Consider the following 450,523-nt stretch of genomic DNA (forward strand, 5'->3'; position numbering starts at 1 on the left):
GCCCACCACTTCGCCGGCTTGCCGGATGGGCCATACTGGAAGGGCGTGAAGACCTCGCCCATATTGCCTTTCTCGCGCAGGAATCCCCAGGGTTTGACATCCACTGCAGGTACGATGAACAGGGTCCAGACTTCCGCAGGGGTGCAGACAGCCGGCGCCCCTTCCGTGACAAGGATCACGCGATGGAAGGTGTCACCGGTCAGGAAATTGCACCAGCGCACCTTGCGCATTTGAGCGTATTGGCGGGTCGCCTCCCAGTACCAGCCGAGTAGCACCAGCGACAGCGCCCAGCGCCACGGGTGGTCGTGCAGGCCGCGATCGGGATCCGATCCGACGAAGCGATGCAGGTAGACGCGGATCCCGAACAGCGCGCAAACGAAGTAGCGCTCGAGGTAGGGTCTGCCTTCCTCGCAGATGATCTTGACTGGCCGGCGAGCGGAATAGGCGAGCAGCAGGCGGCGGATCATGCGAAGTGTCTCCCGTGGAGTTGGTCCAGCTTGTCGACCTGGGCGCCAGTGAGCTGAGTCACCTTGCCGGTCTGCTGCGCCTCTACCAGCGAGCGAACGAATGACTGCTCCCAGTCGGTAAGATCTCGCGTATCGAGCATTCCCTCGAGCCGCTTGATCATGGTGGTGGTGCTAACGAGCATGCGGCTCTCCTTTGTGGTTGCTTGGGCCTCGAACCAGCGCACGTGCGCACGGGCTGCAAGTACCATGGCGCCAACGAAGACGGCAGCCATGGCAAGCGGGGTGACCATCAGCCAGTTCATGCCAGCTCCATCCGTGGCTGGTCCGCGGCGCGGCGATAGGCCTTGGTGAGGTCGAAGTTCACGGCATGGCCGCGGCTGCGCACGATGTTTGCCAGCCGGGCGCGGTCTGTGTGGCTTCCCGTAGCCTGGCGCAGCAAGCCGAAATAGCTGTTGGCGGAGGCATGGACATCGTCGGCATCCATTTGCTGCAGCCGCCTGGCACCTTCATTGACGGTGCGAGCCCGCGTAGTGCGCACCCACGGTCGGATGACCTGGCCGACGAAGTCGACGCCGCGGGAGATGGGCTGCAGGATCGTCTTGGCCGGATTGAGCCTGGCGCCCAGCTCGCGTGGCAAGAACGCCTCGATGTCATCATGGGCGGTGTTCAGCCATTGCGGCGATTCGTGCAGAAGCAGGAAGTCGTCCACGTATCGGATGTAATGCCTGCAGCGAACCTGATGCTTCGCATACTGGTCCAGTGCATCGAGATAGACGTTGGCGAAGAACTGGGACGAAAGGTTGCCGATCGGCAGCCCGCGATGCTTGGGCTGATTCATGAGGCTCTTATGCGGCGGCACCAGCGCCATCAGCTCGGGCGGCGACTGCATCTGCACGCCAGGGCGTGGGTCATGCATCAGCACCAGGTCGGTCAACCGCATCCACCACGGCTCGGTGACACGGGCAGCAAGCTGGGCGCGCAGGACGCGTTTGTCGATGCTGACGAAGAAGTTCGCAAGGTCGCATTTTAAGTACCATGCCGGCCGTACCCAATTCTGCGTAATGCTGCGCACTTTGGCTTCGAGCCGGCGAGCAGCATACAGCGTGCCCCGGCCGGGGATGCAGGCGCAACTGTCGGCGATGAATGATGCATAGAACCGCGGGGAGATGCGGTTGTAGAGCAGGTGGTGCACGACGCGGTCGCGGAAGTCCGCAGCCCACACCTCCCGCGCCTTCGGGCGGGTGACCACGAAGCAGATCGAACGCCCGGGCTTGTAGCTGCCGTCCGCGAGCTCGTCGGCAAGCTGGCACAGGTTCCGCTCGAGGTGTTGCTCGAAGGCGAGGGCATTGTGAGTGTTGCGTTTGTTCTTGCGGCAGTCGAAGTACGCGACTACCAGGTCTTCGAAGGAGAAGCCAGCAGGCTCCGCATCGGTTTGATCTGCGGACGGCGCGGGCGCGAAACTCGTTGTTCTTGTGGTTGTTGTTCTGGTTGCCATCGTTGAAGTTCTGATTCCACGCGTTGTTAGAGTTGCCCGCGTACTGCGTCTATTCGTGCTATCTACGTCGCCTCGCCGAAGGCCTGAGCCGATCAGCGGGGAAACTGCGCCAGACCAGACCTGGTGACTCCCAGCGGTATCTGTGGTGCGCATGGCGGTGGCCTTGTGAGCCAGCGGCACGACCAGATTAAAAATCGCACGGGCATGACCGCCTTGACGGTTATGCAACAGGCGACGATGCGGACCTTCGCCATCCATTGGCTTGCTTCCCGATGCTGTTGGTGAGCAATACAGTCTTTGCGTACTGAGGCTTCGAGATGAGGCGCTTATCCACGGACAGGCGCAACAGAAGCTCGGCCACCTGCAGGCGCTCGATCAGGTCCATGAGATGCGGAGCCTTCTCGCGTGCCGTGTTCGCCCGAAATATCAGGACAGTGATCTTCACGCACTCATCACGGATGGTTCCGCCAATCGATGCCTTGTAGTCGCGGGGCATGTTTTTGGTGAGGTCCGTGACGGCGTCGAGCAGGTCGTACGCCACCTTGTAGATCGGGAGACTGGTATGGATGGCCATGCTGAATTACTGAATAATCAAAGGACTAATCTGCGGACGGCGCGGGCGCGAAACTCGTAGCTCTTGCGGCCGTAGTACTGGGCGCCAACGCTGAAGTTCTGAAGCCACGCGTAGTTAGAGGGGCCCGCGTACTGCTCGCCGGACCAGTACCAGGCAGACTCGAACTCCTCCTTGAGGTTGGCGAAGAGCAGCGACTGTTCGCGACGCGTGGGCAGCTCGCCGCCGGCGGCAGCTGCCCATTCCTTGGCCTGTTCCCAGGTGACGTCCTCGGCTGAGTCCGGCAGCAAGATCAGGTGGTGATCCGGCGCTCCATCCTTGCCAAGGATCAGGCCAGCATAGAGCTCGCCGGCAGCAAGGGCGGGGCGGTTTGCCGGCGGCGCCACGACGGGCGCTGCGATGCTGTCCAGGAACGCTCTCGCGATCGCCTTGACCGGCATCGTCACCTGGGCATCGCCAAGAGGGAACGTCACGTTTTCTGCGACTTGTATCATTGCTGTGCACTCCACTGAATGGGGAATGGGAGGCCGCTTGCGCGGCCATTAAATGGATGAATTACTGAATGACCAACAATCTGCGGACGGCGCGGGCGCGAAACTCGTTGAGCTTGTGGTAGTTGCCCTGGCTGCCACCGAGGAAGTGCTGACCCCACGCGTTGGTAGAGGTGCCCGCGTACTGCTCGCCGGACCAGTACCAGGCAGACTCGAACTCCTCCTTGAGGTTGGCGAAGAGCAGCGACTGTTCGCGACGCGTGGGCAGCTCGCCGCCGGCGGCAGCTGCCCATTCCTTGGCCTGTTCCCAGGTGACGTCCTCGGCTGAGTCCGGCAGCAAGATCAGGTGGTGATCCGGCGCTCCATCCTTGCCAAGGATCAGGCCAGCATAGAGCTCGCCGGCAGCAAGGGCGGGGCGGTTTGCCGGCGGCGCCACGACGGGCGCTGCGATGCTGTCCAGGAACGCTCTCGCGATCGCCTTGACCGGCATCGTCACCTGGGCATCGCCAAGAGGGAACGTCACGTTTTCTGCGACTTGTATCATTGCTGTGCACTCCACTGAATGGGGAATGGGAGGCCGCTTGCGCGGCCATTAAATGGATGAATTACTGAATGACCAACAATCTGCGGACGGCGCGGGCGCGAAACTCGTTGCTCTTGTGGAGGTGGTTCTGGCCGCCATCGTCGAAGCCCTGACCCCACGCGTGGCTAGAGCTGCCCGCGTACTGCGTTGACGTCCAATACCAGGCCTCTTCGAATGCTTCCGCACCGCCAGCCTGAAACGCGGCCGCGCTGGTCTGTGCGGGCGATTTCTCGGTGTAGGGGTAGCCCACGGGCACGCTGCTAGGGTTCTCGCCATCGCGGAAGCCGGCGTAGTTGCCTGCGGTCGGCTTGAGGTTGCGATAGATGATCTCCGCCTCATCTCGCGCCGGCAGCCGCCAGTCGTGGTAGCCGTTGATCTGCAGGCCGAGCGCCCACTTGGCCAGATCGCTGCCGGCTTCGGCCATGGCAACGGTGTTAGCCGCGCCGTCGAAGTAGCTGAGCGCGCCCTCAACGCGGCTGCGGTCGCTGTTCCAGACGATGTCGTCATGCTCGCCACCGTCCTTCGGTGCGACGACCAGGGCATAGATTTCTTCGCCCTGGCGGATCTGGCCTGCGTAGAAACCACCGCCGAGCGGATCGCCGGCAACAAGGGCAGCGACGGCTGCTTGGGTGATCGTGTTGCGCACTGCGCTTGCTTCAACTGCTGTGACTGCGTTCATGGTCTGTCCTCGTTGTTGAGTGGGTGCTGCGTTACGCGGCTTCTGCCAGCGGGAAGAGGGTGGGTTGTTCCGGATCGCCATCGATGAGATGGCCATTGATGTCCGACATGACGTGCACGCCGTCATAGCGAACCCACTGAATCCGGGTTTCGCCATTCGGACCCGCGCCGCGGAAGAGGCGGACCGGCTGCGCTGAAATCCGCTCGCGGTCATACTCATCGACGCCGGCCTTTGTCAGTGGTACCGCCTCCTTCATGAAGGCGATCTCTAATTGGTCCATCTTCGCTACGTCGCCTCTTCGTGCTGCCTTGGCAGCCTGGCGCTTGATGTCGTCGATATTCACGGTGATTCCTCGGTTACATGCGGAGAGGTGCCAGCAGCCCGCGCCAGCTGCCGTCTTGAAGGAGATAGGCGCTGGGCGTATCGCCATCTGCCCACGAGATCAGAACATTCTCGGTCTTCACCTGACCGAGCAGGCGCAGCAGGCTCGGGCCGTCGAAGGAGCCTTCCAGGTGGGACTCCTCGCCACGCTCCTTGATCTCGAGCTCGGCATCGACGGCCTGATTTCCATCAGTGATGTTGATCGAGCAGACGTCATAGTCCTGCTCAAAGCGGATGACGCCCTTGATGTCGAAAAGTCGATGCAGTGGGCAGATCTGCAGTAGGGCCTCTCGGTTGAAAGAGACGTGCTGTTTGGGGACGGGAAGTGCGCGGCGCCATTCCATATACTTGGCGGGTGGGCGATTGCACACGACCTTCACGCCCGCGCGTCGCCCCACGATGTAGCGCTCAAAGATCTGGAAGTCCTCGACGCCGACGGATGCGAATAGCTCCGCTGCCTCGGCAGAGATGGGGACGCCGAACTCACCAGTGGCAATTGGAAGGCAGTTCGAGGCGAGCATGGCGCCATTCGAGGCAGTCACATGGATGGCGGCACCATCAGACTCAACCCACAGATTCCGCAAATATGGTCGCGCGTGCTCTTTGGGGCCAGCAACCGCGAAGGCGACCGTCGGGATAAGTGCAGTCAGGCCGGGGGCCGAGAACGTTGCAGCGGGGGTGCCCTCGATTTTCACTTCGGGATAACCAGCGCCAGGGATGGTGGGAAGGGTGAGGCGGCAAGAGCCGGCGCGGGCAATGACCTTGGAGTCCTTCTTGCTGAAGATCACCGAAGGGGCGCCGATGCTGGCGACGGCCTGAAGTTTGTCCGCAGGCAGGCACACATCCACGTCATCTGGGCCGATGCTGGCCGGCACTGTCGCAATGACAGTCAAGGAGAGGTCGGAGCCGGTCACGGCAAGGGTGGTGCCGCCGGCTTCTCCCTGAAGGCGGAGATGCGTAAGGATGTCAATGGGCGAGCGGGCGGCGGCAGCTTGCCCTGCGATCTTGAGCGCTTCGCTCAGTCTGTTTCCAGCAATGGAGAGCATCTCACTTTCCGTTCGGTGTATCCGCTGCAGCGGCGAGCTGGTCGCGAAGGATGGTCAGGCCGGCGAGCGCGTCTTGCGCCGCCTGGGTGAAGTACTTGCCGTGCTCGATGGCTGCGTCGATGGCACGAGCCATGTCCTGCGGCGTGGCATAGGCCGGGGGCTTTGCCGGCGCCAGACGCGAGCGCTCCATAAGCGCTAGGTTCGCGGCCATCGTGCGGGCACGGAAGTCGGGGAGGCTCATGGTCTGTTATCTATTCCACAGTGCACGCAGGGGCCTGCATAGCGCACCTGCTCGTTCATGAATCGCCCGCAACCGGCGCAGTTGGTGATTTCGTGGCTGGGCTTCCGGGGCTTTTGCAAGACGATCTCGGTACCGGCCAGCGCCTCGGTGCGGTTGATGTATTGCATGTCGACGGCAGGGCGGACCTTGGCATCGATGTACGCCTTGGGCCAGGGGATGTCCGTGGCGCGGAAGTCATGCTTGGCCTGGGCTTCCTCCTTCGAGTAGACCGCGGCTTTGCGCAGGTCTGTGGTGTAGCCCGCGCCATCGGGGCACCACCACAGCACGTCATTGCCGACATAGCTGCGGCTGTCCTGTAGGTAGTAGTCGGTCATGCTGCGCTCCACTCACGCTTTACCTGCTGGTGGGTCTTCTCCACGGCCTTCAGAGCGGCTTTGTAGCTGGCCTTCGCCTCCTTCTTGGTCGGGAACCATCCGCCTTCTACGTCGCGGTTATAGTCGCTCCCGCTCACGCGCCGGAACATGCGGTATTCCGTGCCGTACTCGCCAGTCGGGCTATTCCAGCCGGTCTGTTCGAACTCAGGCAGGCGCGCGCCGCACAGGAACTCGCCGAACGACTCCATGCAGTCCGCGTGCAGGTACTGCTCATACCGGCTGCGCTTCCGCGGCGTCGGCAGCGATGCGATGGCCAGCGCTTTGCCCGCTTCGGTCACGCGGAACACGGTGTCGTCCTCGTGCAGGAAGCCGGGCCGGCGGGCGCGCTCCATCAGGTGCATGTCGCAGAGTTGCAGCAGGTACGGCATGTCCGAGTGCCCAGGGCTCGCGACGAAGTGGTTTCGATACGGCTCGCGCTGGAACTGGCTCACGCCAATCGTGTGTTGCAGCAGACTGATCTGGTAAGAGCTTGGCGCGATCATGCTTGCTTCACCTGAACGTTACGGGCACCACAGAGGGCGGCACGATTAAGAGCGCTGGCGTATGCATCCCACCAGGTCGGGAAGGGGCCGGTGTGGACAGGCTCGTGATTGATCAGGATCTGGAAGATCACGATTGCCTCCACAGGACAGTGGCGGGCGACTCGGGATTCAGCGCCGCGTGCAGGCCCGCGAGGGCGATGGCGCCAACGGCGACCGCGAACCAGAACGCGACGGCACGCACGGCGGATCGGAAGCGGACCACCCGACGGATCTGCTCGGTACGCCAGCTCATGCCGCGCTCCCGGTAGTGGCTTTGGCGATGGTGGCGCTGGCTTCTTGTCGGCAGAGCTCCAAATAGCCGGCATGTTCAGGCTTGGTGGTGCGAACAGCATCTTCCAGCTTGATCAGCGCCCCAAGCAACTCATGCTGCAGGTTGTCGTGTGCCGCCCGGCGCATTGCAGCTTGTTCGGCGGTCATGCTGCAACCTCTTCAGTGTTTGCGGAGAGTGCCGCGGCGGCTTCGCTTTCAGCTTGTGCCAGCTTCTCGGCATCGATCACCACGCTGATGGTCAGCCGACCCTTCTTGAAGCGGACACTGCCGAGCCGGTGCTCACTACGTTGAACGAGATTGAAGCCCGCGGTCAGCAAGGCGCGGCAAAGGCGGCGATCGCCTTCGAACACCGAACCCATGACGGACAGGGTCATCCGCTCCCGGTAGACGGGCCTGACGGCATCGCCATGGATGGTGTAGCCGGCCGCCTTGATCGCTCCGTGCTCGAGTTCGAGCAGCGCCAGGGCGGCAGCCATGTCCTTGAGTTCCTGGGTGCGTGCACGATTGCCGCGCTCATGCAGGGCCAGCGCCTGCTGACGCAGGGGCATCGCCAGGATCTGATCGTAGGTCGGGTGCCTCACCATCTCGCTCTCCATCTATCCGGCACCGGGTGGTGCGTCGTTGGGATCGATTAAAGCATGCTTGATTGATAAATGCAAGAATGCTTTAGAACACGGACGCGAAAATGTCGCTCCCCTCCTGGGTGCGTGCTAGTCGTCCAGCACTTCGCTAAGCACCCGGGTCATGGATTGGGCGGTGAAACGACGCGATGCCTTGAAGACGCCGTTGAGGTACCAAGCGAGGTCTCCGTTCCCGAGCATCAGAATGACGATGCTGTTTTCTTCCATCTTCCGTGGGCTAGTCCTTCGCTCCCGGCCTCGTTTTTTTCTATAGGCAACAAAATCCAGAATCTTCGCCATGCTGACCCATCCGGTTGCCGCCGGATGTGCCCCGGCGATCGATCCATCGAGCCAATGGGATAACTTTTAAGCGACCGCCACAAAACCCTGCTTAAGCGGGATGCAGCGTTCTCTGCACAAAAGTGGCAGAGAAAACTGCCGGGGGTGGCAAAGGCGCATGGCAAAAAAAGCCCGCCGATGGCGGGTTTTGTCGGGGATTACGGTGACATGCAGATCGCGTTCACGCTATCCGCTATGGGTCTTCCGCTTCCCGCTGCTGATCAGTCCCTCCTGACGCGGGGTGCCCCACTCATCCTTCCGTTCAAGGCTCGCGCGCGTGTATTCCGAGACGATCCGGTCGAGCCCGGACTTCTGTGCCGAGCTCAACTGCTCGTATTCCTCCCGGCTCACGGAGAACGGCCAGGTTTGATCTGCCTCCTCCTTCGTCGACGCGAGAGACCCAGCCCCGGTGGCCAGCCAGAAGCTATCGACCCCCAGGAATTTGGCGGCTCGCGCTGAGTTTTCTGCTGTGAGTGCCTTCGTTTTCCCAAGGAGGACTTGCGACACCGCCTGAACGCTAATGCCGATGTCGTCGGCCAGCTGCTGCCTGTCTTTGCCGGATGTTGTGAGGGCCTGCTCAAGGCGTTGGCCGTAGGTGCTTTTCATGACGAAAGCATACTTACAAGCTCGTAAAGCATGGTTGCCTTCTGGTCTAAAGAATGCTTTAATTGAGCGCATGGAAAAGTCCAAAGCCACAACCCTCCTTGGAGGGACGCCATCTTCAGCCGCCGAAGCGATCGGTATTTCGCCTCAAGCGTATTCGCAGTGGCCGCAGATCCTGCCGAGGCGGCTTGCTGATCGTGTCGTGGCGGCTATCGCACGGAAGCATCTTCCGGCCGCGCTCATTGGGAGTGAACTGTGCGTCGATCAGGCAGAGACGAAGTGATTAGTTTCCGTTCTGACTCTCGTCAAGCGCCTGCACGATTCGTTCGAGCTGGGCGAGTAGTACGCGGGTGGCGCGGATGCACTCACGCAGAGCTGGCCTCTGATCAACAGCTGGTCGCCTTGTCCGACTCGGCTTCCCTTTCCCTGTTGCGAGCCACTGAGATGACACCCCAAGTGCACGTGCGATTTCGTCCGTGTACCGGCTTCCCTTTGCGTTCCGATTCGGATCGGCCAGGTACTGGATCGATTGGTATTCGACGCCGACACGCTGTGCAAGGGCGCGCCGAGAGGTCGGCGGCTCGGTTTGTTGCATTGCCCAGCGGAGGCGTTCTGCGTACGTGTACATGCGATGAAGTTTGGCATTGGGCCTGTGCAGATGTGTTTGTCATTTGCCGGCAGAACCTTCTGCCAGTCCGGGCGGATCTCGCCGCTCGGTAAAAAAATTTTCGGCTTTCCCCAACGGTGGATTCAACCGTGGAACCGATGATATTTCTCTATAAGGACAAAGAAATGAGGACCGCCGACCAGCTTGAAAGCCGCGCCGGTATTGGCTTTGCGGCGATTCCCAACGATGCAGGAGCTGCACAGGCAGTTTTTTTGCCGACCAGCCTGATCGCGCAGTGCGTGACGTTCCGAGACGCATGCGCGCTGGCTTGGGAATACCGCGCCAACGAGGCACTGACAAAGCAGGTGCTGGCGGTCGTCGCGGATTTGTACCCGTCTCACTCCAGCGATTACTTCCATCGAGAGAAGCACAACGCCAATGGCAAGCCGCGTCGCGACTTGCCGGCAGAAAAGATCGCGGACGTGGAGCGGGCCCTGGGTAACCGGGCGATCAGCCAATACCTGGCACGCCGCGGGATGCTCACGTTAATGGAGGAAGTGATTTCTGCGAGGGCCCATGGATGAAAGCGAGGCGCTCGGCATAGCCCGGGGGCAGTGCAGAGCGCAGTGATGAACCACGGAGACGACAAGGAAGGCGTGATCCAGGTGCTGCAGGAGATGGCCAAAAAGGATCCGCGAATGTTTGAGGAACTGCGTGCAAGGGGTTTGAAGGAACTCTCGGCGGCGCAGGCGGCAATAAAGCACTGACAGGAAGGGGTTTGATGCCAGTTAAGAAGCCACATCCGATCTACCTCACGGACGATTTCCCGCGCGATGGCTGCACGATCGCCATCGACATTCAGGGAACGTCCTACGGTATCGCCCTGTTTGCGCCAGGCAGGAAGAGTCATCCGATCGAGGTGTATTCGTGTCGCACGAGCGAGGCGCTGCAAGTGCTCGTTGAGTGCCTCGCAACAGGGAGGAAGGTACCGAAGGGGTATCGCGAGATTGGCTTGGAGGCACAGCAGTGATTCACGAACTCATGCCCCGAGCGGAAGTACGGGCGGCCGGCGCCGAGGCATTCCGTCGTGGGCAGAAGCCCGAGGACAACCCGCACTGGCCGCCCGGCACTGACGCCCACGTTGAGTGGAACTCGGGGTTCAAAGGCGAGCAGTACCGGGACGCCAAGCCCGTAAATGCATAGGAGGACGCATGCAGACCGCAGTAGCAGACACGAGCATCCGCGCATACCACCAGGCCAAGAAGGAGGGCGCGCTGTCGCGCCAGAAGCAGCTGATCATGGCCGTCATCGGCCCGAACCCTTGCGACTATTCGTTGCAGGAGATCCGCGAGAAGACGGGGCTGCCGATCAATGTGGTCAGCGCCCGCGTCAACGAGCTGCGCGAGGATGACTGCGAGCTTGAGCGCGGCCCGTCCCGCCCGTGCTCGATCACCCGCAAGACGATCCGCCCCGTGCGCCGGCCGCACCCACAGAAGGCGCTGTTCTGACGATGCTGACCAGACGCAGCCCCATGAAGCGCGGCGCGCAGCTACAGCGCCGCACTTCGCTCCAATCAAGAACCTGGCTGAAACAGGTGGCCGGCCTCGTGCCGAGCCCCTTCAAGAAGAAGCGGGCAAAGCGCCGGCCGATCGCGCAACGCCGCTTTGCCGACGCTTGCCGCGGCGAGCCGTGCTACCTGCTGATTGCTGGCGCGCCGGCCCACCCCATCGAGTCCGTGGTGCCTTGCCACTCGAATCAGCAGATCCACGGCAAGGGCATGGGCCTCAAGGCGGACGACGAGAAGACCGTGCCGGGCTGCGGCTGGTGCCACCACCAGATCGACCAGGGCACCCGCCTGAGCAAGGACGAGCGCCGCGCCTACTGGGACGCCGCTTACGCCCGCTGGGTGCCTGTACGTACGGTGAAGCTTGCCGCTCAAGGGGGCGCTACATGAGCGGGAAGATGTGCGGCCTGGTGTTCGAACACTATCCCGTTGGCGGCGGAGAGATGCTTACCGCGCTGTGCCTGGCTGACCACGCTGACCACGATGGCACGTCGATCTGGCCGGCAATTCCGACGATTGCCAAGCTCACGCGGCAGTCGGAACGGACGGTGCAGTACCACATGCGCGACATGCAGGAATCGGGCTGGCTGCTGCTGGTCGGCAATGCCAAGGGCGGCCGCAAGAAGTCCCGCGAATACCGCATCAACCCGGTGTGGATCGAGACCGGCAAGCTCGAAAAAAGGGTGCAGAAATTGCACCCTTTAATGGGGAGGGCGCGGAGAAGACTGAGCCTGTGGATAACTTTGAAAAGGGTGCAATAGCTGCTGCACCCTTTGATGACGGAAAGGGTGCAACGGGCGACACGAAAGGGTGCAATCTGGAACAGGAAAGGGTGCAATCTGAAGCAATAAAGGGTGCAACAGCTATTGCACCCAACCCGTCCTTACCCGTCCTAGACCCGTCAGTGACCCGTAGCGCGAGCGCTCCGCCAGACCACATCCGGAATTCGACAACCGGCGAAATCAACCCCCGCCCGGTGCAGATTTCGATCCTGCTGCGGAAGACCTACTCGCTCCCCGTGACGAGCAATTCGGCGGAGGTGCTGGAGCTGAGCCGGCTGGCCGTGACGGATCTGGAAATCGCCGAGCACATCGATGCGTTCCGGATCAAGAAGCCCGGCGAGCAGCCGAATGCCCGCTACGTCCTTCGGATGATCGAGTCGACGCGGAAAGCACTGGCCGATGCTGCAGCTGATGCCGACCCTGCCGTGTCCGGGCCGGCGGCCGCCGAAGCGGGGATCTGGTGGCGGTCCGCCTCGGGCATCAACGCCAAGGGCTTGGATTTGGGCATCAAGCAGAAGCCCAACGAGCCGGAATGGGTTTTCAAGACTCGCGTCTTCCGTGATGCCGGCCCCGGCAAATGGCGTGACGAATGGGAGACCAAGCTGCAGAAGGAAAAAGCTCAGTCTATGCCCAGGTCTTCGAGCAGTTCCACGGCCACCCGCCGATCGGAGACGCGGCATGAACTGCAAACCGGGAATTCTCGCCTACATCGCAGTGCCGGCCGATTGGTCGAGAAAGACGCTGGACGGCAAGGTTGTCGAGGTCATGTGGCTGCGCGCGCCATTCCTGGATCCTGAGAAGGATCAGCGGCCAACTTGGTGGTGCAAATTCCCGACGCCGTGGATCCACGCAAAGGGGCCGGTCAGTGAGTGCTTCTTGCTCGATGCGTGGCTGCGCCCGATCAGCGGCGTCCCGGTCACGGACGAGGTCCACAGCGAGGTTGAGGCGTGAGGGGCGGGATTCGGAGACCGGCGGCGCCGAAACGGCCGCGCGCGGTGGGAAGCCTGGGCGAAGAAATCTTTGCCCTCCACCTAAAGGCATCGGGTTTGAGTGCACCGGAGCGGGAACACCGGTTCGATGCAGTGCGTAAGTGGCGGTTTGACTTTGCATGGCCGGCGAAGCGGCTGGCGGTGGAAGTGGAGGGCGGTACCTGGACTGGCGGGCGACATACCCGGGGTTCGGGCTACCAGGCGGACCTGGAGAAATACAACGCGGCGGCGGCACAGGGATGGACGGTGCTGCGGTTCACGACGGGCCAGGTGAAGACGGGAGAGGCGCTGGCGGTGGTGCTGGCGGCCATGAAGGAGAGGGCATGAACGGCGAACTGAGCTGTGAAGTGGTGGGCAACGAGCTGGTGATCAGAGTGCCGGTGAGCGCATTGGCGAAGGCGACGGAGATCATGCTGCCCGATCTGCTGATGATAGATCCGGACGAGCATCCGGACCCGGTCAAGGTGACGGATCCCCTGGAATGGGCTGAAGCGGTGGTAGAGGCCCTGACGGAAGAGAAAGAGGACGGCACCACGCGCATCAATCGGATGTTCGATGACGCCTTCAAGCACGCCAGCGAGCAGGGCGCCGAAGGCATCGAAGTTGAGGGAGCGTAGCCATGAAGCTGATCCGCAATCTCCTTGCGCGTATTTTCGGCAAGAACCGCCCCGAGGCCGAAGTTGCCTCCAGTCGAGAAATCGCAATCTCCGCACCCGTCATCAATCTGGCTTCCCGCCTGAATCCGCAAGTGCCGCCGCGCCGCAACCCGACGGCGCCGTCGCGCGCTGTGGCAGCTGCGTCCGTCCCGCGCCGCGCGCCGGTATCGGCAGCCGCCCCGTCTGCCTCCCGCTCGAGCACGACCGATGACGGCATGTCCATGCTGCCGGCGGCGATGCTGCTCTCCAGCCACTCGGACGATGGGAGTGCCGCGGACTCTGGTTCGTTCGGCAACAGCTGGTCGGCGCCGGTGAGCCGGGGCGGGTCCTTCGACGGCGGCGGCGCGTCGGGAAACTGGGATAGCGGGTCGAGCTCGTCCTCGGATAGCTGTTCGTCGTCGGACAGCGGCAGTTCGTCCTGCAGCTCCGACTGAGGGGGATGACATGGACGTTCCCGCTTTCATTTGGTTTGCGCTGGTGGTGGTGATCGTCGGCGCTCTGGTGGTCTGGGAGAAACGGCGATGACCTGTACGAATTGCGGTGGCAACACCCATACCGCGCCGCACTGCCCCATGAACCGCGGCGTTCGAATTGCAAGACCTATAACGGAGACAAAATGAGTAAGATCTTCAAGTACCTGGACGAGCATATCCCTGCTTTCGTCATTGGTGGCCTGGCGGGCGTGGTGATCGCCTTTGCTGTGATCTTGCCTGCGCGGGGTTTGCTATGACCGCTATCTGCTTCAAATGCGGCCATCCGCCGCACGATGGGTCCTGCGTGAATGTCGCGCCGCAGCAGCCCACCGCACAACCGTTCACCGTTGTAGCGGGAAAGATCGAAGGCGACGGCGAGCACAATTACAAGTACGTCGAATCGTTTGCGGATGTCATGGACGCCGTCCGCGCGCTGGATACCTGTAAGGGCTACCACTTCGCGGAGATCGAGTACCGCGCCGCTCCCCCGGCACCTGTCAGCCGGGCGGAATTGGGTATCAGCGAGGAGGATCAGCGCGCGGCGGGCGAGGCAGTGCGAACCCATCCTGATTTGAAGCGCGCACTGGACGAGGACTTGGCGATGACTGCCGCAGTCATCGCAATCGACACCGTTGTCCGTCGCCACGCAGATCAGTCCGCTCCCAATGAGGGTGGCAGCGAGCCGGTGGCGAATGGTTTGAGGGGTTGGAAGATTCAGCCGGATGAGGAGGGCTGGCGTGTCGTGTCTCCGAGCGGAGATGGATGCTACCTGTGGGATGCCGATGCGCGCCACGGTCAGATAACCGGGACGGATATACGTAAAGTATTCCGTCAACTTTGTTCATCGCTCATATACGCCGCCCCCAGCCTGCCGCGATCGCATCGCAGGACGAAAAGAAGGGAGAGAGCCAATGAGCCGTATCCATGAGTTGAAATGCAACCCCGTACCGTTCAACGATCTGCTGTCCGGGCAGAAGCGGGCCGAGGTGCGGAAGGATGACCGGGGATTCTGTGAGGGCGATATTCTCCGGCTCCGCGAGCACATTGCAGTGACGCCCCATACTTACACGGGGCGCGAGTTCACTGCAGAGATCACGCACATCCAGCGGGGCTACGGTCTGCCGGATGGGCTTGTCGTGCTTTCGATCAAGAAGGGAGAGAGCCATGAGTGACACGAAACTGGATCTGGACGCGCTTGAACGCGAAGCAGAAGCCATGCGCTCATTTTCCGCGTGGCGAATCATCGCCCGCTTTGATCGCCCGCATTGGGGCGCTTACTTCAAGGAGGCCAGCCATGACTGAGAGCGCAGAGCGGCTGGAGCGCGATGACGGCGCGGACGACGAGAGCGGCGCGTTGACCATTGAATCCATCGAGCGGACAGCGGCTATCTGCTCAGAGTTCTTCGGGTCACGCTTGCGGTTCCTGATCGCCCGCATCCGCGAACTCGAAAGCCTCCCCGACACCCGCGCAATGGGGGCGAGCGCGCTGTCGGATGAAGTGCGCGATGCACTGCAATGGGCTGAAAAGACCATCGACATCCTTTGGGTCTCGCATCACGCGAATCGCGCTGACCAAGCCCTAGAGAGAATCCGCGCCATCCTCGCCGCATCGCAGGCCGACAAGTCATGAGCGCGACATTTGAGGTAGGCCAGACGGTTGTATTGCGGCACGACATCATCGACCCGGCTGACGACTGCCATCCATCCTCGCTGTGCGGGAAGGGCGGCGATGAGGTTGTCATTCGCTATGCGTCCTCGTTCGGTGCTTTCGACTGGTACGTGTCGCACGCTCACCGAACTGACGCCGCTTTTGCGGTCACGAGCAATGAGATTGAGGCCGCATCGCAGGCCGAAAAGAAGGGAGAGGGCCATGAGTGACACGAAACTGGATTTGGACGCGCTGGAACGCGAGGCAGAAGCCATGCGCTCATTTTCCGCGTGGCGCATCATCGCCCGCTTGATCGCCCGCATTCGCGAATTGGAAAGCCGCCCCGACACCCGCGCAATGGGGGCGAGCGCGGTGACTGATGAGGTAATCCGTCAGGTGTTCATCGCCGCAGGAGAGCCGCGTCCGAAGCAGTGCCATATTGACGCTGCCCGCGCCCTCCTGGCCGCGCAGCCCAGCGAGGACAAGCGCTCCGAAGCCGTTTGCATCAAGGAACTTTTCGAGCGGCAAGCGGCCGGCTTTGCTCGCGCGTTCGAGGCGCTTGGTATCGACGCCGACGACGACAGAGAGCGCTCATGGTCGTCGCTAGTTCTCGCCATCCGCGCCGCAATCGCCAAAGGAGAGGGGAAGTGAAAACCGTATTCGCCTATCTCGGCGTGTTCATCGTAGCTCTTGCCGTGGCAGGACAACTCGGCATCGGGCATTTCCGCCTCTACTACGGACCGCAGCCAATGGAGTGCAAACAAGGAGCCAATCATGCTGACTGACAACGCAGAGCGGCTGGAGCGCGAGGAGTTTGAGGCGTGGTGGCGCGTTGACTGTCCATCTCCTGGGTCGGGCAGCAGACACGAAACCGGGATGTACAGAAGCTCCCACATGGAGTGGGCTTGGCGTGCGTGGCAAGCCGCACGCCGAGCGCCCGCAGCAGGGGCGCCGGAGTATAGCTACCCGACCGTGATTGACCGCAGCCACCCGAATCAAGGCTACGTGACTTACGGCTTCGCCACTGAGGAAGAATGCTCCCAGTTCATCAAGGCGACTCGACGTGGATCGCACCGCGCCGCTCCCGCAGCGCCCAAGGAGACGGTATGACCGCCATATCCGACCGTGAAGCCGATGTGCTCGCCCTTGTACGCCAGGGGAAAGCCAACAAGGTGATCGCCCGCGAACTCGGCGTTTCCATCCACACCATCAAGACGCACGTATCCAACATCATGCGCAAGCTCGGCGCTAGCAACCGTACGGAACTTGCAGTCATGGCCACTGCCGCGCGATCAATAGCGTCAGTTCTGGGCGTTTCCGGCGAGCAGGTCACACAAGACTGGGCGCGCACGAGCTACTCGAGCGCAAAGGGGGTGTATGAGCAAGAGCCTCACTGGAAAGCGTGCCTTCGAGGCAATGGGCCGGCGCGCACAGTCCTTGGGCCTGCCCTCGATCCACGGCCGTGCGCAACGCCAGCAGTGGCCGCTGTGGGCCCGCACCGCATTCGCTGCCGGCTGGCACATGAACGCACCGTGGAGACGCAAATGACTGGGCCTCGCATTCTCTCTGCCGAAGACCTGAACCTGACGGAGCGCGCAGCTCGTGCCGCTGGGTATGAGGTGCAGCGATTTCGGGCGCGGGACCTCGAGGTGATCCAGATCCGCGAGCCGGGCGGTCAATGGCGCCAGTTCGACCCGCTGAACGACGACGCCGAGACATTCCGGCTGATGGTGGATTGCGATGTGCCCCCATTGCCTGGTACCGCCTGCATCATCGCGGCCGGCGGGGTGGTCGAGCAGATGGCGAACCATTCGAACCGCCGCGCAGCCTGCCGCCGAGCCATCGTGCGCGCCGTTGCCAAGGACTTCAGGGAGGGCTACCGATGAGCGCAGAAGCCATTTGCAGCGCATTCGTGGCCGGGGCGATGGCGGTGATCATCGGGTCTATCGTCTGGGTCATGGTGCGTAGGGCATGAGCATCGACGCGTTCTGCAACGCCTTTGATAAGCGGGAGGGAGATGAATGACGCCAGGGAAGGTCGAGGCGAAATTGCGTGGGCAGACAACCATAGCGAAGAAGGTCTTCGAGATGGTACCGATTCAGGAGGCGTGGTCGTGCAACCAGATCCTGGCAGCGCTCCACCGCGTGACGCGCAGCAGCATGGATTATCAAATCATGCAGGGCTGTCTCGTCGCGCTTAAAGGGGCTGGTCTAGTGCGTGAGCCGAAGGGCGGGCTGTTCCAGCGCGCTGAAATCAAGGAAAAGGCGGAAGACAAGATGGCAAATGCGGCAGACAAGGCGGTCGAAGTAGCAGTGCAGGCAGCGGCCAGTGGCGCCAAGAAGTCGCCGATAGAGATCCTGGCAGGCATCGCCAGCCACCTCCGGATGATTGCCTCGGACATCGAGACCGCGGCGATTGTGATCGAGGAGGGGATTGCCGAGAAGGATGAAAACCTCGGCAAGCTCAAGCAGCTCCAATCCATCCTCAAGAGCTTGTCCTGATGGCCGGCAACAAGAAGCCCCGCAAGCCATACCGGCAAGCCTGGAATGCCGGCGGCGTGAAGTTGCGCACCGAGCCGTGGAAGGTGGATGCTGTATTCCGTCCGCTGGAGAACATCCTGGCCGCCATCGAGCGCGACGGTACCGTGACCGCCACTGTCGCCGGCGTGCCGGTCTTTCAGGACTGCAACGACGGTTGTTGGTACGAGACGGCGCCGGCTATCGAGGGCGTTGTGGCTGCGTACGAGATCCACGCCAGCCGGCAGCGCCGGGCTCTCCCGCTGGAATCGCTCCGCCTCCTGGTGCGGAAGATCCGCTACAGCATGCCTCTGCAGCAATCCGACGTCGATAGCTCGCGCGCTGCGCTGGGGGCTTTGCGCGCCGAAAGCATGGAGATGCGATCGGACTATGCCCGTGACCTGGTGAAGATCACTCAGATCCGCATTGAGCTGGACAAAAAGGAGGCAGCTTGATCCACCCGAGCTATATGTATCGCCTTACCCCGGAAGAGATCGCCATCCGCCGGGAGGAGGAGCGGAGCAGGGCGGACAAGGCCTGCGGCGGGTGCATGCACCGATCACCATTCGTAGACCAGGCGGGTGAGCAGCTGCGGGAGTGCAAGTTCAAGAAGCGGGAATACGGGCGCAGATGTGATTTGTTTGACCGGGGACACGGATGACGATAGAAGCGAGATTGGAAAATTGGGGAAGAGTGGTTCGTGATCCGCGCTGGCAGCCGCAGCACTGCGCGTCATGGGCAAAGCTGGCAACGGCGCTGGGGCGCCAGGACGACACCGAAGCGCCGCAGCAGATAGTCTTGAAGGATGTGGCGGATGGGTGGCTGCTCGAGCAGGCCTGGCAGACCATCAATGACCCGCTGTCGAAGCGGCTGCTGCAGTATCACTTCGTGCACCGCATGTCGGCTGAGATGGTCTGCCGGATGCTGGTCCGCCGCTACGGGGCATCCCCGAACACGCTCAAACACTGGAGGGTCAGGTTGGCGAAAGCGCTTTCGGTGATGTCCCGGGTGGTAGAGACGGAAGAGGCGCGGGCCCGCGCCAAAGAAGAGGTTGACCGGGTGCTGGCGTACACCCGTGACGTCATGTCGGTAGCCTGATTGGCTGCGAGCGGCGGTGGACTGCGGGCGGGTATTGCGTTTGGTGCCTGTCAGCCCCCCCGTGGCAATGAGGCTATTGGCCGAATTGGTCCGCCGAGTACATATTGATCAGTGAGGCGAATCTGCCGCTCCCGCAGATATGAAGATGGATGTAGTACGATTTCCCGACACGGATGAAATTGTTGGCTTGACCGCGAGCAGATCCAGGGAGATTGCCGATGTTCGTCGGGACCGCCCACTGATTTCCCTTCTTGTCAGTGAACCTGAAGCTTTCCAGTGTTGCGCCGCTAGAACTAAACTGCACGCCCTCCACCTTAACCGTGCCTACGCGCTGTTCGCAGCCGCTTCCGGGCTCATCCATGATGTCCTCCATATTTACCAATCCGCTTACGACAGCCGCCGGGAGCTTGTTGGGGACCGGCTTGTACGCGTAGATCACCTTGCCATTGAAATCGTCTGCATGAACGACAAGTGGCGCGCAGAGGGCAGCGGCCAGAAGGTACCGGATCATTTGATTCTCCCTGAATTGTTTGCCTGAGGCTGAAATTGGCTGGGAGGAAAGTGTGCGGAATAGGGTTAGGTTTGGCAAGAATCCGTGACCACCATCGTTCTTGATCTGTCGCGTATCCACACAAAGGAGGATGGTACAGGCTCTTGCAAAATCCCGTGACGTGGCATATTCTCCCTACCAGATTACTGATTGCCCATTGCGGCGTTACCGGTTAAGACCGAGACATAGCATCCCTTAGGAGGGATGCGTGTCTCTAGACGGAACGCGATGGATTGAAGCCCGCCAGGTTCGCGCCTCGCGGGCTTTTTGCGTTTCAGCCGGCTTTGGTGTGCCGCCCAGCGGTCCGCCCCCAGATAGCTCCTATCCCCATGCCGCTTGCGGCGGCACACCAAAGCTGAGTCGACCATGTACGCCTGGATGCTGATGAGTACCGTCGCTGAGATCATGGTGCGGGAGTGGTTTGGCCTTGGGATTTCCCCGTTATGGCGAGGGCTTCAGCCGGTAGCCACGGCAACAATGGAAGGATGACATGAAACGTTCGTTCCTCGCTGTATGGGCGTGCTCCCTCGCGCTCAGCCTCACCGCGTGCTGGCACACCGTGATCGATCTCGGCTTCCGCGCGTATCGCCGCGCCCGAGACTGGGTTGTCGACGCGGCCCGAGCTGTCTCGCCGAAGCTGCCCTCGGAGCGCCTGCCCGCCACCCGCTTCGACGCCGCTGCCGAATTCGTGCTTCGCATGGTCAAGCGCGACCGCCCCGTGATCCAGGCTCGATGGCGCATGTGCCCATCCGCTTGATCTGACGCTGTATTTCCGTTGTCTCCTCTCAGGTCTCCCACTTGGGATTGCCCGCCGATCCCCATCGTGCGGGCCTTTTCTTTTCCGCTATCTCATTGCTGGCGGGTTTGCGGCGCTTAGCTGATGCCTGGCGCGATCCTATTGAGGCGATCAAGCCATGGCAAGACCCGCGAAGACCGCAAAGAGCAATGCAGCTAGCGCGGCCGCCGAACTCATTGGCGAAACTGTGCTGATGCGCTCGGCCTTGTGGCTGAATGGGCGCCGCATGGTAGCGGCAATCGTCACCGGCATTGAAGAGGCGGAATTTGCCTTGGCCGGGGCGCTCGCCATTGTGTCGGTGACGGCCTTCCCGCCCGGTGCGCCATCTCGCATGATGCATGACGTGCCTTTGTTCGAGAAGGAGCCGCCGGCGGAGGTGATCCCCGCTGCTTGGCGCAAGGCCTGAGCATGATCAACATCTCTGTCCGCTTCGATGTCAAGGCATTGCAGCGCAGCCTCGACAACTTCGCACGTAAGCAGGTGCCGTTCGCTACGGCGCAGGCGCTGAACGTGGTGGCGAAGCAGGTTCAGGCTGCCGAGCGGGCGAACATGGCGAAGGTGCTGGATAAGCCCACGCCTTTCACGCTGAACTCTGTCGGCGTTAAGTTGGCGACCAAGAGCAGCCTCACCGCGACCGTCTACGTCAAGGACATCGCTGCAGCCTACCTTGAGCCATACGAGAAGGGGGTAGCAACAAGCTCAACGCACGCGCGTTGATCAAGCCTGTGGGGCAGAAGGTGAACCAATACGGGAACCTGCCGCGCACCACGGTCAAGCGACTGGCAGCAAAGAAGAATGTCTTTGTCGGCAAGATCAAGACCAAGGCCGGTGAGGTCGATGGTGTATGGCAGCGGACGAGGGCAGTGCGGGGCAAGGGCGCCGGCCTGAAGCTGTTGGTCAAGTTCCAGGATGCGCACCAGGTCCGTCAGCGTCTCGGCTATACGGACCTTGCCCGCAAGGTGGTGGCCAGCTCATTCCGTCGCGAGCTCGGCGTGGCGCTGGCGCGCGCCCTCGCGAATGCGAAAAAGTGACGAAAGCGCACGGGTCCCTCCTGGCACTCCGGCAGCGGGGGCAATTGCGCACCGCGGTTTAACCCCAGCTATGAATTTCGAAAGGGGTTCGCACCTTGCCCGCTGGCATTTCCCTCCGCGAGTTCGCGCGGCGTGATGGTTGCTCTGACACGCTGGTTCGCAAAGCGCTGAAAGCCAACAGGCTCAAGGCTTTCGAGGATGGGTCACTTGATCCGGCGCTGGTCGGAACGGCCTGGCGCGAAGCGAATGCGAAGGGTGCGAACCCTGCGAACCCTAGTGCGAACAGTTCGCACCCGGTTCGCAGTTCGCAGCCCGTTCGCACCGAGCCGGCGATTTCTGATGGCGAGAGCCTGCAGGACGCGGCGAAGCGGCTAGCCGATTCCGGCGAGGTCAAGATGACCTACGCCGAGGCGCTAGAGAAAAGGAAACGTACCTCGCGCTGCTCCGCCAGCTCGAGTACGAACAAAAGACCGGGTCGCTTGTCGAGTTCGATACCGCGCAAGCCATCCTTTTCGAGGAGTTCCGTGCGCAGCGTGATGCATGGCTGAATTGGCCGACGCGGGTAGGCCCGCTGTTGGCCGCTGATCTCGGTCTCGAAGCAGACAAGGTTACCGAGGCCCTCACCGCGCATGTCCACAAGCAAATCACCGACCTCGGTGAGCCGGAGGCCAATTTCACCGAGCGAGAAGGCTGAGCGGCTGCGGCTCGCCTGTCGGCGGGCATGGACACCTCCGCCACGCATCAGCGTGCCGGCATGGGCTGACAAGTATCGCAAGCTGGCGAAGGAGGCCGGCAGCACGTCGGGTAACTGGTCGACGTCGACCGTTGAGGTGGCGCGCGGCCCCATGCTGGCTGTCACCGAGCCCGGCGTCCACGTCATCACGACGATGGTCAGCACGCAGCTGCTCAAGACCGCACTGCTGGAGAATATTTTCGGGTACTTCGCCCACCTGGATCCGTGCCCGATCCTACTGCTGCAGCCTAAGGAGGCCGCGGCAGAGCAGTTCAGCAAGGAGCGGATCAGCCCACTGATCCGTGTGACACCGGTTCTGCGGGATCTCGTCGGTACCAGCAAGACCCGCAACGCGGATGAGACGCTGCTGTTCAAGGCGTTCCCAGGTGGATTCCTGGCCCTAGCCGGCGCCGGCAGTCCGGACAACCTGGCGCGGCGCCCGGTGCGAGTGATCCTCGCGGACGAGGTCGATAAGTACCCTGTCACGCGGGAAGGTGAGCCGATCGCGCTGGCCGAAGAGCGTACGGCGACGTTCGGTGTGAACTGGCTCTCCGTCCGCGCCTGCTCGCCCACGGTTGAGGACGAGAGCCGGATCGAGAGCAGCTACAAGGACTCAGATCAGCGACGCGCATCGGTGGCCTGCCCGCATTGCGGGCACCGCATGTTCCTCGACTTCTTCAAACATGTCGATTGGGAAAAACGACGCGATGAAAATGGGAATGTGCTCGAGCACTTCCCAAAGACGGCGCGCATTGCTTGCGAGTCGTGTGGCGAGATCTGGTCCGAAGGCGATCGCCTTCGTTCGTTGCGCTCAGTTCGATGGCATCAGACGCGCCCATTCGAGTGCTGTGGCAATCGGCATGTCCCGCTCGATGACTACGAGCGCGCCTGGCGCGGCCCGGAGGATGAGCGCGCTACCACAATAGAGGCGGCCTTGTCGGCTGTATGGGATTGGTGGGAAAGCGATAGGTACGCAGTCTATAGGGCTAAGTGCCCTGATTGCGGGACTTGGCGGGTCGATAACGAGCATGCCGGCTTCCAGGCCGGGAAGCTGTATAGCCCGTGGCAGAAGGATAAGCCGTCCGACATTGCCGCGAAGTGGCTTGCTGCTCAGGGTGATGAGGACAAGAAACAGACCTGGTGGAATACCCAGGCCGGCTTGCCATACCGACCGAACTCGGGCAAGACGCTGCGCCTCGATGCGCTGCTTTCTCGTGGCGAGCGCTGGCCGGCCGCGGTGCCTGACGGCGTTGCCGTCATCACCATCGGTGTGGATACGCAGGACTACCGATTCGAAGTGGAAGTGGTCGGGTGGGGCCGCAATGAAGAGAGTTGGTCGATCGCCTATGAGGTGATTGAGGGTGATATGGAAACGCCAGATCCCTGGGGGCGCCTTGATGCGCTGCTGAATCGGATCTGGCATCGCGCGGATGGTCGCGGCTTTGAGGCGATGGCCGTTTGTATCGACTCCGGCGGTCACCATACGCAGAAGGTCTATGACTTCTCTAAGGCCAGGCTTGGTCGGCGGGTGTGGGCGATCAAGGGAGAATCGGCAGTTGCAGGTAAGCGGAACCCGGTTTGGCCCGTGAAGAAGCCGTCCCGGCGCACCAAAGCATCCTTCCGCCCCGTCATCTTGGGGGTCAATGCGGCCAAGGACACGATCCGAAACCGGTTGCACGTCGAGAACCCGGGCGCCGGCTACATGCATTTCCCGAGTGATCGGGACATCGGCTACTTCGAGCAGCTGACGTCGGAGCGCTCTGTTGTCAAAGTCGTCAGCGGCCAGAAATTCCGGGTGTGGGAGCTGCCGCCGGGACGTGCCAATGAGGCCCTTGACTGCCGGGTCTATGCCTACGGCGCGCTCTGTGGCCTGACTCACCTTGGACTCAAGTTGAATAAGCGCGCGGACGACATAGCCATCCCGTTGCAGATGGGCGGGGATGGCGTTTGGGCGCCCCCAGCTGCAGACGCGTCGCCGCCGGTGGCGACGCCGGAAGCAATGGCGTCCACGGAAGCAAACGCAAAACCTGCGAAAAAGTCTCTCGCCAGTCGCTTGGCATAGGAAAAAAATGGCCATCACGGATGGAATGAACACTGCCGACATGCAGTCGCGGTTGGCCGCTTTGCAGGCGGCCTACTTCGACCTGTCCATGGGCGGAAAGATCGTGACGGCTACCTACAACCAGGGCGACGGCACGAAGTCGGTCACGTATCAGCAGAGCGACATCGCGCAGATTCAACGCAGCATCCTCATGTTGCAGAAGGCGCTAGGCATCATCTGCCACTATCCGCGGGCCCGAAGGATCTTGTTTTAATGCCATCCCTTATCGTCGACTCTAGCGGCAAGCCTTTCGGGGATCTGCCTGCCGGCGGTCGTGCGCGCGCTGATACTGGGCTGGGTGGTACGGTGCTCTCCGTGCCGCCATACTCGAATGCGTTTCCCTATGAAGCGTCGAGCTATCAGACGCCCGAGATGGGTAACTGGCAGCCTTGGATTCGCTCGCCGGACTCGGAAATCAACCTGCACCGCGACCAGATGGTCGCGCGTCACAGGGATCTGGCGCGTAACGACGGCTGGGCATCGGGCGGCGTCACCAGGATTCTCGACAATACGGTCGGTGCGCACCTACGGTTGTCGGCGAATCCCGACTATCTTGCCCTTTCGATGCTCTCGAAAGGGTTTGATGCGACCTGGGCGGATGAATTCCGTCGCGCCGTCGAGGCGCTGTGGCGCGGCTACTCCGAGGACCTTGGTCACTACAACGATGTATCCCGGGAACTCACTATCTCGCAACAGCTTCGCCTCGGTTTGAGGCACAAGCTGGTCGATGGCGAAAGCCTGTTCGTCACGTACTGGATGCCAGAGCGCGTCGGTCGCGGCGCGGCTAAGTATGCAACGGCGTTCCTGCTGGTAGATCCGGACCGTCTGTCGAATCCATATCAGATGATGGATACGCGGCAACTCCGCGGCGGCGTGGAGATCGACGAGAACGGCGTGCCGATCGCATATCACATCCGGAAGGCCGAGCAGAACGACTGGTACAACGCCTACGAGTCGATGGTATGGGAGCGTATCGAACGCGAGGATCCAGACGGCTGGCGCCGAGTGATTCATGACTTTGAGCGTGATCGCGCCGGCCAACACCGCGGCATAGGCATATTCACCCCGGTGCTCAAGCACGCGAAGATGCTTGCGCGGTACTACGGCGTCGAACTGCAGGCCGCTACGGTGGCGACCATCTTCGGCACGTACGTGACGAGCCCGTTCGATCCCAAGATGATCGAATCTGCGATGGACAGCGAAGGCGAAGATTTGGGCTTCTATCAGGATCTGCGTGCGGATTGGTCGAAAGAGCGGCCGGCGATGCTGAATAATGTTCGCGTGCCGACCCTGGCGCCTGGCGAAGAAATCAAGCAGGTAGCTGCTGCGCACCCGCATGACGGATTTTCTGACTTTGCGCACGAAATGCTCCGATCGATCGCGGCCGCATTGGGTGTATCTGCAGAACAGATCACGCAGGACTGGTCGAAGACCAACTACTCAAGCGCTCGCGCTGCATTGCTCGAGAGCTGGAAGACGCTATCCAGGCGGAACACTGAGTTCAAGGTCGGAACCGCGACGCCCATGTATGCAACCTGGCTTCAGGAAGGAATGGAGCGCGGCGATCTAGACGACGTTCTCCCGCGCAATGCGCCGGATTTTATCGAGGCCGCGACGGCATACGCACGCTGTGACTGGCTTGGTGTGGCGCGCGGCTGGGTTGATCCTGTCAAGGAAAAGCAAGGTGCCATCCTTGGTCTTGATGGTGGTCTATCGACACTGAAGCGCGAGTGCGCAGAGCAAGGCCTCGATTGGGAAGAGGTGCTGAACCAGCGCGCGATCGAAGTTGCCGAATTCAAGCGCCTTGGTCTGCCTCCGCCGAAATGGTTTGGAGAGGCAGCAACGGAAGCTGCCGGGGAGCCGCAAGCAGAATGAAAAGCTATCCATTTGCAGCAGCGCGGATATTCGATGTCCCGTTGGCGATTCACCCATCGAAAGGGCAGGTTATCGCGAAGGCGCTCGCAAGCCGATTCGGTATCGGCGATGTCTCGTTTGCAGGCGACGCACCGGTTATCGTCAAGCCGATGGCATATGACGAATGGGACGATGGTCCGTCTGAGGCCTATGAGGAAACGCCCTACGATCTGAGCCAAGGTGTCGCAATCATCGACGTCTCTGGGACGCTAGTCCAGAAGAGTAGCAACCTGCGGCCATACTCGGGGATGCTCGGATACAACGCAATCCGCTATAACTTCCTTGAGGCGCTGAATGATGACCAGGTCAAGGCCATCGTCCTGTCAGTGGATTCACCGGGCGGCGAGGTGGCGGGCTGCTTTGACCTTGCCGATCTGATCTACAGCTCGCGGAGCGTCAAGCCGACTCTGGCGATACTGAGTGAATGCGCTTATAGCGCGGCGTATGCGCTAGCCAGCGCGTGCGAGCAGATCACGGTGCCGCGCACTGGCGGGACGGGGTCAGTAGGCGTGATTTGCATGCATATCGACCAAAGTAAGGCGATCGACAAGGCCGGCATTGCGGTGACGATTATCAAATACGGCGATCGTAAGGCCGACGGCAATCAGTTTAGCCCGCTATCCAAGGAGGCGCTGGAGCGATTTCAGGCTGACGTGGACGAAATGGGTGAGCTCTTCGTCGCTACCGTAGCCCGCAACAGAAATCTGCCTATCGACGTCGTTCGAAAGACGCAGGCCACAACGTTTCTCGGTGCCGCTGGCGTCGAGATCGGCTTTGCCGACGCCGTGATGGCGCCGGACGAAGCATTCGAATCCCTGCTCGCCGAGCTGGGCTGACACTCCCCACCCAAGAGGTTCCAAATATGAGTATTCGCACCCTCGCGGCGCGCGGGCTCTCGTTCGCCCATCTCGTCGGCATATCTACCCGCGCTGCTCGCGCAGAAAGTGAAGACGACGAGCGAAAGCAACGTGAAGGCGAGGCGGACGATGACTACGCCAAGCGCATGGAAGAGAAGGACAAGGAAGAAGAAGAGGCCCGCAAAGCCGAACAAGAGCGCAAAGACGAAGAGGCGAAGGCCGAGGAAGAGCGCAAGAGGGAAGAAGAGGCACGGGCACGTGGCGAGAACGATGACGACACCGATCCGGACGCCGAAGACGACGATGAAGAAATGCGCGGGAAGAGCGCAGTAGCTCGCGCCCGGCTGCGTGAGCAAGTGCGTTGCGCTGCGATCTTCGCTTCCAAAGCTGCCGCTCGCAATCCCATGCTCGCGGCGAACCTGGCGTTCAAGACGCGGATGACACGCGCCGAAGCGATCGCGACGCTCGAGGGCGCGCCGGCGCCGGCACCGGCAGCGCACGTCAATCGATCGACGCGGAACCCGATTCTCGGCGCCGATGGCGGCGCCAAGCCGTCTCCTCAGCAGGCGTTGGCGGCCCGCTGGGACGCGAACCTGAAGGCTGCCAACCCGTCGAGCCGCCGCTAACCACTTCTGTCCCAAAGGAACTGAATCATGGGTAACCCCACTTACACGCCGTTTCAGGAGACATTCCACAACGGCGGCTTTCTCGTCTCGCAGGCGAACGGCCATCAGTCGATCGATCAGGGAGCGCTGACCGGCGGCGTCAAGGTCCTGGCGGGCACCGTGCTCGGTACCGTCACGTCCGCAGTCACCGCAGCGGCTGCCGCACTCGGTGCAAACACCGGTAACGGCACGTTCGGCGCGATCACGGCGCAGGCTGCGCCGGCGACGATGATTGGCGTCTACAGCCTCCTGTTCACCGCTGCGACGGCCTTTACGGTCACCGCACCGGATGGCCAGACTGCAACCGGTTCGACCGGCGTCGCATTCAGCGCTCTCGGTATCGGTTTCACCATCACGGCCGGCGGCACCGCCTTCGTGGCTGGCGACACCTTCACTGTGACGACCACTGCCGCACCCGGTAACCCGGGCATTACTTCGGCCGCCGGCGGCTCCAATACCGGTAACGGGACGATGGGTTCGCTGACCGCCGCTGGCTACGCCGCCAAGGTCGGTGCCTACGCTGTCGAGTTCGATGACGCCACGCACTTCATCGTGTCCGATCCGGCGGGCGCCGAAGTTGGCCACGGCACGACCGGCGTCGCCTTCAAGGCGGGCGGCCTGTCGTTCACGATCACGGCCGGCGGTACGGCGTTTGTTCCGGGCGACAGCTTCGCGGTCACGGTCGCAACTGGATCGGGCAAGTACAAGCCCTTCGACCCGGCCAACGTCGACGGATCGCAGGTTCCGAGTGGCATTCTGTTTGCCACCAAGGACGTCACGACCGTCGACAAGCCCTGCGCCGTGGTCGTCCGACAGTGTGAAGTGAACGCCTCCGAATTGGTATGGCCGACTGGCATGAGCGCCGCCGCGATCGCCACTGCCACCGCGCAATTGAAGGCCCTCGGCATCCAGCCGCGGTAGCGCGCAATTGATCTGACCAGCAAGCCGCCCACGGGCGGCTCTTTCGTTTCCGCAATTCAATAGGCCGCCAGCGTGGCGGCTTTTCTTTTCCAAAAGGAACAAGCCATGGCTGGCGAAATCATTGACATCTTCAACAGCGACGCCTTCAGCGCACTGACCCTGACGCAGGGAGTGCAGCGCAACCCGTACCAACCGGGTGCGCTGGGTCGCCTGAACATCTTCGATCCCAACCCGATCCGTACCACCGCCGTGTCGGTCGAAGAGCGTACCGGTACGTTGAAGCTCATCGGCTTCAGTGAGCGCGGCACCGAAGGCACGCAACGTACGACCGAGAAGCGCAAGATGCGCTACTTCGACGTGCCGCGTCTGATGCACGACGACACGGTCCACACATACGAAATCCAGAATATTCGCGAGTTCCCGGAAGGCCCGACGGGCCAGATCGTGACCGTGCCGATGCAACTCGAGCGCGAAGTTGCGCGTCGGCTGGCTGGCCCGACCGGCCTGCTGGCCAGCGTCGAGTACACGAAGGAGTATCTGCGACTCGCTGCGGTGCAGGGCCTGGTGCTCGACCCGAAGGACGGCTCCGTTCTGTACAACTGGTTCGATGAGTTCCAGATCGCGCAGGCCGCAGAAACCGGCTTCAACCTGGCCGCTGGCACCGCAAACAGCCTGCGTCCGATCATCAACGGCATCAAACGCTCGATGGCCCGCAAGGCGCAGGGCGCTTTCACGCAGTCGACCCGCATCATGGCGCTGTGCGGTGACTCCTTTTACGATTCTTTCTCGAACCATCCGGACGTGATCCGTACCTTCCTGAACTGGGAAGGCGCGCGCGACATTCGCGACGATGCATTCGGCGATGCGTTTGCCTCGTTCGAATTCGACGGCATCACCTGGGTGAACTACCGCGGTTCGGACGACAATTCGACCGTCAAGATCGCCGACGACAAGGTCAAGTTCTTCCCGGTGAACGCACCTGGCATCTTCCAGGAAGTCCTGGCCCCGGGCGAGTCGGCTGAATTCATCAACCAGCCAGGCGCCCCGGTATATGTGCTGCCGATCGTGGATCGTGATCGGCGCATGTGGTGGAAGATGGAGGCGTACTCGTACCCTCTGTACCTGTGCACCCGCCCCGAGGTTCTGCTGAGCGGCCGCGCGGGGTCGTAATGCCCGTCAACTGGGATGTGGCGGTCCTGGGCCCGCTGATGGGCGTATTCGGTGAGCCGGCGACGTACTTGCCGGCCGCCGGCGGGTCCTTCTCGATCACGGCCGTGTTCGACGATGCCTACCTCAAGGAAGTGATGTTCGAGGATGCATCGACAGGCGTGACCGAGGTCAGCGCGGTCCTCGGCATCCAGCTTTCCCAGTTCCCGACGAAGCCTCTTCAGAACGACAAGCTTTCGGTATTGAGCGTCAACACGACCTACATCGTGCGAGACGCGCGCCCGGATAGCCGCGGCGGCATGAAGTTGCTGCTCAGCAAGGTTAGCTCGCCATGACGACATCTGCGGACCTGCGCGGCCTGTTTGTGGATGCGCTGAAGGGAGCGACCGATGCGGGGCAGGCAGTGTATTCGCCGTTCGATTGGGCGACCGCGCCCGATAACTACCCGCTCATCCTTGTGCATGCTCGCAAGGAGCGGAAGGTGTCGCTAGGTCCTAATGCGCCCGAGTTCGACGTTTATGCGACGCTTGAGATCGTTGCGAGAACAAAGTCTGCAGCGTTGGTAGGTGACGCCGGCTCCGCTGCTGCACTCGCCGCCGCAGAGCGCCTGAAGGCGCAGATAGAGGTGACGCTGATCAATAACCCTGTCATCTGGTCTGATCCGACTGGTGGCCAGCGCATTGAGCAGTTCACATCGGTGGACTCGGATCTGAATACGAGTTCCGAGGGCGAGATGCCCATGGCGGAGCTCGTAATGCAGATCGAGGTCAAGTTTTATCAGGGGCCAGAGGATTTCTATCCGATCCCAGTGGTCCCGTTGGAGACGGTCAACGTTCACGTTGACACCGTTTATCCGTTTGATTCGCGCGGGCAATACCCGAACCCGCCTTTCCCTGGCTCGGTACAGCCGGAGGCGCCGGTAACCCTAGGGGACGGCACGCAGGTTGTGCTGTCGGATGGCACGCAAGTCCTGCAGGACCAGCGCATTTCCGGCCCAGATGGCCGCGACGAAGGCGCCCTGACGATCACTCTCCCTCAATAAAGGAACGACCATGTTCGTGAAGCCAGCGCCTGGGATCAGGTTGCGCGATCCGGTGACGAAGCAATTCATTGCCGACGAAGGCCAGGAGGTCGACGATTTCGATCTGTTCTGGATTCGTCGGATCAACGACGGCGATGCGATCAAGGTTGACGCGCCCGTTGCAGCCAAGCCCGCCAAGGGCGCAGCGGCCTAATTCCTAACCGCACACAACAAACACCCCGCCTAGGCGGGGTGTTTGTTTTGGAGAACGCCAAGTGACGATTCCTTTCAAGAACATCCCGAGCAACCTTCGGGTTCCGCTCTTTACGCTGAGCTCGACAACAGCAACGCGAACACCGGCGCGACTACCCAGCGCGCGCTGATCATCGGCCAGATGACCGCCTCTGGCACTGGTGTCGCTGGCGTTCCGCAGATTTCGCAGGGCGCGACGGAAGCCAAGACGGTGGGCGGCCAAGGCTCGATGCTCGCGCTGATGACTGCTGCATACCGTGCCGCCGATCCATTCGGCGAAGTCTGGTATCTTCCGCTCGCTGACGATGGCTCGGCCGTTGCCGCTACCGGTACGCTCGCGTTCACCGCGGCGGCAACGGCGACCGGCGTGCTGTATCTGTATATCGCAGGCCAGCGCGTCACGATGACCGTGACCTCGACGCAGACGACTGCGCAACTCGCGACGGCCCTTGCCGCGGCAATCAATGCGATCGGCGACCTCCCGGTTACCGCAGCTGCCACGACCTCGACTGTGACCCTCACGGCCAAGAACAAGGGACTCGCCGGCAACGACATCGACATTCGCCTGAATTACCGCGGCGCGGCGGGCGGCGAATCGCTCCCGGTTGGCTTGGCCGTGACTATCACTGCCATGGCGAGCGGCGCGGTAAATCCGACGCTGACGACCGGGCTGGCGAACCTGCTGGACAAAGAGTTCGATTTCATCGCACTTCCGTACACGGATTCGACCTCGCTCGACGTCATCAAGTCGTTCTTGAGTAGTGCGACTGGCCGCTGGAGTTGGAGCAAGCAGATCTACGGCCACGCCTTCGCGGGCTATCGCGGCACGCTCGGCTCGCTGACTACGTTCGGCACGACTCGCAATGATGAGCACGTGTCCGTAATGGGGTTCAACGATTCGCCTTCGCCCGCATGGATTTTGGCGGCTGACTTGGCCGCGACCGCGGCGGCGTCCGTTCGCGCCGATCCTGCTCGTCCGCTGCAGACTCTGGCGCTTTCGACGTTCCTTGCCCCTCCGCTGCAATCGCGCTTCGCGCTCACCGACCGCAACACGCTGCTGTGGGATGGCATCTCCACTTTCGATGTGGCCGCCGACGGAACGGTGTCGATCGAGAACCTGATCACCACCTATCAACTTAACGCGTTCGGCCAGGCTGACAACAGCTATCTCGAAGCCGAGACGCTGTTCACGCTGGCATATGTGCTGCGCCAACTCCGTTCGGTCGTGACCAGCAAGTATTCGCGCATGAAGCTTGCCGCAGACGGCACGCGCTTTGCGCCTGGCTCTGCCATCGTTACGCCAGCCATCATCAAGGCCGACTTGATCGCGCAGTATCAGACGCTGGAATACAACGGCTTCGTACAGCAGAGCGATGAGTTCGCGAAGGGCCTGCTGGTTCAGCAAAACAGCAGCAACCCAAACCGCGTGGACGTGCTATATCCGGCCGTGTTGATTGCTCAGTTGCGCATCTTTGCGCTGCTGATGCAATTCAGCCTGTCGTAAGCGAACCTCAACACTGACAACCGCCTTCGGGCGGTTTCTTCATTTCTGGAGAGCCTACGATGGCAAATCCCAACCGCCTTGCCGGTACCGCAAGCCTGACGGTGGATGGTGTCAACTATCTACTGGTCGGCGATTTCGAATACAACCCATCGACGGTCACGCGAGAGTCGCTCGTCGGCATGGATGACGTCCATGGCTTCAGTGAAAAGAAGCGCGTCGGCTCGATCTCGGGCACGTTGCGCGATACGGGCGGCCTGACCGTCTCCGACCTAAATGGCATGGACAACGTTACCGTTGTTGCCCAGCTCGCCAACGGAAAAACGATCATCGGCCGCAACATGTGGACGGTGGAAGACCAGACCGTCAAATCAACGGACGCCACCATTGATGTGAAATGGGAAGGCCCGAAAGTATCGGAAACCACGAGCTAAGCCATGAGCCAACCCGAAGAAAAGACGATCAAGCTGCGCAAGCCGGTCAAGCTCGGCTCCGGTGAAACCGAAGTGGTCTACGACTCCCTGAGTCTGCGCGAACCGACTGCTGGCGAGTTGGACAAGGCGATGTCGGCCTCAACCAATATCGGCATTGGCATCACGCTGATTCACCTCATTTCCGGCGTGCCCCGGTCTGCTATCGAGAAGCTTTCGCAGCGTGACTTTACGGAGGCGAACGAGTATCTCGGGGGTTTTACCGACGATGGCCCGACGGCTGCGGAAGCGTAGTCGCCGAGGTCACGCATTTCTACCGCTGGGGGCCTGAAGATGCCTGGCGGTTGAGCCTATCTCGGTTGCAGTGGTGGCTGGAGCAGGCAATGCGCATTAAGACGAATATGGAGCAGTAATGGCGGCGGCATCGACGTTCCAGGTAACGATTTCTGCGGTTGATAAGGCGACAGCCTCTATCCGCAAGATCAAGGCGTCGATCGCTAACGTCACGAAGCCGGCAACCGACCTGAAGGCATCTTTCGCGGCCCTCGGGAAGGAGGTTGGGCTTGACCGGGTTGCCAAGGGCGTGAAGTCCATCGGTAGCGCGGCGCAGAATGCTGCACGTCATGTCACGTCCATGGTTCCGGCGTTGACGGCGATTGCCGGTATCGGTACGGTTGCGGGCATCACGGCGCTGGCTACGGAGTGGGGCAAGGCTGGATCAGAGATTCAGCGCACGTCTGGAGTCATCGGCGTTTCAGCGAACGACCTGCAGGTGTTTCGCAATGCGGCCAAACTGGCCGGGCTGTCTGCCGAGGATATGACTGGCGGACTGCAGGGCGTTGGCAATGTCCTCAACGACGCCACTTGGGGAAGAAACCAGCCGGCACTCGTCATGATGCGCATGCTCGGCATCGAGATGAAGAGGACCAAAGACGGATCAGTTGATGCCACGCGCGCACTGAAGGACGTGGCAAACGCCATAGCCGCACGCAAGGGAAACGTTCAGGCGCAACAGTTAATCGCCGGCACCTTCGGGCTATCGGCCCTCTTGCCGATGTTGCAGAAGGGCGAGAAGGGCATTGATGAGCTGACTGTGAGGTCCAAGAAGTTTTCACCGATCATCGACGCTAAGCAGTTGGCACAAGCCGATAGGTTCAATGAGAACCTGTTGAAACTTGAGGGGCAGGCGACAAAGCTCAAGTACGCGTTCGGCAACGCGATGGCCCCCGCCGTCGAGAGGGTGATGACCGCGGTCGGAAAACTGATCGACAAGTACGGCGAGGTGGCGGCGACCAAGGTTGCCGAGTACGTCGAGAAATTTGCTACATGGCTGGACCATGTTGATTGGGAGAAGACCGCCGAATCAGTTGGCAAGTTTGTGGATGCGATTGGCGGCGTGAAAGGTATTGCCATCGGCCTCGCTGCGATCACGTTCGCAGGGCCGATTGCTGGTGTGCTGAGCCTGATTTCGAACCTAGCGCTGCTGGCTACAGTCTCTGCGCCTACTGCTGCTGCAGCCCTATCGAAAGTCGCACTTCCTGCAGCCGCCGCTGCGGCGGGCGGGTATGGGCTCGGAACTCTTGCCCGCCCGTATTACGACAAGTATGTTCAATGGGCGACTGGCGGAGAGCGCTGGTCGCTGAATGACTACTTTACCGGGACGAACCGGCATGACCATGCTGCGACGGGCGGGTACACGCAAGAAGAACTGGACAGCGTGAAGGATGGTGGAGGCGCAAAGCTTTCTGCCTCCTCCAAGCAGCGCCTTGGCGCGGCTGATTTGTTCTCAGGGCTAGAGTCGCAATATGGGCTTCCCTCCGGCCTGCTGGACGGCGTATGGAGCGCCGAGTCCTCGCGCGGCAAAGACATGCTTTCCAAGCGCGGTGCAAAGGGTCATTTTGGGTTCATGGATGCCACCGCTAAGCAATATGGGCTAGACGACCCCAATGACCTGGGCAAGTCTGCGGACGCCGCGGCGCGCTATTACCGCGACCTGCTGAAGGCGAATGGGGGTGACTTGTCGAAAGCCGCCGCGGCGTACAACTGGGGGCCGGGTAACGTTAAAAAATACGGGATGGGTGCATTGCCTGCGGAAACGCGCGACTACATCACCAAGGTGAAATCGCAGATGCCTGGCGCATCTCTGTACGCAGGCCAGTCGTCGCCCATCGTCGCGGCGAACCAGTCCGGCATGAGTGAATCCGCGACTGCTGGCAAGGTTGTGGTAGAGGTCAACTTTACGAATGCACCTGCCGGCATGAAGTCGTCGGTTCGGTCGTCCGGCAATGTCTCGGCATCGGTCAATATCGGAAACGCTAACGTAACAGGGCCATCTGTATGAGCATCGCAAGCAGGGTCGGCAGCGCTGTCGGCAGCATCGGCGGTGTTGCGGCAGCAGCTGGGAAGCTGGCTAGTCTGTTTAACGGCGGGGGTGACTATTGGAGTCAACTTAGGCAGGCAAGTTACAACGGCGTCAAGTTTGGGGTTCTGTCTGATAGCGGGACGTTCGGGCGCCGCTCCGTTGTCCACGAATACCCGAGCAAGGAAACCCGGCCTTGGGTCGAGGATCTTGGTCTACAAACGACGGTTCTGCGGATCAACGGATTCCTTATCGAAAACAGCCTGGCCTACGATTCTTCTGGCTACGGTAGATCTGTTGTTGCTCAGCGGAATAAGCTGATTGAGGTGGTGCAGGGCGGGCTAAGCGGTATGACCGCGAAGCAGGGTCTCGGCACGCTCGTGCATCCGACGCTCGGGACGCTGAAGGCGAACTGCATGGAGCTGGAGTTTGGCGCCTCCTGGGATCGCGGCAGGGTTATCGAGGTCCGGCTAGTCTTTGTGCTGGGCGGAGATCGGCTCTACCCGCAAACAAAGAAACCGACCTCTGACGCAGTTAAGACAGCCGCTGCCGGCCTATACACGCCAACGTTCCTCGGATTCTTGAAGGCGCTGGCGTCAGCAGTGGTTGCTGGCGCCGCGGCAATCCAGGCGGCGGTATCTACAGCGGTTGGCTGGTATCAGGCCATCAACACGCTGATCCACGACGTAAAACGGTTCTGGAACTCGATTTCCACGCTTGCCGGGAACTTTGGCCGGCTGTTTGGAGGTGGCAATAGTGGCTATGCGGCCTCCGCTAGTAAGAAGGCCACTTCTGCGACGGTATCGAGCCTGATCGTCGCTGACACGGTGAACCGGGCCGCGGTCGCAACGGCAGGTGCCACCCTTGAGTCCGCTGCATCCAATGTGCTCGCCGATCCAGCGACGTTCGCGACGGCAGCCCAAGGTGTTGTATCTGCCCTTGCTGGGTCTGCCGCATCCCCGGCTGATGCGATCCGGCTGCTCTCCAGCCTGATGACATACAGTCCCACGCCAATAACGGGGCTTCTCAAATCGCTGTGGCACAGGCCGCGGTGCAGACTGCATGCGGCGATTTACTGCGCCGCTCCGTGATTGCACAAATCGCGATCTCGGCGACCAGTTACCAGCCATTTTCGGCAGATGACTCTGTCATGGTGCGAGACGCTATCGCCGAACTCATCGACAACGAGATCACGACTGCTGCGGATCAAGGCGAGGACGAGGTTTATCTCGCCCTGCGCGCGTTGCGGCAAGCGCTTGTCGAGGACTTCAACAGCCGGGGCGGCGGCCTGGCGGCGACCAAGACGTATTCGTTCGGGGCGCCTCTTCCTGCGCTGGTGCTGGCGAATCGGCTGTACCGCGATACGACCCGAAGCGACGAGCTGGTGACGCAGGCTGACCCGGTGCACCCCGCGTTTATGCCAACTCAGTTCCGCGCCTTGTCTTCTTGATGTTTGCATGAAAGATATTCGCTCGCCACGAACCCGGCCCCAGTATCGTTAATGATGATCTGCCTCACTCGAACCCATCCGCTCGGGGTGGCAAGCTTTCCTTCCACATATCCGCGAACATCGTCAGTCTTGTACGTATTTGCATATGTTCGCCCGCAGCCGGAGTCCTGGAGCATTTTCCGGTTGTAGTCAATGTTCGTGCGTCGGATGTCGAACCCAAAGGCCTGATACGAATACGCGGCTGCTTCTGCGGTAGTGCAAACAATCGCGTTAGGCGTTTTGAACTTGCATTCGTCCGCAATGGCGGAAGTCGAGAAGAAAAGTAGAGCTACCGCAATATTTTTCATTTCCAGTGCCGAGGTGTAATTTACATATGGTAGATGACAGCATTCTGCTATCCGTCCATGACTGCATGCTGTCTGGCTGGACCAGACTCAGAGTCACCAGCGGGATCGAGCGATTCCCCAGTGATTTCGAGCTTGGAATGACGGAACTATACCCCGGCCAGGCCAGCGATGTCGTTGTCCAGCCTGGAGACACGTGCAAGCTGATGGTTGGTGATACGCCTATTGTTACGGGGTACGTGGACCGCGTGGGCTCCAGCATCAGTCCGAACACGCACGAAATCCGTGTCACAGGCCGGGGAAGTGCCAGGATCTTCTTGATTGCGCCGCGGAGTGGCCGGCCGGGCAAATCTCAAATTGCACGGTGTACGACATAGCGAAGAAGCTGGCATCTGCGTACACCGTTGATGTGCAGTGCGATATTTCTGATCTCACAGTCATCCCGCAGCAGAACATCATGCTGGGGGAGACTGCATACGAGATCATCGAGCGGGCCGCTCGGTTTAGTGCGGTCCTGGTCTATGAGGGGCGGGATGGGGTTCTGATCCTGTCTCGCGCGAGCTATCTGGCGATGTCGAGCGGCGTCCAGGAGGGCGTCAACATGGAGAGCGCGGGCGTGGAGCGATCCATGGACCAGCGCTATTCTGAGGTGACTGCCGTCATGATCGGGACGAACAACCTGATGGATCTGAATGCAGTCGGTCAACCCGCATACACATCCATAGATGTGAACGTCCCGCGGCATCGACGCCGAATCATCATTTCGGAGTCTGGTGAACTGGGCTGGAGTGTCGGCAAGCAGCGCGCAGATTGGGAGGTCGCGCGACGGGCTGGACGCTCTGAGGTGTTGCATGTCGTGGTCGACAACTGGCGCGACGTGGGCGGCAACATATGGGAGCCTAACAAGCTAATAGACGTTCTGATTCCGTCGCTCAAAGTGTCTAAGGGTCCGGGTGGCTTGGAGCCGGTTCGCTACCTGATTAGCGAGGTGACGCTGAGTCTCAGTGAGGCGGGAACCCATGCCGAGTTGACCTTGATGACACCGGATGCGTTTAAGCCGCAGCCGATCCTGATTCAGAACCTCTACCCTGAACTTGCTATCCCGGCGCCAAGACAATGAGTGACCAACGCGGAATCATAGAGCGCCTGGCTAGGCGCGTTCTGCTGTCGCTGGCTCGATCACTTGTGACCACTGTCAACGATGCGGGCGGCGTCCAGATGATGCAGGTCAAGCTGAATGCGGAGGAGACGCGAGATAACACGCCGCGCGTCCCTGAGTTCGGTTTGGCCTCAAATCCGCCGGTCGGATCGGACGCGATCGTGGTTTTCCTCGGCGGTGATCGCTCTCAAGGGGTAGTGCTCGGCACCGTGCACCAGGTGTCGCGGCCGAGGGGTTGAGTCCAGGTGAAACCATGATTTACAGCCAGGACGGAAAGCAGGTTTATCTGACGGCCTCGGGCGGAATCTTCGTGAAGGCGAACGGGCAGCCTGTCGAAGTCGACGGCGCGACGACGGTTACGATCAATGCGGCAACCAAGGTGCGCATGGTCACGCCTCTGTTGGAGTGCACTGGCGACATCATCGACAACGCCGACACGAATACGCACACGATCGCGCAGATGCGAGTGCTGTACGACGAGCACACCCATGGCGGCGTGCAGTTTGGCTCTAGCAACACTGCGGTCCCAAGCAATTCGATGTAGTACGTCACCACCCAACTCAAGCCCGCTTCGGCGGGCCTTTTTACGCCCATGGCCGACACAAAGACAGTATGGGATGCCGCGAATTCGCGCGGCGATTGGCAGATTGCGGGCCCGCTTCTCGCCTCTGGTGATGACTTGCAAACGGCCATGCTCATCAGCCTGTTCACTGACAGGATGGCGGATGACAGCGACGTGATCCCCGGCGGCACAAATGACCCGCGTGGATGGTGGGGCGACGACGGGCAGACGGTCAAGATCGGCTCCCGCTTGTGGCTGCTGTCGCGCGAGAAGCAGACGCAGGAAACACTACAGCGCGCCTATGACTACATCGTTGAGGCGTTGCAATGGCTTATTGACGATGGGGTGGTTGCCAAGTTCGACGTGCTGGTCGAGTGGACGAAAACAGGCGAACTCGGCGCGCACGTCGTCGCCTACAAACAGGATGGCTCCGCGGCGGCAAGTGCTTACGCGTGGGCATGGCAAGGGATTAACTAATGCCGTTCTCTAGGCCCACACTCTCCGATCTGCGCAGGCAAGTCGCGTCGGATATTGCGTCCAGCGTGCCGGGCTCTGACCCGCTGCTTAGGATTGCGAATCTGAAGGTAACGGGCGATGTGCAGGCCGGTCTCGCTCACCTCCACTACGGCTACCTTGACTGGATCGCCAAGCAAGCCGTCCCCTATACCGCGTCAGGGGAGTTCCTGGAAGCATGGGGCGCATTCAAGAATGTTTATCGCAAGGCGGCGACCGCGGCGTCTGGCTCTGTCACGTTCAGCGGCGCGGTGGGAGCGACGATCCCATCGGGCTCCACAGTAGTCCGCGGCGATGGCGAGACATACGCGACGCAATCTGTTGCTGTGGTCGGGTCTGGCGGCACGGCGGTGGCCACCGTACTCGACAGCACTGCCGGCGCAAACGGTAACTGCGCGTCTGGCACGGCGATGACACTTGGATCGGCGATCACTGGCGTCCAATCCATTGGTGCGGCGTCTACTGCGATTGCCGGCGGAGCGGACGCAGAGGGGACGACGATTTCTATGCTCGCGTTCTCGGCGCATTCCAGCTAGTCCCGCAAGGCGGCGCGGGAAACGACTACGTGACTTGGGCGCTGCAGGTGCCTGGTGTGACCCGTGCTTGGTCCAATGGCAACGGTTTCGGCGCAGGAACGGTGGTTGTCTATGCGATGCTTGATGATGCCGAATCAGCCCACAACGGTTTCCCGCAGGGTGTGAATGGCGTTGCAACAAGCGAGACGCGCGGAACGCCAACTGCCACCGGAGATCAACTGATCATCGCCAACTACCTCTACGCACTACAGCCGGTTACGGCGTTGGTGTATGTCTGTGCGCCCACCGCAGCGCCGCAGAATTTCACCATCAGCGGCCTGTCGTCGGCGACGACTGCGACCAGGGCGGCCATCTCCGCGGCGATCGCTAATGTATTCGTGCAGTACGGGACCCCGAAGGGCGGAACGGTTGCCTTGTCTTACATCGAGTCGGCCATTGCTGCGATCCCAGGTACCGCTGGGTTCGTCATCACGGTCCCGGCGGGGAATATCACTACGACGATCGGTCAACTCCCGACCGTCGGCACGATTTCATACGTCTGATGAGCGCGCCAAACTATTCCGCGGCCGACTACCTGGCCGCGATGCAGGCGCTCATGCCTCGTGGTCGAGTATGGCCGAGAGATGCTGACTCAACCCAATCCAAAGTTTTGGCCGGTCTAGTCCAGATTTATGCCAGAAACAACGCGAGAGCAAGTGGACTCCTGATCGACGCGTTCCCGGTCACGACTGTCGAATTGCTGCCCGAGTGGGAATTAACGCTGGGCCTCCCGGATCCATGCGCAGGCGTCTCGCCAACGATCCAAGTGCGTCGAAACCAAGTCGTCGCGAAACTGGCGAGCAGCGGCGGCCAGTCGGTCGCTTACTTCATTGGTCTGGCAGCGAATCTCGGGTACGACGCCCAGGTCGAGAACCACGCGCCGTTCCGCTGCGGGCAGAGCCGTGCGGGGCAACCGGTTGGGTCGCCGGATTGGTTCTTTGCTTGGTCGCTTCACGCTCCATCCGCATCGGTAATTCGCTTTCGAGCCGGCCAGTCGGCCGCAGGCGAAGCGCTCGGGAGTTGGGGTAACGCCGTTCTTGAGTGCGAGATCAGGGCGGTCGCTCCGGCCCATTCCATTGTTCTGTTTGCCTACGACCTACCGATTCCGGTGGTCACCTATCTAGGGGCGCCAGTCGTTGACGGGAGCGGTGCTCCGGTTGTTGCTCTATAAGGACTCATCTCGATATGTATCAGATCGACAATTCGACTGCGGCAGCGACGCAGCCGTCGTCTACGGCCCCGGGCTCCGCCGGCTTCTTCACGGATGGGAACCCTGCTACGGGCCTCGCGGCGACGATTTTGCCCGCCGAATGGCTGAATGCCGTGATGCTGGAGCTGGCAAACGTCGTGACCAGCGCGGGGCTCACACTCAACAAGGCGGCGTTCAATCAACTCTTGTTGGCGATCAAGGCAATTGGCAGGCAGTCAGTCATTCTCGCGGACACCGGCGCAGTCAACGCTTATGCCGCAGCCAATTCGACGCCGCTTGTCTCCGGTGTCTCCGGTACGCTGGTGCATGGCGTGCGCCAGTCGGTCCAGATCGCGAACGCCAATACGGGCGCCTCGACCTATGCTCCCGATGGTCTCGCAGCAAAGCCGATCTACGGCCTGAACCTCTCGCCACTGCAGGGAGGAGCTTCCTGCAGGCGGCATCGCAAACATGATCTACGTGGTCAATGCTGCGATTAACTCCGGCAACGGTGCATGGATCCTGCTGGAGTGCACCGGCGGTGCGCTTCAGGTTGCGCCGGCGACACAGCCGCAGCATGCTGTACAACTCGGCCAAGTTGGCCACGGGCAATGCCGGTTGTCCGTTACTGATGCAACGCACCTTAAGCTTTCGCCTTTCAATGGCAACAATCTGATCATCAACGGCGTGCCGCAGCAGATTCCGGGCGCTGGCGTGACGATCACCAATGCCAGTTTGGCGGCATCGACCCTGTATTACGTCTACGCGTACATGAACGCGGGCTCGATCGCGCTGGAGCTATCGGCGACGGGGCACACCACCGGCACGACCGGCATCGAGCAGAAGACCGGCGATGCAACGCGCACGCTGGTGGGCATGATCCGGACGACGAGCGCATCGCAGTTTGCGAACTCAGCGCTGCAGGTCTTCTGCCTGAACTGGTTCAATCGCCAGTTGCTGCGCGGCATCGCGACGCTGCTCACGGACGTGAACTTCACCAACAACAGCTCCGGTGAACTCACGTCGGCGTTGCGTGTTGAGTTCATCGTCTGGGCCGATAACGATGGCGGCCTGACGCAGACGAATGGGCGGATGTCCTGCAATACATCAGGCGGCGCTGTCCAGGCCCTTCAGTGCATGGATGGCGCGGCTTACGGCAACCTGCAAGAAATGAGTGTCTCCGGCACGACCTTCAGCCGCCTGCCATTCACTAGCGGCACGCTCGTCAATGGCCTGACCGAGGGCTATCACCTATCCACACTTTTCGGGGCAACCTCGAGCGGCTCCAGCGCGACGCTGCTCGGCGGCGCTAACAACCTCGTCCAAGTCAGGGGATAACCATGAAGGCAATCGGACCCACGTTCTTCGTTGAGCTCGTCACGCATGGCGGTCTAGTTGGCGAGCATTTCAGCTGGTCGCCGAATGGCCACATCGAGTTCTTCGACGATACACCTCAGGACGTACAGGCCGGCGTGCTCGCTGTCTACGACGCACACGACCCGACCAAGACGCTGCCTCCGCAGTAAGAAAACCACACCAACGCATCAAGCCGCCTTCGGGTGGCTTTTTTAATGGGTACCAGACATGGCTGGGAAACAACTGAAGGATTTTCAAGACGCGGGGCCGCTCTCGGACGCCGACATCCTCTATGCCGCGCAATCCGGCGCCGAGAAGAAGGTCCCCCGGGGCGCCGTTGCGGCACACCCGTACTTCCCCACCTTCGCCGCGCTCTCGGCCGCGCTGGCAGCCGGCCAACTCACCCTGCCGCGCCTGGTCATGGTCACCGCTGACGAGACCAAGAACGGCGCGCCGGCCATGTATTTCATCGATGCCAGTGGCCTCGGCTACTGGGGCGCCTTTGTGCGGAGCTTCTAAGACATGACGACCACAGTATTCTTCCCGGCCGGCGCGCCGAATCAGTCCGCCTCGGGGACGCTCCAGAGTGTCAACGACGCCGTCCAGCTCGCCACCGACAGCCTCGGCAGCGTCGATTTCGCGCTGGCCGGCACGCCCGTAGGCGCCACGGTCGCCTTCGAGGGCACCTCGGACGGAACCACCTGGTACGCCATGAAGGCCTACCCGAAGGTACCTGGGTCCGCTGGCTCGACCACGGCCAACGCCGCCGGCAGCTACAACGTCACGGTCGGCGGTGCGGCGAAAGTCCGTGCGCGGCTGACGGCGATCACGTCTGGGTCGTTCACCTGCGTGGCGAATGGGACGGCGGGTGCTGGGCACGTTGGGGTGAAGAACGGCGCCGCTGCAGACCTTCAGACGACCCCGGTTCCGGCCAGCATCACGCCGACGGATCGTAGTGGGTCGATCACGACTGGCGGCACTGCGCAGGCGCTCATGGCTGCGAATGCCAACCGGCGCGGGTGGTCGATCCAGAACAACTCGTCAGGCGATCTTTGGTTGAATGAGATCGGCGGCACAGCAGTCATCGGCCAACCCTCCCTGCAACTCCCCGCAGGCGCGCTCTACGAATCGCCCGCGTCCTACTGCTCGCCGTCCGCCATCAGCATCATTGGCGCGACGACGGGGCAAACTTTCACCGCTCGGGAGGCTTGATTATGCCGATGTCTGGGGTACCCCTTTCCGTGCTTAACGCCAAAGTAAAAGCATATTCGTTTGGCGCACGCTCGCTCTCGGGAGCAAGTAAATACTTTGGGTCTTGCATTAACAATGCTACGTATAACCAAACGACTGGGCTGTCTGCGCTGGTCGGTTCGTACGGCTTGAAGTTGGAGGCTGAGGCCCCGTTTGACGTAGTTCGGATCGTTTGGGTGAATCGCGCTGGCAATGCGATAAATAACTGTACCGCATTGGTCGGCGTGACGGAAACCGCTGCTACCGATACGACGAACAATACGGCACAGGTCGTCATTGGCGGCATTCCCTACCCGCAACTTGCCCCTGCTGGCAGCATCGCCGGGTGGCGGCCCGTTACATGGGGAGGGGCGTCGTCTGTCAACATTCCGTCGGCAGCGAGTGCTAGCCAATACGCCGTGTCGGACTGGATCCCCCTGTCCTCTATCCCACGTGCGGACGGCGGCACTCGCCCATTGATTATGGTCCGCACGCAGCACGATGGGTCGGTCGACGGCAACTTTGCGTTCCTTGGCGGCCCCGGCCTCACAAACAACCGCACCCCAAGTTCTGCGAATCGCGGCCGCTTCACGCAGTTTACCGGCTCCACTACAGGCGTTTCTAATCCAGCAGCAGTGGGGTCATTGACTGGAAATAGCTTCGAAGTCTTCCCCGTTTTCCGCTACAGAGCCGCTGCGCTCTCCGTTATGGTTAGCGGTGATTCGACGGAGCAAAATGACGCCCTGGTCGCCGCCGGCTTTACATCGTGGGGGTATCGCGGCTGCGCAGACGTGTCCACTCAGTCGCGCCCTATCAATTACCTAAACTGCGGTTGTTCAGGAAAGAATTCCAATGAATATTGGGCGAGAACGCAAGAGCTTATTAGTGCCGGGGTTGTTCCAAACGTTCTAGTTATCGGTCCGGCAAGCGTTAACGATGTGTACTCGAATTTGGATAGATCATTTGAGAGTCACAGGGCAAGGGCGCTTGAAATAATTGAATTCTGTAATAGCAAAGGCATTAACTATCTTTGCTTTATCCCGCTGCTCCCATTTAATTCCAATAATGCGCAGCAAGACGGGTACAGGGTTGCATTTAATAGCTACCTGCAGACATTGGCCGCTGCTAATCCGGGATGCTCTGCATTGACGTTTCCCGGGCTGGGTGATGGCGCGATGCCCGAAAGGTGGGTACCCGCAAACAATTATGGTGGGGACGGTACCCACCCCACTGAAGGCGCGATTGACACAATCATGGCACCCTCATTAGCCGGTTATCTGCGCTCCATTCCGTAGCCAACCACAATCCCGCCCCAAGCGGGCACTACATCCGGGGTCACAAATGTCCGAACCAATCAGCGGCGCGTAATCAGATCATCAATCTGTTGAGCCGGCTCCCGCTACCCAGGCGTGGAGCCGGTTTTTCTTTGTGCGCGCGGTTCTAGGGCGCTCATAGGGCGCACTCCGATACCCACCGTGACGGCCCGAGCGATGCTACTCGTTTTTGTTTCACCAGCAATCAGCGGACTCTCGCCGGTTCGACATTCGAGAAGAATCCGTGGATCTAGGGGTGGGTCAGGTTTCCTTGTATCGTTTTGCATTCGGACATGTAGTCCGAGGCTCTGGCGGAGACGCGACGGCGAAGATTTTCGTCACCGGCAATCGATGCCATCTCAAGCATCGCGAGGAGCCCAAAAACCCTGCTTTTCGTAATACGAAGATCACCTCTTCTGCAACATAGCCGCGGGACTCCCCTCGAATCCCAGCCGCCTCTTGGCTTGCATCGGCCCGGTGTGTGCGAAGTCACAGAGGATGCGCCAGTAGTCAACCCTGAATTTGGAGGGGACGGCGTTTCCCTCGAGGGCGGCGCCAATATCTGCGACAAACTTGCTGCTGTCTTTCAGATGCGGCAGTGTCTTTTGATCCTGCGCCTCAAATGCGGCAACCTGAACGACACTGGCGCATCGATAGAGCCACATGCCACGAACGAAGGATTCGTAGATACCGCGACCGAGGGCATGGGCCGCCCCATGCAGACACGCTCTCGTGAGAAGCAGTACGGCTTTTTGGTGCTCGAGAGTCTGGTCGAGGCAGGCTGCAGCTAAGACTGATTGAGGGTCCGATGGAACGTGAGACCCGCCCTGGTCATCCAGCCATGCGGCCAGCGCGAAAAGACGCTCACACTCCCCATCTACCGCCTCGTGCTCTCCGGCTTTCCACATAGTGCGCTCCAAGTGGCCTCAAAGCGGCAATTAGATCATCCTTCCGTCCTGTTCAATCCTGAAATTGCAGCTACGCCGCCTACGGGCGGCTTTTTCTTGTGCCCGCCCACTGCGGCCTTTTTATTTCCGGGGAACCACATGTCCGAGCCGATCACCGGCACCACAGTAAGCGTAGCAGGCTGGAAACTCATCGGCGGCTTGGCCGGCGCGGGCGCCATCGGCGCTGGGCTGGCCGCGCTCGTCGTCATGTGCATGACGTGGCCGCGCAGCCCAAAAGAGTGGGCAGTCGGTGCAACTAGCACTATCGTCGGCTCGATCTGCGGTGGGGCAGCCGTAATCATGAAGTTTGGCCTGCTGTCTTGGGCGAACGAGTACATCGGGCTGGTTGCGCTGCTTGGGTTGGCATTCGCTTGCGGGTTGCCGGCCTGGGCCATCGTCCGATGGACCTTCAACTTCATCGAGAAGCGCCGCGACAAGGACCTGGCCGAGGTGGCGGGGGAAGTGCGCGACGCGGTGACGGGGGCAATCATGGCTGATGCGCTGGTCACTGCCGCGCAGCTGCGCGCCATCATGCCGCTGGCCGGCGCGCGCGCCGATGCGTTCGCCGCGCCGCTGGCGGCCGCGATGCTGCAGTTCGAGGTCAACACGCCTACGCGCGCGGCTGCCTTCCTGGCGCAGGTTGCGCACGAGTCCGGGCAGTTGCGGCTGCTTCGAGAAATCTGGGGCCCAACGCCGGCCCAGCGCCGGTACGAGGGCATGGCGGATCTGGGCAACACCGAGCCGGGCGACGGCAAGCGGTTCATGGGGCGCGGCCTGATCCAGGTCACCGGGCGGAAGAACTATCTGCTGTGCGGCTTCGGCCTGCACCTGGACCTGCTGACGCATCCCGAGCTGCTCGAGCAGGCCGTGCACGCGGCGGCGTCTGCCGGCTGGTACTGGCACACCCACAACCTGAACCGCTTTGCTGATGCTGGCGACTTCGTCGGCCTGACGCGGGCCATCAACGGCGGGATCAATGGCATTGCCGAGCGGCGGGCGTTCTGGGCGAAGGCCAAGGCCGTCTTGCTCGCCTGACCACCATTCACATCACCATCAGCCCCGCCGCGCGCGGGGCTTTGCTTTTCTGGAGCACTGCAATGGAACAGGAAAAGAGCGTCGCGCACCTGCACGACATGAATCACTTCGGCATTCAGAGCTACCCGGATCGCCTGGTTCCCTGGCGTGATGCCGCGGCTCCCAACATCGAGGTCGGCAAGACGACCGGGCGCCTTCGCGCCTGCGGCTACTGCGGATCGATGCACCCGGCCGACGTGGCCACCGCCATCCGCGCCGGCGCGACCGGGCACTTTGCAGACCGGAAATATGGTTGGCCGCACAAGGCGTACTTCGAGAGCATCCCCAATCCCCATGCGGGGATGCTCGAATCGCGTTGCAGCTGCAGCCATCCCCGCAGGCGGAAATCGACGCGGGCAAATGGGTGCGTGTGCCGACCGGCCAGTTCAGCCAGAGCACTGGGGAGCCGACGTTCTCCTGGCACGAGGCCGGCAAGCCCGCAGCGCCGACGACCTACGGGAAGTTCTACATGGTGCATCTGCAGGATGCCACCCCGGAGGACCGGGCGACCATTGAGAAGCATCTGGGTATCGCTTTCGAATTTACGCCGGAAGGCTCCGTCAGCTGGAGGCCGGCGCAATGACTGTGACCCAGACCCACGAAGAGAAAGAGACGCTGTCCGTCGACGTGCTGCTGCCCGGGCACGAGGCGCGCACCACCACGCCCCTGTTCCTGCACTCCAAGAAGGCGCTGATCGAGCGCGAGGGCGGGCGCTGCTTCATCTGCGGCGAGACGGCGGAAGAGAGCGGCCACCCGCTCGAGGCACACCACCATCCCATCGAGCGCTCGCTGGCCAACATGATCGACTGGGCCAGCGTGGCCGCCTTCGCGCGTGACGGCGCTCTGGGCCCGCACGCCGCCGCGTTTGACTGGGACCACTTCGACGCGGCCGACCCGTACACCTTCGTGGACGACATGACGGTCAACGGCCTGCTGCTCTGCAAGGCCCACCATACCGGCAAGGACGAGGGCATTCACGACATGCCGTTCCCGCTCTGGATCGCCCAGAAGTACGCCCGGGAAGGCTACCAATTCACGCCCACGGAGGTGATCCACCATGCTGATTCTTGACGCTATCGGGGCGGCCATCAAAGCCGTCTTCGCCACGCCCGAACGGATCTTCTTCGCCGCGGTGCTGGTGGTGCTGGCGCTGGCCGGCGGTTCGGTCTGGGTCTATCGCGGCGAGCGGGATACGGCGCGCGCGGATCTGGCGCAAGTGCGGAGCGACCTGGTCAAGGCCAAGGGCGACAACCAGGCGCTGGCCGGATCACTGAAGACCCAGAACGATGCGGTGGCCGACCTGCAGGCGCAGGCCAAGATCCGGGCCTATGCCGCGGCAAAGGCCGACGCCGAAGCGCAGGCCGCCCAGTCCAAGTACACGCTGCTGGCCGGCAAGATCCAGGCGCAGGTGCCGGGCTCGGACCAGTGCGCATCGCTGCACGGGCTGCGGAAGACCTTCACGACTGAGCGGGGGAAGCTATGAGACGGCTGCCGGGAATAATCCGTGGAATATTTTTGGAATAATTTGCGCCGCGCTTTGTAGTCTCGCAGGCTGCGCCGCCGCGCCGCAGGTGATCGAGAAGCCGGTGGAGGTGAGGGTGCCGGTGGCCGTGCCATGCAAGACGGCGGAGATCCCCGAGCCGGACTGGCCGCTGGCGAAGGTGCCGGATACGGCCAGCGACTTCGAGTTCTTCCGCGCCGCGCTGGTTGAGCTGGCGCTGCGGGCCGGGTATGAGGTCAGGCTGAAGGCGGCGGTGGCGGCGTGCCAATGAGCGCACGGCGGTGCGGGGGCTGATGGATCTGGAGAACAAGGCTTGCGGCAAACGACGGTAGTAAAAGGCACCCGCTGCCGGGTGGACGCGGGTGCTGAAGGGAAATTGGGTCGATCCGCGTTGACCCGCACGTAATTTAGTAAATTTAGGCCCGGGAAAACATAACTCTTTCGGCGGGTTTACGCGGTCCCCAGTTTTTGGCACTCGGATGGCCATGCGAAGGCTGGCCGGCGCCTTGTGATTACTGGCGTCGGCTCAGGCGACGCCCCTCTCTCCGAGGATCAGCGGCGCCGGCTCTGCAGCCATGAGTTCGGGCGGATAGTCCAGGGGCGGCGGCTCGACGCCAAAGACGTCGCGCAGCAGCTGGCGCTGCACCGGGGCATAGTTAGTGCACATCCTCATCTCCTGGCAACGGTGTGAGCGGCAACACCCGCCGCGCCTTCTCCGCGACGCGCCGTTTCTCGCCCACGGTACACTTGGGTGGCGGCTATTCGAGTCTTGGAAGGGCATTCGAGGATCGAGTGGTGTTTGCCCCCATGTAGCCCCCATAAGCTACATAAGCGATTGATTTGTAATGACTATGCGTGCCCCTCCCTCGCACCAAAGTCTCTTTCCGCACTATCCAAATCCACACCAAAGTAGGCCGCAAACCTAAGCCCCACAAGGGTTTCTAGGCTTCTGCACGCCCCCGGCTTCCGTGTCGGGAAAGCCGCACAAAAACCCACGAAACTACGCCTCATTAGTCGAAGTTCATATTTCCATTGAAAGAAAGCGCTCAATCGAACTGGCGAGCGCCACTGGCGTTTCGTCCATCGGATAGTGCCCTGCGTTCGGCATGACCTCGATGGATGCGTTCTTGAACCAGCGAAGCGTGGTGGCTTCCATCCGCTCGAGCGTCAAGGCGGGGTCGTGCTCCCCGACGACGATATGCAAGGGAGTGGACGACTCAGACACGCGCTCGACGAAGTTGGTTTTTGCCCAGGCAACCAGGTAAGCAGCAAATGCCCTCTTGTCGGACAGCTTCATGGAGCGCATGGCCATCCCCGCCACCCAATGCTTTGGCAAGCGTCCTCCCGTGGAGCTGTCGATGATCGCGCGTCGCGCAGCTTCATCCTCTGCCGCCGCGGAAAACAGCGACCAGGTCGCTTCGTCAAGCGGCATGCCGCTTGCGGGAACAGGCGTGATGGCGAATAGCCGGCCGACCCGGTGCGGTGCCTCAACCATCACACGCTGGATCGCCATGCCGCCCATTGAGTGGCCCATCAGGTGAAAGCGGTCCCATCCGAGCTCGTTGGCCAGCTGCAGCGCATCCTGGGCGATTTCATACATCGTCCATTCGCCCGGAACGTCGATGCGAGCGCCATAACCCCGATAGTCGAGGTAAGCTATCGTGTAGCGGCTGCTATCGAGCAAGTCGGCCAGAGGCTTCCACGCCTGGGCGTTGCCGAACCAGCCGTGCAAACCAATGACACGGATCGGGCCGTGGCCGAGCACGAGGGCATTCAAGGTAGTCTTCAGCATGGGTTTGTCCGCGCAAGAGGATGAGGAGCAGGGTAGGGGCAACCCACTGGCACCGCTATCCCTGCCGTCCGCTGGCTTACCGGATTGTCCGGACTTCAAGTCCGCGCGAAGGAGGGGCAGAGATGAAAGACACAGCGCGTTCTGTGGCTGTGCAAGGCGCGTTTGGTCGCATTGGCACTCACACGACGCCGAGGGCGCTGGTTGAGCATGCACACAACGAATTCAACTTCGTGTTCAAGCTCGGCGGCTCGGACACCGGATTTCGCGTAGGGCGCAAGACGTGTCAGTTGACTGATGCGTCTGCCATCGTCATCAATCCCTGGATGCCCCATGCAAAGCTGGCGAGCGAGGCAGGGCCCACCACGGTGTTCACGGTCCTGCTCCATCCCGCATGGCTGGGCGAACTGCTGAAACTGGGTCCTCTGCCGTTGGTTCGGCTATTCGGCGAACCTTGCGTGGCGCTCACCGCTGATATTCAGAGTATCGTTTTCCGACTGTCGGCATCAATGAATTCCGGTGCGCTGTTTGGCGAAGCCATGCACGAGGGACTCGTGGGTGAACTGGCGATCGCCGTCACTGATACCTATGCCGCATCCGACATGCGCACCAACTTCCATCGACGCGACCGACCGATGGACGCTCGAATCTCGCGGGCAGCGGTGCTGATCAAGGACCAGGCAAAGCAGAACCCCAACCTGGACGATATCGCCGCTCAGGTGGGTCTTTCTCGCTCGCGCTTCTTTGAGCAATTCAAAGCATGCGTCGGTGCGTCGCCGCAGCAATTCATGGATTGGGCTCGCATGGCGGTGGCCACCCGATTGCTCGCCGAAACGAAGGAGAGCGTTGCCGAGGTTTCAGACGAATTGGGTTTCGCTGCGCCCAGCCACTTCGCACGTTTCTTCGCTCAGCACATGGGCGTTCCACCCGGCGAGTTCAAGCGCGGGGTGATCAGCGAGTAGATTCATTCGATGCACGATTGCGCGCATAACCGGTCTTCGCGCCAAACAGCTTTTCGCGCTGGGACCAGTCGTGCGTCTGCTCCCACAAGGCGAGCACGTTAGGTGCCTCGGCCTCGAACTCTTTAAGGCGCTCGGGAGCGCAAGTGTTTGTCGTGAGTTCCAGACGATGGCCGGAAGGGTCAAAGAAGTAGATCGACGTGATGAAGCCATCGTGATCCGTGGGCCCTATCACCTCGAGTCCGAGCGTCTCGAAGCGAGTTTTTGCCGCCATCAGCACGTCGGTGCTCTCAACCTGGAACGCGAAGTGCTGGATCCAGTCTGGCGATGTGCGATCTTTGACGTCCCCCGGGTCGTTGGGGCATTCGAAGAAGGCGATGCAGCTACCGTCCTCCATCTCGAAAAAGATGTGGATATGAGGGCTGTAAGCGCCAGTGGATGGCACATGGTCCTCGCCCATTGCATGTGAGAACTTCAAGCCCAGGACTTGGGTGTAGAAATCAACCGTCGCTCGTGCGTCCACGCAGCGGTAGGCAGCATGATGAAGTTTTTTGCAGAGCATCGTTGGTCTCCGGGGGGATGGTTAGTGAAGGATCCATTGGCATTGTTGCCGGTGCTGGCGGCAACCTGCCCCCAGCGCGCAATTTGTCTCTGGATGCGTTCCAGCATCGCCTCGCCACTGGCACTCGAGTAGCCGATGTCCAAGCCCCTTTGGACTCGGGATATGTGCACTGCAGTCTAGAAATGTTCGGCGCGCGGGCGATAACGGCTTTGTCCGGCGAGTTACCCAATCGTCCGGAATTGCGCGCCCCGCAATCGGTCGGACGATTTGATCTGTTTCCGGAGCCCACGGTTAGCGCCAATTGGTCGTCGATCTCTATAGTTGCTTCGCCCACACAACGACATCGACGCACCCATGAAACTTGCTAGTCTCAACAATGGCACTCCCGACGGCCAGCTAGTCGTGGTCAGCCGGGACATGCGCACAGCCAGCGCGGTGCCAACGATCGCGGCCACAATGCAAGCTGCTCTGGACCGCTGGACTCAGGTCTTGCCCGGTCTGCAGCGCGTATATGAGCGGCTCAATGCGTCGGACTGTCCGGATGCATGGCACTTCGATCCGACCGCCGTCGCTGCGCCGCTGCCGCGCGCATACCAGTTCCTCGATGGCAGCGTCTATCCGTCACATATGGCGACAGTCCGGAAGGCCAGAGGCGCCATCATGCCGGCGGGGTTCGAGACCACGCCGCTTCTCTATCAGGGAAACTCTGACCGCTTCCTGGCCCCAACTGAGCCCATCCTGCATGCGCAGGATGAAGGCTACGGCATTGACTTCGAAGCTGAGGTTGTCGCGGTGACCGGAAACGTTCCCCAAGGAACCCGTTCAGCATCGGCTCGCAGCGCGATCCTGCTGCTGGGGTTGCTCAACGACACGTCCTTGCGCGGGGTGATTCCTGACGAAATCGGCCGAGGCTTCGGCTTCATGCAGGGCAAGCCGGCGCGCACGATGGGGCCTGTGTTCATCACCCCCGATGAGGCAGGCCCGTTGTGGGACGGACGTCTGTTATCCGGGCGCTATGTCTGCGAAGTCCGCGGTGAACGCATCGGCGAGCTGGACCCAGGCATCGACGCGATGTTCGGTTACGACGACCTGATTGCGCACGCGGCGCGCACGCGGGATCTGGGGGCCGGCACGGTACTCGGGCTGGGCGCCATCGCCAACCTCGACCGCCGTCGCGGATGCGGCTGCATCGCCGAGCTCCGAGCCTATGAACAGATCGAGCAAGGACAGGCGCGCACACCATGCCTGCGTTTCGGCGATGACGTCTATCTCGAGCTTTTTGCTCCCGAGGGGACAAGCCTGTTCGGTGCCATCCGCCAGCGCGTGGGGCGCTTTGTGTCCGTCTCAGGCTGACCAACATTTGGAGGACGTCATCATGTTTCAGTACTTTCCCGGCAATTACATGTGGTCCTTGGCCGTCAACCGCGCCCTGGTCAGCGGTGGGCACTTGGGAGAACTCCATTGGGCTTGCGAGCCGCTGCGTGAGGCCTCCGGCCCGGACGGACACGGCGATAACGAGGCTTGGCACCATGCCTGGCTCAAGCTCGCTCGGCAGCTCGAAGGCATCGCCAGCGAAGCTGCCAGCGCAGGGCACAAGGTCACTGCACGCGATCACTACATGCGCGCGGCGCTCTATTATCAATGGGCAGAAGCGTTCTTGAAGCCGAATGACCCGCGAGCCAAGTCGACCTTCGCGAAGCACCTGGAAGCGTTTGCACTAGGGGCTGTACGCTTCGCCCCCCAGATCGAGATCATCGAGATTCCGTTCGAAGGCAAAGTGCTGCACGGCTACTTCGTTCCGGCGGCAACCGGTGACGGCCCACGGCCGGCGGTCTTGCTCTCCGACGGTCTGGACGGCACGAAGGAAGAGATGGTGTATGTGGCATTGGCCTTGTCGCAACGCGGCATCTCGACACTGGCCATCGATCATCCTGGGCAGGGTGCAACTCTCCGGCTGTCCGGCCTGAAAGCGCGGCATGACTCGGAGGTGGCGGCAGGAGCGGCAGTGGACTACCTTGTGAGCCGCTCTGATGTCGACTCGGAGCGCATCGGTATCGTGGCAGCCAGCATGGGCGGCTACTACGCGCCGCGCGCCGCTGCTTACGAGAAACGCTTCAAGGCCTGCGTCGCCTGGGGCGCCGTGTACGACTATCACAGCGTTTGGCTGCGCCGCTTCCAGGTGCAACCTGGGAAGCCCGTTTCGCTTGACGTCAAGGCCGCGCTAGGCACGACGGGCGATCACATTCTGCACATCCTCGGGGTGAACAGTTTCGACGAGGCATTACGCGCACTGGAGTCGTTTCACCTGCGCGAGGCTGCGCAAGACATCCGTTGCGACATCTTGATTGTGCATGGGGAAGACGACAAGCAGACTCCCCTGAGCGACGCTCAGAAGCTGTTCGATGCGATCGGCAGTACGAAGAAGACGATGCGTGTATTCACGCGTACCGAAGGCGGAGCGGCTCACGTGCAGCTAGATCGGCCGGAGCCGGCGCTGAGCCTGCTGTGTGACTGGCTGCTTGACCACCTGTGATCTCAAGCTCTCGGGGCTGGAGCCTCGCGCTTCTATTCTACATGTCATCACGGAGACACAAGTATGCAGTTTTCCCGCAGACACCTTGCCGCGGCTGTGGCCGGAGCAGTGTGGCTCCTGAGGGCTAGCATAGCCTCGGCAGAGCCCTATCCGAGCAGGCCAATACGGATTCTCGTTCCCTATACAGCCGGAGGGGAGTCGACCTGATCGCGAGAGCAGTGGCCGAGCCGCTTGGCAAGCGCCTGAAGCAACCCGTTATCATCGAGAACAAACCGGGAGCCAACGGGGTCTTGGCAACTCAAGAGGTTGCAAGATCTGCGGCCGATGGTCATACCCTGGTGATTGGCGTCCCGGCCACCATTGCCATCAACCCAAGCCTTTACAAACTGAGCTTCGATCCGATCAAGGATCTGCGCCCCGTGGCCCAATTGGCAATCGCCCGCTTTGTCATCGTCACTGCGCCCAGTAGCGGTATCCAGTCGCTGCAACAGTTGATCGCGCAGGCGAAAGCCAATCCAGGCAAGTACAGCTATGCGTCTTATGGCAACGGATCCGCGCCCCATCTGGCAGGGCAGATGTTGACGACGACTGCCGGGGTCGATATCAACCACATCCCGTACAAAGGCTCGACAGCAGCGTTGTTCGACGTGATCAGTGGGCGGGTCAGCTTCATGTTCGATGTGGTGGCGAATGTCCAGCAGCATGTGCAGGCGGGAACGCTGAAGGTCATCGCAGCAGCAGGCGAGCAGGCACCACCGCAGTTCCCGAACGTGCCCACGGCCCAGAGCGTGGTGCCCGGCCTGGCGCTGGACGGCTGGGTTGGCGTGTTCGCGCCAGTCGGCACGCCGGCGGCTGTTGTTAATCGGCTGAGCACCGAACTGAATGAGGTGCTTAAAGAGCAGGGCCTAAAGCGCAGACTCACTGACCTGGGCTTCGACGTTGTAGGAAGTACCCCGGAGCAACTGCTCGAAACCATCCGCAAGGACCACGCCACATACACCAAGGCGGTGCAGAGCGCAGGCCTTCGCAATGAATAATGACAAAGGAGATACCATGATTGTTGTCGATGTCCCCCGCCACGGTGGCCCCGAAGTCCTCAGTGTCCAGGAGCGCCCGGAGCCCAAGCCCGCAGCGGGTGAGGTGCTGATTCGCGTGCAGGCGGCCGGCGTTAACAGGCCGGACGTCATGCAGCGCGCCGGGATCTATCCGATGCCTCCCGACGCACCGAGCGTGCCAGGTCTTGAGGTGGCTGGCACCGTGTCGGCTCTGGGTGACGGCGTGACGCACTGGAAGGTCGGCGATCGAGTCTGCGCCCTGCTCATCGGCGGCGGCTATGCGGAGTACGTTGCTGTTCCGGGAGGTCAGTGCATGCCGATTCCGGGCGGGATTGACATGGTACTGGCGGCAGCATTGCCGGAGGCCGCATTCACCGCTTGGAGCGCACTGATCGAACATGGCCGCCTGAAAGCTGGTGAAAACCTGCTCGTTCATGGGGGAACCAGCGGCGTGGGATCATTGGCCTTGCAGTGGGCCAAGCACCTGGGCGCTAAGATATTCGCAACCGCCGGCAGTGCCGAGAAGTGCAATGTGTGCCGGTCCTTGGGCGCCGACGTCGCGATCAATTACCGCGAGCAAGACTATGAGCGACTGGTCTACGAGCATACCGACGGTCGGGGTGTCGACGTCATTCTGGATATGGTGGGCGCGCCTTACTTCGCGAGGAACCTGGCGGCCATTGCGCGCGACGGTCGTATGGTCTACATTGCCCACCCAATGGGCCGAGAGCTCACGGTGGACATTGGAACCGTAATGATGAAGCGTGCCTACATCACCGGTACCACGCTTCGTCACCGGACCCTTGAGCAGAAGGCCGAGATCGCTCGCGAGATCGAGGCGACACTGTGGCCATTGGTTGCGGATGGGCGCGTGCGACCGCTGGTCAACCGCGTGTTTCCACTGCGTGACGCAGCCGAGGCGCATTCCCATCTGGAAAGTGGCGACAACATTGGCAAGATCGTTCTACAAGTCGACGGCGCGTAGGGTGTTGGCTACCCATATCGGCTAGTGTTTCGCCAATCGGCCAGCCGTGTTGACTTGAGGATGCTCACGGGTCTACACGGCTCTGCAAGCTCGACTTCCGACTTGTGGCGCACCATCTCGTCGCGCTTGAGTTCCCCGATACCGTGTGAGCGTAAGCACGAGATTTGATGGAGAGGCGATCAAGGTAAATGATGGGGATGGTGCGAGCCGCGTGAAGCGGCTCGGTGATGGCCATCACGGCTGTTGATCGCGATGGGGTGGATTGGCGATGGACGTGTTCACGCCGGCGTTTTCGGCGCGGAGTTCCTCGTCGAGTTGGAGTTGCGACTGGGCATGGCGCCGGATTTGCACGAGGTAATGGGATTCGACGAGCATCACGAGTTCGTGGAGATAGTCGAGGATCGCTGCGGCGTCCGCATCGGTCAGCTCGGGTAGGATTGGCCCGAGCAAGGGCAGGAAGGCTTGGTCTGTCATTGGAATCTCAACGTTTGCCGCGTCGGGTCTGGGTTGCGGTATAGGTTTCGAGATAGAGCTTCTCGTCGATCTGCGGCAGTTCGCGCTGCGCGGCCTGGGCCAGCAGTTCGCCGGCCAGGTTCATCAGGATGCGATGGTTGCCGGCGGCGTGTTCGCACAAGGTCTGGCGCAGCGGTTCGGTCATGAGGCTGGCATTGCCGGCACTGGCGAGCAGGTGGCTGAGGCAGGCCTGCAGTTCGTCCACGGTGGCGGTCTCCATCGCCAGACGCGCGCGGATCCGGCTGCCCAAGGGGATCAGATCGTCGCGGGTGAACTTGTCGGGCAGGCGGGCATCGCCGGCGAGCACCACACACAGCAGCGCCTGTGAGTCGAAGCGAGCAGACGCCAGCAGGCGTAACTCCGACAGGACCGGCGCGCTCATCTCCTGGGCTTCGTCGATCAGCAGCACGCAGCGACGGCGGCTGGCCTCCAGATGGGCCAGCCAGCGTTCGCGCAGGGCCTTGAAGCCGCCCCAGCGGTTCTGCGGCTTGATCGGCACCGCAAAGATGTCGCTAAGCTCTCGGTAGAAGTCGGACAGGCTGCTCTGCGGATGGGTAATCGAGCCAACCATCAGATCGGGCAGCCGGGTCAGACGCTGATGGAGCAGGCGCAAGGCGATGCTCTTGCCGGAACCTGGGTCGCCATGCACCATGGCAAAGCCGCCTTCGCGTGCCAAGCCGTGCTCGATACGCCAGCAGAAGTGATCGAGTCTGGGGTTCACGAAGACCGCTTCGACGGGGATGTCCTGGGCAAAGGGGTTGAACTTCAGGCCGTAAAGGGCCAGCAGATTGGGTTGCATCATGGCTTCGCAGGCAGCGTCGGGGGAGATAGGCGGGAGGCAAGCCGGTGGCGGCGTGTTCGGCGAGCAACTGCCGCATCAGCGGCGCGATGCCGGTCGGGGGAACTTCGGCGGCCGCAGTGACCTGCACCCGTCCACGCAGCCCATCGGCATTGGCAGACTTATCCAGCGGGAAGACGGCAACTAGCGGATTGCCGGTGCGCGCATCGACCAGTTCTACTTGAGATAGATCCCAGCGCGCATAGCGCAGGCAGACCTGCTCCAGATGCCGATAGGCGGATGGCACCTCGAAGCGCACGGCGTTGAGGGTGAAGGTGCCGTCGGAGCGGCGCTGACGGCGGTGCTCCTGGATCCGGAAGGCCCGGCGCAACGCCAGCGACTCAGGGCAAGTCCGCGACACGTCGGCGCAAGACAGGTAGCGCTCGAGAGGCGCCGCGCCGAGTTCGGAATGCGGTTTGCGGTGGTATTCCTGCTCGACCCAGGCCTGGGCGGCCAGATTCAACATCTCCAGCGTCAGATGGGCTTCGCCCTCGAGCATGGCCATTAGTCTGGACTCGACCTGAGCCCAGAAGCTCTCCTGCTTCGCATTCTGATATGGCGAATATGGCAAAGTAGTCTGGTGCAGAATGCCCAGACAAGCGAGTCCCTCAGCAAACTCGTCAGCCAGCATGGCGGCACCGTTGTCGGTCATGATGGCTCTGGGCAGGCCACGCTTCATGAAGGCCTGCGAGACGCCGTGCACGAGGGACGCGGTCGTTTCGTCGAGGAACCACTGCAGGTGGCAGACGAGCCGGGAATGATCGTCCATGACACACAGCAGCAACGGCTTGTGCCATTGGCCGTCGGGCGTGAGGACCTTGCGCGAACCATGATGGAAGTCCAGGTGCCAGAGCGCGGCCACGTGATCGACCTCATAGCTGCGCACCTCCCGCTGTTCGCGCCGGCCGGCCGCAGCGATGGCGCCGGGGGTGGCGGAGCGCGGAGTCTTCTGGCGGATGAGGCCGTGAGCCTTGAGGTACCGGCAGATCGTGGTGTAGGACGGCAACGCGACTGGCGTTCCCTTGAGCGCGGCCACCAGGTTGTCGTGGTGCAACTGCATAGTCCAGCCGGGATGGGCGCGGTACTGCGCTACCAGCACATCGGTGATGGCCGCGATCATGCTGGGGAAGTGGCCGTGGTCATCGCGTAGGCGATTCTTGAGCTGGGCGACGGGATCGTGGGCGTGGCGAGCCCGGTAAAACCATTTAGGGGCTGCTGCCCCTAAATGGTTTTCAGCGGAGCAAATTATTCGGCGGAGTGGGACGGCGTCGAGTTGGGAAATTACCAATCAAAAGCCGTTCTCCACTCCGCATAAGAATATCCCTCACCCTCGGCCGTTCAGAAGGGCAATGAGTTGATCTGGTGGGCGAAAATGCCCCTTGCGAAGTGATGGCTGAGGCGTGGCATTCATGACCTCGAGCAGAGTCGTGGTATCCGCCCGCAGATACATCTCTGTTGTTTGTGTACTGGCATGGCCCAACCACAATGCCACTTTACGGATGTCACCCGTCGATTGCAGGATCAAAAGGGCGCACGAGTGTCGAAGACAATGCGGAGATATGCGCTTCGTCAAAAGACTTGGACAATGCAGGGCCGCAGTCTGAACATGTTTCTCCAGGATGTACTCGAACCCGGATCGAGTCATCGCTGCCCCGCGTGCATTGAGAAAGACCTCCGGCGATCTCCCCGAGGGACGCAAGGCCAACCAGGCACGCAAAGCGGTCGCTGTCTCTCGCCATAAAGGCAATGCGCGTTCGCGGCGTCCTTTGCCGACCACGTGAATATTGAGTTGGGGACTAAAGCACAAGTTCTCCAGACGCAAACCGACTAACTCAGAGACACGTAAGCCCGCTGAATAGGCCACATACAACATCGCGCGATCGCGAACGCCATCGCGCGTACTTGGTGCTGGCGCATCAAGTACGGCTTGCATCTCGTCGCGGGTGAGGTAATTGACCAGCCGTGTGTCGGTCCGCTTCATCGGGATTGCTCGAATCCGCTGGACTTGCTCAAATGCGGACGGCTCGCGGTACTCAATAAAACGCATAAAGGTGTGGATTGCCGCGAGGCGTACGTTGCGGGTCGCGGGACCGTTGTGCCGTTGCGTTTCCAGGTGTTCCAGAAACGCCTGCACTCGTGGCGCATTGATCTCTTCGAGCCGAAGCGCCGAGGGTCGCACATGCAGGTCCTGGGCGATGTATTCAAAGAGCAATCGCAATCCAAGCGCATAGGTTTCGCAGGTGCGTTCGCTGGCTCGAGATTCCAATGGCAAACGTTCGCGCAAAAAGACGCTGACATGCGTGGCGAGAGTGGTCATGGCGCGACTCCTTCGGTAAGGTGCTCGCATCGAGCTGCAATATCAGCAAGTAGTTGCGGAGTGGTGTGCAGGTAGATATAGGTACTGGCGAGTTTTGCATGGCCCAGGTAGGTCGACACCGCTAGCACGTGTTGGCTGACGCGGTCGAGCCCATACGGGCAGGCTTCCAATGCCGCGACGGCCCAACTGTGACGAAGGTCGTGGAGTCGCGGACCGCGTTGACCTGGACCGGGATGCAATCCCATCGCGCGTACCGCTTCCAAGAAGGTTGCCACAACGATGGGGTAGCTCAGTTGCCTATAGCGCAGCGAAATGAAAAGGTGATCGTCTGCGCCGCCGAAGTGTTGGCGTCGTAGCAGGTAACGCTCGAGCCCCGCCTGCGCGCTCGGATGAAGAGGAATGACGCGACTCTTATGGAACTTGGTCGCGCGGATCAGTAGACCCTCCGCAGTGACGTCTTCGAAGTGCAACGCCAACGCCTCGGAAATCCGCATCCCGGTGATGGCCAGCAGGGAAAACAACGTGCAATAGGTCCACGGCCTCAATGAACCGGCCGGTGGCAGTTGGGCGGCGTACTCCAGCAATTGACGAATCTGATCGGCCGTAAAGATGAAGGGCCGATACGGGGGCGCTGACTGGAAAATACCCCTGTAGGAGGAACTTCGTGTTGTGCATCCTCCACGCTGGCGTAGCGCGCGAAAATACGAACCACGTCAAGACGGTGACCGCGTTGGCTAGCGGACGGCGCCAAGGCAGCCCAGTCGAGCGCACTTTGAGCGCGCACGTGAGTCTCCCCACGTTCAGCGGCAAAGCGAGCGAAGTTGCGCAGATGAACTTCCTGAACCCGCAGTTGGAACCCTGCTGCGCGCCGAAGGGCCAGATAGTCGTCGATGACTAGCGTTAGCATGGCGAGACCTCCGGCCATGGCCGAGCTAGCTGGCGCAGGACTTTGAAGTCAACCTTCGCATACAAAGTAGTGGTATCCAACGACCGATGGCGCAGCAGTACGCCAATGCTCTGCAGCGAGGCACCGTCCGCCAGTAGCGATGTAGCCGCGGAGTTCCTCAATACGTGTGCCCCACGGGCAGGCGCATGCACGCCCGCGCGTTCAATCGCGCGTTTGACGATACAGGAAATGCCGGAGGACTTCAGAGCGCAATTCACCGGTGGCGGCATCCGCAGAAACACGTAATCCGATCGACCGGGGTAATGTGCCGTGGCCAGATAATGAAGCAGGGCATCGCCTACTTCCTGCGGTAGTGGTAATTGAACCGTGCGACGCGATTTGCCCATGACCTGAACGGTAGCCTGCGCCCAATCGATATCCTGCAGGCGCAAATTGCACACATCCCCTGCTCGCAGACCCAACCGTGACAGAAGTAGAAGAACTGCGCGGTCCCGGGCCCCGATCTCCGTGGCCGGATTGCATGCAGCTAACACCCGCTCGACATCGGCGGCGGGTAAGTACCGGGGAAGCGCGCCGAGACGCCACCCCGCAATGACAGGAATAGCTGCGTCCAAACCGACCGGACAAAGCCCTTGCGCAATGAGATAGCGGACAAAGGTCCGCAGCGTCGTCACCACCAGCTTGGCTTTGCTTCTGCCCTGTCGAGGGGCTCGGTCTAGAACGAAAGCACGCAGCTTGGCCGCGTCGAATTGCTGCGGATCGTCCCCGAGCGTGCGCAAAGCATCCAGAATGATCCGTCCATACGCACGGAGCGTCGCGTCCTTTGCTCCGCGATGCTGCTGCATCCAGTGACAAAACCCCACGAACAAGGGAGGCAAGCACATTGCCTGCGGCTCGGGTGTAGCAATGATCCCTGCCTTCTGAAGATGCTGCAAGAACAGCCTTGCCCCCGCGGCATGATGTCCGTTGGTGCGGGAGCGCCTAAATCCAGCGCATTGACAGGCCGGTAGATGTTGCTCGAACTGTTCGATCGCACTCGCATCGAGATCAGTCAGCGGTCGTCCACCATGCTGTAGCCAGTGGCTCACATGAGCCGCTATCCGCAGATGGCATTGGATCGTGGGCGCTTGATAGCCCGCTTGGGCCATGTCTGCGATGAAGCCGTCCAAATAGGGAGCGGCCGGAGTTCGCTGGATCAGCGCCAACCGGGCCGGCTGGGGGAAGTAGGTCGCTAGCATGGTGGTTCTCCTTCGTGGTGTCGGGGATCGACACCATGAGAAGAACATCAAATATTATGCGCAGTCGAGACCTCCGCTTGGCGATGCTATATCGTTGATTACCGGCAACCTGCGGCTGAGGCGTTGCATCCACTCCGCCGAATAATTTGCTCCGCTGAAAACCATCGCTCAATAGTGGACGTGCCGAAGCGAACGTCGGCGCCGGTGATCGGGTGGCGCCAGACCTTGGCGGCAAGTGCCTGCAGAGCTTGTTGGAGGTCGCCCTTGTCCGGCGGTGACGCCAACAATGGCCCGATGACCGAGAAGCGCAGGCGCGCCCATCGGTTGCGATGATCGATGGATAGTGACATGACCCTCCCAACGGGGTGTGGATGATGGGAAGGAGGCTACGGGCTGGCCAAGTGACTCGCCATCGACAAGTTCTGCGGATTGCCCACCGACCTGGGGTGCCCCTCAGCCAGCGCGATTAGACCGGCGGCAGCAAGAGGCGCAGCGCCGCGGTGAAGCGATCTGTGTCGGTGTCAGCCTGGACCGATTGCAGCAGCCGCTCGGGATAGGCAACGGATTGCGACGCGGGCGGCAAGCGGCCGCCCAGCCAGCGACCGGCGGGCGTGGCCGGGAAGGTATCGGCCCACCAGACGCGCCAGCGCTTGAGCGTGACCCAACTGACATCCGCCAAGCCCTCCATGCTGGAACCGTGGACGCGGCTCGAGCGCAGCATAGTGATGATTGCCAGGTAGACACGCCGGCCCAGGAACCGCACCGAGTCCGGTGTCGTGCGTCTGCGGCAACCGGCGCAGCATAGGCTCAGGCGCGTGTTGCAGTCCTGGCGCGCCGCCTGCGGACACCCCCGCGGCTTACGGGGATAGTCGGCGCGGTGAAGCGGCTGCCCACAATGGCAGCAGCCATTGCCCTGGGCGGATTGCATGAGGTCTTCGTCGATCCGACGCAACAGGCTAAAGAACGCTGGCGTTTGTAGCAGGGCATGGCACACTGACGAGGTCTCCTTCATTGCTGGACACAATAAAGGCGACATCTTCTCTCAGGGGCGTGCATGCACGATCCCTGAGGGAAGCTCTCCCACTTCCCTCATCGTTCTTGATCAAATCTCACAGATTCAACATCAAGAATGCCGCTCATGCTCACCGTGTTCGGCGCTTTTGAGGCAGCGCCAACCGGTGGCATGCGCTCGACCTGACGCAGCGGATTCTGCGCGTGGCTGCCGACACAGATCATCGCCGCATACGGATGGCTGTTCACACGCTCAAGTGCTGCGTAATAGCAGCGATCGAAGCAGTCCTTCATCAGCCCGGTGTTCCCGGCATCCAACACAACTACCTCACTGCCATTTGCACCCACAGCGCGTAGCGCCGACCGCCGTGGCGAGTTGCATCGCTGGCCATCGTCGGCAAACTTGGCAAGAGCCGACGTCCAAACGACCGAGTGATCGTGTGGACCGACGACGCTCTGTGGCCGGTAAGCGACGGCCAGCCATCCGACAGAGGCATGGACGCATTTCCTGAAAAATGCCTAGAAAACGGATGGTGCGATGGACGATGTCATGGCCCCGCGGCAGCAGCGCAAGTTTTGGATGTCCATAGGATGGAATCTCACCAATAGCCGGTACCAGGCAGAGTTGGCGCTTCTGCTAGGCCGTACAAGGCTTGAAAGGCGAATTGCAGCAATCACCTCGCTGCACTCTGCACCATCCCATTTCACTTGTAATCGGCGCTCCGGCCCCATAGTGGCCTCACGTTCGGCCCCACGAAATGGCACCCTTTACGAAGTCCGCATCAGGCTGGCGCTCGCAGGTGAAGGTGAAGGGCATACGCGATTCCCACATGTTCGACACGAAAGCAGAGACGCAGGCCTGGGCGGAGAAGCGCGAGACCGAAATGCGCTCGAGAAGCTCAACGCCGAATGAGCTGACGCCATCGTCTGGCTGACCGAGCGCGCCATGCAGCAGATGTCCGGCACGTTCTCGCACTACCGCGTGCGGCCACTCCATCCTCGAAAAGATCTTCGGGGTGAAGGTCAATCTGGCCGATATCGCCGAGCGGTGCGGCGCGCACTGCAACACGGTCAGCGACCAGAACGCGAAGCTGAAGCTGCGGATCGAAGGGGAGAGGGCGAAGAAGGGCGGCCAGCGGGCTTTTGCTTTTTCGAAGCCCGCCAGGTTCGCGCCTCGCGGGCTTTTTGCTTTGGGCTAGGCGTACCTGCTACGCGAAATCGCCAAAGCGATCTGGGTCGTCTGGCATCGTCCACTTGATGGATTCTTCTTTGAGGTCTACCGCCTGTTTCGGTGGTGGCAATGTCGTATGTGGTGCAAACGTCGTGATTAGTTGAGACTGCGGAACGTCGATCACTTCCTCGCCGTCTTCGGACCAGCACCTGAGCCTGACAGCCATGTGTGCCTCCGGTAAGTGGTTCAAGAAATCCCTGCTGCATTGGAAATGCAGAGGGGGCGAACTCTTACCTTAGGCCCGCTTTATGACAGTTTGCTGACGTCAACGACGACAGGTAACCGGACGTAGTTCCACGCCCGAACCGTTTGCACAGCATGACTCAGCTGCGATCCCAGTCCCGGAGATGGCATAGCTACCGCCAGTCCGCCCCGCGCGCACCCACCAGAGCAAAAAGCCCCGCCAGGCACGGAATGCCGGGCGGGGACAGGAAGCCGCATCGTGCCCAGCGGAGGGCCGCGATGCGATGATCAAGGCTAACAGGGTGCGGGGCGTGGGACTGTCAACAACTGTCACGGCGGCTGGGATGGTGATCACGCCGGGGCCGGGCACGCCCTATTGGGTGGAGGCATAAAAAAGACCGGCTGAGACGGGAAATCCTGCCGGTCTTGCGCAGAAGCAGAAGCGCAAATGGGGCACAGCAGATGCTGCGCGGCGCGAATTAAATCAAATTAATATCTGATATGCAATAGATTTAATTTGTAAGAGTCTGATGACCGGATGTTCCTAAACTAAGCCAAAGCCCGCCGTGTGCGGATTTCTTCATTTCCGGGGTCAAAAATGTCCGAACCCATCGGCGGCGGTGCCGCAGCCGGCGCGGCGGGAGCCGCTGCCTTCAAAGCCTTCGGCGGCCCAGCGGCGATTGCCGCCGACGCATCCGGCCTGGCCGCCTTCGCAGTGATGATGACTCCACAAAGCCTACGAGAGTGGGCGGTGGGGCTGATCTCTACCGTCGTTTTCCGGAGTCGCCAGCGGGCGCGGCCGTCGTGGGGCAATGTTGGTCACCACGCCGGCACTTCGAACGCTTAGTCTGTGGCGCCCCAGCGCCGACCGGCGCCAGCCGTTCGGCTGTGGTTGCAGCACAGCCAGTAGCGGTTCAAGAGGTAAACAGCGAGTAGCCGGAGCAGTGCAGTCCACAAGCCGCCCCCGGGCGGCTCTTGCTGTCCGCCCTCGCGTGGGTGACTTTGCTGACGTCAGGGAAGGCGAATCAATCTGTCCTTCAGAGGCCATGGCCGCATCGCTAGTAGCCAGATGCATGCAAGTGGCCCAGCTATGGGGATCAGAGCGATGATGGCGTAAGCCGGATGGAAATGCGCGGCTCTGAACACGCGCTTGAATGGGAAGAACCAGAGCGCCTCGAACAAGAGAAAGCCAAGCAGGTTGATCAGCATGATGACGTCAAAACTTGTTTGTCCGATGAAGGTTGTGCCGGGGGGAGATCGTCTGGGCGAACGCGAATGTGCAGTCGCAGCAAAGTATATGTTTGACGCTTCCAATTTGATTCCCCCATTGGAGGGGACCGCTACCCCAGTGATGATGACTCCACGAAGCCCAAGACAGTGGGTGGAAGGGTGATCTCTACCGTCGTTTCCAGTGTGGCCGGCGGTGCGGCCGTCGTGCAGAAGTTCGGGCTGCAGGCTTGGACGCACGACTACATCGGGCGGGTGGCGCTGCTCGGTGCGCGCGCCCGCCTTCCTGGCACAGGTCGCGCACGGACAACTTTGCCTGCTGCGAGAGATCGGACGGGCCGCTGGCAAAGGTGCCCAAGCCCGCTAGCGGCTTCGCGTTCTTCCGCGCCCGCTGGTTGCGTTGGCTTTGCGTGCTGGTTATGAGATCAGGCTACCGGGCGGCACTGGCAGCATGCCGATAGAAAAAGCCGCCCCTGGCAGGGGCGGCGGCACAAGGTGCGAACGGGAAATGCAGAGGGACTGCATTCAGGGATGGGATGGTGACGGGTAGGGCGTAAAAACGGTGTAAAAATCGCGAGGCGCGTGTCGGTACCGCTACCGTCTGAACCGCCTCGCCGGCACCGTGGAGTTTGCGCGATGCCGGCCTCCTTTTACTTGCAATCCAAAAGAAAAAGCCCCGGCTGGGGAGAGCAGGGGCTTTAAGTGATAGCGGGCGACTTCGCAGTGCACCTTGGGCATGACTGTGACAGTGACTGGCCAGGTGCGCATCCCCCGATTGGGTAGAACGCGACGCGCCGGTGTCGACTCGGAGTGAACTTCGGTATCTTGTGCGCTGCGCCTTTGCAGTCTCCGGCTGGCGCGGCATTAGGTCAGGCTGAGAGCTGCGCGTTTTGCCTGGGATCCAGCTCAGTCATCTTCATCGTCAGACCAACGCGGTCCGTTCCGATGATGCATGCGCCACTCGTGCTCGCGCCAGCGCCTTTCTCGCCACTGTTGCTGCTGCCAGGCGCGTGCTCTCCAATCATCGTAGTAGCCAGGCGCAACAATAACCGGCCGCGGCTGCACGTACACCGGCGCAGGCTCGTAGTAGACCGGCGGCGATTCGTAGTAGACAGGAGGCTGGGGCGCCACGTACACGGGGCCGGGTATGCCGATGCCGATGCCCACATCAACCCGCGCGTGCGCGGCTCCAGAGGTGAGAAGGGTGGTCGCGCTCAGGAGCATGATCGCAGTGAGATTGCACATGCTGGACTCCTATGTTTCTATTGTTATTAATAGTCTAAGTTGGCGATTGACTTAGAAATAGCTAGGAATCAATACCGGGGTAACGAACTGTAACGCTGCCTTTCTTCCGGCTGGGAATGGGGTGTGCGGCGCAAGGCGGGGGGCGGGGGGCGGCACTGCGGCATCAGCGGGCCGGCACGCAATGCGGGGGCACCTCCTGGTGTGCGTGGGGCAGAGGCGCCCGGTGGGTGGACGGAAATCTGCCGCTATTTGGGTGACGACAGGCGCTGGCTTTGCCAGGGTACGTACCGAAGCGCGGTGTGAGGCTTGAGGGTGCCGCCTGCGTCGAATCGGTCCCAATCACGACGACCAAGTACGTTAAGAAGGCTTGCAGGCGGCAAAAGCAGTGTAGCTCGCAGAAAAAGGCCGCGAGGCGGACGGCACAATTGTTTGCATTTGTTCGATGGCAGGGCGGGCAACGCGACTAGTGCCGCATTAGCGAGGACGTCGGGAGTTCAATGTGCTGTATGTCGGGGATAGTACTTCGGCGATGCAACGCGTGTCCCACGGCGGTGATTCGGTATCAGCCTGCCGATAAGGCGCGCTGTAGTCGCGAGGTTGATGCTCATCGCGACTGCGTCGCTCCAGGTCATTTGCCCGGCTGAGAATAGGGTGTCGACGGATTCAAAGACGTTTTACTTTTTCCACCCCCGTAGTCCTGCGAAGTCCCCAAGGCCTGCGCAGCGGCCATATCGTCTCGCTGATGCCCTGAAGACGCATTGCTATAGCGCTGCGTAATGACGCCGTTCACTCCGGCGAGCGAATTGCCCTGACCTTGTGCCGAGCCATAGGCAGCGCCGTGCTGCCCAGAGGCGGCGGCATAGCCACCATAGCCCGCAGATCCGGAGGATTTGTATGCCGAGAGTTGGGCATGAACCGCGCCCGGCACCAACATCAGAGCAAGAATAGGGGTGATTCTCATGCTGTATCCCGTGGGGAGAAAAAGGGGTGTAGGCGGCAGGGTGAGTCACCTACACCCGTGAGTAACTACAACGGCGGTCATCTGCCGCCGCTATTGATTGTGGTGCGTCGCATCAATTTCAGTACCCTTCTGATGAAGGGATGCGCAATGCCAAAGACCCCGGGCAGCCCCAACGCCTGCCAGGCGTCATGGCCGGCCACCGCTGGCGCGTCGGGCACGCGCAAGGGGCGGCCTGCTGATTGGCTTGCTCGTCATCCTGTTCGCGGACAGGGAGATCGGTGTTGGCTCGAAGCCGATGATCATTCCAGGGAACCTGGGGAGAGACCGACCTGGCTCCGGTACTTGCGTCCGATGGCCAGGTCTTCAGGTTGAATGCGGATTATTTTCCTGGCTGCTCAACCAGTACGTCGATCGGCACGCAAGCGCTGCCGCGAGGCTCTGGAATACCTCGATGCTGCCATCACGTTTGCGGTTCTCGATCTGGCTGAGATAGGGCTTGCTGAGGCCCGCCGCGGTCGCCAGCGCATCCTGGGTCATGCGGCGGTATTCGCGCCAGGCCTTCACCGGGTTATCGCCGGAGAGTTCGGCATCCAGTATGGCGGCGGGGATCCGAAAACCGTCATCTCGAGTCTTGGCCTGCCCGTGCAGCGCTGCGTCGTCGAGCTCCCCGACCCGACGTTTGATGCGCTCCCACACTTCAATGGGCACCACCGCGAACTCGGGGCGGCCATCGCGTTCGATGAATTGAATGTTGATCATGGGTCGGCACCTCCACGGGGTTTGGCAGGCAGCGCGAGAACCCGGGCCGCTTGCCTGGTGACGCTACAGTGTGCATTTTCATGTTAGCTATGCGCTAACCGGAGCGCAAACAAAGCGCGTCGAATCCTTCGGCCACAAGGCAGCGCTCGGACCGCATGATTGAGCAAGTGTGTGGGCATCGAATCCGAAAGGATGAGGTTTTGTACCGCATGCTGCACACTGCGTAATTCAGTGGGTGTCAGTGCTGAGACGGCGCCGCGAGCCAGTGGCGGGCCGTCACTGGCCATGATCAGCCTCTCACACTGCGAGGGTCATGCCCGTAGCTATTGCGCGAGCGGATCTGACCATCCTGCCCATGCACCAGCAACTCCACCTTCTCGCGCTGTGCAATCGCCGTGGCGGCTTCCACCGCCTCCTCCTGAGTCAGGAAGTGTGCTCTTTCACCCTTGGCCCCCTCATGGATGATGTCCCACCCGTCGCCGTGGGGGACGACGTGTACGTTGCGTTGCGGTTTTGTATCCATGGCTGTCTCCCTGAGTGATGTTCTACTGTTGTTGTAGGCGATGCTTTGCCCTCTCGATAGTGGGCGGTGTCCGCCTTGGTGTCAAAGTAATCATTCTCAGGCTGTGCCGGCAGACTAACCGGTCAGCCTGCCGTCGGAACCGACAATAAACGTCGAGAATGAGGAGGTTCGATGAGCGATGCCGAGCCAGTGCTCTCGCCAGGAACACTCGAGGCGGACAAGTAACTGATCACGGTCCTGCTTGCCCAGTTCAATGCCTGCCGCGTCGAGATCCAGGTGCGGTCCGCAAGCCAGGCCGCGGTCGTGAACCTGAGCACCGGCTGTTCGTTGGTGGGGCGCGTGGGCATTCGATCTGGTGGGAATCAGAATGCTTCTGCCTGCCTGTATTCTCGGCAGTGGCAACCAGGGGCGCCAGAGGGTGGTGTCCTGCCAGAGGGTGGTGTCCTACATCTCCGAACTAGTGGAGGGGCTCTGCACCCAAGGCGCGCGGCACCGGCGCAGCGGCAAACAGTTCGTGCGGGTAGGGCCGCCATTGCGGTCGCGCCACGATGACGTGCGTGTAAGAGCAGGCCTACGTGCATCTCCGCCATCCCCCGATGCCTGTCGGCGGGCGCGCCGCCTAGATTGTTCTTATGCCGCAGCCACAGCGGCGTTCTGCAAGGAGCTGTCTCATGTCATTTGCGCTCTTCCTCGTTGGACTGCTGCTGCTCGTCGGCGGTATTGCATGGGGTCTCGTTACGGCAGGTGTGGCCCAAGTCTACGTGGGCATCATATGCGTCATCGTCCTCGGCCTGGGCATCATGGGGGCTGTTTCGCGTACGCGTACCAAAGATCCATCTTAGAAAGGATGATGTTTTCGTCGTGCATATTGCACATTGCGGAATTCCCAGGGTAGCTACCCTGCCGCTTTGACCCGTGGCTCGCGCGGCGCCCGTGCGGCTCGCTCAAGGCCTTTGGTTCGTTCGAGGGCTATCCCCGATGGCCAATGTGCGCTCGACCAACTCCAGAATGGTAGGCAGTTCAATGGGCTTCACGACGTGGCAATCGAATCCCGCGTCGCGGCTTCGCTGATGATCGTCCGGCTGACCAAAACCTGTCATTGCTACAAACCGCGTATCCGGCAGCTGGGGTAGATTCTTGAGTGCACGGACCACGGCATAGCCGCTCATGCCGGGCATCGCCAGGTCGATGAAGGCGATCTGTGGCCTGCATTTCTCGGCGATAACCAGAGCATGGGGACCGTCGTAGGCGATTGTGGGAAGGTGCCCCTGAAGTTCCAAGAGCATGGCGAGGCTGTCCGCTGAGTCTCGGTTGTCGTCGACGATCAGGATCCGCAGGCTTGGCTTTGTTGCCTTCGCTGTTCCTGCGCCCGCGTCCTTGAGGTGGAGGGCCGCGGGGCGGTACGGAAGCCGTATGGTGAAAGTACTTCCTTTGCCGAGTCCCTTGCTTGCCGCGGAAATCGTCCCGCCGTGAAGCTCGACCAGCGAGCGGCAAACCGATAGGCCAATTCCAAGGCCGCCCTCGTGACTACCGTGCCAACGGCGATCCTGCATGAAGAGATTGAAGATCGAATCAAGGGAATCCGGCGGCAGGCCGCAACCTTGATCGGTGATCGAGATCGTCAGTTGGCGACTAGCGGTGACCACGTTGACCTCTATCGAGGTAGACGGGGGAAAACTTGGATGCATTCAGAACCAGATTCTGGACGATCTGAGTGAGCCGCGTGCGGTCCGCCTCCATCAAGGTTGGTGTAGTCGGCAGATTGAGCGATATCTGTTGCGAACGGGCATCAAGTGTGGGGCGCGCGGCCTCGACGCCGAGTTCGATGATCTCGCGGATGTCGACCGTCTCAATCCGGAGCTGGACCTTCCCGGCAGTGATGCGGCCCACGTCGAGCAGGTCATCCACCAGTCGGGTCAGGTGCGTGACCTGGCGATCAATCAAGGCGTGACAGCGGTCGACGACGCTCCGGTTCTCGGGTTGGAGCGCAATGGCATTGACCGCGTTCCGAATGGGCGCGAGCGGGTTGCGCAGCTCATGGGAGAGCGTCGCCAGGAACTCGTTCATTCTCTGGCTGGAGGCCTCGAGCTCAGCAAGCCGCTTGCGCTCACTCATGTCACGCGTGACCTTGGCGAATCCCCGCAGCCTTTTCTCAGCGTCATAGACCGCTGTGATGATGACGTTTGCCCAAAACAGGGTGCCGTCCTTGCGCACGCGCCAACCCTCGTCTTCGAGGCTACCCTCTCGCTCGGCCTGCAAAAGCTCCCTGGCCGGCTTTTCGGCAGCGATGTCTTCAGCCGGATAGAAAGTCGAGAAATGCCGCCCGATGATCTCATCGCGTCGATACCCCTTGATGCTTTCGGCGCCAGGATTCCAGGTCATGACGTTGCCTTGGGGATCAAGCAGGAAGATCGCATAGTCTTTCACGCCTTCCACCAGCAGGCGGAGAGTCTCCTCGCTTTGACGCAGCGCTTCTTCCGTGCGTCGGCGCTCCGTTAGGTCGCGTGTGATTTTGGCGTAACCCCAGATTTCGCCATTGGGATGGCGCAACGCGGCGATGACAACGTTCGCCCAAAAGCGGGTGCCATCTTTACGCACGCGCCATCCTTCATCCTCGAGCCGCCCGCACCTGGCCGCTTCGCGCAACTCGCGCTCCGGCGCACCCAGGGCGCGCCCTTCCTCCGTGTAGAACGCGGAAAAGTGCCTGCCAATGATCTCCTTGGAAGTGTAGCCCTTGATTTTTTCGGCGCCGGGATTCCAGCTCGTCACGCGGCCGGTCGGGTCGAGAAGGTAGATGGCATAGTTCTCGATGCCTTCAACGAGTAAGCGGAAGTGTTCGTCGAGAAGGGCGAAAGGAGGCGCGGAAGACACCGATTGGGTGGGATCAGTAGCGCCAGAACCGGGAACGGACATAGCTGGGGGCATCGAGTTTGTGGGGCTGCAACGACAATACGGGCTTATCCTTTGTGGAATATAGGCCGCTTCCCGGCCCGGCACAATCCATGGCCTTCCCCTGCTTTTTGCGAGCGCAGATGGCGGTCGGATTGCCTTGGGAAAACCGGCAGCCACCCCGAAGGGCCAGGTGCTCGATCAGGTTCACCCCAGATTCAATTGCGTGGCGAGCGACAAAACAGAAGATCAGGTAAATGGCGCGGAACAAGCCGATACAAGCCGCGTTTTTCCTGGTCAACCTCAGCCCACCAGAACCTCCTCGCCCACGATCGCATCAATCTCCCCATACAGCCAGTCCGACTCCACGCCCACCTCCAGTTCCAGATCAATCCACGCCCGCTTGATCAACGGGTCAGCCCCTAGCACACCTGGCGAAACGACCCGGATCAACCGTCCACCGCGCGCCTGTATGAACTCAGCCTCTGCTTGCGTCGACACATCGGGCACCACGACATCGCGGCCGTCGAGCCGGGCTAGCGTCTCCGCGAAGTACTTGATCAACACATCCGGATCCATCGGCGCACGGTTCCAGGATTCACGAAGCCTTTGCAGCAGTTGGGCGGGCGACTTGCCGAGCGCCGGGATGAGGTCGTGGAGTTTGGCCGGGACGAAGTACGTCTCATTGATGCCCGCGCAGGCCTGGATCATGTGGCGCAGCGGTGCGTCGAAGGTGGCGACGAGGAAGGTGTGGTTCCCGGAGGTCAGGTAGTTCGTGATGAGGTCCTGGCCGGAGCCTGGGCGGCCGCAGAGTCCTATAAGCATGAAGTTTCCTTGGTCGTGTTCGTTCGCCTGTGGCTTGGCGTGCCCGCGTGGGTACCTCCGCACTTTCAGGGAACTGATGTCAAAGATTACCTATAGGTAATCATAAAAGCAAGTTCAATGGGTAATTGAAGTCGCCCAAGGGGATCATGCGGAGCGTGGAGGGCGAGGCGGTATATCCGGCAAGCCGGAAACCGCGCTCATCTCAGGACTTCTTCTTGCGTGGCTTGCCAGGTGCCGGTGTGCCGCTTTCGTGAACGGCGTTGCTGGCTGGCTTGAATGTTGTGCTTCTCCCGTCGGTCTTCAGCACGCGGGCAGCTTTGGTGTTTTTTCCGTATTGACGCACCGATCGTACGGTTTCGACCTGCGTGATCAATTCGATGGCCGCGAGCAACCGGTCGATGTCTTCGTTGCGCAAGCCATTGATCAGTCGGGCGAAGCGGGCGGCTATCTCGGGCGGCAGGGTTTCTTCTTTTGGGGGTGCGGCTGCGTCTTGCGCGTCGCCGTCCAGCCATAGGCGCGGCAGGCCGAGCTTGGCTTCGATGTCGCGTGCGAGATGTTCGCCGATGCGTTTCTTTCCGGCTTTGCCTGTGTTCGAGAATATGCGGGAGAAGTATGAGGGGTCGCGGTCGAGCCGGTCTGACAGGCGTGCGATGGAGCCGCCGAACTGTTCGGCCATGATCTGGGCTAGGCGCTGTTCACGTATATCTTGAATATCCATGGCCCATTAAACCCGTGCATTACCTGAAGGTAAATTTTCTGCTGGTACTGTAAATTCAATGACTAATAGGTAATATATAAGGCAGGGATAGCTTTCGGGCCTTGTTTAATGGGATGAGGGCTTGGCCGGGTTGCGGGGGATTTTGCCGGCGTGTCGTTGTCGTGGGTATGGCTACATGGCTACGCCAGTCACCGGCCTGGCGTGGATCAGTAACACTCGATACGGTTACGGCCGCGTTCCTTGGCGCGGTAGAGCGCCCCGTCGCTGCGCAAGAGGGATAGGTCCGCGCTGGCATCGGTGGCATGCATGAGAGCAATGCCGACGCTGACGGTCAGCGCGATGGTCTGGTTGCCGTCAAGCAGTGCGGTTTCCGTGATCTGATGCTGTATGCGCCTGGCAAATCGTGTTGCCGTATCAAGGCTGGCATCGGGGAGCACCACCGCAAACTCTTCGCCGCCGATGCGCCCGGCGAAATCGTGCTTTTGCAGCGCATTGCGCAGCAGCGCCGCGAAACACCGCAGGGCGTGGTCGCCCATGGCGTGGCCCCAGGTGTCGTTGATGGTTTTGAAGTGGTCGAGGTCAAAGGTCAGGACGGCGGCAGGGCGGCTGTCGGCCCGCCGGATCCGGGCGAGCTCCTGTTCGATCCGTTCGACGAAGTGGCGGCGATTGGGTAGTTGCGTCAGGAAATCGATGGTCGCAAATTCCTGCAGTTCTCCCTCGATGCGCTTGCGCTCGGTCACGTCGGTGATAAACCCGTGCCACAGCGTGCTGCCGTCGTCGAGCCGCCGGGGGCGTGCGTCGCCCTGCCGCCAGCGCAGCCCTTGCCTGGGTAGTTCGACGCGGTACTCGAGGTGCCATGGCGTCAGGCTGGCGGCGCACGCGTGCAGCGACGCGCAGTAGGCTTCGAGATCGTCGGGATGGATGACGGCGTGGATGGGGGCCGTGCTGGCGGCTACCTGTTGCGGCGTGAGCTCGTAGATATCGGTGATGCCGGCGCTGGCGTAGGGGAGGAAGGATTCCCCGTTGGCAGCAGGCGATGCTGGAACACCAGGCCGGGGACTTCGTTGGTCAGGCTGGTGATCAGGTCGACGGTTTGCCGCAGCTCTTCGGAGAGTGCCTGGATGGCCGTGATATCGGTGGTGGTGCCGATCATGCGCAGCGGCTCGCCGTTGCTGGCGCGGCTGACCACCTTGCCGCGGCTGGATATCCATTTATAGCTGCCGTCCTTGCAGCGGATCCGGTGGTCCACCGCGTAGCTTTCCGTCTCCTGGTTGAAGTGGGCTTGTATGGTGGCCTGGACGTAGGCGAGGTCGTCGGGATGGACGCGGGTATAGCTGTCTTCGATCCGGTTGGTGATCTCGGACTCTTCATAGCCGATGATGGCCTTCCAGCCGGCCGAGTAGTGGATCTTGCCCGCCTGGATATCCCGGTCCCAGACGCCCGTGCCGCTTCCCGCGATGGCCAGCTCCAGCCGTTGCTCGCTTTCCTGCAGCCTGCTGGTGTCGTCGTTCAGTTTGGCCTGGGCCAGGTCGCGCTCGATGATGGCGATCGCCATGTCGGCAAAGTCTTGCAGCAGGCCGCGCTGCGCCTGGTCCAGTTCGCGCGGTCCGGCATCGAACAGGCAGAAGGCGCCAAGCTGGCTGCCGCTCGATGTGGTCAAGGGGCACGCCGCGTGAAAGCCCATGCGCAGGCCGTCGATGAAGATGGGTGCATTGCCAGGATGCGCGTCATGCAGTGCGTCATGCAGCGTAACCAGCGCAACCGGGACCTTGAAGAGGTGCCGCGCGAGGCGTGTCAGCGCGTCAAACCGCTCTTGTTGTAATGGGACTGTAAGGTTCAGCGGCCTCGCGGTGTCGATGCGATCAAGTCTGGTTTCAGCTTCGGTAGAGGCCGGCATATCCAGGTCAAATGACAATTGACGTTAGCCCGAAGGTGTTGATTGCGCGCCGGTGCTGCGAGTTGCGCGTGGCTTGGCAATACTAGCAGACGGATCGGTTCGCGGCGGGGTCTGCTAAGCGTTGTCGGCGAAAGGCAACTCTGTCTGTACCGGCAGCGCAGCCGGCGTCAGTTCTCCCGCGGGCGTCAGCGCGCTGACCCTCACGCCCAGCAAGCGAATCTTTCGATCCAGGGCAACGCGTTTGACGCATTCGGTGGCGGCGCGCCGCAGCTGTGCGGCGTCTGCCGTCGGCTCGGGCATGCTGAGGTCGCGGGTGACGGTGTGAAAGTCGTCGTAGCGCAGCTTGACGCCGATGGTGCGGCCCACGTAGCCCTTGCGGCGAAGGTCTTCCGCCAGGCGCTGGCACAGGCCGGTGAAGACTTCGGAGAGCATCTGGCGGTCGTGCTTGGGATGCAGGTCCCGCTCGAACGTGGTTTCGCGGCTCATCGACTTGGGCTCGGAGCTGGTGACAACCGGGCGCTCGTCGTGGCCTTGCGCGATCTCGGCTAGCCATGCGGCGTAGCTGCGGCCGAAATGGCTCTGCAGCATGCCGAGGTCCGCGCTGGCGAGGTCGCCGACCGTGGCGATGCCCAGCGCTGCGAGCTTTTCGGTGGCTTTGGGGCCGATCCCGTTGACCTTGCGCACGGGCAGCGGCCAGATGCGCAGCGGCACATCGCTGGCTGCCAGCAGGGTGAGCCCGTCGGGTTTGTCGAGCTCGGAGCCAATCTTGGCGAGGAGCTTGTTGGGGGCGATGCAGATGGAGCAGCTCAGTCCCGTGGCTTCGCGCACCGCTTGCTTGATGCGGGTGCCGATATCGGCGCTCTCGCCTGGGACGTCGCTCAGGTCGATGTAGATCTCGTCGATGCCGCGGTCTTCGATCTCGCTCGTGAATGTGGCGACGGCGGCCTTGAACAGGCGGGAGTAGTGCCGGTACGAGTCGAAATCCGTCGGCAGCAGGATGGCGTCGGGGGCGAGTTGCGCGGCCTTCATCATGCCCATGGCGGAGAATACGCCCAGCGCGCGGGCTTCGTAGGTGGACGTGGTGACCACGCCGCGCCCGGCATAGTCGCGCAGCCGGGCAAAGCGCCGGCTGCCGTCGGGAAGTATCTCCGGTACCGCATTTCGTCCACCACCGATCACCACGGGCATGCCGCGCAGTTCCGGGTATCGCAATAGCTCAACGGACGCGTAGAACGCGTCCATATCCAGGTGGGCGATGCGGCGGGGGGCAGATGACATGGTGTCCGCGAATGACTGTATGCATATACAGTATATCGAATTCTGCCGACAATACCTTGGTGCCCCCGCTCTTTCTACCAGCGATGCACGTAGGTGGCCGTCATGACGATGCCTGCCGCGGGCAGGTGCGAGGTGTTGTTGCTGTTGCGCAGGAGCTGGCTGTAGAGCGGGTAGTAGTAGCGGTTCAGTAGGTTCTGGATGCCTACCGTGACGGTGTCTTTCTTGCTGACCTGGTAGCGGCTGATGAGGTCCAGCGTGGTGTAGCTGGCCACATCGCGCCGGCCGAAGCTGTCGACGCCGTTGAGCCGGTAGTCGTGCCCGGCGAAGAAGGTGGCTTGCAGGCGGTTGCTCCAGGCAGGCGTGGGCCGGTACTGCACATAGCCGGTCAGCTTGAGGGGCGGGATGCGGTAGCCGCTCATCTGCTGGCTCGGGCTGCCTTGCGGGGTTTCGCGGCCGCGCATCCAGGTGAAGGTGCCGCCGGTGCCCCATTGCTCGTTGTCGGACAGGTAGTCGGCCGAGGCTTCCACGCCATGGATGCGCTCGGCGGTGCGGGTCAGGATCAGGCCGTTGTTGAAGCTTTGCACGTCGCCCAGGTCGGAGGTGGTGTAGAAGACCGCCAGCGAGGTCAGGGTGTTGCCGAAGGCGCCGCGCCAGCCGAGCTCGTAGTTGTTGGTCTTGACCGGCTGCAGGTCGGACGAACCGATGTCGAAGCCGGCGCGCGCGTTGCGCACCTGCAGGCCGATGTCGGGCAGGTTGAAGCCCTGGCTGAACGAGGCATAGACCTCGTGCCCCTTGACCGGCTTGTACACCACGCCGACATTGCCCAGCAGCGCGGTGTAGTTGACCACGCCGCCCTTTACGGTCGCCGGCTGCGCCACGCGCGATTGCGACAGTGGCACGAAGTCGTTGAAGCGGGCGTTGGCGTACTGGTAGCGCAGGCCGCCCTCGGCCGACCACTGCTCGTTGAACTTATGCTGGAGCTGGCCAAAGCCGCCCAGGCTGCGCGTGGTGATCTGCGGCATGTAGGTCAGCGTGCCGGTCCTGTTGAAGACGCGCCCGCCGCTGGCGTCATAGGCCTTGCGATCGAAGATGTCGATCGGCATGTCGCTGCGCTCCTGCTCGAAGTCCAGGCCCCACACCAGGCGGGTGCGCTTGGCGCTGTCCAGGGGCGTCTTGATGGTGAGCCGGCTGCCGAACACGTCGGAGTTCTGCATGGACTGGTCGACATTGCCGCCGCGGGTGGCCACCGCGCGCGCGTCGAAGGGCGTGAAGCGCGTGAAGTAGTCGCGGTAGTAAAGCTGCGCGGAGACCGCGCTGCCTGCCAGGTCCTTGTGCTCGTATTCGAGATTGACCAGCGTGTTGCGGATCTGGTTCTGGTTGGCGAGCTGCAGGCCGCTGATGGCGCGCGCGGGCACGCTGCCCGGCGCCAGGCGCGCCACCGATGGGTCGGAGGCGTAGTCGGTGTCCTGCCTGGCGTTGAAATGGCTCACCGCAAGCTGCACGCGCTGCTCGGGCGTCAGGCGCAGGCCGAGCTTGCCGCCGAGGTTGTAGTTGTCGGACTGGAACAGGTCACCCTGGCTGGGTTCCGGGGCGATGCGCTGGCTGCGCGCATCGTAGGCGCTGCCGATGCGGCGGGCGCCTACGTCGAAGGCATAGTCGACCATCCCTTCGCTGCCGGAGACATGCTGCTGCAGCTGGCCGGACAAGCCGTCCGCGCGCAGCCGGGAGAGCGCAGAGGTGAGCGAGAACGTGGTCTCCGACAGCGGCGGGCCGCCGGCCGGGCGCGTGTTGATGGAAACGATGCCCCCGGTGGCCCCGCCGCCGTAGATGGCACTGCTGCCGCGCAGGACCTCGATGCGCTCGATCAGCGCCGGGTCCACGTTGGCGAGGTTACGCGCCGAGTCCCGGTTGGTGTTCAAGGGGATGCCGTCGACAAGGACCAGCATGCCGCGTCCCCGCAAGGTCTGGCCGAAATCGGTCACGGTATGGCTGGAGTCGGCCATGCCGGGAATGACCTTGGAGAGCAGGGTGGCGATGCTGTCGGAGCCGGTTTTCAGCTCGTCGAGCTCCGCGCGGTCGATGACCGTGACTTGCCGCGCGGGGCTCATCAGGTCGCTGGAGGTTCGCGAGGCAGTGACCTCCACGGCTTCGAGCATCCTGGCCGGCTCCGGGGCGGGCGCGGCCGTCGTTGCCGTTGCCGTTGCGGCCAACGCCGTGGTGGCGGCGATCGGCGCGGCGGCACCGGCCTGGCCCACTGGCTGCAGCACGATGCCGCTGCCATTGCGCTGGTAGCGGATGCCGCTGCCCTTGAGCAGCGTATCGAGCGCGGCTTCGGCGGGCATGCTGCCGTGCACGGCCGGGGCCTGCTTGCCAGCCACCAACGCGGGCGTGAAGAACAACTGCAGCGAGGTTTGCCGGCCGAGCTGCGTGAGCGCATCGGCCAGGGGCTGCGCACGGATGTCGATCGCCACTGGTGTTTGCTGGGCCGGCTGCGCGGCGGCCGGCGCGGCAATGGTGCCGATCAGCGTGGCGGCCATGGTGGCCATCAGGAGGGGCTTGGCGCGTGCGTGGCGGGCCGGGATCTGTTGCTGCTTCTCAGGATGTTGCTGGGTCACGTCGGGTCTTCTCGGATAGGCCGGGTTGGCATAAAGGGACGCAGGCCCGCAGCACGCGGGCACGTTCCGGGAGAAGACGAAACGCGGAGCAAAAACCTGAATCTAGCGTGAATATATTTCCGTGCTGCCATCGGCAAGGGTGCGCACGCCCACCGGCAGGAACTGAGGCAAGGCGGCGAGCAGGGCGTCGGTATCGTCGGCACGGAACACGCTGCTCAGGCGCAGCGCGCCGGTGCCGGCGTCGCTGATCCTGACCGGGCTGCGCCGGTAGCGGGAGACCTCGGCGGCCACCAGTGACAGCGGCTGGTCCTTGAACAGCAGCTTGCCTTCACGCCACGCCATGGTGGCGCCGAGATCGACCGCCGCCGCGGGCGCGACCCGGCCGTCTGCGGCAATGCGCGTGCCAAGGCCGGCCGACAGGCGCGCGGCAGACGGCGCCGCGCTGCGGCCTTGCACGCCCACCGACCCGGATTCGACCGCGACCGCGACCTCCGCGCCATCCCGGCGCACGTCGAAGCGGGTGCCGGTGACCGTGACGGTGCCGCTGCCGGCATCGACCACGAAGGGCCGCTCGCTGGCGTGCGCCACCTCGAACATGGCCTCGCCGTCGGCCAGCGTCACGGTGCGCTGGCCCGGCTCGAATCGCACCGATAGCCGCGTGCGCGTATTGAGCTCCACGACGGAGCCGTCGGGCAGCGTGACGCGTCGCCGCTCGCCGGGCGCGGTGCTGAAGCTGGCTGTGTAGTGGCTTGCATCGCTGGCCGCATAGGTAGCCGGTCCGGGCGCGGCCTGCTGGCGGACGAGCCACGCGGCGCCGACGGCTACCGCGCAGAGGCTGGCCAGCATGGCGGCGTGCAAGGCGGGTCGCGATCTCCGGGCGGCGGCCGCCGGTGCAGGGCCTGGCGCAAGGGCGCGCAGGCGCTCCGGGTCGAGGGCGCCGGCCGCTTGCCAGATGCGCTCCAGCGCCGTGTATTCGGCCCGGTGCACGGGGCTGGCGTCGAGCCAGGCCGCCATCTCAACGCGTTCCTGCTCGCTGAGCGAGCCATCGCGGGTGCGCGCAAACCAGCGTGCCGCGGCTTCGCGGGGAGCGTCCGGGGTTGTCATCTGTGTGCCGCCCCAAGGGTTGGGGGCAAGGAGGAGGGGGCAGGAGCCTGGATCAAGGCGCGGTACTCAATGGGGTGCTTGCGGGCCGAGCCGGTCGCGCAGATGGCGCATCGTACGGATCATGTGCTTCTCGACCATGTTCCTGGAGACCTGAAGGCGCTCGGCGATCTCTTGCTGGGAGAGCCCCTCAAGGCGTTGCCAGACAAAGACCTGGCGGCATGTGAGCGGCAGTTCCGCCAGCGCCTGCTCGAGCGCGTTGGCGAGCTGAACCGCGTGGAGCGCGGCTTCGGGATCGCCGGAGCTTGCGTGATGCGCGTCGATGCTGTCAAGCGGGAGCGCTTGCCGGCCGCCCTCGCGCCGGTAGGCGTCAATGGCAAGGTGGCGGGCGGTCTGGTGCAGGTAGGCGCGGGGATGTTCGGGCGGGCTGCCTTTGCGCTCCAGTACCTTGAGCAGCGCGTCCTGGGTCAGGTCCTCGGCATCAAAGCGGTTGGCGAGCTTGCGAGTCCAGGTGCCGACCAGTTCTTCGTAGTAGGCGAACAAGCCGAACGCGCGCGAGGGATGTGACGACATGGCGTGCGCGCGGCTGCGAGTGGTTGCAAATGCGACGTATTATCATTTGTGCGATCAATGTTCGTCAATAGCTACATTGAGCCCGCCCGCCGGGGAAAAAGCCCGCGAACTGCGCGGGCCTTTGAAAGCGCAGCCGGTGTAAGCAACTCCGGCTGGCCCGCGATGGTCGCAATGGACGACGGAATCTCTTTCGCCCCGGCGACGGGATCAGCGCAGCAGGAACGCGATATCGTCGACGCTGATCTGCGCCGGGGCGACTCCGCGGCGTTGCTGGAACAGGATGTGCTGGAGGACCTGGCGGCGCTGCCTGGCGAAGACGGCCAGATCGATGGGAATGCCGGCCCGCGCGTAATGCTCGACGAGCAGCTTGTAGGCTCGGTTGCGCATCTGCAGGGCTTCGGCTTCGGCGCGCAGCCGGCCGGTGTCTTCGGGCGGTGTCGCCTCGGCCTGCCGCAACGCTTGCATGGCGGCGGCGTGCATGTCGCGGTACCGGTCGAGCTCGGTTTGCGTTGCGTGCAACCGCTCGCGCAGCGCGCGGACCTTGCGCTGCAGCTTTAATGTCATGCCAACGCCGTGCTCGATGAGCGCGACGGTTTCCAGCGCGTGGCTGGCTGCGGCGATGGTGTTTTTCCAGATGCCCCTGTCCGTCACCTCGACGTCAGGCGCCCACCCGTTTCTGGCTCCGTGCAAGCTTTCCATATGACCCCTTGACCCTTGTGTTGATTTCCGGCGGCCGGCTTTATGGTTGCCGTCCTGTCCCGGACCACGGTGGACGTGCCGCCGTGCATGTTTCGGGAATCGTACGGTCTAGCCGTTCGCGGGCGAAGTAGAAGATGCTTAGATCTGGTCTTCCCAGTGCATATGTCGCGTCATGTCCGGCCAGCAAAAAGCGACGCCGCAGGTGGGTGAAATGACAAGGGAAAGCGGTCCTCTCCAGACTTGCCGGGGAGCTGGCTGCTGAATCCGGCACAAATACGGCTGCCACGCCTTCTATACCGTACGGAGGGGCGCGAATCGGACTACGATGCAGACATGGCACTCAATTTCCCCAATCCCAGCCGGAGTTACGACCCATCCAGGCATTGCGTATGTTTCTGGGGCTACGACAGTTCGCGTGAAATCTCCTTCGAGGTCGACCGCGCGGTACTCTCCAACCTCAGCCCCGAACTACGCCCGGACGAGCCCGCCGTGCTGGAGGCATTCGACCGCCATCGCGACCACATCCTGGAACTCGCGCGCGGGCTCTATTCCCGCAGCCGGCAGAACAGGTACACCATCTCCTGACGGCGGTTCGATCGCCTAGCAGTTCCGATCGTGATAGGCGCTCGCCTGTCACGATGCCTTTGCCGTGCGCGGCGGCAGCGGTGCGGGTTCCGCTGCCATCCTGTCCGCCAACCGGCGCGAGGATCAGCTTTCCTGCGCTTCCAGCGTGAAGCCGGCGCCGTCGTCCTGGCGCAGCATCGTCACCAGGGCGGGCATGGCTGCCTCCAGGGTTTCCTTCAGGCGCCACGGCGGATTGACGATGAACATGCCGCTGCCGTGCAGGCCCAGCCCGCCGGCGACCGGATGCTTGACGCGCAGGGTGACGTGCAGCCAGCTCTTGAGCGGCAGCTTTTTCAGCTGCACCGGCAACTGCACGGATTCGCGGCGCTGCACCTCGGGATACCAGATTGCGTACATGCCGGTGGCAAAGCGCTGCAGGCAATCCTGCAGGCTGCGCACCACGCGGCCGTAGTCCTGCTTGTCTTCGTAAGAGGGATCGATCAGCACCAGCGCGCGGCGCGGCGGCGGGGGCAGGATGGCGTTGATGCCGGTAAAGCCGTCGCCGTCGTACAGCATGACGCGGCGGCCGGCGCCACGGAAGTTATCGCGCAGCACCTGGATTTCCGTGCTGTGCATCTCGAACAGGCGCAGGCGGTCCGCGTCCCGCAGCATCTGCCAGGCAAGCCAGGGCGAGCCAGGGTAGTGCTTAAGGTTGCCGTCCGGGTTCAGCGTGCGTACCTGTTCCAGGTAATCCTCGACCAGCGTCGGCATGGGCCGCTTGGCGGCGGCGGCCTGCCACAGCCGGGCGATGCCGGTCTCGAACTCGCCTTTTTCTGCGCGTAGGCGTGATCGAGCGCGTACAGCCCGGCACCGGCGTGCGTGTCGATGTACCAGAAGGGCTTGTCTTTCTGGCTCAACTGCTCCAGCAACTGGACCACGATGGCGTGTTTGAGAACATCGGCGTGGTTGCCGGCGTGGAAGGCATGACGGTAGCTGAGCATGGCGAGGCGGGAAAAGGGCGTGCGGGGCGTGCGGGTGCCGGCCTGGAGGGGCCGGCGGCACAGGGCGCTATGCTACCATCGCCGGGCTTTGGGGCGGGCCGGCGGCATGCCGCAGGGCGCGCCTGGCGGGCGATTGCGGGCGATTGCGAGCGCCTTCGCCATCTTCCAGTCCCAATGCATTTCGCGTCTGACGCGCCCCCGCATTTCCCAATCTGCGGACCTTTGTCCCCTTGTCCCCCTTGTCCCCTTGTCCCCTTGTCCCCTTGTCCATATTCCGCGCCTTAGAACCCGCCGAGCCCGCTTTTTCCGCTTCAGGCTCGCCCTACTCGCCGCGCTACGACGAGGTCTACCACGGTAACGCGGATGGCCTGGAGAGGGCCCGTCACGTCTTCCTGGCCGGCAGCGGCTTGCCGCAGGCCTGGGGCGGGCGCGAGCAGTTCGTGATCCTGGAGGCCGGTTTTGGGCTGGGGTTGAACTTCCTGGCAACCTGGCAGGCATGGCGAGACGATCCCAGGCGTTGCCGGCGGCTCCATTTCGTGTCGGTGGAGAAGCATCCGTTTACCAGCGCGGGGCTTGCCGCGATGCATGCCAGCCTTGGCGCTCAGGCGGCGCTCGCGCCGCTGGCCGCCGAGCTGAGGGCCGCGTGGCCGCTGGCGTTGCCCGGCCTGCACCGGCTGGAGTTCGAGGGCGGGGCGGTCGTGCTGACGCTGGCGTTTGGCGATATCGATGCCGTGCTGCCGCGGTTGGTGCTGGGTGCGGATGCCTTCTACCTGGACGGCTTTTCGCCGGCGCGCAATCCCGATATGTGGCAGCCGCAACTGATGAAGCGCCTGGCCCGGCTGGCGCGCCCGGAGGCCACGCTGGCCACACATGTGGCGGACAGCGTCTTCCAGCGGGGTTTGCAAGCAGCCGGCTTCGCGGTCGGTTCGGCCCCAGGATCTGGCGGCGCGCCGCCGATGACCGTGGCGCGCTTTCCTGTCATGCGCGGCACGCGGCGGCAGCCGCCGCCGTGTGCCGCGGCCTGGCCCGAGCGGCACGCGATCGTCATCGGCGCTGGCCTGGCCGGCTGCGCGGTCACCGAGCGGCTGGCCGGGCGTGGCTGGCGCGTGACGTTGTTCGATGCCCACGAGGGCCCGGCGCAGTTGACCTCGGCCCACCGCGCCGCCGCCATGCATCCGCATTTGTCCTCGGATGACAGTGTCCTGTCGCGCTTGTCGCGGGCCGGCAACCTGCAGTCCCTGCGGACCTGGGCGGCGCTGGCGGCGGCGGGACATGCGCCCGGCTGGCAGGGCTGCGGCGTGCTGCAGACCGGCGCGGGCGTGGAGGACGGGGGCATCCAGCAGGCGGCGCTCGCTGCCCTGGGCTTTCCGGAGGCGTTCGCGCGCTGGATGAGCGCCGAGGAAGCCGCCAGCCGGCATGGCGCGCCGGTACCCCACGGCGGGCTGTGGTTTGGGCAGGGCGGCTGGGCGCCGCCGCCCGAGATCTGCCGCGCGCAGCTGGCGCGGGCCGCGGCGGCGGTAACGGCGCGCTATGGCAGCCGGGTGGCAGGGCTGGCGCGTGTCGCGGATGGCTGGCAGGCGCTGGACGAGGCGGGCGCGGTGCTGGCCGCAGCGCCGGTGGTGGTGGTGGCCAACGCGCACGAAGCGCTGCGCTTGCTTGGGCTGCGCCATATGACGATCGACCGGGTGCGCGGCCAGCTCACCACGCTGGAGCCGGCGGCGCTGGCGCGCCTTGGCGAATGGCCCGATTGCGTGGTCACCGGCACTGGCTACCTGTTGCCGCGCGCGGCGGACGGCACCGCGCGCATCGGCTCCAGCTACGAGCCGGATGGGCAGGATGCCGGCGCGCTGGACGAGCGCCCCGAAGTGCACGCCGAGAACCTCGCCCGGCTGGGCGCTTTGCTGCCCGCGCTTGCCGGCGCGGCCGCCAGCCTGGATCCGGCAACGCTCACAGGCTACGTTGGCGTGCGCAGCGTCTCGCACAACCGCCTGCCGCTGATCGGCCGCGTGGCCGACGAGGCCCAGGCGGCGCGGGACGCCGCCGCGCTCAGCGGGGCGCGCCTAGGGGATATCCCTCGCCTGCCGGGGCTGTACGCGGCACTTGCATATGGCTCGCGCGGCCTCACATGGGCCGCATTGGGGGCGGAATTGCTGGCCAGCCAGATCGAAGGAGAGCCGTTGCCGCTCGAACTCGAGCTGGCCGAGGCCATCGATCCGGCGCGGCTGCTGGTGCGTGCCTTGCGCCAGGGGCAGGTGGCGAGCGGTGCAGGCGACGCCGGCGGTGAAAGCGGCGATGTGCCCGCCGAGCCGGTTCCCGGGTAAAAACTGCCGGAACCGGATGAAAACCGTGCGATAATCCCCGTTTTCCGTTTGCGTGGACCTGCGCCCGCGGATGCTCTGGAAACGCCATTTTCTTGCGCGTGTCCTTGCGTCCGATTCGGTTTGCGTGGGTTTGCGTGCCGGGTATCGGCATTTGCCGTCGCTTTGCCTGTGTCTTCTCGGGCACGCGAGCGGGGTGCGCTCACGAACACAACAACACTCTGGATTGGATCAACGACCATGTCGAATGTCATTGAAAACCTTGGCAAACTGGACCGCAAGGTGACCCTGGCCATTCCCAAGGCCGAAGTCGAAAAGGAAAAGCTGGAACGTCTGGTTCGCCTGTCGAAGACGGTGAAGATGTCCGGTTTCCGTCCCGGCAAGGTACCGATGAAGATGGTCGAGAAGCAGTACGGCCAGCAAGTCGAGTTCGAAGTGCGCTTCGACAAGGCTGCCCGCAAGTTCTTCGACATCACCAAAGAACAAGACGTGAAGGTCGCCGGCCAGCCGAAGTTCGAAGTCAAGACCGACGGCGTGAGCGAAGACGAAGTGGCCTTCGACGCAACCTTCGAGGTCTATCCGGAAGTCAAGCTGGGTGACCTGGCTGGCGCCGAAGTGACCCGTACCAAGACCGAAATCACCAATGCCGAAGTCGACAAGACCATCGACATCCTGCGCAAGCAGCGCGTGCACTACCACACCCGTGGCGAAGCCGGCGAGCACGGCGACGGCGGTGCGGAAGTGGCCGCCCAGAATGGCGACCGCGTGACCCTGGACTTCGTTGGCAAGATCGACGGCGTGGAATTCCCCGGTGGCAAGGCTGACGACTTCGGCTTCGTGCTGGGCGAAGGCCGCATGCTGCCCGAGTTCGAGCAAGCTGCACTGGGCCTGAAGGTTGGCGAGAGCAAGACCTTCCCGCTGGCGTTCCCCGAGGACTATCACGGCAAGGACGTGGCCGGCAAGACTGCCGAATTCACCGTCACGCTGAAGAAGATCGAGTGGGCGCACCTGCCGGAAGTCAACGACGAGTTCGCCAAGTCGCTGGGCGTCGCCGACGGCAACGTCGACAAGATGCGCGCCGACATCCGCGAAAACCTGGAGCGCGAAGTCAAGCGCCGTACGCACGCCATGCTGAAGGACCAGGTCATGGACGCGCTACTCAAGGCGAGCGAGCTGGAAGTGCCGAAGGCCCTGATCGAGCAAGACCAGGAGCGCCTGGTGGAAATGGCCCGTCGCGACCTGGAACAACGCGGCATGCCGAACGCCAAGGACATGCCCATCCCGGCCGAAATGTTCACGCAGCAAGCTGAGCGCCGCGTCAAGCTGGGCCTGATCCTGGCCGAGATCGTCAAGGCCCACGGCCTGGACGCCAAGGCAGACCAGATCAAGGCCGAGATCGAAGACTTCGCCAAGAGCTACGAAGACCCGAAGGAAGTCATGCGCTGGTACTACGGTGACCAGCAGCGCCTGGCCGAGATGGAGGCCTACGTGCTTGAAAACAACGTGGTAAATTTCGTGTGCGACAAGGCCAAGGTCACCGACAAGACGGTGTCCTTCGAGGAACTGACTGCCGAAGGCAACAACCAGCCTCAGCAGGCCTGAGCCTGGCCCGTGGCCGGAGCGCATGGCGCGCCGGCCGCAGCCTTGTCTCTTACCGAACTCCAGGAGAACTTGCATGACCCGCAATGATTTGCTTGACCGTCTGGCCACCACGCAGGCCTCCGCCCTGGAAACGCAGGGACTGGGGCTGGTGCCGATGGTGGTTGAGCAGTCCGGTCGGGGCGAGCGCGCCTATGACATCTATTCGCGCCTGTTGAAGGAGCGTTTGATTTTCATGGTCGGCGAAGTCAACGACCAGACCGCTAACCTGGTGGTCGCCCAGTTGCTGTTCCTGGAAAGCGAGAATCCCGACAAGGACATCTCGCTCTACATCAACTCGCCGGGTGGCTCGGTGTCGGCTGGCCTCGCCATCTACGACACCATGCAGTTCGTCAAGCCGGACGTGGCCACGCTGTGCATGGGCATGGCTGCCAGCATGGGTGCATTCCTGCTGTCTGCCGGCGCCAAGGGCAAGCGTTCGGCGCTGCCCAACTCGCGCATCATGATCCACCAGCCGCTGGGCGGCGCGCGCGGCCAGGCCTCGGACATCGAGATCCAGGCCCGCGAGATCCTGTACCTGCGCGAGCGGCTCAACACGATCCTGTCGGAAGTCACCGGCCAGCCGGTCGAGAAGATTGCCCGCGATACCGATCGCGACAACTTCATGAGCGGCGAACAGGCAGTGGACTACGGCCTGATCGACAAGGTGCTCGCTCGCCGTAGCTGACAGGCCGGCCTGGCTGCCAGCACGGCGGGCCGGGCAGGTGCCGCTCGACGATGCCTCCGGGTGTCGTGGGCCGGCCCCGGAATGAAGAAGGCTATACAGAAACGAGGCCTTGTGCCTCGTTTTTGCTTTTGCCCCACAGCGTGGGGGTCCTACCCGCCGCGCCAATTTTTTTGGCGTATGATGCGTTTGAAGCGTATCCCCGCAGCGCCTTGGCACTGCGGCACGCACACTGCTAATGTGACTGATTCCTATGGCGGATAAAAAAGGTTCATCCAGCGAGAAGCTCCTTTACTGCTCGTTCTGCGGCAAGAGCCAGCACGAGGTAAAGAAGCTCATCGCGGGCCCGTCGGTGTTCATTTGCGACGAATGCATCGACCTGTGCAACGAGATCATCCGCGACGAGGCAGCCGCATCCGACAAGGACGCGGGAGCCACGGCCAAGTCCGATCTCCCCACCCCGCACGAGATCCGCGAAAGCCTGGATCAGTACGTGATCGGGCAGGAGCAGGCCAAGAAGATCCTGGCCGTAGCGGTGTACAACCACTACAAGCGCCTGAAGCACCTCGGCAAGAAGGACGACGTCGAGTTGTCCAAGAGCAACATCCTGCTGATCGGCCCCACCGGTTCGGGCAAGACGCTGCTGGCGCAAACGCTGGCGCGGCTGCTCAACGTGCCGTTCGTGATCGCCGATGCCACCACGCTGACCGAAGCCGGCTATGTCGGCGAGGACGTGGAAAACATCATTCAGAAGTTGCTGCAGAACTGCAACTACGAGGTGGAAAAGGCACAGCGCGGCATCGTCTACATCGATGAGATCGACAAGATCTCGCGCAAATCCGACAACCCGTCCATCACCCGCGATGTCTCCGGTGAAGGCGTGCAGCAGGCACTGCTCAAGCTGGTCGAAGGCACCATGGCTTCGGTGCCCCCGCAAGGCGGCCGCAAGCACCCGAACCAGGACTTCCTGCAGGTGGATACCACCAACATCCTGTTTATCTGCGGCGGTGCGTTTGATGGCCTCGAGAAGGTCATCATGCAGCGTTCGGACAAGACCGGCATCGGTTTTGCCGCGCAGGTGCAGAGCAAGGAAGAGCGCGAGGCCAGCGAAGTGCTGCCGCAGGTCGAGCCGGAAGACCTGATCAAGTTCGGGTTGATCCCGGAACTGATCGGCCGCCTCCCGGTAGTGGCTACGCTGGCCAAGCTGGACGAAGCCGCGCTGATGCAGATCCTGGTCGAGCCGAAGAACGCGCTCATCAAGCAGTACCAGAAGCTGCTGGCGATGGAAGGCGTCGAGCTGGAAATCCGCCCGGCCGCGCTGTCCGCGATTGCCCGCAAGGCAATCCGCCGCAAGACCGGTGCACGTGGCCTGCGTTCGATCCTCGAACAATCGCTGATGGATGTGATGTACGACCTGCCTAACTACAAGGGCGTGCAAAAGGTGGTGATCGATGAGAACACCATCACCGGGGACGCTCCGCCGTTGCTGATGTACGAGGAACAGCCTAAGGTGGCTGGTTCGAACTGACGCGAACGCCGGCGCTTATGACGATGCCAGGCCGGCAGCGAGTCCTGAGAGGCCGTTCGCGAAAAGCGAGCGGCTTTTTTCTTCATTTTCGTAAAACGAAGGAGAGGAAACGGGGGTATGCTGTTTGGACGGGTCTTGCAAGTGCGGGGAGCAGCATTTTGCGACTAGCATCGAATCGCGTGCGAAGCTTGTCTTGCAATCGATTCATAAGACCCAATTTACGCCTAAATGACTGACTGGGGAAAATGATGTCCGGAACACAACTCCTCCCGGCTGAGCCGATTCACTTGCCACTGTTGCCGCTGCGCGACGTGGTGGTGTTTCCGCACATGGTGATCCCACTATTCGTGGGACGTCCGAAGTCCATCAAGGCGCTAGAAACTGCGATGGAGGCGGGCAAAAGCATCATGCTTGTGGCCCAGAAAACGGCGGCCAAGGATGAGCCGACCGCCGACGACCTCTATGAGGTAGGCTGCATCGCCAACATCCTGCAAATGCTCAAGCTGCCCGACGGCACCGTCAAGGTGCTGGTGGAAGGCACGCAGCGCGCGAATATCCGCGAAGTGAGCGAAGACGAATCGCACTTCATGTGCGAAGCCGTGCCCGTGCCGCCGGGTCCGGTCGAGACCGCCGAGACGGAGGCGCTGCGCCGCGCCATCGTGTCGCAGTTCGACCAGTACGTGAAGCTGAACAAGAAGATCCCGCCCGAGATCCTGACCTCGCTGTCGGGCATCGACGAGCCGGGTCGCCTGGCCGACACCATCGCCGCGCATCTGCCGATCAAGCTCGAGCAGAAGCAGAAGATCCTGGAGATGGTCAACGTCACGGAACGCCTGGAGAGCCTGCTGTCGCAGCTCGAGGGCGAGATCGACATCCTGCAGGTGGAAAAGCGCATCCGTGGCCGCGTCAAGCGCCAGATGGAGAAGAGCCAGCGCGAGTACTACCTCAACGAGCAGGTCAAGGCGATCCAGAAGGAACTGGGCGAAGGCGAAGAGGGTGCCGACCTGGAAGAACTCGACAAGCGCATCAAGGCTGCGCGCATGCCGAAGGAAGCCAAGAAGAAGGCCGACGCCGAATTCAAGAAGCTCAAGCTCATGTCGCCGATGTCGGCCGAAGCCACCGTCGTGCGCAACTACATCGACACGCTGGTCAACCTGCCGTGGCGCAAGAAGAGCAAGGTCAACAACGACCTCGCCAATGCCGAGCGCGTGCTGGACGAAGACCACTACGGCCTCGAGAAGGTGAAGGAACGCATTCTCGAGTATCTCGCAGTGCAACAGCGCGTGGATAAGCTGAAGGCACCGATCCTGTGCCTGGTAGGCCCTCCCGGCGTGGGCAAGACCTCGCTCGGCCAGTCGGTGGCGCGCGCCACGAACCGCAAGTTCGTGCGCATGGCGCTGGGTGGCGTGCGCGACGAAGCCGAGATCCGCGGCCACCGTCGCACGTACATCGGCTCGATGCCCGGCAAGATCCTGCAAAGCCTGGCCAAGGTCGGCGTGCGCAATCCGCTCTTCCTGCTCGACGAGATCGACAAGATGGGCATGGATTTCCGCGGCGATCCGTCGTCGGCCTTGCTCGAAGTGCTGGATCCGGAACAGAACCACACGTTCCAGGACCATTACATCGAGGTCGATTTCGACCTGTCCGATGTGATGTTCGTGGCGACCTCCAACTCGCTCAATATTCCGCCGCCGCTGCTGGACCGGATGGAAGTGATCCGCTTGTCGGGTTACACCGAGGAAGAGAAGGTCAACATCGCCCAGCGCTACCTGCTGCCCAAGCAGATCAAGAACAATGGTCTGAAGGTCGGCGAGATCGAAGTCAGCGAAGAAGCCCTGCGCGACATCATTCGCTACTACACGCGGGAAGCGGGCGTGCGCTCGCTCGAGCGTGAAGTCTCGAAGATCGCCCGCAAGGTGGTCAAGCTGCTGTTGCTCAAGAAGGAATCGGGCACGGTCAAGGTGGCGTCGGAAAACCTGGACAAATTCCTTGGCGTGCGCAAGTACGACTTCGGCCTGGCCGGCAAGGAAAACCAGGTTGGCCAGGTGACCGGTCTGGCGTGGACGGAAGTGGGCGGCGACCTGCTGACCATCGAAGCCGCGATCATGCCGGGCAAGGGCAACATCACCCGCACCGGTTCGCTGGGCGACGTGATGAAGGAATCGGTCGAGGCAGCGCGCTCGGTGGTGCGCTCGCGGGCACGTCGTCTGGGTATTGCGGACGAGATGTTCGAGAAGCGCGACATCCACATCCACGTGCCCGAAGGCGCCACCCCCAAGGATGGTCCTTCGGCCGGCGGGGCGATGACCACGGCGCTGGTGTCGGTGCTCACGGGTATCCCGGTGCGCGCGGACGTGGCGATGACCGGTGAGATCACGCTGCGCGGTGAAGTCCTGCCGATCGGCGGCCTCAAGGAGAAGCTGCTCGCGGCGCATCGCGGCGGTATCAAGCTGGTGCTGATCCCCGAAGAGAACGTGAAGGATCTCGCGGAGATCCCGGACAACGTCAAGAACGCCATCGAGATCATCCCGGTGCGCTGGATCGACAAGGTCCTGGAACTCGCGCTCGAGCGCAAGCCCGAGCCGCTGGCGGAAGAAGTGGCCAAGCCTGCCGATGTGGCGGACAAGGGTGCTGCCCCGGTCGAGATGATTCATCACTGATCTGATGTCATCGCCGATGCTGCCGTAGTCTCTCCTGGCAGCCGATGAAAAACGCCGCGGGTGTCCCCCGCGGCGTTTTTCCATGCCGGGCGCAGGTGCTCGCAGGTGCTTTTGCAGGCGGTTAAAAATGGCTGCGAAGAATACTTGGCAAAACGCCAAGGGCTGTATTACACTTGCGCCCTCGCAACGCAAACAGCAGTAATTACTCTGATATGTGCGCGGCGATGCTTGCAGCATGCAGTGCGGCTGCGGTACGAGCGGGTGCTTAGCTCAGTTGGTAGAGCGGCGCCCTTACAAGGCGTAGGTCGGGGGTTCGAGCCCCTCAGCACCCACCATCGCTCCTGCCGCAAGACAAGCCAGGCACGCAATGCATCCTGTAGCACCCATTCAGGAGTGGTAGTTCAGTTGGTTAGAATACCGGCCTGTCACGCCGGGGGTCGCGGGTTCGAGTCCCGTCCACTCCGCCAGTATTGATAAAGAAACCCCGGAAGGCCAAGGTCTTCCGGGGTTTTTTGTTTAGAAGCGCCGATTTGCGACGATCAACCGGCTATGGAGACGGTCCAATAGCCCAGCGCCTCGCAGACGCCTTGATGCGCCGATGATCCTGTCAGCTCGCGCTACACGGCCAATGGCGCCCTTGCGCCAAGGACGAAAACCTGGCACGGCGCCACGCGTCGGCGCACACGGCCCTACGCCAGCCGGTCCTCCTCGCTCACCGTCGTCATCCGCGCCAACCGCGGCCCGAGCCAGCCGCGCAACTGGTCCAGATAGGAGAACACCACCGGCACGCAGATCAGGCTGAGCACGGTGGAAACGATCAGGCCGCCTATCACGGTGACCGCCATCGGGATGCGGAAGCCCGCGTCCGCGCCGAAGCCGATGGCCGCCGGGATCATGCCGCCGACCATCGCGACCGTGGTCATCACGATCGGGCGCGCGCGCGTGGCGCCCGCCGCCATCAGGGCGGCATTGCAGCCCAGCCCGCCGTGCATGCTGTTCAAGGTGAAGTCGACCAGCAGGATGGCGTTCTTGGTGACGATGCCCATCAGCATGAGGATGCCGATGATGGCAGGCAGGTCGAGGGCGGCGCCGATGAGCCAGAGGGCCGGGATCGCACCGATCAGCGACAGCGGCAGGGTAACGAGGATGGTCAGCGGCTGCAGGAAATCGCGGAACAGCAGCACCAGGATGGCAAACATGGCGAGGATGCCGGCCGCCATGGCAACCGAGAAGCTGGCAAACATCTCCCCCATGTATTCCGACTCCCCGTAGTTGACGTGGCGCACGCCGCCGGGCAGCGCCTGCATGGCCGGCAGGGCCTGGATGGCGTCGAGTGCCTGCCCAAGCGAGCCGGTGACCAGGTTGGCATCGACGGTGATGCGCCGCTGGCGATCATGGCGCTCAATTCGGGTGTCGCCCTCGCCATAGCCGATGTCGGCCACCGCGGCGAGCGGCACCGTGGTGTCCTGGCCGATGGTGGTGATGGGCAGTGCTCCCAGCACATCGAGGTCGGCGCGCTCGATGTCGGCCAGGCGCACCCGCATCGGCACCTGCCGGTCGGCCAGGTGGTAGCGTGCCGATTGGGCATCGATCTCGCCGGTCGTGGCGACGCGCAGGGTGTTGCCGATAGCTTCCGTGCTCACCCCCAGGCGCGCCGCGTCGGCGGCACGCGGTTTCACCAGCAGTTCGGTGCGAGGTGGGGCCAGGCTCGGATGGACATTGGTCAGTTGCGGCAGTTCGCGCATCTGCGCCGCCAGTTGATGAGCGGCCTCGGCGAGCGCACGCGGGTCCCGGCCTGCCAGCATGATCGACACCTCCCGGCCACCACCATCACCGAGGAACTGGAAGCGCATATCGGGCATGGCGGCCAGCGCAGCCTGCACGTCCAGCTCGAATGCCTTGCGCGACAGCCTGCGCTCGCTGCCCGGCTTGAGCGTGATGCTCGCCAACATCTCATCCGGGCTATCGGCCGTCACCAGCACATGCGCCACAGCGTCGTGCCGGCGCAGCCTGTCGGCGACCGCGCGCGCCGTCTGCCTGGCGGCCTCGGGCGTGGTGGTCGGCGCAAGCTCGATGCGCAGTTGCGAGAGACTGGCATCGCTGACGGGCAGGAAGCCGGTGGGGAGCAGCGGCAACAGCATGACGGCCAGGACGAGGGCGCCGCCCATCGCCAGCAGGGTGGTCTTGCGATGAGACAACGCGCGCTCCAGCAGCGCCAGGTAGCCTCGCATCAGCCGTCCCTGCGGCGCAGCGGCGCCGTGCGGTGACGGCGCGCCGCCTGCTGCCGGGCGCAGGAGGTACGCGGCCATCAGCGGCGTGAGCAGGCGCGCCACCAGCAGCGACGCCAGCACGGCGATGGAGGCCGTCAGTCCGAACTGGTGGAAGTACTGGCCGACCACCCCCTGGATAAAGCCCACCGGCGCGAATACCGCGACGATGGTTAGCGTGGTCGCCAGCACCGCAAGCGCAATGGCATCGGCAGCATGCAGCGCTGCCTGGTAGGGCCGCTCACCCATGTGGATGTGCCGGTCGATGTTCTCGATCTCGACGATGGCATCGTCGACCAGGATGCCGATCACCAGGGTCAGCGCCAGCAGGGTGATGCTGTTCAGGGTGAAGTCCAGCCACAGCATGGCCAGGAACACCGGCAGGATCGACAGTGGCAGCGCCACGGCCGCGATGAGCGTGGCACGCCAGTCGCGCAGGAACAGGAAGACCACCAGCACCGTGAGCAGCGCGCCCTCGATCAGCGTCTGCATGGCGGTGCGGTAGCTGGCGCGCGTGTAGTCGACGGTCGATGCCACCTCCTCGATGCGGATGTCGGGGTGTTCGGCGCGCAGCGTGTCCAGCCGTGCACTGACGCGATCGGCCACCCGGGTGTCGCTATGGCCCTTGCCGCGCCAGACGGAGAAGCCGACGGCAGCCTCGCCGTTGTACTGTGCAAGACCGGCGGTCTCCCGCTCTGCGTCGCTGATGCGGGCCAACTCGCCCAATGGCAGCCATTTGCCGCCGGGCAAGGCGATGGGCAGGACACGCAGCGCGTCGAGCGAGGCCTGGCGGCCGGGCACGCGCACGGCCTGGCGCTGGTTGCCGCTGTCCAGATGCCCGCCCGGGGGCTCGGTGTGCAGGTTGCGCAGGTGGCTGTTCAGCTCCTCGATGCTCAGGCCGTAACGTGCCAGCATCGCCGGCGCGGCCTCAATGCGTAGCTCGCGCTCCGCGCCGCCGAAGCGTGCGACCTGCTGCACGCCGGGTACGGCCAGCAACTCGCGGCTCACACTGTCGTCGATGAACCAGGACAGGTCGAGCGGGGTGCGCGTGGACGATGCCACCACGTAGCGCAGCATCGCGCCGCCTTCCACGTCGACACGCCGGATCACCGGTTCGAGAATGCTCTGCGGCAGGTTGCCGCGGATCTGCCCGACGGCGGCACGCACATCGTTGGTGGCGCGGTCGACATCGGTGCCGAGCTGGAACTCGACGATCGTGTCGCTGACCGCCGCCTTGACGGTGGACTGCACATGACGCACGCCAGGCAGGCCGGCCATGGCGTTTTCCACGCGGTGGGTGATCTCCGCCTCGATTTCGGCCGGCGCGGCGCCAGGCTGGATGACGACGACGTTGACCAGCGGGAAGCTGACCGGCGGATTGGCATTGACCGGCAGCCGCAGGAAGGCGGCGATACCGGCCAGGGTCAACACGCAGAACAGAACCAGGGGAGGGATGGGCCGGCGGATGGCCCAGGACGAGAGGCCCTGCTTCATGCCTCGGGCTCCCCGCTGGCGCGGACGGCGCTCGCCCCATCCTCCGGTGCTACCACGTCGCCTTCGCGCAAGAACGGCGCGCCGCTGCGGACCACGCGCGCACGCGGCGGCAGGCCTGCCCGAATCTCGACCCACCCGCCATCGCGCAGCCCGGTCTGCACCGGCATGCGCCGGACGCGGTTGGTGGCGTCGGCGACGAATACATAGGCATCGGCGCGCTGCGAATCGGCCGGTGCGTTGTCGTTGCCGTAGCGCAGCGCCCGCGTATCGAGCGCCCATACGATGGGCTGTCCCAATTGAATGCGTGCGCTGCCGACAGTCCCCGCGCGCAGCGGACCGCTGGCGCCGTTCTCCTCGCCACGCAGCGCTATGCGTGCCCGGCCGTAGCCGCTGGTGGGATCGATGGCGGTGCCGACCAGCCTGACCTGGCCCGGCAGCGCGTCGTCCTGGCCGACCGTGCGGATTTCCGCCGGCATGCCATGCGCGACCAGCGCCAGCGCCTGCTGCGGCACCTGCACCTCGAACTCGAGCTGTCCCTCGGCCGCAAGTCGATACAGCACGCTTTGCGTGCCGACCAGATCGCCGGCACGCACCAGGCGCTGGGTGACGAGGCCGGCCGCAGGCGCCCGGATCTCACGGTGAGACAGCCGCACCCGGGCTTCGTCTGCCTGGGCCTGGGCCTGCCGCAGCGCGGCCTGTGCGCTCTTGCGCGTTGCCTGGGCCGACTGCAGGGCGGCGCGGTTCGCTTCGTACTCCTGCCTGCTAACGGCTCCCTTGGCCTGCAGGCGTTCACTGCGCTCGTACTGCGCCTTGGCTTCGGCGTGCCTGGCTTGCGCGTCCGCCAGTTCGGCTCGGGCGCGCTGCACGCCTTGCTCCGCCTGGCGTGCCTGGTTGCCCAGCACATCGCCTTCCAGCTGGGCCAGCAATTGCCCGCGCTCGACCCGATCGCCGGCCTCCACCGCCAGCCTCGTCACCCGCAAGCTGTCCAGCGGAGAACTGATGGCGATGTCCTCGCGCGCGATCCAAACGCCGGCAACGGTGAGCCGGTGCGACATCGCGCGGTGCTCGGCCGTGGTCAGCGTGACGCGAAGCGCCGTCGGCGCGGCAGCCGCGGCTGGCGCGGGGGCGGAGAACGGACGCATCGCCAGCCAGCCCAGGATGAGCAAGGCTGTCGCCAGGACAAGGAGGGCAAAACGCCGGTGTCGAGCGCTAGGGGTCGAGGGCAGTCGTGCTTGCATTGAGCGGGTCGCCTGTGTAGCAGTGGATGCAGCAGTACAACAGGCAACCGACAAGACTCTCTCAAGGAATGATCAAGAATTGATGAAGGGCGTGCGGGAATCGCGGTGGTTCCCGTTCGCGGGGAGAGAAGGGGAAGGGGAAGGCGGACACACAGGCTGGCTCCTTGCTCACGGCGATTGCGCACGGACAAGCGGCCGCCGTGGGCCGCGCAGATCGCCGCCGCGATCGATAGCCCGAGGCCGCTGCCGCCCGCGTGGCGCGAGCGCGAATGCTCGGCACGCCAGAAGCGCTCGCAGGCGCGCTCGATGTGCTCGGGCCGGAAACCCGGCCCGTCATCCTCGACATGCAGGACAACCTGGCCGGCCTGTTGCCGGGCAGTGAGCGCGAGGTGTTTGCCAGCCGCCGCGTAGCGCAGCGCGTTGTCGATCAGGATCGACAACAGTTGCCCGATACGATCACGGTCGGCCTGCATCGCCAGGTCGCAGGGCACATCGAGGCTCACCTGCATTTCCTGCTCCTGCAAGGCCGGCGCGGCCCAGTTCAGCCGTTCCTCACAGAGGGTGCGCAGGATGAATTCGCTAGGAAACAGCTCGAGCCGGCCTGCGCTTGCCATCGACAGCAGGTAGAGGTCGTCGAGCAGGCGGTTGAGCTGGGCGAGCTGGCGCATGATGATGCGGTGCTGGCCGGGCTCGGCGGGGAATACGCCGTCGATGATGCCCTGCAGGCGGCCGATGGCGGCGGTAAGCGGGGTGCGCAACTCGTGCGCGATCGCGGCACTCGACTCCTGCAGTTCGCGGTCATAGCGCTCCAAGCGCTCGGCCATGTGGTTGAAGTCCGCCGTGAGCTGGTGCAATGCCGGCGGAGTATGGAGAATGATGGTAGCCCGCGAGCCGAAGTCGCCCTGTGCGATCTCGTTGGCGGAGACGGCAACCGCACCGAGTTGACGCGACAGGCGTTGCGATACCCACAGCCCGCCAAGGACGACCAAGGGCAGGGCGATCACCACCAGGCCGGTAAAGAACAGCAAGTCGGCGCGTACTACCTCCGGGGCGAAGTAGTCGCCGTAGAGGTACTCGCCGTAGATTTGCCTGAGGCGTTCGCGGTGCTCGCCCGGCATGGCCTCCAGGGCTTCCAGTTCCTGTCGGACCGCTTCGGGCAGCGCGTCGCGCAACTGCGCATCCCACCAGATGAAGCGCAGCCACATGCCGCCGCCGACCAGCAACAAGGCGACGATGGCTAGCCCGATCATGCGTACGCTGATCCAGCGCCACAGCGTGTCCCGCTCCAGTGCCCAAGCCGACTTCATCATGTCGGATTCCGGAAGCGGTAGCCCTGGCCCCTCACCGTGACCACGACACCCGTGACACCGGCCAGCTCAAGCTTGCGCCGCAGGTTGTGGATATGCGCATCGATCGAGCGCTCCATGGCGTCGCTTTCAGGCATGCAGGTACCCAGCAAGGCAGCACGGGAGAACATCTTGCTGGGTGCCGCCATCAGCATGCACAGCAGGCTGAACTCGGTCCGGGTCAGGTCCAGCGCGGCCTGCGCGCCGTTGCCCGCATCGATCCAGGCCATCGCCGCATCCAGGTCGACAACCAGCGGCCCATGGCGAAGGCCCGGTTTCTGCGCCAGGGTATTGCCGCGCCAGCGCCGCAATACGGCATGCACGCGTGCCACGACCTCGCCCGGGTTGTAGGGCTTCACCACGTAGTCGTCCGCGCCGTACAACAAGGCGCTGATGCGATTGGACTCCTGTCCAACAGCCGTCAGCATGATCACGGGCGTCGGCGCATGACGCCGGATTGCACCCAGCACCGCGTTGCCATCCAGCCCCGGCAACATGATGTCGAGCAGCACCAGGTCCGGCCGCCACCGAGCATGCCGTTCCAGCGCGCTGTGGCCGTCGACGGCGTGCTCGGTGACAAAGCCTTCGCGTCTCAGATAGGCCTCGATCACCTCGGCACTGTCGCGATCGTCCTCGACGATCAGGATGCGTCCCTGACTCATTGGCCTCTCCCTTCATCAAATCTTGACATTTCCTGGAGCATTGCTTGACGTTGCGATGCAACGCTCTCTTCCTGTTGATCGCCGCTGGGACACACGTCCTTTACGACAGACACGAACCGGTACCACGAAATTCCGGTTTGCGTCAAAAAAGCTGGTCATGGATCAGGTCGGCGATCTGTCTTTTGAGGAGGATAGAGTGTGACCTTCATTCGAAGAACCGCGGTGGTGTTGTCGGCCGGCTGCTTGCTGACGGGGTGGCGGGGTGCATCAGCGCAGCCGTTACCGGATCCGGCTCGGGAGCAGAGTCCCGAATGGTCCGTTACCGTCGGCGCGGGTGTCGGCGTGGCGCCGGCGTACCTGGGTGCCAAGGACATGCGTGTCCTGCCGATACCCGTTGTCACGGTCCAGCACGGGCCCTTCTATGTCGATGCGATCCGTGGTCTGGGCTATCGCTATGAAACCGGGTTCGGCCTGTTCTTCGGTCAGGCACTGACCTTCGACCTGGGGCGATCGGACAGGCGTTCGGACTACCAGCCCGGCTCCAAGCGCCTGGTGGGCATGGGGAGTATCGGTGCGGCTGCCGTCACCACGGCCGAGATCGGGTACGGCTTCGCGCCCTGGCTCGCGGTCCGGGCGGAAGGCGCGTTCGCCCTGAGCGGGCGAGAGCGCGGCAACCGCTACCGCGTGGGCCTGGAAGGCGCCCTGTGGAACAGCGCGAAGGACGACGTCTGGTACGAACTCGACGCGCACTTTTCAGATCGGCGCTACGCATCAACCTACTTCGGTGTCACGTCCGCGCAGAGCACGGCTTCGGGATTTTCCCGCTACGCACCGGCTCGCGGCTTCTACGCCACGTCTCTTTCACTGAACTGGGAGCACCGGTTCACACGCCACTGGTCGACGCTTCTCTCCATCAACGCCGTCAATCTCGCCGGCGACGCGGGGCGCAGCCCGATCGTACAGGAGCGGCTCAACTGGTACGGCTTGGCCGCCATTAACTATCGCTTCTAAGGAGCACCCCTTTCAAGGTGATTAGACGACACGTCCAGCCTTGATGACACGGGCGGTAGAAACATGCCGCCGTGCTACGCATCCGGCCACATAGCCTTTCTTCTTCGGCGCTTTCGGTCCCCGCGTATGTTTGCGCATCGCGCGGGGATCAACGTGCGTCGCCATCTTGATCAACTCGCGACCGAGCTGAGCTGGGGTGAGGAGGTCATAGGCCTGCCACACCTCGGGCGGCACCGCGATCATCATGCCGGCATAAGTTGCCCGGATTTCGCTGGCGAGGTAATACGGTGAGAGCTCGATGTCGCTGGTATCCAGCTCATGCCGGATTCTCACCGCAGTCGCAATCACGCTCAGTACGTTATACGCGAGCGCCGCCACGCCGAAGGCCAGCAGCGCCGCGCGCGGTTGGCTCAACGAACGAATCTCACTGTTGAGCACCGATTCCAGCCGCTGAAACATATTCTCTATGCTCCAGCGTCGCCGGTATAGCCGGGCGACGGCCTCGGCCGTCAGATGGGCGGCCGGGACATTGGTCAGCAGGCGGATGACGGTGTCACCGTCCTCGGTGGCGCCATCCAGATGTAGCTCGATGCGCCGCAGCACCAGCGGCGCGTTCGATTCATCTGGGATGCTGACCGCTTGCTCGTACACGATGCCGGTTTCGACCCGGCCCATTTCGCGTAACGGCTCCAGCTCGCTGGGGCTCGGATTGCGGCCGTGCTCCCGCACGATGAAGGCGCTGCCGCGACGCTGCCAGCCGGCAAGAATCGCCCGGGTGCTGAAGTTGCGATCGGCGATCCACAGCTCGGCCGGCTGAGCCGATGCGAGCAGGGTTTCCATGATGGCCCGCTCCTGGGCATGCGCATCTTCACAGGGCACCAGATCAACGATCATCGCTGTGTCCGGGTCATAGACGACCAATGACTGCCCCGGCAAGGCCGCGCCCCGAAACCCACGTAATGGTTTCAGGCGCTTTTCGCTCGCCGGCAAATGGCTGCCATCCACGATGCGCAGGCGATAGCCGTCCACCGAGGGCGGCTGCTTGCGCAACATCGGTTGCACGACCGGCCCCAGCCGCCGCGCGCTGCCTTGCACCAGGGCACGAACCAGTCCGGGCTCGGTCCGGCTGATCTTGTCGTACAGCGCGGTGATGGAAACCGGCAACGCCGGACTGGCCTTGGCCGCCGCATGCACCGACGGGCGCAGCCCCACGGCGACCAGTGACATGATTTCCACCGTCGTCGAGAACAATAGCTCCCGCGTGTACTGCGTTTCACGCTCTTGCTCGAACAACTGGTCGATCCAGGCCGGATCAAGGGCGCGTTGCAACCCCAGGCGCGCCATCACGCTGATCGGGCTGTGTTCGAGAAAGCGTTCCACCACTGCGTCCACTATCACGCCATTGACTCCGGTTTCTGTTCGAGAGCACGGAGGGTGCCCTAATTTTCGTCACCTTGAAAGGGGTGCTTCTAAGGAGTCCATGGCATGGGTGCATTCGATCAGGACAGGTGGGGTTTCAAGCGATTCGTCGCGACTTCGATGGAAGAGGGTTTTCTCCGTCCTCCCGTCGTCAGCACTGGGAACACCCTTGACATCTCGTCTCTTCCATTGCCGCTTCCCGATTGTGCTGGCGACGGTGTTGTTTGCCGGCTGCTCACTGATCCCGCGGTACAAGCGGCCGGCGGCGCCGCTGGCCACCACGTACCCAACTGGCCAGATGGTGACTGCGGACAGCCTCGCCATCCCTTCCGTGGGCTGGGAAAAGGCCTTCGTCGAACCGGAACTGCGCCAGCTCATCGGCATCGCGCTGGAGAATAACCGCGATCTGCGCGCCGCCACCCTCAACGTTCGCCGTGCCCAGGCCCGGTTCCGCATCCAGCGGGCGGAGCAGTGGCCGACCGTGAACGTGGCTGTGACCCAGAGCAAGCAGAGCCCGGCGTTCACACAGAACATTGCCGCCTACGGCGTGGGCCTGACCAGCTACGAGGTTGACCTGTTCGGCCGCATCGACAGCCTGAAGCAGGCCGCGCTGGCGAACTACCTGGGGGCGGCCAGCTCGCGCCAGGCAGCGCAGATCAGCCTCGTCGCGACGGTGGCGCAAGGTTATCTGGCGCTTCTGGCCGACAACCAGGCCTTGGCCGTGGTACGGGAGATCCTGAAGGCACGGGAAGCGTCGCATGCGCTTGCCGAACTGAAGTTCACCGAAGGGGCGGCGACGGCGGTTGACGTACGGCAGTCCGAATGGCTCGTCGCGGACGCGCGCGGCGGCCTCGCGCAAGCGGAGCGCCGGCGGTCGCAGAACCTGAGCGCGCTGGTGCTCGTGCTGGGCGTACCGTCCTGGCCCGAGGACGTGCGGATCGACGGCATGCCCCTGCCGGAAGAAGACACGCTGCTGGGGCAGATTCCGTTTGGCTTGCCGTCAGACCTGTTGACGCGGCGCCCTGACATCGACGCCGCGGAGAAGCAGCTCATCGCCGCCAATGCCAACATCGGCGCGGCCCGCGCGGCGTTCTTCCCCCGCATCAGCCTGACCGGTTCGTTCGGGCGGGCCAGTCCCGATCTGTCGGACCTCTTCGACCACGCCACGCGCGCCTGGTCCTTTGCTCCGCAGCTCACGCTGCCGATCTTCGACTTCGGTGCCAACCGCGCGAACCTCGATGTGGCGAAGATCGACCGGGAACTGGCGGTCGCGCAGTACGAGAAGACGATCCAATCGGCGTTCAAGGAAGTCTCCGACGCGCTCGGGGACAAAGAGACCTGGGCACGCGAGCTGGATGCGGCGCGCGCCCGGCTCAAGGCGTCCGCTGAGGCGCACGCGCTGGTTGCGCTGCGCTATCGGGAGGGCGGTGCGAACTACCTTGAGGTGCTGGATGCCCAGCGCACGCTGCTCGACGCCCAGCAAGCGGTCGTCCATGCACACCTTGCTTCGCTGCAGAGCACGGTCTCTCTCTACAAGTCCCTCGGTGGTGGCTGGAGCGCTGAACGGTAGTGGCCTGCGAGCGTGCCGGCCATGGGCGCAAGCCGGATTGCGGGCATGCTGGGGAAGAGGAATCGCCGTCATTCCGCCCTTGGCGCATGGGGCGAGGCCGCGCCTGGGGTAGAAACCCGACTCCACGCGCCGCGACAATGTGCGATATTCGCCACTTGCACGGGGTGAGGATTGGCGCGGTCCGCAGACCTCTCGCAAACTAGCCAGACCTCGGACAAGTACGGCACCGGTCAGGTCCGTGCTGATAGCCGCATGGGCAAGATAGGCGATTCTCCTGCCGTCCCGGACCACCCGCCCCGCAAGGGCAGAAATGGCTCGCCAATTGCGCCGCAGGGTAGCAAATCGCGTGAGGCCTGCCGCTCCTGATAGAATCCCGTAGTTTGGCGTTCGTACAACCCTTTTCCTGAGTCAGCATGCTTGATTTCGTACGCAACAACCGGCGCTTGATGCTTTTGCTGCTGCTGGTGCTTGTCTTCCCGTCGTTCGTGTTCTTCGGCGTGGAGAGCTACTCGCGTTTCATGGACAGCTCGCACGACCTTGCCAAGGTCGACGGCCGCGCTATCACGGCGCAAGAAGTGGATAACGTGGTGCGTGACCAGAGCGAGCGCATGCGCCAGATGCTTGGCACGAACTACGACCCGCGCCAGTTCGAAGGCGCGCAGGCACGCCAGCAGGTGCTCGACCAGCTGATCATGCAGCGCGTGGTGGCGGATGAGGTGGCCAAGAAGCACCTGACCGTTTCCAACGAACGCCTGCTCGAGACGATCAGCAGCATTCCCGCCATCGCCCAGTTGCCGAAGAAGAAAGACGGCACGATCGACGACAAGGCCTACATCGACCTGCTGGCCCAGCAAGGCATGACGCCCGAGCAGTTCGACGCGCGCATGCGCTTCGACCTGGCTACCCAGCAGCTCGGTACCTCGGTTGGCGCTACCGCCTTCGTGCCCAAGGCCCTGCTGGACCGGCTGATCGCCATTCGCGACCAGCTGCGCGACGTGCAGGCGCTGCAGGTCAAGCCGGCCGATTTCGCCGCCAAGGTCACTCCGGATGACGCTGCGCTGAAGGCGTACTACGAAGGCCACAAGACACAGTTCTCGGTGCCCGAGCAAGCCAAGGTCGAGTACTTGGTGCTCTCCGCCGACGCGCTGGCCGCCTCGACGCCGGTCACGCCCGAAGAGCTCAAGTCCTACTACGATAGCAACATCGCGCGCTTTCGCACCGACGAGCAGCGCCGCGCCAGCCACATCCTGATCGGCTCGCCCAAGGAAGCCCCGGCAGCCGAGCGCCAGGCCGCCAAGGAAAAGGCCACCAAGCTGCTCGAGGACCTGCGCAAGCATCCCGAGACGTTTGCCGACGTGGCCCGCAAGCAGTCGCAGGACCCGGGCTCGGCGGAGAAGGGCGGCGACCTCGGCTTCATGGGCCGTGGCGCGCTGGTCAAGCCGTTCGAAGACGCGATGTACGCGCTCAAGGATGGTCAGATCAGCGACGTGGTCGAGACCGACTACGGTTATCACATCATCAAGCTCACCGGCATCAAGCCGGCCGAGACCAAGCCGCTTGAGCAGGTCCGTACCGAGCTGGAAGTGGAGCTGCGCAAGCAACTCGCCGCCAAGAAGTACACCGAACTGGCGGATGCTTTCGGCAATTCGGTCTACGAACAGTCCGACAGCCTCAAGCCGGCCGCCGACAAGTTCAAGCTGACGATCCAGGGCGCCGACAACGTGACCCGCCAGCCGAACCCGGCCCTGGGCGCGCAAAACCCGCTCAACAACGAGAAGCTGCTCAAGGCCCTGTTCAGCGACGAGTCCGTCAAGAACAAGCGCAACACCGAGGCCGTGCAGGTTGGCCCCACCACGCTGGTGGCGGCGCGCATCGTCGACTACCGCCCGGCCACCGTGCGCAAGTTCGAGGACGTGCAGGCCAAGGTGCGTGAAGGCTATATCGCGCAGCAGGCAGCCGAGCTCGCCGCCAAGGCAGGTGCGGAGCGTCTCGAAGCGCTGAAGAAGAGCGGCGGCGCCGAAGGCTTCGGCGCCGTGGTGACGGTCTCGCGCGCCAAGGCCGATGGCCTGCCGCCGAAGGCAGTCGAAGCCGTGATGCGTGCCGACACCGCCAAGCTGCCCGCCTATGTTGGCGTGGATCTGGGCGCCGACGGCTACGCGATCTATCGCATCGGCAAGGTCAGCCAGCCTGCGCAGGCAGACGCCGCGCAACGCCAGGGCGAGGCACAGCAACTCGGCCAGATGGTTGGCCAGAGCCAGCTGGAAGCCTTCTACGAAAGCCTGAAGGACCGTGCCAAGGTGAAGCTGCTCAAGCCCGCCACCACCACGGAAGCCGGCGCTGCCAGCGGCGCTGGCGCGCAGTAAAGCCGCTGCTCGCAGCCACAAAGAAAAAGGCGCCTTCGGCTAGCCGTTAACAAAATCTGTTGAAACGCAAAACGGGTCCGGTCTTTCAGATGGGGCCCGTTTTTTTGCCTGTAAGCAAGCGGTTCCGCGCTGGAGAAAGCCACCCCTTCCTCTCATGAGGTGCCAGGCCGCAACGTGGCGTTCGCTGCGCACGCGTTTTGCGGCTTGCGCAGTTGTCTTCGTATGAGGTCTGAGCGTCGCTGAACGACCCAAAGGAGCCGGTCAAACAGCATTCTCGATCGGCGGCTGTAGAGCAAATATGAGCCGTTCGATCCCTAGGCGCGCGAATGAGCCCATGCATAAGGCAATCGAGAGCAGGACCTCGACATGATGATTGTCGCCAGCAAAACTGCAATGGCCGCCCCTTTAGCCTCGCTCCGACTCATACCAGTCCGGCCGCTTTCAACGCATTTAAAGGCCGCTCTAGGTAAGGCTAGGTCAATTCTGGCTACAGTCGGATGCGCTCATGGCTCCAGCCATTCCCCCCGACGCGACAGCGTTAGGGGAGACGCTGATTCAGCGACTGCAGCCGGAGTCATGCGCAGCCACTTGCCCTGGCGCCCATCACAGAGCGTCGTCCTTCAGATCTGGTTGAACCCGACGCGGGATAGCAGTTCAGAGAATCTGGGGTCGAAGCGAGCGCTGTCGAAGGTAGGTTCTGTCCTGAGCTCAATGAAGTCAGGACTGTGCTCATCGTAGGCTTTTTCCAGCCAGCCGAGGGTCTGCTCTTTGTCCCCGAGCGAACCAAACACTTTCGCCATGTTGTAGGGGTGGACGTAGTGCTTTTCGGATTCCGTCTCCAGCGCATCCACGATCTGCTGCATGGCCGCTCTCATGTCGGCGGCAGCGTAGGTCTGGGCCAGCCCCGTCAGCGCCTCTGTGCTCCTCCCGGAAAGCGTTACAGCCTTCTGCATCTCCTCGATTGCGTCATGGAACAACTTCTGTTGCTGGTAAACCAATCCCAGCCTGAGGTGAAGCAGAAAGTGGTTTGGATCGATTTCCAGGGCTTTACGGAGTTCTTCCCGTGCCTGGTCGTATCGCCGAGCAAGGTACAAGATGATGGCAACAGATGAATTCAGCACTGAATTCAACGGATCCATCTGTTGGGACTGCCTGACCCTGGCAATGGCTTCTTCGGCTCTGCCTGCCATCATGAGATATTCCGCGTACCAATAATAGGCGATCGCGTGTCCCGGATTCAGTTCAATGGCGCGCAGAAAATCCTGTTCCAGATCGACCCAATCCCAATCGTGCAAACGCACATGGGCCAGTGACGCATAAGCCTCACCCAAATCAGGTTCAATCTGCAGCGCTTTCCTGGCTGCCATTTTTGCTTTATGAAACGTTTCGCGCGCAGGGCTCACGCCGCGACATGCAAGCATCGTGTAAGCATCGGCCACTCCATCATAGGCGGCCGCAAAGTTCGGCTGGTGTCCAATAGCGAGCTGAAAATACTCAATGCTCTTTCGCATTCCTTCTTCGGTGCGCTTGGACCAGAAGTGACGCCCCTTGAGATACGCTTCGTGCGCCTGCGCATCAATGGCAGGAGTACGGTCTAAACGCCCTTGCTCGTGCGGCGTGAGCTTGATCTCAATTTCGCGGGCAATTGCCTTGGCCACCTCGATCTGGAGTGCCAGGATGTCATGTCGGTTCCCCTCATAGGTCTCGGCCCAAAGGTGCGTTTCGTCGCTGACTCGGATGAGCTGCGCCGCAACCCGTACCTGATCTCCGGCACGCCGGACGCTTCCCTCCAGCACGTGGGAAACCCCGAGGTCTTGGCCGATCTGATGAATGGTCTTGGTCGTGGATTTGTAGCGCATCGCAGAAGTCCGGGCGATTACACCCAGGCGCTCCGGGCTGAGCCGGGCAAGTTGGGTGATCATATCCTCAGTTAAGCCCTCACTGAAGTAATCATATTTGCCGCCGCCACCGAGACTTTCGAACGGAAGCACGACCAGTATCACTCGCCCCTCCGATAGCCATGAATTATTTGGGAGCGGTAATGCTTCCGGTTCACTCGGTTCGCTTTCCACCAGCGCCCTGCCGTTAGGTTGCAAACGCCCCGCTCCATCCTCAGTGAGCGGCGGCCTTCCCGGGACAGCGGTGACCGGTCGGTGCCGGTTCCGATACAGCGCATCAGCCACAATGATTGCGATGCCAACAAAGACAATCACCGGCCGGGCATCGAACGCCAAGCGCGACAAATGCTCCACCCTCTCTGGCGCCGCAATATAGCGGATTAGTCGAGCGATGAATTCCTGCGGCGCGAAGCCGGTGATTGCCAAGAGGACGCCCCCAATGAACCATTCGCTAACCCGCGCTCGCAACATCGCCCACAGGTGCCTCGGTATTCGCTGTGGGGTTCGTCCGTCTTTTTCATCTTCCATGGCGTCCCCGCATAGAGTCGTGTCGACCAGGCGTTACGGTCCCTGACGCGGCACAGGAAGTTGGGAGGTGGGCTAAGGCGTACACGTCGTCGCCATCTTCGCGCGGCATTCTCTATGCCTACACAAACAGCGCTCATTGTTTCTGTGGCGAGAGGTAGCGCAGCGCTGCGGTCCGCTAGTAGCCTTCAAGTGACTCGAACGATTCGTGCGCGCGGGAGGATCAAGAGGATTGCAATTCGTACCACACCAACATAGCTACATTAATAACTATCTGCTTTCCTCAGACGAAAATCTACGCACCACCGCGCAGACCACCCAGCCGCTCCAGTGGATTCGCCCCCTCGGAGGGGGCGTCGCGGAGAAAGGAATCTCTTTCGTATGTAAGCGAGACAAGAAAGTTGGTCGCCTCCCCGCAGGGGAGGTGAAACTGCCTTTGACTTTGACGTTAAGCAGTTGAATTTACAGTGAAACAGCACGGATGGTGAACAAGTAGGCATCGCAGATCCGGCTTTGTCAGCAGTCTGAGGCGCCTTCGGGCGGCTTCTTCTTTGTCCGCGTCACACTCGGCGCGGCACGTCGCGCGCGCTCAGCGCGCGGCTGTGCTGGCCGCCGCTGGCACCTTCAGCAAGGGCTTGAGCTGCGGCCAGACGGTATCGAGCAGCGTGCCCTGCGCCTGCGCCGTGGGATGGATGCGGTCCGCCTGGAACCACTCGGGCTTGGCGACCACCTGCTCCAGCAGGAAGGGCACCAGCGGGACCTTGTACTCGCCAGCCAGCTTGGGGTAGAGCGAGAAGAATCGCTCGGTGTAGTCAGGCCCGTAATTGGGCGGGATCCGCATGCCCACCAGCAGCACGCCGGCCTTGGCTTGCTGCGCGCTGGTGACGATGCTGCGCAGGTTGGCCTCGGTGGTCTGCAGGGGCAGGCCGCGCAAGGCATCGTTGGCGCCAAGTTCCACGATGACCAGCGCCGGATGGTGCCGCGTCAGCAGGTCGGGCAGGCGCGTCTTGCCGCCCACCGTGGTCTCGCCGCTGATGCTGGCATTCACGACGTTATAATCGAAACGCTCCGCCCGCAGCCGGGCCTCCATCAGCTTGACCCAGCCAGCATCGCGGGCCAGGCCATACTCCGCGGACAGGCTGTCGCCCAGCACCAGGATCACGGGCGTTGCCGCACGCGCCATCGAGGCCGCAGCCGGCAACAGCGTAGTCACGCACACCGCCAGCGCCAGTTTTCGCCAACCGCACCAGAACTTCTTGCTCATGTCTTCATCCATTCTTGCAGTCGAGTCATTAGGAAAGACCGTAGCCGACACGACAGGTTCGCTGACGATTTTGCACGATGTGTCGTTTTCCGTCTCGCCGGGCGAAACGCTGGCCATTGTCGGCGCATCCGGCTCGGGCAAGTCAACCCTGCTGGGCTTGCTGGCAGGCCTGGACCTGCCCACCACGGGCACCGTCAAGCTCAACGGGCAGGACCTGTTCCAGCTCGACGAAGACCAGCGGGCAGCCCAGCGCGGGCGCCATGTGGGCTTTGTGTTCCAGTCGTTCCAGCTGGTCGGGCACCTGAGCGCCCTGGAAAACGTCATGCTGCCGCTGGAGCTGCGCGGAGAAACCGCCGGCGTGCGCGAGCGCGCCGCCGACATGCTGGCCCGCGTGGGGCTGAGCGGGCGCCTTTCCCACTATCCGCGCACGCTCTCCGGTGGCGAGCAGCAGCGCGTGGCGCTGGCGCGGGCGTTTGTGGCCCGCCCCGATATCCTCTTTGCCGACGAGCCCACCGGCAGCCTGGATACGGCCACCGGCGAGGCCGTGATTGCGCTGATGTTCGAGCTGAACCGCGATGCCGGTTCCACCCTGGTGCTGGTCACGCACGATCGCTCCGTGGCGGCGCGCTGCGGGCGCATCCTGACCATCGACGCCGGCCGCGTTGCCAGCGACGAGTGGATGACCGCGCCGGTTTAGGACAGTTTCCGTCAGGCGCTGCCGAGCACCGCGCGCGCGCGCGCAATCAGGCTGCTGGTCGAGGCATCGTGCTGCCCGGCCGCCGCGTTGGCCGCATCGGTCAGCTCGCCCTCGATCGGCTTGGCCAGGATCTTGCCGAGTTCCACGCCCCATTGGTCGAACGAGTTGATGTTCCAGACCACGCCCTGCACGAAAGTGCGGTGCTCGTAAAGCGCGATCAGTGCGCCGAGCGTGTGCGGCGTGATGTCTTGCATCAACAGCGTGTTGCTCGGCCGGTTGCCCTCGAACACCATGTGGGCGATACGGGTCTCGTCGGTCAGGCCGGTGGCGCGCAGCTCCTCGGCCGTGCGCCCGAGCATCAGTGCCTCGGCCTGGGCAAAGCAATTGGCGAGCAGCTTGGCGTGATGGCCGGGCAGCAGGCGCGGCGGGCGCAGCGGCGCCACGAAATCCACCGGCACGATCTGCGAGCCCTGGTGGATCAGCTGGAAATAGGCGTGCTGGCCGTTGGTGCCGGCGGAGCCCCAGACCACCGGCGCGGTATGGGCGCGCACGTGGCGGCCGTCCAGCTGCACCGATTTGCCGTTGCTCTCCATTTCCAGTTGCTGCAGGAAGGCGGGGAACAATTCGAGCGAGGTGGAGTACGGCGCCATGCAACTGGTCGGCATGCCGAAGAAGTTGCGGTACCAGATGCCGAGCATGCCCAGCACCACCGGCATGTTCTGCGCCAGCGGCGCGCTGCTGAAATGCTCGTCCATGGCGCGGCCACCGATCAGCAGGTCCTCAAACGCATCGAAGCCTACCGCCAGCGCGATCGACAGCCCGACCGAGGACCACAGCGAGAAACGCCCGCCGATCCAGTCCCAGAATTCGAACATGTGCGCCGGGTCGATGCCGAAGGCGCGCACCGCCTCCACATTGGTCGACACCGCGGCAAAATGGCTGGCCAGCTGGTCCTGGGCCACGCCTTTGTCGAGGAACCACTGGCGCGCGCTGCAGGCGTTGGCCATGGTCTCGAGCGTGGTGAAGGTCTTGGAGCAGACGATCACCAGGGTCTGCTCGGGGTCGAGCCGGTCCAGGCATTCGGCCAGTTCGGTGCCGTCCACGTTGGAGACGAAATGCATGCGCGGGCCGTTGCCGGCCAGGTGCGAGAGCGCGCGGCACACCATGCGCGGGCCCAGGTCCGAGCCGCCGATGCCGATGTTGATGACGTCGGTGATGCGCTTGCCGGTGGCGCCGGTCCAGTCACCGCTGCGCACGCGCTCCGAGAACACGCGCATGCGGTCCAGCACGGCGTGGATGGCGGGCATGACGGGCTTGCCGTCCACCTTGAACGTCGCGCCGGCGCCGGCGCGCAGCGCGATGTGCAGGACCGCGCGGTCCTCGGTGGCGTTGATGTGGTCACCGGCAAACATGGCATCGCGGCGCTTCGGCACACCGGCTTCATCCGCCAGTTGCATCAGTAACGCCATGGTCTGCGGCGTGATGCGGTTCTTGGAGTAATCGAGGTACAGGCCTGCGGCTTCCAGCGAGAACTGCTCGACGCGTTGTTCTGCGGAGCCGGCGGCAAACCACTCGCGCATTGGCGTTTCGCGAATGGCGTCATGGTGTTGCAAAAGAGAGTGCCAGGCGTGGAGGTCTGTGGGCATGCGTGCGGGATTCTCTAAGGAAAGCAAGGTCAGCGAGGGCAGTCGGGACTGACCGTTTCAAGCTGAAATCGGGCATTTCCGGACCGGCGGTCGCGGGCAATTCGAGTATAACGCGCCCGCACGCCCAGCTTCAGGATTTGGCGGCAATACATGGCATTCATGCCAATAAAGGCAACAATAACAGGGTGCCTTCGCGCCAGGTATCGGCGGTGTTCTGACACCTGGAACATGGCACCACGATCAGCCCGCCCGCCCAAGCCGGCGCGCGACCGCCCGCAGCGCCGACTCGCCCCCCGCCACGCACAGGCCACCCACGCAGATCACCGCCACGCCGAGCGCGGTGATCCAGTCCGGCAGCTGGCCGAACGCCAGGTAGCCGATGGTCGTCGCCGAGAGGATCTGCAGGTAGAGGAAGGGGCTGAGAAATGACGCGTCGGCGTATTGGAACGCGCGGATCACAAAATAGTGGCCAATCGAGCCGGTGATGCCGGTGCTCAGCAGGAGCACGGCTTGCAGGGGCGTGGGTGCCGCTTCGAACCAGAAGAAGGGCACCAGCAGGGTGGTCAGGGCCGCGCCGGTCACACCGCTCTGGATCAAGGTGGTCATGGGTGCGTCATGCGCGGCAATGCGCCGCGTCAGCATCTGCATCAGCGCGAACACCAGTGCCGACAACAAGCCCAGCGCAATGCCGGCCCCGCTCAGCTCCCCGCCAGGGCGCACCACGATCAGCATGCCGACGAAGCCGATGGCCACGCCGCTCCAGCGGCTGACGCGCGCATGTGCGCTCGGGCGCTCGCCCAGCAGCCAGGGCGACAACGCCACCACGAACAGCGGCGCGCAGAAATTCAGCGCCGTGGCCTCGGCCAGCGGCATCAGCTTGAGCACGCTGAAGAACACCAGCGTCGAGACCAGCATCATCCCCCGCGCATCCACTGCAGGCCCGGTTTCACGGGGCGCCATTGCTGGCGGAAGCGCGCCGGCCCCAGCAGCAGGAAAATGGCGACCACATGGCCCACATAACGTACCCAGGCCACGCCCACCACCGGCAGGCCCTGCTGGGTCAGCGTCTTGCTGCTGGCGTCCAGCAGGCTGAGGATCCATTGGCCGAGCACCAGCAGGGCAACGCCGGTGAGCAGCTGGCGCCGTGCCGGCGAGGCGCTGGCCGCCTGCAGGCGGGTGCTGCCATCGGTGGCCTTGTTCATGCTCGCTGCGCCCGCAGCAGGGCATTGAACAGGTCGCGCACCGGCAGGTAGAGCTCGCTTGCGGTCAGGCCCGCGGGGCCGGTGCCCTGCGCCACCAGGTGGTCGGCGGCGCGCCCGTGCAGCCAGACCGCGGCCTGCGCGGCCTGCAGCGCCGGCATGCCCTGGGCCAATAGCGCGCCGATCATGCCGGCCAGCACGTCGCCGGTGCCGGCGGTGGCTAGCCCGGCGTTGCCGGTGGGATTGATCGACAGTGACACGCTGGCGCCAGCATCCGGCGGCGACGCGATCACCGTGCCCGAGCCCTTGAGCACGACCACGGCCTGCCATTGGGCCGCGAGCGAGCGCGCCGCCGCCAGGCGGTCGCGCTGGATCTCGGCCACGCTGATGCCGGACAGGCGCGCGGCTTCGAGTGGATGCGGCGTCATCACGCGCACCGGCGGCCCGCCGGCGAGCATGGCGGCAAGCGCGGGATCCGCGGCTAGCAGGTTCAGCGCATCGGCATCGAGCACCAGCGCGGGCGGCTCGGTGGCGCCCGCGCTGGCATGCAGCAACTGCGCCAGCTGCTTGCGCGCCGCGGTGCCCGTGCCCATGCCCGGGCCGATCACCAGCGCGGACATGGCGGTCAGCTCGATATCCGCGATCGGGTGCAGCATCAGCTCCGGATGCACGAGGTCGAGCAGCGGCGCGGGCTGCGCCAGGAAGGCGATGTGCACGCGCCCGGCGCCCAGGTGCTGCGCGGCACGCGCGCCAAGCAGCGGCGCGCCGGTCATGCCGATGCCGCCGCCGACCACGGCCAGCGAGCCGAACGTGCCCTTGTTGGTGGCATGGCGCCGCGCGGGCAGCGCCGCGGCAAATGACGCTGGCACGTTCACCGTGGTGCAGGCTGGCTGGGCCGGCGGGTAGAACAGCCCGAGCGGGGCGATATCGACCTCGCCCGCGCAATCGCGCCCGTCGAGCGTCAGCAGGCCCGGCTTGGCGCCGATGAAGGTGAGGGTGCGCAAGGCGCGCACCGCCGGCGCGCCGGCGCCGGTGTCGGCGAACAGCCCGCTCGGGATGTCGAGCGCGAACACCGGCAGCCGGGATTCGGCCAGGTGCGCGATCCACTGCGCGGTGAAGCCATCGGCGGCGCGGTTCAGGCCAATGCCGAACAAGCCGTCGACCAGCGCGCAAGTCTGCGGCGGAAACGGCGGCAGGCCGCCATGGCAGGCGGACTCCGGCACGGCCTGCAGCGCCACGCCGGCCGAGCGCGCCTCCTGCCACGCACGCCCGGCGTCGGCGGGCAGGCGATCGGGCTCGGCCGTCAGCCACACCTGGACCTGGCGCCCGGCCTGGTGCAGGTGGGTGGCGGCCACCAGCGCGTCGCCGCCGTTGTTGCCCGGGCCGGCCAGTAGCAGCAGCGGGCCCGCCGGCGCGTGGTGCGCCAGCCAGGCCGCGGCGGCGGTGCCGGCTCGGGACATCAGCTCGAAGGCGGGCAGGCTGGCCATGGCGGCCGCCTCGATACGGCGGATGGCCGCCACGTCGTACAGCGGGATCGCGCTGGCGCTTGCCGCGTCGAGGGGCAGCCAGGCATCGGCGGGCAGCGGGGCGGCCAGCGCGGGAGAGTTCGGGGCAGAGCTTTGCATGGTCAGCGTGGGCCTAGGCCGTAGCGGTCGGGGGTCAGGCCGTCCAGTTCGATGCCGGGGCGATTGCCTGCGATCAGGTCCGCGGCAATGCGCCCGGAGCCGCATGCCATCGCCCAGCCTGTGGAGCCGTGGCCCAGGTTGAGGTACAGCCCGGGCACGGCGGTGGCGCCGATCAGCGGCGGGCCATCGGGCAGCATCGGGCGGGCGCCGGCCCACAGCGTGGCCGCGCCATAGTGGCCCGCAACCGGAAACCAGTCGCGCGCCACCTTGAGCAAGGTGTTGACGGCCGCGGGGCGCAGGTCGAGCTTGCGCGAGCCGACCTCGGCGGTGCCGGCGATCCGCAGGCGGTTGCCCATGCGCGTGATGGCGACCTTGTACGACTCGTCCATCAGCGCGGCCAGCGGCGCCTGCAGCTCATCGCTGACCTGCACCGTGGCGGAATAGCCTTTGACCGGATAGAGCGGGATGCGCAGGCCCAGCGGGCGCAGCAACGCGGCGCTGGCCACGCCTGCGCTGACCAGCACGCGATCGGCGGTGAGCGCCTCGCGCGCGCTGCCTGCATCGCCGGCAGCGGTGCCACGCAGGTCAAGCGAGAGCTTGCCGCCCGGCAACGGCCGCAGCGCGCCGGCGTCGCTGTCCATGACAAAGCGCACGCCCGCGGCCTCGGCCAGCACGCGCAGCCGGCGCACGAACATCGGGCAGTTGCCCGATTCGTCCTCGGGCAGGTGCAGGCCGCCGGCCAGCGGCGTATCGGTGGCGAGGCCAGGCTCGATGCGCCGGCAGTCGTCGGCGTCGACCAGCCGGTGCGGCACCTTGTGTTCGCGCAGCAGGGCCAGCGCTGGTTCGGCAAGGTCCCGGTCGCGCCGGGTGCGAAACAGCTGCAGATAGCCTTGCGATTGCTCGTAGTCGATCTCAAGCTGGCTGCGAAGCGCATGCAGGCATTCGCGGCTGTAGAAGGCCAGGCGCTGCATGCGCAGCTTGTTGATGCGGTACCGCTCCAGCGTGCATTCGCCCAGCCAGCGCACGATCCAGCGCCACATGGCCGGATCGGCGCTGGGCCGGAACAGGACGGGCGAGGTGCTGGCGAAGAGGTTGCGCAGCACCTTGCCTGGCATGCCGGGCGCGGCCCACGGGGTGACATAGCCGGGCGCGATCACGCCGGCATTGCCGAAACTGGATTCCTGCGCCGGCGCGGCGCGCCGCTCGACCACGGTCACCTCGAAGCCGGCCTCGCGCAGGTACCAGGCGGAACAGACGCCGATCACGCCGGCGCCGATGACGATCACATGCATGGCACTCCGTAGAGGGCCGGGCCGGCCCTCGCTGTCTCGCTATGCCACCGGCGATGCCGATGGCTACTTCAACTCTTTCTGCATGACCACGTCGGGCAGCCAGGTGACGATTTCCGGCCACACGGTGACGATGCCGATGGCCACTACCATCATCATGAAGAACGGCAGCGATACCCGCGCTATGTAATTACTGTCCTTGCCTGTCATGCTCTGCAGCACAAACAGGTTGAACCCCACCGGCGGCGTCACCTCGGCGATCTCCACCAGCAGCACGATGAATATCCCGAACCATACCAGATCGAAGCCCGCGGCCTGCACCATCGGCAGCACCGTGGCGGTGGTCAGCGCGATCATGGAAATGCCATCGAGCGCGGTGCCCAGCAGGATATAGATCACGGTCAGCACGGCAATGAGCGCCCAGGGCGACAGGTGCATCGAGGCGACCCATTCGGCCAGCGCGCGCGGAATGCCCGTAAAGCTCATGGTGACCGACAGGAACGAGGTCGCGCCCAGCACGAACATGATCATCGCGGTCAGCCGGGTGGCCGACATCAGACTTTCCCAGAACGCCTTGCGCGTGAGCGAGCCGCCCACCCAGGCCAGCGCCAGCGATGCCACCACGCCGTAGGCGGCCGCTTCCGTGGCCGTGGAGTAGCCCGTGATCATGATCCACGTGATAAAGGCGATCAGCACGATGCACGGCATCAGCTGGCGGATCGAGGCGAGCCGCGAGCGCCAGTTGAAGACTTCCGCCTTCGGTGTCTTGTCCGGGTTCGACAGCGCCCACACCACGATGTAGCCGGAGAACAGCAGCATCAGCAGCAGGCCGGGCAGGAAGCCGGCCAGGAACACGCGGATGATCGACACATCGGCCGAGACCGCGTAGACCACCATGGTGATCGATGGGGGATCAGGATGCCGAGCGTGCCGGCGCACGACAGCGAGCCCAGCGTCACGCGCTCATCGTAGCCGCGCCGGGTCAGCTCGGGCAGCGCGGACTTGGCGATGGTGGCGCAGGTGGCCGCGGACGAGCCCGACACCGAGCCGAAGATGCCGCAGCCCAGGATGTTGACGTGCATCAGGCGCCCGGGGAGCCAGTTCAGCCACGGCGACAGCCCGTTGAACATCTGCTCGGACAGCTTGGTGCGAAAGAGTATCTCGCCCATCCACACAAAGAGCGGCAGCGAGGCCAGCGTGTACGAGGCGCTGGACGACCACCACGCATTGGCCAGGTTGACCAGCGCATCGCGCTCGGCAAACACCACCAGCCCCACCCACGAGGTGACGGCAATGGCCACAGGAATCCACGCGCCGATGACCAGGAAGCCGATCATCACCACCAGCAGGATCAGGGAAATCAGGACGGTGCTCATCAGACGGTCTCCCCGAAGTCGCCGGCGGCCAGCTTGGCTTCCTGCGCCAGCTGGTAGCGCGGCTTTTGCTTGCGCGCCACGCGCACCAGCTCATCGAGCACCGCCAGCATGAAGCCGGCGCAGCCCAGCACCGCGAAGCTCTGCGGAATCCACAGCGGCACCACGATCTGGCCCTGCGACACATCGCCGATCTCCCAGCTCTGCCAGGCGAAGCTGAACAAGGCCCAGGTCGCATAGGCGGCGAATACCGTGCAGATGGCCAGCGAGACCAGCTCCAGCCACCAGCGCGGGCGCGGGCCCACGGCTTCCAGCAGCATCTCCACGCGGACGATGCCGCCGTGCTGGAAGGTCTGGCCGAGTACGAGGAAGGCGGAGGCGGCGCACAGCCACGCAACGATGTCGTCGCCGCCCTTGAAGATAAACGTGGTCTCGCGCGAGAACGACATCAGGATCATGATGAGGCAGACCCCGAGGATACAGAGCGCGCCGAGCACGGCGAACAGGTCAAGCAGCCGGTCCAGCCAGCGCTTGTTGACGCAAGGAGCTTCCATGGCGAATGGGGAGGGTTGATGCGGTGAAAAAGAGGGCGCGGGAGGCTGCGGCGGCAAGGCCACGGCGGGCAACGCCGCCGTGGCCGGCTACGGATCGCTTGTTTCTCGCTAAGGCACTAACTACGGTACTAACGATGGCATTGACTATGGCAATGACGACAACGCTTACTTCTTGTACGCGTCCAGGATGGCCTTGCCGTCGTCGCCGGCGCCCTTGGCCCATTCGTCCACCATCACCTGGCCGAGCTTCTGCATGTCCTGCTTCAGCTGGGGCGAAGGCGGCTGCACGGCCATGCCGTTCTTGCCGAGCACGGCCAGGTATTCACGCGTCTTTTGCTCCGATGCCTGCCAGCCGCGCTTCTCGGCGTCGGCTACGGTCTTGAGCAGGGCGTCCTGGGTCGGCTTGTCCAGCGCGGCGAATGCCTTCTTGCTGACCACCAGCATGTTCTTGGGCAGCCACGCATCGACGGTGTAGAAGTACTTCACGCTCTCCCACACCTTGGTGTCCACGCCCGTGGCGCCCGAGGACATGAACGAATTCACGGTGCCGGTAGCCAGCGCCTGCGCCAGGTCGGCGGCCTGGATGGTCACCGGTTGCGCGCCCACCAGTTCGGCGATCTTGGAGGTGGCGGGGTTGTACGCACGCCACTTCAGGCCCTTCATGTCGGCCGCGGCGTTGATCGGCTTGTTGGCGTAGATGCCTTGCGGGGGCCAGGCCACTGCGTACAGCAGCTTCATGCCTTGCTTGTCCAGCACCTTGTCGGTGACCGCGCGCGAGGCCTGCCACAGCTTGTAGGAGTCCTGGTAGCTGGTGGCCAGGAAGGGCACCGCGTCCACGCCGAACACCGGGTTCTCGTTGGCCAGCAGCGACATCAGGATCTCGCCCATCTGCACCTGGCCGGTCTGCACGCCGCGCTTGATCTCGTTGGCCTTGAGCAGCGAGCCGTTGGGGTGGATCACGATCTTGAGCTTGCCGCCGGTGGCCTTCTCCACGTCGGTGGCCATCTGCTGCAGGTTTTCGGTATGGAGGTTGCTGACCGGGTAGCCGGTCGGCAGGTCCCATTTGGTATCCGCCCGCGCGGCGGACGTCATCACGGCCGAGGTGGCAAGCACCCCGCCCAGCAGCATGCACTTCAGTGTGGCCTTCCCTTGCATCGATCTCTCCTGGTTGGTCGTTGCGGCTACCTATGTCTTGGTTTTTGTTCTGAAGTCGTCTTGCCCGCGCCACCTGGCTCAGGGGTGGCGCGGGTTACCTCGGTCTTGCTCCGGCGCCTCAGGCGGCCGGCTGGATGATGGACTCCAATGCAATTGCCGTGCCCAGCAGTTGCGCGTCGCGCAGCGCACCGTGCGAGAGCATCAGGCCCACGGGCAATTCGTCCGGCTGGTGGCAGGGCAGCGAGATCGAGCAGCCATCGAGGAAGTTGAATGCCGAGGTATTGCGCAGCAGCAGGGCGTTGGTGCGGAAGAAGAGGGCGTCGTCCGCCACCAGCGGGGCGATCGGCGGCGCCACCATCGGCACCGTGGGGCAGGCCACGGCGTCGAAGCCTTCGATGCGGGCCGCAACCCGCGCGATCCAGTCGAGGCGGGCGCGCATCAGGTCCACGTAGTCGGCCGCGCTCATGGCGGCGCCGCGGTCGATGCGCGAGGCCACGCGCGGGTCGTATTGCTCGCGCCGCGTGGCCAGCACGTGGCGGTGGATGGCATGCGCCTCGGCGGCGGTGAAGCCGCCGCCAGCGTTGATGGTGGCCAGCTCGGTCAGCTCCGGCAGGTCGATGTGCTCGATCTGCACGCCGGCCGCGGACATCCGGCCGAGGGCGCGGTCGAAGGCGCGCGCCACCGTGTCATCGAGGTCGTCGAGCAGGACCTGGCGGGGGATGGCCAGGCGGATGCCGGCTGCGGCCTTGATGGCGGGGAGCACCGCCTGGTCGGCGATCACGCTGTCCACCAGCACGCAGTCCTGCACCGTGCGCGCCATGGCGCAGGCGGTATCCAGGGTGTAGGAGAGCGGGAAGGCGCCGTCCAGCGGCACGCGCCGGGCGGTCGGCTTGAAGCCGGTCAGCCCGCACAGCGCCGCAGGGATGCGGATGGAGCCGCCGGTATCGCTGCCCAGCCCGGCCACCGCCAGGCCCAGCGCCACGGACACCGCGGCGCCCGACGACGAGCCGCCGGGAATGCGCGCCACCTGCTTGTCCGCCGGGTTCACCGGCGTGCCGAAATGCGGGTTGATGCCCACGCCGGAGAAAGCGAACTCCGTCATGTTGGTGCGGCCGACCAGCGCCGCGCCGCTCTCGCGCAGCCGGCGCACCACCGTGGCATCGGCTGTGGCCGCCAGCGCATCGCTGCGCACCGGCGAGCCGGCGCGCGAGGCTTCGCCGGCGATGTTGAACAGGTCCTTGACCGAGACCGGCAGGCCCGCCAGCGGATGCAGCGGCTTGCCCGCCAGGCCGGCCGCGTCCGCGGCCTTGGCCACCTGGGTTGCCGCGTCGAAGGTGGTGTGCAGGAACACGGCGTTGGCGGCCGGCTGCTGCGCGTGCTGCGCAGCCTGGGCGATGACGTCGGCACGAGAGATCGCGCCATCGCGAAGTTTTGTCTGTAATGTCTGGATATCCGTGGGCATTGGGTTCGCGATCAATCGCGCTCAGGAGGGGTCGGATCGAGTCTATCCAGTGCGCCGGCGCTACGCAACCAGCCCAAGGCGGGGCGCGCCAGCGTCCCCGCGATAGTGCGCAACCCGCATTTCCCGCCCTTTTTTCGTGCAGAATCCACGGTGACATCCCCGATGTTTTGCTTGGATTTATTTTGTGTTTATCCTCATAATTTGTTAATAAACTGTCAAGCCAAATATGGTGGGCGGGACATCGGGGATACACCTAGTCATCCTTGTCATGTCGTGCGCACACCAACCCATGAAAGGAGTGAAGACATGGCACGTAAGCCAGCAACCGAGCCAGTAACCGAGCCATTAACCGCCGCTGGCGCCGAGGGCCGCGACGCATCCGCCAGATCCGCGGCCAGCGCGCTGGTACGCCCATCCGGCCCCAATATCGTTTCATCTTCGCACCTGGTGTCCGAGCGCAGCCCGGAGTTGTCGGAGTTCGAGTTCGGCCTGAACACGGCCTACAACGCCTACAGCCGCTGGGTAGTGCGCTGCATGGGCGCCTCCGGCGTGCGCGACCTGACCTTCCTGGACGTGCTGGTGCTGCATCACGTCAACCACCGGGCGCGCCCCAAGCGGCTCGCCGATATCTGCTTCGTGCTTAATGTCGAAGACACCCACCTGGTCACCTACGCGCTCAAGAAGCTGCAGGGCCTGGCGCTGGTGGAGGGCGAACGCGTCGGCAAGGAAGCCACCTACATCACCACGCCCGCCGGCACGCAGGCTTGCGCCCGCTACCGCGAGATCCGCGAGCAATGCCTGACCAGCAATTTCTCCGCCGGCAGTGCCGAGAACGTGGAGATCGGCGAGCTGGCACGGCTGCTGCGGGTGCTGACCGGCCTGTACGAGCAGGCCGCGCGCTCGGCGACCTCCCTGTAGCTGCAGCAAGGACGCTGCGTTCGGCCGGCCTGCACCTCGGCCGCTCTGCCGCATGAGCGCCCGCTTTATCCCCGACATTTTCACCACGCCAAACAAGGAAGTCCCGCATGTCGCTGTCGCTGCCATCCTCCGCTGCCGTTGTTTCGGACCGTCGCCGCTGGCAATTCTGGATCGATCGCGGCGGCACCTTCACCGATGTGGTGGGGCTCCAGCCGGACGGCACGGTAGTCACGCACAAGCTGCTGTCCGAGAACCCGGAGCAGTACACCGATGCCGCCGTGGCCGGCATCCGCCACCTGCTCGGGCTGGCGCCCGGCGAGCCGGTCACGCCGGCGCAGGTGGAAGTGGTGAAGATGGGCACCACTGTTGCGACCAATGCCTTGCTGGAGCGCAAGGGCGAGCCGGTGGCGCTGTTCATCACGCGCGGCTTTCGCGATGCGCTGCGCATCGCTTACCAGAACCGGCCGCGCCTGTTCGACCTGAACATCGTGCTGCCGGAGCTGCTCTACCGCGAAGTGGTGGAAGTGGGCGAGCGCCTGGATGCGCAGGGCGAATTGGTGACGCCGCTCGACGAGGCCGCGCTGCGCGCCGATATGCGGCGCGTGTTCGACAGCGGCATCCGCGCCATTGCCATCGTCTTCCTGCACGGCTACCGGCAGGCGGCGCACGAGCAGGCGGCCGCGCGCATCGCCCGCGAAACCGGCTTTACGCAGATTTCCGTCTCGCACCAGGTGTCGCCGCTGATGAAGCTGGTGTCGCGTGGCGATACCACGGTGGTGGACGCCTACCTGTCGCCGATCCTGCGCCGCTATGTCGAGCAAGTCGAGCAGCAGATGCCGGGCGTGCGCCTGCAGTTCATGCAGAGCAGCGGCGGCCTGACCGACGCGCACCGCTTCCAGGGCAAGGACGCCATCCTGTCCGGCCCGGCCGGCGGCATCGTCGGCATGGTGCGCTCGTCGCAGAGCGCGGGCTTCGGGCGCATCATCGGCTTTGACATGGGCGGCACGTCGACCGACGTCTCGCACTTCAACGGCAACCATCCCAACGATTTCGAGCGCGTGTTCGAGACCAGCGTGGCGGGTGTGCGCATGCGCGCGCCGATGATGAGCATCCACACGGTCGCCGCGGGCGGCGGCTCCATCCTGCACTTCGACGGCAGCCGCTTCCGCGTTGGTCCCGATTCGGCCGGCGCCAACCCGGGGCCGGCCAGCTACCGGCGCGGCGGCCCGCTGGCGGTGACCGACTGCAACGTCATGCTCGGCAAGATCCAGCCACGGCATTTCCCCGCGGTGTTCGGGCCGCGTGCCGATGCCGCGCTGGACCGCGGCACGGTGGTGGCCAAGTTCGAGGCGCTGGCGCAAGCGGTAACGGAAGCGACCGGCGATCAACGCAGCGCCGAGCAGGTGGCCGAAGGCTTTATCGAGATCGCGGTCGGCAATATGGCCAACGCCATCAAGCAGATCTCCGTGCAGCGCGGCCACGACGTGACGGGCTACACGCTGACCACCTTCGGCGGCGCCGGCGGGCAGCATGCCTGCCTGGTGGCGGACGCCCTCGGCATGCAGACCGTGTTCGTGCATCCGCTGGCCGGCGTGCTGTCGGCCTACGGCATGGGCCTGGCCGACCGCACCGCCATGCGCGAGCGTGCCGTGGAGACGCGCCTGGACGACAGCGCGCTGCCCGGCCTGCAAGCCACGCTCGATGCGCTGGCAAGCGAAGCGCGGCAGGAACTGCTGGAGCAGGAGGTCGCCGAGGCGCAGATCGATGTGGTGCGCCGCGCGCATCTGCGCTATGAGGGTACCGACTCGGCGCTGGTTGTGCCGTTCGGCACCCTGGCCGCCATGCAGGCGGCGTTCGATGCCGCCTATCGCCAGCGCTATGCCTTCCTGATGCAGGGCAAGCCGCTGGTCGTGGAGGCACTGTCGGTGGAAGCCATCGGCAGCAGCGAGCCGCCCGAGGAAAGACTGCCCGACCCGCAGCCGCGCACCGGCGGCCCTGTGCCGGCGGAACAGGTCCGCATGTTCAGCGGCGGCTCCTGGCACGACACGGGCCTGTTCCCGCGCGACACGCTGCGCCCCGGCGACGTGCTGCCGGGCCCGGCCATCATTGCCGAGCGCAACGCCACCACGGTGGTCGAGCCCGGCTGGCAGGCCGAGCTGACCGCGCGGGACCACCTGGTGCTGACCCGCGCGGTGCCGCGGCCCCAGCGGCGCGCCATGGGCACCGACGCCGATCCGGTGATGCTGGAAGTGTTCAACAACCTGTTCATGTCGATCGCCGAGCAGATGGGCCAGCGGCTGCAGAACACCGCCTACTCGGTCAACATCAAGGAGCGGCTCGACTTCTCCTGCGCCATCTTCGATGCCGGCGGCAACTTGATCGCCAATGCCCCGCACATGCCGGTGCACCTGGGCTCGATGGGCGAGAGCATCAAGACCGTGATCGCGCGCAACGCCGGGCACATGGCCGACGGCGATGTCTACGTGCTGAACGACCCCTACAACGGCGGCACGCACCTGCCGGACGTCACGGTGATCACGCCGGTCTTCGACGAAGCCGGCGAGGAAATCCTCTTCTACGTCGGCTCGCGCGGCCACCACGCCGATATCGGCGGCATCACGCCGGGTTCGATGCCGCCGGACTCCACGGTGGTGGAGGAAGAAGGCGTGATGATCGACAACTTCCCGCTGGTGAAGGCCGGCGTGCTCGACGATGCCGGCATGCGCGCACTGCTGGCAGGCGCGCGCTACCCGGCCCGCAATATCGACCAGAACATGGCCGACCTGCGCGCCCAGGTGGCGGCCAACGCCAAGGGCGTGGAAGAGCTGCGCAAGATGGTGGTGCAGTTTGGCCTGCCGGTGGTGCGCGCTTACATGGGCCACGTGCAGGACAACGCCGAGGAAGCGGTGCGCCGCGTCATCACCGCGCTGAAGGACGGCGCCTATCGCTACCCGCTGGACAATGGCGCGGAAATCCAGGTACGCGTGACCGTGGACCAGGCCAGGCGCGAAGCCGTGGTGGACTTCACCGGCACTTCGGCGCAGCTGCCCAACAACTTCAACGCGCCGCGCGCGGTGTGCATGGCGGCCGTGCTCTACGTGTTCCGCACGCTGGTGAACGAGGACATCCCGCTCAATGCCGGCTGCCTCAAGCCGATCAACGTGATCATCCCCGAAGGCTCGATGCTCAATCCGCGCTATCCGGCCTCGGTGGTGTCCGGCAATGTGGAAACGTCATCGTGCATCACCAATGCACTGTATGGCGCGCTGGGCGTGGCGGCGGCCAGCCAGGGCACCATGAACAATTTCACCTTCGGCAACGCGCGCTACCAGTACTACGAGACCATCTCCGGCGGCAGCGGCGCGGGGCAGGGCTTCAACGGCTGCGACGTGGTGCAGACCAATATGACCAACTCGCGCCTGACCGATCCGGAGGTGCTGGAATGGCGCTTCCCGGTGCGGCTGGAAAGCTATGAGATCCGGCCCGGCTCGGGCGGCGCGGGACAGTGGCATGGCGGCAACGGCGGCATCCGCAAGGTGCGCTTCCTGGAGCCGATGACGGCGTCGATCCTGTCCAACAATCGCTTGCATGCGCCGTTCGGCATGGCCGGCGGCGAGCCTGGCGCCATGGGCCGCAACTACGTGGTGCGGGGTGATGGCACCGAGCAAGCGCTGGGCCATGTCGGGCGTTGCGAGATGGCGGCGGGCGACATCTTCGTGGTGGAAACGCCGGGCGGCGGGGGCTACGGCAAGGTGTAAGGGCCGGGCAGGGCGAGCCGAGGCGCAATGCTTCGGCTCGTTGCAGGTGCGTCGCGGGCGCGACGAATTTTCATTTCCAACAGATCAGTCTTTCGTCACTTCCTGATTTTCCAATCCATCATTTTCGACAGATCCGGCACGCGCGGCGTTGCTGCCGGATACATCGCGTTGCAGCAATTTCCTTGACTTATCCTCAGGTGATTCCTAGGTTTATGAAGACCCTGGGATACGAGGCCATCGCAGCATGTGGTCCTTCCCGGGGGCAAGGGAGGGACCGCAGTGACGCCACGCAGCAGATCAATCGTTCTTGGTATCGTATTGATTGGCGCATTGATCGGCGCGATCGCCGCGGGCGGGTGTTCCAGGCCGGAGCCTGGCTACGTTCTTGACGAAGCGCGGCAGGCCGGCCGTGGCCCGGAAACGTTCCGGCACGCCTCTGAAGACTATTTCCACGACATGGATCGTGGCGTCGCGCTGACCCAGGAAGAAATCGCCGGCCGCAATATGTGGCTGGTGTGGAGTGGCGGCAACGACAGGTTCTGGGACGACATGACGAACTTCACGTTCGGCGCGTTCGACCTGCTCAAGTCCATCAGCTCGCATCCGAGCCAGGGCTATTCCCGCGACACCCGCTGGCGCTATCTGGGCCTTCTCAACGAGCCCTGCTTCGAGATGCCCACCGGTCCCGATCCGAAACGCTTCAACCTGTGGCTGGATCAGCGGGTCAAGGATTGCCCGGCCGATCCCTTCGAGAACGAGCAGGCCTATCCCGGGGTCAAGACCGGCGCGCGGGGCACCACGTTCTCCAACGGCGAGAAGCTGCCCGTCGGCTCCTACTACGGATACCCCACCGGCATCATCGGCTTGCGGCTGTTCCCCAACCCCGCCTTTGACGAAAAGGCCGCGAAAGCGTGGGATGCGCAACGCTATTACACCGATCCGAAATACTACAACCGTGCCGATCTCGTGCGGCCCTACCGCGTTGGCATGGCCTGCGGTTTTTGCCACGCGGGCCCGAGCCCGATCCATCCGCCCGGGGATCCCGCGCATCCGCAATGGCCCGAGCTGAGTTCCACGGTAGGCGCGCAGTACATGTGGGTGGACCGGCTGTTCATCCATAACGCATCGACCCCCGAAGGCCGGCAGAACTTCATGTTCCAGCTCGTGCATACCTTCCGCCCGGGCACCATGGATACCTCGCTGGTGTCGACCGACAACATCAACAACCCCCGCACCATGAACGCGCTCTACGACCTGATGTCGCGCATGGGCGTGGCCAGGCGCATCGGCGAAGAAAAGCTGGCCGGGGGCGAGCGGAACAACCGGCAGCTCAACGACTTCGTCAAGTCCGGCGCGCTGACGCAGTTCTACGCGCCGCCCGACACGGTATGGACGCCGCATGTCCTCAAGGACGGCGCCGACTCGGTCGGCGTGCTCGGCGCCTTGAACCGGGTGTATTTGAACATCGGCCTGTTCAGCGAGGAATGGCTGTTGCACTTCAACCCCATCCTCGGCGGCAAGCCGATCTCGCCCATCGCGCTCGCCGTGGCGCAGAAGAACTCAAGCTACTGGGGGCGACGGAAGCCGGCACGATCAACATGGCGCTGTTCCTGCTGAAGTCGACCCCGCCGGACCACCTGGCCGATGCCCCGGGCGGCGCCGGCTTGCTGGCCGACCCCGCCACGCCGGCCGGTGCGCAGATGCTCGACCGGGGCAAGGCCGTGTTCGCCGACACTTGCGCGCGCTGCCATTCCAGCAAGGCGCCGCCACCGCCGGCCAGCCTGAACCTGCAGCACTGCGCGGGCCCTAACTATCTCGCCTGCTTCATGCGGTACTGGAAATGGACGCAGACTGACGAGTTCAAGACGCAGATGCGCGAGGTGGTCAAGGCGCCGGACTTCCTGGAGGGCAACTACCTGTCATCCGATGCGCGTATTCCCGCCACGCTGCTGCGTACCAACGTGTGCAGCCCGCTCGCGACCAATGCGCTGCGCGGGAATATCTGGGACAACTTCTCGTCCGAGTCGTACAAGACGCTGCCCTCGGTTGGCACCGTTACGCTGAACGACCCCTTCACCGGGGAGCGCTGGCAATACCGGATGCCGGCCGGCGGCCGTGGCTATACCCGCGTGCCGTCGCTGATCAGCGTGTGGTCGACGGCGCCGTTCCTGCTCAACAACGCGCTCGGGCCCTTCAGCGAGGATCCGTCGGTCGCCAGCCGCGTCAAGGTCTTCGATGCGTCCATCGAGCAACTGCTGTGGCCGGACAAGCGCGTGCATGACGACATCCTGGGTGCCAAGGTACCTGGCACCATCGACCGCACCACCGAGCGTAGCCAGATCACCGTGCCGGAGGGCTTCGTGCCGGACGCGCTCAAGCCGTTGCAAGGCTTCATGCACCGCTATGCGCCGTGGCTGGTGGGGGCGGGCGGCGACGTGACCATCGGCCCCGCACCCAAGCAGATGCCGGTCAACCTGCTGGCCAATATCCAGCCGCTGCCGGAGACCAGCGATGTCGGTGCCAAGGCCGAGCACGCGGCCAAGGTGGTGGGCCTGGCAGTCAAGCTGAGATCGGACCTGGCCTCGGTGCCGGAGGGCGCGAGCGACGCGGATCTGGGCAAGACCTACGCCAACCTGGTCAAGCCGATGCTGGAACTCAGCAAGTGTCCGGATTTCATCGTGAACCGCGGCCATTACTTCGGCACGGCGGAGTTCAACAACCAGGCCGGCCTGAGCGCCGATGAGCAGTCGTTCGGACAGGAGCCGGTATTGAGCGATGACGACAAACGGGCCTTGATAGCCTTTCTCAAGACGTTTTGAAGAAGACGGCGCGGCGGGGATATGTCTGCTCCAGGCGAACCAGGGTGGGATTACGTGATCGTCGGTTCCGGCGCGGGGGCGGCACGCTCGCCGCGCGACTGGCGGAGGCAGGCATGCGCGTGTGCCTGCTCGAGGCAGGCAACGATGCGCGCGAGCCTGACACGGCTTGCATGCCGGAAGACTACGAGGTGCCCGCGTTTCACGCGTGCGCCTCCGAGAACCCGGCGATGAGCTGGAATTTTTCGTGCGCCACTACGCGGATGACGCGCAGCAGCGGCGGGACCCGAAGTACGGCAGCGAAGGCGTGCTCTATCCCCGGGCGGCGACGCTGGGCGGATGCACGGCGCACAACGCCATGATCTTTCTCTATCCGCATGATTCGGACTGGGACGGCGTTGCCGAGCTGACCGGCGACCCTTCGTGGAAGGCCGCCCACATGCGCCGGTACGCCAAGACGCTGGAGCAATGCCGGCACCGTCCGCTGTGGGCGCTCGCGCGCCGCCTTGGCATCGATCCCACGGCGCACGGCTGGGACGGATGGCTCAGCACCGAGCGCGCGTTTCCGCTGGAAGCGTTGACCGACAATGCGCTCACGCGCCTGATCCTCGGCTCGATGGAACTGGCGGCGCGCAGTGTGCCGCGGCGCCTGCACGCGTTCCTGAGCTTCTTGCGCTGGCAAGGCGATCCGAACTCCAGGATCTGGGGAAGGCGCTGCTTCAAAGGCGTTTGCTACACGCCGCTTTCCACGCGCGGGCATGCCCGCAACGGCGCGCGCGAAAGGGTGCTCGATGTGGCAACCCGTTTTCCTTCGCGCTTGCATATCGAGATGGACGCCCTGGCCACGCGCGTGCTGCTGGACGCGGATGGCACGGCGACCGGCGTCGAATACCTGAAGGGCAGGCGCCTCTACCAGGCGCATGTCTCGCCAAGCACGGCGCCCGGCGTGCGCCATGAGGTGCGCGCGCGCCGCGCGGTGATCCTTGCGGGCGGCGCGTTCAATACGCCGCAGTTGCTGATGCTGTCGGGCGTCGGCCCGGCCGAGCACCTGCGCGCGCACGGCATTCCCGTGAAGGTGGACTTGCCGGGCGTCGGGCGCAATCTGCAGGATCGTTATGAGGTGGGCGTGGTGAGCCGGATGGCGCAGCCGTGGCGCATCCTCGATGGCGCCCGCTTCGTGAAGGATGATCCGGCCTATTGCAGCTGGCGCGATCGCCGGCATGGCGTCTACACCTCCAACGGCGTGGCGATCGCGGTGGCACGGCGCTCACACAAATCCGTGCCCGTGCCGGACGTGTTCTGCATGGCGCTGGTCGAGCATTTCACCGGCTATTTCCCGGGTTACTCCAAGCTCTTCGCCCAGAGCGACGATGCGCTCACCTGGGCCATTCTCAAGGCGCACACGCAGAACCGCGCGGGCACGGTGCGGCTGCGCTCCGCGAATCCGCTCGAACCGCCCTTGATCAATTTCCACTATTTCGAAGAGGGCGGCGCCGGGGCGGATGAAGACCTGCGCGCGGTGATCGGCGCCATCCGGTTTGTGCGCAAGCTGGCAGCGCCGCTGGGCGAGCGCGGCGTGATCGCGCAGGAGCAGCTTCCTGGCGCTCACCTGCGCAGCGACGATGAGCTGGGCGGCTATGTGCGCGATAACGCCTGGGGGCACCATGCCTCGTGCAGCTGCGCCATTGGCGCGCGCGAGGCGGGCGGCGTGCTGGGCAGCGATTTTTCAGTGCATGGCACGCGCGGGCTGCGGGTTGTCGACGCGTCGGTCTTCCCGCGGATTCCTGGCTTCTTCCTGGCCAGCGCGGTCTACATGATCGCCGAGAAGGCCGCCGATGTGCTCTTGCACGAAGCGAAGGCCGCGGCGAGAGCGCAAGCCACTGCGGCGGCAGCATAGACAGGCGACCGATACTGGAGGTGCAAACATGGCATACGACACACGCACGCTGCTGGCGATGAGCCAGGAACAGCTTGACGACCTGTTCCGCAACAGCCCGGCCGGCGACATTCCGGACGGCGAGGCCACCGGCACCGCCATCATCTCGCCCGGCACGGTGTTTACCGAGAGCATCGCCAAGATGATCAACCTGTTTGCCTGGCAGGGAAAGGTCTTCGACGCCAAGCGAGGCGTCCTCAAGAACCGCATCTCCATCTTCGGGCTCGAGGCGATCCTGGCGAAGGTGTACAAGGGCGAGAGCTGGCTCGACCAGAAGGAATGCATCGTCCTGGACTATTCCGCCACATCGCTGGTCGCGCACTGGATCCGTGACGAGATCCGCTGCATCGCGCCTGGCGTGTATCTCGGCAAGGTGTACTGGGACAAGCATCGCCTGATCGATTTCTCCCTCGAGTTCTGATGAAGCGCAGAACGTTCCTGGTCGGTGGCATCGGCGGCATCGGGGCGGTCGGCGCATTGCTGATCGGCTGGTCGGTGCTGCCGCCACGACAGCGCCTGGCCACATCGCAGCCCTTGCCCGCGGTCGGCACGCAGGTGGGGCTCAATGGCTGGGTCAAGGTGGCGGCGGACAACACCGTCACCATCATGATGTGCCGCTCCGAGATGGGGCAGGGCGTGCACACCGGCCTGGCCATGGTGCTGGCCGACGAGCTGGATGCCAACTGGGCCCACGTGAAGGTCGAGCATGCGCCCGTGGACAAGATCTACAACAACCTGGAGGTCGTCGTCGACGATCTCCCGTTCCGCGCGGACGACGAAGGCGTGGCCAAACACCTGGCAGCCTGGCTGACCCGCAAGCTCATGCGCGAGATCGGCGAGATGGTGACAGGCGGCTCGTCGAGCCTCAACGACCTGTGGGACCCGATGCGCGAGGCCGGCGCATCCGCCCGCGCGATGCTGATCGGCGCCGCTGCCGCGCGCTGGAACGTGCCGGCGGGCGAGTGCCGCGCGCAGGACGGCAAGGTGCTGCACCCCTCGGGAAAAACAGCCACCTTCGGCGAACTGGCGGCGCAGGCCGGCAAGCTCCCGCTGCCGGCCAAGGTGGTGCTCAAGCAGCCATCCGAATTCAAGCTGATCGGCAAGGACATACACCGCATCGAGGCCGCGTCCAAGATCGACGGCACGGCGCGCTTTGGCATCGACGTGCTGCCCGAGGGCCTGCTGTACGCCAGCGTGACGATGTGCCCGACGCTGGGCGGTACGGTGGCGAGCTTCGATGGCGCGGCTGCCACCGCGTTGCCGGGCATCGTCAAGGTGCTCGCGGTCGATGCCTACAACGGAGGCACCGGCGGGGTGGCGGTCATCGCGGACAATGCGCACCGGGCCATGAAGGCGCTGGATGCGGTCAAGATCGTATGGAACCCCGGCCCGGCCGCCTCACTGTCCAGCCCGGAGGTGAGCCGCCGTCTCGCGCAGGCGCTGGACGCCTCCGACGGCCACGCCTACTACCGGCACGGCGATGTCGAGGCGGCATTGAAGTCCGCCGCGAAGCCCGTCAACGCCGAGTACAGCGCGCCCTACCTCGCGCATGGGGCGGTGGAACCCATCAACTGCACGGTGCAGGTGCGCGACGGCGCGGCCAGGGTCTGGGTCTCGACGCAGTTGCCGGGCCTGGCGCGCCGGGCGGTCTCGAAGGTGCTCGGGATCGATGCCGACAAGGTCGACGTGCAGCCGCAACTGATCGGTGGCGCGTTCGGACGGCGGCTGGAGGTGGATTTCATCTCCCAGGCGGCGGCGATCGCGCGCGAGGGCGGTGGGCGGCCGGTGCAGACGATCTGGTCGCGCATCCAGGACACCACGCACGACTTCTATCGGCCGGCCTGCCTTTCGCGCTTCAAGGCCGGGCTCGATGGCGCGGGCAACCTGGTGGCATGGCACAACACGTCGGCCAGCCAGGCCATCGTGCCCGCCATGCTGGCACGCTTGCTTGGCCTGCCTGGCCTGGGCATCGACAAGACCACCACGGAAGGCGCGTTCGACCGGCCCTACGAATGGCCGAACGCGCGCGTCGGGCACGTGATTGTCGACCTGCCGGTGCCGGTGGGCTTCTGGCGCTCGGTTGGCCACTCGCACCAGGCATTTTTCACCGAGAGCTTTATCGACGAACTGGCGGCAGCCGCTGGCAAGGATCCCGTCGCCTTCCGTGCCGGCCTGTTGGCCAAGCATCCGCGCCATCTGGCCGTGTTGCACAAGGCTGCGGACAAGGCCGGCTGGGGAAAGCCGCCAGGGAAGACGGCAGACGGCGCCGCGCTCGCACGCGGGGTGGCGCTGCACGAGGCATACGGCAGCTTCGTCGCGCAGGTGGCGGAGGTATCCGTGGCGCCGGACAAGGCCGTGCGTGTGCACCGGGTGGTCTGCGCGATCGATTGCGGGATGCCGGTGAACCCGAACCTGATCCGCCAGCAGATGGAGAGCGCGATCATCTTTGGATTGTCGGCCGCGCTGTTCGAGGAGGTCACGATCGTCGACGGCCAGGTGCACCAGAAAACGTTTGGCGATTTCCCCGTCATCTTCATGAACAACTGCCCGGCGATCGAAACCTACATCATGCCAAGCCAGGCGCATCCCCAGGGTGTGGGAGAAACTGGCACGCCGCCGATTGCGCCGGCGGTGGCCAATGCCCTGTTTGCGCTGACGGGACAACGCCTGCGCGCGTTGCCCTTGAAACTGGCCTGAGTCCCGGGAGAAAGTCATGCTGCCCCTGAACATCAATGGCAAGACGGTGTCCGTGCAGTCCGATCCGGACACCCCGCTGCTGTGGGTACTCCGGTGCGAACTGGGGTTGACCGGCACCAAGTATGGCTGCGGCATCGGCGTTTGCCGGGCCTGCACGGTGCAGTTGAACGGCGAGCCGCAGGTCGCCTGCATGAACCCGATCTCCGGGCTGGCAACTACCAGGATCGTGACCATCGAAGGCTTGCGGGGCCCGCAGGCGCAGGCTTTGAAGGCTGCCTGGATCGATCTGGACGTGGTGCAGTGCGGCTACTGCCAGAGCGCGCAGCTCATGACGGCCAGCGCGCTCCTGAAACGCATCTCAAAGCCCAGCGATGCCGACATCGACAAGGCGATGGAGCACATCGTCTGCCGCTGCGGCACCTACCCGCGGATCCGCGCTGCGATCCACCAAGCCGCCGGACAGCCACGCACCTGAGGCAGCCCCGCCCGGCGAGGGATCGGCAAATCGCGGCCGTCCTGGCCGGCTGTTCAAGGTGGCGGGGTGACGCTGGAGGCATAGCAGGCGCTGGGCGGCGATGCGTTGGGGCGGCGGAGATGGCGCGGCGGTAGGGCGCTGGGGGAGATCCGGGTGCTTTTCGCGGCACGACGAGGCCGGGCGCCGGGCGTTGCGCGTGATGGCTGCGGAGCTTGTCCGGGCCGCGGCCGCCTTTGTCCATCAAGCCGCCTCTGCTGCAACGCGGGAAACCCCCTTCGACAAGGTATAATCCCGGTTTCCCGCCAGCACGGCGCCCCAACCAGCGGCGCCGGCCGGTAGCAGCCCCTACCTCCTGCCCTCCCGACCGCTCAGACCATGGCGCATTTCTCGTGCTTCCCCGGTGCATTGGCGCTTTCCGCCTTTCGCCAGCAACGCCTGCTCACCGCCCTCAAGCAGATCGACGCCGACATCGAGTCGGTGCACGGCCAGTTCCTGCATTTTGTCGACACCGACGTGCCGCTGTCGCAAGACGACAGCGCCCGCATTGCCGCGCTGCTGACCTATGGCGCGCCTTTCGAGGCACAAACCGACGGTGATCGCTTTGTGGTGATCCCGCGCTTCGGCACCATTTCGCCGTGGGCCAGCAAGGCAACCGACATTGCGCATAACTGCGGCTTCGAGCACGTGCACCGCATCGAGCGCGGCATCGAGATCACCGTGATCTGCAAGAAGGGCCTGCTGCGCGGGCGCAAGACGCTGGATGCCGGCACCCGTGCCGCGGTAGCCGCCCACCTGTTCGATCGCATGACCGAAAGCGTGGTGGCTTCGCGTGAAGACGCCGCCGGCCTGTTCCAGGAACTGCCCGCCAAGCCGCTGCGCTTCATCGACATCTCCGGTGGCCGCGCCGCGCTGGCGCAAGCCAATACCGAGATGGGCCTGGCCCTGTCGGAAGACGAGATCGACTACCTGGTCGACGCCTACGCCAAGCTGGAGCGCAACCCGACCGACGTCGAACTGATGATGTTCGCGCAGGCCAACAGCGAGCACTGCCGCCACAAGATCTTCAACGCCACCTGGACCATCGACGGCGTGCAGCAGGACAAGTCCCTGTTCGCCATGATCCGCAATACCCACCAGCTCAACCCGCAAGGGTCGATCGTGGCGTACTCGGACAACTCCGCGGTGATGGAAGGCGACGTGGCCGAGCGCTGGTTCCCGCGCGGCACCGAGCAGAAGTACGGCCGCCATGAGGCGCTGACCCACACGCTGATGAAGGTGGAAACGCACAACCACCCGACCGCCATCTCGCCGTTCCCCGGTGCCTCCACCGGCGCCGGCGGTGAAATCCGCGACGAAGGCGCCACCGGCCGTGGCGGCAAGCCCAAGGCTGGCCTGACCGGCTTCACGGTCTCCAACCTGATGCTGCCCGACGCCGTGGAAGGCTGGGAGAATGCGCGCGACGCCGCCCAGCCGGTGGCGCACCGCAACCCGGACGACAAGGCCAGCGTGACCGGCAAGCCGGACCGCATCGCCTCGCCGCTGCAGATCATGACCGAAGGCCCGCTCGGCGGCGCCGCGTTCAACAACGAATTCGGCCGCGCCATCCTGGGCGGTTACTTCCGCGTCTACGAGCAAAACGTGGGCGGCACCGTGCGCGGCTATCACAAGCCGATCATGATCGCCGGCGGCATCGGCAACATCGACGCCGGCCACACGCACAAGAAGGCGCTGCCGGCAGGCTCCCTGCTGATCCAGCTGGGCGGCCCGGGCATGCGCATCGGCATGGGCGGCAGCGCCGCCAGCTCGATGGCGACCGGCACCAATACCGCCGACCTGGACTTCGATTCGGTCCAGCGCGGCAACCCGGAAATGGAGCGGCGCGCGCAGGAAGTCATCAACGCCTGCTGGCAGCTCGGCGATGACAACCCCATCCTGTCGATCCACGACGTGGGCGCGGGCGGCATCTCCAATGCCTTCCCCGAACTGGTGGACGGCGCGGGCCGCGGCGCGCGCTTCGACCTGCGCCAGGTGCACCTGGAAGAGTCGGGCATGAGCCCGGCCGAGATCTGGTGCAACGAGTCGCAGGAACGCTATGTGATGGCGGTGGCGCCGGAATCCTTCCCGCTGTTCCAGACCATGTGCCAGCGCGAGCGTTCGCCGTTGCCGTGGTGGGCATCGCCACCGAAGAGCAGCAGCTGCAACTGGTTGACGCGCACGTCGACGCGGCGCTCAAGGAACACTATGCCGTGAACATGCCGATGGACGTGCTGCTGGGCAAGCCGCCGCGCATGCACCGCGACGTCAAGCATGTCGAGCAAAGCCTGCCCCCGGTGGACGTGACCGGCATCGCGCTGGACAAGGCCGTGCGTGACGTGCTGCGCCACCCGACCGTAGCCAGCAAGTCCTTCCTGATCACCATCGGCGACCGCACCGTCGGCGGCATGAACGCGCGCGACCAGATGGTCGGCCCCTGGCAGGTGCCGGTGGCCGACGTGGCCGTGACCACGCTCGACTACAAGGGCCGCGCCGGCGAAGCCATGACCATGGGCGAGCGCACGCCGCTGGCCGTGATCAACGCCCCCGCCTCGGGCCGCATGGCCATCGGCGAGGCGCTGACCAACCTGGCCGCCGCGCCGGTCAAGGACCTGGGCAAGGTCAAGCTGTCTGCCAACTGGATGGCCGCCTGCGGCGTGGAAGGCGAGGACGCCAAGCTGTACGACACCGTGCACGCGGTTGGCATGGAATTGTGCCCGGCGCTCGGCATCAGCATCCCGGTGGGCAAGGATTCGCTGTCGATGCGCACCAAGTGGCAGGACAACGGCGTCGACAAGGAAGTGGTCGCGCCGGTCTCGCTGATCATCTCGGCGTTTGCCGCCGTGGATGACACCGACCGCACCCTGACCCCGCAACTGCGCACCGATGCGGGCGACAGCGTGCTGATCGCCATCGACCTCGGCCGCGGCAAGAACCGCCTCGGCGGCAGCATCCTGGCCCAGGTGACGCAGCAGGTGGGCGACACCACGCCGGACGTGGACAGCGCCGAGGACCTGAAGAACTTCTTCAACGTGATCCAGCGCCTGAACCGCGACGGCAAGCTGCTGGCCTACCACGACCGCTCCGACGGCGGCTTCATGGCAGCGCTGGCCGAGATGGCCTTTGCCGGCCATTGCGGCCTGTCGCTCAACGTCGACATGCTGGCGCTGGACCCGGTGCAGGAACAGGACTTCGGCGACGCCAAGAACTGGACCCAGCAAATCTCCGGCCGCCGCGACGACCAGACCCTGCGCGCGCTGTTCTCGGAAGAGCTCGGCGCGGTCATCCAGGTCCGCCTGGAAGAGCGCGATGCCGTGTTCGCCGTGCTGCGCGAGGTTGGCCTGTCGGCCTGCAGCCACGTGGTCGGCAAGCCCAGCGCCACCGACCAGATCGAGATCTACCGCGACGCCAAGAAGGTCTTCGGCGCCGCGCGCAGCGAGCTGCAGCGCACCTGGAGCGAAGTCAGCTGGCGCATCGCGCGCCTGCGCGACAACCCGGCCTGCGCCGACAGCGAATACGACCGCGTGCTCGACGCAGCGGACCCGGGCATCTCGCCGGTGCTGACCTTCGATCCGGCAGAAGACATCGCCGCGCCGTTCGTGGCCACCGGCGCGCGTCCGCGCGTGGCGATCCTGCGCGAGCAGGGCGTCAACTCGCAGATCGAAATGGCGTACAGCATGGACCGCGCTGGCTTCGACACGCACGACGTCCACATGAGCGACCTGATCGCCGGGCGCGCCAACCTGGCCGACTTCTCCGGCTTTGTCGCCTGCGGCGGCTTCAGCTACGGCGATGTGCTGGGCGCCGGCGAAGGCTGGGCCAAGACCATCCTGTTCAACGCGCAGATGGCCGAGCAGTTCGCCGCCTTCTTCAACCGCCAGGACACCTTCGCGCTGGGCGTGTGCAACGGCTGCCAGATGATGAGCAACCTCGCCCCGATCATCCCGGGCGCGGGCGCATGGCCCAAGTTCACCCGCAACCAGTCCGAGCAGTACGAAGCGCGCTACGTCACCGTGGAAGTGCAATCCTCGCCGTCGATCTTCTTCGCCGGCATGGAAGGCAGCCGCATCCCCATCGTGGTGGCGCACGGCGAAGGTTTCGCCGACTTCTCGCAGCAAGGCGACAAGAGCCAGGCCCAGGTGGCACTGCGCTTCGTGGACAACCGCGGCGCGCCGACGCAAACCTACCCGCTGAACCCGAACGGCTCGCCGGACGGCATCACCTCGGTGACCACCACCGACGGCCGCTTCACCGTGCTGATGCCGCACCCGGAACGCGTGTTCCGCACCGCCACCATGAGCTGGGCGCCGGACGCCTGGAAGCAGGTGGAAGATGGCGGCAGCCCGTGGATGCGCATGTTCCGCAATGCACGGAAATGGGTGGGTTGAACGGCTTGCTGTTCTTCACGCTGTAGAAAGACAAAAGCCCGCAAGCGGGCTTTTGTCTTTGCTGACAGGGACATTTGCCGAAGCCGGGGAACGGGCCAAAGCCGCGTGCCATGACGACGGCTGTTACTCCCTCTCCCCTCATGGGGAGAGGGGAGCGCGAAAGCTGACACGCCATTGCCGGTCCCGCGCTGAAGGAGCCGCTCAAGCCACCAACTGCGTACTCCAAGCCTGATAAACGTAATACAACGGCCGCTGCGGATCGGACTGCTTTGCCGATGCAGGCGCAGCGCCGCGGATCTGCATGGTGACCAGCACCATGCGCGCGGCTTTCACGGGAGAGTAGCGGTCGCGCAGCGGCAGCATGGGCAGTACGGCGCGCCACTCCGGGGGCAGGCCGTCGTGGCTGAAGGTGCCGAGCGCGCAGTAGCCCCATCCTTCCGAGGTGAGGTGCCAGAGTTGCCGGTAGGGGCTGCCGCCCGATGCCAATGAAGCCAATGGAGCCATGGTCTCCCTCGTTCGCGTGCTGGTGCCCGCGGCTTGCGCTATCCAGACTGCGCACCGGCCAGGGTGGCGGCGCGCATGGTCTTGATATTACCCATGTGTGGCGACGGTGGGAATGCTTGGCGCCCTTCGTGAGTGTGGCAATGCGCACACCAGACACCGTGTTTGGTGCCCGGCATACAGTGCATCACCCGGAGTTCGTCACTTGCCGGCGGCGGTGCTTTATTGTCCTACAGCCCGCTGAACCAGTTGTAGCCCTGGTCTTCCCAATAACCACCCGGATTCTCGTTGGTCACGAAGAGCGCGGCGATATGCTTGGGGTTCTTGAAGCCAAGCTTGGTCGGTACCCGCAGCTTGAGCGGGTAGCCATACTTGGCGGGCAGCGGCTCGCTGCCAAAATCCAGCGCCAGCATGGTCTGCGGGTGCAGCGCGGTTTCCATGTCGAGGCTGGAGTAATAGCGGTCCGCGCATTTGAAGCCGATATAGCGGGCGGTGGTGTCCGCGCCGATGCGCTCCAGGAAGGTGCGCAGTGGCACGCCGCGCCATTCGCCGACCGCGCTCCAGCCTTCGATGCAGATATGCCGCGTGATCTGCCCTGCCTGCGGCAGCGCGCGCAGTTGCGCCAGGCTCCATGCGCGCTTGTCGGCAACCAGCCCGGAAACTTCGAGGCGGTAGTCGGTGCCGTCGACCTCGGGTACGTCGTACTCGGGATAGAAGGCGTTGAACGGGAAGGGCTGCGTGATCTGGCTGCGCGCATAGGTGGGGGCGAGCCGGTTACGGTTGAACAGCCAGGCCTGCACGCGATCGTTCCAGCGCGACATGGACCACAGCACCTTGTCCACGGCATCGCCATCCTGCAAGGTGCAGCCCGCCAGCATGGACAGGGCGCCTAGCGATAGCGAAGAGCGCAGGAACAAGCGCCGCTGGAGCTGCGCGAGCTGGGGCTTGAAATCGGCCGCGCGCAGGGGTTCCGAGGCCGGCATGACGATCCGCTTGTCATCGTTGGGGGCGCTCATGCTTTTACGTCTCCATGGCCAGCGCGCCCGGCGCGTCCGGTCAGCATTGGCAACAAGGTGGCCGGCACCAGGATGACCAGCGCCAGGTGAACCACCACAAAGCCGACGATCCCCGCCATGGCGAAGAAATGCACATGGCGCGCCGTGTCGAACCCGCCAAACAGCGCCGCCAGCCAGTCCAGCTGGACGGGCTTCCAGATGGCCAGCCCGGACGCCACCACCAGCACGCTCAGCAGTAGCACGCTCACATACATCAGCCGCTGCACCGCGTTGTAGGCACCGGGCCGATGCGGCAGGCGCAGGCGGATGGCCAGTAATGCATCACGCAAGACGCCGCGCGCGCCAAGCGGCAGGAAGTGGCGCCGGAAATGCCGCGTAGCGAGGCCATAAACCAGGTAGACGAGGCCATTTGCAAACAGCAGCCACATGGCCGCCAAATGCCATGCGATCGAGCCACCCAGCCAGCCGCCCACGGTCGCCCATGCCGGAAACTTGAAGGCAAACAGCGGCGAGGCGTTGTAGATCGCCCAGCCGCTCATCACCATGCAGGTCATGGCGAAGGCGTTGACCCAGTGCGTGGCGCGTACCACCAGCGGGTGGACGATGGCGCGCCGCGCGGGTTTGGAGGAGGGTAGCTTGCGCATGGCTAGCAGGCCTTACATCGGCGGGACGACGCCGCCCTTGCCCGCGGAGATGAAACGCGCGGTCAGCGCACCGTCGGCGCCCTTGCTGGCAAACAGCACGATATGCGCGCCGGGAACCAGCAAGGAGCGGTCGCCGGGATCCAGGTTGACGATGGGCACGTCGTTGGGGATCACGATGCGCTTCTCGCCGTCGGGGTACTTCACGGTGATGGTGCGGCCGTTGCTGACCACCACGTTGCCCACGGTGCCGTTGGTCATGCTGCTGTTCTTGCCGAGATCCCACGCTCGGTGGCCTTCGCCGCTGCCGCGCATGCTGGGCGGGAACACGTGCACCTCGAGCGCCTTGAGCGAGCCGTCCGCCTGAGGCACGGCGGCCGAGCCAATGTAGCTGCCGGCCTTGATCTCATCGACCTTGGACAGCGTCACCGCCCGCACCGCCGTGTCCTTGGTCAGGCCCACTTCCAGGTCCTGTCCCGAGCGCGTGTGCACCTTCAGCGTGTCGCCGGCGAAGGCGGTCACGGTGCCGCGCACGCCGATGGGCGTGGCGGCGGGAGCGGGCTGGGCCAGCACTGCAGGGGCTGCGGCAAACATGGCGCCGGCGAGCAGCGCCGGGGCAACCAAGGTACGCGTCAAACTGCTCGAAACGATCTTCATCCTGGAACTCCTGGTGCGTGGAAAGTGCTACGTAGGTTAGGGTAGTGGGCAGGTCGCCCGAGTGACTTTTTGATGACCAAAATGTCATAAACCGCGGCTCCGGCCGCCGCTAGAATGGCAGCATACCGTTGAATGGCATTGCGCATCATGAGCATCCTCGTCATCGAAGACGACCCCAAGACCGGCGATTACCTCAAGAAGGGGTTGCGCGAAAGCGGCTACGCCGTGGATCTCGCGCGTACCGGCACGGACGGCCTGCACATGGCGCTGGAGCATTCCTACGACCTCGTCGTGCTCGATGTGATGCTGCCCGGCATCGACGGCTGGGAAATCATGCGCACGCTGCGCGCGCGGCGCGACCTGCCGGTGATCTTCCTGACCGCGCGCGACCACGTCAACGACCGCATCCACGGGCTTGAGCTCGGTGCCGACGATTACCTGGTCAAGCCGTTCTCGTTCATCGAGCTGGTGCTGCGCATCCGCACGCTGCTGCGGCGCGGCGTGGTGCGCGAGGCGGAGCTGTTCGAGTTCGCCGACCTCAAGCTCGACGTGCTGCGCCGCAAAGTGACGCGCCAGGGCGTGGAGATTGTACTGACCAACAAGGAATTCCTGCTGCTGCACCTGCTGGTCAAGCGCCAGGGGAGGCGCTGTCACGCACGCTGATTGCCGCCGAGGTGTGGGACATGAACTTCGACAGCGACACCAATGTCGTCGACGTGGCCATCAAGCGGCTGCGCGCCAAGGTCGATCTGCCCTTCGACAAGAAGCTCATCCATACGGTGCGCAGCATCGGCTATACCTTTGGCGAGGGCGCGTGAAAGCCTGGTCCTCGCGCTCGCTGACCGCGCGCACCACATTGTCGTTCGCGGCGATTGCCTGCGTGGTGATCGGTGCGCTGGGCATGTATTTCTACCAGTCCGCCAAGACCTCGATGGAAGCCCGTGCCGATCTGCAGCTGATCGGCCGCGTGGCGCATTTCCGCCGGCTGGCCAGCGATGTGTACACGGTCGGAGAGCTCAAGGACCGGCCCTTGCTGTTCGAATCCATGCTTGGCGCCGAGCGCGACGTGCTGATCTTCCGCAAGCCGGGAGAACCGCCGTTTATCCACGTCAACCCGGACAACCTGCCGGTGCCGGCAAAGCTCGGCGCCTGGGCGCCGGGCGATGGCGCCGGCCCGACCGCGGCCAGCATCCTGCGCACCCGGCTGGACAACGGCGTGCCGGTGCACTGGGCGGCCGCGATGGCGCGCTCCAATGAGGACGGCAGCGTGGTCGAGGTGATCGCCGCGCATCCGATGAGTAACGAAGTGCAGATGCTCGCCGCCTACCGCGACCGCGTGGTGCTGGCCGCGCTGGTCGGCATGCTGGCGGCGACCGCGCTCGCGTTCTTCGCCATCCGGCGCGGACTCAAGCCGGTTGGCAGCATCGCCGCGCGCGCCGCCGAGATCAGCCCCGCCAGCCTCGCGGTGCGCCTTGACGAGCGGGATGCTCCGGCCGAGCTGCGAAGCCTCGTCGGCGCATTCAACGCCATGCTGGACCGCCTGGCCGATGGCTACGAGCGGCTATCCCAGTTCTCCGCCGACCTCGCCCACGAAATCCGCACGCCCGTGGGCGCGCTGATCGGCCAGACCCAGGTGACGTTGAGCCAGTCGCGCCATCCCGAGGAGTACCAGGAAGTCCTCGAGTCCAACCTGGAGGAACTGAACCGGCTCGGCCATATCGCCGAGAACATCCTGTTCCTGGCGCAGGCCGACCACGCCGGCCTGGTCATCGAGCGCGCCCAGGTGTCGCTGCCCGATGAGCTCAACAAGATCGCCGAGTATTTCGAAGGGCCGGCGGACGAGAAGGCGATGACATTCGAGGTGGAGGCGCTCGGCACGCTCTGGGCCAATCCGCTGCTGTGCCGCCGCGCCATCAACAACCTCGTGGTCAATGCCGTGCGCTATGGCGCGCCGGGCAGCGTGGTGCGGCTCAGCGGCACCGAGCAGCTTGATGGGATCGTCATCTCGGTGGAGAACCAGGGCGAGGCCATTCCACAGGGCCAGCTGGACCGGCTGTTCGACCGCTTTTATCGCGGCGACGCAGCGCGCAGCCGGGTCACCGAATCCAATGGCCTCGGGCTGGCCATCGTGAAGGCCATCATGGCGCTGCATGGCGGCGGCGTGGAGGCCAGCTGCCCAACGCCCGGGCTGGTGCGGTTTGCGCTGCGGTTCCCGCGGCAGCAAGGGCTGGCTTCCTGAGGTTGTGAGGGCCGGCGCCTGCCAGCCATGCGCTTTTGGCGTTACACCAACCCATCCAGCAAATCCGGCCCAAACACCTCCCGGTGCACCCGTTCCGCCTTTACCCCACGCGCGTGCAGCGCCGCCCGCTGTGCCTGCATGAACGGCAGCGGCCCGCACAGGTAGAAGTCCGCATCGGCAAGATCGTCGTCGGCCAGGATCACGTCGATATCCATGCGGCCGGGCAGGGCGGGTTGCGCCAGGAATTCCGCCGGCTCTGCGGACTCCAGGAAGAAGTGCGTGCGCAGCCTGGGCAGCTTGCGGGCGGCATGCTTGATGTCCTTCAGGTGCGCCACGTGCGAGACCATGCGCGCGGCGTGGCCGAACACGACCTTGCGTGAAGGGTTGCGCTGCGCGACGGCGTTCAGCGCGCAGATCATGGGCGTGACGCCGACGCCCGCCGAGAGCAGCACGATGGGCGTGCTGGGCTCGATGCGCGGGGCGAAGTCGCCGAAGGGCTGGCTGACCATCAGCACGTCGCCTTCGCGGGCGTTTTCGTGCAGCCAGTTCGAGACCGCGCCGGCGGGCAGGTCCTCCCCATTGCCGCGGTCGCGCTTGACCGAGATGCGCCAGGTGCTGCCGTTGGGTGCGTCGGACAAACTGTACTGGCGTTGCTGGAAGGCGCCGGGCGTGAGTTCCACCACGACCGAGATGTACTGGCCGGGCAGGAAGTCGGCCAGCGTGGTGCCGCCGATGGCTTCGAGCGTGAAGGCGGTGATGTCGGCGCTTTGCGCTTCGCGCTCAACGATGCGCACGGGCTGGCGGTGATCGGGGCCGGTCTGCGCGCGCTCGTAGAGGCGGGATTCCGCGGCGATCAGTTCGGCGGCGAGCAGCCAGTAGGCTTCGTCCCATGCGGCGACCAGCGCCGGGGTGGCGGCGTTGCCAAGCACTTCGCCGATGGCACCGAGCAGGTGGCGGGCGACGATGGCGTAGTGGCTGGGCTTGATGCCGACCGAGGCGTGCTTGTGCACGATGCGGCTGACGACCGGGGCCAGGGCGCTGTTGTCGCCATAGTTGGCGGCGTAGGCGAATACGGCGGAGGCGAGCGACTGCTGCTGCGAGCCGTTGGCCTGGTTGCCCATGTTGAACAGATTGGTCAGCTCGGGCCGATCGGCAAACATGTTGCGATAGAAGGCCTGGGTAATGGCCAGGCCATGTTCGCGCAGCACGGGGACGCTCGCGTCGATCAGGGGTTTCGATTGTTCAGACAGCACGGCAACCTCCAAAGATGTACAGATAATGCAACAAAAAAGATAAAAGACGCCTCACCTTGGTGCGGTTGCGGCGCGCGGTCCATGTGCAATCTTGGTGCAGTGTGGATGCGGCCAGGGGGCGACGCCTTGGCGCTCATTTTATTAAACATGCATTTGCGATGCAACATAAAATTTGCGGCGGCGCGCAAAGATGCATCGGGGGTCCATGTTAGACTGCGACGGCCATCACAGTCAGGCGCAATGTCCGCCGGAACCCCATCCTGGCTGCCCCGTACATCACCGCCGCGAACCGGACTTTTCCATGAGACTGACCGACTACACCGACTACAGTCTGCGGACCCTGATCTATGTCGCGGTCCATCCGGGCGAGCTAGTCACCATCCAGCGCATCGCGGATGCGTTCGGCATTCCCAAGAACCACCTGATCAAGATCGTGCAAAAGCTTGGCCAGGCGGGTTTCCTGCATACGGTGCGCGGGCGCGCCGGCGGCATCGAGCTGGGCCGGCCGGCGTCGGAGATCAATGTGGGCGAGGTGATCCGGGCCATGGAGTCGGATTTCAACCTGGTGGAGTGCTTCCAGGGCGACGACAACCACTGCATCATCACCCGTGTGTGCGGCTTGCGCGGCGTGCTGTCCGCGGCATTGCGGGCCTATTTCGAGGTGCTGGACGCATATAGCCTGCAGGATCTGGTGGAGAGGCCCGCCGCGCTCACCCGGGCGCTTGGCGACGGCGGCGCGGCCACCATGATCGGCATCCCGGTCAGGAGCGTGACGCGCAAGGCCAGGGCTTCGCAGGCGGCATCCGAGGACGCCGGCGAGCACTAAGCCCCTCCTGCCACTGGCTACCTGCATCGGCGTAAAAATGGCTATTGTTTGCACCGGTCGGCAGCTCTAGCCTGTGGCATGGGTCCTGCCGTCCGGCCGGGCCGGCAGGGGAGATCGGCATGACATTGCGGCTCGACAGCCACCGGGCCAACCGGCTCAGCACCGAACTATTGCTTCGGCTCGACAGACGCAGCGAGCGCTACCGGCTCGAGCATTCGCTGGTGGACCTTGTGCGCCTGCGCGTGTCGCAGATCAACGGCTGCCCGTACTGCGTGGACCTGCATTCGGCGCGGGCGCGCAAGGACGGCGAGATGGCGGCGCGGCTGGAGATGCTGGAAGTCTGGCGCGAGACCACGCTCTACACGGATCGCGAGCGGGCGGCACTGGCGTGGGCCGAGGCGGTGACGGACATCGCCGGCACGGGGGTGCCGAACGCCGTGTGGGAAGCGGTGAGGCGGGTTTTTCGGAGCGGGAGATCGTGGACCTGACCTTGCTGGTCACCGCGGTCAATAGCCTCAACCGCTTTGGCATCGCGTTCCGTCGGTCTCCCGGGTAGGGGACGGCGGGGACGGCGAGCTGGGGGATTGCGGCTGCGGCCGGGGCTGGCCGCCGGTTCACTGGGGCAGCGGCAGCTTGATCGGCTGCTTCATCAGCGGCTGCACGGTTTCCTCGGCTTTGCCAGGCTGGCCGTCCGGCGTATGGGCAAGCACGGTGCCCGGGCCCAGCAGTGCCAGTACGACCGGCATCATGCTGGCGATCGCCAGGCGGGACACGGCCTGCCCAATCTTTGAATGGGTCATGTTTTTCGTCTCCCCGGTCAGGCCGGCGTCTTGCGAAACGAGATGGCGAAGCGGTTCCAGCTATTGATCGCGGAGATCAGCAGGGTCAGGTCGACCAGTTCGGCGTCGCCGAAGTGGGGGCGGACCGCTTCCCATGCGGCATCGGGCACATGGTCCTGGGCGACCAGCGTGACGGCTTCCGTCCAGGCCAGCGCGGCACGTTCGCGTTCGGAGAAAAAGGGCGTTTCGCGCCAGACCGACAGGGTGGCCAGGCGGCGGTCGTCTTCGCCGCCCTTGCGCGCGTCGGTGGTGTGCAGGTCGATGCAATAGGCGCAGCCGTTGATCTGCGAGGCGCGCAGGCGCACCAGCTCCACCAGCGGCTGTTCCAGGCCGCTCTTGCCGATGCGTTCTTCCACGCCGATCAGGGCCTTGATGGCGGCGGGGCTGGCTTTGTAGAAGTCGAGGCGTTGTTCCATGGTTTGCTCCTGTCTTTGTGCTTTGCGCCGCAGGGTGGGGGCGCGACAGGAACAAGATTAGGACGGCAACTGGTTATGTAAAATAGCCAGTTTTCTCTAATTTGAGGTAGCCAGTGGGGAGCTGTCCGCTAGCCGGCCGCCGCTAGCGCCCCGGCCAGCTTTTCCATGCCGGCGTGGATGTCCGCCACGCTGATGCCACCGTAGCCAAACAGGATCCCTGGCGCCCGGGGCTGCCCGCCATACATGCCTGCGATGCCGTAAAGACCGATCGAAGCGGCAGCGGCGCGCGCGATCAGCGCCCGTTCGTCCAGCGGCGTCTTGAGGTGCGCCACCATGTGGATCCCCGCGGCCGGCGCGTGGGCCGTGAACCACTGGCTCAGCGGGCCTTCCAGGTGCTCGAGCAGCTTGGCGCGGCGCGCGGCGTATTCCTTGTGCATGCGCCGCAGGTGCTTGGCGAAGTAGCCGTCGAGCATGAACTTGGCCAGCGCCGTCTGTGTCATGGTGCAGCTGTGCCAGTCGCCGACCTGCTTGGCCCGGCGCACGGCGGTGCCCAGCGGCGCAGGAGGAATCACGTAGCCAATGCGCAGCTCCGGGAAGATCGTCTTGGAGAAGGTGCCCACGTACGCCACCACCCCCGTCTTGTCCAGGCTCTTGAGCGACTCCATCGGGCGGCCCATGAAGCGGTACTCGCCGTCGTAGTCGTCCTCCAGCACCAGCGCGCCGCGGCGTTGCGCCCACTCGAGCAGCGCCACGCGCCGCTCCAGGCTCATGGCCATGCCCAGCGGAAACTGGTGGGACGGCGTGACGTAGACAATGCGCGCGTTGTCCGGCAGGGCGTCCACCACCAGCCCCTGCGCGTCCACCGGGACATAGGCCAGTTGCGCGCCCAGCGCGGAGCACGCAATGCGCGCGGGCGGATAGCCGGGATCCTCCACCGCCACCACATCGCCCGGGCGGATGACCACCCGCGCCATCAGGTCGATCGCCTGCTGCGCGCCCTGCGTGATGATGACGTCCTGCCAGTTGCTCACCACGGCACGGCTGAACGCCAGGTAGCGCGACACGGCAAGCCGCAGCTCCTGCTCCCCGGCGGGGTCGCGGTAGCTGCCGAGCCCGCGGGCCTGCACGCGTAGCGCGTGGCTCACGCAGCTGCGCCATTTGTCGAACGGGAACAAGCCCTTGTCGGTGACGCCGCCCACGAAGTCGAACGCGGGCGCGGCGCCGGGCGCGGTCCTGGGCAAGACGTCGGGCAGGTGCTTCCAGATCGAGCCGGCGCCGGGGCTGGGGGACAGCGGCGACGGCGAGGGCGCCAGGCCCGTCATCTCGTGGGCGACGAAGGTGCCGTCGCCGGCGCGGGCGCGCAGATAGCCCTCGGCAATCAGCCGCTCGAACACGTCGAGCGTGGTCTTGCGCGATACGCCAAGCTGGGTGGCGAGGTCGCGGGTCGACGGCAGCCGTTCGCCCGGCGCCAGCCGGCCGTCGACGATGCCCGCCCGCAACTGGCGATAGAGTTGGCCGGCCAGGCCCTGCCGGCCGTGCATGCTCACATGGATATCCATCTCTTGATCTTGTGTTGGCGGTTACCTGAAGCGTCGGGGATTGGATCGGATTCTAGTACCAGTGCTGCCCGGCTTGCAGCGGCGCTGCGCGGCTTTGCTGCTTGTGCGCCATTGCGCACTGACGCTTTGTCCTTCCCGTCGATCGGCCCGGGGGCCGGGTCAGGTCATTCAAGCCCCCGCCACCTTCAGTGCGCGGCCGCAGCGGCGGCAGCATTGCCGCCCTTGGCCGGCTTGGTGAACCAGATCAGCGGGATGATCACGATGAAGATCACGCCCGAGATCCAGAAGATATCGTTCAAGCCGAGCATGGTCGCTTGCGTGGTGAGGCTGCGCTCGAAGAACGCCATCGCCTGGTCATGGCTGAAGCCGGCCGTGGCCTGCAAGGCTTCCAGCGAGTGCACGAAGACCGGGTTGTGCTGGCTGGCCTGCTCCGCGAGTTGCGCGTGATGCAGGATGTTGCGGTCGTTCCAGGCTGTACTGGCCAGCGACGTGCCTACGGCGCCGGTGAACACGCGAGCGAAGTTCGACAGGCCCGCGGCGGCAGGGATCTTGTCGGGCGACAGACCGGACAGGAGGATGGCGGTCAACGGCACGAAGAACAGCGCGGTCGGGATGCCTTGCAACAGCGTGGGCAGCACCAGCGTCCAGGTGTCGACGGTGGTGGTGTAGCCCGCGCGCATGAAGAACACCGCGGCGAAGCCGGCAAAGGCCATGGTCGCCAGCACCCGCGCATCGGAGCGCGGCATGATCTTGCCCAGCACCGGCGCCAGGATCACGGCGAAGATGCCCAGCGGTGCGGTCACCAGCCCGGCGTTCACGGCCGGGTAGCCGAGGTATTGCTGCATCCATTGCGGCAACAGGACCAGGTTAGCGAAGAACACGCCGTAAGCCACCGAGATCGCCACGGTCCCGCCCAGGAAGTTGCGGCCGGCAAACAGCTTGAGGTCGACGATCGGATGTTCCTCGGTCAGCTCCCAGATCACGAAGAAGATGAAGCTGATCAGGGCCACCACGCCGAGGCCGACGATCAGCGGCGAATGGAACCAGTCGAGATCCTTGCCCTTGTCCAGCATGATCTGCAGCGAAGCCACCCAGGTGATGAGCGACGCCAGCCCAACCTTGTCGATCGGCAGCGCGCGGGTAGGTGTTTCACGCGAACGGTAGATGATCCAGGTGACGGCCGCGGCGAACAGGCCCACGGGAATGTTGATATAGAAGATCCACGACCAGGAGTAGCGATCGGTCATCCAGCCGCCCAGCGCCGGGCCGGCAATCGGGCCAACGGTGGCCGTCATGGCCCACAGCGCCAGCGCGGTGGAGCTGCGTTGCTTGGGATACGAGCCAAGCAGGATCGCCTGGGAGAGCGGAATCAAGGGGCCGGCCACGGCGCCTTGCAGTACGCGCGCGGCCAACAGGATGGGCAGGGTGGGCGCGATGCCGCACAGCCACGACGACAGCACGAACAGCAGGATGGCGCCGACGAACAAGCGGACCTGGCCGATGCGCTGGGTCAGCCAGCCCGTGAGCGGGATCGATACCGCGTTGGCTGCGGCGAACAGCGTGATGACCCACGTGCCTTCGTCCACCGAAACACCGAGGTTGCCGGAGATGGTGGGAATGGCCACGTTGGCGATCGACGAGTCGAGCACGTTCATGAAGGTGGCAAGCGCTACCGCGAAGGTGGCGAGCACCAGCTTGGCGCCGGAGAGCGGCGGGGGCTGGAGCTGATCGGCTGTGTTGGCGTTTTCCATGGTGAACTCGGCGGGTCTCTTACTTGTGTCGGCCGGCGCTTGCCGGATTTAATTGCTATATAAAAATCTGAGTTATCAGATAAATGGCGCAGAAAAATCTCGGCAAGGCATTACAGGGCTGCAGCCTTTGCCGGCTTTTCCACCGTCTTCGCGGCAACCGCCGTGGCTTGCGCGCCCGACGTGCTGGCGGTGCTGGAGGTGCCGGCGGTGCTGTTGAGCGCGATGATGCGTGCGATCTCGGCGTCTGCCTGTTCGCCGTACGCACGGTAGACATTGGTGCTGTACGTGGTCTTCTTGACCGCGCCGAGTTGCGCGCCGCTGCGGTCCTTGGTGTCGACGTCGACCTGCATCGACAAGCCGATCTGCAGCGGGTGGGCACGGAGCTCCGCCGGATCGAGCTCGATGCGGGCGGGCAGGCGTTGCACCACCTTGATCCAGTTGCCGGTGGCGTTCTGCGCGGGCAGGGCCGAGAACGCGCTGCCGGTGCCGGCCGAGAAGCCCACCACGCGGCCGTGGTAGCGCACGCTGCTGCCGTACACGTCCGCGCGCAGCTCAACCGGCTGGCCGATGCGCATATGCTGGAGCTGCACTTCCTTGAAGTTCGCGTCCACCCAGACGCCGTCCAGCGGGACGATGGCCATCATCGGGGCGCCCGGGGCCACGCGCTGGCCGACCTGCACCGAGCGGCGTGCCACATAGCCCGTGACCGGCGCAGGCAGCGTGTTGCGGGCAAGGGCGAGGTGCGCATCGCGCAGCTTGGCCGCTGCGGCCTGCACGGCGGGGTGCTCGGCGACCGTGGTCTGGTCGGTCATGGTGCGGTTGGACGCAAGTTGCTGGCGGGCGGCTTCGAGCGCGGCCTCGGCGGTCTTGACCGCGTCGCGGGCATGGGCCACGTCCTCCGCGGAGACGGCGCCGGTTTCCGTCACCTGGCTGCGGCGCTGGAAGTCGTCGCGGGCCTTGGCCAGGTCGGCCTGGCGCTGCTGGATCGCGGCCTGGTAGACGTTGTTGTTGACGTAGAGGGCGCTCACCTGGCGCACCGTTTGCGCGAGCTGGGCCTGGGCGTTGCCCAGTGCGACCTGCGCATCGGCCGGGTCGAGGTTGACCACGGCTTCGCCGGCCTTGACGATCTGCGTGTCGTCGGCGTTGACGCTGATCACGGTGCCGCTGACCTGCGGGGTGAGTTGCACGAGGTTGCCATTGACATAGGCGTCGTCGGTGTCTTCGTGATGCACGGCGTAGGTGAAGTAGTAGGCCGCGTAGCCGCCGGCGGCAATCAGGGAGACCATGCCCAGCGCGGCGAGCAAGCGTTTGCGGGTGGCCATCTTGCCGGCGGGGGCGTTGCTGCTGTTGTCGCCGGCGGTGGTTTCGGTCTGGGTAGCTTCGGTCATTTTGAACACCTCGGTAGCGGTATCGGTAGCGGAGTTGGTAGCGGAGTTGAGCGGTTATTGCGGCTGTACGGGAGCGCCCGGCGCGGCGGGGCTAAGGACCGGCGACTGCATGGCCACTGCCGCAGGCGCGGCGCTGGACGTATCCGTGTAGCCGCCGCCAAGCGACGCCGCCAGCGCGATCTGGCGGTCGCGGCGCGTCATGCGCAGTTGGGCGACTGCCTCGGTGCGGGCCAGCGCGTTGGTTTCCGCGTTCAGCACGGTGAGCTGGGTCGTCAGGCCCTGGCGATACTGCGCAAGGGCCAGGTCGCGGGCACGGCGGCTGTTTTGCTCGGCGCGCAATGCGTCGACCAGTTGCGCATCGATCGTGCGGATCTGGGCCAGTTGCGTGGCGACGTCGGTCAGGGCGCCGATCAGCGTCTGGTTGTAGTTTGCCACCGCCAGGTCGAATTCCGCGTAGCGGCCTCGAGTTGCGCGCGCAGCGCGCCGGCATCGAAGATCGGCAGGTGGATCGCCGGGCCAGCGTTGGCGGTGCGGCTGGCGGCGGTGAGAAAGCGGCCAAAGCCGAAGGCATCCAGGCCAATCGCGGCGCTCAGGTTGATGTCGGGGTAGAAGCCGGCCTTCGCCACCTTGATGTCGTGGGTGCTGGCGTCCACGCGCCACCGTGCGGCGACGATGTCGGGGCGGCGCGAGACCAGGTCGGCCGGGAGGTTGTCTGGCAGGCGCACTTCGTCGCCGGGGCTCAGCGTGGGGCGCGCGACGGCCAGCCCGCGGTCCGGGCCGCGGCCGAGCAGGGCGCCCAACTGGTAGCGAGTGTTGAGGACGGCGCCGTTAAGCGCCGTGACCGCCGCGTTGCTGGCGTCGAGGTTGGCGTCGGCGGTGCGTTGTTCCACTTCGGTGTCCAGGCCGGAGGCGGCGCGGGCGTGGGTGATACGGGCCAGCGCGGTGCGCTGCCTGACTTCGTCCTGGGCGATGTCGAGCAGGGCGTACAGGCGGGCCAGTTCGTTGTAGGCGCGGGCCACGGCCGAGCTGACGGACAGGCGGACCTGTTCCGATTCCGCCTCGGCGGCACGGCGTGCCGAAATCGAGGAGGCCAGGGCTTCGCGGTTCTTGCCCCACAGGTCGAGTTCATAGCTGGCGCTGATCACGCCACGGTTTTCGGTTTGCCAGGAGCCGGCGATGGGCGGGGGCGCGAGGGCGGTGCCCGAGTATTGCTGGCGGGTCAGCGTGTAACCGGCGTCCACGCGCGGCAAGGTGTTGGCATTGGCGCCTTCGCTGTAGGCCGCGGCGGCGGCCAGGCGTGCCTTGGCCATGTCGATCGACGGACTGCCTTCGAGCGCTTCTGCAATCAGCGCACGCAACTGCGCGTCGCCGAACTGGGCGGCCCAGTCGGCCGCGGGCCAGTGGCCTTGCTCGGCGGGCAGGCTGGCGGTGGTTTCCAGCGCGGTGGGTGCGGTGACGTGCTTGTCGCTGGAGATGCCCGCGTAGCTGGCGCAACCGGCCAGCCAGGCGCTGAGCAGCAGGGGCAGGACCTTGGTGGAGCGCAGGGCGCGGCCGGTCATTCGAGAAGTCTGCGTTTTCATTTTCTGATTTGTCAGATAAATGGTTAAAAAGACGCGCGCTCAGGCGGCCGAAAATTTGTCGAGCAGGCGCAACAATTCGTCGAACTCGCTTTTGCTGAAATCCTTGAGGCGCGCATTCAGCACCTCGGGGGCAATCTCCGGAATCTGGTTGGCAACGCTGTGGCCCTTGGCGGTGAGCTCCAGGTTCACCACGCGGCGGTCATCCACGCTGCGCGAGCGGGTCAGCAGGCCCTTGCGCTCCAGCTTGTCGAGGATGCGGGTCATCAGGCCGGTGTCGATCGCCAGCAGCTTGCTCAGCTCGAACGGGGTGGTGGCCGTGCCGAGCGACAGCGACAGCAGGATGCCCATCTGCTGGGCGGTGATATCGAGTTCCTTCAGGGCGGCGTCCATCTCCATCAGCACAAGATTGCGGGCCCTGTTGAGGTAGAACCCGACGCTCTGCGTCAGGTTATAGGTCTCTTTCGTGTAGTGCTTCATGTTGGCTCCTGTCTTCCGTCTGCTGGCTGGATAGTATTTGATAAGTCAGATAAATTCAAGGTCAGAATCTACATTTTTTAGAGGGTGCCGAACGTGCCGCTTGCCGGCTACCGCCTGGGCATGCCCGACGACAAGCTTCTACTGGGCCATCGTCGGCGCGCGCGAAGCATCGCAGCGGGGCACGGACGTGTTGCTCGGCACCAGCGGCCGGCACCCGGAGCGGATCCTGGCCGGCTAGGCGTGATTAACGGGGAGGGGGTGACTAGCTTGCGCACGCAAGCGTATCCCGCGCGGCCAAGGCAGGGGCCGCGCGGGTTTGCCGTTTCAAAGGCTCCGGGCCGGGGCTCTGCCCCGGGTCAGCATCGCCGCGTAGCGGCGACAACGACGTGGGTGGCCGCGTCCAGCGGCTGCTCGCTACTTCGATTTCGCGCCGTCCGTGTACGGGTCGGCCTTGCCGGCCTTGGCGCCATCGGTATAGGGATCTGCCTTGCCTGCCTTGGCCCCGTCCGTATAGGGGTCGGTCTTGCCGACCTTGGCTCCGTCCGTGTAGGGATCGGGCTTGCCCTGCGTGGCATTCAGGTCCATTTGCGTGGATTTCTTCGCGCCATCCGTGTACGGGTCGAACTTGCCGGACTTGGCGCCATCCGTATAAGGATCGGCCTTGCCGGCCTTGGCACCGTCGGTGTATGGGTCGAACTTCTTTTGCTGGCCATAACTCAAGCCTGAAGCCGTTGCGGCGGCGACAAGTAACGTCAACGTGAGTACTCTGCGCATCTCTTGCTCCGGTGGTAAGGAGGTGGTCGCCTGTGGCTCAGCCAGGGAACGCACGGGCACAGGCTGGCTGGATTAGCTGGCATCTGCGCCACGCCAGACAAACTGGGGCGGTAACCTCGGTGGGGCCAGCGGGGCACGCAAGCGAAGGCAGGCCAGGGCGCATGAATACTCGCCCCACGCCTGCTTATGCCGCGTCCCGCACAGTTCATCCTAGGAGTGAATACGCAGAGGCCGTAGTAAAACGTTGTAAATCCTTGTTGCGTTTTTTCCTTTCAGCCGCGTCCTTTCCCGGTGCGTGAAAAATGTGCAACGACCGGTGCTTTTTCCGGTCTTTCCGACTTTTTCTTCGAGCGTCTCTCCCTAGTTGATATGCGCTTTACGCCATATTATGGGCATCTGACATCCGGCCTGAAAAACTCATTGACTATCTATCTACCAGTAGATAATATTCAGCGCATGGAAGCCGCTGCTCCGCCCCAGCAAGGAAAGCTGAAGCAGGAAAGAGGATCCAACGCAGCACCCGGGGAGTCCCCGTTTTTTTGGCCAGCTTATCTATCTACTGGTAGATAACAGCCAGTCAAAGCAAGGGTTCCAAAGCGTACTGAATCGATTCCGCCCGAAGCGCGGATCCTCAATGTGAATGGAGAACATCATGACCTCGAACCTCTTCGCCAAGACCCTCATCACCGCGGCCGCCCTTGCTGCCGCCTTCGTGGCGGGTACCGCCCAGGCTTCGGGCCCGAAGGACAGCACGTTCTCGGGTGACAAGTACGGCTACGTGTTCCGCACCACCACACCCGACGCTTATACCGATGGCGCCCGCACCGGCAAGTTCGACCCGTACGCCGACGATTTGCGCGTTGGCAAGGCCGACCCGTACACGGACGGTGCCCGCATCGTGGCCGGCCTGGACCGTACCGGGGTGTCGGCTAGCCCGGCCCGCAGCGTTGACGCTTATACCGATGGCGCGCGCACCGGCAAGTTCGACCCGTTCACGGACGGTGCCCGCACCGTGGCCGGCCTGGACCGCAGCGGGGTGTCCGCTAGCCCGGCCCGCAGCGTTGACGCCTACACCGATGGCGCGCGTGGCAAGTTCGACGTGTTCACCGATGGCGCCAATGCGTGAGCGCTGCCAGGGCCTCCCGGCGATCGCCACCTGGATGCCTGATAGCGGTTGGGAAACAGAGTGAGAGTGAAATAGAGTGGGAGTGCATCATGAATTTACGGGACAGTTTCCTGATCCTGGCTGGCTGGGTGGTTCTGTGCCTTGCTAGTGGCTCTGCGGTCACCGTGGTGGCGCAAGTGCTTCCGGCGTGAGCCGACATAGGGCCTTTTAAGCGCAACTAAGGCGCAACTTAGGCCCAACTAAGCCGGCTTGTTGCGACTGCACATGAAATTGGCTTGAGGATCTATCGATAGATAGATAAGATCGCGCTATGAAAACGCAATCCGTACGCGAACAACTGCTCGAACACACGCTGGTGCTGATCCGCCGGCGCGGTTTCAATGGTTTCAGCTACCGCGACCTGGCCGAGCTGGTCGGCGTGAAGACGTCGAGCATCCACTATTACTTCCCCGCCAAGGACGACCTGGTGCTGGAGGCAGTGAAGGAATACAGCGCCCGTATCTCCGAACGGCTGCGCAGCGTGGACGCCTCGCTTGCCCCTGCCGTGCAGGCCGGGGGTTACCTTAACTTCCTGCGTACCGCGGCCTGCGGCGACCAGATCTGCCTCGCGGGCATGTTGTCCACCGAGACGCTGTGCCTGCCGGAATCGGTCCACGCCGAGCTCAAGGCGTTCTACCGCATGAACGAGAACTGGCTGATGGGGTTGATCGAGCGTGCGCAGAAGGAGTACGGCAAGGTCTATCCGGTGACGCCACGCGCGCTGGCGCAGGTGATCTATGGCGCGCTGCAGAACGGCTTGATCGTAGCGCGGCTGTTCGGGGCGCCCGAGCGGCTGGAGTCCGCCGCGGACCTGCTGATGGCTTCGGTATCCGAGTAAGACGTCTAGCAAACCTGAAGCACAAGCCGAAGCCGCCGAACAGGCCAAAGCCGCGCGCCATGACGACGTCTGTCTCTCCCTCTCCCCTCAGGGGAGAGGGCCGGGGAGAGGGGTGGCTTAGCTAGGAGCCACTTCAAGCGAAGCCCGTGGTGTTGTCCAGCACGCGGGCATATCGAGCGCCCGCCCTCTCCCCCAGCCCCTCTCCCGCGCGCGGGAGAGGGAGCACGACAACGCCGAGCCGGCTTTGTCGGCAAGCTGAGCCGACCTATCGAGGTCGGCTTTTTGTTTGCATTCCGCGGCGTTTCAGCCTGCTGCGTTCTCCACTATCTTCCACTGCTCGTCGACCTCCTGCACGCGGCCGTCCTGCACCAGCTTGAGCAGGTGCGCCAGCAGCGAGCGCTTTGCCACCGGGAGCATGCGTTCCGGCACGTCGTCGTAGACGCGCAGGAGCAAGGCATCGATGCCGGTTTCGCCAAGCTCGCGCAGCGCGTTGAGCACCTTTGCCTCGCGCTGCATGCGATGGCGGATCAGGGTGCGGATGGCATCGGCTGGCCGGGGCATCAGGAAGCCGTGGCCGGGCGCGAGCCATTCCAGGTCCTCGTCCTGCAGCGCGGCCAGCGAGGCCAGGTATGCGTACATGTCGCCGTCGGGTGGATTGATGACGACGGTGGAACCCTGCATCACGTGGTCGCCGGTGAACAAGGTCTTTTCTTCCTCAAGCAGGAAGCAAAGATGATTGGATGCATGTCCCGGCGTGTGAACGACGCGCAGCGTGCAGCCTTCGCCCAGCGCCAGGCGCTCGCCGTGCGCCAGGATGCGCTCGGGCTGGAAGGTCTGGTCCTGGCGTGGCGTTGGCGGCGCGGGGCGGCCCAGCACCGGCGCGCCGGTGGCGGCCTTGAGCCTTGGCGTTGCCGGCGAGTGGTCGATATGGGTGTGGGTGGCCAGGATCCAGCGGATCGGGCCGGGTGCGGCCACCAGCACGGCGGCCACATGGGCTTCGTCGTCGGGGCCTGGATCGATCACGGCCCATTCGTTGCGCGCGGGGTCCCCCACAAAGTACGTGTTGGTGCCGGGCCCGGTCATCACGCTGCCATTGCCGGCGGTGACGCGCCAGACGCGCTCGGACAGCCGCACCGCGGCGCCGGTCGCCAGCTCATAGCGCGCATGGCCCTGGCCTTGCGGGTCGATGCGCTCGATCTCGGCATAGGCAGGCTCAGAGGGCAGCACGGGCCGCAGGCCGCCACCGCCCTGGGCCAGGCGCGGCATGATGCGCGCAATGTCGCGCAGCTGCGCCGCATGGTCAAAGCAGGCCTGGGCGGTGTCGAAGCGGGCAATCGAGGCTAGCGTGCGCCGCGTCACTGCCACCAGCTTCAGGCCGCGCGCCGGATCGATGGCATCGCTCGGGCGTACCCAGAGATGCTCCACGGCTTCGTCGCCATCGTGCGTGGCGGACTGGCCGGCGGGCGCCACGGCCACGAAAAAGCGTGTGTCGAAGCGCTTGGGCAAGCCGGGTGGCGTCAGCCAGTGGCTGTGATACGCCAGGCGGTCCACCGCCAGGCGCACACCAAGCCGCTCGCAGAGCTGCGCCATGCCCGGGCCGCCGCGCCGCGCGGATTGCCGCAGCCATGCCTGCTGCGTGGCATCCAGCGTGTCCAGCGCGATCAGCTTGCCGCTGGCATCGCTCGCAAACAGCAGGCCGGCTTCCTCGAAACACTCGCGCACGGCTGCCAGGTAGAAATCCAGGCCGCCGTCAGGCAGCTTGAGACGCTTGCTGGCCGCGGCATCGTCCAGGCCGGCGCAGGCATCGTGCAGGGTTCTGTCTTGAGGGTCGAGCGTGCCGCCGGGAAAGACGAAGGCGCCGCTGCTGCGGTCGTCGTTGCGCTCGGGGCGGCGCACCAGGAGCACTTCCATGCCGGCCGCGCCATCGCGCACGACCAGGATGCTTGCGGCTTGGCGCAGCGAGGGGATCGTAAAGGAGGGGTGCTTCCGCTCTGTTCTTGTTCGTGCATGTGGGGCGGTTCCTGATGGACTGGCTGGGATCAGGCGACAGTGTAGCGGCATCGCACGGTTATGCCACCGAGGGATAGCGAGACGGTAAGCCTCCCGCGGGGCCGTCCCGCCCTCGCAGGCGGGACGGCAATGGTGCCGTTCACTTCGTGGACGTGTTGTTCATCGCCGCGAATTGTTGCGTGAGGTAGCTGGCGGTGGAGTTCAGCCGGTTGATCATCAGGTCAAGCTGCTGGAACTGCGCCCGATAGCGCGACATCGTGGCGTCGATGCCCGCGGAGGTGCGGGTATAGGCGCTGTCGAGGTCCTTCAGGTTGGTGTTGATGCCTTCGGTGGCCGTCGTCAGCGCGCCCTTCGTGGCGCTGAACGACTTCGCCATTTCCGCCAGCTGATTGCCATAGCCGGACTTGCCGTCGACCCCGCTGAACAGCTGCGCCACGCCGGTCCGGTTGCTGGCGAGCGCCTTGTTCAGCTTGGCGGTGTCGAGCCCCATGGAGCCGTCGGCCTTGAACGAGATCCCGATCTGGGTCAGGTTGACCAGGCTGGAGTCGCTGGCGCCGGTTTGCGGCGTGTTGAACACGGAGCGCAACTGGTTCTGGATCGTGCGCAGGGTCGCGTCGCCCAGCAGCGGAGACTGGGTGCCCTTGTTGGACTTGTCGAAGGCGGACAGCTTCGCGGCGGTGCTCTGCAGCGTGTTGTAGGCCGTGACAAAGCCCTGCACGGCGCCAGCCATCGTCGCGGTGTCGGTGACGGCGGTCACCGTGCTGTCGCCCTTGCTCAGCAGGTTCAGCGTCAGGCCCGGCGCGGCGCCTTGCACCGAGTTGGTCGGGCTGCTCACGTCGATGCCGTTGATGGTCAGCTTGGCGTCGAGGGCCTCGATGTTCTGCTTCATCGCCTTGGTGCCGGCCGGGTCATACGCGAGCAAGCCGGCAATGGTGCTGGGGTCGCCGGCGCCGTTGCTTTCCACCGAGATGCGCATGCTGGACTTGGCGCCCGTGGCGTTGGACGTCAGCACCATGCGGTACGGCGTGCTGCCGCCATCGTTGACGATGCTGGCGGTCACGCCCGAATTGGACGCGTTGATCGCATCGCGGATGCCGGTCAGCGTGTTGTTGGTGCCATTGATGTTGATCGAGGCGGGCGTGCCGGTGCCGGGCGTGAAGACGGCGCCCTCGGTGGTCCCGAACTCGATCTTGATCTTGGCGCTGCCCAGCAACTGGCCCGTACTGTCGGTGATGCCGTTGGACACCAGCGTCTGCGATTGCGCCAGTTGCGTCACCTTGACCGCATAGCTGCCCGCCATCGCGGACTTGTCGGCCACGACGCCCAGCACGTTGGTGCTGCTGGACGTGGTGGTGGTGCTGTTGTACAGGCTCGCCGTGCCAAGCGCGCTGGCGGCATTCTGGAACGAAGCCAGCGCCCCTTGCAGCAGACCATAAGCGGAGAGCTTGGTGGTGTGGACGGTGGCCTTCTTGGTCAGGGCGGTGAGCTTGGTCTCTTCCGCCTTTTGCAGATTGTCCAGCAAGGTGCTCAGTTCCAGCTTGGACCCGACACCTATCGAGGAAATAGCCATGGTTGCAATCCCTTAATTGCATGTTGGAGGAGGTCGGCCCGCCGAAGCGGCCCGGCTAGTCAGGAGAGCCAGTTGCGCGCGGATGCTACGGCCGGCACGCAGGGCTTCCTCGGGCGAAGTACTGATCGATGGCGTCGCCATTGGCGTGCGCTGTATTGCGACAAGCCGATGGTTCCCGGGCAGGAAATCCGGTGCCCGTCGCCTGGCTGTCGCGTCGCCCTTGATGCTGTCGCCACGAGGGTAGTACGGGTACGCCGGGACGGCCGTGGGAGGCCACGGGCCATTAAGATGCTGACTTCACCCCGATCGCTGATCTGTCGGCTGTGTGCGCCGATCTTGCCCTCGTTTCGCGCAGAAGATGTGCGCACCGACCGGGAACCAGGGGTAGTCCCGATCGTGTGCTTCACTCTTCACGTTCGAGATCGTAGCGGCGTGGGTCAGGGTCTAATTGAGAGAATAAGAGGTGAAAGTCCGCGCATATCGTCTGGGTTGGCGCCGCGCCCGGCGCGTTGCCAACGACAGCGAAATCCATCGTCCGGTCTGCAAAAAAACACTGCGGGACTGGTCATTTGCCATCAAGTTCGAGAGGGAGATGCCGATATGAACCGCAAGGGTTTGCTCGACGCAGCGGCGGTACTGGAAGACCTGGCGGCAGGGCTGCAGCCCGACCCGCAGCGCCTGGCGGCCGGCGCGCAGGCGCTCGAGGCCATGCACGCCGATCACCCGTCGTGGCGCGACATGACCGACGCCGCGTTCGGCCTGCAGGCGCTGGCCGCGGGCGGCGCGCTTGGCCTGGACGCGAAGGGGCGCGCACGCGCGGCCCGCCTGGCGGACGTTATCCGCAGCCTGGTCGATCCTTTATAGGCCGGCTGGCATCGCTGCCTAAGCCAGCGACAGCACCATGACCGCCGCGCCGATGACGGCAACCAGGTCTTCGATCACCGCCGCCGGCCGGTCCCTGCCAAATATCGCCGCAAGGCGCGCGCGCACAGCCGCGCCGCCGAGCGTGCCGATCACGGCGCCCACGGCGCCAAGAATGGCCCCTCCTACCAGCAAGCCGCCACCCGCCCCGATCGTGGCCCCGCACAACGCCCCCGAAAGGATGCGCGCGCCGAACTGCTGCGGCACCTTGCGGCTCGGCGTGCCGGGCAGCTTGTCGGTGATGAGTTCCACCGCGGCCAGCACGCTGAAGATCCAGGGCGTGAACCGATAGCCCATGAAGGCAAGCCAGCTGCCCGACAGGTCCAGCAAGCCTGCGTGGACCGCCCAGCTGACGGCGGCGGGTGCCGTCATGGCGCGCAGGCCAGCCACGATGCCGATAAAAAGCGAGAGCAAGTACAGGGTCATGTCGTCTGTTCTCAATCAGGGCTGACAAAGGTGGCACGGCTGACGCGATGAGCTTAAGCCCGTGCCATGCGCGGGCACGTGCGCTAACCCGCATGGCGAGTATGCCAGCGGCGCATGGCGAAGCAAGCGTTTGAGCGTCGCGGGCCGGCCCCGAGGCTTGCGCAGCGTCTGCCTGGCATGCCGTGCACCGGGAAAACCATTATTTAACACCATATCAAAACTCAATAGTATTTATTGAGTGTATATCAATTGATTGGGTGAGCATTCGTCGTCGAGGCTGCCTGTCAGGAGACCGCACGACCAGACGCAGGCCGATCGCAGCTTGCGGACAAGACCCAATCAAGGAGACGTAATGAACAAAGCACTGGCCATGGCCGCGGCGACACTCGCGGCACTGACCCACGGGCAAGCGCAAGCCCAATCGTCCGTCACGATGTATGGCGTGGTGGATGCCGGCATCGAATACGTAAACCGCGTGCCGAACGCGGCAAAGCAGGGCGACAGCCTCTTGCGCATGACCTCCGGCAATATTGCCGGCAGCCGCTGGGGCATGCGTGGCGTGGAGGATCTCGGTGGCGGCCTAAAGGGCGTGTTCGTGCTCGAAGGCGGCATGGTGCTCGATACCGGATCGTCCTCCCAGGGCGGCCGGATCTTTGGGCGCAAGGCCTATGTCGGCGTCGACAGCAGCGCCTATGGCCAGTTCACGCTGGGCCGGCATCACAACCTGATGTTCGACCTGATCATCGCGTTCGATCCCATGTTCTTCGCGCCGAAGTACTCGTCGTTCAGCCACGACAACTGGCTGGCGGGACGCGTGGACAACGCGGCCAAGTACACCGGCAAGTTTGGCGGGCTGACGGTAGCGGCGCTGTACAGCTTCGGGGTGGATTCCACCGTGGCCAATGGCTCGGAAGTGCCGGGCAACAGCCGTGTGGGGCGCGACATGAGCGCCGGCTTTACCTACCAGAGCGGCCGTTTTCGCGTGGGGGCGCGTACGACCAGCTCAATGGCAGCAGCGTGGCCACGGCCGGCAAGACCGAGCGGCGCTATGTCGGCGCGGCCGCGGTGGATCTGGAGGCGGTCAGCGTCTACGTGGGCTACCGCCGGCTGGCGAGCCAGTTGCTGGCGTCGATGTCGCGCACGGACCTGATGTGGACCGGCGTGAACTGGAACCTGGCGCCGGCCGTTGCGCTGACCGGCGCCGTGTACAAGACCAATGACCGCACCTCGGCCAAGGATCCCATCTCCTTTGTGCTGTCGGCCGGCTATCGGTTCTCCAAGCGCACCGACGCCTACCTGACGGCTTCCTACACGAAGAACAAGGGTGGGTCCGCGCTCAGTGCCAACGGCTACGACGGCTCGATCGTGCCTGGCGCCAACCAGCTGGGCGCGGTGGTGGGTCTGCGGCATAGCTTCTGAGCGGCGGCTAGCGCGCTTTTCACCTGGCACTTTCCTGTGCGGCTAACGCCGACACTTGGCGGCTGCCCATCGACTTGACGGTGCAGCCGCTTTCCTTTTGCGCGCATCGTGGGGTGGGTGCAGTGTTGGCGCGAGACAAGGTTTACCATTAATTGACATGCAATCAAATAACGCCTAAATTATTGAGACGGTAGCATTTAATCAAAGGAGACGCCGTGACGGAGCAGATCAAGGCACAGGTAACAGCAGGCATGCGTGGCGCATCGTGGGATGCGCGCCTGATGACGCGCCCTTACCAGATGGTCCCCTATGCGCTGGGTACCGCGGATGGCCAGCGCACGCTCGGCTTTCTCTTCACGGCGACCGGCAAGGAAAAGACCGTCGTCTCGGTGATGCACCCCCGCGAGATGGCGATCACGCATTACCTCGTGCCGTTCATCCTCGACGCCGGTTGCGCCTGCTGGGTGCAGGGCCCCCGCTCGATCGGCAACGACCTGCGCCTGGAGCATGAGATCGCGCTGTTCGACGTGGCGGCCGGCATGGCGCACCTGCGCGAGCTGGGCTTTGAGCGCATCGTGCTGCTGGGCAACTCCGGCGGCGCATCGCTCTACACCTTCTACAACCAGCAGGCGCTCACGCCGGCATCGCAGCGCATCGCCAGGACCCCGGGCGGGCGGCCGACCAACCTGGCAGAGCTGCAGATGCCCACCGTCGACGGCATGATCCTGGTGTCGCCGCATCCGGGGCAGGGCAAGCTGCTGATGACCGGGCTCGATCCTTCCGTTGTCGACGAGAACGATCCGATGCAGACCGATGCCTCGCTCGACCCGTTCTGCGCGGCAAACGGCTTCGAGGCCGCCAGCGGGCGCGGCAGTTATGCGCCGGATTTTGTCGCGCGTTATCGTGCCGCGCAGGAAGAGCGGGTCAGGCGGATCGACGAGCATGCCAGGCAGTTGCTGCACACCAAGCAAGACGCCCGCCAGCGCATCAAGGCAGGCGGCGGCACCGATCTGGACCGGCGCGTGGCCGCGCATGCGCCTATCTTCCACGTCTGGCGCACGGACGCCGACCTGCGATCCTGGGACATCACGCTGGACCCGTCGGACCGCAAGACGGGCTCGCTGTGGGGCGAGGATCCCTTTGTCTCCAACTGGGGCAGCGTTGGCTTTGCCCGCGTGGTAACGCCGGAATCCTGGCTGTCGACCTGGTCGGGCCTGACTTCCAATGCGTCGCTGGACAAGACCATCGGCGCGGTGCACCAGCCCACGCTGCTGCTGGAGTACACCGGAGACCAGTGCACGTTCCCCGCCGATATCGAGTCAGTCTACGAGCAGATCGGCAGCACGGAAAAGCGCCATATCCGCGTGCGCGGCAATCACCATGGCATGGCATTGAGCCGCGACGAAGAGCCGGGCCAGCGTATCGCCGGGGCGCACATCGTCGAGTGGCTGCGCGAGCTGATGGTGTAAGGCAAGTCATCCGGCGCGTCGGGCCACGTTCGGCGCGCCAGCAAAAAAACAGACAAGCAAGGGTAGACAGACATGTTGCAATCCCAATCGGTACGGCCCCCGGAGCTACTGGCGGGCGTCAGGTACCCCGACGAAGACCGGCTGCGGCGCAATGTTGCCGAAGGCGTGCTGACGCAAGAAACCTTGGTCGGCGCATTTCGCGCGTCGTTCCAGGCCAACGCGGACCGGCTCGCGCTGGTGGGCCCGGAGGGCAGGCTGACCTACCGCGAACTGGACGAGAAAACCGAGCGCCTTGGCGCCGCGCTGCTGGCGCTGGGCCTGCGGCCGCTGGATCGCGCGGTGTTCCAGTGCGGCAACAGCAACGAGCTGCTGCTGGCATTCTTTGGCTGCCTGAAGGCGGGCATCATTGCGCTTTGCTCGCTGCAGGCGTTCCGCAAGCTGGAGATCGGCTATCTCGGCAATCTTTGCGAAGCGCGCCTGCACGTGGTGCAGGGCGACGATGCCAAGTTCGACGACGTGGCCTTTGCGCAGGAGATGCAGGCGGAAGTGCCGAGCCTTTCCATCATCCTGCAGGCGCGTGGCGAGCGTCGTGGCAGCGCGGTGCTGCTGGCCGACCTGATCGAGGAAATGCCGCTGGCCAGGGCGCGCGCGATCCTGGCGGGCGTCAAGCCCCATCCCTTCCAGGCTGCCGTGTTCCAGCTCTCCGGCGGCACCACGGGCGTGCCCAAGATCATCCCGCGCTTCCAGAACGAATACCTGTACAACATGCGCGCGGTGGCGGCTTGCAATGGCTATACGAAGGACGACGTGCTGTTCTTCCCCACGCCGTACATGCACAACCTCAACATGGGCTGCTTCTTCGGGCCGTTCCTGCTGACCGGCGCCACGTTGACGGTCACCCCGGATCTCGGCGAGGAGAACCTGCGCGGCTTGGTGCGCGACTACCAGCCTACCTGGTTCGGCGTGGCGGGCCCGATCCTGACGCGCATTGCGCCGGAGCTGGCGCAGTCCGATGCCAGCGCACGCTCGCGCAGGAATTTCATCGCGACGAAGAACGCCGCCGGCCTCACGCGGCTGACCGGCTCGCCCACGCACCACATTTTCGGCATGACCGAAGGCGTGATCATGTTCGCCCGCAAGCACGACCCGCAAGAGATCCGCGACACCTCCGTCGGCAGTCCGGTGTCCACGCATGACGAGGTCAAGCTTGTGTACCCCGGCACGGAGGATCCCGTGGCCGACGGCGAGCCCGGCGAAGCCCTGTTCCGCGGGCCTTACACCATCCGCGGCTACTACAAGTCCGAGCAGGAAGACGTGACCCGCTTTACCGCGGACGGCTTCTACCGCTCCGGCGACCTGATGACCTCGCGCGTGGTGGACGGCAAGCGCTACTACTTTTCTGCGGCCGCATCAAGGATGTGGTGGACCGCGGCGGCGAGAAGATCAACGCCGAGGAACTGGAAAACGTCATCAACCTGCACCCGGGCGTGCTGGCCTCGGCCGTGGTGGGCATGCCGGATCGCGTCTATGGCGAGCGCGTGTGCGCCTTCGTCATTCCCGAGCCGCCGGCAACCGATCTCACGTTGGCGCAACTGACCCAATACCTGCAGGAAGCCGGGCTGGCCAAGTTCAAGTGGCCCGAACGGCTGGAAGTCATCCGAGAGTTCCCGCTGACCGCATCCGGCAAGCTCAGCAAGGTGCTGCTGCGCCAGCAGATCATCCAGTTGCTCGAGGCCGAGACGGCCGGCAACACCGTAACCGAAGGGAAGTGAAATGACCGAAGCGAAACACCTTGTCGGCGTGCCGTCCGTGCAACTGCACGGCGTGCACCACACCGCGCGTCCCACCTGGAAGCTGGCCGAGACCGTGCATTTCTACCGCGACCTGCTTGGCCTGCCGCTGGTCCACGCCATTTCGGCCAAGGGCTGGGGCCCGGACAACCATGCGGACTTCCTGCACTTCTTCTTCGATAGCGGCAACAGCAGCACCATTGCCTTCTTCTACTACATCGGCACCGAGCGGCCGGACTGGCTGGCGGTACGCGAGCACTACCAGGACCGCGCCACGCACACCGCCTGGCGCGTGCGCGACGAAGCGGAGCTGCTGGCATGGCGCCAGCGCGTGGAGGCGGTCGGCATTCCGGTGCGCTACCAGATCCGCCACGAGGTCATCGAGTCGATCTACTTCAACGATCCCAACGGCTATCCGATCGAGATCACCTGGCAGCTGCGCCCGTTCAGCGAGGCCGATGCGCTTGACGCCAGGCTGACCATCGAGTCCGCCATGGCGCTGGAGCAAGCCGCCGACGCCGCCACGGCCTTTACTTCCATTGAACCCGTCTGGCAGGCCAAGGCCGCGCAGATCGGCACGGCGCCGGAGCAGGCCGGCCGCGCATCGGTCTATGTGCTGGACGTGCCGGAATTCGCCGCGCTGATCGACGTGGCGCGCACCACAGAAGGCTATGCCACCACGCCGCTGCCAAACGGCTATGTGCGCATCGACGGCAATCCGCAGATCCACTTCCGGCGCAAGGCGCTCGGCTTCAAGCCGGCAGTCTGGTACGGCGCGCTGACCGGCGGCCTGGCCGGGCGCATCGTCCAGTTCGACATGGACGCGCTGGTGATTTCCCCGGGGAGGCGCAATGAAAGCCGCCATGAAGGCCGCCATGAAAGTCGCCATCATCGGAGGCGGCCCCTCGGGGCTCTTCCTCTCCATCCTGCTCAAGGAGCGGCTGGCGTCGGTGGAGATCGACATCTACGAGCAAAACCCGGAGAACACCACCTTTGGTTTCGGCGTGGTGCTGGCCGACACCGGGCTGTCCAACCTGCGTGCTGCCTCGCCGGCAGTGGTCGACGAGCTCGCAAAGGCGATGCGCTTCAGCGACCAGCACACCATCGTGAGCCATGAGGCCCCGATCACCATGAAGCGCCCCGGCGCGGGCGGCGGCGCGATTCCGCGCATCCAGCTGCTGTCGGTGCTGCAGGCGCGAGCCCGCGAGCTGGGTGTGCGCGTGACGTACAACCAGCGGATCAGCGACTTCTCGGCCATCGACGCCGACCTGGTCGTGGGCGCGGACGGCGTCAACTCGCTGCTGCGGGCGTCCAACGAGGAGGGCTTTGGCACCACGCGCCGCAACCTGACCAACCACTTTGCCTGGTACGGCGTGGAGAAGGCGTTCCCCAACCCGGCCCTGGTGTTCCGGCAGTACAAGGGTGGCTATCTTGTAGCGCACTACTACCCGTACTCGGACTCCATGAGCACCTTCGTGGCCGAGTGCGATCACCAGACCTGGCAGGAATTCGCCATGGACGCGATGTCCAACGAGGCGCGCCAGGCCTTGTTCGAGACGGTGTTCGCCGCGGAGCTGGGTGGCTACAAGCTGGTCTCCAATCATTCGAACTGGCGCCAGTTCCCGGTCGTGGTCAACCGGACCTGGCACGTTGGCAACCAGGTGCTGATTGGCGATGCGCTGACCAGCGCCCACTTCTCGATCGGCTCGGGCACCCGCATCGCCATGGAAGACGCGATCGCGCTGGCCGAGGCCATCGTGGCGTTCCCCGATGACGTGCCGGCGGCGCTGCAGCGCTACGATGACGTGCGCCGCCCGCAAAAGGCCAAGCTGATCCACGCATCGGAGGCTTCGTACAACTGGTATGAGCGCATCCGCGAGTGGATGAACGTGGCGACGCCGCATGAGTTCGTCTACCGCTTCATGACCCGCACCGGTCGCGTGGATGTGAACCGGCTGCGCGAGCAGTATCCCATCCTGATCGCCGAGCTGGCGGCCGCGGGCGTCTCCGATCTCACCGCGCCGCAGCCATGATGCGTGCCACCGAGTATGTGCTCATGTGATCGACATCGAGTGCTTTGTCGAAGCCATCCGCACGCGCGCCTATGACATCCGCTGCATCGCCCGCCGCCCCGACGGTGCGCTGGTGTTCGATGCCATGTTCTCCCCGATCTGCGTGCGGCTGGACGCGCGCGTGGGCACGCCCATCCCGGATTCCCTGCGCGCCGCGCTCAGCGTTTTCCTGCGCAAGCCGGCCACCGTCCCCGCCCGGACCGAGCCTCAGACCCAAAGCGAACCCAAGATGAATTACCGAATTGGCCAGATTGTCCCCAGCTCCAACATCACCATGGAGCGCGAAGTGCCGGCCATCTTTGCCGGGCGCATGCAGCGATTGCCGGAGCGTTTCTCCTTTCATTCAAGCCGCGTGCGCATGCACCGCGTGGTGGCGGAGGAGCTGGAGCGCATGAACCGCGACATGGGCCGCTGCGCGCTGGAGCTCGCCGATGCGCGCGTGGACGTGATGAGCACCGCCTGCCTGGTGGCCACGATGTGCATGGGCCGTGGCTACCACCGGCAAGTGATCGAAGACCTGAACGCGGCCATTGCCGACGCGCCTTACCGGCCCGCGATCATGACCTCGGCCGGCGCGCTGGTCGAGGAGCTGAAGGACTTTGGCGCCAGGCGCATCTCGCTGATGGCGCCCTACAGCGACGCGCTGACGCGCACCGTGGTCGAGTACATCGAGAGCGAGGGCATCGAGGTCAAGGATGCGATCAACTTCTCCATCCTCGACAACCTGGAAGTCGGCGAGCGCGACCCGCTGCAGTTGCTGCAGGACATGAAGCGCCTGGACACCGCCGGCGTGGACACGGTGGTGCTGTCCGCGTGCGTGCAGATGCCGTCTTTCGCCGCGATCGAGCGCGCGCAGCTGGCGCTGGGCGTGCCTGTCACCTCGACGGCCATCTGCACGGCGCGGCAGATGCTGCGGCGCCTGGGCCTCGATGCGGTGGCGCCGGGTTCCGGCGCGTATCTTGGCAGCAAGACCGGGCTGGCGTAGGCAACGAGCGCAACGAAAGCACAACGAAGGCGCAACGAAAGGGCCATCAGCGCCCGAGGAGACAACATGATTCAGGAAGCCCATCGCGCACCGTCCCCCGCCGGAAGGTGGACCTATATCGCGGTAGTGCTAGGCGCGGCGCTCGGCATGCTGGCCGGCTATGCGCCGCTGTTCAACGCGACCGCCGGCGTGTTCGTGCGGCCGCTGGCCACCGAGTTCGGCTGGGGCCGCTCGGAGGCGTCGCTGTCCTACGCGGCCTCGATGTTCGGGCTGGCGGTGGTCAGCCCGCTGGTGGGCACCATGATGGATCGCTATGGCGTGCGGCGCGTGATCGCCGTGTCCGCGGTGGTCTTCGGCATTGCCACCGCCTGCATGGCGCTGCAGAACGGCAGCAAGGCCATGTGGGTCGGCTTGTCGGTGGTGGTTGGCGTGTTCGGCGCGGCCACGTCGGTGCTTGGCTATCTCGCCGTGCTGCCGCAGTGGTTCGACCGCCGTCTTGGCCTCGCACTTGGCGTGGCCATGTGCGGGCTGGGGGCGGGCACCGTGCTGATGCCCGCCACGGCGCAGTATCTTATGGCCGGATACGGCTGGCGCACTGCCTATGTTGTGCTCGGCGCGGGATCGATCGCCTTGTCCTTGCTGGCATGCTCGCTGTTGCGTGAGCGCAAGACGGCCGGACGGGCGCTGGGCGCCGCCCGTGGCCAGGCCGTGGATGGCGTCCCGTTTGGTGAAGCACTGCGCAGCTATCGCCTGTGGGCCATCTGGGCGGTATTCGTGCTGGCGTCCTCCGCCACGCTGTCGCTAGGTCCCCATCTGCCGGCGATGTTCGCCGACCGCGGCTTCAGCCCGGCGGATGCGGCGCGCAGCGCCTCGATGGTGGGCATCGGCCTGCTGATCGGCCGTATCCTGACCGGGGTGCTGATCGACCGGATCCACGCCCCGTTCGTCGCCTGCGTGTTCTTTGGCGGTGGCGCGCTGGGCATCTTCCTGCTGCGCTCGGCGCATGACTACCAGGCATTGCTGCTGGCCACCACGCTGATCGGCCTCACCATCGGCGCGGAGGGTGATCTGATCTCCTACCTGGTGCGTTCGTACTTCGGCTTGCGATCCTTTGGCGCCTTGTTTGGCATTGCGTTCTCGGGCTACGGATTTGGCGCGGTGATCGGCCCGATCGGGCTTGGCGCCTGGTTCGACCGCCACGGCAGCTACGATGCGCCGCTGCTGGTACTGTCCTTCATGTTGCTGCTGGCCGGCGCGCTGACGCTTTCCCTTGGCCGGTACCGGCGTGCGGGCGATCTACCGGCCGTGGCGCCGGCAGCCGCCAGCGCATGAGCACGGGCTTGGGGCCAGGCCGGGACCGTTGACGGGTAGAATTAGCACTGGCGCAATTATCAAGCCGCGCCATCTGCACCGATCTGCACCGATCTGCCACCGACCTATGCCAGCCGCCAAGAAAATCGCCACCGTAGCCGAAAGCCCTCCCGCCACGCCGCGCCGCCGGGGCCGTCCGCCCAAGACGGACTCGCCCATCGGCGCGGAGGCCACGCTGAGCCGGTTCGCCATCCTGCAGCGCGCCATCGAGCTGACCAAGACCATGCCGCTGGACCAGATTTCCATGGTCCAGCTGGCCAAGGATTTCGGCGTGGCACCCGGGCTGATCCACTATTACCTTGGCGGGCGGGATCAACTGGTTTCCGGCGTGCTGAATGACTACTACCGGCAGCGGCTGGCCCGGCTCTCGTCGCTTACCGGAGACTGGCGCCACGACGTGGAGTCCTTCGCGCGGCTGAGCTTCCAGGTGGCGATCGAAAACCCCGGCGTGAGCATCTATGTGGCCTCGCACAACCGCTTCCGGCTGTTCCAGGACGTGCAGCCGGGCGAGACCGACTACGGGATGGAGTTCTTCAACCGGATGACGTCGGCCCTCATGCAGGGCGGATTCAATGCTGACCAGGTCGCGCTTGGCTACCATCTGCTGGCGCAATACCTTGTGTCCGCCAGCATGGCGGAAGCCTCCCGCCAGTTGCCGGTCCACCACCAGCGTTTTATCGAGAGCAAGCTGGATGCCGTGTCGCCGCTGCAGTATCCCGGCGCCCGCTTTGTCAGCAAGTCGTTCTCGCGCCTGAGTTCGGAGATTGCGTTCGAGGAAGGGCTGCGCATTACGCTGGATGGCATCGAGGGCTGGAAGCGGGGCGCGGGCCTTGCCGCCGCCCCCGTGGCCAGCCCCAGCGCCGCCGCGCCGCGCAAGCCCCGCGCCAGGAAAGCCTGATTCTGGTGCCCTCGTTCCGCTTGCCTTTCGTGACGGCGAGCCGCACCCTGCGCATTCCCGCCTCCGGCTGTTGCTCTCCCCAGTAGCGGAAATTCCTTATTTGGCTTGTTGTCAATTAACTTGCGATCATTAATTAACTGTGCATCAAATAATACCGGGCGGGCTTCGCGCAGCCCGGCAATCAATGGGAGACACCATGCAACGTCGCGCCTGCCTCCGCGGTGGCCGCTACCCAGCGTCAATAGCCCGTGCGTCGTCCTGCAGCATCGACTCCACCTGCGTCAGCAGCTTGCCCAGCGCGAGCTCCATCACCGCGCGCTCCTGGGGAGAAAGCGCGGACATCAGCGTCTCGTGCCGGCTGGAGGCGATCCGCATGATCTTCTGGTACAGCGGCTTGCCCTCGGCGGACAAGGAGATCAGCACCGCGCGGCCATCGGTGGGCGAGGGCTCGCGCTTGACCAGGCCTTGCTTGATGAGGTGATCGGCGGCGCGGCTGGCCTGGCTTTTGTCCAGGTTGGCGAACCGTGCCAGGTCGATGACCAGGAAGGGGCCGAACTCGCCGATAGCGGCGAGCGTCCTGGCTTCGCTCAGCGAGAGGTCCAGCGCTTCCGAGTACGCCTGCGCGATGCCGCGGTCGAACTGCTTGACGATGCGGTGCAGGCGGTAGGTGGCGAACCCGGAGAGGGAGGGCTTGGGGCTCGTCATGATGCGCGCTCCGGGTTGTTGTCCGTTTCCTCGAAGCTCTGCGACACCTCATCGAGCAATCGCGTGGCATCGGCAAAGCCGGCATGGCGGCTGAGCGCCAGCAGCGCCACCCGGGCCAGGTAGAGCGAGGCGTTGGGCTCGCCGAGCGCGGTCATGCGGTAGCACATCGCCGTGTAGATCTCATCGAGCTCGCTCGGGCTCATGGTCGTTTGCATTTTGTTCTCCGGCTTCAATCGATCTGCATGGCAAGGGCGATGGCAGCCCGCACATCGCTGGCGCGGGCTTGTCTCCAGCGGCCGCTGACGTAGCCGTCCGGGCGGACCAGGTACAGCGTACCGTCCACCGCGTCCAGCGCCCGTCGCACAGCATCTTGCGGGTCATTGAGACTGCCCGCGGCAGGCGCCGTGCCCGCGATCAAGTGGCAATCCAGTGCAAGGCCGCTGGCGCAAAGCTGGCGCAGCCCGGGCACGGTGTCCTCCAGGTCCTGGCCGGCGCCGGCTAAGCAGAAGGCGGTAAAGCCCGTGCCGATGCAGCGGACCAGCGAAGTCGGCGTGGCGTCCGGGCCGACCAGCGGCATGTCCGGCAGCGTGGCGCCCGGCGCCGGCCCGGCTTTGAAGCCGGGGTCGTCCGCCGCGGCAATCGGCGAGTCGGCAAACACCGCGGGACTGGTCTGGCGCGGGTTGATCAGCGAGCGCAGCTCGCGTGCGCGGCCGATAGCCCCAGCACGGCTTCACGCATCAGGGCGAAGGCGGGCGAGGGCGGGGCCATGAACTCCGTGCTCTTCGCGCCGAAGCGCATGTTCTCGCGCGCGGCCGCCACGCGTTCGGTGGAGTAGGAGGGCAGCAAGCCGGGGAGGCCTTGCCGCGCACGGCAAGGGCGAGCTTCCAGGCCAGGTTGAAGGCGTCGTCGAAGCCGCTGTTCAGGCCGCGCACGCCAAAGATGGGCACCAGGTGCGCGGCGTCGCCGGCAAACAGCGTGCGGCCGTGCACGTAGCTATCCAGCGTCAGGCACTTCGCGTTGTAGATCGAGATCCACAGCGGCTCCCACGGTGCGCTCACGCCCATCATCTTGAGGTGGCTCGCCACGCGCGGCAGCACATTTTCCGGCTTGACCGCCTGCTCGGCATCCTCGTGCTCGCCGACCTGGTAGTCGATGCGCCATACCTTGTCCGGCTGCTGGTGCAGCAGGATGGTGGAGCCGGGGTTGGATGGCGGATCGAACCACGCCAGCCGCTCGACCTCGCGCGGGGCGTCGATGGCGATATCCACGATGACGTAGCGGCCCTCGTACTGCATGCCGCGCAGCGACAGGCCTAGCGCATCGCGCACGGCGCTGCGGCCGCCGTCGGCCGCCACCAGCCAGTCCGCGCGTACCGTGTAGGCGTGGTCGCCCGCGGCCACCGCCAGCGTCACGCCGTTGCTGTCCTGCGCGGCGTCGGTAACGCGGTTCTGCCAACGGACTTCGATCAGGCCAGGGTAACGCGCGATGGCGTCGAGCAGGAATTGCTCGATGTAGTACTGCTGGATGTTGACCATAGGCGGGAAGGCCTGGCCCGGCTCGTGCGGCATGGTGAAGTGCAGCACTTCCTCGTTGCGGTAGTAGCTGCGTCCCCCGCCCATGCCAGGCCTTTCTCCAGCACCGGGGCGGCAACCCCGAGCGCGTCGAGGATTTCCAGCGAGCGCCGGGAGATGCAGATGGCGCGGCTGCCTTCGCAGGTGCCGTCGTCCGCCTCCAGGACCACGCTGGGAATGCCGTGGCGGGCCAGGGCCAGCGCGGCAGCGAGCCCGACCGGCCCGCCGCCGGCGATGACAACCTGGCGCGGCGTATCCATGCCGTCGGGGTTCAGCACCGGCAGGGATGCGGCGTGGACTTCGCGCTGGTACATGTCTTGTCTCCTGGTTGTGTGCGCAACCAGTTCAAGATACTCCAAAATGGTTGCGTTCACAACCAGATTGATCAGCCCCGCTCAGAACTCCACCATGGCAAAGTCTTCCTTGCCCACGTCGCACAACGGGCAGCGCCAGTCGTCGGGGATGTCCTCCCAGCGGGTGCCGGGCGCGATGCCGTCGTCGGGAAGGCCGGCGGCTTCGTCGTAGACCCAGCCGCAGATGATGCACACCCATTGCTTGAACTCGTCGGTGGCGGCGGACGTGACTTTTGCCGCGGCGGGGGCTTCCGGCTGCCCGGCAGCGTTCTCTTGTTCCGGCTCGTCCAAGCTGAAGACAAGCGGCGCGGCCGTGGCTTCGCCGCTGGGCGCCAGGCGCGCCTGCAACTGCACAAGCAGCCGTTGCGCCTCTTCCGTGGTCAGGTCGATCCAGTACGGATCGCCCGCGCCGTCGTTCAAGCGCTGCGGGGAAAACTGGATCTCTACTGCGGTGCCTTTCTTGTACATGCGGGTGGGGGCGGGTATTGGGGTTTTGTTCAGGCTATCGATCAGACAGGAAAAAGCACGCCGGCCAGCCATTGCTGGAAATCTGCTACCACGTCGGCATTCAGCTCATGGCCGATGGGGTAGCGCCGCGACTGGCGCGGCACGCCCAGCGCATCCAGCCACTGGTCCGCGCGCTCGGCCCACGCGACGGGCAGCTTGTTGTCGAACTCGCCATGCGCGATGAACGCCGACAGGCCGGCAAGCGCCTCGCGCGGGGCGAGTTGCGGCTCGATCTCCGGCAGGATGCGTCCGCTCAGCACGGCAAAGCCGGCCACGTCGGCCGGCGCGCTCAGGCCAACGCTGGCGCTGAGGATGCCGCCCTGGCTGAAGCCGGCGATGACGGTGCGCGCTGGCTGGGCCCCGTCCTGCGCATGGAGGGCGCGGATGAAGGCAATCAGTTGCTGGCGGCTGCGCTCCGCCTGGCCCGCGTTGATGGCGGGCGCGCCACCCGCGAAGCTGACCTCGAAAAAGCCATGCTGGCCGGGCCCGAAGGTGAGCGGGCCTTGCACCAGCAGCACTTCAACGCGCGGGTCGATACGGGTGGCCACGGGCGCGAGGCTGGTCTCGTTGCTGCCTACACCGTGCAGCAGCAGGAGCCGCGCGGCGGGCGCGGCGGCCGTTTCCGCCTTGCGCAAGCGATAGCGAAGGCCGCTTGCGGGGTCTTCGGTCAGCGGGCTGATTTCAGTGCGGGTGGTGTTCATGTCGCCTCGGGATGCTGTGGATAGGGATCAGGCCGCAACGGGCTGGGCGGCTTCTGCCTTGGCCTAGCCAATCACATACGACTCCATCGACAAGATGCCGTAGGTGATGCCGCCGTCGATGACCGCCAGCGGCTCGCCTGCCTCGGCCGCGCCGATGGCCACCAGCAGCGGCAGGAAATGCTCGTCGGTCGGGTGCGCGCGCGCCGCGTCCGGGGCCAGCCGGCGGTAATCGATCAGCGGCTGCACGTCACCCGTGCGCATGGTGTTGCGCACCGCCTCGCGCACCCACTGCGTGAACGCCACCACGTACGGTGCATCGCTGCCGGTCTGGCCGCGGAATTCATAAAGATTGTGCGTCATGCTGCCGGAGGCGACGATCAGCACGCCTTGCTCGCGCAGCGGCGCCAGCGCACGGCCCAGCGCCAGCGCGCCGGCCGGGTCTAGCGGCTGCGGCAGCGACACCTGGAACACCGGCACCTGCGCATCGGGATACAGGTGGCGCACCGGCACCCACGCGCCGTGATCCAGCCCGCGCTGCGGATCCAGCCCGGCGTTGAACCCGGCCTGTGCCAGCAGCGCCACCGTGCGCTCGGCCAATGCCGGATGCCCGGCCGCCGGGTAGCGGATCTCGTACAGGGCACGCGGGAAACCACCGAAATCGTGGATGGTCTCGGGCTGCGCGCTTGCCGTCACGCGCACGCCGCCGCGTGTTTCCCAGTGCGGCGAAACCACCAGCACGGCCTTGGGCGCCGGCAGCGTGCGGCCCAGCGCGGTGAGCTGCGGGCCGGCCAGGCCCGGCTCGATGGCGAAGGTGGGCGCGCCATGGGAGACAAACAGGACGGGAAGTGCGGTAGACATCTCGATTCTCCGTTGGCCACGGCAAAAACCGCAGCCTGCAACGACATATGGAATGTTGCTAGTCTATTGATTCATTCGATGCAGATAAACTGCCGGTCGCGTGATATATAGTCCCGATTATCGAGACAATCAGCCGAAAGCGAGGCAATCCCATGGACCGCGCCCTGGAAATGACCGTATTCACCGCCGTGGTCGACGCCGGCAGCTTCGTCGGCGCGGTCGAAGGCTTGCGCATGTCCAAGGCCGCGGTCTCGCGCCATGTGGATGCGCTGGAACAGCGCCTGGGCGTGCGCCTGCTACAGCGCACCACGCGCCGGCTGTCGCTGACCGAGGAAGGGCGCATCTTCTACCAGCGCGCGCGGGAAGTGCTGGCGGCGCTGGACGATGCCGAATCCGAGATCACGTCCCGCACGCACGAGCCGAGCGGGCTGATCCGCATCAACGTGCCGCTCACGTTCGGCATCGTGCACCTCGCGCCGCTCTGGAGCACTTTCATGGCGGCGTATCCCCAGGTCGACCTGGACATCACCCTCAACGACCGCGTGGTGGACCTCGTCGACGAAGGCTACGACCTGGCGGTGCGCATCGGCGACATGCCCAGCTCCGCGCTGATCAGCCGCAAGCTGGTCGCCACCCGCATGGTGCTATGCGCCTCGCCCACCTACCTGGCGCGGCACGGCGCGCCAACCCATCCGCATGAACTGGCCGAGCACCGCGTGCTGGCCTATACCAACTGGTCCGGCCGCGACGAGTGGCAGTTCGATGGCCCGCACGGCAAGGTCAGCGTGAGCACGCGCGCCCGGGTGTACTCCAACAACGGCGACACCTGCCGCGCCATTGCGCTGGCACATGGCGGCATCATGCTGCAGCCGAGCTTCATGCTGCAGGACGAGCTGCGGCGCGGAGACCTGGTTGAACTGATGCCCGAGTTCCGCGCGATCGAGTTCGGCGTCTACGCCGTGTATCCGACGCGCAAGCAGTTGCCGCTCAAGGTGCGCCGGCTGGTGGATTTTCTGGTGGAGGCGTTCCGGGATGTGTCTTGGGGGTAGGGGGCGACGGACGCGGGATCTGCGCAAAAGCTAGCGCAATGCCATGTGTGTGTAGTATTTTGCAAAAAGCTAAATTAGCTAGCTAATACAGCAGCTAGCAGAGTAACTAGCAGCGCAACTAGCAGCGCAACTAGCAGCGCAACTAGCTGAGTAACTAACAGTGTATCGGGATAAGGGAGTCAACAAGGCATGGTAACCAACACGAAGGGCAAGGCGCTGACGATCACCCATCCGGCTTGTCTGGTCGACGGCTCGGATAGTGAATTCCGGCACCTGGTAAGCGGCCTGCTGCCGTTCGCCGCCCGCCTGCTTTCCGTGCGCGACGGGTTCGGCAGCCTGATCGGCCTGACGGGCGTCCAGTATTCCTTGATACGATCCATTGCACATCTCTCGCAACAGGGCGAAGTGACGGTGAACCAATTGGCGGAGCATCTTCATTTGAGCGGGCCCTTCGTCACTGTCGAAACCGGCAAGCTCAAGCAGCTCGGGCTGATCGACAAGAAAGCCCACCCAGAAGACAAGCGCAAGATGCTGCTCACCGTGGCCGCGGCTGGCTCCAGGCTCCTGAACGAGCTGACTCCCGTGCAGCAGCGCATCAATGACGTCCTCTTCGAGGGCGTCACCCGCACTGAGTTCAAGGTGCTGTGCTCGGTGGTGGATCGCCTTGTTGTCAACGGGGATCGCGCCGCGCTCGATCTGGCGCACCTGCTGGCGCGGCAGCAAAAAGCATGACGGTTCACTCCAAGGCGCTGCGCGGTTACCGTGGTCAGTGGGCTGCCCACTTGATAGAGCCGATGTCGATGCCTTCGCAATGCATGTCCCACAGCGGGCTGAGGTGGCGCAGCTTGGTGACCGTGGCCAGCAACATCTGAATCACTTGCTCCACTTCCGCCTGGGTCGTGTACCGCCCAAGCGTGAAGCGAATCGAGCTGTGCGCCAGTTCATCGCTGCGCCCCAATGCGCGCAGCACGAAGGACGGCTCAAGCGACGCGGATGTGCAAGCCGAGCCGGAGGACACGGCCACACCCTTGATGCCCATGATCAGGGATTCCCCCTCAACGAAGTTAAAGCTGACGTTGAGGTTGTGGGGGATGCGGTTTGCCATGCCGCCGTTGACATAGACCTCGTCGAGTTGCCTGAGCCCGGCCAGCAGCTGGTCCCGCAGGCCCGCAACCCGGCGAGATTCGTCGGCTAGTTCCAGCCTGGCGATGCGGAAAGCCTCACCCATGCCGACGATCTGGTGCGTTGCCAGCGTACCGGATCGCATCCCCCGCTCATGCCCGCCGCCGTGCATCTGCGCCTCGATGCGGATCCGCGGCTTACGCCGCACGTAGAGCGCCCCGATGCCTTTGGGCCCGTACACCTTATGCGCGGTCACGGTGAGCAGGTCGATCTTGAGTGCATCGAGATCGATGGGGATCTTCCCGGCAGCCTGCACGGCGTCGCAATGAAAGAGGATGCCCATTGCCCGGCATAGCTCCCCGATCTGCGCCACTGGCTGGATGACGCCAATCTCGTTGTTGACCATCATCACGGATACGAGGATGGTGTCTTGACGCAGCGCCGCGCGCAGGGCGTCAAGGTCTAGCAGGCCATCCTTCCCGACGTCGAGGTACGTGACCTCGAAGCCCTGGCGCTCCAGTTCACGGCAAGTGTCGAGCACCGCCTTGTGCTCCGTCTTCACCGTAACGATGTGTTTCCCCTTGCCGCTGTAGAAATGGGCCGCGCCCTTGATCGCCAGGTTGTTCCCTTCGGTCGCACCCGACGTCCAGACGATCTCGCGAGGATCCGCGTTCAGCAGCGCCGCAACCTGCGCGCGCGCCGTCTCCACGGCCTGTTCGGCATGCCATCCATGGCTATGGCTGCGTGAAGCGGGATTGCCGAAGTGCTGGTACAGGAACGGCACCATCTTGTCGACTACCCGAGGGTCGACAGGCGTGGTGGCGCTGTAGTCCATGTAGATGGGGGCTGCGGTGGGTTCGCCTTGCATTCCTTTGTTCTCCTGAAGCGTGTCGATGCGCCTGCTGCCCTGCGATGGCAGAGCCCGTTCAATGGTTTCAGTCAGGCAGATATCGTTCAATAGTAGCATTTATTAATAGGTAAGTTGCAAAGATAAAAGCACGGTACGCGTAGCGTGAGCCGTGTGCCCGCTGCGGCATATGGGTTCCCAAGGGTTTTCACTAACTTGAACTGCAATCCGCAATAGCATTCAATACTACCTAAGTTACAAAGGTAAATAACAAAGGCAAATGAATGGCGGATCGCAGTGAAAGGATCCGCGGTTCGGATTCTGTACAGGAGGGATGATGACCGAAACCTATGCAAAGCGCGAAGTGGATTCCGATGCCGGTGCCGATGAGCAGCGGCGCTTCAGAAGCACGCTCGCCATGTTCGCCACAGGCGTGGCCGTGATCACCGCGCCCCGAAAGCAAGGGGTGCCCGTTGGCATCACGGTGGCGTCGTTCAACTCGGTCTCGCTCGATCCGCCCTTGATCCTGTTCTCGGTGGATCGGCGTTGCCTGAGCCTGGAGGATCTTTGTTCGACCCCCGGTATGCCGTCAACGTGCTCGATGAACGCCAGCAAGACATTTCCAACCGCTTTGCCAAGGCGCACTCCGGCAAATGGGATGGCCTCGGCATGGCGGCCGACAGTGGAGAAGACCCGGTGCTGCTGCCAGATGCGCTTGCCACGTTCGAGTGCGAGCCCTATGCGCAACACGACGGTGGCGACCACGTCATCTTTATCGGGCGCGTCATTCGCCACCAGGCCCGGCCGGACGGCAGGCCACTGGTTTTTTCGGAGGCAGGTATCGCGCGCTGGAACAGTCGCCCGCTGCCCCCGTGTGAGTCAACGACAGGTACGTATTCAGGAGAGAAGACATGGTCAAGACTGGTAGCCAGCATATCGAGATGCTGCGTGACGGCAGAGAGGTTTACCTGGACGGCAAACGCGTGACGGATGTCACAACGCACCCGGCTTTCCGCAACTCGATCCGTAGTTACGCCAACCTTTACGACTTTCAGGCCCGCCCCGAGAACATCGAGAAGATGACATTCGAGTCGCCGGATACCGGCGACAACGTGAGCCGGATCTGGCAACTGCCGCAGAGCTATGACGACCTGGTCGAGCGCCGGATGGCGCTCGAGGCCTGGACGGAATTGCACTACGGCTTCATGGGCCGCTCGCCGGATCACGTAGCTTCGTGCATCTCCGGGATGTATATGGGGATCGACGTCTTCGAGCAGCATGACCGTGCGCGAGCCGGCGCCCTGCGCGAGTACTACAAGTACGCCCGGGACAACGACCTCTTCCTGACGTACGTCATCGTCAACCCGCAAGCCAACCAGTCGAAGGCGGCGCACGAGCAGGAGGACAAATATCTGGCCGTGGGCATCGTCGACCAGGATGCCGAAGGCATCACGGTGCGCGGCGCGAAGATGCTGGCCACCAGCGGCATCATGGCCAACGAGGTGTTCTGCAGTTGCATCCAGCCCCTGCGCGAGGGCGACGAGATGTACGCGCTGTCGTTCGCGGTGCCCATGAACATCAAGGGGCTGAAAGTCATGTCGCGCAAGTCGTACGAGGCCAACGCGACTTCGGTGTTCGACAACCCGCTGTCGAGCCGCTACGACGAGAACGATGCGGTGCTGTACTTCGACGACGTCAAGGTGCCATGGGAGCGCGTCTTTATCGCGGGCGATGTCGGCATGTGCGCCAGGCAGTTTCATGCCACGCCGGCGCATAGCTACCAGAACTACCAGTGCCAGGTACGGCTGATGGTGAAGCTGCGCTTCCTGGTAGGCATTGCGCAAAAGATTACCGAGGTCAACGGCACCAACGGCTTCCCCCAGGTCAGGGAGATGCTGGGCCAGCTCGCTGCCGAGGCAGGGATGGTGGAGGCCTTCGTCTACGGCATGGAATCCAAGGGACGCATGGAGCGAGGCTACTTCATGCCGGACCGCAACCTCCTGTACGGGTCGCAGGTGATCACCCAGCAGCTCTATGCCAAGGTGCTCAATACCCTGCGTGAGCTGGCAGGCGGCGGGATGATCATGCTGCCGTCGAGCCTTCACGATTTCGAGAATCCGGAGCTGGCCAGGATCATCGAGAAGACGCAGAAATCCCCGGCCTGCAGCCCTGAAGAGCGCGTCAAGTTCTTCAAGCTGGCGTGGGATGCCGTTGGGTCCGAGTTTGCATCGCGCCATAACCAATACGAGATGTTCTATGCGGGCGCGGGCTTCGTGACCAAGGGGCACACCTATCGGACCTATGACTGGAAGAAGGCCACGGGCCTGGTCGACAACATCCTGGACAGCTATTCGCTCGGCGCGGAGCTGGGCCAGCTGGCACGCGCTGCCTGAGCGGGCAATCGCGCTCTGACATTCCTTGACACGCACGGAGATAACGATGGCGATCAACAAGCTTCACGATGAGTTCCACACCATTGACATGGCGAGCGGCTGGGAGGTGCCTCCGGGCTATCCCGCGGGCATCCAGCAAAAGATCCTTTCCGGCTCGCTCGACGAGAGCGGCGGCCGCGGCAGCCGCACGCGCCTGCTGCGCTTCCAGCCCGGTGTCTTTACCACCGCGCCGTTCGTGCATCGCTACTGGGAGGAGGTGTATCTGCTCAGCGGTGACCTGACCGTCGGTAACGACGAACAGGGCGAGGGCGGGCAGGCGTTCGATCCGCACACCTATGCCTGCCGTCCGCCGGGCGCCTATCACGGTCCCTTCAAGTCGAATGCGGGCTGCATGTTGCTGGAAATCCACTACTTCGACCCGGCCTGATCATGGTGGCGACCGTGGATTCCGTGATGCGCCAGCTCTCGGCGGGCACCGCCGATGCGGCGTCGCTGCTGGCGGGCTGTGTCGAGCGCGCCTGCAATCCGGGCGGGGAGGGCGCACGCGTCTTCCCGCATGGCGTGAGCATGGCCGCATCAAAGCAGGCCAGGGCCAGCGACATATTGCGCGGGCAGGGGTGGCCGGGCCGCTGTCGGGCCTGCCGATCTCGGTCAAGGACCTGTTCGACGTGCAGGGCGACGTCACGCGGGCCGGGGCGCGCGTGCTGCCCGAGCAGGCTGCCACGGCCGATGCGCTCGCCATTGCACGATTGCGCGCGGCCGGCGCGGTCTTTGTCGGCCGCACCAATATGACCGAGTTCGCGTACTCCGGGGTTGGCATCAATCCGCACTACGGGACGCCCCGCAATCCGTTCGAGCGTGCGGTTGGCCGCATTCCCGGCGGCTCCTCGTCCGGGGCCGCCGTTTCGGTGACGGACGGCATGGCCGTGGCCGCGATCGGCTCGGATACGGGCGGCTCGTGCCGGATTCCCGCGGCGCTCTGCGGCATCACGGGGTTCAAGCCCACGGCGCGCCGGGTGCCGCTGCAGGGAACGGTGCCGCTGTCGCCCAGCTATGACTCGATCGGTTGCCTGGCACAAACGGTTGCCTGTTGCGCCGCGCTCGACGGGGTCATGGCGGGCGAGCCAGATGGGCCGCTGGCAGCGCGTCCGGTGCGTGGCCTTCGGCTGGCCGTGGCAAGGAACGTGGTGCTCGACGGCCTTTCCCGGGAAGTTGCCAGCGCCTATGAGCGCGCTCTTGGCCGGCTGGCCGCAGCCGGCGCCGTGCTGCGGGAAGTTGCCTTCGATAGCTGGGACCAGTTGCCGGAACTGAGCATCAACGGGGGCCTGGTGGCGGCGGAGGCAAGCGCGTGGCACGCCGAACTGGTTGCCGCCCAGGCGGATCGCTATGACCCGCGCGTGCTGTCGCGTATCCGGATGGGCGAGCAGCAGGGCGCCGCGGACTACCTGCGCACGCGCGCCCGGCGGCTGGCTTTGTGCCGGGAGGCTCAAGGCGAAATGGAAGGGTTCGACGCCGTGCTGCTGCCGACGGTGCCGATCGCGGCGCCGAGGATTGCCGACCTGGCCGATGACGCTGCGTTCTTCAACGCTAACCGGCTGTTGTTGCGCAATCCTGCCATCGCCAATGTGCTCGACTTGTGCGCATTGACCCTGCCATGCCATGAAGCCGGACAAGCGCCGGTCGGGTTGATGCTGTTCGGGCCGCCCATGGCGGACCGGCAACTGCTCGGCATCGGCATGGGCATGGAGGAAGTCCTGCGTAGCCACGAGACGTAGACGCTTTGTAGACGCGTTATCCGCCGACAAGACCTTGTCGCGGCTTCTAGCAGTCCAGCAATGGAGAGGAGAGAACATGTTCCGCTTTCGATTCAAGCCGATGTTCCTGGCCAGCACGATGTTGGGGTTTTCGGCGATTGCCGCGGCACAGCCGGGCAAGATCAGCGACGGCGTGGTGAAGATCGGCGTCCTGACCGATATGTCGTCGATATTTTCCGATATCGGCGGAAAAGGGTCGCTGGTGGCGGCCCAGATGGCGGTGGACGATTTCGGCGGGAAGGTGCTGGGATCCGACATCAAGGTGGTCAGCACCGATCACCAGAACAAGACCGATGTGGCCGGGACCATCGCGCGCGACTGGTTCGATAACCAGAAGGTGGACGTCATCCAGGACGTCTTGCCGTCCTCGGTGGCGCTCGCGGTGTCCAACCTCGGCAGGGAGAAGCACAAGCTGGTGATTGCCAGCGGTGCCGGCACGACAAGGCTGACCAACGAGGATTGCTCGCCCTACACCATCCAGTATTCCTATGACACCTACGCCTTTGCGGCCAACACGGTAAAGGCGCTGTCAAAGGGTGGCGACAACAGCTGGTACTTCCTGACGGTCGACTATGCGCTGGGTGCATCCCTGGAGAAAGACGCGACGGACGCCCTGGCCTCGGCAGGCGGGAAGATCGTCGGGAAGGCGAAGCATCCCATCAACTCCCCCGACCTCTCGTCCTACCTGCTGCAGGCCCAGGCATCGGGCGCCAAGGTGATCGGCCTGGCCAATGCCGGCAGCGATACCGTCAACGCACTGAAGACCGCCCGGGACTTCGGCATTGGCGGCACGGGAAAACAGAAGCTGGCGGGCCTGCACATGTTCATCAGCGACATCCATAGCCTTGGCCTGCAAGCGGCGCAAGGGATGATGCTGACCACCTCGTTCTATTGGGACCGTGACGACGCGACCCGCGCGTGGTCGCAGCGCTTCTTCGACAAGACCAGGAAGATGCCCACGCTGGTGCAGGCCGGCGTGTACTCGTCGACGATGCATTACTTGAAGGCCGTCCAGGCCGCGGGAACCGACGAGACCGATGCAGTGGTGGCGAAGATGAAGGCCAGCCCCGTCAATGATTTCTTCGCGGCCAGCGGAAAGATCCGCGCCGACGGGTTGATGGTGCATGACATGTATCTCGTCGAGGTCAAGACCCCGCAGGAATCCAGAAAGCCGTGGGACTACTACAAGATCAAGCAGGTCATTCCAGCCAGCGAGGCGTTCCGCCCAATTGCCGCAAGCAAATGCGCGCTGCTCAAGAAATAGCGACTAGCCACTGCAAAGCCACTACAAGGCCACTACATAGCCATTACGGAGAACGGAACATGCTGACATTCGATATCGAGACACGCACCGGCAGGTGGCAGCGCGTTGTGACCATCAAGCAGCTCGTCATCGCGGGCTGGACGGGACGGGACACCGACGCGATGGAGAAGCACATCCGCGAGCTGGAGGCGCTGGGTGTCAAGCGGCCGGCGGCCACCCCGGTCTTCTACCGGGTCGCGGCGCAGCGTCTGCAATCGCAACCCGCTATCCAGGTCAGCGGGGATGCCAGCAGCGGCGAAGTGGAGTTCCTGCTGCTCAAGGACCAGGGCGAGATCTATGTCGGCATTGCCTCGGACCACACCGACCGGGAGGCGGAGACCTACGGCATCACGGTGTCCAAGCAGATGTGCGACAAGCCCTGCGCGCAAGTGCTCTGGCGCCTGGCGGACGTCGGCAAGCACTGGGACCAGCTTGTCCTGCGTGCCTACGCGACCATCGACGGCGAGCGTGTGCTGTACCAGCAAGGGCCGGTGACGGCGATGCGTTCGCCCCAGGACCTGCTCGACAGGTTTGCGGAGCACGGAGGCAGTTTCGACGACGGGACTGCCATGCTGTGCGGCACGCTGGCCGCGATCGGCGGCATCCGGTCGGCGGATCGTTTCGAGATCGAACTGGAGGATCCGGTCCTTGCCCGCTCGCTGCACCACGCCTACGCCGTAGAGACGTTGCCTGTCCACGGCTAGGGCCGCTGGCCAGATCCGTATTCCGATGCATGCCAAAGGCGACAAAGCGATGCCCCACGAAGATTCCATACTAGAAACGCGCAGCCTGACCAAGTCGTTCCGCGGCTTCACCGCCGTGTGCGACGTCAACCTCAAGGTGCGGCGCGGCGCCATCCATGCCTTGATCGGCCCCAACGGCGCCGGCAAGACCACCTGCTTCAACCTGCTGACCAAGTTCCTCGAGCCGACCACGGGCACGATCCTGTTCAACGGCATCGACATCACCCGCGAAAAGCCGGCGCAGATCGCCCGGCGCGGCGTGATCCGGTCGTTCCAGATCTCTGCTGTGTTCCCGCACCTGACGGTGCTGGAGAACGTGCGTATCGGGCTGCAGCGGCAACTTGGCACTTCCTATCATTTCTGGCGCAGCGAGGGCACGCTCGACACGCTCAACGCACGCGGCATGGAACTGCTCGAGCAGGTCGGGCTGACCGATGTCGCGCAGACGGTGACGGTCAACCTGCCGTACGGCCGCAAGCGCGCGCTCGAGATCGCCACCACGCTGGCGATGGAGCCGGAGATGATGCTGCTGGACGAGCCCACCCAGGGCATGGGCCACGAAGACGTGGCGCGCGTCACCGAGCTGATCCGCAAGGTGGCGGTGGGGCGCACCATCCTGATGGTCGAGCACAACATGAACGTGGTCTCGTCGATTGCCGACAAGATCACGGTATTACAGCGCGGCGCGATCCTGGCCGAGGGGCCGTACGCCGAGGTATCGAAAGACCCGCGCGTGATGGAGGCCTACATGGGCACCGTCGAAACTGCATTGCAGGGCGCGCACTGAGGAGCCAGGATGAGCACAACGCCCGCACTAGACATCAAGGACCTGCACGCCTGGTACAGCGAATCGCACATCCTGCATGGCGTGGACCTGACCGTGAATCCCGGCGAGGTGGTGACGCTGCTGGGCCGCAACGGCGCCGGGCGCACCACCACGCTGCGCGCCATCATGGGCCTGACCGGCCAGCGCAAGGGCTCGATCCGCGTCAACGGCACCGAGACCATCGGCATGCCGACGCACAAGATCGCGCACTGCGGCATCGGCTATTGCCCGGAAGAGCGGGGCATCTTCGCCAGCCTGTCGTGCGAGGAAAACCTGATGCTGCCGCCGCTGTTGAAAGGGCAGGGCACCAGCGCGCTCACCGGCATGAGCGAGGCCGAGATCTACGAGATGTTCCCTAACCTGAAGGAGCGCCGCCAGAGCCAGGGCACGCGCCTGTCGGGCGGCGAGCAGCAGATGCTTGCCGTCGGGCGCATCCTGCGCACCGGGGCCAACCTGCTGCTGCTCGACGAGATCTCCGAGGGCCTCGCGCCCGTGATCGTGCAAGCGCTGGCGCGGATGATCCTGATGCTCAAGAAAAAGGGCTACACGGTGGTGATGGTGGAGCAGAACTTCCGCTTTGCCGCGCCGCTGGCAGATCGCTTTTATGTGATGGAACACGGCGCCATCGTCGAGCGTTTCGCGGCCGCGGAGCTGCAGGCCAGGATGCCGGTGCTGAACGCGTTGCTGGGGGTATGAGGACCGCTTTATGACGATACTGAATTTTCCCCTTTCCGCCTTGCTGTCCCAACTGCTGCTGGGGCTGGTCAATGGTGCTTTCTATGCGATGTTGAGCCTTGGCCTTGCGGTCATCTTCGGGCTGCTCAACGTCATCAATTTTGCCCACGGGGCGCTGTTCATGCTCGGTGCGGTGCTGGCCTGGATGGGCATGGAGTACGCCGGGCTCAACTACTGGGTGATGCTGGTGCTGTCGCCGCTGGCGGTGGCGCTGATCGGCATCGTGATCGAGCGCACCATGCTGCGCTGGATCTACAAGCTCGACCATATCTACGGCTTGCTGCTGACGCTTGGCATCACGCTGGTGATCGAAGGTATCTTCCGCTCGGTGTACGGCGTGTCCGGGCTGCCGTACTCCGCGCCGCAGGCGCTGGGCGGCGCCACCAGCCTGGGCTTCATGATGCTGCCCAACTACCGCGCCTGGGTGGTGGCTGCCTCGCTGGTGGTGTGCTTCTCCACCTGGTACCTGATCGAGAGGACCAAGCTGGGCGCCTACCTGCGCGCCGGCACGGAGAACCCCAAGATGGTCGAGGCGTTCGGCGTCAACGTGCCGCTGATGGTGACGCTGACCTATGGCTTCGGCGTGGCGCCGGCGGCGTTTGCCGGCGTGCTGGCGGCGCCGGTGATGCAGGTCTCGCCGCTGATGGGGCAGAACCTGATCATCATCGTGTTTGCGGTAGTGGTGATCGGCGGGATGGGATCCATCATGGGCTCGATCCTGACCGGCCTCGGCCTGGGCGTGATCGAGGGCTTGACCAAGATGTTTTACCCCGAGGCCTCGGCCACGGTGGTGTTCCTCATCATGGCGATCGTGTTGATGTTGCGCCCGTCGGGGCTGTTTGGAAGGAGTCAATGATGGGTCAGTCAACCAGGAAACTGGGGTACGGATTGCTGCTGGCAGCGCTGGTGCTGGCGCCGATGGCCGGGGCGTATCCGGTGTTTGTGCTCAAGGTGCTGTGCTTCGCGCTGTTCGCGTGCGCGTTCAACCTGCTGGTCGGCTATACCGGGCTGCTGTCGTTCGGGCATGCGGCCTTCTTCGGCGGCGCGGGCTATGCAGCGGGCCATGCCATGAAAGTATGGGGCGTCACGCCGGAAGCGGGCATGGTGCTGGGGACGCTGGCCGGCGGCCTGGCCGGCTATGTGGTGGGGTCGCTGGCGATCCGCCGCCAGGGCATCTATTTCTCGATGATCACGCTGGCATTGGCGCAGATGCTGTTCTTTGTCTGCCTGCAGGCGCCAGCCACGGGCGGCGAGGATGGCCTGCAGGCGATTCCGCGCGGCAAGCTGTTCGGCGTGCTGCCGCTGGCCGACGACCTGACGCTGTACTACGTGGCGCTGGCGGTCATCGTGGCGGCGTTCGCGCTGATCGTGCGCACGGTGCATTCTCCGTTCGGCCAGATCCTCAAGGCGATCAAGGAGAACGAGCCGCGCACCATCTCGCTGGGCTACGACACCGACCGCTACAAGCTGATGGCGTTCGTGCTCTCCGCCGCGCTGTCCGGGCTGGCCGGGTCGATCAAGGCGCTGGTGCTGGGCTTTGCCACGCTGACCGACGTGCACTGGTCGATGTCGGGCTCGGTGATCCTGATGACGCTGGTGGGCGGGCTGGGCACGCTGTCCGGCCCGCTGGTCGGCGCCTTCGTGGTGGTCGCGCTGGAAACCCGGCTGGGCGCCATCGGCAATTTCCTGGCTTCCGCCACGGGCATTGCATGGTTCGGCTCGCTGGGCGAGTCGGTGACCATGGTAACGGGCGTCATCTTTATTGCCTGCGTCTTGCTGTTCCGCCGGGGCCTTGTGGGCCAGCTTGAATTGCTGGCGGGCAGCCAGGTCTTTAGCCGAAGGCTGCGCGCGCCGCGCGCAGCCCCCGCCTGAAGCCGGACTAAACATGACGACATAAGTATTGCAGCATGTATGATTGCGTGGTTACTCTAATGGAGAGGCAGCCATGCGCAGACTCGAGATTGCAGACGCACAGATCATGCAGTTGGCGATTCGACAGGAGATCGAGCGAAGCGAGGAGTCGCGGTATGACCACCGCCTGCACGGGGTGCTGCTGGTCAGCATCGGTTACTCGTGCACTGAAGTGGGCCAGATGTTCGGTCAAGCGGCCACGACAGTTCAGCGATGGGTCCGACGTTTCGAGCGGGGCGGTTTCGACGGATTGCGGGAAGGTGAACGGCCCGGTCGCCCGCGTGCGTTGAATGACTCGCAATGGCGTCGCATCGAGGCGGATCTGCGCAAGACACCACGCGACTTCGGATTTGAAGCGGGCCTGTGGGATGGGCCCGTTCTATCGGAGCACTTGCGTCAGCGCTATGGCATCAAGCTGGGCGTGCGGCAGTGCCAGAGGCTGTTTCGCCAGATGGGTTTCCGGCTGCGCAAGCCGCGCCCGCAGGTCGCCCAGTCTGATCCTGTTCGCGTTGCGGCGGTAAAAAACTGCGGCGACTGGCAAAGCGCGACGACATTGAGTTATGGAGCCTGGACGAATGCCATTTCCAGCAACACGGATCGCGCTGTCGCATGTGGGTGGCCCCGGAAATCCGCGATCCGGTGTTGATGCATGCGCCGACGCGAAAGTCGGTGGCATGTTTTGGCGCCGTCAGTCTGAGCACGGGTCGCTTCGTCTGGCAGGTATGTCCTGTCTTCAACGCAGAAACGTTTGCATCCTTTCTTCGCCAACTACTGCGCCATCGACGTCGCGGCAAGCGCATCGTCGTGGTCCTGGACAACGCCAAGTACCACCATGCCGTTCTGCTCAAACCGTTACTGCACAAATACAGGCGGCACATGACGTTGTTGTTCCTGCCACCATACAGCCCGCAACTGGCGCCTATCGAACGCGTATGGAAACTGACACGGCGCCTGGGGTTACATAACCGGTACTTCGCCACCCTCGTAGAAGTTCTCTCGGCAGTCGACGCCTGCTTCCAGCAATGGAAGAGACCAAACGAGGTACTACGACGACTATGCTGCATTATTTAAGACGTTGTGTTTAGCAACGCGCCGCCACCAAGCTCACAACCCCTTTGGCAACAAAGCCGCCAGCGCTTCCCGCATGGCCCGCGCAATCAGTTGCTGCCGCTCACGCGGCATGCGGGCCAGCGTCGAAGCCACGCTGATGCCCGCCACCGGCTCGCCGTCGGCGCTGTGCACCGCCATGCCCACGGCCAGCACGCCGCTGGTGGCGTGATTGCCGATCACGGACCAGCCGCGCTCGCGCGTGGCCCGCACCAGGATGTTCATGCGCTCGGGCGTCATGCCGCCATAGTGGCCAAGCGCCGCGGCATTGGCGGCGATGCATTGCGCCACGTCGTCTTCCGGCAGCGCTGCCAGCAGGGCCAGCCCGGCGGCGCCGACGCCCAGCGGCTGGCGCGTGCCGACCTGGATGACGAGGATCTGCACCGGGTGGGTCCCGACATGGCGCGCGATGCAGTGCGAGATCGCGCCTTCGCGCACGATGGCGAAGGCGGCATCCCCGCAGGCGGCACTCACCCGTGCCAGCACGGGCTGAAGCCGCGCCGCCAGCCCATCCGTGGCATGCGGCTGCGCCAGCACCGCCAGGCGCGGCCCCGCCACATAGCGAAAGCGTCCGCGCTGGGCCACGTAGCCGCTCTCCATCAAGGTAGCCAGCAGCCGGTAGACCGTGGCGCGCTCCAGCGCGGCGATGCGGCACAGGTCGACCACGCGCAGCCCTTCGCGGCCGCTGGCCAGCACCGCATCCAGCAATTGCAGGCCGCGCCGCAGCGTGCGGCTGCCGCCGTCTTCGGCGGGCTCGGTGGCGTCGGCAGCGTCGGGAAGGGGCTGAGGGCTGCCTTGCCTTTGGAAGAAACGTCCGTCAGGCGGACGTTTTGACTGGCGATGCGGGCAGGCATGGGGAAGAATTTCTCGGTCGATGGAAGCCACCCGCAGTATGCCGCAGCGCGGCCAGAAGGGGGCTCGCGACGGCATTGCACCGCCAAACAGGAGACAAACCAATGACCTTGCACAACGCACCGCGCCGACGCCTGCTGGCGTTGGCGGCGGCCCTCAGCCTGGCCTGCGGCCTGGCGCTGCCCCTTCATGCCCAGCCCAACGCCCAAGCCGCCTGGCCCACCAAGCCCATCAAGCTCGTGGTCGGCTACTCCGCCGGCGGCGCCACCGACGTGATCGCGCGCATCGTCGCCCTCAAGCTGGGCGAGCAGCTGGGCCAGCCGGTGGTGGTGGACAACCGGGCGGGCGCCAACAGCAATGTGGGCGCCGAAGTGGTGGCCAAATCCGCGCCCGATGGCTACACGCTCTATGTCTACACCATTGCCAACACCATCAACGCGTCGCTGTACGACAAGCTGGGCTACGACCCGCAAAAGGATTTCGAGCCGATCGGGCTGATCGCCAGGATCCCCAACATCCTGGTGGTGAACCCGAAGCTGCCGGTGAAAACCCTGGCCGACTACATCCGCTTTGCCAAGGCGTCGCAGGACGGCATCACCTTTGCCTCGTCGGGCAGCGGCTCGTCCATCCACCTGTCGGGCGAGATGTTCAAGATGCAGGCCCGGCTGAACATGCTGCACATCCCGTATCGCGGCAGTGCGCCGGCGGTGACCGACCTGCTGGGCGGGCAGGTGCAATCGATGTTCGACAACACGCCGTCGGCGCTGCCGCACGTGAAGGCGGGGCGGCTGCGCGCCATCGCCATCACCAGCGCCCAGCGCTCGCCGTTGCTGCCGGAGGTGCCGACCGTTGCCGAGTCGGGCTTTCCCGGCTTTGACGTGCAATCGTGGTTCAGCCTGGCCGCGCCCGCCGGCACGCCGCGCCCGGTGATCGACCGCCTGAACGCCGCCCTCAACAGGGTGCTGGCCGCACCTGACGTGCGCCAGCGCCTGCAGGACCTGGCGGCCACCCCCGAGCCCGGCACGCCGGAGCCATTGCGCCGCCTGATCGCGGCGGAAACCAAGCGCTGGCACGACGTGGTGAAACAGTCCGGCGCCAAGGCCGAGTAAGGAATCAGGAACAAGAGACAAGGAGCGTTGCCCACTATGTACCCGATCGACTTCTTCTGGCGCGCGGCGGCGCGCTGGCCCGGCAACATCGCCATCGATGCCCCCGAAGGCGCCATCCGCTACGACGAGCTGGCCAGCCAGGTGGCCGCGCTGGCCACGGCGCTCAATGCGCTCGACAACACCCTGCAGAGCCGCGTCGGCATTTGCGCCAGGAACAGTGCCGAGCACATCGTCGCGCTCCTGGCGGTGCTGGCCTGCGGCAAGGTCTGGGTGCCGCTGAATCCAAAAGCACCCGGCCGGAAATCCGCCGCATCATCGACGCTATGGAGCCGTCCATCCTGGTGCTCGATGTGGCCTGCGCCGACTTGCTGGAAGGCGCCTCCGGGGCGCGCATCTACAGCGGCTTGCCGCCGCCCGGGGAGATGTCGGTGGCGGCGCTGATCGCGCAGCATGCCGGCGCAGCGCGCCCGGCCTTTGCGCTGCCGGAGCATGCCACGCAGGCGATCAAGTTCACCGGCGGCACCACCGGCGCGCCCAAGGGCGTGATGCAGCCATACCGCGCCTGGATGACCAACGTTTCCAACCAGATCCACGCCTGGGGCTTCGACGAGCACGAGCGCTATATCGTAGCCGCGCCGATCACGCATGGCACGTCGACCTACCTGCTGCCCATCCTGGCGCAGGGCGGCTGCCACGTGGTGCTGGCCGAGGCCGGCGCCGAGGCCGTGCGCGCGGCGTTGCGCGAGCGCGGCGGCACCGTGTGTTTCATGCCGCCCACGCTGGTCTACATGCTGATGGCGCTGCCCGGCGCCTCGCGCGCGGATTTCCCGCACCTGCGCCGCCTGATCTACGGCGGCGCCCCGATGCCGCCCGAGAAGATCCGCGAGGTGCGCGCGTTCTTCGGCCCCGTGCTGGGCACCACCTACGGGCAGACCGAGGCACCGCAAAGCCTGACCGTGATGCGCCCCGCGGATTTCGAGGACGAGCGCAACTGGGCCGCCGTTGGCCTGCCCACCTGGTTCAGCGACGTGGCCATCATGGCCCCCGACGGCCGCCTGCTGCCCCGGGCGAGGTTGGCGAGGTGGTCGCGCGCGGCGACCTGGTGATGAGCGGCTACTGGCGCCTGCCGGAGAAGACCGCCGAGACGCTGGTCGACGGCTGGCTGCACACGGGCGACCGTGGCCTGATCGATGAGCGCGGCTACCTGTACCTCAAGGACCGGCTCAAGGACATGGTCATCACCGGCGGCTTCAACGTCTATCCGGTGGATGTCGAGAACGCGCTGGGCCAGCATCCGGCGGTGCACGAATGCACGGTGTTCGGCGTGCCCGACGAGAAATGGGGCGAAGCGGTCCAGGCCGCCGTGCAGCTGCGCCCCGGCCAGCATGCCACCGAAGGGGAGCTGATCGCCTTTGTGCGTGAGCGCCTGGGCCCCGTGCAAACGCCCAAGCGCATCCACTTCCACGCCAGCCTGCCGCGCTCCGCCGTGGGCAAGGTGCTCAAGACCGCCGTGCGCGACCGCGCCATCGCCCCTGACGCCCACCACACCGCCAACAAATCCACCGGGACCCAATCATGACCTCCTCCGCTGCCTCCAAGCCTGTTGCCTCCAAGCCTGTTGCCTCCAAGCCTGTTACCCGCCTTTGCACCCATACCCTCACCAGCCTGCATTACCGCGACGCGGACCTGGTCAAGGACCTGATGGGCAAGAAGACCTTCACCGAGGTCATGCTCATGCAGATCCTGGGCCGCGAGCCGCGCCCGGTGGACCTGCGCATCACCGACGTGGTGCTGATCGTGCTGATGGAGCACGGCCTCACGCCCAGCGCCATCGCCACGCGGCTGATCTACATGAGCGCGCCCGAGAACCTGCAGGGCGCCGTCTCCGCAGGCCTGCTGGCGGTTGGCAGCGCCTTCGTGGGCACCATGGAAAACTGCGCGCAACTGCTCGACCGCATCGGCGCCGCCGCCGATCCCGATGCCGAGGCCATGGAGATCGCGCGCCACTACAAATCCATCAAGAGCCATGTACCCGGCTTTGGCCACCACCTGCATAAGCCGGTGGACCCGCGCGCCTGCAAGCTGCTGGAAATGGGGCGCGCCGAGCCCGACCTGGCCGGCGACAAGATCCGCGCGCTGGAGCGCCTGTCCAGGGCGGTGGATGCCGTGGCCGGCCGGCCCATCACCATCAACGCTACCGGTGCCGTGGCCGCCTTGCTGGGCGAGCTGGGCGTGCCCACGGCCGTGATGCGCGGCTTTGCCGTGATTTCGCGCGCGGCCGGGCTGGTGGCGCACATCGTCGAAGAGCAGCAAAGCCCCTCCGGCCGCTTTATCTGGGACACCGTCGAGCACGCGATTCCGTATGTGGGAGAGGGTGGACATCAGCAAGGGGAGGGTGCGTGAAATGACGGACACATCGAACACATCCAACGTGGGCGAAAGCACGGCGAGCGCTGTACGCCCGCCCGCGCTGCCACTCGATCTTTCGGGCCGCACGGTTTTTGTCGCCGGCGCGGGCTCGGCGGGCCCGGGCTGGAGCATCGGCCGCGCGGCTAGCGTGACCTACGCGCGCCTGGGCGCGCAGGTCTGCGTGGTGGATCGGGACGCGGCATCGGCGCAGGAAACCACGGCGCTGATCCGGGCCGAAGGCGGCATCGCCGAGACCTTCACGGGCGACGTGTCGGTGGAGGCCGATGTGGTGCGGCTCTTTGCCGCGGCGCGCGAGCGCTTCGGCATGGTGGACGTGCTGCATCACAACGTAGGCATCGGCAAGACCGGCGGCCCGATGGAGACCACCGCGGACGACCTGGACCGCATCCACGCCGTCAACGTGCGCAGCCTGCTGCTGGCCAGCCAGCAGGTGCTGCCCGACATGGTGGCGCGCGGGCGCGGTGCCATCATCGCCATCTCGTCGGTGGCCGGCATGCGCTACGTGGGATACCCGCACCTGGCCTACAGCGTGACCAAGGCCGCCGTGGCGCACTTCACGCGCATGCTGGCGCAGCAATACGCGCCGCATGGCGTGCGCGCCAACACCGTGGTGCCGGGGCTGATCGACACGCCGCGCATCGCCACCACGGTGGCGTTCTCCGGCACCAGCCTGGACGAGGCGCGGCAGGCACGCGCCGCGCAAGTCCCCATGGGCCGCATGGGCAGCGCGTGGGATGTGGCGCACGCCTGCGCGTTCCTGGCGTCGGACGCGGCGGCCTATGTTACCGGCACCGAACTGGTGGTGGATGGCGGCATCACGGGCAAGTTTGTGTAACGCGCAAACCGGCCTGAGCGGGGCTTGATTGGCCAAGGACCAGTAAAATAGCCGGCTAAGGTGGGTTTTCAAAGGCGGCAGGTGGCTCAACGACAACAGGGTTTTCTTCTGACTCGACACTGGCGGGATACGGCTGCCGGCACGGAGGTCGAGTTCTGGCTGGCAACCGACAGCGGCCCGCAGCACCTGCGCCTGGCGCATCAGCCCTCCGTGGCCTTCATCCCGTCCGAGCAGCGCGAAGCCGCCGAGGCGGTCTTGCGCGGCGAGCGCAATGTGGAGTTGCGCGAACTCCCTTGGCCGATTTCCATCGCCGCCCGGTGCTGGGCCTCTACTGCCAGCACTATCGCCAACTCTCCAAGCTGGAAAAGCTGCTGAAGGAAGCCGGCGTCAGCGTCTATGAGGCCGACATCCGCCCGCCTGAACGCTACCTGATGGAGCGCTTCATCACCGCCCCTGTCTGGTTTGCCGGCGAGCCCAACGCGGCTGACGAAAAGGGTCCCCTCCTCAACTGCCAGATGAAGCCGGGCCCAGCGTATCGGCCGCGGCTGAAACTGGTCTCGCTGGATATCGAGACCACCGCCCACGGCGACCTGTACTCCATCGCGCTGGAAGGCTGCGGCCAGCGCCAGGTGTATATGCTCGGCCCGCCGAATGGCGACGACAGCCCGCTCGACTTCGACCTGGAGTACTGCGCCAGCCACCCGCTGATGCTGCAAAAGCTGAACCAATGGCTGGCGCAGCACGATCCCGATGCCATCATCGGCTGGAACGTGGTGCAGTTCGATCTGCGCGTGCTGCAGAAGCACGCGGATCGCTATCAGGTCCCGCTGCTATTCGGCCGGGGCGGCAATGTGCTGGAGTGGCGCGAGCACGGCTTCAAGGAGAACCATTTCTTTGCCTCCGCCGCCGGCCGCCTGATCATCGACGGGATCGAGGCGCTGCGGTCCGCTACCTGGAATTTCCCGTCCTTCAGCCTGGAGAGCGTGGCGCAGGCCCTGCTCGGCGAGGGCAAGTCCATCGACAACCCGTATCAGCGGATGGCGGAGATCGACCGCCGCTTCGCGGAGGATAAACCGGCCCTGGCCCGCTATAACCTCAAGGACTGCGAACTGGTCACCCGGATCTTTGCCAAGACCGAGTTGCTGACCTTCCTGCTGGAGCGGGCCGCCGTCACGGGCTTGCCAGCGGACCGCAGCGGCGGCAGCGTGGCTGCGTTTTCGCACCTGTACATGCCGTTGATGCATCGGCAGGGCTACGTGGCGCCGAACCTGGGCGAGGTGCCGGAGGGGGCCAGCCCGGGTGGCTTTGTCATGGATTCGCAGCCCGGGCTGTACGATTCGGTGCTGGTGCTGGACTACAAGAGCCTGTACCCATCCATCATCCGTACCTTCCTGATCGATCCGCTCGGGCTGGTGGAGGGACTGCGGGATCCGTCCGACGAGAGCTCGGTGCCGGGTTTTCGCGGCGCGCGCTTCTCGCGCACCCGGCATTGCCTGCCGGCCATCGTCGAGCAGATCTGGCAAGGCCGGGAAGCCGCCAAGCGCGAGGGGAACAAGCCCTTGTCGCAGGCCCTGAAGATCATCATGAATGCGTTCTATGGCGTGCTCGGGTCCAGCGTCTGCCGCTTTTTCGACCCCCGCCTGGCGTCGTCGATCACCATGCGCGGCCACGAGATCATGCACCGCACGCGCGAGCTGATCGAGGCGCAGGGCTACCAGGTCATCTATGGCGATACCGACTCCACTTTCGTCTGGCTGAAGCGGCCGCACGCCGAAGCGGACGCCGACAGGATCGGCCGCGCGCTCGTCCAGCACGTGAACCAGTGGTGGCAGCAGCATCTGCAGCAGCAGTACGGGCTGGAGAGCGCGCTGGAGCTGCAGTACGAGACCCACTACCGCCGCTTCCTGATGCCCACCGTGCGCGGCGCCGAGCAGGGCAGCAAGAAGCGCTACGCGGGGCTGGTCGCCAAGGCGGATGGCAGCGAGGAGATGGTCTACAAGGGCCTGGAAACGGTGCGCACCGACTGGACACCGCTCGCCCAGCAGTTCCAGCAGGAGCTCTACCAGCGCGTGTTCAAGAAGCAGCCGTACCGGGAGTACGTGCAGGACTATGTCCGCCGCACCATGAACGGTGAGTTCGACGCGCAGCTGGTCTACCGCAAACGCCTGCGCCGGACACTCGAAGACTATCAGCGCAACGTGCCGCCGCACGTGCGCGCGGCACGCATTGCCGATGAGTTCAACCGCAAGGAAGGCCGTCCGCTGCAGTACCAGAACGGCGGCTGGATCAGCTATGTGATGACCGTGGCTGGCCCGGAGCCGCTGGAAACCCGGCGCTCGCCCATCGACTATGACCACTATCTCACGCGCCAGCTGCAGCCGGTGGCCGACGCCATCCTGCCCTTCCTGGACGATGCGTTCGAGACGCTGGTGACTGGGCAGAAAGCCTTGTTCTGACGGGCGTCAGGCCAAGCGGCTGGCCTCGATGTGCGGCAGCACCCGCGCCAGCGTGATGCCGCGCGCGGCCATGAACAGCAGCAGCGCCGCCCATAGGCCATCGTTGCCGAACGGGCCGGCCAGCGCGAGCGCCGCCGCCATGAACGCCGCGAACGACAAGGCCATCGAATGCATCAGTTCGCGCGTGCGGGTGGCGCCGATAAACACGCCATCCAGCAGGAAGCCCCACACGGAGACCAGCGGCAGCGCAACGGCCCACGGCAGGTAGCGCACGGCCGCGTCGTGGACGGCCCGCTGGTCGGTCAGGCAGGCGATGATCCATTCGCCTGCGCTGGCATACACCAGGGAAAAGCACAGTGCGCCCACCGCCGCCCAGATCATCGTGACCCGGACCGCGCGACGGAATGCATGCCGGTCCCGGGTGCCGATGGCGGCGCCCACCAGCGCCTCGGCCGCATGCGCGAAGCCATCGAGCGCGTAGGCCATGAAGGTCTGGAAGTTGAGCAGCAGCGCGTTGGCCGCCAGGATCACGTCACCCTGCTTGGCGCCCGCATGGGCGAACCAGCCGAAGCTGGCCACCAGGCACAGCGTGCGGATGAAGATATCGCGGTGGAGCGCGACCAGCCGCTTGAGTTCGTGCGCGTCGGCAACCACCGCCCAGCGCAGGGAGGCAGCCCGTGGGGGCGCAGCCGCCAAAGCAGGGCGGCGCCCAGCACGAAGCCGCACGCATCGGCGGTGGCGGTAGCGGCGCCGATCCCCGCGATGCCCCAGTCGAACACGTAGACATAGAGCAGCACCGCGCCAATGTTCACCGCGTTGATGAACAACTGGGTGAGCAGGCCAAGCCGCACGTGCTGGCAGCCCAGCAGGTAGCCCAGCACCACGTAGTTGCACAAGGCAAAGGCGCCGCCCAGATCCGCGCATGGCTGTAGACGCGCGCGTGGTGCTGGAGCGTGTCGCTGCCGCCGATCAGGCCCAGCGCGCCGTGGATCAGCGGCATCTGCACGGCCAGCACGCCGAGCCCAATGACGGTGGCCAGCAGCAGGGCGCGTACCAGCGTGGCGCGCAACGACGCACCGTCCCGGGCGCCGTACGCTTGCGCGACGAGGCCGGTGGTACCCATGCGCAGGAAGCCGAAGCCCCAGAACACAAAGCTGAAGAACAGGCCGCCGGCGGCCACACCGCCCAGGTAGGCCGGATCCGGCAGGTGGCCGGCCACGGCGGTATCGACCGCGCCAAGGATCGGCTGGGTCAGGTTGGCGAGGATGATCGGGAATGCCAGCGCCAGCACGCGGCGATGCCAGCCGGAAGTGGGGAGGGCCGGCGATGTGCTGGAAGCGCTGCTGCTGGCAGGTGAAGCGGGTGGAGCGGGTGGAGCGGGACTATCGGCGTCTGGCACGTTGTGCAGCGGGGGCTGGGTGTGTGGGATCGACCGACATTATGGTCGATCCGCTGCACCGTTGCCTCGCCGGGGATCAGAAGCGATGGCGCACGCCCACGCCGTACGTGTCGGCATGCGACTGCGCGGTCAGCTTGTCGTAGAAGTACGCCGCGTACACGTCCGTGCGCTTGGACAGGTTGTAGTCGTAGGCCAGCGCGGCGGTGTTGCGGCGGAAATCCCCGACGTTGTTGCTAGTCTTGTCATAGGCGTACGAGACCAGCACATTGCCCGCGCCAACCGGCACCGATGCACCCACCTGCCCGTTCCTGTGCTTGATGTCGCCGGCGGCGCTGCTGATATCCGACTTGATGTACTGGGCCTGGGCGAACAGCTTGACCACCTTGAAGTCATAGCTGATGCCGCCCTGGACGGCGTTCTGCTTGTTGAAGCCGGCGAGCGCCGCGGGTGACGTCACGTCACCCGGAGTGGCATTGAACCTGGCCTGCTGGAAGGCCACGGTGGCGCCGAAGGGGCCATTGAAGTAGGTGAGGTTGCCGCCCCATTTGTTCTGGCCGTTGCTGCCGGGCTGCTCGCCGAAGGCGTAGATCAGGTTCACGGTCAGCCCGCCGAGCGTTGGCGTGGAGTAGACCACGGAGTTGCTCCAGCCCGAGTCGCCGATGATGCCCGGGTCGTAGACCGCGCCGCTCGTTGCGGTCTTGTACGTGTGGTAGATGGACGGCCCGAAGTTGTAGGAGTCCACCAGCGGGTTGAACAGGATCGTGGAGAGGAAGTAGGGCGTGGTGTTGCGCCCCAGCTTGACGGTGCCGTAAGCGTTGCTCTGCAGGCCGACGAAGGCGTTGCGCGTGAACATGCCATCGGTATCGGAGCGCCCCGATTTGCCCACGTCGGCGCGCAGGAACCCGTTGAGGTCGAAGATTGCCTTCAGCCCGTTGCCCAGGTCCTCGGTGCCCTTGATGCCCCAGTACGACGTCTGCATGCCGCCGGCGCCCACCACGTAGGCGCGGTCGCCGCCCGCCGCGCGCGTGCTGCCGACAAACGAGTCGACCTGCCCGTAGAGCGTGACGCTGGATTGCGCCAGCGCGGCGCCGCTGGCGCAGGCTGCGCCCAGGAACGCCAGCGCAAGCGTGGCTTTGGTTGTTTGCTGCATCGTGATCTCCTCTCAGTCGTTGTGGTTTTTGTTAGCGTTGCGTCCCGCTGGCCCCGATGCCGCCGTGGTCTCGCGACCATCTGGCCGGGTCTTCCAGGAAGCGCTGCAGTTCGTCCAGGCTGCGGCTGTCCACGCCGCCGGAGGCACGCGCAGCTTGCAGGATGTCCTGCCAGTTCGCGAGGGCATGCACCTTGGCCTGCCAGGGGCGAGCACGCTTTCGGTGGGGAACGTGCCGTAGTCGAACACCACGAAGATGTCCGTCACCACCGCGCCGGCCGCAGCCAGCGCCTCGCAGAAGATCCGCTTGGAGCGCGCAGCGGCCATCATGTCGTCCACCAGCAGGACGCGGTCGCCGGCGTTGACGACGCCTTCGATCTGCGCGGCCGGGCCCAGCCCTTGGCCTCCTTGCGCACATAGAGCAGCGGGAGCGCCAGGGCGTCGGCCATCCACGCGCCAAACGCGATGCCGCTCGATTCGGCGCCTACCACGGCATCGATGCCGTCGATCCGGTCCTGGTCTTGTAGCAGCGCCAGGCCGCGCTGGATCAGCGCCTTGCGCAGCAGTGCAAACGAGATCAGCCGGCGGCAGTCGATATAGACCGGGCTGGCCCAGCCGGAGGGCAGCCGGAACGGCTCGTCCGTGCGGAACTTCACGCAGCCGGCATCCAGCAGGGCCTGGCCCACCAACGACGACAGGTCCAGTTGAGTGCGTAGTTGAGACATACAGTGCTCCAGTGCTTGTGCTTGTGCTTGTGCTTGTGCTTGTGCTTGTGCTTCGCCACGACGCGTATCAGCAGCGCGGCGAGGGGGCCATGCGCCGGCTCAAGCCAGCTTCCAGCCAAGTTCTTCGCCCGCAAGGAAGGGGTGGATTGCCTTGCCGTCCGGCAGCGGGATCGATTCGGCCACGCGGTGGCGTTCCCGCCGCAGCGTGACCGTGCCCTCGTTCAGCGGCAGGCCATAGAAGCGGCTGCCGTTCTCGCTGGCGAAGGCAGCAAACCGGTCCAGCGCGCCTTCTTCGTCAAAGACCGTGAGATAGGCCTCGAGCGCGTTTGGCGCGCTGAAGATGCCGGCGCAGCCGCAGGCCGCTTCCTTGGCCGTGCGATCGTGCGGCGCGGAGTCCGTGCCCAGGAAAAACGCGGGCGAGCCGGAGGTGGCGGCGCGGCGCAATGCCAGCCGGTGCCGCTCGCGCTTGAGCACGGGCAGGCAGTAGAAATGCGGCCGGATGCCGCCGGTGAACATGGCATTGCGGTTGAACATCAGATGCTGCGGCGTGATCGTGGCGGCAAGACGGCCGCTGGTGTCCCGGCCGACAAAGTCCGCCGCCTGCTCGGTGGTGATGTGCTCCAGCACCACCTTGAGCCGTGGGAAGCGTGCCAGCAGCGGCTTGAGCGTCTGCTCGATGAACGTGGCTTCGCGATCGAAGACGTCCACGGCCGGATCGGTGCTCTCGCCGTGGATCAGCAGCGGCATGCCGATTTCCTGCATGGCTTCGAGCACGGCGGCCACCTTGTCGGGCGCGGTCACGCCGTACTCGGAATGCGTGGTGGCGCCGGCCGGGTAGAGCTTCACGGCCGTGAACACCCCTCGCTGAACCCGCGCCGCACTTCGTCGGGCGGCGTTGCATCGCAGAGGTAGCAGGCCATCAGCGGGACAAAGCGCGCACCTGGCGGCAGCGCCGCGAGTATCCGCTCCCGGTAGGCGTGCGCCGCGTCGACGGTGGTGACGGGCGGCTTGAGATTCGGCATGACGATGGCGCGCGCAAACTGCCGCGCCGTGTGGGGCAGGACGGCGCGCAGCGTATCGCCGTCGCGCAGGTGCAGGTGCCAGTCGTCCGGCCGGGGCAGGGTGAGGCTTTGCGTCATGGTGGTGTCTCCTGTCGGCGCGGCTCAGAGGCTGGCGATGGTGTCGTCCAGCACCTGCACGCCAAGCAGGAAATCGTCGATGTCCATCGCTTCATCCGGGTTGTGCGAGCCGTGCTCGTTGCGCACGAACAGCATGCCGGTGGGGATGCCGGCGTTGGCAAACAGCGATGCATCGTGGCCGGCGCCGCTCGGTACCTGCTCAACCGGGAGGTCCCGTTGCCGGCATGCCTGCGCCAGCAGCTCGCAGAGCCTGCCGTCCATGGTGGCCGGGGCCGACTCGATGCGACGGTCGAACTCGAACCGCACGCCGCGGTCGCGGGAGATCGCCTTGCATTCCGTGCGCAGCAGCTGATAGAAGCCTTCCAGCGTCTCCACGCTCTTGCTGCGCGCCTCGAAGCTGAAGTTCACCATGCCGGGGATGCGCGAGATCGAGTGTTCCTCCGGGCTGGTGCTGACCACGCCGGTGGTGACGACCAGATCGATGCCGCGCTCCAGCAGCACGCGCCAGTGCTCATCCAGCCGCGTGATCAGGTCGGCCACGGCAAACATGGCGTCCTTGCGCAGCCACCTTGGCACCGCGCCGGAGTGGCCGGCCTCGCCGATGCAGCGGATCCGGTTGTGGCGCACATTGCCGCGGATGCCGGGCACCACCGCGACCGGCAAGCCGCGCGCGACCATCACCGGGCCTTGCTCTATATGCAACTCCAGGTAAGCGTGCACCTGCGCCTTGTCGAGCAGCAGCGCCTGCGCGCGGATCGCCTCGACATCGGCGCCGGCTGCCGCCATGCAGGCCGCCAGCGATTCGCCGGTATGCCGATGCGGCAGTGCCAGGTCGTCAGCCGAGAGCTTGCCCATCAGGGCGCCCGAGCCCATGTACGCCTTGCCGAACCAGGCGCTTTCCTCGCCCCGGAAGCCGACCACCTGCAGCGGCACGCGCGAGCGCTGGCCGCTGCGCTGTTGCCGGAGCTGGCACAGCAGGCCGGCGACGATCCCCGCCAGGCCGTCGAAGTTGCCGCCTTGCGGGACGGAGTCCAGGTGGGAGCCCACCCACGTGGCCGGCGCGCCAGCGTCGGCTTGCGGCAGGCGGAAGACGAAGTTGGCGGCGCGGTCGGCCTGCGCTTCAAGGCCGTTGCCCAGCGCGAAGTCCCGCAGGTAGCCGGCCGCGGCCGTCTCGCCGGCGCCGTAGCTGGCGCGGGTCACGCCAACGCCATCTGACGACAGTTCGCGTATGTCCTTGAAGAGCTGCTCGGCGACCGGCTTGAGTTCCAGAATTTCCATGACACGTTTGTTGATCGTTGCAGTGACGCGCCGGCGGCAGGCGCCGGCGCGAGCGGCTTTGCGTGTGGCGCTCAGCCGGATTGCTGCGCAAAGCGCAGCCAGCGGTCGCTTAAGTGCGGGTCGAGCCGGACCTGGCCCACCAGCTCGCGCAGCGCTTCGGTGCCGGTCTCCTGGCAATAGTCCTGCAGCCCGTCGATGATCTTCTGCATGACGCCGGGATCGCGGAAGGACGCCGTGCCAACCTGGACCGCGGCGGCGCCGGCGAGCATGAACTCGACGGCATCCTCGGCGTTCTGGATCCCGCCGCAGCCGATGATGGGAATGCGCACGGCGCGATAGCACTGGTGCACCAGCCGCAGGGCAATCGGCTTGATGGCCGGGCCGGACAGGCCGCCCATGACATTGCCCAGCTTGGGCTTGCGGGTGCGCACATCGATGGCCATGCCCAGCACGGTGTTGCCCATGACGATGGCGTCCGCGCCCGCGTCTTCCGCCGCGCGCGCCACCGCCGCAATGTTGCTGGCGTTGGGCGTGAGCTTGACCCAGAAGGGGTGGCGCGTACGCCGGCGGATGGCGCTGACCGCCTTGTAGGTGGTCTCGGGCAGCATGGCAAAGGCCATGCCGTCGGCTTCCAGGTTGGGGCAGGAGATATTGGCCTCGATCGCGGCAACCTCGGGCAGGGACATCTGCTCGCACGCCAGGGCGAACTCCTGCGCGGTATCGGCGGAGATCGAGACCACCACGGGCGTGTCGTAGCGGGTGTACGGCGGCAGCACGCATTCGCGGTAGTAGTCGAGCCCCTTGCTCGGGATGCCGATGGAATTGAGCATGCCGCTATAGGTCTCGGCTACCCGCGGCGTGGGGTTGCCGGCCCGGGACCTGGGGGAGACGCTCTTGATCACCAGCGCGCCAAGCCGGTTGAGGTCCAGCGCTTCGCGATACTCGATGGCGAAGCAGCCGGAGGCGGGCATGACTGGGTTGCGCAGCGTCAAGTCGCCAACCCGAACGGATAGATCAGCCAAACTCCACCTCCCCGACCACTTCGCGAATGGAAAACACGGGGCCTTCCCGGCAGACCCGCAGGAATTGCTTGTCGCCGTCGCAATCGAACAGCCGCACGCAAGACAGGCACACGCCCATGCCGCAGGCCATGCGCTGCTCCATGGCGACTTCGCCCACCACCTCGGGATAATCGGCCAGCACGCGCTGCAGCAGCATCAGCAGGCGGTGCGAGCCACAGGTGTAGACCGCATCCGGCCGCTGCTGCCCGATCAGGCTGCGCATCAGCACTTCCACGGCGTCCACGGATGAGGAGCCATCGGCATCGAACACGCTATGCACTTGCGCGTTGGCCCCGCGCAGGAACTCCTGCTCCATCAGGTCCTCGCGGGTGCGGGCCGACATCACCGCGGTGATGGCCACGCCGGCATCGGCTGCCTGCTGGATCAGCGGTGCCATGGTGGCCAGGCCCACGCCGCGCGCCACCACCAGGATCCGCTTGAAATCCGGCCTGAAGGTAAAGGTGTTGCCCAGCGGGCCCACGATTTCCATGTGGCCATCGACAGGCAGGCTGGCCATGGCCCGCGTGCCGACGCCGGTCACGTTGTAGAGGAACTCGATGCGGCCATCTTCCGGCCCCGCGCCATAGACGCTCATGGGGCGCAGCAGGAACGGCTGTTCCGTTTCGGTGGCGGGGCAGCGGAGCTGGTAGAACTGCCCGGGCTTCGTGATGCGGGCAATCGGCGCATCCGCTTCCAGGCGGATGTGCCTGTAGCGCCGGTTGACCCACGAATGTTCGACTACGCGGCAGCGATGGGACGCCACCGTGGCGGCGCCGTCCGGGCCGCACAAGGTTGCAGACATGATGACTCCTGATAAATGCGAGGCGAGGCGGGGCGATGCAATGCGGGGCGCTTATTCCAGCTCGACGCCCTTGAGCTCGGGGATGAGGAAGATCGTGGCGATCATGTCCAGCACGTAGATGCTGGCCAGCAGGGCAATGGCCACCTGGAAGGAGTAGCTGGCGGCCAGCGCGCCGACCACGATGGGCCCGAAGCCGCCCACGCCACGCCCGATGTTGAACAGGACGTTCTGCGCGGTAGCGCGCGCCGCCGTGGGATAGGCTTCCGAGATCAGCGCGCCGTAGCCGCCGATCATGCCGTTGACGAACATGCCCATGACCGCGCCGGCCCAGAGCATGGTGACGGGGTCCGACATCCGCGAATACGCAATCACCATCGCCACCGCGCCGGCCTGGAAGATCAGGAAGCTGGGCTTGCGGCCGATGCGGTCGGCCAACTGGCCGAAGACATAGACGCCGATCATCATCCCGACGATGGTGACCGAGGTCCACATGGCGGACTTGGTCAGTGAGAAACCCAGGGCTTTGGACAGATAGGTGGGCAGCCAGATCATGATGCCGTAGTAGCCAAAGTTCTGGACCGAGCACAGGATCACGATGCCGAGGCTGGTCCGCGTGGTGCGGCCATCGGCAACCAGCAGCTTGAACGCATTCGCTTTCTTCTTGTCCTGGGTTTCGGCATGGCGCACGAACACTTCCGGCTCATGCAGTTTGTTGCGCACGAACCAGGCCACCAGCGCCGGCACCACGCCCAGCAGGAACATGCCGCGCCAGCCGATATGCGGCAGCAGCAGCGGCGTCAGCAAAGACGCCAGCAGCACGCCGCTTTGCCAGCCGAGCGCCACGTACGAAGACACCCGCGCGCGTTTGCTGGCGGGCCAGGCCTCCGCGGCCAGCGCCATGCCGATGCCGAACTCGCCGCCCAGGCCGATGCCGGCGATGGTGCGGTAGGCCAGCAAATCCCAGAACCCCTGCGCGAACGCGCACAGGCCGGTGAAGACCGCAAACAGCACGATGGTCCAGGTGAGCACCCGCACCCGCCCGTAACGGTCGCTCAACGCGCCGAAGACAATGCCGCCGGCAACTGCCCCGATCAGCGTCCACGTCACCAGCGCGCCGGACTGGCCGGTGCTCAGGGCGAGAGCCACGCTGATGGCCGGCAGCATGAAACCGAGGATGAGCAGGTCGAACCCGTCCATCGCGTAACCGATGGCTGAGCCGGCCAGCGCCTTCCAGGCGTAGGGCGAGGTCCTGTCGGGTTGTAGGGGTGGGGCGTCGGATGTGGGGACCGATACGCGGGCGTTGGCTTCCATGGGGCGTTCCTTCCTCTGTGCCTTTGTTGAGCATGTGCGCTGGTCGGGCGGGCTTGGTCGTCGACGGGTAGCGCCTTTTGATTCACTTGCTATGCGGATTACCGGTGCTGTCAGCTGGCCCGGGTTACGGGACGGCATCGGCAACCTGACTGTTGTCTCAATTTATAGACTGGATGGGCAAAAAATAGCCGGATGGGTCTGGCTGCGAGTAATAACCTGCAAATCGCCTTTGCCATGCGGGTATCGTCTTTTTTTAGACTACGCGTGGGAAATCGCGTTTGCAAGGGATTTTGAGGGGCTAGGGTAACCCCCGATCGAAGCCGGAAGGTGCCTGTCGGCCGTCCGTAGCGGACCTGACGACACAATTGTCTAATTATTGAGAAAACCGTGGGCATTCCTGCCGCGGCCATGCCGCGGCGCAGGCATTTGATAAACTCCGCCCCCATGAAGAAGCCAGCAACAACACGCAGCAACGCCCCGGTAAAGCGTGGCCAGTCCCAAGGCGGAAGCATCAAGCCGGAAGGGCAATGGCACCACGGCGACCTGCGCGCTTCGCTGATCGCATGGGGCACCCACCTGCTCGATACCGAGGGAATCGCCGGCATGAGCATGCGCACGGCCGCCAAGCTGGCTGGCGTCTCGGCGGGCGCGCCGGCGTATCACTTCGGGGACCGGAACGGGCTGCTGGCCGCCATCGCGGCCCAGGCGTTTCGCGACCTGGTGGCGTATCGCCGCCAGCGCGTGGAAAAGACCGATCCCGCCGACGCCGCTGGCCGGCTGCGGGCAGTCATGCTCGGCTATGTGGAGTTTGCGCAGGCCCATCCGGCGCGGTTCCACCTGATGTTCGGGCCGGAGATCGCGGACCGGGAAGCGTATCCCGAGCTGATGGAGGCGGGCGCAGCATCGTTCCAGGTGCTGCGCAGCGCCATCGGGCCCGTACTGCAAGGCCCAAGCGTCGGCGCGCTCAGCGAGGAGCAGCTGGCGTTCTCCGTGTGGGCCGCCACCCACGGCCTGGCCACGCTGACCATCGACCGCCGCCGCGTGCCGATCGCCTCCACGCAGCAGCCCACGGCCGAGCAGCTGGCCGACATCGTCGTGCGGTTCTGCCTGGCGGCGTTGCGTGGATCGACAACGGCGCGTTAGTGTCCCGTTCCGGGGATTCGCTCACAAAAGTCTGCCGAGGTTGGTGAGGATTGAATCGGCGGAAGCAGTGTTAGGGAATGCGGTTGCATTTTTGGTTTGGTTTAGTGGCCCGCTGACGCGGGGGTGTCTCTTGTGGGCGGGGTTTTCATGCTTCTAGCTGCTGTCGCGGCTGTACGGTGTTGCCGTTTTAGAACGTGTGAGATGTCACTTTTCTTTACTCGTAAAGAGGGTGAGGACAAATTCAGGCATTGGTCAATCGGCGTACGAGCAAACGTGCCTGAGATAGCCAGACCCAGGAGGTTGCGCTGGCGATGCTGCGATCGTGATGCATGATCAGGCGGCGCGAGCGCTCGTTCCAGGCATGGGTGCGCTCCACCACCCAGCGCATGGGCAAGGGGGGAACGTTTGATCCAGCGGCCACAGGGACTGCTGTGCATCGTGCCAATGCCCAGCCTTGGGCGGGCGACGCACGATGTGCACGTTCAGGCCGTGAGCTTGCTCGAGGGCGGCGGCACAGCGCCCGGCATACGCCGAGTCGGCAAACAGCCGCTGCAACGTGCCGGCCTTGGCGCAAGCTTGAGCCACCACCGTTGGCGCCGCGTCGCGATCTTGCACGCTAGCGCTGGTAATGCATACCGCCAACAACAGCCCCAGTGTGTCCACCACGATATGTCGCTTGCGCCCTTTGACCTTCTTGCCCGCGTCGTATCCTTGGCCTGCCCCTGCGGCGAGATCCGGGTCGACTGTGAATCGATGATGGCGGTTGTGGGCTGGGCCTCGCGCTGGATGCGCCTGCGCCATTGCTGGCGCAGGCGCTCGTGCAACTGCTCGAACTTGCCTTGCGCGCTCCAACGCAGGAAGGCCTTTTGCACGGCCGGCCAGGGTGGAAAGGACTCGCGCGGCAGCATGCGCCAGGAGCAGCCCGTGCGCAGCACGTAGCAGCACGCATCGACCATGCGGCGCCTCTCGTACACCGCAGGTCGTCCCCGATGTCCCTCTGGCTGTTCGAACAGGTCGGCCGCCAGCGTCCATTCGGCATCGGTCAGGCAACTGGTGTACTTGCCAGGATCGGCCGGCTCCAGGCGATGAGAATCGTTGTAGCCGTAATGCGCGGGCTCACTGGGCTTTGCATAGAGTACAGCGCTGGGTTGCGCAACTCGCTTCAATCCAGCGCGGCGCAGAGCCGCCGCCAGCGTGACTGTGCTGACCTTGGGGCCGCCTTGCTCGGCAAGGCCTTGGGCCAACTCCCTCATCGTCGCGTTCGGATGGCTTCTCACCAGTTCCCGCAACTGCGCGTGATGCTCCTCGTCTATGGCCAAGGGCCTTCCCATCTTCCCCATGACTGCATCTCCATGTTCAGTTTAGGAAGAATAGGTCTTTCTTTGTTTTGTCTCCACCCTCAAAGAAAAGTAACCAAAGAAAGCGATCCTTGCAGGAGGCTGGCGTGGCGTCATTGGGAACCCCAATGGTTTCGTCGTACGGCCCTGGGTTTTAATGGACTCGTGCCGTTACCAGTTTAGATCATCACGACACTGCCAATGCCCAGGGTTTCGTGGTGGCCCCCACCGGTAGCCACCACCACGAATTTCAAGCCGTCTGTCGCTCGCGGCGCGGGCGGCCACGAAGTTGCAGGCGTCCCGTTTTCGTCGTGGGCGCGGTGGCACCGGATTGAAAATCCCAAGAATTTCACCGCCGCGCCCGCCCCACCACGAAACCATCACGGCGTGATATATCGTGATGCTCCGATCCGGTACCGGCAGATGGGCGAATGGGCAGGGATGCTGCTACCGGGGGCCTCACCACGAAACCAGCGTCATTAACAGGATCGTGGCCTTTTAAACCGGTAACGGCACGAGTTAATTAAAACCCGGGGCCGTACGACGAAATCATTGGGGTTCCCAATGACGCCACGCCAGCCTCCTGCAAGGATCGCTCTTTTGGTTACTTTTCTTTACGAGTAAAGAAAAGTGACATCTCACACGTTCTAAATCGGCCAACACCGTACAGCCGCGACAGCAGCTAGAAGCGCTAAAACATCGCCCACTCATGCTATTCTGCATCAGCAGCTAGAAGCATCAAAACCCCACCCACAAGAGACACCCTGGCCAGCCGCGACCTGATCCTGGCCATCGGCTTCGATCACCTGGGCCACACGCAAGCCGTGCGGGAATATGAGAAGCGCGGCGTGATCGTGTACGAGCGGGTGGCGTCCAGCCTCTACTCGAAACGGATGCTGGATTCATTCGGGCTGGACGGCGCGGTGCGGGTGTCGCCGCTGCACTGCAATTCGGCGGGAGATATCGACCAGTTCCTGCGAGTCACGCAGGAACTGGCAGAAACCTGGAACAGGCGTGCCGCGTAAGCCGGTGAGGATGACTTCCGGTCCCAAGGTGATGGCCCGCAGCCTTCTGCGTGATAGCGGCCAGGACATCATCCGCGCCGGCGGCATGGCATCATGCCTCAGCCGGCGGGGCGCCAGTTGCCATGAAAGCCGGCGGGCACGCGATGCGACAGGTGTACCAGCGCCACCGGCCCTGCCGCCAGCGCCTGCGCGTTGAAGATCGCCATATCGCTGCGGTTCTCCGCGGCGCGCCAGATCACGGACAGTAGCCAGCCATCGCCCTCGTCGGCATCGGCCCGGCGCGGGACAAACACGGGCTCTCCGCACTTGTCGCCGGCAGGCGGCTGGTATTGCGCGACCTGCCCGGTGGCCAGGTCGATATGCGCCAGGCCGCTGCGCAGGCTGTCGCCCTTGGTGGAGGCGGAGATGTCCCCGCTGCAGTAATAGCCGTGCCGGTAGGGCAGCATGGCAAAGCGCTCGTCCAGCCGGGGAAACTCGCCCGGCGTATCGCACAGCGGCTGCTCGCGGTATGAGCCGGATTTTCCGGCCAGGTCGAAGGTCCAGCGGACCAGGCTGGCCACGGGCGCGCCGTTGGAGAGCTGGCGTCCGTCCGGCCCGGGGAAGAGCGGTGGCACATCGTATTTCATCATGTCGCAGACGATGCTGCCGTCCGGCGCGTCGAAGGCGTTCATCGGATGGAAGACGTAGCACGGATCGCCGGTGAACCAGCGCACATCCGCCGCCGTGCCGTCGCGCGGCAGGATGCCGATGTGCGTGCCCTTGTCCGGCTCCCACGCATACGGCGGCTGGCCGCTGGTGGCGCGCTCCATCGACCCGGTCAGCGGGAAGATCGGAAACAAGATGTGGGTGCGCGTCACCACGAAGTCATGGACCATGCTCGGGAAGGGCGCGACGATATGCACGGAGCGCTGCAGCTTGCCTGCGCTGTCGGCCACGTGCAGCATCAGGTCCGGCGTGAACGGGCCGCGGGCCGCATAGCCGAAGAACACCATCTCGCCATTGACCGGATCGATCTTGGGATGCGCGGTCATGGGCCCGGACAGCTTCTCGTCGAAGGTCTGGTAGCCGCGCGGCGCCAGCGACACCGGATCCACCTCAAACGGCGCATGCACCTCTTCCAGCGCCAACAGGCGCCCGCCATGCCAGACCACATTGGTGTTGGCCACGGTGGAGTTCAGCTCGAGCAGTTTCGGGTCCGTCAGGTGCCGGCTTGCCAGCGAGCCCGACATGCCTTCCCCGTTCTCGTTCTCCATGACCCATTTCGGCGTGCGGATCCAGCGGTTGCGGTAGGACACGCGGCCGCCGTCGAAATGAAATGCGTGCAACATGCCATCGCCCGAGAACCAATGGTATTTGCCGCGCGGCGCGAACTGTGGATTCGGGCCGTTGCGGTAATACGTGCCGCGCAACCCAGCCGGCACTTCACCCGTCACGGGCAGGTTGGGCGCGTCGCACTCGGCGTGCAGCGGCGCGAAGTAGCCGGACAAATAGGGCTCGTTGGTGGGGAAGGCGATGGCCATGGGTGCTGTCTCCGATCTGTTGGTCTTACCTGCTTGTTATGGTCATGATGCGGGTGGGAACGGCTTAAGTCAGAGGGCAGATGTCAGATGGCGCGCGCCCGGTTCTGCCAGTGCGGCTCGCGCAGCCGGCGTTTGAAGATCTTGCCGGTGTCTTCACGCGGCAGCAACGCGTGGATCTCGACGATGCGCGGCACCTTGTAGTTGGCGATCCGCTCGCGCAGGAACGCTTGCACCTGCGCGCCCTCGATGCTGTGGCCCGGGCAGAGCTGGACCGCGGCGGCCAGGCCTTCGCCGAACTCCGCGTCGGGAATGCCGAAGACCGCGCAGTCCGCGATGCCCGGCATGGTCTGCAGGACCGACTCGATCTCCGCCGGATAAATGTTCACCCCGCCCGAGATGACCATATCGGCCTTGCGGTCGCAGATGTGCAGGAACCCGTCTTCATCCAGGTAGCCCATGTCGCCCAGCGTGATCAGCCCGTCGCGCTCCACGGCCGCGCGGGCTTCGGGCCGGTTGATGTAGGTGAAGTCGGGCAGGGCGCGCTGGCGCACATAGATCAGGCCGATCTCCCGCGCCGGCAACGCATTGCCGTCCTCGTCCAGGATGCGGACCTGCGCATCGGGCAGCGGGCTGCCCGCCGAGCCTGGATGGCGCAGCCAGCTCGCGGCATCGGCGAAGGTGGTGTAGCCCGCTTCGCTCGAGCCATAGGCCTCGGTGATGAGGGGCCCGAACCAGTCGATCATGGCCTGCTTGAGGGGAACGGGGCAGGGCGAGCCGGTCGACGCGACCTGGCGCAGCGCGGACAGGTCATGCCCCGCGCGCGCTTCGGGCGGCAATGCCAGCAGGCGCTGGTACATGGTCGGCACCAGGTAGGCGTGCGTGACCTTGTGGCGCGCGAGCAGTTCCAGCGCGCGCTGCGCGTCGAAGCGCGGCTCCAGCACCAGCGTTGCGCCCAGGTTGCAGAAGTGCGAGAGGTAGGCCATGGCCGCACTGTGGTAGATCGGCGCGGACAGGTAGGCGGTGACGTCCGTGCCGGTGCCGTAGACGATGTCGGTGACCCGCTGCAGCCGCCGCTCCATGGCAGCGCGCTCTTCGGGCGCGCCGGGAATGCGGCGCACGCCCTTGGGCTTGCCGGTGGTGCCGGAGGTATAGGTAATCGCGCCATGCGAGGTGCCGGTGCGCGGCGGCATGGCCGGCAGGCCCGCCCCGAAATCCGCCCAGTGATGCGCCTGCGGGCTGCATGCCGGCGCGCAGGCGCGCGAGACCAGGATGACGCCGACGCCTTCGGGGATGCCCTCGCGCACCTGGTCGAGCAAGTCCGCGTCGACAACCACCGCGCGAGCGCCGCTGTCGGTCAGGATATGGTTGGCTTCGAGCGCCTTGAAGTGCCAGTTGATCGATGCCAGGTACAGGCCAGCCTGGCGGCAGGCCAGCACGAGCGCCACGTACTCCGGACTGTTGCGCAGCATGGCGGCGATGGTGTCGCCCTCCTTGCAGTGCAGATCGTGCAGCCCAGCGAGAATGCGCTGGATCTCCCCTTCATCCAGTCGGCCGAAAACGCTCGCCCGTCAAACCATAGTGCCGGAACCATCGTGTCTCCTGTCGTTGGTCTTTGCGCCTGCCATGCGGCACGATCGATCTTGCTTTAACTATGCAGTGATTAGTTGTGGACTCTAGCAGGCGAATCGTGGCGGTGCAAGGAGGTTTACGAGAGGGGAGGTGCGGCGGGAACGCCACCAGCCGTGTTGGCTAGTGTCTCCTGAGCTGGATGCGCTTCTTGGCGCGTCAGCCGGGTGTTTTGGTATGGGTGATACGGTACTGCGAAGGGGGATTGGGATAACCACCCGCGTTAGGTGGCTTGGGGGAGTTAGAGGGGGCTTTGAGGGGAGTGGTGCTTTTGTCAGCGGCGTTGGCTTTTGGGTGCAAACGCCATCGCCGCTCAAAGAAACAGCGACCAACCCCGCAGGGGGATGTCGTATGGCCTTTGGGTGGGCCTGTACGACATCCCCCTGCGGCTGTCGGTCACAGTTCTTTGCAGCGCCGGCAAAGATGGTTACTGAATACGCGGTGGGACTCCCGATCTCATATGCTGTGACGATTCCCGCGTGTGTCGTCCGCGGGGAGGGAGCCGCGAAGCGTCAGAGTGCCGTTCATGTGGGGGCGATGAACCGCCTGGGCTGGCTTGGTGCAAATCTGTTTAACGCTTGACGTTAAACGTATTGCGTTATAGTATGGAAAAACATGATTCGAACCTTCTCGAACAAAGCGACCGCGGCTGTGTTTGCCAGCAAGTTCGTCAACAGCCTCCCGCACGAGATCCAGCGGGCTGGGTTACGCAGGCTCCGGGCGCTGGATGCCGAGGTGGCGGTTGAAGATCTGCGCGCTCCGCCGTCCAATCGGCTTGAAGCCCTCATGGGCGATCGGAAAGGCCAGTGGAGCATCCGGATCAACGACAAGTGGAGAGTTTGTTTCCACTTCGACAACGGCGATGCCTATGACGTGGAAATTGCCGATTATCACTGACCATCGAGGCCACCATGACTATCAAACGTGAAGACCTGAACAAGGTCGATTTCTCGGATGTGGCGATCGGCGAAGCGATTGAGCCGATCCACCCGGGAGAAATCCTGCGCGAGGACTTTCTCGATCCCTTGAACATGTCCGCGCATGCGCTCGCGATGGCCCTGCACGTACCGGCACCGCGCATCAACGACATCGTGCGCTGCCGCCGTGCCATTTCGGCAGATACCGCGCTGCGCCTGGCGCGGTTCTTCGGAACGACGCCGGAGTTCTGGGCGAACCTGCAAGCGGCTTACGACTTGCGTATTGCCTGGGCTGCCGCAGGCGACGCCATCGCTCGCGAGATTGAACCGCTGGCGGCGTGACGGCAGGCTAGACTGGGCATCCAGTTCCAGTTCCAGTTCCAGTTCCAGTTCCCGAACCCTGGCGACCGCCTCATCCCGGCTAGTCACATCCAGCTTCCTGAAAATGTCCCGAAGATGCCACTTCGCGGTCTCGGGCGAGAGCCCCAACGTCCGCACAATCTTCTTGTTCGGCAGCGTTTGAGGCGCTGATCCGCGCGCTGGTAAAGGAAGACCTTGAAACCAATGACGTCATGCCGGTCCTCGAAAGCCGGCTGGGTTACCGGCTGACACAGGTCGATACCGAGAGTTCAGCAATTCCTGCCGCTGGCGATGTGGCGCGGCGCCTGGGCGTCGCGGACGGGACCCCGCTGCTACGCGTGCGGGCAACCCCGATCGAAATCCGCGGCGACGCGGTCTGTACCTCGGAACTGCTGTTCCGGGGCGACCACTATTCGCACAAGGCGAGGGTGATGCGCTAGCCGGCGCCAGGACCCACGCCACCATCGGCTCGCTGGTCCTCACGCAGAACGCCCACCCGCGCGCGGCGCTGGCAGAGGCGATCATGCGGCTTGTGGAGGAGGGCCTGGCTGCGTCTGCGCGATAATGGCAAGCCGGTGTGGATCCTGGTGCCGTTTACGCCGGACTGGCGCTGGCAGCTCGGGCGCACGGACAGCCCCTGGTATCCGACCGTCAGGCTGTTCCGCCAGCCTGCCAGGGGCGACTGGCGCACGGCCGTGATGGCGGTGAGGGCCGGGCTCCGGGGCTTCCTGGGCACGATCTGATTCTTTGTAAAACGGAGCGAGGGAACATGGGCTATGGAAGGCCGTCGCTGGAAATGCGACTTCAGCATCTGCTGGCGGACAAATCCGTCACCGGCGCCTGCCTGGCGCACGTGCGCCAGGACGCGATCGAGGTAGCTGCCGCCGGCGTGAGGAACAAGGACACCGCCGAGCCGGTCGATGCCAGCACCGTGTTCGGCGCGGCATCGCTGACCAAGCCCATCGTCTCGTACGCCCTGCTGCAGCTTGTCGACGCCGGCGTGCTGGATCTTGACGAACCGCTTTCGCGCTCGACCCTGCCGATCGTGCCGGACGATGCGGCCTCGGCGCGCATCACCATGCGCCATGTGCTCACGCATACCTGTGGCCTGCAGAACCTGCGCGACAAGAATCCGCTGCGGTTGCACTTTCACCCTGGCGCGTGGTTCAGCTATTCCAGTCTGGGGTTCACGTTCCTGCAGTCCGCCGTTGAGGCAAAAACAGGGGAAACCCTGGAAGCGATCCTGCGGCGCCTTGTCTTCGAGCCGCTCGGGATGCGTTCCTCGAGCCTGGAGTGGCAGGACCGATTCGTCGGCAATGTGGCCAACCCGCATGAAGCGGCGCAGCGGCTCGACGTGCATCGCCCGCCGGCGGCGAGCGCCTCCTATTCGCTGCAAACCACGGCCGGCGACTACGGTGCTTTTGTTGCCGCCGTGCTTCGGGGCGACGGGCTCAGCGCATCGACCTGGAAGCAATGGCTGACGGCAAGCGTCATGGTGCCAAAGGGAGAAATCGTCTACCTCGATGGCACGCCATCGGCCACGGAGCCGGACATAGGCTGGGGGCTGGGGTGGGGCGTCGAACCCAGCCGGGGCACGTTCTTCCAGTGGGGCAAGATGCAGGGCGTGAGGGCATTCGTGATGGGCAGCACCGAGCATCAGTCGGGCGTCGTGCTGCTCACCAACAGCAACACCGGCCTGCGGTTGATGGAGGATGCCGCCCGCGAGACGCTGCCCGGAGAACATCCGGCGATTCGCTGGCTGGCGCATGGGGTCAGCGAGTAGATGCTGACTGAGGCGCGTCACACTTGCGCCGGCGCAGGTTCTCCGTGGTTTCGCCAGTGCCGTCCGCGCGCCAGCCGGGCGGCTGGATCACGTAACGGATAGCGGTCCACGCATTGCCCGCCGACGCGATATCCCGCGCGAGGCTGGCCCAGTGCTCGAACTGATTGACGAGCGGGTTGCGCGTGCACGTCGGCGACACCAGGCCGTAGCGGCACGGTTCGTCCGCGCGTTCCTCGACATAGGTGCCGAACAGGCGATCGAACACGATCAGCACGCCGCCGTAGTTCGCATCGAGATAGTCGGCATTCGACGCGTGGTGCACGCGATGCGCCGACGGCGTGTTGAACACGTACTCCAGCCAGCCGAGCTTGGGCATCCACGTGTTGTGCAGCCAGAACTGATACAGCAGGTTGAACATCAGCGTTGCGAGCACGACTTCTGGGCGCACGCCGAGCCAGACGAGCGGCGCGAAGAACATCGCCGAGCCGCTCAGCTTGCTGGTCCAGCCTAACCGATAGGCAGACGACAGCGTCAACTGGTTCGGCGAGTGATGGACCGCATGCGTGGCCCAGAAAAAGCGGATGCGATGCGACGCGCGGTGATACCAGTAGTAGCAGAACTCCTGGCCGACAAACAGCAGCAGCACCATGAGCGCGCTGTTGATCGTGACCGTAAAGAGGCGATGATCCCAGGCGAGGGCGAAGATCGGCGTCGCCAGCGAAAGCGGCAGCAGCGCGAACAGCTTGCCGCCGACCAGGTCGGACAGCGACAGCCAGGTTTCATTCCAGCCGAACGGCGCGGCGCTGTTGCGGCGTTTTCGGGTGAGCACGCAGGCCTCGATCAGCGAGACGGCGACGATGAACGCCGTGGCTAACGTGACATAGAGTGCGATTTTTCCAGTGGCAGGCATGATGGGTATGGGGCAGGTCGGGGTGGGACGCGTCGTCTGCGGCAATGACCGCGGCTGCGTCGGGTGAGGCCACTGTAGTGGGCAGCCGCGGCCAGAACCAGGCGGAAGATATGTCGCCCGATGTCAGTGGATCTGTCCCCCGGTCCGGTGTAACACCGCGAAATTTTTTCCATGGCGAATGTTTCGCGCCCTCGTCCTATAGTTCGTCCCGTTGCCACGCCGCAGTGCGTGACCTGATCCGAACCTGAAGGACATCCCATGAAGCTCCATCACGTTGTCTCAGCGACCGCCTCGCTGATCCTCCTCGCCAGCACCCCGGCTTTCGCCGCCTGGTCCGGCCACGGCACGGCCTACACGCCGCACGGCGTCTACAACGGCGCGCATGCCGGGTCATGCGCAGGTGGAGTTGTTCGCACGCCGGTGGTGTCGTCGGCCCCTACGGCGGGATCGCGACGAATACCGGCACGGTGAACCGTACCGCGCCGGGGCAGTTCTCGAACTCGGGCACGGCGACCGGACCTAACGGCCGCTCGGTGCAGCACGCTGGCGACACCAGTTGCGCAGGCGGCACCTGCTCGCACACGGGCAACCTCACCGGGCCCAACGGCCAGACCACCTCCACGGCGGGCAGCGTGACGCGCGACGCGCCGGGCCAGTATTCGTCCTCCGGCACGATCACCGGGTCGAACGGCAACACGGTCAGCCACGCTGCATCGACCACTTGCGCTGGCGCTACGTGCGCCCATTCGGGGACAGTGACTGGCGCGGACGGCGGCACCGTCACCCACTCGGGCACCGCGACTCGGGTGGCGCCGGGTGTCGTGACGACGGGCGGCGGGGCGACGGTGGTGCATGGCGGCACAGTCACGGCCGGCGCAACGATGACCACCGTGGGCGCCACCGTGGCCGTCGGCACCGCACCGGTGGTCGTCACGCCCGCGCCAGTGGCTTATGTGCCGCCGCCTCCGGCGGCCTATGTGCCGCCCACGCCGGTTTATCTGCCGCCTGCGCAGCCCCGAAAGCCGTCTACGTTGCCCAGCCGGCGCCCAGGGTGGTGGTGGCTGCGCCGCCGCCCCCGCCGAGGGTTCTGCATTTCGCGCCGCGTGTCGTCTATGTGGCACGGGCGCCGCGTGCGGCGGTCATGGTGCCCGGACACTGGGCCGGCCGCGTCTGGGTGCCCGCGCACTGGGCCTGACAGTAATCACTCATATCGGATCGATTCGGACCGATTACCCCAGCCGACATCGAGTGTCGGCTGCACCACGGAGAAAACCATGAAGCAGATGATCGCGGTTCTGATTTTGTGTATTGTTTCTGCAGGCGCATCCGCGCAGAGCCTCGCACCGCCAGCGGGCAGCAGCGCGCGGGTTGAGCGTGCGATGCAGCAATTGCAGATGCGCTTCGCCAATGCCAACACGACACGCGACGGCAAGCTGACCCGGGACCAGGCGGCAGCCGGCATGCCGATGGTCTCTAGCCACTTCGACGAGATCGACACGCAGCAGGCCGGATACGTCACGTTGGCGCAGATCGAGGGGTTCATGAGACAGAAGGCAATGGCCCGCTGATTCCCGAGCATCGCCGGAGACGCACCATGGAGCAGGTGAACAGGATTATCGTGCTCGATGATGAAGCCGAGCTTGCGCAACATGCTGCAACGGTTCCTGACCGGGCACGGTTTCCAGGTGCGCGCAATCGCCGACGGCAAGCGGCTCGACCGCTACCTGCAGCGCGAGCCGTACGACCTGCTCGTGCTGGACCTGATGATGGAACCGGAAGACGGCCTGGCCATCTGTCGCCGGCTGCGCGCCGAAGGACAGACGCTGCCGATCCTGATGCTGACCGCGAAGGGCGATCCGGTCGACAGGGTGGTCGGGCTTGAGACTGGCGCCGACGACTATCTCGCCAAGCCGTTCCTCCCGGACGAACTGGTGGCACGGATCCGCGCGCTGCTGCGCCGGCAAAAATGGCAGCTGGCGATCCGACCGTGACCTCGCAGACCTTGCACTTCGGTGAATTCGCGTTCGATGTCGGCAAGCAAACGTTGCTGCGCGACGGCGAACCGGTCGAAGTGCATTCCGCGCAGATGCTGCTGCTGCACGCGCTCGGGTCGTCGCCAAACCGCCCGGTGAGCCGCGAGAACCTGCTGGCGCGGGCCCGCGGCCGGGACCACGACGCGCTCGACCGCAGCATTGACGTACAGATCCTTCGCCTGCGCCAGATCGTCGAAGACGATCCGTCCAAGCCGCGCTTCATCAAGACCGTGTGGGGCGTCGGCTACATGCTGGTCGCCGGCATCGGGCCGTGATGCGGCTCGCGCTGCCCCGCTCGCTGCTCGCGCGCAACATCGCCCTGCTGGTGGCGCTCGTCGCGCTGACCCAGGTCAGCTCGCTCACTGTGTTGCTGCATTTCGTGCAGCGCCCACACATCGAACGCGCGGCGATCATCTTTTCCGACTACGTGAAGACGCTAGACCGCGTCTTTGCCGCCATGCCGGCCGAGGAGGGCCGTGCGGCGGCCGCACGGCTCGGGGGGCAGGCGCAACCGCCGGAGCAGGGCGTACAGGAGCCGCATCCCAGTCCGCTGCACTTCTTTCGTACGTATCAGCGCGACGTCTTCATGGAGGCATTGCAGCGCTACCTGCCGGCGGACATGGCGGTGCGATGGCAGGCGGGGCAGCCGGGGACGACGGGGACGACGGGGGAGAGGGAGCAACTATGGATTCGCGTGCACGTGGCCGGCGCGCCCCGCTGGATCGCCTTGCCGATGACCGAAGACGCGCAGGCCAGCGGCGTTGCCACCGCGCTGGTGCTGTCCGCGGCCTTCGCGCTGCTCGCGGCGCTCACGGGTTACCTGATCCAGTTGCACATCAACCGTCCGCTGCAGGATCTGGCACGGGCAGCGCGCCACGTCAGCGCCGGCGAAGCCCCCGTGCCGCTGCCCACGACCGGGCCGACGGAAATCTCCCAGGTGAGCTGCGCGTTCAACCAGATGACGCAGGCATTGCAGCAGGCCGAGGCGACGCGCGCGCTGATGCTGGCCGGTGTCTCGCACGACATCCGCACGCCGCTCACCAAGCTGCGTCTCGCGATGGCCATGTCGATTCCACGCGGCGCCGCCAATCCCTTCGTGGCATCGGCGGAAGGCTATCTCGATCAGATCGACACGATCCTCCAGCAGTTCATGGACTACGCGGGCAGCGGCGAGCGCGAGGTGCCGCAGCCCGGCGACCTCAATGCGCTCGTTAGTCAGCTCGCGGCGGATTTTGCGGGGCTTGGGCACGAGTTCGCGCTGTCGCTCGGCGACGTGCCGGCGCTTTCGTTCAGGCCGGTGAGCCTGATGCGGCTGCTGATGAACCTGATGCAGAACGCGGTCGTCTACGGACGGACCGGCCTTTTCGTGCGCACCTGGGCCGAAGGCAATACGGCCTATGCCGCCGTGTGCGACCGGGGCAACGCCATCACCGCGCAGGAACTGGAGCAGCTCAAGGCGCCCTTTAGCCGCGGCAGCAACGCGCGCAGCCATTCGGGCGGTACCGGCCTGGGCCTTGCGATCGTGGAGCGCATTGCGCGGCTGCACGGCGGCTCATTGCAGTTCCGTGCACGCGAGGGCGGTGGTCTCGAGGCGGTGGTGGCTTTGCCGCTGCACCGGCCATCGTCCTGAGACGAAACCACACATTCCCATGCGTGCCCGTGCCCGAGTCCAAGGCAAGGGTGACATCGCATGACATATTTCCTGCGTGGCGCGCGCCGCCTGTTCCTCCCATACTTGCTTGCGTGGGTTGCGGCTCACACGGATAGCAGAGGAGCCGCACGCAAGCAGGCGTGATCTCCGATGGCTTCTGATCCTGTGGATCGAACGATTGTCGGCGACATTTTCGGCAATGGGCGGCACGATGGTGCCGATGACAGGATCGACATGCGGACTACATTCAAACTCCTCGCGAACAACGCGCGTCTGGCGGTGACAGCATTGGCGGCGGGATCGCTCTTGATGACGGGCTGTGCCTGGGGCGTCACCGGCGTAAGCCAGGCTAGCTTCCAGCCGCAGGTGCAGGCGGACGTCATCTATGTCTATGCATTCGATGCCAGCCCGGATCAGGTGAAACTGGACAGCGGCATGGCACAGAAGCTCAAGACGATGGTCGCCGGCGGCTCGGCCGCCAGCGAACAAAGGCAGGCGGCGCGCGAAGCGAGCGAGCAGGTGTCCAATGAAATCGTGCGGCAACTGCAGTCGAAGGGACTGCGCGCGGTACGCGCGGACGGCCCCGCGCCCGCGCACAGCAACGCGTTGATCGTCGAGGAAGCTTCCAGAAGATCGGTGCAGGCAAGCGTCGGCGTCGCCTGTTGATTGGCCTTGGCGCAGGCAAGAGCGAGGTTGGCGCGTCGGTCCAGATCCTGTACAAGCCGGCCGACGGCGCGCCCATGCCGCTGCAAAGCTTCGCGGCCGAGGCGGACAGCGGCCACATGCCGGGCGTGGCCGAAACAGCCGGCGTCGGCGCGGCCGCCGGCCGACTCGCGACGTCCGCCGCGGCCGGCGCGGGCTTGCATGGCGTGTCCGAGGTCAAGCGCGACAGTATCTCCGCGGATGCCACGCGCCTGGGCGATTCGATCGCGAAACAGGTGGTGGAGGCAAGCGCGGCAAACGGGTGGATGCCGGCGGTGCGGGTGGATTGATGGGAGCTTGCGAGGAGGTATCTTGCGCGCACCCTATCTGAAGCTTCCTGCGGGCCAGGAAGCCTGCCGGCCCGGTCTTGCCTGTTCGCGCCGGAGCAGCGGAGCATAGCCGTGCAATTCCTGCGGCGCGATATCGTAGGCGCGGCGAAATGCCCGTGTAAAGCTCGATGCATTGTTGAAACCGAGCCCTGAGGCGATGTCCTGCACCGCGATATGGGGAAAGCGGACCAGTTCATCGGCCGCCGCCCGCAGCCTGCGGCTGCGGATATAAGCGGCCAGGCCACCTTCATGCGCGAACAGACGGTACACGCTGGCGCGCGACAGGCGCAGCGATTGCAATACGCTGTCGGGGGTCAGGTCGGGGTCGTGCAGATTGGCCTCGACATGGCGCCGCACCTGTCCGTACACAGCGGCCCGCACCGCCGCGCTGGCGCTGCCGGAAAGCCCTGCTTGCCGGCTGAACACCGCGGCCAGCAGTTCGATCGCGGTGCGAAAGGACCGATCGGCTTCGTCTTTGCTCAGGCCGACGATCTGTCGATTCAATGCCACCAGATGCGAGATCAGCACGCGCATCAGGGGCGTGGTGGCCTCAACCAGGCGGCCATGCAGCGAGGCGGCATCGGGGAAGGCCATTTCCACCAAGGCGCGCGGCACAAAGAACAGCAGCATGCGGCTATGAAAGCTACGGATGGTGCACGGCTGGTCCATGTCCAGCGCGAGGATGCTTGGCACGGACGGCCGCCGCGGCGCGTCGAGCCCTGGCTTGCCGCCCTGGAAGTGCGCGGGGTGCCTTCCAGGAACACGCTGAAGGTAATGTCGCGAATGCTCTCTGTCGACACGCGCCCCAACGAGCGCTCAGCCACATTGGGGCTGGTGCGGATGTCGAAGAAGCTCAGGTCGTCGATGGAATAGCGCGACAGCGAGGCGTCGAACGTCTCCTCGCCATGCGTCGGGGCAGGCCGGATGTCGTAGACCGGACTCATCCTCTCCTGCCAGGCCAGCAAGCTCAGGCGGGCGTCGCCTTGCACGCTGAATTGGCTGTGCACGATGCCCGGCGCAAGCATCGGCGGCTCTGGCGGCAACCACAATTGGCTTAGCGGCATAGGCGCGGGCAGCAGGTCGTTCGAGAGTGGATGCACATCGATGATTTCCGTCCAGATGAGGCCCGCCCGGTGCAAGGGGATTTCAATAACGAGCGCTAGCTTGCCCGGTGCGCGCCATTGTGCGGACCAAAGCATATCCTGTCCGGGCTGCCGAGGCTAGGGGCGGCTTCGGGCGGCCAAACTCGGAGACCCGGGCTTGGCCAGATCCGGGCATTCCCGCCGTGTTCTCAGCCGGCGTGGATGGTCCTCTTCTGCGTAGCGGCGCCAGTGCTGCTGGCCGACCCGTTCAGCGTAGCCGCCGCCTGGCTGAGCTTTTCGAACATATCCCGCACTGGCGCAGGCAGCGAAGCGGTGCTCCCGGCCTGCTGCAGCGTCGCGGCCTGGCAGCGCTGCCAGGTCTCGCCGGCTTCCCGCAGTTGTTCCACCATGGCGGTCTGGTTGTGGATGGCAAGACTCATCCTGGCTTGCATACGCTGCGCGTAATGCTCGACCTGGCTGCGCAGGAAGGTGGCCGGCAGGGTGGAGAGCGTGGCGAAGTCGCCGGCATTGGCCAGTTGCGCGCCCGCCTCGTGCAAGATCTCGATGTCCTTGCGTACCGCATCGAGCTGGAGTTCGAGAAAGCGCTGCCGGCTCTCCTGCATCAGGGTCAGCACGCGCAGGCCCGCCTCGCAATTGGCGGTGAACAATGCGAGTGGGACGTCGGTCTGGTCTGTCATGGTGTATCTCCTGGATGCGCGCGATAGCGAGCGTCGATTGGCCACGGTTAAAGAGGGCGGGCACGTCTCATGCGGATCGCGCGACGACTGCAAATCACGATGTCGCCCGTCAGAGGATTCTAGAAGCGTGCCGCCGGCGCTTGTTGATCCGCGTCAAGCTTGTGCGTTCCATCGCGCGGCAAGGGCGTGCTGGCGGCGAGCCTCAAGCTTGCGGCGCATCAAGCATGTTGCAAATGCTTGGTCCAGACTGGATGCAGCGATCCCGCGCTCAGCCTGAGCGCGCAGATCGCCAGAAGCCCGAGGTTGAGCCAGCGGTGGCAGGCGAGGCTGCGCAGGCGCCATTTGGCCATCAATCCGCCATCGATCCGCCATCAATCCGCTATCAATCGCGGCGCAGGATCGACATGGCAACCAGCACCCCGCATAGGGCGCCAACCGCTGCGGCCGCGCCAAGCGTGCGCCATGGGTGCGCTTGCACATACTCCTCTCCCGCATCGGCCCAATCGCGGACCTGATCGCGGCCTTGCGCTTGCAGCTTCCGCAGGCGCAGCTGCAGCGCCTCCAGCCGCACCTTGAACTGTTCACGGGCTTGGCCGGCTTGCTCGCCGGTCAAGGCGGCGGCGTCGCGCAGCAATGCCTGCACATCGGATAGCAGGACGTTGACATCGTGCTGTAGCGTGGCGCGGTGTACGGAAAATGCGGATCTGACGTCGTTCATTGCGCACTCCTGGCTGGTTGAAACGATGAAGATACTGCGGGATGAAGCTAAGCCACATACCACTATAGATACGGCGCAGGCCCGCCGGTTGACCGGCATCAAGCCGCACAGCCTTGAAACGCGCAACGCCGAGGGCACGGACACAAGCGCTCTGACGCACGCCCCGCTGGCGGGTATCGCGTGCGCCGCCTGGTGACAGGCGCCACCCCCGATCCGTGCGCATCGTTCCAAATCTGGGACGCTGATATGCGCTGGTGGCACCTATTCGGCCGCTTGTGCAGAAAGCATACTTCCCTTTTTTCGCGCGAAGCCCAACCCGAAGCGGCGGGCAGCCCGGGACCAGCGCGATGCAACGTGTCACCAAAGCAAGAATTACCCTTCACAAGGCCTTCGTCATGCTTCGATCTGTCTTCTCCTTCGTCCTGATTTCCAGCGCGTTTGCCAGCGCCGCGGCGCTTGCCGCGCCCGCCGGGGAGGATGCCTCGTGGTTCGATCCGGTTCGTCTCGGGGCCGCGCTGGGTGCGGGCGGTGAGGCTTCGATCGCACGCCTGGAGGCGCGATGGAACCTGAAGAACGACCTGTGGGCGACGAGCTCGCAGTCAATCCGCGTTCGCCTGGGTCTTGAAGCTTCCGTGGGTGGCTGGAATCCGCATGGCAGCAATAGCAACCTCATGGGCGATGTGGGCTTTACGCCCATCTTCCGGGTCCAGGGGGCGGGTCGCTCGGGGCCCTTCGCCGAGATTGGCGCCGGCGTGCACTTGCTGTCCCGCACGCGCATCTCGGACGCCAAGGTCTTCTCGACGGCGTTCCAGTTTGGCGATCGCATTGCGGCAGGCTACCGGTTTGGCGACGCGATCGACTCGGAACTGGCGGTGCGTTTCCAGCATTACTCCAATGCCGGCATCAAGGAACCGAACCCCGGTATCAACTTCTACATGCTTCAGTACTCGGCACGCTTCTAAGCGGTATCGGGGCCCGGGCTCAGGCGGGAGCGATGCCGTACCGGCAGCCAATGCGCAGCGGGGTTTTGATGCTTCTAGCTGCTGATGCAGAATAGCATGAGTGGGCGATGTTTTAGCGCTTCTAGCTGCTGTCGCGGCTGTACGGTGTTGGCCGATTTAGAACGTGTGAGATGTCACTTTTCTTTACTCGTAAAGAAAAGTAACCAAAGAAAGCGATCCTTGCAGGAGGCTGGCGTGGCGTCATTGGGAACCCCAATGATTTCGTCGTACGGCCCCGGGTTTTAATTAACTCGTGCCGTTACCGGTTTAAAAGGCCACGATCCTGTTAATGACGCTGGTTTCGTGGTGAGGCCCCCGGTAGCAGCATCCCTGCCCATTCGCCCATCTGCCGGTACCGGATCGGAGCATCACGATATATCACGCCGTGATGGTTTCGTGGTGGGGTGGGCGCGGTGGTAATCTCCCCGGAATTATTTTTCGGTGCCACCGCGCCCACGACGGAAACGGGACGCTTGCAACTTCGTGGCCACCCGCGCCGCGAGCGACAGACGGCATGAAACATGTGGTGGTGGCTACCGGTGGGGGCCACCACGAATCCCCGGGCATTCGCAGCGTCGTGGTGGTCTAAACTGGTAACGGCACGAGTTAATTAAAACCCGGGGCCTGACGACGAAACCATTGGGCTGCGCAACCCCGACACGCCAGCCTCCTGCAAGGATCGCTTTCTTTTGGTTACTTTTCTTTACGAGTAAAGAAAAGTGACATCTCACACGTTCTAAAACGGCCAACACCGTACAGCCGCGACAGCAGCTAGAAGCGCTAAAACATCGCCCACTCACGCTATTCTGAATCAGCAGCTAGAAGCGCTAAAACATCGCCCACTCACGCTATTCCGCATCAGCAGCTAGAAGCGCTAAAACATCGCCCACTCACGCTATTCCGCATCAGCAGCTAGAAACGCTAAAACATCGCCCACTCACGCTATTCTGCATCAGCAGCTAGAAGCGCTAAAACATCGCCCACTCACGCTATTCTGCATCAGCAGCTAGAAGCATGAAAACCCCGCCCACAAGAGACACCCCCGCGTCAGCGGGCCACAAGCAATACACATCGCACACTTCCCCCAACCTACTCGGGGTGCGCGGCCCTGGATTCGGAAACCAACGGCTGGTGCCGTTCATAGAGCCCGCCGCCGAGAAAGCCAATCTTCAACAGACGCGATTTGCCCGCCGCCTGCTGCTTGCCGTCCGCGATCGCCCCCTTGAGCTGGACGATAGGTTCTAAGACAGGCGTGCGATCTCCTCGAGCAGCGCCGCCTCCATCGCCTCGATCGGCGCGCGTGCACAGCCGGTGTAGAACTCCACCTGGGCACATGCCTGGTGCAACATCATGCGCGTGCCGTCGATGGTGCGACAGCCAAGCGCGGCGGCATCCCGGATCAGTTTGCTCCTGACCGGGATAAACGCAGCATCCATGACAATCAAATGGGATGCGAGTTGCCCCGTGACAGGGTTGACATCGGGTGCGCGAAAGCCGGCGGCCGTCGCGTTGGCGAGCATGTCGAAGTCTGCCGCACGGAAGTCGGCCAAGGCGCCACCGAAGCGCAGGCCAAGCGAGGCGGCCAGTTCCTCGCCGCGCGCCGCGGTGCGATTGAACACGGTCACTGCGGCGCCGGCCTCAACCAAGCCGTAGGCCATGGCACGCGCGGCGCCGCCAGCGCCAAGCAGCGCGATGCGCTTGCCCGCTAGCTCGGTCACTTCCTCGAAGGCACGCACGGCACCGATGCAATCGGTGTTGTAACCGGTCAGCACGCCATCGATATTGTTGATGGTATTGACCGCGCCAATGGCGCGCGCGGTCTCGTCGAGCCGGTCGAGGTGGGGGATGACGGCCTGCTTGTGCGGCATCGACACGTTCATGCCGCGCACGCCCAGCGCCCGGATCGACTGCACGGCGCCAGGCACGTCCTGCACGCCGAAGCACACAAAGGTGTAGTCGATCTCGAGCGCCCGATAGGCAGCGTTGTGGATGCGCACGTTGAAAGTGAAGGGCTCGCCCATGATCGAGCCGCACAGCGTGGGAATGGAACGGGGCATTGCGGATTGTCCTTGCGGGGAAAATTGGACCGCGGCCTAGGCGGCATGGGCTGACAGATCGAAGCGCGCGGCGGGTGGCCGGCCGGCCAGCGCGTCCAGCAGATTGCGGGTGGCCAGTTCGGCCATGGCGCGACGGGTCTCGTGCGTGGCCGAGCCGATATGGGGCAGGGCTGTCACCCGCGGATGGCTGCGCAGCGGCGAATCCAGCGGCAGCGGCTCGGTGGCGAAGACGTCGAGCCCGGCCGCGCGCAGGTGGCCGCTGTCGAGCGCATCGAGCAGCGCGCCTTCCTGCACGATCTGGCCGCGGGCACCGTTGACAAAGATGGCGCCCGGTTTCATCAGCGCGAACTCGCGCCGGCCCATCAAGCCGCGCGTGCTCTCGGTCAGGGGCAGCGTGACGGCGACGACATCGGCCCGCCGCAAGGCGTCGTCGAGGTCCGTCCGGGTGGCGCGTCCCACGAGATCGGGCGGTTCCCCGGCAATCTCGTTGACGTAGAACACTTCCATGCCGAAGCCAAGCGCTGCGCGGCGCGCCACCGCCTGGCCGATGCGCCCGAAGCCGAGGATCGCCAGGGTCTTGCCGTGGACGTCCCAGCCGAACAGGTTCTCACCGATATTGGCAGCCCATCGGCCTTCGCGTACATGGGCGGCAAGTTCGACCAGGCGGCGGCTGGTTGCCATGATGAGCGCAAAGACGGTGTCTGCGGTGGTTTCGGTGAGTACGCCGGGTGTATGGCACAGCGCAATCCCGCGCCGGCGCAAGCAGGCAAGGTCATAGTTGTCGACCCCCACCGAGATACTCGAAATCACCTCCAGCTGGCCGGCGTCGGCCAGTTCGGCCGCGCCGAGCTTGACGCTGGAGCCGATCAGGCCGTGGGCGGTTGCCAGCGCGGCGCGAAAGGCCGGCTGCTGTGCCGGCTGGCGCGGGTCGGCGACGATCACGTCATGCTCCGACTCGATCCTGGCGAGCAGGTCATGCGGAATGGGACGGAACACCAGAACATTCTTGCGCATAGGAAATCCTTGCTGTGGTTTCACAGGCTGGCGGCAGCCAGCAGGGCACGGGTCGGCAGGCCTTCCGTATCGCCCCGTACCTGCACCGCCCGCGCGCCGATCCATGCGCCTCGCCGGACGGCGTCGGCCACCGGCCGGCCTTCCAGCAGCGCGCTGATGACGCCCACGGCAAAGCCATCGCCGGCGCCGACGGTGTCGACAACACGCTTGACGCTGAACGCCGGGACATGGCCGGTGCCGGCCTCGCCATCGAAGTAGGCGCCGTCTGCGCCCAGCTTCACGACTACCAGCCTGGCACCGCGTTCACGGTAGAAGGCGGCAATGCGTTCCGGCTCGGCTTGCCCGGTGAGGAAGCGGCCTTCCTCGATGCCGGGCAGCACCCAGTCGCACTGTTGCGCCAGGTCGTTCAGCGTCTCGCGCATCATCTCGGGCGTGGCCCACAAGGCGGGCCGCAAATTGGGATCGAACGAGATCGTGCGGCCGGCAGCCCGCATGGTGGAGATGGCCTGGCGCGTGGCGGCCTGCGTGCCTTCGGCGAGCGCAGGGAACACGCCGGTGACGTGCAGGTGCCGTGAGCGCCGCAGCCACCTGTCGTCGATGTGAGCAGGGTGCATGCGGCTCGCCGCCGAGCCGCGGCGATGGTACTCGACGGGCGGATCACTGCCGTCGTCGACCCGGCCCTTGAACTGAAAACCCGTGCGCTCGCCGGGCTCGCACACCACCTGGCTGCAATCCACGCCTTCCCGGCGCATTTCACCGAGCAGGTAGCGCGCCATCGAATCATCGCCCAGGCGGCTGGCCCAGCCGACCTTCAGGCCCAGGCGCGACAGGCCAATGGCCACATTGGTCTCGGCACCTGCGGTGCGCTTGTGAAAGGTCTGCACGCCTTCGAGCGGCCCGGCTTCGCCGGCCACCAGCATCAGCATCGCCTCGCCCAGCGTTACCACGTCAAGACCGACGTCAAGATCGGGGCTCATGCGGGGATCTCCACCGAGCGCAGCAGTTCGACATGACTACGCGTGACCCGCACCAGGTCTTCCAGGTCTTGCCCTTGCAGCGGAAACTCAATGGCGCGCGCAACGTCGGCGGGCAGGCGGCGCAATACGCTGCGCCACGGGGCCGCCGATTGGTCCAGCGGCACCGCGATCCACTTGGCAGGCGTGCGCAGCACGCCTTGCAGTGCACGTAGCCGACCTGGGCGGCGAAGGCCTGCGCGGCATCGAGCGGATCCTCGCCCGTCCAGTGCCAGTTACCCATATCGAAGGTCATCGGCACGCGCTTGCCGAGGGCCGTGGCACGCGCGAGGAAGTCGCGCAGCGGCGGTACGGTGCCGGCACGGGCGGTCTGGTCGTTCTCCACGACGAGTTCGATGCCGTCGTGGCGCAACCAAGGGAGCAACCCTTCAAGCGCCGTGCCTTCGCGGTAGCCGCCCAGCGACATCTTGACCCGGGTGGCACCGATCGCCAGCGCCGTCGTGAAGGCCCGGTCGAGCGCGGCGGCATCGAGGCTGCCGGTTTCGCTCCAGAGGCCTTCCGGGCTCGACCAGACCACGGCCAGCCCGTGCTGCTCGGCGACCTCGCGCTGTTCCCTGACTTCATCGTTGTGGCCGCGCTGGAGTTCGCCGCGGTATTCCACGCCGTCCGCGCCTGCTGCCGCGGCAATCCGCGCCAGCGCGGCCTGTCCGTCGCGGCGGGCGAGGTCGGCGCCATAGGCGGTGAGCGAAATCAGCACCGGCGGCGGGGAAGAGCTACCTTGTTGGCGCTGGGTCATTTCAGTGCTCCAGCGCTCAGGAATTGCTGCAGTTCCGGTGTCCGCGGCTGTGCGAACAGCGCCTTTGACGGGCCCGCCTCATGCACCTTGCCCTGGTGCATGAAGATGGTGGTATGCGCCATGCGGTGCGCGAACTCCATCTCATGCGTCACCAGCACCATGGTCATGCCGGAGGCGGCCAGGTTTTCCATCACACGCAGCACTTCCGCCGTCAGCTCCGGATCGAGCGCGGAGGTCACCTCGTCAAACAGCATCACCTTCGGTTCCATCGCCAGCGAACGGGCGATGGCCACGCGCTGCTGCTGGCCGCCCGAGAGCTGCTCGGGGTAGCAGTCCTTCTTGTCCAGCAGGCCGACCTGGGTCAGCACCTGATCGACGATGCCGTCGATCTTGCCCGCGGCCATCTTTTTCACGATGGACGGCGCCAGCGCGATGTTCTCGCCCACGGTCAGGTGCGGAAAGAGGTTGTAGCTCTGGAATACCATGCCTACGTCGCGGCGCAGGTCGAGCAATCGCTTCCTGTCGTGATCCAGCTTGTGGCCAGCGACCGTGATATTGCCGGCGTTGATCGCCTCCAGCCCGTTCAGGCACCGCAGCATGGTGCTCTTGCCGGAGCCGCTGCGGCCGATGATGGCGACCACCTGGCCCGGTTCGATAGCAAACGACACGCCCTTCAGGACTTCGACGGGGCCGTACGACTTGTGCACGTCTCGTGCTTCAACGATGGGCATGGAGCCTCCTTTCCATGCGCCTTGCTGCCGACGAAAGCGGGAAGCAAAGCGCGAAGTAGATAAGTGCGACGACGACGAAGACCGCGAAGGGCTGGAAGGTCGCGTTGTTGATCAGTTGGCCGGCGCGGGTCAGTTCGATGACGCCGATGATGGAAGTGATCGAGGTGTTCTTGACCAGCTGGACCGAGAAGCCCACCGTGGGCGGCAGGGCCAGCCGGACGGCTTGCGGCAGCACGACGAAGCGCAGTTGCTGCCAGCGGGTGAGGGCGAGCGCTTCGCTGGCCTCCCACTGCCCTTGCGGCACGGCCTCGATGGAGCCGCGCCAGATCTCGCCAAGATAGGCGCTGGCGTAGATCGACATCGCCAGCATGGCCGCGACCATCGGCGACAGCTTGAGGCCAAGCACGGAGAGGCCGTAGTAGCTCAGGAACAGCACGATCAGCACGGGCGTGCCTTGCACGACCTGGATATAGACCGTGCTGGCGAGGCGTAGGAAGGCGCTTCTCGAGGTGCGCGCCAGCGCCACCATGAAACCGGCCAGCGTGCCGCCGATAGCGGCCAGCAAGGTCACCCACAGCGTCCAGCGTGCTGCCAGGAGCAGGATTTCAAGATGATTCCAGGAGAACTCGGTGATCATTTTGCGCTCCCTGCAACCGCCGGCGTCAGCTGCGCATGCGCCATGGGCTGAACGCGGGCAGTGCGCGCGACCTTTCTAGCGCGTGCCACCACGCGGCGCCGCCTGAAAACGAGATTGCCGATCAGGGCGAACATGGCGCGCAACAGCAGGGCCAGCCCGATATAGATGAACATGACGAGGATGTAGCTCTCGAAGGTGCGGAAGGTCTGCGAATCGATCTGGCTTGCGACCGCCGTCAACTCTTCCACCGAAATCGCCGACACTACGCTTGAGGTCAGCATCATCAGCGTGAACTGGCTGGTCAGTGCCGGATAGACCTTCTCGAAGGCCGGCACCAGGGCGACGTGGCGGATCAGTTGCCAGCGCGTCATGCCCAGCGCCGCGGCGGCTTCGAGTTGCGAGCGGTGAACCGCCTGCAGGCCGGCCCGGATGATCTCGGTCGAGTAGGCGCCGAGGTTGACGGTCATGGCAATCACCGCTGCGGTGATGGCATCGATCTGCAGGCCGACGGTAGGCAAGCCGAAGAAGATGATGAAGAGCTGGATCAGGAACGGCGTGTTGCGGATGGCCTCGACGTACGCCCTGGCGGCGCGCTGGAGCCAGGGACCGCCGAAAGCGGCGGCAATGGCGCCGGCTGTACCGACCAGGGTGCCTAGCAGGATCGAGCCGAAGCTGAGCGCCAGCGTCATGGCCGCGCCCTCCGCGAAGCGATCCAGCTGCGACAACACCGGGGTCCATTCAAATTGGTAGTTCATGCGGGTCTCCTGGCGCGCCGGCTGGCGCTGGCGCGCAACGTCGGGCTTGCCGGGTTCAGAACGTCTGCAGCGCGGGCAGTGGCTTGCCGGTCCACTTCTGTGCAATGGCGTCGAGTTCGCCATTGAGCTTGACGTAGGAGATGGTGGTGTTGAGCCACTGGCGCAGCTCGAAGGCGTCCTTGCGCACGGCCATCGAGTTCGGTTGTACCGAGAAGGCGAACTTGGCGTCGAACTTGCCGGCGCCGCGTGCCTTCATGATCTCGTTGCCGGTGGTGCTGGGCAGGGCGATGGCGTCGACCTGGTTGCTGATCAACGCTTGCGCGCAGGTGGCGTCATCCTCGAAGCGGACGACATTCATGCCCGGCACGGCCAGCCGGGTCAATGCCGTGTCCTGCGTGGTGCCGCGTGTCACGCCAACCTTCTTCTTCCCAAGTTCGGCCAGCTTGGCGTACTTGGCCGCGACAGGCGCGAAGAGGGTCAGCTCGAAGGCGCTGTAGGGCGAGCTGAACATGATGGCCCGCGCCCGCTCGGGCGTCGGCGCCAAGGTAGCGACCAGGAAATCGACCTTGCCGGCTTCCAGCGCCGGAATCCGGCTGGGCGAAGTGAGCGGCACGATATCGACCGGCACGCCAAGGTATTTGCCCAGCAGGTTGGCCACATCGACGTCATAGCCGGCGGGCTTGCCGGTGGCGTCCGTGGTGCCGAAGGGCGGCGCACCGGTCACCACGCCGATGGTGACCTTGCCCCGCTTGACGATCTCGGCGACGGTCTGTGCCTGGACCCCGATCGAGGCGCTCGCCAGGACCAGCAACGTGAGCACGGGCGCGGCCATGTGGCGCAACAAGCGTTGGATATTCATCTATGTCTCCTGCACGTTCTGTGGAATGTGTCGCTGGCGTCGCAGCGCTCGGCAAATACGGTTCTGAAACCGGTTTCAGAATTATAGGAAACCGGTTTCAGATCTCTAGCGGTGGAAACCCTTAGGGGTCGGAGCGGGGGAGCGGGGGAGTGGTTACGCTGTCGTGCTGGAAAACACCGCGGGCTTCGCTTGAAGTGGCTCCTAGCTAAGCCACCCCTCTCCCCGGCCCTCTCCCCCTGAGGGGAGAGGGAGAGACAGTCGTCATGGCGCGCGGATTTGGCCCGTTCGGCGGCTTCGGCTAATGCTTCAGGTCCGTCAGCAGTCTGAGGCTGCCTAAGCGGCAGCCTTCGCTTGCTGACCAAGCCGGATCTGCGTTGTCGTGCTCCCCTCTCCCGCGCGCGGGAGAGGGGCTGGGGAGAGGGCGGGCGCTCGTTACGCCGGCGCGCGGCAAGGAACCACTGCAGGGTTCCTGTCAGCCGCGGCGTGTCGACCCGCGCTTGACCAGGGTCCCGGGCAACAGGACCTGGCGCGGCGCAAGCTGCGCGCCTTGCAGGCGCTCGATCAGGCAGTTGGTAGCGACGCGTCCGATATCGTCGGTCGGCTGGGAAATGGTGCTCAGGCCGGGGCCGACCAGGGCGGCCCATTCCGGATCGTCGAAACCGATCAGGCCGAGGTCGACGCCGAGTTGCCACCCCAGTCTGGCTGCTGCGCCGGCCACGCGTAGCGAGATCACCGCGTTGGCCGCCAGTACGGCTATGGGCGCCTTGCCGGCACCACGGCGCAGGGCGCGCAACGCTTCATCCAGGCCATCGTCATCGCTGGTACGGGCTTCGAAAACGGTCCCGCTCAGCGAGTCCGCCTGCTCCGCGATGAAGTTCTGGAAGGCACGGGCCCGCTCGTTGCGCGAGCTGATCGCCTTGATTGGCTCGCTGATGAAGAGCAGGTGCCGGTAGCCGGCTTCGAGCAGGTGCCCGGCAGCCGCCTGGACCGCGGAAAGGTTGTCCAGGGCGACCAGGTCGACCTCCGCGTCGCCAACCTTACGGTCGACCAGCACCACCGGTTTGCCCAACTGCGCGGCATCGGCGAGGGCACCGGCGTCGTGGCCCAGCGTGTGCAGGATGAAGCCTTCGACCCGGTAGGCCGACAGCGAGCGAATGGCTTCGCGCTCCAGTTGCTCGTCATTGCCGAGATTGAACAGCATCACCATGTAGCCCGCGTCCCGGCAGGCCTTTTCCACGCCACGGAGCACGGCCACCGAGAACGAGTTGGAGACATCCGCCACCACCAGCCCGATCAGGCGTGACTTGCCACGCTTTAGCGCCTGCGCCATGGGACTCGGGCTATAGCCCAGCGCGCGTACGGCCGCGGCGACGCGCGCCTCCACGTCGGCGGACAACTGCTCGCCGCCCCGGTTCAGATAGCGCGAAACGGTGGCTTTCGATACCCCCGCATAGGCGGCAACGTCCTGAATGGTGAGTTTCCCTGCGGGTTTCGAGGTGGACTTGGGCTGAGTCACAGGGCGCGGCATAAGGAGGATAAGTCTCGGTGAAACCAGTTTCACAGTTTTCACGATTATGCCTCGTGCTTGCATCGATTTGCCAGCACATAGCAGGCCCGCTGACGCATGGCCAGCGGGTTGGGAATTGCCGATCACCGTGGACAGAGGCACCGGAACGATCGAGGGCGTTCAAGCAGGGGGCGCCAAGGCGGGGCGCTGGGTCGTGGGCCGGGCAGGTCGATTGCGACTTCTTCCAGCAGTCATCCGACACTGTCCGGCCGCTTCCCGCCAGATCCCTCAACCGTATTTGGCGGCGCCGTCATCCGATTTGCGCCTAAGCTCGGCGTGGAGGAGCCTGTTCAGTCTTGGCCGCAATGATTCAAGCACTCAAGCACTCAAGCACTCAAACAACATCCGGGTGATTTATGGGCAGATCGATGTCGCGCAGGTTCGCAACCGGGGGACTTCTGGCCGTGTCTCTTGTTTTTTTAGTGTCGCCCTGGTGGGATGCGGCCAGTCCAATGGACCCAGTCAGACGACTGCCGCACCCGATCCCGCAACCGTCAAGACAACGGCCTTCCTGGGTGACATCTCAGGCGTGTGGTCAGCGCGCAGCATTGGCGTCCTCACGCTCGCCTATGATGGCCAGAACAAGACCCTGCAGGTGATTGCCGACGACACGCCCATTGCCGCCCGCTTGGGGGATGTCGACACGCAGTCAGAAACAGCAAATCTCCTCGTGACCCTCAAGGAAACGAACAAGGAGGTGGTCTGGACGCTGCGTCGAGTATGGGACGCAAGCAAGACGACATTTCATCTCGCGTTGATACTGAACGATGGCGAGTCCGTCGATCTCTCATTCATTCGAAAGATCGGCGTCGATGACAAGAACCGCATTGCCAATATCTACAAGGAGCAGGAGCAAGCGCTATCCACGCAGCGCGAATCGCTAAAGGATAAGGCAGCAGCCGAACTGGCAAGCAGTGCGCCTCCCCAGAGGATCGGCCCGACCCTGGCCCCTGCGCCAAATGCACCCGCCACGCCCCTGAATAGCGCCAAAGACGGTGTTCAGGCTGCTGTCGCACCGTCAGAAGATCGGCTCCGTGATTGCCAGGCGACGAAGATGGAGATCTATAAACGCCGGTATAAGGCATCCGTCGGCAACCAGGCCCCGGAACGGCAACCAAGCGCGGAACAACAGCAAGCCACGATGGAGTTGGCTGCTGCCGGCGCAACGCGCTCGTGCGAGCGAGAACTCACGGCGCTGGCGACCGGTCGACCCTCGTTCGACTGTGCCAAGGCATCAACGGCGGCAGAATCCCTGATCTGCAGCGACCCTCAGTTGGCTCAGTTGGACGTAGTGCTCGGTAACGCTTACGCCGCGGCAAAGCTCTTCGCGCCTGACAAAGAAGCTATACAAAGCGCTCAGGTCGAATGGCTCAAAGCACGCAACGAATGCCAGGATGTCGCTTGTGCCAGGAAATTGTACGATTCACGAATTTCCGCATTGAAGGCGCTTTGAAGCCGCACGGGCGAACAGGCCGAGGCTTGCCTTCTACTGGAGTATCGTTTCTATGCTTGTGGTGCCCTTCAAGAACAATGTCACCGGGGTTCGCTCACAGAGCTCGGCAAGTTGGGCACGTTCAGCTTCACCAAGTTTGCCATCCACCGAGACTTCCCGGAGGATGAAACGGACATGACCGAGTTGCTCGAAGGTGGCAAAGACACGTATTTGCCCGAGGTCCCATTTCTTGCGCTCAGCGTACATCTTCAGTGTGGCCGCCGTGCACGAAACGAGCCCGCAAAGAACAAACGCAAACGGCTCGGGGCCACGGTCTGCGCCGCCAAGCTTTGCCGGTTCGTCACCCGTGAGAACATGGTTGTCTACCTGAAGGCTCACCAGGTAGTTGGGGGCATTGGCCTCGATCGTGGCAATGGCTTGTGCGCTATGCATGGCATATCTCCCAGGAACATGACCACACGAATCGCCTGCGGCATGGCACCCCAGGCAAAACGATGGGTGCGTATCCAGCACTAAGCCGTTACCAGATTGACGATGCGGACCAGGACCAACCCGGCTGCCACAAGCAGGTAGCCTCGCAACACGAACATCCATACCTTGTTCAGTAGCGTAAGCCTCGGCGCAGGCAACGCCTCCAGAGGAGGCATGGTCCAGCTGGCCCGGTCAGCCACATATGGCAACTTCGCGGGAGTTTCCCCGGACGCATGGTGCTTCTCATAGAGTTTAGCCAGTACCGACACGATCAGCGCGAGCATGGCTCCCCCACCAAGATGCCCAGAATCTCCCGCTCGCCGATCTGCGGGAATAGCACCGATGCCGTCAGGATGATGGAGAGCGTGACCAGGCCCGCCACCACCGTGCCCGTGAACAAGTTCGTCCAGCGCCCATTGACCCACGGCCCGAGCACAGCTTTGTCATTGCAAAGCAACAGCAGGAACACCGTGGCACTGGGCAGGAGAATGCCAGCCAGGGACTGGACCGCATTGGTGAGCAGCCCTAGCGGCACGCCAGGCGTCAGCACCAGACCGGCTGCCAGCAGGGTTAGCCCGAAGTAGACGGCGTAGAAGCCCTTGGCTTGCGCTGGCTTGCTGTGCAGGGAATGGCGCACGGCAAAGACATCTCCCAACGCATACGCCGTTGACAGGGAGACGGCGCAGGCGCCGATGATGCTCGCGTCCAGCAAAGCGATGGCGAACAGAACGCCGGTCAGCCGGCCCGAATGCTTCTCGAGCCCGACGGCAGTACCCAGCGCGTCGGTGTAGTTTCCGAATCCGGCCGTGCCGCGAAACGCCTCGGCGCTGAAGGCAATCATGGCCACCGCGCCAGCGATGACGAGTGCAATGCCCAGCCAGAGATCGGTCTGCTCATAGCCGATGAAGCGTGTCGTAATCCGCTTGTCAATGACGTAGCTCTGCTGAAAGAAGAGTTGCCATGGTGCCACTGTGGTGCCGACGATAGCGATGATCAGCAGCATGACCTCGCTCAGTGGCGCATGCGCTGGCATGGCCGGGACGAAGAAGCCTCGCGCGACCTGGCCTAGGGCGGGGTGCACCAGCAGGAATACAGGAATCAGTGTCAGGCTCCCGGCGACAAGACCCATGGCGAACCGCTCGAAGCGCCGGAAATCTCCGGTCGAAGCGGCCAGCATCACGAGCAGCGCCGAAGCGCAAACGCCCCAGCTGCGGGGGATTCCCAGGTACTCCAGCGCGAGGCTGATGCCAATGAACTCGGTCACCAGTGTCAGCGCGTTGACGAGAAACAGGTCGATGACGCTGAAGCTGCCCCATAGCCTGCCGAAGCGCTCGAAGATGAGCCGAGCATGACCCACGCGGGCCACGGCGCCGAGTCGCACCACCATCTCCTGATTGACGTAGAGCACGGGTATCAACAACAGCAGCGTCCACAAGAGCGTCGTGCCGTAGTTCTGCCCCGCCTGCGCATAGGTACCGAAGGCCCCAGCATCATTGTCTCCCACCATGACAATGAGGCCGGGGCCAAGAATGGCGAGTAGCGTGTTGAGCCTTTGGCGCCATCCGGTGCGAGGGCCGGTGTCGTGCTGGGAAATCGTCCCCAGAGCGCCTCGAATGTCACCGTCGTGCGCCTCATCAAGCGCTTCTTGATGAGGTGGGGCAGCCATGTCGGTAATGAAGTTCGCCATTTTCGTTCTCCTCGGGATTTATGCTTTTGCTCGTTGGTGACGCTGGCGTTGCGGCCTGCACGGCGCTGTTATTGGAGGGTCCGGTTTATCCGAATGGCGGCGTCGGCGAATTCCCGATTGGTTTGTGGCGCGCGCGCATCCGAAGGCCGAGAATGCGGACTGTTTGTGGACGCCATGCTGGAGGTGCCTGGGTCAACCCGGAGGAGGGAAGGGAATGCCAGCCGCGCGATGAGGGCGAGCATCCGGCCAGGTGGGGTGAGAATCTTGCGCATGCTCGACTCCTCACTGCCCCATAACGCTGTAACGCGGTTCGCAGGGCAGCACAGCGCCAGATGGTTCTGGCGGGATACGACAAAGGAGCGGGGCTGGCCGAATGGCCTGATGACACCGCTGCCTTACCTTGCAGGCAAGACAGCGGTCGGGGAACGACGGATGGCTTGCCTAGAAACGATACAAAGGTCGACTAGAACAACTGTCCACTTGGTTTCCTCTTTTGGTAGCTAAGCCAGGCCCGGCTCGCTCAAGGCAGAGCGCTCCGGGTCTCAACATTGGACGTCAGGCACGACCTAAAATTCCCCATGAACGCGCGTGCCGATGATTTTCGTTGGCCCGCGGTCATGGCGCCGCCGGGGTTCTGGATCAGCTGAAAATCGGCGCGCGGCATCCCGCCCTTGACCGGCTGGAAGCTGTAGAACGCATCGATGGTCCGCTCCCTGGGTCGGACGGCCCATCTGTGCTCCGGCCAAAGCCGCCAGTCGGCCTGGTCGTGGGGGCGCGCAAGAAGTGTCCGCCTTGAAGAGCGCCGAACTTCCGCTCCGGGCGCCATTGGGCACGGCGGCATTGGGCGCGGACTGGAAGCTGGCGCGGCGCCTTATCCTGTGCCGCACCGCTCAGTTGTCGATGACCCGGCGCGCAAACCGCTCCAGGTAGTCCAGCAGCGCATCGGCTCCCGCTTGGGCGGCTTTTTCGTCACCTGTGGCGATGCCCCGGGCCAGTTCCATATGGAAGCGGGCGCCTTCCTTGATCTCGCCTTCGTGCTGGTAGGCGTACCAGAACCGCCGGCATTGCACGATCAGCGGAATGACCGCCTTGACCGCCGAATGGTTGCGGGCGGCATGGTGGGTGACTTCGTCCAGCTCCCGGTCCGCTTCCATATAGGCGTCGAGCCTGCCGCGCACCGCCGCTTTCTCCATGCGCTCCGCGCAGGCCAGGATGGCCTTGCGCTCCACCGCGCTGGCCCGCCGCGCTGCGCATGCTGCGATGACGTGTTCCAGCACGCGGCGGGTCTGGATCACGTCGAGATGATCCGCCAGGTCGATATTGGAGACCAGCAAGCCGCGCCGCGGCTGCTGCACGATCAGTCCGATGGACACCATGCGCAGCAGTGCCTCGCGCACGGGCGTGCGGCCCAACTCGGTCAGCTCGGCCAGCTCGGCCTCGTTGACCGGGCTGCCTGGCGTCAGCTGCAAGGTGCAGATCAGCGCTTCAATGGCGTCGTATGCAACGTCAGCGGCCCGGCGCTTTGCTACGGATGGTCGGGAAGGATGATGCATTGTCTCTCTTGGTTTGACGACGTTCCAGCCATGCCTGCAGTTCTCCCACGATCCCCAGCCGGAAGAACGACACGCATACAACAAAAGTGAACCCGATGATAATGGTGACCATGCCGCCCAGCGCGGCGAGGTAGTTCTGCAGGCTGACCACCAGGGCTGCGCCGACCACCGGCCCCCATGCCGTGCCCAGGCCGCCCAGCAAGGTCATCAGCAAGACCTCGGTCGACGTCGACAACATGACATCGTTGAGCGACGCGAGCTGCAGCACCAGCGCCTTGACCGAGCCCGCCAGCCCGGCGAGCGCTGCGGAAAGCATGAAGGCGTAGAGCTTGCAGCGGTCGGTGTCGTAGCCCAGCGAGACGGCGCGGGGGCATTGTCCCGCAGCGCCTTGAGTACCTGGCCAAACGGCGAGTTGATGATGCGATGGATCGCCAGGAAGCCCAGTACGAAGACAGCCAGGGTGAAATAATACATGTGGTTGTCGGACGCCAGGTCGATGAAGCCCAGCAGCTTGCCGCGCGGAATGCCCTGCATGCCGTCCTCGCCGCCCGTCCAGGGAATCTGTACGGCCAGGAAGTACGCGACCTGCGATAGCGCCAGCGTAATCATCGAGAAATAGATGCCCGTGCGGCGGATCGCCAGGCTGCCGATGATGAACCCGATGGCCGTGGCAACCAGCACGCCCGCCAGGATCGCCAGCTCCACCGGCAGGCCCTTGTCGGCCAGGCGGATCATCAGGATGCCGGTGGTGTAGCCGGACCAGCCGAAGAACGCCGCATGCCCGAAAGAGGTCAGGCCGGTAAAGCCGATCAGCAGGTTATAGGCGAGCGCAAACAGTCCGAAGCAAAGCACCTTCATGATGAACACCGGGTAGACGATGTCCGGGAAAGCGGGGGCTAGCAGGGCGGGCACCAGCAGCACCAGCAGGATGCGGATGGATAGAGGGACACCCTTCACACCCTTCACACTATTCACACCATTCAGCTTATTCACCTTAATTCTCCTTGCCGAACAGGCCGGCGGGACGCGTGAGCAGCACCAGGGCCATGATGACGAACACCACCACGGTGGACGCTTCCGGGTACAGCAGCTTGGTCAGGCCCTCGATCAGGCCAAGGCCCAGGCCGGTCAGGATGGCACCCAGGATGGAACCCAGCCCGCCGATCACCACCACGGCAAAGACGATGTTGAGCAGGTTCGATCCCATCAGCGGATTGATCTGCATGGTCGGCACCGCCATGACCCCGGCCACGCCCGCCAGCGCCACGCCAAAGCCATACGTCAGCGTGATCATCAACGGGATGTTGACGCCAAAGGCCTGCAGCAGCTTGGGGTTCTCCGTGCCGGCGCGCAGCAGCGCACCCAGCTTGGTCCGCTCGAACAGGTACCAGGTGCCGGCGCAGATCGCCAGGGAGAACACCACCACGAAGGCGCGGTAGACCGGCAGGTACATGAAGCCAAGATCCACGCCGCCTTGCAGCAGGGGCGGCGGATCGTAGCTGGCGCCGGAGATCCCGTAGAAGTGCCGGAACAATCCCTCCAGCATCAGCGAGACGCCGAAGGTGAGCAGCAGCCCGTAGAGGTGGTCCATATGGTAAAGCCGCTTGAGCAGGGTCTTTTCCAGCAAGATGCTGACGGCGCCCACCAGGATTGGCGCCAGCACCAGCGCCAGCCAGAAGTTGATCCTGAACTCGGTGCCCAGCAACGCGGGGAGCTGGGTGAAGCCCATCCACGTGAGGAACGCGGCAACCATGAACTGCGCGCCATGCGCGAAGTTGATGATATTGAGCAGGCCGAAGATGATGGCCAGGCCCATGCTCAGCATGGCGTAGAAGCAGCCGTTGATCAGGCCAACCAGCAACTGGGCCAGCAAGGCCTGCGAAGTGATATCGGACATGGTGTGTGCAGGAAAAGGGTAGGCAAGTGGCCAGCCAGCCCGCACCGGGCCCTGGCCGGATAACGCGCTTGGCCTACCTGGTGATCGGGCAGGCCGGATTGATCGGCGGGAACACGTCGGGGCCCTTCAGCACAGCCTTGACCTTGTAGTAGTCCCACGGCGCCTTGGACTCCGCCGGCCGCTTGACCTGCAACAGCAGCATGTCGTGCACCAGCGCACCATCCTCGCGCAGCTTGCCGTTGCGGATCACCGCATCGTTGATCGTCATCTTGCGCAGCTGCGTCATCACCGCCTTGGCCTCGTCGGTGCCGGCAGCCTGCACCGCCTTCAGGTAGCTGAGCGTCGCCGAGTACACGCCAGCCTGGGCCGCGGTGGGCATGCGCTTGGCCTTCTCGAAGAACTTGCGCGACCACACGCGCGACGGCTCGTCGTAGTCCCAGTAGAAGGCTTCGGTGAGGTACATGTTCTGCGCCTTCTCCAGGCCGATGCTATGGATGTCCGAGATATACGTCAGCAGCGGCGCAACGATCTGCTTGCGGGTGATGCCATACTCGTTCGCCTGCTTGATGGCGTTGACCGTGTCGTTGCCGGCATTGGCCAGCGCGATCACGTCCGCCTTGGACGCCTGCGCCTTGAGCAGGAACGATGAGAAGTCATTGCCCGGGAAGGGGTGGCGCGACATGCCCAGCACCTTGCCGCCATCGGCATTGATGACCTGGGTGGCATCGCGTTCGAGCGAGTGGCCAAAGGTGTAGTCGGCGGTGATGAAGTACCAGGTCTTCTTGCCTTCCTTGACCAGCGCCCGGGCCGTGCCGGCCGCCAGCGCATAGGTGTTGGCCGTCCACTGCGCATTCAGGGGCGAGCATTTCTCGCCCAGGATCGCGGTGGCCAGGCCGGAAGAGGGCATGGTGACACGGTTCTTCTGCCTGGCGATTTCCATCACCGCCAGCGCCGTCGACGCCGTGGGGAAGTCCGTCACCATGTCGACCTTGCCCTGGTCGAACCAGCTGCGGGCCAGGTTAGCCGCCACGTCCGGCTTGTTCTGGTGGTCGGCGAAGACCACTTCCACGGGTTTGCCCAGCACCTTGCCGCCCATCTCTTCCACCGCCAGCCGCGCGGCAATCACGGATCCTTGCCCGGAGAGGTCCGAGTACACGCCGGAGAGATCGTTGAGCACGCCGATCTTGACCGTGTCGTCGCTGACCTGCGCATGCGCGGTGCAGGCAAGGCAAGCGGCCGCGGCCGCCGCGAATTCTTTGAGCTTCATGACTTTGACTCCATTAGGGGATTCGTGGAAAAACGATCTGCCGTACTAACTGAATGCCAACTGAATGCGAGATGAATGCGAGCCGGATGCAGATGGATTGCGGATGGATTGCGGATGGATCCGGGGTGCGGCCGCTAGATACCCAGCAACGCATTGAGCCGATCCTGCTTGGCCTCCACCTCCGCGCGCTCGATCACCTCCACCACCTCGCCGTGCTCGATCACGTAGTGGCGGTCCGCCAGGTGCTTGGCGAAGCGGAAGTTCTGTTCCACCAGGACCAGCGTGAAGCCGCGCGCCTTCAACTCGCGGATCACCTCTCCCAGTTTCTGCACGATGACCGGGGCCAGGCCTTCGGTGATCTCATCGAGCAGCAGCAGGTTGGCGCCGGTACGCAGGATGCGGCCCATCGCCAGCATTTGCTGCTCGCCGCCGGAGAGCCGCGTGCCGGGGCTGCCGGCGCGCTCCTTCAGGTTCGGGAACATGCCGTAGATCTGCTCGACCGACATGCCGTCGTTGCCGACCTTGGGCAGCAGGGTCAGGTTCTCCTCGGCGCTGAGCGAGGCGTAGATGCCCCGTTCCTCCGGGCAGTAGCCCACCCCCAGGTGCGCCACCTTATGCGGCGGCAGGCCGATGACTTCCTTGCCCGCCAGCTGGATCGACCCTGTGCGCCGTCCTACCAGGCCCATGATGGCGCGCAGCGTGCTGGTGCGGCCCGCGCCGTTGCGGCCCAGCAGGGTCACGCACTCGCCGGGCATCACTTCCAGGTCGATGCCCTGCAGTACGTGGGACTCCCCGTACCAGGCGTGAAGGTTGCGGATCGACAGCATCGGCTGCACGGAGCGGGCGTGGTCATGCATGGTCTTCGGTCCCCATATAGGCTTCGCGCACCGCCGGATCGACCGAGACCGTGGCGTAGGGGCCTTCGGCAAGGATTTCGCCACGCTGCAGTACCGTGATGGTGTCGCTGATGTCCGCCACCACCTTCATATTGTGTTCCACCATCAGGATGGTGCGGTTGGCCGACACCGTCTTGATGAGATCCTTGATGCGGTCGACGTCTTCATGCCCCATGCCCTGCGTGGGCTCGTCGAGCAGCAGCATTTCCGGGTCCAGTGCCAGCGTGGTGGCGATTTCCAGCGTGCGCTTGCGGCCGTAGGGCAGGTCCGCCGCCAGCACCGAAGCAAAGGCGGCAAGGCCGACCTGCTCCAGCAGCGCATGCGCGGGCTTGTTCAGCGCGCCAAGCGTGCCGATGGAGCGCCAGAAGTGGTAGTCGACGCCGAGCTTGCGCTGCAGCGCTACCTTCACGTTCTCCAGTACCGTCAACTGTGGGAACACCGCCGATATCTGGAAGGAACGCACGATGCCGCGGCGCGCGGTCCGGGACGGTTTCTCCTGCGTGATGTCATCCCCGTTGAACAGGATGCTGCCCTGCGTCGGGATGTGGAACTTGGTGAGCAGGTTGAATACCGTCGTCTTTCCTGCGCCATTGGGGCCGATCAGCGCGTGAATCGAGCCGCGCCTGACTTTCAGATCCACGTTGCGCACGGCAACGAAGCCCCGGAACTCCTTGGTGAGTTCCTTCGTCTCGAGAATGATGTCCTGGGTCATGCGGAGGGTCGAATGAACGAGTGATCGGATGCGCGAGAAAGACGCTGGCCGGGACGGGACGCCGCGGCATGCGGGCCTCAGGCCACGGATTGATACTTCGCCGGGCGCGTGGCCAGCGCCTTGGCAACGATCTGCTCGATGGCCTCGCGCTCGGCGCCCACCAGCGGCAGGCGCGGGCGGCGGACGTTTTCATTGCCCACGCCAACCAGCGTTTCCACCAGCTTCAGGTTCTGCACCAGCTTGGTCGAGACATCGAGATGCAGCAGCGGCGTGAACCACTGGTAGAGCTTGAGGGCCTCGGTGTAGTTGCCGGCCTTGACCAGGTCATGGAGCGCCACCGTCTCGCGCGGGAACGAGGTGACCAGGCCGGCCAGCAGGCCGTCGCAGCCAAGGGCAAGGCCTTCGTACGACAGGTCGTCCACGCCCAGGAACAGCTGGTAACGGTCGCCGACCGTATTGCGCAGGTCGGTGATGCGGCGGATGTTGTCCGTGCTCTCCTTGATGGCGACGATCCATTCGCAATCCGCCAGCTCCGCCATGTGTTCGGGCTTCAGGTCCACGCGGTAAGCCACCGGGTTGTTGTAGACCATGACGGGCTTCTTCGCGGCTTGCGCGATGGTGCGCACGTTCTGCATGGCCTCGCGCGCGTCGGCCACATAGATGACGGACGGCATGACCATGAAGCCATCCACGCCCAGCTCCACCGCGGCCTTTACATAGCGCAGGGCGTCCCTTGTGCTTGTCTCCGAGACATTGGCCAGCACCGGCACGCGGCCGTTGCTGGTCTTGACGGCAATGTCTGCTACCTGGAGCTTTTCTTCCAGGCTCAGCGTGCTGGCTTCGCCCAGCGAGCCGCAGGTGACGAGGCCGTGGACCCCGTTCTTGATGAGGAACTCGATGTGTTGCGCGGTACCGGCGGCGTCAAGGCTTTCGTCCGCGTGGAACTTGGTGGTGATGGCCGGGAAGACGCCTTGCCAGCGTGGATTGCTCATGGGAACTCCTTCGGTGTCAGGTGTGGACGGATCGCATTTCCCGGCTTGTTCCCCGGGCTCGTAAATATATTAGCAACATATTTCAAATATGTTCGATAGGGTACTACAGCAGTATCTGTGCCACCGCGGGGAGGGTAGCTTTTCGAACTTTTGGGCGCGTTTTTGCCTCAGTCTGGCGCGTGCATGCCCGCCTGGGATGAATGGCGGAAGAGGGCGCGCACCAATACCCGGCGGCATGGTGGGGGCGTGCCCATTCGCGGTGCCGCTGACGGCAAGCGGCCCGGTGCCTCGGGTATTGGTGCCGGGAGGATCGGGAATTGCGCTGGGATGGGCCAGCCGGTGTACGCGGTCTCCCTGGCGGGAACCCGGCCAGCAGGGGCGCGTTGCGCTAGCAACAGCGACTGGAGAACACCACGGGCTTCGCTTCAAGTGGCTCCTAGCTAAGCCACCCCTCTCCCCGGCCCTCTCCCCCTGAGGGGAGAGGGAGAGACAGCCGTCGTCATGGCTCGCGGGTGTTGGCCCATCCGTCGGCTTCGTTCTGTGCCGCTGGTTTGCTCCCCTCTCCCACTTGTGGGAGAGGGGCCGAGGGAGAGGGCGGGCGCTTGTTTATGCCTGCGTGCTGGAAAAAACCGAGGGCTCCACTTCAAGTGGCTCCTTGCTAAGCCACCCCTCTCCCCGCCCCTGAGGGGAGAGGGAGAGACAGCCGTCGTCATGGCGCGCGGCTTTGGCCTGTTCGGCGGCTTCGGCTTGTGCACCAGGTTTGTCGGCAGGCTGAAAGCCGCCCGAAGGCGGCTTTCTTCGTTGTCACAATATCAAGCCGTCCCGTCGATCCGCACCGACAAGCCCGTGGCCGTGTAGATGGCCGTGGTCTTGTACCCCGGCACCGAGATGGTGGTGAACTGGCCCTTCAGGCTGGCGCTGGAGAGCAGGCTGATGGTGTCCCCCACCGACGGGCGGAAGCCGCTGCTGAAGTTCACCGTCAGCGTGCCGCCCGCCACCGTGGCGATGCCGCTGACCGCCAGGCGGCCGGCGCCGCCGCTGCCCAGGTCCAGTTGCAGCGTGGTATTGGCCAGCTGCGTGTAAGCGCCGGCGATCACCAACTGCGCGTTGACGCTGGAAGCCAGCGTGCCGCCGCCGAGGTAGAGGTCGCCTTTGCCGAATGCGGTGGCCGAGAGGGCCTGCAGCGTGCCGGCGGCGACCTGCGTGCCGCCGGTGTAGCTGTTCTGGCCGCCCAGGCGCAGCGTGCCGCTGCCCTGCTTGTTCAGCTTGCCGGCGCCGCCGATGTCGTTGCGCCAGGTGTCGAGCGCATTGAAGCCGCCCTGGGAGGCATCCATATTGACCACCACGTCGCCGTTGAAGGCGCCGTAGCCGTCCGCCGCGGCGAACAGGTTGAGGCGGCCCCAGCCTTCGGCGTCGTCCATCACCGGATAGCCCGACGGCATCGCCGTGGTCTTCAGCACCACGCGGCGCTGGTTGGCATCCAGGTACGGCAGGCGCGTTTCCAGCAGCACCTCGGCGCCCTTGGGCACCACCGCCGGCTTGGTGGTGTCGGCGATCTGCGCGAAGCCGAAGGTCATGCGCCGGTTGTAGTTGGCCTTGTTGGTGGCGTAGTCCGCGAAGCGGTCGGTGGCCGTGGTGCCGGAGTGCGCGAAGTCGTTGAAGGCCAGCTTGGTGTCGGTCCTGGCCGCGGCCATCAGCGTGCTGTGGGCCTGGTCATAAGCGGCGGCCTTGCGCGCGGCGTTGGCGCCGGTGGCGATGCTGGCGGCAGCGGTGGCCTGGCCCAGCATGCGGCCGCTGACCACGTCCAGCGGCGAGTGCATGCCGGCGACGATGCGGTTCTCGCCCAGTTCCAGGCCGCGCGTGACCATTTCCTGGAAGCGCTCGGGCACGGCGTAGGCCATGGCGATGGCGTCGCGCACGGCTTCGGCGGTGTGGCCGCTGGTGAAGCCGCCATCGGTGGCGGGCGTGCCGCTCTTGGCCGGCTCCAGCGCGGGGACCACCTTGACGCTGCTGCTCCAGCGCCACGGGCGCGCGTACTTGTAGAAGCGCTTGGCCGGCTCGGTGGAGCCGTTCTCGCCGATGTTGCTCACAAAATCCACCACGGTGCCAAAGCTGGCGTTGGTGCTGCCGCCCACGCCGACGTTGTTGCCGCCGTCGTTGTACAGCACGGTGGTGGCGTCGCCGGCGATGCTGGTGATGGTGGTGGTTTGTTGCGCGGCGGCCTGCCAGGTGGCCGTCAGGGGGCCCAGGCCGTCGCTGACGCTGTAGCCCTTGTTGCGGCGGTCGTCCAGGTAGGCGGCCAGTTCCTGCGCGGCGGTGCGCTGCGCGGTCACGTTGGCCACGTACTGGATGTTGGCGCCGAGCACGCTGGCGTTGAGGATGGTGCCGTCGGTACTGTCGCCGGGGATGCCGGTCCAGCTGGACGCGACCACGGCGGGGAAGCTGCCGTTGGCGGCCGCGGTGACGCCGGCATCGACGATCAGCGTGGGGGGCTTCCACAGGTCCAGGAAGCCGGTCAGCACGCGCACGCCGGCGTTGGTTTCCTTGGTGGCGTAGCGCGCGTCGCCGCGCTGGTTGGTGTAGGCGTAGTCCACGAAGGGCAGCACGGCGGCCCGGTCGGCTACCGGTGCGGAGTCGGCGAAGCCCAGGTCCTTGGGCGCGGCGGGGATCGACAGCGGCTGCGCGAGCGCGGAGGTGGTGGCATCGTCGCCACCGCCGCAGGCGGTCAGCAACATGGCGCCGATCAGCGCGGCGGTCAGGGCACGGAGGGAGCTTGGAGGAAACATGAGGCGCTGGCGCTAGGGCCGGTGGCATTGGGATCGGCGGAATGCTACGCAGCCATTGTGTACTCATTATGACTATTAATGCACTTCTGTGGTGCGCTTCGGAGCGGGAGCCACTTCGTCTCAGCCGACGGTCGATCGCCGCCCGCATGACGCTCGAAAAGGGACAACTGCTCGGTGGGCATCGCGATGGGAACGCGAGTGCAGGTCCCTCCCAACTTACCCGGTGGGCCACGATGTCAAGGCACCGTATGCCATTCGCATAGGTTGCAGCGCACCGAGACCCTTGTCGCGCGGATGCTATCCTTCCCGCCGACACGCATCAAGACAGAAGGCATGCGAAAAAGCTGGCAACGATGGCGCTGACAACGATGGCGTCTTCCTGTTCGACCGCGGAAGAGGGTGTCGGCTGATATGACGCGGGCCCATTGACTCCGTGGCCTGGCAATCGAGAGGGAAGTCAGCACGTCAACTGTTTTGGCCCGTCGACCAAGCCGTTTATCCGAGACCACGCGGGCATGGTGCGCATTGCCAATGCCCGCCAACAATGAGCCATGGCCCAAATGCCGCCGTACCTCGATTACCCCGCCCTGATGGCGCTTGCCGTTCGCTCAGAGAGCGTGGCGCAGGCGTGCTCGTGCTGCAAGACGCTTTCGTCTGCTAGGGAAAGCCAGCCCGTCTCCTATCCGGAGGAACAACTCCGCGAAGCCGGCACGCTGCGGGCGGCTGACGATGAATCAAACGACGAACCGACGTTTGACGAATACCATCCGGACCGCACGCAGTTCTGGTCTCCGGCTGCGCCGATCGCCCCGCGGTATTTTCCATATAACCGGTGCGACGTCTGGGAATGTACCGTTTGCGGCCGCCACTTCTTGCGCTACGTCGAGGGCGGCGGCTATTTCGTTGACCGACGGATTCGCCAGCTTAGGGCTTCGCTGGTGGTCGATGCCGCGCTCTGAAGCGCCCGACGAAATCAGCAGTCCCGCCACCAGTAGCGGAAACGGCACGGCACGCGCCTTCTTCGTCTGCTCCTTTTTGCCCCGGCGCTTGCGCGGGGCGGCAAGCTGCATCCGTCACATCGATAACGAGGGTGCTTTGCAATCCTCTTGGTGACGCGCAAGGCTTAAAAGCACACCGTTGCCCGCAGGGTTCCAGTTCGTCACATGTCTGCCTATTCTTAGTGGTGAGAGTGCATCGTCGTGTCCAACGCAATGCGGACCAGGCTTGCTACTCATTACCCCATGACAGACCATTCCCCCTCAGCGCCGGACCGGGCAACGCGCCGCCGGCTTGCCATCCGCCTCTCGGCTGCCGCCGCGGTGCTTGCATTCATCGTCTGCGCAGCCTGGTATGCGACCCGGGCCGAGCCGGTGGCGGTGCAGACAGCCAGGGTCGACACGGGGCGGGTCGAGGCCACGGTCGCCAATACCCGGGCCGGTTCGGTGTCCGCCTGCCGGCGGGCAAAGCTGGCGCCGCCGGCGGCAGGGCGCATCGAGGTGCTGAAAATCCGCAAGGGCGACCGCGTGAAGACTGGCCAGGTCCTGCTGGAACTCTGGAACGAGGACCTGCTCGCGCGCGATCGCCTTGCCCAGGAGCAGTTGCTGACGGCCACGGCGCATGTGCGCGAAGTGTGCGAACTGGCCAAGGTGGCGGCCAGCGACGCCAGGCGCTCGCGCGGGCTGGTGGCCAGGGGTTTTATTTCCTCCCAGGCCTTGGAGCGGGCCGACGCCGACGCCAGCTCCAGGAGCGCCGCATGCGAATCCTCCAAGGCCCAGGTGAAAGAGGCCGGTGCGCGGATCGCGGGATCCCGCGCCGATATCGCGCGCACGGTCCTCAAGGCGCCTTTCGACGGCGTGGTCGCCGAAGTGAATGGCGAAATAGGCGAGTACCTGACGCCGTCGCCGCCCGGCATCCCGACACTGCCAGCGGTGGACCTGATCGACGACTCCTGCCTCTACGTGTCGGCCCCGATCGACGAGATCGACGCGGCGCGCCTGCGGGTGGGCATGCCGGCACGGGTCACCCTGGACGCCTATCGGGGCAAGCACTTTGTGGGCAAGGTGCGGCGCGTCGCGCCCTATGTGCTGGCCCAGGAGAAGCAGGCCCGCACCGTCGAGGTCGAGGTGCAACTCGACAACCCGGACCCGGCGCACTACCTGCTGGTCGGCTACAGCGCGGACGTGGAGATCGTGACCGACGCGCACGACCCGGTCTTGCGCGTCCCCACCACGGCCCTGAGATCCGGCAATGCGGTACTGGTGCTGACCGCCGGGGGCAAGCTGGAGGCGCGCAAGCTCGATACCGGGCTATCCAACTGGGAGTTCACCGAGGTAAAGGCGGGCCTGGAGCGCGGCGCGCGGGTGGTCACCTCGCTGGACCGCAGCGGTGTCCGCGCTGGCGCCGCCGCTGTCGAAGAACAGCCGGCCCCCGCGGGAGGCACGGCGAAATGATCCGGCTCCAGGGCATCAAGCGCGCTTTTGCGCTCGGCGGCGAGACGGTGCATGCGCTGCGCGGCATCGACCTCGCGGTGGCGCAGGGGGAATATCTCTCGATCATGGGCCCATCGGGCTCGGGCAAGTCCACGCTGCTCAATATCCTGGGCTTGCTCGATCGCGCCGATGCCGGCACCTATGCGCTTGACGGCCGCGACGTGACCGCCTTGCCGGACGACGAACTGGCCCGGCTGCGACGCCAGAAGATGGGCTTCGTGTTCCAGTTCTTCCACCTGGTGCCGCGGCTGTCTGCCGCGGGCAACATCGAGCTGCCGATGGTGCTGGCGGGCATGGATCCGGCCGAGCGCCACCGCCGCCTGGCTGCGCTGCTTGGCGAATACGGCCTGCAGGACCGCGCCGGGCACCGGCCGGACCAGCTCTCGGGCGGTCAGTGCCAGCGGGTTGCCATTGCCCGCGCCATGGCCATGCATCCACCGGTGATCCTAGCCGACGAGCCAACGGGCAACCTGGACCGGCAGACGGGCCAGGACGTCCTGGCGGTGCTGGAACGCTTGCACGCGCAGGGGGAACGCTGATCCTGATCACGCACGATCCGGAGCTCGGTGCCCGCGCGGCACGCCAGCTGCGCATGGTGGATGGCGCCATCGTCAGCGACCAGCCCCAATGCCCGCCCCGAACCCAGCCCCGAACCGACCCCCGATAGGTCCGCCAACATGCGCATCGCCGACGTGTTCGATTTCACCTGGCAGGTACTGCGCGGCAACCGCGCACGCAGCCTGTTGATGCTGCTGGCGATGAGCATCGGCGTGGCCGCCGTGGTGACGGTGAGCGCGCTCGGCGAGGGGGCCAGGCTGTATGTGGTCAACCAGTTCGGCGCGCTGGGCACCAACCTGGTCATCGTCTTGCCCGGGCGCAGCGAAACGGCGGGCGCGGCACCCGGGATCGTGCTGGGCGCGACCACGCGCGACGTGACGCTGGACGATGCGCTTGCGCTCAAGCGCAGTCCTGCCGTGCTGCGCATCGCGCCGCTGATCGTCGGCGACGGTGACTTGCGCGTGGGCGCGCGCCGGCGCGAAGCGCCGGTGCTGGGTTCCACCGCGGAGTTGCTGGCGGTGCGGCATATGGCCCTGGCCCAGGGCAGCTTCCTGCCAGAAGGCGACCCCCACCATAGCCAGCCCGTCTGCGTGATCGGCACCAGGGTGGCGGCGGAGCTGTTCGGCGCGCGCCCGGCCCTGGGTGAATGGCTGCGCATCGGCGACCGGCGTTTCCGCGTGATCGGGCTGCTGGCCGGGCAGGGCGAGTCGCTGGGCTTCAATACCGATGAGATGGTGATCGTGCCGCTCTCCGCGGCCCAGGCCCTGTTCGATACCGACGCGCTGTTCCGCGTGCTGATCGAAGCCAGGAGCCGCGAGCAGATCCCGCACGCCAAGGCCGACGCCGAGGAGATCATCCGGCAGCGCCACGAAGGCAAGCGCGATGTCACCGTCATCACCCAGGACGCGGTGCTCGCCACCTTCGACCGCATCCTGCGGGCGCTCACCCTGGCCGTGGGCGGCATCGCCGCCATCAGCCTGGCCGTGGCCGGCATTCTCATCATGAACGTGATGTTGATTGCCGTGACCCAGCGGCGGCAAGAGATCGGGCTGCTCAAGGCACTCGGCGCGACCGCCGGCCATATCCGGCTGCTCTTCCTCACCGAGGCGGCACTGCTGGCGCTCGGCGGTGCCGCGACGGGCCTGGCGGTGGGGCAGGCTGGCTGCAGCCTGGCTACCCGGATCTATCCGGCGATCCCGTTCACCGCGCCCTGGTGGGCCTTGCTGGCGGCACCAGCCACTGCGGTGGTAACGGCGGTGGTGTTCACGGTGGTGCCGGCACGGCGCGCGGCCAGCCTCGACCCCGTGCAGGCGTTGTCGCGGAGATGACCATGCGCTACGCCGACTTCATCCGCTTTACGCTCGCCTCCCTGGCCGCCCACCGGCTGCGTACCTTCCTCACCGCGCTGGGCATTGCCGTCGGCATTGCCGCGGTCATCCTGCTGACCTCCATCGGCGAAGGGCTGCATCGCTTCGTGATCCAGGAGTTCACCCAGTTCGGCACCAACCTGATCGGCGTGACACCGGGGCGCACCCAGACCCACGGTGCCTCGCTCGGGTCGATCAACACGGTGCGCCCGCTGACCATCGACGACGCCATCGCCCTGGGCCATGCCCCCCACGTGCGCGTGACCAATCCCCTGGTGCAAGGCAATGCCGAGATCGATTACCTCGGCAAGAGCCGCCGCGTCACCTTGTATGGCGTCGGGCACCGCTTCACCGAGGCGCTGAGCATGCGCGTGGCCACCGGCCAGTTCCTGCCCGACGACGATCCGCGCGCCGCGCGGACCCTGGCCGTACTCGGCGCAACCGTGGCGCGCGAACTCTTCGGCAGCGACAACCCGTTGGGCGCACGCATCCGCGTCGGCGGGGAACGCTACCGCGTCATTGGCGTGATGCAAGCCAAAGGCCAGATGCTGGGCTTCGACCTGGACGATACCGTCTACATACCGGCCGGCCGGGCGCTGGACCTGTTCAACCGGGAGAGCCTGGTGGAGATCGAGGTCACTTACGACCCGACTGCGCCGCTCACCGAGGTGGAGGCAGGCATCAAGCACGTATTGAGCGCGCGCCATGGCTTTGAGGACTTCACCGTCACGGCGCAGCAAAAGATGCTCGAAGTGTTCGGCGCAGTGCTCGATGCCATCACCTTCGCGGTAGCGGCGATCGGTGCCATTTCGCTGGTGGTCGGCGGCGTGGGGATTCTCACCATGATGACCATCGCGGTGTCCGAACGCACTTCGGAGATCGGCCTGCTGCGCGCCGTCGGCGCAACCCGGCGCCGCGTCATGCTGCTCTTTCTCGGCGAGGCGGCAGTGCTCGCGGCCGTCGGCGGCATGGCGGGTTTGCTGCTGGGGTGGAGCCTCTCCCTGTTGATCGAAGCCGCGTTGCCGGCTCTGCCGGTCCACACCCCGTGGTCGTATGCCGTGTTCGCCGAACTGGTGGCGGTGGTGGTCGGCCTGGCTGCCGGCGTCCTCCCGGCGCGCAAGGCTGCGCGGCTGGATCCGCAGGAGGCGCTACGTTCCGAGTAGGGCACGGCCACGCTCGCCATGCCCTCGATCAGCCCTGTGCGGCGGGATGCATCGACCAAGTTCATCCAGTTTGGATGACCGAGCGGCACGCCTAAAGTTCGGACTCCCGCTGCCGTTATCAAGCCAATGACGCTGTTGAGCTTCGGAGAAGGTCCGCGAGCAACGGGGCGGCAGGTCTAGGATCGTCTTTGGAGCATGTGCGGATTTAATAACATCTTCGATCCTTTTCCGCACGGCGTCCTATGTTAGGCACATCCATGCACTGAGCGATTGATGTCGCTAGCGTGGGACTTCGGCGCAAACAACCCGGTGATGGTGGTCCCGACCGCGATTCGGGATGAACCCGGGATCTGAAAGAAGAGCATCTCGTGCGCTGGACCTTGAAAAACCGCGCGGCATTGGCGACGGCACTGGTGGTGTCGCTGTTCAGCGTTGCACTGGCCGCGATCGCACAGTATTACGCCTATACCAGCCTGAAAGAGCTGCTGCAAGCGCAGCAGTACACCCAGGTCAAGCTGGTCGCTGAGCAACTCAATGAGAAGTTCGAAGGACGTGCCGTCCTGCTGCGCACCCTCGCGCGACAACTGGCGCCAATGCTGGAGCGTTCGCCGGACGAATTGAAGGCGTTTGCCAGCCAGGCCGCCTCCATACCCGAGGCATTCAACTCGGTATCGCTGATCTGGCCGGATGGCCGCCTCGCCTTCAACACGGCCATGCCAACCGGCCAGCAGTTTCAGTTGGCGGACCGGGACTACGTGCAAGGCATAGTGCAAGGTGCATCCACATTCTTCTCCGAGCCATTGATTGGCCGCAACAATGGCGCACCGGGCTTCGTGATTGCCGTCGCACTTCGCTCGCCAGACGGTCGGTTGCGAGCCATCGTGATCGGCAGCCTGAACTTGCTTCGCGACAACTTCTTGCTGGACGTCGTGCGCAATCGCGTGGGTGCCACCGGCATGTTCTGCCTGGTGTCGTCCGGACAGAATCCCCGCTACGTGATGCATGCCGACCGGGCGCAGTTGATGAAAATTGCTAGCGCCGTGGGCGAGTCCTGCGGCACGGAAAAAGCTTATTCCCCCTTCGAGATTCTCCAGCCGACCCAGCCAATCGTTGCAAGGTACCTGCTCAAATCCAACGGCTGGGAACTCGTGGCCACGCTTCCCGCCAAAGAAGCGTACTCGCCGCTGACCGAAGTCCGTCGCAAGGTTGTGCTAGCGGCAGGTATCGGCCTGCTCGTTGCAGTTGGCCTGATGTGGATCGTGGTCCGGCACCTGCTGGTGCCGCTGGAGCGGCTGCATCGTGCGATCCAGCGGAACCCTGCCAACCTCAATGAGCTTTTACCCAAAGCCGAAACACCGCGCGATGAGGTAAGCGAGCTGACAATCACTTTCTCGCGGGTTATCAGGCAATTGGTGGAGCGCGAATCGGCGCTGCAAAAGGCAAAGGAGGAGGCGCACGCATCAGAGAGGCGCATCCAAACCATCGCCAACCAGGTGCCGGACCTCATCTCCTACGTCGATGCGCAGGGACGCTATGTCTTCGTGAACACAGCTTACGAGCGCCGATTCGGGCTGCCGGCTGCCAGCATTGTCGGGCTTTCCATGCAAGAACTGTGGGGTGCGCCCGCCTATGCCGAGATGAAACCCTACCTGGACCGCGCTTATGCTGGGGAGAGCCTGACCTTTGATCGGGTTCCCCGTGACACTCGCGAATATCAATGCCTTGAGATCACCTGTCAGCCGGCTCTGGTTGAAGGTTGTGACATCGTGCAAGGCCTGCACGTCTTCGTGAGAGATGTGACAGTGGAGCGCGCGCAGGTCAACCGGCTGGAACAACTGACCCTTGCGGATCATCTGACCGGACTTCTCAATCGGAAAGGCTTTGATCGCTACCTGTCCGCGGCCATCAAGCGTGCCGACCAAAACCAGAGCTCGATGGCGCTCCTTTTGGTGGACCTGGACGGATTCAAATGCGTGAACGACAGCTACGGGCACGCGGTCGGGGACAAGCTGCTCGTTACTTTCGCCGAGCGGCTCGCCTTGATTGTCCCGCAAGCGGGCGCCACCGCACGCATCGGCGGCGACGAATTTGCCGTCGTTCTGGACAATGTCAAATCCTCGGATGAAGCGGAGCGGGTTGCACAAGCCATCATGGAATTTTCAGCCCACCCTTACATTTATCCGGGGTATCAGGTGACGGCTCGCGCAAGCGTTGGCATAGCGCTGCGCCGCCGCGACAGTGGTCGGGTTGCGGCCGGTCAGACTGCCGCAGAACTGTTCTCTCGCGCCGACGCTGCGCTATATGGGGCAAAGCACGATGGGAAAGGTAGATTCTTGGTATGCGAGGCTGAAGCGGATTGAGACTGTCTCAATGCCGCGGTCCCAAGAGGTGCACAGGCATTTCTCACAATTGTTCACCATTCCTGCTTTCATCCCATGCCAGAATCCACCGGGCAAATCGCGACTCGCTACCTTGAATAGGCGGCAGCAGGGCCTTCAAAGCTGCTCGCATTAACGGTTGCTACGCCTACCTTGCATTGCTGTTCCATAAAATCTGCTCAAAGTTGAGCATTGGATTTATCCGCACTTCGTTGACGCGGCTTGCGCCGCCCAACTGAAGCCCCTTGACGCTCAGTTGCGCCGGAGGAGCGCGCGAGCAGAATCTGCTTCACCTGGAGGTGAGGCATATACCGGGTAGTCGAGTAGCGCAAGGGAATCGCACCCTCACGCCCTCACAGATCCGGACATGAACCTCTCGATTCATCCGGCTCCTATCGTCCAACCGTGGTCTCCATGGCCCAGTGCGCAAATAAGCCTGGCTGCCGAGACTTGACGTCTTTCAGCCATGCCGCTGCACGCACCTTCCGACCGCTGAGGTGTTTGTATTTCCTTTGGGCCCAGCGGACCAGCGCGGCATCGACCGCAAGCAGCACCTGTCCCAGCGCAGACCGATAAAATCGACCGTAGTACTGAATCCAACCCAGTAAAGTCGGACGGGTTCGGTCCGCCAACTCAGTCAGACTCAGGTCATAGCGGTGCAACACACTGCGGCGACGCAGCTCCTGCCGCATCGCCTTCGCAGCCTTGTTGCTGACCGCAGGCAAGAAGCCGACCGACAACTTGCCCACCCGATTCCTGACACTTCGCGGTCTGAACGTATAGCCCAGAAAGTCGAACTGACATAGCGGATAGCTTGCCTGCCGGTTGGCCTGCTTGCAGTACACGATTTTGGTCTTTTCCGGATGCAGATCCAGCTTGCATTCGGCCAGCCGCATCTCCAGCCCCTGCTTGAGCCCTCGCGCCTGCGCTTCGCTCTTGCAATGACAGATGGCGTCATCAGCATAGCGCTCGAATGGCACGTCCGGGTGATGCTTGCGCATCCACCGGTCGAACGCATAGTGGAGAAACAGGTTAGCCAGCACCGGACTGACAACGCCACCAACAATAGAGCAAACTGCCGGATAAAATTGGGCCTGCGCATTTCGAGGGAGTGTCTGGCGCCCTGGTCCAGAAGCTGTGCTGACGTCAATGTGGATCTTGTCCTTGAGACGGTCGCTCCCGCTGACAGGCAGGTGCAGCGATGACCCGAAGACGTAAAAAGTGGAGCGTGCGTCTGGCTTTCGAGCCGAACCGCTATGCCCAAGAGCAGTTGCAAAAGGCTTACGAGCAGATTAGTCCGATCGAAGCACGCGCGACGGCACAGCCGTCCGCTACGTGGTCTGCAGAGTCCAAGCAAGCGACCATCAAGCGAGGTAGACGATGAGCAAAGCTGCGATGGTTGCACTCTACGCGCGGGTATCCTCCGAACAGCAAAACAAACGCGGCACCATTGAAAGCCAGATCGCTGCACTGAAGGAGCGTATTTCAGCTGACGGCGCGCAGATCGTCGACGACATGTGTTTCGTTGACGCTGGCGTGAGCGGTGCGACGCTGATCAGGCCTCAATTGGAGCGCCTCAGGGACTGTGCCGCGCTCGGTACGATCGATCAGCTGTACATCCTGTCACCGGACCGGCTGGCGCGCAAATATGCGCACCAGGCGCTGCTGATGGAAGAGTTCTCCGCCTGCGGTGTCCAGGTGGTCTTCCTCAATCACGCGATCGGTACGACGCCGGAAGAGTCGCTGCTATTGCAGATGCAGGGCATGATCGCAGAATACGAACGGGCGAAGATCGCCGAGCGTCACCGTCGTGGCAAGCTTCACGGCGCAAAACGCGGCAGTGTCAATGTCCTGTCCGGGGCGCCCTACGGCTACCGCTACATTCGCCGGCAACTCGACGGAACGCCGGCCCGGTACGTTATCGAACTGCCCCAGGCTGCAACGGTCCGGGCGATCTTCCAGTGGGTGGGGATGGACCGCCTGAGCATAGGGGATGTGGTACGCCGCCTTGCCGAGTCGGGTACCGTGACAGCGTCGGGCAAGCCATACTGGGACCGTAGTGTGGTGTGGGGCATATTGCGCAATCCTGCGTACATGGGGCGAGCTGCGTTCGGCAAGACGCAGTCGCGCGATCACCTGCAGGTACGCGTGCGCGCCCAGCGCCACAGTGCTGACGTGCCCAGAAAGCCGTACTCGACAACACGAACCGAACCGCAGGACTGGATCGAGATTCCGGTGCCGGCCATCGTGAGCGAGGGGCTGTTCCAGGCGGCTCAGGAACAGCTTGCCGAGAACCGCAAGCTGGCGCGCCAGAGGCGCGAGAGTGCACCGCTACGCCTGCTGCAAGGGTTGACGGTATGCGGCGAGTGCCATTACGCCTATTACGCCAAGAAGGTGAGCAAGGTTGCAGCTAAGGGGCATCAGCGGGACTACGCCTATTACCGCTGTGTTGGGACTGATGCCTACCGTTTCGGTGGCCACCGCATCTGTGACAATCTGCAGGTACGAACAGACAGGCTCGATGAGCTGGTATGGCAGCAGGTTGTGGAATTGCTCAGTCATCCAGAACGCTTGAAGAGCGAATATGAGCGTCGACTGGATATGATGGAGCGCAACGAGAAGAGTGCCTTCGACACAAGCAACCTTGAAAAGCAGCGGCTGCAGCTGGAGAAGGGAAAGTCCCGGCTGATCGATAGCTATGCGGACGGCATCCTCGATAAGTCCGACTTCGAACCGAAGATGCAGCAGTTGAGGAATCGGCTTGAGCAGATTGACCAGCAGATCCTTGAATCCAGGCAGCAAGGCGCGGTGCAAAGCGAGCTGTTTCTGGTCATCAATCGGATCGAGGAATTTGCAGGCGCCGTCACCGAAAAACTGGACACGATTGATCTTGAGACAAAGCGCAGGATCGTATTGGGTCTGGTCAAGCGCGTCGAAATCCACAAGGATGAAATCGTCGTTGTGTTCAGGGTTGACCCACAGCCTGGGGCTTTTGACAGCGAAAACTCGAATGATTCAGACGACGGAGTGAAAAGTATGCAACGTTGTAAGCGGCGTAATGACACCGCCTTGCGGCGTGCCCTTGTCCGGGTGCACCACGGTCCCGTCAGGCATTTGCACGGGTGCCTTGAGCCAACGCTCGATATACAGCAGCACCCACGCGCAGTCCGTGTGACAGCGCACCGCGCGCATCATGAGTTCCCAATCGATACTACCGAAGAAATTCTTGATGTCGAGGTCGAGCACCCACTCGTACTCCCAGCATCGCTGCCGAGCCACGTTGAGCGCCTGATGCGCCGATCGTCCGGGACGATACCCGTATGAGTCGTGGTGAAACACAGGTTCCACGAGCAGCTCCAGATATCGCTTGACCACCGTCTGAGCGATGCGATCAGAGATCGTGGGTATTCCCAACGGCCTCGTTCCCGCACCTCCCGCTTTGGGTATGTCCACCCGTAGCACCGGCGGCGGCATGTAGCTGCCGGAGGACATCCGATTCCAGATCCGATACAGATTGTTCTTCAAATCCGTCTCGAATTCCTTCATCGACTGTCCATCCACGCCTGCCGCCCCACGGTTGGACTTCACCTGCTGATATGCTTCCCACACCTCACGTTTGGAAATACAAAACGGTTTTGCTTTATCCATGCGGGTCCTCCCCTCGCGGGTTGCCCGCAGCACAAAGCCAGACGATGACGCCCCTTCGGTCCAGCCCCATTACAGGACCTTCAGCCCTACTACGGACGTCTCCGCCCCTGTGCCCCGCATCGGTACTCTCATCCTTGCGGAGGCCTTCCGCTTGGATTTCTCCCTTCGCATCGGGACGACAGGTTCCCAAGTTCCTTACTGAAGCCCGAGTCAAAGTCACGCCGCCTTTATGCCGGATGCCGAATGGGCCGTCAGCAGGCATCGCCCAAACTTGTCCCGGAGCAGGAAATCCCCCCGGTTTTGACATCGATTATCACGATTACGACACGTCATCAGCGGTTCACTCGCGTTCGTCTCTTTGACTCCCACCTGCCGGGGTTCCCCCCGACTTTTCCAACAACGCTCACCACGAGGGCTCTTTACCCACGCAGCTTGTGGCGGTTTGAAGCCTGCTCCTGCAAGCCGACTTCGAGGGGCCGTCCCTCATCTTCAGTAAAGCATCGAGAACATCGGTCAGCTGATGCTCACGTTCTTGGCACACATTTCCCGGTCGTGAATCCTGTCCCGCACGTTCCGCGCTGCATTGGTATCCGCCTGAAGAACGTCCCCGTTGGCACGGTAAAACTTGTCGCCCTCGCGCTTGCCTTGCAGCAAGCCCGTGAACGAGTCCATTTGCGACGTGTAGGCGGCGTTGACGACGACGTGCGTCGCCCCACGCTGCGTGCAAACTTCATCGAGCGCTTGAGCCAGTACACCCTTGGCCCATGCGCTCATGCGGCGGTTGTAGTTCCGCCACTGACTCCTCCCCTTGATGGGGGACGTCAGATCTTCCGAACCGACCACCGCCGCCTTGTCCACGATGGTATGGGCGGACTGGTAGGCCATCGTGCGCAACCGCTGCTTCGTGCGGTCCCTGCGCGCCTGCAGTTTCACGCGTCCGAGGTTGCACTTCCTGATGCGCTCGGCCTTGGCGATGCGACCAGCTTTGCGATGGGCTTTTTCGAGGGCATGCAGCCGGTTCCGTACTTTGCCGGTCTTCGAAACCTGGTCGCTGTAAGCGCTCAGCACGGCGCCGAAGGTCTGACCATGACGCTCGCCATCGGAGTCGGCGAAGGCCTCGGTATAGCCTTTGTCGACACCAATTTCCCCTGTACCGCAGGGGCGCCCTTCGGCCTTCGAAGTAGCATAGTGGATTTCGACCGCGTCACCCTTCACGATCACACGCAGGTTGCAACCCGTGAGGTCCACGTTCTTGCCGTTGCTGTTCGTCGTGAGCTCGATCGAAGGGCCATACTGCCTGGCGATGTGGATGGTGATGACCAGCTGCCCGTCTCTGACGCGGCTCTGATGCTTGTCCGAGCGGACGATGAACTGATTGTCGCAACGCGAAACGCCGTGCCGAAAGTACTTGCGCATCATCCGGTGCAGGTACTTGTCTTCGAGCCACTTGTCACTTTTGAGCAGGGTATAGAGCCGCTTTCGCTCTGCCTCGTCGGAGGTCCGCTTCGCGATGGCTTGTCGCACCTTCGCGCATGCGGCCGCCTTGTATGTCAGGATGTCGTTGACGGCATCCTTCGTGGTCTCGGCTCGGATCGTGCCGTCCACCGCGAGCGACGCATACCAGCCGCCAGCAGTCACTTCCTTGCGGATGTCGGCCGCACTCTTGCCGACGTTCCCCAGCGCGCCGTAGCGACGCCAGAGGTCCGCTCGGACGAACGCCGTCGCCCTGCACACCGCGCGAAGCGCAGGCACGCACGACGACGTCCCATAGAGAGTGCGGGTGACGGTTGTCATTCCAGAATTTCCTTCGGTACCTTGCTACCCGGATAGTCTTCCTTGATCTGCTTTTTGTACTTGCGCATCCCGTACAGGCGGCATGAGAACGTATCGACGATGGCAAGCAGGTCCTCAACCATTTCCTGCTCTGGCGACAGCGATTCCTGATTAACCACGACGATCTCACAACCGTTCCCGCGCGCAAGATGGTTGAGCAGGTCGAATCCGAAGCGAACGAGCCGGTCCTTGTGGGCGATGAGAACTCGCTCAATCTCACCACGCTGGATGCGCTCAATCAGCACGAGGAAACGCTTGCGCTTGAAGTTCATGCCGCCGCCGACTTCCTGAATCCACTCGTCAACAGCAATTGCGCCAGCCCGGCAGTATTCCTCCATCGCCGCCACCTGAGATCGCAAGTCGTCGCGCTGCCCAGCGCTACTGACGCGGCAGTACACGATTGTCGATCGCTTCTCAGGCCCGCCGCCAAGCATCGCCCGAACATCGGACTCGTCAAAGTACCGATGTCCGGAAGGCAGGCGCTTAGCCGCCAGGATGCCTTCGCGCTCCCAGCGGCGCACCGTACTGGGAGCCCGTCCGATGCGCTTTGCGAATTCGTTGATCCGATAAACCTTGCTCATGGCGATAAATTATAGATACGTCTGAGCAAAAATGGAGTATCAGCTGCTCGCTCCCCATCATCGGCCCCGCCGATCTGCACCTGGATCCTTGCCTATCGCTCCCTGCCTCCCAAGTCCTAGGGGGAGTTTCCGGCTTTCCAGTCTACCGGGTGGGCTCAATGTTCGAGAGAATCACCGCAAACGAAACAAGGCGCTCCAAGATCAGCCGCTTCGTCGCGTTGGACGCCACCTGACAGTCGAGTCGAAGAAATCTCGGTTGCAACCCTTGGCAATGCGTTGCCGCGCCGGATTGGCGATCAAGGTGGGCGACCGTCTGGCGGCGATTCGGTGGCGCGGGGTAGCTGCCTGGCTACATGCGATATACCACCCCGACCCAGGCGCTGCGCGGCGCGCCGGGGGCGACGAACAGCGCGCTGGCGTTGTCCTCCGGCGTCACGTGCGGGCGCAGCAGGTTGCCGTTGGGGAACAGGTCGTTGGAGATCTGGCCATAGGTCTCGTAGCGGCGGTCGAACAGGTTGGCCACGCGCGCGTAGATCTCGAAGTGCTTGTTCACGCGGTAGGACGCCCGCAGGTTCACCGTCGCGTACCCGGGCGTGCTCCAGTCCGCGTACTTGGGCGCCTTGCCGGGCTGCGGGTTGGCGCGCAGGCCGTCTTCATTGCCGTTGGCAGGGCTGCTGGACACGCCAACCAGGTCGGCGCCCAGGGTCAGGCCGGCCAGCGCCTGCCACTCCACGCCCAGCTTGATGGTGTGCCGCGGCACGCCTGCCCTGCGCATGCCCGGCTTGACGTCGATGGTGCGCTCTCCCACCGCGAGCTGCCCGTTGGCCTGGTAGGTGGCCTGCAGATAGCTGTAGCCCAGGCGCAGCGTGAAGTCGCCCAGGCGCTGCCGCGCGGAGAGGTCGAAGCCCTGGTTGCGGGTACGGTCGAAGTTGGCGAAGTAGCCCTGCTGGGTGTTGGGCGCGCGCAGGAACAGGATGTCGTCGTGATTGTCGATGCGGTAGAACGTGCCGGACACCTCGGTGTCCTTCGACGGGCGCCAGCGCGCGCCCGCCTCGTAGGAATGCGACACGACCTGCTTGAGGTAGGGGTCGGCCTGCAGGCCGGCGGGCAGGCGGCAGGGCTGGGCCGGATCGGCGCAACCCAGCTCCAGCACCGTCGGCACCCGGTTGTTCTGGGCGTAGCCGCCGAATAACGAGACTCCGCCGCCCAGCTTCTGGGTCAGGCCCAGCGCGGGATTGAGCCGGCGGTAGGTGAAGCTCTCCTGCGGCTGCTCGCTGCCGTCGCTGTTGCGCAGCGTATTGCTCACGGTGACGTGGTTCCACCTGGCCGAGGCGGTGAGGAAGGTGCTGGGCGTCAAGGACCAGGTATCGGACAGGTACAGGCCGACCGCGCGCGAGGTACCGCTGACGCCGGAGAACAGTTGGTTGGGCGCGTTCGGGTCGGCGACCACGCCGCGGTCGTCGGTGAAGGTGGCGAGCTGCTCGTACTGCGAGTAGGTCAGGCGGCTGCGGTCGAAGGTCAGCCCGGCGTTGAGCAGGTGGTGCTCGGTTTCCTTGGCCGCGCTGAGCGCCACGCCGATGGATTGCTGCCACATATCGTGGTGTTGAGCACCGCCGGGTCCAGCGCGGCGCCTTCGGCCCGGGTGAAGCCGCAGCGGGACTTGCGCGGGCTGCCGTCGGCGTTGAAGCCGTCTTCGCAGTCTTCCGTGTAAGCGTCGTAGTCCGGGTTGATGTCGCCGTTGGTGGTGTCGCGGCGGCTGGTGCGCACGTAGGCGAGCATCGCGGCGCTGGTCTTGTCGTCGAACCAGTGGCGGCCGTTGAGGGCTACCTGGGTGACCTGGTTGCGGGTCTTGTCCGGGTAGGTGTATGCCGCGGCGCGGTTGCTTTCATAGAGGCCGGGCAGCAGGGCATTGCCGCCGGCGCGGTAGCTCGGCACCGGGCCGTTGCCGATCAGGGTGCTGCGCCCGTGCAGCAGGGACACGTCCCAGCTGGTGGTCTCGCCCTCATGCCCGGCCTTGACGAACAGGTTGCCGAGCCGGCCTTCGGCATGATCGCGCCAGCCCTGTTCCTGGAACAGGGTGCCGGCGGCGAAGGCGTGCCAGCCGCTGCCGCTGCGGATGCCGCCCGAGAGGTCGGCGCGCTTGCGGTTGCCGCTGCCATAGGACAGGTCGGCGGTGAAGCCGGGCGAAGTCAGGCCGGAGCGGGTGGTCATGGCCAGCGCACCGCCGAGCGTGTTGAGGCCGTAGGCGGGGTTGGCGCTGGAGACCAGAGAGACGCTCTCGAGCGCGGCCTCGGGAATCATGTCCCAGCTGACCACGTCGCCGAAGGGTTCGTTGACGCGGATGCCGTCCAGGTAGATGGACAGGCCTTGCGACGCGCCGGGGATCGGCGAGGCGCGAAAGCCGCGGTAGGTGAGGTCGGACTGGAAGGGGCTGCCCTGGATGTCGTTGACGTTGACACCGGTGAGGTAGCGCGCCAGGTATTCGGCGAGGGTGCCGGCGCGCTTGCCGCTCAGGTCGTCGCCGCTGACCGTCTGCACCGTGTACGGCACCAGATCGCGGTCCACGCCGATGCCCGGCAGCGGCGCGGTTGCCACTACCATCACTTCAGGCAGCGTGGCATTGTCCCCGATTTGCACACCATTGTCCTGTTGTGCAACAGCGGGCAGGGCGGCCAGCAGTGCCACAGCCAGTGCGATGGCGGTGGCCGCGCGGCGGCAAAGCGCGCCACGGCGCGGCGCCAGGCGCAGGGTAGCGCCTCCCGGCACGGCCCTGCGCCTGGGCGGGGGTAGGTTGGCTGGCATCTTGCATCTCCTCGGAATGATCGGCCGGGGCACCTGCGTTGGGTGCCGGCTTGGTGGCAACAACTTGAGGGACAGGGAGCAGGTTCCGTACCTCGGGTTTCGGGAAGACCTCCCGATCCGCCAAGCGATGTCCACCGGCCACTGCAACCTTCTGGGAGGCGTCATTGCCATGACGATGTCTAAACCGTGCCATCTGGATCTGCGCGGCCTGCCTGTGCTGCGCGCTGGCGGTAGCGCTGTGGCTCGCGGTGCGCGCCATCGGCGACGAGCGCCGTGGCGCCGACGCGATGGCGCAACTGATTCCGCGCCTCTCGGCCTTGCAGGTGGCGGCGCCGGCCGAACGCGAGGGGCATCTTGCAGCCCTGCGCGCCATCAATGCCTCGGCGCAAATGCGCCACTTGTGGCTGCATCTGGAGGACGCCACGGGCCAGGTGCTGGTGAGCGCGCCGCAGCCACGGGATAGCTCCACCTGGGGCCGCCTGCTCGCCCTTGCGAGCCCGAGGGCCGATGCGGCGCGGCTGGAAGGCACCTGGGAGATCCGCGCCCGCGACGGCACCGCCTACCGCGCCGCCTTGCGCTGGAATCCTGAGAGTGAAATCCAGGAAGCCCGCGACGACATGGCGGGCAACCTCGCCGTGCTTGCGGTCTACAGCACGCTGCTGCTGCTTGGCATCCACCGGGCTCTGGGACGGGCCCTCGCCCCCTTGCAACAGATCCTGGACGCGATCCGGCGCTACGAAGACAAGGATTACAGCGTGCGCCTGCCGTCCATGCGCACGCGCGAAATGGACCAGATCCGCCGTGCGCTTAACCACCTGGCTGGCGCGCTGGACGAAACCCAGGCCGAGCGCCGCGCCCTGAGCCGCAAGCTGCTGACTGCCCAGGAAAACGAGCGCGCACGCCTGGCGCGGGAACTGCATGACGAGTTCGGCCAGGTGCTCACCGTGATGCGCGCCGACACCGCCTACCTGGTGCGCAAGAGCGTGCATGAGCCCGTGCTGCAACTCGTGGCCAATGACCTGGCCGGGCATTGCGCCAGGATCCAGCACGAGGTGCGCCACCTGCTGCACCGGCTGCGGCCGCACGGCGTGCAGCCCGACGTGCGGCTGGCCTCGGTGGAACGCCTGCTGCAAGACCTGGTGCAGGCCTGGCGCGGCCAGCCGGGCCAGCAGGTGCGGGTGGACTGCGAGGTGGCGCTTGGCGGCGCGGCGCCGGGTCCCGACTTGGTCCTGACGCTGTACCGGATGACGCAGGAAGCGCTGACCAACGTGATGCGCCATGCCGGCGCGCGCCGGGTGGCGATCCGCATTGCCGCCACGGCGGGCGGCGAGGTGCGCTGGAGTGTGGAGGACGACGGCAAGGGCATTGCCGACATCGCCGCGGCGCTGCAACGCAGTCATGGTCTTCAGGGCATGCAGGAGCGCGCCTGGGCGCATCTCGGCACGCTGCGCATCGAGCCGGTTGCGGCGCCGACGACCCGGCCTGCCACGCCGGGCTGCCGCCTGAGCGCGAGCTTTCCGCTCGCGCCGCAAGCCGCTGCCCAGCCAACCCAACTGCATGGGAGCCATAGCGAATGAACACCATCGACGTTGTCATTGCCGACGATCACGCGGTAGTGCGCACCGGATACCGGCGGCTGCTCGAACTGGAGGAGGGCGTGCGCGTGGTGGCCGAGTTCGGCGATAGCGACGCCGCCTATGCCTGGCTGACACAGTATCCGGCCGACGTGTTGATCCTGGACCTGTCGATGCCAGGGCGCGGCGGCATGGAAGTGCTGCAGCGGCTGGGCGCGCGGGTGCCCGCGTTGCGGATCCTGGTGTTCAGCATGCACGACAGCGCGGCCATCGTGAGCCAGGCCATGCGGGCCGGCGCCGCCGGCTACCTGACCAAGAGCAGTGCGCCGGAAGCGCTGGTGGACGCCGTGCGCAAGGTGGCCCAGGGGCGGCAGGTGCTGTCCGACGATGTGGCGGGCATGGTCGATGCCGGCAGCCGACCACCACCGCACCTGGCCTTGTCGCCGCGCGAGTTCGACCTGTTCCGCCTGTTCGCCCGTGGCACGGCCATCGAGGAAGTGGCCGCCCAGCTCTATCTCAGTACCAAGACCGTGGCGAACTACCAGACGCTGATCCGCAAGAAGATGGGCCTGGCCAACCGGGTGGAAATGCATCGCTATGCGGTGGAGCATGGCTTCGGCTGATCGCCTGTTTCAAAACGGGACAGGCCTGGCGTGAGCGCCTGCTGCGTGTTCCATGGCGGGACAGCGGCGCGCAGCGCATTGCACAAGCCGCGGCCCGGCAGCAGCGCCTGCCGGCCCATGAAGCCATGCCGGACAACGCCGTGCCCGCAATCGCGCGCATGTTGCACTGCACATGGTATCGACTTTGCTTCTCTTGCCCGCATGCACACTTATGTCCTGCGCCACGCCATGCTCCGTCGCCTTGCTCTCGCGCTGCTGCTCTGCTTCGGCCTGGCCCATGCGCCAGCCTCAAGGGCAGGCGGCCCGGAACGCTATCCGGTGCGCCCGATCAAGCTGATCGTCCCATGGCCGGCGGGCGGCGCCACTGATATCTCGATGCGCGTGCTGGCGGAACTGGCCGGGCGTGAGCTCGGGCAGCCCATCGTGGTGGAGAACAAGCCCGGCGCCGGCGGCACGCTGGTGGGCGGCGCGCTCGCCGCCGCGCGGCCGGATGGTTACACCATCGGCCAGTTGCCGCTGACGGTCTATCGCTTTGCGCACCAGCAGAAGACATCGTGGCAGCCTCTGCGCGACATCCAGCCGGTGCTGATGATCTCCGGCTATACCTTCGGCATCGTGGTGCCAGCCGACAGCCAGTTCCACACGCTGGATGACCTGATCGCCTGGGGCCGCGCGCATCCCGGCGCGCTGACGGTGGGCTCCACCGGCATCGGCACCACCGCCCACTTCGCGATGGAAGATGTGCTCGGGCGCAGCGGCGTGCGCTACGTGCACGTGCCTTATCGCGGCACCGCGGACCAGATGCTGGCGGTGGCCAACGGCTCGCTGATGGCGGGCGTGAATTCGACCGGCTTCGCGCCTTTCGTGGACAGCGGCAGGATGCGCCTGCTGGCGGTGTTCAGCGCACAGCGTTCTGCGCGCTGGCCGGACGTGCCCACGGTGAGCGAACTGGGCTTCGATCATGCGATCCATAACTCGCCCTATGGCATCGGCGTGCCGCGCGGCACCGACCCCCTGATCGTCAGCCGCCTGCACGATGCGTTGCGCATCGCCATGCAGCAGCCCCGGCACGTAGCCGAGCTGGCCAGGTACGACCAGGAACTGACCTACTTGAACACCGCCGGGTACGAGACCTACCTGCAACGCGCCTGGGAGGCGGAGCGGCGCTTCGCCGAGCGGGTGGGCACGGTGCAGCCGAAGGAGCACCTGTGATGGCCGCCGGATCCCCGCTGGCGCTGCGCTGCGAGGCCGTGCGCAAACGCTTTGGCAGCCAGCATGCGCTGGACGGCGTCTCGCTCGACGTGCGGCGCGGCGAGTTCGTCGCGCTGCTGGGGCCTAACGGCGCGGGCAAGACCACGCTGTTCCAGATCCTCAGCGGCCTGTTCGTGGCCGACGCGGGGCGGGTCACGGTCATGGGGGTGGAGATGCAGCACCACCCGGTGCGTGCGCTGGCACGGCTCGGCATCGTGTTCCAGCAGCCGGCAATTGACCTGGACCTGTCGGTCTTGTCCAACCTGCATTTCCATGCCGGCCTGCACGGGCTGCCGCGCCGCGTTGCCGCGCCGCGCATCGCCCGGCTGCTGGACGACTTCGGCCTGGCAGAGCGGGCCGGCGCACCAGTGCGCGAGCTCTCCGGCGGCAACCGGCGCAAGGTGGAACTGGCGCGCGCGCTGCTGCACGAGCCCGCCGTGTTGCTGATGGACGAGCCCACCGTCGGGCTCGATCCCGCCTCGCGCGCGCAGATCGTTGCCGATGCGCGCCGGCTTGCCGTGCAGGCGCAGGCCGGCGTGCTGTGGGCCACGCACCTGGTGCAGGAGGTCGAGCAGGCGGACCGCGTGATTGTGCTGCATCGCGGCGCGGTGCGATTCGACGGCACGCCGGGCGCGTTGCGTGGCGCCGCCGAGTGCGACAGCCTGGAGCAGGCCTTCCTGGCCCTGACCACCTTCCCCGCGGTGCCGACCCGTGCCACCGAGCGCGTCCCCGCATGAACAAGCCGCCAACCCTGGGCTGGATCGCCTGCGCCACCTTGGCCGCCATGCTACTGCTGATTGCCGCCGGCGTGGCCGGTGCCGCCGACAGCCGCAACGCCACCGGGCAAGTCTTCGTCTCCAGCGAAAAGGACGATGCCGTGGCCGCCTACAGCGCCACCAGCAGGCAACTGATCGCCGTCTGGCGCCAATGCAAGCGCCCGCGCCACCTGCAGTTGTCGCCGGACCGGCGGCGCTTGTACGTGGCCTGCAGCGACGACAACCGTGTGGACGTGGTCGACGTGGCCAGCCGCAAGACCGTGGCCTCGCTGCCGGTCGGCGACGATCCGGAATTGTTCGACCTCAGCCCGGACGGCCGCACGCTGTACGTCTCCAACGAGGAAGACGGACTGCTGTCGGCTTATGACATCGCGTCCGGCAAGAGGGTGTTCGCGATCAAGGTGGGTGAGGAGCCTGAGGGCGTGAAAGCCAGCCCGGACGGAAAGCGGGTGTACGTGGCCTCGGAAGTGGCCAACCTGGTCCATGTGATCGACGTGGCGTCGCGCAAGCTGGTCAGGAATATCCAGGTCGGCAACCGGCCGCGCCGCCTGCTGCTGGTCATGGACGGCAAGGAGTTGTGGGTGACCAATGAACTGGCCGCCAGCGTCAGCGTGATCCGCACCGATACGCTGGAAGTGGTGCGGACCATCGCCTTCGCGCCCAAGGGCTTGCGCGCCGAGGACGTGACGCCGGTCGGATTGACCGCCAGCGGCGACGGCAAGCGCGCCTATATCGGGCTGGGCCGCGCCAACCACGTGGCCGTGGTCGATGTGGCTTCGTACCGGGTGCTGGACTACGTACTGGTGGGCCGCCGCGCCTGGGGCCTGGCGCTGACGCGCGACAACGCCTTGCTCTATGTCGCCAACGGGCTGTCGGACGACGTCAGCGTGGTGGACACCGCAAGCAACAAGGCCGTAGCCACGCTCAAGGCGGGCAGGGTGCCGCATTCGGTGGCGATCGATGATTAGTCCGCTGACCAGACTGCGCTGGCTGGCCGTGTTCGCCTTGCTGGCGAGCGCCGCACGGGCTGCCGACGTACGGGTGGCCGTAGTCTCCATGGCCGCAGACGCGCGCTATGAACCCCGGCGGATGGAGCAGCGCTATCCCGGCCAGCCACAAGGCCGTCCGCTGGAGGGCGCGCGCGTGGCCGTGGCGGAATCGCGCTTTGCGCATCGAGCCGCCGGGCAGGTCCTGCGGCTCGATGCGCAGGAGGCCAATGGCGAAGCCGAGGTGGCGCCCCTGGTGGCCGCCCTGGCGCGTCAGGGAACGCGCTTTATCCTGCTCGACCTGCCGGCTCCGGCGGTCAGGCTCGCAGCCCGTGCCGTCAAGCCCGGCGAAGCGCTGCTGTTCAACGTTTCCGCCGACGACGACGAACTGCGCGGCGCCGGCTGCGCGCCGCATCTGCTCCATACGCTGCCTAGCCGGCGCATGCAGGCGGACGCGCTGATGCAATACCTGGCGCTGCGCAAGTGGCGCCGCGCCCTGCTGCTGAGCGGCCCGTCGCCAGCGGACGCCGAACAGCGCGCGGCGCTCACGCAGGCTGCCCGCCGCTTCGGCATTGCATGGTCGGCGCAGCGCGCGTTCAAGCTGTCGAACGATCCGCGCGAGCGGGAGCAGGGCAACCTCAACCTGCTGACCACCGGCGTGGACTATGACGTGGTGGTAGTGGCCGACGCCGACGGCGAGTTCGCGCGCAGCGTGCCCTATGCGGCCCAGTTGCCGCGCCCAGTGGTGGGCGCCAGCGGGCTGACCGCCCAGGCCTGGCATTGGGCGTGGGAGCGCAACGGCGGCCCGCAGCTCAACCGGCGTTTTATCAAGGCAGCAGGCCGTCCCATGACCGGCTACGACTGGGCCGCGTGGGTGGCGGTGAAGGCGATTGCCGAAAGTGTGGCGCGGCAGCCCAAGGCCGGCTTTGCCGGCCAGGCCGAGGCTTTGGTCTCCGAGGCGGTGGTGGTGGACGGCTTCAAGGGGCCGCCGCTCTCCTTCCGGCGCTGGGACCGCCAGTTGCGCCAGCCGGTCCTGCTGGCGCATCCCGACGGGGTGATCGGCGTGGCGCCCGTGGAGGGCGTGCTGCATCCCAGGAATCATCTCGATACGCTGGGCGCAGACGCTGCCGACACCGCGTGCCGGCCCGGCAAATAAGGGAGCGAGACCCAGACCATGACTACCACCCTGATCCACGCCTGGCGCGCCTTGCGCGCGGTGGCCGGGCGCGAACTGCACAAGTTCTTCCGGCAGCCCGGGAGGCTGTTCTCGTCGCTGGTGCGGCCGCTGCTGTGGCTGCTGGTGTTCGCGGCGGGCTTCCAGAACGCGCTTGGCGTTGCCATCGTGCCGCCCTACGACACTTATGTCGAATACAAGGTCTACGTGACACCCGGCCTGCTCGGCATGATCGCGCTGTTCAACGGCATGCAGTCCTCGTTGGCCATGGTGTACGACCGCGAGATGGGCGTGATGCGCCTGCTGCTGACTGCGCCGCTGCCCAGGGCCTGGCTGCTTGCCTGCAAACTGGCCGCCGGCACGTTGCTTTCGGTGTTGCAGATGCTGGCCTTCCTGCTTGTCGCCATGGCCTTCGACGTGACGTTCGCGCCCGCCTTTCTCCCCGGCGCGCTGGCGGTCATGGTGCTAGCCGCCCTGATGCTGGGTGCGCTGGGTTTGCTGCTATCGGTGCATGTGCGGCAACTGGAGAACTTCGCCGGCACCATGAACTTCGTGATCTTCCCGATGTTCTTCATCAGTTCGGCGCTGTATCCGCTCTGGAAGCTGGAGGAGTCCGGCGCCACGGTGGTCTACCAGCTCGCGCGCTTCAATCCCTTTACCCACGCCGTGGAATCGACCCGCTTCGCCTTGTACGGGCAGATCGCGCCGGTTAGCCTTGCGGTGATGGCCGGCTGTGCGGCAGTGTTCTTCGCACTGGCGCTGCTTGGCTACGATCCCCAACGCGGCATGGTGCGTCGCGCGCGCCAGGCCGGGGGCTGACATGAGGCGTGCCGCTGCGTGGCCGATGGCGGCTGGCCTCGCATTCGCCGTGGCGGGCGCGTGGGCGTCGGATAGCCGCGATCCCTTCCAGTCGCCCCAATGGACACTGATTCACAGGGAAGTCCTGCAACTGGCCCCGGTCGTGTTCGACACCCGCGTCAAGGTGACCGGGCCGGCCTTTGCGGAGGACCCGATGCGCGTGCCGGTCGCCTTCGACGCCTCGGCGCTGGGAGAGGTGGATCGCGTCGTGGTGGCGGTGGACCGCAACCCGATCCGCACGGTGCTGGAGTTCGAGCCGCTGAAGGTGCGCCCCTCGCTGTCGTTCCGTTTCAAGCTGGAGCAGGCGTCGCCTGTGCGGGTCGCGGCCCGCACGCGGGACGGCATATGGCATGTCGGCGGGGTGATGGTGGATGCCAGCGGCGGCGGCTGCACGGTGCCCGGCGTCACCCGCCGCGACGGTTCGTGGAGCACCACGCTGAACCGGGTCGAATCGCGCGTGTTTCCCGGCTTCGGCGGCAGTGGAGGCCGGGTGCGGCTGCGTGTGATGCACCCGATGGACACCGGTCTCGTGGCTGGCATCCCGGCGTTCCATATCGAGTCGCTGACCATCTCCGACGCCGCCCGGCAGCCAATGTTGCGGCTGGCGCTGCATGAGCCGGTGGCGGAGAACCCGATCTTCTCCTTTGACCTGCGCGAGGTCATGGAGCGCGGCATGATGGTATCCGGCCGGGACAACAACGGTAACCGCTTCGCTGCACAGGTGACACCATGAGACGAGCGCTGGGGATCCTGCTGTTGCTGGCGGCTCAGGCGGCGGGTGCGCAGGTTGGGGACTACCGCCTCGCGCCCCGGCAGATCGCCGCCGACGTGTGGCTGCTGGAAGGCGCCAACGCGGATTTTTCACCGGACAACGGCTGCAACATCATCAATACCGCCTTTGTCGATACCGGCGACGGCGTGGTGGTGATCAACACCGGGCCGTCGCGCTTGTACGGCGAGCAACAACGCCGTGCCATCGCCTCAGTCACGGCAGCGCCGGTGCGGCTGGTCCTCAATCTCAACCTGCATCCTGATTACTTCTTCGGCAATCAGGCCTATGCGGACGTGGGTGCCAGCGCCCTGGCCGGCACCATCGCCGGTGCGCAGCGCGAGGGTCCGGCCTATGCCGACAACCTCTACCGCATGTGCGGCGACTGGATGCGCGGCACCGAACCAGCGCCGCCGGGCCAGTCGTTGATGCCGGGCAAGCGCACCATGGGCCGGCACACCTTCGAACTGCTGCGGATGGACGGTCATACCGCTGACGACCTGGTAGTGCTGGACCGCAGCGCCGGCATCGTGTTCGCGGGTGGCGTGGCATTCCGCGAGCGGGTGCCGACCACACCGCATGCGGATCTCAAGCGCTGGCTGGCGAGCCTGGACCGGCTGCAGGCGCTGCTGCGAGAGAGCGGCGCGCGGCTGCTGATCCCCAGCCACGGGCCGGCGCTCGGCAGCGCGGATGCCATCGCGCAGACCCGCGGCTACCTGCACTGGCTGGACGCCCGCATGACCGGGGCGGCATCGCAAGGGCGCGACCTGGCGGAGGTGATCGCCATGCCCGTGCCGAACGAGTATGCCCGTTGGGGCGCCATGCCTGCCGAGTACCTGCGCAACGTGACGCATCTCTACCCGGCTTATGAGGACGCCGCGCTGACGCATTGAAGCGGGTCCGTTGCGCTGTTCAATTCCGCAACAGCGTCAACGCAGTGTCCCGCGCTGGTACGCCGCCGGGGTGAGCGCAGGCCATCGCAGGGGCCAGTTGCCAGTGTTTTCCACTGGCACGGGAATTGCCAAGAGTCTGTCTGGTGTGCGTGGCGCACCGTGGAAGATCGACAACAAGACAGAGGAGCAGACAATGAGGACGTTAAGGGTGATGATGGTGGTCGCGGCGACTGCCGCGAGCCTGGCGGCACACGCCGCCGTGACCGATGCCATGATCGAGAACGATGCGAAGTCGGCGGGCGACGTGCTGTCGTGGGGGATGGGCACGCAAGGCCAGCGCTTTTCCACGCTGACCCGCATCAACACAAAGAACGTCATCCAACTGGTGCCGGCCTGGTCGTTCTCCTTTGGCGGCGAAAAGCAGCGCGGGCAGGAATCGCAGCCGCTGATCCACGACGGCAAGATGTTCGTGACCGCCTCTTACTCCCGCATCTACGCACTCGACCTGAAGACCGGCAGCAAGCTGTGGAAATACGAGCACCGTCTGCCCGAAGGGATCATGCCCTGCTGCGACGTGGTCAACCGCGGCGCGGCCCTGTACGACAACCTGGTCATCTTCGGCACGCTCGACGCGCAACTGGTGGCGCTCGACCAGAAGACCGGCAAGGTGGTGTGGAAGGAAAAATCGAGGACTATGCCGCAGGCTACTCCTACACCGCGGCGCCCTTGATCGTCAAAGGCATGGTGCTCACCGGCGTCTCGGGCGGCGAGTTCGGCGTAGTTGGCCGGGTCGAGGCGCGCGATGCCAGGACCGGCCAGATGGTGTGGTCCAGGCCGGTGGTGGAAGGCCATATGGGCTACAAGTACGACAAGGACGGCAACAAGACCGAGAACGGCGTGACTGGCACCCTGAACGCCAGCTGGCCCGGCGAGACCTGGAAGACCGGCGGCGGCGCCACCTGGCTCGGCGGCACTTACGATCCGCAGACTGGCCTGGTCTACTTCGGCACCGGCAATCCCGGGCCTTGGAACAGCCACATCCGCAAGGGCGACAACCTGTACTCGGCCTCGACCGTGGCGCTCGACCCGGCTACCGGCAATATCGTCTGGCACTACCAGAACACCCCCAACGATGGCTGGGACTTTGACGGCGTCAACGAGTTCGTGACCTTTGACCAGGACGGGAAGCGGCTCGGCGGCAAAGCCGATCGCAACGGCTTCTTCTACGTCAATGACGCCCGGAACGGCAAACTGGTCAACGCCTTCCCCTTCGTCAAGAAGATCACCTGGGCAAGCAGCATCGACCTCAAGACCGGACGGCCCAATATGATCGCGGAAAGCCGCCCGGGCGATCCGGCCGCCGGCAGCGATCCGAAGAAGGGCCAGTCCGTCTTCGCCGCCCCCGGCTTCCTTGGCGGCAAGAACCAGCAGCCGATGGCCTACAGCCCGCAGACCGGCCTGTTCTATGTGCCGGCCAATGAATGGGGCATGGATATCTGGAATGAACCTGTCGGGTACAAGAAGGGCGCCGCCTTCCTCGGTGCCGGCTTCACCATCCATCCGCTCAACGAGGACTACATCGGCGCGCTGCGCGCGATCAATCCCAAGACCGGCAAGATCGAGTGGGAAGTCAAGAATTACGCGCCGCTGTGGGGCGGGGTGATGACCACTGCTGGCGGCCTGGTGTTCTGGGGCACGCCGGAAGGCTACTTGAAAGCGGCCGATGCCAAGACCGGCAAGGAACTGTGGAAGTTCCAGACCGGCAGCGGCGTGGTGGCGCCCCCGGTCACCTGGGAAGACGGCGGCGAGCAGTATGTGGCGGTGGTGTCGGGCTGGGGCGGCGCCGTGCCGCTGTGGGGCGGGGAAGTTGCCAAACGCGTGAATTTCCTGGAGCAGGGCGGCTCGGTGTGGGTGTTCAAGCTGCACAAGAGCTGAACGTTGCCGGGAGCCACGCAGTGAAACTGCCCTGCGCGTGCCGGCATCGCAGACCGATGTCGGCACACGCAGGGGTTGGTCGATCAACAGAGAATTGGGATGTGTGCATGCAGAAGGTGAAAGGACTCTTATCGTTGTCGGTCGCGGTGCTGGTGGCCCTGTGTGTGGCTCGGGCCGAAGCAGCGCCCGATATGCAGGCGCTGGCGGACCAGAGCGGTTGCTTTTCTTGTCACAGCATGAAGGCCAAGGTAGTGGGGCCGGGCTTTGCCGAGGTAGCGGACAAGTACAAGGGGGACGGGGAAGCGCCCGAGCGGCTCGCGAAGAAGATCCGTGAGGGCGGAAAAGGGGTTTGGGGGCGAATTCCCATGCCGTCGCACGAAAATATCAGCGAAGCGGATGCCAGGAAGCTGGCACGGTGGGTTCTGAGTATCGGATGAGCATTGGAAGAGACCGGTGCCTGACCTGACGGTCGGATAAAAACCGGATACGAAGGAAGAATTTGCAAAGAAGTTTCACATCGGCCCGAACGGCTGCCCAGGCACGGCGTGAAACGTCTTTGATTTTTGGTTCATCAGACTTTCGTGTGGGTCCTCCATCCGAGCGAGAGCGACACGAAGCAATGCGCTGGTTTGCTCCCTCTCCCATGAAATGGGAGAGGGGCCGAGGAGAGGGTGGGCGCTCGCTCAAGGTGAAGCGCCTCACTCTTGCGGATGCCCGCCCTCTCCCTCAACCCCTCTCCCGCTGCGCGGGAGAGGGAGCTACGCCTGCGCGAGATTGCACGCGATCGCTCTTGCAACGCCTGCGCCGGACTTCACCCGACGACCCACACAGAAGTCTGAAGAACCGATTTTTTGTGCTCCGTTTTTTACTTCCGGCTTTCGCTACCAGGACGGCCCGCTTCGCTGCTTAGCCTGAGCGAATTCCCATCGCTGCGGAAGACCATCCCGTGCTCCTGCCCGCGCGCCTGTACCTCGGCCAGCCTGCCCTGTAGCACGATCTCCATGACCCTCCCATGTTCTCCCGACCGATCGCAGACCGGATCCGTGGCGGCGGAATCGCCGGTCAGCAGGAACGCCTGGCAGCGGCACCCGCCATGGTCTTCCGCCTGCGAATCGCAGGAACGGCAAGGCTCGGGTAGCCAGTGCGTGCCGCGAAAGCGCTGGAAGGCGTCGCTCTCGCGCCAGATCTCCCGCAGCGGCCGCGCGGTGACGTTCGGCAGGTCAAGGCCCGGCAGCATGCGGGCCGCGTGGCAGGGCAGCGCGAGGCCGTCTGGCGCGACGCCCAGGAAGGTGGTGCCCCAGCCGTTCATGCATTTCTTGGGCCGTTGCTCGAAGTAGTCGGGCACCACGAACAGGATCTGGCACCGGTTGCCGATGCGTGCCCGGTACGCATTCACGACCGCCTCGGCTTCGCGCAGCTGCTCGTGCGTGGGCATCAGCGCCTGGCGGTTCTCCCAGGCCCAGCCGTAGTACTGGGTGTTGGCCAGTTCCAGGTATTCCGCGCCCATCTCCAGCGCCATCTCGATGATGGCGCCGACGTGGGGCAGGTTGTGCCGGTGCAGCACGCAGTTCATCACCATCGGGTAGCCGTGCGCCTTGATCAGGCGGGCCACGCGCTGCTTCAGGTTGAAGGTGCGGGTGCTGGAGAGAAAGTCGTTGAGCTCGCGGCTGGAATCCTGGAACGATAGCTGAATATGGTCAAGCCCGGCGGCGCGCAAGGCGGCCAGCCGGGCATCCGTCAGACCGATGCCGGAGGTGATGAGGTTGGTGTAGAAGCCGAGCCCGTGGGCATGCTCGACCAGTTCTTCCAGGTCTTTGCGCAGCAGGGGTTCGCCGCCCGACAGGCCCAATTGCACGGCGCCCAGCGCGCGCGCTTGGGTGAAGACGTCGCGCCACTGCGCAGTGTCGAGCTCGGCGTCGTGCCGGGCATAGTCCACCGGATTGGAGCAGAAGGCGCAATGGAGCGGGCAGCGGTAGGTCAGTTCCGCCAGCAGCCATAGTGGTGGGCCGGGCGGCGCTGGCGATGCTGGTGGCTCAGACCAGCCAGCCGCGTTCGATGGCATGTTTGACAAAGGCGTGTACCTCCGGTGCGATACCCTGCACGCCGAAGGCGGACTGCAGGTCGTCGATCAGCATGTCGAGCGTATGGCTGCCGTCGCAGCGTTGCAGGATGGCGGCCGCGCTGTCGTTGAGCGTGACCATGCCTTCGGGATACAGCAGGATCCAGCTCTGCTGGGCGTCTTCCCACTGCAGGCGGAAGGTCCGGTGCAGCGTTGGCTTGGCCAGGTCGGCTTCGGTCGGGGTCATGGGCAGGCGAGTTGGATGGCGTCGAGCATCGACCACAGGATGTCGAGCTTGAATTTCAGGATCTCCAGCGCGCGCTGCTGCTGCTCGTGCGTGCGGAAGTAGCCAAGGGTCACGCGCAGGCCGTGATCGACGTCGCGCTGCGCGAGCGGAATGCGGGAGCGGAAATAATCCAGACCTTGCGCTTCGATCCAGGGATAGTGCCCAGGCCAGCCGGCGAGGCGCTCCTTGTGGATCTGCGGGGCGAACATCTCCGTCAGGGAGGAGCACACGGCCTCCTGCCAGGGCGCGCGGCGCGCGAAGTTCACATAGGCGTCGACGGCGAAACGCACGCCGGGCAGTACATGCCGGTGCGACCACAGCTCCTCGCGCGTGAGCCCCACCGCCAGGCCCAGCCGCAACCAGGCTTCGATGCCGCCTTCCTGGGTTTCGGTGCCGTCATGGTCCAGGATGCGCACGACCCACCCGCGGCGCGTCGCCCGGTCGGGGCAGTTGGCGAGGACGGCGGCGTCCTTGAGCGGGATGCTGGCCTGGTAGTAGAAGCGGTTGGCCACCCACGCGCGAATCTGCTCCGGCGTGCATTGCCCGGCCGCCAGGCGCAGGTTGAAGGGGTGGTGGATGTGATAGTCCGTTTCTTTCGCGCGCAGGCGCGCTTCGAATTCGGCGGTGCTCCAGGCCGTGGCTTGTGTCATAGCGTGATTTCCATGCCGTCGTATGCCACCTCGATGCCGTGGTCCGCCAGCAGGCTGCGCTGCGGCGAGTCTTCCACCAGGATCGGGTTTGTGTTGTTGATGTGGATCAGGATCTTGCGGGCCGCAGGCAGGCGGTCGAGTGTCTCGATCATGCCGCCGGGGCCGGACAGCGCGAGATGCCCCATGTCGGCGGCGGTCTTGGCGGAGAAGCCAAGCTGCTGCATTTCGTCGGCGCGCCAGAAGGTGCCGTCCACCAGCACCACGTCGGCACGGCGGAGTTCGTCGAGCACATGGGGTTCGATGCGGCCAAGCCCGGGCGCGTAGAAGGCGCGCCGGCCGGTGCCGGACTCGACGATGCGCAAGCCGATATTGTCGCCGCGCTGTGGCGCGTTGCGGTTCGGAGAGTAGGGCGGCGCCTTGCTCTCCAGCGGCACCGGGGTCAGCATCACGCCACGAAGCGGCGGCACCGTGAAGGGCGTGTCATCCAGCGCCAGTGTGTGCGTGTCCACCCCGCAGTAGTGCGACAGCATGCGCGTGAGCGGGAACGCCGTGCCGAGATTCTGCAGTACCGCCGCGGTGGCGTAGAGCGGCAGCGCCTGCCGGTGCTCGCGCAGCATCAAGAGGCCGGTAACGTGATCGATCTGCGCATCCATCAGGACCACGCCGGCAATCCCTGTGTCGCGCGGATGGCGCGCCGGCTGCAGCGCCGGCGCGTGGCGCAACTGGTCGAGGATGTCGGGCGAGGCGTTGACCAGCACCCAGTCCTGTCCTTCGTCGGTCAAGGCGATCGAAGATTGGGTGCGCGGCGTGGCGCGCAGCGTGCCGTTGCGCACGCCATCGCAATTCTGGCAGTTGCAGTTCCACTGGGGAAAGCCGCCGCCGGCGGCCGAGCCCAGAACCCGGATTGTTGTCATGGCTGAGTCAGAAGCTGAGTCGAAAGGCGGGGTCAATGTGCAAGTCATGAGCAAAAAGCCCGCCAGCGAGAAGAAAGGCCCGCCGGGGCGGGCCTTGCCGGGACGGCACGGTCAGGCAAACGTGATCAGCGGTTGGCGATATACATCGTGATCTCGAAACCCAGGCGCAACTCTTTGTAGGAGGGGTGGTCCAGTTCATGTCTCTTCCTTTGGGTGGCATGGTTAATGAATGCATCATCGGTTCTTCTTGCGGCGATCGCCGCGTTATCTCCGAGGCAACATCCATGCCCACAACGCCGGCGTCAACATCCTGCATTTTTCTCCGTACGCGGGATGGCCACCGCGTGCATGTGAGGCAGGCCGGCCTCTCCACGGGCGAGCCCTGGCTGGTGCTGCACGGCGGGCCGGGCAGCGGCTGCAGCCCGTCGATGCTGGCCTGGTTCGATTTGCCGTGGCACCGTGTGGTGATGCCGGATCAGCGCGGGGCGGGGCGCTCGCGGCCCGCCGGAAGGCTGCGCCGGAACACCGAGGGCGCGCTGCTGGCGGACCTGGAGCAACTGCGCGAGGCGCTTGGCATTCCGCGCTGGGGCGTGGTGGGCGGATCCTGGGGGGCATCGCTGGCGTTGGCCTATGCCGCGCGCTTTCCAGCGGCGGTGGCAGCCCTGGTCTTGCGGGGGACGTTCCTGACCGGGCGTGACGACATCCATCGGCTTTTTCACCGCGCCATGGTGGCGCCGGCATGCTGCGCCGCGTCACGGGACAAGGCGAGCGCGTGTCGGATGCCCGGGCGCGCCTGCTCACTGTATCCAGGGTGTTGCAAAGTGGTACGACTGTTCAAAAACTGGACACTGCGGGACACTGGCAGCGCATCGAGCGACACTTGCTGGGCCTTGGCCCGATGCGGCCGGGGCGGCGGCAGCCGTGGCGCGAGCGCATGGCGGTGGTGGACAAATATCGGGTCCAGGCGCACTACCTGCGCCGCCGCGCCGGGCTGGGCAAGCCGGCGCTGCTGAAGGCGGCGGCGGAGATCGGCTCGCGGGAGGCGCCGGTGACGCTGCTGCATGGCCGCGCCGATGCGGTCTGCCGGCCAGCCAATGCCCTGCGTTTGCAGGCGGTCATGCCCCGGGCACGGATGGTCTGGGTACCCGGCGGACACCTGGCTTCAGGTGCCATGGCCGAGGCCGTGCGCACCGCCATCCGCGACTCGGGCTGGCAGCGGTGACGGATCCCGCCCGCCGGGGTTTCATGGGCGCCCTGCTGGCGATGGCGCTCAATGGCGCCGGCCCGGCCGCTGCCGCTGGCCGTGTGGTGCTGGACCGGTTGCAGCCGGGTGTGTATGTAGCTCGTGCCGGCAATGCCGAGGTGGCGCGCGCCAACGCCGGGGAAGTGGTGCCGACCCTGGTCCATGTGACCGGCGCTGGTGTGCTGGTGGTCGATCCGGGCCCGCACCTGACCTGGGGGAACGGTTTGCTGGCGGCGATCCGGGCTGTGACCCCCGAGCCGGTGCTCTGGGTGGTTAACACCCATGCGCATCCGGAGAACGTACTGGCCAACGCCGCCTTGGCGTGCCTGCGGCCGCGCCCCGTGTTCCTGGCGTCGGCAGCCACCGCCAGCCTGATGCGGCAGCGCTGCGAGGCGTGCCTGGCCAGGCTTGCCGAGCAACTGGGGCCGGCCGTCATGCGAGGCACGCAGATCGTGCTGCCGGACCCCGCTTTGCGGCATGGCGACCGGCTGGCTACCGGCGGCACGGCATGGGAGGTACAGGTCCACGCGGCGGCACACAGCGCTTCGGATACGGTGCTGTATGCACCGCGGCGGCGGCTGCTATGCGTGGGCGGTCTGGCTTACCGCGAACGCGTTCCGGAGATGCAAGAGGCTTCCTTGCAGGGCTGGCGGCGCGCGCTTCGTGCACTCTCGGTCCTGCCGGCCGATGTCGTGGTGGGCACCGCGGTGGGGACGCCGGCGCAGATGTTGGCGCCGACGCTGGCTTATCTCGATGCGCTGGCCGCGGGCATTGCCGGCGCGCTGGCAGCGGGCGGCGATGCGGCGCGGATGCCCGGCCCGGCGGCAGGCAAGCCCTACTGCCGTTGGCGCTATTTCGCTTCGCGCCACCCCTTGAACGTGCAGCACGCCTGGCGCGAGCTGGAGGACCTGTGGATGCACGGCGAGCCGCTGGCCTGAGCGCCACCCGCGGCGTAGCGGGTGTTGGGGGCAAGCGCGCACGGACCGCGCCCCACCAGGGGTAGCGACCGGCGCTTGGGGGCGCTCAGCCTTCGTGATGGGGCAGCGCGCTGGCCTCATCCATTTTCCGGTAGACCGTGTTGCGCGAGATGCCCAGCGCCTTGGCCGCTGCGGAGATATTGCCGTGGTGCGCCTTGACCGCGGCGATGACGGCCAGCGATTCGACGTCGGCCAGGCGGGTCGGTTGGGCGCGGGGCGCCATTTCCAAGGCGCGAGTGCGATCCGGTGGGGCGTCCGGTGCCACCGCAGCGCCGGGGGCACGCTGGCGACCCGGCGCGCCTGCCGGTCTTCCAGGAAGTCATCGGGCAGGTGGTCCTCTGTGATCTCGGTCTCGCCTTCGGCCATCAGCCGCGCGGTGCGCAACAAGTTGCCAAGCTGGCGGATATTGCCCGGCCAGTGATAGGTGCGGAACATCTCCATCACCGATTCACTGATGCGCAGGACACTGGCTTCCTGGCCCATGTGCAACAACTTGTTGGCCACCACATCAAGGTCGCTGCGTTCGCGCAACGCCGGCAACCGCACCACGAGGCCGTTCAGGCGATAGTAAAGGTCTTCCCGGAACAGGCCATTTGCTACCTGATCGCGCATATTGCGATTGGTGGCGCAAACCACCGAAACATCGACATGGATCACCTTGCTGCTGCCCAGCGGCGTGATCGCGCGCTCCTGAAGCGCACGCAGCATGCGCGCCTGCAGGTGCAGCGGCATATCGCCGATTTCGTCGAGGAATAGGGTGCCCCCGTTGGCGAGCAGCATCTTGCCGATGCCGCCCTTCTTGCGGGCGCCGGTGAAGGCGCCTTCCTCGTAGCCGAACAGCTCGGATTCAATCAGCGTCTCGGGAATCGATGCGCAGTTGACCGCAATGAAGGGCCCGGCATGGCGCGGGCTGTCGGCGTGGATGGCGCGCGCCAGCAGTTCCTTGCCGGTGCCGGTTTCCCCCAGCACCATAACGGGAATATCCTTGCCCATTACCTTACGCAGCTTGGTGATGACGCCTTTGATCTGGGCGTCGCCGGTGTCGAGGTCGTCCAGGCCGGCGCACCGCTGCGCCGGGGCTGTGGCCGGGCGGCGGGGCAGGGCGGCGGCTTCATGCATGCCGTGCGCTTCCCGCGCCTCGGCACCGCCACTGTCGATGGCACCGCCGGGGACGGTGGCAGTGGATGCCTTCCACTGAATGCGCGCACTGACCTTGACACCGCTCGGAAGCGGCAAGCGTACTATGCCTGCGGGCGCCCTGCGCTCTGTGTCGAACAATTGCGACATCGACAGGCCGAACAGCGAAGAGAACGTGTGCGCGTGCAGTGCGCTAACCGACAACCCGAGCTGGAACTGCGCGCTACGGTTGGCGGAGAGGAAGCGGCCGCCCGGCGTAAAGGAGGCGATGCCTTCGACCAGGGTGCCGATGAACTCGGCGCGGGAGTGGAAGCGCACGCAGACCATGTCCTGGAAGGCATTGGCGAAGAGCTGGTTCTCGATCATTTGCGCGGACATCCGCACCAGCGCCATGGTGTGCTTGTGGAATCCGCGCTGATCGCCCGTTACATCCAGCGCGCCGACGGTCTTGCCGTAGGCGTCGAGGATGGGCATGCAAGAGCAGGTGAGGAAGCGGTTGGCCTCCAGGAAATGCTCCGCGCCGTGTACCAGCGTGGCCTTGTTCTCGGCCAGCGCGGTGCCGATGGCATTGGTGCCGCGGCTTTCCTCCGACCACAGCGCTCCGGGCTGCAAGGCCACCTTGTTGGCCTTGGCCAGGAAATCGTCATCGCCCAGCGAGTGCAGGATCAGGCCGGCGGCGTCCGTCAGGATCACCATGCTCTGCGTGTTGACGATCTGGTCATAGAGCGTCTCCATCACCGGCAGAGCGTAGGTGAACAGCGACTGGCTGCGCTCTATCTGGGTCTTCAGCTCGCTCTGCAGCACCGGGCAGAAGTCTGGCGACTCATAGGGACGCAAGCCATAGGACTCGGAACGCTGGTGGGCCTGGGCGATCAGGTCGGGCCGGTTGCCCTCCTCCGCGCTGCCCGATGCGGCCGGCGTGGCGACGGGCTCATGCTGGCCGGCGGCCGCTTGGAAAGTCATTTTCTGTCTCCTGTGGAAATCGCCCGCGATCTGTGCGCGGGTCGCGCCGGGTCCTGGCGTGGTCGACAGGGCCCGGAAGTGTTGCGTCATGAAGCAAAACGCTTGCCAGGTGTTGCATTCCAGGGCACTTGTTCAGGAATGCTGCGCTGCACGCCAGCCATTTTTCGGGGCCGGGGCCGGTTTATGGCCCACATTGCGCTTGGTATGGCTTTTGCGGAAGTCACCTCCAAAACATGGTTCAACGACTGGAGGTGACCCTGATGAAAACACCACGCCGCATGCTTGTCCTGATCTCGGTCTGCACGCTTTTGTCCGGGGCGATCCCCGCGACTGTCTCCGCCCATGGCGACGTCACGCCGCAAGCCGTGGATACCAAGACACTACCGCAACTAGGCGAGCCATGGCGTCCGGATAATCCATACCGGACCGGAGATGCGCAGCAAGAAGCCATGCGTATCGGTACGTCGGCCTACAATCAGAACTGCGCGCGCTGCCATGGGCTGGAAGCGGTGTCGGGCGGCATCGCGCCGGACCTGCGCAAGCTCGACGGCGATTGCACGTCGCTGGCCGACGCGAAGAAGAAGCAGGCGTGCATGGGCGAGATCTCGCAGTACTTCACCACCACCGTGCGCAAGGGCGCACGCGCGACGGCCGGGTCTACATGCCGCCGTTCGAAGGCGTGCTGAGCCAGGAAGCGGTCTGGGCGATCAAGACCTATCTGGAATCGCGGCGTGAATAAGGGTGTTGGCCGGCCGGCGCCCAAGGGCGTTGAGCCGGAAACGGGACGGCATTGCCGGCCTGATCCAGGAATGACTGGATTCACGGATTCACGATCAATACAAGAGACCAGGAGACTTCCCATGCGCGCCTGTCCTGTCCGGGACGCCGCTCCGTCCAAGCCCGTCCCATTGCCTTCCCGTCGCCTGGGCGGCGCCCTGTTGGCGCTCGCAGCGCTGCTTTGCGCACAGCCCTCGCTCGCGGATATGGCGAAGATCCGCCAGAGCGGTACCTTGAAGGTCGCGGTCTATAAAGGCCTGCCGCCATTCTCTACCGAGCAGGGCAACCCGCTGCCCGGCATTGACGTCGCGCTGGCCAAGGCCCTTGGCAAGCAGATGGGGCTGTCCGTATCGCTGCTGCCCTTCGATGCCGATGAGAACATGTCGGACGACTTGCGCAGTATGGTCTGGCGTGGCCACTACCTGGGCTACGGGCCGGCGGACGTGATGCTGCATGTGCCGGTCGACCGCGCGTTCATGCGCGAGAACGACAAGGCGCTGATCTTTGCGCCTTACCACCGCGAGATGTTCGTGCTGGTTCATGACCGGGAGCGCATTCCCGAGGTCCGGCACCTGGGGGACCTGGCCGGCCAGCCGACCGGCGCGGAGGCGGGCTCGGCCGGCGCCAACGCTCTGCTGTCAGGGGCGCAGGGCGCGCTGCGCGACAAGGTGAAGATCTATGCCGGAGCCGATGTGGCCCTGCGCGCGTTGTTTGCCGGCGAGATCGCCGCTGCAATGGTCACGCGCTCCCAATACGAAAGCGCACTGAAGGCGTCCGGCCAGTCTGCCGCGCGCTTTGCCACGGTGGACGTGGCTTCGCCACTGCTGCCCGCGCGCGGCTGGGCCATCGGCATGGCCGTCAAGGCCGACGAGCGCGAGCTTGCCGATTCGTTGCGCAACGCGCTGGATGAGATCCGCCGCAGCGGCGAGCTGCAGCAGATCTTCGCGCAGTACGGTGTGTCGTGGCAAACGCCATGAGTTTCTCCTGCTGTTGGGCGTGCGGAACTCGACCTGGCATCAAGTGAGGATGGCCAAAGGGTAGGGCGCGCAGCCTCTCAAGATCATGACCGTTGGAGTGATCGAGCGCAAAGCGGTGCCAGCGGCTCGGCCTGTAATGGTCCTCTGGCGCGTGACTCGGAAATGACCTTGGGCGCCGGCTGCCACCTGACTACTCGAACGTCACATCTTTACTACACTTCAGGAGAGCGGATCCCGTCATCCGACGCAATGCTGGAAGTCTTGTTTGGCGGGCCTCCATCAGCGTTGGTCCCGAGCTAACGCTCGAGCAAGCGCTGGTTGCGACACGCCACGCTACACCCGCGCAAGCCGGTACCCGGCGGGTATGCTCCGGTCCGCTTCACTAGGGAGCTTTGGGATGGCTGGGAATATCCGTCGGCAGACCGGTAACGGCGAACAAAAGCCAATCGCACTCGCTTTGCAAGGCGGCGGGATGCACGGTGCGTTCACGTGGGGAGTCCTTGACCGGTTGCTCGAAGATGGGAGATTTGCCATCGAAGGCGTCAGTGCAACGAGTGCGGGGGCGATGAATGCCGCCGTGCTCGCCTACGGTTTGCTGCAAGGCGGGCACGACCGGGCGCGCGAGGCGCTGCACGAATTCTGGCTCGCCATCGCGCAATCGGCAGAGCGGTATAGCCCGCTGCGTTGGATGCCGTGGCTGAAAGGGTCGCATAGCTTTGGGCTGAACCACTCGCCCTTGTACGCGATGGCGGACATCGTTCTTCGTATCCTGTCGCCATACCAGTTCAATCCCGATAACATGAATCCGCTGCGGGATGTGCTGGAGAAGCAGGTCGATTTTGCGGTGTTACGCAAGCAATGCCCGATACAGCTTTATCTGTGTGCGACCAATGTCGAGACCAGCAGAATACGCATCTTTTCGAGCGAGGACATTTGCGTTGAAGCCGTGCTGGCTTCTGCCTGTCCGCCAACCCTGTTCCAGGCTGTGTCAATCGATGGTGAATATTTTTGGGATGGCGGCTATGTTGGAAATCCGGCTATTTTCCCGCTGATCTATCACTGCAATACAAGCGATGTCGTGATTGTCCACATCAATCCGATCGTACGCCGTGGCGTGCCTACCACTGCCGCCGAAATCCTCAATCGCGTCAACGAAGTGAGCTTCAACTCATCGCTCATGCGAGAGATGCGCGCAATTGCCTTCGTGACTTCGCTCATCCAGCGAGGCAAGGTCGAGCGGGGCGAGATGAAGGAAATGCTGATTCACTCAATCAGGTCCGATGAGACGATGAGCGCTCTCGGCGTGTCGAGCAAGTACAACGCCGACTGGGACTTCCTTTGCGACCTGCGTGACAAGGGGAGGACTCAGGCCGATGCATGGATCAAGGAAAACTACGAGAATGTTGGCCAGCGCTCGAGCATTGACATCGGAAAGGAATTCCTGTGAGGATTACGATTGGGCCACCGATGAATTGGCAGGGTCACTCACGGGGCCACCGGATCGTCATTGGTGGGTAGTCCCCCACTCACCAATCGGGAGGGCCATCGCTTCAGGCCAGATCAGCCAGTAGTGTCTTGGCTTGTTGCCAGTCGGCGACGTCAAAGCCCTCGCTGAAGGCTCCATGGATCGCGCTCAGGGTCTGGCGCGCGGCGTCCATCTTTCCCTGGCGTCGCCATAGCTGGGCCAGGCTCAGCGCGGCTTGCAACTCCAGTGACCTGGCACCCTGATCGCGGGCGACGGCGATTGCCTTGTGAAAACAAGCCTCAGCGTCTTCGTGGCCGGCGAACGCGCGGGATCCCGCGCTCGCCTGCTGGAGTATCAGTTCGCCTTTGAGCCGATGCAGCGTCGCTTCGTCAAGCCGCTCTCCCGTCTCTTCCGTCAAGGCTAGAGCCTCGGTCAGCGCCTCCAATCCGGCGTGGAGGTCCCCGGCTGTCCGATAGGCTTCAGCGAGCAGAGCCAGGAGGTTCGGCCTTCCCAGTGCCGCGCCAGTCACCTCGTAGGCGGTGAGGCCCTGGTGAATCTGGGCAATCCCCTGCTCATGCCTACCGTGTTCGGCCAGCGCCCAGCCTTGCAGGACGGTTCCCCACGCGAGATAAATGGGAAACCCCTGATCACCCGAGACAGCGATGGCGGCCTCGGCGTACTCGCGGGTCAATTGCACCTCACGCCGACATCGGTGCACTTCGGCCGCGAAGACAAGGCAAAGCGCGAGGTTAAAGGCGTCAGGGCGCTGCTTGGCCAGGGTCAATGCCTCCTGGCAGCGCGTGCGAGCCAGATCCGGCAGGCCCAGATACCAAAGAATCCAACCCAACGTGCTCCTGGCATGGACGGCTGGGTCTCGCCCGTAACCCAGAAGAAAGGCATAGGCCGGCTGGTCCGGGCGGTGCAGTGCCAGTACCTGCTCCATGTGGCTGCGGGCCACACCGAGCTGGCCCAGACGGAATGTGGTCGCCCCGAGTACACGATGCGCCTCCGCGAGCTGCTCCGGCTTCTGCGTATCCAGAGCCATGCCAAGCAGCCGTTCCCCAAGCGGCTGCGCAACTTTGTACCGCGCCCGCAATTGATAGAACGCCCATAGTCCAAGCTGCGCCGAGAAGAAAGATGGCGTTTGCCCACCTTGTTCGCACAATGCCAGCGCGCGCCTGTAAGTTGCCTCCACTTCCGGGGCGGCCTGACCCCGGGTGGCTATCAAGGCCGGCCCGAGCGTTAGTAGCAGCGTGAGTTCCTCGCATGCGCGCTCGGGCGTGTCGGGCAGTCGCTTGAGCAATTCAACGGCTGTGCTGAGGTGATGCATCGCTTCGACCTGGGCAGAACGCTCGAGGGCCTGCTGGCCGGCACAGTGCAGGTAGTTCACTGCCTTCGGGATGTTGCCGCTATGGCTGTAATGGTGTGCGAGCTCGCTGCAGTAGTCCTTTAACCGACTCCCGAACAGGGTCTCGATGGCCTCGGCGGTGCGCTCGTGCAGCGCGCTGCGCCGCTCGGTAAGCAGGGAGTTGCCGGCAACTTCCTGAGTGAGTGCGTGCTTGAAAGCGTACTCCACATCCGGGAATGCGGGTCGCTCGTAAATGAAATCGCCCGCCTGCAGGTCGGCGAGAAGAGGGCGCAGCTTGTCGTCATCCAGCGCGGTGACGTGCTGGATGAGACTCAAGGGAAATTCCTTGCCGATCACGGCCAGGCTCTGCAGCAGTTCCTTCTGGACGAGGGGGAGCCGATCGATGCGGGCTGCAAGCACGCCCTGGACGGTGGTGGGGATATGCAGTGAGGTAGGCGCCGTCTCAATGCGGTAGCACCCAGGCTGGCCAAGCAGGGCCTTCTCCTCGACCAGGGTCTGGACCACTTCCTCCATAAAGAATGGGTTGCCTTCGGTCTTGTCCAGGATGAGCCGTTTCAGGGGCGCGAGAGCGCGATCATCGCCAAGCAGCGCGGTGAGCAGTCCCTGGGCTTCGGTCGGACCCAGAGGCTCCAGATGCAGTTGGACGTAATAGCGCCTGGGGTCCCAGTCATGGGAGTACTCCGGACGGTAGTTGACAAGCAGGACGATCCTCGCCCCCGGCACGTAGTCGATGAGGATATTGAGGAAGGCCTCGGTTTCGCTGTCCAGCCATTGCAGGTCTTCGAAAAGGAGTTCGAGCGGCTGGTTGAGGCTTTCGCGGACCAGCAGGCTTGCAATCGCTTCGAACGTGCGCTGGCGCCGGATGGCAGCGTCCATGGTCGGCAGTGCTGAGCCGGGCTCGAAGGATCCGAGCAGGTAGAGCAGGTAGGGCAAATGGTCTTCCAGCGCCCGCTCCAGGGTGAGTAGCTTGCCAGTGACCTTCTCACGGCAGCTTCGGTCGTTGTCCTGCGGGGTGATTTGAAAGTAATTTCTTAGCAGCTCGATCAGCGGCAAATAGGCAAAGGCCTTGCCGTGCGAAACCGAGAACGTCTCCAGCACAAGGCAGCCTTGTTGTGATCGTGCCTTGAACTCGTGGAATAGCCGCGATTTTCCTACCCCGGCCTCGCCCACCACCCCGACGACTTGCCCATGCCCTGCCTTGGCAAGCTCCAAGGCGTTGTGCAATTGTTCCATTTCGCTCTGGCGTCCCACAAAGCGGGCCAGACCGCGGTGCGCCGCCACTTGCATGCGCGTGCGCAATGCCCCGAGGCCCAGCACCTCATAGACCGCAAGCGGATCCCGGACGCCTTTTACGTGGGTGGTCCCTAGCGCCTTGAATTCGAAATACCCCTCGGTGAGCTTATGGGTAGACTCGCTGACGAGGATGGACGCCGGTGTGGCAATGCCTTCCATGCGCGAGGCGATGTGGATTGTGTGGCCCACAGGATCGTAGTCCGTGTGCAGGTCGTCCGTGCGGATCGAGCGCACCAACACCTCGCCGGTGTGGACACCGACGCGGATCTGAAGCGGTATGCCTTTGTCCAAACGCACTCGGTCACTGTGACTACGCATCGCTTCCTGCATGCGTAGCGCTGCGAATAGTGCCCGCAGGGCATGGTCCTCGTGGGCAATGGGGGCGCCGAACAGGGCGAGAATGCCGTCACCCAGGAACTTCGCTACGTAGCCCTCATAGTGGTGCACGGCCCCCATCATTAGCGTCACGACGGGGTCGATCAAGTGACGCGCCTCCTCGGGATCCAGGTCCTGGATCAATGCCGTCGAGCCAGCCATATCGGCGAACAGCGCCGTGATGGTCTTGCGTTCGCCGTCCGTCCCTCCCCTGGCTTCCATGGCCGCCTGCTCCGCCCGGATGCGCTCGGCCAGATGGGGAGGTGTGTAGTGAACAGGGGCCGAAGCGGCGGACTTAGGCACTGGAAGCGACTCTGACGGGTCGCCGTTCAGGGGCGAGCCACATGCGCTGCAGAAATTTGCGGCAGGGCTGGACTCCTCGCCACAACGCGGGCAGATGCGTGCAAGCTTGGCCCCGCAATGCTCGCAGAAGTTGGCCCTCGCGAGGTTCTCGCCCCCGCAATCTGTGCAGCGCATATCGCCTCCTGACTGCAATCGCCTGCCTCAGATGATTAGACGCGTCATTGGCTTCGTTAGCAAGGCGGGGGCCCGATGGCCCTGGCGCAATGAATTGCGAGTGGCGAGGATTTTTCTGTTGGCGGTGACGGGAGTTTGTCGTTCCCCTGCTGCGCCGAGCCAGCCGGGCAGCATGAGGTGAAGGGAGCAGGCGCGCCGTTAGCGCGGCGTCCCGGGCTCATTTTGGCGCACCCTAATATTCATCAATAAAATTGAACAACTACTCCGACGAATTCATCACTTAACCATCGTTCTCTGCCATAAAGTTCAATCCATGGACGGCGCAACAACAAAGATGACGTTCTAAATAATTCAATCAAATGGACAAGCAGAGGGAAAAGATCATGACCAACGCCAAGCTCGAAGTGCTGACCCCGGACAACAGCCAACTGATCTTCATCGACCACCAGCCGCAGATGGCCTTCGGCGTGCAGTCGATGGACCGCCAGGCGATGAAGAACAACGTGGTGGGCCTGGCCAAGGCCGCCCGCATCTTCAACATCCCCACGGTCATCACCACGGTGGAGAGCGAGTCCTTCTCCGGCTACACCTATCCCGAGTTGCTTGACGTATTCCCCGGCCAGAAGACGCTGGAACGCACCTCGATGAATTCGTGGGACGACCAGAAGGTGCGGGACGCGCTGGCCGCCAACGGCCGCAAGAAGATCATCGTGGCCGGTCTGTGGACCGAGGTCTGCAACACCACCTTCGCGCTGTCCGCGATGCATGACAGCGACTACGAGATCTACATGGTGGCCGATGCCTCGGGCGGCACCAGCAAGGAAGCGCACGACTACGCCATGCAGCGCATGGTGCAGGCCGGCGTGGTGCCGGTGACCTGGCAGCAGGTGCTGCTCGAATGGCAGCGCGACTGGGCCCACCGCGACACCTACGACGCGGTGATGAAACTGGTCAAGGAACACTCGGGCGCCTACGGCATGGGCGTGGACTACGCCTACACCATGGTGCACAAGGCCGCCCAGCGCACCGCCACGCCGCACGAGTCCATCGCGCCGGTGCCGGCCCGCTGACAGGGCGACAGGCGTGGCGGCCTATCAGCGGGGCCGCTGCGCCGGGAGTGCGGCGCCCATGATGCGCAATCTGATGGCGTGCGCATCCCCCCAAGAGAGGGGAGGTCGGCGCTATTTTCCAAGTCGGGGGATCGTCGTGGCCGCTGCAGCGCATCCCGACAGCCCGCGATGCCATCGCCGGCGCAGCCGACCATGCCTGTGCGCAGGCCGAAGGCGGTGTATCCGCGTCGGATCATGCGAGCACCGCGGTCTTTTGCTGACTATTCTTTGCAATTGATGTTGGTCAGGGCTGGTAGCCTGTTTGCCCCCAACATCTGCATCCGATCTCCGACCCATGACAACCATTCTCGCCATCGCCGTTGCTTGCGGCGCATTTCTCAGGCTCTGCGTCGCGTCTCCTTATGAAGGGGCATTCGGGCTGGATAGGTGCGATGTGGGCGGCCTCAGCGAGGTCCCGGCGCAGGGGCACGATAGTGACGGTGACGGTCAATGGCCGTGCGCTCGGGGCATGGCTGCGGATCATTGTCCGCGTTGATGGTTAGCATGGCGAAGCCGAACACATCTGCACTGGCCTCGCCAGCCCACGCGCGCCTCAGGCCGGCGAAAAGCAAACTCGCGCGCGCAACTAACCCACCTCGGTGTCGATGGCAAGGCTGGTAAATGCCCGTTGCAAATTCGAACAGAATGTTAGGTACCTCGGCGCTACAGTGGCCATTCCCATGCCTGAAGGCATTTTAGGAGGTACACGAATGAAGCAACATCTGGCGAAATCCCTGTTGATGGCTGGCGCGATGATCGCGTCCTACCCGCTGTTCGCGCAGCAAGCCCAGCCCATTCAGCCGACCCAGCCGATGCCAACGACTCAGCCGATGCAATCCGCCCAACCTATGCAAGCCATGCCCTCGGCAGCGCCTTTGGCCCAGGGGGCGCTGCCAGCCGCACGCGATCCCTATGCGCAGGATGCCGGACAGTCGGCTCCGCCGGCTATGGCGCCCGCAGCAGTCGACCCGACGCTGGCCGGCAGCCCCAGCCCGGCAATGGACCCCGCCAGTATGAGCCTGGCACCCGATGCACTCGGAACGCGCCTTGGCCAGCGCAATCCGTTCCTCGACGGCGCCTGAGCACCTCGCAGCCTTCTTGCACGCTGAAATTCTGGACTGTCCAGGGCGCATTGGCCCTGGGGTCCTGGCCCCTCGGCGTCCCGACCATCTGGCCGGGTGCCCGTGGCGGTCAAGTGGCCAATCACGACGCGGCAGTCGCCTTGGTAGCGCGTATCGAGGGCCATGCTAGGATCGTGTCGGTCATTGGGAGATGTCATGGTTCAGAAGCTATTCGAAGAACTACCGGTGGACGAGCAAGAGGACTTCGAGTCGGCGTGCAAGAAGCATGGCCGGATCCGCGAAGAATTTACGATCGTCTTTGACGAAGGCAACCCTTCCAAGGACGGCGTAAGCCCCATTTCCCGTGAGGTGACCGTGGCGGCAAATCTCACCGGTGCCCGCCAACACTACGCTGTTGGAAGCGGTACGTCCTGGACCGTCGAGTTCGAGCGAGACCTCGATCGCGGTTTTTTCTGGGAAACCTACGACTAGTCCAAAGGTCTCCTCCCATCACCTCCATCACCTCCATTGAGTCCACATAGAGGGCGATCATCCGAATAAGGGTCTCCGCCGATCCCCTGCGGCCGACATCCTTTGACTGCCGGCCGAGCCACGCGTGACTTGCCGGATCGATAAGCGGTGGACTGGACGTCGCATCGCCGCGGAGCCCTTCACAGGAACTATACAGAACCAATTCAGTTCTAATTAGCAACGATAGTTTGGGGTGAAGATGCTCAGACTAAGCAAACTGACCGACTACGGCACGGTGATCATGACGCACATGGCGCGGGAGCCGGGCCGGATCTGCAGTGCCGCCGAGGTTGCGGCCGAGATTGGCGTGTCGATGCCCACCGCGAGCAAGATCCTCAAGATGCTTGCGCGGCAAAAGCTGCTGCATTCGCTGCGCGGCGCGAAGGGCGGTTACCTGCTGGCACGGCCGCCGCAGGAGATCTCGATCGCGCAGGTGATCGACGCCATGGAAGGCCCTGCCGGCATGACCGAATGCAGCATTGCAGCCGGCTTGTGTGCCCAGGAAGGAACCTGTTCCATCCGTGCGAACTGGCAGCGGATCAGCCTGGCGATCTTTCATGCCCTGGATGGCGTAACGCTGGCGGACATGACGCAACCGACGTTGCATCCGGTCGATATCGGCACGCTGCACGCCTGGAAGGCGTCAGGCCGCAAGCAGGCGTTCGAGTGACGCATGGCAATCGAAGGCAGAACATGGCAACCCCGGCGCACAAGCTCGACGAACTGATCAGCCAAGGCTATCAGCACGGTTTCTACACGTCCGTGGCAACGGACACGGTGCCGTGCGGGCTGAACGAGGACGTGATCCGCATGATCTCGGCCATGAAGGACGAGCCGGAATTCATGCTTGACTGGCGCCTCAAGGCCTATCGTCACTGGCTGACGGTGTCCGAGCCGCACTGGGCGACAGTCAGGCACCCGCCCATCGACTACCAGGCCATTGCTTACTATTCCGCGCCAAGCTCCCAAAAGGCCGGGCCCAAGACGCTGGACGAGGTCGATCCAGAGCTGCTGCGCACCTACGAGAAGCTGGGTGTGCCCCTGCGGGAACGTGAGTTGCTCGCGGGCGTCGCCGTGGATGCGGTATTCGACAGCGTCTCGGTAGCCACCACATTCAAGGCGAAACTGGGCGAGCTCGGCATCATTTTCTGTTCGTTCTCGGAGGCGGTGCGCGAGCACCCCGAGCTGGTGCGGCAGTACCTCGGCACGGTCGTGCCCTACACCGACAACTACTTCGCCACGCTCAACTCGGCTGTGTTCAGCGACGGGTCGTTCTGCTATATCCCCCCGGAGTACGCTGCCCGATGGAGTTGTCCACTTACTTTCGCATCAATGCCCAGAAGACCGGTCAGTTCGAGCGTACCCTGATCATTGCCGACGAGGGCGCTTATGTCAGCTATCTGGAAGGCTGCACCGCCCCGATGCGCGACGAAAACCAGTTGCATGCCGCGGTGGTGGAACTGATCGCGCTGGAGGATGCGCAGATCCGCTACGCGACAGTGCAGAACTGGTATCCGGGCGACAAGGAAGGCAAGGGCGGTATCTATAACTTCGTGACCAAGCGCGGCGACTGCCGTGGCGCCCGTTCGAAGATTTCATGGACCCAGGTCGAGACCGGATCGGCCATTACCTGGAAGTACCCAAGCGTGATCCTGCAGGGCGACGACTCGGTTGGGGAGTTCTATTCCGTGGCGCTGACCAACCACTACCAGCAGGCCGACACGGGCACCAAGATGACCCACCTCGGCAGGAATACCCGGAGCACGATTCTCTCCAAGGGCATTTCGGCCGGCCACGGCCAGAACGCATACCGTGGGCTGGTGAAGATGGCGAAGAGCGCCAGCGGCGCGCGCAACTACTCGCAGTGCGACTCGCTGTTGCTGGGCGACAAATGCGCGGCCCACACCTTTCCGTATATCGAGGTGAAGAATGCCACTGCCCGCGTCGAACACGAGGCCTCCACCTCGCGCATCGGCGAGGACCAGCTGTTCTATTGCCAAAGCCGCGGCATCGGCCCCGAAGACGCGGTATCGATGATCGTGAACGGCTTTTGCAAGGAAGTGTTCAAGGAACTGCCGATGGAGTTCGCGGTGGAAGCACAGAAGCTGCTGGGCGTCAGCCTGGAGGGAAGCATCGGCTAGGGAGCGCGCGGGCCGCGCCGCCTCGGAGCCGCATTGGCGTCACGTCGGAGCCACATTGGAGCAACAAGCCAGCCATGCTTGAAATCCGTAACCTGCACGTCTCAGTCGACGACAAGCCCATCCTGCACGGCATCGACCTTACCGTGAAGGCTGGGGAGGTGCACGCCATCATGGGCCCCAACGGCTCCGGCAAGAGCACCCTTGCCCATGTGCTGGCCGGGCGGGACCGCTACGTCGTGAGCGCGGGTGAAGTCCTCTACGACGGCGCGAACCTGCTGGGCATGCCGCCCGAAGAGCGGGCACGCGCGGGCGTCTTCCTGGCCTTCCAGTATCCGGTGGAAATCCCCGGCGTCTCGAACATCTATCTGCTCAAGGCGGGGCTCAACGCGATCCGCAAGCATCGCGGCGAACCGGAACTGGATGCCATGGACTTTCTCGCGCTGGTCAAGGACAAGCTCCGGCTCATGGAGATGGACCCAAGCCTGCTTTACCGCTCGGTGAACGAAGGCTTCTCCGGTGGCGAAAAGAAGCGCAACGAGATTCTGCAGATGGCGGTGCTGGAACCCCGGCTCGCCATTCTCGACGAGACCGACTCCGGCCTCGACATCGACGCGCTCAAGATCGTCGCCAGCGGCATCGGCGCCATGCGCGGCCCGCAGCGCGCCATCGTGCTGGTTACCCACTACCAGCGGCTGCTCAACTACATCGTGCCGGACCGGGTGCACGTACTGGCGCAGGGCCGCATTGCCAGGTCCGGCGGGCCCGAACTGGCGCTGGAACTGGAGCATCATGGCTATGTGGGAATGGAGGCGCAGGCCTTCACCGTTACGGAGGCGTCGGCATGAGCGCAACCGGGGTGGAACACTATCTTGCCGAGTTCGCCCGCGTCGAGGCTGCGTTGCCCGGCCGGCGGCTGCCCTGGCTCGCGCGCATGCGCCAACAGGCGCGGGAACACTTCGCGCAAGCCGGGTTTCCGACGCTGCGCCATGAGGACTGGAAATACACCAGTGTGGCCGCGATCGAGAGGAGCCGCTTTACCGCAGGGCCGACGCAGTCCGACGCCAAGCCGGAGGCCCTGGCTGCGCGGATCGAGTCGCTCGCCTTGCCCGGCGCGCACCTGATGGTATTCCTCGACGGCCACCACCAGCCGCAATGGTCGCGCATCGGCATGCTGCCAGCAGGGGTTGAACTGCTCAGCCTCGCCGCCATGCTGGAGCGCACGCCCGAGCCTGTGGAAGCGCTGCTTTGCCGCGGCGTGAGCGACTACCCGTCCGGCTTTGCCGCTTTGAACACCGCGTTCATGGTCGATGGCGCTTATATCCGCCTGGCCGCAGGCACCACGCCCGACCAGCCGATCCACCTGCTGTTCATCGCCACGGCACCGGAGCTGGTCACCCATACGCGCAATCTCGTGATGGCGGAAGCAGGCAGCCGTGTCTGCATTGTGGAACACCACGTGGGTGTGGACGGCCTCGCTTATTTCACCAACAGCGTCACCGAGATCGTTGCCGCGCGTGACGCGCAGGTCGAGCATCACAAGGTGCAGCAAGAGAGCCTCAAGGCGTTTCACATTGCCGGCGTGAATATGGACCAGCAGCACGGCAGCCGCTTCACCTCCAGTGCCTTCGCCCTGGGCGGCGCCCTGGCGCGGGCCGACATCCAGGTCGGGCTGAACGCCGAGCGCGCCGAATGCTCGCTCGACGGGCTGTACATGACCGGCGGGCGGCAGCATATCGACCACCACACGCGCATCGACCACGCCAGGCCGCAAGGCAAGAGCCGCGAGTTCTATAAGGGCGTGCTGGCCGGCGCCTCGCGCGCCGTGTTCAACGGCAAGGTGGTGGTGCATCCCGATGCCCAGCATACCGATGCGCACCAATCCAACCGCAACCTGCTCCTGTCCGAGAACGCCGAAGTCGATACCAAGCCACAGCTGGAGATCTACGCCGACGACGTCAAATGCAGCCATGGCGCCACCGTAGGCCAGCTCGAACCCGACCAGATCTACTACCTGCGTTCGCGCGGGCTGGACGACGCCTCGGCGCGGGCCCTGCTGACTTTCGCCTTCGCGGAAGAGATGGTCAACCGGCTAGGCCTGAGCTCCTTGCGCACGCGGCTGGAGACGCTCTTGCGCGGCCACTTGCCCGAGCCCGTGAAGGTGCTGACATGAGCACGGCCGCGCATGGATTCAGCGCCCTGTGGGGCACGGCCCCGGCCGCGGGCCTGGACGTCATGCGGCTGCGCTGGGATTTCCCCATCCTGCGGCAGACGGTCAACGGCAAGCCGCTGGTCTATCTGGACAACGCAGCCACCAGCCAGAAGCCACAGAGCGTGATCGACTGCGAGGCACATTACTACGCCGCGCTCAATGCCAACATCCATCGTGGCGTGCACACCTTGAGCCAGCGCGCGACCGATGCCTACGAGGCGGCGCGCGACGCGGTGCAAGGCTTGATCCATGCGGCCCGGCGCGAGGAGATCGTGTTCGTGCGTGGCGCCACGGAGGCGATCAACCTGGTGGCGGCCAGTTACGGACAACGCCTGCGGCCCGGCGACGAGATCCTGGTCAGCGCGATGGAGCACCATTCCAATATCGTGCCGTGGCAACTGGCGTGCGAGCGCACGGGTGCCATCCTGCGGGTGGCGCCGATCAACGACGCGGGCGAACTGCTGCTGGAAGAATTCGAGCGCCTGCTTGGCCCCCGCACCAGGCTGGTTGCAGTGACCCATCTCTCCAACGCCCTTGGCACGGTCAACCCGGTGCGGTACCTGATCGAACTGGCGCATGCCAGGGGCATTCCGGTACTGGTCGATGGGGCCCAGGCCGTGCCGCACTTCAAAGTCGATGTGCAGGCACTGGATTGCGATTTCTACGCATTCTCGGGGCACAAACTCTACGGCCCCACTGGCGTTGGCGTGCTCTACGGCAAGGCCGCGCTGCTCGATGCCATGCCGCCTTACCAGGGCGGGGGCGACATGATTCGCGAAGTCACTTTCCACAAGACCACTTACAACGACCTGCCCTTCAAGTTCGAGGCCGGCACGCCCAATATCGCCGGCGTAGTCGGCCTGGGCGCCGCGATCGACTATGTGAGTGCGGTGGGCCTGGACGCCATCGCGGCCCACGAGCACGCGCTGCTCGCCTACGCCACCGGGCAGGCGGCGCAGATTGCCGGCCTGCGCATCATCGGCACGGCGGCGGACAAGGCGAGCATTCTCTCGTTCGTCCTGGATGGCGTGCATCCCCATGACGCAGGCACCATCCTCGACCTGGAAGGCGTGGCGGTCCGTGCGGGCCACCATTGCGCGATGCCCGTGATGGAGAGGTTCGGCGTGCCTGCCACGGTGCGTGCGTCCTTCGCGCTATACAACACGCGGGAGGAGGTGGATGCGCTGTTGCGCGCCGTGCGCAAGGCGCAGGAGGTATTTGCCTGATGTCCGATCTGCTCGATCTTTACCGGGAAGTTGTGGTCGACCACAGCCGCTCGCCGCGCAATTGCAAGCGGCTGATGGGCGCGAACCGCAGCGCCGAGGGGTTCAACCCCTGTGCGGTGACCGGCTGACGCTGTACCTGAAGGTCAGCGACGGCGTGATCGAGGATGCGAGCTTCGAGGGTTCCGGCTGCGCCATCTCCACCGCCTCGGCATCGCTGATGACCGAGGCGCTCAAGGGTAAGACCGAGGCGCAGGCACAGGCGTTGTTTTCCGGCTTCCATGCGCTCGTGACCGGATCTGGCCCGGCGCAGGCCGGCGCGCCGCTGGGCAAGCTGGCCGTGCTGGGCGGCGTACGCGAATTTCCGGCGCGTGTGAAGTGCGCGACGCTGGCCTGGCATGCCATGCACGCCGCCTTGCAAGGCAGCGCCCAGCCGGTCTCGACGGAGTGATGCGATGAGCATGATCGATTGGCTGCGCAAGGCCGAGGCACACGAAGCCAGGCTCGAGCCTGGCCCCGATACGATGGAGGGACGGGTGATAGAGGCGCTGCGCACCGTCTATGACCCGGAGATCCCGGTCAATATCTACGACCTGGGCCTGGTCTACAGCCTGTCCGTGGACGAAGCCGCCGGCAAGGTGGGCATCCGCATGACGCTGACCGCGCCGGGCTGCCCGGTGGCGCAGACCTTCCCCGGCGTGGTCGAGAGTGCCGTCATGGAAGTCGGCGGCGTGGACGAAGTCGAGGTTGAACTGGTATGGGATCCGCCCTGGTCGCGAGAGCGGATGAGCGAGGCGGCGCGGCTGGAACTGGGGTTGCTCTGAAATGAGCGAATGGATCGATGTCGCTCCGGCCGACGAATTTGCGCCCGGGACGTGCCGCAGCGTTGACGTCGACGGGCTGCAGGTCGCGGTATTCAATGTGCGCGGGAGCTACTACGCCGTCGAGGACATGTGTTCCCACGAGGCGGAGCCGCTATGTGGCGGCGACATCGAAGGCGAGGAAGTCGTCTGCCCGCGCCACGGTGCGCATTTTTCCCTCATCACGGGGGCGGCGCTGTCCCCGCCGGCTTACGACCCGGTGGCGATTTTCCCGGTCCGGGTCGTGGACGGCAAGGTACAGGTCAAGGATGATCGCTGGGACTAGGGGACAACGTGCTGCTTCTCCAATCCGAAATCCCTCTTCAGCTTTCCAGGCAGAAGATCCGGCTCACGGTCGCGCGCTTTGCGACATCGGCGAGAGCGGATACCGTCAACTAACCAACATGCGAAAGGCGCTCCCATGTCGCGCATGCTTATCGGCCTCGGCCTGATCCTGGTAGCTGGAGGACTCCTCTGGCCCTGGCTATCCGGGCTCGGACTCGGTCACTTGCCCGGGGATATCGTGATTCATCGCCATCACTTTCACCTCTACCTTCCCTTTACGACCTCGCTGCTCCTCAGTGCGGCGGCATCGTTCATTCTTTGGTTAATAGGTCGGTGAAGCGGGCGCTTGGCCTGTTACCCGGGTGTCGGCGCGTGATTGCGGCAGGAACCGCGCCTGGTTGACCTGGTCTTCCCCGAAGCCTGCCCCTCATAGGACCGAACAGCCAGCCCTCGGGCTGTGGCGTTGTGGTTTGGCCTTGTGCCGGCGCTGGTCCGGCATATATTGAAAGTCCTTCCAGCGCATGCTTCCAGAAGCCCGTATGCTCTACCAGTTCATCGAGTATCAGCGTTCACTGATCGAGCCGTGGACGGCGTGGGCGGCGCAGGCCACCAACGCGTTCACCGACCGCGACTGCTTTCTTGCCCATATTCCGGGGGCGTCCTGCTTCGCCGCGAGCTATGAAATGCTCTACCGTCTAGGCAAGACATATGGGAAGCCCGCCTTTGGCATCACCGCGTTCGACGCGGACGGCCGTGTCGTGGCTGTGGACGAGCAGGTCGTGCTGGAGCGGCCATTTTGCCGTCTGCTGCGCTTCGCACACGACCCGGTTGCCGCGCCCGGACGAAAGCCGGCCGTGCTGGTGTGCGCGCCGCTGGCGGGCCATCATGCCGTGCTGCTGCGTGAAGTCGTGGAAATGCTGCTGCCCGCCCATGAGGTCTATGTGACGGACTGGCGCGATGCGCGCTACGTACCCGTGGCCGAGGGGCCGTTCCGCCTGGACGACTGCGTCGGCGAGATACAGGCGTTCATCCGGCATATCGGCGGGCAACGCCTGCACGTGCTTGCCGTCTGCCAGGCGACCGTGCCTGCATTGGCGGCGGTTTCTCTCTTGGCCAGCGCTGGCGAGCCGACACCAAGAAGCCTGGTCCTCATTGGCGGCCCGATCGACGCCCGCAGCAACCCGACTGCGGTCGGCAGCCTGGCGGCCCGCCAACCGCTGGCGTGGTTTGAACGCAACCTGATCTACGCGGTACCGGCCCAATATCCCGGTGCGGGCCGCAAGGTGTACCCGAGCTTCCTGCAACATGCCGGCCTGGTGATGGCGCACCCGGCGCGCATGGTGGGTGCGCAATGGGACTACTATCTCGATCTGCTCCAGCGTGACGCGGAGCACGCCCAGGCACACCGGCGCGCTTGCGATGAATACAACGCGGTGCTCGACATGGCGGCCGAGTTTTACCTGGACACCATCCGCATCGTGTTCCGCGAGTTTCAGCTAGCCCGCAGCAGTTGGAACGTGCGGGGGCAGGCCGTGCGGCCACAGGACATCCGCGACACCGCGCTGCTCACTGTCGAGGGAGAGTTGGACGACATTGCCGGCCGCGGGCAGACCCAGGCTGCGCACGAATTGTGCAGCGGCATCGCTGCGTGCCACAAGCGGCATATCACGGCACGCCAGTGCGGTCACTATGAGCTGTTCTCCGGGCCGTCGTGGCGCAGCGAGGTCTATCCCCGCGTCCGCGATCTGATCCGGCAATACGCCTAGCAGCCTGGTGCTGTGCCTGCCGACCCGGCGGGGCGCTTCCCTGATGAGGGAGGGGGAGGACAGGCCGGCCCGCGCCTTGTCATCGTGCCTGCCACATGGGACCGCAGAAGGCGAAAAAACCGGAACTGTGCGGGGGTGCCCATTCCGGTTTCGCGCAGCGTGCGCGTAAGTGGTGCAGCAACGCTGCGAGGGGCAATTTAAACATATCAAGATCTGATATAGACGTCTCTTAATTCACATGTTGTTGCATGCCAACGCTGAATAGCGATTTCATGTCCGGCACGTGCGGATTTCTCCATATCTGGACGCCGAGATGGCAAGCAAGCTTTGCTCTAACCTGGCGGGCTTTCGAGCGCGTGGACGGCGCCGGGTTCAGCGCAGTGGCCGGAAAGCCGCACGTACCTCGGCGCCTCCCGTCCGGCTTTCGGTAGATCGGGGGCCAGATCAGGTCGTGCGACGACATGACTCGGTGATGCGACAAAGCCACCGCGCTGTGCGATCAGGTAGCGCGCTACGCCGGCCGTCATGCTTACTCCACGCCATCCTCCACCCCGCATGACACGCTGATCTTCTCGATCAGACCGAGCAGTAGCGGCGCATAGCGCGCCACATCGCGCGGCTTTTCGCTGGGCTTGTGCGGGAAGCTGATGTTGAGTCCGTACCACTGGTGGTCCGGCCCGCGGAACGCCGCGCCCACGGCGGTCAGGTGGCCCGGCTGGTAGTTGGCGGTGCAATAGCCTTGCGCCTGGGCCTGGGCAATGCCGCGCGACAGTTCCTTGTGCAAGGCCGGCCATTCGTCGCCGGCCTTTTCCGCGATCCGTGCAAGGAAATTGTCGCGCACGCCGGCTGGCACCGCGGCCAGCCACGCCATGCCGATCGAGGTCAGTTCCATTGGGATCCGCGTGCCGGGCGCCACGCGCCGGGTGCGCGACACGCTGTCGCGGCTGTGGCGCACCGCGGCCAGGTAGACCATGGCGGTCTGGTCAGGCACGGCCAGGCCGACATTGACCTTTTCCGCCTCGGCGATCTCGCGCATCAGTGGCAGGGCGATATCAGGCACCGCGGTGGCATGGTGGAAGGCGTCCGCGAGGCTCACCACCACGGCCGCCAGCCGGTAGGCGCGCTCGGTGGTGTCATAGCGCAGGAAGCCGCCGTCCACCAGCGAGCGCGTCAGGCGGCTGACGGTGGAGCGCGGCAGACCGGTGCGCGCGGCCAGGTCGGCATTGGTCAGGCTGGACGAGCCGACGCGGAACGCGCGCAGCAGCATCAGGCCACGTTCGAGCGACTGACTGCCTTCGGTCTGGCGCGTGAAGCGGCCGGTACTGTGGGTGAGCGCGCGGGTCGAAGGCAATTTGGCGCGGGAATCCGGGTGGGAATCAGGCATGCAGTTGGCGGCGGCCCCGGCAGTCCATCGCCGATGGTGCTGCAATTAATTTCAGTATCCGAAATTATAGTGTAGCGCGGCAAGGCGCATCGGCGAATACTGGGTGCCTGTCCACTTCCCGGAGCCCTTCGCCATGACCTCGGCATCCACCCCCGAAATCGTCCTGACACGTGACCAGCACGTTGCGCAGATCGAGATCTCCCGCCCGCCCCACAATTTTGTCGACGCCGATGTCATGCGCCGGCTGGCAGAAGCGCTGCTGCAGCTCGACGAGGACGACAGCTGCCGCGCCGTTGTGCTGTCGTCCGGCGTGGGCGCCTTCTGCGCCGGGGCCGATTTCAGCGGCGCCGACCAGGGCAGCGTCTCGCGCGATCCGTCGGCCTTCTACGCGCAGGCCATGAAGCTGTATCGCAACCGCAAGCCCATCGTGGCGGCGGTGGAAGGTGCCGCGATCGGCGCGGGGCTGGGCCTGGCGCTGGTGGCGGATTTCCGCGTCACATGCCGCGAAGCGCGCTTTTCCGCCAGCTTCAACCGGCTCGGCTTCCATCCCGGCTTTGGCATGAGCGTGACGCTACCGCGCCTGGTGGGCGAGCAGCAGGCCGCGCTGCTCTTGTACACGGGCCGGCGCATCGGCGGCGAGGAAGCGGTGCGCATCGGTCTGGCCGACGAACTGGTGGCGCAGGCCGAGGTGCGTGCCCACGCGCTGGCGCTCGCGCACGATATCGCGGCCTCGGCGCCGCTGGCCGTGGAAAGCACGCGCGAGACGCTGCGCCTGGGCCTGGCCGATCGCATCGTGGAGGCTAACCAGCGTGAGCTGGCCATCCAGCGCGTGCAGTTCGCCACCGCGGATTTCCGCGAAGGCGTGGCGGCGATGGCCGAGCGCCGCGCGCCGGTCTTCCAGCGCCGCTGAGGGGGCCGCATGCAAGAGCAGAAACCCGTCTGCGCCGGCCCGCTCGACGGCATCCGCGTGCTTGACCTGACTTCGGTGGTGCTGGGCCCGCTGGCCACACAATCGCTGGCCGACCTGGGCGCGGACGTCATCAAGATCGAAGGGCCGGAAGGCGACCTCATGCGCGCCAACGGCGTGTCGCGCAACCCCGGCATGAGTTCGATCTATCTGGCGCTCAACCGCAACAAGCGCTCAGTGGTGCTGGACCTGAAGACACCCGCGGGCGCGGCGGCGCTGCGCCGCCTGATCGCCGGCGCCGATGTGCTGATCCACAACATGCGCGTGGCCGCCATCGAGCGGCTGGGCTTCGGCTACGCCGCGGTGGCGGCGTTGAACCCGCGCATCGTCTACTGCGTGGCCACCGGCTTCGGCCAGGACGGCCCGCACCGCGACAAGCCAGCCTTCGACGACATCATCCAGGCGGCTTGCGGGCTGGTGTCGCTGGGCTCCGCCGCGGGCAGCCGGCCCGAGTACGTGCCCAGCCTGATCGCCGACAAGACCACCGGGATGGCGCTGGCCAACGCGGTGATGGCCGCGCTGCTGCATCGCGAGCGCCACGGCAGTGGGCAAGCGGTGGAGGTACCGATGCTGGAGACCATGGCCAGCTTCGTGATGGCCGAGCACCTGGCCGGGCTGACCTTCGAGCCCGCCACCGGCGCGGCCGGCTATGCGCGCCTGCTGCAGGGCGGGCGGCGGCCGGCGCAGACCGCGGACGGCTGGATCTGCGCGTTACCGTACACCGACCGCCACTGGAAAGCCTTTTTCCACGCTGTGGGCCGCGACGACCTGGCCGACAAGTACAACATCGCCAGCCGCGCGCAGCGCAACGCCCATATCCGCGCGCTGTACCAGCACCTCGCGGAAATCACGCCGGCCCGCACCACGGCGGCGTGGATGGCGCTGTTCGAGACGCTGGACATCCCCGCCACGCCAATCTACACACCGGACGAATTGCCGGCGCATCCGCACCTGGAAGCGGTCGGGCTGTTCCAGCAGACCGAGCATCCCACCGAGGGCCCGCTGCGCGAGATGCGGCCCACGGCGCGTTTCTCCGCCACGCCGCTGTCACTGCGCCGCCACGCGCCCACGCTGGGCGAGCACACCGACGAAGTGCTGCGCGAAGCCGGGCTGGCGCCTGAAGACATCGCCCTGGTGGCGGGCGGCCGGGACGCCGCCTGAAGCGGTGCGCAAAAACAACAAAGGAGACAAGGCATGAACTTCGCCCTGGAAGAAGAACACCAGATGCTCAAGGACCTGGTGGCGCGCTTTGTGCGCGAGCAGTTGATTCCGCTCGAAGCGGGCGTGCTGGCCCGCGAGGCAGAAGGCGGCCAGCTCATGCTGCTGCCGCAGGAGCAGGACAAGCTGGACGGACTCTCGCGCGAGCTGGGCCTATGGGGCCTTGACGCGCCGGCCGAGATGGGCGGCGCCGACCTGCCGGTGGTGGCCATGGTCGGCGTCAACGAGGAACTGGGCAAGACCGTCACGCCCTATGACCTGCCGCCCGATTCGCCGAATCTGCGCATGCTGCTCAAGACCGCCGACGCGGCCCAGCGTGCTCGCTACCTGGAACCGTACGCGCGCGGCGAAACCATCTCCGCCATCGCCATATCCGAGCCCGGCGCCGGCGGCGACCCGGCCATGATGACCACCCGCGCCGAACGCGACGGCGACGACTGGGTGCTCAACGGCCGCAAGATCTGGATCAGCCGCGCCGCCCGTGCCGACTGGACCATCGTGATGGCCGTCACCGACAAGACTCGCGGCGCCCGCGGCGGCATCTCCGCCTTCCTGGTCGATCGCGGCACGCCCGGCTTCAAGGTGGAACGGCGCATCCCCATGATCGGCGGTGCCTCCACTTACGAGGTGGTGCTGGAAGACTGCCGCGTTGCGCGCACGCAGCTGCTCGGCGTGGAAGGCCAGGGCTTTGCGCCAATGCAGGCACGGCTGTCCAGCCGGCGCGTGCAGATGGCGGCCTGGTGCATTGGCCGCGCCCAGCGCGCGCTCGACATGCTGTGCGAGTACGCGCCGCAGCGCCGCACCTTCGGCGCCGCGCTGGCGGACCGGCAGGCCATCCAGTGGTGGGTGGCCGATGCCGCCACCCGCATCCACGCCTGCCGCCTGATGACTTACGAGGCTGCGGCGCGCATCGACGCCGGCGACGAGGCGCGCACCCAGGTCTCGATGATCAAGGTGTTCGCCACGGAGATGGCCTGGGACGTGATCGACCACGCCATGCAGGCCTTCGGCGCGATGGGCATGACCAAGGAAATGCCGCTGCAGCAGATGGCCAACGAGACGCGGCTGATGCGCATCTACGAAGGCCCTTCCGAAGTGCACCGCTGGGTCATCGCGCGGGACCTGCTCGGCCTCAAGCGTTAGCACGCTGCAACATCGAACCACGGAATCCCCCGAACCATCGACACACCCGCACCGGCGGAACGCACTGCCGGGCGGAGGACCAAGGAGACAACATGACCCGACCCATGAGCGGCTCGCGGCGCCGCTTCGCCATCCTGGCCGGCGCCGCCGTCGCGGCTGGCCTGGCAGGCGCGCCGTTCGCCGCGCTGGCGCAGCCGCAGGCATTTCCCAGCCGGCCGATCCGCTTTATCGTGCCGTTCCCGTCCGGCAGCGGCACCGACATGACCGCCCGCATGTTCGCCAAGAAGATCGGCGAGCTGACAGGGCAGGGCGTGGTGGTGGAGAACAAGCCGGGCGGCAACGGCTTTATCGGCGTCCAGACACTGCTCAGCGCGCCGGCCGACGGATACACGGTGTTTATCGGCAGCAACTCCACGCTGTCCACCAATGCCGCGACCTTCCGCAAGCTACCCTACGACCCGCTGACCGACTTCACTCCCATCACGCTGCTGTCGCGCGGGCCGTGCCTGATCATCGTGCCCGCCAGCTCGCCGTACCACACGCTCAAGGCGCTGGTGGAGGATGCGCGCAAGCGGCCCGGCGCGCTCAACTACGGCACCGGCTCGGTGTCGTACACGCTGTACAGCGAATGGCTGAACGAGCAAAGCCGCATGAAAACCACGGGCGTGCCCTACAAGGGCGCGGGCGACGCGATCAATGGCGTGATGGCCGCCAACGTGGACTTCGCCGTGGTGGACGCCAGCGGCGCGATCGAGCTGGTCAAGGGCGGCAAGGTGCGCGCGCTGGCCTATACCGCGCCCCAGCGCTCACCGCTGCTGCCGGGCGTGCCGAGCGCGGCCGAAGCCGGCGTGCCGGACTTCCTGGCCTACAACTGGGTGGCGGCGGCGGTCTCCGCCAAGACACCTGCGCCCATCGCGCAACGCCTGGGCGAACTGTTCGCCCAGGCCGGCGCCGCCGACGACGTCAAGGAGTACTACCAGCGCCAGTCCACCTCGCTGATCCTGTCCACGCCGGCGGAACTGCGCGGCTACCAGAAGGACGAGATAGCGCGCTGGAAGCGGCTGGCGGCGATCGCGAAGATCGAGCTGCAGTAACAGGAGAGCACATCGCGCAGGGAAGGGGCTCATGCCCCTTACGCTTCTTTAAGGATCAGCGCAGCACGATCTTGTCATCATCATTCTCGGTAGCGTTGCTACCGGAGGGCAGCGGTGAATCCGCTCCGTGACGGTCAACTCGCGATCGTTGCACATGAACCCTTTGACGAGACTTTTCAATTGGAAAGCCTGTAACGTCGGATCGTTGTTGATTCCGATTCCGTTCACCCGAACGTACCCCGCGCCAGGTCTTTTTCAAATTCCGTGGTCCATGCGGTGCCATGTCCGATTCGGTACTCCATTTCCTTGAGCGTCGACCTGCGGACGACGGTGACATAGCCCTGGAGAGGGTAGACCTCGTCGACGACGTCGGTCGTGTCGGTTTCCTGAAGCAAAAAATCAGCCTCGGCAAGCTGGTGACGGTGCAAGATGGCGACGAAATCCGTTTTTTCGTCCGGCGCGATCACTGACATTTGGCGTCCTCCCGATATTGAACGCTCGACTTTTCCAAGATAGCACAGCGTCAACGCCGTGGTGGTACGACGGGCGTTCGGGCGCGCCGCGCTACCACGGAATCGGCTGGCGATCACGGAAAAAGCCGCCGCTGGGCCCGGCTTCAGGCAGCGTCGCGAGCCAGACGACGGTGTCGATGCCCTGCTCGGGCGAACGCGGTGCATCGAGGCCACCCAGGTCGGTCCGGCACCAGCCAGGGCACACCGAATTGACCTTGACGCCGCTGTCGGCCATCTCGGCGGCCAGGATGCGCGTGACGGCATTTAGCGCCGTCTTTGAGATACGGTAGGCCGGCACGCCGCTGGCCATGTCCGCGAGCTGACCCATGCCGGAAGCCAGATTGACCACCCGGCCGGCGCGGCTGGCGCGCAGCAGGGGTGCCAATGCCTGTGTGACCCGCAATACGCCGAAGAGATTGGTTTCCAGGGTGGTGCGCAAGGTCTCGAACGGCAGTTCGAGCAAGCTGGTGCTGTAGTGATCGAGCGAGACGCCGGCGTTGTTGATCAGCACGTTTACGCGACCGAAGCGTTCGGCCAGCCACATGGCCAGCGCGGCCACCGAATGATCGTCGGTGACGTCGAGCGGCTGGCATGCGAGCGAGTGGCCGGTAAGCGCGAGCCGGGCCCGCAACGCCTCGAGGTCCGCCGGCTTGCGCGCCGTGGCGACGACCAGGTGGCCTTCCACCGTGGCTAGATGGCTCGCGGCTGCGCGGCCCAGGCCGCGACTCGCGCCGGTGATGACGGTGATCGGTTGGCTGCCCATGCTGGCGCCTCCTTATCGGCGAGGGCGGCATCGGCGTCGGACATCATGGCCGCCCGGCGCATGAGGAAAGCGGCCAGTTCGATGCTGGCGTCAATGCATTCTGTCTAGCAGGTGAGGTGCAGGATCGCATTGGCGCTGCGGGGGTGCTCCTCCAGCCTTGCGATGGCTTCGGCGGTCGGAAGAATGACCAGTTCGACGTGGCGATGCCTGGCCTCGCGCTTCACATCTTCCATCACCGGCAACGCACCGGTGCCGGTGCCGATAACCAGCTGGCTGCAATTCCAGGGTATGTCTTCCCTGACGGATAGCGGTGTATGCCCGAATGCTTCACGGAATTGCCTGGATGGCCTCTTCTTGCGTTTGCGAACCTTACCCTGATCGATGACCACGTCATGCTGGTAGGTCACGCCGTCAATACAGACGGACCCAAAGGAAAATGCTTCGAAGCGCATACGTACCTCCACTGGGACGCTGGCCGGTGACGGTGGCTCATGACTCGTTCTTGTGTAGTTTGCCGGTGCTGGTTACCGAAACCACGTCCAGGTCGAAGAATGGGCTGTCCTGGGGCGGCGGTGGCAATCCCGCGCCCCAGGCGCTGATGGCAAGCTTGATGTATTCGGCCATCTGCTCGTCGGAGACGTCCTTGGGTTGGTCAATGATGACCACGTACCGATGATTGCTCATGGTGCATCCTTATCGGCTGGCAGCGAAGATGCTCCAGGCTGCCATGGTGCCGCGCTCTCGTTTTGCATGGCACCGCGATTGCCCCTTATGCTCTGTGCCGCCGTCACGCCAGGAATTGCCTGTCACGCCTTGAGTATAGGGGCACGCCTGGCTGCGCACCCTGCAAGCTGGAGCAGGTCGCCCCCTGGAGCGGGCGCGGGCAGCGACCATGGAGCGCGTCTCCTAGCGTTTGCGATGCTTACCGGCGCGCGGCGCATCGTCGGCCGGATCGGGCATCAAGTCCTTGTCCAGCACGTCATCGATGTTGGGCGGTGCAGGCGGGTGCTCTTCCCGCTCCGCGCTCCGGTCCGCCCGGTCCGCGGGGGTATCCGCGGGAATACTCTCGGCGGCGCGCGTGATCTCGTTCATGCCTTCTTCCGGCGCGTCATCCTCGTCCGGGTCATGGCCATGGGGGAAATCGATCGGTTCTGCCGCCCGTTCGGTGAATTCGTCAACGGCCTCCTCGATGTTCTCCCACACGTCTTCCAGTTCAGTGGAATCCAGGATGCTGGGAATGGTGCGATCCGTGCGCGGCCGACCCGGTGAACCGGTTCGCCGCGTCTTGCCAGAATCCACCTTGTGCGGCTTTTTCATCGTCAACTCCTGACCGACGATCGTGGTCATGCTTTGTGCAAGCACGCGTATGTTTCAATAATAAGCACGCAATGAGCGCGGTGTGAAGCATAGGTGCCTGATGCGGTACTGGGCATGCGAGGCTGCCAGGAGATTCGCCAGAACGGAAGCTCCGGAACGCCATGGAGAAGATATTCCGTTATTCCCTTATCGCCTCGCTTGCCGAGACAGTATCCTAGAATGGAGTGCCGAACAGCCGGAAGTCGCTGGCATCGCAAGATCCAGCGTGTCCCTGCACCAAGCAGGATGGAGGCGCGTCATGCCCACCTATCAGTACCGTTGTGAAAAATGCGGTGAGGTTTTCGACCGCGCGGAACATCTCGCCGAACATGAAGCCGGCCACCCGTCTTGCCCCAAGTGCGGCAGCAAGACGGTGCAGCACATGCCAACGCCGTTTGTTGCGAAGACGGCGAGAAAGAGCTGAGGTCTGCCCAGCTTCGATGGCGAGGGCGAAATCGTGGCGGTAAGGGACGCTGAGCGAATCACGTCCCCGTGTATCGTTTTCTGCTCCGGCGCAGCCTCGTCAAAGGCGCTTAACTGAACGGCATTACCGCCGAAGCGGCGCTTTGTCTCAGGCATCTCCGATGCGCCGGCTGTGCAGGTCGGCGCACACAGTTGCTTGTGTTCCTATTGGGCTATGCGACGACTATCTCCAGTTCACCGTGTTGCCCAAAGTCGTGGCCAGGGTGGCGCAGGGGCGGCCTTCGTGCCAAAGACTGCGCTCAGGTAATGGCGCCTCGCCGCGTGCGTTGCGGGTCACCGGATACCTGCGAGCCTGGTGACGTTCCCGGGGCTATCTAGGCTATCTGAGCTCGCAATGCATGCACAACGCAGAGGATCGCGCGGCGTTCCGGAACTCGGGCGAGGCTTGAAGCTCAGGCGGAGCCTCATCAACAGGGATACGGGAGAAGCCCCAGCGCGCGAAATAGGCAGGAGCCGATGTGGATAGGAGAAACGCGTGGCGTGCCTCGGTACCGCGAGCGCGGACCAGGAGCTTTTCGACGAGGCGGCTCGCGATACCTCTATCACGATAAGCAGGCTCCACAGCGACGGACCGGATAACAATGGATTGCCCATGACACTCTGCGGCGGCACAGCCAACAAGACGGTCATCACAAAGCGCAATTTGGAAGCTGTCGAGAATCTCCTCCAGATTCTCCGTGGCCAGGCCGCATTGAGTTAGCAATGCAGCTAGGTTTCCCGTATCGGCTTGGGAAGCCGGACGGAGATAAACGTGGGTCAGCATGAAAAGGTCTCCGGTCAGTGCTCGATGTGGCTGTAGGCCGCCGTGGCACTCTGTTGATGCTGCGGGTCAGTACCCACTACTGATGCCGCGCAACTATTTGGTGCAGCAGGTTATCGCTTGAACGCTCCTATGACAAGCCTGATTCAATTTGTATCACGATGTGATAAAACCTCTCGCCACAAGACTCAAGCACAGCCGGCCAGTGTGGCAGCGGAACATGAAGATACCGTGAAAACCCTGGTATGTGATTCCCGGGTATCTTGAATTGTGCGGGGAGCGCACCTCATATGCTTCGTCGAAGTGCGGTGGCAAGAGTTCTCCACTCAACCTACGCATTCGCTCGTGGGGCATAAAAGGCAATTGCCCGGGAGCGGAGCATCCTGTCACGGCTGCGCGGCGGCACCGCCTAAAACGATCGGAAGAGCAAGATCCGACCCGCACGCCACTTTCCACCAGATGTAAAGATTATTCACTGGCATGTAGCAACGCCTGGACCAATACTTCAGCGCGGTCGCCAAAAGTAATAAAAATATTCATTAAATACTTTATGAAATATTTATCATAAAGTTTAACCGACGGATCAAATTTACGGGAGTACCCATGCCTGACAATAAACTGATCGGCTTTTACCCTTCCGGATGGATCTCTGGGAGTGCAGAAAACACGCTGCAACGCGATGGCTCCATCTCTGTCGTTCCCGAACTGCCCAGCGGGGCGATAATCCTGGGCATCGCGGTGCTGCCCATCCACATCTATTCCAACGATCCCCATCCGGAACCATTTCCCGGTCTGGTGGTGACCTTCACAACCGATGGCCGCGGCTTTATCCTTCGAGCGGAACCCTACAATCCTCGCGATTCAATTCAGTCATTCGAATGGCAGGTGACATATGGCCAGGCGCCTGCCGGTTATCAACCAAGGGGCTGGGTCTGCGGCGTCACCGCCAACGCATCATTGCCGCAGAAAATTAACACGGGCCTCGCGCGCGACGTCTCCATTGCGGGGGTATCGATTCTCCCGATCCATATCTACAACAATGATCCGAATCCCGAGCCCTGGCCCGGTCTGAGCGCGGAGTTCACGGAGGCGGGAAATATCTTTCTCAGTTCAGATGGCACCGGGCCCCGCGACAGTATCGATTGGTTCGGATGGCAGGCCCTGCTTGGTCCATATGGAGCCAGTCCCGCACGCATTGGCTGGCTCTCCGGCGTAACGGGCAATGCCGAACTCCCCATGCAAGTGACGCCGGCTGTCCCGGCTGGCTACGGCATTGTGTCGGTGACGGTTCTTCCCATACATATCTACGATAACGACCCCAAGCCCGAGCCATGGCCCGGATTGCGCGTAAAATTCCCAACCCCGCAAAGCTTCACCATTCAGGCGGTCCAAAACAACCCTCGCGACAGCATTAGCTGGTTCGAATGGCAGGTTAGCTATGCTGCCCTCGAGTAAGGAGGCCTGACAAGGACGTCGGCCGCCCGGGGCATCTGACCGGGCGCCGTGCGTTCAAGGCTGGATCTCCCCTTGCCGAGGTCGGCCCGAAGCCGTCATATTCTTCATGTCATGGAGTTTCGCCGGTCGTAAAAGACGAAATCAGGTTTAAATAATCCTGTATGGCGTTCTCGCGGTGGGGGGCCTACACTTTGTAAAATTCGACTTCGATCGGGAGTGGCGCCATGCAGGAAGGTAGGTTTTCCAAAGGCTACATAGAGTTAGCTCGTAGCCTGGCGGAGGCGACGGGCCGTCGACTCGTTCGCGAGGATGGCCCGGCGGCGGGAGATCTGGTCACTGTGCATAGCAGCATGGATCCCGAAGTGGTGTTCGATCTGCGAGTAACCGCCAGTGCAGGTCCGGAATCCTGGACCTGCGTCCTCTTGGGGATCGAGCGCGACGCGACCTCACTCATAGCCTTCGATGGGCTGGAACTAGGTGAGGAACTGACGGTATCCCGGGCCGAGATTGCAGGAATCGTCCGTTGTGGCGGTATCCATTAGCCTGCCGCATTTCCGCCGAGGCAACGTCAACGCATTGCTTGCTTGCTGGCGGTGGCTTGCGGTGCTAACCGGATCGGTAAAGCGTCCCGGTTAGCGGCCCTTGCAGGTGCGTCGGGCGGCCCATGCGCTTGCCCTGGGCTAGTGTCCCGTTCCGCTGATTCGTTCGCAAAGTCTGTTGAGCTTGGAGCAGGAATTGTAGGTTGGGGGAAAGGTGCGATGTGTATTGCTTGTGGCCCGCTGACGCGGGGGGCTCTTGTGGGCGGGGTTTTCATGCTTCTAGCTGCTGTCGCGGCTGTACGGTGTTGCCGTTTTAGAACGTGTGAGATGTCACTTTTCTTTACTCGTAAAGGAAAGTAACCAAAAAAGCGATCCTTGCAGGAGGCTGGCGTGGCGTCATTGGGGACCCCAATGATTTCGTCGTGCGGCCCCGGGTTCTAATGACCTCGTGCCGTTACCAGTTTAGGGCTACGCTGAACAAGCTGGGCAAATTGAGTTACGCAGGTTGATCAGGAGCCCGTTCGGCCGGAAAAATAGCTGTGGCGACGAGAATTTGCCCTCGCGCGCCCCAATTGGGGTGTGTTGGCGGGGCGCCCGCCCCGCATTCGCCCTTTACGGGCGGACTGCTCCCATCAGATGCCCTCGACTCAAATAGAGATTGGCCAGCGCCAGCGCCGTGAAGGCTCGGCCGGCATTCTTCTTCAGGCCGCGGTAGCGGACTTTCGTGAAGCCCCACAGGCGCTTAACCACGGCGAAGACATGCTCAACCCGGGCCCGGATCTTCGATTTGTTACGGTTCTTCCCGCGTTGCACTTCGTCAATCTCCCCGTTTCTGCGGGTCCGCTGATTGGTGAAGTCCTTGGCGTGCGGCGCCTTCGATGCGATCAGCTCCTGCTGACTGGCGTATGCGCTGTCACCGTACACACGCCGCTCCTCCCCATGCAGAAGCTGGGGCAGCGCATGCTTGTCGTGAACGTTGGCCGGCGTCACCACCGCGGAATGGGCCAACCCGCTCTGACTATCCACGCCAATGTGCAACTTCATGCCAAAGTACCACTGCTGGCCTTTGCGGGTCTGATGCATCTCGGGGTCGCGCGACTTCTCTTCATTTTTCGTCGAGCTGGGCGCACCAATAATTGTGGCATCGACAATTGTGCCGGTCTTCAGCTTCACGCCATTGGCTTGCAGGAGTCGGCCAACCTCCGCGAACAGCCGTTCGGCAAGCTGATGTTTCTCCAGCAGCCGCCGAAACTTCAATACCGTGGTGGCGTCCGGCACCGGCTCACGACCCAGGTCAATTCCTACGAAGCGGCGCAGGCTGGCGCTGTCATATAGCGCTTCCTCGCAAGCCAGATCTGCCAGGTTGAACCAGTGCTGCAGAAAGTGGATGCGCAGCATCCGCTCCAGACCAATGGGCCGCCGGCCATTGCCTGCCTTCGGATAGTAGGGCTCAATCACGGCGCACAATGCCGCCCACGGCACGATCTGATCCATCGTCGCCAGAAACTCTTCACGTCGCGTTGGCTTGCGGTGTTGCTCGAAACCTGCACATTGATCTGCACCCGCTGCCAACGTCATCTGCTTCATGTTCATCTCTTTGCGCTCGTGATTCTTCAAATAACGCGCCTTCTCACGAATCGGAGGACTTGATCAGCATTGCCTTAGATCATCACGACGCTGCCAATGCCCAGGGTTTCGTGGTGGCCCCCACCGGTAGCCACCACCACGAATTTCAAGCCGTCTGTCGCTCGCGGCGCGGGCGGCCACGAAGTTGCAGGCGTCCCGTTTTCGTCGTGGGCGCGGTGGCACCGAGAAAATAAATCCGAGGGTTTCACCACCGCGCCAACCCCACCACGAAACCATCACGGTGTGATATATCGTGGTGCTTTGCACCGGTACCGGCAGATGGGTGAATGAGCAGGGATGCCGCTACCGAGCAGTCTCACCACGAAACCAGCGTCATCCGCAGTATCGTGGCCATTCAAACCGGTAACGGCACGAGTCCATTAAAACCCGGGGCCTGACGACGAAACCACCGGGCTGCGCAACCCCGACAAGCCAGCCTCCTGCAAGGATCGCATTCTTTTGGTTACTTATATGAACGCGCCCCGGTTTGCCAGGTAAATCATCTCATGATGCTCGGCGAGGATTTGGTTGCAGCCTTATATCCGGCCTCATGCAGGTCAAGCCTGCGGGCCCCTATGGAATTCGCCAAGAACGGCCCTCGTCTTTTCAGCGTGCTCGAAGCACTAGTAACCGATCAGGGTCTCGTTCTTGCGGTCCAACCTGTCTTGCCATCACGTCACATTTACCCGCGCAACCTGCTAGTCGAATTCAATTAACCTGCTTCAATAGCCGCAGCTAGGGCTGCTGTGCCTACGGTTTTGGTAGGCGCAGCTGACCTAGCGCGGAATCCGCCATTTGCCTGGCCGTCTCCGCCTTCTTCAGCTCGTGGTCTCTTTCATACGGCTCCTTGCCCCTCAGCACCGCCCAGGCAATTCTTGCCGCCTTGTTGGCCATCGCCACCACCGTCACGTTGGACGGGCGTCGGCGCGCCAGTTGGTCGCACCAGGCCCCTTTGTCCTTGGCCCGGTACACGACTGCTCTGGCACCGTGGATCAGCAGCATGCGCAGGTAACAGTCTCCGCGTTTGCTAATCGCCCCCAATTGCACCTTGCCCCCAGTGCCACGCTGGCGCGGCACCAGCCCCAGGTAGGCCGACAGTTGCCGCCCCGATTCGAAGCCCTGCGCATCGCCGATCGTCGCTAGCAGCGCCGTGGCCGTGAGCATGCCGATCCCTGGAATCGCCATCAGCCGCTTGCACGCCGGCTGCGTTTGGGACCAGGCCTTGATCTGTCCCTCCAACTGCTCAATGCCTTTGTCTAGCCGACCGATCAGCTCGAACTGTTCGCGCAACGCCTCGAACACCCTCGCCGGCACGTCTTCCTCCACTTCGGCCAGCCGCTCGCGCATCTCCGCCAAGCCCGCCTGACGCCCCTTCTTGAAGCTCAAGCCAAACTCATAGAGCGCGCCGCGCAAGGCATTGATCATCATCGTGCGCATCTTGATGTGCTGCTCTCGCATCCGATGCAACACCAGTGTCGCCTGCTGCTCCACTGTCTTCGGCGTCACTGCGGGCATGCCCGGCTGTTGCGCCGCCGTCCAGATCGCGCGCGCATCCGCCGCATCTGTCTTGTTGGTTCGCACGAATGGACGGACGTATTTCGCGTGCAGCAGCTTCACCTCATAGCCCATCTCGAGGAGCTTGCGAGCCCACCAGTGCCCGCTGCCGCATGCCTCCAGCGCCACGCGTCCTTTGCGCTGAGCTAGGAACTCGATCAGCTTTTGACGCTGGAATCGCCGGTTTTGTATCTCGCCAGTCTCAGGGTCAACCCAGTACAGCTGGTCGGGTAGCAGCGACGCATTACTGCGCCGCCGCCCCTAAGAACCGGACGTGCGAGTCGCCCCGCATCCGGCTCAAGCCATTCCTTCAGCACCATTGGATGGCACCGGGCAGCCCGACGGAGCGTTTCGCGGATCGACGGCGGGCAAGGTAGATGTCCCATGCTGGATCAAATGGATTGGCCAGTCCCCGGATTTTGACGTGGCGCTGAATCGCGACCGTCGTTGCGCGGAAGAGTTGCAGGCCGCAGGTGTCACCCTCGGTTGAACCCTTCGTCGCAAAGTCCCAGGACCGGTGTCCGTCTCGCCGGAAGTACCGTTGCCTGACCCACCGGGCTCCTTTCGTGGGGTGCCTACGTCTTGCCCACTTCCAGAGCAGGTGCCAGATGTGCGAGTCTATCGTCGAGAAGGTCGCTTTTGCCACGACGTGGCGATGATACATAGCCCATCCCCGAATGATCGGGTTCAGCCTACGGATCAACACCTCTTGGGTGGCACTCGCGTTGCCTTTGATGACTTCCCTGGCCTTGTCCAGCAGCGATTTGATACTTTTCTTCGCTGGCTTGGTCAGCAGTTTGCCGCCGTACTTGCGCACGTTCTGGCCAAGGAAATCGAAACCCTCCACTATGTTGGTGATTCTGGTCTTCTCTTCCGAGAGTTCCAGGCATCGGGCGGCCATAAACTGCCTAACCGCGGGAAGCACCCGGGATTCCAGCACATCTTTCGATACGCCAGTCACCACAAAGTCATCGGCATAGCGGACGACGTTGAGTTGAGCCTTGCTGCGAGCAAGTTTGGATGTTCCCACACTTGCATGAACTGCTGCTTCAAGCCCATCCAGCGCCATATTCGCGATCACGGGCGAGATGACACCCCCTTGGGGTGTACCCGCCCACGACTCGAACAGGGTTCCCTCATCGATATATCCGGCCTGAAGCCACTTGCGCAGAACCCCCTTATCCATCGGTATGTTCTCCAGGAACCAGGAATGACTGAAGTTGTCGAAACAACCTCGAATGTCACCCTCCAGAATCCATTCTGGCGAGGCACGCTTGGCCAGAACCTTGAAGCACTGTTCGATGGCATCGGCGGTCGAGCGTTCGGGCCGAAAGCCGTAGGAATTGGCGTCTGCCAGGGTCTCCGCGACGGGTTCCAGAGCGAGCTTCCATAAAGCCTGCATCGCCCGGCACCGCATACATGGAATTCCCAGCGGACGCTTCTTGCCGTTACTCTTGGGAATGTAAACCCGCCGCAGCGGCATCGCACGATAGCCGCGATGACGTAGCGACACCATTCCGTTCCATCTGGCCGCCGGGGACGACCATATCCTGCCATCCACCCCCGGCGTCCTCTTACCGCGATTTTCCGTCACACGCTTCACGGCCAACATCTTGCCGCTATGCGAGCGGGTCAGCAGACGTTGCAAGGCTTTCACCTTGCCCCATCTGCCCTCCCATGTTGCCTTAGCGATACGCGCCTGAAGTCGTTTCACGTCGGCCGCGATGTGCGACCAGTTTGCCTGCTCCCACATCCGCGCCGGGTGCGAGGACGCACCAGCCGCGCTCGCTTGCACGTCGCTCGCCGTCATCTGCTCTTCCCCGTATAACGATTAGTCAAGGTTCTCTCGCCATGAATGACCCTGCGGAAGTCTGCCCACTTTCGTGTCGGGCAATGTTGCAGTCCGTATCCCGGCCATTACAGCCGGGCGTTCGCTTTCTCCGCATTCCTTTACCCACAGCACCAGCAGCGTTCCTTACGGTTCGCCTGCCGTCGCCGGCAGTGCTATGGGCTTACCCTGTTCCGCATGAATCTCCGAGCGGGGCGGACCCTTCCTCTTCGCCGGCGGCTGGTTGTCCATGGTGGCCCAGTATTCAAAGACCACTCCTCACCGCATACCGTTTTGGTTCAAGCCTGTCAGCACGTTTGGCTTGTCAAAGATCACGACGTTTATCAGAAGTTCACATGTGTTGGTCGTACCCACTCATCCCTTGCTCCTCTCCGCCTTCGCGCTGGCAGATTCCGCTTCGCCTCGCGGCTGGGCGTACCGGTTATCCGGCGGCTACGTTGTCCCCAGAGCTTCATACCGAGCTGTTACCGGCTCCGCATGTCTGGGTAGGGAACGGTTGATGGAACAACCGGTTTCGTCAGGTCATACGTTCTCCTGTGAAACAGAAATTCAGGCGACTTTCAGGTCGCACGAACACATGCTTTGCAATATCCAGCCCAAATGTCATAGCATTCATTTCGGGTCCCTCCGTTCCTGTAGTGGTGGTGACATCTTCCACTCTGGCACATTGCGATGCCGTTCGGTCTGGAGGGACCCCTTCTCCTCAGGCTTTTTTTGCCCGACCCACACTACCGTTTCGGCTCCTCGCGCTCCACTGCGGGGACGGGGCGCGTTCATACCATCTTTTCTTGACGAGTAAAGAAAAGTGACATCTCACACGTTCTAAAACGGCCAACACCGTATAGCCGCGACAGCAGCTAGAAGCGCTAAAAAATCGCCCACTCACGCTATTCTGCATCAGCAGCTAGAAGCATCAAAACCCCGCCCTAAAGAGACACCCCCGCATCAGCGGGCTAGTCCTGTTCCCAAAACGATGCGTGCCCGCGCAACCAGCGACGCCGGGATACTCCGCGAACGCGCCATCGAGGCAAGTTGAGACCGCTCGTCTTCGCTCAACACCAGATCCAGCTTCGGTCGTCCCATTGGCATGTTGGCATCTCCCGTTCGTCGATACCAACATCCTACAAAAATATAGATCCGTTAACAACGGAACGGGACACTAGAGCGCCGCCGTCACGATGATCTCAACCAGCAACTCGGGGCGCGCGAGCTTGGCCTCGCAAGTGGCTCGCGTCGGCACGGCATGCTCGGAAATCCAGTCCTCCCAGGCGACATTCATGCCGTCGAAGTCGCGTTCGATGTCTTTCAGCCAGATCTGCACAGATAACAGCTTCTCCTTATCAGAACCGACGCTAGCGAGGTAGCCTTCGATCTTGGCCAGCACGTCGCGCGTCTGGCCGGCGATGTCCGCGGTCGTGTCACCCGCGGTGACACCTGCTACGTAGACGATGTCATTGTGGACAACCAGTCGGGAAAGCCGTTTGGTGGATTGGTGACGCTGGATATTGCTCATGTGAATTCCTCTTGTCGGTGGTAGTGGTGTTGATGCTGGCGTGAACAGTGGGTTGGAAGACGGGCCATGCTTAGTCGTGCAAAGCTGCCGCTCGCACGGCTTGAGGCTTGTCGAAGCGGTCGATGGCAAAGGCTTCAATTGGCAGCGAGGCACGCCCCTCGGTGACCAGTTCGGCGACGATCTGGCCCACGATCGGTCCGAGCTCGAACCCATGTGCGGAGAAGCCGAACGCATGCACCAGGTCGGGCGCGCAGCGGCTGCGGCTGATGACTGGGATGTCGTCTGGCATGAAGGCTTCAACGCCCGCCCACGCGCGATTAATGGCAAGCGGGCCGAGGTGGGGGAAGAGGGCGGTGACGGTCTGCGCGCTGGTGGCGAGCTTGAGCATGTCGACCTCGCCGTGGCGGGCTTTGGCATCGGCCTCGCAGCGTAACCCGCCGCCGATCAGCACGGTGCCGTTGGCGAATTGCTTGAACGACAACGCCCTGCCGGTGGCGCCCAGCACTGGCTTGACGAAGGGGGCCACGCGGTAGGTGATCATCAGCATCAGGCCGCCAACCTGCACCGGCACCGGCTCGCCGACTTGTCCCGCAAACTCGCCGGCCCACGCGCCCGCCGTGTTGACGAGGTGACTGGCGCTGAAGGTGCCACGCGGGGTGCGGACAAGCCAGTGGTTTTCGGTGCGTTCCACCTGCAACGCTGGCGTGCCCTCGTGTATCGCGGCGCCGGCGCGCGCCGCTGCGCGCCGAAAGGCGGTCACGGCGCGGTAGGGGAGCGCGTGGCCATCGTCGCGTGCCCAGATCGCACCCGTGACATGAGGCGTGATCGACGGCACCAGCTTGCGCACCGTGTGCGCGTCTACCAGTTCCTCATGTGTAAAGCCCAACGCCTCGAGCTGTGTGACTCGGCCGCGCAGCACTTCCAGCTCGGCCTCGCTCTCCGCTACCTTGAGCTGGCCGCTCGGCACAAAGTCGGCATCTTCGCCGGTCAGCTCGGCAAGGCGGTGCCACATCCCGCGCGCGGCAAGCGCGAGGGGAATCTCGGCAACGTGACGGCCAAGCGTGCGGACTCCCCTGCGTTCACGCCGGAGGCGTGCCGGCCGCAGTATTGCGCTTCGAGCAAGGTTACCCGCAGGCCGCGCCGCGCCAGTTGCAGCGCGCTGGAAGTGCCCTGCAGGCCCCCGCCGATGATGATGACATCGGCCCCCAGCTTGGCGTCAGGCTTCACGGGCAAGCTCGCCAAGGGTGATCGGCTTGATGGGCGGGCGGATGCGGTAGTAGCCCACTTCCTGCGGCGGCACGCCGCGCGCCTGCGCAATGACTTCCGTGACGGTCAGCCCGCACAGCCGGCCCTGGCACGGGCCCATGCCGCAGCGGCCGAAGGACTTGGTCTGGTTGGGACCGCCGCAGCCCAGTTCGACGAACGCGCGGATCTCGCCGGCCGTGACCTCTTCGCAGCGGCACACGACGACCTCGTCGGCGGGGATCCGGTTGGCAGCCTTGGGGCGATACAGCGCATCGAGGAAGGGCCGGATCTGCAGATGCGAGCGCAGCGCGGCGCGGGCCGGCGCTGCGTGGCGGTCGCGCCCCGCGGCGTCCAGCCGGCCTGCCGCGTGCGCGGCGGCCAGCCCGGCGAGCTCGCCTTGCAGGCGTGCCGCCAGCGCGCCGCCGATGCCGCGTCCGTCGCCGGCGATAGAGATGCCGGGAATGTCCAGCGCGCCCCATTCGTCCGCCTGCGGCTGCCAGCACAGCTGGACATCGTCCCACCGATGCGCGGCGCGCAGCGCCCAGGTGAACTGCGTATTGGGTACCACGCCCTGGTGGAGCAGCACGGTGCGGGTCTCGATGCGTTGTTCGCGCCCGCCGCTGGTGAAGCGCAGCGCGCGCACGGCATCGTCGCCCTCGACAGCCAGGCCGGTGGCGCCTTTGTAGAAGGGCACGCCGCTCTTCCTGAGCGTGCGCATCAGCGCCAGGCCCTTTTTCAGATAGCGCCAGCCGGCCAGCGCGCCGCCCAGGTGGGATAGCGCGCGGCGATAGTCGGCGCCATCGGTGGTGTCGACTATGGCGCGGATCGGCACCCCGGCGCGCGCATACTGCCACCCCAGCAGGTAGAGCAGCGGGCCGCACCCGGCCAGCACCACCGGCTCGGCGGGCGCCAGGTCGGCGCTCTTGAGCAGGATCTGCGCCGCGCCCGCGGTCATCACGCCGGGCACGGTCCAGCCCGGGATCGGGAAGGGCCGCTCCATGGCGCCGGTACAAAGAATGACCTGATCGGCTTGCAGGCTCGCCACGCCGCCATCGCGCAGGTAATGCACCACCCGCTCGCGCGTGACTTGCCATACTGCCGCGCCGGTGATGTGCTGCGCGCCGCTGGCGGCGAAGGCCTCGGCCAGGGCGGCGCCGGCCGCGTAGTCAGGCCCGAGGATGCGCAGCCGCTCCGGCGTGGCCGCCGTGATGGCGCGATAGATCTGGCCACCGGGGGCTTCCTGCTCGTCCAGCACCGCCACGCGCGCGCCATGGGCGGTGGCGGCCACGGCAGCGGCCATGCCGGCCGGGCCGGCGCCGATGATGGCGATATCGAATTGATGCTCAGGCATGGCCAGCCTCCGTCTCGGGATCGAGTTCAAGGTCGCGCGCGCCATGCTGGCTGCGCACGGCCATGCCTTCGCGCACCTGCACTAGGCAAGCCTGGCGGCTGGGTTGGCCATCGATCTCCATCAGGCATTCAAAGCACACGCCCATCATGCAGTAGGGCGCGCGCGCAGCGCCGCTGACCGGCGTGGTGCGCAGGGGCGTCACGCCGCTGGCCAGCAACGCGGCCGCCACGCTGCGCCCGCAGGGCACGCGCAGGGGCTGGCCGTTGAATTCGATCGTCACCATGGCGGCGCCGTTGGCAAGCGGGCGGAACAGGGCTTCAGTGGGCATGATTAAAAACCTGGTTGGTATCGAGGAAGCGGTCGCCGGTGAATACGTCGATGCCTTCGGGCGTGGCGCCGCCGCTGACCCACGGCGCCACGCGGAAAACATGGGCGGCGGCCAGCGTGACGCCGCTGTGGCAAGTGGTGACGAAGGCACCGGGGCAGGCGGCGCTCTCCTGGTAGATCGGGAAGCCGTCCGGCGTCATCACGCGCAGGGCGCCCCAGGCGCGTACCAGCTTGAGGCTGGCCAGCGCGGGAAAACTGCGCACGCCGCGCCTGGCGATCGCGCCGAGCACGTCCACCGTCGTGCCGTCATCGAACCCGACATCTTCCATCGAGTCGCCCAACTGGATGGTGCCCTCGTCGGTCTGCCGCACGTATGTGGTGGGATGGTCGAGGAAGTGCGAGGCCCGCTCGCCGATCAGGACCTGGCCGCGGTTGGGCGCCACCGGCGCATGCAGCCCGATCTGCCCGGCCAGCGCGCGATTGCCCAGGCCAGACGCCAGCACGATGCGGGGCGCCGCAAAGCGCGTGCCGCCGGCTTCCACGACAAAGCCCGCGCCATCGCGCGCAATCTGTCCCACGCCGTGCCGGGGCAGTATCCGGACACCACGGTGCTGGCATGCCGTGTGCAAGGCGCGCAGCAGCTTGAGCGGGTTCGCATGACCGTCCATCGGCGTGTAGCTGGCGCCGGCCACGTCCGGGCCGATGCCGGGCAGGCGCGCGCCCAGCGGACCGTGGTCCAGCATCTCGAACGGATAGTCGCCGCCAAGGTTGTCCTGGATGCGTTGCAGCCGCGCCTCGCGCGCCTGCATCTCCTCGGCGGAAAAACAAAGGTGGAAGCCGCCCGGCTGCTTGAGCTGCACATCGATGCCGGTATCTTCCAGCAGCGCGGCGGCAAGCGCCGGCCACCGCCGCGCCGAGCCCATGGTCCAGCTGGCGTAGGGCGCCATGCCATGGCCCTTGCCCTGGACCCAGACCAGGCCGAAGTTGCCGCGCGAGGCACGCAAGGCATCGTCGCCTTCGTCCAGCACGGTCACGCGCACGCCGTTGCGGGCGGCGCCGTAGGCGATGGCGGTGCCGACCAGGCCGCCGCCGATGACAATAAGATCGCTTGTGGTCATGATGAAAGTGGGTTGCGAAAGACGCCTAGCGCGGGCGTTCAGTTCTTGCCGATCAGCACGCGGTCGAGCCCGACGATGCGGTCCAGCAGCACCATCAGCACTAGCGTGCCGACGATCAGCACCGTGGACACCGAGGCCACCAGCGGATCGATGGTCTGGGCAATCTGGTTGTACATGGCCACCGGCAGCGTGGTGGTGCCCGGGGTGGCGACGAACACGGTCATGGTCAGCTCGTCGAAGCTCTGGATAAAGGCCAGCATCCACCCGCCCGCCACGCCCGGCAGGATCAGCGGCAGCACCACGCGCCGAAAAGCGGTGAAGCGGCTCGCGCCGAGCGACAGCGCGGCGTGCTCCGCGTCGCGGTCCAGGCCGGTCGCCGCTGCCAGCACCAGGCGCAGCGCATAGGGCATCACCACCACCACGTGCGTCAGCGCCAGCCAGAAGAACGAACCGCTGACGCCCACCGTGGTGAAGAAGCGCAGGAAGGCCACGCCCAGCACCACGTGCGGGATCATCAGCGGCGACATGAAAAAACCCATCAGCGCGCCGCGCCCCGGAAAGCGGTAACGGGTGAGCGCCAGTGCGCCCGGCACGGCCAGCGCCACCGCGATGGTGGCCGAGGCCAGCCCCAGCCATAGCGATAGCCAGAACGCGTCGACAATCTCGTGGGCGTCGCCGATAGCGCGGAACCAGCGCAGCGAGAGCCCGTCGGTGGGCAGGGAGATATAGCCCTTGCCGGTGAAGGAGACCGCCACCACCACGAGCAGCGGCGCCACGATGAAGGCGATGAAGAGGCTGTGGTAAAGCAGGGAAAACAGTCCGTTCTTGCGCATGATCCTCTCTCTTTTCTCTTGCTTTGCTCAGCCTTCGAACACCTGGCGGAAGCGCCGCTCCACCAGCCGGTTGCAGCCCACGATGATGATCACGTTGGCGATCAGCAGCAGCACGGCGATGGTTGCGCCGAGCGGCCAGTTCAGCGTGTTGAGGAATTCGTCATAGGCCGCGGTGGCGACCACCTTGAGGCGGCGCCCGCCAAGGATGGCCGGCGTGGCGAAGGCCGATGCCGCCAGGGCGAACACGATGATGCCGCCCGACAGGATGCCCGGCAGGATCTGCGGCAGGATGATGCGGCGGAACACGGTGAAGGGCGACGCGCCAAAGGCCAGGCCGGCGTTCTCGACCTGCGCGTCGAGCTTTTGCAGCGCGGCCCAGACGGAGATCACCATGAAGGGGATCAGCACGTGGGTGAGCGCGATCACCACGCCGGTCAGGGTAAAGACAAGCTTGACCGGTTCGTCGACAATGCCCATCCATTGCAGGGCCTCGTTGATCAGCCCGTTGTTGCCCAGCAGGATGGCCCAGCCGAGCGTGCGCACCACCACCGAGATCAGCAGCGGGCCAAGGATCACGATCAGGAACAACGCGCGCCAGGGACTCTGCATGCGTGCCAGGATGATGGTCTCCGGCACGCCGAGCGCAACGGCCAGCACGGTCACGGCCAGTGCAAGGCCCGCGGTGCGCAGGAAGATCTCGTGGTAGTAGCTGTCGCCCAGCACCTCCAGGTAGTTGGCCATGGTCAGCTCGGGCAGCACGCCGCGCGTGCCGTCGAAGACATGGAACGACAGCAGCGCGGTGAGCGCCAGCGGCACCAGCAGCATCGCGGCGAACAGCAGCAGCGCGGGTGCCGACAGTAGCCAGGGCGCCGATCCGGCATGCGCATCGTTGCTGGCGGTGGCAGCCTTGGCGGGCGCGGCCGGGGCGCCGGAGGGCAGGGTGGAGACGGTGGTGTCAGCCATGATGTTGCTCCGCCGTCAGTACCCGCAGGTCATCGTCCGACCACAGCACGCTGACCGCCGAACCTTCCTCGGGCGGCGCGGCGCCATGGTTGGGCTGGCTGACGCGCAGCAGCCCGAGCGCACTTTGCACTTCCAGCATCCAGTGATTGCCCAGGAACAGGCGCGTTTGCACCGTGGCGGGGATGCCGCCGGCATTCGCCGGCGCCAGGCGGATCTTCTCGGGGCGCACGTAGACGTGCACCTCCTTGCCAACCTCGCGGCCCTCGTGCGGCACATGCGCGAGCGTGGCGCCCAGGCGCACTTCGCAGCAGCGCGGGTTGGTCTTTTCCACCACGCCGCGGATAGCATTGGTCTTGCCGAGGAAGCCGGAAGCAAAGGCGGACTGCGGACGCTCGTAGGCCTCGAGGGGCGCGGCCAGCTGCACGATGCGCCCGCCGTGCATCACGGCAATGCGGTCGCTCATGGTCATGGCCTCGACCTGGTCGTGGGTCACCAGGATGGTGGTGATGCCAAGGTGGCGCTGGATCGCGCGCAGCTCGATGTGCATGTCCTCGCGCAGCTTGGCGTCGAGGTTGGACATGGGCTCGTCGAGCAGCAGCACCTCGGGCCGGATGGCCAGCGCACGGGCAATCGCCACGCGCTGGCGCTGGCCGCCCGACAACTCGCGCGGGTAACGCTTGCCAAGGCCGCCAAGGCGCACCAGGTCCAGCGTCTCGTCGATGCGCCGGCGGCGTTCGGCGCAGGCCACGCCGCGCATCTCCAGGCCAAAGCCGATATTGGCGGCCACCGTCATGTGCGGGAACAGCGCATAGCTCTGGAACACCACGCCCATGCCGCGTTTTTCCGGGCGCAGGGCAGTGATGTCGCGGCCCTCGAGCAGGATGCGGCCATGGGTGGGCTCCACAAAGCCGGCGATCATCTGCAGGGTGGTGGTCTTGCCGCAGCCGGAGGGCCCGAGCAGGGAGAGGAACTCGCCGCGCCTGACCTCCAGGCTCAGGTTTTCGACGGCGTGGAAGGCACCATAGGCCTTGGCGAGACTGTCTAGAGTGAGGAACGTCATGGTCTTTTCGTGGTTGGCGCGGCGCCCCCGCAAGAGGCTCCGTCTGTCGTGGCGACTACGGGAGGGGGCGCTGGCTCAGCGTTCCACGGTGCGGTTCCATCGGTTAGTCCACTCGGCGCGCTTGTCGTTGACAAGCGTCCAGTTGGTCGGCAGCAGCTTGTCGATCTGCGCCTTGCCATAGGGCACTTTGGCCGATACCTTGGCATCGAGCGCGGTCTTGGCATTGACCGGCCCCCAGCCCTGCGAATCCGCCAGCATGGCCTGCACATCCGGTGTCAGCAGGTACTGGACCAGCGCCTGCGCCTGCGCGGGCACATCGCTTTGCACCACCGGGCAGGCCGCGATCATCAAGGCGGGGGCGCCTTCCTTGGGGTAGACGAATTCCACCGGGAAGCCGGTATCCTTCAGGCTCTGCACGCGGCCGCTGCCCCACACGGCGAGCGCGATATCGCCGTTCTGGAAGAGTTCGGTCATCTTGCCCGGCGACGGTTCCCAGGCCAGCACGTTTGGTCCCACCTCTTTGGTCAGTGCGGTGAAGCCGGGGTCGATGCTTTGCTCGCTGCCCTTGCGCAGCTTGGCGAACATCACCAGCGTCTGCAGGCCGTAGGTATTGCTAATGGGCGGGATGGCGATCTTCTGCTTCAGCTTCTTGTCCGCCAGCGCCTCCCAGGAATCCGGCTTGGGCAGGCCAGCCTTCTTGAAGGCTTCGGTGTTGTAGGCCAGGCCGGTGGCCACCACGCCCACGGCGGTAGCCTTGTCGGTCAGGCGGGCAAGCGGATACAGCTCCTTGTACACCGGCGCATCCTTGAGCGTGTCGCAGAAGCCGAACTGCACCGCCTGGTACATGGGGCCGTCATCGAGCAGGACCACGTCCAGCTCCTGCCGGCCCTTCTGCGCCTGCAGCTTGGCCAGTGTGTCGGTGGAGTTGCCGGAGACATACACCACCTTGACCTTCTCCTTTGCTTCGAAGGCCGGGATGATCTTTTCCTTGAACAGCTTTTCGGTCGAGCCGCCGTAGGAACCCACATACAAGGTGGGCTGCTGCGCCACGGCTGCCGATGCCGAGAATGCCGCCAGGATGGCTGCCGCCACAATGTGCTGCTTCATCTTTTCCTTCCTCCGTGTGCACCGGTAATGGGCGGCGCTTCACCAAATCAATGCAAAAAAGTTATGGTTGCGCCGCAACAGAAAATTCGGAAACAGGCTGCGTGAATCCTTGCTGCCGGGCATAGATTAGAGGGGCTGCCAACACTTGGAAAATTCTTTTTTGGCCTGTCCATAACATGGTGTTATAGACTTACGGCATGAAGATCCGACAACTCGAAGCCTTCCGCGCCGTCATGCTTTGCCAGACGGTGACGCGCGCCGCGGAAATGCTGCATATCTCACAGCCGGCCGCCACCCGGCTCATTGCCGACCTTGAGGAATCTGTTGGCTTTGCCCTGTTCGAGCGTGTGCGCGGCAGGTTGTACCCGACCGCCGAGGCGCAGGTGCTCCATGAGGAGGTGCAGCGTTCATTGGTCGGGGTGGAGCGCATCGCGCTGGCCGCGCAGGACATCCGCGATCTGCAGCGCGGCTCGCTGCAGATTGCGGCGGCGCCCGCGCTGGCCTTGTCCTTCCTGCCGCGCGCCATCGCGGAGTTCCTGACGCAGCACGGTCAGACGCAGATCTCCATGCTGACGCACTCATCCCGCACCGTGGTGGACATGGTGGTGGGGCAGCGCTGCGATGTCGGCCTGGCGATCCTGTCGATGAACCACCCCAGTACGCATGGCGAGCGGCTGATCTCCACGCGGATGGTGTGCGCGCTGCCGGTCGGGCACCGGCTGTGCGCCGAGGCGGTGATCCGGCCGCATGACCTGGCGGGCGAGAAATTTGTCTCGCATCCGCGCGCGCTGGATTCGCGCCTGCAGATCGATGCGCTGTTCGCGTCCTATGGGATCGAGCGCCAGTTGCAGGTGGAAACGCAGGTGTCGTGGAGCATCTGCGCATTCGTCGAGGCGGGCCTGGGGGTGGCGCTGATCGATCCGATCACCGCGCTGGAGTATCGCGGCAAGGGCATTTGCTTTCGCGTCTTCGAGCCGCAGTTGACCACGGATTTTTCCGTGCTGTTTTCGACCCAGCGGCCGCCGTCGCTGTTGCTGAAATCGTTTATCGCCCACACGCGTGCGTTCGCGCTCGCCCAGTTGGACCCGCAACTGGTGGTGGCATGAGGGTGGTATGTGGGTTGTATGGGAGTCGCCACAAGCGGCGCAGGTCCGACTGCGCCGCTTGTGCCGCTTGTGCCGCTCGCAGCTTAGGGCAGGTCGTCGACGTAGCCGGGATAGGCTTGCCGCGCCACGGCGGGCGTCACCTTGCCGTCGCGCAGGTCCCGCGCCAGTGCCTGGGCGTTGCGCTGCGCGGGATCGCCATAGCCGCCGCCGCCCGGTGTTTCCATGCGCACGCTCTCGCCGGCCTCCAGCGCGATATTGGCGGTCTTGGAGAACAGCTCGCTTTGCTGCGCGGTGCCGGAGTTCCGCACCAGCCGCGCGCGGCGGCCGTCATTGCCGCCATCGACGCCGGCGGGCACGCCCACCGTATGGCTGTCCGAGCGCGCGGAAAAGACTATGCCCGGCACCAGCGCGCAGATCTGCTTGGCGATGCCTAGGCCCCCGCGCGTGCGGCCGGCGCCGCCGGAGTCGGGAATCATCGCGTACTCGTCCATGCGCAACGGATACTCGTTCTCCAGCGCCTCGACCGGTAGGTTGGACGTGTTGGTCATATGCACGTGCACCGCGTCCATGCCGTCGCCGTCATAGCGTGCGCCGCTGCCGCCGCCGATCGTCTCCAGGTAGACAAAGTCGCCCGCACGCTGGCGCAAGCGCCCGGAGAACACGATAGCCGGGCAGGAGTCATTGCCCGAGGCCATGATCTTTTCCGCCGGCAGCAGGCCGCGGAAGGCGCCGAAGATGGCGCCCGCTACCTTCTGCGCGGTGATGGAGCGCGCCCCCACCGCCGCGGGCGGCTCGGGATTGGTGATGGTGCCGCGAGGCGCGCTGATGCTGATGGGGTCGAACATGCCGGCATTGGGCACGAGCTCCGGGTCCAGCAGCGCCTTGACGGCGTAGTACACGGTGGCGCGCAAAGCATTGATCGGCAGGTTCATGGCGCCGCGCGCCTGCCTGCCTGAGCCGGTGAAGTCGAAATGCAGTCTTCCTTGCGCCACGGTCAGGGTAACGCAGATGGGCACCGGATCGCCTCCCATGCCGTCGTCGTCCAGGTAGCTGGTGAACGTGTAGTTGCCCTCGCGCAGCTCGGCCACGCGGTTGGCCAGCCTGCGGCGGGTATAGCGGATCACGTCTTCCACCGAGCGCAGCACGGCCTCGAGCCCCATCTGGCGCAGTAGCCCGCGCACCGCCTCGGCGCCGCGCGCGTTGGTGGCCATCTGCACGCGCAGGTCCAGCATGCGTTCCTCCGGATCGCGCGTATTGCTGCAGACCAGGCGCAGCAGGTCGCCATTGAGCTCGCCGCCACGCGCGATGCGGCAGGCCGGGATGCGCACGCCTTCCTCGAAGATGCTGCGCAGCGTGCCGGCGATGGACCCTGGCACTGCGCCGCCCACGTCCGAATGGTGCGCGATATTGGCGGTAAAGAAGCGCAGCGTGCCTTCCCAGAATACCGGGGTGACGATGTTGATGTCAGGCAGGTGGCTGCCGTTGGCCAGGTAGGGGTCGTTGCAGATAAAGACATCGCCGTCGCGGATGGTATCCGCGGGAAACTGTGCCAGCACTGCCTCGATGGCGCCATTCAGCGAGCCCAGGTGCAGCGGGATCTGCGTGCCCTGGGCCACCAGCCGCCCGGCCGCATCGAACAGCGCCACCGAGCAGTCCTTGCGCTCCTTGATATTGGTGGAGAACGAGGCCCGCACCAGCGTGTTGTTCATGTCCTCGGTGATGGACAGCAGCCGGTTGCTGAACACTTCCATCTCGATGGGGTCGGCCAATGCGTCCTGGCTCGGGTCTGCGGCGCGGGGGATTCAATGGACATGTTCGCTTTCCTGTATCGCCTGGCTTGCTTTGATGCCCTGGCCTGGCTGGCTCGTGCGGTGGGACTCACGCTGGCCGGCGGCCACCGTGACGATGAGGTTGCCATAGGCGTCGACCTCGGCATGGTGGGTGGGGCCGAGCACGGTGGTCGAGCTCATTTCCTCGATCACCGCCGGGCCGTCGATACGCAGGCCCGCGCAGAGCCGGTCGCGATCGTAGACCGGCGACAGGCGCCAGCCATGCGCGCGGCCGTGGTAGACCTTCCGTTCTCCCGTCAGGGACTGGGCCAGCGTGCCGCCGGCACGGGCCGGCGCGAGCAGGGCCTTGATGACGTTGCCGACCGCCTGCACCCGGCAGTTGATGATCTGCACCGCCCGTCCCGGCACCTGGTAGCCGTACTCGCGCGCATGCTCGGCCTCGAACGCCGCCAGGAAGGGCGCCAGCTGGTCGCCGTCGATGGCCTCCATGGGCACCTGGACCTCGAAGTTCTGGCCGTCGTAGCGGGCATCGATGGCGTAGTGCAGGCGCTGGCTGGCCGGCGCCACATGCTCGGCCTCGAGCCAGGCCTGCGCTTCGCCGCGCAACTGGGCGAAAGCACTGACCACGCCTTCCCAGCCGTCGCCATCGGCCAGCGAGATCTCACTGCGCACGAAGTCGAACGAGATATCGGTTAGCAGGATGCCGCGCGCGCACATGGTGCCAGGCTCCTGCGGCACGATCACTTTGGGAATGCCGCATTCCTCGGCCACCTCCACCGCATGCAGTGGCCCGGCCCCGCCATAGGCGTACAGCGCGAACCGCGACAGGTCGTAGCCGCGCTCGGTGGACACGGCGCGGATGGCGCGGCTCATATTGGCGTTGGCGATGCGGATGATGCCCTCGGCGGCGTCTTCCAGCGGGATCCGCAGCGGCGCTGCCACCTGCTCGGCAATCACGCGGCGGGCACCCGCCAGGTCCACCGGCATGCGGCCCTTGAGCAGCGCGACCGGGTTGAGGCGCTGCAGCGTGATCTGCGCATCGGTGATGGTGGGCTCGGTGCCCCCGCGCGCATAGCCCACGGGGCCGGGCACGGCCCCCGCGCTATGCGGGCCGACCTTGAGCGAGCCGGCGTCGTCGCGCCAGGCGATGCTGCCGCCGCCCGCGCCGATCACGTGGATGTCCACCATCGGCGTCTTGACCGGATAGCCAGCCACGTGGCGGTTCGAGGTGAACAGCGGCCGGCCCGCGGAAATCAGCGAGACGTCGGTGCTGGTGCCGCCGACATCGAAGGTGACCAGGTCGGGCCGGCCGATGGCGCGGCCCACCGCGGCCGCGCCCACCACGCCGGCGGCGGGGCCGGAGAGGCAGGTGCGCACCGGATACTGGCGCACCGCGGCGGCCGACATCAGGCCGCCGTTGGAATGGATGGTGTAGGGCCGCTGGGCAATGCCCAGCTCGGCCACGCGTGCCATGAAGCGGTCCAGGTAGCGTGCCATGCGCGGGCCCACGGCAGCGTTCAGCACGGTGGTGGAAAGCCGCTCGTACTCGCGGAATTCCGGCAGTACCTCGCTCGACAGGCTGATATATGCGCCGGGCATGACCTCTTCCACGATGGCGCGGGCGCGCTGCTCGTGCGCCGGATTGCGGTAGGCATGCAGGAAGCAGATCGTCACCGCCTCCAGGCCGGCGGCGCGCAGGGCTTGCGCGGCGCGGCGCACGGCCGCTTCGTCCAGTGGCGTGACCACCTGGCCCTGCGCATCCAGCCGCTCCGGCACTTCGATGCGGTGCGCGCGGGGCACCAGCACCGGCGGCTTGGTCACGCTGTAGTCGAACAGGTGAGGGCGGGTCTGCCGGCCGATCTCCAGGATGTCGCGGAAGCCCTGGGTGGTGATCAGGCCCACTGCCGCGCCTTTGCGCTCGATGATGAGATTGGTGGCCACGGTGGTGCCGTGGCCCACGTGCGCCACCTCGGCGGGCGCCACGCCGTGCTCGCGCAGCAGTTCGGCAATGCCGCGCTCGATGGCCTCGGACGGGTCGTGCGGGGTGGAGGGGACTTTATGGAACTGCACGGCCCCGGCCGCCTCGTCGATCATGGTGAAGTCGGTGAAGGTGCCACCGACGTCGATACCGATTCGGTACATGTTGGGTTCCTGGGTTGCGCTGGTGAGGATGGGGAGCTGAGTGTTGGGGAGATCGGGAGTCGGACGCGCGCCTTGGCTGCCTGCCTGGCGGCAGGGGCAGCCCGGCAGCATCTCATTCGGGCTTGATGCCGGCGACCGCCGCCACCTTGTGCCATTTGGCGATGTCGGTACGGATGAACTGCGTGAACTCCGCCGGGGACATGCCTGACGGCTGGGCGCCTTGCTCGGTGAGGTAGCCGCTCATCTTCTTGTCATGCATGACCGCCATCAGTTCGCGCGACAGGCGGCCCGCGATCTCGGGCGGCATATTCGGCGGCCCGAACAGGCCGAACCAGACAATGGCCTCGAAACCCGGATAGCCGGACTCCGCCACCGTGGGCACCTCCGGCAGCATCGGCGAGCGCGTGAGCGACGTCACGGCGATGGGTTTGAGCTTGCCGCCCTTGATGTAGCTGTAGGAGGTCATCACCACATCCATCATGCTGTTGACATGCCCGCCGATCAGGTCGGCCATGGCGGGGCCAGAGCCCTTGTAGGGCACATGGGTGAGCGATACCCCTGCGGTGGACTTGAACAGCTCGTAGGCCAGATGGTTCGATGTGCCCTGGCCATTGGAGGCAAAGGCGTACTTGCCCGGCTCGCGCTTGAGCAGGCCCACGAACTCTTTCATATTGCCGGCCGGCACCGCGTTGTTCACCACGAGCACGTTGGGGATGGTGGCGACCATGGTGAGCGGCGTGAAGTCCTTGAGCGGGTCGTATGGCAGCTTGGCGAACAGGCTGGGCGCCACCGCATGGGTGCTCACCGAACCCATCAGGATGGTGTAGCCATCCGCCTGCTGGCGCGCTACGAACTCGCTGCCCACCGTGCCGCCCGCGCCGGGCCGGTTCTCCACCACCACGGTGCCCTTGACGCGCTCTCCCAGGTCCTCCGCGATCTTGCGCGCGATCAGGTCCGTCGAACCGCCCGCGGCAAACGGCACAACCAGGCGGATCACCTTGGCCGGCCAGGGGCCTGCGCTTGCGCGCCGGTGCTGCCCAGCAGGAGTGGACACAAGACGGGGAGGCAGGACAACAGGTGCTTCAGGCGCGGCATCGCTTAGTTCTCCGTAGTGGGGGAACCGGCTGCGCAGCGCCCGCGGGCCCTGGTTTCGGGCTGGCAGGCTGGCCGGACCCCGTGCGCCGGGTACTTCGCCGAGCGGCATTGAGGCCGGCGCGACGAAAGCCGGTTGACCCCATATTAGGCAGGCTGCCGGCCGCCATGCGATACGGTCGCCTTTATACTGGTATCCATCAGACAAATACTGCGCGCCGCCGCTGGCATGGCTGCCAATGCACGTTGACAGCCTTTGGCGCTGGCACGGCGCTCGCTTAAGCTGTGTTCCTAATGGATCCGAGCCCATGAAAAGTGCCGACCTGAACCTTGTCACGCACTTCGATGCACTCATTTCGTGCCGCAACGTGTCCCGTGCGGCCGAGCAGATGCAGCTTTCCCAGCCCGCCATGAGCGCGGCGCTGAGCCGCCTGCGGCGGCTGTTCAATGACCCGCTGCTGGTACGCGAAGGCGCGCAGTGGAAGGCCACCGCACGGGCGCTGGAGTTGCACCGGACCTTTGCCCCTATCCTGCAGCAGTGGCAAGCCGCCACCGCGCCGCGCGAGGAATTCTCGCCGGCCAGCAGCAAGCGCGTGATCTCCATCTATGCGACCGACTATGTCCAGTTCACCGTGTTGCCCAAGGTCGTGGCCAGGGTGGCGCAGGAAGCGCCGCATATGCAGTTGCGCGTGTTTCCCGCGCGCCTGCAGCACGGCCTGAGCATGCTCGAGACCAACCATGTCGAACTGATCGCCGGCTACTACCCAGAGCCGGCGCCCAACCTGCGCGCGCGCTTCCTGTTCGAGGAGCCCACGGTATGCCTGATGCGCGCCGGCCATCCCTCGCTGGAGCGCCCTTGGAACCTCAACGCCTTCCTGCGCTACAAACATATCGACCTGGCCGCGCATACCCGCTACTTCAGCGAGCGGATCGACCGTGCGCTGGAAGGGTTGGGCCGGAGCCGGCAACTGGCGGTCACGTTATCGAGCTACCTGGCCTGCCCGCATGTGGTCGCCGCGTCCGACATGATCGCGACTTTGCCCAGCAGCGTCGCCAACGCCCTGGCACGCAGCACCGGTACGGTGATCAAGGAGGTTCCGATCTCCCTGCCGGCACTCAGCGTGTCCCTGTACTGGCATGAGCGCTACCAGACCGATCAGGGGCATGCATGGCTGCGGCAGGTGATCGGGGATATTTTTTGATGGCAACTGCTTAAGCAAGCTCAGCGATAGGTTTGTTCGACCAGCGTTCTCAATGCCGCCGGTTCGCTCCCCTCTCCCGCGCGCGGGAGAGGGGCTGGGGAGAGGGCGGGCGCTCGTTACGCCTGCGTGCTGGACAACCCCACGGGCTTCGCTTGACGTGGCTCCTAGCTAAGCCACCCCTCTCCCCGGCCCTCTCCCCTGAGGGGAGAGGGAGTGACAGCCGTCGTCATGGCGCGCGGCTTTGGCCCGTTCGGCGGCTTTGTCTTAGGCCAGGCGTTCGAGTTGCCGATCGACGTCGTCCAGCCAGGCCTGCTGCTGTCCTGAAATCGCTGCAAATTCTGCGCTGGCCAGCGGGTGCTCGGCGAGCCGTCGCCAGTAAGTGCGGGCCGACGGCAGCATCTCCTGCCAGATATCGGCCGGCGGCTGCGCGGGCGGCGTGAGCGCGTCCAGGTTGTCCCGCATTGCGCCGCTGCGGTCGGGTGCCAGGCCCATGGGCAGCATGTCGTAAGCCGGCGTCAATGAAAGCGGCAGCGCGCCGTCATGCAGGAAGGCGAGATTGCCAAAATGCATATCCGTGTTGCCAATCAGACGGCCGAAGGCATATAGCCGGCCGGCATCGTGGTGCGCCTGGTCCGTAATCACATCCTGCTTGAGCAGCGCGTCGGTGATGGCCGGCCAAGCACCTCGGCCGCGTCCGACGAATTCCGCGTCCAGCACAGCCAGGGACACCACGCCCCGCCGGCCGCCCTGCGCGGTGCGATCGAAGCGGGCGACCTGCAGGAAGCGCTGGCCGCTGGCATCCAGCAACTCGCTCTTAGCCGCGGGCAAACCGTGATCCACCAACTGCTGCAGGGCGAGATGTTCCGCCAATAGCAGGTCTCGCCAACGCTGACTGATCGCGCTGTCCTGCGCGGCACTGAACTTGACCAGAACGTCCTGCCCATCGACCTGGATGGCGAACTTCGGTTGCTCTCCGCCGGCACTGGAGCCGACCCGCTCGCCCGCCATCGACTGGGCCGCGAGGCCCGGAAAGCGCTGAGCACGTTCGCCGGCGGCGATGTTGTCCGGCTGGTGCGCCAGCCAGGCGTCTCGGCTCAGGTCACCCAGCAGTAGATTGCCGGTCACGTCATGCTGTCCCGCTGCCAGCGCGGCCAGCACGTGGTCGTCGCTCCAGGTCAGCAGATCATCGGGCAAACCGAGCCCAGCGGCGCGCTGGCGTACCCAGTGCCGTCCAAGAAAGCCTTGCGGGCGCATGTCCAGCAACCACCATGGCAAGCCCTCGAACCAGCGGTCGTTTTGGCCAGGCTGGCGTACGACAAAGCCCGGATGGACCGGCAACAGCTCACCCCATTGCTCAATGCGTCCTGCACCCGTCACACGATACAGCGCCAGTTGCGCCTGCCCCGCCACGCTTCGGCGTGCCAGATAGCGTACAGCTCGGGCGTTGCCAATGCGCAGAACGCGATCGCCGGCTTCTGCGATACGGCGCGATAGCGTGGGCTGACTGATCCCTAGCCGCCCACACAGGTACCCCGCATTAGCGGGGCCCTGGCTAAGGGCGTCCAGCAGAGCAGGGGTATGCGCAACCATGAATAGATACTGAATTGAGGATTGAATATGAAAATTATTATATATCAACAACTTATAGTTCTATTTCAAGATTTTGCGGGTGATCGGCGAATAGATAATGGATAAGTGCCTAAAAAGTATCTTGTGTGTGATCAACGTGCGCCGGCGGGCCAACTGCGCAGGTTGGCACACACGGGTGCTTACTGCGCTGGCTGGTCGCCGTCGATGCCTTGGCCTGACACCTGGCCCAGCTTGGGGGCAAAACGGATGCAGAAGACGCGGTCGCGGACGAGCACGGTTGGCATGCATCCTAGGGCGAAGAGGCACGAAGAGGCAGCTAGCGAAAAACTGTACTCCCAGGCAGCGCTGCCGTTTGTACGTACCCGGGCGCACCCGCGAGACCTAATCTGGTGGCACCGCGACGATCCGGACCGACCCCATGGGCCAGGCCGGACGCCGCTCCAGTCGCTACAGGACACCACGCCATGAGCTCCCCGACGCCTGAAAAAGGCCATATCTCCTCCTACACCCACCCCGCGGCCGGCTGGGGTGCGCTGAAGTACGTTGCCATCAACCTGATCAAGGAGAAGGTTGCCGGTGGCAAGTACAAGATGCTGTTCAAGCAGAATCAGGCGGATGGCTTCGACTGTCCCGGATGTGCGTGGCCGGACCGGCAGCACGCTTCCACCTTTGAGTTCTGCGAGAACGGCGTCAAGGCCGTGGCGGCTGAGGCCACCAGCATGCGCGTCACGCCGGAATTCTTCGCGCAGCACACGGTCACATCGCTGATGGCGCAAACGGATTTCGAGCTGGAACAGCACGGACGGCTGACGCACCCCATGGTCTACGACCCACAGACCGACAAGTACCGTGCGATCGCGTGGGACGAGGCCTTTGCGCTGATCGGGCACCACCTGCGGTCGCTGCCCGATCCGAATCAGGCCGCCTTCTATACCTCGGGCCGTGCCAGCAACGAGGCCGCGTTCCTCTACCAGCTGTTCGTGCGTGCCTATGGCACCAACAAGCTTCCCCGACTGCTCGAACATGTGCCACGAAGCCACCAGCCGCGGCTTGCCGCTGACGGTAGGCGCGGGCAAGGCCACCGTGGTGCTGGATGACTTCGAGCATGCCGACACTATCCTGTTGTTTGGCCACAACGCGGCGACCAACCATCCGCGCATGCTGGGCGAGCTACGCGAGTGCGCGCGGCGCGGTGCCACCATCGTATCGATCAATCCGCTGCGCGAACGTGGCATGGAGCGTTTTACCAGCCCGCAGCATCCGGTGGAGATGCTGACCGGCTCCAGTACCAAGATCGCCTCGATGTTCGTGCAGCCTAAGCTGGGCGGCGACTTTGCCCTGATCAAGGGCATGGCCAAGCGCCTCTCCGAACTGGACGACGAGGCGGTGAGGCACGGCCGCACGCGCCTGATCGACGTGGACTTTGTGCGCGAGCACACCATTGGCTTCGGCGACTTTGTCGAAGACCTGCGCGCGCAAAGCTGGGCGGACATCATCGCGGAGTCGGGCGTATCGCAGGAGGATATCGACGCGCTGGCCCAGGTCTACGCCAAGGGCAAGCGCGTGATCGCGTGCTGGGGCATGGGGCTGACGCAGCACAAGCATTCCGTGCCGACGGTGCAGATCTTGTCCAACCTGATGATGATGCGCGGAAACATCGGGCGCCCCGGTGCCGGGCTGCTGCCGGTGCGCGGGCATTCGAACGTGCAGGGCGACCGCACGGTGGGCATCGAGGAAAAACCCGAGGAAGCGTTCCTGGACCGCCTGCAGGCTACATTTGGCTTCGAGCCGCCGCGCGAGCATGGGTACGACGTGGTCAACACCATCTCGGCGATGCTTGACGGCAGAGTCAAGGTCTTCATCGGCCTGGGCGGCAATTTCTCCACGGCCACGCCCGACACGCCGCGCACCTTCGAGGCGTTGCGCAAGTGCGCGCTGACCGTGAACATCGCCACCAAGCTCAACCGCAGTCACCTGGTGCACGGCAAGGCGTCGCTGATCCTGCCCACGCTGGGCCGCACCGAGATCGACCTGCAGGCCGGGGTGCCGCAGGGCGTCACCGTCGAGGACTCGGTCTGCATGGTCCATATCTCCTTTGGCATGAACGCACCGGCGTCGCCGCACCTGCTGTCGGAGATTGCCATTGTCGCGCGCATGGCGGCTGCCACGCTCGGCTCGGAGAAGATCGACTGGCTGTGGTATGCCCAGGACTATGCCCGCATCCGCGATGCCGTTGAGATGGTTGTCGAGGGATTCGAGCGCTATAACGAGCGTGTCGCGGTGCCGGGGGCTTCCACCTGACGCCTGCGTCCCGCAACCGCGTGTGGCACACCCCGTCAGGCAAGGCGCAGTTCCTGGTCAATCGCATCGACAAGGACACCCCCATCCATCGTGCCCGCGAGCAGTATGGCGACCGGCTGATGGTGCTGATGACGACGCGCTCGCACGATCAGTACAACACAACGATTTATGGCCTGGACGACCGGTACCGCGGCGTCTTCGGCTTGCGCCGGGTAGTCTTCATCAATCCTGCCGACCTGGCACTGCTTGGCCTGAAGGCGGGGCAGCATGTCGACATCACCAGTGTCTGGGACGATGGCGTGCAGCGCCACGTCGAGGACTTTGTGCTTGTCGAATACGACATTCCGCAAGGCTGCCTGGGTGCGTACTATCCCGAGACCAATCCGCTGGTGCCCCTGGAGAGCACCGGCGATGGCTGTGGCACGCCCACATCCAAATCGGTGCCGGTGTTGCTGAGCCCCTCCAGCCGCCAGCCCGCGACGGCGTAACCGCGGCAGCAGAGCAATGAGCTTGGACAGAAAACCCGGCTCCCGGCCGGGCCAAGGGTTGGTGCGCGCCCGCCTTGAATCCTTTCTGGGCATGGCGGAACTGGCGGGCCTGGTCGTGATCGGCCTGGCAACGACGTTCATCATGGCGCAGGAAGGCTGGAAGGTTGCGGGCATGGGCGCGGTCTCGATTACCGACCTGCTGCTGATGTTCCTGTACCTGGAGGTGCTGGCGATGGTAGTGCGCTACCTGAAGCTCGGCCAGCTGCCGGTGCGCTTCCCCTTGTATATCGCGATGGTTTCGCTGGCGCGCGACCTGATCCTGCGCTTTAGCGAGTCCACCGAGTTCCACATGCTGGCCTTGTGTGCCGGCGTTGTCATGCTGGCCTGCGGCGTGCTGATCCTGCGTTACGGGCAGTACCGCTTTCCCAGCACCGACGACGGGGAAAGCGGCGCCGGGGAGTAAAGCGCGGTGCGCGCAGGCATCTGTGGATGTCGCGGACTGGCGCAACTGTATCCCTCGTGCGCCGCGGCCCCTGCTTACCATCATTCCCAACAGTATCCGACAACGCCCCATGGCGCCCGACGCGTGCCGGGGTGGCATCAATCTTCGCGAGGTTCCCATGGATTGCACCGAACCGGTTGAACTGGTTGAACTGGTTGAACACTCAGGCTATGAAGCGCGCAGCATCGTACGGCACAAGGACGGCGCGGCGCAGCCGGCCACCGACAACGTGGCGGAAGAACTCCCGGTGGCCCTGGTATACAACGGCATCTCGCACGCCGTGATGATGGCCACGCCGCTGGACCTGGAGGCGTTCGCGGTCGGCTTTTCGCTGACCGAGGGCATCGTCAGCGGCAACGCGCAGATCCACGACCTGGAAGCGCGCGTGCACCGGCACAGCGCCGAAGTGCGGCTGCAGATCAGCGAACACGCCTTCGCCGCGATGAAGGCGCGCCGGCGCTCGCTGGCGGGCCGCACCGGCTGCGGTGTCTGCGGCATCGAGAGCATCGAGCTGCTCGACCTGGTGCCCGCGCGCATCCCGGAGCCGGCAAAGCGGCTGGCGCCGTCGCGCGAGGTGATCGAGCGCGCCGTCGAGGCGCTGCCGTCGCACCAGCGGCTGATGCGGGCCACGGGTGGCGTCCACGCCGCGGCCTGGTGCAACGAGCGCGGCGAGATCCTGCATGTATTCGAGGATGTCGGCCGGCACAACGGCCTGGACAAGTTGATCGGCCACCTGGCGATGCAGCGCGTGGCGATGGACGACGGCTTCGTGTTCCTGTCCAGCCGCGCCAGCTATGAACTGGTGCGCAAGGCGGCGCGCATGAATATCCAGATGCTGGCCACGATCTCCGCGCCGACCTCGCTGGCAATCCGGATCGCCGAGCAGGCCGGCCTGCGTCTGCTCAGTTTCTGCCGCAAGGACGGCTATGTCGACTATACCGGCGCAACACCGGGCGGCGGCAACGATGCGCACACCACGTGCGCTCCGGCGGGAGGCGCGGCATGCTGAGCTTTGACGAGGCGCAGGCCGTCTTCGCAATGTGCGCGGAGCCGGTGCCAGAAACCGAAACCGTGTGGCTGGGGCTGCTGACCGGCCGCGTGCTGGCGCGCGACCTGGCCGCGGTCATCGACACGCCGGCGGCGGACCGCAGCGCCATGGATGGCTACGCGGTCCGCAGCGAAGACTGTCGCGGCGACGCCTGCTTGCCGCTGCAGCAGGTTGTCTACGCCGGCATGCGAGCGCAGCCGCTGCTGCCCGGCCATGCCATCCGCATCTACACCGGTGGCGTGATCCCGCCTGGCGCCGATGCCGTCGTCGCGCTCGAGGATGCCTTGGAGACCTATCGTGGCGTCACCTGCGCCAGGGCGCCCGTGGCGGGCCAGCACATCCGGCGCAAGGGCGAGGATGCGCGCCGTGCAGACCTGCTGTTGTCGGCCGGCACGCTGCTGCAGGCCGGCCATATTGCCGCACTGGCCTCACAGGGCCTGGCGCAGGTGCCGGTCTGCCGCCTGGTCGAGGTCGCGATCCTGACCTCGGGCGACGAAGTGGCGGCGCACGACGAACCACGCGACGTGTACCAGGTGCATGATGTCAACGGCCCGATGCTCGAATCCCTCGTGCAGGAAATGGGCGCCGTGGTCTGTTGCCACCGCCATGTGCAGGACGACGAGCGCGCCCTCCATGACATGCTGCGCGAACTGGCGTCCGACGCCGACCTGGTGCTGGTCGCCGGCGGGGCCTCGGTCGGCCAGCGCGACCTCGCAGTCGCGGCGCTGGCGTCGGCGGGCGGCGAGCTGCTCTGCCGGGGCGTCAACATGAAGCCCGGCAAGCCGGTGACGGTGGGGCGCCTGCGCGGCAAGCCCGTGGTGTGCCTGCCCGGCAACCCGGCGGCGGCCTATGCGACCTTTGCACTGCTTGTGACACCGCTGCTGCGCCGGCTGCAGGGTCGGGCTGAGCTGTTCCCGCCGGTGAGCCTGGTCCGAGCGGCGCTGGCTGGCGCGCGCACGCAATCGTGCGACGCGTTCTGGCGCGTGGGCGAAGTCAGCAACCCGGGCGGCCGGGAAGGCATCGTCCAGGTCAATGCCCAGCAGGGTGCTGCTTCCGTGTCGGCGCTAGGCCAGGCCAGCGGCTTTGTGCGTGTGGGGCCGCAAAGTGCAGGGCAACTCCATAATGTGCCGCTGCCGTACTATGATCTCCATCGTTGGCTCAGTTGACGGCAAGCCGGCGCAGGGCAGCCGGCGCAACGGCAGCCCCGGGGCAGGGAACGATCCGGCCGGGCCGGAGTGGAATGGCTGGCGAGGGGAGCGCGGCGTGAAACTATATGAAAAGCTGGCTGCGGATATCGAGGCATTGGTGCTGCAGGGTGTCTTGCTGCCCGGCGAGCGGATTCCCTCGGTGCGGCAGGCAAGCCAGCACCACCGCATGAGCATCACCACGGTGATCCGCGCCTATGTCACGCTGGAGAGCCGCGGCATTATCGAAAGCAGGCCACAGTCCGGGTACTTTGTGCGCGCCCGGCCGGGCGAGCCGGCGATCGAGCTGCGGCCGTCGCGGCCCAGTGCCAAGCCTTCCGCGGTGGACGTCAGCGCGCTGGTGCTTTCCACACTGCGCTCGATCCGCTCGGACAAGGCCGTGCCGCTCGGCTCGCCTTATCCCGACGCCGCGCTGTTTCCCTGGCAGCGCATCAGCCAGTACGCCAACAACATCGCGCGGCGCTACGCCAAGTGGACCATGCTGGACGACCTGCCGCCGGGCAGCTCGGAGCTGATCCGGCAGATCTCGCGCCGCTATCTCGAGAACGGCTACGCCATCGACCCGAACGAGGTGATCGTCACCATCGGCGCCACCGAGGCCATCAACCTCTGCCTGCAGGCGGTGGCCAAGCCGGGCGATACGATCGCGGTGGAGTCGCCGACGTTCTACGCGATGCTCCATGCCATCGAACGGCTGGGGATGCGCGCCATCGAGGTGGCGACCGATCCGGTGGAGGGGATCGATATCGGCGCGCTTGAGCGGCTGATCGACGAAAAGGGAGTGGCCGCCTGCATGGTGATGCCCAACTTCCAGAATCCGCTCGGCTTCCAGATGCCCGATGAAAAAAGCGCAACCTGGTGGCGATGCTGACTGCCAAGGATATCCCCGTCATCGAGAACGACGTCTACGGCGAGCTCTACTATGGCAAGTCCCATCCCAGTTCGCTGAAGGCCTATGACACGGCCGGCATCGTCCTACATTGCGCCTCCTTCTCCAAGACGCTGACCAATGCCTTTCGCATCGGCTGGGCGTTGCCGGGCCGCTACCGGGACGTGGTGGAGCGGCTCAAGTTCCTCAACACGCTGACCACGCCGGCCATCCCGCAGCTGGCGATCGCGGAGTTCCTGAAGAACGATGGCTACGACTCCCACCTGAGGCGGGTGCGCAAGGCCTATGCGCAGCAGGCCAGCATCATGGCCGCCGCCGTGCGCAGGTTTTTCCCCGAGGGCACCACCACGTCGCGGCCAGCGGGGGCTATGTGCTGTGGGTACAGCTGCCGGAGGGCATCGACGCCATGGAGATGTACCACGCGGCGCTGGAGCGCCGCATCACCGTTGCACCGGGGCATATGTTCGCGCCTGGGGCCACTTACCGCAACTGCATCCGGCTGAACTACAGCGCGGAATGGTCGCCCGGCATCGAGTCCGCCGTGCAGACGCTGGGCAAGATCGCTCAACACCTGCTTGCGCGCAACCGCCAGTCGGGCGAGGACAACCACGACCATGCAAGACGCTGATATCGATCCCGCCATCCTGGCAGTCCTCGTAGTCCTGTGCCAAGCCGGGCGCGAGGGCGGCGCCAGCCCTTGGTCGCTCGCCAAGATCGCCAAGCGGGCAGCGCTGCCGATGAGCGTGCTGCGGCGCGTGCTGACGCAACTTCAGTCCGCCGGACTGGCCGACGTCGCGATCGACGAGGAAGGCCGCGGACACGCGAGCCTGACGCAAGCCGGCGCGGCGCTTGCCGCGCAGGTTTTCCCGGATCCGGCCTGAGACCAGCGCCCCGCGGCTCAGCCGCCCACCAGCGACATGCGCACCGTCGGGTACTGCCGCTTGCCGCTGGCCAGCTTGCCCGCGCGCAGCTCGGAATAGCGGTCTGCGCGCGCCTGCCACGCTTGCCGTACCGCATCCGCCACGGCTTGTACCGGGCGAGCGGCAGACAGGTGCCGGCGCAGGTCGACGGCGCTCGTGGCGAACAGGCACAGGTGGAGCCGGCCGTCGACCGAAACGCGCGCGCGGGTGCAATCGCCGCAGAAGGGGTGCGACACGCTGGAGATGAAGCCCAGCTTCAGGCTGCCGTCCGCCAGCGCATGGTTGCTGGACGTCTCGCCGTCCCGCCTTGCCACTGGTACCAGCGCATGCGCGCGCTCGACGATGCCGCGGATCTCGTCGGAGGCGACGACGCGGGACCGGGACCACGCGCTGGGGCCTTCCACGTCCATGTATTCGATGAAGCGCAGCGTGACGCCGCTGCCGCGGAAGTACTCGACGAGCGGCAGCACCTGTGCGTCATTGGTGCCGCGCTCGACCACGCAATTGACCTTGACCGGCGCCAGGCCCGCGGCGCATGCCGCCTCGATCCCCTCCAGCACGCGGCCGACCGGGAAATCGACGTCGTTCATGGCGCGGAAGATCTGGTCGTCCAGGCTGTCCAGGCTGACCGTGACCCGGCCGAGGCCCGCGTCCCGCAGCGAGCGGGCCTTGCGGGCAAGCAGGCTGCCATTGGTGGTCATTGCCACTTCCACCTGGCCGCCGTCGACGGTCCGCATGGCGGCTATGCCCTCGACCAGCGACTCGATGCCCTTGCGCAGCAGCGGCTCGCCGCCGGTCAGGCGCACCTTCTCCACGCCAAGGCTGACAAAGGCCCGCACGATCCGGAGCAGTTCCACATCAGACAGGCGTTGCTCGGGGGACAGGAACGGATAGTCGCGCCCGAAGCGCGCCTTGGGCATGCAGTAGGTGCAGCGGAAGTTGCACTGATCGATCACGGACAACCGCAGGTCCCGCAGCGGGCGGCCCAGCTGGTCCCGGCAGGCGCCCGATGCCTGGGCCGGTACAAGTGCCTCAAGGCTGACGGCGGCGGAACCTGGTTGCACAAGCGCTGGTTGCATGGCGAATCTCCCTGGAGCAATGGCGTGGGGCATGGCGCGGCAGCGGGGCGGCCGGTGTGGCGCCTGGCTGCCTTGCCATGCCGCCAATACTAGGGATGGATGGCTGCCCGGCAGGCGTACAAATCGCCGGGACAGGTAGCAGAACAGTTGGGTGGGGCGCCGCAGCGGGTGCCCCCTGAAGCGCAAGTTGACGCTGGGAATGCAGCATGGCTTCAGTGGGAGAGCCCGGCCGCGCGCATCACCAGCCGCATCAGGCAGGCAAAGGCGAAGACCGTGCCGACGCCCGCCAGCCAGAGCGTCAGCAGCCACCCAAGCCGGGCCCTGAGCCGTGGTTGGATGATCCTGGCCATCAGTGATACCCCTCTCCACGCCGGACCTTGCCGCGGAACACGTAGTAGGACCAGGACGTGTAGGCCAGGATGATCGGCACGATGAACAGGGTGCCGACCAGCGCGAAGCCCTGGCTTTGCGGCGCGGACGACGCATCCCAGATCGAAACCGACGGCGGGATGATGTTGGGCCAGACGCTGATGGCAAGCCCGGTATAGCCCATGAAGATCATCAGCAGCGCGTACAGGAACGGCGACACGTTCGGGCGCCCGCGCAGGGCCCGGTAGATGCCGGCGGCCGCAGCCAGCACCAGCAGCGGCACGGGCAGGAAGAAGAAGAGATCGGGCAGCGAGAACCAGCGTTGCGCGATGCCCGCATGGGTCAGCGGCGTCCACACGCTCACCGCCGCGATCATCGCCAGCATCACGCCCGTCAGCACGTTGGCCACGCGCAGCATGGTCCATTGCAGCCGCCCCTCGGTCTTCATGATGAGCCAGGTGACGCCAAGGAAGGCGTAGGTGATCACCACGCCCACGCCCGTGAAGATCGGGAACGGCGCCAGCCAGTCGAGAGCGCCGCCGGCGTAGGTGGTGCCTTGCATGGCAATGCCGTCGATATAGGCGCCCAGCATCACGCCCTGGAAGAAGGCGGCGACCACCGAGCCCCACGAGAAGGCCTTGTCCCAGTAGGGGCGGCTGCGGTCGCTCGCCTTGAAGCGGAACTCGAAGGCCACGCCGCGGAAGATCAGGCCGAGCAGCATCAGCATCAGCGGCAGGTAGAACGCGCTGAGCAGGACCGAGTAGGCCAGCGGGAAGGCGCAGAGCAGCGCTGCCCCGCCGAGCACCAGCCAGGTCTCGTTGCCGTCCCAGACCGGCGCAACGGTATTCATCATGACGTCGCGGTCATAGCGGTCGCCGACGAAGGGGAAAAGGATGCCGATGCCGAGGTCGAAGCCGTCCATGATGACGTACATCATCACGCCGAAGAAGATCAGGCCGGCCCAGATTACGGGAAGATTGATGCCCATGGTGATCACCTGTTCAGGATTTGCGCTGGCCGTGCGGGGCCATGGCGTTGGATGCGGGGGCCGCGGTGATGGCGGCAGGAACGGCGCCGACACTGCCCGGCCCGTAGGGCGGCGGCTCTTCGTGCGCGTCGGCGGTGGGGCCGGCGCTCGCAAGCTTGAGCATGTAGCGGATGCCCACGCCGAAGACGATGAAATAGACCACCACGAACAGGGCCAGCGACAGCGCGACCGGTGCCGCCTCATGTGCGGAAACGGCATCACGGGTGCGCAGCAGGCCGTAGACGACCCAGGGCTGGCGGCCGAGCTCGGTGGTCATCCAGCCGGCAAGCAGCGCGACCAGGCCGGTGGGGCCCATCAGGACGGCAAGCCGCAGGAAGGCCCGGGACCGGTACACGGCGCCATTGCGGCGCAGCACCCATCCCAGCGCGCCGAACAGGATCATCAGCACGCCCAGGCCAACCATCGTACGGAAGGTGAAGAACAGCACGGTGGCATTGGGGCGGTCCTCTTTGCGGAAGTCCTTCAGGCCGCGGATCTGGCCGTCGAGGCTGTGCGTGAGGATCAGGCTGCCCAGGCGCGGGATCTCGATGGCGTAGCGTGTTTCCTCGCGTTCCATATCCGGGATGCCGAAAACGATCAACGGGAACCCGCCCTTGTCGTCCTTGGCGGCGGTGTTCCAGTGCCCCTCGAGCGCCGCGATCTTGGCGGGCTGGTGCTCGATCGTGTTCAGGCCGTGGGCGTCACCCACCACCGCTTGCAGCGGCGCCGTGACCAGCACCATCCACAGGGCCATCGACAGCATCTTCCTGGCAGCGGGTACTGCCCGGCCGTGCAGCAGCTGCCAGGCCGAGGATGCCGCCACGAACAGTGCCGTGGACAGCAGCGCGGCGATGACCATGTGCGTGAGGCGGTAGGGGAACGAGGGGTTGAAGATCACGGCGAGCCAGTCGGTCGGCACCACCTTGCCGGCGACGATGGCGTAGCCCGCTGGCGTATGCATCCAGCTATTGGAAGCGATGATCCAGGTGGAGGAAATGATGGTACCGAGCGCCACCATTACCGTGGCGAAGAAGTGCAGCCCAGGCCCGACGCGGTTCCAGCCGTACAGCATGACGCCGAGGAACCCCGCTTCCAGGAAGAAGGCGGTCAGCACCTCGTAGGTCAGCAGCGGGCCCGTAATGCCCCCGGCAAACTGGGAGAAGAATGACCAGTTGGTGCCGAACTCATAGGCCATGACCAGGCCGGAAACGACCCCCATGCCGAAGTTCAGGGCGAAGATCTTGACCCAGAACTGGTACAGGGTCCTGTACACAGGGTCTTGGGTCCGCAGCCAGTGCGCTTCCAGGAAGGCCAGGAAACATGCCAGCCCGATCGTGATGGCGGGAAAGAGGATGTGAAAGGAAACCGTGAATCCGAACTGGATTCGAGCGAGTTCCAGCGCTGTGAGTCCGTGCATCGATGTGCTCTCCGTGGGGTTGCCGCCGGCAGACGGCGTGTCGCGCGACACTAGGGACAAGCGTAGGGACTACAGCCCGCCCGCAAAGATTACAGTTCTGGCCGAACCGCTAAAGCTCAGTTTGTGCAAGCCGGAAGAAGCGCTGCCAGGCGCCTTGCAGCCATACAGATGGCGCTATGGCGCAGGATCACAGTCATGGCCAGACGCGCAAAGCCATCGCCAGGACCTGGATCAGCAGGAGCAGTCACAGCTGCAGAGATCGAACTGTTCTGTTGATGGGAGGGCTTTTCTGTACTCCGGTTGGCGCGTCGTTGTTTTCTACCATTCTCATAACGGCTGGCAGCCGGGCGTCACATCTTCGTGCTTCGTGTGACCGCCAGCGCGCGAGTAGCCCAGCCGCCGGGGCGCTGCTTTCGCATTGTTCGCGCGATATCTGCGTCGGAGATTCGGCAGGGCTTAGAGGCAAGAAACCCAGTGATCAAGTTCGCTATGAATAATCTGTGGCTCAAGAATCCGTCCCTCGCGTATGCAGACTGGCAAGGACGCGAATCCGCAGGCACAGATCAACGCCGTTTTGCTCAACAGTCGATCGTCCAGCATCGCGCGATGCTCGACCGTTTTCAGCGCCATCTGGTCGCCCATGGCGTGACGCTGGAAGACTTCGACCCCGACCATATCGAAGCCTTCTGGCGCGATCCGGAGGCGGCCACCTACACGTCCGCCACAAGGATGCGCTACCTGCAATTGCTCGACCGCTTGTGTCGCCACCTTGTAGAGATCGGTGTGCGGGAGACCAACCCTGCCGCCGATCCGGTGCGCGATGGCAGCTGGTCCTCCGACGGGGCCGTTCCACTCTTCTTGCCAGAGGAAGTGGACGCGCGGCTGCAGGACTTTGTGCAGCCGCTTGAAGGCGACGATGTCTCACGGCTTCGCATGCGAGCCATCCTGGCCTTGTTTCTAGGTGCTGGCGTCACGGCGGCAGAAGGCCGAAGCGCGACCATTCATGACCTTCAGACCTCGTGCACCTCATCATTTCTCTCTGTCCCAGAGGGTCGCGCGAAGGTCGCCCGGTCCGTTCAGCTGGAGCCCTTCGCCGTCCCGGCCTTGGATGCGTGGAAGGTACGGCGGGCTACACTCCCCATTGCTGGTGACCTGCTTTTTGCCCTACGGCCCTCCGGCACACCAATCACTGACATGAGTCTCGGAAACATCGTGCGCGATGCGTTCGAGGCGATCGACTATAGGGCGGCTGATATGAGCCCGCGGATTCTGCGAAATACTTATTGTCGGCGCGCGCTCCTTGCCGGGGTACCACGCGACCGCGTGTCAGAGCGGCTTGGGCTGACCAGCAATCACACGTGCGACCGAATGCTCGCCACCATACCCGGACCCGCTGATCGCCGGCTCAGTGCTTAGTCAAGCTTCCGTGCAAATCAACGCCAGGGCGTACTGAATCACGCCCCCAGCTCCTGAAAGGCGTGGCCATTGGCCTCTAGTCCATTCAAGATCTCGGGTGGCACCTCGGTCTGCCAGACATTGCCGTCGAGCACCCACTGATCTGGGTCGGCGAGGTCGGGGAGTCCTGCTCCCTTACGCACATAGAGCCCCAGTGTTGGCTTCTTCGGATTGATGTAGAAGTCGAATTCCTGCATTTGCGACATCTCCCAGGAAAGTGGAGTTTCCAGCTGTCTGTAGTACGGCTCACGGTCGATTTCCGTCAAGCCTGTTCATGCCTTTTCCGCCCAAGTGGCTGAAGGCAAGTTTGCCCGCTTTGCGGAGAAGACAGCGTGCATTCTTTAAGAAATTATTGTACGTCGATCATGTTACGGAAATGCTGGTAAACGCTATGGATAATGAAATTTATATACTGATTTGGTTGTCGTTAATTTATATCCTGCCAGGAATTATTGTATTTATATACTGAGACCAGTCCTATGTTGTTCTTCATTTGTAACCTTTACTTTCCCGGGGTGGAAACCGAGTGTATCGTTACGTATAGTCAATCATGTGGCTGAGATTAATCGACCTTTTACTCCGGGATATCCGGAATAATTTGTGGAGAGAGCATGGCTAATCGACGCGAAGTGCCAGGTGTCCGGAAGTACGATGGTCCCGCAGGAGGTTGGGGGCGCTTAAAGCCACAGCCACGGCTATTCGCCTGCAGATGGATACCACCAAGGCCCCGATCACACTGCTTCGGACCAATCAGCCCGATGGGTTTGACTGTCCGGGGTGCGCGTGGCCTGACAAGGAACACCTGTCCACATTCCAGTTCTGCGAGAACGGCGCAAAAGCGGTGACCTGGGAGGCAACGACCAAGCGGGTTCGCCCCGATTTCTTTACGAGCCACACAGTGTCGTCGCTGTTGAATCGAACCGACTACGAACTCGAAGACCTGGGCCGCCTTACGCATCCGCTCGTCTACGACCGCGCTACCGACACGTTCCGCGCGGTGGAATGGGAAGCAGCCTTCGCCCGTATCGGCGAAGTGCTCCGCGGGCTGTCGCCCGACGAGGCCGAGTTCTATACTTCGGGGAGGGCTTCGAACGAGGCCGCATACCTCTATCAGTTGTTCGCAAGAGAGTATGGAACGAACAAGCTTCCCCGATTGTTCAAACATGTGCCACGAGCCGACGAGCGTTGGCCTGCCTCGCTCGATCGGCATCGGCAAGGGCACCGTCTCATTGGAGGATTTCGATCAATGTGAACTCATCATCTCGATCGGACACAATCCCGGTACGAATCACCCACGGATGATGGGAACCTTGCACGAGGCATCAAGGCGCAAGGTTCCCATTATCGTATTCAACCCGCTTCGCGAGCGAGCGCTTGAGCGTTTTGCGGACCCCAGAACATGCTTGAAATGGCGACTTACGGTTCCACGAGAATCGCATCGTCCTATTTCCAGGTTAAGGCCGGAGGGGATGCGGCTGCCATCAAAGGCGTGATGAAAGCGTTGATGGATCTGGAGGCCAGGCAGGGCGGTGTCCTCGACTACGAGTTCATCGCTACGCATACCGAAGGATTTGACGCGCTTGCTGATGATCTCGAGGCCACGGAATGGCCGGATATCGAGAAGGCCAGTGGACTGGGCCGCGCGGATCTTGAACTGGTCGCGGCTGCCTATGCAAAGTCGAATGCCACGATCATCAGCTACGGGATGGGTGTCACGCAGCACAATGAAGGCACTGCAAATGTCCGTCTGCTGTGCGATCTGCTGATGTTGCGCGGCAACCTTGGAAAACCTGGCGCCGGCATTTGCCCATTGCGAGGTCACTCAAATGTGCAGGGGAATCGGACGGTTGGCATTACTGAGAAGCCGTCGAGTCGCTTTCTTGCAAAAATCGAGGAAGTATTCGGGTTCAAGCCGCCCGACCAGCATGGGCATGACGCCGTCAGGGCCATGCAAGCGATGATTGCAGGCACGGCCAAGGCATTGATCTGCCTGGGTGGGAACTTTGCGGTCGCGCTGCCTGATCCTGATCAGTGTTTCCCCGCCATGGGCAGGCTCGACCTGAGTGTCCACGTCGGGACCAAACTCAATCGCACGCATCTGTTGGTGGCAAAGGAAACCTATTTGCTGCCCTGCCTGGGTCGCACCGAACTTGACGTGCAGGAGACTGGGCCCCAATCGGTGACGGTAGAGGATTCGATGTCGATGGTTCACGCCTCAGCCGGGAAGCTTACGCCCGCTTCCGAGTTCCTGAGATCCGAGCCAGCGATCGTGGCTGGCATTGCCACCGCCACCTTGCCGAACAGCAGGGTGTCATGGCTTGCATTGACTGCAGACTATGACAGGATCCGCGATCTGATCGAGAAGACTGTGCCGGGATTCGAGAATTTCAATGAGCGCGTTCGAGTTCCGGGAGGATTTCGCATGCCGCTTCCGCCCACTGAGCGAAAATGGGAAACGCCATCAGGAAAAGCCATGTTCTTCGTGTTCAAAGGGCTGCACGAAGACAAGGAAGTCCAGGCCGATGATGTGTTGCGCCTCGTGACAATCCGCAGCCACGATCAATACAACACGACCATCTATGCCATGGATGACCGATATCGGGGCGTGTTCGGTCGGCGTGATGTGTTGTTCATGAACGAAGCGGATCTGGCCGCGCGTGGCCTGGAGCATGGGGATCTGGTCGATATCGAGACGATCACATCGGGCAGGTTGCTTCGGTTTGAAAAGATTACCGCAATCGAGCATGACATCTCTGCCGGCTCGGTCGCGGCTTACTATCCCGAAGCGAACAAACTGGTGCCGCTCGACTACATCGATGAAGATAGTGGCACACCGTCCTACAAGTCAGTTCCGGTGCGTGTGGTGCGCTCGGAAGTGACTTGATTTGAGGCGAGTACCAAGCCACTTGGCAGGAGGCCACACGATTAAACCTGCTCATCCACGGGCAGGGCGTTGCATGTCTCCTCACTTCTTGAGTACGTGTGTCATTTCGATGCCGCCGAGTGGAGTCGGCAGCAGAGAAGCGAATCGGCCCGGGGAACCGGATCCTGATGCCGTCATGGGGAGGTGCTGCGGCTAGATCGCGGCGCCTGCCGCGTCAATTACGCGCGTGGCGGCATCTTGCGATACCTCACTATGGAGATGAATCCATCATGTCGACACTTTGTGAAATCTGCAATGCACGCCCAGCCGTTGCGCGGGTCGCGGTTGTGCAGAACGGTCAGCGCAAAACGATGTCAATCTGCGACTATGACTATCGCCAGCTGCTGCGCCACCAGAGCATGATCAATCCGTTCGACTCGCTATTGGGTGGTGGCTTGTCTCGTTTCTTCGATGGTTTGGGGGACGTGATGGATCATGAGGCCGAGGATTCGGGGCTGGCTGCAGAGGTGCCGCGTGAATCCGTGGATGTCACCGATGCGTTCAGCGAGCAGACTCTTGAACTCCTGCAGCGCGCGGCAGAGAAAGCCCACGAACTGCGTCGCAATGAGCTTGATACAGAGCATCTGTTGTACGTGCTTGCCGATACTGACGTCGGGACCGCGTTGCTCAAGGAGTTGAAGCTCTCGCCGCAGGACATCAGGGGGTACATCGACAAGCATGCGCAAACGGGCACTGCCGAGCCGGATGCACCGATTGATAGAATGACGATTTCTCCGCGCCTGAAGAAAGCCTTTCTTTACGCGTTTCAGGCGTCGCGTGACCTGGGACATTCGTACGTTGGCCCGGAGCATCTGCTCATCGGCCTTGCCGCTGTCCCGGACAGCATCGCGGGGACTCTGCTGAAGAAGTACGGCGTGACGCCCGAGGCGCTGCGCCAGAAGGTGGTGAAAGTCGTCGGCAAGGGCGCGGAGGACGGCCGAGTCGATACGCCGACGGGCACCCCGACGCTCGACAAGTTCGGCCGCGACCTTACGGCAATGGCGCGGCAGGGCAAGCTCGACCCGGTGCTCGGTCGCGCGCAGGAAATCGAGAGTACGATCGAAGTCCTTGCCCGGCGCAAGAAGAATAATCCGGTGCTGATCGGCGAGCCGGGGGTTGGGAAAACTGCGATTGTCGAAGGCTTCGCGCAGCGCATCGTCAATGGCGACGTGCCAGAGGTGCTGCGCGACAAGCGCCTCGTCGAGGTGAACATCAACGCCATGGTTGCGGGCGCAAAGTATCGCGGCGAATTCGAGGAGCGCGCGAAGCAGCTGATAGACGAGGTGACCGCGAAGAACGCCGAGCTGATCCTGTTCATCGACGAATTGCACACAATCGTGGGTGCGGGGCAGGGCGGCGGCGAAGGCGGCCTTGACATCGCGAACGTGCTGAAGCCCGCGCTTGCGCGCGGCGAACTGAGCCTGATCGGCGCAACGACGCTCAACGAATACCAGAAATACATCGAGAAGGACGCCGCGCTTGAGCGACGTTTCCAGCCGGTGCTCGTGCCGGAGCCAACTGTTGAGCAGACCATCATCATCCTGCGCGGCCTGCGCGACAAGCTTGAGGCACACCACCAGGTCACGTTTGCCGACGATGCCTTTGTCGCCGCCGCCGAGCTTTCAGACCGCTACATTACGTCGCGCTTTCTGCCAGACAAGGCCATCGATCTGATCGACCAGGCGGCTGCGCGTGTGCGCATCGGCTCGACATCGCGGCCAGCCGATATCCAGGAACTTGAAGCGGAAATCGCACAGATCAAGCGAGAGCAAGACTATGCGTCGTCGCGCAAGCGCTACGATGAGGCGAAAGACTTTGAAGAACGCATCAAGGAGAAGCAAACGCGGCTCGACGACCTGACCGAGGCTTGGCAGCGCAAGACAGGCTCGCGGACGTTTGAGGTAACGGTCGCGGCAATCGCAGAGGTGGTATCTCGCCTTACGGGCATTCCGGTTACTGACCTCACTCAGGAAGAGCGTCAAAAACTCCTGAAGATGGAAGCCAAGTTGCGCGAACGCGTAGTGGGCCAGGAGGAAGCCGTAGTCGCAGTCAGCGACGCCGTGCGTTTGTCACGTGCGGGGCTCGGTCAAGCACACCGGCCGATTGCAACGTTCCTCTTCCTGGGGCCCACCGGTGTCGGCAAGACCGAACTGGCAAAGGCGCTGGCGGAAACGGTGTTCGGCGATGAACAGGCGATCATCCGTATTGACATGTCCGAGTACATGGAGCGGCATGCGGTTGCACGGCTCATTGGCGCGCCCCCAGGATATGTGGGTTACGACGAAGGGGGCAACCGACCGAGCGTGTCCGGCGACGTCCCTACAGCGTGATTCTGCTCGACGAGATCGAGAAGGCACACCCCGACGTGAACAACGTGCTGCTGCAGGTGTTTGACGACGGTCGGCTGACCGACGGAAAGGGGCGTGTCGTGGATTTCAGCAACACGATTCTCATTGCCACCAGCAACCTTGGCGCAGCGATCATCATGGAGAACCTCGAGCGCCCCGAGGATTCCCGCATCACCGACAAGGCGTTGCGCGACGAACTCATGAAGGTTCTCAAGGGCCACTTCCGTCCTGAGTTCCTGAACCGCATCGACGATATCATCGTGTTCCATGCGCTTTCGCGAGAGAACATCCGCTCGATCGTGCAGATTCAGCTCGAAAGGGTGGTGCGGACCGCCGCAGCACAGGACATCACGGTGACGCTCAGCGCTTCACTCATCGATCATCTAGTCGAGGTGGGCTATCAGCCGGAGTTCGGTGCACGCGAACTGAAGCGCCAGATTCGTCAGAAGGTCGAAACGAGGCTCGCGACGGAGATTCTCGGCGACGGCCTGAAATCGGGTGATAGTGTCGAGCTGGGCTACGACAAGGACAAGGGTGAGGTGATACTGAATAAGGCCGCGGTGGCTCGGAAAGCCAAGGTGAATAAGCCAGGCACGAAGAGCGCTCAATCCACGGCAGGAAATAGCCCGGAGCCTTCAGGTAACCCCGATTCTTCCGTTTCCGCGCCGCCTCCGCCTCTTTGACTATTGGAAAGTGCGGATACGATCGAGGCGGGCGCCCCAGGCTGAGTACGCCGGGCGCGTGCCTACCAGCGATGCGAGCGGCAAGTGTGACGTGGACTGATTTCATCGGGAATTTGGCTGTCCACGTGGATATTATTTAAAAATCAAGAAAATATTATGATCGTGCGGCCAAAGAAGAATTGGTTCAGCATGCTGTTCGTGTGGAACGGCTCTGTATTGCTGTCAATCATTCCGCAGCTACTTTTCCTGGCTGTTGTGAGCGGTTTTGCCGTCCTCACCCAAGGACGTATCCTGGGCGAAAAGATTCCGCTGAATACCGCCCCTTTCACACTCTTCGGTGTGGCGCTAACGATCTTTCTTGCGTTCAGGAACAATGCCAGCTATGAGCGCTACAAGGAAGCGCGGCATCTTTGGGGCAGTGTACTCATCGCCTCGCGCTCGCTCACGTCGCAGGTATTGTGCTACATCCATGATGACCGTGCGGATCGTGTGCAGCTGGTCAATGGTCTTATCGCGTTTGTCTATGCACTGAAGCACCAGCTTCGTAAAACGGATCCGATGCAGGATTTGAATCGACTTCTGGGCCGGGAAGCGGCGGAAAGATTGCGTTCAAAACATTATCAGCCGATCGCAATTCTAAATGATATTCGCTGCAAGCTTGGTCGGCTTCAATTGGGTGAACGGACTTTTGACACGAAGCTATGGATGTTCGACGCCCAGATAAACGATCTGGAAAAAACAGTTGGAGGGTGCGAGAGAATCGCATCCACTCCAATTCCATTCTCCTATGGCGTCCTGCTTCATCGCACGGTATATGCATATTGCATAATGCTCCCGTTTGGCCTTGTCGACTCGACGGAACTATTTACTCCAATAATCAGCGTTTTCGTCGCCTACACGTTAATTGCGTTGGAGGCGATAGCCGAAGAAGTGTCGGAGCCATTTAGTATGGCTCCAAACGCGCTCGCGCTCGACGCAATCACGAGAAATATCGAGCGATCGCTACTTGAGCTTTGTAATCGTGAAATTCCGGAAGAAAAGGTACCCGATCCGTTGTATCAGCTAACTTAGGAACGGCGCCTCGCAGGTTGCCTCATGCAACCAACGTGCGGGGCCTGTCGAATGCCGTTGGCCGGGTGAAGCCAATGACGAATTCGCCGCCTTCGAAATGTCCCTTGAAAAGTCCCGGGAATTTGCTAGTAGTGATTCTGTCAAGGGTGGATCGATAGGGAAAGGAGGGCGTCATGGTCAGTCGCGTCGAGGCGGTTCTGGACAAGTATGGCCTCCAGTCCGGCGCCATGGAGCAGGCGATTTACCTCAAGGTTTGCGTAACTGACGTGCGCGGCCTGGGCGTGTCGGGTCTTGGGATCAAGAGCTTTAGGGCGATCGACCTCGGAGCGTTCCGGAACGTCGAGCACACCGAGGTCACCGGTACGGGCCAATTCGATATCGTCGAGGTCGATCACGTGACGCCACCGTCGGGAACCGACCCCTTCGCGGTAGAGGCCTGCAAAGGCTATTACATCCTTCGTATCGCGAAACCGGCGAGCGGTTGGCGTCCGCACATGACGCTCGGGCTCACGGTCCAAATACTCCGGGACCTACGACTGACCCCTGGCTTCGGAGGGCCGACGAATGGTCCGCACGGTGAGGCCGCCTACGACTACTGCCATACATTGGTGCAAATTGATCTGCTGTAGTGCTCGGGCGGCGATGGTATGGGCAGGTCACGGACGCCGATGGCGTGGCGTTCGAAAACGCGGGGTTGTTGCCTGTTATTTGTCGCGGCCGAGCCTGCTTGGCGGGTCTTCGCGATACCGCAGCACACCTTGAACCGGTCCAGTTCATGCCTCGTACACTGAGCCAGATTCCGTCAGGCATATGGATGTTGGGCTTCGTCAGCCTGTTGATGGACATCTCGTCGGAGATCATTCACAGTTTGCTGCCGGTCTTCATGGTGACGACACTTGGCGCTAGCGCCTTCTACGTTGGACTCATCGAGGGTGTCGCGGAGGCAACCGCGCTAATGGTCAAGGTGTTTTCCGGCACCTTGAGCGACTACCTGGGCAAGCGTAAGGGACTCGCCGTCGCCGGATACGCGCTCGGGGCACTGTCCAAGCCCCTGTTTGCGCTGGCCCCCGGGGTGGGGACCGTGCTGGCGGCGCGTCTCACGGACCGGATCGGGAAGGGCATGCGTGGGGCGCCCCGCGACGCGCTGGTGGCCGACATCGCGCCGCCGCATCTCCGGGGTGCCGCGTTTGGGCTGCGGCAATCGCTGGACACCGTGGGAGCACTTCTGGGGCCCGTGATCGCCATCGGCCTGATGTATCTCTGGGCAAACGACTTCCGGGCCGTCTTCTGGGTCGCGGTTATCCCTGGCATCCTCTCGGTATTGCTGCTCATGATTGGCGTGCGGGAGCCGGAGCTCCAGGGCGGCGTCAAGCGCACCAACCCCATCAAATGGGCGAACCTGACTCGGCTGGGACGGCCGTATTGGCAAGTGGTCGCAATCGGTGCCGTCTTTACGCTCGCGCGCTTCAGCGAGGCCTTCCTGGTGCTTCGTGCCCAGCAGGTCGGCTTGCCGCTCTACCTGGCACCGGTGGTCCTGGTGGCGATGAACCTCGTCTATTCGCTGTCAGCGTATCCGTTCGGGAAGCTGTCCGATGGCCTGCGTCACACGACGCTGCTGACCTGGGGATTGGTCGTGCTGGTGCTCGCCGATCTTGTGCTCGCGCTCGGCACCTATTGGGCGGTCACCCTGGCGGGTGTGGCGCTATGGGGCCTGCACATGGGCATGACACAAGGCCTGCTTGCCACGATGGTGGCGGACACCGCGCCCAACGACCTGCGTGGAACGGCGTACGGCCTTTTCAACCTGGCAAGCGGGCTGGCCCTGCTCGTCGCCAGCGTGCTGGCAGGCCTGCTGTGGGACCTGCTGGGCGCAGCCTTCACGTTCTATGCGGGCGCGGCTTTCTGTGTCGCCACCATCGCGCTAATCCTTCTCGTCGCGGGCAACCGACGGCTGCAGATCACTTGACCGACTCTCCAGAAGTTCGCCATTGGCGCTGGCAATCGCCAGCGCCTGCATGGCCTGGGCCAAAGCCGCTTCCGATCCGCTAGCCGCCTCCTGCGCGACCTTCGACAGTGGGCCGGCGTACCGCAACAAGCCTTCCGCTCGGAAGGTCTCAAGCGCCGCTGCTAGGACCGCTGCCCCCTGTCCCGCAGGCCCGCGCCGATGCGCCGGATCCCGGCCTCTCCCTGTGCAAGAGCCGCCGGGCTCGTGTGCACGGAGTAGTAGCCTGTCACCAGTTCGTAGGGATGCTTGACGGCCGAGCCCAGGACAAACGCGGTCTCGCCGCGGGCGACGAGGCCGATCGCGCCTTCGGATTCTTCGAACACCGCGAGTTCGCCGGTACCGATGGGGCCACCGCTGTCGCCCGCGTCGAGCCGACCGGCGTCGACCGCGACCCAACCCACCGTGTGGCCAACCGGCGGCTGGTAAATCCAGCGCTCGCCGTCTTGCAGGCGCACTGCCAGATAGTTGATCGGCGCCGGTGCCGGGATGGCACTTTGGGCCGCACCGTAACGGCCGAGCAGGACGCGCGCCGGTCCCTCTTGCGGCACCTGTGACGGCGCAAGGTAGAGACTATGGGCCGGGGCATTTTCCTCCGCGGCCGGTAAGGCCACCCAGAGCTGGAAGCCATGCACGTGCGTCACCCCAGGCGCAAGCGCCCCGGTGTGCCAGACACCGCCGCCAGCCCGCATCCATTCGACGCCGCCGGCGGGCAGCACACCGTATTGGCCGGTCGAGTCTTCATACAGCGTGTCGCCTTCGGTCAAGTAGGTCAGTGTGGCGATCCCCGAGTGGGGATGCATGCCGAAGGCCTGGCCGGCCCTCGCCTGCAAACTGAAGCGATCGAGAAACACGAACGGCTTGAGACGCTGGCCCAGGTCGCCCGGACTCACAAGCCGCGTGATCGGTCCGTGCGTGATGCCGTGCGTGCGATGGACGATGGCGCGCGGCCTGCCGGTGAGGGCGTTCATGCGGCCTCTCTTGCAGTCTTGAGTGCCTTGGCCCACCAGGCGATGTCGTCGAGCAGTCCGTCAGCTGCCTGCGCCAGGTGGGGGAAGTCTTCGAAACGCTTGCCCTGCTGCCAGATGCCGAGGAACTCCACCATGCCGATATGCACGGCGTTGCGCACCGGTGCCATCTGCATTTCAATTGCCACCAGGCGCATCTGCTCCACGGCCCGCGCCGCCCCTACGCCGCCGTAGCCCACGAAGCCGATCGGCTTGCGGCCGAATTCCTGGTAGGCGTAGTCGAATGCGTTCTTGAGCACCGCGCTGGGGCCATGGTTGTATTCGGGCGTGACTACGATCAGGCCATCCAGCGTTGCCAGTTTGTCGGCCCAGCGCAGCGCCGCCTCGTTCTTCACCGGCGCCCATGCTGGCGACATTGGCTCGTCGAAGAAGGGCAGGGGATGATCGCGCAGGTCGATCAGCTCCACGTCGAGATTGGAGCGCTGGCGGGCGATCTCGTGGATCCAGCGTGCGGGCTTATCGCCGAAACGGCCTTCGCGGGTGGAGCCGACGATGATGCCGATGCGGAGTTGATGTGATGTCATGGCTACTCCTGGAAGAGGGGCGGGGTGACGATGGGAAGGTGTAAGCGGTCGACCTACCGACCGTCGGTCAGATTATGGAAGTGCCTGCATTGCTTGAGTAGATGGCACAATAAGAGTGCACTCATCCATTTTTAGAAGGAATTGCCTGCCATGGTTGACCTGAACGACATCGCGCTGTTTGTGCAGGTGGTGCGCTACGGCAGCTTTGCCGAGGCCGCGCGGCGGCTGGGATTGCCTGCCAACACCGTGAGCCGGCGCATCCAGCAACTCGAAGCCCAACTCGACACACGGCTGATGCAACGGTCCACGCGCAAGCTCACGCTGACCAATGCGGGCCAGGTCTTCCACGAGCGCTGCGCAGGCCCGGTCGACGGGCTGGTCGAAGCCAGCCAGGCGCTGGCGTCAGGCGGCCAGGCACCCAGTGGGCTGGTGCGCGTAGCGGCGCCAGCCGATTTCTTCGAGTTCTTCCCGATGGCATGGATCGCCGAGTTTTTGGCCGCGTATCCGCAGGTCCGGCTCGATTTCGTGCTAAGCGACGCCAGGGCCGACCTGATTGCCGAGCAGATAGACATCGCATTTCGCGGTGGCCAGTTGCCGGACTCGGGCTATATCGGCCGCCAACTCCTGGGCGAGCGCAGCGACGGGCTGGTGGCCAGCCCGGCCTACCTTGCCGCGCGCGGCGCGCCTGGCTCGCTGCAAGACCTGGCAAACCACGACTGCGTGACCGCCGGGCACGTCAGCGGCCACGCCAGCTGGCGCCTCGTCGGCCCCGATGGGACCGAAGAGGAAGTGCAGGTCAGCGGCCGCTTTAGCGGCAACACCGCACAGGCACTGCGCAAAGCCGCGCTGGCCGGACTCGGCATCGCACTGTTGCCGCCGTCGATGGCAACGCTCGATGTGCAGGCTGGTCTGCTGGTGCCGGTGCTACCGGCGTACCAGCAGACCAGCCATGGCCACAGCGTCCTGTACCCGAGCCGGCGGCACCTGCCGACCGCGGTATCGGCGTTTATCGAGTGGATGAAGGAAAAGCTGGAGGTGTTGGAAACCCTCGAGCCTACGCCATCAAACTCGGAAATTTGAGCCTGGCTGGAACCGGAAATTTGCCGTGCGCCTTGATGATGAAAGGCGATGCCAACTGCAGGGCGGCGGCAGCCGCAGCCCGCGTGTTAAATACGATCCACAAGGACCCGTCCTGTCACCGGCCGGCTAACGGGCGTCCGCTCTGGGTGGCGCGCGCCTCCTTTGATGATTGTGCTTCTTTGTGCAGTTGCGGGTCTGGGTAAAGCGCTGATACATTGGTAGATGCTGGATAGCGTCATGAATCAAAGCCGAAGCGCCCGGATTTTGCGTGGGATTGTGTGGCTGCTGGCAACGCCCTGTTGCCTGGTGGTGATTGGCGTGCTGGTCGTTCTGTTGGCTGCCGTGCTGGAATACTCGAGACTCCCCGCGCTTGACGATTTGACGGACTACCGTCCTGCGCTGCCGCTTCGGGTATTCACTGCGCAAGGCACGCTCATTGGCGAGTTTGGCAAGGAGCGGCGCGTGGTCGTCGCGTTTTCCGACGTCCCGCAATCGCTTCGACTCGCCATTGTCGCCGCGGAGGATGATCGCTTTTATCAGCACCACGGGATCGACTACCCGAGCATTGTCCGTGCCGCGCTCGCCGACCTGTCGAGCTGGGAAAAACGGCAGGGCGCGAGCACGTTGACGATGCAACTGGCGCGCAGCGTCTACCTGTCACCCGAGAAGAGCTTCGAACGGAAGTTTGCCGAGGCGCTCCTGGCGGTCAAGATCGAACGGACCTTGAGCAAGGAGCAGATTCTCGAGAGATACGTCAATCAGATCTATCTCGGGGAAGGCGCATACGGATTCGCCGCCGCGGCCGATGTCTACTTCGGTATGCCCCTGAATCAGCTGAGTGTTGCGCAGGCGGCGCTGCTGGCCGGCCTGACCAAAGCGCCTTCACGTGACAATCCCGTGGTCAACTTTGCAGCAGCGATCGCCCGCCAGCGCTATGTACTCGGCCGGATGCTCGCGTTGGGCGTGCTTGCGCCGGACCAATTCAAGCAGGCCATTGCGGAGCCGATCCATCTCCGGGAGGCGCGCGCGCGATATCGCGTGAACGCCGCGTACGTTGCAGAGGACGTGCGCCGGATCATGGTGCAGCAGTATGGCGACGCAGCCTACCAGATCGGGTTCAACGTCTATACGACGCTACATGACGCGGATCAGGCGCGCGCGTACCAGGCGGTCGCGCGTGGGTTGGTGGCCTACGATATGCGGCATGGCTATCGCGGTCCGGAGCGCAACCTTGACCTGCCGCGTGATCCCGTACAGGTCAAGGCAGTGGTGATGCAGGCATTGAGCGGGCTCCCATCGTTGGGCGGTCTGGTGCCGGCAGTAGTGCTGAGCGTGCACAGTGGTGCGGCAAGCGTGATGTTCGCCGACGGTAGCACAGGGCAATTTTCCATCGGGCCCATGGGACGAGCCACGCTCGGCAAGGGGCGCGCAATGCCGCTGCCTGCGCGGCTGCAGATCGGATCGCTGGTTCGACTTGAGCGCCTGGACCATGGAACATGGCGGCTTGCCGAGATTCCACAGGCGCAAGCTGCGCTGGTGTCTATCGACCCGGCCACGGGAGCTATCACGGCATTGCAGGGCGGCTTCGATTTCAGACTCGAATCCTACGATCACGTGACGCAGGCGCGGCGACAACCCGGGTCCAGTTTCAAACCCTTCATCTATTCTGCCGCGCTGGAAAAAGGGTTGATGCCAGCGACCGTGGTCGACGACAGTCCATTTGTCGTGCCGCCATCCGGGCCGGGACAGCAGGCCTGGGCGCCGGTTGATTATGAGCGGAATTACCTTGGCCCGATCTCGATTCGATACGCGCTCGCCGAGTCGCGCAATGTCGTGGCAGCGAGGGTGATCGAACAGATTGGTGTGCCATACGCGAGGCAATACGTGACCCGCTTCGGCTTTCCGCTCAGTGAGATCCCTCCGTATCCGTCGATGGTGCTTGGCGTGGGATCCTTCACGCCGCTGCAAATGGCCGTCGCGTATGCGACGTTTGCTAACGGAGGCTACCTGATCCGCCCGTACTTGATCGACCGCATGACCGATTCAAGCGGCAATGTCCTGTTTCAGGCTCACCCGCTGACTGCCGCCGACGGCGCGCCGCGGGTGATCGATGCCAGGAACGCGTTCATGATGACCAGCATGCTTCATGACGTCGTCGAGTATGGCACGGGGGCGGCGGCCAAACAGTTGGGGCGTGGCGATCTGGCGGGTAAGACCGGCACCACCGATGACTTCATTGACGCGTGGTTCGACGGGTACTCGTCCGACCGACTGACGATCACATGGATCGGCTTCGACCAGCCTCGGTCGCTGGGAAAGGGCGAGGTGGGCGCCCGCGCAGCGCTGCCGATCTGGATGGATTTCATGAAAGCGGCGCTGGAGAACAGCCCTGAACGTCAGCTAAGCGCCCCTGACGGGATCGTGACGGTGCGGATCAATCCGGCAACCGGGTTGCAGGTGCCGGAAACGGACCTGTCGGGGCGGCTTGATTACTTCTTCGAAGAAAATGTCCCGCCGCTGCAGCCGACCGCCATCGAAAATGGCGAGGCTCAACCGGAAGGTGCGCCGGCGGAACAGTAAGTGCCAGAAAACGTAGTCAGCCAGGCATGCGCTCAACTGCAGGAACGCAGGCGCGAAACTGGGTCCGGCTCACGTGTAAGCGCACCGTGTCATATCAATGGGTCATATCGCATCGCTCTTACGCATGGCACCATGGGAACTGGGGCCTTGGCCCCCGGACGCGCTTCGACCACATCGGCGCCTGGATCATCGGGCGCAATATGTTTGGCCCTGTCCGCGGCGCGTGGCCCGACGATAGCTGGAAGGGATGGTGGGGCCCGAAGCCCCCTATCACACGCCCGTATTTGTGCTGACCCACCATCCGCGCGAATCGGTCGCGATGGAGGGCGGCACCACCTTCCATTTCGTCACCGATGGCATCCATGCCGCGCTGGAGCGCGCCAGGGCAGCCGCCGGAGGGCGCGATGTCCGCTTGGGAGGCGGCGTTGCGAGCGTGCAACAATACCTGCGCGCCGCGCCGCGCCGGGTTGGTGGACGAAATGCACTTTGGCGCTGGTGCCAGCAGTGCTGGGCGCAGGGGAAGCCTTGCTCGCCGGTATCGATCTGGGCAAGCTGGGTTACGCATGCACCCGGCACGTCGGGACGCAGGCGGCGATGCACGTGTGCGCGACTCGCGCCGCCCAAGGGCTGCCGATCGACCAGGCCGCCCGAGCGTGCGGGGTGTCCGTGGGAATGTTGTCGAAGCTGGAGAACGGGAAGGGCGTTCACCTCGACTATGTCCTCCGCACTCTAGATGGTTTGGGTTTGACAATGCTGGTCGTCCCGAAGGACCACGTGCCCCTCCTTGAGCGAGCCGCATCTCATGCGGCGCGCGAGTCCAAGGCGTGCGAAGTAGGGCGGGCCAGGGATCTGGAATGGGATTAACTGCTGTCCAGGCATGTCAATTTGTTCGTAAAAGAGATCGATCTAAGGTGATCGAGAAAAGGGACTCCTGCTGCGACGGTAGGTGTGTTGAGAACGTGGGCTTTGCTAACTCGCGGCAAGAGTGACAAAGACAATTATCGCAATTAACCGCCAAAGCCAAAGGGCGCCAGTCAATCCTGGAGTCGAATGAGGCGAACGTGAGGTCCGTATTTCAATCGTTGGATGTCTGGCGGTGAGCGCCTTGCTTTTGTTGTAGGAGTCGTCTACCTTCACCATTAGCGATAGTACAAAACTTACCTAACAAGAAGATAACCATTGACTGTAAGTTGCAGCAGCTACGGACATTCCAAGCGTGATCGGCGCAGCGTAATGGGCGAGCCAGTGTAGGAGCGGGGGCATTCCCTTGCAAAACGGTGATGGAGGTATTCGTGAATCGTAAGCCCTTCCTTATCTTTTGCGCACTCATGTGTTTAAGCTTGACTGCCCCGTCCCTCGCGCAACAGACGCAGTCACTTTGTACCGCGTTACTTTCGGATGGTGTATTTGATTACCAGAACACCACGCGTCTATACACTAAATATTCTCACGTTAAAGATATATTGTGTAGCGGCACGTACAGTGAATATAATCAGGGAAGGACGAAAGCGCTACAAGCTGCTATCCCGCTTGACGGCTTACTTGTCCCGTTTGGCTACAAGCAGGACGACAACTCGTACGCAACATCTCGGTCCGCGTTCTGCAGCCAAAATGAGAGTGAGCTATATATCGATGACAAGATGATCAGCGCGATCCGTCAAGCCGATAGCGTATTGGCAGAACAATTCAATAAGTGTATTTCAACGTTGTCGGCCGGAACGTTTGAGTACTATATAAACGTAGGCGCAGATCCAGCGACGTTTCAGGTGCAAACAATCTATCGCCAGGGCGTCGACAAGGTTTATCCAATCGTTAAGCTATTATCTATTAGACCAGACGCCGTTGCGCGAACGTGCGATAAAGGACATGCTTTTGATCGAGGTCGAAAGTTGGGCTTGACCGAAGCATTTACTTGCACAAGACAACCCGGTCAAGGCGTCACAGTTTCACTATCGACTAGCATCACTACGACATCCGGGCCGGCAGTTTTGAAACCTTATGTAAACGAACATATTGTAAAACGTCAAACGGACGTGGAAAGCAAGCGGCAAGCCGTCGCGAGCCGGGGGAGAATCGATACGGGCCTGAAGTGTGCGTAGACGCACCAGAGGGTTACATATTCGATTTGCAACCACGCGTCGAGTACGACTCGTTTCGGGGGACATTTACGGTGATGAGTCCCAGCCTCCTCTTCCACCAATCATCACTAAGAATACGCCGACGCACGCGTGCGGCATGGGTGGATCTAGACCCGATACGTCGGAGGAGAACTACCGCGTCATTTATCATGTTGTGGCTCGAGGTTATTCCAGCCACTTGGAGACCGATGATCACAAAGCTGCGGCAGTCTCGACTTTCGACGTGCCAGCGCCTCCCAGATGACGAAGAAGTTCATGCCCCCGACTGATCGCGACGCCGCGAGCGCGCCACTTACCAGGTCCTCCCGGCGCTGGGTCTGACGTTGGAGTACAACTACGACAATGCGAGGAGCGTATCCGTCGGCAACGTCAAGAGCCCGTAGCAGGTCTCCTTTGTTGCCGACTACCGCTTCTGGATGTGAGTGTTGTCTCCATCAATTCCTCCGTTTTACAAACGTTTGCATTGTGGGTGATCAAGCAGAGATGTCAAGAGCTGATTTGGAACAGTGGATCGCTCATGGTGCGGCCTTGCCGCCGATCCAGCGACGCTGTAGTCCAGCGCGAAGCAGGTGGCGGATGTCCCGTAGACGACCGTTCCGGCGCCGCGCAATGCCTCGTCAGAGTTGAGCCTTCAGGCCCACCGTGCCTCGGAACACGTAGTACTGGTACACGTTGTAGCCAATCATTACCGGTAGCAGAATGCCGATCCTAACCAGCATGAAGATCAGCGTCCGGTTATCGGACGCCGCGTCCGCCAGCGATAGCTTGCCCGGCACGATATAAGGAAACAGGCTGACCGCGAGACCGCCGAACGACATCAGGAACAACAGCACCGTGGCCCGGAACGGCCCGCGCCGGTCGCCGGTCCAGGCCGACGATATAGGCGGAGGCCGCCGCTGCAATCGCGCCGAGCACGAGCAGCAGCGGCATCACGCCGGGCTGGTCCCAGCGCTGCGTGCCGATCAGGCTGAAACGCAGCGTGGCCGCCGACAGGACCAGGGCACTGCATACCGTGACCGGCAGGCAGATGAGTGTCCACCGGCGCGCCGCGCCTTCGATTCCGCCCTCGGTCTTCTTGAGGAGGTAGGTCGCGCCAAGCAGCGCATAGCCTGCCGCGACGCCGATCGCCGCAAACGCAATGAACACGCCGTTCCAGACGCCCGGTTCGAGGCCGGTGATCAGCCGTCCCAGCACCACACCCTGCGAGACCGCGGCGATCAAGCTGCCGATCCCGAACGCGCGGTCCCAGAATGGTCCGCGGCGCGCGGCATGACGGAACTCGATGGCCGCGCCCCGCAGGATCAGCCCGCCGATCAACGCCATCAGCGGCACATAGAGGTGCTGCAGCAACAGGGCGTAGGCGGCGGGGAACGCGCCGAACAGGCCGCCTCCGAGCACCACCAGCCAGGTTTCATTGGCGTCCCGGACGTGGGCGATTGATTGGACCATCATGTCGCGGTCGCTGCGCTCGCGCGTGAAGAGACTGAGGACGCCGATCCCCAGGTCGAAGCCGTCGGTGATCACATAGCACGCCAGCATCATCTGGCGGCGGCCCCTTGATTGCCTCATGCCGCCCAGGCATCCTCGCTGCGGGCGTCGTCGGTCCCGCACGCTGCATGTAGCGCAGACGCGAGGATCATGGCATCGGCGTTGCGCGCCGGCGGCCGGCAGGGGCGCGGGCGATAGACGGCCTGGCCCTTGGCGATGGGGAGGCCGCTGAGGGCGCACACCCCATCCTCGCGCGCCGATACCGCAGTCCAGATCTGGTCTCCGTAGCGGCAATGGGTGGCATCGCGCCAACTGATCACCGCCAACGTGGAACTGGGCCGCTCCACCACGCTGATGATGGCGGTGCGCCGGCGGTCTTGCGGTTCTTCCTCATCGGGCCAGGCGCCATCGGCGCACAGCTGGAAGCCTTGGCGCGCGCGGAGCAGCCCGATGGTGCTGCCCCACGGGTCGGGGCGGTTCGCCTGTGCGTGTGGTGTGGATGATGTGGCGGGATTCGGGTGCGCTGGCATGGTCAGCTCCGGATGATGGAAACGTGCGGGGTCGTGGGCAGAGTCACGGTCGGGGGCTCAGCTCAGCCGGCCTTTGCAGCCTTGCCGGTCTTGACTCGCCCGGGGCGCGCAGCGCCATTGGCGTTCCTCCCGGATGGGGCGATCCACCCCGACAACAGCAACAGGCTTTCGTTCTTGTTCATGGCGGCTCCGCTGGAAGGGGAGGCACGCGGGGGGGGGCAGCCGGACCCTGTCGCGCGGATGAGGGCTGGCGTGCGGACGCCGGCCGTGAAGACATCTTATGACGCGCTCCACGCCGCACGCAGTTGTCCATCCGTGCAGGCGCGGTACTGCATTGGGATGGCAGAGCTATACGAACGTAGGAGGCAGCCCGCTGCAGATGGGAAGAAGGCCGTTGCCTGCGAGGGCCATCTCCGTTTCTTTGGGGAGAATCAATCATCAAAATATTTGAATAGTGCATCCATGAATTGATTGGTTCACACGTGGGTTGCTCTCGTATAGTTCAGTCCATGGACGGCACGGAAACAAAAAACCCTGCCCCATGAAGTTCAACCAATTTCAACGAGAGAGCGCAGATCATGTCCAATTCGAAACTCGAAGTGCTGACCCCGCAAAACAGCCAGCTGATCTTCATCGACCACCAGCCGCAGATGGCCTTCGGCGTGCAGTCGATGGACCGCCAGGCGATGAAGAACAACGCTGTGGGCCTGGCCAAGGCCGCCCGCATCTTCGGCATCCCGACCACCATCACCACGGTCGAGTCGGACTCCTTCTCGGGCTATACCTACCCCGAGTTGCTTGACGTGTTCCCCGACCAGCCGACGCTGGAGCGCACCTCGATGAATTCGTGGGACGACCAGAAGGTGCGGGACGCGCTGGCCGCCAACGGCCGCAAGAAGATCATCGTGGCCGGTCTGTGGACCGAGGTCTGCAACACCACCTTCGCGCTGTCCGCGATGCACGACAGCGACTACGAGATCTACATGGTGGCCGATGCCTCGGGTGGCACCAGCAAGGAAGCGCACGACTACGCCATGCAGCGCATGGTGCAGGCCGGCGTGGTGCCGGTGACCTGGCAGCAGGTGCTGCTCGAATGGCAGCGCGACTGGGCCCACCGCGACACCTACGACGCGGTGATGAAACTGGTCAAGGAACACTCGGGCGCCTACGGCATGGGCGTGGACTACGCCTACACCATGGTGCACAAGGCCGCCCAGCGCACCGCCGCGCCCCACGCGTCGCTCGCGCCGGTGCCGGCGCGCTGAGCCGCGTTGCCGAACCGGCTAGGCAGGCTGCACCACGCCCATGATGCGCCTGCCCAGCGAGATGCCCCACTGGGCCAGGCGCTTGTCCGCGGCCCACTGGCTTCGATCCCATAGCGCGAGCGCGTCGTCGATGCGGTTCCCGGTGGCCTGCAGCGCGCGCGCCAGGGCCACGGCATTGGCTGCCGCCTTGCCCGCGCCTGCGCCGGTATGCGGACGCGCCACGAAGGCGGCGTCGCCGAGCAGCACGGTGCGGCCGAAGCGCATGCGCGGCGCCGCGTAATCCTGGATCAGCTGCAGGAAGGGATCGGGGGTCGATGCGACCAGCGCCGCGAACACCGGCGCGAGGCTGTCCGCCGCCGCAAGCTGCAGCGCCTGGGCATCGGCATCCTTGACCGCGCCCGGGGGCAGCGAATGCGTGTGCTGGCGACCATGGCGGTCCAGCAGCACGGTCGCCAGCGGTCCTCCGGCGGGCAGCGCGCGGTACCAGACCCAGTTCAGGCGCCGTTCGTTGCGCAGGACCGACCCGTCCTCGCCGGGAATCAGGTAGGTCAGCATCTGGTGTCCCGGGCCGTCCTGGAAGGCAAAGGCATCGACCAGCAGCGACTTGGCCTGCGTGCCCAGCGCAGCCTCGGGCAGCACGCCGCGCCAGGCGACATAGCCGGCATAGGTGGGCGCATCGCCGGGCAGCAACGCTTGCCGCACCGTGGACAACGGTCCGTCGGCGCCGATCAGCAGATCCGCGCGCTCGGTGCGGCCGGAGGCAAAGCGGGCCGTCATATGATCGGCCTCGTGGGCCAGTGCGACCAGTTCCTCGCCGGCATGGATCATGCTCGGATCGAGCGCGCCTTTCATCAGGGCATAGAGTCCGTTCCAGGCGATCTGTGTCTGCGGCATGTAGATGCGGCGAACCACACCCTCGCGGTCCAGGAAGATGCGGTCCTTCGACGGCACGCCGAAGCCGGGCGAGTGCGCCACCCCCGCGAAGTCCAGCGCGTCGAGCACGCCGGGCTGCAGCACGAGCCCGCCGCCGCGGCTGTCGAGTTGCTGCGGCGAGCGCTCGAAGACATCGACATTCCAGCCGATGGCGCGCAGGCAGATGGCGGTAAAGAGCCCGCCGAGCGAGCCGCCGATCACGACGGCGCGGTAAGGTCTGGACGTGGGCATGGTGGGCATGATGGTGATGGCGTTGAGGTTCAGGGGGCGGGCACCGGTTAGCGCCCGGGACATGGCACGCTGCGCGCTACGGCGCGATTTCCCTGCGCAGCCGCTCGCCGCCCAGCGGCATGTCGCGCAGGCGTTTGCCGGTGGCATCGAACAGGGCATTGCCGATGGCGCCCGCGGTGGGCCCCATGGCCGCTTCGGCAACGCCCAGGAACGGCGTGCCGGGGCGGTCGATCAGGTGCACGTTGATGGTGGTGGGCACGGCGGAGAAGCGCATGATCGGATAGGCGCTCCAATCGAAGCTGCCGATGCCGCCGGTGTCAAAGCGCAGCTGCTCGTACAGCGTCCAGCTCGCGGACTGCAGGATGCCGCCCTCGATCTGGTTGCGCACGCCATCCGGATTGACGATCTGCCCGCAATCGACGGCCACCTCCGCATGCTCGAGACGCACCAGGCCCGTGTCGCGCACCACCGAGATCTCCAGCGCGATCGCCATATAGCCCATCAGGTTCTTGTACCTGGCGAACGCGAAGCCGACGCCGCGGCCGGGCTTGCGGCCGCGCCGGGGCCAGCCGAACCTGGCGGCGGCAAGCTGGATCACGTCGCGCGCACGCGGGTCTTCCAGATGCCGCAGCCGGAAGGCGACGGGGTCGGTGTTGGCCGCGGCGGCCAGCTCGTCCATGAAGCTCTCGATCGAGAAGATGTTCAGGTGCGCGCCCAGCGAGCGCATCGCCGAGGTGCGCAGCGGCATGGTCGGCGAGAAATGGTTGACGATGCGCGAGGCAGGAAGCCTGTAGAGCGGAATCGCGTTGCGGTCGCCGCCGCCCTCGGGCTGCAGCATCGGGACCGAGGGCGCGGGAACGAATGGCCTGGCCAGCTGCGTGGCGGGCAGCAGCCGGCCCGCGTTGACCACGCGCTCGTTATGCGAGCTGCTCCACAGCGCATAGTCCCAGTCGACGATATGGCCGCTGGCATCGAGCGAGGCCTTGACCTCGGTGACCATGGCCGGCGTGAAGTGGTCCCACAGGTTCTCCTGGTCGCGCATCCATTGCACGCGCACCGGCTGCCCGGGCAGGGCGCGGGCCAGATAGGCGGCGTGCGCAGCGGCGTCGTCGGCGCCGTTGTGCCCGTAGCAGCCCGAGCCTTCCACGTGGATGCAGCGTAGCTTGTCCTTGGGCATCGACAGCATCTCGGCCAGGCCGTCGCGCAGCGGGTAGACGCCCTGGGAGTGGGTCCATACGGTCAGCACGCCGTCCTGCATCTGCGCGACGGCGCACGAGGGGCCGATCGATCCGTGCATCAGGTAATGCTTGGAGTAGGTGGCGGTCAGCGTCCTGGCGCCTGCCGGCACAGCGCCCCCGGTATTGGCGATCTCGATGCGCTGCGTGGAGATCTGCTTGAGCTGCGCGATCACGTCGGCGGGGCGGGGCAGCGCGCGCCCTTGCCCCAGCGGCAGGCGGCGCCAAGCGCGCGCTGTGCCCGCACCGCCTGCCATTCCCCCTTGCCACCACGGCGAGCAGGTTGCCGTCGCGCACGACGGCGATCACGCCGGGCATGGACTTGACCGCGGTCTCGTCGACCGACAGCAGGGCGGCGTCATAGGCAGGCGGCAGCACCACGCGCGCATGCACCATGCCCGGCATGGCCAGGTCCTGGACATAGCTCGGCTTGCCGGTGACCTTGCCGGGAATGTCCAGCCGAGCCATCGGCGTGCCGATCACGGAGAACGACTTCGGGTCGCGCAGCGGCGAGGCGGGCGTCGCCGCGCGGTGCAGGTTCACCGCGGGCAGCAGTTCGCCGAACGAGAGCGAGCGCCCGTCGGGGGCGGTGATGCGTGCGTTGCCGACCGACAGCGACGCCGCATCGACACGCAACTGCCGCGCGGCCGCATCTGTCAGCAGCCCGCGCACCTGGGCCGCTGCGTTGAGCAGGGCGCTGCCGCTGTCGGCCATGGTGTGGCTGCCGGCGGTCAGCCCTTCGTCCGGCGAACGGCCGGTATCGGCGCTCAGGAAGGTGATCAGCGCGGGCGCCATCTGCAGTTCCTCGGCCGCCACCTGCAGCAGCGCGGTGCGCACACCGGTGCCCAGCTCGACCTTGCCGGTGTACACCGTGACCTGGTTGTCGGGTGCGATCCTGATCCAGGCGTCGAGATAGGGGTTGGTCTTCAGGCTCCCCGCCAGCGCCTGGTACTGCCGCGCGACCTGCACGGCCGCGCCCTCGTCGGCCAGCACCATCTGCGCGTTGGCCTTGCGGCCCGGCAGCAGCGTGAAGCCCACCACCAGCGAGCCCGAGACCAGGAAGGCGCGGCGGCCCGGGTCGATGTGGTCGTCATGGCCGCTCATCGCGCCCCTCCTTGTTGCCTTCGGCCTTGACCCCGCCCGGGCGCACGGCGCCGGGCGTGCCGGCCACGGCGCGGATGGCCGCCAGGATGCGCATATGGGTGCCGCACCGGCACAGGTTGGGTTCCATGTGCGCGCGCAGCTCGGCCTCGCTGGGATGCGCGTTGACCTCCAGCAGGGCCTGCGCGCGCATGATCATGCCGGCGATGCAGTAGCCGCACTGCGCCGCCTGGTGGTCGATGAACGCCTTCTGCAAGGGACCCGGGCTGTCGGCGGTACCCAGGCTCTCGATGGTGCGCACCGGCCGGGTGCCGATCGATGCCACCGGCATCAGGCACGAAAACACCGGGCGGTCGCCGACGATGACGGTGCAGGCGCCGCACTGGCCCAGGCCGCAGCCGAACTTGGCGCCGTGCAGGTGCAGTTCGTCGCGCAGGGCGTAGAGCAGCGGCATGGACGGATCGATGTCCAGCTGGTGGCTCGCGCCGTTGACGGTGAGCTTGATCATCTCGCGTCGTCCCCTTTCCTGAGGTTAGCCATGGTGTCCTGCACGCCGGTCCACGGCGGCTGCCGGGAGTAGGTGGCGCGCAGGTAGGCCGCCAGGTCGGCAAGCTGCTGGTCGTCGAAGGCCTGCGCGAACGCAGGCATGTAGTGAATGGCGTCCTCGCCGTTCCACGCCACGCCCTGCAGCATCATCTGGATGGCGTTGCGCGGCGTGCTCGCGTTGACCGCGGAACTGGTGGCGAGGCTGGGGCGGGCACCCACGCTCTGCATCGGCGAACCGGTGCCGTGGCAGGCGGCGCACGCCCCGGTGAAGAGCGTCGCGCCGCGCGCGATGGCGGACTGGTCGGCCACGGCCGCCGAGACCGGTACCACGGCGGGCGCGGGTGCCGGCTTCTGCAGCGACATCAGGTAGGTCGCAATGGCATCGACGTCCGCCTCCGGCACCGTGGCCAGTTCGAGCGTGACTGGCAGCATCGGCCCGGCTGCCGCGCCATGCGCCGCGGACATGCCGGTGCGCAGGTATGCGCTTAGCTGCGCCTTGGTCCAAGGCACCGGCCCGCTCGCCAAGCGGTTCAGCGGCGGCGCTTCCCAGTTGTCCACCACGCCGCCGTCGAAGGCGCGGCCCAGTTTTTCCCCGCCGATCGCATTGAGCGGCGAGTGGCAGGCGGCGCAGTGGCCAAGTCCGTCCACCAGTAGGCGGCCGCGGTTCCAGGCTTCGTCCTGCGTGGGATCGCGTTGCGCTTCGCCGGGCCGCAGGAACAGCACGTTCCAGAAGGCGACCGGAGGCCGGAAGTTGAGCGGGAAGATCAGTGCGTTGGCGGGCGGCTTGGCAGTCACGGGCTCGCGCCGCATCAGGTAGGCGTAGGCCGCCTCGATCTCGCGGTCCGACATCCGGCTGAAGTGGATGTATGGAAACGCCGGATAGAGCTGGTGGCCGTCGCGCGCTATGCCGCGCCGCATGGCGCGCGTGAAGGCGTCCAGCGACCAGTTGCCGATGCCGGTTTGCGCATCAGGCGTGATGTTGGTCGAGTAGATGGTGCCGAACGGCGTGACCAGTGGCAGGCCGCCGGCGAAGGGCTGGCCGCCCTTGGCCGTATGGCACACCGCGCAGTCGCCGAGCGCGACCACGCGGGCGCCCTCCAGCGTCAGCGCCCGGTCGAAGGAAGCGGGCGCGGGCGTGGGGATCGGCGCGATGGCCGGCTCCCACATGATGCAGGCGGCAGCCACCACGGCAACGGCAGCCGCCCCTGCTGCGGCGAGAAGGACGGGCCGGCGTTTCATGCTTGCCCTGCCGGGAAGAGATGCCATTTCATTGCGGGAGTCCTTGAGACGATGGAGGCCCGCGGCGCATCCCTTGCATCGGGACCTTTGGCAGCCGGCGGGAAGGCACTGTGCTCAGGTCGCATAGTAGGAGCCGTGCCGACAAGCAACAATCAGCGAGTCGTCTGGGGCGGTCAAACCAAAGTATGAGAGGGCGGTGTGCCGGCACGATGTTGCGGGCCGCCAGGCCTGTGTGTCTGCCCGCTTTGTTCCGAATCGCACGGCGGCGCGCGCATCCATGCAAGTGCATGGCAAGGCACAGGGAGAATCCGCGCGACGAACGGCCGGTACGTTTGTGCATGCCGGCGTGCATGTATTCACATGTACGCGGCATGGCTCTGATATTCTTGGCGCAGCCCGCAGCCCGCAGCCCGCAGCCCGCAGCCCGCAGCCCGCAGCCCGCAGCCCGCAGCCCGCAGCCCGCAGCCCGCAGCCCGCAAGGCGATTGCCAGTTTGCAGGTTTATTCACGCAAAAAACTATGTCCGCAAACGCAGGCGCCCCCACTCCACTCGCCGCCTCCGGCACGACCGACGCATTCGGTTGCGCGGCGGCGACGCTGCGCAACGATCAGACGCTCGCCGGCACCGAGATCCAGTTCTATCGCAAGACCTCGGCCAGCGGCAATGCCAGCCAGGTGTCGACCTTGGCATCGGATCGCGGGTTCCTGGTGGGGATTTCACTGTCCACGGGACATCGCCGCCGGATCTTCCATGAACACTGCACGACCAGCCATGACTTCGAGTGCAGCTCCATCTACATACGGAATTTCGGCGAGGACTACAAGGCCGATTTCTATGGCCCTTTCGATTTCATCCTGCTGGATATTTCTCGCGCCTTCATCGAACGCACCAGCGCGGAACTAGGCCGTTCGCGCATCCGGGGCTGCGCGGCGCGGCGGGCGAGCGGGACCAGGTGCTGGCGCATCTGGCGCAGGCGGCGGTGCCGGCGCTCAGCCGGCCCGACAACGCCAGCCGACTGTTCGTCGACCAGTTGGGATTCGCCATCGGCACCTATCTGGTCGAGCAGTATGGCCATGCCAGGGTCACCACGGCCAAGACCAACCGCTTGCTGTCGCAAAGCAGCCTGGCGAAGGCCAAGGAGATGCTGGCCGCGCAGATCGACGGCGACCTGTCCATCGCGGACATCGCGGATGCCTGCAGGCTGTCGCGCAGCCATTTCACCCGCGCCTTCCGCGATACCACCGGGCAGGCCCCTATCAATGGCTGGTGGCGCTGCGTCTGGAGCGCGCCCGCGCATTGCTGCGCGACACGGCGCTGCCATTGGCGCAGGTGGCGATCGCCTGTGGCTTCTCCGACCAGAGCCATTTCACCCACGTGTTCTCGCGGGCGCTTGGCGTTTCGCCTGGCAACTGGCGCCGCAGGGCCGGCTGCTGACGCCGTCCAGCCTCTGGCTGACACGGGCGCCGCGCTTCGGATGCCGCGGCCTGGTCAGCCGCCGGCTCCGGCATACAGCGGAATGATGAAGGCGAACACGCACCCGTGCGGCAGGCGGGGCGCGGCGTACAGGCGGCCATTGTGGGCCTCGACGATGGAGCGGCAGATGGCCAGCCCCATGCCCATGCCGTTGATCTTGGTGGTGTAGAACGGTTCGAAGGCGTGCTTGATGGCGTCGTTGCTCAAGCCAATGCCGGTGTCCTCCACGCTGACCTGCAGGTAGACGCCTTCGACAATGTCGGAGGCGACACGCAGCATGCGCAGGCGGTCGGTGACCTCGCTCATCGCCTCCACGGCATTGATCACAAGGTTCAGCAGCACCTGCTGGAGCTGCACGCCATCGCCGAACACCCGCGACGACGGGGCATCCATGGCCAGCTGCAGCGACACCTGGCGCCGCTCGATTTCGCTGCGCGCGATGGCCAGGATGTGCCGGATCGCCTCGTGCATGTCGACCGCCGCCAGCACCGGCGCGGCATTGCGCGTCAGCGCCTGCAGGCTGCGGATCATGTCCCCGGCGCGCTGGCCTTCGCTGGCGATGGCAACCAGGCCCTCGCGGGCGTTGCCGATCTCGGGCTGCGCTCGGTCGAGCCAGCGCAGGCTGGCGCCGGCATTGGAGACGATGGACATCAGCGGCTGGTTGATCTCGTGCGCGATGGAGGCGGTGAGCTGGCCTACCGTGGTCGCGCGGGCCACCCGTGCCAGGTCGGCCTGGGCATTGCGCAGCGCGTCCTCGCCCTGCCGGCGCATGGTGACGTCGGTCACGGTCCCGACGTAGTCCAGCGCATCGCCGTCGACGGACAGCGGCTTGCCGATCGAAGCGAGATACCGGATCTCGCCATCGCTCCTGACGACGCGATATTCCACGCGGATCGGGCGTTCTTCCGCCACGTGCAGATCGACCATCTCCAGCACCACCGCGCGGTCGTCCGGATGGATGCGCGCGGCAAAATCCTCCAGCAGGAACACGGACTGCGCCGCATCGAACTCAAAGATGCGGCACAGCTCCTCCGAGCAGGTGAACACGTTCCGGCGCAGGTCCCAGCGCCAACTGCCGGTGTGGCTCATGCGTTCGCCCATCACCAGCGACGCCTCGCTCGCGCGCAGTGCCCGTTCCACGCGTTGGCGCCGTGCATTCTCCGCGAGCAAATCGTCATAGAGACGGGCGGTCTCGAGCGAGATGGCGGCCTGCGCGGCGAGCAGTTCCAGCACCCTGGTGTGTGCCACGGTGAAGCTGTCTCGGATCAGCCGGTTCTCCAGGTAGAGCACGCCGATCAGCTCGTTGCGCTTGAGCATCGGGATGCACATCGCCGAACCGTGCGCCTGCTGGTGGAAGTAGCTGTCGATGGCGAAGGGGTTGGGGCCGCTCGCATCGCCAACGATGATGCGCTGGCCGGTGCGGATCACGGTGTTCAGCATGGAGATGGGCAGGTCGTCGGGCCCGGGCGCGTCCTGCGCCAGCTCGACGAGGATGCCGCTGGACGTGGTGTGGGCGCGCGCCTCGATGATCGGCGTCTTGCCGTGTAGCCGGATCAGCAGGCCGCGCTGGGCGGCGGCATGTTCCAGCGCGATGGTCATCAGGGTGTCCACCAGCTTGTCCAGGCGGATCTCCTCGGTCAGCGCGCGCGCGGAGCGGATCACGCTCTCCACGTCACGGATCTGCAGGCTGCCCGCCAGCGCATAGGCGTTCTGCTGGCTCCTGTCCGCCAGGCCCGCGTGCAGCGATTCCAGCTGCGCCACCTTGCCGGTGGCGCCCCAGCGCCGGTAGCCGTCGCGCGCCGCCCGGGCATGCGCCTGCGCGGCGGTCTGGAAGCTGCTGCCGGCGCACAGGCTGGCCGCCAACTCGTGGGCGAGGGCGGAGTACTGGACGAAGCCTTGCTCGTCGGCACGCCAGATCGCCTTCTCGAACAGCGACAGCGCGGCCAGGGTGTCGCCCTCCAGCCTGGCGATCTCGGCCTGGACCAGCAGCGACTTGTCGGCGAACGTCGCGGGATTGGCGGCGGCCCAGCCGTCGATCTTCTGGCTGTGCGCCAGCAGCCGTTCGCGCTGTGCCGCGTATTGCGGCGCGCCGGGCTGCGCGGTGGCCGCGAGCGTCAGGGCGCTGTAGAGATGGAAGTCCAGCAGGTGAATGTGGCCGGGCGCCGACCACGCCAGTGCCGCGGCGCGCTCCTGGCAGGCTGCGGCGGCGTCATGGTTGCCCGCCATGTAGCGGGTCGTGGCCAGGTAGACCCAGTGCCAGAAATCCAGCGTCGACATCCGCTCGCGCGACGGCGCCCGGCCGGGCCCGAGATCGTCCAGCAAGGCCGGCGCCGCAGGCTGCAGGGGAAAGTTGGGCTGGCGCAGTCCGTTGACGAAATGCTGCTGCAGCAGCAGGATTTCCTCGACATCCTGAAAGCCGGCGCGGCGCACGAAGTCGAGGCCGCGCTGCACTTCGGCCAAGACTTTGTCCAGCGTATCGCCGCGCGTGAGCAGGTTGGTCACCTGATGACAGCACTCGAAGCAGGCGGTGGTGATATCGCCGTTGGCGACGCCCGCGGAAAAGCCCGCGCGGGCGCAGTCGATCGAGAACGACAGTGGATGGGTCCACACGCTGAGCTGGTCCAGCGGCAGCAGCGTCTTGGCCTCGTAGGCCAGGTAGCCGTGGCGGGAGACCAGCTCACGGGCCAGATGCCCGTAGCGGAACCCTTCCTGGTAGTCCTCGAAACGGTGCCCCACCAGCACGCCGAACCAGCTGAGCGCGGCGGTGGACGCACCAGTCATGCCGTGCTCCAGGGTCAGCCGCAGCATCTCGCACAAGTGAAGGAAGAATAAATGCTCGTCGGTGAAGCTGGCCGGGGCCGACAGCGCCGACAGCAGCGCCATGGCTGCCTCGATGTCGGGGTTGGACATCGGCGGCAGGTCGAGCAGCGCTTCCAGCGCGCTGCCTGCCAGGCGGGCGCGGATGTCGAGATAGGCGGTGTCGCAGGCCGAGGCTGGCGGATGCGCCGCCAGCCGGATGCCGAAGGCTTGCAGGCCGGCCACCGCGGTTTCCACCGCCAGCGCGTTCTCGGAGCGGCGCGTGTGGATCTCTGCCTTGAGCTGGTGGATGGCGGCACGCTGCGGCGCCGTGGCGGGCATCGCCAGGAGGCGCAGCGCCAGATCCAGCGCGCGCGCCAGGTTGCCGAGCAGGAATTCGCATTCCGCCTGTTCCTGCATCAGCGCGAACATCAGCGGCGCAGGGTCTTCGCTGCCGGATGCTGCCGCCGCGCGCAGGAACGAAAGCCCGCTGTCCAGGTAGGCCACGGCGGAGGCATAGGCGATGGCGCGCTTGGCCCGGCGCGCGGCCTGCAGGCTCAGCCGCGCGACATCGATGGCCTCGCCGGCGTCGGCCACCAGCTCGGCCACCTGCGCGAACAGTTCGGTGGCGTGGAACAGGGCTCGTCGCGGTCGTCCGCCTGCGCGGCCCTGGCGAGCAGGCGGCCGGCGCTCAGGTAGATGCGCTTGCGCTCGGCCGGCGACAGCAAGCCGTGGGCGGCCTCCTGCACACGGTCATGGAAGAAGGCGTAGCGCTGCTCTTCCTGGTGCACCGCGTCGATGGCGTGCGCCGGGACCAGCACCGCGTGCAGCGCGCGCGCGTCGATGCCGTAGATCGCGCACAGCAGGGCGATGTCGGAGTGCCGGCCCAGGCAGGCCATGCCACCCAGCAGCGTGCGCGTGCGCGCGGGCAGGCGTTCGAGCCGCTGCAGCACCATGTCGGCGACGTTGTCGGTGTAGCCGCGCCGGCGGATGCCTTCGAGGTCGTAGTGCCAGCTGGCATCGTCGGGGCGATGCACGATCAGGCGGTCGTCCACCATGGTCTTGAGGAACTGGCCGACGAAGAAGGGGTTGCCCAGCGTCTTGGCGTGGATCAGCGCGGCCAGCCCCTGCAGGTCGCGTCGCCGCGCGCGCAGGGCGTCGGCCACCAGGGTGGTCACGGCGTTGACGTCGAGCTCGGCCAGTGCCACCTCGTACACCCGGGCGGCCTTGCGGCGCAGCCTGGCGTGCGTCGGTTCCGGTGTGCCCGTGGGCACCTGCCGGCCCGGTTCCGCGGTGGCTTCGCGGGAGCTTGTGACCAGCAGCAGCGGCAGCGGCGAGGGGCTGGCCAGCAGGTGTTCGAGCAGGCTCAGCGAAGGGGCGTCCAGCCATTGCAGATCGTCGACCAGCAACACCAGCGGGCGATCGCAGCGGGCGAAGGCGTTCACCAGGTTGTGCATCGCCATGTGGAAGTGCTCTTGCGCCTCGGGGCCCGCCGAGGCGGCCACTGGCGGCAGCCTGCCGGCCAGCAGCTCCAGTGCCGGGATCATGTTGACGGCCAGTTGCCCATAGAGGCCCAGTGCCTGCGACACCTGCTGCTGCCAGTCGCGTACGGCGGCGTCGGGCTGCCCCAGTATCTCCAGCACCAATCCCTGGAAGGCCTCCGCCAGCGCGGCGTAGGGCACGTCACGCCGGAACTGGTCGGCCTTGCCGGCCGCGCAACAGGCGGGGCGCTGCCGCAATCCCTGCAGGAAGGTTTCCAGCAACGCCGACTTGCCGATGCCCGAAGTGCCGGTGACCACGGCAAGCGCGTGGTTGCCGCTCATGGCCACATAGTCGAAGGCGGATTGCAGCCTCGCCAGCTCCGCGTCGCGGGCATACAGGCGGCCGGGCAGCTCCAGCTCCACGGGCCGGTCGTGCGTGCCCAGCTCAAAGGGGCGATGCAGCCCAGCGTATCCCAAAGTGCGCGGCATCGCCTCAGGTCCGCTTCGAGCCCCGCGGCCGATTGGTAGCGGCGCGCGGGGCGCTTGGCCAGCAGCTTGAGGATCAGCAGCGACAGCGCCTCGGGCACGGCGGCGGCCTGCACATGGGGCGGGACCGGTTCGCTGGCGATGTGGCAATGCGCCCACTCGCCGAGATCGCCGGGGTCCCGCGCCACGAAGGGCAGGTGGCCGGTGACGAGCTGGTACAGCGTCACGCCCAGCGAATAGAGGTCGCTGCGCGCGTCCCGGCCGTGGCGTGTCCTGCCGGTGTGTTCGGGAGACATGTAGGCGGGCGCCTCGCCGGCCAGGTAGAGGTGCGGGGGCAGCGTGTCGGCGATCTCGCATTGCTGCCGTGTCGCCAGGCCGAACCCGCCAATGCGGCAGTGCCCGGTATCGTCGACGAACAGGTTGGACGGCATGATCGCCTGGTGGACCAGCCCGGTTTCGTGCAGGCTGCGCAGCGCGCTGGCGGCGCCGACGGCAATGGACAGCAGCCGCGCCACCGGCTGCGGCCCGGGCGGCAGCAGCGACAGCGGCGTGGCGTCCAGGTCGTCGTAGACCAGCGCCACGCCGGCGTGGCGGCGCACGCTGGTGCGCGGCTTGAGGGCCCAGGCGCCGTCGAGCAGGTCGCGCAGTCCAAACTCGTGGTTGAGCTGGCGCTCCGCCTCGCCCTCGGCATGCGCGGTGGCGGCATGCGCCAGCAGGATGGTCTGCGCAACACGCTGGTGGCGGCCGCGCGAGAGCGCCAGGATGCCGTCCTGCTTGACGGAGGTGAAAAGGAAGTCCGACAGTGTCACCACGGACCGCTCGCTGCCGGGCTGCGCATCGGAGCGGGCGGGAAAGTAGCCGGCGCTCATCGCGCCGCGCCCCGGGCGAGGGAGGCGCGCCAGGCCGGCGGCGGTGCGCGCTGCCGCTACGGAGCAGGCAGGCGTGCCCGGTGGCGGGTGTCGGCACGGACAGGATCATTCGGTGACGGGGCCGCAAGGCAATCGAGGGTTGGACCGGTTCGGTGCTCGATCATAGGCTGCGCCCGCGCGGGGCGCCATTGTCCGATGGTATGGGTAGACGGACAGTGACGGAGTTCGCACAATGCGCTCATTGAGCGGTGGCATCGCCGCCGGCCACGCCTGCGGGTGCTTCTGGCTCCTGGTGGAGTCGCGGCTGGAGCATCTGTGCCGGACTGACGGTGGCTCAGGTCAGGGCGGCCTCCGGGCGCCGCTGCAACTGCCTGGATATCTCCAGCACCAGCAACACCACCAGGACCGCGCCGATGCCGAACAGGGTCGGGATGCCGGCCGTGTCCACCAGCCGCGCGGCGAGCAGCACGCCCAGGCCCTGGCCCGCGAACAGGCAGAACGCGAACAGGGCGACGGCGTTGGCCCGCTGCGTGGGGGCCATCTGCGTGGCGGTGGTCTGCATGGCGTTCAGCACGATGTAGTAGCCGCAGCCGCCGGCCAGGCAGCCGGCCGCGATCCACAGCCAGTGTTGCCCGAGTGCGATGCAGGCCATGCCCGCGCCCAGCAGCGCGACCGACACCCACCCCAGGCGCCGGCGTCCCATCCGGTGGATCAGCGCCGGCGCGAGGCCGGCGTACAGCAGCCCGCCGACGCCGTGCATGGCCGTGATGGCACCGGCCGCCGCCAGCGACAAGCCGAAGTGGAACTTCAGGTAGGTCGCCACGAAGGCGAACACGCTCGGGCACAGAAAGCCCAGCAGCAGCGTCATGCCAAGCACCCGGCGCACCCAGGCGGATTGGAGCAGGGCGGTGGCCTTGGGGCGCTGATCGGGGCTGGCCTGCCGCCAGCGGACCGGCGTGTCGTCGTGGCGGGCCAGCCTGGCCACCACGGCGGCCACGCCGGCAAAGCCCGCGGCCAGCAGCACGAAGGCGGCGCGCCAGCCCAGCGTGTCGGCAATCAGACCGGACAGCCACTGGCCCGTCATCAGCCCGCAGATGGTAGCCACCGAGTAGCGCGCGAGCAGGCCCTGGCGCGAGGCCAGTGGCTCGGTATCGCCCAGGCGCGCCAGGCAGATCGGCACCACGCCGGCCGCCGCCGCGCCGGCCATGGCGCGCAATACCACCAGCCACGGGAAGCTCGGCGCCAGCGACTGGCTGAAATTGGCCGCCGCACAGGCTAGCAGCGCGACCGCGATCACACGCAGCTTGCCGTGGCGCTCGGCCAGCGGCCCGTAGATCAGCTGGAAGGCGGCATACGCCAGCATGAAGCTGGTCACCGCCACCCCGGTCATGCCCGCGGATATGCCGAAGTCGCGCGACAACGCCGGCAGCAGCGTGTCGGCCGCGCGGATCGAGGCGGCGGCAAAGAAGCCGGCCAGCCCCAGGGCCAACCGTTCGTGGCGCATGCCGTGCGCCCGGGTCAACGCGCTGTCGGACAGCGTCAGCGCCTTTGGCGCGGGGTCTTGGCCCCGCCGTGCGCGAGGGCATTCTCGATGCATTGGATGATCTCGGGGTCCATGAACGGCTTGCTGAGAAAGCAGATGGCGCCGATCGCCTCGGCGCGTTGCCGGTAGTTTTCCTCGGGGAACGCCGTCATGAAGACGACGGGGATGGACAGTCCGCGCATGCGCAAGGCCTCGCATAGCGCGAAGCCGTTCATCTCGGGCATCTGCACGTCGGTGACCAGGCACGAGATGGCATCGAGGGCACGGGATTGCAGCAGGTCGTTCCCGCTTGCGTAGAGCTCGACAACCATGTCGAAGGAGCGGAGCAGGCTTCCCAGGGCTTGTCGGACAGAAGCATCGTCGTCGACGATGGCGATCACCGGGGTAGCTGTCACACGGTGTTCCTTGGTTGTCATGAGCGATGACGAAGCTGGCAAGAGGCTCCCATCGATTGCTTCGAGGATAACGCGCCAGGGCGTTCCATGGAATCATACGGTGGTATTGGTCCGATCCCGCCGGCGCCTGGGCCGCCGCGGCTAATACCAAGGTATTAGATGGCCGTTCCTGCCGACGCCTTCTTGCGCGCCGGACTGGCCGGGTCCGCGCGATATACTCCCATGCGCCGTCTCGCCTGCGCCAGAGCGCTCCCAGCTTCGATGATGCCCACCAAGGTTCGATGAATCCGTTGCGCCACTACCAGCTCGAGTATCTGCTGGACGGTGAAATCGCTTTGCTGCGAGGAACCGCCTCCGGCTGTTCGCCTGTGCTGGTCTCGCTGGCGGGTTCGGCCGCCAATGCGAGCGCGGTGCAACGGCGCCTGGAACACGAGTACGCCTTGCAGCACCTGCTGCGCCCCGAGTGGGCAGTGGTGCCGGTTGCCCTGACCCGCTACGATGGCCGGCCGGCGCTGGTGGCCGCGGACCAGGGCGGCTTGCCGCTGGCACTGTCGCTGGGCGAGCCGTTGCAAACGGACGCCTTCCTCGACATTGCCATCGCGGTGGCCGAGGCGATGGCGGCCATGCACGACGCGGGTGTGGTCCACCTGGACATCAAGCCCGCCCACCTGCTAGTGGCGCCGGACCGGCAGCGCGCCTGGATCGCGGGCTTCGGCATTGCCGCCGTTGCCTCGCCCGGTGCCGCGCACCGGGGGCATCTCCGATGCTGGCGGGAACCCTCGCGTATATGGCGCCGGAACAGGCCGGCCGCGGCGAGTCCGCGGTCGACCTGCGCGCCGACCTCTATGCGCTGGGCGTGACCTTCTACCAGATGCTGACCGGGGCGCTGCCGCTGGAGGCCAGCGAGCCGGTCGCCTGGGTGCACAGCCATCTAGCGCGCGAGCCGGTGGTGCTCACCGAACGCAACGCTGGCATACCGGCGGTACTTTCGGCCATGGTGATGCGCTTGCTGGCCAAGGCCCCCGAGGAGCGCTACCCAAGCGCCGCCGCGCTGGCTGCCGAACTGCGCCGTTGCCTCGCTACCTGGCAGGCCCGGAGCAGCCTGGATGCGCTGCCGGATGGCGCCCGCGCGGACCTGTCCGGCTTTGCCTCGCCGGCCTGGCTCTACGGCCGCGCGCGCGCCCTGGACGAATTGCGCCGGCTGCATCGTGAGGCCACGGAGCAGCGTGGACCAGCGCCCGCGGCGTCCTATGTGCTGGTCACCGGCTGCGCCGGCAGCGGCAAATCCGCGCTGGCCGAGGCCTTCTGCAGATCGCTGGAAGCAGCTGGCGGGGTGGTGGCGCGCGCCAAGGCGCAGCAGCACCAGCGGGGTATGCCGCTGGCGGCCGTGGCGGAGATCTGCGCCGATCTCGCCAGGCAGGCCAGTGGCTCGCCCAGCGCGCGCCAGCAGGGCTGGGCCGCGGCGATGGCCGCGGCGATCGGCGACGACGCGGAGATGTTCATCGCACTGGCGCCGGCCTTCGAGGCCTGGCTGCCGCACCGCCCGCGCGCCGGCGATGCAAACACCGGCCAGGCGAAGACGCGTTTCCTGCAGGCATTCTGCCGCCTGCTCGGCGTGTTCGGCTCGGTGGCGCCGCCGCTGGTCCTGGTGCTCGACGACCTGCAATGGACCGACCGCGAATCGCTGGAGGTGTTCCGCGCGCTGCGCCAGGCCCCGCTGCAGCAGCCCTTGCTGGTGATCGGCACCTGCCGCACGGATGCCGTAGAAGGCGGCGCGCTCGCCGAGTGGCTCGCGGCGCTGCGCCAGCACGGCGCACTGCGCGGCGAGATGGCGATGACGCCGCTGGACGCGCCCGCGCTGACCGCGCTGGTAGCCGACACCTTGCGCTGCGGCGGCGCTCGCGCGCAAGCCATCGCCCAACTGGCCGGCCGGAAGACGGGCGGCAATCCGCTGTTCTTCCTGCAGTATCTGCGCGTGCTTCACCGCTCGGACCTGCTGCGCGTGGGCGCGGCCGATACGCGCCGGGACCCGCGTGACGCGCCCCCGGGGCCGTGGACGCCGAGATCGCCGAGATGGACGTGCTGGGCCTGCTAACCGATGAGCTGCAACGCCTGCCGCGCGAAACGCAGGCGCTGCTGACGGCGCTGTCCTGCCTGGGCAGCGCGGTATCCTCGGCTACCGCGGCCCAGGCGTGGGATGCCAGCGAGGCCGACATCGCCAGCCTGCTGTCGCATGCCATGGGCGCGGGCCTGGTGGTGCCCGGCGACGACGGCTATCACTTCACCCACGACCGGGTCCAGGAGGCGGCCTATGGCGCGATCCCCGCACCCAATCGCGCCGCCCTGCACCTGAGGCTTGCGCGCCGGCTGGTGCTGCGGCTGGACCGCGATACCGGCAGCACGCTGTTCGAGGCAGTCGACCAGTTCAACCGGGCGGCCGATGCGATCGCCGAGGGGGCGAGCGTCTCGAGGTAGCCGCGCTGAACCGGGATGCCGGCTACCGCGCGATGAGGACCACGGCCTATGGCGCCGCCAGCGCCTATTTCGCGGCCGGCGAGCGACTGCTGCCCGACGGCGCCTGGGACAGGCACCACGCCCTGGCGCTGGCCCTGGCAATGGGGCGCGCGGAGTGCGAGTTCGTCGGCGGCCGGCTGGCCGCCGCCGCGGCCACCTTGCAGGACCTGGGCGCGCGGGCGCGCACGCCGTCCGAGCTGGCGGCCATCACGCGGCTGCGGGTGGCCGTGCACACCGCGCTCGACCAGTCCGACCGTGCCGTCCAGGTGGGACTGGCATTCATCCAGACGATGGGCCTGGACTTCCAGCCCCAGGCACAGGGGCAGGTGGAGCGGGAATACCGGCGCTTCCTCGTGCTGCTGGGCGGCCGGCCGGTCGAGGCGCTGGCCAGCCTGCCGCGCATGCACGATCCGGCCTGGCGCGCCACGCTGAGCGTGCTGACCGAGGTGATGTCGCCCGCCTCCTTCATGGACCGCAACCTGCGCGACCTGATCCCGATCTGGATGGCCATCATCAGCCTCGAACACGGCAACGACGAGGCCTCCTGCATCGCCTACGTGCACCTCGGCATGACGCTCGGGCCGCGCCTGGGCGACTACGGACTGGGCTACCGCATGGGCAAGATCGGGATGGCGCTGGTAGCGCAGGAGGGCATGGGCCGCTTCCGCGCCAAGGTCCACATGTGCTTTGGCGCCCTGTTGTTGCCTTGGACCCAGCCCGTGCGTGGCGGGCGGGAGCTGATCGAGCGCAGTTTCGAGGAGGGCCGGCAGAGCGGCGATTTCAATTTCGCCGCCTACAGCCGCAACCAGTTGGTGACCCATCTGCTGGCTTGTGGCGAACCGCTGGCCGGCGTGGAGGCGAAGATCGAGATGGGCCTTGCCTTCGCCCGCACCCTGGGATTGGGGCGCGTGGTCGACATCCTGGACGCGCAGGCCAGGTATGTGGCGGTGCTGCGGGGCAGGGCGCCGGGCTGGGCCGTGCTGGAAGCCGGCGCGCCGGGCCCGCAGGACATCGAGGCGCGGCTGCAGGCCGATCCGCGCCTTGCGGTGGCCGCCTGCTGCTACTGGATCCGCAAGCTGCAGGCCTGTTTCGCCGTGGACGATTGCCGCGGCGCGCTGGTGGCAGCCGGCAAGGCCGAGCCGATGCTGTGGGCCGCGCCTTACTTCCTCGAGATCGCTGATTACCACTTTTTCTCGGCGCTGTCGCTGGCGTGGCTGCCGCGCACCCGGCACCCGGGCGGGGACGGCGGCACGGACATGGCCGCGTTCGATCGCCATCAGTGCCAGATGAACGCATGGGCGCGGGAGAATCCCGCCAACTTCGGCGCGCGCGCGGGCATCCTGGCGGCCGAGGCTGCGCGCCTGGCGCGCGATCCGCTGCAGGCCATGCGGCACTATGAGCAGGCCGCGCGGCTGGCGCGGGAGCAGGATCTGCTGCATGACGAAGCCCTGGCCTACGAACTGTGCGCACGCTGCTGTTTCGAGCAGGATCTGGCGGCGCCGGCCATGGCCTACCTGCGCAGGGCCAGCGATGCCTACGGCCGCTGGGGCGCCGAGGGGCAGGTGGACAAGCTCGCGGCGTGCGCGCGGGCGCTCGACGCCTCGGGCCTGGGCTCGGTGAGCGCAACGCCGGACCGCCGCCACGTGGCCACCGCCCAGCCCGCCACCTACATCGGGCCCGCCGCGCAGCTAGACCTGGATACCGCCATCAAGGCCACGCAGGTGCTGGCCGGCGAGATGCAGCTCGACCGCCTGATCCAGGCGCTGCTGACCACCACGCTGCAGCAGGCCGCCGCGCAGCGCGCGCTGCTGTTCCTGTGGCAGGACGGCGCGCTGCGGCTAGCCGCGCTGGCGCGCACCGAGCGGGCGGGTATCGCGGTCGATCTCAATCCGGCCGGGGCGGCCTATCCCCGCACCGTCGTCGACGCGGCGCTGGCCACGCACTCGGATTTCGTGCTCGACAATGCCAAGTCGCATGCCAGGTTCGGGCAGGACCCGGACGTGCAGCTGCGCAGCGTGCGCTCGGTGGCCTGCCTGGCGCTGGTCAAGCAGGGCGAGCTGGTGGGGCTGCTCTACCTGGAGAACAACCTGGCCGACGCGCTGTTCACTGGACGCCGGATCAACCTTCTGTCCCTGCTGGCTTCCCAGGCCGCCATCTCGCTGGAGAATGCGCGGCTGTATGCCGAGCTGCTGCGGCAGAACCAGGAGCGCCAGCGGGTGCAGGCCGAGCTGGCGCACGTGTCGCGCGTGACCACGCTGGGCGAGCTGGCGGCGTCGATCGCCCACGAGGTCAACCAGCCGCTGACCGGCATCGTGACCTACGGCGGCGCATGCCTGCGCTGGATCAACCGCCCCGAGCCGGATCTTGGCGAGGCGCGCCATGCGGTGGAGAACATGATCGCCGAGGGGCTGCGGGCCAGCGAGGTGATCCGGCGCATCCGTGCGCTGGCGCGCAAGGACGACTCCCGCCGGCAGCCGCTCCACCTTGGCGAACTGGCGGCCGAGACCCTGTTGATGGTCCGGCACCAGGCCGAGTTCCACGGCATCGCCATTGCCCAGCAATACGCAGCGGGCCTGCCGCAGGTGCCGGGCGACCGCATCCAGCTGCAGCAGGTGATCATCAACCTGCTGGTCAACGCCATCCAGGCCATGTCATCCCGCAGCCAGGGGCAGAGCCAACTGCGCATCACCACGGCGCGGCAGGCCGACGGCCAGGCATTGCTGCGGGTCGAGGATACCGGCCCGGGCGTCGAGGCAGGGCAGCTCGACAAGCTGTTCGAGGCCTTCTATACCACCCGCAGCGAAGGCCTGGGCATGGGCCTGTCGATCTGCCGCTCGATCGTGGAGGCGCATGGCGGCTGCATCTGGGCCGAGTCTCCGGCGCGGGCCGCGTTGCCGGCGGGGCAGCATCCGGCGGGCCCGGGCGCGGCATTCTGCTTCACGCTGCCGGTGACGGCACCGCAGCCGCAGCAGCCATAGCCGCGGTGGCGGGGATGGCCCTTGTGCCGCTGGCTATCCCACCTTGGGCTAACTGCGTTACCAGGTCGCCCTAGCCAGAGAGCTCGCAACGCGACCTGTTCGAGAGCATCGAGCGCAAGGATTTCCCACGCTGGACGCAGGGTGTTCAAAAGTTGTGGCGCATGCCGAGCGCGAAGGTCTGCGGGTTTGCGCCCGCCGCGATGCCTAGCCCGTTGATGGCGAAGTCGTAGGCGGCGCGGCGCTTGTTGTCGATGCGGCTGTAGTAGGCATACAGCGCGGTGCGCCGCGACAGTGGATAGTCGTAGCCGAGCGTCAGCTGCGTGGCGCCGGTCTGGGGCCCGGCACGGACGAAGCCGATGGTCTCGGCGGCATTGCCAGTGCCGTTGCCCGCCAGCGCAAAGCCCAGCCGCAGGCTACCGGGTCCCAGCTTCTGCACCACCGAGGTGTAGTAGCCATTGCGAGTCAGGTCGCCCGTGGCCGTGCGGTAATGCAGCCGCTCGTAGACCAGCGCGATCCGGGTGGTGGGGAACTGGTAAGCCACGCCGGCCTTGATGGCGTCGTCATTGCGGCCAGCCACGTGGTAGTGCTGGTGGATCTCGTAGGCCAGCGTCACATTGAGCGGCCCGCGGTCGTAGGCGGTGGCAAACGAGTAGAGCGCCGGGTTGCGGGGCACCGTGGTCTTTTCCTCGGGCAGTCCCCATGCCAGCGCGCCGCTGAGGCCCTGCCAGGCGGGCGAGCGGTATTGCAGGGTGTTCTTTTGGCGACGATCGAACGAACTGGTGTCCTCGATGTTGTCCGTGCTCGATGCGGAGCCGTTGCCGATCAGCGCCATATAGCCGGCCGTGGTCGGATAGTAGGGGTCGTAGCCCATGGTCGATTCGGTGTACGGCGTATGCCAGTGGCCCATGAACAACGTGCCGAAGTCACCCTGCAGGCCTACGCGCGTGTTGCGGCTGGCGATCTGCCCCTGGCCATTGTCGATGGAGAGGTTGCTTTCGATCTGCCAGATGGCCTTGAGCCCGCCGCCGAGATGTTCTTCTCCGGTCAGCCCGAATACCGAGCGGTTGTTGGTTAGCCGCGCAGTGCTGCCGAGGTGGGTGCCGTTGGTGGCGCGGCTGGCGCTGGCATACTCGATGGTCGTGTTCAGGCGGCCGTACAGGGTGACGGTGCTTTGCGCGAGCGCCGTCGGCGCAACGGCCGCCAGCCCGGCCAGCAGGCCGCTTGCCTGCAGCCGCTTCAAGGCGCGGCTGGCTGGCTTTCTTTATGGCTTTGCATCATGGCGCATATTGCGTGGGGTAGTGGCTGGTAGCCAGTAGTTGGTCGATGAGGCATGCATGGACGGACTGGTCGGCACACATTGATGCGTGCCCTACCTGGCGCCAGTCCCGAATTGTGCGAACAGCAGCACCAACAGGGCGATCGGCAGCAGCGCGCACCAGAAGCCAACGAGCATGTACGCCGTGGCGCCAAGCACAGCGCCGGACGCGAAGCCCAGCAGGGCGGGCGTGGCCTTGCGCAGGCGTGCGTAGATCGCCGTCTTCTGCTCGGGGCTCGCATGGCGCGCGTCGACCAGATCGATGATGATCTGCGTGGTGTTGCCGGTCATGATGGTGGTGGGGCCCAGCCCCGCGAGCGAGGTGCGGGAGAGCGCGTTCTGGATCCCCATGGCGGCCACCGCGAACAGCCCCGACGCGATCGCCGGCAGCGATCCGGGATCCACCGCAGGGGCGGCAGCCAGGCCCGCCAGCATGAAACACAGCATCAAGGCGCTTTCGATCAGCAGCAGCGGCGCCGGCGTCCGCCCACGGCGTTCCAGGGCGGTTTCCAGGCGGCGCGTGGCAGCCACTGAGAGGACGAACGCCGGCATAGCCAGCAGCTTGGGAAGCAGGCTGGCGGACGGGTTCTGCAGGGCAAGGCCGATCATGATGAAATTGCCTGTCACGTGCGCGGTGAACAGGCCGGCTAGCGCCGTGAACCCCACTACGTCGACATAGCCCGCCACGAAGCTCAGCAGGCTCCCCTGCGCATGGATGCCAGGCAGCTTACGCAAGGCCGCGATGTTGCCTGTCAGGCCGGCCCCGGTCGCCTGGCCGGGCTCAGTGCGATCTGGTGGCATTGTCCGGCGTTTTTGGCACTTCATTGCGAGCTATCGTCGCGGTTGCCGGCCCAGGAGTGCCGGTGATCTTGGGTACGCACTCCGCGTGGAACCAGGCAGCGGTGACGGGCTCGCCTGCCAGCATGCGCTTGATCGGCGGCACCACCTGCTCGCCGATCAGCATGCCGAGCAGCCCGATCAGCGCAACCACGGGCGGGGCGGGCGAGCGGACCTGCATCAGGGCGTAGATGATGCCGACCAGGATGCCGGCGCCAAGCGAAACGATATAGAGCTTCATTGCGTTTCCAGCGTTGAGGATGTGTTTTTGGATTGGCGGGCCGCCGTGCTTCATGCAGGGCGCGCGGCCGCGCGCCGGGAGAGGTCTTCCCACGCCACCAGCACAAAGCCGCCGACCAGGCCGATATGCTCGAAGAAGGCATTGGCCAGCATGAACTGCTCGGCCGGCGGCGCCGCCCAGAAGCGGTTGGCCAGGAAGGTGGCCATCAGCGTGAAGGCGGCCAGTGCCAGCGCGCCGAGCCAGCGGTACCAGCCGCACAGGATCATCAGCGACGCACCCAGCTCCAGCACGATCACCGCGGCGGCCAGCGGCGCCGCCGGCGCGAGGCCGAAGTGCTGCATCTCGGCGATGGCGCTGGCGAAGTCCATGGCCTTGACCAGGCCGCCTTGCAGGTAGGCGGCGCACAGCGCCAGCAGGGCCAGCCAGCGCAGCCAGGACGGCAGCCGCACGGCACCGGCCGCCGGGTGAATGGTGGAAGCGGGGCGGTTCATGTCGCGTCTGCCTGGTTCAGAAGGCCCAGCACGAGCAGCCGAGCGCGCCCCAGAAGGTGCTTTCGTCCGATGCAGGCACACCGGCGGTCCACGCGTTCGCATGGCCGTGGCCGTGCACGCCGCAGGCGCTGGCGCAGCCGCACGCGGTGTTGAGTGCGAGCGCTTTCGCCTGCGGCCGCGGCTGGTAGCCCCCGGCATGACGCACCGGCGACCAGTCCGGCATGGCGGGCGGCAGCGCCGGCGCGAGCTTGTCGAAATCGCCGTCGCCGTACACCACCTTGCCGCCCAGCACCGTCATCACCGAAGTGATGTCCTGGATCTCGTCCCCGGGCACGCTGAAGTAGTCGGCGGACAGTACCGCCAGGTCAGCCAGCTGGTCGGCCTTGATCTGGCCTTTCTTGCCTTCCTCCGACGAGAACCAGGTGTTGGCTTCGGTCCACAGCCGCAGCGCGGTGTCGCGGTCGAGCAGGTTGGCCTGCGGATACATCGACAGCCCGCCCACCGTCTTGCCGGTAGTCAGCCAGTACAGCGAGACCCACGGGTTGTACGAGGCCACGCGCGTGGCATCGGTGCCGGCGCCCACCTTGACGCCGCGCTCCAGCATGCGCTTGATCGGCGGCGTGGCCTCGGCCGCGCGCGCGCCGTAGCGCTCGACGAAGTACTCGCCCTGGTAGGCCATGCGGTGCTGCACGGCGATGCCGCCGCCCAGCGCCGCGATGCGATCGATATTGCGGTCGGTGATGGTCTCGGCGTGGTCGAAGAACCAGTGCAGGCCGTCGAAGGGCACGTCCTTGGCTACCTTCTCGTAGACGTCCAGCGCGCGCGAGATGGTCTCGTTGTAGGTGGCGTGCAGGCGCCAGGGCCAGCGGTTTTCCGCCAGCAGGCGGATCACCGGTTCGAGCTCGCCTTCCATCGACGGCGGCATGTCGGGCCGCTCGACGCGGAAGTCCTCGAAGTCGGCTGCGCTGTAGACCAGCATCTCGCCGGCGCCGTTGTGGCGGTACAGGTCGTCGCCCTGGCCAGGCTTGATCTGCTTGGACCAGCCGCTGAAATCGCTGAGCTCGTCCTTGGGCTTCTGCGTGAACAGGTTGTAGGCCAGGCGCACCGTGAGCTGCCCGTCCTTGTGCAGCTCCTCGATGATGTGGTAGTCCTCCGGGTAGTTCTGGTAGCCGCCGCCGGCGTCGATCACGCCGGTCACGCCCAGGCGGTTGACCTCGCGCATGAAATGCCGCGTGGAGTTCTTCTGGTACTCGGGCGGCAGCTTCGGCCCCTTGGCCAGCGTGGCGTACAGGATGGTGGCGTTGGGCTTGGCGAGCAGCAGGCCCGTGGGATTACCGGCCTTGTCGTGTACGATCTCGCCGCCGGGCGGATTCGGTGTGTCCTTGGTATAGCCGACTGCACGCAGCGCGGCGCCGTTGAGGATGGCCCGGTCGTACAGGTGCAGGATGAACACGGGCGTGTCCGGAGCCGCCGCATTCAGCTCCTCGATGGTCGGCAGGCGCTTCTCGGCGAACTGGTGCTCGGTGAAGCCGCCGACCACGCGTACCCACTGCGGCGCGGGCGTGCGCGCCACCTGGTCCTTGAGCATGCGCATGGCGTCGGCCAGCGAGCGCACGCCGTCCCAACGCAGCTCCATGTTGTAGTTCAGGCCGCCGCGGATGATGTGCATGTGGCTGTCGATCAGCCCGGGGATGGCGCGCCTGCCTTGCAGGTCGACCACCTTGGTGGTGGTGCCGGCTAGTTGCATGATCTCGAAGCGCGTGCCGACGGCGACGAACTTGCCGTCGCGGATGGCCACGGCTTCGGCCTGCGGATTGGCGCGGTCAAGGGTGGCGAACTTGCCGTTGACGAGGATGAGGTCGGGCGTGCTGGATTGTGTCATGGCGAAACTCCGGCTGGCAGCCGCCGCGCCCAGCGCGGCGGCGCCGGCGATGAACTGTCGGCGGGTCGGTGAGTGGGACGAGGAAGACGCGGGCAGGCCGTCCCGGCCTGCCATGGGGTCGCGGGACGGCATCCGGTCAGGCGGCCAGGAAAGCCAGCAGATCGGCGTTGACCTGGTCGGCGTTGACCACGCACATGCCATGCGAGGCGCCGGGATAGATCTTCAGCGTGGCGTTCTTGACGAGCTTGGCGCTGAGCTTGCCGGAGTTGTCGATCGGCACGATCTGGTCGTCGTCGCCGTGAAGGATGAGCGTCGGCACATCGATCTTCTTGAGGTCCTCGGTGTAGTCGACTTCCGAGAACTCCTTGATGCATAGGTACTGGCCGAGGATGCCGCCGGTCATGCCCTGTGCCCAGAAGTTGTCGATGGTGCCCTGCGAGACCTTGGCGCCGGGGCGGTTGAAGCCGAAGAACGGCACGGCCAGGTCCTTGTAGAACTGCGAGCGGTTGTCCGTCACGCCCTTGCGGATGCCGTCGAACACGTCCATCGGCAGGCCGCCGGGATGGGCTGCGCTCTTGACCATGACGGGCGGCACGGCGCCGATCAGCACCGCCTTGGAGACGCGCTTGGTGCCGTGGCGGCCGATGTAGCGGGCCACTTCGCCGCCGCCGGTGGAGTGGCCGACCAGCGCCGCGCCCTTGAGGTCCAGCGCCTCGATCAGGGCGGCCAGGTCGTCGGCATAGGTGTCCATGTCGTTGCCCTTGGCGGACTGGCTGGAGCGGCCATGGCCACGGCGGTCATGGGCGATCACGCGCAAGCCGTGCTGCACCAGGAACAGCATCTGCGCGTCCCAGGCGTCCGCATTGAGCGGCCAGCCGTGCGAGAACACGACCGGGCGGCCGCTGCCCCAGTCCTTGTAGTAGATCTCGGTGCCATCCTTCATCGTGACTTTGTTCATGGTGTGTGTTCCCGAGGTTGAATGGGCACTGGCCTTGCCTTGCGGCTTTGTGGCTGCGTCGGCGTCTGCGGCGGTGGCCCCGAGGGCCAGTGCGGCAGCGGCGCCGACCGTGCCAACGCCGCTGGCCAGCAGCCTGCGGCGCGACGAATCAACGACCTGTTCCTGCGTTTGCGCGTTCATGTTGTTTTCTCCCTGATCTGCGAAATATTCCCGGTGCGTGCGCTGCGCCGCTCGCGCCGCGCACGCGGCAATGTTGTCGTCGCTGGCTGAAAGCCCGGAGGCGGCTGCCGCGCATGGCCCGCGCTGACGCCGCCCGTTGCTCAGCGCGCCGGCACCGGCGCGACGGATTCGTGCGGCGTGGCGGTGCGCTGCGCGGCCTTGTGCACCATGGTGTAGGCGTAGTCCACGCCCATCCCGTAGGCGCCGGAGTGTTCCTTCGCCACCTTCATCACGGCATCATAGCTATCGCGATGGGCCCAGTCGCGCTGCCATTCGAGCAGCACCTGCTGCCAGGTCACCGGTACCACGCCGGCCTGCACCATGCGCTGCATGGCGTAGTCATGCGCTTCCTTGCTGGTACCGCCGGAGGCATCGCCAACCATGTAGATCTCGTAGTCGCCTTCGAGCATGGCGCACAGCGCGAAGGTGGTGTTGCAAACCTCGGTCCACAAACCGGCGACCACGACTTTCTTGCGCCCGTTGGCGGCCAACGCGTCGCGCACCTTCTGGTCGTCCCACGAGTTCATCGAGGTGCGTTCCAGCGTCTTCTGGTTGGGGAACACGTCCAGCAATTCGGGATAGGTGAAGCCCGAGAACGACTCACTCTCCACGGTGGTGATGGTGGTGGGGATGTTGAAGATCTTGGCGGCCTTGGCCAGCCCAACCACATTGTTCTTCATTGCCTGGCGGTCCATCGACTGCACGCCAAATGCCATCTGCGGCTGGTGGTCGATGAAGATCAGCTGGCTGTTCTGGGGGTCAGTACTTCGAGCTTGGGGTTGGACATGAATCTCTCCGGAAGTCGGGTTGGCGGGATCAGGGCGATCCCGGGTCGGGTGCTGCGGAACGCGATCGCGGCTGCGGTGCGGCCGTGATATGCGGGAGGAGGGGTGGCCTCCTTCCCGTGCAAGCAACCCGACGGCAGGCTAAACCCGCCCGGCGGTTGCAGCCATTGTCTGTTCGTATTAGTCGGGTGCCGTCGAGGCGTAGGCGGGTATGGCGCAGGGGCTGCGCGGGGCAGCTCAACGGCGCGTGCCGGAGCGGCTGGTAGTGTGGTTGACGGGAATCCAATGGAAATCCTGTCCTTTCGCGCCGTGCCCCAAGGCCGGGAAAGGAGATGATCGCGACCATGGCGTCACCGGACCCATCAAGGAAACACACCGCGCGGCCAACCGGGCGGGGGTTCGGGCGGGGGTTCGGGCCGGCGGCTGGCGATGGCCAGCGGGGAGTCAGGCATTGGCGCCTTCGGCGAAGGTATCCAGCTTGCCAGTGCGGTCCAGGCCAGCCATGTGGGCGCCATCGGTGAGGGCGGCGGCCTTGGCGGATGCAATCATGAAGCGCCGAATAATTAACTTCAATGTGAAGCTCACGACTTGAAGAGCAACAATAGACAAAAGTGGCCACACAAATCGACAATACGATGGCGAGGCAGTGGCGTACATTCCGGGCGGGGAGGCCTCGCAGCCCTGGACAGCAATCGGCACGGCCAAGCGCCTGCCGGTGCCTTTTGACGCTGAATGGAGACGCAGATCGTGACATCCCAAGACCTGGAGCCCGCCGAGCCGAGCGCTCGGGACGAAGCGTTGGTGCTGGTCGTCGACGACGATGCCATGCTGCGCAGCGCGCTCGGCAATCTGTTCCGCTCGGTCGGCATGAACGTCGCCCTGTTTGGCTCGGCGGCGGAACTGCTCGAGTACCAGATGCCAGACGTGCCCTGCTGCCTGGTTCTCGATGTCAGGCTGCGCGGCCCTAGCGGACTGGACCTGCAGGCGCGCCTGGGGCAGCTGGGTATCCACGTGCCGATCATCTTCATGACCGGCCACGGCGATATCGCCATGACCGTGGCCGCGATGAAGGCCGGCGCCGAAGACTTCATGGCCAAGCCGTTCCGCGACCAGGACCTGCTCGACGCCGTATCGGCGGCGCTGGAGAAGGACCAGCGCCGGCGCGAGGGCATGCGCCGGACCCAGATGCTGCGCGCCAGCCTCCAGACCCTGACGCCGCGCGAGTCGGAAGTGATGGCATTGGCGGTGTCCGGACTGATGAACAAGCAGATCGCCGGCGAGATGGGTATCAGCGAGGTCACGGTGAAGATCCACCGCGGGCAGGCCATGCGCAAAATGAAGGCGCGCACCTTTGCCGATCTGGTACTGATGGCGCAGCGGTTGGGCGTGTGCCACGCCGAACACTAGGCCGGGCGCACCTGAAGGCAGGAAAAAACCGGCCGGCCCCGGGGATGGTTGGGGCGCGGCCCGGCAAGGAGGGAGACACTGTACCGCAGTGCGGGGCCAGCCCCGCCGCACGCGCTGTCCGCCACCCGGATGCTCCAGTACCGTGGAGCGCCCCTGCTGGCGCTGCGCCTAGTCATCATCATAGGTAGGCCTCATTGCCCATGCCGCTATCCATCAGGACGGTTCGGCTAGGGTATGCGTTTAGGGAAATCAGACCTTGGTATGACTGACCGCAAAGCCGCGGGGCGTCGGCGCGCAGCTCCGCCAGCATCGCGCGCGGTTGCACTGAACCTTGCGGACATCACCGCCGCACGCGCGCGGCCGGATAGTCGGTGTAGCCTCCGGCACCGCCGCCGAAGAAGGAAGTGGCATCGGGCGCGTTCAACGGCAGGCCGCTGCGCAGCCGGGCGGGCAGGTCGGGATTGGCGATGAACGGGCGGCCGAAGGCGATGATGTCGGCGCGGCCGCTGGCGAGCGCGTGCTCGGCGGTGTCGCGGCCGTAGCCGCCCGCCAGCATCAGCACGCCGTGGTAGGCCGCGCGCAGTTGCTGGATGATCGCGTCCCAGCGGGGATCGGCGTGCTCCTCCTTGACGGTGCCGACCATGGCCGGCTCGACCAGGTGCAGGTAGGCCAGGCCCCGGGTATCGAGCTGGCGCACGATGTAGCCGAAGGTCTCTTCGGGCGATGCATCTCCCATGCCCATGAAGCGGCCCATGGGCGTCAGCCGCACGGCAACGCGCGCGGGCCCGACCTCCGCCGCGATCGCGTCCACCACCTCCAGCAGCAGCCGTGCCCTGTTCTCTATGCTGCCGCCGTAGGCGTCGTCGCGCTGGTTACTGTTGGAGTTGATGAACTGGTCGAGCAGGTAGCCGTTGCCGGCGTGGATCTCCACGCCGTCCATGCCGGCGGCCATGGCGTTGCGGGCGGCGTGCCGGTAGTCGGACACGATGTCGTGGATGCCGTCGAGGGTCAGCGCCTGCGGCACCGGCACGTCGCCCCAGGCGCCGTTGCCATGCGCGTCGATAATGAAGGTCTTGCCGGGGACCGGCAGGGCGCTGGGCGCCACTGGCAGCGCGCCGCCGGGCTGGAACACCGGGTGCGAAACGCGGCCAACGTGCCACAGCTGCATGAAGATGATGCCGCCCTGGGCGTGCACGGCGTCACTGACGGCCTGCCATCCCTGGATTTGCGCCGCGCTATGGATGCCCGGTGTCCAGGCGTAGCCCTGGCCCTGCTGCGAGATCTGCGTGGCTTCGGTGACGATCAGCGCCGCGCCGGCACGCTGCCGGTAGTACTCGGCATTCATGTGGGTGGGCACGTTGCCGGGCTGGCCGGCGCGCGAGCGCGTCAGCGGCGCCATGGCAACGCGATGCGGCAGGGTATGGTTGCCGAGGCGAATGGGGGTGAAGAGATGGTGGGTCACGGTGGTTCTCCGTCAGGTGCGATGGGTCGGTCGGCGGCAGCAGGCTTGCCCTCGCGCCGCGCTGGCTGTCTCGGAAGAGATGACCTGAAGGTTAGGCGCCAACCCATCGCCGGAGAATCGGGCCGCCGCGCAACGTTGCGTTGCGCTGGCGGCAAGGGGAAAGGGGAGTCAGCCGCCCGCTTCGTTCCGGCCGGTCGGGCCGGGAATCCGGGAGAGAAAGTCGAGGAAGGCGGCGATGCGCCGCGAGCCGCGCTGGTTGGGCAGGTAGAGCGCGGTGATGGCCGAGCTGGCGCGGTTGGGGTTGACGGTCCAGTCTTCCAGGAGGGCGGTCAGCCGCCCGCTCTGGATATCGTCGTCGACCAGCCAGTCGGGCAGCAGGGCGATGCCGCCGTCGGCCAGCGCCAGTTCGCGCAGCACTTCGGCGTTGTTGCTCTTGAAGGTGCCCGGAACGGGCACCTGGATTTCCTCGGTGCCGCGCAGCAAGGTCCACAGCTGCTGGCCCGCGCCGTAAGTGAAGCGCAGGCACGCGTGCCCGGGCAGCTCCGCAGGTGCGGTGGGGATGCCGTGCTGCTGCAGATAGCCCGGGCTCGCCACCAACCTGCGCCGGAACGTGCCGATCTGACGCGCCACCACCTCGTCGAGCGTCGCGGCGCTGCCCAGGCGGATGGATAGATCGATGCGTTCGCCGAGCAGGTCGACAATCTCGTCGGTCAGCGTTACCTCCAGTTCCAGCTTCGGATACTGCGCGATCAGGCTGCCGAGGAACGGCGCGATGCAGCGGCGCCCGAACGCCACCGGCAGCGACACGCGAAGCTGGCCCACAGGTGTATCGCCGCGGTCGGCGATAAGCGCATCGGCTTCCGCCACCGCGTCGAGGATCTTGCGCGCCCGCTGGTAATAGGCAGCGCCGGCTTCGGACACCGTCACCTGCCGCGTCGACCGGTTCAGCAGCACGGTGCCCAGCTCCTCCTCGAGGCTGTCCATCATGCGGGTCACCGATGACGTGGCCAGGTTGACCCGGCGCGCGGCGGAGGAGAACCCCTTGGCGTCGACCGTCTCGACGAACAGCTTCAGTGCCAGCAGCTTGTCCATAGGTAAGACTCCAGCGGTAAGGGGGTCGTCTATCCCTGCAGGGGCTCAGTTGCCGGGCTGGTCGGGCGCGCGCAGGGAACGCATGACGGCAGGCGCGCCGTGGAGAAACATGTCCACCTTGCGGCGGATCACGGCGCCGATGTCCGCGGGCACCTTGAGGCCATAGACCCATTTGCGCACGCCGAGATAGAAGATGGCCGCGTGCAGGCCCCAGATCATCTCGACCTCGGCCTCCAGCTCGGCCGCATTGCGCGGCTCTGGGATGCCGTACGCGGCGCGCACCTCGGCCAGCACGGGCAGGAAGACCTTGCTGCGCAGCTTGCTGAGGTACTTGTTGTTGATGCCTTCCCGCGTGAGGCCGGCAAAGATGAAGACCCGGATCCATTCCTCGCGCAGGATCACGGAGGCATAGTCGAGGTAGAACGCATACAGCCGTTCGGTCAGTGGCGTGGCGCGATCGGCGATCTGGCGTTCCCAGTCGGGCCGCCATTGGAACACTTCGCTGTAGACCCGATCGATCAGCGCCTCCTTGCTGGAGAAGTAGCGGTACAGCAAGGGCTGGGTGACGCCAATCTGCTTGGCGAGATCGCGCGTGCTGCCGGAGAATCCGTTGCGCGTGAAGTGTTCGATGGCCTTCTGCACGATCTGCTGCTCCCGTTCTTCGGGGAGCAGCCGTTTTGCGGTCTTGGCCGGGGCAGGGTGCTCCGGCGGCGTTGCGTCTCGTTTCATTCGATCACCTGTGACAGGCACGTCCCTTGCGGAGCGCTTGCGGCATTGTACCAATCGGGTGATAAATTGCGAGGCTCGGCCGGGCTGCCGGCAGTGCGGCCGGCAGCACAGGGCACGGGACCTACCGTGGCTTGACCAGCCCGAGCTCGCAATCGACCAGCTGATTGTTGAAGGCGCCGCGTTCACGCGCACCGCGCGCAGACCGATCGGTGACCGAGAACACGTAGATGCCGGCAAAGGCCACCAGCATGGAGAACAGCGCCGGATATTCGTAGGGGTAGATGGCGCTCGCATGGCCGAGCACCTGCACCCACACTGTCGGGCTCAGCACCGTCAGCACCACCGCGGTCAGCAGCCCGAGAGAGCCGCCCACCACGGCGCCCCGCGTGGTCAGTCCGCGCCAGTAGATCGACAGCAGCAGCACCGGGAAATTCGAGCTGGCGGCGATCGAAAAGGTCAGGCTGACGATAAAGGCAATGGTCTGCTTCTCGAACAGGATGCCTAGCAGGATGGACAGCACGCCCAGCACCAGCGTGGTCATCCGGGAGACACGCATCTCCTCCTTGTCGGTGGCGCTGCCCTGGCGCAGGACCTTGGCATAGAGGTCGTGCGAGATGGCGGAGGAGCCGGCCAGCGTCAGCCCCGCCACCACGGCCAGGATGGTCGAGAACGCCACAGCGCAGATGAAGCCGAGGAAGAGGTTTCCGCCGACGGCATGGGCCAGGTGCACGGCCACCATGTTGACGCCGCCGATCACCGCGCCGGAAGCCGTGTGGTAGGCCGGCTCGCTGGCCACCAGCGCGATCGTGCCGAAGCCGATGATGATGATCAGCGCGTAGCCGAGGCCGACGATGCCGGTGGCATACAGGATGCTCTTGCGTGCCGCCTTGACGTCGCCGACGGTGAAGAAGCGCATCAGGATATGCGGCAAGCCGGCGGTGCCGAAGATCAGCGCCAGGCCGAGAGATACCGCCGAGACGGGATCGGAGACCAGGCCGCCCGGGCTCATGATGGCCGCGTGCTTGCCGTGGGCCTCGATGGCCTGCGCGAACAGCGCATTCAGGCTGAAGCCGAAGCGGCTCATGACCATGAACGCCATGAAAGCGGCGCCCGCGAGCAGCAGCACCGCCTTGATGATCTGGATCCATGTGGTGGCCAGCATGCCGCCGAAGAACACATAGACCACCATCAGCACGCCGACCAGCACGACCGCCGCCGTGTAGCTGAAGCCGAACAGCAGCTCCACCAGCTTGCCGGCCCCCACCATCTGCGATACCAGGTACAGCAGCACGATGACGATGGAGCTGGACGCGGAGAACGCGCGGATGGGGCGCTGCTGCAGGCGGTAGGAGACCACGTCCGCCAGCGTGAAGCGGCCCAGGTTGCGCAGCGGCTCGGCGATCAGGAACAGGATGATCGGCCAGCTGGCGAGAAAGCCGATGGAGTAGATCAGGCCGTCGTAGCCGCTGGTGAAGACCAGCGCGGAGATGCCCAGCAGGGAGGCCGCCGACATGTAGTCGCCGGCAATGGCCCAGCCGTTCTGCAGTGCGGTGATCTTGCCACCTGCTGCATAGTGGTCGGCCACGCTGTGGTTGCTCCTGGCGGCCCAACGCGTGACCACCAGCGTGGCGGCGACGAACACCAGGAACATGGCGATGGCGATGACGTTCATGCCCTGGCCCACCGAGCTCTGTGCCGCAGACGCTGGCAAGGCGGCAAGCAGCAGGGCTGCGGCAGTGGCGGAGATGGAGAAAATGGCGGTTCGGTTCATTTTGCTGCCCCTTGCTTGAGCTCGCCGATGCGCTGGTCGTACACGGTGTTGGTCCGATGCACGTACACCGCCACCAGCAGGAAGGTCAGCGCGAACATGCCGAAGCCCACCGGAATGCCCACGCTCATGGGCTGGCCCAGGGTCAGCTGGCGGCCCAGCAGCGCGGGCCGGAAGGCGAGCGTGAGGATGTAGCCGAAGTACACCGCCAGCATGATGGCGGTCAGGGCCCACGCGAACCTGCGCCGCGCGCGCACCAGGGACTGGAATGCCGGATCGGCGAGCAGGGGATTCGGTGGGGGCGCAGCGAGCGCGGCGCTTTCGCGGGCGGCTGCGGCAAAGGTGGGGGCGGTGTGTTCCAAGGTTGTCTCCGTTGGGGGCGGTTGGTCTGGCGGGGGGCGGCGGCGCGCTCAGAAGCGCGTCGACACCGCCGTCTCGCGCATCACGGCTTCCGGCGTGCGATAGCGCTCGGCCATCTGACGATCGGTCTCGTTCTTGAGCTGCGCCTGCATATAGGCGCCGAGGTGGCGCGCGTGCTGGACGATGGCCGCGCCCACCTGCACGCGCTCGGCACTGTAGCTTTCCAGTGCGGCACTGACGCTGTCATGCGCTTGCAAGGCCTTGACCAGCGAGATCGCATCGCCCGCGGCCTTGGTCACGCCCATGCCGCAGTGCGGGCGTGCCACGAAGGCGGCGTCGCCGAGCAGCGCCACGCGGCCGAAGGCCATGCTCGGCACCTCGAGGTCGAAGATGGGCTGGAACAGCGGCTGCGCGGCCTTGGTCACCACCTCGCCGAACTGGGGCGCCAGGTTGGCCAGCGCGGCTTCCTCCATGCTCGCCAGCACGTCCGGGCGGATCAGCCCCGGCGGGATGCCGCCGGACCAGCGCTTACCGCTGGCGTCGGTCAGCAGGTTGGGCAGGTCCACGTCTTCGCTGGTGGCGCGGTACCACACGAAGTTGTAGCGGCGCTCGCCAACCCGGGTGCTGTTGCCCTGGCCCGCCACCGGGTAGCCGAGGATCTGCTCGCGCGGCGGCAGGCAGAAGGCGAACTTCTCGAACAGCATGTCGCGCGTGGCTTCGCTCAGGCTCGTTTCGTCCACCAGGCCGCGCCAGGCGATGTACCCTGCGTACTGGAGCCGGGCCTCGGGCAACAGGCACTCGCGCAACGCGGAGCGGAAGCCGTCCGCGGCGACCACAAGATCCGCGTGATGGACCGAGCCGTCGTCCAGCATCACCACGGCGTGGCCGGGCTCGCTGCGCACTGACACCACATTGGCGCCCGTGCGGTACGTGCCCCCGGTGAAGGCGGACCGCAGCACGTGGTACATCTTGCCCCATGCCGTCAGCGTTTGCGGCAGCTCACGCTGGGACAGGACGCTGCCGTCCTGGCCCAGCGTCAGCCGGGACTTCACCTGCACGCCGATGGAGTTGTCCACCTCGACCCCGGCGGCGGCCAGGGCCTCGAACAATTCCGGATGTGTGACGATGCCCGCGCCGCGCCCGGCAAGGGCTTCGGGAACACGCTCGCATACCTCAACCTCCCACCCGCCGCGTGCGAGCAGGTTGGCCGCGAACAGCCCGCCCAGCGAGCCGCCCACGATGATGGCCTTCGGCCGTGTAGATAGGGTTGTCATAGTCAGTCTCCTGCCACTGCGGGGAGGGCGCGCGCGCGCCGTTGCCCGGGATTTCAAGGCCCGCCACCTCGGCGGCGGGGTAGTTCAGTTCGATGGTGACGCCGGAAGGGTCCTCGATGAACACCTGGTGCAGGCCCAGGCTGGGGACGGTGCGGTCGCGCCACGGGATGCCCTCGGCTGCCAGCTTTGCCCACATCTGCGCCACGCCGGTGGCCAGGAACGCGATGTGGTCGAGGGTGCCGGTGCCCGCCGCCGAGGGGGCGCGGTCGCCGAGGTAGGCGGATAGCCCGTCAGGGTTGTCGGGGTCGACACCGATGATGTGGACCGTACCGAAGTCACCTTCGTCCCCGCCCATGTACAGCCATGCGCCGGGGAAATCGAAAGGCGGGCGATAGCCTTGCTTGAAGCCGAGAATGCGTTCATAGAAGGCGCAGGATTGCTCGAGGTCCGTGGTGCGGATCGAGAAGTGCGCGAGCTTGCGGATTGCCATGGTTGCCTCTGTTATTGATCGATCGATTAGTGATCGTTTGATAAATTGTAGAGCGGTTGGATGGAACAGCCAAGAGCGGGCAAGGGGGTACTTACCCTAATCGGCGGAGTGCGTGCCGGCTGCGCCACTTCTGCGCAGCGCAGCTCTGCGCCTTAGTGCAGTGGGATCCCCATGATGCGGTTACCCATGCGGATGCCCCACTGGGTCATCTGTTCGCCTTGCGCGTGTTCGCCCTGCTGCCAGATCTGTAGCGCGTGGTCCGGGTCGGCCGTGCCGTCGAGCGCCTTGGCCAGCGCTACGGCATTGGCCGCGGCCTTGGCGGTGCTGCCGGCGGTATGGGGACGGGGAATGAAGGCGGCATCGCCAGTCAGCAGTACGCGGCCGAACACCATGCGTGGCACCTGCAGGTCCTGGATGGCCTGGACGAAGATCTGATCGGTGTTGTCGATCAGCGCGCGGAACGCGGGGTTGGCGCGCGCGGCGGCGGTCTGGCGAAACCAGCTCTCCTGCTCAGCTGACAGCATGCCCGGCGGGATCGAATGGCTGCGGCGTTTTCCGTTGCGATCGGTGAGCACGGCATCGAGCGCCACGCGGGGCTCGGCCTTCAGGTACCACAGCCAGTTGAAGCGGCGCCGTCCGGACGCCGTGGCGCCGTCGGCACCGGGCACCATGTACTGCAGCATCATCGAGTCGTGGTCTTGCTGGAACACGAAGTTCTCGTGCAGCAGCGGCCTGGCCGCTTCGGGCAGACGGCCTTCATCGACCAGGCCACGCCAGACGACATAGCCGGCATAGCTGGGGGCGACGCCGGGCAGCACGATCCTGCGCACCGTGGAGCCGGCGCCGTCGGCACCGACCAGCAACTCACCGCACGCCTGGCGTCCATCGGCGAAGGTGGCGCAAACGCCGTGCTCGTGCTGCGCGATAGCGGTGAGCGCCGCGCCGCGGTGATAGTGCGCCGCCGGGAAATGATCGAGCAAGGCGGCATACAGCGTGTTCCACGAGGTCTGTGTCTGCGGCATGCGCTGGCGGTGGAGCACGTGGCCGCCGTGGTCCAGGAACAGCCGGTCGTGCGAGCGCACACCCAGCGCTCCGTGCGCCGCGATGCCGGCGAACGAGAACGCCCGCAGCACCTCCGGCTGCAACACAATGCCGCCGCCACGGCTGTCGAGGTCCGATGCCGAACGCTCGAACACGTCGACCTGCCAGCCCACGGCGCGCAGCGCGGTGGCGGTGAACAGGCCGCCCAGCGAGCCGCCTATGACCAGGGCCTTGCGCGGGCCGACGGAGGATGCGTCATTGGTGTTCATGTGTGGCTCCAGAGTGCGAGTGGATGGACTGCATCGTAGAAGCGTCCAGGCCTAGAGAGAATGCTTGGCGGGGGCAAAGCAGTTTTGCGTGGGCGGCAACGGGGAGGGCGCCTTCGCCCCGCAAACCTGGCGTTGCGCGGCCGGCAACGCAGGTTTGCGCTGGCATGCCATTGTGCCGGTGCGGCCCGCCATCTACGCTGGCTCCATCACTTACGCAAGGAACCGTCATGAAACCCATCGACACCCAGATCACCTATGACTTCATTTGCCCGTGGTGCTGGATCGGCCATCGCAACCTGAAGGCCGCCATTGAGCGCATGCCGACCGAGGCCGCTCCCACGATTTCTTATGTGCCCTATGAACTCAACCCGGACATGCCGCTGGAAGGCGCCGATCGCAAGGCCTACCGCACCGCGAAGTTCGGCAGCTGGGCCCGCTCACAGGCCATGGACGCAGAGGTGGCGATGATGGGCCGGCGCGCCGGGCTGGATTTCAACTATGACCTGATCACGGTCACGCCCAATACCCGGCTCGCGCACCGGTTGATGGCATTCGCCCAACAGACCGGCGACGCAGCCATGGCGGAGGCGTTGTTCGATGCCATCTTCGCTGCGTACTTTTCCCGCGGGGAGCACATCGGCCGGGTCGATGTGCTCGTGCCGCTGGCCGTATCGGCCGGCTTCGATGCACAAGCCGTGCGCAGCCACCTGTCGGGCACCGACGGCGAAGCGGAGGTCGTGGCGGCGCAAGCGAAGGCGCAGCGCGACGGCGTTCGCTCCGTGCCCACGATCCGGATCGGCAGTACCGCCATCGCCGGGGCGCAGCCGCTTTCGATCATGGAGAAGGCGTTGCAGGCGGCAGTGGGCGAGGCCATTTGATAGCGAGCGCGCAGCACGTGCACCGGGCGGCTGCCGCAAAGAACCTGGAGAACCAAAATGAACAAGCAAGCGACCCTACATTACGTTTACGACCCGTTTTGCGGATGGTGCTACGGTCTTGCGCCGCTCGTGTCGGCGGCCGACGAAGCCGGCCTCAGGGTGGTGCCGCACAGCGGCGGCATGCTGGCGGGAGATCGGGCGCAGAACATGTCCGCCGAATGGCGGGATTTCGTTCGCCCTCACGAGGAGCGCATCACCGCGCTCAGCGGGCAGCCATTCAGCGAGACGTACCAGCAGGGCACGCAGTTCGACTACGACGTCAGGCTGGATTCCGGCCCGCCCACCGCGGCGATGCTGGCCGCCGAATCCGTCGCCGGCGCCGGGCTGAAGATGCTCGAACGCCTTCAGACTGCGTACTACCGCGAAGGACGCCCGATCGCCGAGCGCAAGGAACTGATCCAGATTGCCGACGAACTGGGGCTCGATGCAGCGTCGTTCGCAAACGCCTACGACAAGGCGAGTTCGACGCTGCCTGACCACTTCGAGCAGACCCAGGCGCTACTCGAGGAGATTGGCGGCCGTGGTTACCCAGCGCTGGCCATCGAGCAGGGCGGCAAGATCTCGAGGCTGCGTCTGGGGCAGTATTTCGGGAAGCCGGAGTTGTTCAAGAAGGCTGTGGGAGAGGTTTTGGCACAATGAGTGCATGCACCAAGCGGATAGAGCGCCAGCATGCTCGCGTTAGCTCACGGGTACGACATTTCAAAGTCGGATGAACCGATCTGTTGAGCTTCCTCTCTTCCGATAGGCAGCAAGGTCGGTCGGAACCTCGCACACACCTGCGCATTGGAGCGAGTTGGCTTTCCCAGACGCAATTCGGCCGGTTCCGTGGCCCTAGACGATGACGGTGTTGTTCACGTCTGCGATGGTTTTCGCGCCAAGCATGGCCATGTTTCGATCGACTTCATCGCGCAAGAGGGTGATGGCGTGGCGAACGCCCTCGGCTCCCCCAATGGCCGCAGCGTAAATAAAAGGCCGCCCCAGGAAGACGAAGCGGGCTCCTAGTGCCAACGCCTTCAGAACATCACCGCCTCGCCGCACACCGCTGTCCATCATGACGGTTGTCTTGTGCGCGACAGCCTCACAAATCTCCGGCAAAACAGCAAGCGGTTCCACGGCACCGTCCAATTGGCGCCCACCGTGATTCGAGACAATGATGCCGTCCGCGCCCAAGGCGACAGCGCGTTCGGCGTCGGACGTATGCAAGATGCCCTTTATGACCAAGTTGCCGCGCCATCTTTGCCGGATTCGCTCGATATCCGTCCAACTCAGGTGATCGTGCCCCGTCGTATCGCGAATAGCGGAGGCCGACAAGATCGGTGCGCCGCGAGACGCAAAAGAATTCTCAAAATGCGGCATCCGACTCGAAATGAGCGTTCTGGCGAACGTCCCGGCCAGCCAGCGCGGCCGAGATATGCCATCGAATGCCAAACGGACAGATGGCCGCAAAGGCAAGGAGAAGCCGGTACGGACGTTATTCTCACGGTTGGCCCAGACGGGAATATCAACCGTAAGGACGAGTGTAGCGAACCCGGCCGCTTCAATCCGCTCAATCAGGGCGTCCCTGCGTGTGGCGTCACCTGGCAGGTATGCCTGAAACCACGTGCCTGGTGCGGCCGCGTGAACGGCTTCCATCGGAATCAAGGACGTGCCGCTCATGATTGCAGGTATCTGCTCTTCCCGCGCGGTTCGCGCGAGGACCACATCGCCGCGGTAAGCGGCAATCGCACTGATTCCAACGGGCGCCACGCCAAAGGGAGAAGCGTAACGTTGCCCAAAGATCTCGGTCGCTTGCGACCTTCCCGACACGTCGACAAGGACTTTGGGACGAAACTTGACCTCGTCGAACGCCGTCCTGTTTGCGGCGAGCGACTTTCCATCCTCCGCGGCGCCGGCAATATAGCCAAAGATCGGGCGCGGAAGCACTCTCTTTGCCGCGAATTCAAAATCGGCAAGCGAGAGGATCGGTCGCAGTCGTCGATGAATCTGACGGTTGGCGCCATAGGCAGGCTTGGCAGGCATTCCAGCGCTCGGAACGGCCTGGCTCTCTGCAACTTCTGTTTGAGATGTCATCTTGATTTGGAACGTCTATCAGGCCCAACCGCTGTCACTATCAGCCGCGCCGGATCACATCGATAATCAGGCGAACGTGCCTCGCTGGCGCATCAGCTCACGGAACAGCGCTTCATTTTTCTCGAACGGCGCGCGCCCATGGAGGTAGAAGTAGTTGTTCAGGACAACCAGATCGCCGACGGGCAGCGACACTTCCTTGGTTCCCGGCGACGCCTCCATGGAAGTCGACAGGTCGTTGAGGAATGCAGCCTCCTCGCGATTGCGAGGCTGTACAAACTGATCGATGAAGGACATCGACAACCCAAACGCATTCTGGAAGAAGAGCGGGCGCTCGACATCATCGCTGACATTCTTGGACCCCGGCGCCTTGTAGAGGAAAGGCTGCGTCCCGAGACGGTGACTGACAAACCGGTCACGCCCCTCCCAATCGTCCAGATGCAAGAATCGGGACTCGCCGCCAATTGCATTCTGTTCGGCAAACTTCATCATCAACAGCCAGTCCGTCGCTTCGGTAACGAAGGTGCCGTCGGTGTGCATCGTGAAGAGTCGATAGGCTTGGCGCAAATAGGAGTCGCTATCGTCCGTGTGCTTGACCACGAAGCGAGCATAGTAAGTGCCCGACATTGCATCGTGGTTGCCGGGGCCCAAGAGGTGCCCAATGGCGGTGCCGAAGCGAACGAAATCGTCGGCGTCCGTCGTCAGTCCCTGGAGGCCTACCGTAAAGCCACCGTGCCGCCGATCCTTCACAATGCCGTTGATGGTTGTAGCGAAGTCCTCGCCAACATGCTTCGCGAGTACATCCGCGAGATCGTAGCGCATGAAGGGAACATACTCGAGGTTCTGAACATCGACCCTGCGTACGTCATGCAGGAACCCAAGAAGGGCATCGCGCTCAACGCTCACATGCAGGATGCGATGGTGATCTGGGTGGGCAGACAATTGGAAACGGGACTCGTCATTGCTGGCAAGCACTGCCGCAGGTAGCGTGGCATTCATCGATAGCTCTCCGGGATGTTGTATGGCGCTATTTCATCTGGATTCTTTGATATGATCCAGATAGAAGACAGTAATCTTTGTTCCGAAATTGAGATTAAAACGATGATTGACGTTCGCCAGTTGCAGTGCTTCCTCGCCGTGGCGGAAGAACTTCACTTTGCGAAGGCGGCAGATCGCTTAGGTGTCGCACAATCAGGGCTCAGCACCCAGATCCAACGCCTTGAGCAAGATTTGGGAGTCACGCTCTTGAACCGCAACAAAAGGAAGCCGGTGTCACTTAGTCGGACCTGAAGAATTCAGTCTGAGAGCTCAGCGTGGCTAAAAGGTGGGTGATTCTAGCCGCCCCCATTAATTGACTGCGGCATGCGGGCAAGATCGATTGGCTGCATCCCTGGCGGATCGAGCCATGCCTGTGAGCAGAATCAAGACGAAAAAAACGCGCGGATGCCCAGGCGGGCAATGGCCCGCAGCAGCCAACGGAGATTGAAGCCTGCAGCACAGAGGATAGGATGGACGGCGTCACCAATTTCGCCCTTCAACCAGTTCCGGCGCATGCCGTGATCCGCTTTGACATGACCGATGACAGGCTCGACCGCCTGGCGACGTTTCAGCATTCTGCGCTGGCGACGATTCATGGTTTTGATTCTGCCGCGGTGAATCACCTTCACCGGCGCTACTTCGCCATCGACCCCGCGGTAACCGAGATCAACGATGGCAGTGTGAGGCCTGGGCGATCCGGGAAGGTCCTGCAGCAAGATGGTGGTCTGCTCCAGTTGGGCGTGTAGCGTGTGGCCATCGTATGGATTGCCGGGGAAGCTGCGCGCACCGACGATGAGTCCCTGATTGGCGGTGATCGCCAGGCTCACCTTGACGCCGAATTCGTAGGGCTGACGGGCCTTGCCCTTGGCGATACACTCTACTTCGGGCGCGTGCAAGGCGTAGAGCTTGTTCTTGTCCTTGGTGCGTTGCTGCGCAATGCGTTGGGCGCGTTCGAGCCAGGGGCGCAGACGCTGTTGCTGATCCTCGGCGAGCGCCGTCATCTTGCGTTCGATCTCACGCAGTACGCGGCCGAGCACGGTGCGCTGACGTTTGAGCACGGTTCTCAGCCGTTTGAACTGCTTAGCATGCGCATAACCACCCGCGCGAAATCGCAACGACTTGCCTTCCCTGGCAAAGGTCTGCTTGAGCTGGATGCCGGCGCGTTTGGCCAGTTGCACCACCTTGGCCCGCGCCACCTCCAGCAGCCGGCTGTCGGTCGGATAGGCAATGGCCTTCTCCTGGACCGTGCTGTCGACGATAACCCGTTCGAACTCAGCCGGCTTGATCGCCTTCATTTGCACGGCGGCCGCAATCGTGGTGGCCAGCAGTTCCTCGACGCCAGCCTCACCCAGGATCTGTCGGAAACGCACGAGGTTGGTCGGGTCACACGGCAGCCGCATCTGGAAGTACTCCTCGCCGCAGAAAAATTGCCAGTACACGTTCTCGGCCCAGCGCTCGCACACCGACTCATCGCTTTGGTTATAGGCGTGCTTGAGGTAGAGCAGCCCGACCATCAGCCGGATCGGTAGGCGAGGCCGGCCAGCGGCACTGACGCCCCCACCGGCCACTGCCAGCGTCGGTCCGAACAAGTCCTCGCCGACCACGTTGCGGCCATCGTTCGCCTTGCGAGCTAGCAGCGGTGCCAGGGCAGCCTCAATGTTGTTCCATGGCATCCGGGTCGCCAGCACTGCCAGCGGATGCCGCAGATCAATCATCCCGTCCAGGCGGCTGCGAAAGAAGTCGGGTGTGCTCATCGACAAGGCCCTCAAATCTCCCAGGATTTGAATCAGATTCCTATTCGATCTGGGAGTTCGGTACACAGCGAAATTCTTGCGAAGCCTTGCTGCGCCTTACTCTTCAGCATTCCGCAGGGCTGACCACTTACCGACGCGGGGCACCTGTTCCATGCCGAGGCTGTCGCTGCGTTGCGGCACATTGAGCGAGCCGACCAGGTGGGACGCTTGGCTGCCCGAGGGCTGGCTGGCGTCATCCGTGTCGGCTATGTGGCATCTGGCGCAAGCAGCGGCCTTTTGTCCATGATGCTGGGCGAGTTTCGGAAATCACATGAGATGGTGCGGATCGAAGTCGTGCCAATGGAAACGCCAAGGCAGCTCGAAGCGCTCAGCGATGGCCAGATTGATGTGGGAATTGTCAGGCCCAGACGGCTCTATCCGGCTGGCGTTATCGCGAAGGTCGTACAGACTGAACGTCTACTGGTTGCAATGACAGGAAGCCATCCCCTTGCAAGGCGAGGGACAGTTCCAGCGCGCGCGCTGGCAGATCAATCGTTCATCGTCCCTCAGTTTGCCGACGAGGAAGGATTCGGGTCTGCGTTATCCGCCCTGGGCAAAGCCGGAGGGTTCACGCCTCATCTGGAGTATCGCGTCCAGGATTTCATCTCCGCAATTTGCCTCGCGTCTGCGGGATACGGAGTGGCCATCGTGCCAGAGTCAATGCAGAACTTCTCCCAGCCAGGTATCTTCTACACACAGATCGCCGACTTTAAACTCTCAGTGCACCTGGCGCTAGCGCATAGGCGTCGGGAAATATCTCCAGCGGTACGAGCATTTGTGCAACTCGGAACTGAGGCATTCAAAGGCCGTGCATCCTAGACTCGCCATTTGATGCCGAAGGAAAGCCCCGTGGGGTAAGCGTCCCGTTCATCCACCTTGAATCGATCGACGGGATCCTGCATCGTCCCCGCAATGGCGGGGCGTGGGGACGATGGATTGAATGCCGACAACAATTGAGCGGCCGCGCCGCAGAGAGTACAACCGCGGCAAGAGGCCCGCTACATGGACATTCATGAGGGTCGCCACACCGGCAGCGCACTCAGCAGCGTCGCGCTTCGGCGACGTAACACCATCTGCCAATGAGGAACACGGTGAAGGGCAGAACTGCCGCGAGCGGTAGCCAGCGCAAGGCGACTTGAAGACCAACCGCGTCCGCCACCATACCGGTGATAAAGGGGCCCGCTGCGAGGCCTAATATATTGTTAAACAGCGTCAGTGTGGCAAATGCCGAGCCATGAATGGCTGGCGGTGTGGCCCCAGCAATGATCGCGCTGCATGTGCCGAACGAGCTCGCAAGGAAGAACACCCCGGGCGCAAGCAGCGCGAGTTGCAGATTACCCTGTGGCAAGCGGAACGCGATCCCCAGCAGAGTGCCTAACACGAGGCAATAGCCAATGGCCATGTTCCACCTCTTAAGCGCACCCCTTTCAAGGTGACGAAAATTAGGGCACCCTCCGTGCTCTCGAACAGAAACCGGAGTCAATGGCGTGATAGTGGACGCAGTGGTGGAACGCTTTCTCGAACACAGCCCGATCAGCGTGATGGCGCGCCTGGGGTTGCAACGCGCCCTTGATCCGGCCTGGATCGACCAGTTGTTCGAGCAAGAGCGTGAAACGCAGTACACGCGGGAGCTATTGTTCTCGACGACGGTGGAAATCATGTCACTGGTCGCCGTGGGGCTGCGCCCGTCGGTGCATGCGGCGGCCAAGGCCAGTCCGGCGTTGCCGGTTTCCATCACCGCGCTGTACGACAAGATCAGCCGGACCGAGCCCGGACTGGTTCGTGCCCTGGTGCAAGGCAGCGCGCGGCGGCTGGGGCCGGTCGTGCAACCGATGTTGCGCAAGCAGCCGCCCTCGGTGGACGGCTATCGCCTGCGCATCGTGGATGGCAGCCATTTGCCGGCGAGCGAAAAGCGCCTGAAACCATTACGTGGGTTTCGGGGCGCGGCCTTGCCGGGGCAGTCATTGGTCGTCTATGACCCGGACACAGCGATGATCGTTGATCTGGTGCCCTGTGAAGATGCGCATGCCCAGGAGCGGGCCATCATGGAAACCCTGCTCGCATCGGCTCAGCCGGCCGAGCTGTGGATCGCCGATCGCAGCTTCAGCACCCGGGCGATTCTTGCCGGCTGGCAGCGTCGCGGCAGCGCCTTCATCGTGCGGGAGCACGGCCGCAATCCGAGCCCCAGCGAGCTGGAGCCGTTACGCGAAATGGGCCGGGTCGAAACCGGCATCGTGTACGAGCAAGCGGTCAGCATCCCAGATGAATCGAACGCGCCGCTGGTGCTGCGGCGCATCGAGCTACATCTGGATGGCGCCACCGAGGACGGTGACACCGTCATCCGCCTGCTGACCAATGTCCCGGCCGCCCATCTGACGGCCGAGGCCGTCGCCCGGCTATACCGGCGACGCTGGAGCATAGAGAATATGTTTCAGCGGCTGGAATCGGTGCTCAACAGTGAGATTCGTTCGTTGAGCCAACCGCGCGCGGCGCTGCTGGCCTTCGGCGTGGCGGCGCTCGCGTATAACGTACTGAGCGTGATTGCGACTGCGGTGAGAATCCGGCATGAGCTGGATACCAGCGACATCGAGCTCTCACCGTATTACCTCGCCAGCGAAATCCGGGCAACTTATGCCGGCATGATGATCGCGGTGCCGCCCGAGGTGTGGCAGGCCTATGACCTCCTCACCCCAGCTCAGCTCGGTCGCGAGTTGATCAAGATGGCGACGCACGTTGATCCCCGCGCGATGCGCAAACATACGCGGGGACCGAAAGCGCCGAAGAAGAAAGGCTATGTGGCCGGATGCGTAGCACGGCGGCATGTTTCTACCGCCCGTGTCATCAAGGCTGGACGTGTCGTCTAATCACCTTGAAAGGGGTGCCTCTTAAGCGACGAATCCCCGCTGATTCGATCGGTCATCACACCGCACATGAGTTGGCCCAGGCCGCTGACAAGGACAAGGCCGGCCGCCATTACGGCCGCTTGGCTGACAGGCATGCCCCAATAGCGATTCAGGTAGCTGGGCAGCCACACGAAAAGCGTGCCCTGAACGAAGATCTGCAGGGCGCAGCCGAGGTACGCGCAAAAGACGGAACGGGACGGAAACAGGCCAGAGAAGAACGCACGCGGTGTCAGTTTCACATGCCCGTACGCCAGAGTTCCGTTGGCATTGTCCGGTTGCGCACTTGCGATCTTTTTTCCGTGACCACGAAGTAGTACATGATCACCAGCACAAAGCCAACGATCGCCATCAGACCCATGGACCATCGCCAGCCAAAGTGCGTCGCAATGATGCCGGAAAGCGAAACACCGAGCACGGAACCAAAAGCAGCGGCAGACGTAAAGCCGCCGGCAATGGTAGAACGCATATGCCTTGGGAAGATACTCACGAGCATAGCGAATCCGACACTTCCGTAGGCAGCCTCGCCGACACCAACGAACAAGCGCGCGACGAACATCTCGTGGTAGGTGCTGGCAATGGCGCACCCGAGCGTGGCAACACTCCACACCGCAACCATCAGTGCAATGCTTTTGACACGTCCCCAGCGGTCCGCGATGATGGAGAATGGGAGGGTCAGCACGCCGACCGTCAACGGCACCACGCTGCTGATCGAACCAAGTTGTGTATCGGAAATCTGCCACTGCACTTTCAAGAGTGGAAACAAGGCATTGATCGCCTGTCGGGACATGTAGTCAGACAGTAACAGGCAAAACATCAATGCAAATACCACCCACGCGTAGGGTCGGGCACCAGTGGTAGCCGCAGCCGACTTAGCCGGCATCGCGTTACTCGTATACAGGTTCAATTTTGTCTCCTCTAGTGATTCTCGAAACTCATGGCTAGTAGTGGCGCATGCTGTTGCGTGGCTGGTGTGAAGCAAGGCCTTTAGGCTAGGGCCGGCAGTGGTTCCTGCTGGCCGTCAGCATCGCCGGGCGCTTTCTTTGTTTCGCTGTGCGCGCTTTGGAATTCGACGCTCATTTCAAGCATCTCAATGACTTGTGTGGTGACGTTGAGGTTGGCTCGTTTTGCCCCTCGGTCAGAATCGGGTGTTCACGGAAAACCGATGCTCGCTGTGGCCCAGCCGTCGAACGCGTTGTACCTTGACATCGCTAGCCAGATTCACCGCGCGGGAGATCATCGACTATGACCAGAACACACGGAACGAAGGCAGGCACTAACATGATGAACCTCAGCATGAGAGGCCGTGCTTGCTGATGTCAGCTGCCGCGCCGTGGCTCATCGTCTCGATTTCGTCGTGCATCGGCGCACAATTGCGGAACAAGCATCACGGGTCTGCTTGCGCGGACAAACGCGGGTAACCTGCCGACCCGTGCGTGAACAGATCGACTCCCACGAGCAAGGTTGCATCACTTTCGACGACACGATCCTCGACAAGGACTTCTCGCAGCGGATCATCTAGCCTGGCGCCACTTCCCGCTTTACCTTGCACGCCATGAACTTGGCCTTTTATGACAGTCATCCGCTGACGCAGGGAGCACTGGATCACCATAAGCGCCAGATTCAGCGCATCTCGATGAGTCGGTGGTTACCCGTAACGTTCCAGCACGGTGTGTTGCCGGATAACGGTGACGAGGGAGTGCACGGTGGCGCAGACATCAGCACAGCGCACGCTGCGGCAGTTCGGTGAGCAAGTGGTGCAGGTACGCATACGGCTCGACGTCACAGGCGCAGCACGTAAGCATCAGACCTGCAAGGAGCCATGCCTGGTGACTATGGCGCTCACTATGTCGTGGCAGGGTTTTCCCTCTGTTTTCGCGATTTGGCAACAACTTGTCGTGATCGGCCAAGCCGGTTGACCCGGTGCGATCCGAGAATAGACAAGGGCTGAATCCCATGGGGGTGCTGCGCTGCATTGAATGCGGCATCGAGCTCATCGGCGACAAACCTTTCCAAACACGCGAAGCGTAGCAATCAAAAGGGATAGACATGAAGAAGCAGACCAATCATTTCTGGTGGCGCGGTTACGCCTTGGCGATCGGTGTTGGTGTCGCCGGCGGCATGCCCATGGCTCAGGCCCAGGAGGCTTGGCCCAGCAAGCCGATCCGTCTGGTGGTGGCGGGGCCTGCCGGCGGCAGTGCCGACGCGTTGGCGCGGCTGCTGGCGGAAGGCCTGCAGCAAAAATTGAGCAAGCCGGTCATCGTAGAAAACAAGCCCGGTGCCGCCGGCGCGCTGGCGATCAGCGATTTGCAGTCCACCGGCAAGGATGGCCACACCCTCCTGGTCATCCAGGGCGGCGTCGTGAGCGAAGCTCCGTTGGCCTACAAGGTCCATTACAAACCCTTTGCGGACCTGAAGCCTCTGGCCCAGATCAGTCGCACGGGGTTGGTGCTGGTTGCCAACAAGGATGTGCCCGTCTCCAACCTGAAGCAGTTGGTGGACTACGGCAAATCGCGAAAGGACGGGCTCATTTTCGCTTCTTACGCTGCGGGATTGAAGGGCCACACCTCGGGCATGCTGCTCGGGCAACTCACGCATGTGCAAATGCGGCATGTGGGCTACAAAGGCTCTCCCCGGCATTGAACGACCTGATGGGCGGCCATGTGCCCTTGATGTTCGATGGGGTAACTACCTCTTTGCCGCTGATCAAAGCGGGAAGGATCAAAGCGATTGCGGTGAACTATCCGACGCGGATTGCCGGATTGCCGGATGTGCCTACTTTCAAGGAGCTTGGTTACCCGCAACTGGCGGAAGCAGGCTGGTTCGCCGTGTGGTCCCGCCCGGATGTCGCTCCGGCAGTCCAGCAAAAAATCCGCGAGGTGACGCTGGCGTATTTCAAGCAACCCGCAGTGCAGAATCGCGTCAAGGACATGGGCATGGAGCAGGGCGGGGGTGCCACCTCGGAAGAGTTGATGGCGGACCTGAAGCAGGCATATCAGCAACAGTCCGCGCTGCTGACATCCATCAACTACCAGCCGGAGTAAATAGGAAGATACTTTGAGCGAACTCGCCCACGGCACCACCGATGAGCTTCGCGCGATCATCGGTCAGCGGACGCAGCATCGCCGATCCGGCGAGTTCCTCTTATCGGGGGAGGGGGCGGGCTTTCATACCAGCTGACTTCTGGCGGATACCAGATCAGCCGCGTCGTCCGTGGGGGCCTGTCGTCTGGAATTGCGCCAGGCCCCTGTGTTTCTCCCGGCCGGTGGCGCCCGACCGGGTGTCGATCACGAGAGTTCGCGAATGAACGCTTCGGCCTGCGGCCACTCGCCATAACCTGAAGCGGGATTCAGATGCCCGACCTCGCCGAGTTCGACGAAGCGACTGCCCCACGCCTGCGCCAGGTCACGGGCGCGGTCGAGAGGCGTCAGAGCATCGTTGCTGCTTGCCGCAACGATGCTCGGGAACGGCAATGTGCCGCGAGGGATCGGCAGCCAACCGTGGTCGCTCAGTGTGTCGGTTGTCGGGTAGCCTGCAGGCATGGGCGTCTCGAGGTCCGCGGGCGCTGCAAGCAGTGCGCCGAGGATCTCGCGTGTGGCGCCTCGTGCCGCCCAATGGGCGACCATCATCGCGCCTGCGCTGTGCGCCACGATGATCACCGGCCCCTCGATGGTGGCCAGAGCGCGATCGATCGCGTCGACGCGGGCAGCGCAACTCAGCTTGTCTTGCTCAAGCGGGGCGACGCTGACTACGCGAGGCAGCTTCGCCGCCAGCAGGGTCTGCCAGTGTTCCGGCACATGGTCACGCAGGCCAGGGATGATGAGAACGGTCGGTGTCGCAGAGGCCATATCGAACTTTCAGTAGGGCGCGTCACCGATGATGGCGGTGCGCTCCATCTTTCTGTCGCACGGCGGGTAATCCATGACTGCGTAGTGCTGGGTTGAACGGTTGTCCCAGAATGCGACACTGTTTTTCTTCCATCGAAAACGCACCTGGTATTCGGGGATAGTGGCCTGGCTGACCAGGTAGTTAAGCAAATTACTGGCACCGGGCGCCTTGTCTAGCCCGTAGCGGACGTTGGCCGGCACATTGTAATTTGTGAAGTGCGTCGTAAAACTCCCGTTGACGAATAGCACTTTCTCTTCGGTTTCGGGATGAGTGCGCACAACCGGGTGCTCGGCGTCCGGGTACTGAGCCTTCAGTGCAAGACGCTTCTCGATCGGCATCGCGGCGCCGAAGCTCGCCTCGATGCTGTGGCGCGCGCGCAACGGGGCGATCTTCGTCTTGATATCCTCGGGCAACTGGTTGTACGCCTCGACCATATTGACCCACATCGTGTCTCCACCCACAGGCGGGCATTCGATACAGCGCAGTACGCAGCCTAACGGAGGCTTTTCGCGCCAGGTGGCATCGGTATGCCAGGAATTCTCGTTGCGTTCGGGAGGACTGTCCGGGGTTTTGTAGATCTGAACCAGTCCAGGGTAATCGGGATGGCTGCCCACAACTGGATGGTCCTCCAGCTCGCCAAAGCGGCGCGCAAAAGCCACGTGCTGTGCGCGAGTGATGTCCTGGTCGCGGAAGAACAGCACGCGATACTTTAAGAGCAAGGCCCGGATTTCTGCCATCAGTTGGTCGTTCTCGGCAGCCGCGCCCAGGTTGACGTTGCTGAGCTCCGCACCGATCGTGCAAGTGACTGGCTCGACCCGGATCGAGTTGCCCAGAGAGGTTGCGCGGACCACTGCGGGTGCCGCATTGAGGCGTTGAATCATGAACGTTTGTCTCCCATTGCCGATTAGCCCGTTCGATCCTGGGGAGTTTGGGCGTCGCGGGCTTCTCCCGCTTGACAATACATGACAGGCACTTATCATTCTATGTCGATCTTCTTCGCCAGCTCCCCCGATGTCGTTACTTGTCCGCGCTGCGGCCCTCACCAATTTCAGCGAGGTCGCTCGTGCCGCCGGGCTGGATCCGGTGCGGATGCTCTTTGACGCAGGGATAAGTCCGAGCGTACTGCGCGAGCCGGACCTCATGATTCCAGTCGAGCGTTTCGGACGCCTGCTCCAGGCGTCCGCAACCATGTCAGGCAACGAGAGTTTCGGGCTGTGCATGGCCGAGTCGCGCCTATTGTCCAATCTTGGGGCGGTAGGATTACTGATCCGCGACCAGGCAACGCTGCGCGACTCGCTTAGCATGCTGATGCGCTACCAAGCGATGCTCAATGGTGCGCTGTCGCTGGCGGTCGAGGAATGCGGCGAGCTGGTCATTATTCGCGAGGCGGTAATAGCTGGGAACGCACATCAGCCAACACGCCAAAGGGTTGAACTGGCGCTAGGGGTCATGGTGCGGTTGATACGCCAACTCCTCAAGCCCGACTGGGAGCCGCGGCGCGTATGCTTCGAGCACCCGGCGCCGCGCGACCTTAGTGTGCACCAACGGTTTTTGGCCCTCACGTCGAGTTCGACTACGATTTCAACTGCATCATCTGCGCGAAGGCCGATCTCGATGCACGCAACCCGTCGGCCGATCCGGCCATGGTGCGCTATGCACAGCAGTTGATAGACGCGTCTGCCATGTCGCAGCAGGCGACAATGCTTGAGGACGTGCGGCGCACGATCCTGCTTCTGTTGCCCAGTGGGCGCTGCAGCATCGAACAGGTTGCCGAGCACCTGGGCGTGGTGTGCCGCACGGTCCAGCGCCGGCTGGCGGAACAGGGGCAGAGCTTCTCGTCGATCGTCAACGACATCCGCATGGAGCTTGCGACGCGTCAAGTCATCGAGAGCGATCGTCCGTTGACCGAGGTGGCGACCCTACTCGGTTTTTCCGCGCCAAGCGGATTCTCGCGCTGGTATCACGCGCAATTCGGCTGCAGCCCCAAGGAGAGCAGGGCTGCTCGCGGCGCCGTGCACTGACAGACAGCACCTCAGCGGGCGAGCAGTGCATAAACCTTCATAAGGCTGATGTGGGGTTGCGCGAAGATGTCGCGCAACCCTGAACGGATGCGCTACGCTGGTCAGCCTTCTACGTGGGGGTGACCCTGGCGATCATATGCGTCAGTTCGATGCCGCCCGGAAGGACCTGGCACGCAACAGAAAATCAACGGTATCGCCATGCTTGTCCACCGCGCGATAGCGATATTTCCACTCGCCTCTAAAGACCGGGTCATCCCACCGAACGCTTACAGCGACAGATCCCACCTGTTCAGCGGATGACTGTCATGAAAAGGCAAGTTCAGGGCGCGCAAGGTAAAGCGGGAAGTGGCGCCAGGCCAGATGATTGCTTAAGCACTACTCCCAACCGGGAGAGGCCACAGGCGGCATTCTCAAGCCGCCTGTGGCAATGATGATATTTGATACAAAACAGGAGACAACATGGCGAAAGTCGTTAAATTTTACGAAACGGGCGGGCCCGAGGTCCTTCGTTTTGAGGACGTTGGCGTTGGTGAACCGGGCCCGGGAGAGGTCCGCGTCCGCCACGTGGCCGTGGGTCTGAATTTTGCTGACACCTACTTCCGCGGCGGTACTTATCAGGTTCCGCTGCCCAGCGGCCTCGGCAATGAGGCCGCCGGCGTAGTCGAGGCCGTCGGTGCCGGGGTAACCCATCTGGCGGTCGGCGACCGTGTGACCTATACGGGCTTCATCAACACGCTGGGCGCCTACAGCACTGAGCGGCTGATCTCTGCTGCACCGCTGATCAAGCTGCCTGAGGCAATCAGTTGCGAAGCCGCGGCGGCCATGACCATGCGGGGCCTGTCCGCCGCCTACCTGGTGCGCCGGATCTACCCCTTCAAGGCGGGCGATGCCGTGCTGCTGCATGCCGCGGCAGGTGGTGTCGGCCTTATCGTTTCGCAATGGGCCAAACTGCTGGGGCTGACGGTGATCGGCACGGTTTCTACCGATGCCAAGGCTGAAGTGGCGCGCGCCCACGGCTGCGATCACACGATCAACTACAGCCATGAGGACGTGGCCAAGCGCGTGCGGGAGCTGACGGACGGAGTGGGTGTGTCCGTGGTTTTCGATAGCGTGGGCAAGGCCACCTTCATGTCCTCGCTGGACTCCCTCAAGCGCCGCGGCCTAATGGTCTGCGTGGGTACCGCTTCCGGCACGATCCCGCCGTTCGATCCGCAAATTCTGGCCCGCAAGGGCTCGCTGTACCTGACCCGCCCGGGCCTGGCCGACTATATCGCCGATCCTGCCGAAAAGGCCGAACTGGTTGATGAGCTGTTCGGCCATGTGGCGGCAGGCCGCATCCGCATCGAGATCAATCAGCGCTATGCCCTGGAGGACGCGGTGCAGGCACATCGGGACCTGGAGGCTCGAAAGACCACCGGCTCGTCCATTTTCGTGATTTGAGTCTTCCCCGCGAGCCGTGTCGCAGAAGAGCGCCGCGATCTTGCGAACGGTAGCGGTGGTGGTGATCGCCTTGCGGTCGCCGATCCGCGCTTCGGAAAAATGACAGCCACTATGACCGTGCTCTCGATAGCCTGAGCCGGTGGAAATTGCTTGTCGCACAGTTGGTTGGCGAGGCAGGCAACAAGTAGCAGGCTGGCTAATAGTTAAAATACATGGGGACGACAATGTCAGTACTGAAAAAGCTGGTCGCAGTCACGGTGTGCGCCGAGGCAGTCATTGCCTTGTGCGCGCCAGGCCCGGTGCAGGCACAGGCAGCCTGGCCCGCGCGCCCGATTCAAATGATCGTGCCGTCGTCTCCCGGATCTGGAACCGACGCGCTGGCGCGGGTCATGGCGCAGCGTCTTTCCGAATCGCTGAAGCAGGCTGTGGTCGTGGAGAACCGGCCGGGCGGCAGCGGGGTGATCGGGACTAACGCCGTCCTCAAGGCGGCTCCGGATGGCTACACGATTCTCTACACAACGGCAAGCAACATGGTGGTTGCGCCGGCTGTCATGAAGTCCATTTCCCAGGAGGCGAGAAAGAGCCTCGTGCCGATCGCGCAGACAGCTGTGGGTGGGGTGTTGCTGCTGGTGAGCCCGGATCTGCCGGTGCACGACTTGCCTGGACTCATCCAGTATGTGAGGGCGAATCCGGATAAGTACAGCTATGGCAGCTGGGCCACCGGGTCGTCCGCGCATTTGACGATGGAGTGGTTGAAGAATCAGACTGGCATGAAGACCGAACACGTCGCATATCGGACATCCAGTCAACTGCTCACCGAGCTTTCCTCGGGTGTGCTGAAGATCGGCTGGACCGATCCCAGCGTGGCGGTTCCTTTCCTGCGTTCCGGGAAGGTGCGCGGCATTGCCATTGTGGGCAACGTGCGGTCTCCCCAGCTTGCCAACGTCAAGACGTTGGCGGAACAGGGCTACAAGTTCAATACGGTGGGATGGTTCGGCATGTTCGCGCCGGCCGGAACTAATCCGGCGACCGTGAAGCGGCTGTCCGATGAGGTCAACAAGGTGCAGGCCTTGCCGGAGATCGCGGACCTGATGAAGAAACTGAACTTCGAGCCACCCCCGGTAAAGTCCTCCGCGCAGTTGGCCGAGGTCGTCAAGCACGATCTGCAAGTCTGGACGACGATCGCCAACGACGCAGGGATCAAAGTCGAAGAATGAAATGTGTCGTGCGCGGCCTTGCGGCCTGCTAGGGAGTATCGTTATCGCGCGGTGGGCAAGCATGGCGATACCGTTGATTTTCGGTTGCGTGCCAGCCGGGACTACGCCGCCGCACGGCGCTTCTTCGACAAGGCGATTGACCGGAACGGCGCCCCCGAGACGGTGATCATCGAAGGCAGCACCGCCAATTAGTGTTGGCCCAATCCTCGCAAGCGAAGGGAACAATTTTGACCCATTCGCCGCCATAGTCGGCCAAGCAAGGTCCGCAAGCGCTTGTGAAGCCGAAAGTCCCGGAAGTTGCTGTCGCCAACCTCGCCATCCAACCAGGTTCATCGTCCACCGGCCAGTTCTTTTGCATTCCGTCCAGTCTCAGTCCAAGGTCATGGAAAGTTAGCGGAAACCGGATCGAAGGATGTGGGCAATCGCAAGATTGGCCGGTCGCTTGCTGCGCCAGCATCATGCTTCCAGGTTGACGGCCGTATGTGCCTTGACGGGGGCTCACCGGACAGGGCGCCGCGTTGTTGTCACGAAGAGTCAAGTTCGAGACATCCAATGTAAAGCGGGAAGTGGCGCGAGGACAGATGATTCACACGTTGTATTCGCATTTCAACTTGGAGATCCATCATCATGAACTTCCTTGACGGCCACCTGTATCCCGAGAACCAGCAGCCGCTGATCATCACAGCCGCTCCCTATGCGCCGGGCTGGATTCCCTCAGACTTCCCGGAAGATATCCCTATCACCATGGAGGAGCAGATCCAGAAGGCGGTGGATTGCTACGAAGCCGGTGCGAGAGTGCTGCATCTGCATGTGCGTGAGCCCGACGGCAGGGGCAGCAAGCGCTTGTCCATGTTCAACGAGCTGATCGCCGGGGTGCGCGCTGCCGTGCCAGAAATGGTCATCCAAGTGGGGGGCTCTATCAGCTTCGCGCCGGAAGAAGGCCAGGGTGCCAAATGGCTTAGCGATGACACGCGGCATATGCTGGCTGAACTCGATCCGAAGCCCGACCAGGTGACGGTGACCGTCAACACCACGCAGATGAATGTAACGGAGCATGCTGGGCTGGATGACTTCAAGGGAGTTTCGCGGGGATTCCCGCACCTCTATAACACCTACAGGGACATGATCGTGCCCTCGAATCCCAGCTGGGCCGAGGAGCACATCCGACGTTTGACAGCCGCTGGAATCCAAAGTGAGTTTCAGTGCTACAACATCAATAGCTTTGAAACGATTGAGCGGATGATTCGCCGCGGCGTTTACAAGGGGCCACTGGTGATGAACTGGGTGGCTATCAGCGGCGGCATGGATCAAGCGAACATCTACAACCTGGCAAACTTCCTGCGTGCTGCGCCGGACGGAGCCGTGATTACGGTGGAGAGTTCGGTGCTAAATGTGCTGCCCGTGAATATGATCGGCATGGCCTTGGGCCTGCACGTGCGGTGCGGCATCGAGGATGTACTTTGGAACCAGACCCGCACGGGAAAGATGAGCTCCGTCGAGCAGATCAAGCAATTAGTGCGTATCGCCGGCGAATTCGGTCGCCCCATAGCGACAGCGAAGCAGACACGAGAGATCTTGAAGCTTGGGGTCTTCTACGACACCGTGGAAGAAACGCTTCAAGCCAATGGCTTCGCACGCAATCGTAACGGTGGCAACCAAGGATTCCTGCGTAAGCCAGACTAAAGCCTTGGGGGGAATGACAGCATATGCTGTATGAGGCGACCAGCATTTTCTAGAGACGGACTCAAGCTGAAGTTGAAGTTTCCCCCATCGAACGGACTCCTAACATTTCAAAAAATGAACTAGAGGAGAAGAGTCAATGAGATCGTTCAGCAAACTGAGCAAGCTTAATCATGCACTCATCGCTGCGGGCGCAATCTGCGCCGGCAGCGCACAGGCACAGAACAGTGTGACGCTGTATGGCGTGGCGGATATGAACATTGAGTTCGCCAACCATATCGGCGCCGTTCCCAACGCAGCCAACAAGTTCAATGCGGGCCCGTCCAACAATGTCTACCGCATGAACTCCGGCGGCCTGTCCGGTTCGCGTTGGGGCTTGCGCGGCGCGGAGGATCTTGGCAATGGGGTGAAATCCGTTTTCGTTCTGGAAAGCGGCTTTAACCTGGATAGCGGCACGTCGCAGCAAGGCGGCCGCCTGTTCGGTCGCCAGGCCTACGTGGGCATCAGCACGCAGTTTGGCCAGGTGACCTTCGGCCGTCAGTACACTTCGATGTTCGAGAGCATCGCGAACTTCGTGCCGGCTGCCTTTGCCACGCAGTATGAACCGATCGTGATGCTGACCGGCGCGAACTTCCGCGAGGACAACACCATCAAGTACTCCGGCCAGTTCGGGCCGGTGTCCGCACTGGCGCACTGGTCCTTCGGTACCGGCCTGGCGTTGCCGACGATGGTGGCCAACGGCCCGCTCCTCGGCGGCAACGGCGAAGTACCGGGCCAGTTCCGCCGCGACACCGCCTATGGCGCGGCTCTGACCTACATTTCCGGTCCTGTCGGTGTGGCCGTTGCTTACGACCAGTTCAATCCGACCATTTCCAACCCGTTAACTGCTGCTGCCCTCGGCAGCGGCAGCTTCAAGAAGGCGACGGTCGCGGGAAGCTATGCGTTCGGCCCGGCAAAGATCATGGGCGGCTATCGCTGGGGCCAGAACAAGGACCAGAATGGCAGCCTGATCGAGCGCGACGACTTTTACTGGATCGGTGCCAACTACCAGGTGACGCCGGCGCTCGGCCTGACGCTTGAGTACAACTACGACAACGTCAAGAGCTTCTTCGCCAGCAAGTCGGTGCCGAACCCATGGCAGGTTGCGTTTATCGCGGACTACACGCTTTCCAAGCGGACTGATGTCTACCTGACCACGGCATATGCAAAGAATGCGGGTCTGGGACTGGATTCTGCGATGATCGGCTACGCGAACAGCCTTTCCCTTGGCAATAGCTACACGCTAGCCAGCGGCCAAAGCAATATGCTCGGTGTCGCCGCAGGTATTCGCCACAAGTTCTAAAGACAGCCCAACGGCATGTGACAAGGTCTTATTTGCGCAGTGGTGCAGGCAGTCCTGCGGAATGCTCGCGTGCATGCATCATAGGCTCGTTGTGCTGCCTCGGCGGCCTGCAACGCAAGGGCCTCGCCACCTTGGTGACGGGGCTTTTTTTCCTTGCTGATCGTCAAACCGCGGGATGCAGCCTCGCGCAGGCCGATGGCCGAGTTCGACCCAAAGGAGTTCAGTCATGATTGACCGGACGTATCGGCGTCGAAGGCCTTCATAACAAGAGCGGCCATCAATCCGGCCCCGAGGCAAGGCTCCTTGTGCAAGCCATCGAGAGGTTTGCATAATCGGCTCAGTGTCCGAGGATGTCGCCGAGGAATGCCCGGGTGCGTTCGTGCTTCGGGTTTTGGAAGGACTGTGCAAACGGCGAGCATGGTTGTCCAAGGCGAGCATCCCCCTGACGACAAAAATGCAATTAATCGCCAGGATTCCTACCTCAACCTTAAACTGAGAAGGGCAGTTCAAGGTTTATCCGTTACCGGTGAAGATTCCAGAGGTCGAAGTCACGGTCCATTGGCATGAGAGCTTCAACAATGACGAAGGTAGCCGGTGGCTGCGTGAACTGATCATCGAAACCTTGAGGGAATAGTTCGGACAGGAGGCCACCCCAACAGCACGGCGGCGGGCCAGTCTTGCGACGAAAGGCAAGGGGGCATTTAATTACCTGGAGGACGTCCAGGGAGGCTCCCATGGCGCGCTGCACAAATTGTGGGTTCGAGAATGCCGTTGGCGCTAATTTTTGTGAGCAGTGCGGCAACCGGCTCCCGCGCCTCTGCGCGCGCTGTGGCCACGAACTGAGTCCGACGGCGCGCTTCTGCAGTGCCTGCGGCGAGCCCGTCAGTGAATTGCCGCAACCCTCCGCCGCCGCGCCCGTTCATTACACGCCGCCGCACCTGGCCGAGCGTATCCGGGCCGAGCAGGCCGCGCTGGAAGCCCGGGGAGAGAACTCTGGCGAACGCAAGACAATCACCGTCCTGTTTGCCGACATGGCGGGCTCGACCGCCCTGATCCACGACCGGGACCCGGAGGAGGCCGATCACCTGATCACCCCCGTCATCGAGCTGATGATGGAGGCCGTGCACTACTACGAGGGGTACGTGGCCAAGTCGTTGGGCGACGGCATTCTCGCGCTGTTCGGCGCGCCTATCGCGCATGAGGACCATACCCAGCGCGCATTGTTCGCGGCGCTTCGCATGCAGGAGGCGATGCGCCGGCACGGCGACCGGCTCCGGCTGGAGCAGGGCATCTCGCTGCAGATCCGGGTGGGCGTCCACACGGGCGAGGTGGTCGTGCGCTCGATCCGCAAGGACGACCTGCACACTGACTATGATCCGGTGGGGCACACGATCCACATTGCCGCGCGGATGGAGACAATGGCCGCGCCCACGTCCATTCTCGTCAGCGAATCCACCCACAAGCTCGCGGAGGGGTATTTCGAGTTCAAGGCGCTGGGAGACGCCCAGGTCAAAGGCATCCCCAAGCCGCTCGTGGTCTATGAGGTGCTGGGTCTCGGGGCGTTGCGCACGCGCCTGCAGGTGGCGGCTCACCGCGGCCTGGCTCGCTTCGTCGGCCGCGAAGCCGAACTGGAGGCGCTGCACCTGGCGCTGGACCAGTCCGTGGCCGGGCACGGGCAGATCGTCGCGGTGGTGGGGGAGGCCGGCGTCGGCAAGTCGCGGCTGTTCCACGAGTTCAAGGCGCGCTCGCAGGGCGGAGCCCTGGTGCTGGAGACTTTTTCGGTCTCGCATGGCAAAGCCTTTGCCTATCTGCCCCTGATCGAGCTCCTGAAGAACTACTTTCAGATCACCGCCCAGGACGACAAGCGGCGATGCCACGAGAAGGTCACGGGCAAGGTCCTCACGCTGGAGCGCAGCCTCGAGGACCTCATGCCCTACCTGCTCTATCTGCTGGGTATCGGCGAGCCCGGCTCGGCGTTGGCGGACATGGGCGCCGGCCTTCGGCGCGAGCGCACGTTCGAGGCGATCACGTGCCTGCTGAAGCGAGAAAGCAAGAATCAGCCCATTGAGCTGCTGTTCGAAGACCTGCAATGGCTGGATAGCGAGACAGAAGCCTTTCTCGCCTACCTCGTCGAGCGGGCGGCGGACGCGCGGATTCTCCTGCTTGTGAACTACCGCGCCGAGTATCAGTCCGCCTGGGTCAGGCAGGACAATTGCACGGAATTGCGGCTCGCCCCGCTCGGTCCTGCCGAGGCGCAAGGCCTGCTCGGCGTCTTGTTGGGCGATGACCCCGGTCTCGGGCCACTCAAGCAGCTCATCCTGGAAAAGACCGAGGGCAACCCCTTCTTCATGGAGGAGGTCGTCCAGACCCTCGCCGAGGAAAAGGCGCTGCTCGGTGAGCCCGGCCGGTACCGCATCGAAAAGACCCCGGCCGCGCTGCATATTCCGACCACGGTACAGGGCGTGCTCGCGGCGCGCATGGATCGGCTGCCATCCGCGCAGAAGGAACTGCTGCAGACCCTGGCCGTGATCGGCAAGGCATTCCCGTTGAGCCTGATCCGGCAGGTCACCGGGCAGCCGGAAGACCGTCTGTATCCGTTGTTGGCCGGTCTGCAGGCCGGAGAGTTTATCTACGGGCAACCCGCCTTTCCGGAGGTGGAGTATGCGTTCAGGCACGCGCTGACTCAGGAGGTCGCGGGCAACTCCCTGCTCTCGGAACAGCGCGGCGCATTGCATGAACGCACGGGGCGGGCCATCGAGGCCCTCTTCCATCAGCAGTTGAAAGACCACTGCAGCGAACTGGCCCATCACTACAGTCACAGCGGCAACATCCCCAAGGCGGTGGAGTACCTGCATTGCGCCGGGCGTCAGGCCGTTGAGCGTTCGGCGCATCTCGATGCCATCCGCCACTTGAGTACGGCTTTGGAACTGCTCGAGCGCCTGCCCGACACGCCGGAGCGCGCACACCAGGAGCTTGCATTGCGCGTCACGCTGGGTCCCGCCCTGATTGCCGCGACAGGTTATGCATCGCCGGAGGTGGAGGCCACCTATACCCGGGCGCTGACCTTGTGCGAACTCGGCGGTAACACCGCTGAGCGCTTCGAGGTGAAGTTGGGAATGCGCGCATTCTATTCGCTGCGTGCGCAGCACGAGACCGCGTATGCGCTAGGGGAGGCGCTGCTCAGGTTGGCCGAGGACGCGCAAGACACGGCGTTGCTTGGACAGGCGCACATTGGGCTGGGAGGCACTTCGCTCTTTCTGGGCGAGTTCCACAAGGCGCGGGCGCACCTGGAGCGGGGGCTTGCACACTATGAACCTGAAGGGATTGCCCCTGACGCACTGTTCGGGCTGGATCATGGGGTCCGTGGCCGCAGCCTCCTGGCATGGGTCTTATGGCTTCTGGGTTTTCCGGCGCAAGCCAGCCAGGCCACCCAGGAGGCACTGACGCTGGCCCGGAAGATTTCTCATCCTTTCAGCCTCGCACTCGGACTGGCCTTTGCGGCCGAGCTGCATCAGTGCCGGCGCGACGCACAATTGACCAGGGAGTGCGCCGAAGCCGCCATCACGCTCTCGACCGAACAAGGGTTTCCCTTCTGGCTCGCATGGGGCACCATCCTGCGGGGCTGGGCGTTGGCCGAGCAGGGGAGCCGTGAAGAGGGCATCGTCCAGATCCGCCGTGGCCTGGCCGCCTACCAGGCCACGGGGGCCGAGCTGGGCCGGCCGTATTTCCTGGCCCTGCTGGCCCAAGTCTATGAGGACGCCGGACAAACCGAGGCCGGACTCGACGTGCTGGCCGACGGGCTGTCCATGGTCGGCAATACGCGGGAACATTACTATGAAGCGGAACTGCATCGGCTCCAGGGGGAATTGCTTCTCCATCGCCCGGGCGGGTCCGCCGACCCCGAAGCGGCGGAAGCGTGTTTTCATCGGGCCATCGCGATCGCCCGGCAGCAAGGCGGGAAGTCGCTTGAGCTGCGCGCGGCGCTGAGCCTCGCCCGGCTATGGGAAAACCAGGACAAGGCGGAAGCCGCGCGGCGAACGCTGGCCCGGCTTCACGCGTCCTTCACGGAAGGGTTCGACACCGCCGATTGGCAGCAGGCCAAGGCCCTGCTGGATGCCGCGCGACCCTCCGGCCAGCAAGACTGAGGAGCACACTGGCCCGCGGGCGCATCCACCGCGGGGGTTCTGAGCCGGCTTTGAGCGCGCCGCCGAAGCACTCAACTCACGCGGCACCTTCAAGCAGGGCAATGATTTCTTCCGGCCCCTTGAACTTGCGCGGATTGCTGTGGGTCCAGCGGTCCAGCAAGGCGTTGCGGGCAACCAGTTCGAAATCCTTGCGCTCCACGCCGACCTTGTGCAGGCGGTTCGGCATCTCGAGGGCGTCGATCAGCTCGGCCACCAAGTCCGCGGTTTCACGGCTGGCATCGCCGAGCGCCTCGCTCAGCAGCTTCTGCTTTTCCTCGGTCACCGGCTTGTTAAAGCGCAGCACGCTCGGCAAGGTCACGCAGGTGCAATGGCCGTGCGGTACATGGAAGGTACCCGCGAGCACGTGGCCGATGCCGTGGCTGGCACCCATCGGCACCAGCGACCACATGCCCATCTGGGACAGCCACATGCCGGCCTGCGCGTCGGCGCGCGCCTCCATGTCTCCGGGATCCTTCTTGGTACGCTTGAGCGCATCGGGCAGCGTGCGCAAGGCCTGCAGCGCCGTCCCGTCCACGAAAGGACTGCCATAGGGCGAATAGAACGATTCGACCGCATGGTCGACCGCGCGCATGCCGGTGGACAGCCACAGCCCAAGCGGCGTATGCCGGGTCAGCACCGGATCGAACACCACCGTGCGCGGGATCATGAGCGGGTTGCGGATGCTCTGCTTGAGTTTCTTGACAGGATCGTTGGAGCCGCCGCTTTGGTGGAATTCGCCGCCCGACAAGGTCGTCGGTACCGCGATCTGCCGGACCTTGGGCCCGCGGAAAACCGGCGCCTCGACCACGCCGGTGACCGGGTCTGTCTTGAGGCGGAACGGCTCGAACTGGTCGAGCTCGGTGATATTGTGCTCGAGGCACAGCTGCAAGTTCTTGCCCGCGTCCGTGATCGAGCCGCCGCCCACCGTCACGATCAGGTCGGCATCAGCGGCGCGCGCCACCGCCGCGGCTCGCAGCACGGCGTCGCGAGGGATATGGGCCGGGATGTCGTCGTAGATGGCGGCGAAATTCGCGCCCAGCGCATCGCGCAGCTTGTTGATCTCGTCGGTCTTGTTGTTGAGCGTGTTGCTTACCAGCAGGAATACCCGCTTGGCGCCGAGCCGCTCCACCTCCTCCAGGACGACGTCGACAAAAGGCCGACCGAAAAATACGCGCTCCATCGGAGGAATGCTGAATGAACCTTGTCTCATCGTGATCCTTTCCATCTGGGTTGGCCGGAGAGTCCGGCTGTGCAACAACATGGCGCAAGGCCGCCCCCGGCGAGGCGCTATCGCCTTGCCGCGGATTTACAAAGGAGATGCGAAGGGAAGCGTGCCGGGCTACGCCGCCAGGACCGCCGCCTCGACATTGCGAACTACATTGAGCAGGCGCGGGCCCCACTTATCGATGAGATCGCCCGGCGGCAACTGGTAGGAAGGCCCGCAGCAATTGAAACCCAGCACCGCCGTGCCGTCGGCCGAACGGTATGGCACGCCCACGGCGTTCACGTCCGTTTGCCATTCGCCGACGGACAGGCAAAAGCCCAGTTTCCGGAATGATTCCAGGCCGGCCTCGAGCGAGTCCCGGATCTGGCCGAACTCGGACGGCGCGCGCTGCGACAACTCGGACAAAAGCCCCTCCCGCTCGCTCTCGGACAGCCCGCAGTAATAGGCCCGGCCCATTGCCGAGGTCGCCAGCGGGACGCGCGAACCGATATTGAGGCGGAAGTTCTGGTTGGCCGCGCTCGCTGCGTTCTCGACATAGAGCATGGTGTGGCGATCGCGCATGCCGATGCCGACCGAAGCGGAGCAGCTGTCGGCCAGCTCCCGCATCAGCGGTCGCGCCAGCTGGCGGACCCGCATGGCGCCCAGCGCCGAAAAGCCCAGCGACACCACCCGCGCACCCAGGTAGAACTTGGCCTGCGCCTGCGCGTACTCGAGATAGCCATTGGCCAGCAGCGTGTGGGCAAGCCGGGAAACCGTCGCCTTCGGCAATCCCGTGCGCTCCACCAGGTCCTGGATGCCGAGGAAGCGTTCATTGGAGGGAAAGCAGTCCAGCAGCATCAATCCGCGCGCGAGCGCCGATACCTGCTCCTTGTCGGTCTCTTCGGTGTCTGGGGTTGTTGTTGCGGTCTTTGTGCTCACGTTCTCGGTCTTGTAAATGGAACATGTGTGCCATTATAGTTAGGCGAGACCCTTTTGCAAGGTGCTAATAAAGCACAAAATAACTTTAAAGAAAAGGATTGCCTTTGCGGCAGCGGATTGACAAAAATAAAGTGAAACTAGTGTTCCATTACAATACGTAGCCGCGAGAGGTCCACGATGTCCCAGCCGTTCTCCACCCCGATCACCGAAATGTTCGGTATCCGCCTTCCCATTGTTGCCGGCGGCCTGCAATGGCTGGCGGATGCCAATTACGTCGCCGCAGCCGCCCGTGCCGGGGTCATGGGGTTCATCACGGCCGCCAGCCTCCCCGACACTGCCGCGCTGCGCGACGAGATCGCGCGCTGCCAGGACCTGGCTGGCGGACTCCCTTTCGGCGTCAATGTGTCGATGCTGCCGGCGCCGGCGCCGGGCGAGCGTGTCGAGGAAACCTTCGACGAGGTGGCGCGCTCGGGCGTGCGCTTCGTGGAAACCTCTGGGCGCAACCCCGAGCCCTATCTGCCGATGCTCCACGCGGCGGGCATCAAGGTATTGCACAAGGCGCCGTCGCTGCGCCACGCGCTCAAGGCCCAGGCGGTCGGCGTCGATGCGGTGTCGGTCGTGGGGGCGGAATGCGGCGGGCACCCCGGGGTCGACCTGATCGGAAGCATGGTCCAGGGCGCGCTCGCCGGCCGCCAGCTCCGCATTCCGGTCTTGTTGGGTGGCGGCATCGGACTGGGCGCGCAAGTCATCGCGGCGCTGGCGCTCGGCGTTGGCGGCGTGGTCATCGGCACCCGCTTCCTGGTCGCCGAGGAGATCTGGGCCCACCGCGACTACAAGGAAACGCTGCTGCGCCTGCGCGAGACGGATACCGCGCTCATCATGCAAAGCGTGCGCAACACCGTGCGCGCATTGCACAACACCTCGACTGACAAGGTGCTGGAGCTCGAACGCACCCACGCCGGGGATTTCGAGATGCTGCGCCCCCATGTGGCGGGACTGCTCGGCCGCAAGGCCTACGAGACCGGGGACGCGAGCGTGGGTGCACTCTCCCTGGGGCAAGCCGTGACGTTCGCGGATCGCATCGAACCCCTCCACGACATCATTGCCCGCATGGAGTCCGAGATGTGCGCGGCACTGGACGGGCTCGGCCGGCTCCGGACGCCCGCCATGCGTGCCACGGCGGGCGCCGTGCCCGTCGGCTGAGATGGCGCTGCCACCTGACTACCCATTCCATAACGCCCAAGAGGCAAGGAGACAAAAGCCATGAACGTTCCGATCGCAAGGAGGATCCTTTGCATCGCCGCCGCGCTGGCCGGCGCCAGCCTGGCGCTCGGCCCCGCGCCGGCAGGGGCGGCCTACCCGGAAAAGCCGATCAGGCTGGTTGTGCCGTTCCCGCCCGGCGGCATCACCGACGTGCTGGCCCGGAACCTGGCCCATCACGCGCAGCAGGCCATGGGTCAGACCATGATCGTGGACAACCGCGCCGGCGGCAGCGGCGTGATCGGCACGGACGCGGTGGCGAAGTCGGTGCCCGATGGCTACACGGTGCTGCTGGCGGCGATCGGCCAGGCCGTGGTGAATCCTCACCTTCTCAAGAAACTGCCCTACAATGCCGCCGACATCAAGCCGGTCTCGCTCATCGCGCAAGGCCCCAATGTGCTCGTGGTGAACGCATCGAGCCCCTACAAGACGCTCGCCGACCTGCTCAACGCTGCAAAGAAGGCGCCGCAGACCATCACCTTCGGTTCGTACGGCAATGGATCCTCGCCGCACCTCGCCGGGGCCATGCTCAGTGAGCGCACCGGCGCCCAGTTCACGCACATTCCCTACAAGGGTTCGTCGCCGGCGATGAACGACCTGCTGGGCGGGCAGACCGCCTTCATGTTCGACAGCCTGATCACCTCCCTGTCTTATCTCAAGGCCGGCAAGCTGCGCGCGCTGGCCATCACCTCCACCGCGCGCAACCCGCTGATTCCCGATGTGCCGACCTTTGCCGAGGCCGGCGTGGCCAATTTCAGCATGGTCTCGTGGTACGGCATCTTCGTGCCCGGCAAGACCCCCACGGATGTCGTTGCCCGGCTGAACATGGAGATCGCTGACTTTGCCAGGACGCCGGCCATCCGCAAGCAGTTCGCCGACCAGGGTCTGGAACTGGTATCCAGCTCGCCTGCGGACTATGCGAGCTTCCTGGCGGCGGAAGACAGGAAATGGAGCGCCGTCATCAAGCAGGCCAACATCACTGCGGACTAACACCTCAACCGGGATACCCAGGCCATGCCCAACCAACTCACCGGAAATACGTCCACGCGCGAAGAAATCCAGCGCGCCTGCAATGCCGTCCTCGATGCCTTCATGCAGGCGCTGAACGACCACGATGCGGCGGCCATGGACCATTGCATGCACTTTCCCCACACCCGGCTGGCCAACGGCGGCACCGTCGTCTACGAGGCGCCCGGCAACAACCCGATGGACCTGTTCCAGCGGCTCGAGCAGGCGGACGGCTGGTCATACAGCCGCTGGGAATCGCGCGAGGTCGTGCAGTTCAACCCGCGCAAGGCACACGTCCTGCTGAGCTACACGCGCTTGCGCAAGGACCACAGCGTGATTGGCGTCTATGACTCGATGTACGTCATGACCCTGGAGGACAGCGGCTGGGGCATTCAGGCGCGCTCCAGCTTCGGGCCCTGAGCGACCTTTGAATCTCCACGAAGCGGGTTGCACATCCTGAGGTAGCAGTCGCGTCGGGACGCCATGACTGGGCGCGGTGTCCGGGCAAAACTTGCCCGGACGATCGCGCGTCTGACCCCTTAAGACCCTTAAGACCCGCGGTCGCTCTCAACGCACGCCTGGCCATCCAAATATTGGAGGGCGCGAACGGCGTCGTGATCTGTCATGAAAACTCTGCTTCGTGTGCGGCATGCCAGATCGAGTCTTGACGACCCGTCTTTGCCCGATCGGCAGCGTCCGTTGGACGATCGCGGCCGCCATGACGCGTCCAAGATGGGCAAGCGCCTGACTGATCGCGGGGTGCAGCCCGATCTGCTCGTGTCGAGCCCGGCGTTGCGTGCGCTGACCACGGCACAGCTCATCGCCGACGAGCTTGGCTACAAGCGCAAGGACATCGTCGTCGATGAACGCCTCTACGCCAGCAGCCCGGACAACTTGCTCGCCGTAATCTGCGCACTCGACGACAGGCTAGACCGCGTGATGCTCTTCGGCCACAATCCAGAGTTCACCGACCTCGCGCACCGGCTATCGAGCACGATCATAGAGATGCCCACATGCCCACATGCCCACATGCCCACATGCGCCGTCGCCGAGTTCCGCTTCGACGCAAAAGCGTGGGTGGATGTCGCGGAGATCGGCCCGGCGAAGGTGAGGATGGACGCGCCGAAGAATTAGTTCAGACTTCGTCGCTTCGGCTGCCAGTCCCATTGTCCCCACGCAAGCACTGCCAAGAATCGCCTCGCCGGCCGGATCGCTCGGCTGACCTTGTAAGCGGCCATGATGCGCCCGGCCGCTTTCGCAGCAAAGATGGCCTGGCCGATATCACGGCCGGAACTGGTGACTAGTGCCGCCTTGCCGTCAAGTGTTCCCGTGTTTCTTCTCCTGAATTTGCTTGGGCTTACAAATGGCGACGACTGCGTCGCCCAGAATCTTGGTTTCGCCATACTGGTTGGCGGTCAGGATTTCCACTTTGATACGGCGCTCGCTGTCGACTTCGAACTTCTCCGTCACGCGCCCGCTGCAGGTGATGCGGTGGCCGAGGTGCGTGATGCCGACAAAGCGCACGCCAAACTGGCGCAGCTGGCGCTGATCCACCCACAGCGTTAGCAGGCGGCCCAGATAGGCCATCGACAGCATGCCGTGCGCGAACACGTCGGGCATGCCGGCGCGGCGCGCAAAGTCGATATCGATATGGATCGCGTTGTGATCGTTCGAGGCGCCGGCAAACAGCGCCAGCGTAGTGCGGTTGATCGGCTCCAGCGTCAGCGGGGGCAGAGTGTCGCCAACCTGGACCTGGTCGAAGCTCAGATTGCTCGGATTGCGCATTCGGGTTCTCCGGTTCAGCTGTTGCGTTGCACGAGCACGCTGCGTAGGTCGGCTACGAGTTCGCCGTCCTGGTTGGTCACGCGCGTCTCGCGCACCACGAAGTCCAGCGCGCCGCCTTTCTTCTCGTAGATGTCGGTGATACGCGCTTGCAAGTGCAGCGTGTCGCCGGCATACGCCATGCGGTGGTAGGTAAAGGACTGCTCGCCGTGCAGGATGCGCTCGACCTCGAGGCCGAGTTCGTCAAGCCAGGCGTTCGGCGGCTGCACCAGTTCTAGCGAGAACAGGAAGGTGGGCGGCAGCGGCAGGCCCGGGTGGCCGGCGTCGCGCGCGGCAGCTTCGTCGAGATAGATCGGCCTCGTCTCGCCGGTGGCCTTGGCGAAGAAGCGCAGTTGACTGGCGGCGGCGGTGGTGCGGAAATCCGCAATCACCTTGCCGATGAATTTCTTGTCGATCATGGGAAAGACTCCGTCTGGTCAGTGTTCAGCGCGATCAACATTGCAGCGTCCTTTGGTGCGTGAAGGTGGATGAGGGGGATCGTGATCGAGGTTCAGCTCACGCTGTAGCCGCCGTTGACGGCGTAGGTCTGGCCGGATATCCAGCTGGATGCCGCGGAGGCCAGGAACAGGATCATGTTGGCTGCATCTTCCGGTTCGCCGAGGCGCCGGACGATATACTGACGCAACATCCGCTGCACCGCGGCCGTGTCGGCCAGCATCGACTGAACGCCCGGGGTGTTGATGCTGGCAAGCGCCACCGAGTTGACGCGGATGTTGTGTCCACCTACTGCCTTGGCGAGTGCGCGGGAGAAACCCGCGGCGCCTGCTTTGGCCGCCGAGTAGACCGCCAGGTGCGGCTCTCCGACGCGGCCGGCATCGGAAATGATGTTGATGATGCTGCCTCCACCACCGCCGCTGATGATGTGCGGCAGGGCTGCGCGGCACATCACCAGGACGCCTTGAAGGTTGGTTCCCAGCCATCGATTCCAGTCGTCCGGGCCGGTCTCCCAGAACGGTGGAAAGCTCTCCGGCGTGCCCCCGGGGCCTGCATTGCCGGCGTTGTTGACCAGGATGTGCAACCCGCCGGCCGCTTGCCGGGCGCGATCCACGGCGGCGGTCATTGCATCGTAGTCACACACATCGCCGGCCAGGACAATGGCGCGTGCGCCCAACGCCTCGACTTCGGCGGCCACGGCCTCGGCCTTCTCGGCGACGAAGTCATTGATGATCACCGTCTTGCAGCCGTGGTTGGCAAAGTGGAGTGCCGTCTGGCGGCCGACGCCTTGTCCGGCGCCTGTGATGAGTGCGACGCGCTGATCGAGTTGGAGCAGGTTCTGCATGGAGTGGTCCTGAGTGTGAGGAGGCATTGATCAGTACACGAGATCGAGGATTTCGAAGATCTGTGACGCGCTGTGGATGGGCCTTGGGTTGCCGTCGCACCCAGGATGGGCAAGCATGGTGAGCGACTTTTCTGCGATCAGGCTGAAGTGCTCACGCTGGATTCCCAGATCTCTCAAGCTGCCGGGCTGCCCGAGATGGCGCACCAGCGTCGCCACCGCGGCTGCGGCGGACTCGTTGGTCTCGGCGCCCATGGCATGTGCAATCTGCGCCTGACGCCCGTTGTCCGCTGACGCATTCCAGGCGAGCACTCCGGGCAGCAGCACGCAGGAGGTATGACCGTGCGGCACGCCGAACGCGCCCCCGAGCACGCGTCCGATCACGTGACTGGCCCCAATGGGGACGCCGGCCACGGGGCCGGAGACCGCCAGCCAAGTGCCGAGCTGGCAGTCGAGGCGGTGGGCGGGCTTGTCCGGCTCGGCGATGAATGAGCGCAGGCCCTGTGACAGCAGCTTCAGTCCGTGCAGGGCCATTGCATCGGCATACGGCGACGGGCGGGACGAACATAGGGTCTCGACACAATGGTCGATCGAGCGAATTCCTGTCGACGCAAGCAGCCAGTCGGGTGTGTCGCGGGTCGCGCCCGGATCAAGTACCACGAGCGATGGCACATAGAGCGGATGCTCGAACAGTTGCTTGCTGCCGGTTCGCGTGTCGGTGACGCCGGCCAGATGGGTGAACTCGGCGGCGGACAGAGTGGTCGGCACCGCGATCATGCGCACCGCATGCTCACCACGCAGCGTGTCGGCGAAGTCGCCGGCCTGCAGCCGGTCGATGCCCTCGTCGTCGTGTAGGTTGAGCCACAGACAGGCCAGCATGAGCTTGGCACTGTCGATGACCGAACCGCCTCCCACAGCGACGATCACATCCGCACCAGCCTGGCGTGCCTGCGACGCGCCCGCCAGAACGTCGGCGCGCGGTGAGTGTGCCGTGCATTCTGAAAAAACGCCTGCGCAGGCGGCACCCAATGCCTCCTTCACGCCGGACAGTAGTTGCGAATCGGTCAGCGAACGGTTGGTGACGATCAAGGCGCGGCGCAAGCCCTTGGTCTGCATGTGCAGCGCCACCACCTCGGCGGCGGGACGCCCCCATATCAACGCGTCCTGACGGGAAAAATGATGTTGGCCCTGGGTCGGATGCATCTTTCAGGCTCCCAGGTAGCGCGGCTGCCGCTTCTGCGCGAAGGCCGCGAGGCCTTCGTTGCGATCGTGAGAGTGCGCATGCAGTTCACACATGTCGATCTCCGCGCGCAGCGCGACCTCCAGCGGCTGTGCCAGGCCCTGTTGCAGCAGGCGTTTCATGCGTCCCAGGCCGAGCGCGCTCTTGTCGTTGCAGCGTGCTACCAACTCTTCGACGCACCCACGAAGGTTCTCAGGCTCGCTCAGAAGATCGACCAGCTGCCATTGCCAGGCCGTGGCCGCGCTGAGCAACTCACCTGTGAACATCAGGTACTTGGCGCGTGCCACGCCGATGCGGCGGGGCAGCCGCACCGAACCGCCGCCGCCAGGCAACTGCGCGTATTTCGCGTGGCCCTCGCCGAGCCTGGCTCGTGGATCGGCCACGATGAAATCGCAGCACAGCGCGACTTCCAGTCCGCCGGCCATCGTCACGCCATTCAATGCGGCAATGGTGGGCTTGGGAAATTGCTCCAGGCGCGAGAATACGGCGCCGGCACGCTCGAGGAACAGCTTCAGGGCGGCGCCGGCGTCCCGGCCCTGATCCGCCTCCAACACGGCCTTCAGGTCGGCGCCTGCGCAAAAGGCTGGGCCGTCGCCGGTGATTACCAGTGCGCGCACAGATGGGGCCTCGGCCGCCGAGAGCGCGGCGTCCATTTGTTCCACCATGTCAGGCGTCAGGGCGTTGAAGGCCTGCGGTCGATTGAGTCGTACCCACAGGATGGAATCCCGCTGTTCGACCACGAGGGAAGGGTTGTCTGGGGTCATTGATTTCTCCATGGTTCTTCAAACTTTCCGGTCGCGTCCGCGCCAGAACGGATCACGAATCTCGCGTCGCACTGACCTTGCCGACCGCGCTGCGCGGAAGCGCCTCCATCACCTGGATTTTCTTGGGCGCCTTGACGCTGCCGAGGTGCTGCTTGGTGTAGGCGATGAGGGCGGCTTCGTCGAACTCCGCGCCAGGCAGCAACTCGACCACCGCCAGCACGGCTTCGCCCCACTTGTCGTCGGGCACGCCGACAACCGCGCAGTCCTTGACAGTCTGGTGCGCCATCAGGACCTGCTCGACCTCGGCTGGAAAGACGTTGAAGCCTCCGCTGATGATCATGTCCTTCTTGCGGTCGACGATGTAGATAAAGCCGTCGGCGTCCTTGAAACCGATGTCTCCGGTGTGATGCCAGCCGAACAACTGGGCTTCGGCGGTCGCCTCGGGGTTGTCGTGGTAGTGATCCATGACGATGTCACCGCGCACGACGATCTCGCCTTGCTCCCCTGCGCCCAGCAGCTTGCCGGCCTCGTCCATGATGGCCACGCGCACCATCGGGCCCTCGCGTCCGGCACTGCGCAGCCGGCGTTCGAGCTGGGGATTGGCCAGAGCCTCGGCATGGTCCTGCGCCGAAAGGAAGGTGCAACACATCAGCGCCTCGCTCTGGCCATAGCCCTGGGCGAGTACCGGGCCGAACAGCGCCATGGCCTCGCGCAGCTTCTGAACGGACATGGGCGCTGCGCCATAGAGCAACGAACGCAGGGATGAGTAGTCGTGCTTGCGCACATCGGGATGTGCCAGCATCATGTAGATGATGGTGGGCGGGAGGAAGACGGTGGTGGCCCGCGAGTCCGCCAGGGCTTTGAGAATCGCCCCTGGCTCGGCGGCGTGCTGCAGCCAGTTTGTGCCGCCGTGAGCGAGCAGTGCCATGGCGTAGATGCCGGCAGCGTGCGTCAACGGCGCCACCACAAGGTGGATCGGCGCTTCACCGACCGGTAGCAGGGCATCGAAGCTGGCGATCATGGAGGTGAATGCCAGTTGCGAAAGCACGATGCCCTTGGGCTTTCCTGTGGTGCCGCTGCTCATCAGGATCGCCGCGGGCGAGTTCGATCCGAGCAGGGGAAGTTGTCCGCAAAGGGCGTGCGCTGCGACCACTCGATAAGGCCCGGCAGGGCGCCGATGTCTCGGTCGATGCCAATCACGCCCTTCAGCGACGGTACCGCCGCGCGCGCGGCGGTTGCGGCCTCGGCCAGACTGCTATGCACGAAGAGCCAGTCAACACCCAGTGCCGCCAACGCGTCATGCGTGGAACTGGCACTGTTGCGGTGGCTCACTGGAACCCAGAGGCAACCCGCCCTCAGCGCACCATACTGTGCCGCGAGCACCAGTGCATGGTTGGGGCTATAAATGGCCACTTTCGCACCGGGCCTCAGGCCTGCATGGATCAGCGCCGAGGCGACCTGGTCCACCAACTTGGCCATTTCGGCGTAGGTCCAGCGTCGATCGCCATCCACGACCACGGCCCGGTCTGGATAGCGCTCCACGCCTTTGAGGAAGAAGTCGATCAATTGCATTGCTTGGCTCCGTGGTTGGGGCATCCTGCGGCCGGGTGAAGGTGATGAAGAAGTGAGGGCATTTTGACTTTGCGGTTCTATAATACGACTATGAAGTACTGATTTGATTAACATCTCGTATCCACGAAACTCAATGACGGAGACCTGCCTTGCCACGCTGGAACAACTCCATGCAGACCCGCGATGAAGTCCAAAGGCTCAAGCGCGAGGCCGTGCTGAAAGAAGCCGGCCGGGCTTTCGGAAAGCGCGGCTACCACAACACCTCGCTCGACGATGTGGCGAAGGCGTTGCAGGTGTCCAAGGGAACGCTGTACAACTACGTGAAGGACAAGCAGGAGATCCTCTACGAATGCCATGCGCTGGCGCTGGACATCGGAGACCGGTCCCTCGCCCATGGCCTGGCCGTGGGCCATGACGGCGCGGGTATCCTCCGAGCCACGCTGGTTCGCTACATCGAACTCCTGACCGAAGAGCTTGGCGCATGTGCCGTTCTGATGGAGGTCGACGCCATGCGCCCCGAAGACCGTGAGACCGCCGTTGCGCGTCGCGACGCCTTCGAGCGGGCGTTCGTCAAGATGTTGAAGCAGGGCATCAAGGATGGCTCCATCCGTGAAGTCGATCCCAAGCTGGCGGTGTTCACGTTCATGGGGGCGATCAACTGGCTGCCGCGCTGGTTCAACCCCGACGGTCGTCTCACCGGCGCGGAGGTCGCAGAGAAGGTCACTGACCTTCTTCTCAGTGGCCTGATTCCGCCGACCGCGACGGGCAGCGGCGCTACCGGGGGCATTCCATTGAAACGCCCGGGCCTGCACGCTCCCGGGCAAACAGGAAGACCTAGTGCACAGCACGAGTCCCGGCCGTTTGCTTGCCGGGCGGATTGAATGGCGTGACAGAAGCTCATCGCGATGTCACCGCACTTCGGTCGGGCTGTGTTGGATGTCATCGCCAGGCCGCTGGGTTCCCGGCGCGGAGCGCCAACGCAGCGCGGCGATGAATTCGCCGACGACGCCTCGCCTGAAGGAAAGCACGCACGCGACGAACACCAGTCCGATGACGATTGGACTCCAGGAGCCGATGTCGGCCAGGTAGTGCTGCAATCCGATCACCATGGCTGCGCCCACCCAAGGGCCGAGCGTGGTTCCGATGCCGCCAAGCAGAGACATCACGACCACGTCTCCCGACGTGTGCCAATGCACATCGGTCCAGGTGACCAGCTGGAAGACAATGGCCTTGGTTGCGCCGGCCAGTCCGGTCAGCGCAGCCGACAGCGTGAAGGCCAGCAGCTTGACGCGATCAGCGTTGACGCCCAGCGACACAGCCCGCGCCTCGTTGTCGCGAACCGACTTCATCATCTCGCCAAAGGGCGAATGGACGACGCGCCAGACGAGCAGCATGCCGGCCAGGAAGACGGTCAGCACGCAGTAGAACATCGCCACGTCCGAGCTCAGGTCGACTAAGCCGAACAGCTTTCCGCGCGGCACGATCAGCCCTTCTTCACCGCCGGTTTGCGGTAGCTGGACGCAGACGAAATAGACCATCTGCGCCAGCGCCAGCGTGATCATGGCGAAGTAGATACCCTGACGCCGGATGGCCAGCGCGCCGAACAGCCAGCCCAGCAGGGTCGAGGCCAGAACACCGCACAGCATGCCCAGTTCCGGCGTCAAGGCCCAGTTGTTGCAGGCCTTGCCGGTGACGTACCCCGCGACGCCGAAGAATGCGGCGTGCCCGAACGACAGCAGACCCGTGTAGCCGATGAGCAGGTTGAAGGCGGCGGCGAACAGACCGAAGCACATCAGCTCCATCAGGAACACCGGGTAGAGCCACGGCTGGAAGGGCAGCAGGCAGGCAAGGCCGATACCCACGATCCAGAGCAGCCGTCGGTACGGCCGGGAGACAAGTTTCATCATTGCATGTCCTTCAATGTTCTTTGCCGAACAAGCCGGCGGGCCGAATCAGCAGTACGACGACCATCACGACGAAGATGACGACTGACGAAGCCTCCGCATAGAACACGCGCGTAAGACCTTCCACCAGGCCCAGGCCGATGCCCGTGACGATGGCGCCGCCGATGGATCCGATGCCGCCGATGACCACGACTGCAAAGACAACGGTGATCAGATTGCCGCCCATCGTGGGGGCGACTTGATAGATCGGAGCCGCCAGAACGCCGGCAAATGCGGCAAGGGCCACCCCCAGGCCGTAGGCCCCGGTGATCAGCAGTGGAACATTCACGCCGAAGGCCTGCAGCAGCTTCGGGCTCTTTGTGCCGGCACGCAACAACGCGCCCAGCTTGCTGCGTTCGACGACCAGCCAGACCAGCAGCGAGACGCCAAGCGCTGCCGACAGGGCCCAAAGGCGGTAGATCGGCAATGTCAGGTCGAGAGATTCGATGTGCACGGCGCCCTTCAATAGCTCGGGCAGCTCGTAGCGACGGCTTGTGATGCCGAACCAGTGGCGGAACAGTCCCTCGATGACCATTGCCAGGCCGAAGGTCAGCAGCAGGCCGTAGAGCGGGTCGAGCGAGTAAAGACGGCGCAGCATGGTGCGCTCGAGCACGATGCCGACGGTTCCGACCAATGCCGGCACGAGAGCAAGGGCCCAGAAGTACCCGACCTGGAAGTCGGGTCGACCGATCCAGGCGCCAACTTCGTGAGCCCCGAGCCATGCAGCGAACGCTCCGACCATGAAGAACGCGCCATGGGAGAAGTTGACGATGTGAAGTAATCCGAAAATGATAGCCAGTCCGAGACTTAGCACGGCGTAGAAAGCCCCGTTGATGAAGCCGATGAGCAACTGGGCCGCGAGTCCCTGCAGGGAGATTCCGACGAGTTCAAGCATGGTGTGAGGGAAGGGGAGAGGGCGACCCCAGGCGCATACGCCTGGATTGGGTACGTCAACTTCAGCGCGGTGCGACCAGCGGACAGCGCGACTGCGTGAGCGGTTGTGCCGTCGCCTCGGGCGGGATCACCTGGCGCACTTTGTAGTAATCCCAGGGGCCGGTGGACTCGGACGGCTTCTTGACCTCCACCATCATCATGTCGTGCACGAAGCGTCCGTCGGATCGGATGCGACCCTTGAACAGGCCATCGTCGATCTCCTTCGACTTCAGCTGCTTCATGACGGCGTCGGCGTCATCGGTGCCCGCGGCCTGCACCGCACGCAGGTAGTTCAGCACCGAGGAATAGACACCCGCGTGGATCATGTTCGGCATACGTTTCTGTGATTCGTGGAACTTGCGTGCGAAGCTGCGCGTGCGTTCGTCGCGGTCCCAGTAGAAGGCCTCCACCAGGAGCGACCCCTGCATCTTCTTCAGGCCCAAGGCGTGGACGTCGTTGATGAAGAGCAGCAACGGCACGATGACCTGCTTGCCGCCGACGCCGAACTCGGCGGCCTGGTTGATGGCATTGACTGCGTCCTGTCCGGTGCTGGCGAGCGCAATGACGTCAGCCTTGGAGGCCTGGGCGCGCAGCAGGAACGAGGACATGTCGGTCGCGCCGAGAGGGTGGCGAACCGAGCCAATGATCTCGCCTCCTGCGGCGGAAACCGATTCGCCCGCGCGCTTCTCGGAGTAGTGCCCCGGAGCGTAGTCCGTGGTGATGAAGAACCAGCGCTTCTTCCCCTGCTTGACCAGTTCCGTCGGCAACGTGTTGGTTAGTGGATACAGGTCGTACACCCAGTGCACGTTGTAGGCGCTGCAGCGCTCGTTTGTGATGGGCATGGAGGATGCGCCCGACACGAGCGTGATCCGCTTCTTCTGTTCCGCCACGCCCATCACTGCGAGCGCCGCCGTGGAATTGACGAGATCGACAATGGCATCGACGTTGTCGCGGTCGAACCACTCACGCGCCTTGTTGGATGCAATGTCCGGCTTGTTCTGATGGTCGGCCGACACGATCTCGATCGGACGCCCCAGCACCTTGCCGTCGGCAGCGAAGTCCCGCACCGCCTGCCGGGCGGCAGCCACCGAGCCCGGGCCGCTGATGTCGGAGTAGACGCCAGAGAGGTCAGTGAGCACGCCGATCTTCACCTTTTCACCGGAAATCGTCTGCGCCCAGGCGGCTTGTGTGCCCAGGTTCAGGGCGAGGGTGGCGGCGCTCGCTAGCAAGTATCGCTTCGTAGTCATGATGTCTCCTCGTGTCAGTTTGTGTGGGATCCGGTCTGGTTCTGCGGTGGGCTGCTGGGGGAGCTCATACGCTGAGGAGTCGATCAATGGCGGCGCGCTTCGTCGAGATTTCAGCGGCCTCGATCTGGTCGACTATGCGGCCCGATTCAAGAATGTAGTGTCGATCTGCCAGTCCTTCCGAGAAGTTCAGATTCTGCTCGACCAGCACGATAGTGAAGCCGCTCGATCTGAGCGCACGGATTACCTCGGCCAGTCGATCGACAATGACCGGGGCCAGCCCCTCGGTGATTTCGTCGAGCAGCAGCAACGAAGCTCCGGCGCGCAGAATTCGCGCAAGTGCGAGCATCTGCTGTTCGCCGCCGGACAACTTCCCGGCGGGGCTGTCCGCACGTTCGAGCAGGTTGGGGAACATCGCGTAAAGCGCCTGATCACCCATTGCGCTAGCCCCGACCCGCGGCAACAACTGCAGGTTCTCGCGTGTGCTCAGCGCGCTGAAGATGCCTCGCTCCTCTGGGCAGTAGCCGACACCCAGATGCGCAATGCGGTGTGGCGGAAGGCCTGCGGTCGGCTTGCCGAAGATCCGGACGTGACCCCGGACGCGACCGGTCAACGCCATGATGGCGCGCAACGTGGTCGTGCGGCCGGCGCCGTTGCGGCCCAGGAGCGTGACTACCTCGCCCTGGCGCACTTGCAGGCTGATGCCATGAAGCACCTTCGAGTCGCCGTACCACGCGTCCACGTCCTGCAACGTCAATGCAAGAGGTGGATGCGCATCGACGGGACCGGTGACTTTCGGCGTGTTGGCCTTGGCTGTGGTCATGCGCGTCCCCTCGCCGTGCCCAGATATGCTTCCATTACGGCAGGCCGCGTCGATACCTCTGAATAGCTTCCTTCCGCGATGAGCGCGCCGCGCTGCAATACGGAGATCCGATCGGCGATGCGCGCCACCACGCCCATGTTGTGCTCCACCATCAGTACCGTGCGAGTCTTCGCCACACGCTGGATCAGCGACGCGATGCGCTGCACATCCTCGGAACCCATGCCTTGCGTCGGCTCGTCGAGCAGCAGCAGGCTCGGCTCCATCGCCAGAGTGGTCGCCAGCTCCAGCGCACGGCGTTGTCCGTACGGCAGTGTTCCGGCCACACTGTCTGCTCTCGATTGCAGGCCAACTTCGGTCAGCAGTTCATGCGCACGATCACGAAAGACATCCAGCGCGGCACTGCGGCGCCAGAACTGGAAGATCTGGTTCTGACGACTCTGAAGCGCCATCCGCACGTTCTCGGCGGCAGTCATGGACGGGAATACGGCCGAAAGCTGGAACGATCGGACCATGCCCCGGCGTGCAGTCGCATGTGGCGCTTCGTGGGTCACGTCCTGGTCCTCGAAAAGAATGCGGCCAGTGCTAGGTCTCTGGAACCTGGTCAGCATGTTGAAGAACGTGGACTTACCCGCGCCGTTGGGGCCAATCACGGCATGGATCGAACCGCGCCTGACTTGCAGGGATACACGGTCCACGGCCAGGAAGCCGCCGAAGCTTTTGCTGAGCGCCTCGGTTCTCAGAATGATGGAGACCGTGCTCATTGGCGCACCATTCCCAGGAAGTGGTCCACTGCATCCCGGTAGACGGGTGTTTTCGTGCAACGCAGCAGTGCTTGCAGCTCGCCGTTCAGTTGCACGAGACCGATGGACTCGCCATCGGAATCGGTCTGACGACCCGGGACATCTTGCGTATCTGGCTTCATGGTGAGCTGGGTTGAACTGTGGGACACCGCGGCGTCGGCCGGCTCCGGTCGGCGCATAAAACTCTGCAACACAACCTGGTGACGAAATAGTATGATTTACTGACTTTGGCGTCAAATCACGTTAACCCTAGACCATAAGGAAGACTCATGAGAACGGTTGTAGTTGCAGGCGTCGGGATGACGCCATTCGGATACTTTGTCGATCGCAGTACGCGGCAGCTTGCCGAGGCTGCCGTGTCGGAGGCGCTGGCCGACGCGTCCATCGAAGGCGCCGATGTCGGGTTCGTCGCCTATTCCAATGCAGCCGGGGGCTGATGACCGGGCAGGAATGCATTCGGGCAGAGGCGGCGCTGCGCGGCACAGGACTGCTCGGCAAGCCCATGGTCAATGTCGAGAATGCTTGTGCTTCGGGCTCGACAGCCTTCCATCTGGCGTGGCTGCAGGTCGCCAGCGGGCAGTGCGACATCGCACTGGTGGTCGGCGCGGAAAAGCTCTCGCATCCCGATAAGAGCCTTGCGTTCAAGGTCATGAGCGCGGGGACCGATCTGTCCGAGTTGCAGCAGATGCAGGAGCGCTGGGGGAGTTCGCCCGACCGGACTATCTTCATGGACATCTATGCCCGGAACGCACGGAAGTTCATGGGCGCGAGCGGCGCGACCAAGGAAGATTTCGCGCGCGTCGCCGTCAAGAGCCACCGTGCCGCGGCGCTGAATCCCAAAGCGCAGTTCCGCAAGGAGGTGACGGTGGAGCAGGTGCTGGGGAGCCGCGAGATCGTTGATCCGCTGCACCTGCTGATGTGTTCGCCCATCGGCGACGGGGCTGCGGCGCTGGTGCTCATGACGAGCGAGGCCGCACAGCGAAGGGGTCTGGACACGGTGCGCGTCAGGGCGTCGGTTGTCGCCACCGGACTCGGCGATGCGCGGGGCCCGTCCGCGGCGCGCCGGGCTGCCGCCGCCGCCTACGAGGCGGCAGGGGTTGGACCGCAGGACGTCCACGTCGCCGAAGTCCACGACGCAACCGCCACGGCGGAGCTGGCGCTCTATGAGGAGCTGGGCTTCTGTGACGCGGGCGGCGCCGTCTCGCTGCTGCGCAGCGGTGCGACGGACCTCGGAGGGCGCATCGCGGTCAACTCGGGCGGCGGATTAATGTCGCGTGGCCATCCGATCGGCGCAACGGGATGCGCCCAACTGGTCGAGCTGACGGAGCAACTGAGGCACAGGGCCGGCCCGCGGCAGCGCGAAGGCGCGCAGATCGCCCTGGCCGAAAACGGCGGCGGCTGGCTCGGACAAGACGCGGCCGTCGCGGTCGTCACCATCCTGTCGCGTTGACTCGCACGCACCTACTCTTGGAACAATGAATCCACCCATGCCCGGCCCCCTCGCGAACACGCTGGTTCTTTCTCTCGCCGAACACGTTTAGCAACAGAGTGCTTGCCCGGGGGGAAGCGTGTCCTTAAGTGTTGCCGCGCTGATAGTGATACGTAGCTTTCTGTTCAGCCCCTTCCTTTCTTTAGGCTGCGAAAGTATTAAAAAAGACGATTAAAATGAGTATTCGGGTTCATCATCTCAATTGCGGCACGATGTGTCCGCTCTGCGAAAAGCTCACGAACGACCGGAAGGGAGCTGGTCTAAGGCTGGACAGCTTGTTTGTCACTGCCTACTGATTGAAACGCAGGAGGCCCTTGTGCTGGTTGATACTGGTCTTGGACAACAGGACGTCCGTGAGTCAAAACGTCGGCTCGGATCAGCTTACCCAGCGCTTTTCCGGCCCCGGCTGTCCATGGATGAGACGGCTATTTCGCAGATCCGCTTACTTGGCTACGACCCCCGCGACGTGCGTCACATTGTCCCTACCCATGTTGACCTCGATCACGTTGGTGGGCTCGGTGATTTTCCGGATGCCCAGGTCCACATCTTCAAGCCTGAGTTGCAACACATCCAGCAACCGACACCGAGCGACTTGAGACGCTTCAGATTGGTGCAGTTTGATCACAATCCGAAATGGGTGGTGCACGAAGAACAAGGGGAACAATGGTTCGGCTTCAGCAGCATCCGTGCCATTCCGGGATTAAGTATAGATATCTTGCTCATCCCGTTGATCGGCCATACCAGAGGGCACGTTGGCGTTGCCGTGAAGCAGGGCGATCGTTGGCTCTTACACTGTGGAGATGCTTACTATCATCACAGTCAAGTTACTGATGCACCTGATGTTCCGTTCGGCCTCGCTTTTTTCAAGCCGCCATGCAGACTGTTCGTGACTCGCGAATCGAGAATCTACGGCGGCTTCAGCTATTGGCTGCCAACCATAGTGGCGATGTTGAACTGTTCTGTGCCCACGATCCGATAGAATTGGCACGCTACACCAGCAGCGGCGCGCTTTGAGACAATTCGCTCCCAACACAGATAAGACCCAATCTTGAGTACGGATTCGGATTCGGATTCGAATCTGGGCCGGGAGGGTAACCGTGCTGTGTGTAGTCTGTCTGAGGGCGTCTTTTATACGTGGGCTTCCTCCGTTCTCTGGAGGCCTGCCTGTGTTAGCCCATTAGGCTTTGCTCGAGCCGAACCGGGCTAGCGAAGTTCGGGCTCGAATGCTGGCGTCGTTGATTGTAGAAGCGCTCGACGTAGTCGATCGCGTCGGCGCGTGCGGGCCGACGCTTCGAGAACCGCACTCGGGCGCTTCCTGGCGACGGTTGCGAGAACGCCTGAGTGGGTTGACATGCTCAGGCTGTTGCGCAACCGGGTAGGCGGCTTCTTCGGCCTGAAGGATTCTTGCCGTTCTCAGCGGCATCGATTCATCGAAGGCCGAAACCGCGTACGTCCCGGGCGAATTCCGGCATCGGCATGGCAGATCTTGAACGCGTTACCTCGCACCGCGTGCATCAGTTTGCCGTCTGCCGCTGTCACTGCAGATGCTGACCACCGTTGATCGCAATATTGGCTCCGGTCAGGAAGGCCGCTTCGCGCGAGCACAGGTACACGATCAGGGCCGCCACTTCCTCTGGTTCTCCCAGGCGGCCAACCGGGATTTGCGGAATGATCTTGGTCTCCAGGATCTCCTGCGGCACCGCCGTCACCATCTTGGTTGCAATGAAGCCCGGAGACACGGTGTTGACTGTCACGCCGCTCCTGGCCACCTCGAGCGCCAGCGACTTTGTGAAGCCATGCATGCCCGCCTTGGCCGCGGCATAGTTGGTTTGACCAAAGCCGCCTTTTGAGCCAATGATGGACGAAACATTGACGATGCGCCCCCAGCCGCGCTTAACCATCTCCTCGCACACCGGCTTGGTCATATTGAACACCGAATCGAGATTGGTCCGCATGACCGCGTCCCAGTCGACCTTCGCCATCTTTCTGAAGCTCATATCCCGGGTGATTCCGGCGTTGTTGATCAGAATGTCGACAGGGCCAAGTTCCGCCCGAATCCTTGCGACACACTGCTGGCATGAATCGTAATCGGCCACGTCGACAGGATAGGCATGGAATCGGTGTCCGCCTTCCCGCATCCGCGCCAGCCAGCTGGCCACACCTGTGTTGCTCGGGGTGTGAGTGACGATAACATCACAATCGGTTTCCTGCAGCTTAGTGCTGATGGCCTCTCCCAGCCCTCCCATACCCCCCGTTACCAAGGCAACTCTCGTCGTCATGATTTGAATCCTCTATAAATTGCGTGATAACGCGGTCGATGACTCGGCCGGAAGCAGGTGGCCGACCTCTGGCCTGCCGCAGGGCGCTCTGGCTTGCTGCGGCACTGTGATGCTAGGGGCCCGCGGCGGCCATGGCCGCCATGGCGGATTATTGCCGGCTTGCTCAAGCAGCCCGTCGCTTCACGGACCTGGAGGCCGCTTCAGCGGCAGTACTGAAACTGCTTTCCGCCACTTGTGCCGCCTGCTTTGCCGTCGACTGCAGG

At 64.5% G+C, this 450,523-nt stretch carries 404 protein-coding genes, 2 tRNA genes and 54 pseudogenes; 232 read left to right on the forward strand and 228 right to left on the reverse strand.

What is annotated here, in order from left to right; translation table 11 throughout:
- The 18 genes from OMK73_RS11340 to OMK73_RS11425 form a co-directional block, all read right to left on the reverse strand.
- Positions 1–467 (reverse strand): hypothetical protein (locus OMK73_RS11340; RefSeq protein WP_267602150.1); only part of this gene is annotated, 467 nt, incomplete at its 3' end.
- On the reverse strand, positions 464–769 hold the full coding sequence (locus OMK73_RS11345; protein ID WP_267602151.1) for a hypothetical protein: 306 nt from the start codon (positions 767–769) through the stop codon (positions 464–466). The genes OMK73_RS11345 and OMK73_RS11340, both read right to left, overlap by 4 nt.
- Positions 766–1,962 (reverse strand): RNA-directed DNA polymerase, encoded by a 1,197-nt coding sequence (locus OMK73_RS11350; protein WP_267606330.1) that lies wholly within the window; start codon positions 1,960–1,962, stop codon positions 766–768. Before OMK73_RS11350 ends, OMK73_RS11345 begins: the two co-directional genes overlap by 4 nt.
- A 220-nt stretch (positions 1,963–2,182) precedes the next feature.
- Positions 2,183–2,536, reverse strand: coding sequence for a four helix bundle protein (locus OMK73_RS11355; protein ID WP_267602152.1), 354 nt, complete (start codon positions 2,534–2,536; stop codon positions 2,183–2,185).
- A 17-nt stretch (positions 2,537–2,553) separates the two neighbouring features.
- Positions 2,554–3,027: a DUF1566 domain-containing protein gene (locus OMK73_RS11360; RefSeq protein WP_324291716.1), complete on the reverse strand. Its 474-nt coding sequence runs from the start codon at positions 3,025–3,027 to the stop codon at positions 2,554–2,556.
- A 61-nt stretch (positions 3,028–3,088) separates the two neighbouring features.
- Entirely contained in the window at positions 3,089–3,568 is a 480-nt protein-coding gene (locus tag OMK73_RS11365; protein ID WP_324291717.1) for a DUF1566 domain-containing protein, read from the reverse strand.
- Between the two features lie 61 nt (positions 3,569–3,629).
- Positions 3,630–4,286, reverse strand: a complete 657-nt coding sequence (locus tag OMK73_RS11370; protein WP_267602153.1) for a DUF1566 domain-containing protein — start codon at positions 4,284–4,286, stop codon at positions 3,630–3,632.
- A gap of 31 nt (positions 4,287–4,317) precedes the next feature.
- Positions 4,318–4,629, reverse strand: a complete 312-nt coding sequence (locus OMK73_RS11375) for a hypothetical protein (RefSeq protein WP_267602154.1) — start codon at positions 4,627–4,629, stop codon at positions 4,318–4,320.
- A gap of 13 nt (positions 4,630–4,642) precedes the next feature.
- Complete coding sequence (locus tag OMK73_RS11380; protein WP_267602155.1) at positions 4,643–5,713, reverse strand: hypothetical protein; 1,071 nt, start codon at positions 5,711–5,713, stop codon at positions 4,643–4,645.
- A 1-nt stretch (position 5,714) separates the two neighbouring features.
- Positions 5,715–5,954, reverse strand: coding sequence for a hypothetical protein (locus tag OMK73_RS11385; RefSeq protein ID WP_267602156.1), 240 nt, complete (start codon positions 5,952–5,954; stop codon positions 5,715–5,717).
- A complete protein-coding gene (locus OMK73_RS11390) occupies positions 5,951–6,328 on the reverse strand; it encodes a hypothetical protein (RefSeq protein ID WP_267602157.1) in 378 nt (125 codons plus the stop codon). The genes OMK73_RS11385 and OMK73_RS11390 overlap by 4 nt, the downstream gene beginning before the upstream one ends.
- Entirely contained in the window at positions 6,325–6,870 is a 546-nt protein-coding gene (locus OMK73_RS11395; protein WP_267602158.1) for a hypothetical protein, read from the reverse strand. The genes OMK73_RS11390 and OMK73_RS11395 overlap by 4 nt, the downstream gene beginning before the upstream one ends.
- Complete coding sequence (locus OMK73_RS11400) at positions 6,867–7,001, reverse strand: hypothetical protein (protein WP_267602159.1); 135 nt, start codon at positions 6,999–7,001, stop codon at positions 6,867–6,869. Before OMK73_RS11400 ends, OMK73_RS11395 begins: the two co-directional genes overlap by 4 nt.
- A complete protein-coding gene (locus OMK73_RS11405) occupies positions 6,998–7,162 on the reverse strand; it encodes a hypothetical protein (protein WP_267602160.1) in 165 nt (54 codons plus the stop codon). The genes OMK73_RS11400 and OMK73_RS11405 overlap by 4 nt, the downstream gene beginning before the upstream one ends.
- The gene (locus OMK73_RS11410; RefSeq protein WP_267602161.1) at positions 7,159–7,347 is read right to left on the reverse strand and encodes a hypothetical protein; all 189 of its coding nucleotides are present in this window, start codon (positions 7,345–7,347) and stop codon (positions 7,159–7,161) included. The genes OMK73_RS11405 and OMK73_RS11410 overlap by 4 nt, the downstream gene beginning before the upstream one ends.
- On the reverse strand, positions 7,344–7,784 hold the full coding sequence (locus OMK73_RS11415) for a hypothetical protein (protein ID WP_267602162.1): 441 nt from the start codon (positions 7,782–7,784) through the stop codon (positions 7,344–7,346). The genes OMK73_RS11410 and OMK73_RS11415 overlap by 4 nt, the downstream gene beginning before the upstream one ends.
- Before the next feature lie 126 nt (positions 7,785–7,910).
- On the reverse strand, positions 7,911–8,120 hold the full coding sequence (locus tag OMK73_RS11420; protein WP_267602163.1) for a hypothetical protein: 210 nt from the start codon (positions 8,118–8,120) through the stop codon (positions 7,911–7,913).
- 225 nt (positions 8,121–8,345) lie between these two features.
- Positions 8,346–8,765, reverse strand: coding sequence for a helix-turn-helix domain-containing protein (locus OMK73_RS11425; RefSeq protein ID WP_267602164.1), 420 nt, complete (start codon positions 8,763–8,765; stop codon positions 8,346–8,348).
- Here OMK73_RS11425 and OMK73_RS11430 point away from each other — a divergent pair.
- The 23 genes from OMK73_RS11430 to OMK73_RS11540 all read left to right on the forward strand — a co-directional run bounded on the left by OMK73_RS11430 (position 8,764) and on the right by OMK73_RS11540 (position 19,095).
- A complete protein-coding gene (locus tag OMK73_RS11430) occupies positions 8,764–9,045 on the forward strand; it encodes a hypothetical protein (protein WP_267602165.1) in 282 nt (93 codons plus the stop codon). The two genes, OMK73_RS11425 and OMK73_RS11430, sit on opposite strands and share 2 nt — an antisense overlap.
- A gap of 482 nt (positions 9,046–9,527) precedes the next feature.
- A complete protein-coding gene (locus OMK73_RS11435) occupies positions 9,528–9,953 on the forward strand; it encodes an XRE family transcriptional regulator (RefSeq protein ID WP_420715643.1) in 426 nt (141 codons plus the stop codon).
- A gap of 45 nt (positions 9,954–9,998) precedes the next feature.
- Positions 9,999–10,136: a hypothetical protein gene (locus OMK73_RS11440; RefSeq protein ID WP_267602167.1), complete on the forward strand. Its 138-nt coding sequence runs from the start codon at positions 9,999–10,001 to the stop codon at positions 10,134–10,136.
- Positions 10,137–10,150: 14 nt separating this feature from the next.
- Complete coding sequence (locus OMK73_RS11445; RefSeq protein ID WP_267602168.1) at positions 10,151–10,399, forward strand: hypothetical protein; 249 nt, start codon at positions 10,151–10,153, stop codon at positions 10,397–10,399.
- Entirely contained in the window at positions 10,396–10,572 is a 177-nt protein-coding gene (locus tag OMK73_RS11450) for a hypothetical protein (RefSeq protein ID WP_267602169.1), read from the forward strand. Before OMK73_RS11445 ends, OMK73_RS11450 begins: the two co-directional genes overlap by 4 nt.
- An 8-nt stretch (positions 10,573–10,580) precedes the next feature.
- On the forward strand, positions 10,581–10,877 hold the full coding sequence (locus tag OMK73_RS11455) for a hypothetical protein (protein ID WP_267602170.1): 297 nt from the start codon (positions 10,581–10,583) through the stop codon (positions 10,875–10,877).
- Between the two features lie 2 nt (positions 10,878–10,879).
- Positions 10,880–11,323, forward strand: a complete 444-nt coding sequence (locus OMK73_RS11460; protein WP_267602171.1) for a nuclease domain-containing protein — start codon at positions 10,880–10,882, stop codon at positions 11,321–11,323.
- 8 nt (positions 11,324–11,331) lie between these two features.
- Entirely contained in the window at positions 11,332–11,694 is a 363-nt protein-coding gene (locus tag OMK73_RS11465) for a helix-turn-helix domain-containing protein (protein ID WP_267602172.1), read from the forward strand.
- Positions 11,667–12,512, forward strand: a complete 846-nt coding sequence (locus OMK73_RS11470; protein ID WP_267602173.1) for a hypothetical protein — start codon at positions 11,667–11,669, stop codon at positions 12,510–12,512. Before OMK73_RS11465 ends, OMK73_RS11470 begins: the two co-directional genes overlap by 28 nt.
- Positions 12,513–12,710: 198 nt before the next feature.
- Entirely contained in the window at positions 12,711–13,031 is a 321-nt protein-coding gene (locus tag OMK73_RS11475; RefSeq protein WP_267602174.1) for an endonuclease domain-containing protein, read from the forward strand.
- On the forward strand, positions 13,028–13,321 hold the full coding sequence (locus OMK73_RS11480; RefSeq protein WP_267602175.1) for a hypothetical protein: 294 nt from the start codon (positions 13,028–13,030) through the stop codon (positions 13,319–13,321). The genes OMK73_RS11475 and OMK73_RS11480 overlap by 4 nt, the downstream gene beginning before the upstream one ends.
- 2 nt (positions 13,322–13,323) lie before the next feature.
- Positions 13,324–13,794 (forward strand): hypothetical protein, encoded by a 471-nt coding sequence (locus tag OMK73_RS11485; RefSeq protein ID WP_267602176.1) that lies wholly within the window; start codon positions 13,324–13,326, stop codon positions 13,792–13,794.
- 292 nt (positions 13,795–14,086) lie between these two features.
- Positions 14,087–14,761 (forward strand): hypothetical protein, encoded by a 675-nt coding sequence (locus tag OMK73_RS11490; RefSeq protein WP_267602177.1) that lies wholly within the window; start codon positions 14,087–14,089, stop codon positions 14,759–14,761.
- Entirely contained in the window at positions 14,745–15,005 is a 261-nt protein-coding gene (locus OMK73_RS11495; protein WP_267602178.1) for a DUF3850 domain-containing protein, read from the forward strand. Before OMK73_RS11490 ends, OMK73_RS11495 begins: the two co-directional genes overlap by 17 nt.
- Complete coding sequence (locus OMK73_RS11500; RefSeq protein WP_267602179.1) at positions 14,998–15,135, forward strand: hypothetical protein; 138 nt, start codon at positions 14,998–15,000, stop codon at positions 15,133–15,135. Before OMK73_RS11495 ends, OMK73_RS11500 begins: the two co-directional genes overlap by 8 nt.
- Entirely contained in the window at positions 15,128–15,463 is a 336-nt protein-coding gene (locus OMK73_RS11505) for a hypothetical protein (RefSeq protein ID WP_267602180.1), read from the forward strand. The genes OMK73_RS11500 and OMK73_RS11505 overlap by 8 nt, the downstream gene beginning before the upstream one ends.
- Complete coding sequence (locus OMK73_RS11510; RefSeq protein WP_267602181.1) at positions 15,460–15,711, forward strand: hypothetical protein; 252 nt, start codon at positions 15,460–15,462, stop codon at positions 15,709–15,711. Before OMK73_RS11505 ends, OMK73_RS11510 begins: the two co-directional genes overlap by 4 nt.
- Positions 15,704–16,132: a hypothetical protein gene (locus OMK73_RS11515; protein WP_267602182.1), complete on the forward strand. Its 429-nt coding sequence runs from the start codon at positions 15,704–15,706 to the stop codon at positions 16,130–16,132. The genes OMK73_RS11510 and OMK73_RS11515 overlap by 8 nt, the downstream gene beginning before the upstream one ends.
- On the forward strand, positions 16,129–16,266 hold the full coding sequence (locus OMK73_RS11520; RefSeq protein ID WP_267602183.1) for a hypothetical protein: 138 nt from the start codon (positions 16,129–16,131) through the stop codon (positions 16,264–16,266). The genes OMK73_RS11515 and OMK73_RS11520 overlap by 4 nt, the downstream gene beginning before the upstream one ends.
- Positions 16,267–16,587: 321 nt before the next feature.
- On the forward strand, positions 16,588–17,367 hold the full coding sequence (locus tag OMK73_RS11525; protein ID WP_267602184.1) for a response regulator transcription factor: 780 nt from the start codon (positions 16,588–16,590) through the stop codon (positions 17,365–17,367).
- A 135-nt stretch (positions 17,368–17,502) separates the two neighbouring features.
- Complete coding sequence (locus OMK73_RS11530; RefSeq protein WP_267602185.1) at positions 17,503–17,982, forward strand: hypothetical protein; 480 nt, start codon at positions 17,503–17,505, stop codon at positions 17,980–17,982.
- Positions 17,982–18,452: a hypothetical protein gene (locus OMK73_RS11535; protein WP_267602186.1), complete on the forward strand. Its 471-nt coding sequence runs from the start codon at positions 17,982–17,984 to the stop codon at positions 18,450–18,452. The genes OMK73_RS11530 and OMK73_RS11535 overlap by 1 nt, the downstream gene beginning before the upstream one ends.
- Before the next feature lie 202 nt (positions 18,453–18,654).
- Positions 18,655–19,095, forward strand: a complete 441-nt coding sequence (locus OMK73_RS11540) for a hypothetical protein (RefSeq protein ID WP_267602187.1) — start codon at positions 18,655–18,657, stop codon at positions 19,093–19,095.
- Positions 19,096–19,168: 73 nt separating this feature from the next.
- Here the strand turns inward: OMK73_RS11540 and OMK73_RS11545 are convergent, their stop codons facing one another.
- Complete coding sequence (locus tag OMK73_RS11545; RefSeq protein WP_267602188.1) at positions 19,169–19,606, reverse strand: hypothetical protein; 438 nt, start codon at positions 19,604–19,606, stop codon at positions 19,169–19,171.
- Positions 19,607–20,135: 529 nt separating this feature from the next.
- On the opposite strand from OMK73_RS11545, the gene OMK73_RS11550 reads away from it, so the two are divergent.
- The 4 genes from OMK73_RS11550 to OMK73_RS11565 all read left to right on the forward strand — a co-directional run bounded on the left by OMK73_RS11550 (position 20,136) and on the right by OMK73_RS11565 (position 21,472).
- Positions 20,136–20,402 carry a hypothetical protein gene (locus OMK73_RS11550; protein ID WP_267602189.1) on the forward strand — a complete coding sequence of 89 codons (267 nt, stop codon included), beginning with the start codon at positions 20,136–20,138 and terminating at the stop codon, positions 20,400–20,402.
- A 157-nt stretch (positions 20,403–20,559) separates the two neighbouring features.
- Positions 20,560–20,847 (forward strand): hypothetical protein, encoded by a 288-nt coding sequence (locus OMK73_RS11555; protein WP_267602190.1) that lies wholly within the window; start codon positions 20,560–20,562, stop codon positions 20,845–20,847.
- A 2-nt stretch (positions 20,848–20,849) separates the two neighbouring features.
- Positions 20,850–21,158 (forward strand): hypothetical protein, encoded by a 309-nt coding sequence (locus OMK73_RS11560; RefSeq protein WP_267602191.1) that lies wholly within the window; start codon positions 20,850–20,852, stop codon positions 21,156–21,158.
- Between the two features lie 20 nt (positions 21,159–21,178).
- The gene (locus OMK73_RS11565; RefSeq protein ID WP_267602192.1) at positions 21,179–21,472 is read left to right on the forward strand and encodes a hypothetical protein; all 294 of its coding nucleotides are present in this window, start codon (positions 21,179–21,181) and stop codon (positions 21,470–21,472) included.
- 400 nt (positions 21,473–21,872) lie between these two features.
- Here OMK73_RS11565 and OMK73_RS11570 read toward each other — a convergent pair whose 3' ends face one another.
- Positions 21,873–22,370, reverse strand: coding sequence for a hypothetical protein (locus OMK73_RS11570; RefSeq protein ID WP_324291718.1), 498 nt, complete (start codon positions 22,368–22,370; stop codon positions 21,873–21,875).
- Between OMK73_RS11570 and OMK73_RS11575 the strand changes: the two genes are divergently transcribed.
- From OMK73_RS11575 to OMK73_RS11650, 16 genes are all read left to right on the forward strand, one after another.
- Positions 22,318–24,267: a phage terminase large subunit family protein gene (locus OMK73_RS11575; RefSeq protein ID WP_324291719.1), complete on the forward strand. Its 1,950-nt coding sequence runs from the start codon at positions 22,318–22,320 to the stop codon at positions 24,265–24,267. The two genes, OMK73_RS11570 and OMK73_RS11575, sit on opposite strands and share 53 nt — an antisense overlap.
- A gap of 7 nt (positions 24,268–24,274) precedes the next feature.
- Entirely contained in the window at positions 24,275–24,520 is a 246-nt protein-coding gene (gene gpW / locus OMK73_RS11580) for a gpW family head-tail joining protein (RefSeq protein ID WP_267602194.1), read from the forward strand.
- Positions 24,520–26,181, forward strand: a complete 1,662-nt coding sequence (locus OMK73_RS11585) for a phage portal protein (RefSeq protein ID WP_267602195.1) — start codon at positions 24,520–24,522, stop codon at positions 26,179–26,181. Before gpW ends, OMK73_RS11585 begins: the two co-directional genes overlap by 1 nt.
- Positions 26,178–27,056, forward strand: a complete 879-nt coding sequence (locus tag OMK73_RS11590) for a S49 family peptidase (protein WP_267602196.1) — start codon at positions 26,178–26,180, stop codon at positions 27,054–27,056. Before OMK73_RS11585 ends, OMK73_RS11590 begins: the two co-directional genes overlap by 4 nt.
- A gap of 167 nt (positions 27,057–27,223) precedes the next feature.
- Entirely contained in the window at positions 27,224–27,703 is a 480-nt protein-coding gene (locus OMK73_RS11595; RefSeq protein ID WP_267602197.1) for a hypothetical protein, read from the forward strand.
- 27 nt (positions 27,704–27,730) lie between these two features.
- The gene (locus OMK73_RS11600; RefSeq protein ID WP_267602198.1) at positions 27,731–28,663 is read left to right on the forward strand and encodes a head decoration protein; all 933 of its coding nucleotides are present in this window, start codon (positions 27,731–27,733) and stop codon (positions 28,661–28,663) included.
- A gap of 105 nt (positions 28,664–28,768) precedes the next feature.
- Complete coding sequence (locus OMK73_RS11605; protein ID WP_267602199.1) at positions 28,769–29,833, forward strand: major capsid protein; 1,065 nt, start codon at positions 28,769–28,771, stop codon at positions 29,831–29,833.
- Positions 29,833–30,165 carry a head-tail joining protein gene (locus OMK73_RS11610; protein WP_267602200.1) on the forward strand — a complete coding sequence of 111 codons (333 nt, stop codon included), beginning with the start codon at positions 29,833–29,835 and terminating at the stop codon, positions 30,163–30,165. The genes OMK73_RS11605 and OMK73_RS11610 overlap by 1 nt, the downstream gene beginning before the upstream one ends.
- Positions 30,162–30,872, forward strand: a complete 711-nt coding sequence (locus tag OMK73_RS11615; RefSeq protein ID WP_267602201.1) for an ABC transporter permease — start codon at positions 30,162–30,164, stop codon at positions 30,870–30,872. Before OMK73_RS11610 ends, OMK73_RS11615 begins: the two co-directional genes overlap by 4 nt.
- Before the next feature lie 10 nt (positions 30,873–30,882).
- A complete protein-coding gene (locus tag OMK73_RS11620) occupies positions 30,883–31,065 on the forward strand; it encodes a DUF2635 domain-containing protein (RefSeq protein ID WP_267602202.1) in 183 nt (60 codons plus the stop codon).
- Between the two features lie 42 nt (positions 31,066–31,107).
- Entirely contained in the window at positions 31,108–32,607 is a 1,500-nt protein-coding gene (locus OMK73_RS11625) for a phage tail sheath subtilisin-like domain-containing protein (RefSeq protein WP_267602203.1), read from the forward strand.
- Between the two features lie 59 nt (positions 32,608–32,666).
- Positions 32,667–33,038: a phage tail tube protein gene (locus tag OMK73_RS11630; RefSeq protein ID WP_267602204.1), complete on the forward strand. Its 372-nt coding sequence runs from the start codon at positions 32,667–32,669 to the stop codon at positions 33,036–33,038.
- Between the two features lie 3 nt (positions 33,039–33,041).
- Positions 33,042–33,329 carry a phage tail assembly protein gene (locus tag OMK73_RS11635; protein ID WP_267602205.1) on the forward strand — a complete coding sequence of 96 codons (288 nt, stop codon included), beginning with the start codon at positions 33,042–33,044 and terminating at the stop codon, positions 33,327–33,329.
- Between the two features lie 118 nt (positions 33,330–33,447).
- Positions 33,448–35,376 (forward strand): phage tail tape measure protein, encoded by a 1,929-nt coding sequence (locus OMK73_RS11640; RefSeq protein WP_267602206.1) that lies wholly within the window; start codon positions 33,448–33,450, stop codon positions 35,374–35,376.
- A complete protein-coding gene (locus tag OMK73_RS11645; RefSeq protein WP_267602207.1) occupies positions 35,373–36,485 on the forward strand; it encodes a DNA circularization N-terminal domain-containing protein in 1,113 nt (370 codons plus the stop codon). Before OMK73_RS11640 ends, OMK73_RS11645 begins: the two co-directional genes overlap by 4 nt.
- Positions 36,482–36,844 carry a hypothetical protein gene (locus OMK73_RS11650; RefSeq protein WP_267602208.1) on the forward strand — a complete coding sequence of 121 codons (363 nt, stop codon included), beginning with the start codon at positions 36,482–36,484 and terminating at the stop codon, positions 36,842–36,844. Before OMK73_RS11645 ends, OMK73_RS11650 begins: the two co-directional genes overlap by 4 nt.
- On the opposite strand, the gene OMK73_RS11655 is transcribed toward OMK73_RS11650, so the two are convergent.
- Positions 36,820–37,191 carry a hypothetical protein gene (locus OMK73_RS11655; RefSeq protein ID WP_267602209.1) on the reverse strand — a complete coding sequence of 124 codons (372 nt, stop codon included), beginning with the start codon at positions 37,189–37,191 and terminating at the stop codon, positions 36,820–36,822. The genes OMK73_RS11650 and OMK73_RS11655 overlap by 25 nt on opposite strands.
- A gap of 65 nt (positions 37,192–37,256) precedes the next feature.
- Between OMK73_RS11655 and OMK73_RS38295 the strand changes: the two genes are divergently transcribed.
- The 13 genes and pseudogenes from OMK73_RS38295 (at position 37,257) to OMK73_RS11715 (ending at position 45,067) form a co-directional block, all read left to right on the forward strand.
- Entirely contained in the window at positions 37,257–37,565 is a 309-nt protein-coding gene (locus OMK73_RS38295; protein ID WP_324291805.1) for a phage baseplate assembly protein, read from the forward strand.
- Positions 37,553–38,308, forward strand: a complete 756-nt coding sequence (locus OMK73_RS11660; RefSeq protein WP_267602210.1) for a phage baseplate assembly protein — start codon at positions 37,553–37,555, stop codon at positions 38,306–38,308. The genes OMK73_RS38295 and OMK73_RS11660 overlap by 13 nt, the downstream gene beginning before the upstream one ends.
- Before the next feature lie 65 nt (positions 38,309–38,373).
- Positions 38,374–38,586 (forward strand): phage baseplate assembly protein, encoded by a 213-nt coding sequence (locus OMK73_RS11665; RefSeq protein WP_267602211.1) that lies wholly within the window; start codon positions 38,374–38,376, stop codon positions 38,584–38,586.
- Positions 38,587–38,600: 14 nt separating this feature from the next.
- Positions 38,601–38,891, forward strand: a complete 291-nt coding sequence (locus OMK73_RS11670) for a hypothetical protein (protein ID WP_267602212.1) — start codon at positions 38,601–38,603, stop codon at positions 38,889–38,891.
- 48 nt (positions 38,892–38,939) lie between these two features.
- Positions 38,940–39,386: a phage GP46 family protein gene (locus OMK73_RS11675; protein ID WP_267602213.1), complete on the forward strand. Its 447-nt coding sequence runs from the start codon at positions 38,940–38,942 to the stop codon at positions 39,384–39,386.
- Positions 39,386–40,500 (forward strand): annotated as a pseudogene (locus OMK73_RS11680) (baseplate J/gp47 family protein). The gene OMK73_RS11675 and the pseudogene OMK73_RS11680 overlap by 1 nt, the downstream one beginning before the upstream one ends.
- The gene (locus OMK73_RS11685; protein ID WP_267602214.1) at positions 40,500–41,168 is read left to right on the forward strand and encodes a YmfQ family protein; all 669 of its coding nucleotides are present in this window, start codon (positions 40,500–40,502) and stop codon (positions 41,166–41,168) included. The pseudogene OMK73_RS11680 and the gene OMK73_RS11685 overlap by 1 nt, the downstream one beginning before the upstream one ends.
- Positions 41,169–41,182: 14 nt before the next feature.
- A complete protein-coding gene (locus tag OMK73_RS11690; protein ID WP_267602215.1) occupies positions 41,183–41,686 on the forward strand; it encodes a hypothetical protein in 504 nt (167 codons plus the stop codon).
- Positions 41,658–42,524: a hypothetical protein gene (locus OMK73_RS11695; RefSeq protein WP_267602216.1), complete on the forward strand. Its 867-nt coding sequence runs from the start codon at positions 41,658–41,660 to the stop codon at positions 42,522–42,524. The genes OMK73_RS11690 and OMK73_RS11695 overlap by 29 nt, the downstream gene beginning before the upstream one ends.
- Positions 42,525–42,526: 2 nt before the next feature.
- On the forward strand, positions 42,527–42,712 hold the full coding sequence (locus OMK73_RS11700) for a hypothetical protein (protein WP_267602217.1): 186 nt from the start codon (positions 42,527–42,529) through the stop codon (positions 42,710–42,712).
- A gap of 58 nt (positions 42,713–42,770) precedes the next feature.
- Entirely contained in the window at positions 42,771–43,061 is a 291-nt protein-coding gene (locus tag OMK73_RS11705) for a hypothetical protein (RefSeq protein ID WP_267602218.1), read from the forward strand.
- Between the two features lie 3 nt (positions 43,062–43,064).
- A complete protein-coding gene (locus OMK73_RS11710) occupies positions 43,065–43,754 on the forward strand; it encodes a hypothetical protein (protein WP_267602219.1) in 690 nt (229 codons plus the stop codon).
- Positions 43,755–43,969: 215 nt separating this feature from the next.
- On the forward strand, positions 43,970–45,067 hold the full coding sequence (locus tag OMK73_RS11715; protein ID WP_267602220.1) for an SGNH/GDSL hydrolase family protein: 1,098 nt from the start codon (positions 43,970–43,972) through the stop codon (positions 45,065–45,067).
- 425 nt (positions 45,068–45,492) lie between these two features.
- Here the strand turns inward: OMK73_RS11715 and OMK73_RS11720 are convergent, their stop codons facing one another.
- The gene (locus tag OMK73_RS11720; protein WP_267602221.1) at positions 45,493–45,993 is read right to left on the reverse strand and encodes a DUF6988 family protein; all 501 of its coding nucleotides are present in this window, start codon (positions 45,991–45,993) and stop codon (positions 45,493–45,495) included.
- Between the two features lie 528 nt (positions 45,994–46,521).
- Between OMK73_RS11720 and OMK73_RS39115 the strand changes: the two genes are divergently transcribed.
- From OMK73_RS39115 to OMK73_RS11745, 5 genes are all read left to right on the forward strand, one after another.
- The gene (locus OMK73_RS39115; RefSeq protein WP_267606334.1) at positions 46,522–47,067 is read left to right on the forward strand and encodes a glycoside hydrolase family 19 protein; all 546 of its coding nucleotides are present in this window, start codon (positions 46,522–46,524) and stop codon (positions 47,065–47,067) included.
- A gap of 292 nt (positions 47,068–47,359) precedes the next feature.
- A complete protein-coding gene (locus OMK73_RS11730; RefSeq protein WP_267602222.1) occupies positions 47,360–47,689 on the forward strand; it encodes a hypothetical protein in 330 nt (109 codons plus the stop codon).
- A complete protein-coding gene (locus tag OMK73_RS11735) occupies positions 47,686–48,177 on the forward strand; it encodes a hypothetical protein (protein WP_267602223.1) in 492 nt (163 codons plus the stop codon). The genes OMK73_RS11730 and OMK73_RS11735 overlap by 4 nt, the downstream gene beginning before the upstream one ends.
- The gene (locus OMK73_RS11740; protein WP_267602224.1) at positions 48,164–48,589 is read left to right on the forward strand and encodes a hypothetical protein; all 426 of its coding nucleotides are present in this window, start codon (positions 48,164–48,166) and stop codon (positions 48,587–48,589) included. The genes OMK73_RS11735 and OMK73_RS11740 overlap by 14 nt, the downstream gene beginning before the upstream one ends.
- Before the next feature lie 103 nt (positions 48,590–48,692).
- Positions 48,693–48,878, forward strand: a complete 186-nt coding sequence (locus OMK73_RS11745; protein WP_267602225.1) for a hypothetical protein — start codon at positions 48,693–48,695, stop codon at positions 48,876–48,878.
- A 255-nt stretch (positions 48,879–49,133) separates the two neighbouring features.
- Here the strand turns inward: OMK73_RS11745 and OMK73_RS11750 are convergent, their stop codons facing one another.
- Both OMK73_RS11750 and OMK73_RS11755 read right to left on the reverse strand, forming a co-directional pair.
- Positions 49,134–49,274 (reverse strand): hypothetical protein, encoded by a 141-nt coding sequence (locus tag OMK73_RS11750; protein ID WP_267602226.1) that lies wholly within the window; start codon positions 49,272–49,274, stop codon positions 49,134–49,136.
- Between the two features lie 354 nt (positions 49,275–49,628).
- Complete coding sequence (locus OMK73_RS11755) at positions 49,629–50,399, reverse strand: alpha/beta fold hydrolase (protein WP_267602227.1); 771 nt, start codon at positions 50,397–50,399, stop codon at positions 49,629–49,631.
- Positions 50,400–50,521: 122 nt separating this feature from the next.
- On the opposite strand from OMK73_RS11755, the gene OMK73_RS11760 reads away from it, so the two are divergent.
- On the forward strand, positions 50,522–51,358 hold the full coding sequence (locus OMK73_RS11760; RefSeq protein ID WP_267602228.1) for a helix-turn-helix domain-containing protein: 837 nt from the start codon (positions 50,522–50,524) through the stop codon (positions 51,356–51,358).
- On the opposite strand, the gene OMK73_RS11765 is transcribed toward OMK73_RS11760, so the two are convergent.
- Positions 51,348–51,917: a VOC family protein gene (locus OMK73_RS11765; protein ID WP_267602229.1), complete on the reverse strand. Its 570-nt coding sequence runs from the start codon at positions 51,915–51,917 to the stop codon at positions 51,348–51,350. The genes OMK73_RS11760 and OMK73_RS11765 overlap by 11 nt on opposite strands.
- A 354-nt stretch (positions 51,918–52,271) precedes the next feature.
- Here OMK73_RS11765 and OMK73_RS11770 point away from each other — a divergent pair, with 354 nt between their 5' ends.
- From OMK73_RS11770 to OMK73_RS11785, 4 genes are all read left to right on the forward strand, one after another.
- On the forward strand, positions 52,272–53,270 hold the full coding sequence (locus OMK73_RS11770; RefSeq protein ID WP_267602230.1) for a fumarylacetoacetate hydrolase family protein: 999 nt from the start codon (positions 52,272–52,274) through the stop codon (positions 53,268–53,270).
- A 22-nt stretch (positions 53,271–53,292) separates the two neighbouring features.
- On the forward strand, positions 53,293–54,450 hold the full coding sequence (locus OMK73_RS11775) for an alpha/beta hydrolase family protein (RefSeq protein WP_267602231.1): 1,158 nt from the start codon (positions 53,293–53,295) through the stop codon (positions 54,448–54,450).
- 218 nt (positions 54,451–54,668) lie between these two features.
- Positions 54,669–55,487 carry a Bug family tripartite tricarboxylate transporter substrate binding protein gene (locus tag OMK73_RS11780; RefSeq protein WP_267602232.1) on the forward strand — a complete coding sequence of 273 codons (819 nt, stop codon included), beginning with the start codon at positions 54,669–54,671 and terminating at the stop codon, positions 55,485–55,487.
- A gap of 16 nt (positions 55,488–55,503) precedes the next feature.
- Positions 55,504–56,490, forward strand: a complete 987-nt coding sequence (locus tag OMK73_RS11785; protein ID WP_267602233.1) for an NAD(P)H-quinone oxidoreductase — start codon at positions 55,504–55,506, stop codon at positions 56,488–56,490.
- Between the two features lie 234 nt (positions 56,491–56,724).
- Here OMK73_RS11785 and OMK73_RS11790 read toward each other — a convergent pair whose 3' ends face one another.
- From OMK73_RS11790 to OMK73_RS11810, 5 genes and pseudogenes are all read right to left on the reverse strand, one after another.
- The gene (locus OMK73_RS11790) at positions 56,725–56,964 is read right to left on the reverse strand and encodes a hypothetical protein (protein ID WP_267602234.1); all 240 of its coding nucleotides are present in this window, start codon (positions 56,962–56,964) and stop codon (positions 56,725–56,727) included.
- Positions 56,965–56,971: 7 nt separating this feature from the next.
- Complete coding sequence (locus OMK73_RS11795) at positions 56,972–57,805, reverse strand: ATP-binding protein (protein WP_324291721.1); 834 nt, start codon at positions 57,803–57,805, stop codon at positions 56,972–56,974.
- Positions 57,806–57,824: 19 nt separating this feature from the next.
- Positions 57,825–59,048: pseudogene (locus OMK73_RS11800) on the reverse strand (DDE-type integrase/transposase/recombinase); the annotation flags it as partial.
- A gap of 117 nt (positions 59,049–59,165) precedes the next feature.
- Positions 59,166–60,158 (reverse strand): tyrosine-type recombinase/integrase, encoded by a 993-nt coding sequence (locus tag OMK73_RS11805; protein ID WP_267602236.1) that lies wholly within the window; start codon positions 60,156–60,158, stop codon positions 59,166–59,168.
- Positions 60,155–60,802, reverse strand: a complete 648-nt coding sequence (locus OMK73_RS11810) for a tyrosine-type recombinase/integrase (protein ID WP_324291806.1) — start codon at positions 60,800–60,802, stop codon at positions 60,155–60,157. Before OMK73_RS11810 ends, OMK73_RS11805 begins: the two co-directional genes overlap by 4 nt.
- Before the next feature lie 20 nt (positions 60,803–60,822).
- Here OMK73_RS11810 and OMK73_RS11815 point away from each other — a divergent pair, with 20 nt between their 5' ends.
- The gene (locus OMK73_RS11815) at positions 60,823–61,056 is read left to right on the forward strand and encodes a hypothetical protein (protein ID WP_267602237.1); all 234 of its coding nucleotides are present in this window, start codon (positions 60,823–60,825) and stop codon (positions 61,054–61,056) included.
- A gap of 2 nt (positions 61,057–61,058) precedes the next feature.
- Here OMK73_RS11815 and OMK73_RS11820 read toward each other — a convergent pair whose 3' ends face one another.
- The 5 genes and pseudogenes from OMK73_RS11820 to OMK73_RS11840 all read right to left on the reverse strand — a co-directional run bounded on the left by OMK73_RS11820 (position 61,059) and on the right by OMK73_RS11840 (position 64,341).
- A complete protein-coding gene (locus OMK73_RS11820) occupies positions 61,059–62,303 on the reverse strand; it encodes a tyrosine-type recombinase/integrase (protein ID WP_267602238.1) in 1,245 nt (414 codons plus the stop codon).
- 152 nt (positions 62,304–62,455) lie between these two features.
- Positions 62,456–62,653, reverse strand: a pseudogene (locus OMK73_RS11825) (IS481 family transposase); the annotation flags it as partial.
- Between the two features lie 116 nt (positions 62,654–62,769).
- Positions 62,770–63,231 carry a transposase gene (locus OMK73_RS11830; protein WP_267602239.1) on the reverse strand — a complete coding sequence of 154 codons (462 nt, stop codon included), beginning with the start codon at positions 63,229–63,231 and terminating at the stop codon, positions 62,770–62,772.
- 216 nt (positions 63,232–63,447) lie between these two features.
- Positions 63,448–63,626: pseudogene (locus OMK73_RS11835) on the reverse strand (flavodoxin family protein); the annotation flags it as partial.
- Positions 63,627–64,053: 427 nt separating this feature from the next.
- Entirely contained in the window at positions 64,054–64,341 is a 288-nt protein-coding gene (locus OMK73_RS11840; RefSeq protein ID WP_267602241.1) for a hypothetical protein, read from the reverse strand.
- Here OMK73_RS11840 and OMK73_RS11845 point away from each other — a divergent pair.
- Positions 64,331–64,513, forward strand: coding sequence for a hypothetical protein (locus OMK73_RS11845; RefSeq protein ID WP_267602242.1), 183 nt, complete (start codon positions 64,331–64,333; stop codon positions 64,511–64,513). The genes OMK73_RS11840 and OMK73_RS11845 overlap by 11 nt on opposite strands.
- 9 nt (positions 64,514–64,522) lie before the next feature.
- Here the strand turns inward: OMK73_RS11845 and OMK73_RS11850 are convergent, their stop codons facing one another.
- On the reverse strand, positions 64,523–64,711 hold the full coding sequence (locus OMK73_RS11850; protein WP_267602243.1) for a hypothetical protein: 189 nt from the start codon (positions 64,709–64,711) through the stop codon (positions 64,523–64,525).
- A gap of 615 nt (positions 64,712–65,326) precedes the next feature.
- On the opposite strand from OMK73_RS11850, the gene OMK73_RS11855 reads away from it, so the two are divergent.
- Positions 65,327–65,575: a hypothetical protein gene (locus OMK73_RS11855; protein ID WP_267602244.1), complete on the forward strand. Its 249-nt coding sequence runs from the start codon at positions 65,327–65,329 to the stop codon at positions 65,573–65,575.
- 164 nt (positions 65,576–65,739) lie between these two features.
- On the opposite strand, the gene OMK73_RS11860 is transcribed toward OMK73_RS11855, so the two are convergent.
- The 5 genes from OMK73_RS11860 to OMK73_RS11880 all read right to left on the reverse strand — a co-directional run bounded on the left by OMK73_RS11860 (position 65,740) and on the right by OMK73_RS11880 (position 69,443).
- Positions 65,740–65,937, reverse strand: a complete 198-nt coding sequence (locus tag OMK73_RS11860) for a hypothetical protein (RefSeq protein ID WP_267602245.1) — start codon at positions 65,935–65,937, stop codon at positions 65,740–65,742.
- A gap of 924 nt (positions 65,938–66,861) precedes the next feature.
- Positions 66,862–67,200, reverse strand: a complete 339-nt coding sequence (locus OMK73_RS11865; RefSeq protein WP_267602246.1) for a hypothetical protein — start codon at positions 67,198–67,200, stop codon at positions 66,862–66,864.
- Between the two features lie 628 nt (positions 67,201–67,828).
- Positions 67,829–68,161, reverse strand: coding sequence for a hypothetical protein (locus OMK73_RS11870; protein ID WP_267602247.1), 333 nt, complete (start codon positions 68,159–68,161; stop codon positions 67,829–67,831).
- Positions 68,162–68,524: 363 nt separating this feature from the next.
- A complete protein-coding gene (locus OMK73_RS11875; RefSeq protein WP_267602248.1) occupies positions 68,525–68,920 on the reverse strand; it encodes a helix-turn-helix domain-containing protein in 396 nt (131 codons plus the stop codon).
- Between the two features lie 289 nt (positions 68,921–69,209).
- Positions 69,210–69,443: a DUF2188 domain-containing protein gene (locus OMK73_RS11880; RefSeq protein ID WP_267602249.1), complete on the reverse strand. Its 234-nt coding sequence runs from the start codon at positions 69,441–69,443 to the stop codon at positions 69,210–69,212.
- Between the two features lie 671 nt (positions 69,444–70,114).
- Here OMK73_RS11880 and OMK73_RS11885 point away from each other — a divergent pair.
- On the forward strand, positions 70,115–70,285 hold the full coding sequence (locus OMK73_RS11885; RefSeq protein WP_267602250.1) for a hypothetical protein: 171 nt from the start codon (positions 70,115–70,117) through the stop codon (positions 70,283–70,285).
- Between the two features lie 102 nt (positions 70,286–70,387).
- Here the strand turns inward: OMK73_RS11885 and OMK73_RS39120 are convergent.
- The 12 genes and pseudogenes from OMK73_RS39120 to OMK73_RS11950 form a co-directional block, all read right to left on the reverse strand.
- Positions 70,388–72,368: pseudogene (locus OMK73_RS39120) on the reverse strand (PAS domain S-box protein).
- The gene (locus OMK73_RS11900) at positions 72,328–72,603 is read right to left on the reverse strand and encodes a hypothetical protein (RefSeq protein ID WP_267602253.1); all 276 of its coding nucleotides are present in this window, start codon (positions 72,601–72,603) and stop codon (positions 72,328–72,330) included. The pseudogene OMK73_RS39120 and the gene OMK73_RS11900 overlap by 41 nt, the downstream one beginning before the upstream one ends.
- Before the next feature lie 32 nt (positions 72,604–72,635).
- A complete protein-coding gene (locus OMK73_RS11905) occupies positions 72,636–73,157 on the reverse strand; it encodes a hypothetical protein (protein ID WP_267602254.1) in 522 nt (173 codons plus the stop codon).
- Positions 73,158–73,359: 202 nt separating this feature from the next.
- Positions 73,360–73,833 carry a hypothetical protein gene (locus tag OMK73_RS11910; RefSeq protein WP_267602255.1) on the reverse strand — a complete coding sequence of 158 codons (474 nt, stop codon included), beginning with the start codon at positions 73,831–73,833 and terminating at the stop codon, positions 73,360–73,362.
- A gap of 248 nt (positions 73,834–74,081) precedes the next feature.
- A complete protein-coding gene (locus OMK73_RS11915) occupies positions 74,082–74,615 on the reverse strand; it encodes a GGDEF domain-containing protein (RefSeq protein WP_267606336.1) in 534 nt (177 codons plus the stop codon).
- A 78-nt stretch (positions 74,616–74,693) separates the two neighbouring features.
- Positions 74,694–74,864, reverse strand: a pseudogene (locus OMK73_RS11920) (PAS domain-containing protein); the annotation flags it as partial.
- Positions 74,828–75,772, reverse strand: a complete 945-nt coding sequence (locus OMK73_RS11925; RefSeq protein ID WP_267602256.1) for a PAS domain-containing protein — start codon at positions 75,770–75,772, stop codon at positions 74,828–74,830. The pseudogene OMK73_RS11920 and the gene OMK73_RS11925, both read right to left, overlap by 37 nt.
- A 114-nt stretch (positions 75,773–75,886) precedes the next feature.
- A complete protein-coding gene (dinB, locus tag OMK73_RS11930; protein WP_267602257.1) occupies positions 75,887–77,050 on the reverse strand; it encodes a DNA polymerase IV in 1,164 nt (387 codons plus the stop codon).
- Positions 77,051–77,124: 74 nt separating this feature from the next.
- Positions 77,125–79,587: a TonB-dependent receptor gene (locus tag OMK73_RS11935; RefSeq protein ID WP_420715644.1), complete on the reverse strand. Its 2,463-nt coding sequence runs from the start codon at positions 79,585–79,587 to the stop codon at positions 77,125–77,127.
- A gap of 180 nt (positions 79,588–79,767) precedes the next feature.
- Positions 79,768–80,769 carry a FecR family protein gene (locus tag OMK73_RS11940; protein WP_267602258.1) on the reverse strand — a complete coding sequence of 334 codons (1,002 nt, stop codon included), beginning with the start codon at positions 80,767–80,769 and terminating at the stop codon, positions 79,768–79,770.
- A gap of 66 nt (positions 80,770–80,835) precedes the next feature.
- Positions 80,836–81,339 carry a sigma-70 family RNA polymerase sigma factor gene (locus OMK73_RS11945; RefSeq protein WP_267602259.1) on the reverse strand — a complete coding sequence of 168 codons (504 nt, stop codon included), beginning with the start codon at positions 81,337–81,339 and terminating at the stop codon, positions 80,836–80,838.
- A 207-nt stretch (positions 81,340–81,546) separates the two neighbouring features.
- Positions 81,547–82,038 carry a hypothetical protein gene (locus tag OMK73_RS11950; RefSeq protein WP_267602260.1) on the reverse strand — a complete coding sequence of 164 codons (492 nt, stop codon included), beginning with the start codon at positions 82,036–82,038 and terminating at the stop codon, positions 81,547–81,549.
- 333 nt (positions 82,039–82,371) lie between these two features.
- Between OMK73_RS11950 and OMK73_RS11955 the strand changes: the two genes are divergently transcribed.
- Complete coding sequence (locus tag OMK73_RS11955) at positions 82,372–82,623, forward strand: DUF1488 domain-containing protein (protein WP_043345911.1); 252 nt, start codon at positions 82,372–82,374, stop codon at positions 82,621–82,623.
- Positions 82,624–82,746: 123 nt separating this feature from the next.
- Here the strand turns inward: OMK73_RS11955 and OMK73_RS11960 are convergent.
- Positions 82,747–83,603, reverse strand: a pseudogene (locus OMK73_RS11960) (23S rRNA (adenine(2030)-N(6))-methyltransferase RlmJ).
- A gap of 269 nt (positions 83,604–83,872) precedes the next feature.
- On the opposite strand from OMK73_RS11960, the gene mnmC reads away from it, so the two are divergent.
- From mnmC to OMK73_RS11995, 7 genes are all read left to right on the forward strand, one after another.
- On the forward strand, positions 83,873–85,924 hold the full coding sequence (mnmC, locus tag OMK73_RS11965) for a bifunctional tRNA (5-methylaminomethyl-2-thiouridine)(34)-methyltransferase MnmD/FAD-dependent 5-carboxymethylaminomethyl-2-thiouridine(34) oxidoreductase MnmC (RefSeq protein ID WP_267606338.1): 2,052 nt from the start codon (positions 83,873–83,875) through the stop codon (positions 85,922–85,924).
- Between the two features lie 237 nt (positions 85,925–86,161).
- A complete protein-coding gene (tig, locus tag OMK73_RS11970) occupies positions 86,162–87,523 on the forward strand; it encodes a trigger factor (protein ID WP_267602261.1) in 1,362 nt (453 codons plus the stop codon).
- 73 nt (positions 87,524–87,596) lie between these two features.
- Entirely contained in the window at positions 87,597–88,247 is a 651-nt protein-coding gene (gene clpP / locus OMK73_RS11975; protein ID WP_017224974.1) for an ATP-dependent Clp endopeptidase proteolytic subunit ClpP, read from the forward strand.
- Between the two features lie 250 nt (positions 88,248–88,497).
- Positions 88,498–89,772 carry an ATP-dependent Clp protease ATP-binding subunit ClpX gene (clpX, locus tag OMK73_RS11980; protein WP_043345921.1) on the forward strand — a complete coding sequence of 425 codons (1,275 nt, stop codon included), beginning with the start codon at positions 88,498–88,500 and terminating at the stop codon, positions 89,770–89,772.
- 248 nt (positions 89,773–90,020) lie between these two features.
- Complete coding sequence (lon, locus tag OMK73_RS11985) at positions 90,021–92,432, forward strand: endopeptidase La (RefSeq protein WP_267602262.1); 2,412 nt, start codon at positions 90,021–90,023, stop codon at positions 92,430–92,432.
- Positions 92,433–92,691: 259 nt separating this feature from the next.
- Positions 92,692–92,767, forward strand: a tRNA-Val gene (locus OMK73_RS11990).
- Between the two features lie 55 nt (positions 92,768–92,822).
- Positions 92,823–92,899, forward strand: a tRNA-Asp gene (locus OMK73_RS11995).
- Positions 92,900–93,121: 222 nt separating this feature from the next.
- On the opposite strand, the gene OMK73_RS12000 is transcribed toward OMK73_RS11995, so the two are convergent.
- Genes OMK73_RS12000 through OMK73_RS12015 form a run of 4 tightly spaced genes read right to left on the reverse strand, consistent with a single transcriptional unit; the run spans position 93,122 to position 99,439 of the window.
- Positions 93,122–96,193, reverse strand: a complete 3,072-nt coding sequence (locus tag OMK73_RS12000) for an efflux RND transporter permease subunit (protein ID WP_267602263.1) — start codon at positions 96,191–96,193, stop codon at positions 93,122–93,124.
- A complete protein-coding gene (locus OMK73_RS12005) occupies positions 96,190–97,359 on the reverse strand; it encodes an efflux RND transporter periplasmic adaptor subunit (RefSeq protein ID WP_267602264.1) in 1,170 nt (389 codons plus the stop codon). The genes OMK73_RS12000 and OMK73_RS12005 overlap by 4 nt, the downstream gene beginning before the upstream one ends.
- Entirely contained in the window at positions 97,269–98,741 is a 1,473-nt protein-coding gene (locus OMK73_RS12010; RefSeq protein WP_267602265.1) for a sensor histidine kinase, read from the reverse strand. The genes OMK73_RS12005 and OMK73_RS12010 overlap by 91 nt, the downstream gene beginning before the upstream one ends.
- Complete coding sequence (locus OMK73_RS12015) at positions 98,738–99,439, reverse strand: response regulator transcription factor (RefSeq protein WP_267602266.1); 702 nt, start codon at positions 99,437–99,439, stop codon at positions 98,738–98,740. Before OMK73_RS12015 ends, OMK73_RS12010 begins: the two co-directional genes overlap by 4 nt.
- A 198-nt stretch (positions 99,440–99,637) precedes the next feature.
- Here OMK73_RS12015 and OMK73_RS12020 point away from each other — a divergent pair, with 198 nt between their 5' ends.
- Positions 99,638–100,450 carry a MipA/OmpV family protein gene (locus tag OMK73_RS12020; RefSeq protein ID WP_267602267.1) on the forward strand — a complete coding sequence of 271 codons (813 nt, stop codon included), beginning with the start codon at positions 99,638–99,640 and terminating at the stop codon, positions 100,448–100,450.
- Between the two features lie 21 nt (positions 100,451–100,471).
- Here OMK73_RS12020 and OMK73_RS12025 read toward each other — a convergent pair whose 3' ends face one another.
- The gene (locus OMK73_RS12025; protein WP_267602053.1) at positions 100,472–101,794 is read right to left on the reverse strand and encodes an IS4 family transposase; all 1,323 of its coding nucleotides are present in this window, start codon (positions 101,792–101,794) and stop codon (positions 100,472–100,474) included.
- 244 nt (positions 101,795–102,038) lie between these two features.
- On the opposite strand from OMK73_RS12025, the gene OMK73_RS12030 reads away from it, so the two are divergent.
- Both OMK73_RS12030 and OMK73_RS12035 read left to right on the forward strand, forming a co-directional pair.
- A complete protein-coding gene (locus tag OMK73_RS12030) occupies positions 102,039–103,439 on the forward strand; it encodes an efflux transporter outer membrane subunit (protein ID WP_267602268.1) in 1,401 nt (466 codons plus the stop codon).
- Between the two features lie 413 nt (positions 103,440–103,852).
- A complete protein-coding gene (locus tag OMK73_RS12035) occupies positions 103,853–105,802 on the forward strand; it encodes a SurA N-terminal domain-containing protein (RefSeq protein ID WP_267602269.1) in 1,950 nt (649 codons plus the stop codon).
- Positions 105,803–106,422: 620 nt separating this feature from the next.
- On the opposite strand, the gene OMK73_RS12040 is transcribed toward OMK73_RS12035, so the two are convergent.
- Together OMK73_RS12040 and OMK73_RS12045 are read right to left on the reverse strand one after the other, a co-directional pair.
- Positions 106,423–108,228 (reverse strand): tetratricopeptide repeat protein, encoded by a 1,806-nt coding sequence (locus tag OMK73_RS12040; protein ID WP_267602270.1) that lies wholly within the window; start codon positions 108,226–108,228, stop codon positions 106,423–106,425.
- 586 nt (positions 108,229–108,814) lie between these two features.
- A complete protein-coding gene (locus OMK73_RS12045) occupies positions 108,815–109,489 on the reverse strand; it encodes an arylesterase (protein ID WP_420715520.1) in 675 nt (224 codons plus the stop codon).
- Between OMK73_RS12045 and OMK73_RS12050 the strand changes: the two genes are divergently transcribed.
- Positions 109,488–110,186, forward strand: coding sequence for an ABC transporter ATP-binding protein (locus OMK73_RS12050; protein ID WP_267602271.1), 699 nt, complete (start codon positions 109,488–109,490; stop codon positions 110,184–110,186). The genes OMK73_RS12045 and OMK73_RS12050 overlap by 2 nt on opposite strands.
- 11 nt (positions 110,187–110,197) lie before the next feature.
- Here the strand turns inward: OMK73_RS12050 and pgi are convergent, their stop codons facing one another.
- From pgi to OMK73_RS12095, 9 genes and pseudogenes are all read right to left on the reverse strand, one after another.
- A complete protein-coding gene (pgi, locus tag OMK73_RS12055; protein ID WP_267602272.1) occupies positions 110,198–111,832 on the reverse strand; it encodes a glucose-6-phosphate isomerase in 1,635 nt (544 codons plus the stop codon).
- 240 nt (positions 111,833–112,072) lie between these two features.
- Positions 112,073–112,750, reverse strand: coding sequence for a DMT family transporter (locus tag OMK73_RS12060; protein ID WP_267602273.1), 678 nt, complete (start codon positions 112,748–112,750; stop codon positions 112,073–112,075).
- Positions 112,747–113,034 (reverse strand): hypothetical protein, encoded by a 288-nt coding sequence (locus tag OMK73_RS12065; protein ID WP_267602274.1) that lies wholly within the window; start codon positions 113,032–113,034, stop codon positions 112,747–112,749. The genes OMK73_RS12060 and OMK73_RS12065 overlap by 4 nt, the downstream gene beginning before the upstream one ends.
- Positions 113,031–114,656 (reverse strand): NAD(P)H-hydrate dehydratase, encoded by a 1,626-nt coding sequence (locus OMK73_RS12070; protein ID WP_267602275.1) that lies wholly within the window; start codon positions 114,654–114,656, stop codon positions 113,031–113,033. The genes OMK73_RS12065 and OMK73_RS12070 overlap by 4 nt, the downstream gene beginning before the upstream one ends.
- Before the next feature lie 2 nt (positions 114,657–114,658).
- Positions 114,659–115,948, reverse strand: a complete 1,290-nt coding sequence (locus tag OMK73_RS12075; RefSeq protein WP_267602276.1) for a D-amino acid dehydrogenase — start codon at positions 115,946–115,948, stop codon at positions 114,659–114,661.
- 63 nt (positions 115,949–116,011) lie between these two features.
- Positions 116,012–117,321 (reverse strand): annotated as a pseudogene (locus tag OMK73_RS12080) (TRAP transporter large permease).
- Positions 117,321–117,872, reverse strand: coding sequence for a TRAP transporter small permease subunit (locus tag OMK73_RS12085; RefSeq protein WP_267602277.1), 552 nt, complete (start codon positions 117,870–117,872; stop codon positions 117,321–117,323). The pseudogene OMK73_RS12080 and the gene OMK73_RS12085 overlap by 1 nt, the downstream one beginning before the upstream one ends.
- Positions 117,873–118,037: 165 nt before the next feature.
- On the reverse strand, positions 118,038–119,000 hold the full coding sequence (locus OMK73_RS12090) for a TRAP transporter substrate-binding protein (protein ID WP_267606340.1): 963 nt from the start codon (positions 118,998–119,000) through the stop codon (positions 118,038–118,040).
- Between the two features lie 145 nt (positions 119,001–119,145).
- On the reverse strand, positions 119,146–120,489 hold the full coding sequence (locus tag OMK73_RS12095) for an amidase (RefSeq protein ID WP_267602279.1): 1,344 nt from the start codon (positions 120,487–120,489) through the stop codon (positions 119,146–119,148).
- 306 nt (positions 120,490–120,795) lie between these two features.
- Between OMK73_RS12095 and OMK73_RS12100 the strand changes: the two genes are divergently transcribed.
- From OMK73_RS12100 to purL, 9 genes and pseudogenes are all read left to right on the forward strand, one after another.
- Complete coding sequence (locus OMK73_RS12100) at positions 120,796–121,407, forward strand: winged helix DNA-binding protein (RefSeq protein ID WP_267602280.1); 612 nt, start codon at positions 120,796–120,798, stop codon at positions 121,405–121,407.
- A 107-nt stretch (positions 121,408–121,514) separates the two neighbouring features.
- Entirely contained in the window at positions 121,515–125,165 is a 3,651-nt protein-coding gene (locus tag OMK73_RS12105) for a hydantoinase B/oxoprolinase family protein (protein WP_267602281.1), read from the forward strand.
- A gap of 279 nt (positions 125,166–125,444) precedes the next feature.
- A complete protein-coding gene (locus OMK73_RS12110; RefSeq protein ID WP_267602282.1) occupies positions 125,445–126,782 on the forward strand; it encodes a hypothetical protein in 1,338 nt (445 codons plus the stop codon).
- Positions 126,764–127,984: a hypothetical protein gene (locus OMK73_RS12115; protein ID WP_267602283.1), complete on the forward strand. Its 1,221-nt coding sequence runs from the start codon at positions 126,764–126,766 to the stop codon at positions 127,982–127,984. The genes OMK73_RS12110 and OMK73_RS12115 overlap by 19 nt, the downstream gene beginning before the upstream one ends.
- A gap of 205 nt (positions 127,985–128,189) precedes the next feature.
- Positions 128,190–129,878: a GMC family oxidoreductase gene (locus tag OMK73_RS12120; protein WP_267602284.1), complete on the forward strand. Its 1,689-nt coding sequence runs from the start codon at positions 128,190–128,192 to the stop codon at positions 129,876–129,878.
- Between the two features lie 28 nt (positions 129,879–129,906).
- Positions 129,907–130,338 (forward strand): hypothetical protein, encoded by a 432-nt coding sequence (locus OMK73_RS12125; protein WP_267602285.1) that lies wholly within the window; start codon positions 129,907–129,909, stop codon positions 130,336–130,338.
- A complete protein-coding gene (locus OMK73_RS12130; RefSeq protein ID WP_267602286.1) occupies positions 130,338–132,614 on the forward strand; it encodes a xanthine dehydrogenase family protein molybdopterin-binding subunit in 2,277 nt (758 codons plus the stop codon). The genes OMK73_RS12125 and OMK73_RS12130 overlap by 1 nt, the downstream gene beginning before the upstream one ends.
- A 16-nt stretch (positions 132,615–132,630) precedes the next feature.
- Complete coding sequence (locus OMK73_RS12135; RefSeq protein ID WP_267602287.1) at positions 132,631–133,089, forward strand: (2Fe-2S)-binding protein; 459 nt, start codon at positions 132,631–132,633, stop codon at positions 133,087–133,089.
- Positions 133,090–133,464: 375 nt separating this feature from the next.
- Positions 133,465–137,510, forward strand: a pseudogene (gene purL / locus OMK73_RS12140) (phosphoribosylformylglycinamidine synthase).
- A 201-nt stretch (positions 137,511–137,711) separates the two neighbouring features.
- Here the strand turns inward: purL and OMK73_RS12145 are convergent.
- From OMK73_RS12145 to OMK73_RS12160, 4 genes are all read right to left on the reverse strand, one after another.
- Positions 137,712–138,014 (reverse strand): hypothetical protein, encoded by a 303-nt coding sequence (locus tag OMK73_RS12145; RefSeq protein WP_267602288.1) that lies wholly within the window; start codon positions 138,012–138,014, stop codon positions 137,712–137,714.
- 227 nt (positions 138,015–138,241) lie between these two features.
- The gene (locus OMK73_RS12150) at positions 138,242–138,994 is read right to left on the reverse strand and encodes a molybdopterin-dependent oxidoreductase (protein ID WP_267606341.1); all 753 of its coding nucleotides are present in this window, start codon (positions 138,992–138,994) and stop codon (positions 138,242–138,244) included.
- 29 nt (positions 138,995–139,023) lie between these two features.
- Positions 139,024–139,671: a cytochrome b/b6 domain-containing protein gene (locus tag OMK73_RS12155; protein ID WP_267602289.1), complete on the reverse strand. Its 648-nt coding sequence runs from the start codon at positions 139,669–139,671 to the stop codon at positions 139,024–139,026.
- 12 nt (positions 139,672–139,683) lie between these two features.
- A complete protein-coding gene (locus OMK73_RS12160) occupies positions 139,684–140,325 on the reverse strand; it encodes a hypothetical protein (protein ID WP_267602290.1) in 642 nt (213 codons plus the stop codon).
- A gap of 147 nt (positions 140,326–140,472) precedes the next feature.
- Between OMK73_RS12160 and OMK73_RS12165 the strand changes: the two are divergent.
- Both OMK73_RS12165 and OMK73_RS12170 read left to right on the forward strand, forming a co-directional pair.
- Positions 140,473–141,143 (forward strand): annotated as a pseudogene (locus OMK73_RS12165) (heavy metal response regulator transcription factor).
- Complete coding sequence (locus tag OMK73_RS12170; protein ID WP_267602291.1) at positions 141,140–142,564, forward strand: heavy metal sensor histidine kinase; 1,425 nt, start codon at positions 141,140–141,142, stop codon at positions 142,562–142,564. The pseudogene OMK73_RS12165 and the gene OMK73_RS12170 overlap by 4 nt, the downstream one beginning before the upstream one ends.
- A gap of 41 nt (positions 142,565–142,605) precedes the next feature.
- On the opposite strand, the gene OMK73_RS12175 is transcribed toward OMK73_RS12170, so the two are convergent.
- A complete protein-coding gene (locus tag OMK73_RS12175) occupies positions 142,606–143,817 on the reverse strand; it encodes a globin domain-containing protein (protein WP_267602293.1) in 1,212 nt (403 codons plus the stop codon).
- A 301-nt stretch (positions 143,818–144,118) separates the two neighbouring features.
- On the opposite strand from OMK73_RS12175, the gene OMK73_RS12180 reads away from it, so the two are divergent.
- Both OMK73_RS12180 and OMK73_RS12185 read left to right on the forward strand, forming a co-directional pair.
- On the forward strand, positions 144,119–144,643 hold the full coding sequence (locus OMK73_RS12180) for an RrF2 family transcriptional regulator (protein ID WP_267602294.1): 525 nt from the start codon (positions 144,119–144,121) through the stop codon (positions 144,641–144,643).
- A gap of 119 nt (positions 144,644–144,762) precedes the next feature.
- Positions 144,763–145,199, forward strand: a pseudogene (locus tag OMK73_RS12185) (carboxymuconolactone decarboxylase family protein).
- 58 nt (positions 145,200–145,257) lie between these two features.
- Here OMK73_RS12185 and OMK73_RS12190 read toward each other — a convergent pair.
- The 8 genes and pseudogenes from OMK73_RS12190 to OMK73_RS12225 form a co-directional block, all read right to left on the reverse strand.
- Positions 145,258–145,443, reverse strand: coding sequence for a hypothetical protein (locus OMK73_RS12190; RefSeq protein WP_267602296.1), 186 nt, complete (start codon positions 145,441–145,443; stop codon positions 145,258–145,260).
- A 17-nt stretch (positions 145,444–145,460) separates the two neighbouring features.
- Positions 145,461–145,898: a carboxymuconolactone decarboxylase family protein gene (locus OMK73_RS12195; RefSeq protein WP_267602297.1), complete on the reverse strand. Its 438-nt coding sequence runs from the start codon at positions 145,896–145,898 to the stop codon at positions 145,461–145,463.
- A gap of 128 nt (positions 145,899–146,026) precedes the next feature.
- Positions 146,027–147,457 (reverse strand): PLP-dependent aminotransferase family protein, encoded by a 1,431-nt coding sequence (locus OMK73_RS12200; protein WP_267602298.1) that lies wholly within the window; start codon positions 147,455–147,457, stop codon positions 146,027–146,029.
- Between the two features lie 185 nt (positions 147,458–147,642).
- Positions 147,643–149,208, reverse strand: coding sequence for a DHA2 family efflux MFS transporter permease subunit (locus OMK73_RS12205; protein WP_267602299.1), 1,566 nt, complete (start codon positions 149,206–149,208; stop codon positions 147,643–147,645).
- A 110-nt stretch (positions 149,209–149,318) separates the two neighbouring features.
- Complete coding sequence (locus OMK73_RS12210; protein ID WP_420715521.1) at positions 149,319–150,596, reverse strand: efflux RND transporter periplasmic adaptor subunit; 1,278 nt, start codon at positions 150,594–150,596, stop codon at positions 149,319–149,321.
- 54 nt (positions 150,597–150,650) lie between these two features.
- Positions 150,651–152,176 (reverse strand): annotated as a pseudogene (locus OMK73_RS12215) (efflux transporter outer membrane subunit).
- Between the two features lie 39 nt (positions 152,177–152,215).
- Positions 152,216–152,653 (reverse strand): MarR family winged helix-turn-helix transcriptional regulator, encoded by a 438-nt coding sequence (locus tag OMK73_RS12220; RefSeq protein ID WP_267602301.1) that lies wholly within the window; start codon positions 152,651–152,653, stop codon positions 152,216–152,218.
- A 414-nt stretch (positions 152,654–153,067) separates the two neighbouring features.
- Positions 153,068–153,427 carry a hypothetical protein gene (locus tag OMK73_RS12225; RefSeq protein ID WP_267602302.1) on the reverse strand — a complete coding sequence of 120 codons (360 nt, stop codon included), beginning with the start codon at positions 153,425–153,427 and terminating at the stop codon, positions 153,068–153,070.
- A 652-nt stretch (positions 153,428–154,079) separates the two neighbouring features.
- Between OMK73_RS12225 and OMK73_RS12230 the strand changes: the two genes are divergently transcribed.
- Together OMK73_RS12230 and OMK73_RS12235 are read left to right on the forward strand one after the other, a co-directional pair.
- A complete protein-coding gene (locus OMK73_RS12230; RefSeq protein WP_267602303.1) occupies positions 154,080–154,553 on the forward strand; it encodes a copper resistance protein CopQ in 474 nt (157 codons plus the stop codon).
- 310 nt (positions 154,554–154,863) lie between these two features.
- Positions 154,864–155,430, forward strand: coding sequence for a TetR/AcrR family transcriptional regulator (locus OMK73_RS12235; RefSeq protein ID WP_267602305.1), 567 nt, complete (start codon positions 154,864–154,866; stop codon positions 155,428–155,430).
- Between the two features lie 303 nt (positions 155,431–155,733).
- On the opposite strand, the gene OMK73_RS12240 is transcribed toward OMK73_RS12235, so the two are convergent.
- Both OMK73_RS12240 and fliD read right to left on the reverse strand, forming a co-directional pair.
- Positions 155,734–157,341: an MBL fold metallo-hydrolase gene (locus OMK73_RS12240; RefSeq protein ID WP_267602306.1), complete on the reverse strand. Its 1,608-nt coding sequence runs from the start codon at positions 157,339–157,341 to the stop codon at positions 155,734–155,736.
- A gap of 238 nt (positions 157,342–157,579) precedes the next feature.
- A complete protein-coding gene (gene fliD, locus OMK73_RS12245) occupies positions 157,580–159,010 on the reverse strand; it encodes a flagellar filament capping protein FliD (RefSeq protein ID WP_267602307.1) in 1,431 nt (476 codons plus the stop codon).
- Between the two features lie 600 nt (positions 159,011–159,610).
- On the opposite strand from fliD, the gene OMK73_RS12250 reads away from it, so the two are divergent.
- The gene (locus OMK73_RS12250) at positions 159,611–159,874 is read left to right on the forward strand and encodes a hypothetical protein (RefSeq protein ID WP_267602308.1); all 264 of its coding nucleotides are present in this window, start codon (positions 159,611–159,613) and stop codon (positions 159,872–159,874) included.
- Between the two features lie 18 nt (positions 159,875–159,892).
- Here OMK73_RS12250 and OMK73_RS12255 read toward each other — a convergent pair whose 3' ends face one another.
- A complete protein-coding gene (locus OMK73_RS12255; protein ID WP_267602309.1) occupies positions 159,893–160,357 on the reverse strand; it encodes a DUF4126 domain-containing protein in 465 nt (154 codons plus the stop codon).
- Positions 160,358–160,790: 433 nt separating this feature from the next.
- On the opposite strand from OMK73_RS12255, the pseudogene OMK73_RS12260 reads away from it, so the two are divergent.
- From OMK73_RS12260 to OMK73_RS12300, 9 genes and pseudogenes are all read left to right on the forward strand, one after another.
- A pseudogene (locus OMK73_RS12260) lies at positions 160,791–161,776 on the forward strand (porin).
- Between the two features lie 281 nt (positions 161,777–162,057).
- Positions 162,058–163,245: an alpha/beta hydrolase gene (locus tag OMK73_RS12265; RefSeq protein WP_420715645.1), complete on the forward strand. Its 1,188-nt coding sequence runs from the start codon at positions 162,058–162,060 to the stop codon at positions 163,243–163,245.
- 72 nt (positions 163,246–163,317) lie between these two features.
- Positions 163,318–164,841, forward strand: coding sequence for an AMP-binding protein (locus OMK73_RS12270; protein WP_267602311.1), 1,524 nt, complete (start codon positions 163,318–163,320; stop codon positions 164,839–164,841).
- The gene (locus tag OMK73_RS12275; protein ID WP_267602312.1) at positions 164,757–165,017 is read left to right on the forward strand and encodes an AMP-binding enzyme; all 261 of its coding nucleotides are present in this window, start codon (positions 164,757–164,759) and stop codon (positions 165,015–165,017) included. Before OMK73_RS12270 ends, OMK73_RS12275 begins: the two co-directional genes overlap by 85 nt.
- 1 nt (position 165,018) lies before the next feature.
- Positions 165,019–165,879, forward strand: a pseudogene (locus tag OMK73_RS12280) (VOC family protein); the annotation flags it as partial.
- A gap of 31 nt (positions 165,880–165,910) precedes the next feature.
- Positions 165,911–167,068 (forward strand): FAD-dependent monooxygenase, encoded by a 1,158-nt coding sequence (locus tag OMK73_RS12285; protein ID WP_267602313.1) that lies wholly within the window; start codon positions 165,911–165,913, stop codon positions 167,066–167,068.
- A gap of 268 nt (positions 167,069–167,336) precedes the next feature.
- Complete coding sequence (locus tag OMK73_RS12290) at positions 167,337–168,092, forward strand: Asp/Glu racemase (RefSeq protein ID WP_267606343.1); 756 nt, start codon at positions 167,337–167,339, stop codon at positions 168,090–168,092.
- A 66-nt stretch (positions 168,093–168,158) separates the two neighbouring features.
- Positions 168,159–169,424 (forward strand): MFS transporter, encoded by a 1,266-nt coding sequence (locus OMK73_RS12295; RefSeq protein WP_267602314.1) that lies wholly within the window; start codon positions 168,159–168,161, stop codon positions 169,422–169,424.
- A gap of 106 nt (positions 169,425–169,530) precedes the next feature.
- A complete protein-coding gene (locus OMK73_RS12300; protein ID WP_267602315.1) occupies positions 169,531–170,361 on the forward strand; it encodes a TetR/AcrR family transcriptional regulator in 831 nt (276 codons plus the stop codon).
- A 228-nt stretch (positions 170,362–170,589) separates the two neighbouring features.
- On the opposite strand, the gene OMK73_RS12305 is transcribed toward OMK73_RS12300, so the two are convergent.
- The 6 genes and pseudogenes from OMK73_RS12305 to OMK73_RS12330 all read right to left on the reverse strand — a co-directional run bounded on the left by OMK73_RS12305 (position 170,590) and on the right by OMK73_RS12330 (position 175,056).
- Complete coding sequence (locus tag OMK73_RS12305) at positions 170,590–171,066, reverse strand: MarR family winged helix-turn-helix transcriptional regulator (protein WP_267602316.1); 477 nt, start codon at positions 171,064–171,066, stop codon at positions 170,590–170,592.
- Entirely contained in the window at positions 171,063–171,281 is a 219-nt protein-coding gene (locus OMK73_RS12310; RefSeq protein WP_267602317.1) for a hypothetical protein, read from the reverse strand. The genes OMK73_RS12305 and OMK73_RS12310 overlap by 4 nt, the downstream gene beginning before the upstream one ends.
- A 14-nt stretch (positions 171,282–171,295) precedes the next feature.
- Positions 171,296–172,897 (reverse strand): annotated as a pseudogene (locus OMK73_RS12315) (FAD-dependent monooxygenase).
- Between the two features lie 135 nt (positions 172,898–173,032).
- Positions 173,033–173,458 (reverse strand): rubredoxin, encoded by a 426-nt coding sequence (locus tag OMK73_RS38305; protein ID WP_324291722.1) that lies wholly within the window; start codon positions 173,456–173,458, stop codon positions 173,033–173,035.
- Positions 173,459–173,499: 41 nt separating this feature from the next.
- The gene (locus tag OMK73_RS12325; RefSeq protein WP_267602318.1) at positions 173,500–174,198 is read right to left on the reverse strand and encodes an alpha/beta hydrolase; all 699 of its coding nucleotides are present in this window, start codon (positions 174,196–174,198) and stop codon (positions 173,500–173,502) included.
- A gap of 63 nt (positions 174,199–174,261) precedes the next feature.
- Complete coding sequence (locus OMK73_RS12330; RefSeq protein WP_267602319.1) at positions 174,262–175,056, reverse strand: dioxygenase; 795 nt, start codon at positions 175,054–175,056, stop codon at positions 174,262–174,264.
- 152 nt (positions 175,057–175,208) lie between these two features.
- Here OMK73_RS12330 and OMK73_RS12335 point away from each other — a divergent pair, with 152 nt between their 5' ends.
- Both OMK73_RS12335 and OMK73_RS12340 read left to right on the forward strand, forming a co-directional pair.
- A complete protein-coding gene (locus OMK73_RS12335; protein ID WP_267602320.1) occupies positions 175,209–176,105 on the forward strand; it encodes a LysR family transcriptional regulator in 897 nt (298 codons plus the stop codon).
- A gap of 189 nt (positions 176,106–176,294) precedes the next feature.
- A complete protein-coding gene (locus OMK73_RS12340) occupies positions 176,295–176,837 on the forward strand; it encodes a MarR family winged helix-turn-helix transcriptional regulator (RefSeq protein ID WP_267602321.1) in 543 nt (180 codons plus the stop codon).
- Between the two features lie 34 nt (positions 176,838–176,871).
- Here OMK73_RS12340 and OMK73_RS12345 read toward each other — a convergent pair whose 3' ends face one another.
- Positions 176,872–178,095, reverse strand: a complete 1,224-nt coding sequence (locus OMK73_RS12345) for an IscS subfamily cysteine desulfurase (RefSeq protein WP_267602322.1) — start codon at positions 178,093–178,095, stop codon at positions 176,872–176,874.
- A 316-nt stretch (positions 178,096–178,411) separates the two neighbouring features.
- Between OMK73_RS12345 and OMK73_RS12350 the strand changes: the two are divergent.
- The 12 genes and pseudogenes from OMK73_RS12350 to OMK73_RS12405 all read left to right on the forward strand — a co-directional run bounded on the left by OMK73_RS12350 (position 178,412) and on the right by OMK73_RS12405 (position 188,870).
- Positions 178,412–178,952: pseudogene (locus OMK73_RS12350) on the forward strand (flavin reductase family protein).
- 33 nt (positions 178,953–178,985) lie between these two features.
- Positions 178,986–180,467: a 4-hydroxyphenylacetate 3-hydroxylase family protein gene (locus tag OMK73_RS12355; RefSeq protein WP_267602323.1), complete on the forward strand. Its 1,482-nt coding sequence runs from the start codon at positions 178,986–178,988 to the stop codon at positions 180,465–180,467.
- Positions 180,468–180,513: 46 nt separating this feature from the next.
- Positions 180,514–180,894 (forward strand): cupin domain-containing protein, encoded by a 381-nt coding sequence (locus tag OMK73_RS12360; RefSeq protein WP_267602324.1) that lies wholly within the window; start codon positions 180,514–180,516, stop codon positions 180,892–180,894.
- Complete coding sequence (locus OMK73_RS12365) at positions 180,848–182,242, forward strand: amidase (protein ID WP_267602325.1); 1,395 nt, start codon at positions 180,848–180,850, stop codon at positions 182,240–182,242. The genes OMK73_RS12360 and OMK73_RS12365 overlap by 47 nt, the downstream gene beginning before the upstream one ends.
- Before the next feature lie 100 nt (positions 182,243–182,342).
- Positions 182,343–183,545 (forward strand): ABC transporter substrate-binding protein, encoded by a 1,203-nt coding sequence (locus OMK73_RS12370; RefSeq protein ID WP_420715646.1) that lies wholly within the window; start codon positions 182,343–182,345, stop codon positions 183,543–183,545.
- A 59-nt stretch (positions 183,546–183,604) separates the two neighbouring features.
- On the forward strand, positions 183,605–184,288 hold the full coding sequence (locus OMK73_RS12375) for a DUF2848 domain-containing protein (protein WP_267602327.1): 684 nt from the start codon (positions 183,605–183,607) through the stop codon (positions 184,286–184,288).
- A 49-nt stretch (positions 184,289–184,337) separates the two neighbouring features.
- Positions 184,338–185,114: an ABC transporter ATP-binding protein gene (locus tag OMK73_RS12380; RefSeq protein ID WP_267602328.1), complete on the forward strand. Its 777-nt coding sequence runs from the start codon at positions 184,338–184,340 to the stop codon at positions 185,112–185,114.
- Between the two features lie 9 nt (positions 185,115–185,123).
- The gene (locus tag OMK73_RS12385; protein ID WP_267602329.1) at positions 185,124–185,849 is read left to right on the forward strand and encodes an ABC transporter ATP-binding protein; all 726 of its coding nucleotides are present in this window, start codon (positions 185,124–185,126) and stop codon (positions 185,847–185,849) included.
- Positions 185,850–185,859: 10 nt separating this feature from the next.
- Positions 185,860–186,744 (forward strand): branched-chain amino acid ABC transporter permease, encoded by an 885-nt coding sequence (locus OMK73_RS12390; protein ID WP_267602330.1) that lies wholly within the window; start codon positions 185,860–185,862, stop codon positions 186,742–186,744.
- Positions 186,741–187,760, forward strand: a complete 1,020-nt coding sequence (locus tag OMK73_RS12395) for a branched-chain amino acid ABC transporter permease (protein WP_420715522.1) — start codon at positions 186,741–186,743, stop codon at positions 187,758–187,760. The genes OMK73_RS12390 and OMK73_RS12395 overlap by 4 nt, the downstream gene beginning before the upstream one ends.
- A gap of 73 nt (positions 187,761–187,833) precedes the next feature.
- Complete coding sequence (locus tag OMK73_RS12400; protein WP_267602332.1) at positions 187,834–188,445, forward strand: helix-turn-helix domain-containing protein; 612 nt, start codon at positions 187,834–187,836, stop codon at positions 188,443–188,445.
- Positions 188,367–188,870, forward strand: a complete 504-nt coding sequence (locus OMK73_RS12405) for an IS630 family transposase (protein WP_267606345.1) — start codon at positions 188,367–188,369, stop codon at positions 188,868–188,870. The genes OMK73_RS12400 and OMK73_RS12405 overlap by 79 nt, the downstream gene beginning before the upstream one ends.
- Before the next feature lie 33 nt (positions 188,871–188,903).
- Here the strand turns inward: OMK73_RS12405 and OMK73_RS12410 are convergent, their stop codons facing one another.
- Positions 188,904–189,836, reverse strand: coding sequence for an IclR family transcriptional regulator (locus OMK73_RS12410; protein ID WP_420715523.1), 933 nt, complete (start codon positions 189,834–189,836; stop codon positions 188,904–188,906).
- A 26-nt stretch (positions 189,837–189,862) separates the two neighbouring features.
- On the opposite strand from OMK73_RS12410, the gene OMK73_RS12415 reads away from it, so the two are divergent.
- The 6 genes and pseudogenes from OMK73_RS12415 to OMK73_RS12435 all read left to right on the forward strand — a co-directional run bounded on the left by OMK73_RS12415 (position 189,863) and on the right by OMK73_RS12435 (position 196,588).
- A complete protein-coding gene (locus OMK73_RS12415) occupies positions 189,863–190,867 on the forward strand; it encodes a tripartite tricarboxylate transporter substrate binding protein (RefSeq protein WP_267602333.1) in 1,005 nt (334 codons plus the stop codon).
- A 36-nt stretch (positions 190,868–190,903) separates the two neighbouring features.
- Positions 190,904–192,446 (forward strand): annotated as a pseudogene (locus OMK73_RS12420) (class I adenylate-forming enzyme family protein).
- Positions 192,443–193,270 carry a citryl-CoA lyase gene (locus OMK73_RS12425; protein ID WP_267602334.1) on the forward strand — a complete coding sequence of 276 codons (828 nt, stop codon included), beginning with the start codon at positions 192,443–192,445 and terminating at the stop codon, positions 193,268–193,270. Before OMK73_RS12420 ends, OMK73_RS12425 begins: the two are co-directional and overlap by 4 nt.
- Before the next feature lies 1 nt (position 193,271).
- Complete coding sequence (locus OMK73_RS12430; RefSeq protein WP_267602335.1) at positions 193,272–194,132, forward strand: SDR family NAD(P)-dependent oxidoreductase; 861 nt, start codon at positions 193,272–193,274, stop codon at positions 194,130–194,132.
- An 81-nt stretch (positions 194,133–194,213) separates the two neighbouring features.
- Positions 194,214–194,288: pseudogene (locus OMK73_RS39125) on the forward strand (hypothetical protein); the annotation flags it as partial.
- Positions 194,288–196,588: a DNA polymerase II gene (locus tag OMK73_RS12435; protein ID WP_420715647.1), complete on the forward strand. Its 2,301-nt coding sequence runs from the start codon at positions 194,288–194,290 to the stop codon at positions 196,586–196,588. The pseudogene OMK73_RS39125 and the gene OMK73_RS12435, both read left to right, overlap by 1 nt.
- A 6-nt stretch (positions 196,589–196,594) precedes the next feature.
- Here OMK73_RS12435 and OMK73_RS12440 read toward each other — a convergent pair.
- The 9 genes and pseudogenes from OMK73_RS12440 to OMK73_RS12480 all read right to left on the reverse strand — a co-directional run bounded on the left by OMK73_RS12440 (position 196,595) and on the right by OMK73_RS12480 (position 205,450).
- Positions 196,595–197,987 (reverse strand): annotated as a pseudogene (locus OMK73_RS12440) (MATE family efflux transporter).
- A gap of 76 nt (positions 197,988–198,063) precedes the next feature.
- Positions 198,064–199,137 (reverse strand): porin, encoded by a 1,074-nt coding sequence (locus OMK73_RS12445; protein ID WP_267602336.1) that lies wholly within the window; start codon positions 199,135–199,137, stop codon positions 198,064–198,066.
- Positions 199,138–199,149: 12 nt separating this feature from the next.
- Positions 199,150–199,464: a hypothetical protein gene (locus tag OMK73_RS12450; protein ID WP_267602337.1), complete on the reverse strand. Its 315-nt coding sequence runs from the start codon at positions 199,462–199,464 to the stop codon at positions 199,150–199,152.
- On the reverse strand, positions 199,461–199,859 hold the full coding sequence (locus OMK73_RS12455; protein ID WP_267602338.1) for an orotate phosphoribosyltransferase: 399 nt from the start codon (positions 199,857–199,859) through the stop codon (positions 199,461–199,463). The genes OMK73_RS12450 and OMK73_RS12455 overlap by 4 nt, the downstream gene beginning before the upstream one ends.
- Before the next feature lie 99 nt (positions 199,860–199,958).
- A pseudogene (gene pyrC, locus OMK73_RS12460) lies at positions 199,959–200,998 on the reverse strand (dihydroorotase).
- 24 nt (positions 200,999–201,022) lie between these two features.
- Positions 201,023–202,276, reverse strand: a complete 1,254-nt coding sequence (locus OMK73_RS12465) for a hydantoinase/carbamoylase family amidase (protein ID WP_267602339.1) — start codon at positions 202,274–202,276, stop codon at positions 201,023–201,025.
- 71 nt (positions 202,277–202,347) lie between these two features.
- Positions 202,348–203,298 carry a dihydroorotate dehydrogenase gene (locus OMK73_RS12470; protein ID WP_267602340.1) on the reverse strand — a complete coding sequence of 317 codons (951 nt, stop codon included), beginning with the start codon at positions 203,296–203,298 and terminating at the stop codon, positions 202,348–202,350.
- Positions 203,291–204,139, reverse strand: coding sequence for a dihydroorotate dehydrogenase electron transfer subunit (locus OMK73_RS12475; RefSeq protein ID WP_267602341.1), 849 nt, complete (start codon positions 204,137–204,139; stop codon positions 203,291–203,293). The genes OMK73_RS12470 and OMK73_RS12475 overlap by 8 nt, the downstream gene beginning before the upstream one ends.
- A gap of 51 nt (positions 204,140–204,190) precedes the next feature.
- Entirely contained in the window at positions 204,191–205,450 is a 1,260-nt protein-coding gene (locus OMK73_RS12480) for an MFS transporter (RefSeq protein ID WP_267602342.1), read from the reverse strand.
- 444 nt (positions 205,451–205,894) lie between these two features.
- Here OMK73_RS12480 and OMK73_RS12485 point away from each other — a divergent pair, with 444 nt between their 5' ends.
- On the forward strand, positions 205,895–206,593 hold the full coding sequence (locus tag OMK73_RS12485; protein ID WP_267602343.1) for a TetR/AcrR family transcriptional regulator: 699 nt from the start codon (positions 205,895–205,897) through the stop codon (positions 206,591–206,593).
- Positions 206,594–206,834: 241 nt separating this feature from the next.
- Here OMK73_RS12485 and OMK73_RS12490 read toward each other — a convergent pair.
- Positions 206,835–207,933 (reverse strand): annotated as a pseudogene (locus OMK73_RS12490) (IS5 family transposase).
- A gap of 755 nt (positions 207,934–208,688) precedes the next feature.
- Between OMK73_RS12490 and OMK73_RS12495 the strand changes: the two are divergent.
- Positions 208,689–208,955 (forward strand): annotated as a pseudogene (locus OMK73_RS12495) (aminotransferase); the annotation flags it as partial.
- Between the two features lie 98 nt (positions 208,956–209,053).
- Here the strand turns inward: OMK73_RS12495 and OMK73_RS12500 are convergent.
- Both OMK73_RS12500 and OMK73_RS12505 read right to left on the reverse strand, forming a co-directional pair.
- The gene (locus tag OMK73_RS12500) at positions 209,054–210,475 is read right to left on the reverse strand and encodes a carotenoid oxygenase family protein (protein ID WP_267602344.1); all 1,422 of its coding nucleotides are present in this window, start codon (positions 210,473–210,475) and stop codon (positions 209,054–209,056) included.
- 83 nt (positions 210,476–210,558) lie between these two features.
- Positions 210,559–211,944: an AMP-binding protein gene (locus OMK73_RS12505; protein WP_420715524.1), complete on the reverse strand. Its 1,386-nt coding sequence runs from the start codon at positions 211,942–211,944 to the stop codon at positions 210,559–210,561.
- A 772-nt stretch (positions 211,945–212,716) separates the two neighbouring features.
- Between OMK73_RS12505 and OMK73_RS12510 the strand changes: the two genes are divergently transcribed.
- The gene (locus OMK73_RS12510) at positions 212,717–212,998 is read left to right on the forward strand and encodes a type II toxin-antitoxin system RelE/ParE family toxin (RefSeq protein WP_267602345.1); all 282 of its coding nucleotides are present in this window, start codon (positions 212,717–212,719) and stop codon (positions 212,996–212,998) included.
- A 14-nt stretch (positions 212,999–213,012) separates the two neighbouring features.
- Positions 213,013–213,351, forward strand: a pseudogene (locus OMK73_RS12515) (HigA family addiction module antitoxin); the annotation flags it as partial.
- Between the two features lie 48 nt (positions 213,352–213,399).
- On the opposite strand, the pseudogene OMK73_RS12520 reads toward OMK73_RS12515, so the two are convergent.
- A pseudogene (locus tag OMK73_RS12520) lies at positions 213,400–213,540 on the reverse strand (helix-turn-helix transcriptional regulator); the annotation flags it as partial.
- 50 nt (positions 213,541–213,590) lie between these two features.
- Here OMK73_RS12520 and OMK73_RS12525 point away from each other — a divergent pair.
- The 3 genes from OMK73_RS12525 to OMK73_RS12535 all read left to right on the forward strand — a co-directional run bounded on the left by OMK73_RS12525 (position 213,591) and on the right by OMK73_RS12535 (position 215,161).
- Positions 213,591–213,818, forward strand: coding sequence for a UTRA domain-containing protein (locus tag OMK73_RS12525; protein WP_420715525.1), 228 nt, complete (start codon positions 213,591–213,593; stop codon positions 213,816–213,818).
- A gap of 90 nt (positions 213,819–213,908) precedes the next feature.
- A complete protein-coding gene (locus OMK73_RS12530) occupies positions 213,909–214,121 on the forward strand; it encodes a hypothetical protein (protein WP_420715526.1) in 213 nt (70 codons plus the stop codon).
- Positions 214,122–214,174: 53 nt separating this feature from the next.
- Entirely contained in the window at positions 214,175–215,161 is a 987-nt protein-coding gene (locus OMK73_RS12535; protein ID WP_267602347.1) for a serine hydrolase domain-containing protein, read from the forward strand.
- On the opposite strand, the gene OMK73_RS12540 is transcribed toward OMK73_RS12535, so the two are convergent.
- A complete protein-coding gene (locus OMK73_RS12540) occupies positions 215,151–216,071 on the reverse strand; it encodes a sterol desaturase family protein (protein ID WP_267602348.1) in 921 nt (306 codons plus the stop codon). The genes OMK73_RS12535 and OMK73_RS12540 overlap by 11 nt on opposite strands.
- 258 nt (positions 216,072–216,329) lie before the next feature.
- Between OMK73_RS12540 and OMK73_RS12545 the strand changes: the two are divergent.
- From OMK73_RS12545 to OMK73_RS12565, 5 genes and pseudogenes are all read left to right on the forward strand, one after another.
- A pseudogene (locus OMK73_RS12545) lies at positions 216,330–217,266 on the forward strand (hypothetical protein).
- 79 nt (positions 217,267–217,345) lie between these two features.
- Positions 217,346–217,639, forward strand: coding sequence for an EF-hand domain-containing protein (locus tag OMK73_RS12550; protein WP_267602349.1), 294 nt, complete (start codon positions 217,346–217,348; stop codon positions 217,637–217,639).
- Positions 217,640–217,665: 26 nt separating this feature from the next.
- Positions 217,666–218,379 (forward strand): annotated as a pseudogene (locus tag OMK73_RS12555) (response regulator).
- Positions 218,379–219,734, forward strand: coding sequence for an ATP-binding protein (locus tag OMK73_RS12560; protein ID WP_267602350.1), 1,356 nt, complete (start codon positions 218,379–218,381; stop codon positions 219,732–219,734). Before OMK73_RS12555 ends, OMK73_RS12560 begins: the two are co-directional and overlap by 1 nt.
- Before the next feature lie 456 nt (positions 219,735–220,190).
- Positions 220,191–220,747: pseudogene (locus OMK73_RS12565) on the forward strand (DUF4410 domain-containing protein).
- A 33-nt stretch (positions 220,748–220,780) separates the two neighbouring features.
- Here the strand turns inward: OMK73_RS12565 and OMK73_RS12570 are convergent.
- From OMK73_RS12570 to OMK73_RS12585, 4 genes are all read right to left on the reverse strand, one after another.
- Positions 220,781–221,320: a helix-turn-helix transcriptional regulator gene (locus OMK73_RS12570; RefSeq protein ID WP_267602351.1), complete on the reverse strand. Its 540-nt coding sequence runs from the start codon at positions 221,318–221,320 to the stop codon at positions 220,781–220,783.
- Entirely contained in the window at positions 221,320–221,985 is a 666-nt protein-coding gene (locus tag OMK73_RS12575) for a hypothetical protein (RefSeq protein WP_267602352.1), read from the reverse strand. The genes OMK73_RS12570 and OMK73_RS12575 overlap by 1 nt, the downstream gene beginning before the upstream one ends.
- Positions 221,986–222,077: 92 nt before the next feature.
- Positions 222,078–222,566, reverse strand: coding sequence for a phasin family protein (locus OMK73_RS12580; protein ID WP_267602353.1), 489 nt, complete (start codon positions 222,564–222,566; stop codon positions 222,078–222,080).
- Positions 222,567–222,948: 382 nt separating this feature from the next.
- A complete protein-coding gene (locus OMK73_RS12585; RefSeq protein ID WP_267602354.1) occupies positions 222,949–223,284 on the reverse strand; it encodes a DUF883 family protein in 336 nt (111 codons plus the stop codon).
- Between the two features lie 395 nt (positions 223,285–223,679).
- Between OMK73_RS12585 and OMK73_RS12590 the strand changes: the two genes are divergently transcribed.
- Positions 223,680–224,246: an acyloxyacyl hydrolase gene (locus OMK73_RS12590; protein WP_267602355.1), complete on the forward strand. Its 567-nt coding sequence runs from the start codon at positions 223,680–223,682 to the stop codon at positions 224,244–224,246.
- Between the two features lie 1,280 nt (positions 224,247–225,526).
- On the opposite strand, the gene OMK73_RS12595 is transcribed toward OMK73_RS12590, so the two are convergent.
- From OMK73_RS12595 to OMK73_RS12635, 9 genes and pseudogenes are all read right to left on the reverse strand, one after another.
- A complete protein-coding gene (locus OMK73_RS12595) occupies positions 225,527–226,342 on the reverse strand; it encodes a shikimate dehydrogenase family protein (RefSeq protein ID WP_267602356.1) in 816 nt (271 codons plus the stop codon).
- Positions 226,343–226,378: 36 nt separating this feature from the next.
- Complete coding sequence (locus OMK73_RS12600) at positions 226,379–227,356, reverse strand: 2-hydroxyacid dehydrogenase (protein ID WP_267602357.1); 978 nt, start codon at positions 227,354–227,356, stop codon at positions 226,379–226,381.
- Between the two features lie 20 nt (positions 227,357–227,376).
- Entirely contained in the window at positions 227,377–228,333 is a 957-nt protein-coding gene (locus OMK73_RS12605) for a sugar kinase (RefSeq protein ID WP_267602358.1), read from the reverse strand.
- Positions 228,330–229,126: pseudogene (locus OMK73_RS12610) on the reverse strand (sugar phosphate isomerase/epimerase family protein). Before OMK73_RS12610 ends, OMK73_RS12605 begins: the two are co-directional and overlap by 4 nt.
- Complete coding sequence (locus tag OMK73_RS12615) at positions 229,123–229,857, reverse strand: amino acid ABC transporter ATP-binding protein (RefSeq protein WP_267602359.1); 735 nt, start codon at positions 229,855–229,857, stop codon at positions 229,123–229,125. The pseudogene OMK73_RS12610 and the gene OMK73_RS12615 overlap by 4 nt, the downstream one beginning before the upstream one ends.
- Positions 229,844–230,494, reverse strand: a complete 651-nt coding sequence (locus OMK73_RS12620) for an amino acid ABC transporter permease (RefSeq protein WP_267602360.1) — start codon at positions 230,492–230,494, stop codon at positions 229,844–229,846. The genes OMK73_RS12615 and OMK73_RS12620 overlap by 14 nt, the downstream gene beginning before the upstream one ends.
- On the reverse strand, positions 230,491–231,249 hold the full coding sequence (locus OMK73_RS12625) for an amino acid ABC transporter permease (RefSeq protein ID WP_267602361.1): 759 nt from the start codon (positions 231,247–231,249) through the stop codon (positions 230,491–230,493). The genes OMK73_RS12620 and OMK73_RS12625 overlap by 4 nt, the downstream gene beginning before the upstream one ends.
- Before the next feature lie 55 nt (positions 231,250–231,304).
- Positions 231,305–232,108 carry a transporter substrate-binding domain-containing protein gene (locus OMK73_RS12630; RefSeq protein ID WP_267602362.1) on the reverse strand — a complete coding sequence of 268 codons (804 nt, stop codon included), beginning with the start codon at positions 232,106–232,108 and terminating at the stop codon, positions 231,305–231,307.
- A gap of 472 nt (positions 232,109–232,580) precedes the next feature.
- The gene (locus tag OMK73_RS12635) at positions 232,581–233,636 is read right to left on the reverse strand and encodes a substrate-binding domain-containing protein (protein WP_267606348.1); all 1,056 of its coding nucleotides are present in this window, start codon (positions 233,634–233,636) and stop codon (positions 232,581–232,583) included.
- A gap of 127 nt (positions 233,637–233,763) precedes the next feature.
- Between OMK73_RS12635 and OMK73_RS12640 the strand changes: the two genes are divergently transcribed.
- The gene (locus OMK73_RS12640) at positions 233,764–235,128 is read left to right on the forward strand and encodes a lysozyme inhibitor LprI family protein (RefSeq protein WP_267602363.1); all 1,365 of its coding nucleotides are present in this window, start codon (positions 233,764–233,766) and stop codon (positions 235,126–235,128) included.
- 33 nt (positions 235,129–235,161) lie between these two features.
- On the opposite strand, the gene OMK73_RS12645 is transcribed toward OMK73_RS12640, so the two are convergent.
- From OMK73_RS12645 to OMK73_RS12690, 10 genes and pseudogenes are all read right to left on the reverse strand, one after another.
- Entirely contained in the window at positions 235,162–235,560 is a 399-nt protein-coding gene (locus OMK73_RS12645; RefSeq protein ID WP_267602364.1) for an OsmC family protein, read from the reverse strand.
- Positions 235,561–235,640: 80 nt separating this feature from the next.
- A pseudogene (locus tag OMK73_RS12650) lies at positions 235,641–237,286 on the reverse strand (NRAMP family divalent metal transporter).
- A gap of 890 nt (positions 237,287–238,176) precedes the next feature.
- Entirely contained in the window at positions 238,177–238,839 is a 663-nt protein-coding gene (locus OMK73_RS12655; RefSeq protein WP_267602365.1) for a GntR family transcriptional regulator, read from the reverse strand.
- Positions 238,793–239,796 (reverse strand): annotated as a pseudogene (locus tag OMK73_RS12660) (branched-chain amino acid ABC transporter permease). Before OMK73_RS12660 ends, OMK73_RS12655 begins: the two are co-directional and overlap by 47 nt.
- 37 nt (positions 239,797–239,833) lie before the next feature.
- Positions 239,834–240,736 (reverse strand): branched-chain amino acid ABC transporter permease, encoded by a 903-nt coding sequence (locus OMK73_RS12665; RefSeq protein ID WP_267602366.1) that lies wholly within the window; start codon positions 240,734–240,736, stop codon positions 239,834–239,836.
- A 73-nt stretch (positions 240,737–240,809) separates the two neighbouring features.
- Complete coding sequence (locus tag OMK73_RS12670; RefSeq protein WP_267602367.1) at positions 240,810–242,003, reverse strand: ABC transporter substrate-binding protein; 1,194 nt, start codon at positions 242,001–242,003, stop codon at positions 240,810–240,812.
- Positions 242,004–242,137: 134 nt separating this feature from the next.
- Complete coding sequence (locus OMK73_RS12675) at positions 242,138–242,860, reverse strand: ABC transporter ATP-binding protein (protein ID WP_267602368.1); 723 nt, start codon at positions 242,858–242,860, stop codon at positions 242,138–242,140.
- The gene (locus tag OMK73_RS12680; protein WP_267602369.1) at positions 242,853–243,611 is read right to left on the reverse strand and encodes an ABC transporter ATP-binding protein; all 759 of its coding nucleotides are present in this window, start codon (positions 243,609–243,611) and stop codon (positions 242,853–242,855) included. The genes OMK73_RS12675 and OMK73_RS12680 overlap by 8 nt, the downstream gene beginning before the upstream one ends.
- A 77-nt stretch (positions 243,612–243,688) precedes the next feature.
- Positions 243,689–244,603, reverse strand: coding sequence for a dihydrodipicolinate synthase family protein (locus OMK73_RS12685; RefSeq protein ID WP_267602370.1), 915 nt, complete (start codon positions 244,601–244,603; stop codon positions 243,689–243,691).
- Between the two features lie 812 nt (positions 244,604–245,415).
- Positions 245,416–247,389: a phosphatase PAP2 family protein gene (locus OMK73_RS12690; protein WP_267602371.1), complete on the reverse strand. Its 1,974-nt coding sequence runs from the start codon at positions 247,387–247,389 to the stop codon at positions 245,416–245,418.
- Positions 247,390–247,949: 560 nt separating this feature from the next.
- On the opposite strand from OMK73_RS12690, the gene OMK73_RS12695 reads away from it, so the two are divergent.
- From OMK73_RS12695 to OMK73_RS12720, 6 genes are all read left to right on the forward strand, one after another.
- A complete protein-coding gene (locus OMK73_RS12695) occupies positions 247,950–248,348 on the forward strand; it encodes a hypothetical protein (RefSeq protein WP_267606349.1) in 399 nt (132 codons plus the stop codon).
- Between the two features lie 282 nt (positions 248,349–248,630).
- A complete protein-coding gene (locus tag OMK73_RS12700; protein ID WP_267602372.1) occupies positions 248,631–249,839 on the forward strand; it encodes an efflux RND transporter periplasmic adaptor subunit in 1,209 nt (402 codons plus the stop codon).
- Positions 249,836–250,417 (forward strand): ABC transporter ATP-binding protein, encoded by a 582-nt coding sequence (locus tag OMK73_RS12705; RefSeq protein WP_267602373.1) that lies wholly within the window; start codon positions 249,836–249,838, stop codon positions 250,415–250,417. The genes OMK73_RS12700 and OMK73_RS12705 overlap by 4 nt, the downstream gene beginning before the upstream one ends.
- Positions 250,418–250,555: 138 nt before the next feature.
- The gene (locus OMK73_RS12710) at positions 250,556–251,764 is read left to right on the forward strand and encodes an ABC transporter permease (protein ID WP_267602374.1); all 1,209 of its coding nucleotides are present in this window, start codon (positions 250,556–250,558) and stop codon (positions 251,762–251,764) included.
- Positions 251,765–251,766: 2 nt separating this feature from the next.
- Positions 251,767–252,966, forward strand: a complete 1,200-nt coding sequence (locus OMK73_RS12715) for an ABC transporter permease (protein WP_267602375.1) — start codon at positions 251,767–251,769, stop codon at positions 252,964–252,966.
- Positions 252,967–253,334: 368 nt separating this feature from the next.
- A complete protein-coding gene (locus tag OMK73_RS12720) occupies positions 253,335–255,326 on the forward strand; it encodes a diguanylate cyclase domain-containing protein (protein WP_267602376.1) in 1,992 nt (663 codons plus the stop codon).
- Between the two features lie 410 nt (positions 255,327–255,736).
- Here the strand turns inward: OMK73_RS12720 and OMK73_RS12725 are convergent, their stop codons facing one another.
- Positions 255,737–256,543 (reverse strand): reverse transcriptase domain-containing protein, encoded by an 807-nt coding sequence (locus tag OMK73_RS12725; protein ID WP_324291808.1) that lies wholly within the window; start codon positions 256,541–256,543, stop codon positions 255,737–255,739.
- Positions 256,544–256,739: 196 nt separating this feature from the next.
- On the opposite strand from OMK73_RS12725, the pseudogene OMK73_RS12730 reads away from it, so the two are divergent.
- A pseudogene (locus OMK73_RS12730) lies at positions 256,740–257,876 on the forward strand (recombinase family protein); the annotation flags it as partial.
- Positions 257,877–258,359: 483 nt separating this feature from the next.
- Here OMK73_RS12730 and OMK73_RS12735 read toward each other — a convergent pair.
- The 5 genes from OMK73_RS12735 to OMK73_RS12755 all read right to left on the reverse strand — a co-directional run bounded on the left by OMK73_RS12735 (position 258,360) and on the right by OMK73_RS12755 (position 264,208).
- Positions 258,360–258,992: a reverse transcriptase domain-containing protein gene (locus OMK73_RS12735; RefSeq protein ID WP_324291723.1), complete on the reverse strand. Its 633-nt coding sequence runs from the start codon at positions 258,990–258,992 to the stop codon at positions 258,360–258,362.
- Positions 258,993–259,505: 513 nt separating this feature from the next.
- On the reverse strand, positions 259,506–260,786 hold the full coding sequence (locus OMK73_RS12740; RefSeq protein ID WP_267602377.1) for a transposase: 1,281 nt from the start codon (positions 260,784–260,786) through the stop codon (positions 259,506–259,508).
- Complete coding sequence (locus OMK73_RS12745) at positions 260,783–261,406, reverse strand: IS607 family transposase (RefSeq protein ID WP_267602378.1); 624 nt, start codon at positions 261,404–261,406, stop codon at positions 260,783–260,785. The genes OMK73_RS12740 and OMK73_RS12745 overlap by 4 nt, the downstream gene beginning before the upstream one ends.
- Before the next feature lie 349 nt (positions 261,407–261,755).
- Positions 261,756–263,000, reverse strand: coding sequence for a TonB-dependent receptor (locus tag OMK73_RS12750; protein ID WP_267602379.1), 1,245 nt, complete (start codon positions 262,998–263,000; stop codon positions 261,756–261,758).
- Entirely contained in the window at positions 262,925–264,208 is a 1,284-nt protein-coding gene (locus OMK73_RS12755; protein WP_267602380.1) for a TonB-dependent receptor, read from the reverse strand. Before OMK73_RS12755 ends, OMK73_RS12750 begins: the two co-directional genes overlap by 76 nt.
- A 248-nt stretch (positions 264,209–264,456) precedes the next feature.
- Between OMK73_RS12755 and OMK73_RS12760 the strand changes: the two genes are divergently transcribed.
- The 11 genes and pseudogenes from OMK73_RS12760 (at position 264,457) to OMK73_RS12810 (ending at position 275,484) form a co-directional block, all read left to right on the forward strand.
- Entirely contained in the window at positions 264,457–265,785 is a 1,329-nt protein-coding gene (locus OMK73_RS12760; protein ID WP_267602381.1) for a histidine kinase, read from the forward strand.
- Positions 265,782–266,405: a response regulator transcription factor gene (locus tag OMK73_RS12765; RefSeq protein WP_267602382.1), complete on the forward strand. Its 624-nt coding sequence runs from the start codon at positions 265,782–265,784 to the stop codon at positions 266,403–266,405. Before OMK73_RS12760 ends, OMK73_RS12765 begins: the two co-directional genes overlap by 4 nt.
- Positions 266,406–266,633: 228 nt before the next feature.
- A complete protein-coding gene (locus OMK73_RS12770; protein WP_267602383.1) occupies positions 266,634–267,617 on the forward strand; it encodes a tripartite tricarboxylate transporter substrate binding protein in 984 nt (327 codons plus the stop codon).
- Positions 267,617–268,393 carry an ABC transporter ATP-binding protein gene (locus OMK73_RS12775; protein ID WP_267602384.1) on the forward strand — a complete coding sequence of 259 codons (777 nt, stop codon included), beginning with the start codon at positions 267,617–267,619 and terminating at the stop codon, positions 268,391–268,393. Before OMK73_RS12770 ends, OMK73_RS12775 begins: the two co-directional genes overlap by 1 nt.
- Positions 268,390–269,400, forward strand: coding sequence for a PQQ-dependent catabolism-associated beta-propeller protein (locus OMK73_RS12780; protein ID WP_267602385.1), 1,011 nt, complete (start codon positions 268,390–268,392; stop codon positions 269,398–269,400). The genes OMK73_RS12775 and OMK73_RS12780 overlap by 4 nt, the downstream gene beginning before the upstream one ends.
- Positions 269,393–270,574: an ABC transporter substrate-binding protein gene (locus OMK73_RS12785; RefSeq protein WP_267602386.1), complete on the forward strand. Its 1,182-nt coding sequence runs from the start codon at positions 269,393–269,395 to the stop codon at positions 270,572–270,574. The genes OMK73_RS12780 and OMK73_RS12785 overlap by 8 nt, the downstream gene beginning before the upstream one ends.
- An 18-nt stretch (positions 270,575–270,592) precedes the next feature.
- On the forward strand, positions 270,593–271,411 hold the full coding sequence (locus OMK73_RS12790; protein WP_267602387.1) for an ABC transporter permease: 819 nt from the start codon (positions 270,593–270,595) through the stop codon (positions 271,409–271,411).
- A gap of 1 nt (position 271,412) precedes the next feature.
- Positions 271,413–272,183 (forward strand): quinoprotein dehydrogenase-associated SoxYZ-like carrier, encoded by a 771-nt coding sequence (locus tag OMK73_RS12795; RefSeq protein WP_267602388.1) that lies wholly within the window; start codon positions 271,413–271,415, stop codon positions 272,181–272,183.
- Positions 272,180–273,112 (forward strand): quinoprotein relay system zinc metallohydrolase 1, encoded by a 933-nt coding sequence (locus tag OMK73_RS12800; protein WP_267602389.1) that lies wholly within the window; start codon positions 272,180–272,182, stop codon positions 273,110–273,112. Before OMK73_RS12795 ends, OMK73_RS12800 begins: the two co-directional genes overlap by 4 nt.
- Before the next feature lie 193 nt (positions 273,113–273,305).
- A pseudogene (locus OMK73_RS12805) lies at positions 273,306–275,047 on the forward strand (PQQ-dependent methanol/ethanol family dehydrogenase).
- Between the two features lie 107 nt (positions 275,048–275,154).
- Complete coding sequence (locus tag OMK73_RS12810; protein WP_420715527.1) at positions 275,155–275,484, forward strand: c-type cytochrome; 330 nt, start codon at positions 275,155–275,157, stop codon at positions 275,482–275,484.
- A 428-nt stretch (positions 275,485–275,912) separates the two neighbouring features.
- Here the strand turns inward: OMK73_RS12810 and pqqE are convergent, their stop codons facing one another.
- From pqqE to pqqA, 5 genes and pseudogenes are all read right to left on the reverse strand, one after another.
- Positions 275,913–277,109, reverse strand: a complete 1,197-nt coding sequence (gene pqqE / locus OMK73_RS12815; protein ID WP_267606353.1) for a pyrroloquinoline quinone biosynthesis protein PqqE — start codon at positions 277,107–277,109, stop codon at positions 275,913–275,915.
- Positions 277,081–277,353: a pyrroloquinoline quinone biosynthesis peptide chaperone PqqD gene (pqqD, locus tag OMK73_RS12820; RefSeq protein ID WP_267602390.1), complete on the reverse strand. Its 273-nt coding sequence runs from the start codon at positions 277,351–277,353 to the stop codon at positions 277,081–277,083. The genes pqqE and pqqD overlap by 29 nt, the downstream gene beginning before the upstream one ends.
- Entirely contained in the window at positions 277,350–278,042 is a 693-nt protein-coding gene (gene pqqC / locus OMK73_RS12825; protein ID WP_267602391.1) for a pyrroloquinoline-quinone synthase PqqC, read from the reverse strand. The genes pqqD and pqqC overlap by 4 nt, the downstream gene beginning before the upstream one ends.
- The gene (gene pqqB, locus OMK73_RS12830) at positions 278,039–278,956 is read right to left on the reverse strand and encodes a pyrroloquinoline quinone biosynthesis protein PqqB (RefSeq protein WP_267602392.1); all 918 of its coding nucleotides are present in this window, start codon (positions 278,954–278,956) and stop codon (positions 278,039–278,041) included. The genes pqqC and pqqB overlap by 4 nt, the downstream gene beginning before the upstream one ends.
- A 125-nt stretch (positions 278,957–279,081) precedes the next feature.
- Positions 279,082–279,155: pseudogene (pqqA, locus tag OMK73_RS12835) on the reverse strand (pyrroloquinoline quinone precursor peptide PqqA).
- 85 nt (positions 279,156–279,240) lie between these two features.
- Here pqqA and OMK73_RS12840 point away from each other — a divergent pair.
- Both OMK73_RS12840 and OMK73_RS12845 read left to right on the forward strand, forming a co-directional pair.
- A pseudogene (locus OMK73_RS12840) lies at positions 279,241–280,178 on the forward strand (alpha/beta fold hydrolase).
- A 23-nt stretch (positions 280,179–280,201) separates the two neighbouring features.
- Positions 280,202–281,137 carry an MBL fold metallo-hydrolase gene (locus tag OMK73_RS12845; protein ID WP_267606354.1) on the forward strand — a complete coding sequence of 312 codons (936 nt, stop codon included), beginning with the start codon at positions 280,202–280,204 and terminating at the stop codon, positions 281,135–281,137.
- A gap of 85 nt (positions 281,138–281,222) precedes the next feature.
- On the opposite strand, the pseudogene OMK73_RS12850 reads toward OMK73_RS12845, so the two are convergent.
- Positions 281,223–283,276 (reverse strand): annotated as a pseudogene (locus tag OMK73_RS12850) (sigma-54-dependent Fis family transcriptional regulator).
- A gap of 260 nt (positions 283,277–283,536) precedes the next feature.
- Here OMK73_RS12850 and pedF point away from each other — a divergent pair.
- The 3 genes and pseudogenes from pedF (at position 283,537) to OMK73_RS12865 (ending at position 286,477) form a co-directional block, all read left to right on the forward strand.
- Positions 283,537–284,015, forward strand: a pseudogene (gene pedF / locus OMK73_RS12855) (cytochrome c-550 PedF).
- A 121-nt stretch (positions 284,016–284,136) separates the two neighbouring features.
- Complete coding sequence (locus tag OMK73_RS12860; protein WP_267602393.1) at positions 284,137–285,030, forward strand: substrate-binding periplasmic protein; 894 nt, start codon at positions 284,137–284,139, stop codon at positions 285,028–285,030.
- 397 nt (positions 285,031–285,427) lie between these two features.
- The gene (locus tag OMK73_RS12865) at positions 285,428–286,477 is read left to right on the forward strand and encodes a patatin-like phospholipase family protein (RefSeq protein ID WP_267602394.1); all 1,050 of its coding nucleotides are present in this window, start codon (positions 285,428–285,430) and stop codon (positions 286,475–286,477) included.
- Positions 286,478–286,580: 103 nt separating this feature from the next.
- On the opposite strand, the gene OMK73_RS12870 is transcribed toward OMK73_RS12865, so the two are convergent.
- On the reverse strand, positions 286,581–290,009 hold the full coding sequence (locus OMK73_RS12870; RefSeq protein WP_267602395.1) for an adenylate/guanylate cyclase domain-containing protein: 3,429 nt from the start codon (positions 290,007–290,009) through the stop codon (positions 286,581–286,583).
- A 383-nt stretch (positions 290,010–290,392) separates the two neighbouring features.
- On the opposite strand from OMK73_RS12870, the gene OMK73_RS12875 reads away from it, so the two are divergent.
- The 13 genes and pseudogenes from OMK73_RS12875 (at position 290,393) to OMK73_RS12935 (ending at position 301,194) form a co-directional block, all read left to right on the forward strand.
- Positions 290,393–291,079 (forward strand): hydrolase, encoded by a 687-nt coding sequence (locus OMK73_RS12875; protein ID WP_267602396.1) that lies wholly within the window; start codon positions 290,393–290,395, stop codon positions 291,077–291,079.
- Positions 291,080–291,828: 749 nt separating this feature from the next.
- On the forward strand, positions 291,829–292,200 hold the full coding sequence (locus OMK73_RS12880; protein WP_267602397.1) for a hypothetical protein: 372 nt from the start codon (positions 291,829–291,831) through the stop codon (positions 292,198–292,200).
- A 195-nt stretch (positions 292,201–292,395) separates the two neighbouring features.
- Positions 292,396–292,671 (forward strand): hypothetical protein, encoded by a 276-nt coding sequence (locus tag OMK73_RS12885; RefSeq protein ID WP_267602398.1) that lies wholly within the window; start codon positions 292,396–292,398, stop codon positions 292,669–292,671.
- Positions 292,672–292,909: 238 nt separating this feature from the next.
- On the forward strand, positions 292,910–293,380 hold the full coding sequence (locus OMK73_RS12890; RefSeq protein ID WP_267602399.1) for an SUF system Fe-S cluster assembly regulator: 471 nt from the start codon (positions 292,910–292,912) through the stop codon (positions 293,378–293,380).
- A gap of 23 nt (positions 293,381–293,403) precedes the next feature.
- A pseudogene (sufB, locus tag OMK73_RS12895) lies at positions 293,404–294,851 on the forward strand (Fe-S cluster assembly protein SufB).
- Between the two features lie 74 nt (positions 294,852–294,925).
- The gene (gene sufC, locus OMK73_RS12900) at positions 294,926–295,696 is read left to right on the forward strand and encodes a Fe-S cluster assembly ATPase SufC (RefSeq protein WP_267602400.1); all 771 of its coding nucleotides are present in this window, start codon (positions 294,926–294,928) and stop codon (positions 295,694–295,696) included.
- Positions 295,693–297,021 (forward strand): Fe-S cluster assembly protein SufD, encoded by a 1,329-nt coding sequence (sufD, locus tag OMK73_RS12905; protein WP_267602401.1) that lies wholly within the window; start codon positions 295,693–295,695, stop codon positions 297,019–297,021. The genes sufC and sufD overlap by 4 nt, the downstream gene beginning before the upstream one ends.
- Positions 297,018–298,286: a cysteine desulfurase gene (locus tag OMK73_RS12910; RefSeq protein ID WP_324291724.1), complete on the forward strand. Its 1,269-nt coding sequence runs from the start codon at positions 297,018–297,020 to the stop codon at positions 298,284–298,286. Before sufD ends, OMK73_RS12910 begins: the two co-directional genes overlap by 4 nt.
- Positions 298,286–298,734, forward strand: a pseudogene (sufU, locus tag OMK73_RS12915) (Fe-S cluster assembly sulfur transfer protein SufU). Before OMK73_RS12910 ends, sufU begins: the two are co-directional and overlap by 1 nt.
- A gap of 4 nt (positions 298,735–298,738) precedes the next feature.
- Positions 298,739–299,107 (forward strand): SUF system Fe-S cluster assembly protein, encoded by a 369-nt coding sequence (locus tag OMK73_RS12920; RefSeq protein ID WP_267602402.1) that lies wholly within the window; start codon positions 298,739–298,741, stop codon positions 299,105–299,107.
- A gap of 1 nt (position 299,108) precedes the next feature.
- Positions 299,109–299,429: a Rieske (2Fe-2S) protein gene (locus OMK73_RS12925; RefSeq protein ID WP_267602403.1), complete on the forward strand. Its 321-nt coding sequence runs from the start codon at positions 299,109–299,111 to the stop codon at positions 299,427–299,429.
- 144 nt (positions 299,430–299,573) lie between these two features.
- Complete coding sequence (locus tag OMK73_RS12930) at positions 299,574–299,765, forward strand: DUF2905 domain-containing protein (protein WP_267606356.1); 192 nt, start codon at positions 299,574–299,576, stop codon at positions 299,763–299,765.
- Positions 299,766–299,949: 184 nt separating this feature from the next.
- A complete protein-coding gene (locus OMK73_RS12935; protein ID WP_324291725.1) occupies positions 299,950–301,194 on the forward strand; it encodes a polyhydroxyalkanoate depolymerase in 1,245 nt (414 codons plus the stop codon).
- Positions 301,195–301,723: 529 nt separating this feature from the next.
- Here the strand turns inward: OMK73_RS12935 and OMK73_RS12940 are convergent.
- Positions 301,724–302,578, reverse strand: a complete 855-nt coding sequence (locus tag OMK73_RS12940) for an IclR family transcriptional regulator (protein WP_267602404.1) — start codon at positions 302,576–302,578, stop codon at positions 301,724–301,726.
- A 133-nt stretch (positions 302,579–302,711) separates the two neighbouring features.
- Between OMK73_RS12940 and OMK73_RS12945 the strand changes: the two genes are divergently transcribed.
- From OMK73_RS12945 to OMK73_RS12960, 4 genes are all read left to right on the forward strand, one after another.
- On the forward strand, positions 302,712–303,488 hold the full coding sequence (locus tag OMK73_RS12945; protein ID WP_267602405.1) for an enoyl-CoA hydratase/isomerase family protein: 777 nt from the start codon (positions 302,712–302,714) through the stop codon (positions 303,486–303,488).
- 9 nt (positions 303,489–303,497) lie between these two features.
- Positions 303,498–304,706 carry a CaiB/BaiF CoA transferase family protein gene (locus OMK73_RS12950; protein WP_267602406.1) on the forward strand — a complete coding sequence of 403 codons (1,209 nt, stop codon included), beginning with the start codon at positions 303,498–303,500 and terminating at the stop codon, positions 304,704–304,706.
- A gap of 33 nt (positions 304,707–304,739) precedes the next feature.
- Complete coding sequence (locus OMK73_RS12955; RefSeq protein WP_267602407.1) at positions 304,740–305,906, forward strand: acyl-CoA dehydrogenase family protein; 1,167 nt, start codon at positions 304,740–304,742, stop codon at positions 305,904–305,906.
- 92 nt (positions 305,907–305,998) lie between these two features.
- Positions 305,999–307,000 (forward strand): Bug family tripartite tricarboxylate transporter substrate binding protein, encoded by a 1,002-nt coding sequence (locus tag OMK73_RS12960; protein WP_267602408.1) that lies wholly within the window; start codon positions 305,999–306,001, stop codon positions 306,998–307,000.
- A gap of 224 nt (positions 307,001–307,224) precedes the next feature.
- On the opposite strand, the gene OMK73_RS12965 is transcribed toward OMK73_RS12960, so the two are convergent.
- The 5 genes from OMK73_RS12965 to OMK73_RS12985 form a co-directional block, all read right to left on the reverse strand.
- Entirely contained in the window at positions 307,225–307,473 is a 249-nt protein-coding gene (locus tag OMK73_RS12965) for a hypothetical protein (RefSeq protein ID WP_267602409.1), read from the reverse strand.
- Positions 307,474–307,564: 91 nt separating this feature from the next.
- A complete protein-coding gene (locus OMK73_RS12970) occupies positions 307,565–308,275 on the reverse strand; it encodes an SDR family oxidoreductase (RefSeq protein WP_267602410.1) in 711 nt (236 codons plus the stop codon).
- A 104-nt stretch (positions 308,276–308,379) separates the two neighbouring features.
- Positions 308,380–308,727 carry an MTH938/NDUFAF3 family protein gene (locus OMK73_RS12975; protein ID WP_267602411.1) on the reverse strand — a complete coding sequence of 116 codons (348 nt, stop codon included), beginning with the start codon at positions 308,725–308,727 and terminating at the stop codon, positions 308,380–308,382.
- Positions 308,728–308,764: 37 nt separating this feature from the next.
- Entirely contained in the window at positions 308,765–308,959 is a 195-nt protein-coding gene (locus tag OMK73_RS12980; protein WP_267602412.1) for a hypothetical protein, read from the reverse strand.
- 222 nt (positions 308,960–309,181) lie between these two features.
- Positions 309,182–309,622, reverse strand: coding sequence for a hypothetical protein (locus OMK73_RS12985; RefSeq protein WP_267602413.1), 441 nt, complete (start codon positions 309,620–309,622; stop codon positions 309,182–309,184).
- A gap of 268 nt (positions 309,623–309,890) precedes the next feature.
- Between OMK73_RS12985 and OMK73_RS12990 the strand changes: the two genes are divergently transcribed.
- On the forward strand, positions 309,891–310,055 hold the full coding sequence (locus OMK73_RS12990) for an FmdB family zinc ribbon protein (RefSeq protein ID WP_267602415.1): 165 nt from the start codon (positions 309,891–309,893) through the stop codon (positions 310,053–310,055).
- A gap of 378 nt (positions 310,056–310,433) precedes the next feature.
- On the opposite strand, the gene OMK73_RS12995 is transcribed toward OMK73_RS12990, so the two are convergent.
- Complete coding sequence (locus tag OMK73_RS12995; RefSeq protein ID WP_267602417.1) at positions 310,434–310,877, reverse strand: GNAT family N-acetyltransferase; 444 nt, start codon at positions 310,875–310,877, stop codon at positions 310,434–310,436.
- 600 nt (positions 310,878–311,477) lie between these two features.
- On the opposite strand from OMK73_RS12995, the gene OMK73_RS13000 reads away from it, so the two are divergent.
- Both OMK73_RS13000 and OMK73_RS13005 read left to right on the forward strand, forming a co-directional pair.
- Positions 311,478–312,329 (forward strand): hypothetical protein, encoded by an 852-nt coding sequence (locus OMK73_RS13000; protein ID WP_267602418.1) that lies wholly within the window; start codon positions 311,478–311,480, stop codon positions 312,327–312,329.
- A 350-nt stretch (positions 312,330–312,679) separates the two neighbouring features.
- Entirely contained in the window at positions 312,680–312,871 is a 192-nt protein-coding gene (locus OMK73_RS13005) for a hypothetical protein (RefSeq protein WP_267602419.1), read from the forward strand.
- A 609-nt stretch (positions 312,872–313,480) separates the two neighbouring features.
- On the opposite strand, the gene OMK73_RS13010 is transcribed toward OMK73_RS13005, so the two are convergent.
- The 12 genes and pseudogenes from OMK73_RS13010 to OMK73_RS13070 form a co-directional block, all read right to left on the reverse strand.
- Positions 313,481–314,455 (reverse strand): IS5 family transposase, encoded by a 975-nt coding sequence (locus OMK73_RS13010; protein WP_267601347.1) that lies wholly within the window; start codon positions 314,453–314,455, stop codon positions 313,481–313,483.
- A gap of 789 nt (positions 314,456–315,244) precedes the next feature.
- Positions 315,245–316,285 (reverse strand): IS110 family transposase, encoded by a 1,041-nt coding sequence (locus tag OMK73_RS13015; protein WP_267606358.1) that lies wholly within the window; start codon positions 316,283–316,285, stop codon positions 315,245–315,247.
- Between the two features lie 73 nt (positions 316,286–316,358).
- Positions 316,359–317,858: a group II intron reverse transcriptase/maturase gene (gene ltrA, locus OMK73_RS13020; protein WP_267602420.1), complete on the reverse strand. Its 1,500-nt coding sequence runs from the start codon at positions 317,856–317,858 to the stop codon at positions 316,359–316,361.
- A gap of 1,198 nt (positions 317,859–319,056) precedes the next feature.
- Entirely contained in the window at positions 319,057–319,410 is a 354-nt protein-coding gene (locus tag OMK73_RS13030; protein ID WP_267602422.1) for a RidA family protein, read from the reverse strand.
- 70 nt (positions 319,411–319,480) lie between these two features.
- Positions 319,481–320,637: pseudogene (locus OMK73_RS13035) on the reverse strand (NAD(P)/FAD-dependent oxidoreductase).
- Complete coding sequence (locus OMK73_RS13040; protein WP_267602424.1) at positions 320,627–322,006, reverse strand: NAD(P)/FAD-dependent oxidoreductase; 1,380 nt, start codon at positions 322,004–322,006, stop codon at positions 320,627–320,629. Before OMK73_RS13040 ends, OMK73_RS13035 begins: the two are co-directional and overlap by 11 nt.
- On the reverse strand, positions 321,999–322,334 hold the full coding sequence (locus OMK73_RS13045) for a (2Fe-2S)-binding protein (protein ID WP_267602427.1): 336 nt from the start codon (positions 322,332–322,334) through the stop codon (positions 321,999–322,001). The genes OMK73_RS13040 and OMK73_RS13045 overlap by 8 nt, the downstream gene beginning before the upstream one ends.
- A complete protein-coding gene (locus tag OMK73_RS13050; RefSeq protein ID WP_267602428.1) occupies positions 322,324–323,451 on the reverse strand; it encodes an NAD(P)/FAD-dependent oxidoreductase in 1,128 nt (375 codons plus the stop codon). Before OMK73_RS13050 ends, OMK73_RS13045 begins: the two co-directional genes overlap by 11 nt.
- Before the next feature lie 38 nt (positions 323,452–323,489).
- On the reverse strand, positions 323,490–324,284 hold the full coding sequence (locus OMK73_RS13055; RefSeq protein WP_267602430.1) for an ABC transporter permease: 795 nt from the start codon (positions 324,282–324,284) through the stop codon (positions 323,490–323,492).
- A 27-nt stretch (positions 324,285–324,311) separates the two neighbouring features.
- Positions 324,312–325,109 (reverse strand): ABC transporter permease, encoded by a 798-nt coding sequence (locus OMK73_RS13060; protein ID WP_267606359.1) that lies wholly within the window; start codon positions 325,107–325,109, stop codon positions 324,312–324,314.
- A gap of 130 nt (positions 325,110–325,239) precedes the next feature.
- Complete coding sequence (locus tag OMK73_RS13065; protein ID WP_267602432.1) at positions 325,240–326,307, reverse strand: ABC transporter ATP-binding protein; 1,068 nt, start codon at positions 326,305–326,307, stop codon at positions 325,240–325,242.
- 75 nt (positions 326,308–326,382) lie between these two features.
- Positions 326,383–327,414, reverse strand: a complete 1,032-nt coding sequence (locus tag OMK73_RS13070) for an ABC transporter substrate-binding protein (RefSeq protein ID WP_267602433.1) — start codon at positions 327,412–327,414, stop codon at positions 326,383–326,385.
- Positions 327,415–327,611: 197 nt separating this feature from the next.
- Between OMK73_RS13070 and OMK73_RS13075 the strand changes: the two genes are divergently transcribed.
- Complete coding sequence (locus tag OMK73_RS13075) at positions 327,612–328,520, forward strand: LysR substrate-binding domain-containing protein (RefSeq protein WP_267602434.1); 909 nt, start codon at positions 327,612–327,614, stop codon at positions 328,518–328,520.
- Between the two features lie 83 nt (positions 328,521–328,603).
- On the opposite strand, the gene OMK73_RS13080 is transcribed toward OMK73_RS13075, so the two are convergent.
- The 3 genes from OMK73_RS13080 to OMK73_RS13090 all read right to left on the reverse strand — a co-directional run bounded on the left by OMK73_RS13080 (position 328,604) and on the right by OMK73_RS13090 (position 333,506).
- Complete coding sequence (locus tag OMK73_RS13080) at positions 328,604–330,271, reverse strand: hydantoinase B/oxoprolinase family protein (protein WP_267606360.1); 1,668 nt, start codon at positions 330,269–330,271, stop codon at positions 328,604–328,606.
- A 51-nt stretch (positions 330,272–330,322) separates the two neighbouring features.
- Positions 330,323–332,452 (reverse strand): hydantoinase/oxoprolinase family protein, encoded by a 2,130-nt coding sequence (locus tag OMK73_RS13085; RefSeq protein WP_267602436.1) that lies wholly within the window; start codon positions 332,450–332,452, stop codon positions 330,323–330,325.
- 112 nt (positions 332,453–332,564) lie between these two features.
- Positions 332,565–333,506, reverse strand: a complete 942-nt coding sequence (locus OMK73_RS13090; protein WP_267602437.1) for a Bug family tripartite tricarboxylate transporter substrate binding protein — start codon at positions 333,504–333,506, stop codon at positions 332,565–332,567.
- A gap of 346 nt (positions 333,507–333,852) precedes the next feature.
- On the opposite strand from OMK73_RS13090, the gene OMK73_RS13095 reads away from it, so the two are divergent.
- Positions 333,853–334,746 (forward strand): LysR family transcriptional regulator, encoded by an 894-nt coding sequence (locus tag OMK73_RS13095; RefSeq protein ID WP_267602439.1) that lies wholly within the window; start codon positions 333,853–333,855, stop codon positions 334,744–334,746.
- Positions 334,747–335,010: 264 nt separating this feature from the next.
- On the opposite strand, the gene yjjJ is transcribed toward OMK73_RS13095, so the two are convergent.
- A complete protein-coding gene (gene yjjJ, locus OMK73_RS13100) occupies positions 335,011–336,336 on the reverse strand; it encodes a type II toxin-antitoxin system HipA family toxin YjjJ (RefSeq protein WP_267602440.1) in 1,326 nt (441 codons plus the stop codon).
- Between the two features lie 464 nt (positions 336,337–336,800).
- Here yjjJ and OMK73_RS13105 point away from each other — a divergent pair.
- From OMK73_RS13105 to OMK73_RS13130, 6 genes and pseudogenes are all read left to right on the forward strand, one after another.
- A pseudogene (locus OMK73_RS13105) lies at positions 336,801–339,125 on the forward strand (FdhF/YdeP family oxidoreductase).
- 16 nt (positions 339,126–339,141) lie between these two features.
- On the forward strand, positions 339,142–339,588 hold the full coding sequence (locus OMK73_RS13110; RefSeq protein WP_420715528.1) for a phosphate-starvation-inducible protein PsiE: 447 nt from the start codon (positions 339,142–339,144) through the stop codon (positions 339,586–339,588).
- 157 nt (positions 339,589–339,745) lie between these two features.
- A complete protein-coding gene (gene fdhD, locus OMK73_RS13115; RefSeq protein ID WP_267602442.1) occupies positions 339,746–340,636 on the forward strand; it encodes a formate dehydrogenase accessory sulfurtransferase FdhD in 891 nt (296 codons plus the stop codon).
- Positions 340,630–341,841, forward strand: coding sequence for a molybdopterin molybdotransferase MoeA (locus tag OMK73_RS13120; RefSeq protein ID WP_267602444.1), 1,212 nt, complete (start codon positions 340,630–340,632; stop codon positions 341,839–341,841). Before fdhD ends, OMK73_RS13120 begins: the two co-directional genes overlap by 7 nt.
- Positions 341,842–341,938: 97 nt before the next feature.
- Positions 341,939–343,397, forward strand: a pseudogene (locus OMK73_RS13125) (PLP-dependent aminotransferase family protein).
- Complete coding sequence (locus OMK73_RS13130) at positions 343,384–343,650, forward strand: transcriptional regulator (protein WP_267602445.1); 267 nt, start codon at positions 343,384–343,386, stop codon at positions 343,648–343,650. Before OMK73_RS13125 ends, OMK73_RS13130 begins: the two are co-directional and overlap by 14 nt.
- Positions 343,651–343,667: 17 nt before the next feature.
- Here the strand turns inward: OMK73_RS13130 and moaA are convergent, their stop codons facing one another.
- From moaA to OMK73_RS13150, 4 genes are all read right to left on the reverse strand, one after another.
- Positions 343,668–344,768 carry a GTP 3',8-cyclase MoaA gene (gene moaA, locus OMK73_RS13135; RefSeq protein WP_267602447.1) on the reverse strand — a complete coding sequence of 367 codons (1,101 nt, stop codon included), beginning with the start codon at positions 344,766–344,768 and terminating at the stop codon, positions 343,668–343,670.
- 212 nt (positions 344,769–344,980) lie between these two features.
- Positions 344,981–345,118, reverse strand: coding sequence for a DUF2474 family protein (locus tag OMK73_RS13140; protein ID WP_267602449.1), 138 nt, complete (start codon positions 345,116–345,118; stop codon positions 344,981–344,983).
- Entirely contained in the window at positions 345,118–346,125 is a 1,008-nt protein-coding gene (gene cydB, locus OMK73_RS13145) for a cytochrome d ubiquinol oxidase subunit II (RefSeq protein ID WP_267602451.1), read from the reverse strand. Before cydB ends, OMK73_RS13140 begins: the two co-directional genes overlap by 1 nt.
- Before the next feature lie 13 nt (positions 346,126–346,138).
- Positions 346,139–347,581, reverse strand: a complete 1,443-nt coding sequence (locus OMK73_RS13150) for a cytochrome ubiquinol oxidase subunit I (RefSeq protein WP_267602453.1) — start codon at positions 347,579–347,581, stop codon at positions 346,139–346,141.
- 474 nt (positions 347,582–348,055) lie between these two features.
- On the opposite strand from OMK73_RS13150, the gene OMK73_RS13155 reads away from it, so the two are divergent.
- Positions 348,056–348,997 (forward strand): tyrosine-type recombinase/integrase, encoded by a 942-nt coding sequence (locus OMK73_RS13155; RefSeq protein ID WP_267602454.1) that lies wholly within the window; start codon positions 348,056–348,058, stop codon positions 348,995–348,997.
- A gap of 38 nt (positions 348,998–349,035) precedes the next feature.
- Here OMK73_RS13155 and OMK73_RS13160 read toward each other — a convergent pair whose 3' ends face one another.
- A complete protein-coding gene (locus OMK73_RS13160) occupies positions 349,036–349,302 on the reverse strand; it encodes a hypothetical protein (RefSeq protein ID WP_267602455.1) in 267 nt (88 codons plus the stop codon).
- Between the two features lie 345 nt (positions 349,303–349,647).
- Here OMK73_RS13160 and OMK73_RS13165 point away from each other — a divergent pair.
- The 5 genes and pseudogenes from OMK73_RS13165 to OMK73_RS13185 all read left to right on the forward strand — a co-directional run bounded on the left by OMK73_RS13165 (position 349,648) and on the right by OMK73_RS13185 (position 358,027).
- A pseudogene (locus OMK73_RS13165) lies at positions 349,648–351,920 on the forward strand (FdhF/YdeP family oxidoreductase).
- Positions 351,921–352,552: 632 nt separating this feature from the next.
- Positions 352,553–354,990, forward strand: a pseudogene (locus OMK73_RS13170) (AAA family ATPase); the annotation flags it as partial.
- A 156-nt stretch (positions 354,991–355,146) separates the two neighbouring features.
- On the forward strand, positions 355,147–356,061 hold the full coding sequence (locus OMK73_RS13175) for a bestrophin family protein (protein WP_267602456.1): 915 nt from the start codon (positions 355,147–355,149) through the stop codon (positions 356,059–356,061).
- Between the two features lie 173 nt (positions 356,062–356,234).
- Positions 356,235–356,690, forward strand: a complete 456-nt coding sequence (locus tag OMK73_RS13180) for a hypothetical protein (RefSeq protein ID WP_267602457.1) — start codon at positions 356,235–356,237, stop codon at positions 356,688–356,690.
- A 185-nt stretch (positions 356,691–356,875) separates the two neighbouring features.
- A complete protein-coding gene (locus OMK73_RS13185) occupies positions 356,876–358,027 on the forward strand; it encodes an MFS transporter (protein WP_267602458.1) in 1,152 nt (383 codons plus the stop codon).
- A gap of 161 nt (positions 358,028–358,188) precedes the next feature.
- On the opposite strand, the gene OMK73_RS13190 is transcribed toward OMK73_RS13185, so the two are convergent.
- Together OMK73_RS13190 and OMK73_RS13195 are read right to left on the reverse strand one after the other, a co-directional pair.
- Entirely contained in the window at positions 358,189–359,034 is an 846-nt protein-coding gene (locus tag OMK73_RS13190) for a pirin family protein (protein WP_267602459.1), read from the reverse strand.
- A complete protein-coding gene (locus OMK73_RS13195; protein WP_267602460.1) occupies positions 359,031–359,615 on the reverse strand; it encodes an NADPH-dependent FMN reductase in 585 nt (194 codons plus the stop codon). Before OMK73_RS13195 ends, OMK73_RS13190 begins: the two co-directional genes overlap by 4 nt.
- Positions 359,616–359,765: 150 nt before the next feature.
- Between OMK73_RS13195 and OMK73_RS13200 the strand changes: the two genes are divergently transcribed.
- The 3 genes from OMK73_RS13200 (at position 359,766) to OMK73_RS13215 (ending at position 364,139) form a co-directional block, all read left to right on the forward strand.
- A complete protein-coding gene (locus OMK73_RS13200) occupies positions 359,766–360,695 on the forward strand; it encodes a LysR family transcriptional regulator (protein WP_267602461.1) in 930 nt (309 codons plus the stop codon).
- 237 nt (positions 360,696–360,932) lie between these two features.
- A complete protein-coding gene (locus OMK73_RS13205) occupies positions 360,933–363,275 on the forward strand; it encodes a penicillin-binding protein 1A (RefSeq protein WP_267602462.1) in 2,343 nt (780 codons plus the stop codon).
- Positions 363,276–363,800: 525 nt separating this feature from the next.
- Positions 363,801–364,139, forward strand: coding sequence for a helix-turn-helix domain-containing protein (locus OMK73_RS13215; RefSeq protein ID WP_420715529.1), 339 nt, complete (start codon positions 363,801–363,803; stop codon positions 364,137–364,139).
- Positions 364,140–366,030: 1,891 nt separating this feature from the next.
- Here the strand turns inward: OMK73_RS13215 and OMK73_RS13220 are convergent.
- Both OMK73_RS13220 and OMK73_RS13225 read right to left on the reverse strand, forming a co-directional pair.
- Positions 366,031–366,982, reverse strand: a pseudogene (locus OMK73_RS13220) (cytochrome d ubiquinol oxidase subunit II).
- On the reverse strand, positions 366,979–367,431 hold the full coding sequence (locus tag OMK73_RS13225) for a DUF3331 domain-containing protein (RefSeq protein WP_267602463.1): 453 nt from the start codon (positions 367,429–367,431) through the stop codon (positions 366,979–366,981). Before OMK73_RS13225 ends, OMK73_RS13220 begins: the two are co-directional and overlap by 4 nt.
- A 578-nt stretch (positions 367,432–368,009) precedes the next feature.
- Here OMK73_RS13225 and OMK73_RS13230 point away from each other — a divergent pair.
- Positions 368,010–368,696, forward strand: a complete 687-nt coding sequence (locus OMK73_RS13230) for a hydrolase (protein WP_267602464.1) — start codon at positions 368,010–368,012, stop codon at positions 368,694–368,696.
- 18 nt (positions 368,697–368,714) lie between these two features.
- Here the strand turns inward: OMK73_RS13230 and OMK73_RS13235 are convergent, their stop codons facing one another.
- The 4 genes and pseudogenes from OMK73_RS13235 to OMK73_RS13250 form a co-directional block, all read right to left on the reverse strand.
- Entirely contained in the window at positions 368,715–369,869 is a 1,155-nt protein-coding gene (locus OMK73_RS13235; RefSeq protein ID WP_420715649.1) for an FAD-dependent monooxygenase, read from the reverse strand.
- Between the two features lie 67 nt (positions 369,870–369,936).
- A pseudogene (locus OMK73_RS13240) lies at positions 369,937–372,199 on the reverse strand (molybdopterin cofactor-binding domain-containing protein).
- Positions 372,186–372,704 (reverse strand): (2Fe-2S)-binding protein, encoded by a 519-nt coding sequence (locus OMK73_RS13245; protein ID WP_267602465.1) that lies wholly within the window; start codon positions 372,702–372,704, stop codon positions 372,186–372,188. Before OMK73_RS13245 ends, OMK73_RS13240 begins: the two are co-directional and overlap by 14 nt.
- Positions 372,701–373,981: a c-type cytochrome gene (locus tag OMK73_RS13250; protein WP_267602466.1), complete on the reverse strand. Its 1,281-nt coding sequence runs from the start codon at positions 373,979–373,981 to the stop codon at positions 372,701–372,703. Before OMK73_RS13250 ends, OMK73_RS13245 begins: the two co-directional genes overlap by 4 nt.
- A gap of 1,141 nt (positions 373,982–375,122) precedes the next feature.
- Between OMK73_RS13250 and OMK73_RS13255 the strand changes: the two are divergent.
- A pseudogene (locus OMK73_RS13255) lies at positions 375,123–375,185 on the forward strand (hypothetical protein); the annotation flags it as partial.
- 62 nt (positions 375,186–375,247) lie between these two features.
- A complete protein-coding gene (locus OMK73_RS13260) occupies positions 375,248–375,415 on the forward strand; it encodes a helix-turn-helix transcriptional regulator (RefSeq protein ID WP_267602467.1) in 168 nt (55 codons plus the stop codon).
- Positions 375,416–375,469: 54 nt separating this feature from the next.
- Here OMK73_RS13260 and OMK73_RS13265 read toward each other — a convergent pair whose 3' ends face one another.
- From OMK73_RS13265 to OMK73_RS13285, 5 genes are all read right to left on the reverse strand, one after another.
- Complete coding sequence (locus OMK73_RS13265) at positions 375,470–378,859, reverse strand: GAF domain-containing sensor histidine kinase (protein WP_267602468.1); 3,390 nt, start codon at positions 378,857–378,859, stop codon at positions 375,470–375,472.
- Positions 378,808–380,154 carry an ATP-binding protein gene (locus OMK73_RS13270; protein ID WP_267602469.1) on the reverse strand — a complete coding sequence of 449 codons (1,347 nt, stop codon included), beginning with the start codon at positions 380,152–380,154 and terminating at the stop codon, positions 378,808–378,810. The genes OMK73_RS13265 and OMK73_RS13270 overlap by 52 nt, the downstream gene beginning before the upstream one ends.
- On the reverse strand, positions 380,070–381,086 hold the full coding sequence (locus OMK73_RS13275) for a serine/threonine protein kinase (protein WP_267602470.1): 1,017 nt from the start codon (positions 381,084–381,086) through the stop codon (positions 380,070–380,072). Before OMK73_RS13275 ends, OMK73_RS13270 begins: the two co-directional genes overlap by 85 nt.
- 334 nt (positions 381,087–381,420) lie before the next feature.
- A complete protein-coding gene (locus OMK73_RS13280; protein WP_267602471.1) occupies positions 381,421–382,590 on the reverse strand; it encodes an MFS transporter in 1,170 nt (389 codons plus the stop codon).
- Positions 382,591–382,625: 35 nt separating this feature from the next.
- Positions 382,626–383,024 (reverse strand): response regulator transcription factor, encoded by a 399-nt coding sequence (locus tag OMK73_RS13285; protein WP_267602472.1) that lies wholly within the window; start codon positions 383,022–383,024, stop codon positions 382,626–382,628.
- 281 nt (positions 383,025–383,305) lie between these two features.
- On the opposite strand from OMK73_RS13285, the gene OMK73_RS13290 reads away from it, so the two are divergent.
- From OMK73_RS13290 to OMK73_RS13305, 4 genes are read left to right on the forward strand one after another with little or no spacing between them, the layout of a single operon-like run.
- Positions 383,306–383,884 (forward strand): hypothetical protein, encoded by a 579-nt coding sequence (locus tag OMK73_RS13290; RefSeq protein WP_267602473.1) that lies wholly within the window; start codon positions 383,306–383,308, stop codon positions 383,882–383,884.
- Positions 383,788–385,119: a serine/threonine protein kinase gene (locus tag OMK73_RS13295; RefSeq protein ID WP_267602474.1), complete on the forward strand. Its 1,332-nt coding sequence runs from the start codon at positions 383,788–383,790 to the stop codon at positions 385,117–385,119. Before OMK73_RS13290 ends, OMK73_RS13295 begins: the two co-directional genes overlap by 97 nt.
- The gene (locus OMK73_RS13300; protein WP_267602475.1) at positions 385,077–385,499 is read left to right on the forward strand and encodes a hypothetical protein; all 423 of its coding nucleotides are present in this window, start codon (positions 385,077–385,079) and stop codon (positions 385,497–385,499) included. The genes OMK73_RS13295 and OMK73_RS13300 overlap by 43 nt, the downstream gene beginning before the upstream one ends.
- A 32-nt stretch (positions 385,500–385,531) precedes the next feature.
- Positions 385,532–388,516 carry an ATP-binding protein gene (locus tag OMK73_RS13305; RefSeq protein WP_267602476.1) on the forward strand — a complete coding sequence of 995 codons (2,985 nt, stop codon included), beginning with the start codon at positions 385,532–385,534 and terminating at the stop codon, positions 388,514–388,516.
- Between the two features lie 145 nt (positions 388,517–388,661).
- Here the strand turns inward: OMK73_RS13305 and OMK73_RS13310 are convergent, their stop codons facing one another.
- The 8 genes and pseudogenes from OMK73_RS13310 to OMK73_RS13345 all read right to left on the reverse strand — a co-directional run bounded on the left by OMK73_RS13310 (position 388,662) and on the right by OMK73_RS13345 (position 395,817).
- The gene (locus OMK73_RS13310) at positions 388,662–389,747 is read right to left on the reverse strand and encodes a porin (RefSeq protein ID WP_420715650.1); all 1,086 of its coding nucleotides are present in this window, start codon (positions 389,745–389,747) and stop codon (positions 388,662–388,664) included.
- Between the two features lie 138 nt (positions 389,748–389,885).
- Positions 389,886–390,566 (reverse strand): YoaK family protein, encoded by a 681-nt coding sequence (locus tag OMK73_RS13315; RefSeq protein ID WP_267602478.1) that lies wholly within the window; start codon positions 390,564–390,566, stop codon positions 389,886–389,888.
- 46 nt (positions 390,567–390,612) lie between these two features.
- Positions 390,613–390,909, reverse strand: coding sequence for a XapX domain-containing protein (locus OMK73_RS13320; RefSeq protein WP_267602479.1), 297 nt, complete (start codon positions 390,907–390,909; stop codon positions 390,613–390,615).
- Positions 390,910–390,959: 50 nt separating this feature from the next.
- Positions 390,960–391,400: a DoxX family protein gene (locus tag OMK73_RS13325; protein WP_267602480.1), complete on the reverse strand. Its 441-nt coding sequence runs from the start codon at positions 391,398–391,400 to the stop codon at positions 390,960–390,962.
- 16 nt (positions 391,401–391,416) lie between these two features.
- Complete coding sequence (locus OMK73_RS13330) at positions 391,417–393,282, reverse strand: amidohydrolase (protein ID WP_267602481.1); 1,866 nt, start codon at positions 393,280–393,282, stop codon at positions 391,417–391,419.
- 136 nt (positions 393,283–393,418) lie between these two features.
- Positions 393,419–394,420 (reverse strand): alpha/beta hydrolase, encoded by a 1,002-nt coding sequence (locus tag OMK73_RS13335; protein WP_324291726.1) that lies wholly within the window; start codon positions 394,418–394,420, stop codon positions 393,419–393,421.
- A gap of 140 nt (positions 394,421–394,560) precedes the next feature.
- Positions 394,561–395,246: pseudogene (locus OMK73_RS13340) on the reverse strand (hydrolase).
- A gap of 442 nt (positions 395,247–395,688) precedes the next feature.
- A complete protein-coding gene (locus OMK73_RS13345) occupies positions 395,689–395,817 on the reverse strand; it encodes a hypothetical protein (protein ID WP_267602482.1) in 129 nt (42 codons plus the stop codon).
- Positions 395,818–395,991: 174 nt separating this feature from the next.
- Between OMK73_RS13345 and OMK73_RS13350 the strand changes: the two genes are divergently transcribed.
- Positions 395,992–396,651 (forward strand): response regulator transcription factor, encoded by a 660-nt coding sequence (locus tag OMK73_RS13350; protein ID WP_267602483.1) that lies wholly within the window; start codon positions 395,992–395,994, stop codon positions 396,649–396,651.
- 340 nt (positions 396,652–396,991) lie between these two features.
- Here the strand turns inward: OMK73_RS13350 and OMK73_RS13355 are convergent, their stop codons facing one another.
- The 8 genes and pseudogenes from OMK73_RS13355 to OMK73_RS13390 all read right to left on the reverse strand — a co-directional run bounded on the left by OMK73_RS13355 (position 396,992) and on the right by OMK73_RS13390 (position 405,136).
- Positions 396,992–398,113: an alkene reductase gene (locus OMK73_RS13355; protein WP_267602484.1), complete on the reverse strand. Its 1,122-nt coding sequence runs from the start codon at positions 398,111–398,113 to the stop codon at positions 396,992–396,994.
- Positions 398,114–398,281: 168 nt separating this feature from the next.
- A complete protein-coding gene (locus OMK73_RS13360) occupies positions 398,282–399,205 on the reverse strand; it encodes a LysR family transcriptional regulator (protein WP_267602485.1) in 924 nt (307 codons plus the stop codon).
- A gap of 45 nt (positions 399,206–399,250) precedes the next feature.
- The gene (locus tag OMK73_RS13365; protein ID WP_267602486.1) at positions 399,251–399,934 is read right to left on the reverse strand and encodes a TetR/AcrR family transcriptional regulator; all 684 of its coding nucleotides are present in this window, start codon (positions 399,932–399,934) and stop codon (positions 399,251–399,253) included.
- A gap of 121 nt (positions 399,935–400,055) precedes the next feature.
- A complete protein-coding gene (gene actP, locus OMK73_RS13370; RefSeq protein ID WP_267602487.1) occupies positions 400,056–401,705 on the reverse strand; it encodes a cation/acetate symporter ActP in 1,650 nt (549 codons plus the stop codon).
- Positions 401,702–402,064 carry a DUF485 domain-containing protein gene (locus tag OMK73_RS13375; protein WP_267602488.1) on the reverse strand — a complete coding sequence of 121 codons (363 nt, stop codon included), beginning with the start codon at positions 402,062–402,064 and terminating at the stop codon, positions 401,702–401,704. Before OMK73_RS13375 ends, actP begins: the two co-directional genes overlap by 4 nt.
- Positions 402,065–402,112: 48 nt before the next feature.
- Positions 402,113–403,336, reverse strand: coding sequence for an FAD binding domain-containing protein (locus OMK73_RS13380; protein WP_267602489.1), 1,224 nt, complete (start codon positions 403,334–403,336; stop codon positions 402,113–402,115).
- Between the two features lie 46 nt (positions 403,337–403,382).
- Positions 403,383–403,826: pseudogene (locus OMK73_RS13385) on the reverse strand (VOC family protein); the annotation flags it as partial.
- A gap of 152 nt (positions 403,827–403,978) precedes the next feature.
- Positions 403,979–405,136 carry an FAD binding domain-containing protein gene (locus OMK73_RS13390; RefSeq protein ID WP_267602490.1) on the reverse strand — a complete coding sequence of 386 codons (1,158 nt, stop codon included), beginning with the start codon at positions 405,134–405,136 and terminating at the stop codon, positions 403,979–403,981.
- A 227-nt stretch (positions 405,137–405,363) separates the two neighbouring features.
- Here OMK73_RS13390 and OMK73_RS13395 point away from each other — a divergent pair, with 227 nt between their 5' ends.
- The gene (locus tag OMK73_RS13395; RefSeq protein WP_267602491.1) at positions 405,364–406,014 is read left to right on the forward strand and encodes a DsbA family oxidoreductase; all 651 of its coding nucleotides are present in this window, start codon (positions 405,364–405,366) and stop codon (positions 406,012–406,014) included.
- Between the two features lie 57 nt (positions 406,015–406,071).
- On the forward strand, positions 406,072–406,713 hold the full coding sequence (locus OMK73_RS13400; RefSeq protein ID WP_267602492.1) for a DsbA family protein: 642 nt from the start codon (positions 406,072–406,074) through the stop codon (positions 406,711–406,713).
- A 192-nt stretch (positions 406,714–406,905) separates the two neighbouring features.
- Here the strand turns inward: OMK73_RS13400 and OMK73_RS13405 are convergent, their stop codons facing one another.
- Positions 406,906–408,093, reverse strand: coding sequence for an alpha-hydroxy acid oxidase (locus tag OMK73_RS13405; protein ID WP_267602493.1), 1,188 nt, complete (start codon positions 408,091–408,093; stop codon positions 406,906–406,908).
- Between the two features lie 117 nt (positions 408,094–408,210).
- Positions 408,211–409,140: a glutarate dioxygenase GlaH gene (gene glaH, locus OMK73_RS13410; protein WP_267602494.1), complete on the reverse strand. Its 930-nt coding sequence runs from the start codon at positions 409,138–409,140 to the stop codon at positions 408,211–408,213.
- A gap of 102 nt (positions 409,141–409,242) precedes the next feature.
- On the opposite strand from glaH, the pseudogene OMK73_RS13415 reads away from it, so the two are divergent.
- Positions 409,243–409,422, forward strand: a pseudogene (locus OMK73_RS13415) (LysR family transcriptional regulator); the annotation flags it as partial.
- Positions 409,423–409,562: 140 nt separating this feature from the next.
- Here OMK73_RS13415 and OMK73_RS13420 read toward each other — a convergent pair.
- On the reverse strand, positions 409,563–410,933 hold the full coding sequence (locus OMK73_RS13420) for an IS5 family transposase (RefSeq protein WP_267602495.1): 1,371 nt from the start codon (positions 410,931–410,933) through the stop codon (positions 409,563–409,565).
- Positions 410,934–411,131: 198 nt separating this feature from the next.
- Here OMK73_RS13420 and OMK73_RS13425 point away from each other — a divergent pair, with 198 nt between their 5' ends.
- On the forward strand, positions 411,132–411,791 hold the full coding sequence (locus OMK73_RS13425) for a LysR family substrate-binding domain-containing protein (RefSeq protein ID WP_267602496.1): 660 nt from the start codon (positions 411,132–411,134) through the stop codon (positions 411,789–411,791).
- 220 nt (positions 411,792–412,011) lie between these two features.
- Here the strand turns inward: OMK73_RS13425 and OMK73_RS13430 are convergent, their stop codons facing one another.
- Positions 412,012–412,374, reverse strand: coding sequence for a hypothetical protein (locus OMK73_RS13430; RefSeq protein WP_267602497.1), 363 nt, complete (start codon positions 412,372–412,374; stop codon positions 412,012–412,014).
- Positions 412,375–412,513: 139 nt separating this feature from the next.
- Here OMK73_RS13430 and OMK73_RS13435 point away from each other — a divergent pair, with 139 nt between their 5' ends.
- A complete protein-coding gene (locus tag OMK73_RS13435; protein WP_267606365.1) occupies positions 412,514–413,836 on the forward strand; it encodes an IS4 family transposase in 1,323 nt (440 codons plus the stop codon).
- On the opposite strand, the gene OMK73_RS13440 is transcribed toward OMK73_RS13435, so the two are convergent.
- Together OMK73_RS13440 and OMK73_RS13445 are read right to left on the reverse strand one after the other, a co-directional pair.
- Positions 413,833–414,114, reverse strand: coding sequence for a hypothetical protein (locus tag OMK73_RS13440; protein ID WP_267602498.1), 282 nt, complete (start codon positions 414,112–414,114; stop codon positions 413,833–413,835). The genes OMK73_RS13435 and OMK73_RS13440 overlap by 4 nt on opposite strands.
- Positions 414,111–414,779, reverse strand: coding sequence for an MFS transporter (locus tag OMK73_RS13445; protein ID WP_267602499.1), 669 nt, complete (start codon positions 414,777–414,779; stop codon positions 414,111–414,113). The genes OMK73_RS13440 and OMK73_RS13445 overlap by 4 nt, the downstream gene beginning before the upstream one ends.
- Before the next feature lie 399 nt (positions 414,780–415,178).
- Between OMK73_RS13445 and OMK73_RS13450 the strand changes: the two genes are divergently transcribed.
- The gene (locus tag OMK73_RS13450; RefSeq protein WP_267602500.1) at positions 415,179–415,394 is read left to right on the forward strand and encodes a hypothetical protein; all 216 of its coding nucleotides are present in this window, start codon (positions 415,179–415,181) and stop codon (positions 415,392–415,394) included.
- A gap of 208 nt (positions 415,395–415,602) precedes the next feature.
- Here OMK73_RS13450 and OMK73_RS13455 read toward each other — a convergent pair.
- A pseudogene (locus OMK73_RS13455) lies at positions 415,603–415,683 on the reverse strand (transposase domain-containing protein); the annotation flags it as partial.
- Between the two features lie 238 nt (positions 415,684–415,921).
- On the opposite strand from OMK73_RS13455, the pseudogene OMK73_RS13460 reads away from it, so the two are divergent.
- A pseudogene (locus tag OMK73_RS13460) lies at positions 415,922–416,916 on the forward strand (Bug family tripartite tricarboxylate transporter substrate binding protein).
- 13 nt (positions 416,917–416,929) lie between these two features.
- Positions 416,930–417,052, forward strand: a complete 123-nt coding sequence (locus OMK73_RS13465; RefSeq protein WP_267602501.1) for a hypothetical protein — start codon at positions 416,930–416,932, stop codon at positions 417,050–417,052.
- Positions 417,053–417,159: 107 nt separating this feature from the next.
- On the opposite strand, the gene OMK73_RS13470 is transcribed toward OMK73_RS13465, so the two are convergent.
- Entirely contained in the window at positions 417,160–417,720 is a 561-nt protein-coding gene (locus OMK73_RS13470; protein ID WP_267602502.1) for an RBBP9/YdeN family alpha/beta hydrolase, read from the reverse strand.
- A gap of 9 nt (positions 417,721–417,729) precedes the next feature.
- Entirely contained in the window at positions 417,730–418,581 is an 852-nt protein-coding gene (locus OMK73_RS13475) for a TauD/TfdA dioxygenase family protein (RefSeq protein WP_267606366.1), read from the reverse strand.
- Between the two features lie 190 nt (positions 418,582–418,771).
- On the opposite strand from OMK73_RS13475, the pseudogene OMK73_RS13480 reads away from it, so the two are divergent.
- A pseudogene (locus tag OMK73_RS13480) lies at positions 418,772–419,781 on the forward strand (AraC family transcriptional regulator ligand-binding domain-containing protein).
- 165 nt (positions 419,782–419,946) lie between these two features.
- Here OMK73_RS13480 and OMK73_RS13485 read toward each other — a convergent pair.
- Positions 419,947–420,048, reverse strand: a pseudogene (locus OMK73_RS13485) (DDE-type integrase/transposase/recombinase); the annotation flags it as partial.
- A 192-nt stretch (positions 420,049–420,240) separates the two neighbouring features.
- On the opposite strand from OMK73_RS13485, the gene OMK73_RS13490 reads away from it, so the two are divergent.
- From OMK73_RS13490 to OMK73_RS13500, 3 genes and pseudogenes are all read left to right on the forward strand, one after another.
- Positions 420,241–421,221, forward strand: coding sequence for a quinone oxidoreductase family protein (locus tag OMK73_RS13490; protein ID WP_267602503.1), 981 nt, complete (start codon positions 420,241–420,243; stop codon positions 421,219–421,221).
- A 224-nt stretch (positions 421,222–421,445) separates the two neighbouring features.
- On the forward strand, positions 421,446–422,438 hold the full coding sequence (locus tag OMK73_RS13495; RefSeq protein ID WP_267602504.1) for a Bug family tripartite tricarboxylate transporter substrate binding protein: 993 nt from the start codon (positions 421,446–421,448) through the stop codon (positions 422,436–422,438).
- 33 nt (positions 422,439–422,471) lie between these two features.
- Positions 422,472–422,627 (forward strand): annotated as a pseudogene (locus OMK73_RS13500) (DDE-type integrase/transposase/recombinase); the annotation flags it as partial.
- On the opposite strand, the gene OMK73_RS39130 reads toward OMK73_RS13500, so the two are convergent.
- A complete protein-coding gene (locus tag OMK73_RS39130; protein ID WP_420715530.1) occupies positions 422,627–422,761 on the reverse strand; it encodes a transposase DNA-binding-containing protein in 135 nt (44 codons plus the stop codon). The pseudogene OMK73_RS13500 and the gene OMK73_RS39130 overlap by 1 nt on opposite strands.
- A 304-nt stretch (positions 422,762–423,065) precedes the next feature.
- Between OMK73_RS39130 and OMK73_RS13505 the strand changes: the two genes are divergently transcribed.
- The 3 genes from OMK73_RS13505 (at position 423,066) to OMK73_RS13515 (ending at position 429,605) form a co-directional block, all read left to right on the forward strand.
- Entirely contained in the window at positions 423,066–424,121 is a 1,056-nt protein-coding gene (locus tag OMK73_RS13505; RefSeq protein ID WP_267602505.1) for a 3-keto-5-aminohexanoate cleavage protein, read from the forward strand.
- Positions 424,122–424,257: 136 nt separating this feature from the next.
- Positions 424,258–425,460: a porin gene (locus OMK73_RS13510; RefSeq protein WP_267602506.1), complete on the forward strand. Its 1,203-nt coding sequence runs from the start codon at positions 424,258–424,260 to the stop codon at positions 425,458–425,460.
- A gap of 734 nt (positions 425,461–426,194) precedes the next feature.
- Complete coding sequence (locus tag OMK73_RS13515; RefSeq protein WP_267602507.1) at positions 426,195–429,605, forward strand: ATP-binding protein; 3,411 nt, start codon at positions 426,195–426,197, stop codon at positions 429,603–429,605.
- Between the two features lie 76 nt (positions 429,606–429,681).
- Here the strand turns inward: OMK73_RS13515 and OMK73_RS13520 are convergent, their stop codons facing one another.
- Both OMK73_RS13520 and OMK73_RS13525 read right to left on the reverse strand, forming a co-directional pair.
- Complete coding sequence (locus tag OMK73_RS13520; protein ID WP_267602508.1) at positions 429,682–430,824, reverse strand: iron-containing alcohol dehydrogenase; 1,143 nt, start codon at positions 430,822–430,824, stop codon at positions 429,682–429,684.
- Between the two features lie 159 nt (positions 430,825–430,983).
- Positions 430,984–431,787, reverse strand: coding sequence for an IclR family transcriptional regulator (locus OMK73_RS13525; RefSeq protein WP_267602509.1), 804 nt, complete (start codon positions 431,785–431,787; stop codon positions 430,984–430,986).
- Between the two features lie 177 nt (positions 431,788–431,964).
- Here OMK73_RS13525 and OMK73_RS13530 point away from each other — a divergent pair, with 177 nt between their 5' ends.
- From OMK73_RS13530 to OMK73_RS13545, 4 genes are all read left to right on the forward strand, one after another.
- A complete protein-coding gene (locus tag OMK73_RS13530) occupies positions 431,965–432,990 on the forward strand; it encodes an NAD(P)H-dependent flavin oxidoreductase (protein ID WP_267602510.1) in 1,026 nt (341 codons plus the stop codon).
- 60 nt (positions 432,991–433,050) lie between these two features.
- A complete protein-coding gene (locus OMK73_RS13535) occupies positions 433,051–434,037 on the forward strand; it encodes a Bug family tripartite tricarboxylate transporter substrate binding protein (RefSeq protein ID WP_267602511.1) in 987 nt (328 codons plus the stop codon).
- 24 nt (positions 434,038–434,061) lie between these two features.
- A complete protein-coding gene (locus OMK73_RS13540) occupies positions 434,062–434,475 on the forward strand; it encodes a hypothetical protein (RefSeq protein ID WP_267602512.1) in 414 nt (137 codons plus the stop codon).
- 204 nt (positions 434,476–434,679) lie between these two features.
- Positions 434,680–435,189, forward strand: a complete 510-nt coding sequence (locus OMK73_RS13545; RefSeq protein WP_267602513.1) for a SixA phosphatase family protein — start codon at positions 434,680–434,682, stop codon at positions 435,187–435,189.
- Between the two features lie 183 nt (positions 435,190–435,372).
- On the opposite strand, the gene OMK73_RS13550 is transcribed toward OMK73_RS13545, so the two are convergent.
- From OMK73_RS13550 to OMK73_RS13580, 7 genes are all read right to left on the reverse strand, one after another.
- Positions 435,373–435,840 (reverse strand): MaoC family dehydratase, encoded by a 468-nt coding sequence (locus tag OMK73_RS13550; protein WP_267602514.1) that lies wholly within the window; start codon positions 435,838–435,840, stop codon positions 435,373–435,375.
- Between the two features lie 14 nt (positions 435,841–435,854).
- A complete protein-coding gene (locus OMK73_RS13555) occupies positions 435,855–436,295 on the reverse strand; it encodes a MaoC family dehydratase N-terminal domain-containing protein (protein WP_267602515.1) in 441 nt (146 codons plus the stop codon).
- A gap of 92 nt (positions 436,296–436,387) precedes the next feature.
- A complete protein-coding gene (locus OMK73_RS13560) occupies positions 436,388–437,176 on the reverse strand; it encodes an SDR family NAD(P)-dependent oxidoreductase (RefSeq protein WP_267602516.1) in 789 nt (262 codons plus the stop codon).
- A gap of 30 nt (positions 437,177–437,206) precedes the next feature.
- Positions 437,207–438,376, reverse strand: a complete 1,170-nt coding sequence (locus tag OMK73_RS13565; protein ID WP_267602517.1) for an iron-containing alcohol dehydrogenase — start codon at positions 438,374–438,376, stop codon at positions 437,207–437,209.
- A gap of 3 nt (positions 438,377–438,379) precedes the next feature.
- Positions 438,380–439,177, reverse strand: a complete 798-nt coding sequence (locus OMK73_RS13570; protein WP_267602518.1) for an enoyl-CoA hydratase/isomerase family protein — start codon at positions 439,175–439,177, stop codon at positions 438,380–438,382.
- 52 nt (positions 439,178–439,229) lie between these two features.
- On the reverse strand, positions 439,230–440,261 hold the full coding sequence (locus OMK73_RS13575; protein ID WP_267602519.1) for an AMP-binding protein: 1,032 nt from the start codon (positions 440,259–440,261) through the stop codon (positions 439,230–439,232).
- Entirely contained in the window at positions 440,261–440,749 is a 489-nt protein-coding gene (locus OMK73_RS13580) for an AMP-binding protein (protein WP_267602520.1), read from the reverse strand. The genes OMK73_RS13575 and OMK73_RS13580 overlap by 1 nt, the downstream gene beginning before the upstream one ends.
- A 149-nt stretch (positions 440,750–440,898) precedes the next feature.
- Here OMK73_RS13580 and OMK73_RS13585 point away from each other — a divergent pair, with 149 nt between their 5' ends.
- Positions 440,899–441,630, forward strand: a complete 732-nt coding sequence (locus OMK73_RS13585) for a TetR/AcrR family transcriptional regulator (RefSeq protein ID WP_267602521.1) — start codon at positions 440,899–440,901, stop codon at positions 441,628–441,630.
- A 27-nt stretch (positions 441,631–441,657) separates the two neighbouring features.
- On the opposite strand, the gene OMK73_RS13590 is transcribed toward OMK73_RS13585, so the two are convergent.
- The 6 genes from OMK73_RS13590 to OMK73_RS13615 form a co-directional block, all read right to left on the reverse strand.
- The gene (locus OMK73_RS13590; protein WP_267602522.1) at positions 441,658–442,656 is read right to left on the reverse strand and encodes a branched-chain amino acid ABC transporter permease; all 999 of its coding nucleotides are present in this window, start codon (positions 442,654–442,656) and stop codon (positions 441,658–441,660) included.
- A 10-nt stretch (positions 442,657–442,666) separates the two neighbouring features.
- Positions 442,667–443,587, reverse strand: coding sequence for a branched-chain amino acid ABC transporter permease (locus OMK73_RS13595; protein WP_267602523.1), 921 nt, complete (start codon positions 443,585–443,587; stop codon positions 442,667–442,669).
- Positions 443,588–443,648: 61 nt separating this feature from the next.
- On the reverse strand, positions 443,649–444,872 hold the full coding sequence (locus OMK73_RS13600; RefSeq protein ID WP_267602524.1) for an ABC transporter substrate-binding protein: 1,224 nt from the start codon (positions 444,870–444,872) through the stop codon (positions 443,649–443,651).
- Positions 444,873–444,936: 64 nt separating this feature from the next.
- Positions 444,937–445,692: an ABC transporter ATP-binding protein gene (locus OMK73_RS13605; RefSeq protein ID WP_267602525.1), complete on the reverse strand. Its 756-nt coding sequence runs from the start codon at positions 445,690–445,692 to the stop codon at positions 444,937–444,939.
- On the reverse strand, positions 445,689–446,453 hold the full coding sequence (locus OMK73_RS13610) for an ABC transporter ATP-binding protein (RefSeq protein ID WP_267602526.1): 765 nt from the start codon (positions 446,451–446,453) through the stop codon (positions 445,689–445,691). Before OMK73_RS13610 ends, OMK73_RS13605 begins: the two co-directional genes overlap by 4 nt.
- The gene (locus tag OMK73_RS13615; RefSeq protein WP_267602527.1) at positions 446,450–446,671 is read right to left on the reverse strand and encodes a hypothetical protein; all 222 of its coding nucleotides are present in this window, start codon (positions 446,669–446,671) and stop codon (positions 446,450–446,452) included. Before OMK73_RS13615 ends, OMK73_RS13610 begins: the two co-directional genes overlap by 4 nt.
- Positions 446,672–446,791: 120 nt before the next feature.
- On the opposite strand from OMK73_RS13615, the gene OMK73_RS38315 reads away from it, so the two are divergent.
- The 3 genes from OMK73_RS38315 to OMK73_RS13625 all read left to right on the forward strand — a co-directional run bounded on the left by OMK73_RS38315 (position 446,792) and on the right by OMK73_RS13625 (position 448,960).
- Entirely contained in the window at positions 446,792–446,929 is a 138-nt protein-coding gene (locus OMK73_RS38315) for a hypothetical protein (protein ID WP_324291727.1), read from the forward strand.
- A complete protein-coding gene (locus OMK73_RS13620; RefSeq protein ID WP_324291728.1) occupies positions 446,929–447,942 on the forward strand; it encodes a thiolase family protein in 1,014 nt (337 codons plus the stop codon). Before OMK73_RS38315 ends, OMK73_RS13620 begins: the two co-directional genes overlap by 1 nt.
- Before the next feature lie 355 nt (positions 447,943–448,297).
- Positions 448,298–448,960 carry an MBL fold metallo-hydrolase gene (locus tag OMK73_RS13625; protein ID WP_267602528.1) on the forward strand — a complete coding sequence of 221 codons (663 nt, stop codon included), beginning with the start codon at positions 448,298–448,300 and terminating at the stop codon, positions 448,958–448,960.
- 556 nt (positions 448,961–449,516) lie between these two features.
- Here the strand turns inward: OMK73_RS13625 and phbB are convergent.
- Positions 449,517–450,260, reverse strand: a complete 744-nt coding sequence (phbB, locus tag OMK73_RS13630) for an acetoacetyl-CoA reductase (RefSeq protein ID WP_267602529.1) — start codon at positions 450,258–450,260, stop codon at positions 449,517–449,519.
- Between the last annotated feature and the right edge of the window lie 263 nt (positions 450,261–450,523).

This window comes from Cupriavidus sp. D39, assembly GCF_026627925.1.
GTDB classification, from domain to species: Bacteria; Pseudomonadota; Gammaproteobacteria; order Burkholderiales; family Burkholderiaceae; genus Cupriavidus; species Cupriavidus ulmosensis.

Excerpts from the sequence above, each read along its gene's own strand:
- OMK73_RS11345 (WP_267602151.1), bottom strand. The coding sequence starts at position 769 with ATGAACTGGCTGATGGTCACCCCGCTTGCCATGGCTGCCGTCTTCGTT.
- OMK73_RS11350 (WP_267606330.1), bottom strand. The coding sequence starts at position 1,962 with ATGGCAACCAGAACAACAACCACAAGAACAACGAGTTTCGCGCCCGCG.
- OMK73_RS11355 (WP_267602152.1), bottom strand. The coding sequence starts at position 2,536 with ATGGCCATCCATACCAGTCTCCCGATCTACAAGGTGGCGTACGACCTG.
- OMK73_RS11360 (WP_324291716.1), bottom strand. The coding sequence starts at position 3,027 with ATGATACAAGTCGCAGAAAACGTGACGTTCCCTCTTGGCGATGCCCAG.
- OMK73_RS11365 (WP_324291717.1), bottom strand. The coding sequence starts at position 3,568 with ATGATACAAGTCGCAGAAAACGTGACGTTCCCTCTTGGCGATGCCCAG.
- OMK73_RS11370 (WP_267602153.1), bottom strand. The coding sequence starts at position 4,286 with ATGAACGCAGTCACAGCAGTTGAAGCAAGCGCAGTGCGCAACACGATC.
- OMK73_RS11380 (WP_267602155.1), bottom strand. The coding sequence starts at position 5,713 with ATGCTCTCCATTGCTGGAAACAGACTGAGCGAAGCGCTCAAGATCGCA.
- OMK73_RS11385 (WP_267602156.1), bottom strand. The coding sequence starts at position 5,954 with ATGAGCCTCCCCGACTTCCGTGCCCGCACGATGGCCGCGAACCTAGCG.
- OMK73_RS11390 (WP_267602157.1), bottom strand. The coding sequence starts at position 6,328 with ATGACCGACTACTACCTACAGGACAGCCGCAGCTATGTCGGCAATGAC.
- OMK73_RS11395 (WP_267602158.1), bottom strand. The coding sequence starts at position 6,870 with ATGATCGCGCCAAGCTCTTACCAGATCAGTCTGCTGCAACACACGATT.
- OMK73_RS11405 (WP_267602160.1), bottom strand. The coding sequence starts at position 7,162 with ATGAGCTGGCGTACCGAGCAGATCCGTCGGGTGGTCCGCTTCCGATCC.
- OMK73_RS11410 (WP_267602161.1), bottom strand. The coding sequence starts at position 7,347 with ATGACCGCCGAACAAGCTGCAATGCGCCGGGCGGCACACGACAACCTG.
- OMK73_RS11415 (WP_267602162.1), bottom strand. The coding sequence starts at position 7,784 with ATGGTGAGGCACCCGACCTACGATCAGATCCTGGCGATGCCCCTGCGT.
- OMK73_RS11420 (WP_267602163.1), bottom strand. The coding sequence starts at position 8,120 with ATGGCGAAGATTCTGGATTTTGTTGCCTATAGAAAAAAACGAGGCCGG.
- OMK73_RS11430 (WP_267602165.1), top strand. The coding sequence starts at position 8,764 with ATGACGAAAGCATACTTACAAGCTCGTAAAGCATGGTTGCCTTCTGGT.
- OMK73_RS11425 (WP_267602164.1), bottom strand. The coding sequence starts at position 8,765 with ATGAAAAGCACCTACGGCCAACGCCTTGAGCAGGCCCTCACAACATCC.
- OMK73_RS11435 (WP_420715643.1), top strand. The coding sequence starts at position 9,528 with ATGATATTTCTCTATAAGGACAAAGAAATGAGGACCGCCGACCAGCTT.
- OMK73_RS11440 (WP_267602167.1), top strand. The coding sequence starts at position 9,999 with ATGAACCACGGAGACGACAAGGAAGGCGTGATCCAGGTGCTGCAGGAG.
- OMK73_RS11445 (WP_267602168.1), top strand. The coding sequence starts at position 10,151 with ATGCCAGTTAAGAAGCCACATCCGATCTACCTCACGGACGATTTCCCG.
- OMK73_RS11455 (WP_267602170.1), top strand. The coding sequence starts at position 10,581 with ATGCAGACCGCAGTAGCAGACACGAGCATCCGCGCATACCACCAGGCC.
- OMK73_RS11460 (WP_267602171.1), top strand. The coding sequence starts at position 10,880 with ATGCTGACCAGACGCAGCCCCATGAAGCGCGGCGCGCAGCTACAGCGC.
- OMK73_RS11465 (WP_267602172.1), top strand. The coding sequence starts at position 11,332 with ATGTGCGGCCTGGTGTTCGAACACTATCCCGTTGGCGGCGGAGAGATG.
- OMK73_RS11480 (WP_267602175.1), top strand. The coding sequence starts at position 13,028 with ATGAACGGCGAACTGAGCTGTGAAGTGGTGGGCAACGAGCTGGTGATC.
- OMK73_RS11485 (WP_267602176.1), top strand. The coding sequence starts at position 13,324 with ATGAAGCTGATCCGCAATCTCCTTGCGCGTATTTTCGGCAAGAACCGC.
- OMK73_RS11490 (WP_267602177.1), top strand. The coding sequence starts at position 14,087 with ATGACCGCTATCTGCTTCAAATGCGGCCATCCGCCGCACGATGGGTCC.
- OMK73_RS11495 (WP_267602178.1), top strand. The coding sequence starts at position 14,745 with ATGAGCCGTATCCATGAGTTGAAATGCAACCCCGTACCGTTCAACGAT.
- OMK73_RS11500 (WP_267602179.1), top strand. The coding sequence starts at position 14,998 with ATGAGTGACACGAAACTGGATCTGGACGCGCTTGAACGCGAAGCAGAA.
- OMK73_RS11505 (WP_267602180.1), top strand. The coding sequence starts at position 15,128 with ATGACTGAGAGCGCAGAGCGGCTGGAGCGCGATGACGGCGCGGACGAC.
- OMK73_RS11510 (WP_267602181.1), top strand. The coding sequence starts at position 15,460 with ATGAGCGCGACATTTGAGGTAGGCCAGACGGTTGTATTGCGGCACGAC.
- OMK73_RS11515 (WP_267602182.1), top strand. The coding sequence starts at position 15,704 with ATGAGTGACACGAAACTGGATTTGGACGCGCTGGAACGCGAGGCAGAA.
- OMK73_RS11525 (WP_267602184.1), top strand. The coding sequence starts at position 16,588 with ATGACCGCCATATCCGACCGTGAAGCCGATGTGCTCGCCCTTGTACGC.
- OMK73_RS11530 (WP_267602185.1), top strand. The coding sequence starts at position 17,503 with ATGACGCCAGGGAAGGTCGAGGCGAAATTGCGTGGGCAGACAACCATA.
- OMK73_RS11535 (WP_267602186.1), top strand. The coding sequence starts at position 17,982 with ATGGCCGGCAACAAGAAGCCCCGCAAGCCATACCGGCAAGCCTGGAAT.
- OMK73_RS11540 (WP_267602187.1), top strand. The coding sequence starts at position 18,655 with ATGACGATAGAAGCGAGATTGGAAAATTGGGGAAGAGTGGTTCGTGAT.
- OMK73_RS11545 (WP_267602188.1), bottom strand. The coding sequence starts at position 19,606 with ATGATCCGGTACCTTCTGGCCGCTGCCCTCTGCGCGCCACTTGTCGTT.
- OMK73_RS11550 (WP_267602189.1), top strand. The coding sequence starts at position 20,136 with ATGAAACGTTCGTTCCTCGCTGTATGGGCGTGCTCCCTCGCGCTCAGC.
- OMK73_RS11555 (WP_267602190.1), top strand. The coding sequence starts at position 20,560 with ATGGCAAGACCCGCGAAGACCGCAAAGAGCAATGCAGCTAGCGCGGCC.
- OMK73_RS11560 (WP_267602191.1), top strand. The coding sequence starts at position 20,850 with ATGATCAACATCTCTGTCCGCTTCGATGTCAAGGCATTGCAGCGCAGC.
- OMK73_RS11575 (WP_324291719.1), top strand. The coding sequence starts at position 22,318 with ATGCTGGCTGTCACCGAGCCCGGCGTCCACGTCATCACGACGATGGTC.
- gpW (WP_267602194.1), top strand. The coding sequence starts at position 24,275 with ATGGCCATCACGGATGGAATGAACACTGCCGACATGCAGTCGCGGTTG.
- OMK73_RS11585 (WP_267602195.1), top strand. The coding sequence starts at position 24,520 with ATGCCATCCCTTATCGTCGACTCTAGCGGCAAGCCTTTCGGGGATCTG.
- OMK73_RS11590 (WP_267602196.1), top strand. The coding sequence starts at position 26,178 with ATGAAAAGCTATCCATTTGCAGCAGCGCGGATATTCGATGTCCCGTTG.
- OMK73_RS11595 (WP_267602197.1), top strand. The coding sequence starts at position 27,224 with ATGGAAGAGAAGGACAAGGAAGAAGAAGAGGCCCGCAAAGCCGAACAA.
- OMK73_RS11600 (WP_267602198.1), top strand. The coding sequence starts at position 27,731 with ATGGGTAACCCCACTTACACGCCGTTTCAGGAGACATTCCACAACGGC.
- OMK73_RS11605 (WP_267602199.1), top strand. The coding sequence starts at position 28,769 with ATGGCTGGCGAAATCATTGACATCTTCAACAGCGACGCCTTCAGCGCA.
- OMK73_RS11610 (WP_267602200.1), top strand. The coding sequence starts at position 29,833 with ATGCCCGTCAACTGGGATGTGGCGGTCCTGGGCCCGCTGATGGGCGTA.
- OMK73_RS11615 (WP_267602201.1), top strand. The coding sequence starts at position 30,162 with ATGACGACATCTGCGGACCTGCGCGGCCTGTTTGTGGATGCGCTGAAG.
- OMK73_RS11620 (WP_267602202.1), top strand. The coding sequence starts at position 30,883 with ATGTTCGTGAAGCCAGCGCCTGGGATCAGGTTGCGCGATCCGGTGACG.
- OMK73_RS11630 (WP_267602204.1), top strand. The coding sequence starts at position 32,667 with ATGGCAAATCCCAACCGCCTTGCCGGTACCGCAAGCCTGACGGTGGAT.
- OMK73_RS11635 (WP_267602205.1), top strand. The coding sequence starts at position 33,042 with ATGAGCCAACCCGAAGAAAAGACGATCAAGCTGCGCAAGCCGGTCAAG.
- OMK73_RS11640 (WP_267602206.1), top strand. The coding sequence starts at position 33,448 with ATGGCGGCGGCATCGACGTTCCAGGTAACGATTTCTGCGGTTGATAAG.
- OMK73_RS11645 (WP_267602207.1), top strand. The coding sequence starts at position 35,373 with ATGAGCATCGCAAGCAGGGTCGGCAGCGCTGTCGGCAGCATCGGCGGT.
- OMK73_RS11655 (WP_267602209.1), bottom strand. The coding sequence starts at position 37,191 with ATGAAAAATATTGCGGTAGCTCTACTTTTCTTCTCGACTTCCGCCATT.
- OMK73_RS38295 (WP_324291805.1), top strand. The coding sequence starts at position 37,257 with ATGCTGTCTGGCTGGACCAGACTCAGAGTCACCAGCGGGATCGAGCGA.
- OMK73_RS11670 (WP_267602212.1), top strand. The coding sequence starts at position 38,601 with ATGATTTACAGCCAGGACGGAAAGCAGGTTTATCTGACGGCCTCGGGC.
- OMK73_RS11675 (WP_267602213.1), top strand. The coding sequence starts at position 38,940 with ATGGCCGACACAAAGACAGTATGGGATGCCGCGAATTCGCGCGGCGAT.
- OMK73_RS11685 (WP_267602214.1), top strand. The coding sequence starts at position 40,500 with ATGAGCGCGCCAAACTATTCCGCGGCCGACTACCTGGCCGCGATGCAG.
- OMK73_RS11690 (WP_267602215.1), top strand. The coding sequence starts at position 41,183 with ATGTATCAGATCGACAATTCGACTGCGGCAGCGACGCAGCCGTCGTCT.
- OMK73_RS11695 (WP_267602216.1), top strand. The coding sequence starts at position 41,658 with ATGATCTACGTGGTCAATGCTGCGATTAACTCCGGCAACGGTGCATGG.
- OMK73_RS11700 (WP_267602217.1), top strand. The coding sequence starts at position 42,527 with ATGAAGGCAATCGGACCCACGTTCTTCGTTGAGCTCGTCACGCATGGC.
- OMK73_RS11705 (WP_267602218.1), top strand. The coding sequence starts at position 42,771 with ATGGCTGGGAAACAACTGAAGGATTTTCAAGACGCGGGGCCGCTCTCG.
- OMK73_RS11710 (WP_267602219.1), top strand. The coding sequence starts at position 43,065 with ATGACGACCACAGTATTCTTCCCGGCCGGCGCGCCGAATCAGTCCGCC.
- OMK73_RS11720 (WP_267602221.1), bottom strand. The coding sequence starts at position 45,993 with ATGTGGAAAGCCGGAGAGCACGAGGCGGTAGATGGGGAGTGTGAGCGT.
- OMK73_RS39115 (WP_267606334.1), top strand. The coding sequence starts at position 46,522 with ATGGCTGATGCGCTGGTCACTGCCGCGCAGCTGCGCGCCATCATGCCG.
- OMK73_RS11735 (WP_267602223.1), top strand. The coding sequence starts at position 47,686 with ATGACTGTGACCCAGACCCACGAAGAGAAAGAGACGCTGTCCGTCGAC.
- OMK73_RS11740 (WP_267602224.1), top strand. The coding sequence starts at position 48,164 with ATGCTGATTCTTGACGCTATCGGGGCGGCCATCAAAGCCGTCTTCGCC.
- OMK73_RS11750 (WP_267602226.1), bottom strand. The coding sequence starts at position 49,274 with ATGTGCACTAACTATGCCCCGGTGCAGCGCCAGCTGCTGCGCGACGTC.
- OMK73_RS11755 (WP_267602227.1), bottom strand. The coding sequence starts at position 50,399 with ATGCTGAAGACTACCTTGAATGCCCTCGTGCTCGGCCACGGCCCGATC.
- OMK73_RS11760 (WP_267602228.1), top strand. The coding sequence starts at position 50,522 with ATGAAAGACACAGCGCGTTCTGTGGCTGTGCAAGGCGCGTTTGGTCGC.
- OMK73_RS11765 (WP_267602229.1), bottom strand. The coding sequence starts at position 51,917 with ATGCTCTGCAAAAAACTTCATCATGCTGCCTACCGCTGCGTGGACGCA.
- OMK73_RS11770 (WP_267602230.1), top strand. The coding sequence starts at position 52,272 with ATGAAACTTGCTAGTCTCAACAATGGCACTCCCGACGGCCAGCTAGTC.
- OMK73_RS11775 (WP_267602231.1), top strand. The coding sequence starts at position 53,293 with ATGTTTCAGTACTTTCCCGGCAATTACATGTGGTCCTTGGCCGTCAAC.
- OMK73_RS11785 (WP_267602233.1), top strand. The coding sequence starts at position 55,504 with ATGATTGTTGTCGATGTCCCCCGCCACGGTGGCCCCGAAGTCCTCAGT.
- OMK73_RS11790 (WP_267602234.1), bottom strand. The coding sequence starts at position 56,964 with ATGACAGACCAAGCCTTCCTGCCCTTGCTCGGGCCAATCCTACCCGAG.
- OMK73_RS11795 (WP_324291721.1), bottom strand. The coding sequence starts at position 57,805 with ATGATGCAACCCAATCTGCTGGCCCTTTACGGCCTGAAGTTCAACCCC.
- OMK73_RS11805 (WP_267602236.1), bottom strand. The coding sequence starts at position 60,158 with ATGACCACTCTCGCCACGCATGTCAGCGTCTTTTTGCGCGAACGTTTG.
- OMK73_RS11820 (WP_267602238.1), bottom strand. The coding sequence starts at position 62,303 with ATGCTAGCGACCTACTTCCCCCAGCCGGCCCGGTTGGCGCTGATCCAG.
- OMK73_RS11830 (WP_267602239.1), bottom strand. The coding sequence starts at position 63,231 with ATGCAATCCGCCCAGGGCAATGGCTGCTGCCATTGTGGGCAGCCGCTT.
- OMK73_RS11850 (WP_267602243.1), bottom strand. The coding sequence starts at position 64,711 with ATGGCTGTCAGGCTCAGGTGCTGGTCCGAAGACGGCGAGGAAGTGATC.
- OMK73_RS11855 (WP_267602244.1), top strand. The coding sequence starts at position 65,327 with ATGTCCGAACCCATCGGCGGCGGTGCCGCAGCCGGCGCGGCGGGAGCC.
- OMK73_RS11860 (WP_267602245.1), bottom strand. The coding sequence starts at position 65,937 with ATGCTGATCAACCTGCTTGGCTTTCTCTTGTTCGAGGCGCTCTGGTTC.
- OMK73_RS11865 (WP_267602246.1), bottom strand. The coding sequence starts at position 67,200 with ATGTGCAATCTCACTGCGATCATGCTCCTGAGCGCGACCACCCTTCTC.
- OMK73_RS11870 (WP_267602247.1), bottom strand. The coding sequence starts at position 68,161 with ATGAGAATCACCCCTATTCTTGCTCTGATGTTGGTGCCGGGCGCGGTT.
- OMK73_RS11875 (WP_267602248.1), bottom strand. The coding sequence starts at position 68,920 with ATGATCAACATTCAATTCATCGAACGCGATGGCCGCCCCGAGTTCGCG.
- OMK73_RS11880 (WP_267602249.1), bottom strand. The coding sequence starts at position 69,443 with ATGGATACAAAACCGCAACGCAACGTACACGTCGTCCCCCACGGCGAC.
- OMK73_RS11885 (WP_267602250.1), top strand. The coding sequence starts at position 70,115 with ATGTCATTTGCGCTCTTCCTCGTTGGACTGCTGCTGCTCGTCGGCGGT.
- OMK73_RS11905 (WP_267602254.1), bottom strand. The coding sequence starts at position 73,157 with ATGCTTATAGGACTCTGCGGCCGCCCAGGCTCCGGCCAGGACCTCATC.
- OMK73_RS11910 (WP_267602255.1), bottom strand. The coding sequence starts at position 73,833 with ATGGCCGAACAGTTCGGCGGCTCCATCGCACGCCTGTCAGACCGGCTC.
- OMK73_RS11925 (WP_267602256.1), bottom strand. The coding sequence starts at position 75,772 with ATGCCGGCCTCTACCGAAGCTGAAACCAGACTTGATCGCATCGACACC.
- dinB (WP_267602257.1), bottom strand. The coding sequence starts at position 77,050 with ATGTCATCTGCCCCCCGCCGCATCGCCCACCTGGATATGGACGCGTTC.
- OMK73_RS11935 (WP_420715644.1), bottom strand. The coding sequence starts at position 79,587 with ATGGCCGCCACGCTGATCGGCACCATTGCCGCGCCGGCCGCCGCGCAG.
- OMK73_RS11940 (WP_267602258.1), bottom strand. The coding sequence starts at position 80,769 with ATGACAACCCCGGACGCTCCCCGCGAAGCCGCGGCACGCTGGTTTGCG.
- OMK73_RS11945 (WP_267602259.1), bottom strand. The coding sequence starts at position 81,339 with ATGTCGTCACATCCCTCGCGCGCGTTCGGCTTGTTCGCCTACTACGAA.
- OMK73_RS11950 (WP_267602260.1), bottom strand. The coding sequence starts at position 82,038 with ATGGAAAGCTTGCACGGAGCCAGAAACGGGTGGGCGCCTGACGTCGAG.
- OMK73_RS11955 (WP_043345911.1), top strand. The coding sequence starts at position 82,372 with ATGGCACTCAATTTCCCCAATCCCAGCCGGAGTTACGACCCATCCAGG.
- tig (WP_267602261.1), top strand. The coding sequence starts at position 86,162 with ATGTCGAATGTCATTGAAAACCTTGGCAAACTGGACCGCAAGGTGACC.
- clpP (WP_017224974.1), top strand. The coding sequence starts at position 87,597 with ATGACCCGCAATGATTTGCTTGACCGTCTGGCCACCACGCAGGCCTCC.
- clpX (WP_043345921.1), top strand. The coding sequence starts at position 88,498 with ATGGCGGATAAAAAAGGTTCATCCAGCGAGAAGCTCCTTTACTGCTCG.
- lon (WP_267602262.1), top strand. The coding sequence starts at position 90,021 with ATGTCCGGAACACAACTCCTCCCGGCTGAGCCGATTCACTTGCCACTG.
- OMK73_RS12000 (WP_267602263.1), bottom strand. The coding sequence starts at position 96,193 with ATGAAGCAGGGCCTCTCGTCCTGGGCCATCCGCCGGCCCATCCCTCCC.
- OMK73_RS12010 (WP_267602265.1), bottom strand. The coding sequence starts at position 98,741 with ATGATGAAGTCGGCTTGGGCACTGGAGCGGGACACGCTGTGGCGCTGG.
- OMK73_RS12015 (WP_267602266.1), bottom strand. The coding sequence starts at position 99,439 with ATGAGTCAGGGACGCATCCTGATCGTCGAGGACGATCGCGACAGTGCC.
- OMK73_RS12025 (WP_267602053.1), bottom strand. The coding sequence starts at position 101,794 with ATGGCGCGCCTGGGGTTGCAACGCGCCCTTGATCCGGCCTGGATCGAC.
- OMK73_RS12035 (WP_267602269.1), top strand. The coding sequence starts at position 103,853 with ATGCTTGATTTCGTACGCAACAACCGGCGCTTGATGCTTTTGCTGCTG.
- OMK73_RS12040 (WP_267602270.1), bottom strand. The coding sequence starts at position 108,228 with ATGGAAGATGAAAAAGACGGACGAACCCCACAGCGAATACCGAGGCAC.
- OMK73_RS12050 (WP_267602271.1), top strand. The coding sequence starts at position 109,488 with ATGTCTTCATCCATTCTTGCAGTCGAGTCATTAGGAAAGACCGTAGCC.
- OMK73_RS12045 (WP_420715520.1), bottom strand. The coding sequence starts at position 109,489 with ATGAGCAAGAAGTTCTGGTGCGGTTGGCGAAAACTGGCGCTGGCGGTG.
- pgi (WP_267602272.1), bottom strand. The coding sequence starts at position 111,832 with ATGCCCACAGACCTCCACGCCTGGCACTCTCTTTTGCAACACCATGAC.
- OMK73_RS12060 (WP_267602273.1), bottom strand. The coding sequence starts at position 112,750 with ATGATGCTGGTCTCGACGCTGGTGTTCTTCAGCGTGCTCAAGCTGATG.
- OMK73_RS12065 (WP_267602274.1), bottom strand. The coding sequence starts at position 113,034 with ATGAACAAGGCCACCGATGGCAGCACCCGCCTGCAGGCGGCCAGCGCC.
- OMK73_RS12070 (WP_267602275.1), bottom strand. The coding sequence starts at position 114,656 with ATGCAAAGCTCTGCCCCGAACTCTCCCGCGCTGGCCGCCCCGCTGCCC.
- OMK73_RS12075 (WP_267602276.1), bottom strand. The coding sequence starts at position 115,948 with ATGCATGTGATCGTCATCGGCGCCGGCGTGATCGGCGTCTGTTCCGCC.
- OMK73_RS12085 (WP_267602277.1), bottom strand. The coding sequence starts at position 117,872 with ATGGAAGCTCCTTGCGTCAACAAGCGCTGGCTGGACCGGCTGCTTGAC.
- OMK73_RS12090 (WP_267606340.1), bottom strand. The coding sequence starts at position 119,000 with ATGCTGCTGGGCGGGGTGCTTGCCACCTCGGCCGTGATGACGTCCGCC.
- OMK73_RS12095 (WP_267602279.1), bottom strand. The coding sequence starts at position 120,489 with ATGCCCACGGATATCCAGACATTACAGACAAAACTTCGCGATGGCGCG.
- OMK73_RS12100 (WP_267602280.1), top strand. The coding sequence starts at position 120,796 with ATGGCACGTAAGCCAGCAACCGAGCCAGTAACCGAGCCATTAACCGCC.
- OMK73_RS12105 (WP_267602281.1), top strand. The coding sequence starts at position 121,515 with ATGTCGCTGTCGCTGCCATCCTCCGCTGCCGTTGTTTCGGACCGTCGC.
- OMK73_RS12115 (WP_267602283.1), top strand. The coding sequence starts at position 126,764 with ATGGCGCTGTTCCTGCTGAAGTCGACCCCGCCGGACCACCTGGCCGAT.
- OMK73_RS12125 (WP_267602285.1), top strand. The coding sequence starts at position 129,907 with ATGGCATACGACACACGCACGCTGCTGGCGATGAGCCAGGAACAGCTT.
- OMK73_RS12130 (WP_267602286.1), top strand. The coding sequence starts at position 130,338 with ATGAAGCGCAGAACGTTCCTGGTCGGTGGCATCGGCGGCATCGGGGCG.
- OMK73_RS12135 (WP_267602287.1), top strand. The coding sequence starts at position 132,631 with ATGCTGCCCCTGAACATCAATGGCAAGACGGTGTCCGTGCAGTCCGAT.
- OMK73_RS12145 (WP_267602288.1), bottom strand. The coding sequence starts at position 138,014 with ATGGCTCCATTGGCTTCATTGGCATCGGGCGGCAGCCCCTACCGGCAA.
- OMK73_RS12150 (WP_267606341.1), bottom strand. The coding sequence starts at position 138,994 with ATGCCGGCCTCGGAACCCCTGCGCGCGGCCGATTTCAAGCCCCAGCTC.
- OMK73_RS12155 (WP_267602289.1), bottom strand. The coding sequence starts at position 139,671 with ATGCGCAAGCTACCCTCCTCCAAACCCGCGCGGCGCGCCATCGTCCAC.
- OMK73_RS12160 (WP_267602290.1), bottom strand. The coding sequence starts at position 140,325 with ATGAAGATCGTTTCGAGCAGTTTGACGCGTACCTTGGTTGCCCCGGCG.
- OMK73_RS12180 (WP_267602294.1), top strand. The coding sequence starts at position 144,119 with ATGAGACTGACCGACTACACCGACTACAGTCTGCGGACCCTGATCTAT.
- OMK73_RS12190 (WP_267602296.1), bottom strand. The coding sequence starts at position 145,443 with ATGACCCATTCAAAGATTGGGCAGGCCGTGTCCCGCCTGGCGATCGCC.
- OMK73_RS12195 (WP_267602297.1), bottom strand. The coding sequence starts at position 145,898 with ATGGAACAACGCCTCGACTTCTACAAAGCCAGCCCCGCCGCCATCAAG.
- OMK73_RS12200 (WP_267602298.1), bottom strand. The coding sequence starts at position 147,457 with ATGGATATCCATGTGAGCATGCACGGCCGGCAGGGCCTGGCCGGCCAA.
- OMK73_RS12205 (WP_267602299.1), bottom strand. The coding sequence starts at position 149,208 with ATGGAAAACGCCAACACAGCCGATCAGCTCCAGCCCCCGCCGCTCTCC.
- OMK73_RS12210 (WP_420715521.1), bottom strand. The coding sequence starts at position 150,596 with ATGACCGAAGCTACCCAGACCGAAACCACCGCCGGCGACAACAGCAGC.
- OMK73_RS12220 (WP_267602301.1), bottom strand. The coding sequence starts at position 152,653 with ATGAAGCACTACACGAAAGAGACCTATAACCTGACGCAGAGCGTCGGG.
- OMK73_RS12225 (WP_267602302.1), bottom strand. The coding sequence starts at position 153,427 with ATGCGCAGAGTACTCACGTTGACGTTACTTGTCGCCGCCGCAACGGCT.
- OMK73_RS12230 (WP_267602303.1), top strand. The coding sequence starts at position 154,080 with ATGACCTCGAACCTCTTCGCCAAGACCCTCATCACCGCGGCCGCCCTT.
- OMK73_RS12235 (WP_267602305.1), top strand. The coding sequence starts at position 154,864 with ATGAAAACGCAATCCGTACGCGAACAACTGCTCGAACACACGCTGGTG.
- OMK73_RS12240 (WP_267602306.1), bottom strand. The coding sequence starts at position 157,341 with ATGGAAGTGCTCCTGGTGCGCCGCCCCGAGCGCAACGACGACCGCAGC.
- fliD (WP_267602307.1), bottom strand. The coding sequence starts at position 159,010 with ATGGCTATTTCCTCGATAGGTGTCGGGTCCAAGCTGGAACTGAGCACC.
- OMK73_RS12250 (WP_267602308.1), top strand. The coding sequence starts at position 159,611 with ATGAACCGCAAGGGTTTGCTCGACGCAGCGGCGGTACTGGAAGACCTG.
- OMK73_RS12255 (WP_267602309.1), bottom strand. The coding sequence starts at position 160,357 with ATGACCCTGTACTTGCTCTCGCTTTTTATCGGCATCGTGGCTGGCCTG.
- OMK73_RS12265 (WP_420715645.1), top strand. The coding sequence starts at position 162,058 with ATGACGCGCCCTTACCAGATGGTCCCCTATGCGCTGGGTACCGCGGAT.
- OMK73_RS12270 (WP_267602311.1), top strand. The coding sequence starts at position 163,318 with ATGTTGCAATCCCAATCGGTACGGCCCCCGGAGCTACTGGCGGGCGTC.
- OMK73_RS12275 (WP_267602312.1), top strand. The coding sequence starts at position 164,757 with ATGCCGGATCGCGTCTATGGCGAGCGCGTGTGCGCCTTCGTCATTCCC.
- OMK73_RS12285 (WP_267602313.1), top strand. The coding sequence starts at position 165,911 with ATGAAAGTCGCCATCATCGGAGGCGGCCCCTCGGGGCTCTTCCTCTCC.
- OMK73_RS12290 (WP_267606343.1), top strand. The coding sequence starts at position 167,337 with ATGAATTACCGAATTGGCCAGATTGTCCCCAGCTCCAACATCACCATG.
- OMK73_RS12295 (WP_267602314.1), top strand. The coding sequence starts at position 168,159 with ATGATTCAGGAAGCCCATCGCGCACCGTCCCCCGCCGGAAGGTGGACC.
- OMK73_RS12300 (WP_267602315.1), top strand. The coding sequence starts at position 169,531 with ATGCCAGCCGCCAAGAAAATCGCCACCGTAGCCGAAAGCCCTCCCGCC.
- OMK73_RS12305 (WP_267602316.1), bottom strand. The coding sequence starts at position 171,066 with ATGACGAGCCCCAAGCCCTCCCTCTCCGGGTTCGCCACCTACCGCCTG.
- OMK73_RS12310 (WP_267602317.1), bottom strand. The coding sequence starts at position 171,281 with ATGCAAACGACCATGAGCCCGAGCGAGCTCGATGAGATCTACACGGCG.
- OMK73_RS38305 (WP_324291722.1), bottom strand. The coding sequence starts at position 173,458 with ATGTACAAGAAAGGCACCGCAGTAGAGATCCAGTTTTCCCCGCAGCGC.
- OMK73_RS12325 (WP_267602318.1), bottom strand. The coding sequence starts at position 174,198 with ATGAACACCACCCGCACTGAAATCAGCCCGCTGACCGAAGACCCCGCA.
- OMK73_RS12330 (WP_267602319.1), bottom strand. The coding sequence starts at position 175,056 with ATGTCTACCGCACTTCCCGTCCTGTTTGTCTCCCATGGCGCGCCCACC.
- OMK73_RS12335 (WP_267602320.1), top strand. The coding sequence starts at position 175,209 with ATGGACCGCGCCCTGGAAATGACCGTATTCACCGCCGTGGTCGACGCC.
- OMK73_RS12340 (WP_267602321.1), top strand. The coding sequence starts at position 176,295 with ATGGTAACCAACACGAAGGGCAAGGCGCTGACGATCACCCATCCGGCT.
- OMK73_RS12345 (WP_267602322.1), bottom strand. The coding sequence starts at position 178,095 with ATGCAAGGCGAACCCACCGCAGCCCCCATCTACATGGACTACAGCGCC.
- OMK73_RS12355 (WP_267602323.1), top strand. The coding sequence starts at position 178,986 with ATGGTCAAGACTGGTAGCCAGCATATCGAGATGCTGCGTGACGGCAGA.
- OMK73_RS12360 (WP_267602324.1), top strand. The coding sequence starts at position 180,514 with ATGGCGATCAACAAGCTTCACGATGAGTTCCACACCATTGACATGGCG.
- OMK73_RS12365 (WP_267602325.1), top strand. The coding sequence starts at position 180,848 with ATGCGGGCTGCATGTTGCTGGAAATCCACTACTTCGACCCGGCCTGAT.
- OMK73_RS12370 (WP_420715646.1), top strand. The coding sequence starts at position 182,343 with ATGTTCCTGGCCAGCACGATGTTGGGGTTTTCGGCGATTGCCGCGGCA.
- OMK73_RS12375 (WP_267602327.1), top strand. The coding sequence starts at position 183,605 with ATGCTGACATTCGATATCGAGACACGCACCGGCAGGTGGCAGCGCGTT.
- OMK73_RS12380 (WP_267602328.1), top strand. The coding sequence starts at position 184,338 with ATGCCCCACGAAGATTCCATACTAGAAACGCGCAGCCTGACCAAGTCG.
- OMK73_RS12385 (WP_267602329.1), top strand. The coding sequence starts at position 185,124 with ATGAGCACAACGCCCGCACTAGACATCAAGGACCTGCACGCCTGGTAC.
- OMK73_RS12390 (WP_267602330.1), top strand. The coding sequence starts at position 185,860 with ATGACGATACTGAATTTTCCCCTTTCCGCCTTGCTGTCCCAACTGCTG.
- OMK73_RS12395 (WP_420715522.1), top strand. The coding sequence starts at position 186,741 with ATGATGGGTCAGTCAACCAGGAAACTGGGGTACGGATTGCTGCTGGCA.
- OMK73_RS12400 (WP_267602332.1), top strand. The coding sequence starts at position 187,834 with ATGCGCAGACTCGAGATTGCAGACGCACAGATCATGCAGTTGGCGATT.
- OMK73_RS12410 (WP_420715523.1), bottom strand. The coding sequence starts at position 189,836 with ATGCCGTCGCGAGCCCCCTTCTGGCCGCGCTGCGGCATACTGCGGGTG.
- OMK73_RS12415 (WP_267602333.1), top strand. The coding sequence starts at position 189,863 with ATGACCTTGCACAACGCACCGCGCCGACGCCTGCTGGCGTTGGCGGCG.
- OMK73_RS12425 (WP_267602334.1), top strand. The coding sequence starts at position 192,443 with ATGACCTCCTCCGCTGCCTCCAAGCCTGTTGCCTCCAAGCCTGTTGCC.
- OMK73_RS12430 (WP_267602335.1), top strand. The coding sequence starts at position 193,272 with ATGACGGACACATCGAACACATCCAACGTGGGCGAAAGCACGGCGAGC.
- OMK73_RS12445 (WP_267602336.1), bottom strand. The coding sequence starts at position 199,137 with ATGCAGCAAACAACCAAAGCCACGCTTGCGCTGGCGTTCCTGGGCGCA.
- OMK73_RS12450 (WP_267602337.1), bottom strand. The coding sequence starts at position 199,464 with ATGATGGCCGCTGCGCGCTCCAAGCGGATCTTCTGCGAGGCGCTGGCT.
- OMK73_RS12455 (WP_267602338.1), bottom strand. The coding sequence starts at position 199,859 with ATGTCTCAACTACGCACTCAACTGGACCTGTCGTCGTTGGTGGGCCAG.
- OMK73_RS12465 (WP_267602339.1), bottom strand. The coding sequence starts at position 202,276 with ATGGAAATTCTGGAACTCAAGCCGGTCGCCGAGCAGCTCTTCAAGGAC.
- OMK73_RS12475 (WP_267602341.1), bottom strand. The coding sequence starts at position 204,139 with ATGTCTGCAACCTTGTGCGGCCCGGACGGCGCCGCCACGGTGGCGTCC.
- OMK73_RS12480 (WP_267602342.1), bottom strand. The coding sequence starts at position 205,450 with ATGGAAGCCAACGCCCGCGTATCGGTCCCCACATCCGACGCCCCACCC.
- OMK73_RS12485 (WP_267602343.1), top strand. The coding sequence starts at position 205,895 with ATGAAGAAGCCAGCAACAACACGCAGCAACGCCCCGGTAAAGCGTGGC.
- OMK73_RS12500 (WP_267602344.1), bottom strand. The coding sequence starts at position 210,475 with ATGGCCATCGCCTTCCCCACCAACGAGCCCTATTTGTCCGGCTACTTC.
- OMK73_RS12505 (WP_420715524.1), bottom strand. The coding sequence starts at position 211,944 with ATGCTGCGCAACAGTCCGGAGTACGTGGCGCTCGTGCTGGCCTGCCGC.
- OMK73_RS12510 (WP_267602345.1), top strand. The coding sequence starts at position 212,717 with ATGATTCGAACCTTCTCGAACAAAGCGACCGCGGCTGTGTTTGCCAGC.
- OMK73_RS12525 (WP_420715525.1), top strand. The coding sequence starts at position 213,591 with ATGCCGGTCCTCGAAAGCCGGCTGGGTTACCGGCTGACACAGGTCGAT.
- OMK73_RS12535 (WP_267602347.1), top strand. The coding sequence starts at position 214,175 with ATGCGACTTCAGCATCTGCTGGCGGACAAATCCGTCACCGGCGCCTGC.
- OMK73_RS12540 (WP_267602348.1), bottom strand. The coding sequence starts at position 216,071 with ATGCCTGCCACTGGAAAAATCGCACTCTATGTCACGTTAGCCACGGCG.
- OMK73_RS12550 (WP_267602349.1), top strand. The coding sequence starts at position 217,346 with ATGAAGCAGATGATCGCGGTTCTGATTTTGTGTATTGTTTCTGCAGGC.
- OMK73_RS12560 (WP_267602350.1), top strand. The coding sequence starts at position 218,379 with ATGCGGCTCGCGCTGCCCCGCTCGCTGCTCGCGCGCAACATCGCCCTG.
- OMK73_RS12570 (WP_267602351.1), bottom strand. The coding sequence starts at position 221,320 with ATGCGCGTGCTGATCTCGCATCTGGTGGCATTGAATCGACAGATCGTC.
- OMK73_RS12575 (WP_267602352.1), bottom strand. The coding sequence starts at position 221,985 with ATGCTTTGGTCCGCACAATGGCGCGCACCGGGCAAGCTAGCGCTCGTT.
- OMK73_RS12580 (WP_267602353.1), bottom strand. The coding sequence starts at position 222,566 with ATGACAGACCAGACCGACGTCCCACTCGCATTGTTCACCGCCAATTGC.
- OMK73_RS12585 (WP_267602354.1), bottom strand. The coding sequence starts at position 223,284 with ATGAACGACGTCAGATCCGCATTTTCCGTACACCGCGCCACGCTACAG.
- OMK73_RS12590 (WP_267602355.1), top strand. The coding sequence starts at position 223,680 with ATGCTTCGATCTGTCTTCTCCTTCGTCCTGATTTCCAGCGCGTTTGCC.
- OMK73_RS12595 (WP_267602356.1), bottom strand. The coding sequence starts at position 226,342 with ATGCCCCGTTCCATTCCCACGCTGTGCGGCTCGATCATGGGCGAGCCC.
- OMK73_RS12600 (WP_267602357.1), bottom strand. The coding sequence starts at position 227,356 with ATGCGCAAGAATGTTCTGGTGTTCCGTCCCATTCCGCATGACCTGCTC.
- OMK73_RS12605 (WP_267602358.1), bottom strand. The coding sequence starts at position 228,333 with ATGAGCCCCGATCTTGACGTCGGTCTTGACGTGGTAACGCTGGGCGAG.
- OMK73_RS12615 (WP_267602359.1), bottom strand. The coding sequence starts at position 229,857 with ATGCCCATCGTTGAAGCACGAGACGTGCACAAGTCGTACGGCCCCGTC.
- OMK73_RS12620 (WP_267602360.1), bottom strand. The coding sequence starts at position 230,494 with ATGATCACCGAGTTCTCCTGGAATCATCTTGAAATCCTGCTCCTGGCA.
- OMK73_RS12625 (WP_267602361.1), bottom strand. The coding sequence starts at position 231,249 with ATGAACTACCAATTTGAATGGACCCCGGTGTTGTCGCAGCTGGATCGC.
- OMK73_RS12630 (WP_267602362.1), bottom strand. The coding sequence starts at position 232,108 with ATGAATATCCAACGCTTGTTGCGCCACATGGCCGCGCCCGTGCTCACG.
- OMK73_RS12635 (WP_267606348.1), bottom strand. The coding sequence starts at position 233,636 with ATGCCGCGCCCTGTGACTCAGCCCAAGTCCACCTCGAAACCCGCAGGG.
- OMK73_RS12645 (WP_267602364.1), bottom strand. The coding sequence starts at position 235,560 with ATGCATAGCGCACAAGCCATTGCCACGATCGAGGCCAATGCCCCCAAC.
- OMK73_RS12655 (WP_267602365.1), bottom strand. The coding sequence starts at position 238,839 with ATGCATCATCCTTCCCGACCATCCGTAGCAAAGCGCCGGGCCGCTGAC.
- OMK73_RS12665 (WP_267602366.1), bottom strand. The coding sequence starts at position 240,736 with ATGTCCGATATCACTTCGCAGGCCTTGCTGGCCCAGTTGCTGGTTGGC.
- OMK73_RS12670 (WP_267602367.1), bottom strand. The coding sequence starts at position 242,003 with ATGAAGCTCAAAGAATTCGCGGCGGCCGCGGCCGCTTGCCTTGCCTGC.
- OMK73_RS12675 (WP_267602368.1), bottom strand. The coding sequence starts at position 242,860 with ATGCATGACCACGCCCGCTCCGTGCAGCCGATGCTGTCGATCCGCAAC.
- OMK73_RS12680 (WP_267602369.1), bottom strand. The coding sequence starts at position 243,611 with ATGACCCAGGACATCATTCTCGAGACGAAGGAACTCACCAAGGAGTTC.
- OMK73_RS12685 (WP_267602370.1), bottom strand. The coding sequence starts at position 244,603 with ATGAGCAATCCACGCTGGCAAGGCGTCTTCCCGGCCATCACCACCAAG.
- OMK73_RS12690 (WP_267602371.1), bottom strand. The coding sequence starts at position 247,389 with ATGTTTCCTCCAAGCTCCCTCCGTGCCCTGACCGCCGCGCTGATCGGC.
- OMK73_RS12695 (WP_267606349.1), top strand. The coding sequence starts at position 247,950 with ATGCCGCCGTACCTCGATTACCCCGCCCTGATGGCGCTTGCCGTTCGC.
- OMK73_RS12700 (WP_267602372.1), top strand. The coding sequence starts at position 248,631 with ATGACAGACCATTCCCCCTCAGCGCCGGACCGGGCAACGCGCCGCCGG.
- OMK73_RS12705 (WP_267602373.1), top strand. The coding sequence starts at position 249,836 with ATGATCCGGCTCCAGGGCATCAAGCGCGCTTTTGCGCTCGGCGGCGAG.
- OMK73_RS12710 (WP_267602374.1), top strand. The coding sequence starts at position 250,556 with ATGCGCATCGCCGACGTGTTCGATTTCACCTGGCAGGTACTGCGCGGC.
- OMK73_RS12715 (WP_267602375.1), top strand. The coding sequence starts at position 251,767 with ATGCGCTACGCCGACTTCATCCGCTTTACGCTCGCCTCCCTGGCCGCC.
- OMK73_RS12735 (WP_324291723.1), bottom strand. The coding sequence starts at position 258,992 with ATGGATAAAGCAAAACCGTTTTGTATTTCCAAACGTGAGGTGTGGGAA.
- OMK73_RS12740 (WP_267602377.1), bottom strand. The coding sequence starts at position 260,786 with ATGACAACCGTCACCCGCACTCTCTATGGGACGTCGTCGTGCGTGCCT.
- OMK73_RS12745 (WP_267602378.1), bottom strand. The coding sequence starts at position 261,406 with ATGAGCAAGGTTTATCGGATCAACGAATTCGCAAAGCGCATCGGACGG.
- OMK73_RS12750 (WP_267602379.1), bottom strand. The coding sequence starts at position 263,000 with ATGTGGCAGCAATCCATCGGCGTGGCGCTCAGCGCGGCCAAGGAAACC.
- OMK73_RS12755 (WP_267602380.1), bottom strand. The coding sequence starts at position 264,208 with ATGCCAGCCAACCTACCCCCGCCCAGGCGCAGGGCCGTGCCGGGAGGC.
- OMK73_RS12765 (WP_267602382.1), top strand. The coding sequence starts at position 265,782 with ATGAACACCATCGACGTTGTCATTGCCGACGATCACGCGGTAGTGCGC.
- OMK73_RS12770 (WP_267602383.1), top strand. The coding sequence starts at position 266,634 with ATGCTCCGTCGCCTTGCTCTCGCGCTGCTGCTCTGCTTCGGCCTGGCC.
- OMK73_RS12775 (WP_267602384.1), top strand. The coding sequence starts at position 267,617 with ATGGCCGCCGGATCCCCGCTGGCGCTGCGCTGCGAGGCCGTGCGCAAA.
- OMK73_RS12780 (WP_267602385.1), top strand. The coding sequence starts at position 268,390 with ATGAACAAGCCGCCAACCCTGGGCTGGATCGCCTGCGCCACCTTGGCC.
- OMK73_RS12785 (WP_267602386.1), top strand. The coding sequence starts at position 269,393 with ATGATTAGTCCGCTGACCAGACTGCGCTGGCTGGCCGTGTTCGCCTTG.
- OMK73_RS12790 (WP_267602387.1), top strand. The coding sequence starts at position 270,593 with ATGACTACCACCCTGATCCACGCCTGGCGCGCCTTGCGCGCGGTGGCC.
- OMK73_RS12795 (WP_267602388.1), top strand. The coding sequence starts at position 271,413 with ATGAGGCGTGCCGCTGCGTGGCCGATGGCGGCTGGCCTCGCATTCGCC.
- OMK73_RS12800 (WP_267602389.1), top strand. The coding sequence starts at position 272,180 with ATGAGACGAGCGCTGGGGATCCTGCTGTTGCTGGCGGCTCAGGCGGCG.
- OMK73_RS12810 (WP_420715527.1), top strand. The coding sequence starts at position 275,155 with ATGCAGAAGGTGAAAGGACTCTTATCGTTGTCGGTCGCGGTGCTGGTG.
- pqqE (WP_267606353.1), bottom strand. The coding sequence starts at position 277,109 with ATGCCATCGAACGCGGCTGGCTGGTCTGAGCCACCAGCATCGCCAGCG.
- pqqD (WP_267602390.1), bottom strand. The coding sequence starts at position 277,353 with ATGACCCCGACCGAAGCCGACCTGGCCAAGCCAACGCTGCACCGGACC.
- pqqC (WP_267602391.1), bottom strand. The coding sequence starts at position 278,042 with ATGACACAAGCCACGGCCTGGAGCACCGCCGAATTCGAAGCGCGCCTG.
- pqqB (WP_267602392.1), bottom strand. The coding sequence starts at position 278,956 with ATGACAACAATCCGGGTTCTGGGCTCGGCCGCCGGCGGCGGCTTTCCC.
- OMK73_RS12845 (WP_267606354.1), top strand. The coding sequence starts at position 280,202 with ATGGGCGCCCTGCTGGCGATGGCGCTCAATGGCGCCGGCCCGGCCGCT.
- OMK73_RS12860 (WP_267602393.1), top strand. The coding sequence starts at position 284,137 with ATGCGCGCCTGTCCTGTCCGGGACGCCGCTCCGTCCAAGCCCGTCCCA.
- OMK73_RS12865 (WP_267602394.1), top strand. The coding sequence starts at position 285,428 with ATGGCTGGGAATATCCGTCGGCAGACCGGTAACGGCGAACAAAAGCCA.
- OMK73_RS12870 (WP_267602395.1), bottom strand. The coding sequence starts at position 290,009 with ATGCGCTGCACAGATTGCGGGGGCGAGAACCTCGCGAGGGCCAACTTC.
- OMK73_RS12875 (WP_267602396.1), top strand. The coding sequence starts at position 290,393 with ATGACCAACGCCAAGCTCGAAGTGCTGACCCCGGACAACAGCCAACTG.
- OMK73_RS12880 (WP_267602397.1), top strand. The coding sequence starts at position 291,829 with ATGAAGCAACATCTGGCGAAATCCCTGTTGATGGCTGGCGCGATGATC.
- OMK73_RS12885 (WP_267602398.1), top strand. The coding sequence starts at position 292,396 with ATGGTTCAGAAGCTATTCGAAGAACTACCGGTGGACGAGCAAGAGGAC.
- OMK73_RS12890 (WP_267602399.1), top strand. The coding sequence starts at position 292,910 with ATGCTCAGACTAAGCAAACTGACCGACTACGGCACGGTGATCATGACG.
- sufC (WP_267602400.1), top strand. The coding sequence starts at position 294,926 with ATGCTTGAAATCCGTAACCTGCACGTCTCAGTCGACGACAAGCCCATC.
- sufD (WP_267602401.1), top strand. The coding sequence starts at position 295,693 with ATGAGCGCAACCGGGGTGGAACACTATCTTGCCGAGTTCGCCCGCGTC.
- OMK73_RS12910 (WP_324291724.1), top strand. The coding sequence starts at position 297,018 with ATGAGCACGGCCGCGCATGGATTCAGCGCCCTGTGGGGCACGGCCCCG.
- OMK73_RS12920 (WP_267602402.1), top strand. The coding sequence starts at position 298,739 with ATGAGCATGATCGATTGGCTGCGCAAGGCCGAGGCACACGAAGCCAGG.
- OMK73_RS12925 (WP_267602403.1), top strand. The coding sequence starts at position 299,109 with ATGAGCGAATGGATCGATGTCGCTCCGGCCGACGAATTTGCGCCCGGG.
- OMK73_RS12930 (WP_267606356.1), top strand. The coding sequence starts at position 299,574 with ATGCTTATCGGCCTCGGCCTGATCCTGGTAGCTGGAGGACTCCTCTGG.
- OMK73_RS12935 (WP_324291725.1), top strand. The coding sequence starts at position 299,950 with ATGCTTCCAGAAGCCCGTATGCTCTACCAGTTCATCGAGTATCAGCGT.
- OMK73_RS12940 (WP_267602404.1), bottom strand. The coding sequence starts at position 302,578 with ATGCCTGATTCCCACCCGGATTCCCGCGCCAAATTGCCTTCGACCCGC.
- OMK73_RS12945 (WP_267602405.1), top strand. The coding sequence starts at position 302,712 with ATGACCTCGGCATCCACCCCCGAAATCGTCCTGACACGTGACCAGCAC.
- OMK73_RS12950 (WP_267602406.1), top strand. The coding sequence starts at position 303,498 with ATGCAAGAGCAGAAACCCGTCTGCGCCGGCCCGCTCGACGGCATCCGC.
- OMK73_RS12955 (WP_267602407.1), top strand. The coding sequence starts at position 304,740 with ATGAACTTCGCCCTGGAAGAAGAACACCAGATGCTCAAGGACCTGGTG.
- OMK73_RS12960 (WP_267602408.1), top strand. The coding sequence starts at position 305,999 with ATGACCCGACCCATGAGCGGCTCGCGGCGCCGCTTCGCCATCCTGGCC.
- OMK73_RS12965 (WP_267602409.1), bottom strand. The coding sequence starts at position 307,473 with ATGTCAGTGATCGCGCCGGACGAAAAAACGGATTTCGTCGCCATCTTG.
- OMK73_RS12970 (WP_267602410.1), bottom strand. The coding sequence starts at position 308,275 with ATGGGCAGCCAACCGATCACCGTCATCACCGGCGCGAGTCGCGGCCTG.
- OMK73_RS12975 (WP_267602411.1), bottom strand. The coding sequence starts at position 308,727 with ATGCGCTTCGAAGCATTTTCCTTTGGGTCCGTCTGTATTGACGGCGTG.
- OMK73_RS12980 (WP_267602412.1), bottom strand. The coding sequence starts at position 308,959 with ATGAGCAATCATCGGTACGTGGTCATCATTGACCAACCCAAGGACGTC.
- OMK73_RS12985 (WP_267602413.1), bottom strand. The coding sequence starts at position 309,622 with ATGACCACGATCGTCGGTCAGGAGTTGACGATGAAAAAGCCGCACAAG.
- OMK73_RS12990 (WP_267602415.1), top strand. The coding sequence starts at position 309,891 with ATGCCCACCTATCAGTACCGTTGTGAAAAATGCGGTGAGGTTTTCGAC.
- OMK73_RS12995 (WP_267602417.1), bottom strand. The coding sequence starts at position 310,877 with ATGCTGACCCACGTTTATCTCCGTCCGGCTTCCCAAGCCGATACGGGA.
- OMK73_RS13000 (WP_267602418.1), top strand. The coding sequence starts at position 311,478 with ATGCCTGACAATAAACTGATCGGCTTTTACCCTTCCGGATGGATCTCT.
- OMK73_RS13005 (WP_267602419.1), top strand. The coding sequence starts at position 312,680 with ATGGATCCCGAAGTGGTGTTCGATCTGCGAGTAACCGCCAGTGCAGGT.
- OMK73_RS13010 (WP_267601347.1), bottom strand. The coding sequence starts at position 314,455 with ATGAAGCAGATGACGTTGGCAGCGGGTGCAGATCAATGTGCAGGTTTC.
- ltrA (WP_267602420.1), bottom strand. The coding sequence starts at position 317,858 with ATGACGGCGAGCGACGTGCAAGCGAGCGCGGCTGGTGCGTCCTCGCAC.
- OMK73_RS13030 (WP_267602422.1), bottom strand. The coding sequence starts at position 319,410 with ATGAGCAATATCCAGCGTCACCAATCCACCAAACGGCTTTCCCGACTG.
- OMK73_RS13040 (WP_267602424.1), bottom strand. The coding sequence starts at position 322,006 with ATGCCTGAGCATCAATTCGATATCGCCATCATCGGCGCCGGCCCGGCC.
- OMK73_RS13045 (WP_267602427.1), bottom strand. The coding sequence starts at position 322,334 with ATGCCCACTGAAGCCCTGTTCCGCCCGCTTGCCAACGGCGCCGCCATG.
- OMK73_RS13050 (WP_267602428.1), bottom strand. The coding sequence starts at position 323,451 with ATGACCACAAGCGATCTTATTGTCATCGGCGGCGGCCTGGTCGGCACC.
- OMK73_RS13055 (WP_267602430.1), bottom strand. The coding sequence starts at position 324,284 with ATGCGCAAGAACGGACTGTTTTCCCTGCTTTACCACAGCCTCTTCATC.
- OMK73_RS13060 (WP_267606359.1), bottom strand. The coding sequence starts at position 325,109 with ATGCTGCTGGTGCCGCTGGCGCTCACCGCGCTGCTGTCGTTCCATGTC.
- OMK73_RS13065 (WP_267602432.1), bottom strand. The coding sequence starts at position 326,307 with ATGACGTTCCTCACTCTAGACAGTCTCGCCAAGGCCTATGGTGCCTTC.
- OMK73_RS13070 (WP_267602433.1), bottom strand. The coding sequence starts at position 327,414 with ATGAAGCAGCACATTGTGGCGGCAGCCATCCTGGCGGCATTCTCGGCA.
- OMK73_RS13075 (WP_267602434.1), top strand. The coding sequence starts at position 327,612 with ATGAAGATCCGACAACTCGAAGCCTTCCGCGCCGTCATGCTTTGCCAG.
- OMK73_RS13080 (WP_267606360.1), bottom strand. The coding sequence starts at position 330,271 with ATGGAAGTGTTCAGCAACCGGCTGCTGTCCATCACCGAGGACATGAAC.
- OMK73_RS13085 (WP_267602436.1), bottom strand. The coding sequence starts at position 332,452 with ATGTACCGAATCGGTATCGACGTCGGTGGCACCTTCACCGACTTCACC.
- OMK73_RS13095 (WP_267602439.1), top strand. The coding sequence starts at position 333,853 with ATGAAAAGTGCCGACCTGAACCTTGTCACGCACTTCGATGCACTCATT.
- yjjJ (WP_267602440.1), bottom strand. The coding sequence starts at position 336,336 with ATGGTTGCGCATACCCCTGCTCTGCTGGACGCCCTTAGCCAGGGCCCC.
- OMK73_RS13110 (WP_420715528.1), top strand. The coding sequence starts at position 339,142 with ATGAGCTTGGACAGAAAACCCGGCTCCCGGCCGGGCCAAGGGTTGGTG.
- fdhD (WP_267602442.1), top strand. The coding sequence starts at position 339,746 with ATGGATTGCACCGAACCGGTTGAACTGGTTGAACTGGTTGAACACTCA.
- OMK73_RS13120 (WP_267602444.1), top strand. The coding sequence starts at position 340,630 with ATGCTGAGCTTTGACGAGGCGCAGGCCGTCTTCGCAATGTGCGCGGAG.
- OMK73_RS13130 (WP_267602445.1), top strand. The coding sequence starts at position 343,384 with ATGCAAGACGCTGATATCGATCCCGCCATCCTGGCAGTCCTCGTAGTC.
- moaA (WP_267602447.1), bottom strand. The coding sequence starts at position 344,768 with ATGCAACCAGCGCTTGTGCAACCAGGTTCCGCCGCCGTCAGCCTTGAG.
- OMK73_RS13140 (WP_267602449.1), bottom strand. The coding sequence starts at position 345,118 with ATGGCCAGGATCATCCAACCACGGCTCAGGGCCCGGCTTGGGTGGCTG.
- cydB (WP_267602451.1), bottom strand. The coding sequence starts at position 346,125 with ATGGGCATCAATCTTCCCGTAATCTGGGCCGGCCTGATCTTCTTCGGC.
- OMK73_RS13150 (WP_267602453.1), bottom strand. The coding sequence starts at position 347,581 with ATGCACGGACTCACAGCGCTGGAACTCGCTCGAATCCAGTTCGGATTC.
- OMK73_RS13175 (WP_267602456.1), top strand. The coding sequence starts at position 355,147 with ATGATCGTGCGGCCAAAGAAGAATTGGTTCAGCATGCTGTTCGTGTGG.
- OMK73_RS13180 (WP_267602457.1), top strand. The coding sequence starts at position 356,235 with ATGGTCAGTCGCGTCGAGGCGGTTCTGGACAAGTATGGCCTCCAGTCC.
- OMK73_RS13185 (WP_267602458.1), top strand. The coding sequence starts at position 356,876 with ATGTTGGGCTTCGTCAGCCTGTTGATGGACATCTCGTCGGAGATCATT.
- OMK73_RS13190 (WP_267602459.1), bottom strand. The coding sequence starts at position 359,034 with ATGAACGCCCTCACCGGCAGGCCGCGCGCCATCGTCCATCGCACGCAC.
- OMK73_RS13195 (WP_267602460.1), bottom strand. The coding sequence starts at position 359,615 with ATGACATCACATCAACTCCGCATCGGCATCATCGTCGGCTCCACCCGC.
- OMK73_RS13200 (WP_267602461.1), top strand. The coding sequence starts at position 359,766 with ATGGTTGACCTGAACGACATCGCGCTGTTTGTGCAGGTGGTGCGCTAC.
- OMK73_RS13205 (WP_267602462.1), top strand. The coding sequence starts at position 360,933 with ATGAATCAAAGCCGAAGCGCCCGGATTTTGCGTGGGATTGTGTGGCTG.
- OMK73_RS13225 (WP_267602463.1), bottom strand. The coding sequence starts at position 367,431 with ATGCCAGCGCACCCGAATCCCGCCACATCATCCACACCACACGCACAG.
- OMK73_RS13230 (WP_267602464.1), top strand. The coding sequence starts at position 368,010 with ATGTCCAATTCGAAACTCGAAGTGCTGACCCCGCAAAACAGCCAGCTG.
- OMK73_RS13235 (WP_420715649.1), bottom strand. The coding sequence starts at position 369,869 with ATGCCCACCATGCCCACGTCCAGACCTTACCGCGCCGTCGTGATCGGC.
- OMK73_RS13245 (WP_267602465.1), bottom strand. The coding sequence starts at position 372,704 with ATGATCAAGCTCACCGTCAACGGCGCGAGCCACCAGCTGGACATCGAT.
- OMK73_RS13250 (WP_267602466.1), bottom strand. The coding sequence starts at position 373,981 with ATGAAACGCCGGCCCGTCCTTCTCGCCGCAGCAGGGGCGGCTGCCGTT.
- OMK73_RS13275 (WP_267602470.1), bottom strand. The coding sequence starts at position 381,086 with ATGAGCGCCGGCTACTTTCCCGCCCGCTCCGATGCGCAGCCCGGCAGC.
- OMK73_RS13280 (WP_267602471.1), bottom strand. The coding sequence starts at position 382,590 with ATGCGCCACGAACGGTTGGCCCTGGGGCTGGCCGGCTTCTTTGCCGCC.
- OMK73_RS13290 (WP_267602473.1), top strand. The coding sequence starts at position 383,306 with ATGAATCCGTTGCGCCACTACCAGCTCGAGTATCTGCTGGACGGTGAA.
- OMK73_RS13295 (WP_267602474.1), top strand. The coding sequence starts at position 383,788 with ATGCTGGCGGGAACCCTCGCGTATATGGCGCCGGAACAGGCCGGCCGC.
- OMK73_RS13305 (WP_267602476.1), top strand. The coding sequence starts at position 385,532 with ATGAGGACCACGGCCTATGGCGCCGCCAGCGCCTATTTCGCGGCCGGC.
- OMK73_RS13320 (WP_267602479.1), bottom strand. The coding sequence starts at position 390,909 with ATGAAGCTCTATATCGTTTCGCTTGGCGCCGGCATCCTGGTCGGCATC.
- OMK73_RS13325 (WP_267602480.1), bottom strand. The coding sequence starts at position 391,400 with ATGAACCGCCCCGCTTCCACCATTCACCCGGCGGCCGGTGCCGTGCGG.
- OMK73_RS13330 (WP_267602481.1), bottom strand. The coding sequence starts at position 393,282 with ATGACACAATCCAGCACGCCCGACCTCATCCTCGTCAACGGCAAGTTC.
- OMK73_RS13335 (WP_324291726.1), bottom strand. The coding sequence starts at position 394,420 with ATGAACGCGCAAACGCAGGAACAGGTCGTTGATTCGTCGCGCCGCAGG.
- OMK73_RS13360 (WP_267602485.1), bottom strand. The coding sequence starts at position 399,205 with ATGGACAAGCTGCTGGCACTGAAGCTGTTCGTCGAGACGGTCGACGCC.
- OMK73_RS13365 (WP_267602486.1), bottom strand. The coding sequence starts at position 399,934 with ATGAAACGAGACGCAACGCCGCCGGAGCACCCTGCCCCGGCCAAGACC.
- actP (WP_267602487.1), bottom strand. The coding sequence starts at position 401,705 with ATGAACCGAACCGCCATTTTCTCCATCTCCGCCACTGCCGCAGCCCTG.
- OMK73_RS13380 (WP_267602489.1), bottom strand. The coding sequence starts at position 403,336 with ATGACAACCCTATCTACACGGCCGAAGGCCATCATCGTGGGCGGCTCG.
- OMK73_RS13390 (WP_267602490.1), bottom strand. The coding sequence starts at position 405,136 with ATGAACACCAATGACGCATCCTCCGTCGGCCCGCGCAAGGCCCTGGTC.
- OMK73_RS13395 (WP_267602491.1), top strand. The coding sequence starts at position 405,364 with ATGAAACCCATCGACACCCAGATCACCTATGACTTCATTTGCCCGTGG.
- OMK73_RS13400 (WP_267602492.1), top strand. The coding sequence starts at position 406,072 with ATGAACAAGCAAGCGACCCTACATTACGTTTACGACCCGTTTTGCGGA.
- OMK73_RS13405 (WP_267602493.1), bottom strand. The coding sequence starts at position 408,093 with ATGCCTGCCAAGCCTGCCTATGGCGCCAACCGTCAGATTCATCGACGA.
- glaH (WP_267602494.1), bottom strand. The coding sequence starts at position 409,140 with ATGAATGCCACGCTACCTGCGGCAGTGCTTGCCAGCAATGACGAGTCC.
- OMK73_RS13420 (WP_267602495.1), bottom strand. The coding sequence starts at position 410,933 with ATGAGCACACCCGACTTCTTTCGCAGCCGCCTGGACGGGATGATTGAT.
- OMK73_RS13430 (WP_267602497.1), bottom strand. The coding sequence starts at position 412,374 with ATGGCCATTGGCTATTGCCTCGTGTTAGGCACTCTGCTGGGGATCGCG.
- OMK73_RS13435 (WP_267606365.1), top strand. The coding sequence starts at position 412,514 with ATGGCGCGCCTGGGGTTGCAACGCGCCCTTGATCCGGCCTGGATCGAC.
- OMK73_RS13470 (WP_267602502.1), bottom strand. The coding sequence starts at position 417,720 with ATGGCCTCTGCGACACCGACCGTTCTCATCATCCCTGGCCTGCGTGAC.
- OMK73_RS13490 (WP_267602503.1), top strand. The coding sequence starts at position 420,241 with ATGGCGAAAGTCGTTAAATTTTACGAAACGGGCGGGCCCGAGGTCCTT.
- OMK73_RS13495 (WP_267602504.1), top strand. The coding sequence starts at position 421,446 with ATGTCAGTACTGAAAAAGCTGGTCGCAGTCACGGTGTGCGCCGAGGCA.
- OMK73_RS13505 (WP_267602505.1), top strand. The coding sequence starts at position 423,066 with ATGAACTTCCTTGACGGCCACCTGTATCCCGAGAACCAGCAGCCGCTG.
- OMK73_RS13510 (WP_267602506.1), top strand. The coding sequence starts at position 424,258 with ATGAGATCGTTCAGCAAACTGAGCAAGCTTAATCATGCACTCATCGCT.
- OMK73_RS13515 (WP_267602507.1), top strand. The coding sequence starts at position 426,195 with ATGGCGCGCTGCACAAATTGTGGGTTCGAGAATGCCGTTGGCGCTAAT.
- OMK73_RS13520 (WP_267602508.1), bottom strand. The coding sequence starts at position 430,824 with ATGGAGCGCGTATTTTTCGGTCGGCCTTTTGTCGACGTCGTCCTGGAG.
- OMK73_RS13530 (WP_267602510.1), top strand. The coding sequence starts at position 431,965 with ATGTCCCAGCCGTTCTCCACCCCGATCACCGAAATGTTCGGTATCCGC.
- OMK73_RS13535 (WP_267602511.1), top strand. The coding sequence starts at position 433,051 with ATGAACGTTCCGATCGCAAGGAGGATCCTTTGCATCGCCGCCGCGCTG.
- OMK73_RS13540 (WP_267602512.1), top strand. The coding sequence starts at position 434,062 with ATGCCCAACCAACTCACCGGAAATACGTCCACGCGCGAAGAAATCCAG.
- OMK73_RS13545 (WP_267602513.1), top strand. The coding sequence starts at position 434,680 with ATGAAAACTCTGCTTCGTGTGCGGCATGCCAGATCGAGTCTTGACGAC.
- OMK73_RS13550 (WP_267602514.1), bottom strand. The coding sequence starts at position 435,840 with ATGCGCAATCCGAGCAATCTGAGCTTCGACCAGGTCCAGGTTGGCGAC.
- OMK73_RS13555 (WP_267602515.1), bottom strand. The coding sequence starts at position 436,295 with ATGATCGACAAGAAATTCATCGGCAAGGTGATTGCGGATTTCCGCACC.
- OMK73_RS13560 (WP_267602516.1), bottom strand. The coding sequence starts at position 437,176 with ATGCAGAACCTGCTCCAACTCGATCAGCGCGTCGCACTCATCACAGGC.
- OMK73_RS13565 (WP_267602517.1), bottom strand. The coding sequence starts at position 438,376 with ATGCATCCGACCCAGGGCCAACATCATTTTTCCCGTCAGGACGCGTTG.
- OMK73_RS13570 (WP_267602518.1), bottom strand. The coding sequence starts at position 439,177 with ATGACCCCAGACAACCCTTCCCTCGTGGTCGAACAGCGGGATTCCATC.
- OMK73_RS13575 (WP_267602519.1), bottom strand. The coding sequence starts at position 440,261 with ATGAGCAGCGGCACCACAGGAAAGCCCAAGGGCATCGTGCTTTCGCAA.
- OMK73_RS13580 (WP_267602520.1), bottom strand. The coding sequence starts at position 440,749 with ATGCAATTGATCGACTTCTTCCTCAAAGGCGTGGAGCGCTATCCAGAC.
- OMK73_RS13590 (WP_267602522.1), bottom strand. The coding sequence starts at position 442,656 with ATGATGAAACTTGTCTCCCGGCCGTACCGACGGCTGCTCTGGATCGTG.
- OMK73_RS13595 (WP_267602523.1), bottom strand. The coding sequence starts at position 443,587 with ATGCTTGAACTCGTCGGAATCTCCCTGCAGGGACTCGCGGCCCAGTTG.
- OMK73_RS13600 (WP_267602524.1), bottom strand. The coding sequence starts at position 444,872 with ATGACTACGAAGCGATACTTGCTAGCGAGCGCCGCCACCCTCGCCCTG.
- OMK73_RS13605 (WP_267602525.1), bottom strand. The coding sequence starts at position 445,692 with ATGACCACAGCCAAGGCCAACACGCCGAAAGTCACCGGTCCCGTCGAT.
- OMK73_RS13610 (WP_267602526.1), bottom strand. The coding sequence starts at position 446,453 with ATGAGCACGGTCTCCATCATTCTGAGAACCGAGGCGCTCAGCAAAAGC.
- OMK73_RS13615 (WP_267602527.1), bottom strand. The coding sequence starts at position 446,671 with ATGCGCCGACCGGAGCCGGCCGACGCCGCGGTGTCCCACAGTTCAACC.
- OMK73_RS38315 (WP_324291727.1), top strand. The coding sequence starts at position 446,792 with ATGACGCCATTCGGATACTTTGTCGATCGCAGTACGCGGCAGCTTGCC.
- OMK73_RS13620 (WP_324291728.1), top strand. The coding sequence starts at position 446,929 with ATGACCGGGCAGGAATGCATTCGGGCAGAGGCGGCGCTGCGCGGCACA.
- phbB (WP_267602529.1), bottom strand. The coding sequence starts at position 450,260 with ATGACGACGAGAGTTGCCTTGGTAACGGGGGGTATGGGAGGGCTGGGA.